We start from the raw sequence: 461,373 nt of genomic DNA, 5'->3' as shown, positions 1-461,373 counted from the left end.
CCGCGCCACAATCAGTAAGCCCAGATAGGTGATGTAAACCAGCATGGCTGGCAACAGATGGAAAAACCGCCCCTGCCGGGGATTCACCCGGCTGAGCCGCACGGCCAGCAAGGTGACGATGGGCACAATCAACGGTAACGATATTCGCCAGTGCAAGAGAGCCCGGTCTTCCGGATCATCCGAGTTCCAAAGCGCCAGCGTACTCAAGCCTTCCTCCAGCTCTTTGCTGCCCTCCTGGCCGCTGACAATCTTCAAACCGTAGGCTTCAAATTCAGTGACATTGTAATCAAGCTGGCCGGGAGCCCCCTGAAAACGACCACCATCCTCCAGCACCAGAAACCGGCTGCCGGTTTCCTCATCAATGAACTGGGAGCCAGACTCCGCAGTGATCAGAGTGACACCCTTACCGTCCTTGTCGTACTCGGCAATAAACACCCCCTGCAACTGGCGCTTGTCGTCGCTCAGGGCCTCGGTGTAAGTGACCCGATCACCGGAGGTAAAGTCCTGAAACCGCCCCGGGGCCAGCATTTCAAACTCGGTGGCCTTTCGCTGCTCATTAAAGATGTGCTCCACCTGTTTCATGCCCCAGGGAGAGATGTAAAGGCTCATGGCCCCTACCACCAGCATGACCGGCAACGCCCCAAGCAACGTTTTCGCCAGCAACTGCTTTTCACTCACACCGCAGGCGAACAACACCGTCATCTCGCTTTCGAGGTACATCCGGCCATACGCCAGCAGAATTCCGATAAACAGGCCCAGGGGCAGAATTAATTCCAGAAACCCGGGGAAACGATACCCCATAATCGCAAACAGGACGCCGGCCGCAATCTCGCCCTCAGCAGCATCGGCCAGATACTTGATAAAACGCCCACTCATGAACACCAGCAACAGAATGCCTGACACCGCAAGCATACTGACCACGATCTGGCGAATGAGGTAACGGAAGATAATACTCAAATCAGTCTCTCTGGCGGCGCCGTCATTGGAGATGGAGGTTAAGGAGAACAGCGCGTATTCTATGTAACCTCGCCGACGAATGACAGTACGGGGCCTACACGATAAAACCATCGTAACGAAGCGGGCACCCGGCTTGATTAATAAAGGCTTTGCCCCAATCCTTATGAGCATTGCCATCAACATTCAATTCAATTGAATAAAGCATAATCTGACAACGGAGTTGCCATGAGAGTTGCCATGAATTTCAGCCTGAGCAGCAAAGCCATCACGACCACCAAAGCCGACTGCCTGGTTATCGGCCTGCCTGAGAAAGGCGAGTGGCCAGAATCCACCAAAGCGGCAGACGACGCGCTGGGCGGACTGATCAAGCAACTCGAGAAAGCCGGCGACCTGACCGGCAAGAACGCCTCCGTGAATACCCTGCCCCTGGTGGATCAACCCTGGCAGCGCGTTGTGGTAATTGGCACCGGCAAAGATGCAGACCGCACAGCCACAGCCTATCGTAAGAGCCTGATTGCCATGACCGGCGCATTGAAAGATGGCCCCTCCAAAAGTGCACTGATCAGCCTGACCGATACTGCGGTTCAGGGCGAAGCTGCGGTCAGCTCTGAAGAAGCCCGGCTAAACCTGATTGGCCGGATTCTGGAAGACCAGCTCTACACCTTCACCGAATTCAAAAGCGACAAGCCTGCCGCCCGCAAACTGAAAAAAGTTGTGGTACAGGCATCCGGCGCCGGCAAGTCCCTGAAAGATGCTTTCAACCTTGGCCTGGCCACCGGCCGCGGCATGAACTACACCAAAGACCTGGGCAACACTCCACCCAACATCTGCCACCCGGTCTGGCTTGCCGAACAGGCCAAGGCCATGGCCAAAGACTACGACTCCATCCAGACCGAAGTTCTGGACGAGAAGCAGATGGAAAAACTGGGCATGAACACCATCCTGGCCGTAGGCAAAGGTTCCAAGCAGCCTCCGCGCCTGATCGTGATGGAATACCGTGGCGGCAAGGCCAAAGACAAGCCCTACGTACTGGTGGGGAAAGGCATCACCTTCGACACCGGCGGCATCAGCCTCAAGCCGGGCGAGGGCATGGACGAAATGAAATACGATATGGGCGGTTCTGCCAGCGTTTTCGGCACCATGAAAGTCCTGGCTGAAACCAAACCCAAGATCAACGTGGTTGCCGTGATCGCTGCCGCTGAAAACATGCCAGACGGCGGCGCCTCCCGCCCCGGCGATATCGTCAAAACCCTGAGCGGCATGACCGTCGAAATCCTCAACACGGACGCCGAAGGCCGCCTGGTACTGTGCGACGCCCTCACCTACGTGAAGAAATTTGACCCGGCAGCCGTGGTCGACATGGCCACCCTCACCGGCGCCTGCATTATCGCCCTGGGCAGTCACGCCACTGGCCTGTTGTCCAACAACGACGAGCTTGCGAACGAACTGCTCGCCGCCGGCGAACGCACCGGCGACCGCGCCTGGCGCCTGCCTCTGTGGGACGAATACCAGAGCCAGCTCGACAGCAACTTCGCAGACATGGCCAACATTGGCGGCCGCCCCGCGGGCACCATTACCGCCGCCTGCTTCCTGAGCCGCTTCGCCAAGGACTACCGCTGGGCCCACCTGGATATCGCGGGCACCGCCTGGAACTCCGGCAAAGCCAAAGGCGCCACCGGCCGCCCGGTCCCCCTGCTGGTCGACTACCTGATGACCCATGCAGGATAACCAGCCAAACCCTTCTCCGGAGCCCGGCAGCCTCGCTGCCGGCCCCTCCGGCCGGGACGATAAAAACCAGCGCTACTGGTTCCACATCCTCGCCCAGAACACCCACGCCGCCCGCAACCTCCACGCCGCCAAACTCGTGGACAAAGCCTGGCAGCAGGGCGACCGTGTGTGCGTTCTTTGTGACACCGAAGAACAGGCCGTGGAACTCGACGACCTGCTGTGGAACTTCACCCCCGAAGCCTTCATCCCCCACAGTATCGCCCAAGACCCAACCACCCCCTGCACCGATCCTGTCGGCATCCTGCTCTACCCGCCAGCCGCGGTGGATTGGGATACCGTTATCGTCCTGTCCTCAACACTGCCCGACGACGCCGACCAGTACGGCCGCCTGGCACTGGTTGCCCACAATGACCCGGCGGTATTGAACCAGGCGCGGGGGCATTACAAGCAGTTGCGGTCACTGGGCATTGAAGCTCGGGTGCATGATATGCGGAAACGCTAGCCAGGTTCGCCGCGATCAAGACGACCATGTATAATCGTCCGATTCAGAATTTCCCTATGTGAATCAACCAAAACGGTCACTGCATAATCCCATGGAAAAAACCTACCAGCCAGAAAACATCGAGCGCCAGTGGTACGAAAACTGGGAATCCAAAGGCTATTTCCGCCCCAGCGGCGAAGGCGACTCCTACAGCATCGCCATCCCGCCACCCAACGTGACCGGCAGCCTGCACATGGGCCATGCCTTCCAGCACACCATCATGGACACCCTAACCCGCTTCAAGCGCATGCAGGGCCGTAACGCACTGTGGACCGTCGGCACCGATCATGCCGGCATCGCCACCCAGATGGTCGTCGAACGCAAACTGGCTGCAGAAGAAGACAAAACCCGCCACGATCTCGGCCGGGAAGAATTCATCAAGCGCATCTGGGACTGGAAAGAACACTCCGGCGGTACCATCACCCGCCAGATGCGTCGCCTGGGCAACTCCGTGGACTGGAGCAACGAACGCTTCACCATGGACGATGGCTTCTACAAAGCCGTACAGGAAGTGTTTATCCGCCTGTACGATGAAGGCCTGGTGTACCGCGGCAAACGGCTGGTGAACTGGGATCCGAAGCTGCACACCGCTATCTCTGATCTGGAAGTTGAAAACAAGGAAGAAAAGGGCTATTTCTGGCACCTGCGCTACCCGCTGGCCGACGGCCAGAAAACCCAGGACGGCAAAGACTACGTCATCGTCGCCACCACCCGCCCGGAAACCATGCTGGGTGACACCGCCGTAGCCGTCCACCCGGACGATGAGCGCTACCAGCATCTGATTGGCCAGCACGTTCTGCTGCCGCTGGTTAACCGCCGCATTCCCATCGTGGCTGACCACCACGCCGATCCGGAAAAAGGTTCCGGCTGCGTGAAGATCACCCCCGCTCACGACTTCAACGATTACGCCGTAGGCAAACGCAACAACCTGCCCATGATCAACGTCATGACGCAGGACGCCAACATTCGTGAAATCGCCGAAGTCTTCAATGCGGACGGCACCGAAAATTCCGAGATTAACAGCGCCCTCCCGGCCGCCTATGCCGGCCTGAGCCGGGAAGCAGCCCGCAAGCAGATTGTTGCCGACATGGAACTGGCAGGCCTGGTCGAGAAAATCGAAGACCACGTGCTGAGCGTACCCCGCGGCGATCGCTCCGGGCTGATTATCGAGCCGATGCTGACGGATCAGTGGTTTGCCGACGCCAAGACTCTGGCCAAACCGGCTATTGAAGCGGTAGAAGACGGTCGCATCCAGTTCGTACCCAAACAGTACGAGAACATGTACTTCGCCTGGATGCGCGACATCCAGGACTGGTGCATCTCCCGCCAGCTCTGGTGGGGGCACCGGATTCCTGCCTGGTATGACGCTGAAGGCAATATCTATGTGGGCCGGAGCGAGGCTGAGGTTCGCAGCAAACATCAGCTCCCGGACACACTGGAACTCAAGCAGGACGACGATGTACTGGACACCTGGTTCAGCTCCGCCCTGTGGACCTTCGGCACTCTGGGCTGGCCGGAAATCACCGAACGGCTGAAGACCTTCCACCCCACCGACGTGCTGGTGACCGGTTTCGATATCATCTTCTTCTGGGTTGCCCGGATGATCATGATGACCATGCACTTCATGAAAAATGAAGACGGCACCCCACAGGTACCCTTCCATACCGTGTATGTCACCGGTCTGATCCGGGACGAGCACGGCGACAAGATGTCCAAGTCCAAGGGTAACGTGATCGACCCGCTGGATATGATCGACGGCATCAGCCTGCCGGACCTGCTGGAAAAACGCACCGGCAACCTGATGCAGCCCAAGCTTGCCGAGAAAATCGGCAAGCGCACCGAGAAGGAATTTCCGGAAGGCATCGCCGCCCACGGTACTGACGCCCTGCGTTTCACCCTCGCAGCCATGGCGACCACCGGCCGTGACATCAACTGGGATATGAAGCGCCTGGAAGGCTACCGCAACTTCTGCAACAAGCTGTGGAATGCCGCCCGCTACGTGCTGATGAACACGGAAGGCGAAGACTGCGGCGTAAACAATGAGCCGGTGGAACTGTCCCTGGCAGACCGCTGGATCATCAGCGAACTGCAGCACTGCGAGCAGGAGGTGATCCGCCACCTGGACCAGTACCGCTTTGACCTGGCCGCCTACGCCCTGTACGAGTTCATCTGGAACGAATACTGCGACTGGTACCTGGAACTGTCCAAACCAGCCCTGAGCGATGACAGCGCCAGTGCCGAAGCCAAACGGGGCACCCGTCGTACCCTGGTACGCGTACTCGAAGCCGTACTCCGCCTGGCGCATCCGATCATGCCGTTCATCACGGAAGAAATCTGGCAACGTATTGCACCGCTGGCCGGCAAGCAGGGCGACAGCATCATGCTGCAGCCCTACCCGCAGCCGGATGCCAGCAAGCAGGATGCCGCCGTGGCCGCCGATATCGAGTGGCTGAAAGGCGTGATTGTAGCGGTGCGTAATATCCGCGGCGAGATGAACATCTCCCCGGGTAAGCAGGTACCGGTACTTCTGAAAGGCGGCAACGCCGACGATCAGCGCCGCCTGAACGACAACCGCCAATTCCTCATTTCCCTGGCCAAACTTGAGAAGCTGGAATGGTTCGAGGGCGACAAAGCTCCCATGAGCGCCACCCAACTGGTAGGCGAAATGGAAGTGCTGGTGCCCATGGCCGGCCTGATCGACAAGGACGCCGAACTCAAGCGCCTGGACAAGGAGCTGGAACGCCTGAACAAGGAAATCGGTCGCCTGGAAGGCAAGCTGAACAACGAAAAGTTCACCGCCAAGGCCCCAGCCGAAGTCGTAGAGAAGGAAAAAGAGAAGCTGAAGGATGCCCAAGGCAGCCTGCAGCGGCTCAGTGCGCAACGGGCAGAAATCGAGGCCATGTAAGGCCATGATCGCCATCCTCGGTGCCGGCTCCCTGGGCCGGCTCTGGGCCGCAACGCTACCTGGCGGGCAGGTAGCGTTTGTGCCCCGCCCGGGGCAGGCCCCAGACCCCGTCTGTTATCGCTTTCAGTCCATTGACGGCGAATCAGCCAATGCCATTATTCCCTGGCTACAACCCGGCCAGTCTCCTGATCTGATCCTGGTGACAACCAAAGCCGGCGACACCCTCGAAGCCCTTAAGGCGGCCCTGCCCTCCATTGCCAAACAGACTCCCATTGTGTTGTTCCAAAACGGCCTGGGGAGCCAGCAGCAGGTCACCGAAACATGGCCGGACCGGCCGGTACTGGCCGCATCCACGACCGAAGGCGCAAACCGGCCCGCCCCCGGGCTGACCGTTCACGCTGGCCGCGGCACTACCTGGGTCGGCGCCCTGAACCCGGCGGGGAATCCATTGGTCGAAAGGGTTGCCCAACAACTCGCCAGCAGCGGCCTCATGGTCCACCCTGAACACGATATACTCGCCAGGCTCTGGCAAAAACTGGTGATCAACGCCGGCATAAACGCCTTTACGGCCATTCTGGATTGCCCTAACGGAGAGATTCTGACACAACCGTTTTACCTGCAATGGATTGCCCCCTTGTGTGAGGAGATCAGCCGCCTGCTCCCTGCCGCCGGACAACCGCAACAAGCCCCGGAAAACCTGCGCGAGACTATTGAGGCTGTCGCCCGCAAAACCGCCGCCAACACGTCTTCCATGCGGGCTGATGTAAAGGCAGGCAGAACCACGGAAATCGACTTCATTAACGGTTACCTGGCGCGGCTCGGCCATCAACATGGCATACCGGCACAGGTGAACCAAATGCTCGCCGAACAGGTACAACAACTGAACTGACTTTTACCAGAGGGAGCAAGACCATGGGCAATCGCCTGTCGAAGATCTACACCCGAACCGGAGACGACGGCTCTACCGGCCTGGCCGATGGCAACCGTATCGCCAAAAATGCCCAGCGAGTGGAAGCCATGGGTATGGCCGATGAGCTGAATTGCCATATCGGCGTTTTGATTGAGACGCTTCCCTCTGGCGACCGTCTGATCGATACCTTCCGGCGCATTCAGCATCACTTATTTGATCTGGGCGGCGAATTTGCCATCCCGGGCAGCAAGGTGATCAGCGACAATCACATTGAGTGGTTGGAGCAGACTCTGGACGAGTACAACACCGACCTGCCGCCGCTAAAAAACTTCATCCTGCCCGGGGGCTGCCCTGCCGCAGCGCAATGTCATCTGGCACGGGCGGTCTGTCGCCGGGCCGAGCGCGTGGTGGTGGCCCTTGGCCACGAGGACTCCATCAATACTGCCTCGCGTCACTACCTGAACCGGTTATCCGATCTGCTGTTTGTCATCGCCCGGGTGCTGGCTCGCCGGGATGGCAGCCAGGAGATTCTCTGGGAGCAAAAAAAATCCGGCCTCTGAGGCCGGATTTTTCACAACAACCACAGATTACACCTTGAATGCTTCCACCAGGCGCTGAAGCGACGCGGTAAGCTCCGACATCTGTCTGGACGAAGCCAGAGTCTCTTCGGCGTTGGAGGCAGTGCTCTGGCCAAATTCGCCAATGCGCTCCACGTTGGCATTCACGTTCCTGGCCACGGCCGACTGTTCCTCCGCCGCCTGGGCAATCTGATGGCTCATATCAACGATCTCGGAAATGCCCGAGGCGATCCGATCCAGCGCTTCGGTCACTTCACCAGACTTCTGTACCGTCTTCTCCGTGGCATCGTGACTTGAGGTCATGGCAGATACCGCTTCTTTTACACCACCCTGAAGCCGGGAGATCATGCCTTCAATTTCCTCAGTGGACTTGTGGGTACGCTGAGACAATGAACGAACCTCATCCGCCACCACCGCAAAGCCACGCCCCTGTTCTCCCGCCCTCGCTGCCTCGATGGCCGCGTTCAGCGCCAGCAGGTTGGTCTGCTCGGCAATTGCTTTAATCTCAACCAGAACCTGACTGATATTGTCACTGTCCGCACTCACCCGGTTGATGACATCAACGGCGCCTGCAATCTCCGTAGCCAGCCGGTTAATGGTCGCGACCGTATCGGCCACCACTTCCCGACCCTTCTCGGTATCTTTCTCGGCATTCCCCGCACTATCCGCCACCCGGTGCGCACTCTCCGTGACTTCATTGACCGCTTCCACCATCTGGCCCATGGCCTCGTTGATCTGCCCGGTCTCTTCCATCTGTCGGGCCACGGCCTGACTGTTCGCCGAAGCGGTGTCATTCACCCGGACCGCCTGCTGATCAACATCTGCTGTTGTAGAGCCCACCGACCGGACAAGCTCAGCAATACGATCGGTCATGTTGTTGAACTCAGAGGTGAGCTCACCCAGTTCGTCCCGGTTGTTCAACCGGATATGGGTGGTCATATCGCCGGCGGCCACATTTCTTGCAGCTTCGCTGAACCGGTTGATGGCAATCCGCACAGACATAAAGAAGCCCACATAGAGGTAGACCACTACCAGCATCACAGCAATCAGCGCCACCAGAATCAGGGTGCGCTGCCCGGTCTGGCGAGCCAGGCGATCCTCAAGATTACCGGCAACCACATCGAAGATACGATCGCTGAGGGTATCGTAATATCCCATCTGCGCCGATACGGTCTCGTCAAATTCCTGCCAGGGCAGCTCCAGGCGCATAGGCGTGATGACATTCAGGTCCAGCTCATCACGGACTGTCATCAGACTCTCTTCCGTGCGGGTCAGTGCACCGCTCGCACTCTCTGCCAGCTGGGGCGACGCCTCCACAGCAACGGAAAGGGCCGGCGAAAGCAGCGAACTGCGGTTGGTCAACTGATCGTAGATTTCATTCAGGGTTTCGCTGAGTGCATAGCCCACCTGGCCTTCCACCAGCGCAAAAATACCGTATGAACGGGCGCGGCCAACAACAGTGCGAGACTCAGGCAACGCAGAACGCACCAGCCCTAACAGCAGCAGGTTTTCCCGGGACGCATCCTGACCCAATCCGCTGATTTCAATGGTCGCCGGCAGCAAGGCCATCACCTTCTGCACAAACTCCTGGTAGTACTTGAACTGGGGGTCAATGTTGCCCTGATAGTTATCGTTGGCTTTGAGCGTCTCCCATTCTTCTCTTACAACCAGGATCTGCTCCTGCCAGGAGCCGGAGGTGTCAAAAGAACGCTGTGGTTCGGCGAGATCTGCCAACAGGGCATCCATGCGACTGGCCGCTTCGTTGGCTTTTTCGAGCAAGGGCTGTTCGTCTTTCAGAATGCCGGGGGCCTGATAGTCACGGTAATCCATCGCCGCCACCAGCAGGCGCTCCACCTTCTGGAGTTCTGCAAGACCTTCAATGCCGCGGGTCATGGTCTGAACCGACTGGTTAAGCCCGGAAATCACCAACCAGGAAAGCACGATGATAGGGCCAAGAAAGAGAATGCTGATGAGGCTGAATTTGTAAACCATGGGCAGCCGATTCATCAGTGCTACAGCCGGATTGATTATATAGTTCACAGAGCCCTCGCTGCTTCTAACAACTGAATCTTTATTCTTTTGTTTGATTATCGCCCGTTGCCGGAAAAACTTAATCACTATTTAGTGTTATTCTGTAATCCGTTTTTGCTTTCCGGCTAGGCCATGCCTGCGATCACCAGCAATGCAAGCGCACATATCCACACCAGCATGCTCCGGTTGAGGAGGTCCCTTATAGCGCTGAGGCTCCGCCCGCCAAAATCGGGCCACTCTTCCGGGTGCAACTCCGAAAAGCGCGCAGGATCAAGTGCATATCCAGTTAACGACCCGTTGGCGGAAATCATGAGCACATCCGCGGTCTTTTTCCCGAATCCCGGGAATACCTTGCGTATTTCCCGGGACCAGCCGGCCAGGTCACCGGCGAGCCCGAATGTGCATGACAGCAAGCGGGAAGGAATCCAGCCGATAAGCCGGGCTGCCCGCTGATAGCGTACCCGCGCGGCCGCCTGCGGCCATTGGCCCGCCAGAGCTACAAGCCCTCGAGCCAGAAAAGCCAGCGCTATGCCGCCGACGGCATAACAGAAAACCACCAGGAAGAAACGCTCGAAAACCGAGACCATCAGCGCCCGCGACACCGACAGGTGCATGGCTTCTGGCGATAGCGCCGCTCCTCTTTCGGAGGCGGGCAGGCGCTCTTGAACATGGTGCCAGGCAGCCTGCATATCTCCGCGCCGCCAGGCATCGGAATAGGCTCGCAGCACCTTGCGCCAGCCCGGCGCTCCCATCAGTACCACCATCAGCACCAGTTCAAGCGGATACAGGGCATAGCGGTAGCCCGCCTCACTGGACAGCGCCCACGCGCCAGCGAGCGCCAGAGAAGGTAACACAACCAGCAGCGCCCCTCTCCAGACTGACCGCTCCTGACCCGCTTCTACCCGGCCCCAACGATGAAACCAGTTACGCCAGACCTCATCGCCAGCCAGGTGATCGGCGCGGTCCAGCCTGCGGCGAATCACGTACGCAATCAGAAAAACAACCAACGACATCAGGCCATCTCCTCGTTCGACAGCAGTGTCTGGAAGCGAGACCACTCAAACGCGGGCCCTGGATCGGTTTTTCGGCCCGGAGCAATATCACTGTGGCCGGCAATGCGACCCGGCGTGATTTCCGGCCAGGCTGTCATTGCCAGGCGCGCCAGACGCGCCAGCGCACGGTACTGATCATCGGTATAGGGAACGTCATCCGCACCTTCGAGCTCGATACCAATGGAGTAGTCGTTGCACTCCTCCTTACCCTGAAAACTGGAACGGCCAGCATGCCATGCCCTGTCCAGACAGCTGACAAACTGAATAACGGAACCATCCCGGCGAATCAACGCGTGTGCAGACACCTTCAGCTCTGCGATCGTTTCAAAATAGGGGTGGGCAGCAGTATCCAGACAGTTACAGAAAAAATTCTCGATGTGCGGGCCGCCAAACTGTTCCGGCGGCAGGCTGATGTTGTGAACCACCAGCAGTGAGATAGAGGAACCGTCCGGGCGGGGACCAAAATTGGGCGACGGACACCAGCGCACGCCGGGGAACCGGCCACTGGAACGCAAAAGTGCTGCCGCATCTTTCAGGGAGTGTGGGTGATGATCGTTCTGGATACTAGACAACGTGTTTCCATCGGCGCAGGGGACTCATGCAGATGATTGAATCACAAAGCGCCCATGGATGCCACGACGTCGCCGGTGCCCTGCGCGGGCACTCAGTACCGGAGATCAGTCTTTTCGGTTATGACGCAGGTTGTCGATGATGGACTCCAGCGCCCGATCAAAGATCAGGCCGTCATCCAGCATGGTGATCGCCTGCTCCTGCAGAGCAATCGCCAGGTCATCCCGATGATATTCCGCCACCTTCGCACCACTGCGGTTAACAAAGATGTACTTGCCGGTGGCCTTGATGAAGGCCGCCAGCTTGCAACGGACCCTGGTCTCGTCTCTGGCCATCTCAACCCAGGATCCAACTCTCAGGCCGTCCGCCTTCGCCAGCCATTCCGCCGACGCTACTGGTGATTGGATCTCCGCGGATTCCTCGGCGACGGCTGCCGTCTCAACGCCGGCTGAGATCTCAGCAGGCTTGACTGACGCAGGTTCAGTCACCTCGTCAACCACCTCCGGCGCAGGTTCCGATTGCTCGGGAGTTTCCGCCGGCTCTGCCGGAGCTTCAGGTACCTCAAAATTCTCAATCGTGGGTGCCTTGTCTTCAACAACCGGCGCGGTCACCAGTTTCTGGAAAACATCGACATGGGCAAGCTCCAGGTCCCGGATGGCCGCATCGGTTGCAAACGGATCCCAGGAGATCTCCTGAAGCGCCTTGCGGAGCTCTTCCACCACCTCTGGAATCATTCGCAACAGTTCCGCCCGGGTATCAGAAGACACCGGTCGCGGGTCAACACTCCACACCAGCCGCTCGCTGATGGCCTTTGCCTGCAGCCAACGCTCGCTTTCTTCACCCTCACGCAACACCACCCACTGCAGGTAACGGGTCCAGGGCTCGTTCAGCACCTGTAAAACCGGCTCGGGAATGTCCCGGCCTGCAGTGTGCTCACGGATAACATCGGTAGCAGCCTGACTGGCACGTTCCTGCCGGGCGCGTCCTTCTTCGGCATCCCGAAGGCGCTGCTCAACCAGCTCGCGACGGCGGCGATCCAGATCCATGAAGTGACCAAAGTCCTTCAGCAATTCCTCGAACAGCCCTACCTGATCGGTGTATTCGGTGAGCACCCGACCCACCACTTCCTCAATTTTTTCCCGAAGCGGATCACGCATTCCGGCACGTTTCTCGCTCCAGCCAATGGCGGCCAGGGCAAGTTCGTTGAGGAGCTTGCGAACCGGATGGCCACCACGATTGAAAAAGTTCTTGTCGCTGAGTGCGACCTTGAGCACCGGAATCTGTAGCCGCCCGATCAGCGCCTTCATAACCGGATGCAACTGCCGATCTTCGAGAATGAAATCAAACAGCATTGAGACCAGGTTGATCACGTCACTGTCGACCTGCCCTACTGAGAATCGCTTCCCTTCCGGACCCTGCAACAGCGGCTGTAACTGCTGGCGCAAAGGCACCACATTGTCGCCTTCACCCTGCGGCGCTGCGCCCTGCAGTTCGTTCAGGCGCGCCATCAGACGATCGGTATCCAGAACAGCGCCGGTTTGTGCCATACCGGCACTACTGGTCTCTCCCTGGTGCAACAGCGCACTCAGCTCACTGAAAGTAGGCGACGGTCCATGGCTATGGGCAGCACCTTCGGCAGCCGGGGCTTCCTCTGCCGGCGCTGGCGAACCGCCTGCCTTTGGCGCACTGCGACCCGGCGCTACCTGAGCACCACCCACCGGAGCCCGCTTCATGTCAGGCAGCACGCCGGCGGCGATCAGGGTTTTGTTGCATTCCTGGTAGAAATCGCTGAGCTTGTCCACCAGCAGGCGCTCAAACAGCTTCAAAACCACAAGCTTGGCACGGATATCAATATCCAGATCGGTGCAAGCATCCGAAATAGCGCCACAAATGACTTCCGGGCTGAGAGGCATTTGATCGTCAGAGAGATCCAACTGTGGAACAAGATGGCGAATCCGGGCCGCCAACATCCTTACCGGCTCCTGGTATCGATTCCGCAGGCGATTGGTCAGGTTATCTATCGCTACCTGCTGTTCAAGGTCAGAGTGATCCACCAGGCTGAGGGAGTCCTGGTCCACTTCTTCCAGTGAACCACCGGAGCGGGCAGGTTTGAACTTACCCAGCTCATTGAAGGCCTGGCTGACGTATTGCAGGACTGACACTGTCATTGCCTTCCGGCGCAGTCGCAGCTCCCGCATGGCGTCGAAGTAGGCAGTCTGGTCCTGGTTGGAGCCGGCCCGGTCTGCGAGGGCAAACAAACTGTCGTCAGCCTGTTCGAAAAAACTGGCAAGTACCGCCTTGAGTGACTGACCCGATGTGTCACGCAGTCGCACCAGCTCTACCGGTAACGAGAACCGGCTCACCGGCTTCTGACCGGCCAAGCGGACTACCTTGTTATCGTGCGCCATGTGGATGCTCCGGAATCGATCAGCTGATGGTACTTAAACCTTTATAGGATTACATCATACGGGCGAGTGTCGTCACCTTGTGTCAGAATTTGTCACCTTTTGTGTCAGCAGGAACTGCATCACACTTCAGACCACTCACACCTCCATTTGGCGAATCGATAGCGCTGGCAGTAGAATTGCCCTCCACAATTTTCCAAGCCACCATCAACCTCCGGACGTCCCAATGATTTCTGCCGAACTGCTGCGCCAGGCCCGTATCGAATCCGTTGCCCAGAGTCTGCGGGAAGATATTGGCGATGGCGACATCACCGCCCAGCTGATCCCTGCCGAAAAACTGGCAACAGCAAGGGTAATCACCCGGGAAGACGCCCGCCTGGCTGGAAGCGCCTGGGTGGAGGAGGTTTTTCACCAGGTGGATCCGTCAGTGACACTCCAGTGGCAGTTTCACGATGGCGACGACGTACCCGCCAACGCCGTGATCTTCCGCATGCAAGGCCCGGCCCGCTCGCTTCTGACCGCCGAACGCGCTGCTCTTAACTGGTTGCAGACCCTGTCTGGCGTGGCAACAGCCTGTGCCCATTACGCTCGCCGGGTGTCCCATACCAACGTACGCCTTCTGGACACCAGGAAAACCCTGCCAGGGCTGCGACTGGCCCAGAAATACGCGGTGACTTGCGGTGACTGCGATAATCACCGGCTGGGACTCTGGGACGCATTTCTGATCAAGGAAAACCACATTGCCGCCTGCGGCTCCATTGCCAATGCGGTCGCCGAAGCGCACCGCATTGCACCAGGCAAACCCGTGGAAGTGGAAACCGAATCGCTCGCCGAGCTGGACCAGGCTCTTGAGGCCGGGGCCGACATCATCATGCTGGACGAGTTCTCGCTTGCCGACATGGCTGAAGCGGTAAAGCGGAATGCCGGAAAAGCCCGCCTTGAAGCTTCCGGTGGCATCAACGCGCACACGCTGGTGCCCGTTGCCGAAACCGGCGTGGATTACATCTCTATTGGCGCACTGACCAAAGACGTACGAGCCATCGATTTGTCCATGCGCCTGGAGTAATCCAGTCCCGGAATAATCAGCGGCCGCCAGAGGACAACAGCCGATCCATCTCCTCAAGCGCTGAGATCAGCTCACGGCCGGACTGCTCACGCCCACGGAAATGCTCTTCTGCCATGGGCGCAATACCAGATACCTCTGGCAGCGCGTGACCGGCTTCCACCAGCGCCTTCATTTTTTCAAGAAACACGAACTGCAGCCACTGGGTGAAGTCCATGGTATCCAGGCAGAACGGCTGTGTACTCTGGAACGCCTCCGGTGGCAGGCTTTCTGTCTGCCAGACACCCAGTTGCCGAAGTTCAATTTCAATCTGCAGCAAACCGTCGGTCACCTGATCCAGGTGGCGTGCTTTTTCACTCATGGGATTCCTCTCAGTCTGCCAATGGCTCCAGCTCAACAGACTCCCCATGCAGCACACGGTATAGATCCTCATACTGGCGTGTGAGCGTGTGTTTCGGAGCCATGTGAATCAGCGGTTGGCGACTCTGGTGTGATTCTTTCATCTTGACGGAACTGGACAGGCGTACCGGCAGCACCGGCAACCCCTCCTCCGTCAGCTCCCGGACCAACTGCCTGGGCAGGCTCGCCCTTGGCTGGAACTGGTTTGCAATGATGCCCTCAACAACCAGCTCCTCATTATGATCCTCCTGCAATTCGCGGATTTCATGGAGGATGTTGTAGAGCGCCTGGCGGGAGAAATCATCGCAGTCGAACGGGATCAGGCAGCGCTGGGCAGCAATCAGGGCAGAACGGGTGTAGAAATTCAGGGCCGGGGCGGTATCGATATAGATCTCATCGAAACTGTCGCTGAGCTTTTTCAGAAACTCCCTGAGCTTGTAGATCTTGTGCTTGGCTTCGAGTTTGCGTTCCAGAAAATCCAGCTCAGGGCTGGATGGCAACACGTACAGGTTGTCGAATGACGAGGCGTGTACAAACTCGTCAGGTCGACGATTGAAGACACTGAAGGCGACCGTCTGCTCCAGCAGATCGGCAACGGTATCTTTCAGTTCAGCCGCCGGTTTGCCCAGCAGGTAGTGGGTGGAGTTGCCCTGCGGGTCCAGATCCACCACCAGGGTACGCTTTCCTCTTGCGGCGCTGATGGCCGCCAGGTTACAGGTGATACTGGACTTGCCAACGCCACCTTTCTGATTGAATACAACCCGTCTCATGTCGTCTCTCCAATGGCCTTTACGTTATTAATCCCTTTACCGCTACCATCCCATCACGGCTTTCACAAACGGAATGGTTAAACGTCGCTGGGCCTGCAGCGAATTCTCATCCAAGGTATCCAGCAGCCCCAGCAGATCACCCAGCTTTCTCGGGGCCCTGCGCATGATGAAGCCGGCAACATCCTCGCTCATCACCAGCCCGCGCTGCTCTGCCCGGGCCATCAGGATTCGCTGCCGGTCCTCATCCCGGTACACGCCCAACTGAATGAGCAAGCCATGCGCCAGACGGGATCCCAGGTCTGCCAGTCCGAACGGCAGCGAAGCGGGCACCTCGGACAGACTGACCACCAGCAGGCCATTGCGATCCAGCACCCGGTTGTACAGGTGGAAAACCGCCTCCTCCCAGCCGGGATCAGCCGCGGCATGCTCCAGATCGTCAAGACAGATCACATCATGACTGTCCAGGCCCGCCAGGGCGTCCGGGCCGAACGGCAGCAGCTCGACAATGCTGATGCAGACGGCGGTCTTCCCCATCTGCTCGGACTCATGGCAGATCGCCTGCAACAGATGGCTTTTGCCGGTATCGGAATCGCCACAGATCACAACCACCGGAAGCCCCGACGGCTCCCGGCACACCAACTCCAGCCGCTGTGCGGCCGAACGGTTACGGTCACCGTGAAAGTTGTCGAAGCGGGCATCGTCCCGGAGCTTGACCCCCAATACCATTTGTGAGGCTTTCATGACCGTTTCGCCCTCCAGGCCCGCAAACTCCACACGGCAACATAGTGGCCCCCGCTCACCAGCGCGCTGACGGCAACCAGCCAGATCCCGGTGTCGATTACCCAGGGCTGCATGGGCAAACCCGCCAGCAGGATGATAATGGCGAGCGCCACCAGTATCTGGATAAACGTGTTGATCTTGCCCGGAATACTGGGTTCCATATCGAAGCGGCCGATGCCGTAATGAAAAGCCAGGCCGCCGCAGACAATGACAAGATCCCGACCCAGCACCAGGGCAAACAGCCACAACGGAAGTACACCGGTAATGGTGAGCATGAGATAGGCCGAAATCAACAGCGCCTTGTCCGCGAGAGGGTCGGCCACAGCGCCAAGCCGGGAGCGCCAGTTGAAATGACGGGCCAGAAACCCGTCAAAGGCATCGGTCAGTGCGGCAACGAAGAATATCACCAGAGCCAGCCGGTAGTTACCTTCCAGCAGTGCGCCGGCGAACGGCACGATCAGCACCATTCGCAGGAATGTCAGTGCATTCGGGATCCAGCGCCACTGCCTAGAACTCACCGGGCCGCCTCCATCAAGCCATCAGCTTCGGTCGCCGCCAGTGGCGCCGGGAGCGGGTTGCCAGCGGTAATAAAGTACCTGGTACAAAGACTCAAAAGCCTGTTCGGCATCCTGCTCATCGCCCGGAGCCAGGGGCTGATAGCTGAACCCAGCCGTCTCAGCACTATCCTGCGCATCCGTTCCGGCCGATGCTTCGGTATCGTTCCGGGAACCGGCCTCGCCTGTTTGCGCCGTACCATCCCCTTCCGAGCCAGTAGCCTGGCTGTTCTTGCTGGCCGTTATCGGCTCTGCAGGCTGCTCCGCCGGCACAAATCGTGCGTCCAGCGCGATATGCTCCTTCAACTGGTCAAGTTCTCCGGAGAATGCCACCTCCACGGTCAGCCGGTTGCCACGAACCCGTGACGCACCAACAGACACTACCGGAGTCATGTCCTGCAGTGCCCGGGTCACCTGGCCGTAATCTGCCAGCGTCGTTACACCCTCAAGCACCATATCAACTTTCGGAGCCTCACCCGCCTCGCCGGCTGTGACCGCATATCGGCTGGCGTATTGCTCTGTCCAGCGATCGATTAAAGCTTGCGCCAACTGTTCCGGCGTATCGGCATTGACCGACTGCTCACCTGCATCGAGCCCCATGCCTTCAACCACCCAGCCTGCGCGCCATTGGCCGCCGGAACGACTGATACGAACCAGAGCCAGGGCGTCGTGGGACAGATCGTCTGAAGCTTGCTGGATGCGGCCGACAAACTGGCCCCACAAATCCGACAGCAAGGCCCGGTCACCGGCATAGGTCTCCGGCGGGAAGGCGATGGGTAGACCGCGATCGGCCGCTGCTGATAAGAGATGTTGTGCCCAGAGCCCCTCATTACTTCCCGGCGCTGAATCCGCTGCACGGGTCAGTAATTGCCGGTCTCCCCGGTCTTCCACGGCAATCCAGGCCAGCGTCAGGGGGCGGTTGGCGCCCCATACCGGCGCCTGCACAGACGCCAGCGCGCGGTTGACCCCGACGGCTCCGAAACTCATCTGCAAACGTGACTGCCCCGCGGTACGGTTCACCTGATAAGACAGCAACATGGACTCGGCGTCTGCCAATACCTCGTCTATCCCTTCGAGTTCCAGCACCTCACGGGTTCCGGACACCCTCACCATTACCTGACGCAGCCCTTCAGCGTATCCGGCCTTCAACGCATCCGCCGAGGTGCCTGCAACCGGAACATCGGCCGCGTAGAGTCCCGACACGCTGACCGCCGATGCCGGGCCGGCCGAGAGTACCCAACAGACTGCCGCCAACAGAAACGCAGCAACTCGCCCGTTCCTGGCTGTTTTCACTGATTCGGTCATGAAACACCTTGCCATTCCCATGGTTGGCGCACAGGATACACCATCACCAGAGCCGAGAGTAGCAAGCACAGGTTGCAGTCAGGCAATCTGAAACCGGCAATATTGCCTGTGCTCCCAATTCCATTTGGAGCCCCCGTGCGCACCTGTTAAAATCCGCGCCTTGACTCACAGGCCTACGGTTATTTTCCATGAGCGAACAGAAGCCCTCCCTGACCTACCGCGATGCCGGCGTGGACATCGACGCAGGTAACGATCTTGTCAACCGAATCAAGAGTACTGCAGCGCGCACCCGTCGCCCGGAAGTACTCGGCGGCCTCGGCGGCTTTGGCGCCATGGTATCGATTCCGGCAGGCTACAAAGAGCCCGTACTGGTTTCTGGCACGGACGGCGTAGGCACCAAGCTTCGGCTTGCCATGCAACTGCAGAAGCATGACAGCATCGGCATCGACCTGGTGGCCATGTGCGTGAATGACCTGGTGGTCGGCGGCGCCGAGCCTCTGTTCTTTCTGGACTACTACGCAACCGGCAAACTGAATGTCGACGTTGCCGCTCAGGTAGTTGAAGGCATTGGCCAGGGTTGTGAGCAGGCCGGATGCGCTCTGGTTGGTGGCGAGACCGCCGAGATGCCGGGCATGTATGAAGGCGACGATTACGATCTGGCCGGCTTCTGTGTAGGCATTGTGGAGCGTAACAAGATCATTGACGGTAGCCGCGCGCAGCCGGGTGACGCCCTGCTGGCGCTGGGCTCCTCCGGCCCCCACTCCAACGGCTACTCGCTGATTCGCAAGATTATCGAAGTCAGTGGCGCAGACCTGAGCCAGTCAATGGGCGACACCACACTGGCCGACGCCCTGATGGCGCCCACACGCATCTATGTGAAGAATCTGCTTCAACTGATTCGCGAAGTCGATGTTCGGGCCCTTTCGCACATTACCGGCGGCGGCCTGCCCGAGAACATCCCCCGGGTACTGCCCAAGGGCACCATAGCCGCACTCGACACCCAGAGCTGGGAGCTGCCCCCGGTATTCCAGTGGCTTCAGAATGCCGGCGGCGTAGCCCAGGAGGAAATGTATCGCACCTTTAACTGCGGTATCGGCATGGTCATCTGTGTACCGGAAGACCAGAAGGCACTGGCCATGGACACCCTGAATGCCATGGGTGAAAAGGTATGGCAGATCGGCGTAATGGAAGCAGCCGAATCCAGCGATGCTGAGCCCGTTGTTCGCTACGCACCGGGGCTTTTGACGGCATGAAGGCAGATCCGGCCCCCGTTCCGAAGATCCTGGTGCTCGCCTCTGGCAGCGGCACCAACCTGCAGGCTTTGATCGACGCCACCCGGGAACGCGACTTTCCGGGTGAGATCATTGCCGTTGGCTGCAACAAACCGGGCGCGTTTGCCCTGGAGCGCGCCGCCCAGGCCAATCTCACCACCTTTGTGGTCGACCATACAAAATATGGCTCCCGAGAAGAATTCGACGCCGCCCTGCTGGCCGAAATCCTTCGCCACAATCCGGATCTGGTGGTGCTGGCCGGCTTCATGCGGATTCTGACCAGCGACTTTGTCCGCGCATTCCGTGGCCGGATGCTTAACATTCACCCTTCCCTGTTGCCGGCCTACACCGGACTGAACACCCACCAAAGGGTCCTGGAAGCCGGTGACCGCACCCACGGTGTATCCATTCACTTTGTGACCGAGGAACTGGACGGCGGGCCGGTCATCGCCCAGGCGGAAGTTGCCGTGGCAGAGGATGACACTCCGGAGTCCCTGGCGGAAAAAGTTCAGCAACAGGAGCACGTGCTCTACCCCATCGTCGTGCGCTGGTTCTGCGAGGGTCGCATTCAGCTGGGCGCTGAGGACGTTCTGTTTGACGGCGCGCCCATCGAGCGTCCCATGCGACTGCCGGCGAACTGAACAGATTGTCATCACAAGGCCTCGCCGAACCAACTACACTGTCGCTAGCGTAGACGGTCAAAGAGGCTTTTTGATGCACACAGACAACCCCCACAAACCACGTTTTCAGCTCTGGGCAGCCCTAATTGCCGGCATGATTGCGCTGCCGGCGTCCGCCGCCGATGTAGATTACGCCCCTCTGGTGCCCTATGAGGCCCGCTACACCGCCTCCATGTCCAAAGGCGTCAGCCTCAACGGCGAGGGTGTTCGGGAACTGACAGACCAGGGCAATAACGTCTGGCTGTACCGTACGGATGTCGACTCTTTCATCGCCGATATCAACGAATCACTGATTTTTCGCTGGGAAGATGGCCAGGTGATTCCCCTGCGCTACCGCTATCACCTCTCCGGTTTCCTGATCAAAGATCGCAAACAGTCCATTGATTTTGACTGGCAGGCAGGCATTGCCACCGGCAGCTATCGTGGCGATAAGTTTGAAGTGGAGTTACGAGACAACACCCTGGACCCCTTGGGCTACCAACTGCAACTCCATCAGGACCTCAAGGCAGGCAAACGCGATGTCACCTACCAGGTGCTGGACAAGGGGGATTACGACGACGACCGCTTTGCTGTCATCGACGAAGATAGCCTGAGCGACAATGGCCGCACCATGAACACCCTGAAGGCGGAAAAAGTCCGGGACGAAGACTCCAAACGCCAGACCCTGATGTGGTTTGATCCGGCCCGGGATTACCTGCTGGTTCGCCTGCTCCAGGTGGAGCCGGACGGCAGCGAGTACGAGCTGAAACTCAAAGACGCAACACTGGCCGATTAATCGGCCAGTCCCTGCTCGGCCCACACCGCTTTTACTTCCTCAGCAATGATCCGCAGACCTTCAGCCACCCGGGCATCGTCCTGGGAATACGTTACCCGCAGACACTCATGGCGATGACGCCAGCCATCCTCGGGCAAGCCCGGGAAGAAGTAATGCCCGGAGACCACCAGTACACCCCGAGCCTTGAGACGCTGATAAAGCTCCAGACTGGAGACCGGCAAATCCGGGAACCAGAGCCACAGGAACATCGCTCCTTCCGGTTTGTGGATGTACCAGCGGCAACTATCTTCGCCCATAGCATCGCGGAACACCGATACCGCCCGCTCCATTTTTGCTTTATAGAACGGGCAAACCACATCCCGGCTCAGGGACAGAATCTCTCCGGAGCGCACCAGCGGTTCTGCCAGCATCGCACCAAAGCTTCCGGTGGCCAGGTTCATGATGGCGTTGATGCCCGACAACGCCTTGATGATGGACGCCTCGGCAATCACGATCCCGGTTCGCGCCGCTGGCAAGCCCAGCTTGGACAGGCTCAGGCACAGGATGATCTGCTCGTTCCAGGTTGGCTGCGCGTCGACAAACAACAGGCTCGGAAATGGCGTTCCATAGGCTCCGTCGACAATCAGCGGAATATCGTTTTGCCGGGCCAGTTCTTCCAGCCGGGCCAACTCCTCATCGGTAATGACGTTTCCCGTGGGGTTTGTGGGCCGGGATACACAGATAGCGCCGGTTTCTCCGGTCACCTCCACGGCGTCAAAATCCACCCGATATTTGAATTCATGGGCATCGGTGAAGGAGATGTCCGGCTGTACCGCGTGGAACAGCCCTTGCTCAATGCCGGCATCGGCGTAGCCAATGTATTCAGGCGCCAGCGGCAACAGGATATGCTTGCGATGCCCATCACCGTAGTCGCCACCAAACATGTTGAAAAGCATGAAGAAGGCAGCCTGACTGCCGTTGGTCAGCGCAATGTTTTCGGGCTTCAGGCCCCAGCCGTATTCCTGATTCAGCAACTGGGCCAGGGAGGCAATAAACTGTTTTTCCCCCTGAGGGGGATCGTAAATACCCACCAGCCGACGTACGTCCGCCTCACTGGAGACCATCTCCCCCAGAATGCCCTGAACTCTCTGCTGGATCTCCGGAATGTGGCCGGGGTTACCACCGCCCATCATGATCATGTCTTCACCGGAGGCCATGGCATTCCCGAGATCGTCCATCAGGGAAGTAATGCCGGCATCAGCGGTGAACTTACGACCGAAAGCAGAGAGTTTCATGATTCATTCCGTTCAATAAAGTACTGAGGGAGGTTACAGGCAGTGTAGCTTGGTTGCCTTATGTCAGCCTTCCAGGGAGATTCCCAGGTTGCTGACACCGTCGTTGGCGGCACCGGCTCGGAGTTCAGCCAGGAAGGCTTCTTTGGGTGTTCGCTGCTTTTTCAGCGCCATGACGGTGTCACGCTGAAACAGCTTGTCGTCCTTGAGCAGTGGGTGGTGTTCAAACACGCGCACCAGCTCGTTTTCATCCAATCCCTCACCCTCGGACATTTCAACAAAATCCATCACGGTGCGGGTCGCCAACTGGGAAGCTTCGGTGGCGCGATGTTTGTTCGGGTTCAGGCGGTTCAGCAGCGCCTGCTCAAGCAACTGGCAGAAATCGAAGGCTGGGTAGACACCGTAGGCATCGTACTCATCGACATTGGGGCACAGGGTTTCGAGTTTACTGAGCAGCTGCGGAATTGCGGCATCGGCCACGTCTTTCTGGAGCATGTCCCAGGCCAGATCGAGCAACTGGCGCATCTTGCCGCCGGTTTTCAGGCCAACGGCGTCGGCGAACAGGGCGTAGTTGGGAAAGGAACGTTCGGCCAGGGCAAGCAGGAAGGCGCATTCGCGCCAGCCCTGCAGCTGTGAGACGGCTTTGAGAAACTGGTTGGCGTTCATGTCCTGGGCAGGGTCACGCCGGTCTGGCCAAGGTACTTGCCGCCGCGGTCTTTGTAGCTGGTTTCACAGATTTCATCGGATTCGAAGAACAGCATCTGGGCAACGCCTTCGTTGGCGTAGATTTTCGCTGGCAGATTGGTGGTGTTGGAGAATTCCAGGGTTACCTGACCTTCCCACTCCGGCTCCAGCGGGGTGACGTTCACGATGATGCCGCAGCGTGCATAGGTGCTTTTGCCCAGACAAATAGTAAGTACGCTTCTGGGGATGCGGAAGTATTCAACAGTGCGCGCCAGGGCGAAGCTGTTCGGCGGGATGATGCAGACGTCGCCGGTGTAGTTGACGAAGCTGTTTTCGTCGAAGTTCTTCGGGTCTACGGTGGCGCTGTGGACGTTGGTGAAGATTTTGAATTCGTTGCTGCAACGTACGTCGTAGCCGTAGCTTGAGGTGCCGTAGGAGATGACGCGGCCTTTTTCGCTTTCCCGAACTTGTCCGGCTTCGAAGGGTTCGATCATGCCGTGCTGTTCGGACATCCGGCGGATCCACTTGTCGGATTTGATGCTCATGGGTGAATTCTCGTTTCCAGCTGGTGGGAAAATTGGGGCGTAGTTTACCTTGTCGTGCGGTGACTGTCGAAGGTATAGGGCAGCATCCCCAAAGTGGCCGCGTTGGGGGGCTGCGGCATCAGGGTGCCCTTTCCAAAAACCGCTACGAGCACATCCCTGTGCGCTTCTCTCCGGCCATCCATGGCCTCCGACATTTTTGGAAAGGGCACCCTGATGCCGCGATTCAACTACGGCGCTGAAGTCCCTTCAGGTCTGGTCTTGGTTAATGCTCCGTCACGGAAACACTGGAAATCGTCCCACCAAGATTCCGCTCGCGGGTGGACAGCTCCGCCCCCACCCTTCTGGCGATGTCGCGGTAGCGTCTTGCCACTTCCGAATCCGGCTCGGCAACCACAGTCGGGGCGCCGCTGTCGGTCTGTTCGCGGATGGTCATGTGCAAGGGTAGCTGGCCCAGGAGGGTGGTTTCGTATTCTTCCGCGATGCGTTCGCCACCGCCGTGGCCGAAGAGGGGTTCTTCATGGCCGCAGTTGGAGCAGATGTGGACGCTCATGTTTTCGACTACGCCCAGCACCGGGATGTCGACTTTGCGGAACATTTCGATGCCTTTTTTGCCGTCCAGCAGGGCGATGTCCTGGGGAGTGGTGACGATGACGGCGCCGGTTACCGGGACTTTCTGGGCCAGGGTGAGCTGGATGTCGCCGGTGCCGGGAGGCATGTCGATGATGAGGTAGTCGAGTTCATCCCACAGGGTTTGCTGGAGCAACTGCATCACCGCACCGCTGACCATGGGGCCGCGCCAGACCATGGGGGTTTTGTCGGTGGTGACGAAGGCCATGGAGTTGGCTTGCAGGCCGTGGGCCAGCATGGGGACGAAGTATTTGTTTTCGCGTACGTCCGGGCGTTTGCCTTCGGGTACGCCGAGCATCATGCCGATGCTGGGCCCGTAGATATCGGCGTCAAGGATGCCGACCCGGGCGCCTTCGGCGTGCAGGGCGAGAGCGAGGTTGACGGCGGTGGTGGATTTGCCCACGCCGCCTTTGCCGGAGGCGACTGCGATGATGTTTTTCACACCGGGGACGGCCGGCAGGTCTTTGTTGGTTTTGTAGCTGTGGATTTTCTGGGCTACGTGTACCTCGGCACTTTCAACGCCATCGACAAATTCCAGAGCGTTGGCGACGATCTGTTTCAGGCCACCAGCGATGCCTTTGGAAGGGTATGGCAGTTCGACCATCAGGGTCACGTTGCCGCTGTCGTCTGCGCTCAGGTTTTTCACGGCTCCCAGTTCGTACAGGTCTTTGTTCAGGTAGGGGTCCCGGTATTCGCGAACGGCGGCTTCTAGGGCCTGTTGGGAAATCTGGGTCATCGGGGTCTCCGGAATAAGCTCATAAGCTTGAATGCAGGTGAAAAATGATGGCTCGGAAGGTATCATCTGTGCCCGTTTCTGACCATATGGGGTCTTTACCTGGAACAATCAATTGCGATTGGCGCCGGAACCCCGTTTTTGTCTTTCCAACCCGACTCAACATAAGGTTCGGACATCACCATGACGCAAGCGAGCAAGCAACAGCGCGATATTCTGGTTACCAGCGCCCTGCCCTACGCCAACGGGCCCATTCATCTGGGGCATCTGCTGGAATACATTCAGACCGATATCTGGGTGCGCTTCCAGAACATGCGCGGCCACAACTGCTACTACGTTTGCGCAGACGATGCTCACGGCACCGCCATTATGCTGCGGGCCGAGCGTGAGGGGATTACCCCGGAGCAGCTGATCGACCGGATTCGTCAGGAGCATCAGGAAGATTTCGCGGGCTTTCACATCCGTTTCGACAATTATTACTCCACGCACTCGGAGGAGAATCAGTACTTCTCGGAGTACATCTACCGCCAGCTCAAGGACAATGATCACATTGCCACGCGCAAGATCACGCAGTTCTTTGATCCGGAAAAAGAGATGTTTCTGGCGGATCGTTTCATCAAAGGCACTTGTCCCAAGTGCAAAACCGAAGACCAGTACGGTGATAACTGTGAGGCCTGCGGCGCCACCTACACACCCGCCGAGTTGATCAACCCCCGCTCTGCGGTGTCTGGCGCTACACCTGTGGAAAAGGAATCCGAGCATTACTTCTTCAAACTGCCGGAGTTCCACGATTTTCTGAGCAAGTGGACGCGCAGCGGTGCTCTGCAACCCCAGGTGGCCAATAAGCTGGCCGAGTGGCTGGATGCGGGCCTGCAGGAGTGGGACATCAGTCGGGATGCGCCCTATTTCGGGTTTGAGATCCCGGATGCACCAGGTAAGTACTTCTACGTTTGGCTGGATGCACCTATCGGCTACCTGGCCAGCTTCAAGAACCTGTGCAACCGCGAGGGCATCGATTTCGAGCATTTCTGGAAGAAGGATTCCAGTGCCGAGGTGTACCATTTCATCGGTAAGGACATTATCAATTTCCATGCCCTGTTCTGGCCTTCGATGCTGCACGATGCGGGCTTCCGCACGCCAACCGCGGTTTGGGCTCATGGCTTCGTGACGGTGAACGGCAAGAAAATGTCCAAGTCCCGCGGCACCTTCATCATGGCGCGGACCTACCTGGACCACCTGAACCCGGAGTACCTGCGCTACTACTTCGCCGCGAAGCTGACCGGCGGTGTGGATGACATGGACCTGAACCTGGAGGACTTTGCCGCCCGGGTGAATTCCGATCTGGTGGGCAAGGTGGTGAACATTGCCAGCCGCAGTGCCGGTTTTATCACCAAGCGCTTTGACGGCAAGCTGGGCAAGGTTACCGAGCAGGACAAGCTGAAAGAGTTTATTGATGCCGGTGAACAGATTGCAGAGTTCTACGAAGCCCGTGAGTTCGGCCGCGCCATGCGTCGGATTATGGAGCTGGCAGACATTGCCAACCAGTACGTGAATGATGAGCAGCCCTGGGTGATTGCCAAACAGGACGGCCAGGATGACCAGCTGCAGGCCATCTGTACCAACGCCATCAACATGTTCCGCCTGCTGATGACCTATCTGGCACCGGTACTGCCGAAGACCGCCGATGCAGCCCAGTCGTTCCTGAATTCACGCCTGGACTGGAACAACCGTGCCGCCCTGCTCGAAAACCACGGCATCGACAAGTTCAAGCCGCTGATGAACCGGGTGGATATGGATCAGATCGAAAAAATGCTGGAGGCCTCCAAAGAGGAACTGCCGGCAGCCCAGGGCGACAGCAAGAAAGAGGCGGCAAAGGATCTCGAACCGATCGCCGAGGAAATCGAGTTCCCGGATTTTGCCAAGGTGGATCTGCGGGTCGTCAAGATTGTCAAAGCAGAGCATGTGGAAGGCGCTGACAAACTTCTTCGACTGACTCTTGACGTGGGGCATGGCGAACGCAACGTGTTTGCTGGTATTAAGTCCGCCTACAAACCGGAAGATCTGGAAGGTCGTATGACCGTGATGGTCGCCAACCTCAAACCCAGAAAGATGAAGTTCGGTATGTCCGAAGGCATGGTACTGGCGGCCGGCCCCGGTGGTAAGGATATCTTCATTCTGTCTCCGGATTCCGGCGCTGTGCCGGGCATGCGGGTGATGTAAAGCAGAGACTGAGACGCTCCGATGACAGAGTATTTACTGATTCTGGTCAGCACCATTCTGGTGAACAACTTCGTGCTGGTGCAGTTCCTGGGGCTGTGCCCTTTCATGGGCGTTTCCGGGAAACTGGAAACCGCCATGGGCATGTCGCTGGCAACCACGTTCGTGCTGACCCTGTCATCGGTGTGCAGTTATCTGGCCTACACCTATCTGCTGGCCCCGCTGGATCTCGCTTTCCTGAAAACCATCACCTTCATCCTTGTGATTGCGGTGGTGGTACAGTTCACCGAAATGGTGGTACGCAAGACCAGTCCGCTGCTGTATCGGGTTCTCGGGATTTTCCTGCCCCTGATCACCACTAACTGCGCGGTATTGGGTGTAGCCCTCCTGAACCTCAACAAAAACAACAACTTTGTGGACTCTGTGCTTTACGGCTTTGGCGCCGCCGTCGGGTTCTCCCTGGTGCTGGTGCTGTTTGCCGCCATGCGCGAGCGCATTGCCGTATCCGATGTGCCGGTGGCCTTCCGGGGCGCAGCTATCGGGATGATTACCGCAGGGCTCATGTCGCTGGCTTTCCTGGGCTTCACCGGCCTGGTCGCGGTCTGACGGAGCGGTTGTTATGTGGACGAGTTTCCTGATTGCCGTTGTGGTCCTGCTGGCGCTTGCCCTGGTCTTTGGCGGGCTACTGGGGTTTGCCTCTGAACGGTTCAAAGTTGAAGGCAATCCACTGGTAGACCAGATTGATTCGCTGCTGCCGCAAACACAGTGCGGCCAGTGTGGCTTCCCCGGCTGCCGGCCCTATGCCGAATCCATTGCCAACGGCGACGCCATCAACAAATGCCCGCCCGGTGGTGAAAGCACCATCAAGGCGCTGGCCGATCTGCTGGATGTAGAGCCACAACCGCTGGACGCAGAACACGGTGTCGAGCAGGCCAAGCGGGTGGCTGTTATTCGCGAGGATGAATGCATCGGCTGCACCAAATGCATTCAGGCCTGCCCGGTAGACGCCATTCTGGGCGCCGCCAAGCACATGCACACCGTTATCGAGAGCGAGTGCACCGGCTGTGACTTGTGCGTGGAACCCTGCCCGGTGGACTGCATCGACATGATCACCATCGAGCCGGATATCCGTACCTGGACCTGGACACCTCCAGCGCCCCAAATCATCACCACCGATCGCCAGGGAGCCAGCGCCTGATGACTCAGCTGTGGGATTTCACCGGCGGCATTCATCCGCCCGAGAACAAGCATCAGTCCACGGCCCGCCCGATCCGCAAGGCCGCCATGCCCGATCGCCTGGTATTGCCATTGCAACAACACATCGGCGAACCGGCAGAGTTGGTGGTTGCAGTGGGCGACCGGGTACTGAAGGGGCAGAAAATCGCAGACGTTACCAATGGCATGGGCGTGCCGGTGCACGCTCCCACTTCGGGAGTGATCAAAGCCATTGAACAACGTCCGGTTCCCCACCCGTCCGGTATGGCGGACTGGTGCGTGGTACTGAAACCGGATGGCGAAGACCAGTGGTGCGCCCTGTCACCGATTGACGATTACAAACAACTTGAGCGGGAAGCGGTGCTGCAGCGAATTCGCGAAGCCGGCATTTCCGGCATGGGTGGCGCCGGTTTCCCTACCGATATCAAGCTGAGGCCACCAAGGGATCGCAAGGTCGATACCCTGATTCTCAACGGCGCGGAATGCGAGCCCTACATCACCGCCGACGACATGACCATGCGCGAGCAGGCCACCGAGGTGGTTGCCGGCCTGAAAGTTATGGCGTGGATTCTCCGGCCTTCCCGGTGCGTTGTCGGCATTGAAGACAACAAGCCCGAGGCCATTGCCGCCATGCGCCAGGCAGTGGCGGGCACTCAGATTGAAATTGCGGTGGTGCCCACCAAGTACCCGTCTGGTGGTGAAAAACAGTTGATACAGATTCTGACCGGCCAGGAAGTCCCCAGTGGCGGTATTCCTGCCGATATCGGGGTGATGTGCCAGAACATCGGAACTGCCGTCGCCGTGGGCCGTGCTGTCTTTGAGGGCAAGCCGCTGATATCCCGTGTGGTAACCGTTACCGGCGAGGCCGTGCGGGAACCCGGCAATTTTGAAGTCCTGATTGGCACGCCGATCCATCACCTGCTCGAAACGGCAGGGATGGCGCAGGAACGTCTTGACCGGCTGATTCTTGGCGGCCCCATGATGGGGTATACCCTGACCACCGATTCCGTGCCCGTGGTAAAAACCACCAACTGCGTGATCGCGGCAACCGCGGCAGAACTGCCGGCTCCGCCGCCAGAGCAGCCGTGCATCCGTTGTGGACAGTGCGCCGAGGCGTGCCCCATGGAACTGTTGCCGCAGCAATTGTTCTGGTATTCCAAGGCGGGTGAATTCGAGAAAGCAGAACACCTGAACCTGTTCGACTGCATCGAATGCGGAGCCTGTTCCTACGTCTGCCCCAGCTCCATTCCGTTGGTCCAGTACTATCGGTTTGCCAAAGGCGAGATTCGCACCCAGCGCGCGGAACAGCTGAAAGCGGATCGCGCTCGCGAGCGCTTCGAGGCACGTCAGGCCCGCCTGGAACGGGAGCAACAGGAAAAGGAATTACGGCGCAAGGAGCGGGCCAAGGCTGCTGCCGAAGCTCAGGCCAAAAAGCAGGCGGAAGCAGAAATGGCCGCCGCCGATGGCCAGGCAAGCGACGACCGGGCAGCCAAAGCCGCCCTGGTACAGCAGGCCCTGGAACGCAAGAAGGCCAAAACAGCCGCCGACACCAAAGAGCAACCGGTACCGAGCAGCACTGAAGTGGCCGATGACAAACCCGACATAGAGGCGCTGGAGAAGCAACTCACCCAGGCAGAAGCCAAGCTCAACACCATGCAGGGCATGCTCGATGAGGCCCGGTCTCAGCAGGCGGATAATGTTGAGAAACTGGAACGTGCTGTCGCCAAGAACCATGATCGGGTGCAACGGGCTCAGCAGGCGCTTGATCAGGCTCGCAAGCAAGTGGCGGAAGAACCCGCGTCGTCTCAATAATTCAATCAGGCTGGAACTTCATGGCTCTTGTTCAACAGTCCTCACCCCATGCTCGTCGCGCGCGGCCCACGTCACGGGTCATGCTCTGGGTCATTCTGGCCGCTCTGCCCGGCCTGCTGGCCCAGACTCTGTTCTTTGGCTGGGGCAACCTGATCAATGTCGTCTGGTGCATTGCCTTGGCGCTGGGCTCTGAAGCCGCCTTCCTGAAGCTGCGCGGCAAACCCGTCGCCTTTTTCCTGCGTGACAACACCGCGGCGGTCACCGGCCTGCTGCTGGGGCTATCCCTGCCCCAGTTCACGCCCTGGTGGGTCTCCGGTATTGCCGTGGTCTCAGCAATCGTAGTGGCCAAGCAGCTTTACGGTGGTCTGGGCTCCAATCCCTTTAACCCGGCCATGGTGGGCTATGCCCTGGCATTGATCTCGTTTCCGGTCGCCATGACCACCAACTGGGCCGAAGCAGCCACGCTCTGGGGCGGCGCGCCCGGCTTTGGTGAGACCCTCGCGAAGATTTTCACTGGAAGCCAGACCGCCGTCGACGGCTGGACCATGGCAACACCGCTGGACGAATACAAACACAAGATTGCCAGTCACACGTCAGTGGAAGTGCTCGGCCACCCCACCTTTGGCAACTTGATTGCCCGGGGCTGGGAGTGGGTCAATCTGGCCTTCCTGGCCGGCGGCGTCCTGCTGATCGCCCTTAGAATCATAACCTGGCATATTCCGGTTGCCTTCCTGGCCGGTATTGCCGCCATGAGCCTGGCCTTTGGCAGCAACGCCGACCAGTACGCGCCTTTGCAACTGCACCTGCTGGCCGGTGGTACCATGCTTGGCGCGTTCTTTATTGCCACCGACCCGGTTTCGGCAGCCACCAGCCATCAGGGCAAGCTGATATACGGTGCCGGCATCGGTGTCCTGGTGTACCTGATTCGCAGTTGGGGCAACTATCCCGATGCGGTCGCGTTCAGCGTGCTACTGATGAACTTCGCGGTTCCGTTTATCGACCATTACACACCACCCCGCACCTACGGCCATCACAAGGCCCGCCGGGGCGTCCCGGGCCGGAGTGGAGGTTGACCATGAGTGCAGTAACCACCGCCATCCGTCGAAGCGCAATCGGCCTGGGCCTGTTTGCCATTATTACCGGCGGCACCATTGCCCTGACTCAGGGGCTGACCAAAGACCGGATTCAGGAGCAGGCGGCCCGCGCCGAGGCCAGGGCACTGTTCGAGATTATTCCGGAAAGCCAGCATGATAATGACCTGCTGAGAGATATGGTCACCCTGCCTGCCAGCGAGCGGCTACCCGTTGAAGGCCCCGTGCGGGCCTGGGTTGCCAGAAAAGACGGCCGGCCTATCGGCATGATACTGCCCACCGTGGCACCAGACGGCTACTCCGGTAATATCCGCCTGTTGGTTGGCCTGGATCTTCAAGGCCGGGTATTGGGCGTTCGGGTCACCAGCCATAAGGAAACACCGGGGCTTGGCGATCGTATCGAAACCCGCAAGTCTGACTGGATCTATGGGTTTGACGGGAAGTCTCTCGGTAACCCTGCCCCCAACGCCTGGAACGTGAAGAAGAACGGTGGCATCTTCGACCAGTTCACCGGAGCCACCATCACTCCGAGAGCGGTGGTGAAAGCGGTACAGAAAACCCTGGTCTATTTTCGCCAGAACCGTGAGATCATCCGAGAACGGGTGAACGCGCCCCCGGAGCCCGGTAAGCGCCGCCTGTCTCCGGAAGCCATTGCCGCCGATACTCAACCAGCGGAGCACTCCTGATCATGAGCACGAAAACGTCCAGCGAAATCATCAAGGATGGCCTCTGGCACAACAACCCTGCCCTGGTGCAGGTTCTCGGGTTGTGTCCGCTGCTTGCCGTCACCAGCACGGTCGTCAACGCCATCGGCCTGGGCCTGGCCACACTATTGGTGTTAATGGGCTCAAACCTGTCGGTCTCCCTTATCCGGAACTTCGTCAGCGAATCCGTTCGACTGCCGGCGTTCGTCATGATCATTGCCTCGTTCGTAACCTGCGCCGAACTGCTGATGCAAGCGTTCACCTATGAGCTGTACCAGATTCTCGGCATCTTCATCCCGCTGATCGTTACCAATTGCGCCATTCTTGGCCGTGCCGATGCCTTTGCTTCCAAGAATCCACCGTTACCCGCCATTCTGGACGGCGCCATGATGGGGATCGGCTTCCTTGCGGTATTGATGACCCTGGGCGCTATGAGGGAACTGATCGGCCAGGGCACATTGTTCGCCGACATGCACCTGCTCCTCGGCCCCATGGCGGCGGATTGGGTCATCCGGCCGTTCGAACAGTACCCCGACATGCTGTTCATGGTGCTTCCACCGGGCGCCTTTGTGGGCCTCGGGTTGTTGATTGCCCTGAAGAATGGCATCGACAATCACCTCAAAGAACGCAGAAAAGCCGCCGAACCCGCTCCGGCCAGCACAGGTAGCAAACGGGTGCGCGTAACCGGCACTATTTCCTGAACCAGATCGGGCCAGCATGAACAAAGAAAAACGTACCGAGATTTTCTCCCGGTTGCGGGAGGCTAACCCCAATCCGACCACAGAGCTCAATTACAGCACGCCATTTGAGCTACTGATTGCGGTCATTCTCTCCGCTCAGGCCACAGACGTAGGCGTGAACAAGGCCACCGACAAGCTGTTCCCGGTAGCGAACACGCCCGAGGCCATTCTTGCCCTGGGCGTTGACGGCCTGAAGGAATACATCAAGACCATCGGCCTGTTTAACAGCAAGGCCGAGAATGTGATCAAGACCTGCCGCATTCTGATCGAGAAACACGGCAGTGAAGTCCCGGCCCGGCGGGAAGACCTGGAAGCCTTGCCCGGCGTCGGCCGTAAAACGGCTAATGTGGTTCTGAACACAGCGTTCCGGCAGCCAGCCATGGCCGTGGACACCCACATTTTCCGGGTCTCCAACCGTACCGGTATCGCGCCGGGCAAGAATGTACTGGAAGTCGAGAAACGCTTGGTCAGGCTGGTGCCGAAAGAGTTCCTGATGGACGCTCACCACTGGCTGATCCTGCACGGCCGGTATACCTGCACAGCCCGAAAGCCGAAATGTGGCGCCTGCATAATTGAGGATCTGTGCGAATTCAAGCAAAAGCGGGACTACCAGTAAACTGTCTTGAAAGCGAACTGACAGGAACAAAAAAGCCGGCGAATGCCGGCTTTTTCAGATCTGGGTTGCGATCAACGCTGGCCCAGCATTTTCTCTTTCAGGTCTTCCTGGGCGGGCTTGTCTGACAGCCAGATACCAAACAGCGCCTTCTTGAACTCCAGGCCACCAACGGTATCTTTCTGCTCGCCGTTCTTGAGTACGCGAACGCCTTCGCCGGGCAGGTAAACCAGATCAAACACATCACCTTCGGTGATCTCTTCCTGGAATACCGCCATGAACTGGTCCACATCCGACTGGATAGCAGACAGGTCACCATCGGTGGATGCCTTGAAGCCGTCCATGGTCGCCTCAGTCATGCGCTCGCTGGTGATCATCCCCGAGGTAATGTGCAGCGTGATGGCCTGGGGCTCATCAGCGTTGATAACCGCTTCGCCATCGCTCACCTGTTCAGGTACATAGAGACCACCCACATAAAGATCCATAAACCACTTGGAACGGGTGCCGGCGCCATTGAGCTTGAGTTCCTGCCCCATGGCAGAATAGGTATCGGGCACATCGACGTCCCCTACGGTCAGGGCGGAAGCCGGGGCTGACAGAACACCGGTTAGCAAAAGGGATGCAAATCCTGCAGTAAGAGCCTTCTTCATAGTCCTTTCCTTTCGATCGTTATTATTGAGTGTTTCATTCGACACCAGGGCGACTCCCTAGATCTGCCCGGTGGCCCATTCTAACAACGAACTTTGCGGGCTGATCGCCACCTGGTTCTCATTTGCCGCCACATTTAACAAAAAAGCCGACCATGTTTCCATGGCCGGCTTTTTCACTGATCTCGTCAATCCAGTCTATTTGAACAGCAGACTTCCGGACAATCCCTCTTTCTCAAGGATCTCCCGCAGGCGACGCAAGGCTTCCACCTGAATCTGCCGCACCCTTTCCCGGGTCAGGCCAATCTCCTGGCCAACCTCTTCCAGGGTACTGATGGGATAGCCCCTCAGCCCGAAACGGCGGGAAAGCACTTCCTGCTGTTTGTCGCTGAGCTGGTCAATCCATTTCTCCAGGCATGAACACATGTTGTTGTCCTGCAGCAGATCCGCAGGATCCGACGCGCCCTCATCGGCCACGGTATCCATCAGGGACTTGTCACTGCCAGCCCCGATCGGAGTGTCCATGGAGGCAACGCGCTCGTTGAGGCCGAGCATGCGTTTTACGTCGTCAACCGGCTTGTCGACCATGCGGGCAATTTCTTCCGCGGTCGGTTCATGGTCCAGTTTCTGGGTCAGCTCACGGGCGGCCCGCAGGTACAGGTTCAATTCCTTGACCACATGAATCGGCAGACGGATGGTGCGGGTCTGGTTCATGATGGCTCGTTCGATGGTCTGGCGAATCCACCAGGTAGCGTAGGTGGAGAAACGGAATCCACGCTCGGGATCGAACTTCTCAACCGCCCGAATCAGCCCCAGGTTACCTTCCTCGATCAGATCAAGCAGTGTCAGCCCGCGGTTGACGTACCGACGAGCAATCTTGACCACCAAACGGAGATTACTCTCGATCATGCGCTTACGGCCGCTCTCTTCGCCTTTACGGGCAAGCCGCGCGAAGTACACCTCTTCTTCCGGAGTAAGCAGGGGAGAAAAACCAATTTCGTTGAGGTACAGCTGAGTGGCATCCAGCTGCTTCTGGTTGGAGTAGTACTTTCCCTGTGCGGGAAATCCATCTTCGACTTCTGCAGTTTCGTCTTCAGCAGAAGCTTTTTCAGGCTTGTCTTCGGCTAACAGCTGATCGTCGGCGTCTTCCAGATCTGCTACGCGATCAATGATGATATCTTCCTGTTCTACTGACATTGTTTACCCCGCCTCTCAATAATCCTGTTGTCACCCGCTACTTCTTTTTATTCCGGGAGTGTTTCAGTTTTGGTTTTCTTCAGGACATTTACTTGTTGGCTGGCAATTACCGTTGCCGTTTTTGTTCTTCTGTTTCGCGGTTTCAGTCAGGCTGTTGGGTAATACCCTCCGGGCCTCGGGCCCGTGCGCGTTTTTCAGCGCCTTGGCAAATACCTGGATGGATCTACCGGGTTGCCATTCTTGCGTATCTCGAAATGCAACTTCGGTTTGTCGGTTCCGGTATTGCCCAGTTCGGCGATTACCTGTCCAGCTTTCACACCCTCCCCTTCCTTTACGAGAATTTTCCGATTGTGTGCGTAGGCGCTCAAATAATGTTCGTTATGGTTCACGATAATCAGATTGCCATAACCTAGCAACCCGTTTCCTGCGTATACCACGCTTCCATCAGCCGCCGCCTTGACAGCATCACCGGGATTGCCGGCGATATCAATGCCTTTATTGACTTTGCCAGACGAAGAAAAGTTTGCAATTACAGTGCCAGAATGCGGCCAGTGCCACCGCACATTGGCCACCACCTGACTACCGGATGACCTGGCCGTCGGAGCGGAGGTTGCGGGTTTGGCAGCCGGTTTCGACACCGTCGCGCCTGCACCTGAACGGGAAGGGGGTGGTGATGCCGCGGGCCTGGAGGGCGCGGTCGTCCGCGCGGTCCGGGGGATCGTGCCCTTGCGATCGAGTCGAAGCACCTGCCCCGGACGAATATTCCAGGGCGGCCCGATGCCATTGGCATTACCCAGCTCCCGATAGTCCCGGCCGTACTGCCAGGCGATCCGATACAGGGTTTCGCCCTTTTTGACCACATGGGAGCCCCAGTAAACCGGGGGGTTATACAGATCGTCCTGATAGATTGCACTGGTATTGCAGCCAGAGAGCACAAGCACGGCGACGACCAGAAGCGCCGTCATGAGGGCCCGGAACAATGGAGGGCTCCGGCGCTCAGAAGCCGGGACTTCAGACCACCAAACGGGGAAATGCTCAAATTGAATGCGCCCGTTAAAAAGAGTCACGTATTAAAAGCTGCCCGGTTATGAAAAATCCGTCTTAAGAATAGCCCTGATTTTATCCAGTTTCTTATCATTCAGGACTAACTTACTAATATATTGCACGATTATCGGGCAATTCCAAGTTACCCTGTGCACAGGATTGTTACCCTCGGGAACAGTCTTTTTGTGCGCCAGGTAACGCTTTCTCTTGCTCAGGCAGAACCACTCTCCGCAGGCGTTGCCTTTTTGCCGACCAATTCAATCACTAATACCAACGCCAGCCCGAGCGCCGCCATTAACACCGCTAGCAGAATCTGGGGATCCTGCCCGTAAAGCGTTGTCCAGGTTTCCGGTGTCACCGGGGTCTGGCTCAACGGTACCTGATGCCCGGCACTGTTGGTACGCCAGCTGAGGGTTTCCTGCCAGGGCCAAACCTTACTCAAGGCGCCCACCATAAAGCCGGTGAGCAGCGCTAACACAGTGTCGTGAAAATGCCGAAAGGCCAGCGTAATCAGGCGCGCAACCGACAACAACCCAATCAGGCAACCCAGCACAAACAGCCCCAGATGGATCAGTTCAAGATTTTTGATCGCGGCAAGAACGGGGGCGTACATGCCGATAATCAACAGCAGGAAGCTGCCAGAGATTCCGGGCAGAATCATGGCGCAGATGGCCAGCGCGCCAGCTCCAAGGAAGGCAATACCCGTGGGCGCAAGTTCACTGGCCGGCAAGGTCGTCACCCACCAGGCAAAGACAGCCCCCGCCACAAACGGCACGAGCAAACCGGCCCGAGGGCGCTGGATCTGCTGACCAACATGCCAGACCGAGGCCACGATCAAACCGAAAAAGAAGCTCCATATCAGAACCGGCTGGGTTTCGAGCAACCAGGTAATAACAGAGGCCAGACTGGCAACACTCGAGACAATCCCCGCCAGCAGGCACACCAGAAATGTTCCGTCGATGGCTCGCCAGAAGCCGGCCACATTACCCCGCACCAGTTGGCGCACAAAGGCTACGGGCGCGGCACTGATGGCCTCCAGCAAGCGGAAGTAGATACCGGTGATGAAGGCAATGGTGCCACCGGAAACACCTGGCACAACATCCGCGGCACCCATCGCCATGCCCCTCAGAAATATCGCAGGCAGGCGGTGATGATACTCAGTCTGGTTTTGGTCTGTTTCCGACACCGACGGTTCTGACATTAACGGATAACTCCCCCCAACAAAGGCACAAAATGCACCGGTTCAAGGTTGTGGCGCTCAAAGCGATTGCCTTTGCGGATAATCTCAACCAACACCTGATTCTCTTCCCCCACCGGGGCTATCAGCACGCCACCATCGGCCAGCTGATCCAGCAGTTCTCTGGGAACTTCCACCGGGGCTGCCGTTACGATGATGCCATCGAAGGGCCCTCGTTCTGGCCAGCCCATACCACCATCCGCATGTTTAAGCAGGACATTGCGCACGTTTAACTGGCGCAGCCGGTCCCGGGCACGATCCTGGAGCGGGCGGATACGCTCAACACTGTAGATCTCGGGGAACAGTTGCGAAAGCACGGCCGTCTGGTAGCCGGAGCCGGTCCCCAGTTCCAGCACCCGTTGCGGCGCATGGGCCAGCAACAGCTCAGTCATCCGGGCGACGATGTAGGGTTGGGAAAGAGTCTGGCCATGCCCGATAGGCAGCGAGGTATCCTCGTAGGCCCGGTGCGACAACGCTTCATCCAGAAAGATATGCCGGGGCACCTGGCCAATCACCTCAAGCACCCGGTCAGACTCTATTCCCCCCTCACGCAGACGCTGCACCAGACGCATGCGCGTGCGCCGTGAGGTCATACCAATGCCTTCGAGCTGGGCCGTCATGGCTGACCTCCGGTACTCATATCCAGACCGTCAACCCATTCCCTGAGGCCGGACAAGGCTTCGTGCCGGGTCATATCGATGTGAACCGGGGTGATGGACACATAGCTCTCACGCACGGCATGAAAATCCGTGCCCGGGCCTGCGTCTCCACCCTGCCCCGCTGCCCCTATCCAGTATCGCTGCTTGCCTCTCGGGCAGGTCATCGGCACCGCACCTTCGGCCCGTTCACGGTGCCCCAGACGGGTCACGCGGAACCCGCTAAGCTGTTCCCAGGGCAGATCCGGCACATTTACATTGAGAATGGAACGGGGGCCCAGTTTCAGGGCCTGCTTGTACTCCAGCAACAGCCGCACTACCCGGGCAGCCGTGTCGTAATGGAAATGGCCATTGTTGACCAGCGATACAGCAATGGCAGGCAGCCCCAGATGGCGCCCTTCGGTAGCAGCAGCCACTGTGCCCGAGTAGATGATGTCATCACCAAGATTGGCGTGGGTATTGATGCCCGACACCACCCGATCAAACGCCGTGTCGAACAAACCGTTAACGGCCAGGTGTACGCAATCTGTCGGCGTTCCGTCGACAGACCGGAAACCATTGGGGTGCTGCTCTACCGTAAGAGGTCGGTTCAGTGTCAGGGCATTACTGGCACCGCTGTGATCCCGGTCCGGGGCAACAACTTCCAGCTCCCCGAGGCCCTTCAGACCCTCATACAGCGCCACCAGACCCGGCGAATGAACGCCATCGTCGTTGGACAACAGAATTCGCACAATTATCTCCGCTAGCCATACTACTTGTTATCACGGCTGAGGCTCAGGTCCTCAAGCTCGAAAAGGTCACCCAATACCGTTGTGGCATATTGCCCGGGCGACAACACAAACTGAATTCGCAGGGTGGTGGTATCCAGCCACTGCCATTTGAACTCTCCCGGGCGGGCTACCAGGGGGCGACGCTCCGGTTTCATGCGGGTGGACTGGAACAACCTGGCCAACCCCGGGCAGGCATCCACCACACCACGCTCAAGGGCTTCCTGCTCGCCCGAGGCCAGCGTACCGCCATCGCCCCAGAGTGGTCCGGTGGGCCCGGCACCTGAGGGTTCCGGCTCTCCCGGTAACACCTCGGTCCAGGTTCGATTGCTGACCCGCTCCGCAAGTACCTGATTGAACAGCCAGGAACGTGCCGCCGAAAAGTACAATACGTTTTTCGACGCGCTTCTGCCAGCGCGTCCGCGCTTGCGATTGAGCCGTGAGGGATCAATCTGTACAGCACGGTCTAGATTCGCTCCCTGAAAACCGAACCGCTGGGGGCCAAAATAATTGGGGGCGCCCTGACTCGCCAACCGCGCAAGCCCAGCTTCCACAAGCTCGCGCTGGCCCGTCACATTGCGCAGCACAATCTCAAAACCATTGGTCTGATGATCGCCCCGCCTCAGTTTGCGGGAATGGCGAACCGCGGCCCGAACCGGCCAACGCTGGCCAACCTCTGCCATCAACGCCTGATCGTCCGCTTCCTGGCCAGGCCGATAAAGACTGAACCACTGAACCGTCACCGCATGCCGGTCTTTCAGGCCACAGAAACCAACATCGAAAGAACGACAGCCCGCCAGTGCCGCCAGCTCCCGGGCGACGTACTCGGTATTGTCACCGGTTTTCTCCAGCCGCAGGCAAAGGTGCTCACCGTCGCCGGATACCTCAACCGGACCTGACGCCGCGGCATCATCCTCCCGCGTCGGCCAGAGCGACTCCGTAACCCGGAAATCCTCTGGCGACGTTTTCAGTTCAGCACGACCAGCCCGAGCTCCGCCAGACACCGGCCAGTCCAACAGCCACTGAGAATCCTCACTCACTGGGAAACCGCCTCAAGCAGACACACCGCCTGACAGGCAATGCCTTCCCCTCGCCCGGTAAAACCCAGCTTTTCTGTGGTGGTGGCTTTCACGCTCACCCGATTAGCAGGCACGCCCAGATCCTCGGCAATGTTCATCCGCATCGCCTCTATGTGGGGCGCCATTTTCGGCGCCTGGGCAATGATTGTGGTATCAATATTGGTAACCGCGTAACCCTCATCCAGCACCCGCTGCATCACCCGCCGCAACAAGTCCCGGCTGTCTGCGCCGGCCCACTCCTCGCTGGAATCCGGAAAGAAATGGCCAATATCACCCAGCGCCACCGCACCCAACAGCGCATCCGCAAGCGCATGCAACAGAACATCCCCGTCCGAGTGCGCCTTCAGACCGTGGCTATGGGGAATTGTCACACCCCCAAGAATGACAGAATCGCCCTCACAGAAGGCATGGACATCAAAGCCCTGACCAATGCGCATGATCATCTCCGAAAACAGAACATAATGCAGGGAATCACTGACGCCCGAGAATAAACTCCGCCAGCGCCAGATCCGAGGGGACCGTAATCTTCAGATTATCCGGGCGCCCTTCCACCAGAACCGGCATGTTACCGGAAAACTCCATGGCAGAGGACTCATCCGTAATCGCCTGGCCACGTTCCAGACACAATGACAACGCCTGTTTTAACGCTCCGAACCGGAACATCTGCGGCGTCAATGCCCGCCACAACCGACTCCGGTCAATGGTCTCACTCACCACCAGCAATGATCCCGCCTCGGCAAGCTTCAACGTGTCCGCCACCGGCGCAGCCAGCAAACCACCCACCGGATGCTCAAACAACGTCTCAATCAGACGGGACAGATCTTCAGAATGAACACAGGGCCGCGCCGCATCATGAACCAGCACCCAGTCATCATCCGCCGCCTGCCCCTCCAGGGCTACCAGCGCCGACAACACCGAATCCGCTCGTTCTTTACCCCCGGAACAGGTCTGCACCCGATCATCCCTCGCCGACTCACTCTCCGGCCACCAATGGTCCTGCGGATTCAGCGGCACCATACAGCCTTTAAACGGGGCGTTGTCCAACAAACGGGACAGGGTGATATCCAGGATGAAACGGTTATTGATTTTGAGGTATTGCTTGGGGCATTCGGCGTTCATGCGCTGGCCGATACCGGCGGCGGGGACAATAAGCCAAAGATCTGCATTTTTCATGGGACGGCACTTCAAAGGTCAGGTGAGCGTCGGGGAGTGTCTCTCCGGGAATTTCGAAAGCCAGGGATGGCCTGAGAGAAGCGCACATGGATGTGCTTGTAGCGGTTCCCGGAGAGACACTCCCCGGCGCTCGCACCACCCGGGTCTGAAATCAATTTTCAACAACGAGAAAGAACGTCTCATCCTCACGAATCAGGCCAAGATTCATCCGGGCCCGCTCCTCAACGGCGCCCTGCTCATTGCGAAGATTCCGCACCTCCGCATAAAGCCGGTCATTCCGGGCCGCCAACTCGGCATTCTCTTCCCGCTGCTCGGCAATCGACTGCTCCAGGGCCCACACCTGCGCAAAACTGCCCTCCCCGATCCACAGGCGAACCTGCAGCAGGAGTATCAGCACTACCAGAATGGCCCAAAGCGATTTCATGCCGAATCCGTACAGAAAATGAACAACAAAATAAACGAGTCGAGGGTCAAGTATAGACCTTATAGTAGATTAGCAACAATTTTCTGTAAGTCACTGTACAAAAAGGCCATCGTGTCTGAATTTTCATTCAGAACGCGATGGCCTTAACATTTTGTTACCTGCAGGAATGGACCGGCAGGTCAGAAAACGTCGCTAATCCTCAACCCTGACCTTTGATTTCGCTCAGGCCACGGTATGGTGCCTTACCTTCCAGCGCCTCTTCAATACGCAGCAGCTGGTTGTACTTGGCAACCCGGTCGGAACGACACAGAGAACCAGTTTTGATCTGGCCAGCACAGGTAGCTACGGCCAGATCCGCAATGGTGGTATCTTCGGTTTCACCGGAGCGGTGAGAAATGACCGCCGTGTAGCCAGCATCCTGAGCCATCTTGATGGCATCCAGAGTCTCGGTCAGGCTACCGATCTGATTGAACTTGATCAGAATGGAATTACCAATGCCCTTCTCGATACCCTGCTTCAGAATCTTGGTGTTGGTGACAAAAAGGTCATCCCCGACCAGTTGAACCTTGCTGCCCAGTTTGTCGGTCAGCACTTTCCAGCCGTCCCAGTCGCTCTCGTCCATACCATCCTCGATGGACACAATCGGGTAACGGTCGCACAGGCCGGACAGGTAATCGGCAAAGCCTTCGGAATCGAAGCTCTTGCCTTCACCAGACAGCTGGTACTGGCCATCTTTGTAGAACTCGGAAGAGGCACAGTCCAGCGCCAGAGTGACGTCTTTGCCCAGTTCATAACCGGCTTTCTCGACGGCTTCCTTGATCGCCGCCAGGGCTGCTTCGTTGGACGGCAGGTTGGGGGCAAAACCGCCTTCGTCGCCTACGGCTGTATTCAGGCCCTGGGCCTTCAGCACTTTCTTGAGGCTATGGAAGATTTCGGCGCCAACGCGCAGGGCTTCACCGAAGCTGTTCACGGAGACCGGCTGGACCATGAATTCCTGGATGTCGACGTTGTTGTCGGCGTGCTCACCACCGTTGAGGATGTTCATCATCGGCACCGGCATGGAGAATTTGCCGGAGGTGCCGTTTACATCGGCGATGTGCTCATACAGGGGCTTGCCCAGGGAGATAGCTGCGGCTTTGGCAGCAGCCAGGGATACGGCCAGGATGGCGTTGGCGCCCAGGTTGGCTTTGTTTTCGGTGCCGTCCAGGTCGATCATGATCTGGTCCAGACTGCGCTGGTCGGCGGCATCTTTACCCAGCAGGGCGTCACGAATCTGACCGTTGATGGCTTCAACGGCTTTGCGAACACCTTTACCGAGGTAACGGGAGGCGTCACCATCGCGCAGTTCCAGAGCTTCGCGGGAACCGGTAGAGGCGCCGGACGGCGCGCAAGCGCGGCCCAGTGTACCGTCTTCCAGGATGGCGTCTGCTTCCACGGTGGGGTTACCACGTGAATCCAGAACCTCACGGGCTTTGATGTTGGCAATCTTGGTCATTCGTATGGTTCTCCAGATTTTATCTTCTAAACACTGAACAAGCTTTGAATTTTGGTGCAAGAGCAAACAACTGGAAGGCCTTGGCGAAAACCGCTACGAGCACATCCATGTGCGCTTCTCTCAGGCCATCCCTGGCCTTCGAAATTTTCGCCAAGGCCTTCCAGCCGTTTGCTCACGAAACCTGCAGTATGCCGTCAAACTTTTAACGCCAGAAATCTGCGGGCTTTTAAATTGCCAACACCGCCAATCAGGCGGTGTCGATAGGTTTAAAACTTTTTGCCAGATCGTCGACAGCTTTCACACGCTCAAGGAACGGTTCCAGCTGGCTCAGGCGCAATGCGCAGGGGCCATCGCATTTGGCGTTATCCGGGTCTGGGTGAGCCTCAAGGAACAGGCCAGCCAAGCCCTGAGACATTCCCGCCAAGGCCAGGTCGGTGACCTGAGCGCGACGCCCGCCGGCTGAGTCTGCCCGACCACCCGGCATCTGCAGAGCGTGGGTGACGTCGAAGAACACCGGCACATTCATCTGTTTCATGATGCCAAATCCGAGCATATCCACCACCAGATTGTTGTAGCCGAAGCTGGTGCCGCGCTCGCAGAGGATGATCTGGTCGTTGCCGGCTTCTTCGCACTTGGTGATGATATGCTTCATTTCCTGGGGTGCCAGGAACTGGGCTTTCTTGATGTTGATGACGGCGCCAGTTTTGGCCATGGCCACCACCAGGTCAGTCTGCCGGCTCAGGAAGGCGGGCAACTGGATGATGTCGCAGACTTCCGCCGCCGGGGCAGCCTGGCCGGGCTCGTGCACGTCTGAGATGATCGGTACGCCATACTTGCTCTTGATATCAGCCAGGATCTGCAACCCCTTGTCGAGGCCGGGACCGCGGAAGGAGTTGACGGATGAGCGGTTGGCTTTGTCGAACGACGCCTTGAATACGTACGGGATGCCCAGACGAGTGCAGACATCCACATACTTTTCCGCCACTTCAAACGCCAGTTCCCTGGACTCAAGCACATTCATGCCGCCGAACAGCACAAACGGCCTATCGTTGGCGATCTGGATGCCCGAGACGTTCAGGTTGCTGCGCGCCATAATCAGGATCCTTTCTTGTTCGCCAGCGCGGCTTCAACAAAGCCCTTGAACAGCGGATGGCCGTCGCGGGGTGTTGAGGTAAATTCCGGGTGGAACTGGCAGGCAACAAACCAGGGGTGATTCGGCGCTTCCACCACTTCAACCAGCTTGCCATCGGCAGAGCGGCCGGAGATTTGCAGGCCTGCTTCTTCCAGCCTGGGCAGGAAGTGGTTGTTGACTTCGTAACGGTGACGATGGCGCTCACGGATGGTCTTCTTGCCGTAACAGCCAACGATGGTGGAGCCTTCGGTCAGCACACAATCCTGGGCCCCCAGACGCATAGTGCCGCCCAGGTCGGATTCTTCGGTGCGCTCTTCTTTTTCACCGGTGGCATCGAGCCATTCGGTGATCAGGCCGACAACCGGCTCCGGTGTGTGTTCACGGAATTCCGTGCTGTGGGCGTCTTTCAGGCCGGCCACGTTGCGGGCGTATTCGATAACCGCCACCTGCATACCCAGGCAGATGCCCAGATACGGCACCTTGTTTTCACGGGCGTACTGTACGGTGCGGATCTTGCCTTCCACGCCACGCTCACCAAAGCCACCGGGCACCAGAATGGCATCGGCGGATTCCAGCACGGAGGTGCCGTCGCGCTCGATGTCTTCGGAATCGATGTAGTTGATGTTGACCTTGGTGCGGGTCTTGATACCGGCGTGCAGCAGGGATTCGATCAGGGACTTGTAGGCGTCCAGCAGCTCCATGTACTTGCCGACCATGGCGATGGTGACTTCGTCCTGCGGATTCATCAGTGAATCCACAACCGCATCCCATTCGCTCAGGTCTGCTTCACGGGCATCCAGGCCGAAGCGTTCGATAACCAACTGGTCCAGACCGTATTCGTGCAGCATGCGCGGAATGGCGTAGATGGACCTTGCATCCTGCATCGGAATGACCGCGCGCTCTTCCACGTTGGTGAACAGGGCAATCTTGCGACGGGAGCTGGCGTCCACTTCGTGCTCAGACCGGCACAGCAGGATATCCGGCTGCAGGCCGATGGAGCGCATTTCTTTCACGGAATGCTGGGTCGGCTTGGTTTTGATCTCGCCGGCGGTGGCGATGTACGGCACCAGAGTCAGATGCATGAACAGTGCACGCTGGGAGCCTACTTCCACCTTCAGCTGACGACAGGCTTCCAGGAAGGGCAACGACTCAATGTCACCCACCGTGCCACCAACTTCAATCAATGCCACGTCGGCACCCGCTGCGCCTTCCACCACACGGCGTTTGATTTCGTCAGTGATGTGCGGAATGACCTGAACGGTACCACCCAGATAATCGCCCCGACGCTCCTTACGAATAACCTCTTCGTACACCCGGCCGGTGGTGAAGTTATTGCGCTTGGTCATTGGAGTGCGAATGAAACGCTCGTAGTGGCCAAGGTCGAGGTCGGTTTCCGCGCCATCTTCGGTGACGAAAACCTCACCGTGCTGGAACGGGCTCATGGTGCCGGGGTCCACGTTGATGTACGGGTCCAGCTTGAGAATGGTGACCTTCAGGCCGCGTGCCTCAAGGATGGCTGCCAGTGAGGCAGACGCAATACCTTTCCCCAATGAGGACACGACACCGCCGGTGACGAAAATATAACGCGTCATGCAGATTCCGTGATTATCTGGTTCGGTGAAGGAGGGAGATTATTCATCTCAAGATGGGACGCCAGACTACCAGAAAGCCCCTCTCTACTCAATCACAATCCCGCTCCACAATCAGCCGCCAGCCGGCGGCATGGGCGCCTCCGGAGTATTGTTCAGAACACCACAAATCGCCAATGGCAATCCATGCCTCTCGAGCCGCCGAGACCTCGTAAACCAGCGGCAGAGCCGCTCTCTCCCAGGGTGGCACGCCCTGCTCCTGCAACCAGGTTTTCAACGACCGGGAGGGTAAATTGGCCCCGAACCGGATTCGCTCCCCGCCCTGCCTCGTAGATACCCTTATTTCCGGGCAGGAAGATTCCGGTGTAGTGCTCAGCGAATCCGGCACCAGCTGAAGGGTCCACCACCCCCACTTCAATAACTGACCAGGCAACAAGGTTCTGGGGGCTTCCGGAATCCGGACCTCGGCCACCAGGTACAGATGATCCCGATAACGGCGGATACAGAATCCGTCTCCACGAATTTCCGGAGTTCGATCCGAACCTGCGTGAATCAACTGGTCGAGTGCTGAGCACCAATCTGAAAGCGCCGGAACCGGCAATCCCCGGCCATGAATCCACCAGCGCACCAGGTTCCGGCGCTCGATCTGCCCAAGTGCCGAGAACGGGGCCAGGCGGATTCGACCTTTATCGTCGCCGCAACTCTGCCATTGCAACTCCGCCAGCCTCTGACTCAGGGTTTCACTCTCGGCGCAGGCCCGGGCACTGTGAGCAACGCGCTTCAACAAACCCGGCCAACGCTGTTTAAGGCCCGGCATTACCGAGTGCCGCAGATAATTGCGGTCGTGCACTTCACTCTGGTTGCTGGGATCTTCTGCCCAGCTTACCCCCTGCTCACGCGCCACCTGTTCCAATCGACTGCGGGATACGTCAAGCCAGGGCCGGTAGAGATGCCCCAGCCCGAGCGACCGGGTGGCAGGCATTCCGGCCAGACCGTTTACGCCAGTGCCACGCAGCAGCCGGAACAGAACCGTTTCTGCCTGGTCGTCTGCATGGTGCGCCATCAGGAGAAGGTCGTTGTCTCCCAGAACCTCCCTGAAGACCTCGTAGCGCGCCGCTCTTGCTGACTCTTCGAGGCTCCCCGCGCCCGTAGCTACATTCACTCGACGCACCTGGAGTTCGACGCCCAGTCCAGCACAGAGATCGATACAGGCGCGCTCCGTCTGATCGTGATTGGACTGTAACTGATGATTGATATGCAACGCTCTGACGCGCGGATGGGCGGCCGCAACGACATGCAAAAGCAGGGATGAGTCCAGGCCGCCGCTCAGGGCGACCCAGAGTTCATCACAGGCGGGAAGTTTCTGAACCGGCCCGATCAGGTCTTCGGGCCAGGTATCCCGGCGAGCGGTGTTACCGCCCGCCGTCATAGCGGGTAAGACGCTCGTACCGGCGGGAAACCAGTTCATCCAGCGGCAATCGGCTCAGCTCAGCCACGCCCTGGGCCAGCGACGTCTTCAGGGTTTCCGCCATTTTTTCCGGATTGCGGTGAGCGCCGCCCAGCGGCTCATCGATCACGTGATCCGCCACACCCAGCTCTTTCAGACGATCGGCGGTAACGCCCATGGCCTCAGCCGCCTGAGCAGCGTACTCGGCGCTCTTCCAGAGGATGGAGGCGCAACCTTCCGGAGAAATAACGGCGTAGGTGGAGTACTGCAACATGTTGAGCTGGTCGCAGACACCGATCGCCAGTGCGCCACCGGAACCACCCTCGCCGATCACGGTAGAGATAATCGGAGTTTTCAGTCTCGACATCACCGCGAGGTTGAATGCGATGGCTTCACTCTGTCCGCGCTCTTCGGCACCGATACCGGGATAAGCGCCCGGGGTATCGATAAAGGTCAGAATCGGCATTTTGAAACGTTCAGCCATTTCCATCAGGCGCAGAGCCTTGCGATAACCTTCCGGACGAGGCATCCCGAAGTTGCGCTTGACCTTGTCCCGCACTTCACGACCCTTCTGGTGGCCGATAATCATGACCGGCGTGTTATCGAGGCGAGCAGTGCCGCCAATGATCGACAGATCATCGGCGTAGCGTCGATCACCATGCAGTTCGTCAAAATCCTCGAAGATCAGGTCAATATAATCCTGGGTATAGGGCCGGCGCGGGTGCCGGGCCAGACGGGCAATATCCCAGGACTTTAGGTCGGAGAAGATCGACTCGGTCAGACTGATGCTCTTCTTTTTCAGGCGGCTGATTTCGTCGGTGATATTGATATCGGTGTCGTTACCCACCATGCGAAGCTCTTCAATCTTGGCTTCCAGGTCGGCGATCGGCTGTTCGAAATCCAGGTAGTTAGGGTTCATGATGTTCCATCATTTTATTGCCAGGCGGGCCGAAACCCGCCAAAACCAGAATTTGGGACAAAGATAGCAGCGCTGCCGGCAAGGCTAAAGCGGACATTGGTCTTAATCATAGACCAGTTCCACAGACTGGTCGCCCACCAGGTGCTTCAGCTCGAACAACAGTGTGTCGTCTGGCTGTACCCGCCAGCTTTCACCCAGTTCAATACGGGTGCTGGCCTCGGCACTGCGGTACTCAATCCAGACCGGGCTGCCTTCACTGCGAAACGGCCTGAGGGTATCGTCCAGCTTGTCCAGAAGTCCATTCTGCAACTGCTCTGAACGCAACGCCAGTTTGATACCCCGGCTGAACTGCTGACGGGCGGTCGCCACATCCATCACGCTGCTGACCCGCATTTTCATCTGGCCGGAGTAATCATCGTGGCTGACCTGTCCTTCCACCACAATTACCTGATCCGACTGCAGCAACTCCCGGTTCTCGAAGAAGGCCTCGGAAAACAGGGTAGCCTCAATCCGGGCGCTGCGATCATCCAGAGTAATGAAGCACATGGTAGAGCCGGTCCTGGTCTTCATGGTGCGCTGGGCCACCACCAGCCCGGCCACCCGCTGGGGCGATTTATTGGGCTTCAGATCGGCGATGGAGCAACGGACAAACCGACGCACTTCCCGTTCGTATTCATCAAAGGGGTGGCCGGTAAGGTACAGGCCCAGAGTGTCCTTTTCGCCTTTCAGGCGCTCTTTCTCCGGCCACTCCCGAACGTGGGCAACGTCTGCATAGGTGTCTTCATCATCGCCACCGCCCTCAAGCATCTCTCCGAACATGTCCACCATGCCGGCGGCATCGTTGCGGGACTGCTGATCCGCCTGCTGAATGGCCTTGTCGATACTGGCCATCAACTTGGCACGGTCGGCGCCCAGTTTATCCATGGCGCCAGAGCGAATCAGGGCTTCCATGGCCCGCTTGTTGACCTTTTTCAGATCCACCCGGCGGCAGAAATCAAAGATATCCTGAAAAGGGCCTTCTTTGGCCGCTTCTACAATGCTCTCGATGGGACCTTCACCCAGGCCCTTGATTGCGCCCAGGCCGTAGACAATCTGGCCCTGATCATTAACGGTAAAGGTATAAGCGGATCGGCTGACGTCCGGCACCAGCAAGTCCAGCTTCATATTGCGGCACTCTTCCACCAGCGTCACCACCTTGTCGGTGTTCTGCATATCGGCGGTGAGAACCGCAGCCATGAATTCGGCCGGATAGTGTGCTTTCAGCCACAGGGTCTGGTACGACACCAACGCGTAAGCGGCAGAGTGGGATTTGTTGAAGCCGTAACCGGCGAATTTCTCCACCAGGTCAAAGATGTTTTCCGCCAGGGTCTTGTCGATGCCGTTGTTTTCACAACCGTCCAGGAAGATGGCTTTCTGCTTGGCCATTTCTTCCGGCTTTTTCTTACCCATGGCCCGGCGCAGCATGTCGGCGCCGCCAAGGGTATAGCCCGCCATCACCTGAGCGATCTGCATGACCTGCTCCTGGTACAGGATAACCCCGTAGGTGGGCTCCAGAACCGGCTTCAGGCCCTGATACTGGTAATCCGGATGCGGATAAGACAACGGCTGCCGACCGTGCTTCCGGTCGATAAAGTCATCCACCATGCCGGACTGCAGCGGACCGGGACGGAACAGGGCGACCAGGGCGATCATGTCTTCCAGGGAGTCCGGTTGCAGGCGGCGGATAAGATCTTTCATACCCCGGGATTCCAACTGGAATACCGCCGTGGTCTCTGCCTTCTTGAGCATGTCAAAAGAGGGCTTGTCGTCCAGCGGAATCGCGCTGATGTCGAGCTCGCCTTCCCCACGCTGCTGCCGGCGCGGGTTGATCATGTTCAGTGCCCATTTGATGATGGTCAGGGTTCGCAGGCCCAGAAAGTCAAATTTCACCAGGCCGGCGTCTTCCACATCGCCCTTGTCAAACTGGGTCACCAGACTGCCGCCTTCGTCATCACAGTAAAGCGGCGAAAAATCGGTGATCTTGGTGGGTGCGATCACCACGCCCCCGGCGTGCTTGCCGGCGTTACGGCACACGCCTTCCAGCTTCAGAGCCATCTCCCAGATTTCCTGGGCTTCTTCATCCTGCTCCAGGAATTCTTTGAGCTGGGGCTCCTGCTCGATCGCCTTGTTCAGGGTCATGCCCACTTCAAAGGGGATCAGTTTGGAGAGTTTGTCTGCCAGGCCATAGGATTTTCCCTGCACCCGGGCCACGTCGCGGACCACCGCCTTGGCGGCCATGGTACCGAAGGTAATAATCTGGGAAACCGCTTCCCGGCCGTATTTCTGGGCGGTGTAGTCGATGACGCGGTCCCGGCCTTCCATGCAGAAATCGACGTCGAAGTCAGGCATGGAGACCCGCTCCGGGTTCAGGAACCGCTCGAACAGCAGATCGTATTCCAACGGATCCAGGTCTGTAATCAGCAACGCATACGCCACAAGCGAGCCGGCACCGGAACCCCGGCCTGGCCCTACTGGCACGCCGTTGTTCTTGGCCCACTTGATGAAGTCCATTACGATCAGGAAGTAGCCTGGGAACCCCATCTGGATAATGATGTCCAGCTCGAACTTCAGGCGCTTGTAGTACTCTTCACGCTTTTGATCATACTCCGGATCGTCCTTGCTCAGGGTCTTCGCCAGTCGGGCTTCCAGTCCTTCTTCCGACACATGGCGAAAATATTCGTCCATGGTCATGTCGTCCGGGATCGGATAATTAGGCAGGAAGTATTCACCCATCCGAACCTTCACCGAGCAGCGCCTGGCGATTTCCACGGTGTTTTCCACAGCTTCCGGAATGTCCGAGAACAGCTCGATCATTTCCTCGGCGCTGCGCAGATATTGCTGATCGCTGAACCGACGATCCCGCCTGGGATCGTCCAGAGTCCGGCTTTCGCCGATGCAGACCCGGGCTTCGTGGGCTTCAAAATCATCCGCCTCAAGGAAGTGAACGTCATTGGTCGCCACCACCGGCAAACCGAGCTCAGCTGCCAACTCCACACTCATGTGCAGACAATCCTCATCACCGGCCCGCCCTGTGCGCTGCAACTCCAGGTAATAACTGTCGGGATAGAGGTTTCGCCAATAGTCTGCACGCTCCCTGGCCAGTTCCGGCTTCCCGGCCAGCAAGGCCTTGCCGACGTCCCCCATCTTGGCGCCGGACAGCACAATCAGGCCCTTGGCACGGGATTCCAGCCAGCTTTTCTGGACAATTGGCTTGCCGTAGCGCTGGCCTTCGGTATAGCCCTGGGAAATGATCTCCGTCAGGTTCAGGTAACCATCGTTGTCTCGGGCCAGCAAGGTCAGCCGGAACGGGGTTTCGGGCTCATCCGGATTCTCCAGCCAGATATCAGCGCCGATAATGGGCTTGACGCCCGCGCCCATGGCGGCCTTGTAGAAACGTACCAGTGAGCACATGTTGGACTGTTCGGTCAGGCCAACCGCCGGCATGCCCAGTTCCGCGACCCGGCTGATCAACGGTTTGACCCGAACCAGGCCATCCACCATGGAGTATTCGGAGTGAACGCGCAGGTGTACAAAGGTGTTTGCCATGGTTATTCGCCAATCAGTGCTCGGATGTCTTCTTCGGTCTGGGGCCCGAATCGGGCCTCAATCAGGGTGCCTTCAGGATCCACAACGAAAGTGGCAGGCAGCGCCATCGGCACCTGCCAACCGAACCCGGGCCCCGGATCAGAGGCCAGCATGGTAAACTCAATCCCCATACGTTCGCCGAGTTCAACCAGCGGCACACCCGTAACGCCATCAAAATTAACCCCAAGCACCGCAATATCCGGAGCCTTGTCCAACTCGTTCAGTTCCGGAATTTCCTCCAGGCAGGGTTTGCACCACTCGGCCCAGTAATTCACCAGCACCCATTGGCCACGGTACTTGTCCCAGTTGGTCAGGGTGCCGTCGGCCCGTTCCAGCTCAATCTTTTCACAACCTGAAGCTGACAACAGCATCAGCATGAGTACCGGCCATGCCAGCCAACGTGTGCCACTACAAAAGAGCCCGGACTGAGGGTACTGCAAGGGTTATCCTCCTGTTAGACTAACGCCCCGGAAAAGTCTGCAATCAATAGGTTAAACGGCCACGACCATGACAGAAGCTACCCGTATTTTCCATAACCCCAGGTGCTCAAAATCACGCCAGACCCTGGAACTGTTGCAGCAAAAGGGCATCGAACCGGAGATTATACGCTACCTTGAGACGCCACCGACAGAGCAGGAACTTCTACACATTCTGGATCTGCTTGGTTGCGAACCCAGGGAACTCATGCGAACCAAGGAAGCCGAATACCGGGAACAGGGGCTGGACAACCCGGATCTCAGCCGCGACGCCCTGATACGAGCCATGGCAAACACACCGAAGCTGATTGAGCGCCCGATCGTACTGGCCAATGGCAAGGCTGCCGTCGGCCGGCCTCCAGAAAACGTACTGGACATTCTCTGACTACCAGGGCTACCCATGACAGAAACAACTCCCTATGTGCTGGTGCTCTACTACAGCCGCAACGGACAGACCGCCGAGATGGCCACACAGATCGGCCGCGGCGTTGCCAGAGTGGCAGGAATAGAAGCCAGAATCCGGACGGTTCCGCCGGTTTCCCCGGACACCGCCGCCAGCCTGCCCCCGGTTCCGGATGCGGGAGCCCCCTATGCCACCAAAGCCGACCTGGCGGAGTGCGCCGGGCTGGCCATGGGTAGCCCGACCCGCTTCGGGAACATGGCAGCGCCACTCAAGCACTTTCTGGACGGTACCGGTGACCTATGGCTCAACGGTAAACTGGCCGGCAAACCAGCTGGTGCCTTTACCTCCACCGGCAGTCTGCACGGGGGCCAGGAAACCACCCTGCTGACCATGATGATGCCGCTATTGCATCACGGCATGGTACTGTGTGGCCTGCCCTACTCCGAAAGCGCGCTCAACGAGACCGCCACCGGTGGCACACCGTATGGCCCCTCTCACTGGGCCGGCACGGGTGAACAGCAGGCCCTGAGTGACCATGAGAAAACCCTGTGCCAGGCCTTCGGTGAACGCCTCGCCAGACTGGCCCTGAAACTTGCCAACTAAACTGGACCAAACTTTCAAACAACCCTTAATGCGGACTGCTCCATGCTCCACAACGACAAAGCCAGAAATACCGCACGCCTGACCATCGCCCTTTACCTGGCCGTGCTCGCCACCCTGCTGGTCACTACGTTCTGGCCCGCACCGGTGGAGGGCGTTTCCATACCCCTGATGCTGACCGTCAAACTCCTGCCGCTACTAGCGTTCGCGGTACCGGTTTTCCGGGGTCACAATCGGGGTTATATCTGGCTGGCGTTTGTGGTGATTTTCTACTTCACTCAGGCCGTGGTTTCAGCCTGGCTGTCGGAAGGCGCCGCCGGTCCTGTGACACTGACTATTCTGACATTCCTGTTGTTTACCGTTGCCATGGTGCACCTCAAGGTCAATCGACCGGTCGCAAACTGATGCTGATGGCTCCCGGAGGCACATAGATGGCGAATGACACCGTGACCATGCCGGCACCGCCGCATCGCCAGACCCTGACCCTGAGGGACATCTGCTCAGCGCTGGTGGAGAGCGGCGAGATCACCCAGCAGGATGCTGAAAAAGTACTGACGGCCAATCTCGGCGCCGCCTCCGGTGCCGGCCATACGCCACAGCGGCATCCTCTTGAACTGGTGGCGATTGCCGCACTGACCAGCCAGCGGAACGGCCGAACTCTTGATCTCGAGCGGCTGACCCATTGGCTTGCGCGCTGGGGTGGTCAGGACTACTACCATATAGACCCGCTCAAGATCGACACGGCGGCCATCGCGCGGGTGATGTCCTACGCCTTCGCACAACGCCATGGCATTCTCGCGGTGGAGATCACACCGGATGAAGTCGTAATTGCCAGCACCGAACCTTTCAAGCGGGAATGGGAAAGCAACCTCCGCCAGGCGGTACGCAAGGACATTCGCCGGGTGGTCGCCAATCCGGAGGATATCCGCCGTTACACGGTCGAGTTCTATCAACTGGCTAGCTCGGTCAGCAAGGCCAGTGGCGGCCAGTCGTCAGGCAGTGCCGGCAATCAGAATTTTGAACAGTTACTGGACCTGGGCGCCAGCGAAAATCCGGACGCCAACGACCAGCATGTGGTCAAAATCGTTGACTGGCTGCTGCAATATGCCTTCGAGCAGCGAGCCTCCGACATTCATATAGAGCCCCGGCGCACGGTTACCCAGGTGCGGTTCCGGATCGACGGGGTGCTGCACAATGTCTACGAATTCCCGGAACACGTTGGCGTGGCCGTGACCAGCCGCCTGAAAATCCTCGGGCGCCTGAACGTAGCCGAGAAACGACGGCCCCAGGACGGCCGCATCAAGACCCGCAAACCCGATAACAGCGAAGTGGAGCTGCGCCTGGCCACCATGCCAACGGCGTTCGGCGAAAAAATGGTGATGCGGATTTTTGACCCGGAGGTACTGCTCAAATCCTTCGAGCAACTGGGCTTCAGCAAGGAAGACCGGGAACGCTGGCAAACCATGACCTCGCGGCCCCACGGTATCGTGCTGGTAACCGGGCCCACCGGTTCCGGTAAAACCACCACGCTGTATTCCACGCTCAAACAACTGGCATCTCCGGAGCTCAACATCTGCACCATTGAGGATCCGATCGAGATGGTGGAGCCCGCATTCAACCAGATGCAGGTGCAAACCAATATCGACCTGACCTTTGCCCACGGTGTGCGTGCCCTGCTGCGGCAGGACCCGGACATCATCATGATCGGTGAGATCCGGGATCTGGAAACGGCTGAAATGGCAGTGCAGGCAGCGCTAACCGGGCATCTGGTTCTCTCAACACTGCATACCAACGATGCCCCCAGCGCCATCACCCGCCTGATGGAGCTGGGCATTCCGCCCTATCTGATCCGGGCCACGGTACTCGGCGTGATGGCCCAGCGACTGGCGCGTACGCTCTGCCCGCACTGCAAGCAGCCCGGGGAGTCGGATGCTCACGCCTGGCAGACGCTGACCCGGCCGTGGAAGGCACTGCTGCCCCGGCAGTTCTACCAGCCGGTCGGCTGCCTGGAATGCCGGAACACCGGTTACATGGGCCGAGCCGGGGTATACGAGATTATGGCACTGTCAGACAAACTCACCCGCCAGATCACCGATCACTGCGAGCTGGAACAGCTTCGGCTGGATGCCTACAAAGAAGGCATGAAGTCACTGCGGCTCAATGGCGCCCAGAAAGTGGCCGCGGGACTGACCACGGTGGAGGAAATTCTGAGGGTAACGCCGGAAAGCCAACGTTGAGTAAAACGGACCATCAGGCGCCCGGACGAAGCCCGCACTGCCCCAACAGATCCTGCCAGTGCCGGGTATGCCGTATCATGGCCTGATCCAGTTCCTGCCAAAGGCTATTCCGGGTATCGGCCGCCAGATGACGCTGGTACCAGGGCGTAAAACTCTCTGGCATCACGGCTTGCTGCTGTCTGGCGAGTTCCTCAAAGCCCGCAATCAGCGCATCCCGTGCCCGGCTGACATCACTCATGTACGGCTGGATTTTTCCGATATAGATACTGAAGAAGAAGTTCTGAACAATCTCCGACTGGTTATTGGGCTGGCCGTTGAGACACAGCGGCCTGCCCTCCAATCGAGTGCCGAGCAGCTCGGTGCCGGCATTCAGGGTGCTGATCAGCAAGCGGGCGCTGTTAATAGTCTGGCCCGCCAGCACATCCGCCTGCCAGCGCTGATGGATCTGGCCGAGATTCTCCAGGGAGATCTCGAGCTTCTGAGCCAGTAAGGCTTCCACCTGGCGGTTCAACTGCTGCAGATCCCGGACCAGATCCGACGCGGGATTGCCCGTTTCCGCCACCGGATAATAGCCTTTGGACAGGGTAAACTGGCGCTCCACCTCTTCGGTACCCCAGGTGGCATTCCAGACCGCCAGCGGCAGACTGTCCCGCTTGCTTTCAATGGCGGATTCCAGAGCGTCTGTGAGTTCCTCGTCGTCTACCTCGGGCAGACAGGCCTCCGCAGCTCGGATAAAACGAATCTCATAGCGTAACTGATTGATGGGCTGCATCACCTTGCCCATCACGGAATTGCGTTCGCCCACCACATACTGGAGCTCGCAGCCGTAAAGCGACAGAAAACCCAGCATGCCCAGATCCAGCTCCGGCAGGGCAAGTATACGCTCTCTCCGCCTGGGTGGAATGGAGGCGGCGGGCAGCTCGGCCCTGGGAACGGGCGCGGTATCGAGTACCCGGGCCAAACGTTCCAGGTACTCATCGGTGAGGGATTCAGCGTCTGAAAAGGGATTGCACCCGAGCAGGCTGAGTGTACACACAGCCGGTAACAGCCATGAATACCAGCGGCGCCCGGGCATTAATCACCTCCTATCGTTTGCGCAACAGCGCATCAACCTCCGAAAAACCCCTGGCCACGACCCGAGCGGTATCCGGCAGTTCGCCCTCTCGTACCAGCCAGGCGGTTTTCAGGCCGGCTTCCTCGGCCGCACGCAGCTCTTCCTCAACATCGGACAGAAACAGCACTGTGCCCGCGTCTACCCCCAGCTCCGCAAGAATGTTGCGATAGGACTGGGACTCCTTTTTGCCCCCGACGGCCGTGTCGAAATAACCAGAGAAGAAAACCGTGAAGTCGCCTTCATTGCTATGACCGAAGATCAGCTTCTGGGCCTTGACGGACCCGGAAGAATATACGAACAGTCTCAGGCCCCGATCATGCCAGCGCTGGAGATAATCCGCGGCATCCGGATAGATATGGCCTTTCAGTTCACCGCTGTGATACCCCTGCTCCCAGACCATGCCCTGCAGCGCCTTTAGTGAACCCTCCTTGCGGTCTTCGGCAATCCACCCTTGCAGTACATCGATGAGGCCATCGATGTCTTTCGGGTCAGTACCACTGATCTCTGCCACCCGCGCCAGCTGTTCCGCCACCGCCGGCAGAGTGTGGTGGTTGGCCCGGATAAACCCTGGCAGGTGCTCGCTGGCGTAGGGAAACAGGACATCGTGCACGAACGAGATCGAACTGGTGGTGCCCTCAATGTCCGTCAGAATCACTCGAATCATCAGGCCCCTCCCGCCAGGCTCTCATAACGTGGCAGCCGGGAAGCGATATCCTCACCGGTAAAGCTCGCAACCCAGCCTTCCGGGTTGCTGAATAACCGGATACAGGTGAACTCAGGCTCCGGCCCCATATCAAACCAGTGCCGGGTGCCGTCAGGCACACTGATCAGGTCATTCTTCTCGCACAGCAGCGCGTATACCTGGTCACCGAAGTGCAGGTAAAACAACCCCTGACCACGAACGAAAAAGCGCACTTCGTCCTCGCTGTGGGTGTGCTCATCCAGAAATTTCTGGCGGAACGCGTCTTTCTGGGGGTGATCCGCGGTCAGGCTGACCACGTCGGCGGTCTGAAACCCCCAATCCTGCTTGAGCCGTGCCACTTCGTCGGCATAGGCCTCAAGAATCTCCTCCTGGGTGGCGTCGGCCGGCAGATCGCGGGTTGCCCAACGATCGAAATGCACACCGTGGGCACTCAGTTTATTCCGGATGGTGTCCGGATCTGTTACGACCGTCTGGGCCTGCTCGGGCTGGTTCTGATGAAAAATGCTCAGGGTGGTCATCGGCGTACCCTCATGGTTTCGAGTTCACATTCAAAGAGAAATTCAAACGCTTCAATATGGCGCAGGCAATCGGCCATGGTGCGGCCCCAGGTGTAAAGACCATGGCCGCGGATAAGGTATCCAGGCTGTTCCGGGTGACGCGCAAACCAGTCCCGGGTTTCCTCAGCCAGTGCCGGAATATCCTGGGTGTTGTCGAACACGGGAACAATCAGCTTACCCTCATGGGTTTGCACGCCATTGAAGGCTTTCTGTAATTCATAGCCTTCAAGCTCCAGTGCCTGCCCCGCCGGGATCAGGCGGCTAAGCACGGTAGCCTTGACCGAGTGGGTATGCAGAACGGCGCCAACCTCGGGATAAAGCTGATAGATCACCGTGTGCAGAAGGGTTTCTGCCGACGAGCGGCAATCGCTTTGCACCGCCTGGCCATGAAGATCCACCACCATGACGTCGCCTGCGCCCAACTGGCCCTTGTGCCGGCCAGATACCGTAATCGCCACATGGTCGCCATCGATACGGGCCGAATAATTACTGCTGGTGGCAGGCGACCAGCCGCGGTCGTAGAGAAAGCGGCCGGCCTCGACGATGGATTGGGCGGCGGTGGCGTAGCGGGTTACATCAAACACAGGCATCCTCCGGGTTGGTACGAGCCCTGCCCGGGCGCGAATCTGGCGCCATTATAGAACCACCCCAGCCCGGGTAAAACCGATTCCGCTCAGGCTTTAAGCGGCAGACGGCGCTGGCGCTTACCGGTCAGCGCAAACAAGGCGTTGCCCAGGGCCGGGATCACCGGCGGGACGCCAGGTTCCCCAACGCCGGTGGGCGGCTCTTCGCTGTCGACAATATCCACCACCATCTCCGGTACCTGATGCATATGCAGCAGGCGATAATCGTGGAAGTTACTTTGCTGCACCTCGCCGCCGTCCAGGGTAATTTCCCCGTTCAGCGCCGCCGTCAGGCCAAAGACAATGCCGCCGGTCATCTGATCCTCGACAATTCGCGGGTTAACCACCTGACCACAGTCCACGCTGCAGGTGACCTTGTGAACGCGAATTCCGCCCTGCTCAATACTGGCTTCCACCACCTGGGCAACATAGGTACCAAAGCTCTTGAACAAAGCCACTCCGCGCGCCCTGCCCTCTGGCACCGGCTGGTTCCAGCCCGCCAGCTCGGCAGCCCGCTCCAGAACCCGCCGATGACGGGGCTCACTCTCCAGCAGTTTCAGCCGGAAACTGACCGGATCTTCGTTGGCCTGGCTGGCGAGTTCATCCATAAAGGTCTCGACCGCGAAACCATTGTGGGAATAGCCCACGGATCGCCACCAGGTAATTGGCACGCCCGGGTCAGTATGGGTATGCCGAACCCGGACATTGGGTACCGCGTAGGGATAGCCAATAGCCCCCTCAATGGCCGAAATGTCTTTCGGGGTTGCGATACCTTCAACCATCAGGCCAACCCTGCCCAATGTTCCGTACAGTAATTTTGGTGCCCAGGGGTACTGGGCTGGTGCAGCGTTCCGGACGTACCAGTCAAGTATCTGCGGGCCAACAATCTGATGATCCCAGCCCGTCAACTGCCCATCCTCCAGACTGGCCGCCATACGATGCAACATGGCCGGGCGGAAAAAGCCATGGCGGGTGTCTTCTTCCCGGGACCAGATCAGTTTGACCGGCACTTTCACCCGGTAGGCGACCAGGGCCGCTTCCTCAATGTAGTCCTGAGTCAACCTGCGGCCGAAGCCACCGCCAAGAAAGGTCGTGTGGATAGTCACGTCATCCGGAGAGAGATCGGTGTGTCGCGCGGCGGCTATGCGGCCCAGATCCGGCGCCTGGGTCGGCGCCCAGACTTCCATGCCACCGTCCCGATACCAGGCGGTCGCATTCATTGGTTCCATGGTGGCGTGGGCCAGGTACGGCTGCTCATATTCAGCCTCCACCAGGGTACCCGCTTTCTCCAGAACAGCCTCGGGGTCACCGTCCACCCGTTCGTCCTCGCCGGGATCGTCACCGGCGGCCTGACGATAGTGTTTGAACACGTCCGGATTGGATAACCCGACGGCCTCGGAAAAATCCCACTCAACCGCCAGCGCTTCCTGAGCCTTGCGGGCTCGCCAGTAGCGATCTGCCACTACGGCCACACCGCGCTCGGTGATGAAGGCATCAAGCACGCCCGGCATGGCCCGAACCTGATCGCGGTTGAAACTGACCGCCAGTCCGCCATAGCGGGGGCTCCGGGTCATAACGGCATAGACCATATCCGGCAGCTCTACGTCTATTCCGTACATCGCCTGGCCGGTGGACTTGGCCTCGGCATCCAGCCTTCCGGCCTGTCGGCCGATGTATTTCCACTGGGAGCGGGGTTTCAGTGGCACATCACCACGAATCACCTCTTTGTCCGCCAACTCCACCAGTTTGCCATAGGGCATGGAATCCAGGCCGTTGGGGTGGCGTACGTACCCGCCCTCCGTTTTGCATTGTCCCGGCTCGACCCGCCAAACCCGGGCGGCGGCCATCACCAGCATCAGTCGCGCCGAAGCTCCGGCCTCCCGCAGGGGCTGCCAACTGGAGGCGACACTGGTGCTGCCACCAGTAAGCTGGAGCCCGAACAACGGGTTACGGTACTCCGGAGCAACCGGGGCAAATTCCACGCGAATGGCCTCCGGCGCTACATCCAGCTCCTCCGCTATCAAAGTGGTAAGGCCGGTGTAGGTGCCCTGGCCCATCTCAACCCGATCCAGGGTGAAAATAATGTCGTTGTCCCGGGTGAGTTCCAGCCAGGCGTTCGGCTTCCATTCACCGGTTTCAGGCTCATAGCCGGTTTGCACTGAGGCACAACCGGGCAGATTCAACGCCAGCAGCAGCCCACCGGAAGCCGAGGTGCTGACCTTCAGGAAATCCCGTCGATTCATCGCCATATTACGCGCCCTCCCCGGCCGGCTGGTACTGGCCCACGCCACCGGCAACGGACTCAACCGCCGCCACAATGCGAGGATAGGTGCCGCAGCGGCACAGGTTGCCGGTCATGGCGGTGACGATCTGTTCGCGGTCCGGAGAGGGGTTGTTGGCCAGCAGGTGGGCGGCCGTCATGATCTGACCAGACTGGCAATAGCCACACTGGGGCACCCCCTGCTCCACCCAGGCTTTCTGTAACGGATGCAACTCGCCATCAGCGGACAGGCCTTCGATGGTGGTGATTTCGGCACCTTCGGCCATCTCCACCGGTGTAGAGCAGGAACGGGCGGGTTGACCGTTCAGGTGCACGGTGCATGCGCCACAAAGGCCTGCACCGCAGCCAAACTTGGTCCCTTTCAGCCCCAGTTCATCCCGCAGCACCCATAACAACGGGGTATCGGGTTCGACATCCAGCGAATGCTGGCGACCGTTCACAGTCAGCGTGAAAGCCATTCCGTGCTCCTCATCATGTTATTGTTTTGGCTGGTTCGGCGCGTTTTACCGCCACGCCTTTACTTGACGACGTCTTCGCCATCCTTGTTTACCCAGATCTTGCGCTCACCGGTTTCCAGCTTGCCGTTGGAATCCCAGACTTCACGGTTCTGGGTGGCACTTTCCACTTTGCCATTGTCGTTCCAGATTACCCGGTCTTTACAGCCGGCCAATGTCAGTACAGAAATCAAAGCCACTAAAATCAAACGCATCTTAATTCTCCCGAATCCGTGTTTCCGTCGTAGCGAATGATCCAGACGATTCCTTATCTGGAACCATGGATCTCCCGATTATGCTGTTTTTCCCGATCGTTTTTCCTGACCATTACGTAAACCGCGCCGGTGCCACCGTGGTGTTTCTTTGCCGAATGGAAAGCCAGAACGTTGTCCAGCTCTGGCAACCACTTCGCCAGGTAGCTCTTGAGCTGGGCGATGCCATCGGGATTGCGTTCTCCCTTGCCGTGCAGAATGATCACCGAGCGTAAACCGTAATGTACGCAGTCGTTGATAAAACCGAACACTTCCCGCCGGGCTTCTTCCACCGTCATGCGATGCAGATCCAGCCGGGCCTCGATCGGGTACTGACCAAGACGCAGCTTGCGGAAAACCCCGTGCTGAACGCCTGGGCGTTGCCAGCTGAGAATGTCGTGTGCCGTTAGCGGCTCTACCATATCGGATGTCAGCGGGTTCAGGTCTCGCACCGGTTTTTCAACCGCCGCCCTCTGGCGTTCAAGGTGCCCGGGCGTCAGCTCCTTGGGCACCGATACTTCGGCCCGATTGGGTTTGCGTATCCGCTGCACATCCTTCATTTCTTCGAGGAAGGCAAGGCGTTCATCTTTACTGGTCATGACACTAACTGATTCCGGTTTGACGAGTATCAGAACTCTATCACCACACCGGTCTACCATAAAGAAAAGCTCTGCGACGAAAATCGTAGAGCCCCTCCGGGTTCCGCTGAACTACACTGCAAGCGGAGAATAATAACGATGGAGCTCTCCTGAACCTGGCTCCCAAGCTTACGGATCGCGATATGGCCGCAGCAAATCAGGATACTACCCGCCCTCAGAACACCCGAGCGATTATGTCATTCCTGAGGGAACATGCCCCGTTCTCCAGCATGGACGACACCCATCTGGCCCATTTTGCCGAGCATGCGACCCTGAGGTTTTACGCCGATGGCGATGAAGTGCTCTCGCCCGACGATGGAGTGGTCAAGCGGTTTTATGTGGTCAAGCAGGGACGTATCCGGGGTGAGCGCCACAATGAAAAAGAAGACCGGGCAGAAACCACCTTTGAAATCAGCCAGGGTGAGTGCTTTCCGCTTGCGGCACTGATTGGCGAGCGCCCGACCCGAACGCTACACAGGGCTTCCGGCGATACCTTCTGCCTCAGTATTGAACAGAACGCCTTCATCACCCTGTTTTCCGAAAGCGAATCCTTTCGCGATTTCTGTCTGCGGGGCGTGAGCAGCCTGCTGGATCAGGTCAATCAGCGCATCCAGTCCAAGGCCATGGCTTCCATCGGCTCCAGCAACAGCCTGGACACCCCCCTGGAGCGCTACGCGCTGCGCAACCCGATTGTGTGCTCACCGGATCTGCCGGTTCGCAAGGCCGTAGCCCGGATGCACGAGAATAATGTGGGCAGCATCATTATCACCGATGACAATCGTCATCCCACCGGCATTTTCACGCTGCGCGACCTGCGCACCATGATCGCTGAGGAAAAAGGCCCCCTCGACACGCCCATTCGCCAGGTGATGACAGGCAATCCCTGTCGCCTGCCCGCCACAGCGGACGCCTTTGAGGCGGCAATGCTGATGGCGGAACACCACTTTGCCCATCTGTGTGTGGTCGACGAAGAGGACCGCCTGATTGGCGTGGTATCCGAGCGGGATCTGTTCTCTCTTCAGCGGGTAGACCTGGTGAACCTGGCTCGAACCATTGGCACTGCCACCCACTTGCGCACCCTGGTCAGCCTTCGCTCCGATGTCTCAAGGCTGGTCGACGCCATGCTGGCCCACGGCGCGGATTCGGGCCAGGTGGTGAAGATCATTACCACCCTGAACGATGTCACCGTGCGCAGGGTACTCGAACTTAACCTCAAGAAAAACGACCCTGGCATTCCGTTTACCTGGCTTACCTTTGGCAGTGAAGGCCGCCAGGAGCAAACCCTGCTGACCGACCAGGACAACGGCATTTTGTTCGAGACACCAGAGGGCATGACCGAAGACCAGGTGCGTGAGAAACTGCTGCCCTTTGCCCGCAAGGTCAACGACGAACTGGCGGAGTGCGGGTTCACCCTGTGCAAAGGCAACATTATGGCCAGCAACCCCAAACTCTGCCTGAGTGACCGGGAATGGGACGACTGGTTTATCCGCTTTATTGATGCCTCAACCCCCCAGAACCTGGTCTACTCGTCGATATTCCTGGATATGAGAGCGGTCTTCGGCCCCACTGAGCCACTCCATCGTCTGCTGGAGAAGGTGCTCCAACGCATCCGCAAGAACGCCCTGTTCCAGAAAATGCTCGCTGGCAACGCGCTGCAGAGAAAACCGCCCCTGACCATGTTCCGGAACTTCCGCTATCTGAACGACGAGAAGAAACACTCGCTGGATCTGAAACGTCAGGGCCTGGCGCCATTTGTGGAATCCGTAAGGGTGTTCGCACTGGCCCATGGGGTGGAAGCCGCCAATACCCTGGAGCGCATTGACGCCCTGGCCAGAAAAGACATCTTTGACGCCAAGGACGCCAACGCCTGGAAGGAAGCCTACAGCCTGATTCAGGCCATCCGTATGCGTGCTCATCAGGAGATGCTCGACCGGGGCGAGGAGCTGACCAATTACATCGATCCGGACGACCTGAATCCTCTGGACCGGCGCATACTTCGCGAGTCTTTCCGCCAGGCCCAGCGGCTCCAGCAGAAACTCGAAGTTACGTATCAACTATAGGTCTGCGCACAGAACATGCTGGAATACATCAAACAGTGGCTGGCCAGAAGACGCGGCGGAACAGTCGGCGATCACGATGCCGCCAATCTGCCCAGCCCGAAAACGGTTGGCGACCAGCCCTTGTCCCGGAGCCGGCTGATTGTTCTTGACCTTGAGACCACCGGCCTGAACGCGTCCAAAGATGAAGTGATTGCCATCGGAGCGGTTGCCATCGAAGGTGGTGTCATCCACCTCAATGACCAGTTTGACCTGATACTGCGTCGCCCTGAACTGGACATTCGGGAAACCGTGCTGATCCATGGCATCGGCCCAGAAGCCCTGACTCAGGGCTACGAAACCCAGGATGCACTGCTCTACCTTCTGGAATGGATGAACGGCGACCCGATACTTGCCTACCACTCCGCCTTCGACCAGAAGTTCCTCGAAAAGACGCTGAAAAGCCAGTTGGGCTACACCCTGCCCCACGTCTGGATGGATGTTGCCGAGCTGATGCCGGCGTTCTTCCCGAAAGCAACGATCAAAGGGCGCGGCCTGGACGACTGGGCGGATGTATTTGGCCTGGAAATCAGTGAACGCCATCACGCCGCAGCCGACGCGCTGGTTACCGCAGAACTGGCACTGATAGCCCTCAATAAAGCCCGGAAAAACGACGTCAAAACTCTCAAAGAACTCAGTGAAAAGCTGCATTATCAACGCCGTTTACAGCATATGCACCGCTATTAGCGGAACAGGATCTACTGGCGATGTCCTTGACCAAATACAAGGCAAGTTACTGAGAGTTAGACCATTTGCCAATATCCATAAATCCATTGACCGGTAAAGTCGGAGGAGACAACAAGTCGGAGAAGTACTACATGAATAATAAATTCTCTATCCGCAACACCTCACCAAAAAAACACCCAATCTCCACAACAACAATACAGGAGTGATTGTATGTCAGGTCATAGCTACGACGCTGAAAACTACTGGAAGGCGAATCTACGCCTGATATTCGGGAGCCTGATTATCTGGGCCCTGGTATCTTACGGCTTCGCTATTCTGTTACGCCCGATGCTGGCGGGAATCCCCGTAGGCGGCACCGATCTGGGCTTCTGGTTTGCCCAGCAAGGCTCCATCCTTACCTTCATTGTTCTGATCTTTCACTATGCATGGCGCATGAACAAGATCGACGAAAAATTCGGCGTGCATGAGGAGTAAGGACAAATGAGCCAATTTGCAATCAACATTATGTTCGTAGGGGGCTCGTTCCTCCTCTACATCGCCATCGCTGTCTGGGCCAAGGCCGGCAGTACCAGCGATTTCTACGTTGCGGGCGGTGGTGTGCATCCTATCACCAACGGCGCCGCAATCGGTGCTGACTGGATGTCTGCCGCTTCGTTTATCTCCATGGCTGGTCTGATCGCGGCCGGTGGCTATGCCAACTCCACGTTCCTTATGGGCTGGACCGGTGGCTACGTCCTGTTGGCCATGCTGCTGGCTCCTTACCTGAGGAAGTTCGGTAAGTTTACGGTTCCGGAGTTCATCGGGGATCGATACTACAGCGCAAACGCGCGACTGGTAGCCGTTATCTGTCTGATCGTTGCCTCGGTAACCTACGTTATCGGCCAGATGGCTGGCGCTGGTGTGGCCTTCTCCCGCTTCCTGGAAGTGGATGCCACCACCGGTCTAATCATCGCAGCGGTTGTTGTATTCGTCTATGCGGTACTCGGTGGCATGAAAGGCATTACCTATACTCAGGTAGCCCAGTACTGTGTACTGATTGTCGCTTACACGATTCCCGCCGTGTTCATTTCCATTCAACTGACAGGCAACCCGATTCCGGGCCTGGGCATGTTCTCTACCCATACCGACTCTGGCTTGCCGCTGCTTGAGAAGCTGAACCAGGTCATCACTGATCTCGGTTTCAACGAATATACCGCTGATGTGGACAATAAACTGAACATGGTTCTGTTCACACTGTCCCTGATGATCGGTACTGCCGGTCTGCCACACGTTATCATTCGTTTCTTCACTGTGCCCAAGGTGGCTGACGCGCGCTGGTCTGGCGGCTGGGCTCTGGTCTTCATTGCCCTGCTGTACCTGACGGCTCCTGCTGTCGCTTCCATGGCTCGCCTGAACCTGATGACCACTATCTACCCGGACGGAACCCAGGCCGCTCCCATCGAATATGATGAGCGCCCGAACTGGGTCAAGGAATGGGAAGTAACGGGTCTGATTCAGTTTACCGACAAAAACGAAGACGGCCGTATCCAGCTTTACAACGACGTACCTGCGTTTGAAGCTGAAGCCCAGGCCCGCGGCTGGAACGGCAACGAACTGGTGGTTAACCGTGACATCCTGGTACTGGCCAACCCCGAAATCGCCAACCTGCCAGGCTGGGTCATTGGCCTGATCGCAGCCGGTGGTCTTGCAGCCGCGCTGTCGACAGCCGCCGGCCTGCTGCTGGCGATTTCCTCGGCGGTGAGTCACGACCTTATCAAGGGACGATTCAACCCCAGTATCAGTGATAAGGGCGAACTGATGGCTGCCCGGATATCCATGGCCGTTGCCATTGTTGTCGCCACCTATCTCGGTGCAAACCCGCCAGGGTTCGCGGCTCAGGTGGTTGCCCTTGCCTTCGGTATTGCGGCTGCCTCACTGTTCCCGGCACTGATGATGGGTATCTTCTCCAAACGCGTAAACAACGTGGGCGCGACTCTGGGCATGCTGTCCGGCCTGATCTTCACTCTGGTGTACATCTTCGTGTACAAAGGCTGGTTCTTCATCCCGGGCACCAACAATCTGGCAGACACTCCCGAGAACTGGGTGCTGGGTATTTCCCCGCTGTCTATCGGTGCCATTGGTGCGATCGTCAACTTTGCGGTAGCCTTCGCAGTATCCAAGGTGACTGCAGAGCCGCCCGTTGAAATTCAGGAACTGGTTGAAAGCGTCCGCTACCCGCGTGGTGCCGGTACTGCCCAGGATCACTGAAGCGAAAGACAATCTGATTCATCGCACCTGATGACAGGTTGAAACCGAACGGGCTTCCTCAGTGAGGGAGCCCGTTCTTTTTTGAGGAAACCGTTGTATGTTCTGGACATTTGTAGCCACCGTTTTTTGCGGTCTTGGTGCCGCTGGCATCGCCATGGGTATTCGCGCGGCCACCGCCAAAAAAGCCCCGAAGTGGCTGATTCCGGTCTTTGCCGGTGCGGGCATGCTGGGTTATCTGATCTATGGAGAATACACCTGGTATGACCACAAACGAGCCATGCTGCCGGAAGAAGCTGTGGTAGTGGCCACCGAACAGGAGAGAATTTTCTTTCGCCCCTGGACCTTTGTGTTTCCCTACGTGACCTCATTCTCTGCGGTCGACAAGGACAGTATCAGCCGTGATACCGGTGATCAGAACATTGTTCGCTTCACCCTTTATCGTTTCGAGCAGACGGTCACCGTTGCGGTTTCGCACCGGATTCATCTCATTAACTGTGGCAGCCGGGAGCTGGTACCACTGGGTTCCGACGGGGCGCCGAGAGTAGATAACATGAAGTTGCTGGAGAGCGACGATCCACTCTATACCATCATTTGCAGAAGCTGAGACCACAGGAGCGGATAACAAGACCCCATGATTAGCGCCTGGCTGCTTGTCCTTATATCGATCACTTACATTTCACTGCTGTTCCTGATCGCCTGGGCAGGTGACCGGCACCCGGGGCTCTACAAGCGCCGTCTGGCCAGAACCCATATTTACGGTTTGTCCTTGGCCGTCTATTTCACGTCATGGACCTTCTATGGCGCAGTTGGTCGGGCCACCCAGGAAGGTCTGGCATTTCTCCCCATCTACCTGGGCCCGTTACTGGTATTCATTTTCTTTGCGCCGCTGCTCCGGCGCATCATCTACATCAGTAAACGCAACAACAGCACCTCCATTGCCGACTTTATTGCCTCGCGTTACGGCAAATCCCAGGTGCTGGCGGCCATGGTGGCCATCTTTGCCCTGATCGGCAGCGTTCCCTACATTGCCCTTCAGCTCAAAGCCATTGCCCTGGGGTTTAATGTCCTCTCGGGCACCGGTGACAGTTATCAGGAATTGAGTACAGCGGCCTGGAACGACTCTGCCTGGTACATCACCCTGGCTCTGGCGGTCTTTACCGTGCTGTTCGGAACCCGGCACCTGGAGTCCACAGAACATCATCGGGGCATGATCCAGGCCGTTGCCTTTGAATCACTGATCAAGCTCATCGCCTTTGTGGCGGTGGGGCTGTTTGTTGGCTACGGGCTGTACGATGGCTTCGGGGACCTGTTTACCCGAGTCCGCGAAGCTGACCTGATGGGCACGCTTACCACAGAGTCGCTGGAGGCCCCTGCGTTCCTCACACAGACGCTGGTTGCCATGCTGGCCATCATCTGCCTGCCACGGCAATTTCACGTGATGGTGGTGGAGAACACCGATCACCGGGATTTTGAGGTCGCTCGCTGGGCGATGCCGATCTATCTGATCATCGCCAGCGCATTCGTCATTCCCATTGCCGCAGCCGGACTGTTGAGCACTCACCTGGCGGGCAGCGATCCGGACATCGTCATCCTGCAACTGCCGATCATGGCAGGGGAACACTGGCTTGCCGTACTGGCGTTTCTGGGCGGTGGATCAGCGGCGGCCGCCATGGTGATTGTCTGTTCCGTCGCCATAGCCACCATGGTGAGTAATGAAATCATCATGCCAGGCCTGCTCAAGTTCTTCCGACCAGGCATGAACCGACGAACTGATCTCAGCTTCCTGCTGCTGACGATCCGGCGGGTTGCCATCTTTGTAGTACTGCTGACCGCCTACGGCTTCTACCGCATGGCTGGCGAAGACTACAGCCTGACGGCGTTTGGCTTACTGTCCTTTGCCGCAGCGGCCCAGTTTGGTCCCGCGCTCGTAGGCGGTATTCTCTGGCGCCAGGGTAACTTCACCGGAGCTGCCTGGGGCCTGGGGCTGGGCTTCCTGATGTGGTGTTACACCTTGCTGTTGCCCGCGCTGGTGTCCACCGGGTGGGTTGCGGATACCATGATTGAGCACGGCCTGTTTGGCTGGAACTGGACCCGACCAACGGCCCTGTTCGGTTCCGACCTGGATCAGATTAGCCATGGCATTCTTTGGAGTCTGGGGGTAAACACCGGGGCCTATATTCTGCTCTCCCTGATTACCCGGCAACGTATTCGGGAGAAGATTCAGATTGCCGCGTTCTTCCACGATGCGCAGCCCAAAGCCGAGAATGCCCAGCACCAGAGCTGGCAGGGTGAGATTCTTACCTCCGACCTGCAGGCCCTGACCGACCGGTTCATGGGTGAAGAACGTTCCGAAAGCATTTTCAGGAACTACGAACGACGTAATGCCATCCGGCTCTATCCTCAGCGGCCAGCTTCCACCCACCTGATGAAGTACATAGAGCGCCAGCTGGCATCGGTGATTGGAGCCTCCACCGCCCGCGTGGTTCTGGAGTCGACCCTGACTGGCCGCGATATGCAGATTGAGGACGTGGTCAGCATTGTCGATGAAGCCTCCCAGGCCATGACCTTCAGCCGAGAGTTACTGCAGTCTGCCATCGAGAACATCAGCCTGGGCGTGTCCGTGGTCAACCATCAGCAGCAACTTGTCGTCTGGAACCATCGTTATCTTGAACTGTTCAACTATCCCAAGGGGTTTGTGCGGGTTGGCCGGCCGGTTGAAGACCTGATGCGCTACAACCTCACCAACGCCAACCTGTCTGCCCGGCGAATTGACGACATCGTCGAGAACCGCTGCAACAGCATGCGCGAAGGCAAACCCATGTCTTACGAGCGTCAGCGGCCCGATGGCACGGTGGTCCGGGTGGATGGCAGTCCGATTCCAGGCGGCGGCTATGTCACCACATTCCAGGACATTACCGCCATGCGCAGGACCGAGCAGGCCCTGAAGGAAACCAACATCTATCTGGAGCAAAGGGTCCGGGAGCGCACCCAGGAACTGCAGGTGATCAATGAGCAGATGCTCAAGGCCAAGTCGGTAGCCGAGCAGGCGAACCAGAGTAAAACCCGCTTCCTTGCCTCTGCAAGCCACGACCTGCTGCAACCCCTGAACGCAGCAAGACTCTTTACCTCCGCGTTGTCCGGCAAAGTGAACGAGGGCGAAACCCGGGATCTGGTAGACCACATCGACAGCTCGCTGGGCGCGGCTGAGGAGATCATCAGTACACTGCTGGACATTTCAAAGCTTGATGCCGGGGCACTTGAGCCGGATATCGGCGTGTTTCCAGTCAACGAGCTGCTCAGGCATCTGGCCACCGAGTTTTCAGCCATCGCCAAGGATCAGGGGCTGGAACTGCATGTAGTCCCCAGTACCGCCTGGGTCCGTTCCGATGCGAAACTTCTGCGTCGTGTGGTACAGAACTTCCTTTCCAATGCCATCCGCTACACCGCAAGCGGCAAGATTCTGATGGGCTGCCGACGCCTGAAAGGCTATCTGCGCATTGAAGTCTGGGACACCGGACCGGGTATGTCAGATGACCAGCTTAATCACATCTTTGAGGAGTTTCGCCGATTCCAGCATGGTCGCGACAAGAAGGGGCTGGGGCTTGGCCTGGCCATTGTTGATCGTATCAGCGGCATGCTTAACCACCCCGTCACCGTGCACTCCATCCAGGGCAAAGGCAGCGTATTCGGGATCACGGTTCCGGTCGCCCCGGCCGATCAAAGCCGGCTGGATTCGCAGAAAAGCGGCAGCAGTTCAAGACGGGTATCCAATCTCGGGGGCCTTCACGTTCTGTGCATCGACAATGACGCAGCCATTCTGCAAGGCATGGTCGCGTTGCTGGGCAACTGGCAGTGTGATGTCACTGCCGCCGAAAGCCTGGACGATGCCCTGGACAAACTGGACGGACGCAGGCCCGATATTATACTTGCTGATTATCAGCTGGATGATAACCGCAATGGACTGGATGCCATGGACAGCATAAGGAAACATCTGGGAAGCGATATTCCCGGCATCCTCATTACCGGCTATATGGCGCCGGAGGTACGTGACGACGCAGGCAACCGGGGCTACCAGGTACTGTACAAGCCAGTGAAGCCTGCAGCCCTGCGAGCGCTCGTAAACAAACTACTTAAACAGAAGCGGCCATGAATCCATCCGACCGGAAAGACGCAGTAAATCCGTTTGGCAAGCTTACTTTTCTTGTTGTCGACGATTTCGAGAACTTTCGGCTATCCATGCGGCAGATGCTCCGCAGTTGTGGTGCCGACAAGATTGAGCTGGTTGCTCACGCCACGCCCGCCATCCAGTACTGTACCTACAATCACGTAGATGTCGTGCTGTGCGACTACAATCTGGGGGAAGGCAAAAACGGCCAGCACGTACTGGAAGAGCTGAGGCACAAGAAACTCCTCAAACGCTCATCGCTGTTCCTGATGGTAACCGCGGAAACCTCCAAGGAAATGGTCATGGGGGCACGGGAATATCAGCCTGACGGCTATCTGACAAAGCCCATTAACCGTGCCATGCTGGAGCAACGTCTGGGCAGCCTGATCAAACAGCGCAATGCCCTGCTCCCCATCACCCGGGAGATCGACCGGGAAAACTACCCGGAAGCCATCAGTCTTTGCCTGCAAACCCTGCCCAAGCAGCCCCGCTACAAAACCTGGCTGATGAAGACACTCGGGGAACTCTACTTCATGGTCGGCGACCTGGCCCACGCCCAGAAGGTCTACGATGATGTTCTGAATCAGCGGGAGCTGTCCTGGGCCCGGCTAGGCCGGTGCAAGGTGTTGCTCGCCAACCGGAACTTTGATCAGGCCGTCGACGGCCTCAAGGCTCTGATTGAAAAACACCCGGACTATATGGAAGCCTACGACCTGCTGGCCGAAGGCCTTCAGAAACAGGGACGATCGGCCCAGGCCCAACAGGTTCTTGAGAAAGCGGCTGAACACTCCCCCAACGCTCTGCTCCGCCAGAAGCATCTAGCTGAACTGGCCGGCGCAAACCAGGATATTGACACCGCCTCCCAGGCATGGCGACAGACGGTGTCTCTGGGCACCTATTCCATACACGACAATTCAGAGCATTACCTGTCGCTCGCCCAGAGCCTGTCCGATCTGAGCGAGGGCGATCTGGACGAAGAAGGCGCGGCGCGCTCGTCAGAAGCCCTCTCTGTGCTTACGAAAATGGAGAAACGGTTCGACAACGATGAAACCATCGGGCTCAAAAGCCGGATCGTGCAGTGCCGTCTCCATGCCGGACAAGGCCGCCACCGGGAGGCCGAAAAGATTCTTACCGCGGTCAGCTCGGAGCTCGAGAGCCTGGAGGAACTCCCGGCCGATATGGGGCTGGATTTCGCAAAAACCCTGTTCCGGATGGGCCGGGAAGATCAGGCCAAGAGAATCCTCGGCGATCTGGCCTCACGATTTGATAACGACCCCGACACCTTGCAGAAAATTGAAAACCTCCTGGACGAGCCCGTTGGCTTCCGTCAGAAACTGGAAGCACGCAGCATGAACCGGGATGGCATCAAAGCGTTTGAGGCAGGCGACCTCGACGCTGCAGTGGAAGCCTTCAACAAAGCCCTGGCTATCGTTCCGGACCATGCTGCCTTGAACCTGAACCTGGTTCAGGTGTTGATGAAGCAATATGACCAGAACCCGGAGCCTGCGTTACTGGCTGCCTGCCAACAGCGCCTGGATCGTCTTAGCAAGCTGCCGGAGCAACATCGTCAACACCGTCGATACCTGGCCCTCACCCGAAAACTGAAAGGACTGACCGCATGACCGACCCAAACATCGACTTTTCGATGGTGCTGGCCTCTGCCGTGCACGACATGAAAAATTCTCTCGGCATGTTACTGAACAGCCTCGACGAACTTCGTGGTGAACATGAGCAATCCCTTGCTGGCTCCGACAAATTCAACATGCTCCAGTACGAAGCCGAGCGTATGCATAACGATCTGGTTCAGTTACTGGGTATCTATCGCCTGGGAGAAAACAATCTCTCTGCGCACATTGACGAGCATTTTGTGCCAGATTTCCTGGAGGAGCACCTCGCCAGGCACATCCCTTTGTTGCAGGGACTCGGGCTCAAATATTCAATTGCCGCAGATGACATCAATGGTTTTTTCGACGAGGACCTGTTGACCGGTGTACTCAACAACACCATCAACAACGCCATCCGTTATACCAAAAGCCAGATACGGCTTATTGCGCGCGAAGAAGACGGTTATCTGGTGCTGGGGGTTGAAGATGATGGCCAGGGCTACCCGGAAAGCATGCAACATACTGGTACCCTGAGTTTCAAGTCGCTGGACTTCAATACCGGCAGTACCAGCCTGGGGCTGTTCTTCGCCTCGTCTGTGGCCGCACTGCATAGCGAAGGCGAGCGAACCGGCTCCATCAAACTGCACAACGGCGGCAGCCTGGGTGGGGGTGTATTCGAAATCTGGCTGCCCTGACGCAAAAATGAAATAGGAGTCTCAAAAACGGAACCCGGGCCCGCCTACCCACTGCATATTTTCTGAGCTGCACTTATAGTGCCCGAGTCTTTCGGACTGATTCATCACAGCGTAACAACGTCTGTCACTTCCAGGGAGGAGCTCTCTCATGCCGCGAGGGCACGCACTGATCATCGAAGACTCGTCAACGGCCCGTATTCTGTTGTCCCGGCTGCTTGAACGGGCGGATATCTCTACCAAAGGGGTTGCCACTGCAGAGCAGGCCTTTCCCCTGCTTCAGCAGGAACATTTCGACCTTATCTTCCTTGATCATCTCCTCCCGGGTATGAATGGCTTTCAGGTACTGGAGAGACTCAAGCAGCAGCCGGAGACGCGGGACATCCCGGTATTCATGTATACCTCCCAGAACGCAGAACGTTACCTACAGGAAGCCAGAGCCCTCGGTGCTGCCGGTGTCATTCGCAAGCAGGTTGACCGGGACCAGCTGATGCGAACTCTGGATATCATTCTGTCTAACGTGCCTGATCAGGAACAAAGTGAAGCCATCCGCCTGGCCGTTGAGGAAGGAGGACATCACGGGTTGGAAGCAACGGAACAGAACTCCCGGGGCATGACCGGGCGCCTGTCCACGCTGGAAATTGCCTATGAAGAGCTGGAGGAAGAAATCCGTGAGTTGCGCGCTGCCTTTACCGAATGTCAGCTACAACAGGTTCAGAAGTTAGACCAGCAACAACGGCAAATGCGCTGGCTCGGCGGCTTATCCATTGCGGGTTTGGTGGCACTGGTTTGGCTTGTCACATGGCAGGGAGGGGTTCTGGACGAGTATATTGCGCGCACCGATGAACAATTCAGTTTGCTGCACAGCATTGTTGGCGGCGTTATTGAATTAATCGGTCGCTAGTGACCACCATAAAGGCAGCAATAAAAAACCCCCGGCAGCGAAGCTGTCGGGGGTTTTAGGCATTAGGCGCCTGACGATGACCTACTCTCACATGGGCAACGCCACACTACCATCGGCGCAGGTCTGTTTCACTTCTGAGTTCGGGATGGGATCAGGTGGTTCCAGACCGCTATGGTCGTCAGGCAAAACGGTTGATCACTGGGGGACGAGAAGGAACTGAGTGATGTTGATTTCGATTGAGCGGTTAGGCTCTGCGTCATCCGCAATTGTCTTGGGTGTTATATAGTCAAGCCGCACGAGCAATTAGTATCGGTTAGCTCAACGCCTCGCAGCGCTTACACACCCGACCTATCAACGTCCTGGTCTTGAACGGCTCTTCAGGAGGCTCGAGGCCTCGGGGAGATCTCATCTTGGAAGGGGCTTCCCGCTTAGATGCTTTCAGCGGTTATCCTGTCCGAACATAGCTACCGGGCAATGCCACTGGCGTGACAACCCGAACACCAGAGGTTCGTCCACTCCGGTCCTCTCGTACTAGGAGCAGCTTTCCTCAAATCTCCAACGTCCACGGCAGATAGGGACCGAACTGTCTCACGACGTTCTAAACCCAGCTCGCGTACCACTTTAAATGGCGAACAGCCATACCCTTGGGACCGGCTTCAGCCCCAGGATGTGATGAGCCGACATCGAGGTGCCAAACACCGCCGTCGATGTGAACTCTTGGGCGGTATCAGCCTGTTATCCCCGGAGTACCTTTTATCCGTTGAGCGATGGCCCTTCCATACAGAACCACCGGATCACTATGACCTACTTTCGTACCTGCTCGACGTGTCTGTCTCGCAGTCAAGCGGGCTTGTGCCATTACACTAACCGCACGATGTCCGACCGTGCTTAGCCCACCTTTGTGCTCCTCCGTTACGCTTTGGGAGGAGACCGCCCCAGTCAAACTACCCACCACACAGTGTCCTCAACCCCGATAAGGGGCCAGAGTTAGAACCTCAAACATGCCAGGCTGGTATTTCAAGGTTGGCTCCACCGGAACTGGCGTCCCGGTTTCAAAGCCTCCCAGCTATCCTACACAAGCATGCTCAAAGTTCACTGTGAAGCTATAGTAAAGGTTCACGGGGTCTTTCCGTCTAGCCGCGGATACACCGCATCTTCACGGCGATTTCAATTTCACTGAGTCTCGGGTAGAGACAGCGCCCCCATCGTTACGCCATTCGTGCAGGTCGGAACTTACCCGACAAGGAATTTCGCTACCTTAGGACCGTTATAGTTACGGCCGCCGTTTACCGGGGCTTCGATCAAGAGCTTCGCACGAATGCTAACCCCATCAATTAACCTTCCGGCACCGGGCAGGCGTCACACCCTATACGTCCACTTTCGTGTTTGCAGAGTGCTGTGTTTTTAATAAACAGTCGCAGGGGCCTGGTATCTTCGACCGGCTTCCGCTCCACCCGCAGGGGCTTCACGTACACACCGGCGTGCCTTCTCCCGAAGTTACGGCACCATTTTGCCTAGTTCCTTTACCCGAGTTCTCTCAAGCGCCTTGGTATTCTCTACCTGACCACCTGTGTCGGTTTGGGGTACGGTCTCGAATAGCCTGAAGCTTAGAAGATTTTCCTGGAAGCAGGGCATCAATGACTTCGCGCCCTTGGGCACTCGTCGTCGCGTCTCGGGATTGTGGACCCGGATTTGCCTAAGTCCACTCCCTACATGCTTAAACCGGGGCAACCGTCGCCCGGCTCACCTAGCCTTCTCCGTCTCTCCATCGCAGCTATCCAAGGTACGGGAATATTAACCCGTTTCCCATCGACTACACCTTTCGGTCTCGCCTTAGGGGCCGACTCACCCTGCGCCGATTAGCGTTGCGCAGGAACCCTTGGTCTTCCGGCGTGCGGGTTTTTCACCCGCATTGTCGTTACTCATGTCAGCATTCGCACTTCTGATACCTCCAGCATGCTTCTCAACACACCTTCGCAGGCTTACAGAACGCTCCCCTACCCCGCATACAAAGTATGCAGCCGCAGCTTCGGTGACCAGTTTGAGCCCCGTTACATCTTCCGCGCAGGCCGACTCGACTAGTGAGCTATTACGCTTTCTTTAAAGGGTGGCTGCTTCTAAGCCAACCTCCTAGCTGTCTGAGCCTTCCCACATCGTTTCCCACTTAACTGGTACTTTGGGACCTTAGCTGGCGGTCTGGGTTGTTTCCCTCTTCACGACGGACGTTAGCACCCGCCGTGTGTCTCCCGGATAGTACTCACAGGTATTCGGAGTTTGCATGGGGTTGGTAAGTCGAGATGACCCCCTAGCCCAAACAGTGCTCTACCCCCTGTGGTATTCGTCCGAGGCGCTACCTAAATAGCTTTCGGGGAGAACCAGCTATCTCCGGGCTTGATTAGCCTTTCACTCCGATCCACAAGTCATCCCCTGGCTTTTCAACGACAGTGGGTTCGGTCCTCCAGTGCCTGTTACGGCACCTTCAACCTGCTCATGGATAGATCGCCCGGTTTCGGGTCTATGCCCAGCGACTAATTCGCCCTATTCAGACTCGGTTTCCCTACGGCTCCCCTAAACGGTTAACCTCGCCACTGAACATAAGTCGCTGACCCATTATACAAAAGGTACGCCGTCACAGAACAAGTCTGCTCCGACTGCTTGTACGCATACGGTTTCAGGGTCTATTTCACTCCCCTCACAGGGGTTCTTTTCGCCTTTCCCTCACGGTACTGGTTCACTATCGGTCAGTCAGGAGTATTTAGCCTTGGAGGATGGTCCCCCCATGTTCAGTCAACGTTTCTCGTGCGCCGACCTACTCGATTTCACTGAACTCAGGTTTCGGATACGGGGCTATCACCCACTATGGCGGCACTTTCCAGAGCCTTCTCCTACCAGTTGTTCAGCTTAAGGGCTGGTCCCCGTTCGCTCGCCGCTACTTAGGGAATCTCGGTTGATTTCTTTTCCTCAGGGTACTTAGATGTTTCAGTTCCCCTGGTTCGCCTCTTACACCTATGGATTCAGTGTAAGATACCAACCCGAAGGTTGGTGGGTTTCCCCATTCAGAGATGTCCGGATCACAGCTCGTTTGCCAGCTCCCCGAACCTTATCGCAGGCTTCCACGTCTTTCATCGCCTCTGACTGCCAAGGCATCCACCGTATGCGCTTAGTTGCTTGACTATATAACCCCAAGACAACTGATCACGAATCCACACTCTTCACCAGGCAAGCCTGATTCCGAGGCATCTTCGAGACAGTCACTTGAAGCAATAGAACAACCACTTCAACGACAACACCGGATAACGCTTGAAATCGCTATCACTTTGAACATTTTCTCTCGGAGATAATGAGAGAAAAATATTCGTGTTCTATCTCGTCCAATTTGTTAAAGAGCAAATCTGACCCAGTGATCAGAAAGAAGGGCTTCGAACTTTCATTAAGTTGAAACACTTGTTTCTGCACACTGCTAACCGAAGTTAGTCAGTAAAGTTTGGTGGAGCTAGGCAGGATCGAACTGCCGACCTCCTGCGTGCAAGGCAGGCGCTCTCCCAGCTGAGCTATAGCCCCAAGAAGCTATCTACAAGAATTATTCAGATCAAGGCATCGAATGGCGCCGCATAGCCTGCTATGCAAGTCATTCGATAACGCTGAGCTGGATAATTCTGGTGGGTCTGGGTGGACTTGAACCACCGACCTCACCCTTATCAGGGGTGCGCTCTAACCACCTGAGCTACAGACCCAAAACACGGGCCTGCAACGACCCATCTGCTCTCTTTATTAGCCAACCAAGTAATTCGTGTGGACTCTGACCGAAGCATTCGGCTTCGTTTAAGGAGGTGATCCAGCCGCAGGTTCCCCTACGGCTACCTTGTTACGACTTCACCCCAGTCATGAACCACACCGTGGTAATCGTCCTCCCGAAGGTTAGACTAACTACTTCTGGTGCAATCCACTCCCATGGTGTGACGGGCGGTGTGTACAAGGCCCGGGAACGTATTCACCGCGACATTCTGATTCGCGATTACTAGCGATTCCGACTTCACGGAGTCGAGTTGCAGACTCCGATCCGGACTACGACGCGTTTTAAGGGATTGGCTCACTCTCGCGAGTTGGCAGCCCTCTGTACGCGCCATTGTAGCACGTGTGTAGCCCTGGCCGTAAGGGCCATGATGACCTGACGTCATCCCCACCTTCCTCCGGTTTGTCACCGGCAGTCTCCCTGGAGTTCTCAGCATTACCTGCTAGCAACCAGGGATAGGGGTTGCGCTCGTTACGGGACTTAACCCAACATCTCACGACACGAGCTGACGACGGCCATGCAGCACCTGTCTCAGAGTTCCCGAAGGCACCAATCCATCTCTGGAAAGTTCTCTGGATGTCAAGGCCAGGTAAGGTTCTTCGCGTTGCGTCGAATTAAACCACATGCTCCACCGCTTGTGCGGGCCCCCGTCAATTCATTTGAGTTTTAACCTTGCGGCCGTACTCCCCAGGCGGTCAACTTAGTGCGTTAGCTGCGCCACTAAGACTTCAAGAGTCCCAACGGCTAGTTGACATCGTTTACGGCGTGGACTACCAGGGTATCTAATCCTGTTTGCTCCCCACGCTTTCGCACCTCAGTGTCAGTGTTGGTCCAGGTAGCCGCCTTCGCCACTGGTGTTCCTTCCTATATCTACGCATTTCACCGCTACACAGGAAATTCCACTACCCTCTACCACACTCTAGTCTGACAGTTCGAAATGCCGTTCCCAGGTTAAGCCCGGGGCTTTCACATCTCGCTTACCAAACCACCTACGCGCGCTTTACGCCCAGTAATTCCGATTAACGCTTGCACCCTCCGTATTACCGCGGCTGCTGGCACGGAGTTAGCCGGTGCTTCTTCTGTAGGTAACGTCAAGCCTCATGGGTATTAACCATAAGGTTTTCCTCCCTACTGAAAGTGCTTTACAACCCGAAAGCCTTCTTCACACACGCGGCATGGCTGGATCAGGGTTGCCCCCATTGTCCAATATTCCCCACTGCTGCCTCCCGTAGGAGTTCGGGCCGTGTCTCAGTCCCGATGTGGCTGATCATCCTCTCAGACCAGCTACGGATCGTCGCCTTGGTAGGCCTTTACCCCACCAACTAGCTAATCCGACTTAGGCTCATCCAATAGCGCAAGGTCCGAAGATCCCCTGCTTTCTCCCGTAGGACGTATGCGGTATTAATCCGGGTTTCCCCGGGCTATCCCCCACTACTGGGCAGATTCCTAAGCATTACTCACCCGTCCGCCGCTCGTCAGCGGGTAGCAAGCTACCCCTGTTACCGCTCGACTTGCATGTGTTAAGCCTGCCGCCAGCGTTCAATCTGAGCCATGATCAAACTCTTCAGTTTAAATCATACAAGAACCCGAAAGTTCTTAATTCTTGCTCAAGACAAAACTCAATTTCGACGAGTCACTGTCCTGATATTTCGTGTCCGAAATACCTCGGCCAGCGCCCACACGAATTACTTGGTTAACTTTTTAAAGAGCGTTTGAGCTGTTGCTCAATCAAGGCCGCGTATTCTACATCGTTCCGCTGCCCTGTCAACCACTTTTTTCGAAGAATTTTTGAAGCAAATTTTCGAACACTTTCAAGTAGTTGCGTTCTTCGTGAACCGGCGTTGTCTGCCGTGTCCCTCAGAAGTGGTGCGCATTCTACAGCCCTCAGGAAAACTGTCAACGCCCATTTTCAATTTATTTTACCGGGCTTCGGTTTCCACCTATCGGGCTGTTCAGAATACAACCAGAACGACCAAAAATCACCCGGATTTTCACCCCTCACGATGGATTCAGGGATCAGGCTTTCAGAATTCGACCTTTATAGAGCTTGCTGCAGTGCGAGCTTTCTCCCGGGCATCCTCTATGGAGCTACCCAACGCCAGCGCTACCCCCATTCGCCTCCTGCCTTGTAATTCCGGCTTTCCGAACAGGCGTAGCTGGGTTCCCGGTTGTGCCAGGGCTTCTTCCAGGCCGGTATAGGAAACTTCTGTGGAGCTTCCCTCCGGCAGAATGACCGCCGACGCACTGGGACCATTCTGTCGAACAACAGGAACGGGAATACCCAGTATGGCCCTGGCGTGGATAGCAAACTCGGACAGGTCCTGGGATACAAGCGTGACCAGTCCCGTGTCATGAGGGCGAGGTGAGACCTCCGAGAACCAGACGTTCTCACCCTTCACAAACAGCTCAACACCATAGATGCCGTAACCGCCGAGATCTTCCACCACAGCACGGGCGATCTCTTTTGAACGCTGTAATGCCAGGTCATTCATCGGCTGCGGCTGCCAGGATTCGCGATAGTCACCATCTTCCTGCCTGTGACCAATGGGCTCGCAGAAGGTTACCCCCTCTTTATGCCTCACCGTCAGCAAAGTAATCTCATAGTCAAAATCGACAAAGCCTTCGACGATTACCCTGCCCTTTCCTGCCCGGCCTCCGGTTTGTGCGTACTCCCAGGCTCTTTCAATATCGGCTTCGGTCTTTACCGTACTTTGCCCCTTGCCAGACGAACTCATCACTGGTTTTACCACCAAGGGAAGCCCGACTTCCGCAACCGCCTGCAAATATTCTTCCCGCGTACCCGCAAACCGATACGGTGATGTTGGCAACCCGAGCTCTTCCGCAGCCAACCGACGAATACCCTCACGATTCATCGTCAGGTTCACCGCCCGCGCACTGGGTATCACCCGATAACCTTCCTGCTCGAGCTTGACCAACTCCGGGGTGGCAATAGCTTCTATCTCCGGAACAATCAGGTTCGGGCGCTCTTTCTCGATGACGCTCCGCAAAGCCACAGGGTCAAGCATGTCGACAACATGGGAACGATGGGCCACCTGCATTGCCGGTGCATCGGCATATCGATCAATGGCGATCACCTCAACGCCGAAGCGCTGGAGCTCAATCACAACTTCCTTGCCCAATTCCCCGGAACCACAAAAAAGTACCCGGAACGAGTTGCTTTTAAGAGGTGTACCCAATCTGACGCTGGTCTTGGTGTTATCGGTCATCTTATAGAGCTACCTTTTGTTCACGTATTGCCACCAGTTTCAAAACTTCTCGGCGTTCATCGTCTGTCATGCGAGTCCAGTGAAGAATCTCGTCACTGGTACGATGGCACCCTATGCAAACATCGTTCTCGTCTAAGGCGCACACGCTTACGCAGGGTGAGCGCACCCGATCAGCCCTGTTCATTTCTGCTCCGGATCACACGCTTTAAGTTTCTCCAGGTAACGCGTGGCATTCTGAACATAATGCGCCGCGCTCATTTCCAACATCTTCTTCTGATTGTCGTTCAGTTCACGCTTGATCTTGCCAGGAGAGCCCACAACCATCGAACCATCCGGTACTTCCATACCTTCAGGAATCAGCGTATTGGCGCCAATCAGGCAATGTTTGCCGATCTTTGCCCCATTAAGCACCACCGCATTTATGCCAATCAGTGAATAATCGCCGATATCACATCCGTGCAGCATCACCTTATGACCGACAGTAACACCCCGGCCGATGGTCAAAGGCAGCCCCGGATCGGTGTGCAACACCGATCCATCCTGAACGTTGGATTCAGGACCAACCGTGATGCACTCGTTGTCGCCCCGAATAACCACGTTAAACCAGACGCTACTTTTCTCCAGCAACCGGACATTGCCGATGATAACGGCGTTTTCAGCAACAAACTGACCATCGCCAACTACCTGGGGGCGCTTGTCTTCGAGCTCGTAATACATATCAGCCTCCTTGAGGGGGTTCGAGCAGATCGATTCCGGCATCGTACACGGCGTTCATAAAGTCGACCAGAACAACCGCGGACAGCCCCCAGATCTGGTAACGCTCCCAGCGATAACAGGGCACATAAAAGGTGTGGTTCAGAAAACTGAGGGCATCGGTGCGCTCCCTCCTGTCTTCCAGAAAGAAGGAAAGCGGTACCCGGAACACGCTTTCTATTTCATAGGGATTGGGCACCACCGGATGATCGCCTGGAACAACCCCTACGTAGGGTGTTACAAGAATGCCGTAGCGTGACATGACCTGGCTTAATGGTGCGATGACGTCCACCTGGTCGGGAGGCAACCCGATTTCTTCATGGGTCTCTCTCAACGCAGTGGCCGCAAGCGACGAATCTTCGGGATCCCGCTTGCCGCCCGGATAAGACACCTGGCCACGATGGGTTTTCAGGTTGGCAGACCTCAGGGTGAAAATCATTTCCGGATTATTTTCATCATCCGTTACCGGCACCAGAATACCGGCTTCCGGATAATCCAGTGCCAGCTGTCGAGGGGCATAATTGGATAATTTTTCAGTTAATAGGTCTCGCACTCGCTACTCCAGTGGCATCCCGATTTTGCATGAGACACAGACAGCCGGGATCGTTAAACTGATCATCAACAGACACTCAGTATACGGGGAAACTAATGAAGTATTGCAGCACATGCGGCCATCCGGTCGAACAACGCATTCCGGAGGGTGACAACAGGCACCGCTACGTATGTGTCAGCTGCGAGACCATACATTACCAGAACCCGAGGATTGTGGCGGGTACAGTTCCGGTCTGGGAAGGCCAGATACTTTTATGCCGGCGCGCGATCGAGCCCCGTTACGGCTATTGGACCCTTCCCGCCGGTTTCATGGAAAATGCCGAGACAACCATTGAGGCTGCAGCGAGGGAAACGCTGGAAGAGGCTCTTGCCGACGTCAGCATCGAAGGCCTTTACTCCATCATCGATGTGCCGCATATCAACCAGGTTCACATGTTCTATCGCGCCAGCCTTAAAGACGGGCAATTCGGCGCCGGAGAAGAATCCCTGGAGTCCCGCCTTTTCTCCCCGGGCGAGATCCCATGGGACGAGATATCGTTTCCAACCGTACGCAAAACCCTTGAGCTTTTTCTTATCGATATGGAGACAGAGCGGTTTGGCGTTCACGTCAGTGATATCCGCCACCCAATGGGAAAAAAAGCCTGACCGGCCGTCAAAGATCAACCAGCCGAAAGATCTCATAAGCCGGCTCTTCATAAGGATGTGCTTGCTTCAATGCGGCTAGCGCATCTCTTATGAGGCTGTCGTCGCACACTAACTCCACCTTATATTCCCGCACCGTTTCTAATTGCCCCTGCTGCCCCAGAAACGGATCGCTTCCCGCCAGCGGCCGGAACTGCCCCTGGCCTTCACATTGCCAGGCACAACTGTCGTATTCTCCAATTTTTCCGGCACCAACATCGAACAGTGCCTGCTTGGTTTGTTCCAGATGACTCTCAGGTACGAAGTAGCAAAATTTATACACGGACACCTCCCTGACTGATCAAATATCACCCAGTATTAGAGAATTCAAACTTACTCACAGATTCTGTGGATAACTCTGGGGAAAGTTTTTGGGAATCGTCCCCAAAGCCCCATGAATACTGGACTTCTCTTAAATTGCCGACATTTTCACCCATGATTTTATTTCCTTTAATATCAGAAGGTTAAAGGTTTCGCACAAAAACTGAACTTAGTTCTCAATGTTTGCTCACAGAACGGCCAGGACGGCACCGGAAATGTGCATAAAGTTGTCTAGTCAAGCCCCGAGACAGCAAATCTACAGACTATTTTAGGGCATCAGGGGTTGAATTTGGGGTTGACATCAAAGGTACCGGCTTAACCAACCTACAATAAAAAAAGCCAGCCTCGACTCTCTTGGAAACAGAGACCGGAGGCTGGCTTTTCACTTCTCTTTTCAGCTGCGATTCAGCGAATCAACCAAACCACTTTCTGGCGTTGCGGAACATGCGCAACCAGGGACCATCTTCTTGCCAGGTATCCGGGCGCCAGGAGTGCTGAACGGCCCGGAACACCCGCTCTGGATGGGGCATCATGATGGTCACGCGACCATCCCGTGTGGTAATACCGGTAATACCAGACTCTGAACCGTTGGGGTTATAGGGGTAACGGGTCGTTTCCCGGCCACGGTTGTCGACATATCGGAGAGCAACCAATTCGTTATCCGACAGCGCCTTGGCTGACGTGCCGGAAGCGAACTCAACCCTCCCCTCACCGTGGGCAACCGCGATCGGCATACGGGAGCCAGTCATGCCATCCAGGAAGGCGGATGGTGAGGAAGTAACCTCAACCATCACCAAGCGCGCTTCGAACTGTTCTGACTGGTTTCGAACAAAGCGGGGCCAGCCCTCACTGCCCGGAATCAGCTCGTGCAGATTGGATAGCATCTGGCAACCATTGCAGACACCAAGGGCAAGGGTATCCTGGCGATTAAAGAACGCAGCAAACTGATCACGCACCCGGTCGTTGAACAGGATGGACTTGGCCCAGCCTTCACCAGCACCCAGCACATCACCGTAGGAGAAACCGCCACAAGCCACCAGACTCTGGAACTTCTCCAGGCTGATGCGACCGGATAGCAGGTCACTCATGTGAACGTCCGTCGCTTCAAAGCCTGCTCGGTCGAAGGCTGCCGCCATCTCAACCTGCCCGTTTACGCCCTGCTCCCGCAACACCGCCACTTTCGGCCGTCTGCCGGTATTGATAAATGGTGCCGCGACGTCTTCATTCAGATCAAAGGTCAGATCAGCACTCAGCCCCGGATCCTCGGCATCGAGCAGGTTCTCGAATTCTTCCCGGGCACAGTCGGCATTGTCGCGAAGAGACTGAATGCGGTAGCTGGTTTCTGCCCAGAGGCGCTGCAGATCTGTGCGCGCCTCATCCAGAACCGGCTCTCCGGCAAACAACAACCGAACCCGATCCTTGTCATTCAGAGTACCAATGACACTGGTGTGATCTCCCAGCCCGGCACCGGAGAATTGCTGGAGAACGAAATCAGTGTCTTCACGGCGCACCTGGATAACCGCACCCAGTTCCTCATTGAAGAGTTCGCGGGCAAATTGGGATTCGTCTTCCGCGAGGCCATCCAGCTTGATATCGACACCGGTTCTGCCAGCAAAGCTCATTTCCGCAAGGGTGACGAACAGACCACCATCGGAACGGTCATGATAGGCCAGCAACTTGCCATCGGCGTTGAGGCCCTGAATAACCGCGAAAAATGCCTTGATATCCTCGGGGTCGTCCAGATCCGGCGCCACAGCACCCACCTGACGATAAACCTGCGCCAGCGCAGATCCGCCAAGACGGTTCTGACCAGCGGCCAAGTCAACAAGAATAAGATCCGTTTCACCGGCATCCGTGCGCAGCTGAGGTGTCTGGGTGCGGGCAACGTCGGTCACCGGAGCAAAACCGCTGACGATCAGCGACAGCGGCGCAGTGACGCTCTTCTGCTCGCCATTATCTTCTTCCCAGGCGGTTTTCATGGACATGGAGTCCTTGCCCACTGGAATGGTAATACCCAGCGCCGGGCACAACTCCATACCCACAGCGCGAACGGTCTCGTAAAGGTTCTCGTCCTCGCCCGGATGACCTGCAGCAGCCATCCAGTTGGCGGAAAGCCGGATATCCGACAGCTTTGCGATCGGCGCCGCCGCGAGGTTGGTGATGGTTTCGCCCACAGCCATTCGGCCAGACGCCGGCGCATCAATCACTGCAAGCGGTGTGCGCTCACCCATCGCCATGGCTTCACCGGTGCGCACATCAAAAGATGCTGCGGTTACCGCCACATCACTGACAGGAACCTGCCAGGGGCCCACCATCTGATCCCGGGCCACCAGCCCGGTGATAGTCCGGTCACCGATGGTAATCAGGAAACTCTTGGAACCAACCGAGGGCAGACGCAGAATCCGCCGAACGGCATCGTGAAGATCGATTTTCGTGGAATCGAAAATCGGCTTGGTAAAGGAGGAACGGCTGACACTGCGATGCATGCGCGGAGGCTTGCCGAAAAGCACCTCCATCGGCAGATCCACGGGCTTGTCGTTGAAGTAGGAATCGCCCAGCTCCAGATGATGCTCTTCGGTCGCCTCACCAATCACCGCATACGGGCAGCGCTCGCGACGACACAGAGCATCGAAAAGATCCAGGTTTTCAGGCGCAACCGCCATAACGTAACGTTCCTGAGACTCGTTACACCAGATCTCCAGGGGCGACATACCCGGTTCGTCACTGGGAATATCCCTAAGCTCAAATTTGCCGCCACGGCCACCGTCCTTGACCAGCTCCGGCATGGCATTGGACAAGCCGCCGGCCCCGACATCGTGAATGAAGCAGATCGGGTTTTTGTCGCCCATCTGCCAGCAACGGTCGATAACTTCCTGGCAACGCCGTTCCATTTCAGGGTTGTCGCGCTGTACCGAAGCGAAATCCAGATTCTCATTACTGGAACCGGAGTCCATGGAAGAGGCTGCGCCCCCGCCAAGGCCAATCAGCATGGACGGACCACCCAGCACGATAAGCTTGGCGCCGACCGGAATATTGCCCTTCTCTACGTCCTGCTCGCGAATGTTGCCCAGACCACCGGCAATCATGATCGGCTTATGATACCCACGGACCTCTTCACCGGCGGCGCCAGGCACCTTCTCTTCAAAGGTCCGGAAGTAACCGGCCAGGTTAGGACGGCCGAATTCGTTGTTAAAGGCCGCCCCACCAATGGGGCCTTCAATCATGATATCCAGGGGAGAGGCAATCCGGTCCGGCTTGCCATAACCGATTTCCCAGGGTTGCTCGTCGCCGGGAATATTCAGGTTGGAAACGGTGAAACCGGTGAGACCGGCTTTCGGCTTGGAACCACGACCGGTCGCGCCTTCATCCCGGATTTCGCCACCAGAGCCTGTGGCCGCGCCGGAAAAGGGGGCAATCGCAGTCGGGTGGTTGTGGGTTTCCACCTTCATCAGGATATGCACCGGCTCCCGGTTATAGCCGTAGACACCCGTGTCCGGATTCGGGAAGAAGCGACCGGCTTCGCTGCCGGCGATCACCGCGGCGTTGTCCTTGTAGGCCGACAGCACGCCCTCGCTGTTCATCTCGAAGGTATTGCGAATCATCGCGAACAGGGACTTTTCCTGGCCTTCCCCATCGATATCCCAGGACGCGTTGAAAATCTTGTGGCGGCAGTGCTCAGAGTTGGCCTGAGCAAACATCATCAGCTCAACATCCGTCGGATCCCGCTCCAGGCCGACAAAGGATTTGACCAGGTAATCAATCTCATCGTCCGCCAGCGCCAGGCCCAACCGGCCATTTGCTTCCACCAGGGCATCCCGGCCACCAGACAACACCGGTACCCGTCCCAGAGAGCGAGGCTCTTCGTGGCTGAACAGAAGTTCTGCGCCGCCCATCTCGTGGAACACTTTCTGAGTCATACGATCGTGGAGAAGTGCTGCGATCTGCTCGCGCTGCTCCAGGCCAAGTTTCTTGCTGGCCTTTACATAGTAGGCAATGCCGCGCTCAATTCGGCGAATCTGCCGGAGGCCACAATTACGGGCGATATCCGTCGCCTTGCTGGACCATGGCGATAACGTGCCCGGCCTCGGAACCACCAGGAATAAAATCCCATCCGGCTGCTCAACCTGGACACTGGGACCATAGGTAAGCAGGCGATCCAGGATGGCCTGTTCCGAATCGGAAAGGTCGGCATCAAGATCCACAAAGTGCATGAACTCGGCATACACATGTTCTACACCCGGCACCATTTCCTGTATACGGGAATGCAGTTTGCGGGAACGAAAAGGCGAGAGCGCTGGCGCGCCGCGAAGTTCAAGCATGATATCAACCTGTATCGCGCGAATCGGGGGACGTCTGAAAGGCCGCAATGATACTTGAAACCGACTTCAGGTTACAGCGGAAGCTGGCCTCTTTCCGCGGTGTAAAATTGACATTCTTTTGCACAGTTATTAACCAGACCAATTGACCATTTCGCCCTCAGCAGTGATCATTGAGACTATGCATGGAAAGCAAGAAGCATCAAAAAGCAGGAGCATGGGAGCACCTCCCGGACCATCCTGACCATTGAGCGTGTAGCGGAGAGCAGGGATTTGTCACGATTTATCAGCACTTTCCGACGCAGTAGTGCGCAGTTGAGCATTGTATTGGCAGTTCTCCTTGCCACAGGCTGCTCGCAGCCCACAACGCTGCAGGAAATCCGGGAAGAAGGCGTTTTGCACGTCATCACCCGGGTTGCGCCTTCTATCTATTACCAGGATCGGGAACAGGACACCGGCTACGATTACGAGCTGGCCAGACTGTTTGCCGACGAACTCGGGGTTGAACTGCGGGTTCGGGTCGCCGACGATAATTCTGAAATCCTCTCTGTCCTGTCCAGAAACTACGCGCACATCGGTCTGGCCGGCCTGACACAACGGCCCGACTTTGGCGAGCAGTACCGCTCGGTGCCCATAGGTGTCGCCGCGCAATCGGTTATCGTCTATAACAAAGAAGTTCCTGCACCGGAATCACTGGAAGATCTCGCCTCCGAAACCATCCATATGCTGGCCGACAGCAACCATGAGCACCTTGTTGCTGATCCCGGGAACGAGGCTGGCCCCATCATTCAGAAACACCCGGGGCTGGATGCTGCCGGTCTTCTGGCCCGGGTGGAAAGCGGGGAATTCGGCTATGCGGCGGTGGCGTCCAATGAGCTGGATCTGAACCACGTCTTCTTCCCAAAGGTTTACGAAGCGTTCGCACTGAACGAGCCCACTGATCTTGTCTGGCTGTTTCCAACCGCTCAGGACGATACCCTGGTGCAGGCCGCCGAAGCCTTCATGGAAAGGATGAACAACAACGGCACCATGGCCCAGCTCGCGGAACGGTTCTACGGCCACCTGGACAGACTGAATTACGTCGGCGCCCGAACCTTCATGCACCATGTTGAGAACCGCCTGCCCCGCTATCAGTCACTGTTCCAGGATTATGCCGAGGAATCCGGCATGGACTGGCGCCTGCTGGCCGCCATCGGATACCAGGAATCCCACTGGCGCCCCAACGCCGTCTCCCCCACCGGAGTACGCGGTCTGATGATGCTCACCCGCACCACCGCCAATTATATCGGCATTAATAACCGACTGGATGCCGAGGAAAGTATTGAGGGCGGGGCCCGCTATTTCCGGATGGTGCACGGGCGCATCCCGGAACGAATTCCGGAGCCGGATCGCACCTGGTTTGCGCTTGCGTCCTACAACGTCGGCTTTGGACATCTTGAAGATGCCCGACGCCTGGCTGAATCCGCCGGAAAAGACCCGGACCGATGGATGGATGTGAAGGAATTTCTGCCGCTGCTGGCACAGAAAGAGTGGTACACCAAAACCCGGTTCGGGTACGCACGCGGGCACGAACCGGTGGTTTACGTGCAGAATATCCGACGGTATTACGACGTTCTGGTCCGGATTACCGAACCGGACGCACCTTCAGCGCCCGGGCTTGAAGATCAACTGGCCTGGCTTGGCGACAACGAAGCTGGCTCCGATGCCCCGGCCAGCGAGTCTCAGCCGGATCTTCGCGCTGATCTGCCTCCGGAACTACGGTTGATACCGCCGACACTCTGAATCAGTCATCATCCGGTCCCGCGCTCAAGGCATGCTCGGATTGAGATGATGAAAATCCACGCCGGGCCAGAAATCGGGCCTGGCGGAGCTTTTCAGGCAGATCCCCCTGCACATCAGCCAGTCCGAACCGTTTATCACGGGCCCGGACCGCTCTCCGGCACCACTCCTCTTCTGCGACGGACGACAGACACGCCGGAGTCTGATTCACTCCACGCTGCTGCAGTTCGGCCAGTATTCGCAGCGGCCCGTAACCCGCCTCGATGCGTTGGCGGGTATAGATCTCCGCGAACCGGTCGTCATCCAACCAGCCTTCACACTCATACTCATCCAGCACCGGGTCAAAAACATCCGGTGGAATCCTGCGCTGCCGCAGCTTGAGCGCCAGTTCATACCGGCTGTGCTCCCGGCGGGCCAGCAGGCGCAGCGCTACCGAACGAGCCTGGTATTCCGGATCGTCATGTTTTTGATCTTTTGCCATACAGGCCCTTTCCGCGATGACTTGCAAAACGATAGACTTAGCGTCCCGGGGCACCCCCGCAAACACACTACCCGAAACAGACACCTGATCGGGCCGGAAGGCGGAGATACTCTGCCGCCACCGCAAACTGGTTGCAATCCCAAGGATACCGTTTATGGCTGCATTCATTCAGAAATTGTTCAAGAACCGCAAAACCCTCTCATCCGTAAGCGACAAGGCATCCGAAAAACAGCAAAGCAACCAGCCAACCGAAGAAGACAACCGACAGCAGTTGCGCCAGCAGCAGGAACGCCAGCTTGACGCCAGCCCTGAACAATCGGAACTCGCGGCTCTGGCAATAGAAGGTGTGACCTCCGCCATTCGATTACAGGCAGCGAGCCAGATTAACCAGGAAGAGCACCTACAGGCGGTGCTGAAACAGGCAAAAGGCCGCGATAAAAGTGTTTACCAGACTGTCAAACAGTCACTTCAAACCCTGAAGGAACAACAGGCCAGCGAAGCGGCCATCCAGCATCGCATCACTGAACTGGTCAGCCAGGCACAGGAGCAGGCCAGAAGCGAAGACACCAAGCTCTACGAGGCCCGACTGAACGCTCTCCAGGACCAGTGGCAAAGCGTTGAAAACAAGGCCAGCGCCGAGCAGACCCAACAATTCCTGCAAGCGGTCCACCAGATTCGTGAACGCCAGAAGCAACTGGATGAGACGCGACAGGAAGAGCAGCGGCACCTCGATCAGAAGCAGCAACGTCAGGAAACACTGGAACTGCTGAAGCAAACCCTGAACCAGCTTAAAGCCGCAGCGCCCTCTGGACTTCCCTCGGAATCTGCCCTCGATGCGTTGCAGAAAACCCAGGAAAACCGATGGCTGGAAGCCACGCGGGACACCCAGGTGGACAAACAGGAGCAGAAGCAATACGAACAGGCCATGCTGGCTCTGCGCAACTACCTTGGTGCGGTGCGGCGCCTGAATCTGGCACGACCACAAATCGGTGAGCTGGAAAGCAACGATACCGACAGCCCTCAGGCTGTCGCAAAAGCACTGCTTCAGGAAGTAGCCTGGCCGCAGGATTTCCCGCTACCCCAGGCCCTTGCAGAACTGCGGGCCCTGGCCGGCAAGCCGCGCGCCCAGCCCACGTCAGACGGAACCCGGGAACAGCAGCAAGCAAATGCGGCCGCTCTCAATACCACACTGCCCAAACTGGAAGCCGCCCTGGAAGCAAAACAGTTCCGTGAATCCCGCCAGCTCCTGAAAACAGCCCAGAACCAGTTTCAGGCGCTTGATGATCGCCACCGCAAGAACGTCCAGGCGAAGATGCAGTTACTTGCCGGCCAGTTCCGGGAACTGAGCGATTGGCAGGGATTCGCCACCGAGCCCAAGCAGGTCTCTCTTTGCGAACAGATGGAATATCTGGCGGAACAACCGATGGAGCCGGAGGCCAAGGCAGAGCGAATCAAAGAACTGCAGAACGAATGGCGAGAGCTCGGCGGCTCGTCCGACCGAACCCTCTGGAATCGTTTCAAAGCGGCGTCCGATCAGGCCTATGAGCCCTGCAAAGCCTACTTCGAGGCAAAAGCCGATCTCAAACAGGCCAACCTGCAGAAACGGGAAGCCATCTGTGAGGAACTTGAACGCTTCCTCGCGCAGGCAGACTGGACCAGTATTGACTGGAAAGGTGCCGAACGGATTCATCAGACCGCCCGTCAGGAATGGAAAGCGGCCTGGCCGGTAGACTTCCGGGATAACCGCCAGGTACAGAAGCGGTTTGACGACCTGCTGAAGAACCTGGAGCGGCCCCTGGACGAGGAGCGACAGAAAAACGAGGCCGCCAAACAGGCGATTGTCGAGCGGGCTCAGGCGTTGATTGACCATGAACCTCTTCAGGAGGCCATGGATCAGGCCAAAGCCCTGCAATCGGAATGGAAGCGTATCGGTATCACCCGCCACCGCGAAGATCGCAAGCTCTGGCAGGCGTTCCGCCAAGCCTGCGACCAGATCTTCGAGCGACGCGATGCCCAGCGGTCTGCACAGCAACAAGCGACCGAGAAGGCTGACGCCGACGCTCGCGCAGTGGTTGCCAAATACCGCGATCTCGGAACAGAGGCTGACGATGCGTTGATCCATGAAGCCAAGACCGAGCTCAAGCCGTTAGCCGATATGCCGCTCTCACGACCGGTTAGGGGCGAAGTACAAGACCTTCGTCAGCATCTGACAGAGCTGGGGCAGCGCAAAAAGCTGAAAGCCAGACTGGATAACTGGAAGACTCTGATCAAAGAGCGTGTGAGTGGCGCCCTTGCCCCGGAACAGGTTCCTTCAAACTGGCAGAATCTGGTTAACGGCGCGACCTCTCTTACAGGTAGAGACCTGGTGATCAGGGCGGAGATCGTTGCCGGCCAGGAGACTCCGGACTCAGACCAGGGACGGCGTATGGAAATCCAGGTTCAGCGTCTGGCCGAAGGTCTGGGTGGTGGGGATCAAACCACACCTGAGCAGGAACTGGAAAGGCTGATCGCACTCTGGTGCCTGCACCCGGAGATGAACGACCAGAGCGCAGAACATGCTGGTCGACTGGTTCAGGCTTTGGAAAGCCGCCTGCAGCACTAAAGCATCATTCTCTCTGATGCTGCCTTACAAAATCCCTGGCTTGCCTGACCGCAGCCAGGGATTTTTCTTTCATCTCCTTTAATTCCTCATCGGCAAGGTAGAACATCATATCGATGGTGTGCCGATAGTACCTGGCCGGCAAACGATTCAGAGCCACACACATCACGTCGGTCAGATAATCCGCTGTGTCTGACTCCTCCCGGGTCGCATCGATCGCATCCAGCACCAGCCTTTCGTAGAAATTATCGATAGCATCTCTCAGAGACATGGTTACACCTGCCTGCTTTATAGGATCAATCTTTATTCAAGATAGAAGTCACAAGCGTTTGTGTCATTGTCCCTGAGCAATTTCGCCAATGGGATTGGCAGCGGCTGTCATTACCGGGGACTACACTGAACCGCTATGGTTATCACTCTTTGAAAACAAGCCCGGATAACAATCAGAGGAACAGATATGACCACCGAGGCGTACATTTTCGATGCCGTTCGCACCCCCCGCGGCCGCGGCAAGAAAGATGGCTCACTGCACAGCGTTAAGCCGATCACGCTGCTCACTACCGTGCTCAAGGCTCTGGAAGAGCGGAACCAGCTCGACACTTCGCAGGTAGATGATGTCGTCATGGGCTGCGTCACCGCCGTGGGTGACCAGGGCGCGGATATCGCCAAGACGGCGGCACTGGCCGCTGATTGGGATGAGAAAGTCGCCGGCGTAACCCTGAACCGCTTCTGCGCCTCCGGCCTGGAAGCCGTGAACCTGGCCGCCATGAAAGTGCGCTCCGGGTGGGAAGACATGGTGGTTGCCGGTGGTGTAGAGGCAATGTCGCGCGTACCCATGGGTTCCGATGGAGGTGCCTGGGCGACCGACCCGGAAACCAACCTGCATACAGGTTTCATGCCTCAAGGTATCGGCGCCGACCTGATCGCTACTCTGGAAGGCTTCACTCGTGAAGATGTCGATGGCTTTGCCGTGAAGTCCCAGCAAAAAGCCGCCAACGCCTGGGAAAAGGGTTATTTCGCCAAATCCATCGTGCCGGTTACTGATCAGAACGGCGTGGTCATACTGGACCGGGACGAGCACGTGCGCGGCAACACTACCGTGGAATCCCTGGCAGGCCTCAAGCCCTCGTTCCAGATGATGGGCGAGATGGGCTTTGACGGCGTCGCCCGGGAAAAATACCACTACGTGGAGAAGATCAACCACGTGCACCACGCCGGCAACTCTTCCGGCATTGTCGACGGTGCCACCGCCATGCTGATTGGCAGCGAAGCCAAGGGCAAGGAGCTCGGCCTCAAGCCACGCGCCCGCATCGTTGCCACTGCGGTTACCAGCACAGACCCCACCATTATGCTCACCGGCCCTGCCCCGGCTGCCCGCAAGGCACTGGAGAAAGCCGGTATGACGGTGGACCAGATCGACCTGTTTGAAGTGAACGAAGCCTTCGCGTCAGTGGTGATGCGTTTCCAGAAAGAGTTGTCCGTTCCGGACGAGAAAGTGAATGTAAACGGCGGCGCTATCGCCATGGGCCACCCACTGGGTGCCACCGGCGCCATCATCCTCGGCACCCTGCTGGATGAACTGGAACGCCGTGAACTGCGCTACGGCCTGGCCACGTTGTGCGTGGGCGGCGGCATGGGCATTGCCACCATCATCGAGCGCGTCTGAACGCCACTTTCATATAAAAGGAACCGACCATGAGTGCCATCAAATACGACCTGGGTTCAGACCAGATTCTGACCCTGACCATCGACATGCCGGGCCAGTCCGCCAACACCATGAATGGCGAGTTTCGAACTGCACTGACCGAAGCCGTCAATAAGGTCAAAAGCGACCTGGATAATGTCAAAGGCATTATCATTGCCTCCGCCAAGAAAAGCTTCTTTGCCGGCGGCGACCTGAATGAGCTATACACAGTGACCCGCGAACAGGCCAAAGAGTTTGAAGACATGGTCAACGGCCTGAAAGCCGACATGCGGGTGCTGGAAACCTGTGGCAAACCTGTGGTGGCGGCTATCAACGGCACCGCTCTGGGTGGTGGCCTGGAACTCGCCCTGGCCTGCCATCATCGCGTTGCCATTGATGATGACCGGACCCAACTGGGCTTGCCGGAAGTCACCCTGGGCCTGCTGCCCGGCGGTGGCGGCACCCAGCGACTGCCCCGGATGATTGGCCTGGAAGCCGCCTTCCCGTTCCTGATGGAGGGTAAGAAGGTAAATCCAAAAGCCGCTCTGAAGGCCGGTATCGTGGATGAGCTCGCCAACTCACCGGAAGACATGATCGCCAAGGCCCAGGCCTTCATCGAAGCCAATACCAAGTGCCAGCAACCCTGGGATCAGAAAGGCTTCCGCTTCCCCGGCGGAGCTCCGCATCATCCGGCCATGGCCCAGAAACTGGCTATTGCACCGGCCATGCTCAAACAGAAGACCAAAGGCTGCTATCCGGCACCGGAACGGATTCTGGCAGCAGCGGTGGAAGGCGCCCAGGTGGATTTCGACAATGGCAGCCTGATTGAAACCCGTTACTTTGCCGAGCTGGCCACCGGCCAGGTGGCCAAGAACATGACGGGCACCTTCTGGTTCCAGCTCAACGCCATCAAGGCCGGCGGCAGTCGCCCGGATGGCGTAGAAAAGGAAAGCTTCAAGAAAGTCGGGGTACTGGGTGCAGGCATGATGGGCGCTGGTATCGCCTACTCCACTGCCAGCCGCGGCATTGAGGTGGTGCTGAAGGATGTCTCGGTTGAAAACGCCGAGAAAGGCAAAAGCTATTCCGAAAATCTCCTGGCGAAGAAAGTCAGTCGCGGCCGCATGACCGAAGCCCAGAAAGACGAAGTGTTGGCCCGCATCAACGCCACCGCCTCTGCCGACGACCTGGAAGGTTGCGACCTGATCATCGAGGCAGTCTTTGAAGACAGCGATCTGAAGGCAAAGGTTACCCAGGAATCCGAGCCGAAAATGGTCGCTAACGGCATTTTTGCCTCCAACACCTCCACTATCCCCATCACCCAGTTGGCCCAGGCCTCGGCCAAGCCGGACAACTTTATCGGCCTGCACTTCTTCTCCCCGGTGGACAAGATGCAACTGGTGGAAATCATCGTCGGCGAGAAAACCTCCGATGACACCCTGGCCCGGGCGTTCGATTACGTGCAGCAGATAGGCAAGATTCCCATTGTGGTGAACGACAGCCGCGGCTTCTTTACCTCTCGGGTATTTGGCACCTTCGTGAACGAAGGTATCAGCATGCTGGCCGAGGGCATTCACCCCTCAAGTATCGAGAATGCCGGACTGCTGGCCGGCATGCCGGTAGGGCCGCTGGCCATCTCTGACGAAGTCAGCATGACCCTGATGCAGCACATCCGAGCCCAAAGCAAGAAAGACACGGAAGCCGCCGGCGGCACCTGGCAGCCGCATCCGGCCGAAGCCGTCATCGATGCCATGGTGGATACCCACGGACGCAAGGGTAAAGCCGCCGGTGCCGGTTTCTACGAGTATCCGGAAAAGGGCAAAAAATACCTGTGGCCGGAACTGGAAAACCTGTTCGTGGACCAGGACAAGGCACGCCGTGTGAAGCTGCAGGATCTGAAAGATCGCATCCTGTTCATGCAGGCCATCGAGACCATCCGCTGTCTTGAGGAGGGTGTGCTGAGAACCGTGGAAGACGCCAACATTGGCAGCATCTTCGGTATTGGCTACGCGCCCTGGACCGGCGGTGCCATCCAGTTCGTCAACCAGTATGGCGTTCGGGCCTTTGCGGAGCGGGCGCAGCAGCTGGCAGACCAGTACGGAGAGCGATTCACGCCGCCATCCCTGCTGCTTCAAAAAGCCGAACGCAACGAAAACTTTAGCTGACCCTGCCGGCCGGAGGGCCCAAACCCTCCGGCCACCTCTACCCTCACACTGCCGACAGTTTACTTCCGGTCACACGCCCCCATAGTTAGCCTCAGGCTGAAACGTATATGGACATATTGTCACGAAGCTATACCCCTGGCCTATGGCAACAGGTGTAGCGGTTGCCTACAATAAATTGAACAGTCACGGGTATTCACCCCCATTGTCATTGGTGGCGATTCCCAGCAGCTTCAGGTATGCATTTATGACCATTGCGGAAAATTCCATGCAGCGCCCTTCCCTGACTTCCCTCACCCGGAAAGCAGGCGCGGTCACGGCTCTGGCCCTGGGCATCCTTGTCTCCGGCGCCTACGCAAAGATTGACGACTCCGCCAGGTATGAGCCGGTTGCGCCCACGATTGACCAGGCCCGCGCCAATATTCTGATTGCCCGGCAGCTGCAGTTCACGCATTTCCGCAATCTCGGCATCAGCGACGAACTGTCCGGCGATGTTTTCGATGCCTACCTGAATTACCTGGACAGCCAGAGAATCTACCTGACCCAGGAAGACATTGATGCCCTCTCCCGGGTCAAGAAACACCTGGGGTCAGCGCTCAAAACCGGCCAACTCCAGCCGGGCTTTGATATTTACAACCTGGTTCAACAGCGGGTTATCGAACGCCTGAAGTTCGCCCTGGGGCTCATTGACAACGGTATTGAGCAACTGGACTTCGCTGCCGATGACAGGATTCGCGTCGACCGTTCCGAGGCGCCCTGGGAGGCAAACCAGGCCGCTCTGGACGAGCTCTGGACGAAGCGTATTAAAAACGCGGTTCTGGCCCAGAGACTGAACGGCGCAGACGATGAAGCGATCGAAGAGACGCTGCGCCGCCGCTATGAAGGGCAACTCAAACGCGCGTACCAGGCCCGCAGCGAAGATGCATTCCAGGCTTACATGAATGCCTTTACCGGTATGTGGGACCCTCACACGTCCTACTTTTCGCCCCGAACCTCCGAGAACTTCAACATCAACATGAGTCTCTCGCTGGAGGGCATCGGCGCGGTACTGCAATCCGATAACGAGTACACCAAGGTAGTGCGCCTGGTACCCGGTGGCCCGGCCTCCAAGCAGGGTCAGCTGCAGCCTGCCGACCGCATCGTCTCGGTTGCCCAGGGCGAGGAAAAGCCTGTAAACGTGATCGGCTGGCGCCTGGACGAGGTGGTGGATCTGATCCGCGGCCCCCGTAATTCCACCGTAACCCTGGAAGTAATACCGGCCAACGCCAGTGACGAGACCATCACACGCACCATCGCCATCAAGCGCGACGAGGTGAAGCTGGAGGAGCAAAGCGCCAGCAAAGACGTGATTGAACTGGACCGAAACGGCGAGACCTATCGTATCGGGGTCATCAATATCCCCACATTCTACGCCGATTTCCAGGCCATGCAGGCTGGCGATCCGAATTACAAAAGCACCACCCGCGATGTGCGTAAACTGATTGAGGAACTCAAGGCCGGCGGCGTGGATGGCGTGGTCATGGATCTTCGTAATAACGGCGGTGGCGCACTGCACGAAGCCAACGACCTGGTTGGTCTGTTTATCGACGAAGGCCCCACGGTCCAGATCCGTAACGCCAACAACGATGTCCAGGTACTGGAAGACGAGGATCCGTCCGTGGTCTACGACGGCCCTCTGGTGGTGCTTGTCAACCGGATGAGCGCCTCCGCCTCTGAAATTTTCGCCGGCGCTATCCAGGATTATGGTCGAGGCCTGGTGGTTGGCTCCCAAACCTTTGGCAAAGGCACGGTTCAGGCCGTTCGGCCACTGAACCACGGTCAATTGAAAATCACCCAGTCTAAGTTTTACCGGGTTTCCGGCGGTTCCACCCAGCACAAAGGGGTGATTCCAGACATCGAAATCCCGTCGCGCATCGATAAAACCCGAATTGGTGAGGACGCTCTGGACCACGCCCTGCCGTGGGACCAGATTGAGGCCGTTCCCCATGCCCGCTATTTCGACTTTACCGGCGTGATTGACGAACTGCGGAATCGCCACGAAGAGCGGTTCGCCACCAACCCGGAGTTCAAGCTGCTGCAGAAGGAAATCGAGTTCCTTAACCGCCAGCGGCAGATGGATTACGTCAGCCTTAACGTGGACGAGCGCAAGAACCAGCACAACCAGATCGAGCAGACCCGCCTGACCATCGCCAATGCCCGCAGGGAACTGAAGGGCGAAGAACCTTTTGAAGACCTGGAAGCTCTGGAAGACTGGCAGGATCAACAGGCGGCAGATCTGGACAACACCGACGAAGAACTGGATTTCGTCATCCAGGAAGGCGGGCACATCATGGCCGACCTGCTGGAGCTGGATCAACGTATGGCGTCCATTCTGATGCCCACCCAGTTTGCGGCCAAGACTGAGGCACCATAAATCATGGCTGGGCAGCCGTCCGGGGAAAGCGGTCAGAGTACCCAACAGCGTGCCCGGGTGTTCCGGGACATGCTACTGGACGCCCTGCACGCCATGTATTCCATGGACGAAGCTGAGGGCCTGGAATCCTCTGGCCCGAAAGATAAAACCCCAGACGGTATGCTGGAACGTATAGCCGGGTTGACGGGTTCGGCACTTCGCCTGGGCGCCCGGGCAACCGACACCTCCCTGCGGGTCGGTCGGGCCCTGATTAACTCTCAGGATCAGTTGCGGGCCATGCTGACAGCCGGCCAGTCGCTGAAAGACATACGGGAAGTTGCGGGCCTCACGCTCTCGGAAATGAGTGAAGCCCTGAACCTCAAAGACAAGTCTTTGCTGGAAGCCATTGAAAATGGCACCTCCACCCTCTCCTTCGAGCTGATCCTGAGACTCGCCGCCCTGGTGGCCCGCAACGATCCGATCCCGTTTATCATGCGCACCACCCGCAACTATAATCCCGAGGTGTGGCAGATACTCAACGATTGGGGTATTGGCCGGATTCCGCTCCAGTTTGAGCGGGAACGGGAATTCATCAACATCTTCCGCCGGCACGACGATGCCAGAAACCTGTCGGATGAAGGCTTCCGCAAAGTGCTGGAATTTACCCGCCAGAGCTTTGAAATGTCGCTGCATTTTATAGAACAGCAGGAAAAGGAAGTGGCAGAACTGAAAGCTGGCATGAAGACCGCCGAGCCAGCGCCGGACAAGCCGGCAACCAGCTCCGGGGCAAAACGGAATATCAGGTAAACAGCGCCCGCATTCCGGTGATGTTGGGGTTACGCACTGCGCCCTTCTCGGTCACGATGGCATCAATCAGGCTGGCCGGTGTCACGTCGAACACCGGATTGAAGACCTGAACGCCGGCGGGCGCCAGGGGAATCCCGCGGATTTCACGAACCTCGGTGCCCTCCCGCTCTTCGATCGGAATATCCTTGCCGGACTCCAGCGACATATCCACGGTGCTGGAGGGAGCCACCACCATAAACCCGATCTTGTGGTGCCGAGCCAGGACCGCCAGGTTATAGGTACCAATCTTGTTCGCCACATCACCGTTGGCAGTTATCCGGTCGGCACCCACAACAATCCATTTAACCTTGCCGGAAGCCATAATGGCCGCTGCCGCGCCATCGGCATTTAGCGTAACGGGAATATGGTCACGGGTCAGCTCCCAGGCGGTTAACCGGCTGCCCTGAAGCCAGGGCCGGGTTTCGTCGGCATAGACCCTCTTCAACAGTTTTTCCTCGTGCAAACGGCGAATCACCCCCAACGCGGTACCGTATCCTCCGGTGGCAAGTGCACCGGTGTTACAGTGGGTCAGCACTGCGACAGGCTTGTCGGGATTCATCACCTCCAGAGCAAAATCTGCCATGGCCAGGTTGGCCGCCAGGTCATCCTCATGCAGACGAACAGCCTCTGCCGCCAGCCGATCAGTGGCTTCGTCCAGAGAATGGCAGGCGTGGAACACCTTTTCCATGCGCTCCAGCGCCCAGAACAGGTTCACCGCCGTAGGCCGGGATTTCGCCAACACTCGAATAGCCTGTTTGATCTCGGCCTGCCAATCGCCTCCGCCTGCGTGGCGGGCTGCCAGAGCCACCCCGTACGCAGCACTGATGCCAATGGCTGGTGCCCCGCGCACCACCATATCCGTTATGCACTGGGCCACCGCCGACGCGCCATCCGCAACAATCCAGTGCTCTTCCGCCGGGAGCAGGCGCTGATCCAGCAATTCAAGCCTGTCTCCGTGCCAGCGCATTGCTACCGTCCCGATGGAACGATTGGAAGATCGACCTGCCATAAACAACTCCCGAACCAAAGAAAAACAGCGAGTATAGCCCTATCAAACCAGATTGACTGCCCTGATTTGAAGAGGCTTGATGAATGTCTGGAAAATCGCAGCACAGCGGCCACCACCGGGGTAGTTCTGCCTGACCGCGCTGGTTATACTTGCCCATTGAATTTCAAGGCGCCTCCGGTGCCCCGAACCCGCAAGGCAGGTTAATGACGGCAGAAACCATCACCGCAGCCGATACCCGAATCAACGCCCGCTGGCTGATTCCCGTCGAACCCTTCGGGGTTGTTCTTGAACACCAGGCCGTGATCCTTCAAGGCAGCCGAATTCTGGCGATCGTGCCGCAGGCTGAGGCAGACCAGAATTATCGCACCCGGGAAACCCTCGACCTGAACCAGCATGTTGTCCTGCCCGGGCTGATCAACCTGCACGGCCACACCGCCATGTCCCTGTTCCGGGGCCTGGCTGACGACCTGCCATTGATGACCTGGCTGAATGATCATATCTGGCCTGCAGAGGGCAAGTTTGTCAGCGAGCAGTTCGTGGCAGACGGCACGCGCCTGGCCATGGCAGAGATGCTCCGCACCGGCACCACCACGTTTTCGGATATGTACTTCTTCCCGGAAGTGACTGCCCAGGCAGCCCACGACACCGGCATGCGTGCACAGATCTGCTTTCCTCTGATGGATATGCCAACGGTATGGGGTTCAGGGCCAGAAGAATACCTGCGCAAAGGTGCGGACCTAATTGAACAATGGCAGCGGGATGACTACATCATGCCTGCCATTGGGCCCCACGCCCCTTACACCGTTTCCGACGGTCCTCTGGGTGCCGCCGTGGAATTAGCGCAGCAAACCGGTGCCGCCATTCAACTGCATTTGCACGAAACCGCCTTTGAAGTAGCGGAAGCGGTAAAAGCGAGCGGGCAGCGACCACTGGCGCGTATGGCAGACCTGGGTGTTCTCGGCACCAATACGCAGTGTGTACACATGACCCAGATCGACGAATCCGACCTGGCTCATCTGAAAAAGACCGGCGCCCATGTTGTCCATTGCCCGGAGTCCAACCTGAAACTGGCGAGCGGGTTCTGTCCGGTGCAGAAACTGCTGGATCACGATATCAATGTCACCATCGGGACCGATGGGGCCGCGAGCAACAACGATCTGGATCTGTTCGGCGAACTGAAAACCGCCGCAATGGTAGCCAAGGCTGTGGCGGACGATGCGGCAGCCCTGTCGGCTCACAAAGCGCTGGAGATGGCGACCCTCAGTGGTGCCCGAGCCCTGGGGCGGGACCACGACATCGGCTCCCTGGTGGCGGGCAAACTGGCAGATCTGATCGCCGTCGACTTGAGCGACCCCTATCTGCAGCCTGTCTACGATCCCGCTTCGCACCTGGTCTACAGCAACCACGGCCGGGCAGTAAGCCACAGCTGGATTCATGGCGTACCACAATTACAGGATGGCAGGCTAACCCGCATAGACGTACCAGATCTGGTTCTGCGGGTGAACGAGTGGCGCAAACAGATTCTCAGCTGATTATCCGGAGTAACCCCGAACATGAACAACCAGAACGTAGACCAGAACGAGATTGCGAAATTCGAGGCGCTCGCCAGCCGCTGGTGGGACCCGACCAGTGAATTCAAACCCCTGCACGACATCAACCCGTTGCGACTGAATTACATCGACGAGCGCGTCTCGCTGGCCGGCAAACGGGCTCTGGACGTTGGCTGCGGCGGCGGTCTGCTGTCCGAAGGCATGGCACTTCGGGGCGCCCATGTTACCGGTATCGACATGGGCGAGGCGCCATTGTCGGTGGCCAAGCTCCATGGCCTGGAGTCCGGCGTGAAGGTGGACTATCGACAGACCACCATTGAGGAACTGGCGCGGGATCCTGAACATGCCGGCCAGTATGACGTGGTTACCTGTCTGGAAATGCTCGAACATGTACCCGACCCGGCATCGGTTATTCGAGCCTGCGCCAGTATGCTGAAACCCGGCGGCCACCTGTTCGTGTCGACCATCAATCGCAACCCCAAGTCGTTCCTCTTTGCCATTGTCGGTGCCGAATACGTTCTGAACTTATTGCCCAAGGGCACCCATGAGTGGAAGAAGTTTATCCGTCCATCGGAGATGTCCGACCATCTTCGCCATGCCGGGCTGGAAGTCCGCGAACTCACCGGCATGACCTACAACCCTATCACCAAGGTGTACAAGCTTGGGCGGGATGTAGACGTCAATTACCTGATGCATGCCCGGGATACCCGTGAAGACTGAGCAGACACCGGCGGCGGTGCTCTTCGACCTGGACGGCACCCTGATTGACACCGCCCCGGATTTCATCCGCTGCCTGAACCAGCTCCGACAGCAACACGGCATGCCGGCACTGCCCGCAGAACAGATCCGGCGCTCGGTTTCCAACGGCGCCCGGGCGATGATTCGGGTGGGATTCGGGCTGGAGCCCGAACACGAGGGTTATCCTGAAAAGCACACGGCCTTTCTCGATCTCTATGAAACCGGTGTGGCCGTTGAAACCAGCCTGTTCCCGGGCATGGACGAGTTGCTGAGCAGCCTTGAGAGCCGGGGCATTCCCTGGGGGATTGTCACCAACAAGCCCGCACGCTTCGCAGTGCCCCTGATCGAAGCCCTGGGCCTGGCGCAACGCTGTGCCGCCCTGATTTGCCCGGACCATGTGGCTGAACGCAAGCCGCACCCGGAGTCACTGCTGCTGGCCTGCCGTCAGATTCAGGTGGAACCGATAAAATCTGTTTATGTCGGTGATCATGAACGGGACATTGAAGCGGGCCGGAACGCTGGAATGCACACCATCGCGGTGCGTTACGGCTACATAGAGCAACCGGAGACCGTTGACCTGTGGCAAGCCGACCGCATCGCCGATACCGTCAGCGACCTGACAAAGCTGTTACAATAGCGCCCAATTATTTTCGACCGGGCTGGCCAAGGCCCGGTCCGGCCTGATTTACGGAGACAGGTTATGCAAGATTACCAGGCACCCGCCGATCTTCTGAAAGACCGCATTGTCATGGTAACCGGTGCCGGCAGTGGTATCGGACGCGCTGCCGCCAAAGCCTATGCTGCCCATGGCGCCACCGTCATCCTGGTTGGGCGCACGGTCTCGCGGCTGGAGGAAGTCTACGACGAGATTGAAGCCGCTGGCCACCCCAAACCTGCCATCGTGCCTATGAACTTTGAAGGGGCGGCGGTCAAGGATTATGAAGAGCTGGCCATGACCCTGGAAGACAATTTCGGTCGCCTGGATGGCCTCCTGCACAATGCCGGCATTCTGGGTGCTCGAAGCCCGGTTGAGCTGTACGATCCGGAAATCTGGAACAAGGTCATGCACGTGAATGCCACTGCGCCATTCCTGCTGAGCCGGGCGATGATTCCGCTGCTGCGCAAATCCGATGACGCCTCCATGATCTTTACCTCTTCCGGCGTTGGCCGGCAGGCACGGGCATACTGGGGCGCCTACGCCGTCTCCAAGTTTGCCGTTGAGGGCCTGGCCCAGTTACTCGCCGACGAACTGGACGACGAGCGCCACAATATCCGGGTAAACAGCCTGAACCCGGGCGCGACTCGCACAGGCATGCGGGTGCTGGCCTACCCGGCGGAAGATCCGAAGAAAAACCCGGACCCGGAGCAGCTCGTGCCCGTTTACCTGTATCTGATGGGCCGGGACAGCAAAGGCGTTCATGGCCAGCAAATTGACGCGCAGCCGAAAAAATAATGGAACTGCTTTTTTACACCACAACCCAGTGCCATTTGTGCGAACTGGCAGAGGCGCTGCTGGTCAGCACCCCGATGCCCGAGCCCATTCCGGTGGATGTGGTGGACATTGCCCAGTCCGAAGCCCTGGTGGAGCGCTACGGCACCCGCATCCCGGTGCTGCGCCGCAACGACACCGGGGCTGAGCTGGACTGGCCGTTCACCAGGGACCAGTTACTCACGTTTCTGCAATGAGGATCCTCTGACATGCTGATGATCATCTCCCCTGCCAAGACTCTGGATTATGAGAGCCCCCTGGCAACGGAAACCCATACCCAACCGGACTTCCTGGACGATGCCTGTGAACTGATTGACCAGCTCAAGGAGCTGGAACCACATCAGGTCAGCAACCTGATGAGCATCAGCGACAAACTCGGGCAACTGAACGCCGAGCGCTTCCAGAGCTGGCGCACACCGTTTACGCCGGATAATGCCCGGCAGGCCGTTCTGGCGTTCAAGGGCGACGTCTATACCGGTCTGGATGCCGAGAGTTTCAGTAGTGAGGATTTCAGTTTTGCCCAGAAACACCTGCGGATTCTCTCCGGCCTCTACGGACTGCTGAAACCGCTGGACCTGATGCAGCCCTACCGACTGGAAATGGGCACCCGGTTTGAAAATACCCGGGGCAAAGACCTGTACGCGTTCTGGGGCAGCAAGATTACCGATGCCCTGAACCAGCTACTGGCCAGCGACGACAAGGTGCTGGTGAATCTGGCCTCCAACGAATACTTCAAGAGCGTGCAGAAAAAACACCTGGACGCCCGCCTCGTTACCCCCCAGTTCAAGGACTGGAAAAACGGCCAGTACAAGATGATCAGCTTCTACGCCAAGAAAGCCCGGGGGCTGATGTGCCGTTACGCCATCCAGAATCGAATTACCCAGGCTGATGATCTCAAAGGCTTCAACCTGGAGGGGTACTATTTCAGCGAAGACCAATCCGATAACAACAACTGGGTTTTCCTGCGGGACGAGCAGTAGTCAGGCGGTTTTCCGACCTGTGTTTAACACCTTCAGACATCTGTTGATATCGGAGTAGCAATGAACGAAGCAGTATTTTCCCAGATCGCCATGCTGGTGTTTCTGACCGGCCTTATTGCCTGGATGGGCTTCATTGTTTGGGATCTGGCCAAGAAATCCCAGGCCGGCAAATTCGGCACCATCGCCCTGTTCACCGTGCTTGGCGCCGGTGTTGTCGGCTTTATCGTGAAAACCGTGCTGGTGGAGGTTATGCAGATCTGACCGGCCTGCCGTCACTTTACGGCTACCGCCTGGTAGCCGTATCATCCCTTCCCCTTTTTTCGATTCGACAAGCTCCGACCTGACGCAAGGATTCAGACCCATGTGGTTTCGTAATGCCCGTGTTTTCCGTTTCACCAAACCTTTCGATATTTCCGCAGAAGCGCTGGAAGAGAAACTCCAGGCGGACGCATTCAAACCCTGTGGTCCTCAGGAAACCAATCGCCAGGGCTGGGTTCCGCCCCTGGGTAAGCATGGCGACCAACTGGTGCACAGCGCCAACGGTTATCACCTGATTGCCCTGAGAAAAGAAGAGAAGATCCTGCCCGGGCCGGTGGTGAAGGAAGCTGTGGAAGAGCGTGCCGAAGCCATTGAGCTGGAGCAGGGCCGAAAGGTGCGCCGGAAGGAAAAAGACGAACTGAAAGAACAGGTGATGCTGGAAATGCTGCCCCAGGCGTTTTCACGCAACCGCCGATGCTTTGCTTACCTGGCCCCTCAGGACGGCGTGCTGGTGGTTGATGCCGGCTCTGCGAAACAGGCCGAAGATCTAGCCTCCACCCTGCGCAAGAGCCTGGGATCACTGCCTGTGCGCCCGCCGGCGGTTGAGCAATCCCCCGCCTTCACCTTCACCGGCTGGCTGAACGAAAGCATTGATCACCCTGCCAACATTACCCTGGGCAGCGAATGCGAACTGAAAGACCCGTCAGAAGATGGCGGCGTGGTACGCTGTAAAGGCCTTGATCTCAGAGCCGACGAGATCCGCAACCACCTGGAAGCTGGCATGCAGGTGACCAAGCTGGCCCTGACCTGGGACGACAATGTCTCGTTCGTACTGGACGAAGAGCTGGGCATACGCCGGCTGAAATTCGGTGAAACCCTGCAAGAGCAACTGGACGACGTCGATGTCGACGACGCCCTGGCCAAGTTTGATGCAGCTTTCACCATCATGACTCTGGAGCTGTCACGGCTGATTCCCGGGCTGCTGGAAGCCCTGGGCGGAGAAGATCGCTCCGCCATCGTCGAGGAGTAAAGGAACGGGGGGCTACAGATGCCCCCCTTTGCCGAGCCGTTCCTTCTGCCAGTCTTTCTGCGGCTCGTTCAGTACCAGCCGCAGATCCATCACTTCTTCCTCCGGGTTGTATTTGATTTCGAACCCCAGATGCTCGGCCAGCTGCAACATCGGCCGGTTGTCCGGCAACACATTGCCGATCATTTCCATGGTGCCCCGGGCACGGCAATAATCAATCATCTTCTGCATAAGGGCCACGCCCAGGCCTTCGCCTTTCATCCGGTCATCTACCATGACGGCGAACTCGCAACGCAGATTGTCGGCATCGGTCCAGGTACGCACCGTACCCAGGGTCTCCTCGCCTTCACCATCTTCACGGGGCGCATTGGCGATGAACACCATTTCCCGGTCATAGTCGATTTGCACCATCTGGGCCACGTCTTCCCGGGAAAAATGCTTGCGGTACTGGAAGAATCGGTAACGGATGGATTCCGGAGACTGATGCTCGTGAAACAGCCGATGAGCAGGCTCATCCTCCGCCAACACCGGGCGAATAATCACGCGGCGACCGGATTTGGGCAATACCAGCCACTCCTCCAGCTCTCGCGGGTAGGGCTGGATAATGGGCTTGATCGGATGTTCATCCAGGTCAATGGCGATGTTTACAGCAACGGCGCCCTGCTCGTTGAACAGCAATGGCGAGATTTCCAGCCCCTTGATCTCCGGTATATCGATCACAATCTGTGACAGCGTCACCAGGGTTTCGGACACCGCCCGGATATCCTCTTCCGGCTTCAGGCTGTGTTCTTTAAGCAGTTTGTACATGTAAGTACGCCGCAGCAGCTCGCGGGCCAGCACCATGTTCAGGGGCGGCAAGGCAATCTGGCGATCGGTCATGATATTGATCTGGGCACCGGCTGCCCCGCAAACCACCAGCGGCCCGAACACCTCATCACGAGTGATCCCCACACTGAACTCGATGCCGCCAACATGCTGGTAGGAACGCTGGACGGCAAAACCCAGGAAGCCGCTTTTCGGGAAATGCTCCCGATATTCGTCCATCAGGAAGCGGCAGCTGTCGATGATCACCTGTTCGCTGTTGAGCTTTTTCACCGTGCCCTTATAGCGGCGCTGGGTCGGGCTCAGATCCAGGAAGGGATAACACACATCTTCGTGGATAACAGTTACATCAATGGGGCGGCGCTCGACTGCGAAGACCTCCAGCACCTCTTCCACGTCATCACAGTAGACGGTTTCAATGGTATTGATGCCATAGTCGCAAATCACCCGCCGGGCTTCCCGGTTAGACAGATGCCGCCGGCCATCCCGCAAGGCCCTGGCGACCAGTTTGCGGGTGTTGGCCCGGTCGGCGAAGTGGTCTGTAAACGATTCGGGCGTCTCGGTCAGCAGCCGCTGGATGCGCTGATGCCGAACATGCTGCATGAACGCCATCACCGCTTTTTCCGGGTTAAAGAACGATGGCAACCCCGCCCGGTAAAACTCTTCCCGGGAATCCATCACCGTGCTCTGCCCCAACCAGCAGGTAAAGATGTTCAGGCGGGTGCCCTTGGACGCCTGCACCACGGAATCGGCAATCTGCAGGCTGTCTTCGATCAGTGTGGGTGCGTACATCACCAGTACGTTAGCCACGTTAGGGTCCTTCGCCAGAATCTTGATAGCCTTGCCATAGAGCTCGGGCGTGGCATCATAGTTAAGGTCAATGGGGTTCTTGCGGGTCCAGTACGGCGGCAGCAGTTCTCCCAGTTCCCTGACCGTATCTTCCGACAGCTCCGCCAGTTCACCGCCGAGATCCGCCAGCCGATCCACCGCCAATACGCCGGGGCCCACGCCGTTGGCCATGATGGCCAGGGATTCCCGACGCAGCGGGCGCATCCGGGTCAGGGTTTCCAGGGCATCAAACATCTGGCCAAGCCCGTCCACCCTCAACACACCGGCGCGCTGAAGCATGGCATCGTAGACCGGGTCGCTGCGTTTGATACCAGCGGGCAAGGCATGGGTAAACCACTCGGATTCGGGCACCCGTCCGGATTTCACCGCAATCACAGGCTTGGTTCGGGAGGCCACCCGCACCGCTGACATGAAACGCCTGGGATTGGGGATGTTTTCAATGTGCAGAAGAATCGCCCGGGTCTGGGTGTCCTGGGCCAGATAGTCGATCAGGTCGTCGTGATCGATGTCCATGCCATCGCCCAGGGTCAGGAAGTAAGAGAAGCCCACCCCCCTGGCAAAAGCCCAGTCCAGCACCGAACTGGCAATGGTGCCGGACTGCCCCACGAAGGCAACGCGGCCGGGAATGGCCCCCATATGGGCATAGGTGGCGTTCAGATGCCGCGCCGGCACCATCAAACCGATAGTGTTGGGGCCCAATACGCGGATGCCGGTCTCCCGGGCGGCATCGCGCACTGAATACATCAATGGCTGGCCGGTTTTACTGTGAGTCCGGGACATGCCCCCAGTCATTACAATGGCGGTGCGCACGCCGCATTCACCGAGTTTCCGGATCATTTTCGGCACCGTGTCCGGCGGGGTACAGATGATCGCCAGGTCCGGACTGAAATCCAGTTTGGACACTTTGCGCACACAGGGCACCCCGTGCACGTTTTCGTAGTCGCTCTGGTTGACCACCACGAGCCGGCCCGGATAGCCGCCGCCCAGCAGGTTCCGCAACACCATACCCCCGAGGTTGTCAGCGCGTTCCGAGGCGCCAATAACGGCAATGGATTCAGGATTGAACAGGCTTTCCAGATAGCGGGTACTCAACGCGGCTCTCCCAGTGGTGTGCGCGACAGGAATGTACAAACTTCAATAAAACGGCTTGCTTATCAGTGTATACCTTATCTTAGGTGGCGATTTCATGATGTAAATCGACTAACGAGTTATTAGACCAAAGAAATACGACAGGCTTCGGTTATCCCTGATAACATGAAAGCGATAATAAGCATATTCAGGTTCAGGCATTACCCATGACCACGGCATTTTTTTCCCACGACGACTGCAAGAAACACAACATGGGCCCGGAGCACCCGGAAAGCCCAGAGCGTCTTTCAAGCATTCTCGCCTACCTCGCGGATACCAACCTGCAACAGGAACTGGACTGGGTTCGTCCGGAAGAAATCACCCGGGACCAACTGCTGACCGTGCATCCGGAAAGCTATCTGCACCAGCTGGACCTGATGCAGCCAACCCGGGGCCGGGTGTTCACCGACCCGGACACCGCGATGATGCCGGACACCCTGAGAGCGGCGAAGCTGGCCGCGGGGGGCAATGTGCAGGCTGTCGATATGGTGATGAGCAGCCAGGTAACCAACGCTTTTGTCTGCGCCCGGCCACCGGGACACCACGCCGAACGCGCCAAGTCGATGGGGTTCTGTTTCTATAACAATATCGCCCTGGCGGCGATGCGGGCGCTCACCTTCCATCACCTTGAGCGGGTGGCCATTGTCGATTTCGATGTGCATCAGGGTAACGGCACGGTCGATATTGTCAGTGGTGATGAACGCATACTGATGTGTTCCAGCTTTCAGCATCCGTTTTATCCGCATTCCCACGTGCACCGGCAGGCCGACAATATTGTCAATGCGCCGATTGCAGCCGACTGCTCAGCGACTGAGTACCGCAAGACGGTTGAAGCCGCCTGGCTCAAGAAACTGCAGGATTTTCGTCCGCAACTGGTGTTGATCTCGGCAGGCTTTGACGGGCATCGGCTGGACCCCATGGCGGAGCTGAACCTGGAAACCGAGGATTATCGCTGGTTAACGGAAATGCTGGTGAGTGTCGCCCATGACCACTCCAACGACCGCATCATCTCCACGCTGGAAGGCGGGTATCACCTGAAAGCCCTGGCAGAGGGTGTGTCCGCGCACCTGGAAGTCCTGAACGCAGTGTATTGAAACTCGGGATGGCGTGTTCCGGCTATCCCGAAAACTCGCTTCCCATACCGTTAGCCTGCAGCAGTTCCGGGCGCTCACCCTGGCGTTGCAAACGAATGGTGGTGCGGCGGTTATCAGCCGGCTGGCGGGAAACCGGATACTGATCACCGTGGGCCCGGACCGTCAGCATAGTCTCATCAATTCCCCTGGATTTGAGATACTCGGCCACCACGTTGGCTCTTTCCTCCGACAGCGCGCGGTTATCAATCCGGCTACCAATACTGTCGGAATGGCCGTCCACGAAGATTCTTTCTACCGTGCTGTCGGCCATCACGTAGGTCACAATATTGTCGAGCAAGTTCATGTCTGCCTGTGACAGGCTGGTACTCCCGCTGGCAAACGGAACCCGGCTGCGCCGAACCTGGTCGAAGTTAACCGGCAGCAGACTGGCAACGCATTCACGATAGCCGGCGTACGGGCCGGAAAAATTCACATTCGACAACTGCACCCGCACGGGCTGGCCGCTGTATACCGCGGCTCGGGTTACTGTCGGCTGCATACCTCGGGACAACCCCTGGGCAATCAACACCGCTTCCCGATTCCCCAGGTTCACCGAGCGGGGACTATCCGTTACCTGCACAGCACCAATGGGGCTCGGTGGAACTCCTGGCCGCCAGGGCGGAGCTTCGACCACTAACTGGCCCTGGCCGGGGCGCATCACACTGAGATCCGATTCGAGATAGAAACGCAGGTCTTCCCCTGCCCGGTGCCTGAGCACGGCGCGGCCAAAGCCAGGGACCTCATGGACAAGGGAACACTCAAAGACCGACTCGGAGAGATACCACTGGCTGTTTTCAATACCGGCACCATAACTGGATGACAGCACAGGCGCAGAGGGCAATGACATTAACCCTGCCGTCGCCAGCAATTTCAGCAATCTGCTCTGCCTGAAGAACCAATTGGGTGAAACCATAGGAATGCCCCGTGGAGCCTTTAAACCAGTGAACTAACCGGTTAACGGCGACCCGACCGGGAACTTGAGCCGGATAACTTACGATCAGGTTAAAAACATCTGCTTTTCGCTTCTGATATAATCCGCGAAATTTTGCGCTCGCTTTCGGATACCTTCTCATGACCCGACAGATAACCATCACACGCCCGGACGACTGGCACCTGCACGTGCGCGACGGCGACATTCTGAACGATGTGGTGCCCGCCACCGCCGCCTGCTTCGGCCGCGCTATCATCATGCCTAACCTGGTACCGCCGGTAACCGATGCCAGCGCAGCCATGGCATACAGGGATCGCATTCTGGCCGCGGCCCGGGGAACGGACTTCCAGCCCCTGATGACCCTGTATCTGACCGAGAGCACCACCGCCGAGACCATTCGCGAAGCCAAAGCCGCCGGCGTAGTGGCAGCGAAACTGTACCCGGCTGGCGCCACCACCAACTCTGCCTCCGGCGTAACGGACATTCGCAATATCTACCCGGTGCTGGAGGCGATGGCGGATTGCGGCATGCTGTTGCTGGTACACGGCGAGGTGACCGACAGCGACATCGATATTTTCGATCGGGAAAAGGTGTTTCTGGAGCGGGTTCTGGCACCAACGCTGACTGCGTTCCCGTCGCTCCGGGTGGTTCTTGAGCATATCACCACTGCCGATTCGGCCGAGTTTGTCCGTAACCATCAGGGCAATAACCTAGGGGCAACTCTCACACCGCAGCATCTGATGTATAACCGCAATCACATGCTGGTCGGCGGTATTCGCCCACACCTTTACTGCCTGCCCATCCTCAAGCGCAACAAGCATCAGGAAGCGCTAAGAGAGGTCGTGGCCAGCGGCGATCCCCGCTTCTTCCTGGGCACGGATTCTGCCCCACACGCGAAAGACAAGAAGGAAGCCGCCTGCGGCTGTGCTGGCTGTTACTCCGCCTACGGCGCCATCGGCCTGTATGCCGATATCTTCGAGGAACTGGGCATTCTGGACAAGCTGGAAGCCTTTGCCAGCTTCAACGGCGCCGATTTCTATGGCCTGCCCCGGAACACCGACACCGTGACGCTGGTGCGGGAACCCTGGACCATGCCGGAGAACCTGCCTCTGGCCGGCGGCGGAATTGTTCCGTTGAAGGCTGGCGAAACCGTTAACTGGCGCCTGGCGTAAACCCTATTCATTCACTACCACGAACATCGGAGTTCGAGTGTCAGACGAAAACAAACAGCCCCACCCCATGTCCCAGCGCTTTCGCGGCTTTCTGCCGGTGGTGGTCGACGTGGAAACCGCCGGCTTCAACCCGGAACGTGATGCTCTGCTGGAAATCGCTGCCGTAATGCTGACCATGGATGAGGATGGCTGGCTGCGCCGGGGCGAAACCCACGTGCAGCAGATCGACCCGTTCGAAGGCGCCAATCTGGAGCAGTCGGCCCTGGATTTCACCGGTATCGATCCCTGGAATCCGGAGCGGGAGGCGGTACCGGAACGGGAAGGCCTGAGCGAGATTTTTTCTCCCATCCGCAAGGCGGTAAAAGAACACGACTGCAAGCGAGCGGTACTGGTGGGCCACAATGCCACGTTTGACCATAATTTCGTTTTCGCGGCAGCGCTGCGGGCCGATATCAAACGCAACCCGTTCCATCCATTCTCGACATTTGATACCGCTACCCTGGCGGGCCTCGCCTACGGCCACACCGTGCTGGCCCAGGCCTGTAAACTGGCGGGCATTCCCTTCAGCAACAAGGAAGCCCACTCGGCGGCCTACGACGCGGAAAAGACAGCAGACCTGTTCTGCGGCATCGTCAATCGCTGGCGTGAACTGGGCGGGTTTCCGCCGCCGCCAATCGAAATTGCCGAAGAACCCCAGGAATGAAATCGCCAACCTGAAAAAAAACCCGCCGAGGCGGGTTTTTTTCTTGGTTTATAACGACGATTACCAGTATATCCCCCGCATAATCGCCGCAAAGGCCACCTGCTCGGTAGAGACTTTCGGCTTTTCGCCGGACTTGCTGCCAGCGGCTGCTGGAGAATCCGGGAACATCCGGTAGCCAGTGTTCATAATGATCTCACCCATCTTCGGTGCCAGCGCATGCAGAACCTGCGCGAACACGCCGAGACGGGTGGCAATGCGCTTGGGCCGGTACACAATCGCATCCGCCACCATCTGGGCGGCTTCATCCGGCGTCAGCGTCGGCACGGAATCGTAGATCTTGGTGGGCGCGATCATCGGCGTTTTCACCAACGGCATGTTGATGGTGGTGAAGGTCACGTTGCGATCCGACCATTCCGCAGCGGCACAGCGGCTGAACGCGTCCAGTGCGGATTTCGAGGCGACATAGGCCGAGAAACGCGGAGCGTTGGTAAGTACCCCGATGGAAGAAATATTCACCACGTGCCCGCGGCGACGCTCCAGCATGGCTGGCGCAAAGCCCATGATCAGCCGAACGGAGCCAAAGTAGTTCAGCTGCATGGTCCGCTCAAAATCGTGGAACCGGTCAAAAGACAACGCCAGCGAGCGGCGGATGGAGCGACCCGCGTTATTAACCAGTACATCCACGTGGCCGTGATTATCGAGCACCGTCTTCACAAAGCGGTCGCAGTCGTCCATGTCCGAAAAGTCGCACTGGTACGCATGCACGTTGCCACCCTTGGCCTCCAGACTGGCCGCCACTTCATCCAGAGTTTCCTTGGTGCGCGCACCAATGACCAGAATGGCACCGGCCTCTGCCAGTTTCTCTGCCGTTGCCAGGCCAATACCCGAAGTTGCGCCGGTGACCACGCAAACCTTACCTTCAACCGTGCCCTTGAGGGTGCGGTCCTTGAACAGGTCCGGGTCCAGATTGCGCTCCCAGTAGTCCCAGATCACCGGGGCATAGGACGGCAGACGCGGCACCTCAATGTCTGTGCCCTTCAGAACCCGCTCCAGCTCCCGGGTATCGAAACGGGTCGGATAATTAATGAAGGACATCACCGAGGGCGGAATGCCCATGTCATCCAGAAGCGCACCAGTAATGCGCTTGACCGGAGGCAGATTCTTGATGCTCTGGCGAATAAACGGCGGAATAAAACCGAACATCCGGGAATCGATACGCATACCCATGCGGGGGGCATGGCCGGCCTCGCAGAAGATATTGAGGATCTCACCCACCTTGTACGGATCGGAGTCCACCAGATGGAAACAGTTGCCATCTTCGCCTTCCAGATGGGCAATGTGATCCAGTGCATCGACCACGAAATCCACCGGCACAATGTTCAGCCGGCCACCTTCAATACCGATGGTGGGTACCCACTGGGGCAACGCGTGACGGATCTTCTGAATCATCTTGAAGAAGTAATAGGGCCCGTCCACCTTGTCCATTTCGCCGGTTTCCGAATGGCCAATGACCATACCAGGGCGGTAGATGCGGAACGGAACCTTGCATTCTTCACGCACAACTTTTTCGGATTCGTGCTTGGTGCGCAGGTAAGGATGATCAAGCTTCTCGGCTTCTTCGAACATATCCTCCCGGAAGATACCCTTGAACAGACCCGCTGCCGCGATGGATGACACATGATGGAAATGCTTGGCGCCCATGGCTTCGGCGGCCTGAACAGCCGCCCTGGTGCCTTCGATATTGGTGGCGGCCTGGGCTTCTTCGTCTGCGCCCATGTCGTAGACCGCGGCAAGATGGAATACGTGGTCGATATTTCCTTTCAGTGATTTCAGCGTTTTCGCGTCAATACCAAGGTTTTTGCTGGTGAGGTCGCCGATCACAGCCTTCACTTGCTTGTCGTCTGCACCCCAGCGCTCCCGGAGCCGCTCCAGCTTGTCCTGGGACTGCTCGCGAACCAGAACATACACGGTGCCGCCGCGCGCCAAGAGTTTCTCAACCAGAAAACGACCGATAAAACCGGTGCCGCCTGTCAGGAAATAATTCATAGGTACTCCATTCTGCCTGTTGTGTTTTTGTCTTTAACCGACACAGATACGACTAAAGTCGTAGCTGATTCCATCGGTCGGCAATTCTACTTAATTGCAACCCTCATGTATCGAACTTTTTTAGAGCTTTTACTCTGTAACCCATTGTTTTTGTTAGAGTCATTACTCTAAAAGCAGCCAACTCCACCTCACTCCCTGTCCGGTTTATCGACACAATGTGATTGAGATTAGCACAAGAAACCGCGACCACCGCATTGGGTCATTTAATTACGACCAGGCAATGCAAGAGGTTCTTACCAATGACATAATCGGGAACTTCCAGCGCCATCCGGCGTCACTAACCGAGCCAGACATCAAGGTTTAAAAGAAACTCCCATGCCGAAAAACAATCCGAACACCGAACGCTATATTGCCATCGCCCGTGCCTGCCTGAAGGCCATCAACGACACCGCCGCCGACAGTGGTTCCCGGGAAGACAAGATCCAGGCCGTATACCAGGCAATCGACAAGGCGTTTCAGGCCGAGTTTGCCGATTATCGACAGTCCGTTGCGATCATGGCGACGGTGCTGGAGCGGATCGCCTCTGGTGAACTCGACGCTGACCAGGCGGCCAAACTCGCGCGCCAAACCATAGAACAGAAGCCTGACAGCGCCAAAAACAACCAGATGCACTGATCCCTTTTCCGACCTGAACGCCATTCCGGAACCCGAGGCCCCATGACTTCGAAACATCCGTTACCTGTTCGATCTCGCTACGCTCTGCTGCAGAGGCTGTTGCTGGTCGTCACCGTGTTACTGGCTCCACTGGCCACAGCCAGTGTGTCACCCACCCAAAGTCCCAATGATCCGAACCAGTATCGGTTCATCGAACTCGACAATGGCTTGCGGGTGATCCTCGCTTCGGACCCGGAAACAGACAAAGCCGCCGCCTCCATGAACGTTGCCGTGGGCAGCGGAAACGACCCGAAAGAGCGGGCTGGCCTGGCGCACTTTCTCGAGCACATGCTGTTTTTGGGCACCGAGAAGTACCCGGAGGCAGGCGAATACCAGCAATTTATTCGCAGCCACGGCGGCAGTCATAACGCGTTCACAGCGTTTGAGGACACCAACTATTTCTTTGATGTCGAAGCCGAGTTTCTGGAGCCGGCGCTGGACCGGTTCGCCCAACAGTTTTCTCATCCTCTGTTCACGCCGGAACTGGTGGATCGTGAGCGCAATGCCGTCCACTCCGAGTACAGTTCCAAGCTTAAAGATGACGGCCGGCGCCTGCTTTCTGTCAGGAAGGCGGCGGGCAATCAGAAGCATGCCTTCAGCCAGTTTGCGGTCGGCAACCTGGAGACCCTTGAAAATACCGAAGGCAACCCGCTTCGGCCTGACCTGATTCGTTTCTGGGAAGAAAACTATTCGGCGAACATCATGACCCTGGCAGTCTATGGCCCACAGCCGCTGGATGAGCTGGAACGCATGGTGCATGAGCGCTTTGGCGCCATCGCCAACCGTAACCTTGAACCCAAGGTTCACCCTCACCCGCTGTACGACACCTCCCGGTTGCCAGAGAAAGTGACAGCCGAAACGCTGAAAGACAATCGCAGCATGACGCTGTCTTTTCCGATCCCCTCTCAGCAGCGTTACTACAAAAGCAAACCCGCAGCCTACGTTGCCAACCTACTGGGCCATGAGGGCACCGGCAGCCTGTTTGACGTTCTGAAACGCGCAGGCCTGGTAGAAAGCCTTTCCGCAGGCACAGGGATGGACACCGGTGAACACGCCACTCTCGACATCAGCATGTCGCTCACCCGGGAAGGCCTGGAGCACCAGGATGAGATCGTTGCCCTCGCCTTTGAGTACATAGATCGTATTCGTGACAACGGCATCAGCCAGCAACGCTTCAACGAGATGCGACAGCTGGCCATGATTGATTTCCGTTTCCGGGAACGCGCTGAAGCGCAAAGCGAGGCCATGCGCCTGTCCAGACTCCTCAAGGACTATCCGCCTGAAGATGTTTTAAGCGCCCCCTGGCTGTTGGAGAGGTATGCCCCAGAGCAATACAAGGCGATCCTCGATCAGCTGAAACCAGCCAACCTTAAAGTCTGGGTTGCCGCCCCCAACCTGGACGCGAGCGAGCCGAACCTCACGCAGTGGTATCAGACGCCATGGGTCAGGACACCCCTGAACCTCGATAATCCGGCTGCTCCCAGCCTGGCTGAACAGCTTGCCCTGCCCGAATCCAACCCCTTTGTTCCTGAAGATCTCGAACTGGTGGGGGGGGACAGCATGGCTCACCCGGAGAAAATTGCCGAACTGGACGGACTGGATATCTGGTACGCCCGGGATACCCGTTTCGCCACCCCGAAAGCCAATCTGTTTGTCAGCCTGAGAACGCCGGCAGCGCGGGAATCCGCCCGGAGTTCAGTGCTCACACAACTGCTGGTGGACGCCATTAACAACAACCTCAACGCCTGGGCCTATTCTGCCCGGCTGGCCGGGCTGGACTACAGCGTCTACCCCCATCTTCGTGGCGTTACCATCCGTGTCGGCGGCTACAGCGACAAGCTGCACAAGCTGGCTAACCAGATACTGCTGGAGTTCGCCAATCCCGCCCTTACCGAACAGCGATTCAGGATCGCGCGACAGAACCTGATGGATGCTCTGGAAAACAAGAGCAAAGAACGACCGGTGCAGCAGACTTCGGAATTTGTCCAAACCGCCTTGCTGGAAGGCACGTTTCCCGCGGAGGAGCGCCTGGCCGCTGCGCGCGACGTCACACTGAATGAGCTGAGAGGGTTTGCCGGCAGTTTCCTCGCCCGCACTGATCCCGTCATGCTCGCCCATGGCAACCTGACACAGGCCAGTGCCCTGAATATGGCCAGACAGGTACAGGCTCTGGTGCTGAACGATCACCACCGTACCAACGTGGATCGGGCGCGAATTCGCCAGCTGCCTCCAAGCCAGACCGCCGCGCATCTGGCGGTTGAGCACCCCGATACCGGTTACACCTTATACCTGCAGGGCAACAACACTTCCTACGCCGAGCGAGCCCGATATCGGTTGCTGGCACAAATCATCAGTAGCCCGTTCTATGAGGAAATCCGGACCACGCGCCAGCTCGGATACATCGTCTACGCGACCGCGTTCGAGATTCTGGAAACGCCGGCGCTCGGGCTGGTTGTGCAATCCCCATCCGCTGATGCATCTGCCATCGACTCGGCCGTCAAGGAATTCAGCCAAACCTTTGCGCAACAACTGGCGGAGATGGATGACACCCGGCTTAAGCGGGAAAAACAGGCGGTGATCAGCCAACTGCTGGAGCGTGACCGGCAACTGAGCGAAGTCTCCAGCCGATACTGGCGGGAGATCGACCGGGAAAATGCCGAGTTTAACAGCCGACAAGCCCTGGCCGACGCTATTCGGAACGTATCGCTGGAGGAACTGAAAGAGACCTTCGAACAGGCCATGCTTGAACGACAACGTGCTCTGCTGGTCACCACCGGAGGCGATGCCGTGAATGATGAGGCGATCCTTCAGATCCTGCGGGACCTGGGCCCTGTACCGAAGGATTGACGAGAGATACTACGAACCTGCCCGGCGATCATTCGCCTGCCGGGCAGGTTGTCGGGTTAACAAAGCCGGTTACAGATCCACCGCAAACTGATTGAAATACACCACAGACCCAGTGCCGGTCCCCACATTCAGAATGCTGAATGCCACCTTGCCCTTCTCCTGAATAAAAGCAAACTTGTCGCTTTCATTCTTTACTTCGTAGTTCTCGGTGTCGTTTTTCTTCTCGTTATACACAGACAAGGCTCCGTCCTGGCTGCCATGACGAATCTGGGCCATGGAGACAATAATCTGGGGAATATCCTTTGCCTTGTTGAACGTCAGAATCCAGATGCCCGAGTCGTTGGTGGGCAACATCACCTGCACAAAGCCTTTCTCGGCGCCATCCTGGTATTTAGAGCTGGCCAGGTCGTTCATGCCAACCCAGTAGGAGTACCAGTTGCCTTCCAAAGCAACGTCAATGGTGTCAAATACCTTGACCTTCACACTGTTGTCGGGATCACTGACACCCAGCTGTTTCACAACGGTAGTCAGCAGGGATTTCGTGCCCTCGCCGTAGGAGTCAAAGCCACCAAAACTCTGAGCCAGACTGGCCTGGGAGAAAGACACTACCAGCAACAGCGCAAGCAACTTATAGAACTTCATGCAGATTTCCTTTTTATCCGGTACTTGATCCGACGGCTCCGCGCCATCCCCTGCCTGAAAACAGGCCGAGCCTATGATAGTCAGCGACTACCCACGTGATCTACCCGGAAACGGCAAGACAGTGTGAACAAATGAAAAATGACGGCCTTGAGCCCGCTGCCTCAGGCCGTTATCATACTGCCTCCTTTACGATGCCCCCGTAGCTCATCTGGATAGAGCGTCCCCCTCCTAAGGGGAAGGTAGCAGGTTCGAGTCCTGCCGGGGGTACCACCTTATTTTCAGACTGCCCGCGGATCCGTTTCCCCTACCCCGGGCTGACCTCGGTGCCTGTCGCGAAATGCCACCAGGCTATCCACTTCGGAAAAGTCCACAAGATCACGGAAATCCAGCCAGTCCACCAGACAATAGAGACAGATGGCGGGATAGTTCCACTGTTCAAACTGCCCCGCTTCCACCATAGCTGCCAGGGTTCGCAACGTTGTCATGATGCGTTCGCGCTGAAGGTTGTAGAACATCGCATCCTGGCTGGTATCGATTCCAGACCTCTCAGAAAGCAGCATGGTTACCGCAGAATCATTGGCACCATCAATCAGCGTTAACTGGTTTTCCTGGTCCCAGGTGAGTGTTTCCAGCCCAAGCTTCTGACCAAGATAACGGGCGATAACCCGCGAGTCATAGAGCTCCTGATCACCATCAATCAGTACCGGGATTTTCAGGGTGGGATTAGTACGCCGCAGCTCATCACGGCCTTCGCCATAAATATCGAGATTGATGAACTCGTGCGGTTCATCGCTCAGCAGGAGCCGAATGCGGCGTACGTAGGGCGACGTGGTAGATCCAATCAGTTTCATGATACCTCCAGGGAGCCGGGGTCAGGACCCCAGCAAGGATTCAGGGTCTGTATAGGGGTGCCCGGTAGCGTCTGCGACTTCCCGATAGGTGACTTTCCCCGCAGCGACATTGAGACCGGCCTTCAGGTGCGGGTCTTCCTTCATTGCCCGGTCAGCCCCCTTGTTGGCCAGCGCAACAACATAAGGCAAGGTCACGTTGTTCAAGGCCAGCGTGGATGTGCGCGCGACGGCGCCGGGCATGTTGGCAACACAGTAATGCACAACGCCATCAACAATGAAGGTGGGATCATCGTGCGTGGTTGCCCGCGAGGTTTCAGCACAACCTCCCTGATCAATGGCCACATCAACAATCACGCTGCCCTCGGGCATCCGGCGAATCATATCCCGGGTAATGAGTTTCGGAGCCGATGCACCCGGGATAAGCACGCTGCCAATAACCAGATCGGATTCAGTGACCGCCTGGTCAAGCGTCTGAGTAGTTGAGAACAAGGTGGTCAGACGATTCCCATATCGATGATCGAGTTCCCTGAGCACGTCCATATTGCGATCCAGTACTGTCACCTGGGCCCCCATACCGATGGCCATGGCAATGGCATTCTGACCAACCACGCCCCCGCCAACCACCGTTACTCGCGCCGGTGGGACACCGGGCACACCTCCCAATAACACGCCGCGACCTCCCATGGCCTTTTCCAGGCAGTGAGCCCCCGCCTGAATGGCCATTCGTCCGGCCACTTCCGACATGGGTGCCAACAAGGGCAAATGACCGGTACGGTCAGTCACGGTTTCGTACGCGATACACGTGGCCCCAGAGCGCACCAGATCGTCAGTCTGGGGTTTGTCCGGCGCCAGATGCAGATAGGTGAAAAGGGTGTGCTCCGGCTTCAGCATCGCCCGCTCTTCAGACTGGGGCTCCTTGACCTTCACGATAAGCTCGGCCAGCTCGAAAACTTCCCCGGGGCTTTCCACAATGTGTGCCCCTGCCTGCCGATAATCCTCATCGGAAAAGCCGATGGCGACACCTGCACCAGTTTCGACCAAAACCTTGTGTTTATGGCCACACAATTCATGAACCGCCGCTGGCGTCAAACCAACCCGATATTCGCGGTTCTTGATCTCCTTCGGTACACCAATCTTCATGCGCTACCTCCTTACGGCCGGCCCAAATGGCCCTCTGTTGCAGTGTAGTCAAGGCTATCGGTCAGCACTCACTCCTGATAAATCATCTTGCGCGTCATGCCTCCGTCCACCACAAAATTCTGCCCGGTGACGAAGCCAGCCTCGGAGGAAATCAGGTAAGCCACCAGTGTAGCGATGTCTTCGGGCCTGCCAACGCGGCCGGCCGGATGCTGCTGGTGATCCGCTTCTGACAGAGGCTCGACAGCCTTCTCGCTTCCCTGCCAGTCACGGGTATCTATCCAGCCCGGGCTGATACAGTTCACCCGTATTTCTGGTCCCAGGCTAATGGCCAACGCATGGGTCAGTGCCACAAGGCCGCCCTTGGTGGCGGCGTAGGCTTCAGTATCCGGCTCTGATTGCAGGGCCCGTGTGGAGGCCATATTCACAATCACGCCCCTCGCCTTCCGGAGATACGGTACCGCATGTTTGCTCACCAGAAACGGCCCGGTCAGATTGACATCCATTCGACGCTGCCACTGTTCAAGGCCCAGTTGTTCTATCGGGCCGGTATGAGGGTCCGCAATGCCAGCGTTGTTAATAACGGCATTCAGGCCACCACCCCAGTGCACCGTTTGGGAAATGATATTCTCAACATCCGCTTCGCTGGCAACGTCGCCTGCCAGAAACACGACTTCACCCTCTGCGTTGGCAACCAACTGTTCACCTACGGCTTGGTCAGTATCACAGAATGCCACTTTCCAGCCCGCCGCCGCCAGGTGCAGCACTATGCCTCGGCCAATTCCCTTCGCGCCTCCTGTCACCAGGACTACCTTTTGCATTCGTTCCAAGTCTGCCTCCAACGGTTTCGGTTCCGTCATTACTATTCGGCGGGCTTTGCGCCGGACGGATTGATTGCTGCAGTTTAGCAGCAACTGATTGATACGGTTTTCGCCGAAGGCTGTATCAACAGGTTAGAATGCCCGCCTGCCCACACTACCGGAAACCAACCATGGCCCGCTTTAACGAAATTGGCACCGCAACCATCCCCGGCAACGGCACCCGCTTGCGACTGCTGCAACGTAATGACGAGTTTTCCATCAAGATTGCCGGCGCCCCGGGTGAACTGATGAACAGCCGCTTACATGGTTCGGAGGATGCACTCGCCACCCTCGCCTGTGAACGCCTGAGCCATCTGCCCGCGCCACGGATCCTGATTGGCGGGCTGGGTATGGGCTTTACCCTGGCGGCAGCGCTTTCGGCTACAGGCGATCAGGCTCAGGTGACGGTGGCAGAGCTGGTTCCCGAGGTAGAAACCTGGAATCGCGGACCATTGGGCGCAGCCGCCGGCTACCCTCTGGACGATCCCCGGGCCGCCGTTCACATTGGCGATGTGGCAGAACTTTTGCGGCAGGGCGATGGCAACTGGGACGCCATCTTGCTGGATGTGGATAACGGTCCGGAAGGTCTTACCCGTAAAGAAAACAACTGGATCTACTCTCCGGAAGGCATCGCCGCCGCCCAGAAATCCCTGAGCAACGACGGCATTCTCGCCTACTGGTCGGCCGGTCCGGAACAGGCCTTTACCGAACGCTTGCGGCGCGCTGGCTTTTCGGTGGAACCCGTTGTTGTTAGAGCCCTGCGTCCGGGTAAAGGCGCCCGTCACACAATCTGGCTGGCCTGGTAATTTAGGGGATGGCGGGCGATTCCCGATCGGTTTGTTGCCATACGGTCATTCGAAATACAGGTTCAGGTGTACTAGGGTTACTGATGAAGCCGCTATGTTTTGACGAGGATCTGGTCCTCGGCGAAACACTCAGGAGGTCTTTCCATGAAACCCTCAGTGAGTATTACCGGTGAACAGGAAGCCCATAAAGTAGCCGCAATATTCGAGACAGAAACCGATGCCAACGGCGTTGCAAGGGTGCTGTCGCAGGAAACCAGTCTGGATCACGAGCAAGTCATTGTTGTAAGCCCCCAGGACCAACACCCGGGTGAAGAGCTGGAGCCAGAGAATCAGGGCATATGGCAAACGCTGGTGCGTTCGCATCTCTGGCTCGGTATCGGCGGTGCAGTCGCAGGCTTTATTGTGTTCCTGATACTGAGCGCTATCGGCGTGGGGTTTATTGCCCAGAATGGCGTGGTTGCCGCAGCCGTTCTTGCGGCGCTCGGCCTGATACTTGGCCTGTTGGTGGCTGGAGGCGTTACGCTCCGGCCGGACCACACACCCTATGTTGCCAAAGCGCAGTCGGCTCTAAAGGAGGGCAAGTATGTACTGACCGTGCATGCCTCCAGTTCTGAGCAACTCAAGGAGGCCACGACGGTCCTGAAAAACCGGAACGTCCGGTTAGTGCGCACTATCTGAGCCTCCGCCCCCGGAGCCACGTTATTGATAGCAACCAGAGCACGGTGGCCAGTAGCCAGCGCGTAAGCAACAGCAGTGGCAGCAGTACCAGGAACCATCCTGGCATCTGCACCATCCAGGCCGGCACGCCCAGTACCCGGGCAGCGCCGGCGAATACGTCGTTCAGTAAGGCGGGGTGTTTGACAACGACATAGACCAGAGCCACCGCAGCGGGCCACTTTGCGTTGCTAACCATGACCGAAGCCATTCGCCCGGCCCGCGCGAGGCGGGAAGAATAGGCCGCGGAACGGGCGGTGACACTCGAGGCTCTTGCAGTACCTGCTGCCGCCCGACCGGCTTTCAGGAATTTCACCGCACTGCCAATAATCAGCGCGTCTACGGCGGCCCAGCCGACATCTTCCATGCGGATCGGCTGATCGGTACGGTACCGGGATTCCAGAGTCCGGATGCCACTGGTGAAGAACTGCGTAATGCCCTCTGTAATCCGCTCCGTCCAGATCCACTCTATGTTATTGCCATCGGCCCCCACCACGAACTGGCCCGTGAAATCCTGCCCTTCTTTATTGGCGAAGTTGACGGCATACCAGGCACGCTGTTCCGGCGTCAGGACTTTACCGGTGCCGGCAACCCGGTTCATCATCTCAATCGAGCCAACCGGATTCTGATAAAAATGCATCACAGGAGGCATCAGATACTCGCCATGGGCTCGAAGGGCCTGCCGAAATTCCGGTTCTTCACCAAACAGATCCATTACAAACCTGGTCCACTCGGGGTATACCTGCAACGCGGCCTGAGCTTTCAGCAACAGCAGGCGGTCGTCCCGGTAATCCAGCAGGAGCGCCTGCAGAGCCAAGGCTTCGCCCAGCAGCGGTGATTCCGTACCGAATTCATTCTGGGCATGCAGGCGCACAAGCCGTTCTTCAACCGGTTGCGGTTGCAAGCGTACTGACACCAGAACGGCCACCACCAACGCGAAAAGCGCCAGCCACAATAGTCGCCGTCTGGGCCGGGACTGGAACAGTGCGGGCTCTGTCATTCAGTACTCCTGCTATAAAAACCTCAGTCTACATGGAAAATCTCCAACATGAAGGCTGACACATGTCAACATCGGTTACAGAAAACAACTCTAGGTGGGTATACCCGTTGCAAAAAACGGATACCATGTCCTTATAACCTCGCTTTCGTCCGACGGCACCTATGGATATCTTCGAGCAGAAACGCCGCATTATCACCACTGCCATCGTTGCAGTTGTTCTCACTGGAATCAGTATTGCCGTGGTGGTCTCCACCCCCCTGATCAATCAGATCCATACCCAGGCCGCAGACACTGCGAGCCTGGTGGCCGATGCCAAGGCCGAGAGCGTTCGGGCGGTATTCGATCAGCATCAGGATCTGGCGCGACAAACCGCCAGTCGCTCTGAGCTCGCGCGGGTTATGGTCGAATACAACAGGGGAAACCTGGCACTCGCTGACTTGCGGACCTTTTCTCGCCCCAGGCTTGACGATGCCGCAAAAAACATCGACAACCTTGCCGCCATCGTCCGGTTTGATGCCAGTGGCGCCGAAGTTGTGCGCGTCGGGCCTCTGGACGATCAACTTCCCGCTGACCTGCCTATGCCATCCGGGCTTGATATCCAGTCCTACCCGGTAGGGGTAAATAACGAAGCGAGGCCGTTACTGCACGTCATCGCTGCGATACGCGTGGATGAACAGATCGTAGGCTATGATCTTCTGCTGTTCGAACTCTCCTCACTGATTCCCATCTTTCGCGTGGATGCGGACTCCAGTCTGTGCCTGCTTGATGTCGAGAGAACGCGGCGACTGATCTGGACCGAGGGCAGTCATCAGTTTCAATTGACAACACCCAATGGTTGCCTGGCCGAACAGGAAGGTATCGATTACAAACCAGACCTCGACTTTTTCCGGGCTTCGCTTCCAGACGGCACCCGTGTGCTGGCATTCATAAGACTAGTGGAAGGATATGGCTGGGAAATCCATATGAATGCCAGGACTTCCAGTGTGTTCGGTAAAGTGATCGAAGACATTGTTATCAGTGTTGTGCTGATACTCATGCTCTCCGCCCTTGCCGGCACAATGGTCTGGCGTTCACTGATGCCGATTGTGCATGCACTGGTCAACCAGGCCTCCCAGATTGCCCGGTCTACCGATGAGCTTCGGCTGGCCCAGCAGGTCTTTAACCACACCCACGAAGCCATCGTGATTTGTGACACCGGTTTACAGGTTATTCGTGCTAACCCGGCCTTCAACGAGATTACCGGCGCAACAACGAAGACACTTCGCAATACAAACCTGATGGCATTTATCGACAGTGACAGATGCAAGGAGATAGACCGGGAAGAAATCCACCGGCATCTTGTCGCGGAAAATGCCTGGCAAGGCGAGGTCTGGCTGACCGGGCCCGATAATGATCCGTTCCCCAACCTGCTGACGGTTTCGCCGGTACGCAATGCCCGGGGACAAATCCAGCAACTGATCCTGACCTTCAGCGATATTACCGCACGGGTACAGGCAGAAAAGCAGATGTTCCGGCTGGCACATTTCGACAAACTCACTGGCCTGCCAAATCGCACGGCCCTGGAAACCCACCTGGAACAAGCCATCGAGCAGGCACGGCGCCAGCATCATCACTTCGCCCTGATGTTCCTGGATCTGGACAAATTCAAACCGGTAAACGACACCATGGGCCACCAGGCTGGCGATGAGCTGCTACGGAATGTCGCGAGAAGGCTCAAGCACAGTATTCGGGCCAATGATGTGGTGGGGCGCCGGGGTGGGGATGAGTTCGTGATCATAACCGGGCCATTGACCAACGATGCCGATGCCCAACCCATTGCTCGCAAAATGATCCAGGTGCTGAATGAGCCGTTTCACATTCAAGGCCAGACTGTGCACATTGGTGCCTCGGTGGGAATCGCCTTGTACCCGGACAACGGCCAGACCGCTGAGCTTCTACTGGCCACCGCCGACAAGGCCATGTATTCCGTGAAAACCAGCGGCAGGAACAACCTGGCGTTTGCCTGACCGGCAACTAACTCTGCTCATACTCCTGTACCAACTGGTGCAGGAAATAGCTGCCGGCGGAACTGAGGAAATAGCGCCCCGCCCCGGAGCGAAACAGCAGGTTCCGTTTTTCCAGGTAATCCAGCGCTTCGCTCAACCCTTTCTCGAAACGGGCGGCCCGAAGGATGTCCTGATACTCCTCATCCGCCCCCAGATTTGCCAGATCCTGCTCGTTTAAACCGGCTTCCGGCCGCCCCAGGTAATCCAGATCTCTGCCGCTTCGGGCAAAGTAACGGCCGATCAGAAGCAATACCACCTGCACCCGGAAAGCGTTTTCATCGTGCTCTTCGCTTTCGTCGTCACTGCTCTCTTTCAGGAAGAAAAAGGCGCCGGTTTCATTGAACACCAGGTCGCTACCCAGATGCTCATAGAAAGTACGGAAGTGAGACAGGTGGTTATACAGCAGGTTGTAGAGGGGGTTGGCACGAAGTTCCGAGCGGTTGTTGTCCCACACATCCCGGACAATCACCCGGCCAGCCTGGAACTCCCGGTAGATGGCGGCACTGTGAGCCGGCAGGATCTGCTCGAAGCTGGTCGCGCCCTGCTCGTTCAGGGGGCTCTCTGTATCCCGGGTTTCCACGAAATCAGGCATGGTCTGGCTCTTGTTCTGTATCAGTCGTATTGGTTTCAAGGCGTCGTTTGCGGTACACAAACTGTTCACAGTCCGGCGCCTGTTCCAGGGTGCGGAAACGGTTAGTGGTTGTCACCTGCATACCCTCCGGCGGCGAATTGACCAGCCGGTTCAGGGCTGCCAGCAGGTCCGCAAAACGGTAGCCCGGGATGAAGCCATCCAGCCGGCCGTGAAGCTCCCGCACCAGATCCGCCGTGGGCCGCAATTCCAGGGTTTCCAGCCACTTATACAATTGGTTGATGCGCTGAAGGTCTACCCGGCTTTCGCGCCCGCTTCCGGCCACTTCCTGCAGTACCGGCACTTCGGATTGGCGGCGCAGATCGCTCAGGCGCAGCTCCAGTTCGCTGAACAACAACTGGTAGTAGCTCGACGACTGGCCAAAGGCATAATGCTTGGGCCGCTGCTGTGCCCGCAGGCCCACCAGGAAGCCGGTGCTGCGGGCAAAATCGCCGCCTTCGAGCCATTTTCGGCGCAGGCTGAGGGTTTCGGTGTCGTCTTTGAGCGCACGCAGCTTGCCGTAGAAATGCTCCATGGCGTTGTACTGGGCCATACCCCGGCGGGTTTTGCGCAGGAAGTGTTCGACCTCCTGGGCCACCGCCTGAATGGGCTTGTACAGGGCGTTCAGGCTGATAGAGGAACGGAACAGCTGATCCGCCAGGCTGTGGTCATCGTGGCCCTCCAGCAGGCGCACCATGGCTTCCAGGGTTTCGAACAGATTGCTGCCGTCAGGCAGCCGGGTGTCCGGGTTCAGGAACACCAGCGTGGGTTTGATATGGCGTTCATAAAGGGTCACGATCTGCTCAAACAGATTCTGGCGGAACTCCAGGTACTTCTCCGGCGCCCGGCTGGCATCACCGGACAGGTCCGCCAGCTGGGCACTGATGGTCTGCATGCGCAACACGTTCTGGCGCAACAGGCCGATCAGTTGGCTGACCCGCTCGTTCAGATCGTCCCGCAGCTCGGTGTAATCCGGATCAGCATCACTGAAACTGCTGGTTTCCAGGCGATTGCGCACATCCCGAAGAGTCACCAGATGGCCGCGCAGGCGGGCGTCAGTAAGCTCCTGGTAGAGCGAGGCGTTACAGGCCCGCATCAGATTGATCAGTGCGTCCTGAAATACCAGCCGGCGTTCGCCGTCGGCCTTGATGATGTCGATGATCAGCCCACTGCGAAACAGATTGTCGGTGTTCAGGGCCAGCCGCACCCGCTCCCGATCGGCCTTGCCCAGGCCTCGGGTGTAATCCATCACCTCGGCCACCAGGTCGCTTTCCCGGATGAACCGGGCTTCATTGCGGTCCATGCGCTCGATCATCCGGAACAGGATTTTCGGGTGCTCAAACAGCAGCCGGGTGGTGTCCAGGGTGCTGAAGCGTTTACTCATCCACCGGCTCCAGCAAGCTGTTCTGGGTCTGGTCTGCCCAGTGGCTCAGCGGTTCACCACCAGTAAAACCTTCCGCGCCGCCCCAGAACACCAGAGTGCGTTCCTTGCTGTAGGGCCGCGCGGTGCGCATCTGCCCCACTTCCAGGTGCCGGCCAATCAGGTAGATCACTTCTGCGCTGGCGCTGTGGGTAGCGGCAGAGAACAGGTTGAATCCCTGCTTGCGCAGCCGTTCCAGCAACGACGGCATCTGGCTGATATCCACGCTGGCAAGTTCGTCGAGCACCATGGGGAATGACAGCTGCACGCCAGGGTACAGCACCCGCTTGAGCAGGCGGTAAACCAGCTCCAGGTTGATCAGCGCGGTAGTAGAGGTGGATTGGCCTTTCTTGTCCAGATTGGCGGCGTTCTCCTTGCGGGTGCGGTAGGAAATGCCGGTGATTACCTTGTCCATGGTGAGGCGCTTGCTGCCGCCCTGCTCCCCGAAAAAGTCCGCTACAAACACCCTAAGGCGGTCGTAGAAAGCATCGGACTGAAGCTTATTGCCATACGGATCAATGTTGTTGGCTTCTTCCACCAAGTTACGGAATTTCGGATCGGTGTGAATATCCACCCGGATTTCCACCAGATCGTTGATGCGAACGCCGTCCAGCTCCCGATTGAGCTGGGCCTCAAAGCGGGCGATGTGTTCATGATTGGATTTCAGGGCCTGACGATAACTGGCCACAGTTTCGTTATGGATACCAACCTGCTGCTCCAGTACACTCCAGCGCTCGGCCATGCCGGCGAACAGATCTGAAAGGCTCTTGAAGGTGCTTCGGATAACAGATGATGCCGGGCTGTCTTTCTGCAATTCGCCTTCGGTGTCTTCATGGATACCCAGGTACACAAACTGGCGAAGGTGGTCGAGAATGTTGCGGCGCCGCTCTTCCAGATCATCCAGTTGGCTTTGCAGGTTGTCGAAGGCGGCCGCCGATACGCGATCAATGTTCAGCGGCTGCTCCGCTTCCACCGCTCTAAGGTGCGGGAAGCGGTGTTCCACAGTGCCGACACTTTTACTCAGGGCCGCCAGCTCGCGCTCCCGCTCTTCGATGCGATCTTTCTCCGCTTTTGCTTTCGTGGCTTTCGCCTGAACCGCGTCCTGTTTTTCCTGCTCCAGTCCGGCCTGCTCGTCGAGCTTGGCAAGCTGTTCTTCCGCCGCCTGTTTCTCCTCGGTGGCATCCCGCAGGGTGGTGGCCGCCGCCGGGTAGCGCTGGAGCGTTTCCAGATCTTTCTCGATAGACCGGATTTCTTTCTCCGTGCGCTCGATCAACTGAGGTCGGTCGTGTTCCTGGTTGGCGGTGTCGGCCAGCTCTGAGCGTTCTTTCTCCAGACCATGAAGTTCACCTTCAATATAATGGCGTTGCTCGGCAAAATTGGTGTGCCGGGCAGGCTGGCTCTGGTATTCAGTATCAAACCAGTCAAAGCCGCGATCGTTGGGGGCAAACAGGCGAGCGAAGGCTTCAATGGTGGCTTTGCTATCGGCATCCAGATCCTGTCCGGGGCTTGCCATCATCAGCCGGGGATCAACCGCCCGCAAAGGCGCGGCGGTCGTTTCGTCCAGCTGGTTCTGCAACTGCCACTGCTGCTTGCTTTCCCGGTCTTTCAGGGTTTCCAGCTTGCGCTCCAGATCCTGCTTTTTGCGCTGAATCTGCTCAAGTCGGATTTCCGCCTGGGCGGCGCTTTTCAGGGCAGCAAGATGGCCTTTCTTGCTTTCCAGCTCCTCTGTCTGGATCTCTGCAATTTCCTGCAGGGTCATGTCGCCATACTGCGAGATCAGCAGCTCACCGTCTTTCTGGCTCTGTTCGGCCTGCTTGATACGCCGATCGGCGGAGCGAATCTCGCCCTTCAGGCCGCTGGCCTCCTGCTCCAGTTTTTTCAGGGTTTGCAGCACGTGGCGCAGGGTGTCGTTCTGTTCGTTGAAAGCCTCAAGCGCCGCCCCGCGTTTGGCAGCAATATCGGCCAAGGCGTTGGTCACCCCGTCCCGGAAGGCGGCAAACTCGTGCTGGCTGCGCAGCAGGGTCTGGTAGGCCTGGTAGTCCCGGTTCAGCTTCTCAAACCGGTGTCGCTCTTTCTCGATACGGTTGAGCTGGCTTTGCTGCTGCTTGAGCTGATCGTGGCGATTGAGGAAATCATCGATGTTGAAGTCAAAGGCATCGTCAGCAAACTTCTTGTCCGCTTCGATAATGCTGGCCACGGCGTTGGCCATGGCCTGATCGTCCGCCTTCATCTCGAACAGCAGCAGGATCAGGGTGCGCAGTGATTGCACCCGGCGTTCGTCCGATTCGCCCAGGGGCAGCACGGAGTAACGCACCGCGTCGGCGTTCATCAACTCACTGCTGTAGAGCATGGTTTTCAGTTTGGCCGGGTCGTTGACCAGCCTGGTCTCTTTCGAGAGCTTTTTCAGCGCCTCCGACAGCCGGGTGAATGAGAGCTCCGGCACCGCCTGGCCAATGCCATCTTCATCGTCGCCGTTCCAGAACAAAGGTCGCAACTGGTCGTAACTGACCGGTACAAAGGCCCGGCCGTAGCTAAGCTGGCTTGCGTTGTCGCGATACAGGATCTGGCAATGGCTGCCCGCCGGGTTTTCCGCTTCCATAATCAGGAAGCTGAACTGGCTGGGGAAGTAGTGCTGGAAGCTTTCTTCGTTGGTGTAGAAGCTGCCGGCGCTGGCGTTGCGGAAGGCAAATTTCTTGCGGCTGTTCTTGAAGTTATTCTCTGGCAACAGGAACAGGCGCAGGGAGTTCAGCAAGCTGGATTTACCCAGGTTGCCCGGCCCCAGAATCAGGCCGTGGTTGTCTACCGGAATTTCCACGTAACAGAAGCCGGCGGAGTCCACCAGCACCAGGCGGCGAATGCCGAAGGTGAACGTGCTCGCGCTCGCCTGTGAATCACTCATCCAGAATCATCTCCTGTTCCATGAATTTGCCGGTGGCCCGGAAGGCCTGCGCCAGCGACACAAACTCCAGATCTTCCGCCAGCGACAGGGCTTTTGTAAACCTTTCGGTGGAGTCCGGGATTTTGCGGAAACGGCTCAGCCAAGGTTGCCAGTCAGCCGGCTGCAGATAGCAGGCCTTGTCGCCCAGTGCCGATCGCACCGATGAAAACATCTGCAGGCCGCCGGCATCGTAATCAAAGGCGCAGAGCACCTCATCGTAACTGGTCAGCCAGTTCAAATCCGCAGTACCGGTAATCCGATTGCCGCCACCGAGCACGACATCGCTGTTTGTGAGATCAACTGTCTGGCCCAGGCAGTCACCGGCAAAGGCCAGCATCTGTCGGTAGTAATAAAAATTTCGCTCATTCTCCACCACCAGCACCCGGGGCGCTGGCCGAAAACCGATATCCACCGAATCTCCGGTAATCACCACCGAATCCGGCCGGTTGCCTGTCAGGGCGTGATGATATACCAGCAGAAAACTCACATCGGTGCCGTGGCGGTGGGAATCGCCCTTCTTCGCCGCATCTACTCTGCTAACGGGTGAAGCGGCCTGTCGATGTAACTCCTCAAACGCAGCTTCATCAAGAATGGATACCTGCCAGCGATTGGCGCCAACCTTCTCCGTTGCGAACAGCTCCCGATGCCGCCGACGCTGGGAATCCGGCAGCTTCTTCAGAAAGGCCTCGTAGTTAATCGCCTGGCCCTGAAGGATTTTCTGGAGGTAGTTCTTCAATAGCTCACCTGTCCGCAGATTGTTATTATCGGTCTACCAAAATATGACACCTTATGAGCCACGGAGGGCCCATGCCAACCATCAGTGAATTCTTCGGCATTCTGATACGGATGTATTACGATGACCATAATCCTCCCCATTTTCACGCTTATTATGGGGAACACGAGGCCATCATTCTGATCGAAACGCTGGAGATTGTTGAGGGCAAACTGCCCAAAAGAGCCAAAGCGATGGTTATCGAATGGGCCTTTGAACACCGGCAGGACCTTATCGCAGACTGGCGCCTTGCCGAGCTGCACCAGCCACTGAAGAAGATAGAGCCATTGGAATGAACAGCATGCCCAGAGTCACCCATGTGGAAGCCAAGGCCGATTACGTACTGGCCGTCACCTTCGATGATGGTACTCACGGCGAGATCAGCCTTGCAGATCGTTTGTTTGGCCCGATGTTCGAGCCCCTGAAAGACCCGGCATTCTTTGCTCAAGCAAAAGTTGATGAGTTCGGAGCCATCTGCTGGCCCAACGAAGCAGACATTGCCCCGGATGCTCTCTACCGCAAAATCAAATCTGAACAAACTGGAACAGTATGTCGCTGAAGTACAAGATCGTACCCGTCACACCCTTTGAACAAAACTGCACCCTGCTCTGGTGTACCGAAACCCACAAAGCAGCGGTGGTCGACCCTGGCGGGGACCTGGATCGCATTCTGGCGGCAGCCGAGGACGAAGGCGTGATTCTGGAAAAGATCCTTCTCACCCACGCCCACATAGATCACGCCGGCGGCACGGCGGAGCTGGCCAAATCAGCGGGGCTGCCCATTGAAGGCCCGCACAAGGACGACAACTTCTGGATTCAGGGCCTGGCCATGCAGGCACAGATGTTCGGGTTTCCGGCGCCGGAGGTGTTCACGCCCAATCGATGGCTGGAAAACGGGGATACAGTGACCGTTGGCAATGAAACCCTGGAAGTACTGCACACGCCGGGCCACACCCCTGGCCATGTGGTGTTTTTCCATCGAGGTTCAAAACTGGCCCAGGTGGGTGACGTGCTGTTCAATGGTTCCATTGGCCGCACGGATTTCCCGAAAGGCGATTACAACACCCTGATTCACTCCATCCGGGAAAAGCTGTTCCCTCTGGGGGATGACGTAAACTTCATCTGTGGCCACGGCCCCATGTCTACGTTCGGCCAGGAACGCGCCACCAATCCGTTTGTGTCTGATCACCGGGGCTGAGTGCCCCGGTATATCGCCCATTTCAGCTCTGGGACAGGCGGAACTGCTCGATGGTTTTGCGCAGGGTTTCCGCCATGGACAGCAGATCCCCTGCAATCCGCGCGGTCTCCTGAGCATCGCTGGAGGTCTGCTCAGCAGAGCGGCTGATTTCAATCACATTCTGATTGATGGAGTCCGACACTTCGCTCTGCTCGTTAGCCGCACTTTCCATTTCCTCATTCAGGGCCGTGATCTCACGCACCGCTGCAGCAATAGTTTGCAGCTCGGTTTCCACTTTCAGAATTGAGTCCACCTGATGCTGAGCAAGTTCCGAGGCATGGCGCATGGTACCGACACAATCCACCACCTCTTTCTTCAGTCCTTCAATGGTTTGGCGAATTTCCTCAGTCGACGTTTGCGTGCGCGAGGCAAGCGCCCGGACTTCGTCTGCGACCACGGCAAATCCCCGGCCCTGCTCACCAGCTCTGGCCGCTTCAATCGCCGCGTTCAGGGCCAGCAGGTTGGTCTGGTCGGCGATCTCGGAAATCAGCTCCAGCCGTGAGGCCATTTCCGTTGTCCGCTGATCCAGTTGCTCGATACGCTGAGCACCGTTCTGTACTTCCGCGTTCAGGGATTCAATACCCTGCACCGCATTGCGTGCGAGGTGTTCCCCGGTTTCTGCCGATTTGGTGGTATCCGCCGATTTCCGTGCGGTGGTCACCGCGTTCTCGCGAACCTGCACGGCGGAAGCCGCCATCTCAGTGGTCGCGCTGGCCACTTGGTCGGTGTTGTCTTTCTGGGCAAGAACTTCCCTTTCTGTGGTCTCTGCTTTACCGGCAATGGTACGAGCCGCCGCTTCAACCTGCTCTGCGTTATCCATCACGGTATGCATGCTGGCCCGGATCTTGGCGACCATTCGATTGAAAGCACGGGAGACCGAGCCGATCTCGTCGTTTCGGGTTACGTCCAGTTCAATGGAGAGATCCGAATTACGGGAGATTTCATCCATTCGGTCGTGCAGCCGACGCAAGCGGGAAAACACCAGCCGCCCCAATACCACGGTAGTCAGTATGAAAATAACCACAAAGATCAGAATCTGAATACCGCCACTCACCATCAACTGCTGCTGCAGGCGCGCGTCACTTTTCGCCAGAGAATAGTCGACCCGAATAGCGCCCAGCACGTCCCCTTGCTGGGCCTGATGACAGCCGAGGCAGTTCACGCCCTGATAGTTTTCGCTGGCAATGACCGGCTCAATCAATGTGTAGACACGACCCGCGTCGTTCTCGGAATAGTGTTCAACCCGCTCACCACCCAACGCTTTCATGTCCAGTGGCTCTCGCCGTTGTTCGGCGGCATTCCCTGCACCGTACATGGCATTCAGCTGATCGCTGCGGATCACCCGAACATCCAGTACGTCCTCGGGAGCCATCACCTTCTCCCGTAGAACATCGCGGTTATTAATGGTACCCGTCACCATCATGGTGTTCAGGCCATCGAAAAAGGACTTTGCCAGACCATCCACGTATTTGTGGCTGAACTCCTTGAGGTGGGCTCGCTGGGACTGGGCGCTGTAAACAACTGTAAACACGAGAATGACGGTGAAAGCCGCTGCCAGTGCTGCCAGCAACACAAAACGGATTGAGTATTGTTTTTTCATGTGCCCCCGACAACGGAAGATGATCTGGACATCCAAGAGTAATGACGGCGAATTGGCGCATAACTTTATAGATATGAATCAATTTTTTTATGACGCAGATCATCCGGACGCGCCCGCTATGTCATTCCTTGCAATGTTTTACATTCGTCCCGGCACATTCAAACCCGAAGGCAAGGCAGGTTGGCCCGAAACCTGCAAGGCCTGATGCAACACGGGCTAATTCCGTGGTATCCGGCAGAGATTTTCCGTTTCAGGGGAGATAACCATGTCATTGCTGACATCACTGTTACAGGCCAGCACGCGCTTTCAGCAAGCCATGGACAACCGTGCGCCGCGCACTGACGCACCCGCCGGTAAAACCAATGAAGGCGCCGCAGCAGGCGAGCCCCAGAGCAGCGCCGACGACCGCTTCACTCCGTCCCAATGGCAGGATCGCAACCCGGCGAGTCAGAAAACCCGGCAATTGCCACTGACCCAGTACAAGCAGACGGTTGCCCAGGATCTGTCCTACGTTCGTGAAACCCTGCGGCACAAACTTGCCGAGTACAACGTGCACCCGGCAACCGCGTTGAGCGTGAGTAAAAACGAGCAAGGAAGCATTCAGTTGGACGGCAAAATTCCTGATCAGGTGCGGGAAAAGATACAACAGGATCTTAACAACAACCGGGGATTTGGTGAGGCGCTTAGCCGCTTGAGTGTGACCGAACCCACCCTGCACTTCATGGATAACGCACTCAAGCTCAATCAGGCTTATGGCGTGAACAATTCCCTGCTGGATTCACTGCTCAGCGAAAACCAGCAGTTCAATGGACTGCAAGATGTCATCCACCGTTATGACAGCCTTCGCCGCACCGCCACACCCGCCGAGACGGGTATCACAACGCAGCAACGCTACGCCTTCAGCCTGAATACCCGGGCCTGAAAGCCCGGGGGTAACTGCTAATCAGATCAAACCTGAAACGGGGCCGGATCACCCTTGCCCACCCGCGTAACTTCAGGCACATCACCGGTAAAGTTGACCACCGTGGTAGCCTCCATACCGCAGAAACCGCCATCAATAATCAGATCAAGCTCATGCCCGAGGGTCTCGCGAATATCGTAAGGATCGGTCAAAGGTTCGGTTTCACCCGGCAGAATCAGGGTGCTGCTCATAATCGGCTCACCCAGCTCACCCAGCAATTCCCGAACAATCTCATTGTCCGGGACCCGAATGCCGATGGATCGACGCTTGGGATGCAACAAACGGCGGGGCACCTCACTGGTCGCGTCCAGAATGAAGGTGTACGGGCCCGGCGTAAAATTCTTCAGTAACCGGTACTGGGTATTGTCCACCTTGGCATAAACCCCGATGTCTGACAGGTCACGACACACCAGGGTGAAGTTGTGCTTGTCGTCCAGGCGCCGAATCCGCTTGATGCGGTCTGCCGCCTGTTTGTCGCCGAGGTGACAGCCCAGGGCGTAACCTGAATCGGTGGGATACACAATCACCCCACCCTTGCGCAAAATCTCCACCGCCTGCTTGATCAGACGCTTTTGCGGTGTTTCCGGGTGAATCTGGAAAAACTGGCTCATCCATTAGCTCCTTGTTGGGGCTTCTTGTCCATTGCCGAATCGCCTTTCGACCCACCCATACAGTTGGGTGAATCCGGAGACGCCTGACCACTGGCCTTCCACTCTTCCGGCGTATACAGGTGCAACGCCAGAGCATGCACCGGGCCCGCCAGCTCATAGGCCAGAACCTTGTAGATCGCCTGATGACGCCGCACCTTCATCTGGCCCTCAAAATCCGCCGACACCAGCGTTACTTTGAAATGGGTTTCAGAATTGGGTGGCACCGAATGCATATGGCTCTCGTTTTCCACCGAAATCAGGCTGGCATCAAAGCCATTGGCCAGCTTCTCCTCTATGCTTTTCTGTACTTTCATAACTCACTTACTCCGGACTTTAAGCATCAATGCACCGACCTGTTGTTTAACCAGTCTACTACAGTACGCCGCGGAACCCCGAAGCCCTTGACACAAAAGCCCCAAAGCGACACATTCCCCTGCCAGCAACCAACCCCCAGATACCCATGCACCTGTACATCGCCGAAAAGCCAAGCCTGGCCCGAGCCATCGCCGCCGCACTTCCCGGCCCCCACGAAAAAGGCCAGGGCTGGATACGCTGCGGTAAAGGGCCGGATGCTGCCACTGTAAGCTGGTGCATTGGCCACCTGCTGGAGCCCGCGGAGCCGGCCCGCTATAACCCGGCCTGGAAGAAATGGCGGATAGAAGACCTGCCCATGTTCCCGGAGCCCTGGCAACTGGTGCCGAAAGACAGCGTGCGCCTGCAATTCAAAGTGCTTGAAGCCCTGGTCCGAAAGGCCGACCTGATTACCCACGCGGGGGACCCCGACCGTGAAGGCCAGCTACTGGTCGACGAAGTCCTGCGCTACCTCGGCACCAACGCACCAGTGAAACGGGTGCTGATTAACGACCTCACCCCCAAGGCGGTAGCCCGCGCCATCCAAAACCCCAGAGACAACCGGGAATTCCGTCCACTGTCACATTCCGCCCTGGCGAGACAACGGGCCGACTGGCTCTACGGCATCAATCTCACCCGATTCTATACCCTCAGCTATCAAACCCGGGGCGAACAGGGTGTCTACTCCGTGGGCCGGGTGCAAACCCCGGTGCTTGGCCTGGTAGTGGATCGCGACAACACCATCGAGCACTTCCAGCCCAAGTCCTGGTACCGGGTCGAAGCCACCTTCCAGGCCAGCGAACCAGAGGCTGACCAGCGCCCGTTCGTTGCTCGCTGGTTACCTGGTGACGAATTTCAGGACCATCTGGATGAGGAAAACCGGCTGCTGGACAAGTCGGTAGCCGAGCAGATTGTCGCCGACATCAGCGGTCGACCCGGCAGAATTGTTGAAGCCCGGTTTCGCGATCGCCCGGAACCACCGCCATTACCTCTGTCGTTGTCTGCACTCCAGATAGAGGCTGGACGACTATACCGGATGGGCGCGAAAAACGTGCTCGACACCGCCCAAAACCTGTATGAACGCCATCAGCTGATTACCTACCCAAGGTCAGACAGCCGCTACCTGCCAGAGGAGCATTTCAGCCAACGGGAGGCGGTGATTCGAGCTATCGCCCGTGTCGCCCCGGATTTGTCCGGATTCTGCGAGAAAACCGGGACAGACCGCCGCTCTGCCGCCTGGAATGACCAAAAAGTGGATGCTCACCACGCAATCATTCCCACAGTGCGGCCCGCACCAAACGGCAAGCTGTCTTCGGCCGAACAGAAAATCTACGATCTGATCAGTCGATTCTATCTGATGCAGTTTGCACCTGACGCCGTGCATCGGGAAGGCCGGCTGACGGTCGCGATTCAGGACTATCGCTTTCGCGCCACCGAGACAGCCGTGATCGAGCCAGGCTGGAAAACGCTGGAAATCCGCAAGCGGGAACCCGGGCAAGAGTCAGAAAAAGCTCCGTTGCCAAGACTGGAAAAAAACGAGCCGGTCCTTTGCACTGACCCCCAGACTAACGAGCGCAAAACCCAGCCGCCACAACACTTCACCGATGCCACGCTGCTATCGGCCATGACCAATATCGCCCGTTTTGTCGCCGACAACGAGCTGAGAAAAACGCTGCGGGAAACCGATGGCCTTGGCACCGAAGCGACTCGCGCAGCCATTATCGATACGCTGTTCCGCCGCGATTACCTGTTCCGGGAAAAACGCTTTATCCGCGCCACCGACAAGGGGAAATCCCTGATCGCGGCGCTACCGGAATCGATTCGTACGCCAGATCGCACCGCTGTCTGGGAGGCCACTCTCGAGGGCGTTCGCCGAGGCGAAGAGGACCCAAGAGCGTTTCTGGAATCCCTCAAAGATGAAATCCGCGGATTCATGGCGCAAGCGCCCGCTGCGGGTTTGGCGAATACAGAGACACCAGGCACCGCCATTCACTGCCCGAAATGCCGGGCGCCGATGGTTGAACGGGAGGGCAAGTTCGGCGCTTTTTTTGCGTGCACCCGGTACCCCGCCTGCAAGGGCACCCGCCCCCTGGAGGACCATCAACCCGAGGACGGAACCAGCCAGAAACCGGTACCCTGCCCCCACTGTTTCTCGCCCCTGGTGCGGCGCAAAAGCAAAAAAGGCTGGTTCTGGGGCTGCAGCAATTTCCCCGGCTGCCGACAAACAATTGATGATCACAACGGCCGGCCAGCGGTGGACTTACGGAATTCTACATAACGATACTGAACGGGAACTCATTTTTTGGGATAATCCCCGACACTGCAGGGTCTGACCAAGGGCTCTGCGCTACGGTACATAAACCAGGCAACACGATCGAGGGCCAGGCTTAATGCGCATTGCTCTGCTGGAAGACGAACACGAACAGGCGCAGCACATCCAGTCCATCCTTTCAGAGAAAGGACATCACTGTGACAGCTTTCCGACCGGCCAATCGTTTCTCGGTGCCGTTTTGCACCGCAGTTATGATCTGATCATTCTGGACTGGCAGATCCCCGACATGACCGGAATTGAGGTACTGGAGAACATCCGGGCACAGCTGAACTGGCCCGTACCCGCTATTTTCCTGACCCAGCGTGACAGTGAAACCGACATCGTTCGTGCCCTGGATGCCGGCGCCGACGACTATATCGCCAAACCGGCACGAGCGGCTGAACTGGTCGCACGCATCAATGCGCTGGCCCGCCGCAGCAACCCGGAAATCGAAAAGGAGGTTCTGGTCTACGGGCCCTTCGAGATCAACACCAACCAACGCATAATTCTCCTGCACGGGGAGCCACTAACGCTCACCGACAAGGACTTCGACCTGACCCTGTTCCTGTTCCAGAACCAGGGCCGCCTGCTCACCCGCGAAATGCTGCTGGAGCGGGTATGGGGATTGACCAGGGACATCAATACCCGCACGGTGGATACGCATATGAGCCGCCTTCGCAGAAGGCTCGGGCTCAACCCTGAAAACGGATTTCGCATCAAGACCATCTACCAGCGAGGCTATCGGCTCGAAGCCATCAAGCCCGGTGACGCAAACGAAATTCGGAACGATGACACTGCAAATGCCTGACGCTCTGAGCAAGCACCTGAAAACCCTGGCCTTCCTTGCACTGGCGTTCATGGTACCAGCGACCACTGTCGCGGAGCTGTCAATCGCACGGGGTTCTGCGGTATCCGGCAGCCAACAACGGGACAATGCCCCGGAGTGGGTTTATACCTTACGCCAGGGTGATACGGTTGCGAGCATAACCCAGACGCTACTTTCCCAGCAGACCACACAGCAACGACTGCTGGAGCATAATGGCCTGGCCAGCAACGCCAAACTCGGCGCCGGGGATACCCTGCGCATTCCCGTAAACTGGCTGAAACGTCAGCCCGAACCGGCCCGGGTGATTGCGGTCACCGGCAACGTGCAACAGATCTCCGGAATGGATGGGCGAAAACTCCCTCTGTCCGAAGATTCGATTGTCCGGGTTGGCGACGAAATTCTCTCCGGTGCCGGATCGGCAACCATTGAACTGGCCGACGGCTCGGAACTCCGGATCTCCCCGAACTCCCGCCTCATGTTCAATCGCCTGACCCAGTATGGCAAATCGGGCATGGTCGACACCCGGCTTCGCCTGCAACGAGGTGAGGTTCACACCCGGGTTCGCCCGGTCATTGAAGGCGGGGCTCGCTTTGAAATCGAGACGCCCTCCGCTGTCGCCGCCGTCCGGGGTACGGTGTTTGCCATGCAAGCCACCAGCAACGGCAGCAGCGTGCAGGTTACCGAAGGCGTGGTGGACTTCGGCCAGCCAGGCAACACCCGGCGCATTCCAGCCGGCTATGGCGCGAGCGTTTCCACCGCCAACGGAGGTGCCCTGAATATTCGACAGCTACCGCCGGCGCCAACCATTAACCCTTTGCCATCGGTACTTACACAGCTTCCGGCCGAACTGTCCTGGCAGGCAGGCGGTTACCCGGCCTACCGGCTGGACATTTTTGACCAGGCATCAGGCACCTGGGTGCAGAGTCGTGATGTGGCTGGTACCCGTTTCGACATCGCCCAACTTGACAATGGCCGCTACGAAATCCAGCTCGCCGCGGTTGATCAGCGCGGTATCGCCGGAATGCCCGGCACCGCCGAACTTGAGGTAGACCTACAGGCTAGAAAGCCCGATCTCACCGCCCCGGCCGATGGCGAGAGCGTGAATGACGACATGCCGGAGTTCCGCTGGCAGCTCAATGGTGCCAACGAAGTTGCCCGAGTGGAGATCGCTGAGGATGACAGTTTCAGGCAGCTGGTAACAACCAGCGAGTGGGCGCCGGAAAGCCGAGCCCTTCCGTCGCGCCCACTGAGCCCCGGTCAGTATTACTGGCGTGTCGTCACAGAAGCAGGAGGCAGCTCTGTTGCTACCTCCGAGCCACGCAAGATCGTTGTTAATGGCACCCTGCCGCCGGTCCGGATTATCAGCGTGAACTATCTGGACAGCCAGGTTCGGGTTTTCTGGGAAAATATCGACACCGCCACGGATTACCGACTGCAACTGGCTGAAGAGCCGGCGTTTCGCAATATCATCAAGGAAGCCGATATTGCCGATACCACAGCGGCCTTGCGCCTGATTCCCGGAAGAAGGTATTTTGTCCGCGTCAAAGCGCTTTCTGACGGCCCCCTTGCCAGTCGCTGGGGCCCGGGCAGGGAGCTGTATCTCGACTAACCTTCAACGACAAAAAGGCCGATGCGAAGGGACTGGTTACCGATAACAACAACACCGTGGTCCTTGGGCCTGCTACTCGTCACCACCCTGCTACTGATTCAGGCGACTGAGCTGCCGAGTCGAATCAATGACTGGATGTATGACAGGGCGATCACAACCTGGCCAGCGCCCATGGATGATTCGGTGGCCATCATTGCCATTGATGAGTTCAGCCTGGAACAGGTTGGCCGATGGCCCTGGGACCGAAGTCTGCATGCCTCGCTGATCGACACCTTGCGGCAAGCGGGCGCAGAAACCATTGTACTCGACATCCTGTTTCCGGAAGCCGGGCCGGGCGATGAGGAACTGGCTAGCGCCATGGCCCGCCATGGCAACGTTGTTCTGCCAGCCTATCTTACCGCTCCAACCCGGGAACGGCTGATCAGTGAACAACTCCCCACACCCAGCCTGGCAGGTGCCGCAGGGGCAATCGGGCATGCCCATATCGAGCTGGACACAGATGGCGTCGCCCGCGGGCTCTATCTGTACAACGGCCTTGCCGGCCGATTATGGCCGACCCTGTCACTCGCCGCTCACCTGCCAATATCGAATCAGATGCAGGCGCAATTGCCGAACTACATCAATGTCCGGGAGGATTATCGCCTGGTGCCCCTGGCAGGCGGTGCCGGCACCTTACCCACCTACTCCTACGCCAGTGTACTGAGCCACCCGCCCTCACCGCAGGAGTTTGCCGGCAAAACCGTCCTGGTCGGCGCCACTGCTGCGGGCTTTGGCGACATACTGCCCACGCCGTTTTCCGGCCTGAGCCGACCAATGTCCGGGGTTGAGTTTCATGCCAATGTCTATTCTGCGAGCAAGCAGAATATATTGATCGTGCCGGCAGAGCCCTGGGCATCACCCGCACTGAACCTGCTCGTGCTGTTGTTGTTATCTCTGCTGCTGCCTCGCCTCCGCCCTGCAGCCACTCTGCTGGCTTGTGCGACCATTGCCGCCGGACTGATATCCGGTTATGTACTACTGCTGATTGGAGCCCGGGTGCAGCTCTCTGTGGCCAACGCCCTGCTCATGCCCATGGCAGCCATGCCCATCGCCAGCGCACTCCGGCTTGCCATGACCAATCGCTTTCTCAACCGGCAACTGGACGAAATGGCGAGAACGCCACGGCTGTCCCTGCCAGAGCCTTCGAACCGACACCCCCAACAATTGCTGACTCACTTGCAGGCGCTGCTCCACCCGCCCGGATGGCTGTTGGCAGAGCAGGATGACTTGCTGGAAGTACAGGAAATGACGCTGGCCCAGGCCCCTCCCACCGAAACACCGGGACGATGGGAGCACCAGCAGAACCAAAGCTGGATAACGCTGATTCGCGGCGGCACGGATTACCTGCTCGGACTGACGCTGCCAAACGACCTAAGCCGAGAGGTCATCCAGCGCTATCTGAACCAGCTTGAGCTGGAGCCCCATGTAGATAGTGAACAACATCAGGGCCCCCAGGAAAACATTTCGGCCCGGATCGAGAAAGTGCGTATCGCCACCCAGAAGCTGGGAGAAATGCAGGCGTTTATTCGTCACAGCTTCGAGCACATGCCCGATGGCATCATTGTGACCGACGAACTGGGGGTAATACGGTTTGCCAACCGTCACATTGAAGACTGGTTTCGCGAGCCTATGCCAAGCCTGAGCGGCATGCCTCTGGCCACCCTGCTTGAAGGTCACGATCCCCGGGACTTGCCGCCCTGGTTCGAAACGATTTCAGAGACACTGACACTGAGACAAAGCCGAACGGTAGATCTGACATTGACCGGCAAAGACTTTCTCATCCACCTGGCACCCTTTGCCCTGCCAAACAGTCGTCAGTTCGGCATTATCGCCAACATCTCAGACATCTCCGAACTTCGGGAGCAGCAACGCCAGCATCGTGAAGCGATCGACTTTATCTCCCACGATGTCCGCTCACCACTGGTCTCTCAGTTGGCCCTGATCGAGCAACTGAAACGGGACCCCAACCATATCGATGCCCAACAACTCGACCAGCTAGGGCGGCTGGCACGGCGCAGCTATCATCTGGCAGAAGAGTTTGTGCAATTGGCTCGTGCCGACCAATTAACCGAAACCCGGTTCTACGAGTGCGAATTTCTGGCGATTGTTGAGAATGCTCGGGACAGTGTGTGCGAGCAGGCCCAGGAAAAGGGCATTTCGATCCTGCTGAACGGCACCGAGGATCTGTGGCTAAAAGGCAACGCAGAGCTTCTGGAACGGGCCGTCATCAATCTTTTGACCAACGCCGTGCAATACAGCCCCCCGGACTCCGCAGTCAGCGTTCACGTCTATCAGGCAGCGCATCTGGCCTGTCTGGCCATATCGGACGAGGGCTATGGCATTGATCCGGAGGAGCTGCCCTTACTGTTCGACCGCTATCATCGACAGAAGCGCAGCGAGATAGCCGGAGCGCACGGCACCGGCCTGGGGCTTTCATTCGTTAAAACGGTGGTGGAAAAACACCGAGGCGAGATCAGCGTAGACTCACGGCCAGGTGAAGGCACCACTTTCACCCTGAAGCTACCAATCGCAGACCCGATGTTCTGAACCGGCATGCCTGCTCAAGACTGGATGGTCTTGCTGACCGGCTCAGAGGGCTCACTCAGAAGACCGGCAGTGTCCTGAACCTGAATCGTGAAATACCAGGTACCAGAGTCAAGGTTATCGACCACATAGGACATCTCTGCCTCACCACTGGCGCCATCTACGGTGATCTCTCTGGACAGATCATTAGCATCCTGCCCGTAACGAATCACGTATCTGTCCAGCTCTCCCATCGCGATCGACTCACCGTTTACACGAGTCATAGGCGCAGACCAGCTTAATACAGCTGAGCGCTCTGCAACCGGCTGAGCACTGCCAACACCACTTCCGGAATCAGGCGAGGTGCCAGACTGACTGGCAGATTCGCTGCCGCCGGAACCACCACCACCGCAACCCGCAAGCACCATCCCTACCAACAACGCGGCAATCCATGCCTTTGACATATAAATGACGCGCTTCATGGCTATTCATCACCATATTTTCGTCGACTTTGTGAAATTCTATAAAATCGGCGCCGATGATGATGCGAATACCGTCATTTTTATACATACAAAATCGTCATTTTTCCGTCACTAGAAAGCAAGACGGAAACCGGAAGGAATGAAGGAATACCAAGGAAATCGTAGAGAAAAGCAAACAAAAAAGGCAGACCAGTGACACTGATCCGCCTTGATAAGAAGAGGGCCTGAACCAGGCAATTGATTGTGAGCGGAGGATTTGTACCGGGCATAACGTTCGCCCGGTATTCCTCCGCCCTGAGTCTGTCAGTCGATGATGCTAGAAGCAGCTCCGGGATTGATATCCTTGAGGAGAATCGTGCCTTGCTCTGTACCATCGGACACCCACGGCTCAAAGCCCTGACTGCCATCATTTGCGAAAAAGAAGTACTTGCCTTCGAGTGATCCCGTGAACGTTGGCGGCACCTGGTACGCAATCGGAATCAGCGGAGAAGGTATGGAGTCTGCGCCAGCCGTTTGGTCGTTGATATCTTTGACTAGCTGGGTTCCCGGGTTGTTACCGTCGGTTTTCCATAGCTCGATGCCGAAATCAGCGCCGCCAGAACCCTCGGCTGTTGCTGTGAAGAAGACCGTGCCGTCCACATCCACTAGGTTAAAAGCTTGAGAAAAGGAATTCGCTCTACCCGCCGGACCGCGCAGAGCCCCACCGATTCCTGTTGAGCCGCTAGTGTTACCCACGTAGAAAAGATACGGAGGAACTCCGGAGTCGCGCGTTTCCACAGGCATAAATACACCCAGTGAGGTGCCTGTTAGATTTTGTTGATAAGGACGGCTGCCCTCTCTAGCAGTCAGGTTAGTCACCGTACTGCCGTCATACTCGAAAATATGCAGACCAGCAGTCGAGTCCGCCACGAAATACACCTTGCCGTTGCTGGCCACCACATTCTGGGTGATATCCAGCCTTACTGTGTTGCCGCCATCATCAAACGAAATTTCCTTGATAACGCCATTCTGATCAAGCTCGTAAAGACGGGTTTCTGCATCGGTTGTATTGAAGCGCCCGGTAAACAGAAGCTTGCCGTTGTAGCCCAGCCAATCACCATCTTCAATGAGTTCCGGATATTTCGCCAGCGTACTATTCGGGTCGTTAGTCGTGTCATTGTTGGTCGCGATCTTCTCCGTCCCGACTAACGTACCATCAGTGAAGTAGATATCGCCGGCAGCCTGATCAAAAAAGAACAAACCGTCATCCACAGAAGTCAAAGACGTTGGAGACGTATTGCTTGTTGGGTTCCCATTAATATTTGACGACAGCACTTGTGTATTTCCGGAAACGGGGTCATAAACTACCAGCTCGCGGCCAAAGCCATCGACCACTGCATTCATAAACAATTTTCCAGCCGCCGGCACCATATTGTGTGGCTGACCATTGCCATTGGGATAGATATCCGCAACACGCTCCGTGCCCGCGCCGGTTCCGTCAGTGGCCCAGAGCTCCACATCGCCATTGCTATCTTTGCCCGCGAAGTAGAACGTGCCGTCCAGCTCCGCCATGTAACCGCTGCCAAAACGCCCAACTTCAAAACCGTTGCCGCTGTCATCAACAATTTTGATCGTACCGTCAGGGGTACCGTCGGTTTTATACAAAAACTCGCTCGGGGCCGCCCTTAGGGCTGTGACCCCTCTGAACTGTACCAATGAACCACCACTATCTGACGCGGCGAAAACCAACAATCCACTACCACTTTCTGTAGCAGGGTCGCCGGCACCATTGTCATTTGCACCGGAACCGGACGAGCCGCCTCCACAGGCGACCAACATGGTTACCGTACCGATCGCGACGGCCAATTGACTAATTTTCCAAACTGTTCTCATAATTCCCTCGATTGCTGCGCTAGTACACGGACTACCGATTTAAGCATTGGATTAGTAACGACTTCTTCACCCAGATGGGTGAATTTGGTGAGACAGGCCGTATCAAACTCAGCAACCGAGTGAGATTGAACCAACACTGTAAGACTGAGCTAATCATGCCAGCAATATTGCAACGTGCATTAACTGAAAACCGCCAACGCATTCTCCAGCAAAGACATAACCTGTTCATGGACGAGGTGGGGTCTCGCATGGTGCTCTCATTTTTGATTGCAGCGTGCCTGCCAGCTTTGTTTTTTGAGGAAAACTACCAAATCAAGTTTGCGGTGTGGTACGCAATGCTGATTGTTGTTGCAGGGCTGTCATTCGGTTTGATAGGTGTTTACAAAGCCAACCGTCAAAAAGAATCTTTAAAAATCCATAAGTGGAATAAATTAAACTTATTTATGGCCTTTATTTGGGCCATTTTATGGTCAAGCTTACCTTTTATATTTCTACAAAACGCTTCCCAAGAAGCATTGCTAACAAGTCTTGTAATCTTATCCTTGGCCACCTCGATTCCGTCGGTTTCCATGGGTGTTTATCCTCTAATTTTCATCAGTTTCATCTTACCTGTATATTTTGCTTGGTTTTTGTTTACGTTAATTTATGCACCAGAAGCTCCTTTTATAATTAAGACTATCCCCCTAATCAGCCTTATTTCGTTAGTAATATTCAGCATTTTTGTTCACCGTACTCAAATAAGCAACATCGCACTGCGCATTCAAGCTGAACAGGACCGCGAACGCGCTAGCAGAGCAAGCGAGAGCAAAACTAGATTCCTTGCCACAGCTAGCCACGACCTGAGGCAACCACTGCAGGCCGCGACCTTATATACAGCTATTCTAAAAAATGCAGCCAACCAAAACCATGATATTATCGCCAAGCTGGACGCTTCCATTTCATCGTGTAATGAGCTATTAGGACAACTATTAACCTTTTCGCAATTACAGTCTGAAAAGCTAAAGCCCCAAAAACGTATTATTGACTTGCAGAAGACCATACAACCATTGATTGATGATGCGTCTCATCAGGCATACATCAAAGGCATAAAAGTAAAAACAGAAAATTTGAAAGGGCATCATATTTTCACAGATGATGTCATGTTCTGCCGAATAATCCGCAACCTGATAAACAACGCGGTTAAATACACAAAACAAGGCCGTATCAACATTAGCGTCCAACAAGAAGGTGCCCAATTGTTCTTGAAAATCTCAGATACGGGTATTGGTATTGACGAAGCATATCATTTCGAAGTTTTCGAGGAGTACATTCAAATTGATAACGATCGACGCAGCCTACAGAACGGAATGGGCTTGGGGCTGGCTATCGTTAACCGCTTGAGCTACCTGTGCGACATTCCAATCGAGATGTTTTCGCGCAAAGGCGATGGCACCACCTTTACTCTGAAACTTCAAGCGGCAACTGCACAACAGCCCAATATTTCAGATGAGACAACCACACCAAACTTAACATTTGAGTCAGTGACAGTATTATTGATCGATGATGACAAAAATATAACTGAGGCACTGAGTGGATTTCTGAGCGATCTCGGGGCAACGGTCTCAGCGCACCAATCGCTGGAAACGGCAATTCGAATGCTTGAGGAAGCGAGGACCGCACCCTCAATCATCATTACCGATGATCAGATCGGGGAGAACGTCAGTTCAAGCACAGTGATCAGCGCACTGAATAAACTTTTTGATCACGCTATACCCACACTTATCATAACGGGTAACACTAGTACTGCATTCATGAACTCTTTACCAAAAGGCATCGATGTCCTGTTCAAGCCCGTTAAAGTAGAAACATTGACATCGAAAATGAAGGAAATGCTTACACTAGACAATGCTGTCTAAATCAACCCTAACTGTTGGGCTTTTTTGATACAGGAAGTACGGTTCGACACATCCAGTTTCTCATATATTAATCGGAGATGGGTCTTAATCGTATTTACACTCACGAAGAGCCGACAAGCAATTTCTTTGTTATCAAGCCCCTCCTGAAGCAACGCCAAAATTGCCATCTGTTGGCGAGAAAAGTTCGGTACCTCTCCAGCCTCAGCCCTGGACATCAGGCTAAAGGATTCGGAGTAATAACGGCGCCCCGCCATAATTTCACGAATAGCATAAAGGATTTTGTCTGCTGGCTCACTCTTATCTATAAAACCATCTACTTTTAGTTCCATCGCACGCCTTATAGTCGATTCATTAGCGGAGCCGGAGCAAACAAGTACTTTTGTCTGTCCGACCAATCGCCGTGACAAACTCAATAACGTTAGACCGTCCATTTCAGGCAGCGCGTAATCCAAAATAACTAAATCATACCTCGATAAAAGTTCCAGGTTGTCATCCAACACATGCGGAGAGTGGCAAGTTCTTATTAGTGAATTGCTGAAGGCTCTTGCTAGAGTTATTCGCAAAGCATCAGAAAACAGCTGATGGTCATCAACAATTAAGATTTTCAACCGTACGACCTTATCGATTTTTATTACTACTTATTCAGACACCAATAGCGGTGTAAAATATGCCATCGGTTACCAGAGGGCTGACCGCCTCGAACAAAATACGACTCCTGACAAGAAGCTGCTATGCGCAAAGCAGCCAAGCTCAATCGCCAGTTTTATTAATTTTATAAGCGACTATCAAAAGAAAACAGCCCCTACACCAGTTCTAAGTACCTGCCAGTCGCTGTTTAGTTTTGGAATCCTATATTTCTCGAAATTAATTAGCATGGGATAGTCAATACTATAAATACAAAAAACTAGACTGGCAAGCAAAACTACCAATACAGATAGGGAGTATAAGACAGAGAATCCACTGCCCGAAATGCAAAAAAGGCAGGCCAGCTAACCACTGACCTGCCTTTCTTTTATATGGTAGCGGGGGCTGGATTCGAACCAACGACCTTCGGGTTATGAGCCCGACGAGCTACCAGACTGCTCCACCCCGCATCAAACTGTTTGTTAACTGGGTTGCCCCTGTCAACGTGGCGCGTATACTACCGCCGGCCCCGCACCCTGTCAATCGATATTTTCAAATAAATCGGCAGGATAGTTCAACTCCTGAACAGACGCGGACGAACCTCCATAAACCCCGACGGCATCCAGCGCCATTTTTACCGGCCGAAAGGATCGGCGATGCTCCGGGGTCACCCCAAGGCGATTGAGCGCCTCGAGATGCACAGGCGTGGGGTACCCTTTGTGCTGGGAGAGCCCAAAACCCGGAAACCGGACATCCAACGCCTCCATCTCGCGATCTCGCGTCACCTTTGCCAGGATAGAGGCAGCACTGATCGCCTCAACCCGACTATCACCTTTGATCACGGGCTCGGATGGCCACTGCCACTTCGGGCAACGGTTCCCGTCCACAAGAACGTACTCCGGGGCTATCGAGAGCCCTTCAACGGCACGCTTCATGGCCAGCATTGTCGCCTGATAGATATTCAGCTCGTCGATTTCACTGGCCTCGCATCGGCCCAGGCTCCAGGCAGCCGCGTTTTCCAGAATATCGTCATATAATCGCAGGCGTTTCTTTTCGGTAAGCTTTTTGGAATCCGCCAGCCCGGGGATAGGCCGCGCTGGATCAAGAATCACAGCGGCCGTCACAACCGCTCCGATGAGCGGGCCGCGCCCCACTTCATCCACACCGGCCAGCAGCGAGCCGCGATAGGAACATTCAAAAGGAGGTAATGCCTTGGCCGCCATCAGCTTCGGGACTCCAGCAGCTCAGACACCGCTGCCGCCGCACGTTCGTCGGCGCCCTGGCGCAGCGCCTGGTGCAACTCCAGAAACGCCTGATGCAGCCTGTCGCGCTCCTGTTCGTTTTCCAGCCTTTCCAGAACCGCCGCCCCCAACTTCTCCGGCGTTGCGTCGTCCTGTAACAACTCGGGCACCAGTTGCTCCTGGGCCAGCAAATTAGGAAGCGCCACCCAGGGAACCTTGACCAATCTGGACAGTATCTTGTAACTGAAATCGCTGAGCCGGTAACCTACCACCATCGGTTTTTTCAGTAACATCGCCTCCAGTGTCGCGGTACCCGACGCCAGCAGCACCACATCGCTGGCAGCCATCACCTCCCTCGACCGACCACGAACCAGCGTGACCGGCAAGCTCACCTCCAGGGATTCAACCAGCTCACGCACCTGCCGCTCACGATCCCGATTGACGCAGGGAATAACCAGCTGCAGATCCGGGCGACGTGCCTGGAGCCAACGGGACGCTTCGAGAAACAGAGTGCCGAGGCGCTCAACCTCACCACCCCGACTACCCGGCAACACCGCCAGCACAGGTTTATCCACCTCAAGACCGAGGCTCTCACGCGCAGCCAGAGTATCCGGTTCCAGCTCTATCCTGTCAGCCAGGGGGTGCCCCACAAACGACACGGGCACATGATGCTCCTCATAAAACCGGGCCTCAAAGGGGAACAACGTCAGCATAAGGTCCACAGACTTGGCAATCTTGAAGATACGCTTCTGGCGCCAGGCCCAAACCGAAGGACTTACGTAGTGTACCGAGGGGATGCCTGCTTCCCGGCACCGACGTTCGATGGCCAACGTAAAATCCGGTGAATCGATTCCAATCACAACATCCGGAGGGGTAGTAAACAGATAATCCAGCAAGCGCGCACGGATACTGAACAGCTCACGGATCCGGCCAAGCACTTCCACCAGCCCCATCACGGAAAGCCGTTCCATTGGCACCAGCGAGTGAAACCCCTCAGCGATCATTTCATCACCGCCGATTCCGACAAAACGAGCCTTCGGGTAACGCTTTCTTAGCGCACGAATCAGTCCGGCACCGAGAATATCTCCCGATGCCTCGCCGGCAATGATGGCGATGGTTCGCCCTGAGAATGTGGCCGAATTGGCCTTTAGCTGTGTCACCAGCGGCCTCCGGCTGGCTTAACGGATGATGCCGCGATCCGCTCCCTTGAGCGAGTCAATCAGCGGGAGAACCTCAGGGACATCGGCAAAGTTGCGCTCAAGCTCTTCGATGGCCTGCTCGGTCGTCAGACCCTGGCGGTAGACCACCTTGTAGGCTCTGCGGAGACTCAGGAGCGTATCCTTGGCAAAACCACGACGCTTCAGCCCTTCCACATTCATTCCATGAGGTTGGGCAGACTGGCCGCTAGCCATGACATAGGCGGGAATATCCTTGAGCACGATACTGCCCCCGGCAGCCATGCTGTGGGGCCCGATATGGCAGAACTGATGCACCATGGTACCGCCGCCCAGAATGGCATGATCTCCTACCGATACATGCCCTGCCAGCGTGGCACAGTTGGCCAGAATGGTATGGTCGCCGACAATACAGTCGTGGGCCACGTGCACATAAGCCATCAGCAAATTACCATTACCGATCCTGGTCTCACCCCGGTCCTGAATGGTGCCACGATGAATAGTGCAATTCTCGCGGATAACATTGTCATCACCAATGACCAGCGTGGTCGGCTCACCGGCGTATTTCTTGTCCTGGCATTCTTCGCCGATGCTGGAGAACTGGAAGATTCGGTTGTTGCGGCCAATCACCGTCGGCCCCTTGATGACCACGTGAGAGAGAATCTCGGTACCTTCACCAATCTCCACCCCAGGACCAATATAGCTCCAGGGGCCAACCGTCACGTTATCCGCCAGTTTGGCTGACGGGTCCACAATCGCTTGAGGATGGACACCCGACCAGTCATTTGTCGCCATCAAACTTCTCTCTCAGCGGTAAGTATTTCTGCCACGCACACTACCTCGCCATCTACGAGGGCACGGCAATCAAACTTCCAGATACCGCGCTTGCCAGAGATAAACTCAGACTCCATATCCAAGCGATCACCCGGTAAAACGGGGCGCTTGAAACGCGCTTTACTGGATCCAGCCAAATATTGTACCACGCCGTCCGACGGTTTCCGTTCCACAGTCACAAAACCAAGAATCCCCGACAGTTGCGCCATGGCTTCAATAATCAGGACACCCGGCATAATCGGATTGTCCGGAAAGTGACCGGTAAAAAAGGGCTCATTGAACGATACATTCTTGTACCCCTTGATCGACTTCCCTTTTTCGACCTCAGTCACCCGATCCACCAGCAAAAAGGGGTAACGGTGCGGCAGGTACTCCAGAATTTCATCGATGTGCATCATCTTGATCGGCCTCAGCCCTCTAATTTCTTTTCCAGTTCTTTGATCCGTCGCGCCAGAGCATCCAGTTGACGAAAACGGACGGCATTTTTCCGCCATTGGCGATTGGTATCCGCACTGGTGCCGGAGGAGTAGACCCCCGATTCACGAATATCACCGGTTACCAGGGTCATGCCGGTGAGGTGAACCTGGTCGGCTATTTCAAGGTGACCAGCCACGCCAGAGGCGCCACCAAACACGCAGTGATTGCCAATCCGGGTGCTACCTGCAATTCCGACTTTCGCCGCCATTGCGCTGTGATCACCAATCTGTACGTTGTGGGCAATCTGAATCAGGTTGTCCAGCTTTACGCCGTTGCCTATTGTAGTGTCGTCCAGGGCGCCACGGTCTATGGTGGTATTGGCGCCAACCTCCACGTCATCGCCCAGCACCACGGCACCAAGCTGCGCGATGCGGTGCCAGACGCCTTTTTCGTTGGCAAAGCCGAAGCCGTCGGAACCAACCACCGCACCACTGAGAATGTGACAGCGCTTACCGACTACCACATCATGTGCAAGCGTGACCCGGGGCCGAAGGATACTGTCGTCCCCGATACTCGCTCTCGCACCGACAAAACCACCTGCACCGATCGCTACGCGCTCACCAATACAAACCCCGGCCTCAATCACAACATGCGGGCCTATGGATGCAGATTCAGGAATACTGGCAGACTCATCAACCACGGCAGTTGGATGAATGCCCGGGGAAGCCTTGGGAGCCGGATCAAACCAATGACTGAGGTGAGCATAGCCCAGGTAGGGATTGTCCACTAACAGGACATTGGTCGGAACATCATCCGCCGCAGCCGAGGACACAATCACCGCTGACGCCCGGGTATCTTTCAGGTATTTGGCATAGGAGGGATTTGCCAGAAAACTGATCTGGCCCGGAACCGCCGCCTGCAAGGTGGCAAGCCCGGTAATACGGATATCGGGGTCTCCCCGGAGGCTCGCTCCCAATGCCTCGGCAATCTCCTGCAGCCGATAGGACTTCTGTGTCATCGTTTTCTCCAAACACAGGGGCCGGGGAGCCCCTTTCTACATCACTGGTTCAGTTTTTCAAGCAGTTGTGTGGTCAGATTCATCTCCGGCTTAACGTAAACCACCGCTTCGCTGGGCAGAATCAGATCAAGGTCATTTTCTTCCAGGAGTTCCTTCACAGCGACGTCTACCTCAGGGCGCGCACCTTCCAGAAACTGCTGCTTGCGCTGGTTAACGGTGGCGTCGAGGCGTTGCTTGAGGAAATTAAACTCCTTTACCTTTTCCTGAAACTCGGCGGCCAACTGATTACGCTCGCTCTCGTTCATCATGGCGCCATCCTTCTCCAGCCGATCCTTTAACTTGCGAGCGGCCTCCTGAGCTTCACGCACCTGGGCTTCGTCGCCGGCAAAATCCTGCTGGAGTTTTTCGCTGAAGGCCTGGGCATCATTGGAAGAGAACAGGGCCTGGCGCAGATCCACCACACCAATACGGGTCTCCGCCGCCACCTGGGCCGAGAAGGCCATAAGAGCGGCGGCAAGGATAGTCATCAAACGGGTCATCAATCTTCTCCTTTGTTTCATTCTTTCTTTTTTTATAGCCCGGTCAGAACGTCTGCCCCAGTGAGAACTGGAAGACCTGGGTATCGTCACCGGATTTATCGTTCAGCGGCTTGGCCAGACTGAAAGCCAATGGACCTACCGCGGTGATCCACTGGAAACTGATACCGGCTGAAGTCCTTACCTCACCCAACTCAGGGTCAAAACCTCTTTCGGTATCAAACACCTGACCGGCATCGACAAAGACGGACGTACGCATCGAACGCGAATCTCCTGCAAAAGGCGTCGGGAAGATCAACTCCAGCCCGCCTTCTGTCAGAACGTTACCACCGAACGGATCGGGATCCGAGAAGTCGCCTGCTGCACGCTCCGCCTTGTTACCCAAAGAGTTTGCTTCATATCCCCGAACAGAGCCATAGCCCCCGGAATAGAAATGCTCGAAGAACGGCATCTGACTGCGGTCACCGTAACCGTCCCCATACCCGATCTCCGATCGCGCTCTGAAGACCCAGTTGGCGGAATCCGTCAGCGGGAAATAGAAATCCGTTTTGTGGGTCGCCTTGTAGAAGGTCAGGTCACTGCCTGGAACAGCGACATCCAGCGACAGGGAATGACTGTAACCGTTGGTTGGCAGGACACCTCGGTTGAGCGTACTCCGCCGCCAGCTACCAAACAGGAAGTAATTGGTGAACGAATCCCCTTCTTCGGCGATAAAATCGCGAACTTCCTGGGCTGAGAATACGCCCGGCTTAATATTTGACTGGGTAACGCCAGCACCGAAATTCAACCGCGTAATAGAATCGGTCGGATACCCGAACGTAACCCGGCCACCGTACTCATCGAGCAGGTAAGAGGAAATGTCCTCTTCTTCGTAATCGGTTTCTCGGGCAAACAGACTAAAGCCCCGACTTACTCCGTCGACCGTGTAGTATGGATCCAGGTAGGAAATATTGGCGCTCTTTACCGAATCACTGAAGTTCACACCAAACGAGACGCGCTTACCGGTACCGAAGAAATTATTCTCGGACACCGACGCACCCAGAATCACACCCGAATTCTGCGAGAAACCCACCGATGCGGACAAGCTACCCGTTGGTTGCTCCTGCACGCTGTAGTTCACATCGACCAAGTCATCGGTGCCGGGTACCGGGACCGTTTCAACATCCACAGTCTGGAAGAAACCCAGGCGCTCAAGACGGGTCTTGGAGAACTCAATGCGGTCGGACGAGGCTACCCCGCCCTCCATCTGGGTCATCTCCTGGCGCAGCACCTCGTCCTTAGTGGACACGTTGCCGTCGAAGTTCACCCGGCGTACATAGGCCCGCTTGCCGGGCTCCACGAAGAAGGTAACCGCAGCTGTATTGTCTTCACCCGGCTCCGGTACCGCATTGACGTTGGCAAACGCATAGCCTTCGCGGCCGAGCCGGAACGAGAGCGCTTCGGAAATCGCCGTCATCTGTGCACGGGAGAATACATCGCCTTCTTTAACCGGAATGAATTTCCGGAGCTCCTCCTCACCGACAATCAGCTCACCGCGCAAGCGAATGTCGGAGATGGTGTACTGGGGGCCTTCATTGACGGCGATGGCGATAAAGACTTCCTGCTTGTCCGGCGAGATGGACACCTGGCTGGATTCAACGTTGAAGTCCAGATAGCCGCGATCAAGATAAAACGAACGCAGAGACTCCAGATCCCCGCTCAGACGTTCCCGGGCGTATTTATCTTTGTTGGTCAGCGAGTTCCACCAGCTACTGGTACGCAACTCGAAGAGGCCGATGAGTTCTTCATCACTGAAATCTTCGTTCCCAACAATATTGATGTGCTGAATGGCAGCGACAGAACCCTCGTTGATGTCCAGGCGAATGGCAACACGGTTCCTGGGTAACTCTTCCGCGGTGGCTTTTACCCTTGCGTTGTAGCGGCCCTGGGCGATGTAGGAGCGAAGGATCTCCAGTTCCAGTTTCTCCAGGGTAGCACGCCGAAATACCTGACCTTCCTCCAGGCCCGCACCGGCCAGGGCATCCATCAGCATCTCGGTTTCGATATTCTTGTTACCCTCGATCTCAATGGAGGAAATCGACGGGCGTTCACGCACCGACAGAATCAGCACACCCTCATCACGACTGGCCTGAATATCCGTAAACAATCCGGTCCGGAACAGATCCTTGATGGCGTCGGCCAACCGGGTCTCGTCCATACGCTCGCCGATGTTCACCGGAAAAGCCGAAAACACAGAACCCGCTGAAACCCGCTGAAGGCCCTCTACCTCGATATCCGCAACCGTGAATTCATCCGCCAGCGCTGGCTTTATACCGGTTGCGGTAATTGCTAGGCCAACGGCTACAGCTAGAAGGGAACGTCTCATTCAGTTATTTCGCCTGGTTAATGTGCGGTAAGGAGCCCGCAATTCTCACAACCGCATCAGGTCGTTGTAAAGAGCAAACACCATTAAAGTCAGTATCAAAGCCATACCGATTCGTAATCCAAAGGCCTGGGCCTGCTCGGAAAGTGGCTTCCGGCGAATGGCTTCGATGGTGTAGTACACAATGTGCCCACCATCCAGAACCGGAACGGGGAGCAGGTTAAGCACGCCAAGACTGACACTCAGATATGCCAGAAAGCGCACAAAGTCTTCGAACCCCGAGCTGACACTCGCCTCGGCAACCCGGGCAATGGTAATCGGTCCACTGAGATTGGTCGGAGACAGCAGCCCGGTGACCATTTTTTTAATCGCCACCAGGGTCAGGCGTGTGTCGGCCCAGGTTTCATTCACAGCATTCGGTATCGCCGCCAAAGGCCCGTAGCGGACCTCCCGCAACAGTTCGTCAGGCCAGTTCACTGCGCTTACGCCGGCACCTACGAAACCAACGACCTGACCATCCTCAAGCGTTCTCGAAGCAGGTGTTACCGGAACATTCAATTCATCGCCAGAGCGCTCGATGGTCAGTTCCAGAGTCTGTTCCGGGGCGTTCCGAATATGCTCCACCAGAGCGAACCAGTCCGGTACCGGCTCGCCATCAACAGCCAATATGCGGTCACCGCCTTTCAGCCCGGCCGCATTTGCCCGGCCATCGGCAGTCACCTCACCCAGCACCGCGGGGACATCCGGACGCCAGGGGGATATCCCGAATTCCGCCAGCGGGTTCGGAGTATCATCACTCAGACGCCAACCGTCCAATGGACCCGCTACAATGCCCCTGGAACCATCCCGGGAAATCTCCAGCGAAACCTGACCGTGCTCTCCCGCCCTTTCGAGCAGCCGCATGTTCACGTCTCGCCAGGAGGTCACCCTATGGCCGTCAACGGCATGGATTTCCATCCCGCTTTCCAGCCCTGCCCGTTCGGCAACGCTGCCCTGAGCCACCTCGCCAACCACTGGAGCGACGGTGGTAACGCCAACAACACTCAACACCCAGTAAGCGAGAATCGCGAACAGAAAATTGGCAATAGGCCCGGCAGCCGCAATGGCGATGCGCTGGGACGGAGGTTTCGAGGTAAACGCCTGCTCACGCAGCTCTTCCGGTACCGGCCCTTCCCGCTCATCCAGCATTTTCACGTACCCCCCCAGGGGGATGGCCGCTACCGCATATTCGGTTCCGTGACGGTCATACCACGAAAACAGAGGCTTGCCGAACCCCACGGAAAAACGAAGCACCTTCACACCGAATCGGCGTGCCACCCAGAAATGGCCGTATTCGTGCAGCGTTACCAGGATTCCGAGGGTAAGCGCCAGTGCCAGTACGGTTTGAATGATCTGCATAGACGTTCCGGTTTATGGCTGAATGAGCGGCCTGTCAGGCCCAGGGACGTCAGACAGCCAGCAGGCTGATCTGTTCCCTGGCCCGGCGGCGAGCCTCGGCATCTTTCGCGAAAATAGTGTCAAAGCTGTCCGCCGGCACAACGTCTGTGGCCGTCAGGGTTCGCTCTATAATAACGGGGATATCGGCAAAGCACAGCCGGCCTTCCAGAAACGCCGCCACTGCAACCTCGTTCGCGGCATTGAGAACCGCAGGCGCTGTACCGCCTGCAGCAAAGGCTTCGGCCGCAAGGCGCAAACAGGGGAAACGCTGCAAATCCGGGCGTTCAAAGTGAAAACGGCCAATGGCGAACAAATCCAGGGGCGCGACACCAGCCTCAATACGCTCAGGCCAGGCCAGACCATTGGCAATGGGGGTGCGCATATCCGGGCTTCCCAACTGGGCAAGCACCGAGCCGTCGGCATATTCAACCATGGAGTGAATGATGCTTTCGGGGTGGACATGAACCTGCACGTTTGCCGGCGAGGTATTGAACAGCCAGCAGGCTTCAATCAACTCCAGGCCTTTGTTCATCAGGGTTGCAGAGTCCACAGAAATCTTCTGACCCATTGACCAGTTAGGGTGGGCGCAGGCCTGGGCCGGCGTCACCGCCCGTAAGTCCTCAACCGCATACTCCCGGAAAGGTCCACCGGAGGCGGTCAGAAGGATACGGGTAATACCCGCGCCGCAAGGGTCTCGCACCTTGTCTGCCGGCATACACTGAAAAATGGCATTATGTTCAGAATCAATAGGCAGCAGCTCGGCACCGTGGCGCTCAACCGCATCCATAAACAGTTTGCCGGACATCACCAACGCTTCTTTGTTGGCGAGAAGAACGCGTTTGCCGGCCCGGACTGCGGCCAGCGTTGGCGCCAGGCCGGCAGCGCCGACAATGGCAGCCATCACGGTGTCCGACTCCGCCGAAGCCGCCACCTCACAGAGCCCCGCTTCTCCCGCCAGCACGCGGGTCTCGGGCATATCCGCCAACAGCGCCTTCAGGCGTTCAGCAGCTTCTGCATCGGCCATCACCGCAACGGCCGGTCGAAATTCACGGCACAGGGTTGCCAATTCATCCGCCCGGGTTCCTGCGGTCAGGGCATACACTGAAAAACGGTCTGGATGCCTGCGAATAACATCCAGGGTACTCAAGCCAATGGAGCCCGTTGCGCCGAGAACCGTAATCGAGCGTTTCGTCATGCCACGACCTGGCCGGCGGTCAACCAGCCCAACAGAGTAATCATCAGGGCAAATACCGGAATGGCCGCGGTGAGGCTGTCGATACGATCCATAATGCCGCCATGCCCGGGCAGCAGCTGACTGCTGTCCTTGATGCCTCGAAAGCGCTTCAGCATGCTTTCAAGTAAATCGCCAAGAACCGAGACAAAACCGGTCACCAGACTTGCCACCACCAGCAGCATGGCTTCCGCGACACCTGCGTTGGCCAGGAGGCTGGCCACAATGGCGAGTAAGGCCACTGCAGCCAATCCTCCCCATACGCCAGCCCAGGATTTGCCGGGACTGACGCGAGGCGCCAGCTTGGCTTTACCAAAGGCGCGGCCGGCAAAATAGGCGCCGATATCAGCCACCCACACCACCAGAAAAATATACAGAATAACGACCAGATTGTTGGCCACGTCGCCAAACTGGAAGCCGCCATTGCGAAGGTGATTCAGGCCCACCCACGCGGGCACCAGCACCATGAACCCCATCAGTGCCCTGACCGGGATAGCGCCCCAGCGCTCGGATCCGGCGGGATACCGTCTGACCAGCCAGAAACAAACCAGCCACCACGCAATCGCCAGCCAAAGCACCAACAATGCTGGCAGGTCACCCAGGGCATAGAGAAGCGCCGCCATAACCAGTGCATACCCGACGCGTCCGGGCTGGCTTTCGATTCCGGACATATTGGCCCATTCCCAGGCCCCTAACGCGATGATGGCGCCGGTAAACAGGGCGAACCCCAGAGGCGGAAGGAAAAAAATACCACCGATTGCAATCGGCGCCAGGATGAGTGCGGTAATGATTCGGGTTTTAAGCACGGTATTGGTCGCTTGGTCGTTATTGTTGTGCAGCGCGAGCAGCAATCTGGTCGTCGGTCTGACCGAAACGGCGCTGTCGATGGGCGTAGGCATCAAGTGCCTTGAGCATTTGCTCGCCCTTGAAATCCGGCCAGAATACGTCGGAAAAGTAGAATTCAGTGTAGGCCAGATGCCACAACAGGAAATTGCTGATGCGTTGTTCGCCCGCCGTCCGGATAAGAAGATCGGGCATGGGCAGATCACCGATGCTCAGGTGTTCCTGGATCAGGTCATCGGTGATATCTGACGGTTCCAACTGACCCATCCGCACCTGCTCCGCTACCTTGCGGGTCGCCTGGGTGATGTCCCAGTGGCCACCGTAATTGGCCGCAATCACCACCGTCATACGGGTATTGTCACGGGTCAGCGCCTCGGCTTTCTCCATGTGCTCCTGGAGCGCCGGGTTGAAGGCTGAGCGGTCGCCGATAATCCGCAGCCGAATGTTGTTGCGGTGCAGTTTTCGGACTTCCCGCTCCAGCGCGATCAGGAACAGACGCATCAGCGCCGATACTTCATCCTTGGGCCGGCGCCAGTTCTCGCTGGAAAAGGCAAACAGGGTCAACACTTCCACGCCCTCTCGGGCACAGGTTTCCACCACCGCCTTGACCGCATCCACCCCGGCCTTGTGGCCCGCCACTCCCTTCAGCCGGTGCGCTTTCGCCCAGCGGTTATTGCCATCCATGATAATGGCGACATGCCGGGGGCAGTTATCTGCTGCCACCGGAATTTCTGCGGTAACTTTTGCCGTCATGAAATCCTCTGTGCGGCGGGACGACCCCGCCGCTGATCCTGCTCCTGAACGAACCCTGGGGATTAAACCGCCATCAGGTCCTCTTCCTTCGACTTCAACATCTTCTCGACTTCCGCGATGTATTTGTCGGTGAGCTTCTGAATTTCATCTTCGCCACGATGCTGATCGTCTTCGCTGATTTCCTTTTCCTTCACCAGCTCTTTGATCATGTGATTGGCATCGCGACGAGCGTTACGAATCGACACCCGACCGTGCTCGGCATCGGCCTTGGCCTGCTTGACCATTTCCTTTCGGGTTTCTTCGGTCAGCATCGGCATGGGCACCCGGATGATGTCGCCACTGGTGGCTGGATTCAGGCCCAAGTCAGACGTCATAATCGCTTTTTCAATCGTGGGTACCAGATTCTTTTCCCAGGGCGCAACCGTCAGCGTCCGGTTGTCTTCCACGTTCACGCTGGCCACCTGCTTCAGCGGTGTTTCCTGACCGTAGTAGTTCACCATTACGCTGTCCAGGATCGCCGGATGGGCACGTCCGGTACGGATTTTATTGAAAGCCGAGTGCAGAGCTTCCAGGCTCTTTTTCATCTTCTTTTCGGCTTCAGCTTTGATGTCGTTAATCACGTCAGCTTCCTCAATTCGTTCGTCTGGTTCCATGCAGGAAGCCGGCACTTCAGGCGCCGGCAGCCTTATTCATTCAATCAATGTGCCTTCCCGTTCCCCGGTCACAATGCGCGTGAGCACACCGGGGCGGTTCATGTCGAAGACCCGCAGCGGCATACCGTGATCCCGCGCCAGGCAGATGGCCGTGAGATCCATCACGCCCAGTTTCTTGTCCAGAACCTCATCATAGGTCAGGTGGTCGTATTTTACTGCGGTAGGATCAAGATGGGGATCGGCCGAGTAAACGCCATCTACCTTGGTTGCCTTCAGAACAGCGTCAGCTTCAATTTCAATGCCACGCAGGCAGGCTGCAGAGTCCGTGGTGAAGAACGGGTTGCCGGTACCCGCACTGAAGATGACCACATCACCTTCCTTGAGATCCCGCACCGCACGGCGACGGTCATAATGCTCAACAATACCGCTCATGGGGATAGCAGACATCACGCGGGTACGGATGTTCGAGCGCTCCAGCGCATCACGCATGGCCAGGCCGTTCATGACCGTGGCCAGCATCCCCATGTGATCTCCAGTCACGCGATCAAGGCCTGCCGCATTGAGGGCTGCACCGCGAAACAGGTTGCCACCGCCAATGACCAGCCCCACTTGAACACCAATGCCAATAAGGGCACCGATTTCCAGGGCCATACGATCAAGAACTTTGGGATCAATACCGAAATCGTGCTCTCCCATCAGGGCTTCGCCACTGAGCTTGAGCAGAACACGCTTGTATCTGGGCTGGTTTTTCGAAGATGTCGGCATGGTGGTCCCCTTCTCGTCTGTTGGCTATCCGGCGCAAACCCGTTGCAGGCTTGTATCTGACATACTCCTCAAAAAAGGGGTATCTCAGATACAAGCCCGCCACGAAAGCCGGGCGAACCCGGCTGACGTGGCAGACTCAGGTGGCACTGCCATATTGCACGGCAGTGCCTCGAAGAGGAATCAGGCCTTGCCTGTGCCAGCGGCAGCAGCCACTTCAGCAGCAAAATCCACTTCTTCTTTCTCGATGCCTTCACCCACTTCCAGGCGAATGAAACCAACCAGGTCGCCACCGGCCGACTTGATCAGGTCACCCACTTTCTGGTCCGGGTTCTTGACGAACGGCTGCTCAACCAGGCTGTTTTCAGCCAGGAACTTCTTGATGCGGCCACCCATCATCTTTTCAACGATCTCAGCAGGCTTGCCTTCCATATCCGGCTGGGCCTTGATGATCTCTTTCTCTTTTTCCAGCTCTTCAGCCGGCATGTCGTCAGGCTTGCCAACGCGCGGGTTAACAGCAGCAACGTGCATGGCGATATCGCGAGCCAGCTCTTCGTTACCTGCAGTCAGGGCAACAACGGAAGCGATCTTGTTGTTGCTGTGCACGTAACCACCCACAACCGGGCCTTCAACCTTGATGATGCGACGAACGGTGATGTTTTCACCGATCTTCTGAACCAGCGCCTCACGCTTGGCTTCCAGGTCGCCTTCCATCAGCTTGGCAACGTCAGTTTCGCCCTTCTCGAAGGCAACATTCAGAACGTCGTTGGCGAAGTTCATGAAGTTGTCGTCGCGAGCAACGAAGTCAGTTTCGGAGTTCACTTCCAGAATGAAGGCCACGGTGTTGTCGTCAGACACCTTGACCAGAGACACGCCTTCAGCGGCAGTACGGCCGGCCTTCTTGGCGGCTTTCAGACCGGAAGACTTGCGCAGCTCTTCAATCGCAGTTTCAACATTGCCTTCAGCTTCAACCAGTGCTTTTTTGCACTCCATCATGCCAAGGCCAGTACGCTCACGCAGCTCTTTGACCATTGCAGCGGTAATTGCAGCCATGTTCAATCCTCTTGTCTTTTCCGAATTCGGTGGGGAGGTATACCCGCATATACAGGCGGGCATACCTTACAACTCAAACGTTAAGCCTGGATGTTACTCGGCGGCCGGAGCAGCGCCTGCAGCATCTTCGCTGACTTCAACAAACTCGTCAGCGCCAGCGCCGGCAGACTGGGAAGCTTCCAGACAGGTATCGGCAACGGCTTTCACGTAGATCTGGATAGCGCGGATGGCGTCATCGTTACCCGGGATTACGTAATCAACACCATCGGGATCGCTGTTGGTATCAACAACACCGATAACAGGAATACCCAGCTTGTTGGCTTCCTTGATGGCGATACGCTCGTGGTCTACGTCGATAACGAACAGGGCATCCGGCAGGCCACCCATATCCTTGATACCACCGATGGAGCGCTCGAGCTTATCCATCTCACGGGTACGCTCAAGGGCTTCTTTCTTGGTCAGCTTGTCGAAAGTACCGTCCTGGCTCTGGGCTTCCAGATCACGGTAGCGACGGATAGACTGACGGATGGTCTTGTAGTTGGTCAGCATACCACCCAACCAGCGATGGTTAACGTACGGCTGACCGGAACGCTGAGCTTCTTCCTTGATGATCTTGGAAGCCGCGCGCTTGGTACCAACAAACAGGATCTTGTTCTTGTTCTCAGCCAGAGACTGAATGAAGTTCAGCGCTTCATTCATGGCCGGAACAGTCTGCTCCAGGTTGATGATATGAATCTTGTTACGGGCGCCGAAGATGAACTTCGACATTTTCGGGTTCCAGTAGCGAGTCTGGTGACCGAAGTGAGCACCTGCCTTGAGCAGGTCACGCATATTTACCTGAGCCATGATATTTACCTTTTAGCTTCGGGTTAGTCCTCCACGCGTCCGATTGCCCCAACCAGCCTCCTTTAAACAGGAGCCGGCACCCTGGGACAACGTGCTGACACGTGTGTGAATTTGCCGGATTCGTTTCCGGCGGGCGCGTTTATACCATATCTGCCAGGCCAAACGCCATTATTTTTAGCCCCGGGCTATGGCCAGCATAGCCTGCTCCCCGCCTTGTACCTTATGTCGCCGCCCCTTAAAATGCCGGTTTGATACAAATCAACAGGAAGCCCGATGCAGGTAACTATCAAGACCCCCGAAGAGATTGAAAAGATGCGCGTGGCCGGTCGCCTGGCTGCCGAAGTTCTGGAAATGCTCGACGAACATGTCAAACCCGGCATCACCACGGAAGAGCTGGATCGCATTGCGCACGACTATATCGTCAACACACAGCAGGCAATCCCCGCTCCCCTGAACTACAAGGGCTTCCCCAAGTCTATCTGCACATCCGTCAACCACGTAATCTGTCACGGCATCCCGTCCGAGAAGAAGGTGCTGAAAGAAGGCGACATCATCAATATCGATGTCACCGTCATCAAAGACAGTTACCACGGCGACACCAGCAAGATGTGGATTGTGGGTAAGCCCAAGCCCGGCACCGAACGCCTGATCCAGATCACCCAGGAGTGCCTGTATAAAGGCATTGAACTGGTGAAGCCCGGAACCCGCCTGGGTGATATTGGCCACGTAATACAGCAGCATGCCGAGAAACACCGTTACTCCGTTGTCAGAGACTATTGCGGCCACGGCATTGGCAAAGTGTTTCATGAGGAGCCTCAGGTAATGCACTACGGCAAGCCCGGCACCGGCATGGAACTCAAAGAAGGCATGACCTTTACCATCGAGCCGATGATCAACCAGGGCAAATACCAGACCAAGCTACTGGCAGATGGCTGGACGGTGGTCACCAAGGATCACAAACTGTCGGCACAGTGGGAGCACACCATTCTGGTAACTGCGGATGGCTATGAGGTGCTGACCCGCCGATCGGAAGAGTCATTCTAAGTGGACCGAAGCGAGCTGGAATCCCGAATCAGTAACGACACCTCACCGGTGTTTGCCGCACGCGAACTGTTGCGGGAAAGTTATAACGCTGATGCCGAGGCATTTCAGCAAGGTGCCGATGTCCGCGCCCTGGTTCTTGCCAGGGCCAACACCATCGACAAGGTACTCCGGCTGATCTGGAACCGATACCCGTTCTCCCGCTCCGCAGACATTGCACTGGTGGCCGTGGGGGGGTATGGCCGGGGCGAGCTGCACCCTCATTCCGATATTGACCTGCTGATCCTGACCCGCAATGGCATAGAAGAGGACTGGCAGGAAGACCTGGGAGCGTTTGTCACCCTGCTTTGGGACCTCAAACTGGATATTGGCCACAGCGTTCGCAGCCTGGCGGAATCCATTCAGGCCGCCCGGGAAGACATCACCATTCTGACCAACCTGCTGGAAACACGCACGATCGCAGGCCCGGATGGTTTACGGGCCGAACTCAGTGAGATGGTGTATTCGGACGACGTCAGCTCCGATCGGGACTACTTCCTCGCCAAACGTGAAGAGCAGCAGCAACGTCACAAGAAGTACGGCGACACGGAGTACAATCTGGAGCCCAACGTCAAAGGCTCTCCTGGCGCCCTTCGGGATATCCAGACCATCGGCTGGATCACCAAGCGCCATTTCGGCCTGCAGAATATTGCCGACCTCACCCGCTTCAGCATCCTGACCGAAGAAGAGCACCAGATTCTGTACCAGGGGGAGACCTTCCTCTGGCGGCTCCGATTTGGCCTTCAACTGCTGGCCGACCGCAATGAAAATCGACTGTTATTTGACCACCAGCGCGCCCTGGCACAAATGCTCGGTTACCAGGACGAAGGTAAACGTCTGGGCGTAGAGCTGATGATGCAGCAGTACTACCGCACTGTGCTTGCACTGGCGGAGCTGGCCGACGTGATCCTGCAGTATTATGACGAAGCCATCATTGGCAGCGGCGGCGAAGATGAAATCCGCCCCCTGAACAAACGTTTCCAGGTTCGCAACCTTTACATTGAAGCGGTGAACAATCAGGTGTTCGCCTACGCCCCGTACGCGATCATGGAAATCTTCGTGCTGATGGCGCAACACCCGGAGATCAAAGGTATCCGGGCCACCACGATTCGCTCACTCCGGGCCCACAGGCATCTGATTGATGACGCGTTCCGGTCTGACCTGGCCGTCACCACGCTGTTTATGGAGCTGCTACGCACGCCCCACGCCCTGGACCAGACCCTGTCGGCCATGAAGAAGTACAACGTGCTGGGCCGCTACCTGCCGGAGTTCGGCCAGATCATCGGGCAGATGCAACACGACCTTTTCCATATCTATACGGTAGACGCCCACACCATGCGGGTGATCCGCAATATGGTGAGGCTCAACAGCACCGAGGCCCGAACCGAATACCCCCTGGCCTCCCGTCTGATACACCGGCTACCCAAACTGGAAACCCTGTTTATTGCCGGCCTCTACCACGACGTGGCGAAAGGCCGGGGCGGCGACCATTCCGAGCTTGGCGCCATTGATGCCGAAGCCTTTTGCGAGCGGCACCATCTCAGTGAACGGGACACCCAACTGGTGTCCTGGCTGGTGGAAAACCACCTGTTGATGTCGATGACCGCGCAGCGCAAGGATATTTCCGACCCGGACATCATTCAGGCCTTTGCCCGCGCGGTACCCAGCCTCGCCCACCTGGACTATCTCTACATCCTCACGGTTTGCGATATCAGTGCCACCAATCCCAAACTGTGGAACACCTGGCGCGCGTCGTTGTTGCGCCAGCTTTATATAGAAACCAAACGGGCGCTGCGCCGCGGCACTGACAATCCGGTAGACCGGCAGTCCTGGATCCGGGCCACCCAGGAGGAAGCCAGGGAAATCCTCCACGCCCAGAATATGACCGATGAACAGATCGACCATATCTGGAATACCGTGGACGACGAATACTTCCTGCAGGATTCCACTGTGGATATCGCCTGGCAAACAGCCGCCATCATTCGCCACGGCGACAACCCGGATCCTCTGGTGCTGATCCGGGACACCCGGGGTGGCCCGACTGACGGCTATTCCCAGATCATCATCTACATGAAAGATCGCGTCGCCCTGTTTGCCGCCACCACCGCTGTTCTGGAACAGCTGAACCTGAACATTGTGGATGCCCGCATCAATTCCACCGAAGGCCCCTATTCCATCAGCTCCTATGTGGTTCTGGATGACAAGGGGCAGCCGCTGGGTATCGACCCGGCCCGGAAGGAGCGCGTACGCAAGCGACTGATTGAAGAACTGGACGACCCGGAAGACTATCCGGACATCATCCATCGCAGAACGCCAAGGCAGTTGAAACACTTTGCGTTCCCGACCGAGGTGACCTTCTCCAACGACACCATCAATCAGCGCACGGTGATGGAACTGATCACGCCGGACCGCCCCGGTCTGCTGGCGAGGATTGGCCAGGTGTTGCTGGAACACCGTGTGCGGCTGACCAACGCCAAGATTGCCACTCTGGGAGAGCGGGTTGAAGACGTGTTCTTCATCACCGACGAACAGGGCGAACCCCTGCGCGACCCGGGCGTGTGCCAGGCCCTGCAACAGGACCTCTGTAAAATGCTGGACGAGATTCAATGAACCCCAATCTGGAAAGACTTCACCCCTATCCCTTCGAGAAACTGGCCAAACTGAAGGCCGGCATTTCGGTGCCAGAACATCTGGCGCCCATCTCCCTGGGAATTGGTGAGCCCAAGCACCCATCGCCAGCCTTCGTAAAGGACGTTATTGCCGATAATCTGGATAAACTGGCGAATTACCCCACGACCAAAGGCACGGACGAACTTCGTAGCGCGATTGCCGCATGGGCAACCCACCGGTTTGATCTTGCACCGGCGTCATTGGATCCGAACCGCCACGTGGTGCCCGTAAACGGAACCCGCGAAGCCATCTTCGCCCTGGTTCAGGCGGTTGTGGATGCTGGCAAACCCGCCACCGTGGTCAGCCCCAATCCTTTCTATCAGATCTACGAAGGCGCAGCCTTCCTGGCCGGCGCCACACCGGTTTATCTGCCCTGCGATGGCGGCAATGGCTTCATCCCGGACTTCGACGCCGTGCCCGAGTCGGTCTGGGAGAACTGCCAGATCCTGTTCCTGTGCTCGCCCGGCAATCCGAGTGGAGCGGTGATTCCGAGGGAAACCCTGGTAAAAGTGATTGAACTGGCTGACCGGCACGATTTCCTGATTGCCTCGGACGAGTGCTATTCAGAGCTCTACCCGGACGAAGCCAACCCGCCGGAAGGCTTGCTGCAAACCTGCGCCGCCATCGACCGCCACGATTTCAAGCGCTGTGTGGTGTTCCACAGCCTGTCCAAACGCAGCAACCTGCCGGGCCTGCGGTCCGGTTTTGTGGCCGGCGACGCCGAGGTACTGGCCGGCTACCTGAAATACCGCACCTACCATGGCTGTGCCATGCCTATACATAATCAGCTGGCCAGTATCGCCGCCTGGAACGATGAAGACCATGTGCGCGAAAACCGCGCCGCCTACCGGGCCAAGTTCGAGGCAGTCGTGCCCATTCTGCGCGAAGTGATGAACGTCGACTTCCCGGATGCCGGCTTCTACCTCTGGCCGGAGACGCCCATGGACGACGAAACATTCGCCCGGGAGCTGTCCGCCCGACAGAACGTACACGTATTGCCGGGCCGATATCTGTCGCGCACGGTAAACGGCCACAACCCGGGTGAAAACCGCGTGCGCATGGCGCTGGTGGCTCCCCTGGAGGAATGCGTTGAGGCCGCGAAACGTATCGTTGAGTTCGTAAAAGGTTTTAAACAATGAAGATATATGGCATCCGCAACTGCGACACCGTCAAAAAGGCCCGGAAGTGGCTGGATGAACACGGCGTGGACTATGAGTTCCATGATTTCAAGAAAGACGGCCTGAGCAGCGAGAAGCTCAGCCAGTGGGAGCAGGCCGTTGGCTGGGAAACGCTCCTGAACAAACGCGGGACCACCTGGCGAAAACTTCCCGACGAGGTTCGTGATACCATTAGCGCCCAAAGTGCCCACCAGATCATGCTGGACAACCCCTCCATCATCAAACGCCCTGTCGTCGAGCGCGGAGACGGCGTAAGCGTGGGGTTCAACGCAGACGACTGGTCTGCGTGGCTGGGCTGAATTTTTCTGACTATTTAATGACAACAGGAGCAACCACCAGATGAGTTTTGCATTCGGTATCGGAATCGGCACCCAGAACAACCAGGGCGAATGGCTGGAGGTGTACTACCAGCAGCCGATCATGACACCCGACAGAGACCTGATCGACGTGGTTGAGTCTGCGCTGGACTATAAGGGTGGCAACCAGGCCATCAGCGTGAAAGCAGAACAACTGGCACAGTTTGCCAACGCCCTTCGCCAACTGGGCCGGACAGACCAGGCCAAACTGGCCGAGAAAGCGGCTGAGAGCAAGCGCCCCGTGGTAGTCACCGTACTGGCAACGGACGATACCGCTTCCAGCACGCCGGAGGTGTACCTGAAACTGCACCTGATCTCACACCGCCTGGCCAAGCCCCACAGCCTGAAGCTGGACGGCATTTTTGGCCTGCTGCCCAACCTGGCCTGGACCAACGAAGGCGCCATTGACCTGAATGAACTGCCGGAGCGGCAACTGCAGGCACGCCTGGATGGCCGTATTCTGGAAGTGAAGTCGGTCGACAAATTCCCGCAGATGACGGATTACGTAGTGCCCAAGGGTGTACGTATTGCCGACACCGCCAGGGTACGTCTGGGGGCCTACGTAGGCGAAGGTACCACCGTCATGCATGAAGGCTTTATCAACTTCAACGCCGGTACCGAAGGCACCAGCATGATCGAAGGGCGCATCTCCGCAGGCGTGATGATCGGTAAAGGCTCCGATCTGGGCGGCGGCTGTTCCACCATGGGCACGCTTTCCGGCGGCGGCAACATCATTATTTCCGTGGGCGAGAACTGCCTGCTGGGCGCCAATGCCGGCATCGGCATCCCGCTGGGCGATCGCTGCACCGTTGAAGCTGGCCTGTACATCACCTCAGGCACCAAGGTGGCCCTGCTGGATGACCACAACAAACTGGTGGAAGTGGTGAAAGCCCGCGATCTGGCCAGCAAAAACGATCTGCTGTTCCGTCGCAACAGCCAGACCGGTGCGGTTGAGTGCAAAACCAACAAGACCGCCATTGAACTGAACGAAGAACTGCACGCCAACAACTAAGGCTGTAGCCCGCCACAGAACCCACCGACACCGGGGGTTCTGTGGTGTTATTCCCTCTACTCTTTCCTTATCGAACAGGTTTCCCTATGTCGCTCTCCCCCACCCTGGAACTTGCCAAGGACCTTATCCGCCGCCAATCCGTAACGCCGGACGACGCGGGCTGCCAGGAACTCATGATGTCACGCCTGGCGCCGCTCGGTTTCAGTGGGGAAAACCTGCGCTTTGGCGAAACCGACAACCTGTGGGCAAGAAAGGGCAACAATGGGCCGGTTCTGGCATTTGCCGGCCACACCGACGTGGTACCCACCGGCCCTGAGAAAAACTGGGCGCAACCGCCGTTTGACCCGATCATCAAGGACGGCTACCTGCACGGTCGGGGCGCAGCGGACATGAAGGGAAGCCTGGCGGCCTTCATCACCGCCTGTGAACGATTTGTGGCCAACCACCCGAATCATCGGGGCTCGATTGCCCTGCTGATCACCAGCGATGAGGAAGGCCCGGCCCAGGATGGCACCGTAAAAGTGGTGGAAACCCTCGAAGCCCGCAATGAGAAAATGGACTGGTGCCTGATTGGCGAACCGTCCAGCACCCACCAGGTAGGGGATGTCATCAAGAATGGCCGGCGCGGCTCCCTTCACGGATACCTCACCGTTCACGGCGTTCAGGGCCACGTGGCCTACCCGCATCTGGCCGAGAATGCCGTCCACAACGTTGCACCGGCACTGGACGCGTTGGCCAAGGAATTCTGGGACAACGGCAACGACTTCTTCCCGCCTACCACCTTCCAGATAACTCGTGTCGAGGCCGGCGTCGGCAGCAATATTGTGCCCGGGGAGTGCCTGGTGCACTTCAACTTCCGTTACTGCACCGAGAACACCGCGGAAAGCCTGGAAGAGAGAGTGGTAGCTATCCTGGACCGGCACAACCTGAAATACGATCTGCAATGGCACCTCAGTGGCCGGCCATTCCTGACCGACAAAGGCGCGCTGGTATCAGCCGCACAGAATGCCATTCGAACCGTGACTGGCCGTGAAACAGAACTGTCTACGTCCGGCGGCACCTCAGACGGTCGCTTCATTGCGCCCACCGGTGCCCAGGTGGTCGAACTCGGCCCGATCAACGCCACCATTCACAAAGTGGACGAGTGTGTGAAGGCTGAGGATCTGGACACGCTGTCCGAGATCTACGAACAGATCCTGGTCGAGCTGCTGGCATAAAGAATCGAACCAGAGGCTCACAATGAGCCTCTGATCAATAATGCGGCGGGGGTGTTTCCTCTTCTTCCCGCCGGATATTGGACGGCGAGATATCCCTGAGTTGCTTGTGCAGCATTTTCTTGGCGTCCCACAGTTCCCGAATGTCCATCTCCTGCTTGGCGACCTGATCACTCAACGTGTTGATCAGCTCATCCTGGAACGCAAGTCGCATTTCCAGTTCTGCCAGTCGTTCTTCCAGGGAGTTTTTGCTCATGAGGTTTGGTCAGCCCTTTCTGTAATCTGGTATCATGCCGCCTTTTACCGCCTGCGCCCGGGATAATCAGTTTTCCCGGGGTTGGCGGCGTTCACCGGCCAGACATGCCATGTTACCCGATGTCCGGCTTTTTATCGTCAGTGTTAAACCATGGAGAATAACCAACCAATGCGTAATCCAGCCAAAGCGATCCTTGTTGCCATTCTGATCGCGATTCCGGCACCGTTTGTACTCGGCCTTCTGCTTACCACCACTCCGGAACCCCTGAAAATCCTGGCGTTGGGCCAGGGCCTGGAAGCTCTGGGCAGCCAGGGTGGCATAGCGGCCTATCTGTTCGCGTTTGTTGTCTTTGCCGTTGCCGCCTTTGTTGCGATTGCACTCGCCGGCAAGCAGCCTGCCGCCAGGAACTCAGCCGCGCGCAAGGCAGCACCTCGCAGTGCCCAGCCCAGCAATCAGTATGACGACGACGAAGACGATTTTGACGACAGCACTCCGGAAGGTAACGAGGAAGGCACCGTCAAGTGGTTCAACGTCAAGAAAGGCTTCGGCTTTATCGTTCGTGACAGTGGCGACGAGATCTTTGTGCACTTCCGCGCCATCCGTGGCCGTGGTCGCCGCGTGCTTCGCCAGGGCCAACTGGTGCGCTTCAACGTGGTTGAGGCAGACAAAGGCCTGCAGGCAGACAACGTGTCTATCCTGAGCGACTGAGACAGCTCCCGCACGCGCCAATAAAAAAGCAGCCTCTCGGGGCTGCTTTTTTGTTTCAAGCCGAAAACCTTGTGACTGTCAGTTCCAGACCACCAACTGCTCGCCGCGATGATCCAGCCGCCACCACTTATCGTCCTCCACCGGGTCCCCTTCTTTCCAGTCTCCCGGGCTGCAGCGGATTTCAGTATCCATTGCCCGCCAGGCACTACGAGCGCAATCCAGGTCGCTGTTCCAGGGCAGCTCATCGCCTTCCATCACCAGTGAAGTGAAACGCTTGCCGAAAGCGCCCGGATACAGCGTGATGCGCACCCGCGCGCCGCTATACCTGGCCATGCCCTTCACCACGGAACTGACGTCGGTATCGTCCAACTGTAATTCGTCCAGTTGGCCTTCCAGCCAGTTGGAGACCGCGGCCGGTTCAAGGTCACGAATGTAGATTTCCAGATCCTGCACCCAAGGATTCTCCCTGCAGTTGTTCGCAATGTCGCACATAGTGAACCGGCCCGGGCCTCGCTGCAACCCATCGCTCCAGTTCCTCGCGCAGATCGTCCACCAGCAATCGTCGGAGCGTGCCGGCCCGCTTGCGCTCGTGCCAGAGAACATCCGCCGCCGCCTGTTCAATCATCAGGACCTCCGCCTTCTGCTCCGGGAGATGGCAATCTTCTCCCCGCGCCAGTGCAACCAGCGACTGCCGGTGCCACACCTCTTTTTCGCCTTCCAGTGCCGCTGCCGACACCGAGCCACGACTGGCAAACAAATCCAGCCGGGCGGCGGCTCGCCGTACCCACTGCAGCATACCACCAGGAGTGCTGACACAGCTGCTTTGTCGGGAAGCCGCATATTCGAGAGCCGCCTGGGAAACCTGGATATTCCAACGCTTTTCGGTTGCCGGTTGATGTGCGGTGAGTACCGCCCTCCGCTGACGGACGCTCACTGGAGGCAACTCCAGAACCTCAGGTTCACGTCCCAGCAACTGCCCCAACCGAACGACACCGCTGGAATCCGTCATCGAATCACGACCAATCAGCAGGATTGGCCCAGACCAGCCAGAAACCAGATCCCGGATCAGCCCCAGCGGCTCGGCTATCAATGTCAGCAAATCGGCGGGGCTGACATTGTCCAATACCAGTGCAGGCCAATGCTCAGAGGAGGAATCAGCTGACGGTAAAACCGGTTGATCGCAGGCCAGCACTTCGGACTCCCGGCGAGGATCAACCTGAACCCAGGCCAGGCCGGGAGTGCTCAGGAGCGAGTGCAGCCAGGCCGACTTGCCGGCCCCCCTGGGGCCCCGAACCCAAATCAATGCTTCGGGATTGGCCGCCAGGGCAACCGCAACATCTTCCGCCAGCGCGAGCCATGCTGGCTCCGCAATCGATACCGGCGCAACGAAACGGGCATCGGAAGTGGGCACAGGTACGTCATGTGCCGAGGGCCAGCAGGTCACAAGCTCGAGTACAGCCACATAGGCCTTATCCTGAAGCCGCTCACATTGGGACGTCAGGGCTTTCAGAAGCACCGGCCAATCGAGCCAGGGGACCTCTGCCGACTCGCGGGCGGAGGCAATCCAATAGATCAACTGGGAGGACAGATCACCGTCTCCGACCACCTCGGTCACGATGGGCTGTTCACCCTGAATGGTGCGAACGAGTTCGTCCAGATCGATACTCTGGCGTTGCAAAAACGGGGGAATCGCGGGGATGGCATCGAGCAATGCCAGCAGAAAATCTTCGGCAGTAATCACAGAACCGCCCCGGCGCCCAACACTTTCTCGGGCCATCAACAGCGCGGTCTGACACTCCGGAGACAGACATCCTTGCCAATCTTCCATCGGGGCATCTCCTTCCTTGGCTTACGGGCATCGTCCTGATGCCACCTGAACAGCCCGGAATTCTAGAACCGTGTCACGAATGTGACAACGACCAACGCCCGTTTCTGTGAACCGAACAGCCCCTACAATGGTCTTAGGCGCCTGCACCCGGCCACTGGGGCGGCATAACGAACACCCGACTGTCCTCTACCCAGCGATCGGATTCCGGCCGCCTGTTCAAAACGGCAAACAACTGGGGTATCCCGGCGCTCTCCACCCGATCAAGCGCCGCCCTCGCCAATGCTGTATCCGGCGCAGCCGATTGAGTCCAGGGGCCGATCCAGTCCGGCTTGAACAGGGGCACCCAGCCAGAGATATTCTCCTGCCGGGCCTGATCAAGCCTCATCCAGTGACCTTTCAGATGCTTCCTCGGCACCTGTGCCGGGGCCTCAGGTAGCGTTTGAGCAATCGGATAGAACAGATAGCCTGGCATGAAAATTCGTGGCGTTACCGTTTCGCAGACGCCAACACTGGCCAGCAAGCCCTGGGCTTCTGGTCGCTGGCACAAGCGGCTTTGGTGATTCAGCAGGCGCTCAGTCTTCAGATCCAGCCGATCCCGGGCATTGGGTCCGTACCACCGGACCTGATTTGCCTCGGTTACGAAGCCGAGATAGAACTTGATGGCAATTTCGTGGTGCTCCAGTTGGCCGGAGCTCCGGTTGCGAACCAGAAAATCCAGCTCACCCAGCGTTCGCCCCTCGGCCTGAACCTGCTGATTCTGCAGTACAATGTCCCAACCCAACAGATCCCGCAGTAACAACTCGTACAGGCGCTCGAAATAGTGGCCAAGCCGACCCTCCGGCGTTTCCGTCAACCGCGCAGGCAGGGTATCAGGGTTCCGCTCCCACCGTTTCAACGTCTCCAGGAATTCGGGGGGCAGATGGGCGGCAGGATCGAAACTGAGCTCATGTTTTAACAACTGAGGCGACAGACACAACCAGGCCAGATGCCGGACCGCTGGCAACTCAAATGCCAGCAACGTCTCGGTAATCTCGTTTTTAGTCATAGCCGAAGAATACCGTAAACTGTGGCGTATACAATTCAGAACCTGACCAGCCAAGGAGCACCTTATGCAATACCTGCACACCATGATCCGGGTGAGCAACCTGGACGACACGCTGCACTTCTTCTGCGATTTGCTGGGCATGGTAGAAATCAGCCGGAAGAGTAACGAAAAAGGCCGCTTCACCCTGGTGTTCCTTGCCGCTCCGGATGACGAAGCCCGGGCCCGGGAAGACAAGGCGCCCATGATCGAACTGACCTACAACTGGGACCCAGAGGAATACACAGGCGGCCGCAACTTCGGCCATCTGGCCTACCGGGTGGACGATATCTACGCCCTGTGCGAGAAACTCCAGGCCAACGGCGTCACCATCAATCGCCCACCCCGGGATGGCCATATGGCGTTCATCAAGACGCCGGACGGGATCTCCATTGAGTTGCTACAGAAAGGCGATGCGCTGCCGGCTCGGGAGCCTTGGGCGAGTATGGAGAATGTGGGGAGTTGGTAAAGCAACTTCGATTCTGTAATGGCGCCGGTTTTCGGTCCAGCCATTACAGAATCGAGCGTGTTATCAAATCGGCCATGCATCGGCTGGACGTAGCTCTCGGTATTCCGCCATCGAGATCTTGCCGAGTTGCGGCGTAAGCCGGCACTTGCGCTTATTCCAGGGATATTCCTCCTGCCGCTTCAGCCATTCCTTGCCCTCTCCTTCCTTCCAGGCTTCCAAATCCAGATCGCGCCAGAAGCGAGGGTTACGACCGCTGCGCAGGTCGTGTTCAGCGGTGACAGGATCCAGGTGTCGGAATGGTTCCAGCCGTGGTACATCTGGCAGGGGCTGCGTCACATCCATGTAGGTCTGAAGTACATCCCAAAGTGCCAGGACCTCTGATTTGCTGGATTCGATGGTACTGAAAGCCGTTTTATGGAATGACTTCTGTGTATAGCGATGCACAAAAATGAGCCGATAGAACACACCGCTTTGCTGGATCACCCGATCCACATAAGCATCGAATTCCACAAACGGGGCTTCGAAAAACCGGCCTCGCCCGAGAGCCAGGCGAACCAGCCCGGTGGCTCGGTTGAACTCACTACAACCGTCCTCGAGAGTGTCGTCCAGTTTCTTGTTGATCGCTTTTTCAAAGGGCTTGAGCACAAACCCCATGCCGGTGCTCATGATCCAGTTAGTGGTAACCGGAGTTACCCAAATCGCAAACGCAAACCACATTAGCGAAAGAAGCCCACCAATAAAGACCAGAATCTCGGATGCAATATCTAAGTTGTTATTTGCCTCAATAATTCCCCAACCGACTAACGCTATACCGCTGAACCATAGGAAAAAAACCCATATGACCGGCAATGCAAGGACTAAAACCTTGAGTCCCAATTTGTCATTCAAAAATCGAATCCTTTGGTGGTCCCACCACCAATCTTTGGACTCGAACTCGGGATCTGTCTTTTCGTGATCCTGTAGCGCTTCAACATCTTCAATTGTCCCGAAATAGGGAATAATGCCGGCATAGGTACCGACAGGCTGAAGATCCTCGCCGATGCGCATTCGGTCTTTGGGTGAAGGTGGCAGTGGTCCAACATCCGTTGCTCTAAAGGCCGCATCTGCCAGACGACGCATATGTTGTTCAGTCATACGTTGACCTCAGTGAAGTACCAATACGGAGCTTTTGGCTGATCATATGGATTCATGAGCATCCGCTTCTTCGGGGGAGGCTGCTCGTGTCGCGCCAAATCGAAAGGTTCGTAATCCTCAAACACCGGCGCAGGAAAAACCAGCGGCCCCAATTCTGTGTTCAGAGTAGCTTGCAACCCCACCCTCACCCGCACTTTAACGGATTCCTGATAATAAAGGCTTTGGTACTCACTGTCCTGAATCTCACGCCTGACCAGGAAACGAACGGCTGATTGCTGTGGAATCGACTGTCGGGCTGTCACCTTAGTGAGCGGGGTGGTTTTGAGCATCTGAGTGCTCGTTCTTGATTCCGTAAGACCTTTCACCGAAACGGTGGTAGTGGATGATAGATACGCAACCTCTTGGACTACCAACCTGAATGGACTGGCAGGCAACCCCGCCTCACATTCCTGATGCAACTTGATGCGGCTAACCAATGGAAATTGGAACGTGATGACGTAATCATCTGGCCTGGGCATATAATCAGGATGGCCTAATGCGGGATCGGGTTCTACGTCTGCATATCGCTGAGCCGTTACGTGAATTGGCGAGAGCAGAGAAAGCAACTGGCTGTAATAGGCCTTGTGGTCCATACCGGGTAGAGAATGATCGGGATGAGTCCCCCAAGGACCACGCTTGAGAAGTTGTTCAAACGTATCGTCTGTGACTGACGCGGCATACAGTCCTCCGCCAACAGCCATTGCAAGACCAAAGATGGCCCATCCCCAACCAGGAATCGCCAGCAAGGTATGCATAAGGGGAGATGCTAGCACAAGCAAACTCCCCGTCATTGCGATGGCGTGACCAGTTGCAGCATCAAAGTCCTTGTTCGACAAACTGATGCGCATCTCCCAAAAGCTCAAACCAGCGCCTGCAGCTCCAGCAATGAACGTTGCCAACCCTGCCACCTTAACGAGAGTTGTAGCCTTTAATGCTTTTAACCGATTACCAATCAGCATCCAGTTTTTCATATCAAACAGCGGTCGGGTCGCTATTTGATAGGTTCTAGTGCTAACTCCACCCGATGCGGCTGAAGCCCTCCCCAATACCTCACTGTACTTTAACGAAGCGGCAATTAAGTCTGAACCAGCACCGGCAAATGTCTTTGCTATACCAAAAGCAACGTTGCCGCTCTCAGACTTCAAGGCACGGTTCAGACTATTTAACTCAAGAAAAAGATTAAACGCTGCAAACACGACTATGCCACGGGACACCACTGGCCCATCCACAATACTGTTCGCTCTCTTGGCTAAATCTACCTTCAACAAACTCAACTTACGCACTTCCGGATGATCATCCGGCGCGAAAAATACCATGGAGGAACCCGCAACTTTATGGATAGCCTCTTCTAACGCCTCCGACGCACGCTTGGGGCTGGTGGAAGCCATCAAGTCGTCAGAGTCATCCAGCAAGTCTGCGTAAAGATAATCCTTTGCTCTGGTGAGCATGCCCTCCGTGCGGTCAAAGTCCGTCAGGCCGCGTTCAATCCCGTCGCCAGATACGCCGATGATAAAACCAGACCTCATTGCCCCCGACCTATCCATTAACTTGATACGCCTCAAGCTTGAGTCCACCAGCGCAAAATTAGAATAGGCTCCCTGCATAAGACGGGGCAGTTCAACACTCTCGATAAGGTCTTCTTCCACCAGGCGTTTACCTACGGTAAGAAGCGCAGCACTCCATTCGTTGAGTGACCCGGCTATCATCCCGCTTACTTTGCCTGCATTGGCTACACCTTTAATACCAGACTCTACTTCACCATTTTGCTCACTCAATTGTTTTTCGAGATAGGCCAGAGACTGAAGATTGAGTCGTTTCAACAGCTCGCCATCGATCTCAGCCGTGTCCTTGGCCAACGTTTCCAGTCTCCTGATAAGAGGTTCCGCATCCCCCTCAACAGTTTCCGGTGCCCATTTGCTTAAAAATGAGCCTTCAAGAACCCAGCGACGAAGATCGGATAGAACCTGGCCTCCTTTGTCTACACCCTGAGCCTTAAGCACTCCGGGAATTTGCTGAAGTAGATTGAGTTTATCTGCGACCAGCAGATACCCCTCACAGACCGCAACATCATTGCAAGTTCGATAATCCTCAAGCACCGCATCAAGAGTTCCGCTGCCAAGCATATCTCGCAACTTTTCAAGATGCCGATCAATAATGTCGATAGCTTGTTGCTTCTGGTCGGTTTTTAGCACCTCATCCAGCTTCGATCGATCAATTGCAGATGCATATCTTGCCAACGGGTTCTGACCACGGTGCGATGGGTCGAACACAGCCTGACGGATGAGCATCGCTGAGTGCGCCATCGGATTGTCCTGAATAGAGGCATCGACGGCATCCAGATAGTGGAGAGCCAGATGTAGCTGAGACATAGAGTGACGAAGAGTGAATAAAGGATCATCAAGCGCCAGGCATGCCACACCCTTCTTCTGCCGCAGATCTTTGAGCTGATCCTCACCTGGCTCACAGCTCAGATCAAATGGAGTCTCGAGCAGCCGACCGAGCTTGACACATAGCTCATCCTCACCGGGCCTCTCAAACCCCATTGCGAAGTCACTAGGGTTCTCCAGCATCAACTCAATGCCCAGATCCCTTTCCCGGAGCTCTTCCACATCCTCGACCCGTGAGGCCAAAAAGCCACCACTAAAGCGCAAACCCTCCACACCAGCGGTCGCCCAGGCAGGACCTACACCCGTTGTTCTAGCGTCGCAGGCGAGTTCATCCTGTTCAAGCTGCTCGATATAGGACCAATCCCACTGTACTTCGCTATACGCCATGCGGAAGTCGTGCATGACTGCCTGGCCCTGGAGGAAAACCGGTATCAATAGATCGTCGAGCCAGTCGCCGCTGGATGGCCTGATAACCCGAAGTCCAGAGCCAGGGTCCATCACTTCAGCGCGAACTGCTTCAAGATCCACGTCACTAAAGCGAGATTGCTCGCCGATCTCCAGCTCACGCCACAGTCGGCCTTTGCGAAAAATGTACAAATACCCTGGACGAAGCATTGCCACACCTTTGCCTTGATAGACGGTAACACCGCCACTGTTAACCGGCAGATTACTGGCGATCTCAGCCAGAGGCTTTACTCGAAGTAGGGTATTTTCCTGATAATCGTCCCGTTCAATATTGGATCTTGCATGCTTAAGAAGAGGAACAGATATCTTGCCTCCATCACGCTTGGGGATCGTCAGCACCAGGTCTTTGGGATCTGTATCGTCGTAGTCCGCTCTTCTGAGAATTGAGCGATCCAGAGACTCATCTGAAAAATCCACCGTGTCCGTCATACGCTCTCCCCTCCTTCGCTTCCTTTCACCGCCTCTACTGAATCCCGCTCCAAGTGCCCACCAATCACATCAATAATCAGCTTTCGATCAGAGCCCGGTAACTGTTCAAACTCCGTTTGGTCGGGAGAGGCACCTTTACGCTGACTAACCATTCCCAGTTCAGGAGACCGCTGCATTGCTGCCCGATCTCTATCAAGCACTGCAGGCAGTTCCGGAGCAACTGTATTCTGCCCCGAACCACTCCCCGGGCTGCCCCCGGAATTAATCTTGATCCCCGGCCCACTCAAGGTCACGCCGCTGGGGTCCAGCTTGATAAAACTTCCACCCCCGGAAATTGTCAGCTCTGCCCCGGCATCCAGCACCACCTTGGCACCGGCCTTGTGATGCACTTCGGTGCCGGCTTCTGAGGCCATGGTGCGGGCGGTTTTCTGATGGTAGGTGCCGCCCACGGTCTGGCTGCAGTCTGCGCCAACGGACAGCCGGTTTTCGCCGTCGGTGGTGCAATGGTCCGCCGCTTTGATGTGGCTGAACTGGTGGTTCTCCACCGTCAGGTGGCTGTCGTTCCTGATGACTTCGGTGCGGTTGTTTTCCGTCAGCAGGTCCAGGTCTTTCTGGGCGTGCACGTAGATCTGTTCTTCGCCGGCTTCGTCTTCAAACCGCAGTTCGTTGCTGCCCTCGCCCTTGTGGGTTTTGGTCTTCAGGGTGGTCCGGGTTTTGTGTTCCGGCAGCGCGTACGGCGGTGTATTGGTGGCGTGATAGGTTCTTCCGGTGATGATGGGCTGGTCCGGGTCGCCGTCGAGGAAGGAGACGATGACTTCGTGGCCAATTCTGGGCAGAGCCATAAAGCCGTACTGGCCACCCGCCCAGCCCTGGGCCACGCGCAGCCAGGCGCTTGAGTGTTCGTCGTTCTTGGAGTAGCGGTCCCAAGGGAATCGTACTTTCACCCGGCCATACTGGTCGCAGTGGATTTCTTCACCCTCGGGGCCGGTGACCAGAGCCATCTGGGGGCCGTCCATCACGGGTTTGTGGTTGCACAGCGGGCGCCAGGTTTTGTCGGCCGGGATGGCACTGAAGGTGTTGTGGTAGCTGGTGGGCTCGCTGCCACCCTCTTCTTCCAGGGCCTGGGGCTGTTTGCCGGTGTGGGTAATAGCGGTGAGCAGCCATTCCCGGTTCAGGGTCTGGCTGTCGTGCTCCTGCAGTTCCACTTTGGCGCCGGGGGTGAAGTCCGGGCGGTTGCTTTTGCCGTTGGCCATGGCGGCGTCGTTTCTAAGGGCATCCAGTTTGTTCTGGGTGAACGGCTGGCCGCTGGCGTCGGCTTTGTAGCGGCCGGGATAGTCGTAGTGCTGGTAGTCTTCCCGGTGGTTAACACCGCCGGCACTTTGCTCATGCATCAGGGCGTAGGCGGGGTTCTTGAAGGTGTAGTCCTTCATGGCCACGGAAGCGGCTTTGACCCGTTCTTCGTAGGCGAACTGGAACACGCAGGCTTGCTTTGTGCTGCCACCGGCTTTGGTGTTGCAGGTAACCGGCTCCAGCTTCGGGGCGTCGCCGTGGTGGTCGGCAAGAATCAGTGCCGGTTGTTCTTCACCATCCACGCTGCCGTGCTGGTAGCGGTAGTGCCAGCCTTCTTCGGCGGCCAGGCGTTCCAGGAACTGCAGGTCGGTCTCCCGGTGCTGGACGCAGTATTCCCGTTCTTCCGGTGGGCGTTTGAAGTCGAAGATGGAGCCCACAATGCCCCGCTCTTCGAGCAGGGTACGCACGATCGCGTCGGTGGTCTGGGTCTGGAGGATGCGGCTGTTGTGCATCAGCCCCAGGCGCCACAGGGGTGGCTGGATGACCACTTCGTAGCGGGTGCGGCGGTGGCCGGTGTCGCCCCGCATAAATTCGTTCACCACGCCGGTGAATCGGCGCAGTGGCTGGCCGTCCTGCCACACCACCAGGTCTACCGGCTGTTCCAATACGTCGGCGGCGGCCACATCCGGGTCGGTGCTGGCCAGCTGCAACCGGCCATGGAACAGATCAGACAGCCGTTCGGTCAGCGCGAAGCCGACAACGACAAAGTGGTCCGAGGGGAATTCGCCTACACGGGCGGTGAACTGCAATCCGCTTGCCTGGGGCATGACTTCGATCCCTGAAGATTATGTTGAACTGACTCATCCTGAGCAGTCCCGATTATAACCACCGACTTGCAGAATACAAACCAACCATGCCTCATTCCTGAGGCATTCGCCTTATCGCTCAGCGTCTCTGCTGGTTAGACAACCACACACTCTGATACGGCTTCAGGGTGATTGACCCAGCCAGATCATCCACCTCCATTCCGGAGATCAAGTCTACCCAACGATCCGTTCCAATCAGATTGATATCGCTCAGCGCCACCTGCTGCACCTCGGGACTGATGTTATGGATACAGAACACCGATTGCTCCCGGCGCATGCTCTGGCGCCAGAACCCGAACAACTGCAACCCCAGGTGCAAGGTGAACTGCGTGGCGTTCGGATGGAACGCAGGTTGAGCACGGCGTATAGCAATCAAACGTTTCAGCTCCCGGAATGCCTTGCTGTGGTGGGTCAGTGGATCTGCGAGGGTTTCCTCCAGTTGCGACAACTGCCATTGACTGCGGTTAATGGAGCGCAGGCGCCCGGTATGCTCTACCCGCGCCTGATCGTTCTCCGTGGCCAGCAAGCTGTGAATATAAAAGGCGGGAATGCCCTCGAGAGCCAGCATGATGGTATGCGCACACAGGAATCGCGCGAGCTGCCAGTGGTCGGCACCGCCTTCTGCGGTTCCTTTGAGGGCATCCCAGAGCGCAATGTTCATCTCATAGGGCTGATCCCGCCCGTCGGCCGTCCGACGGTAGGACACCTTACCCCCAAACGACTCCATGGTGTTGATCAGGCGTTGCTTTTCATCTTCGGTCAGCAGGCCATCTGTGGGCCGCAGACCAACGCCGTCGTGGGAAGCGATAAAGTTCAGATAGGTGGTCCCCAGCTGCGCCGGGGGCATACTCATCAGCCAGGTTTTCAGATGTCGGCAATTGCCGGTCACCAGCGTGTTGATCAACAGAGGCGGCAAAGAAAAGTTATAGATGGCATGGGCTTCGTTAGCATTGCCAAAATAAGTCAGGTTCTCCCGGTTGGGTACATTGGTTTCGGTGATCACCACCGCGTCCGGCGTGTGATGTTCAATCAGCAAGCGCAGGATCTTGATCAGCTCGTGGGTTTGCTGCAGGTGAATACACGGCGTGCCCGGCTCTTTCCAGAGAAAGGCCACGGCATCCATACGGAAAATCATCACACCCCGTTCCAGGTATTGGCGGATGATCCCCGCAAACTCCAACAGTACCTGTGGGTTGGCAAAGTTCAGGTCTACCTGATCTTCACTGAAGGTGCACCATACATAGCGCTCGCCGTCGTCGGTCTGCACCGGATTGAGCAGGGGCGACGTACGTGGCCTCACTACCTGGCTGAGGTCGTCTTTCGGGTTGCCTTCAAAGAAATAGTCCTTACCCGGGTCGATGCGCTTCTTATAGTTTTCGAACCACCGGCTGCGGGCCGACATGTGGTTGATCACAAGATCGGACATCAACTTGTAGTCCCGGGCAATGGCCTCAATTTCCGGCCAGCCACCGTGACTCTCATTCACCGCCAGGTAATCCATCACCGAAAAGCCATCATCAGAGCTGAAGGGAAAAAACGGCAGTATGTGCACCGCGGAAACGGAGTCCTTAAGGCAGTCATCCAGGAAGCGCTTGAGCGTCACCAGCGGTTTCTCGTCCGGTTGCTGAAGCGTGTCCGCGTAGGTAATCAGCAACACATCGGTTTCGTCCCAATGGTTCTGGTGGGCCGGTGGGGCGTCGGCATTGGGCGCCAGCCCCATGGTGGCCAGTAACTGCTCCGCCAGAAAGTCGCAATCTACCGAGGGATAGACGACCTCGAGCATACCTTGCAGCTTGCTCTTCAGTGGCTGAGTCATGGCCGATATTCCTGATTGTCCAGTTCAACAGCCTCCAGCAGTTGCTCACGAATGTCCGGAATGGCACTGGTCACCCGGTTCCAGCTGGGGATGAAGGGGGTGTCCATGGGGTTATCCAGGAAGTAGGCGCCGGCGCGCATCACATTCTGGGCAAACAGTTCCACCGCCTTTTCTTCCTTGTGCCGATCAAAACCGAGCCCGTTGATCACGGCGTCGTTCTGATAGGTTTCCACAAAATCCAGAGCAATACGGAAATAGGTCGCTTTGATGGTGCGGAACTTCTCATTGGAGAACACCTCGCCATTGGTGGCCAGCTTTCGGAACAGGGCCTTGGCGATGTCCACACTCATTTTGGACAGCCCTCGGCTGGCATCCTCCGGCGAGAGATCCTGATGCTTGTGATCGTAGACATCAGCAATATCCACCTGGCACAGGCGGTTAGTGGCGTAGTTTCGTTTCATCTCCGAGAGCACACCAATCTCCAGCCCCCAGTCACTGGGAATGCGCAGGTCATTGATCACGTCCGTGCGGAACGAGAATTCTCCGGCCAGGGGATAACGGTAGCTGTCGAGGTAGTCGAGAAAATCGTTCGGGCCGCAGACTTTTTTCAGGGCTCGGATCAGCGGAGTGACCAGCAGACGACTGACCCGACCATTCATTTTGCTGTCGGCGACGCGGGCGTAATAGCCCTTACAGAACATGTAGTTGAATCCAGGGTTGGCCACCGGGTAAATCAACCGTGCCAGCAGGTCCCGCGAGTAGGTCAGGATATCGCAATCATGCAACGCCACCGATTTGCTCACCCCGGAGGCCAGCACATAACCGAAGCAATACCAGACATTCCGTCCCTTGCCCATTTCGGTGGGGGCGAGGCCCTGCTCGCGAAGTTTGAGGTCGATGGCCCGCAAACGCGGCCCATCGTTCCACAGTACCTTGAACGGCTGAGGCAGCTCGGAGAAGTACTCCAATGCGTGCCGGTATTGTGCTTCATCAGCACGATCGAGCCCGATCACGATTTCTTCCAGGTAAGGCACCTTTGCCAGCTCCTGGACAATGTGTTTCAGGGCGGGGCCTTCCAGCTCTGAATACAGCGACGGCAACACCAGTGACATGGGCCGCGCTTTACGGAACTGAAGCAGATCGGCCTCGATGTCTTCTACCGGTCGTCGCACAAGATTGTGCAGGGTCGTTACTATGCCATTCTGGTAAAAGTCGCCCATGGCGCCTCTCCTATGCTTTTGGCCACGCCTGGCGGCCTAGTAGCCGTACTCGAAAAGAAGATTGAGTACGCATTCGTTCCAACCCTCCGGGCCGGGCTTCAGGGAGCGCATGGGGTGCTTCTGCGATGGCAACTGGACCTGATCGCTGTTCACCCCGCGAATCACCACCGGGATATCCGCGGCCTCCAGCATGCGCTGGTCGTTCGGGCTGTCGCCCAATGCGATGGTGACTAGCGGCTCGCCCTGATAGTGCTCCCGGTATTGCTCCAGCAAAAAGCGGGCCCCCTCGGCTTTGTCGAAGCGCCCCATGGCGTGCCAGAAGCGGCCCCCCTGCACCAGACGGAGCCCCTCACGCCCCAGTGCCGCACTGAATTGGTCCAGCTCCGGATCACTGCCTTGCCAGATCAGCGGCTCCGTACCCAGGCGCTGCCGGGCCCGAGAGGCCTCCACTTCATCCAGGCCCGCAACCTCCGCCAGTTCCGCATCCGCCATATCCGAAAAGCCCCGAAACTGTGCGCCCGCCCTCCTCTGCACCATAAGCGTGCGAAGGACCTGCTGGTGATCTGCTCCAAAATTCATCACCTGTTCTTCGGTGCGGTCCAGACAGCCCGCCGGGATAACCGCCGCCGCGCCGTTCTCGACGATAAAGGGCGCCCGTATGCCCATCGCGTTTTGCAGATGGCGCATCTCGGCGGCGGTTTTACTGGAGTTAAAAATCAAGGGGATACCGTTAGCGGCCAACTTTGCCATGGCCGGCGATGCGGCCCGCCAGCTGTAGCTGTGATGGTCCAGCAAGGTGCCGTCCAGGTCGGTGAAAACTATCAGGTGTGGTTGCATTTGGTTCACCTGCTCTGCAATCTGTTGTTAGGCTTCAACCCTATACATACGCAGTATTCATACCAAAGCCAGGTCGTTTTATGAGCAACAACAGCTTTCAGGTGGAACATCGCTACCTGGAATTACCGGACAGCTTCTACAGTCGGGTACAGCCATCCCCCCTGTCTGAACCGCGCATGGTCTGCTTTAACCAGGCCCTGGCCAGCGATATGGGATTTCTGGTGCGGGATGAAAATGACTGGGCGGCCATTGGTGCCGGCGCCGAACTTCTGGAGGGGATGGACCCGGTCGCCATGAAGTACACCGGGCATCAGTTCGGCATGTACAACCCGGAACTGGGCGATGGCCGCGGCCTCTTACTCTGGGAAACCGTGGGACCGGACGGTACACGCTGGGACTGGCACCTGAAAGGGGCAGGCACCACGCCCTACTCCCGCTTCGGCGATGGCCGGGCAGTACTCCGGTCAACCATTCGTGAATATCTGTGCAGTGAGGCCATGCATGGCCTGGGAATTCCCACCACCCGGGCGTTGTTCATGATCAGCGCCAAAGACCCGGTGCGCCGGGAATCTATTGAAACCGCCGCCGCTTTGATGCGGGTAGCGAAAAGCCACATCCGGTTTGGCCACTTCGAGTTTGCAGCCCACCATGAAGGGCCGGACGCCCTGAAAACATTGCTAGAACATGTGATTGCCCTGCACTTCCCTCACCTGATCAGCTTGCCGGAGGACCAACGCTACGCCCGCTGGTTTGAGGAAGTGGTGGAACGCACCGCCAGGCTAATCGCGAAATGGCAGGCCGTTGGTTTCTGCCATGGGGTGATGAACAGCGACAATATGTCGATTATAGGTGACACTTTTGACTATGGCCCATTCGCCTTCCTGGACGATTTCGACGCCGGCTTCGTTTGCAATCACTCCGATCACGAAGGCCGCTATGCCTACAATCGCCAGCCCCAGGTAGGCTTTATCAACTGTCAGTACCTGGCCAATGCATTGTTGCCGATCATGGACGAAGATACCGTTCGCCGGGGACTGCGACGCTATGAAACCGCCTACAACGAGCATTTCAAACACCTGATGCTCGCCAAACTGGGGCTGGAAGAAGCGGATGGGGCAGATATGGGCCTGATCATGGGCACCTTCAGCATGCTCCACGAACACCGCGTGGACTACACCCGGTTTTTCCGCGGCCTGTCCAACCTGCATGACCATGGCACTGCGCCGGTTCGTGATCTGTTCGCAGACCGCAGCGTGGCTGACGAGTGGCTGGAACGTTACGAAGCCAGACTACAGAAGGAAACCCGTGGCCACGATGAACGGGAATACGCCATGCGCCGGGTAAACCCGAAGTACATTCTGCGCAACTACCTGGCCCAGCAAGTCATCCTTGAGGCGCAGAACGGCGACTATGAGCCAATGAAGGAACTGCTCAAGGTTCTGGAAAAGCCCTTTGATGAGCAACCCGAGTATGAGAAATACGCTGCCCTGCCACCGGATTGGGGGAAACACCTGAACATCAGCTGCTCTTCCTGAGCGGCCGCTATTTCACCAGGGCATCTTCCTCATGTTTGACTGGCGCCAGCGCATCAAGCCTGGCGCCGTGTCGCATCATAAACAGCACCAGAAGAATCGCAGGCACGCCCATCAATCCCGCAATCAGGAAGAACTCGGCGTAGCCAAAGTTCGCCACCACAATCCCGGAAAAGCCTCCCAGGAACTTGCCCGGCAGCGTCATCAGCGAGCTGAACAAGGCATACTGGGTGGCGGTGAACGAGGCACTGGTCATGCTGGACAGCCAGGCAATCAGCGCCACGTTGGCAATACCGCCACTGAGGTTATCGGCACTCACCACCAAGGCCAGCGCCGCGATATCCGGTGGTTGCTGGGCTAGCAGCACGAATAGAAGATTGGTTGCCGCCGTCATGACCGCACCTGCCAGCAGTATCCGGCGCACGCCATAGCGCACCACCAGCACCCCACCGACCATGGAGCCAACAATGGTCATAAAAAACCCGAACACCTTGGTGACATCGGCCACCTGGGTTTTACTGAAACCCATAAAATCCAGATAGAACGGATTGGCCATCACCCCCATGGCAATATCCGAAATGCGATACACCGCCACCAGCACCAGAATGGCCACCGCCAGCTCCCGATACCGACGGAAGAAGTCCAGAAACGGGCCAGCCACCGCGGCATAGAACCAGCCAGTTAACCTGGCCAGGCGTTCCGGCAGGTGGCTTCGTTTCTCCACCTCTTCCTCAATTCGATGGGCAATGTCCTGCGCAGCCGCAAAATGGTTTACTTCCGGCTCTTTCACGATCAGAACCGTCAGGGCACCCACACCCACCAGCGCTGCCATCACCTGATACGACACTTCCCAGGACCAGAACTCCGCCACATACAGTGCACCGGCGCCAGCCACCAGCAACGCCAGCCGATAACCAAAGATGTATGTGGCCGCTAACGCCGCCTGCAGGCGCTCCTGAGCAATCTCAATGCGATAGGCATCAATGGCCACATCCTGCGTGGCGGAGGAAAAAGCCACCAACAATCCGAACAACGCCAGTGTCTCCGGAGCCGCCAGGGCGTTCGTCTGGGACATCAGGTACAACCCGGTGGCAATGCCCGCCTGGGCCAGCAGAATCCAGCTGCGGCGCTTGCCAAATAAACGGTCCAGCACCGGCAGTTTCAGCCGGTCCACCACCGGCGCCCAGAACACCTTGATGGAATAGGTAATGCCAAGCCAGCTGAAAAAACCGATGGTGGCGGTCTCCACCCCAACGTCTGCCAGGCGGGCATTGAGGGTGGAAAACACCAGCAGAAAGGGCAGCCCCGCCGAGAACCCGAGAAACAACATGGCAATTACTTGCCAGCGGGTGTAGGTGTAGGCGGTATCCCGAATCAGGGCTACAACATTAGGGGGAAGATAAATAAGAGCCTCTCCGAATCAGTCGCGAAAGTTGTTGAACTGCAGCGGGATGTCCAGTTCTGCCTCACGCAACATGGCAATGGCTTCCTGCAGGTCGTCCCGTTTCTTGCCGGTAACCCGTACCTTGTCGCCCTGAATGCTGGCCTGCACTTTCATCTTCTGCTCTTTGATCATCTTCACGATTTTCTTGGCCATGTCCGTTTCAATACCCTGCTTCAGGGTGAAATGCTGCTTCACCAGCTTGCCCGCTTTGCTTTCACCATCTTCGGACAGGGCGCGGGTGTCGATGTTGCGCTTGGCAAAGGCCATTCGCATCATGTCCACCAATTGCTCCAGCTGGAACTCCTGCTCGGCGCTCAGCGTCAGGCGCTTGTCTTCCAGTTCGATGTCCGCCTCAACATTCTTGAAATCCCAGCGGTTACCCAGTTCACGCTTGGCCTGGTCCACCGCGTTGGTAACTTCGTGCATTTCGATTTCTGAAACAATGTCAAAAGAAGGCATAGTCGTTATTCTCCAAAGGCCACGGAGGGGTATACTGTGGCGACAATTTGATTACGGATGTTCGAAACCGCCAAGAATACCAAGAGCTGTGGCGAACCGCATCTGACAATGGACTGGTAAGAAGTAGACAAACAATGCCAAACCTCGATCTTCCCATTCTCGTAGTAGACGACGCCAAATTCAGCAGTATGGTGGTGGGCCGTACGCTGCGAAATGCCGGTTACCGCGACATACGCATCGCCAACAACGCACCGGCCGCTCTGAAACTCATGGAACAACGCCCGGTCAGCGTACTGATTGCAGACTGGCTGATGCCCGAAATGGACGGCCTGCAGCTGACCGACCAGGTGCGCCAGCAAGACGAGCAGAACAACCACTACACCTATGTGATTCTGCTCACCGCCCGCGAGAGTGTGGAAGCCCTGTCGGAAGCTTTCGACCGGGGTGTGGACGACTTCATCTACAAATCAGACATGACCAAGCAGCTCATCCCCCGTATCTTTGCGGCAGACCGCATGGCAGACCGGCAGAACACCCTGCTGCGCGCCAACGCTCTGCTGGTGGAGAACAACCGGGAACTGGAATCCAGCAACATCATTGATCTGGAAACCGGCCTGACCAACAACAAATACGCCCGTCAGCGCTTGCAGAAAACCCTGCGCCACGCCGAATCCCGGGGCGGCTCAACCGCCTACGTGATGTGCGGCATCCGCAACTGGCAAGACCTGAAACGCAAACATCCGCCCAGCGTGATGAGCGAACTGTCGATCGGCATCGCCCGGCGCCTGAGCACATTGATTCGCCCGATTGACGCCCTGTGCCGGGTGGGTGACAACCAGTTTGCGATTGTCTCCTACTTCCCCAACAGTGATCACTGCACCACCACCGCGTTCCGGCGCATTTTTGACGGCATCAACCACAAAGCGCTCAAAACCACCGCCGGCTTCATCTCTGTAGAAGCCGGCATGGCCCTTTGCAAAGCCGATGCCCAGGATGGCACCCCCACGGTACAGGATATGGAACGCGCTGCTGTACAGGGCCTTGTGGACGCCTATGAAACCCGCCGGTTCACCGAAACCGCCCCGGAGATACGGGAAGGTGTGTAGCGATCACAAACAGTAACACTGGGACACACTTCACAAACAGACAGGGAAGGCGAACAGGCTTATTCTGAGATTGTGGAATCAAGCAGTATCCACCCATGGCGGAGGAGCCGAGTAGTACCTCCGCCGCCATATGGGTACCGCAAGAGGATTCCGCAGGATTAACGAATTTTTCAGGCACTTTCGTTCTTTCCGAATTTCTTAAGCCAGCTCTCGTAAGCTGGCTTTTTTATTGCCTGCGAAAATCCCCCGGCGTCTTACCCGTCGCAGCCTTGAACTTGCGATGAAACGACGTGGTTTCGCTGTAGCCCAGGCGCAAGGCAATATCCGGAATGCTCATATCGGTATTCCGCAAATAGTCCTCCGCCATCTGCTGGCGCACCTCATCCAGCAACTTCTGGTAAGACACCCCTTCCTGGCTCAGCTTCCGCTGTAAGGTACGGCTGGTCATCCCCAGATCCTCGGCGACCATATCCTGGCGGGTAATGCCATCGGCGAGCTGTTTCTGGATGCTTTGCTTTACCTTGCTGGTCAGATCCGTGTCGGTGTCCAGCAACGCCAACTGAGACAATGCATGGGCTTCCAGGGTTTTTCGCAATAGCGGGTCTGGCTGACGCAGGCGGGTCGCAAGCAGTGACTGCGCAAAGGTGACACTGTCCTCCTCTGCATCAAACTGCACAGGACATTGCCAGCGAAAGGCATAGGCCTTTTCGTGCTCCGGGCCGGGAGAAGGCCGCCTGAGGCGAACTTCCAGCGGCGTGGCGTCCGCGCTGTCTGCCAGCCATCGCGCATAGTTGATCCAGGAGGCAAAGACATTGTCTACCACCTGAGGCCACACCACAGGATCGGTAAAATTGCAGGTCCAGATCAGTGTCGCAGAATCGCCCTTCATCTTGAGGCGGGTAGTGCCCATATCCCCCACCAGCTTCTCATAGGGCGCAATACGGGTAACCGCTTCCCCCAGCGTGGCACAGCTCATGGTGATATAACCCAGCACACTGTAAGAGCCAGGCTGCACATAGTCACCGGTCTCCAATCCCAATACCGGGTTACCGGTATGTTCGGCCAGCAGGTGAATGAACGTCTGCAGCTGCTCGCCATCGATTCGACCCTCATCGGAATCCAGGATCTCCAGCTTCAAGTCCGCCTTTTCAAACAGCGGATCAACCGCGATACCCTTGGCATCGGCGTAGCGAACATACTGCCGCAAAGCGGCGACGGAGGCTGTGCCCAAAGCATTCATGGTGACGACTTTCGTTGTTGGAATTATTTGAAAAGTATAAACAAAAACGCCCGGTTATGAACCGGGCGTTTTCAGGGCATCAACAAACCATCAAAGCTTGCGGCCTTTGCCAGCGGCAATCCGCAGGCGCAGCGCGTTCAGCTTGATAAAGCCTTCCGCATCTTTCTGATCGTACGCACCCTGGTCTTCTTCAAAGGTGGCGATCTTCTCATCAAACAGAGAATCTTCAGACTTACGGCCGACCACGTCCACATTACCCTTGTACAGCTTCAGGCGAACGGTGCCGTTAACGTAGTTCTGGGTCTGGTCGATTAGCGCCTGCAGGGCCTCACGCTCCGGAGACCACCAGTAGCCGTTGTAGATCACCTCGGCATAGCGCGGCATCAGGCTGTCTTTCAGATGTGCCACTTCACGGTCCAGAGTGATGGACTCGATGGCGCGGTGGGCGCGCAGCATGATGGTGCCACCCGGGGTTTCGTAACAGCCGCGGGACTTCATGCCCACGTAGCGGTTCTCGACGATGTCCAGGCGGCCAATACCGTTTTCACCCGCCAGCTTGTTCAGGGTTTCCAGCACCACGTGGGGCTTCATTTCCTGACCATCAACGGCAACGATGTCGCCCTTCCTGTAGGTGAGCTCCACGTAGGTGGGCTTGTCCGGCGCGGCTTCCGGAGACACACTCCAACGCCACATGTCTTCCTCGGCTTCCGCCCACGGGTCTTCCAGGTTGATGCCTTCGTAGGAGATATGCAGCAGGTTGGCGTCCATGGAGTACGGGCTCTTGCCCTTCTTCATTTCCACCGGGATGTTGCGCTCTTCACAGTACTTGAGCAGCTTCTCGCGGGAGTTCAGATCCCACTCGCGCCAGGGAGCGATCACCTTCACACCCGGCTTCAGGGCATAGGCGCCAAGCTCAAAACGAACCTGGTCGTTACCTTTACCGGTAGCACCGTGAGAGATGGCATCCGCGCCAGTCTCGTTGGCAATGTCGATCAGGCGCTTGGCAATCAGCGGGCGGGCGATAGAGGTACCCAGCAGGTACTCGCCTTCGTAGATGGTGTTGGCGCGGAACATCGGGAACACGTAATCGCGCACAAACTCCTCGCGCAGGTCCTCAATGTAGATCTCCTTAACACCCAGCGCTTCGGCTTTCGCACGCGCCGGCTCCACTTCCTCGCCCTGGCCAATATCGGCGGTAAAGGTTACCACCTCACAGTTATAGGTATCCTGCAACCACCGAACGATGACGGAAGTATCCAGGCCACCGGAATAGGCCAGCACCACCTTTTTAATATCAGACATGCCCTTGCTCCAGACTGAACAGAATGGATGTGTTGAAAAGAAGGGCAACATTGTACGGGATGGCGGGGGGAATGGCTATAAAGCCCCTACCCTGCCAAAGGATAGGGGCGCCATGGGAGGTAATTGTGCGAAGTTAGCCAGCGGCTTGGGATTGCTGGGTTACCACTTCTTCGCGGATGCCGTCCCAGCCTTCTTTGATTGAACGAAGCAGTTCAATCACCTCATCCAGTTTGGCCATATCGTTGCGGGCACTGCCTTCCAGCAAGGTACGCTCCATGTAGTCGTACAAAGCTTCAAGCCGCGCCGCCAGATCACCACCTTTCTCGAAATCGAGGAACGAGCGAAGCCCGCCGATGATTTCGATAGCCTTGTTCAGCAACTGCGCTTTGCCGGCGTAATCCTTGGCCTGCATCTTAGCCTTGGCCATGTTGATGCGCTCAATAGCACCGTTGTACAACAGCTGGATGAGCTTGTGGGGATCGGCATCGGTGATGCTGGTTTGGGTATTAACGCGTTGGTACGCTTGTAAACCGTTCATATCAGACCTCTTCGTTCGCTAACCGGCTAACGCCGATCAGTTATTCCGGTTGTTTTGAGGTGCAAGTGCGGCGAGTTGCTGACTTACATAATCCTGGGTGCTGTTGAGCTGTGCGATCAGAGAATCCGCCGCTGAAAACTGCGCAACAAGACGCTCACGATAAGATTCGATACGAAGATCCAGCCTTGCCCTATCTTCGCTTATTCGTTCCAAATCCTTCTGAAGCCCGTCAGTTTTTGCCTCCAGAGACCCATCCATGCCAACGATGCTTGTTATCAGGTCGACAGTACGCTCCCCAACACCCTGAATAAAGTCGATCTCACCACGGTTTCCGGTCGCCCCCCCGGTTACCTTAATTTGCATGCCCGCGGCACCGACACTCCCCTCAACCCGCAGAGTCTGGCCTTCACCAGTCGCCCTTTGGCCATTTATAGTTCCCGCAACATCTTGTCCTGCAATACCAGAAGACACATCTAGCCCCAAAGTGGCGGCAGAATTGGTATCAACAGAAGTCAAACTTACATTGGATGAGCTACCGAAGGCATCCGAAGTAAATTTAAACGCACCACCGGACGAATCAAATTCGACACTAACAGAACGCCCGGTCGCCGCAAGTGCTGAGCTGTTCTTCAATTTCTCCTGAATTTCAGCAGCAAGACTTTCACGCGTGTACGTGCCAGCATCCAACTGAATGGAAACTGATGTTTCCCCGTCAACCAAAAAGGTTAAATTGTCGTTGTCCGCGTCAACGGTAACGTCTCCTGTACCAACATTCGCTCCAGCTAAAGTACCCTGTGTCGCAAGCTGCGAAATGTTGACACTATAACTGCCAGGCTCAGTATTAACGCCACTGCGAATAAACTGAATCTGTTCATCTGACGCTCGCCCCTGTTCAGCAAACAGAGCGGTTACATCATCGGGGTTAGATTGCAACTTCTCGGTAAACTTGGCTCTGTCGAACTCAAGACCACCCGTTTCGTAATTGGTCGTAATGCCTACGTCTGCTAGGGTGCGAACAGACGCGTCTTCGAGACCTGGCACAACGCGCCCTATAATCTGTCGCATCTGATTCTGAATACCGCGAATAGTGGAGTCCCCAGAGAGTATTCCGCCTTGTCCGGTCTCAGCATTAAAACCCGACAGACCTTTGATAGTTTGTTGCAGAGCGTTGAATTTCTCAACAAACGAACCCACGCGATCGGCAACTTTGCTCAGATCTTGCTCCACTTTAACAGTCGAGGTAACTCCCTCCTCGGATACTTCAAGTGACACGCCGTCTATCAGGTTTTCAATGCTATTGGTGGGGCGGCTTATCGAGATGCCATTCACTTTCACAATGGCATCTTTAGCCTGAACCGTTTCGGTCAGATTATTCGTGGTACCGTCAAACGAAAACTGGGAAAGGCCTGCGGAATCAGAGTTATCACCATCGTCGTCACTGACTGAAATGCTAATGGCATTGTCCAAGCCAGTTTTATCAGATGAGAGAACCAAGCGATAACCACTGCCAGTATCGATGATACCCGCACTGGCACCAACATCTGCCTCATTAATTGCCTGGGCAATTCCCTCTAGCGTATTGTTTGAGTTATCTATAGCGAGGGCAGCCGTTTTACCGCCAACGGAGATAGTAAGTGAGCCGCTTCCGATAGCAGTAGCGTCACGATCATTAAAACTGCCAGAGGCTAAAGACTGCGACTGGGCAAGGCTTTCAACGGTAACCGTGTAGCTACCCGGGCTGGCTTTTGATGAATCAACACTGACACTCACCCCATCATTCGATGAGCTACCTGAAAAAGCCTTCAAATTATCAGGGGAGCTCAACTGCCGCATAGGTAGGCGAAGCTCAGTAATTGCACTTTTCAAAGTGCCATAGGCAGAAATCAGCGCCTCGGTTCGCTGCTGATTAAAGTTCAGGCGCTGCTCGGTCGGCTTGCGTTCTGCAGAGACTAACTGATCAACTAAATCAGAACTCAACACGCCAGACCCGATGCCCAACGATGATATACCTGCCATAATCATGCCTCCTCGAAGGGGCTAATATCTTCACTGTATTCTGTATCGGCCGAAAGCGGCAAAACTTTGCCTCCACAGCACAGAAAAATGTAACAACGCGTTAAACCTAGCTTAGCTCTAAATCATGCTCACCGCAGCCATAACGCAGAACACCGCCGGACCTTCTCAGGTGCGGCGGTGCTGAAATACCGTTGCGATCATCCGCGCAAAAGCGGCAAGCTTTTACACTTTGATATTAAACAACGTCAGCGGTTCGTCCTGCTGCAATTTTTCTGCCAACCTCAAAGCCACTTCATCCGGTATCTGGCGGATGACTTCCTGGGTTTGCTGATCAACCACTTTAACAATGGTCTGGCCCATTTCGTTATCCACTTCAAACTGCAGATCCCGCTGCACATTCTGAACAAAATCGTTCAATTGGCTGACCGCCTGATCCAATTCCTCACGCTGCGCCTCACTAAGCTCCTGCAATCGCTCGGCTTTGGAGAAATCTTTGGCAACGTTCGGTTGAACCTGGGTCGCGCCGGCAGCAGAAGCAGCAAGGTCAGGGGCATTCCGGCCCTCGGCCTGAGATGACGACAGCGCCTTCACCTGAGCCCGGTCACTGGCATTCACCAGCTTCAGGTTCGGATTATTCAGGTTAACGTCATTCATAGCTTTACCTCGCTATCCTCAAACGGCGGAAAACCGGAACCCGAAGGTTCCGGCTGTTACCGCTAGCCCCTTACTGCAGGAGGGACAAAACCTGCTGCGGACGGGCGTTCGCCTGAGCCAGCACAGAGATACCAGCCTGCTGCAGAACCTGGGATTTGGAAAGCTTCGCGGTTTCTGCTGCGAAGTCAGCGTCCAAGATCCGGCTATTGGCCGCGCTGAGGTTTGTTGAAGTGGCCTCCAGGTTAGAGATTGTTGTCTCGAACCGGCTCTGGAGTGCACCAAACTTGGATCTCTGACCGTTCACTGCAGCCAAAGCTGCATCTACGATTTTCAGAGCTTTAGTGGCTCCATCAAAGTCAGTGATATCCAAAGAAGAAACTGATTGCCGAGTTGAGGCCACTGAAGCAGAAGCCAAAACCGCGTTTGCTGTTCCTGTTGCGCTGAACGATTTCTCAGAGTCGAGACTCACTTCACCAGTGATGCCAATGTTGTTATCAGCGGCACCAGCAGCAGCAAGATCACCGTTTCCGAAGCTGACAGTTCCAGCGTTGGTGTTGTTGGTGTCATTATTCTTCAGGAAGATGTCTTCACCTGTCGAATTAGTAAGAACGAGCTGACCACTGTCTTTATCAACAGAAGCCGTTACACCAGTCCGACTGCTAACATCGTTAATGGCCGTCACAGCATTGGCAAGGTTGTCAGCACCAGTTGTGCCACCGATAGTGAAGGACACCCTAGCCGCGTTAGCCGCAGAGTTATCCGAAATAATATCGAAGGTGTACGACCCAGCCCCACCAAAAGTGACCGTACCCTCTGTGATGGCATCTGCAGTGACACCAGTTTTTGATGACGCATCATTGATTTGTGCAGCAACAGTTTTGGCGCTAGACCCGGCAGCTACACTGATAGTGCCACTGGAACCAAGATAACCACTGATGCTCAGCGCTGCGTCTGCTATCCGCACGCCAGTGCCAGCAGTTACATTAGCATCAGTGACGGTTCCAGTGATGTTGGCAGCAGCCGACACACTGGTAACGTTGTTGTTACCATAGTTGTCGGTACGGAAGTTACCAGTTGACGCAGTAATTACCTGGTTGGCATCAGCACCGACCTGAAACTTCGCCGTACCAAAGGTGCCATCCAGCAGGTTTTGGCCGTTAAAGTTGGTAGTAGTTGAGATCCGATCCAATTCGGAGACAAGCTGGTTAACCTCATCCTGCAATGCTTGGCGATCAGACGAAGAGTTACTCGCGTTGGCGGATTGCACTGACAACTCTCGAATGCGCTGAAGGATGTTTCCAGTCTCGCCAAGAGCGCCTTCGGCCGTTTGAGCCAGAGAGATACCATCATTCGCGTTACGGACGGCCTGATTCAGCCCGCGGACTTGAGCATCGAAACGCGAGGAAATTGCCAGACCTGCGGCATCGTCTTTCGCAGAGTTAATCCGCAAACCGGAAGACAAACGCTCCAACGCCTGATTAGACAGCTGCTGAGATTTGTTTAACTGATTCTGAGCAGACAGTGACGCAATGTTAGTGTTGATACCGAGAGCCATTATGCTTCTCCTCCGACAAATGTCGTTATTTCATGGAAAAGGTCTGGCGCTCTTTTTTAATTTGGAAGCGCCGCCCTGTTACTCCACTTAACGGCACCCCACCCCGTTGCTTTAGAAAAAATTCCAGGGATTTTGTAAAGGAATGTAAAACCGGCAATCTTCTTCCGATTGAAACCGCCAAAAACTCGCCGCACACATATTCAACCAAGCCACGAGTCCAAAAATAAATATTTAATAACAACATCTTGGGCACAGAAACAAAAAACTGGCACAGAATTCGCTTGACACAAAGCAAAACGGCAATTTAACGAATTTCCGCCGGCAAGGGCTCCCTTTTTTGCATTGGGCACCCAGTATCCGGCACCTCTGAGCGGGAGAAATGATATGCCTCAGATCATCAACACCAACATTGCGTCGCTGAATGCTCAGCGCAACCTCAATGCATCTCAGAGGGATGCGGATACCACTCTTCAACGGCTGTCATCCGGCCTGCGAATCAATTCTGCCAAAGATGATGCTGCCGGCCTCGCGATCAGCGAACGCTTTTCTTCACAGATTACAGGGTTGAATCAGGCCGTTCGAAATGCCAACGATGGCATTTCTCTGGCGCAGGTTGCCGAAGGCGCACTCAGCGAGTCAGGCTCCATACTGCAACGGATTCGTGAGCTGGCCGTGCAATCTGCCAACGCAACAAACTCGGCGTCTGACCGGCAAGCTCTGCAAGCTGAGGTAAACCAGCTTAAGGAAGAGCTTGAGCGCATCGCCACGACCACCGAGTTCAACGGCCTGAAGCTTCTCGACGGCACCTTCCAGGCTCAGAAATTCCAGGCCGGCGCTAATGAAAACCAAACCATTGCGGTTTCAGTGGACAGCGCCAGAATCAATGACCTGGCAAACAATACCCGATCCGCAGTAAATAGCACCCCAAACTCGGGAACGGGATCTGCGGCAGCGGCCGCCGCCACTCCAGCTGCGGCAAATACTATCGGTGAGCAAACGCTTACCATATCCAGCTCGCTGGACAGCCAGACGGTTCCAATAGCAGCCGGAGATACTGCCGAAGCTATTGCAGAGAACGTCAACAAGGTGGCAGCAACCACCGGCGTTCAAGCCACAGCCAGAACCGAAGCCACCCTGAGCGGCTTCACTGGCAGCGTGCCTCAGACGGTAACACTTACGCTCGATAATGGCGAAAGCTCGGCGACAATCGCTGCTCAGATTACTGATGCAAACGACTTAACGCCTCTTGCCAAAGAAATCAACGCGGCCTCGGGTAAAACTGGCATCACGGCCGAAGTTAATAACGATGGCAGCGTAAAGCTTACTCATCCCAGTGGCAAAGACATAATAATCCAGGATTTCACAGCCACAGCCGGTGACCAAATCACCGTTACGGGAGCAGATACCAACGGTGAGGCGCTGACCAGCGGCGCCGCTGCAACAGACAGCACCAGAGTATCCGGCGAGTTGACTTTCGATGCGTCTGTGAGCTTTGCTCTTCAATCCACAGCAACCCAGGCGGCTCCAGCGGGCGCTAATACTGGCAGCATTTTGGATACAGGGGCGAACACCGCCGTAGGCTCAACACCGGAGAAAGTAGCAGATGTAGACATTAGCACCGTCGCCGGAGCTACCAGTGCCTTGGCAGTAGTTGACGCTGCCTTGGAAAGAATAAGTAGCATCCGGGCAGACTTGGGTGCAGCCCAGAATCGCCTTGAGTCTACCATCGCAAACTTGAGCACCACCTCCGAAAACCTTACCGCGGCGCGTTCCAGAATTCAGGATGCAGACTTCGCAGCGGAATCTGCCAATCTTGCCCGCACACAGGTTCTCCAGCAGGCCGGCCTATCTGTGCTCGCCCAGGCCAATGCACGTCCACAACAGGTATTGCAGCTGCTGCAGGGCTAACCTCAGTAAAATAGATGATCCAGAAACGGCCAGGCTAATCACCTGGCCGTTTTTCATTACTTCCCCACCAAACTGGCACACCTTTCGCAACACCACCCCCAAACCCCGGCAAACCGTCAAAAAACTGCAGACCTTTGCCGCATCGGATATTGGCTGGTAACGAGGTGTTCCATGCAAGTACAACATCATAACGCGCATCTTTCCCGCTCCGTTCAGGCTCAGGTCGCGCGCCTGGTGCTCCAGGCAAACCTGGCGTATGGCGAGTCCAACAGCAACGGGCTCTCCTACATTCAGCGGCTGAAAGCGCGCAATGAATGCCGGGAATACCTGAATCAGGCGTTGGCGCTGGAGGCCGATCACGCAGCGGCCCTTGGCCTGCTCGGCCGAGTGGAGATGGACGACGGCCAGCTTGAAAAGGCCCACGCCCTGTTCAATGCCAGTCTCAATCGGCAACCGGCGCAGGCCCAGCAATACTGCAACCTGGGCTATTGGGCACTGAAGAGCGAGCGCCCCGCCCTGGCGGAGGAGTATTTCCTGCAGGCACTGGAATGCGACCGGCAATCTGCCGCCGCTTTCTGCGGCGTTGCTCATGCCAAACAGCTGCAAGGCCAGTTTGATGTTGCCTACCTGCACTACCGCAAGTTACTCCAAAGCGGATCGGAATGGGACTCTGTCTATTCCGGCATGCTCTCGTGTGCGCAGCACCTTCAGGTTCACAAAGCCGACAGCGATCTGGCGCTGGACGCCATTGCCCTGCTTCGGCAGGAAGGTCTGCCACACCAGGAAATCGGCCACTTTGTCGGCACAATCATCCAGCAACAATACGACCTGGATAACCCCAACGCCGAAATCTTCCTGGATGCCGCGGCAGAAGATGAATTGCTGATCCTGGCGCTCCAGAAAACTCTGATGCCCAATGCCGCTGTGGAAGAACTGGTGGTGCTACTGCGCCGCGCCATTATGGCGGAGGTCGCTCAAACGGCCAGCCTGAGGGACGAACTGCAGCCCCTCTGCCTGGCCATCGCGGAATACGCCGACCGCACCGGCTTCGCGCTGGCCGCGGAAGACGATGAGGAACGCCTGGCGGCCACCATCAATGAAAGCATCATGGCGCAATTCGCCGTAGGCGAACCTCAAGAGGCCCTGATTGGCTCTCTGATGATCAGCGCCATGTATGGTGCGCTTTTCCACCAGAACTTTGCAGTTCAACTCGGCCAATGGAACCTGGTGGACTGGCCACTGGCCATGCAACCCATTATGGCAGCCAGCTACTACAACCGGGCAGAAGAAGAGGCCATCAAGCAGAATTTTGACGAAAAAGCCGAGGAACTCTGCCTGGAGAAAACCGATGTGCCCCAGGCATGGCCGGCCTGGAGCCAGCTGGCCTATCGGACGGAGACGAGCCTGAAAGCCGTGATGGCGCAGGAACTTGGCCTGAACACCGACAACCTCCCCGCCACGTTGCGGATTATGGTGTGCGGCGCTCAGTCTGGCCAGCGAGCCATGGAGCTGGCGCAATACCTGAACGATGTGGAAGTGATTGCAATTGATGAATCCCTGGCCAATATCGCTAAAGGCACCCGCATGGCCCAGAGCCTGAACATGGACAACATCGTGTTCTGGCCCTGGTCCATCGCACAGCGTTTTGTGGCCGATGGTCACAAGGTCCATTGGGTGGAAGTGGGCCGCGTGCCCTCACCGGCCATGACCGAGCTTTCTCTGGCCGCACTCATCAATACTGCCTCGAACACCGGTGCCATTGTGCACATGCACACGGCGCTGGCCGAGCAAACCCAGGGCGACAAACAGATTCGCCGCCTGGTCGCGGAGCATAATCTGCAGCCCACTCGTACCGCCTTACGTCAACTTCGCAGGATGGTTTTGGCCAACCGGCAAGATACCCTCTGGACAGAGCTGCTGAAGGACGAGGACTTCTACAGCCTGGGCGGCTGCCGCGATCGATGGTTCCGGCCGCAGGACGCCAACCAGCTCAAAGAACTGCTGGCCCTGGTGAGCAATGAAGTGGAGTGGAAGCTGATTAAAGCCCGGGATGAAGATGGCCACAGCCTGGCCACCGGCCCGGTACAGCGCCAGATCCAGGCGGAAGCCCTGGGTAGTGAAGTTCAAAGCCTGATGGGGCAGAACCTGAGCGTGTATTTCCAGCGCCGACGCTAATCGGAGCTGCCCAGATCCCGGGACAATCCTGACGCGAGGATGCCCGGGGTCTGCGATTCGCTACAGGTAGGGAATCAAAGATTCACCGTACAGATGCAGATCTTCCAGAACCTGCTGCTTTTTGGGCGTCAGCTCAGGATCAGAGGCCAATCGCTGAAGTTCCCGACCGTAAGCCTCCAATGAACGCCACCCCTTTTTCGGCTGCATCAACCGTTCGGTACGAAACTGCTCCCAGCGCTCCATTTCCTCGCCAATCAGGGTATCCGGATAGTTGCGGGCACGGTAACGGAACAGCATCTCCGGCAGGCGCGCATCTTCAAACCTCACTTCCTGCTCGGCCAGGGTTTCCACGGGCTGGGTCAGCAACCAGTTGAGTTTCTCCCGGTCGGTTTTGCTGATAAACCCGCCCGCGTACAGTTGCTCGTCGGGATCGGTCAGGTCGCTGCCCTGGAAATCCTGTTCGAAGGCCTGGGCAATGCGGGCGGGCAGATCTGGTGCTTTGCGCAGTTTGGCCAGGTTGGCCCGCAGTACGTCTCCATCCAGCTCCAGCTCGGCCAACCGCTCCTGTGACAGCGTGGAGAGCATGGTCGCTGGCGCCAGCACAGGGCACTTGTTCAATTGCACGCCTTTCAGTGGAAAGCGGCTAACACCCTCCCCCAGTTCCGCCTGAGACGTAAATACCCGCTCACGTATCTCCTCGACCGAGGCATTGATCAGCGCCTCCGGGTCTTCCCGAAGATCGTAAACGATCACCTGGTTTTTGTTGCTCAGGCTCTCTGCCAACGGTGCCACCAACGCACAACAACCTCTTGTAGCCGGATATTTAGCAGAAATATGAAACACCGGCTTCATAGCGGCGGTATCCAGCATTTGCCGCGCGGAATGTTTGTCTTTATTGTTCAGAACGAAATCAAACAGTTTGGGCTGCTTTTCCTTGATCAGCTTTGCCACGGCAATGGTGGCCAGCACATCCGACATGGCATCGTGGGCAGCCTCATGAGCAATGCCATTGGCCACCGTCAGCTCTTCCAGCCTGAAACTCGGGCTGCCATCTTCTTTGCGGGGCCAGTGGATACCTTCCGGCCGCAAGGCGTAGGTCAGCCGCACCATATCAATGATGTCCCAGCGAGAGTTTCCGTTCTGCCATTCCCTGGCGTAGGGATCCCGGAGATTGCGATACAGCGTATGCCGGGTCACTTCATCATCAAACCGCAGGCTGTTGTAGCCCACGGCACAGGTACCGGGCTGGCTGAAAGCCTCATTAATCTGGGCGATAAACTCGGCTTCCGGAAATCCGTCCTCCAACGCTTTCTGGGGAGTAATACCAGTAATCAGGCAGGCTTCGGGGGATGGCAGGTAATCGTCGGCTGGCTTGCAATAGATCACCAGCGGGTCTTCGATGATATTCAGATCCGCATCGGTGCGCACACCCGCAAACTGGGAGGGCCGGTCATGAACCGGGTCTACGCCAAAGGTTTCGTAATCGTGCCAGTAGAAAGAGCGGATCAAAGGAAGACTCCTGCGTGTTGGTTCAGAGGCAGGAGTCTAGCAAAATCAAAACAGCTTGGTACCCATATCCGTCTGATGGGTGCGCAGGCGGTCAATGCCATCCGGGCCAACAAGTTGGCTCAGATCCACGGTCATGTTGGTAGGCAGGTTAATAAATACCCCTTTCCCAACGCTGATGGTGTTGGCACCGTCCAGCGTTTGCCAGGCTACGCCGTCATCGCGCTGAAAACCGACGAAAAACGCATCTGTAAACCCGATGGTGCCATCTGCACTGCCGTTATCCTCACCTACGGTCAGTGATTGCAGGTGGGTAAGTGGCGTGCAGTTAGCTCCGGAAACACAGGAGTTGGGATCAATACCAATGTGAGAGGCACGGTAGTTGGTGGCCGCGCCACCATCGCCATCAAACAGATAGGTATCGTAAACGGCACCGGTTGCATCCTGCACTTTCAGGCCGATGTCGCCGCTGAAGCTGGTGGTATGGGACGACACCGAGCCCCTTGCCTGCCCGAACCCCATGCGGAATCCGGCAAGGCCCGCGGCATCCTCCGCCAGTTCGATGTAGGGCATGCGCGCTTCGAAAGGAATTTCATCCCCGGCATTATAGGTCTTGCCATTGAACACCTCGCCGTCGTTACGGGCGATATGACCAAGGGCCAGGTGGGTGGCTGAGAAGTCCGTGCCGCCATTGATCTGGCCGGCCTGAATATCGTCAATATTCACACGGGTCTCTACATCCATCGTCAGCGTCATGCGCGTGAACTCATGGTTCTGGCCGGGGATATTTTCAATCTGCATAAAGGCCTGCCCGGTTACCTCACCCATCGCATTGTCTGAAATGGGCTCCAGTTCTGCCTGGGAAACGGGCGAAATACCCAGGCAGAGCATGGCAAGGGCAGCGCATCCGTACGCTTGCGTTGTCATAGATTGTGTCTCTGATTGTTTTAGTGAGTCAGTTTCGACACCCGACTCCATGCCTGCCCGCTGGTTTTATTATTTCGGTGCTGGCATGCGGCCCGTTATTCTTTGTAACAAACTGTTTCTTTTTGACCGCAACACGACTATATCCGACCGAGCCTCGTACATTGAGTGAGGTAGATCACATTCATTCATTACGTGGCCGTCATTTGTTGTTCAAGCTTGATGTTCGTCACAGGACTAAACTAACTTAGGAACCATTATGTAGCTTAGCGAACTTGTAATGTAGCCCGCATATACACAACGCTTGAGATTGGTATACTTACGCCCTTTCGTCAAAGGCCCCAAACGGCACTCCATGACCACCAGAATATTGATCTGCGACGACTCTGCACTGGCGCGCAAACAAATGGCCAAAGCTCTGCCACCCGGCCTGGCAGACGACATCCTCTTCGCCGGAGATGGCAAGGAGGCGCTAACCATACTTCGCGATCAGAAAGCCGAGCTGTTATTTCTGGACCTGAACATGCCGGAACTCGACGGCTACCAGGTGCTGGAACACATCCGCTCAGAGGATCTTCCAGTTCTGACCATCGTGGTCTCGGGCGACATTCAGCCGGAAGCCCGGGAACGTGTGCGCAGACTGGGTGCCATCGACTTCATCAAAAAGCCAACCGACACCGGCGTTGTTTCCCGACTGCTCGAAGAGTACGGCTTCTATCGCCCTTCCGAGCTTGAAGACACTGCCCTGAACGACGCCAGCCTGCACACCCGCGAGGCGGCCAGTCCGGAAATATCGGTAAGCCTGAGTGATTACCTGCAGGAGATATCCAACGTCGCCATGGGGCGCTCCTCCGACTTGCTGGCCCGGCTGCTGAAGGTATTTGTCAAACAACCTATCCCCAAAGTTGCGTTTATCGCCAACTCCGAGCTGCACATGGCAATATCGGCTGCGCAGCGAGCAGAAGACTACTCAGCCGTTTGCCAGGGCTTTACCGGCGCCGGTATCGCAGGCGAGGCTCTCCTGCTGTTTGAGGACGCCAGTTTCCGGGAAATGGCCGAACTGCTTCACTATGACGTGCTGGAAGGCGAATCCGTGAACGTGGAAGTGCTCATGGATATGTCGAGCATCTTATTTGGCGCGTTCATCAACGGTATTGGTGATCAGCTCGACCTGAAGCTGGGCCTGGGTCATCCGACCGTTCTCGGCCAGCACCGCCCGGTTAACGAACTGTTGGATCATCACAGCAAGCGGGAAGAACAGCTGCTGTGTATTGAGATCAGCTATGCTCTGGAAAACCGGGATATCCGCTGCAACATGCTGATCCTGCTAACCGAGGACTCCATCCCATTTCTTGAAAAACGCCTCGCGTATCTGGTGGATTGACTATGGCCTTTAATCAGGGCGCCAACGAATTCCATTGGCTGATGGACATGCTCGAATCCGTCGAGGTGGGGCTGGTCGTGCTGGACCTGGATTTCCACGTCCAGGCATGGAACGGCTTCATGGAACACCACAGTGGCATTACCGCCAGCCAGATTCAGGACAAGGTTTTGTTCGAAGCCTTTCCGGACATCCCGGAAGCCTGGCTTACCCGAAAAGTAGACGCCGTCGCCATGCTGAACACCCGGGCTTTTACTTCCTGGGAACAGCGCCCTTACCTGTTCAAGTTCCGGAATACACGCCCGATCACAGGCACGGAAGAATACATGTTCCAGAACCTGACCATCAGCCCGATCACCGCTCCGAACGGCGAGGTCGAGAAAGTCTGCTTGCTGGTCTACGATGTGACCGAGTTTGCCAGCAGCAAACGAGCGCTTGAACGAGCGAACGAAAAGCTCGAGAAGCTCAGTATGACGGATCGGCTCACCGGATTGCTCAACCGGGGTACCTGGGAGAACCTGGTAGACGCAGAATATGAGCGCTTCCGGCGCTATGGCCAGGCCACCAGTCTGGTGATGTTTGATATCGACCATTTCAAATCCGTCAACGACACCTATGGGCATTTGGCCGGGGACGATGTGATTCGGCACACCGCACAAATCACGCGCAACAGCGTACGCCAATCCGACAGTGCCGGGCGTTACGGCGGAGAAGAGTTCGGCATTATCCTCCCGGAGACGGACGCAGAGAACGCGAGAGTGATTTGCGAAAGAATCCGTGAAGCCATCGAGAAAAGTACGGTCAATACCAGCGCTGGAGATATCCAATACACCGTTAGTATGGGCATTTCACAGTTAACGGAAGGGCCAGAGAACTACATGCAATGGATGGGGCAAGCAGACAAGGCTCTCTACGCAGCCAAACAGGGTGGCAGGAACCTTGTCATCGTTGGTTAAGCCCTAAAACAAACTATCCAACAAGCCACGAATCAAGCCAGTAATCGGAGCGAGCAAACGGCCCAGCAGATTGTCTACCGTTTGCAACAGAGTGCGGTCCAGCTGCTCGGTTACCTCACGCAAAACGGTTTGTAGAGCGTCTGAGAGGAAATTCGTTGGCAGCGTGGCATTCTGATTGATCGAATCGGGCGCCTCCTCCAGCAGAAGCACCTCCAGTACCAGCGTGTTCAACGCCTCGTTGATACTCCCCACCAAAGCATCGGTACCACCAGAACTATCCAGTACGGCAACCTGCTCCAGCGTTTCGCCAACGCCTCGCAGAACCGTTGAAAGCAGGCTTGTCACGCCTCTTAGCACCGGCACCGGCTCCGCCTGCTGATCAACGGCATCAACAATGTTGTCGATGTTGATGGCCAGCTGCACGACCGGCCCAAGCAGAAACGCAGTGTCCCGGGATAATCCCTGGCCAGACTCCTCATTTCCCGAGCCCCCGAACCCCTCTGCAAACGCCTCAAACGCATCACCCAGGCGATCAAACGGCGCCGGCAACCCACTGGTATCAATCGCTTTCAGGCGGTCCGCCGCAGCCTGAACCGCAAAATTTGCCTGCGCAATATCGTCCTCCGAACCGCCCTCGGTGATAGAAGAAGCTGCAGCATCAATGGAAGCCAACAGGGTATCTATGCCATTGATCATCTGGGCGACAACCTGTTGGGTTTCCGCATTCGGATTCGCCATGTTCAGCGTATTCAAACCACTGGTCAGTTGCTCCCGGAATGACTTCAACGGCCCGGTAAAATCGACATCAAATTGGTTGCCCTCACTTAAGGGAACCGGCATCGAAATCGGCGTTCCCGAGAAGTCCTTACCGCGGGCGATGTTGACCGGTTCGGACTTTTCAAAACACTGGCTGTGGGCTGGAGTCAGGCTGCCCTCGGGGCTGATCACGCCAAAGCCGTCCACGTCCGGATCGACTGTATAGGCTTCAAAACACATCTGAGCCGGCGCACCGGTTTCAGGATTGCTTTCACTTGCCTGTACCCAAAAGAAGCCATAGGTATCGCCACGCTGAAACAACGCACGATTACGCTCCGGATCCTGAATAGAGCGCATTTTCCCGGCGGCGCCACTCACCACAAACCGAGTGCGGCCACAGGATTCAACCGGCTCCAGCAACTGCAAATCGTGATCATGCCCGGTCATCAGAAAGTCGGCATAGTCACAAATCGACTCTTCCAGGAAATCTTTCCAGCGCTGGCCGGAGATAACCGGGAGGATAAATGAAGGAATAAAGTCGTAATTACCAGCGTTGCCGTGAGACCCGTTCGACAAATAAGGATGATGGGCCATGGCAATGTTGAACAGCGCATTCGAGGAAATCATCTCATCCTGCGCCCAGATCAATTGCTGCATGCCATAGTTTTGCCAACTGAAGCGGGAGTCGGCATCAGCCACCGTAGAGGCCAGAGGGTTCGAATCCAGTGACACCACATTCAACAGCGGTCGCCCGTCCCGGGTCTCGGGAATAGCCGCTGTTGGAATCTCATCACTGCCGAATGCGTAAAAGCGGGCGGGCATGCGCCAGCGCGGGCTATTGCCCTCGTAGTGATAATCTACCTGAATATCTCCACGGCTGTTGTTGGCGCCATCACCGCCCACGTAACCCGTATTGTCATGATTACCGAGCACCATGTAGAACGGCATTGTTCCCATGGGCTCAAAAGGCTTCTCAAATTTCTCCTCAAACTGAGCATCGTCAACAGAGGTCGCGCCGTCCTCGTAAATGTTGTCACCGAAGCCCAACACGAACTCGCAGGGGCCATTTTGTTCCGTTTTCAGTTCGCACACCGCGGCCATAGACTCGCCTACCGCAAACTGTCCGGGGCTGCCAGAACCGGAATCCCCCATGGCTATGAACTGAGTGGAAGCAACCGCGACTGGCTCAGGTTCGGGCGCCGGATCACCGTCAGTATTCTGTTGCGGTGCGGAATCCTGCGCTGAGTCAGCACCTCCGCCAGAGCCACCACCGCATGCAGACAACACCAGAACCGAAACCAAAACAGCAATATACCGGGTGAGGAACATCATGCGGTGAACTCCAGAGAACGTACATTCTTGATTAACTGAGCCAGCCGATGCTGGTGACCGGCGTGAACAGGCGGCGCCAAAAACGCCGTTTGGGTACTGCGGGGCCGGGAAACAGAGAGACGATCCTCTTCAAGGCGATACCGCTTTCCCGATTCCCTTGCGGACACCCTCACCAGCTTGGGTGAAGCTTCCAACTCGCCTCTCAATGTCTCATCGCTGATCGACTTCACGTAGTGGTACTCGGCCTGGCAGTCAAAGCGCGTCACATCCATCAGAATGAAACCTCGCTTGCGCAACTCTGCATACTTGATATGAGGATTGGTCACGCTCAGAAGCGGAGACACCAACTCGGCAAGCCCGGCAGGAAAGCCGGGAGATGTTACCGCAGGGCAAACAAACTCAACCGCCAGGGCATTTGCTGAATCAAACAAATCGCCGGTAACCGACGATGGATTACGATAGATCTCGTTGGCCCAGGAGGTATGAATGTCTCCGGTGAAAATCACCACATTGCTGACATCGCTATCCTCAATGGCGTCCAGAATCCGATTACGGGAGGCCGTGTAGCCATCCCACTGGTCCATATTGACACCCTGTTGCGTGGTCCCGTAGGGCACCAACTGAGCGATGGCATCCGGCTGGGGCAGTTCGGCCAGATTCAACTGACCAAACATGACCTGCTGCCCGATCATTTTCCAGCGAGCCTCTGAACCCTCGAGCCCCTGGGTCAACCATGCCATCTGGGCCTCACTAATCAGCTCGCGGTTTTCGTCGGTTCGCTCGGGCCCGAATGGCAACGAAGCCTGACCGTCCCTTCCCTCAATCCGAGTGTCGAGCATCCACAAGTCAATCAAATCACCGTATTGAAACTGGCGCCAAATCCGCCCCGGCTGCCCAGCGGCCTCCCGAACGGGCATCCATTCAAAGTAGGCCTGCATCGCGCGGGATTTGCGGAGCTCCCAATCTCCCTCGGTGGCTGGGTCGTGGTTTTCAGCACCCTCTTTGAAGGCATCATTAGTAAACTCATGGTCGTCCCAGATACAAATCATGGGATATTGCTGATGGACGGCCTGAAGGTCCGGGTCTTGCTTGTACTGACTGTGGCGAGTCCGATAGTCGCTCAACGAAACAATTTCGTTCGCCGGTTCATGAACCCGGTTTGGAACCGACGCCGGATCGTCATAGTTACCGGGTTCGTACTCATACAGGTAGTCCCCCAGGTGCAGGACGAAGTCCAGATCCCGGTCGGCTACTTTTGCCAGCGCGTTATAAACAGAAAAGTGCCCGTAAGGGAGGTTGGAACAAGAAACCGTGGCAAAACGCGCACGCGTAACGCGCGTAGAAGCGCTGGGAAACGTTCGAGTTCTGCCTACAGGAGAAACCCGGTCGCCAGAGACAAAAGCGTAGTAATACCAGGTGTCACTGTCTAAACCGGACACATCCACCTTGACACAAAAATCCCGGCCTGCAACTGCCTCGGTGGACACCACCCGGGGCTCGGACATATCCGCAAACCGGCTCACCAGAACTTCAACCGGCAAGCGTTCTGCCGTGGGATTATCTGGCGTCACCCGAGTCCATAGTATTAGCCGGTCATCAAGAGGATCCCCGGATGCCACCCCATGCAAAAAGGTGCCGCGCTCGACAGGCGACGGTGTCTCCGGGTTCTCATCTGCCGGTGTCGTCACGGGGCTCAGGGGCGAGTTACTGCTACCGGAAGAACCTCCCCCGCACCCCGCAAGGGCGAGCGTCGTGAAAGACGCCGAAGACATCAGAAAAGTACGTCGCTTCATAGTACACCACACCAATTGTTCAAAACTGCCCCAGACTAACACCACCTGGTTACATTTTTATTGCATAACATACTTTATGCCGTATTTTTAGGGCGAAAAATCACGCCGAATCTCTACTCAACGCAATAACCAATTCACGCTGCTCTACCTCCAGACGGTTACACATCCTGAGTGCAAACTGCCTTTGCTCCTGGCTAACACTTCCACCCTCGATCGCATGGTATTTTTCCTGAAGCTCAAGGTTGTACTGTATTGACAAGTGAACCCCGTCTTCTTCGGCCCCCATTCCCCGTTTCCAGGACATACTCAAGGAGCGCTCTCGAAAAAGTTCCTCATCAGGATCCCGCCCTGCCTGTAACGACATCACAATTTCGGTTAACTCAACAATGGCCAGCAGGTCTTCCGGCCGATATTCATCAATCAATAACTTGAGACGCTTATCAGCAAACGGAGCGGGGAGGTCCACAGGGATACCGTCCCAAAGCGCCTTCTCATCTTTCTCAGCCTGGTGGCGTTCGCCAACCACCTGCAATGCTGGTGCTACAACCGTTCGCCAGGTTCTGTCGCTCATCAGCTCCCACGGCATCCGCCCCTTCAATACCAGTAACAGAACCGCCAACGGTTGGTGATTGGCAACGGGCAAGCCCCGCCTTAATGCCTCTACAACCTCGTCATCGTCTGTTGTTAAACGATTCACGTGATTGGGGTAATCAAGATCAAAGACGACGTGTATATAATCGTCGAGCTCAATGTCGCGCGGGTGGCGCGCCAAGGGGAAATCGCCAAAACCAGCCGGCTTCACCATTCGGAATCCCCTCCCGTAAAATCAATATCGTCAATCAGCTCGTTCCAGTTGTCTTCCGCGAGCACCCTCGCCTCAATACAGAACGCACAGTGTCGCTTGCTACAGGTCTCAGAGTCATGAATCAGCACTCCACAACTGGAAAACGGGGAGTAAGCCCTCGAGCGATTGGGCTCCACACGTTTCAAGTACTCATGGAGTGCATCTTCCGCTAACTCTTCGCTGGGGAAGGGGCCAAGGTCATCCTGCTCCCGGGTGAGTGCAAACCAGCCAATGTGGGTTTTCACGATCCGGGAAGGTGCAACCCTTACAAACCGCGAACGCTCGGGGAACTGATCCTCAACATCATCAAGGTTCTGCTGCTGGTTCGTCACGCCCTGCACCTTGTTATCGCCTGGCTCGTCAGCAACGCCGCGTTTTCGTCGGGAAAATAATTTAGCCATGTCACACCTGTCGCTGTTCCTGACTTCGAGTATAGGGTAGTCGCCCACTCTTTAAAATCGGATAACACAATCTATGCGTACTTTTTACAATTAATTAAAGTTCAGTACGCAGATCCAGGGAGGACATGGAGAGAGCTTTGGGGAAGGAAACCAAGATACGAGCTGGACCCCGGCAATCTGGAGACGGCCGGGGCCAATAAAACCGGCTTAATCCTGCTGCCAGCTCTGTACCGCTTCCTTGCCGTACTTTTCACGCCACTCATTCAGAGTCTTGTGATTACCACCACGGGTTTTCACAACCTCGCCGGTATGAGGATTCTTGTAGGTTTTCATTGGGCGCTTTGCACGCCCGGTGCCAGCACCCTCAACCTTGGCGCCGGCGATGGACGGATCAATCGCAGACAAAATCTGCAGTACGTCTTTCGGAGATTTCTCGTATTCGGTCATCAAATCACGAACTTTATTTTCAAATTCCAGTTCGCTTTTCAATGCTTGATCTTTCTCAAGCTTCTCCAGCTCGGCAGCCAGCTTCTCCATCAGCTGTTTCTTTTGATAGTAATCGTTGATTTTTGCCATGGATATAAAACCTATCTCTGTGGGTTTTAATACTGCGGAATATGACCGAGTGTCGACGCAATATTAATAGAGATTTACCAGCAAGGCAAAATATTATATTTACGGTTGCTTAATAAATAAGCCGGCCCTCTGGCCGGCTTATTCATACATGCGGAATACTTCAGAGACGAAGATCTGCTTGCCCCAAAGGCAGCACGCCTTTCAAATCGAAAAAAACACCATTGGAATTAGTATATAACCTTAATTCTTCTGCCGTCATGCGGGCATATTCGCGATGTGGAACTGCCAGGAATACCGCGTCATATTTGCCTTGTTCTGGTTGCGAAACCAGCGAAATACCATACTCATGCTCAGCCTCTTCATTATTCGCCCAGCAATCCGTGACATCTACCTGACAACCAAAATCCTTCAGCTCATTCACCACATCAATAACGCGGGTATTACGCAAATCCGGGCAGTTTTCCTTAAAGGTCAGCCCCATCACCAACACCTTCGAATTGGCAATAGTGTGCCCCTTCTTGATCATTGCTTTGACCAGTTCAGCGGCTGCGTATGGCCCCATATTGTCGTTCACACGGCGGCCAGCAAGAATAATCTCGGGATGATAACCAATGGCCTGGGCCTTATGGGTGAGGTAATACGGATCTACACCAATACAATGCCCGCCAACCAAACCTGGCTTGAATGGAAGAAAGTTCCATTTCGTGCCAGCAGCAGCCAACACCTCATGAGTATCTATGCCGATACGGGCAAAGATCATAGACAGCTCATTCATCAGCGCAATATTCAAATCCCGCTGAGTGTTTTCAATGACCTTTGCCGCTTCCGCTACCTTGATGGAACTGGCCTTATGGGTTCCCGCAGTAATGATGCCGGCATAAAGATCATTGACCTCATCGGCAATCTCAGGAGTGGAGCCGGAGGTTACCTTCATAATGGTGGTAACTCGATGCTCTTTATCGCCCGGGTTGATACGCTCCGGGCTGTAACCAGCGAAGAAATCCTGGTTGAATTTCAAGCCGGATACCTTCTCCAGAACCGGAACGCAGACTTCCTCAGTGGCACCGGGGAACACCGTGGATTCATAAATAACGATATCGCCTTTCTTCAAGACCTTACCCACGCTTTCACTGGCTTTTACCAATGGGGTCAGATCCGGCGATTTGTACTCGTCGATGGGCGTTGGGACTGTGACGATATAAATCTGGCAACCGGCAATGCCATCCAGTGAATCCGTGAAGGACAAATACCTGGAAGTAGCCAGCTCTTCGGAGGAAACCTCGCGAGTGAAATCTACACCGTCCTTGAGTTCGGCGATTCGCTTGGTGTTGATATCAAAACCAACCACCTCTCGCTTCTCGCCAAATGCAGCTGCCAAAGGCAAACCAACGTATCCCAGGCCTACGACCGCAATTTTCTTCATCATCCCTCCAAATACCTCGGATTTATCCTTTAGATTCTGTTTAGCAAGCCGGAATCAAGACGTTGGATTCAGGTGCCACTGCTTGCAATTCTACCTTCAATGCCTCTTTTGCGCCCACATCGCCATGAACAATACGAATCTCCGTCGGCTGGCGGGGAATGCCATGAACAAATCGTAGCAAATCGGCCTGTCCCGCATGGGCTGAATACCCACCAACCGAATGAATTCGGGCCCGGATGTCATACCGCTCTCCGTCCAATTCAACCCAACCGCCCTTGGGGCCATAGGTAAGAATATCTCTGCCCGGCGTACCGGCAGCCTGATATCCAACAAAAAGAACATCGTTACGCCGATCGCCCAACATAGCCTTAAGGTAATTCACCACTCGGCCGCCGGCACACATGCCGGATCCCGCAATTACCACGCAGGGCCGATGTGATCGGGCCAGATAGTCCACGGCATTCAGGTGATCTTCATGGGAACCAATAACCGTCAGTTGCTCAAACGATAGCGGATGCCTTCCGGCTTTTACCAAGGCACGGGCCTCGTTATCCCAGTATGGCTTAAGATCCCGGTAGATTCGCGTGAACTCGGCCGCCAGAGGTGAGTCCACAACGATCTCAAGGTCCTTCCAATTCAAAGCAATGGAAGACGAGGAATCGCCAGTTTGCTCAATGGCCTCATCACCAAATTCCGCAATCAGGCCCTCTATCTCGTAAAGCAATTCCTGGGTGCGACCGATACTGAATGCCGGAATCAGAACCGTACCGCCATCCTCCAACGCATGTTCAAGAACCGACTTCAAACGATATCGGCGGGTTTCCCGGTCTTCGTGATTCTTATCGCCGTAGGTGCTCTCTATAATCAATCGATCCGCTTTCTCGGGCGATTCCGGTGCAGGCAGCAGCGGTGAATGCGGTGCGCCCAAATCCCCGCTGAACACGATACGCTCATCTCCTTCCGCGGTATGAACATCACATTCCACATAGGCAGAGCCCAAAATATGCCCCGCACGTTGCAGACGTACGTTCAACGATTCCGAGTTACCACTGAATACCTCATGCCACTGGTTATAAGACAACGGCACGAGCTGCGAGCGAATCTTGTCCAGAACTCTATTGATTAAGCCGCGGTCTCGAGTGAAACCGATTCTGAGGGCATCCTCAAGGATTTCCGGGAGCATGACGGCCGAGGGTTCGGAGCAGATGATGGGGCCGTCAAATCCGGCGGCCAAAAGGTAGGGGATCCTGCCCACGTGGTCTATGTGTACATGGGTTACGATCAGTGCGCGGATATGATCAATTGGGAAATCAATCGCCAAGCTATTGGCAGATGAATCGCGGCCCTGTTCCTGGCCCTGAAAAAGTCCGCAATCAATTAGAACACCAAAGCCCGACAAGCGGAGCTCATGGCAGGATCCAGTGACGCCGGTAACGGCGCCGTGGTGTTGAACTGATACCATCCCAACATCCTTGTTTAAAGATCTGTTCGTCAGTTTAAGCGGATTACCTTATTGCTCGTTTCAGCACCGGGTCGGCTATCCTCGCCACGACACCACACAAGATCCGATGTTTTGCCGGCAGGGGAGTATCCCGTTCCCGCCTCTTTTAACAACGCAATGACTGAACCACAATCAAACGATTGACTAGCTTGAGCCAACCGGCCCATCAGGTCCTCAACCTTAGGCCAGGTCATTGACGCTTCTCTGGCCATCATTATCCGAGGATGCGCGGTTCCCTGTGGATTATCCCCGATCAGTAGCTCCTCATAGAGCTTTTCACCGGGGCGCAGTCCTGTATAGATAATCTCAATATCACCGTTCGGATGTTCGGAGCTGCGTTCCCTCAGCCCCATCAAATGAATCATCTTTCTGGCAAGGTCAGCTATTTTCACCGGTTCACCCATATCAAGGACAAAAACCTCGCCCCCCTCGCCCATGCTTCCGGCCTGTAAAACAAGCTGGCTGGCCTCGGGTATTGTCATGAAATACCGAATGATATCCGGATGGGTCACAGTAACTGGACCACCGTCACGAATCTGATCACGGAACAATGGCACCACAGAACCGGAGGAACCCAGTACATTGCCAAAGCGCACCATAGAGAAAACCGTCTCATTTTGACGTTGCGCCAAGCCTTGCAAAACGAGTTCTGCCATTCTTTTGGTTGCGCCCATAACATTGGTCGGGCGAACGGCCTTATCGGTCGAGATCAGTACAAAACGTTCCACTTTTGCAGCGATAGCAGCTTCCGCTGTGTGCCAAGTACCAAAAACATTGTTCTGGAGACCTTCAATCACATTGTGCTCGACTAGAGGCACATGTTTATAGGCCGCTGCGTGGTAGACCGCCTGAATACCAAAAGCGCGCATTACCGCTTCACAGCGACGGCGATGGGTGACACTCCCCAGAACAGCGTGGATGGATACTCCTAGCCCCTCGATCTGATTAATCGACTGCAACTCACGCTCAATGGAATAAAGGGAAAACTCCGATTGCTCAAACAAGACCAACACCCGGGGCTTATGAATCAGAATCTGTCGGCACAATTCTGAACCAATTGAGCCGCCAGCTCCTGTGACCATTACGGATTTACCGTACAAACTCTTAGCTACCGTAGCAGCGTCTGGTCTAACGGGATCTCGCCCTAAAAGGTCCTCTATTTCCAGGTCCCGTATGTCATTGATCCTGGCCTGTCCCGAAACGAGCTCCGACATTGAAGGAACCGTTTGAACAGGCACAGAGAGCCGTTCAAGGGTCTGCATCAGGGATTTTCGGTCAACGGGTGTTGAATCTTCGAGTGCCAGCAGCACACGTGACGCGTCGAGCTTTCGGATAATCTTTTCAATGTGCTTGATCGAGTAAACTGGTAAGTTGCCAATCAATGACTTGTGATTTGATTCTACTGTTGAAATAAAACCAACTGGCCGGTACTCAACCCCCTGTGACAAAGCAGATGCGAGTTGCATACCCTTTAACCCGGCACCAACAATCAACACACCGTCTTTGACCTTTTCGCCACTCCGGCGCACCAGTGCTCTTACGGAGAATCGTGTGCCGGCAACCAACAAAAACGCAAAGGCACCGTAAATCACCGGAACCGATCTGGGTACCAGAGTTTGGAACAAATAACCAAACACAATAAGAGAAAGGCTGGAAACCACCACACCACTAATGATTGCTAAAAAGGCATGTTCGCTTAAGTAGCGAATAACGGCACGATAAAGCCCCAGTTTAATGAATGCGGCAATAGTCACCAGAACCGTCGCAAAAGATACCAAAAACTGCTTATTTGAAGGTACCCAGGCTAAATCCTCGAACCTCAACGCAAAAGCTGCCCAGGCTGCAAATGAGAGCAGTAGTGCATCCGTAACCACGGAAACGAACCGTTTTACCGGACGAGACAGCCCGAGTATCTTGTTGATCAGATCTGATGACAAAGCTTATCCCTTGATAAAAATCACGTTAAAAACAATAAGAAATCAACTCCTTACTCGATCTCCTGCCCCTTTGCCCGTCACCGTCATAAAAATATATCTGAAATAGTCAGCAATCCCGAGGTTCCTGATCATCTTTTCGTCTGTTTCCGCCAGCAACCTCGGGGTAGACATATCAATATCGCTAACCTGAGCCAAGCCCGTAATCCCCGGGCGAACATCAAACACGCCTCGCTCCTGCCTTTCCCGGATCAGTTCATCCTGATTGAACAGACATGGACGAGGCCCCACAAGGCTCATCTCCCCTTTTAAGACGTTCCACAGCTGAGGGAGCTCATCCAACTTGGTTCTCCGTAAAAAACGACCAAAAGGCGTAATGGCTTCACCACTTGCCAAGTGGCTTGCTACAGAAGCGGTTCCCTTTCTCATCGTTCGAAATTTAACAAGGGTAAACGGTTTCTTGTTTAGACCAACCCGCTCCTGGCTGAAAATCGGCGAACCAGTGTCAAAAAGACCGACAAGAAATAAAACGACTAGCAACGGTAAACCAAGCAATAGACCAAACAAGGAGAAAAACAAATCTAACGCACGAATCACTCGAACACTCCAAAAATAAAACGTCTTAAGCATCATCCTCGGCCGATTTCAGCAGAGAATAATGCTTACCGGCGTCTTTCAACGCTTGCCTTGCGTCTAGGACCGGAGTCCAACCCAATACCCGGCGAGCTTTTCCTGAATCCACTTGAAGAGACCCGCAAAGCTGTTCGATTATAGCGCCTTTACCCAGTATGTTAGCGCCTAAAGAAAGAATGGCGACCGGCACTGGAACCAGAATCACCCGCTTTGACATTCCCTCAGCCAGACAACCGATAATCTGCGCCAACGACAGATCCACGCCATCAGATATCAAGAAAGTCTCATTGCTGGCTTCAGGATGCAAAATACAGCTTTGTAAGAAATCGACAAGGTTATCCAAGGCGACCATGCTACGGAAATTCGATACCGCCCCAAAAGGCAGCGGTATTCCGGCTGACACCAGTTTCAACAATCTGCCAAAATTACCCGGAGCCTGCCCAGCATAAACCAGCGGTGGCCGGACAATAACCAGTTCCATCAATGAGCCGGCACACAAATTACGGAGTGACTCTTCCGCCTCCCACTTTGACAGCGCATAGTCAGAAACAGGATCAGGGATCGACTTTTCACTAAATGGATTCCCCTCTGTTTTATTGCCATGAACACCGATTGAACTCAGAAAGACCAAACGGCTTACGCCCGATTCCAACGCTGCCTTTGCAACATTCAAAGTACCTTCCACATTTACACGACGGAATTCCGATAAAGGTTCTTGACTCTCGTCACCCAGTACATGGGCCCTTGCTGCCAGATGAACAACAACATCAGCGCCACGAAAAGAGTCCTGGAGTCCCTTTTTATCCGAGAGATCGTTGATGACCCGGGTATCAAAACCAACACCAGTAACGGGCGCGCGAACCAGCCCCGTCACTGCGGTGATCCTACTCGTGGCCGAAAGGGCATTCCCCAGTGCCCGCCCAACAAACCCTGAGGCTCCCGTTAATACAACCTTCACGTTACGCCCCCCAAGGCATCCCGATAGACATCAACGGTGCGTGCCAACATGGTGTTAAAGGTAAACTCAACCTCGTACCGTGAACGCCCGGCCTCCCCCATCGTTCTGCGCAAATCCGCATCTCCGACAAGCTTTGTCAGAGCTCCTACCAGTTCAGATTGCCCCTCTCGCGGAACCAGGAACCCCGTCTTACCATCAGATACCGCCTCGCTGACGCCGCCAACATTCGACGAGATCACCGGTATGCCTGCACGCATGGCCTCCAAAACGGTCAGCGGCAATCCTTCCCATCGAGACACGAGCACCAAAACATCGGCATCATTCAAACGCTGCGGAACGTCATCCCTTGCGCCCAGAAAGACCACGCGATCAGACAGATCAAGTTGCTCGGCAAGCTTCTTGTTCTCGTCGAGCCTCGGGCCATCGCCAACAAGTTCGAGACGCCAGTCCAACTGACGAACACAGGAAAGTGCCCGAAGCAAAGCACACTGATCTTTCGGATCTTCAAATCTGGCCACCATGATCAGTTTTACGGCTCGGGAGCGACGCTGCAGGTTCGGCTGAGGAGCGTCATCCGGTATGCCATTGTGAACCACTACCATTTGCTTTTTATCAGCAACCTTTTGAGCAATTGCAATATCCCGATCATACTCGGAGACGGTAATAATCCGGTTACTGATTCTGGCCATTGCACGCTCAATGAAAGCAAACACTTTTCGTTTTCTCTCTGACACTCCCTCGGTAAAGGGCCAACCGTGGGCCGTATAGACTGCAGGTATAGCGCATCGCCAAGCTACTAAACGGCCCAAAATTCCGGCTTTCGCGGAATGCAAGTGAACAATATCGGGCCTGAGCTCCGATAAAACTCTACGCAATTCCAGATAGCCTTTAAAATCGACCCAGGGCGATATTTCCCGAACCAGATACTCGAGGGGGCGACAGTCAAGACCACGCTGTTTTGCACGGTCAACCACGAGACCTCGCCCCCCCACAAGAATTGTGACCTCGTGGCCGAGATCCTGCACACCTTTGGCCAAATCCAACAAATGTACGCTGGCTCCTCCCATTACATCAGAACGGGTAATGACATAAACAACCTTCACGTCTTGCTCTCCAAACCAAAAGCAAGTGGGAAACGCTTTTTTCTGGAAAAACACGCAGGCAAGACCAACAGCAACCAGGTCATCTTGCGCCACTCGGAATTACCCACCAAAAACATCAGAAACAGCATCACCAGAATCAACGCCAGGTATTTACGCGCCTCGTCAGGCACGTCTCGGCACGCGAGCAAAGCAATCATCATAATCAGCAACCAAAGCACCAAGCCCGGAATTCCACCCTCAACAGATAGCCCCAAGTAGACATTATGGGGGGCCTGGGGTTGACCAATCACATTCTCTACTGCCGATGCAAAGGCACCGGCACCCACGCCAGCCCAACGATTATCCAGGAATACCTGCCAGCCAGCCGACCATATTTCGGTTCGGCTGCTCAGGGTGCCTGCTTCCTTATCTTCCATTTCCGAAGAATGTGGCAAATCTCGACCGTCAGGGGCTGCTTCCGGAGCCTCAGCACGCTCACCATCCCAATCGCTAAATAAAAACGCTTGAATTTCGCTGAAGGTACCTGCCCCTCGCTGCGCTGTCTCAAGAGGCGTTGCACTGATTAGGACTACCGTTGCCATTGCCCAAAACAGCAACGTTCTCCAGCGAAATCTTCGAGATAGACTTGCCAGGTACCCGCACAGGGCAAGCAGCGACAGACTCATCAACACAAACCCAGCTCGGGAGCCTGTCAGGATAATCGTTATCAGGCCAGCCGGAACAAATGCGAGTAAACCAATAAAAAGCCAAGGTGAAAGGCTTTTGTCACGCATAGCAAGCACTGCCATTGGTAACGCGAGCGCAATTGCTGAAGCCAAAGTATTGGGATTGGTTCCAGGCGCAGAAAACCTTTGGTGGTGAGCCTCGATTCCGAGAACAAACTGATGAAACGTACCCAAGACTAAAACCCAACACCCCAGGGAGAAAGCAACCACAGCGTGTTTAATAAAAGCCTTGTTCGCCACCTGAAAGATCAGAAACGTCATGCCAAGTAACTGCACATAAGTGACCACTCGGAGCACCGTGGCGTCCCTGTTTATGGACCAGCCAATACTCAAAGCACTCCAAGCGACGAACGCCCCTGCGACAACAAAAAAAATGTGCCAATAGGCACGCCTGTCAACCGCTAAAAAAATGAGAACACAAAAAGCGCCCAGGGCGCCCAGAATTTTTGTCAAAGTACCAACGCCGGGAATTACAACCATTTCTTCCCAGGGAATGGAAAAAATAAACAGTAATAAAATCAAGCGAGCTAGATGGTCGGAACGCTGCGCATCCAATAACACTCATCACCTCAAAATATCGCTCCAAAGCGAATTAAAATTGGCAACCATGCCTTCCAAGGAAAACCGTTGTTCGATTCGTTTCCTTGCCTCCCTCTTACGATTCTGCCAATCCTCCACGAGACGATATTCCAAGACTGCAGATCGCAATGCATTGGCCAACTGTTCAGGGCTTCCCGGTGGCACTATCCAACCAGTATCGCCGACTATGAGGGCTGCATCACCCACGTCGGTCGAAACACAGGGCGTTCCGCACGCCATAGCCTCGGCGAGAACGTTTGGGAAAGCTTCGCTGGAACTCGACAACACATGAAGATCCAGGGCGGACATTACCTCTGGAATATCACTCCGCCTCCCGGCAAGAACTATCCTTTGGCTGAGGCTCCTTTTCATCAGCGCTTCATTTAGTTCCGTATTCTCAGAGGTCATGCCAGTCCCTACCAGCAAGCACTGAAAATCCACTCCTTCGGCCGCTAAAAGATCAAGCGCCGCAAACAGGGTCTCGTGGTCTTTAAACGGATCAAAGCGCGCGACCATACCCATTAAGAAACTGGTGTCGGAAATACCCAACTCCCGGCGTAAAGCGGAGCCCGACTCTGAAACCGGCCGGAAGCGAGATAAATCATAACCGTTCGGAACCAAAACCATTTTTTCTCTGCAGTACCCCAGGTTTTCATGAACAATGGCAGCCTTTTCAGCACACACGGCAATTCTGGCCGGAATCCGGCTCGATAGCCGGGCACACAGCTTTGCCACCAGAATCGCAGAACGGCTGGACTTTCCTGGTTCGAGTTCTGTATTTCTGATGCCCCAGACTATGTTGCGAACTCCGGCCAGACGCCCTACCAGGCCTCCAAGAAAATCGGCATGGTACATCCAGGTTTGAATCACGTTCGGCTGAGTGTTCCGGATAATGCGCCAGAGCTTGAACAGCCCTTTGGCGGATACGGCACCTTTGGGCAACCTTAAGCACGAGACGCCAACGCCGGCCTTAAGAAGCACCTCCCCGTATACCCCTTCGTCCATCAAGGAAACGACGTGATGATCATTGGATTTATCAGCCTCACATAATCTGGTAAGCACACCCTCCGCACCACCGGCGTCCAAACTGGTAATAACATGTAAAACCTTCATTGGCGACTCAACCCACCTAAACGGCCCGAGCCAAGCGCTTTGAACCCCCAAGTAAAAGCAGACCGCTTGTCCCTGTACAAGAACACCTCAATCACTCTCTGAAAAAATTTCTGGCGCGAACATAAAGGTTCCCATACAGACTGCCACGCATAGCGGAAAAAGCATCGCCAACAACGTTGGGCTCGGCAAGCTGACATGACACCGGGTAGGCTTCAAGAAACGTATAGAGGGAGGCTAACCAAGAGATCAACTCGTCCAGGGAGTTGCTGCCCTTCGTTTCTGCTTTCAGCCAATTACGAAGCGCCTTATCAAGCCCCTTGTCGTTGAATATACCCAGACCACGGATAACGTCGCTGTTAACCCGGGATACCACCAGATCCTGAAGATCGTTACGCAGCCACTCGCCATAGGCATGATAGTCCTTGGGTAATTGGTCAGCCTCACCAGACTGCTCAAGATAACGAGTTCCGGTCCGCGCCCACGGGATATCCAACAGCCGCCCCGGCAACGCCTCGAGAACATACTGGTACCAGTGATCGCCTCTTTCTTCAGGCGCAAGTTGCCACATCAGCCCAAATACAGCCGGTGCCGTGAACATTTGGTACAGGGGGATCTCACGGCCAATATGCAACATGCAGCTTTGCAGCATACGCCGCATGTAGTGCATTTCCTGCTCAATTTCAAAATTGCGCAAAGACGAGTTCTCGGACCGGAAATGGCCAGAGCAACGAACATCCCTCGCCAATTCCGGCTCTGCGGCTTTTTTTACGGAATGCCTCAAGACTCCAAACGGATCTATATTCGAGGGTAGGATGGGCTTAAGGTTAGCGACTCTCACACCAGAGAACTCGGCTCGCCCAACGCTGTCGCCATAACTGCCCGCGAGCACAAGATCTATATTCTCAAGCTTGGCGATGGCCGGCATGGCATGCAAATGTAGCGGCGAAACCTCCGCCCCGGCATACCCGGCGATATCGATGTTTTCCCGAAGCGTCTCGGCGTTTATAGGAAAATGTTCAAATGACCATCCAAATTGCCGGGCAATACGCTCAGCGTAAACGACATCCCTTGAGCCCACTGCTCCCCAGGACAGAGCCACTACGTCGAACCGACCAGGGTTCTGTAGCTCAACCTCGCGTAGCACACCTGCGACAACCCTGCTATCCATGCCGCCGCTCAACAATATCCCAACCATGCGCGAGTTGCCGACATAGCCCTCGAGTTCCAACCGTAGTGCCTGAATAAACTTTTCCAGAAACTCATCTTTATCAGGGTGAGCACTGCCGTGATCAGGAAGCGGCATAAGCTGCCATTCGCCAGGGCTGACGGGCCGTTCGACCCAGGGTGCCCGTTCAACGCCCTTTACAAGCGTTCGATTGCCCAACAAATAAGGCAGGCCAACTTTGCAAGCAACAGCCGTTCTATCCAGCTCCACAGGCGCGCTTCTGGAAACCCTTTTCGCGATGACGTCGGCAATTTCAAGTGAAAAATAATCAGGTGATGCCAAATCGTAAAATGGATAGACCGCCCCAAGATGTCCGGCAAGTCTGGTCCACCACCCTCGATACCCCTCCAGGGAGTGTCCTGAATTTTCAACAAACGAGTTAGATTGCATGCTACCGACCAGGATTATAATTGTTCAGAGATTCCGGATGCCCATCACCGTGTCCGGGCAAAAGAATATCCAGATAATTCGCCACCGCCTGGTCAACCGTAAAATCCATGGCCCTGCGGGAAACGTCCGGCTGATCTGAGGCTGCAAGTGCGCTGCTTATGGCTTTGGCCATCGCTCCAACATCGCCAATGGGCACCAAACTCCCCCACCGGCCCTTTTCGAGGATCTCAGCCGGACCATCGGGGCAATCAGTCGATACAACCGGGGCACCGCAGGCCATCGCCTGAATCAAAGCGCCGGGAAGCCCTTCCCAGGCAGAAGAAAGCACAAAAACCGAGCAATGGCGCATGTAAGGGAAAGGATTATCTTTGAATCCCGCCAACCGAACATCACCTTGAACCCCGAGCTCTGTCGCCAGTTTCTCAAGCTCCGAGTGCAGCGGCCCTTCCCCCAGAATAACCAACCTAACCGGTCTCTCTTCGCGAACCCGGCTGAAGGCTTTCAGTAAGGTTGTAAAATCCTTTTGTGGAGAAAGCCGCCCCACACCAAGGACGACAGGCACCGCTTGGTCCCTTTTGAACCAGTCATCCTCAACGGGCAACTGGCTTTTTTCCAGGAGTTCCTGATCTACCACCGGGTTATAGACCGTGGAAACCTTCTGCGATGATAGACCCAGCCCCGTTACCAGATCCTGTTCAACCCCTTTAGAAACGGTAATAACGTGATCAGCGAAAGGGTATCCCATCGCGACAAACCGCTTCATGAACTTTGCGCGTAAGGTTCCCGCATTAGAGGCGGAGACCGACAGATTGGCTCGCTCACTAACCACGAGCCGGACCTTAATACCAGAGAGCCGACGTGCGATTATTGCTGCGACATTAGCATGGGCAAGGGCCGAAAGCATGGCATCTGGCCGGCTGCTGCGAAGATACCTGGCAAGCTTGGGAATACTCTGAAGAACTCGAGGCACTCCCAGGTCAACAACATTCACCATGGCACTAACCTGGGAAAGATAGGCCCCCTCGGCCTGTGCCAGAACCAGATCAACCTTAAGTCCCTGCTCGGCAAAGCGATTGGCGAGAATGACCATTACCCTTTCCGCCCCGCCACCGCTCACGGACGGAAGGAATATTGCCAGATGACCAGTCATTCAACCTCGCTCCAGATATAGATATGCTTACCACTTGGGTTACTGGGCAGGCTAGTGGGTGTTTCTACATCAAGAATAATATCGTTACCGAATACAGCCTTGATGTTATGGATCAATAAAGGCTTTTCCTCCGCAAAAAGCGCCTCGTTCTCCAACAACAAACGGACAACCAAATAATCCACCCCCTTCTGCACAAGCTGATATCGGCCAAATGAAGAAAACGGTTTCGTTTTCTCAGAATCTTTAAAGTACATCATCGTACTCAAAGCAGCTGTAGCAAACGTGCCGTTTCGAGTCTTGAGGATGCTATTGACCCTCCCTGCAACTTCTTGCATCAAAGGCCAGGCTCGACCGCACTCACAGGCCTGTTCCGCCCAAGAGGCGAGGTCCCCGATACGATACCGCAACAGAGGCATTGCACGGTTGGTGAGAGAGGTCACAACCACTTCCCCGATTTCTCCGGGGACACATGGAGTGCCGTCTTCTCTCAGAATCTCCACATGGTGCGTGTATGGATTTACGTGCAGGCCGTCCTGCTCCTTACAGTTACATGCGACGTCACCCACCTCGCGGGAACCATAACGGTTAAATACACGCGTCTGAAACACTTTCTCTATCAGCTCACGCATATGCGGAAACAGTGTTCCCGCCGACGTCAGAATGGCAGTGGGCGAGTGTATTTTAAGGCCATGCTGCTCAACATACCTTGCTAACTCAAAGGCACTCTCAACGTATGCCGTAATCTGCACAGGGCGCACTTCATTAATAACATCTACAAAGTGGCGAAGATCCTGCTCAGACATCCGAAAGGTATTCAAAGGAACTTCGTTCCTCAAAAAACGGCCAACGCGAGCTTTTACGGTTTCACGCCCTACCAACAAATCCCTCTCAGACCCCCAAAGAATGACTCGGGGTTCACCCGCTTTGTAACCTGTCCACACATCGAACAAGGCCTTACCGGCCATCCCATAAAGGTGATATTCACTGTCCTGGATAAAGCGCGCGGGTTCTCCCGTGCTGCCTCCACTGGTATTGACATGCCAGTTTCGGCTGGCAATGTCGTCTGATTTCAACGCCTCAAAGTGCTCCCGTAAAACCCTCTTGTCCAAGAGCGGCAAAGCCCCGAGAGCCGCCATAGGATCATTACGAATCTCGTTGTCATCAAAACCCGCCCGTAAAAGACAGTCTCGGTAGTAAGCAACATGTTGAAAGGCATGAAGTAGAATTCCGCACAACGATTCCAGATGCGCCCGCCCGCTCTCACTGGCGGGTAAAAACTGCTTGCTCAACCACTCCTGACAGAGCTCTAACTGCGGGCGCCGCCCCGTCAGGCGCATCCACCCATTATAAAGACTTACTCTTGCGCCCATCTCTTCTCCAAACCTTCCACGTTCTATCTGATTAACCCGAAAAACGCTGCTGCAAGCGCGCCCGAACACCCGCCACATTCAGGAGCCAACACGCAGCCAACCCCACTATCGTTCCCGCAAGCAATCCGCTCACTAACCCTGACCAAACACTGGTGAACTGGCCAGCTGCTAGCCAGGCAACACCACCAGAGAACCCCCCAATCACCAACGCCCGCCCGATCATTGGACCCAGCGGCGGCATGTCAAATACCCTTAAGCCCAGCACTGCGCTCAAAAGGGCCGATATAACAAAAGCCGCGAGTGTAGCCCAGGCGGCGCCAATAATGCCAAAGCCGGGTATTAAAAGCATGTTTAAAGCCAGATTGGACAGAGCCGCGGCTGCGCCGGTAAGGACTAACCAGCGGCTGGCCACGCCTAACTGAAAGGCCAGGTCGAAATGAAAGGCTTTGATACCCGCAATGGCGCCGGCAAACACCACCCAAGGGAAAATCGCCAAAGCGGCGCTTCTGAACTCAGCACCGATGACAATCTCCACCACCTGCGGTGCCAATGCAACGAAACCGCTTCCTCCAGCAATGGCTGCGACAAAAATCAGTTGGCCGTTCTCGCCGAGTTGCCTTTTTGCAGCAGGGCCGCCTCCGCGTTCCAGCGCCTTCACTGCAAGCGGAAAGGCTGCGGTGTTGATAATCGTCAGTACCAGCATCAGAGTCTGGAACGCCAGATCATATCCAGCGGCATAAACACCAACCGATCGTTCATCCAACAGCCAGGCAATAAGCAGCCGGTCAGACCCGGATACAACCCATGACAATGCAAAGGTGACCGTTAGAGGCAATCCGTATCCGAGCTGACTTTTCAAAGTATCACTCCCGGGCAGTGCTGGCTTCACACCCCGCCATGCAAACCATCCAAAAGCCAGAAACGAAATCAGATGGGCAGCCACCAAACCCACAACAGGGGCTGTTGCGCCCAAACCCAGCCAGGCCAGGCTGCCGCCCAAAGTAATAGCCACAACGGCTTTCGTGCCAGATAACTTCCCATAGCGAACTGGCTCAATACTGGCTTGAGCCAGTGAAAGGTTCAGCTCAAACCAGGCTTGAGTCAAAAGCAGAGCCACAGACAGTAATAACAAGCCCTGCCATAAGGGATCTGGCCACGCCAGAGCTAACACCAAACCGGCGCCCGTTACCGGCACAGCCACACTCAAAAAAAGTGCAAATATCCCGCCCAGATATTGCTCCCGACAGCTCCGGTTTGCCTGATAAAAACGGGCGAGTACCAATCGCAACCATTGGAAAAAAATAACGTTTGCCAAACCTACACCGGCCAGCACCAGTGCATATCGACCAAACTCTTCGGGGGCCAAAAGCCTCGTGAAGACCGCAAGCGCGGCAAAATTGACCAACCCCGGAAGGCCACGGGCGGTGAAATAGTAAAGGGTGTGACGAAGGAGCATGAAACGACAAGCCTTAAAGAAAAAAAGCGCCTTATTAAAGACGCTTTATGCTAAAACCATGGGCGACCAAGCCAACAGTATATCAGACAGCCCACCTGAAGAATGGCAATGAAAAAGTGATATGTAACCTCATTGCTGCGACACCTTTCGCCTGAACACCACCAAGAGTCGCCAAACATGACTTAAAGCCCAATCGTACAGTGCAAACACACCCACAAACGCAGTGAACATAGCCCACTCAGGCACTTCAAAAAACTCGCCGGCCAAACCAACACCCGCAAACAGCAAGGCCACTAATGTGATCAATACCAAAGCTTCAAGGTCTGAAAAACCCGCTCGCATAAAAATGTGGTGCAAATGCTCTCTGTCCGGCTTCATCACAGATTGCCCCTTTCGGGCGCGGCGAACCATAATGGCCACCATATCCATCAGCGGAATGGCAATAATCCACAAAGCCGTCACCGGCCTCATCGCCATCTGCCCGGGCTGTGTAGCGTTTACCAATAGCCAGACTACGGCAAACCCTATGAACATGGAGCCAGCATCACCCATAAAAATACGGCATTTGAAAGGGGGGATCCGCAGGTTTGCCATCAAATAAGGCACCAAGGCACAGGCTATACCAAACGCCAAGGTGAGCTCCGTTGAAAAGCGAGAGTCACCCATAAAGAGAATCGTCAGCGAAACCAGCACAACCAACGACAAGCTGCCAGCAAGCCCATCGATGCCGTCAATCATATTGAACGCATTAGTGGCGCCAATGACCGCCGCAATCGTTACCCAAGGCCCAAAAGCCCCTAACGATACCTCGCCAAAGCCAAACAGATCGCCAAACGTTGACAATGAAACACCAGAGCCAAACGTAAGCACCGCACCCAGAACAACCTGCACACCCAGTCGGAATTTAGCAGGCAGGTCCTTAGCATCGTCTACCGCGCCCACTACGACGAGCAAGGCAGCACAAAACAGGAATAAACCATAAGAATCAATGACCGGCATCCATAACAGCCATGCCAACCCCAACCCGACAAAGGCGCTAAGGCCTCCGATAAGCGGCACCGCACCTCGATGCAACTTGCGATGATCCGGATTATCCAAAAGGCGTACCCGTACTGCCACCGGGCGGAGGATGATCAGAGAAAGGAATGCAAAAAAACCAGCCAAAAGGCCTGTGGAACTCGCCGCTTCCATGTGCTGTCTCTAGTTAACAAATACGAAAAACATCACTGATCTTGCCTGATCACTGACTGGCAGATTTACCCTCAGCCACTTTACACATGGTTATAACAAATCAAAGAGGGGCGACTGCCATTTCACGATTTTTTACGCTGCTGGCCAAAGGAAACACCACAGCATTTACTCACATAAACCTCTATCGCTTTGAACGGCGACGGGGCACTACGCCCGCCGGCCCTAACCCGTCATCCTCGCGGAAAAATCTGAGCAATTTCCAAGCATGCTGCAACAACCCGTCATATAAAGCAAAGACCAACAAAAACGACAGGAACATCAACCACTCATCGATTGCAAGCACCTCGCCCAACAAACCAAACGCCGCCATCAGCACCGCTACAAAGGTAATAATCAATAAGGTCTGACGATGAGAGAAGCCTGCCCGCAGGAAAATATGGTGCAAGTGCTCTCTATCTGCCATCATCAGCGGCTGCCCCTTCCTGGCTCTGCGAACCATAATCGCCACCATATCGATCAACGGCACCGCAATAAACCACAAGGCGGTGACCGGACGCATCACCGCATGCTCTCCCTGTGTAGCCCGCACCAAAAGCCATACCACCGCAAAGCCAATAAACATCGACCCCGCATCGCCAGAGAACACTTTACCCCGCGCGCCAAACAACTGCAGGTTCGCAAGCAGATACGGCAACAATGCCCCTACAAGGCATATGGTCATCAAAAATTCGCTGTAATAGGCAGGGGAGGCGCTAAAAACGTACGCCAAGCCCAAAAGCGCGGTTATAGCCAAAGCGCCTATCAGGCCATCTATCCCATCAACCATATTGAAGGCGTTCGTAGCACCAATAACTGCGGCAATAGTGACTAAGCTTCCAAGGAACGCTCCCAGCACCACATCACCCCCACCGAACAGATCACCAACCTGATAAAGGTATTGCTCTGCTCCAGCAACAAGCAAAAAGCCCACAAGCACTTGGCTTCCTAACCTAAGGCTGGCCGGCAAATCATTTGCGTCGTCTAATGCTCCCACACCGACTAGTAACGTAGCACCCGCCAAAAACCAATGAAACGTTTCATCCAACGACACAAACAAAAGCAACGGAAGAGCGAAACCGAGGAAAGCGCTCAATCCGCCGACGAGGGGCACTTGGCCAGCGTGAACCTTACGGTGATTTGGAGCGTCCAGCAGGCGCAACCTTGGTGCCAACGAACGCAAAAGACCAAGAGAAACCAGCGCTGACAGAAAACAGAATAACCAGACAATGAGAAACGACGTCACCTTAGCCTCCCTGCTTAAACCAAAGCAACCTATAGCTTTATCGCATAGTATATTTCATACCAATATTATTACAGAAAAATAACACGAAGTTACAGTAAGCAATCAATCAAATGACCAAATCAGAGGTATCAGGCCGATAGACGTTGATGCCACCAGCAGTGACAAGGGTACTCCCACGCGAGCGTAGTCAAGAAATTGATAACGCCCAAGACCGTAAGCCAATCTGTCAGGTCAATTGAAACTTCCGGGAGGAAACTTCTGTAAAAATCATATTGTTTGATGATTGCCACTGGCAGAGGGGGCGCCCACCCTTTAAGGCGAGCAGGGCCGGTGCGGAAGACATTCTAGGTAGGCCTTTACCACCACATCCTCGCTAAAGTGCGCCTGCATTCTCTGCCGGGCGGCGTTTCCTGCTTTTTGTAGCTCCTCTGCATTCATGTCCACCACCCGCATCATTTGCTGCGCTAGAGACTCGGCACTGCGTACCTCACACAACCACCCGGTTACCTCTGGCTCAATGGCCTGACGGCAGCCAGGCACATCCGCCACGATGGCCGGGCGGCCCATGGCTCCGGCTTCAAGGACAGTGCGGGGCATGCCTTCTCGATAAGAGGGCAAAACCAGCACATGGGCCTTCTCAATCAGCGGGCGCACGTCTTCTGTGACACCCGAGTATTTCAAAACCTCTTCTTCCTGCCACTGACGAACCTCTTCTTCCGAAATCGCCGTGCGATTACTCACCCCCAGCGGCCCTACCAACAAACAATGCACATCCAGCTCCTTGGCTACCAGCTGCCGGCAGGCTTCGGCATATTCTCGAACGCCTTTATCTCCCAGCAAACGGGCAATCATAATAAAGGTAAAGGGTCCGCCTTCCGGCAAAGGAGAAGGCCGAAACCGCTGTAAATCCACTCCGGAGCCTGGCAACAGGGTATGGGGCGTATCTCCCAGCAATCCCTTTTCCGAAAAAAACGACAGATCTTCTTCATTCTGGAAGAACAGGCGCCGCGCCTTGCGATTCACCAAGCCATACACCTGCCGCACTCGGCGGAACAACCAGGAGTCGTGGATAAACGCCGTACCCAAACCAGAAATGTTGTTGGCAAACGGAACCCCCTGTAGCGAACACACCAGGCCGCAATAAATGTTCATCTTAACGGTGAAATTGAACACGAAGTCCGGCTGGTACTGGCGCATCACCGCCCAGATAAAACGCACACTGCGCACCTCCTGCACTATGCCCGTACTCTTACCATCCAGCGGCAAGCCAACGTGCTCCACCCCCAACTCATCAACTAGGCGCTGGCTAAAATCATCTTTCGGAGACAGGCAAAGTACCCTGTTGCCCTGCTTAAGAAAAGCATGGATAGTGCTGCGGCGAAAGTTATACAAATACCAGGAGGTATTAGACGTCAGAAAAACTAACGGAATGGAAGAGTTTCGGTTTTCCATATCACAACCGCAAATCCGCCTCACCCAAAGGCAACACACCTTTGAGATCAAACAATATACCGTCCTTCCGAAGATAGCTGCGCAGGTCACCTGCACTCATCGCCATGTATTCCCGGTGAGGCACGGCCACGATCACGCTGCTGTAGCTACCCTGCTGCGGCTTTTCCGTCAAGCTGAGACCGTATTCGTGCTCCGCTTCGGCACTATCGGCCCAGCAGTCGGTTACATCCACCTGGCAGCCGAAATCTTGCAATTCTTTTATTACGTCAATCACGCGGGTATTGCGCAAATCAGGGCAGTTTTCCTTGAAGGTGAAGCCCATCACCAGCACCCGAGCGTTGGCGACGGTGTGGCCGGCTTTGATCATGGCCTTTACCAGCTCAGCCGCCACATAGGGCCCCATGCGATCATTGGTACGGCGGCCCGCCAGGATAATTTCGGGGTGATAACCAATGGCCTGAGCTTTGTGAGTTAGGTAGTACGGGTCGACGCCAATACAATGACCTCCCACCAACCCGGGCTTGAACGGAAGAAAGTTCCATTTGGTTCCTGCAGCAGCCAGCACTTCGTGGGTATCTATGCCTAGTCGGGCGAAGATCATGGCAAGTTCATTCATTAGCGCAATATTCAGATCCCGCTGGGTGTTTTCAATTACCTTTGCCGCTTCCGCCACTTTGATAGAGCTGGCCTTATGAGTACCCGCGGTAACGATGTCCGCATACAGGGCATCAATCTCCTCCGCGATGGCAGGTGTTGAGCCAGAGGTGACCTTCATAATGGTGGTTACCCGGTGTTCCTTATCCCCCGGGTTGATTCTCTCAGGGCTGTAACCGGCGTAGAAATCTTCATTGAACTTGAGACCAGAGACCCGCTCCAACACCGGCACACAAATTTCTTCCGTGGCACCCGGGTACACTGTGGATTCGTAAATCACGATATCGCCGGATTTCAGCACTTTACCAACACTCTCGCTGGCCTTTACCAGTGGAGTTAGATCGGGCGTTTTGTAGTCATCAATAGGCGTGGGCACGGTCACAATGAAGACCTTGCAGTTTACGATGTCATCCAAGGAATCCGTGAACGTCAGGAGACTAGCAGCGGCTAGCTCCTCCGCTAGGACTTCTCGCGTAAAATCCTCTCCTTGTTTCAGCTCTGCAATGCGGTTGGCTTTGATATCAAATCCCACCACCGGACGCTTTTCACCAAAGGCTACCGCAAGGGGCAGGCCTACGTAACCCAGGCCAATAACAGCTATGCTCTTCATTCAGTTCTCCAAATACCAGGGCATAGCCTTAGCTATCCCCTCACGAATCCTAAACTCCGGCGCATACCCCAGCTTACTAGCCGCCTTACTAATATCCGCCTGGGAGTGCCGAACATCCCCGGGCCGGAAATCCCGGTACACCGATTCTTTATCATAAGTCACGCCATTCTCTGCCAGCGCACACTTAAGCGCGCCGAACAGATCATTCAACGTAGTACGGTCACCCACCGCCACGTTGTAAACCTCGTTTTTGGCAGAATCCTCCGCCGTGGCCGCCAGCAGGTTGGCCTGCACCACATTCTCGATAAAACAGAAATCCCGGCTGGTTTCGCCATCGCCGTTGATGAACACATCCTCGCCACGCACCATGGCCGCCGTCCATTTCGGGATAACCGCGGCATAGGCACCGTTTGGGTCCTGACGCTTGCCAAACACATTGAAGTAACGCAGGCCAATGGCCTTGAAGCCGTAACTGCGGGCGAACACCTCGGCATACAGCTCATTCACATACTTGGTCACCGCATAAGGCGACAACGGTTTGCCAATGTTCTCTTCCACCTTCGGCAACGCCGGGTGATCACCATAGGTAGAGCTAGACGCCGCATAAGTGAAGCTCTTCACCCCCGCATCCCGCGCCGCCACCAGCATGTTCAGGAAACCCGTAATATTGGCAGCATTGGTGGCAATGGGGTCCTTCAAAGACCGGGGCACCGAGCCTAGCGCCGCCAGGTGCAGCACGTAATCCACACCTTCACAAGCCTGGTGGCAGTGTTTCAAATTACGGATATCGCCTTCGATGAAGGTGAAGCGAGACCACTGCTTTGGTGACACCACAGACTGGACTTCATCCAGATTGCTTTGGTGACCGGTGGCGAAGTTGTCCAGGCCTACAACTCGTTGATTTAGCTTTAGGAGGTGTTCGAGGAGATTGGAACCTATGAAGCCGGCGGTGCCTGTGATTAACCAAGTTTTAGTATTATCCTTAAGATTACCAAGTAAGTTCTTATAAATTGTCATTTCACCTAACCAATGATTTTTTTAAATTCTTCAGCATAATTCTCAGGGGCAAAATAAGCAGCGGAAGTTTCTTTAGCCTTCGCCCTCAAAGCCCCATCTGAGGCCAAATCAACAGCCCTATCAATTACCTTGACTAAGCTATCAACATCCGAACCAGGAGACACCAGCCCATTGACGCCATCTACCAAATAAATATCCAGATCGCTTGTTATATTCGCTACAACAGGTGTACCAAGAGCCATGCTTTCCACAAACTTCGTAGGAAACCCGGCCTGCACACTTCTAATATTCGGCCGAATTATTACTGAATAGTCTGACCTTCCCACAAGGTCTACAGTGTCACTATGACTCAACACCCCATGACACTTAACAACTTTATCAATTACCGCCTGACTAAAACCGGTCAACGGAGTGTACTCACTAAGCTTTTCTCTTGAGACACCAGCTATATGTAGCTCAACATTTCGCCCTGCATCATGAGCACTCAGAACGGCAGAAACAATGGAAGACAGAGAGTCCTTCTTTCCTGGAGTGCCTGCGTATACGAATGTCACTGGTTCGTTACGCTCGGCCGAACGGGCAAAATCATTAATATCAAAACTTGCTGTCGGCGGAACCTTTATTATATTTTCAAAATGAGGCGCATAGTAATTCTTCAAATAATCGCTAATGACAATTACCCCATCACACCTCTTGACTAAAAATCGCATCGCCAACTCAATATTAAGAAAGTATGGCGATAAAATCTTGGATATTAGCCCTGGCGGGTCGTACCATTCAACAGCATCAAATATTAGTTTAACGTTGTATTTGCGTGCCCAAGGCAGCAAACGAATTAGGTATGGAGAGTAGCCGCTATATAGAATAACCGCATCAGGCTTTCTCCCCAACGACTCCAGCCAGCGAACAGTACTCTTGCCCGCGGTAAAGTACATAAAATGCTTCAACAGCGTTGGCAGGTTTTCATGCCGCCGTTCATTCAACGACACAACAGGTATTCCGTTGTAATCTTGCATAGGCGAGTCGGAGAGCTGGCCTGAACTTACCAACACGTCGTAACCAGCATATTGCAGTGATCTACAGTTGCCATAAATCCTTCGTGCGGCAGCCCCTCCATTAGGGAAGCTGTAAGGGCCAACATAGGCCACGAGTTTCCTATTCTCGGTCATAGAGCTTCCAAACCGTCTGCATCACATAATCCCGGTAACTATGGATTATCCGAACCACCTTCTCCGCCACGTTCGGCATGCTGTAATCCGCCACCAGGCGCATGGAGCGCTCATCGCCCCAGTCCTGGTTTTCCAGAATGGCCAGGCCCTGTAGCACACGTTCGGTGCTCAGGCCCACCATCATGGCAGCGGTTTCTTCCATACCCTCGGGGCGTTCGTGGGCTTCGCGAATGTTCAACGCGGGGAAGTTGAGGATCGATGCTTCTTCGTTAATGGTGCCGCTATCAGACAACACCGCCTTGGCACTCAACTGCAGCTTGTTGTAGTCCTTGAAGCCCAGTGGCTTCAGCAGGCGTATATGATCGTGGAACTGCACACCCATGGCATCCACCCGTTTCTGGGTTCGGGGGTGGGTGGAGACAATCACCGGGTAGCCGTACTGCTCTGCCACGACGTTCAGGGTGTCTACCAGGGCCAGGAAGTTACGGTCGGAATCCACGTTCTCTTCCCGGTGGGCGCTCACCACAAAGAACTTGCCCGCTTCCAGCCCCAGGCGTGCCAGCACATCCGAAGCGTCAATGCCCTCGCGGAAGTGGTTCAGCACTTCAAACATCGGGCTGCCGGTTTTGATCACCCGGTCTGGCAACAGGCCTTCGCGCAGCAGGTAATCCCGGGCGATGGTGCTGTAGGTCAAGTTGATGTCGGCGGTGTGGTCCACAATACGGCGGTTGATCTCTTCCGGTACCCGCATATCAAAGCAGCGGTTGCCCGCTTCCATATGGAAGGTCGGGATTTTACGGCGTTTGGCGGGAATCACCGCCATGCAGCTGTTGGTATCACCCAACACCAGCAGAGCTTCCGGCTGAACGTCCGCCAGGACTTTATCGACGGCGATGATCACATTGCCAATGGTTTCGGCACCGCTGGCGCCGGCTGCGCTCAGGAAATGGTCGGGCTTGCGAATGCCCAGGTCCTGGAAGAAGATTTCATTCAGCTCGAAATCGTAGTTCTGGCCGGTGTGCACCAGAATGTGTTCGCAATACTCATCCAGCTTGGCCATAACCCGGGACAAGCGAATAATCTCTGGCCGGGTGCCGACCACGGTCATTACTTTCAGTTTTTTCATGGCAGTTCCAAATTCGGTCAGGCTTCGGTACCCACTGGGCACGCGAAGGTATCCGGGTTGTCCCGGGCAAAAATTTCATTGGCCCAGAGCATACACACCAGTTCGTCTTCACCCACGTTGGTGATGTCGTGGGTCCAGCCCGGTACGGTTTCCACAATCTCCGGCTGGGTGCCTTCGGTGAATAGTTCGTAGAACTCCCCGGTCAGCATATGGCGGAAGCGGAAACAGGCCTTGCCCTTGATCACCAAAAATTTCTCTGTTTTCGAATGATGGTAATGGCCACCCCGCGTTATGCCTGGGTGGGCGGTGAAAAAGGAGAACTGGCCGGCATCCGGGGTTTTCAGCATTTCTACAAACACCCCGCGCTCGTCGCCGTGTTGGGGCACAGTGTAGGTGAAACGCTCCGGCGGCAGGTAACTTACGTAGGTGGAATATAGTGCCCGCACCAGCCCGGTGCCTACTGGCTCGGTAATCAGGTTATCCCGGGTAGCCTTGAAGCGGTTCAGCTGGCTGGCCAGCTCGCCTACGGTAATCTGGTAAACCGGCTCCACTTCTACAAACGGACCGTTCTGTGGCTCGCCGCCCAGCAGGCGGAGGAAACTGGCGATTACGTCGTCCACATACACCAGGTTGATCACTGCATCCGGGTCGTTAATCTGTACCGGCATATCCCGGGCGATGTTGTGGCAGAAGGTGGCCACCGCCGAGTTGTAGTTGGGCCGTGCCCATTTGCCGAACACGTTGGCCAGGCGATAAATGTAGACCGGATTGCCGGTGGCTTCGCGCAGCGCCAGCAGGGCGTCTTCGGCTTCCCGCTTGCTGGTGCCGTAGTCATTATCCCGCTCGGCCTGAATCGACGAGCTGTAGATCACCGGAATACTCCGGCCAGTGGCCTGCACCGCGTTGCACAAAGCCTCGGTCAGGCCGGCGTTGCCGGTGGTGAACTCCGACGGGTCTTGCGGGCGGTTGACACCGGCCAGGTGCACAATCCAGTCCACATCATCCAGCAGTCCCGGCAGGTCTTGCTCGGAGTGTTCCCGGGTGAAGGGCACCACCTCAAAACCGCCTTTCTCCTGCAGGTGCATTTGCAGGTTCTTGCCGATAAAACCGTTAGCGCCGGTTACCAGTACTTTCATCAATCAGTCCTCCGGGGCTTGATACTCACCCCGTTCCAGGGCACGAATAAATTCCAGCTTACGCAGTAAGGTTTGCATACCGGCAACATCCAGGCGCTCGGTGTTGTGGGAGTTGTAATCCTCGGTGTGGGAGATCTTCTCCTCCCCCTGCTCCACAAACTTGCCGTAGTTCAAATCCCGCAAATCCGGTGGAACGCGATAGTACTCCCCCATATCCTGGGCGCAGGCCATTTCTTCCCGGCTGAGCAGGGCTTCGAACAATTTTTCGCCGTGGCGAGTGCCAATCACATTGATGGGGTGGTCCGGTTTGCCCACAAGGTCAGTCAGAGCCCGGGCCAAGGTTTCGATGGTGGCTGCAGGCGCTTTCTGCACAAACAGATCACCATTGCTGCCGTGCTCAAAGGCGTACAGCACCAAGTCCACCGCGTCTGCCAGGGTCATCATGAAGCGGGTCATGTTCGGGTCGGTAATCGTCAAAGCCTCACCGGCACGAATCTGGTCCACGAACAACGGGATCACCGAGCCACGAGAAGCCATCACGTTGCCATAGCGGGTACCGCAGATCACGGTTTTTTCCGGGTCTACATTGCGGGACTTGGCCACCATCACCTTCTCCATCATCGCCTTGGAGATGCCCATAGCGTTGATGGGGTAAACCGCCTTGTCTGTACTAAGGCAGACCACTCGCTTCACTTCATTCTGAATGGCCGCTTCCAACACATTCTCGGTGCCGATCACGTTGGTTTTCACCGCCTCCATAGGATGAAATTCGCAAGACGGCACCTGCTTTAGCGCCGCCGCGTGGAAAATAAAATCCACGCCCCGGGTAGCGTTCAAAATACTGTTGTAATCCCGCACATCGCCAATATAAAACTTGAGTTTGGGGTTGGCATAGCGCTTGCGCATGTCATCCTGTTTTTTCTCATCCCGGCTGAAGATACGGATTTCTTCGATGTCGGTATTCAGGAAACGGTTGAGAACGGCGTTGCCGAAGGAGCCGGTTCCGCCCGTTAAAAGAAGTTTACCATTTCTAAACATTAGATTAGCCTTTGTTCATCAATTCAGATAAAAATCACAGTGCTTTGGCGCGCTCTCATAAAATCAGCGATTGGGCAGCCAGAAAACTCAACGTGGACAAAAAACCGACAATTCAAAATCAATATCAACCCCAAAAAATATCTCTTAAACTCACAAAAAGCCTAAGACATCTAAACTAGCTTATACCTTACACCCCATTAAAACAGATAAAATCCAATAACCTGGTCATCCTTTAAGGAAACTTAACGCAGCCTTAATAGCATTACTGAAGGCGGCCCATAAAACTTCTAAATAGATCGATCCAGTTCTGCTTTTCAAATGGATTATTACTCAATTGCTCTTCCCTCATCCTCATGTAATCGCCAGCATCCATTTCAACTGCCAGCTTAAGCGCCTTAAGAATAGATTTCGAATCAAAGCCTTCCACCACAATGCCATTTCTTTTGTGAAAAAGGTAGTTTCCGATATCACTTGTGATGTTCGATATAACAGGAACACCTAGAGTTGTCGCCTCCATATATTTTGTGGGAAATCCTGAATTTGAAACTCTATTTGGCTTTCGTACGAAGATTGAGTAATGGGAATTAACTAATTTTCTTAGAGCTGTCTCATGACTTACCCTACCGTGAAACCGAACGCGATTACCAAGAAGCTGCAATGTTATTACATGCCGAGGAACTTCTGAAAGATATGTCTCTTTATCAATCCCAACAATATCCAGCACAAACTTACAACCATCTAACGGGAGCAGTGAAAATGCCTGCACTATTTGAGGCAGAAGATCTTTGTGCATCCTGAGACCTGGGCTTCCGCTATATACAAATGTTCTAGCTTCAGGATCAAGCTCAGCGGAGCTCATTGCTTGCGACCACTTCCATTCATCTTTATCTACAACAAATGGAAGTATCATCATATTTCTCGATAAAATCTTCCTAGCAAGAAACGATGATGTGCAAATAACGTTTCCAACATACTTAGATAGAACCCTCATTCTAAATTCGGTATCAACAACCCGGATAATATTCCTTACTATTTTTGCTCCCTCCCAACCATACCATTCCGTGAGATCAAGAGCGACGGGAGCATTAATTTTGGCACACCGCCGCATAACCGACATCAATCCTCGAGATGGATAGTTATATAGAAGAACAAGGGCCACCTTTTCGGGCCCAATATACTTAGCTACATCTTCGACCGAAGCGCCATCCACAACATAATCGCACTCACTGGAGTCGAGAAATGGCCTACGTATATCTCTAGCCTTTACGCCATTGACTACAATCTCATATTGGTCATATTTTGTCCTAGGTGCAGAAACAAATTTCCCCAGTATCAAAACACGATATCCAGAATATTCGGCAAGTTTCGCAAGTCCGATCGCCCTTGTTGCAGAAGCAGTCCTATCCGGAAGTCCAAACCCACCTGCGAGGATAATCCACTTTTCTGGAGTGAGCCTATGCATTAACTCTCCCTAACTTTTCTTTGCATCGCGCGTTTTTATTAACGCCATAAATTAAAATTTAAACTTAGTGAAAGAAAACTCTATCTTTTCGTTAGACTCATTTTAATAACGCGAAACTTGATGGGCAGCATCGGGCGTAAACCAATCTCAACATCTTTGAGAAAATTTATTCTCGATAGCAAAGCAGCGTCGCCACTGTCCCACCTGTAGATTTTCGGCGAGAGATTAGCATTGCAGTGAGAAAGGTATCATCACTTTCCCAAGCTATCGGATATATGAGCTTTGGAAATTTCCCATTTCATACATAAGAAGATGACAAGAAACCAACACGGTTGAAGACTTTGAACTGAGCATAACCAAATTGTACCAAGTGTTTCAGTAATAGTCGTCTCCGAAGTTCCACAGCATACGCAAGCGCTTAAACGGTACTATTAACGCACTGCTCCGAAAAGAACACCTTCAGAAAGCCCAGAGAATACATAAGCAATATAATGACACCTTAGCCACGCCGTAATTTCCACACCTGCAATCGCCCTAAGAAACGCTCAATAAATACACGCTCCTCGGAATTAACCCCAAACTTATAAACGCTAAGGCAGAATAGCAGCGTATACACGAGGCCACCGACAATAAGCGGCATCCAGCCCGCTGGAAGGAAGTGCTCTATCCAAAGCCCAAAGGCTGTCAGCAAAGCTGCAACCGGAACGATCCCGCGCCCGGTTTTTACCAAGTAACGTCCGATCTCCATACCGACTTTGAGCTTCAGTAACAATGCAATCAACATATAACCCAACATGATCGCGATCCCGGTGCTAAGTGCCGCGCCCAGAACCCCCATCACTTGAAGCAAGTGAAGCGTCAAAGGAATATTAAAAACAGCGATTGTGAAAGTAATCGCCGATTTCTGCCAGTACAATCCTTTGACCTGAAGGATGATGTTCCTGGCATTGCCCGTCAACTCGAACGTATAAGGGATGAGTACAGCCAGCATAACCCAATAAGACGATGAAAATTCCGGCCCCAGCCATAGAACAAGAAACCGGTGACCGAATACTATCAGGCCACCCAGGATCAGAAGAAGAAACATAGCCTGGATCCGCGAAACGCGAATCATCATATCAGTCAATGCTCGGGCGTCAGCCCCTTGATCTACCTGCCGGATGATCTCCGGGGTCATAACACGCGACAAGGCGGTGGCAAAGCTCATAAAGTATTTGTTAAATGTCACTCCGATCGAGTAGATCGCGATGGGTGCCGCTCCGAGCATGGAGCCGATCAATACACTATCCAAACGCCAGAATAAAACTTCAGCGATCATGACAACAAAGATAGGTGCAGCATATCCACCAACTCGTCTGAGAACCTCGAGTTCTGGTAAAGATAGTCTTACCCTAGCGCCAAGAACACAAATGGAATACCCAAGACGCATCACGGCCTGTAGCACAGTGGCAACTGTCGCAACCGTAACAACCGCCACAGCCCCCCCCCCCCTGATAAGTACTACAAGCATAACTAAGGTTGAAAAGACCGTCGCCGCAATTTCCATGCTACGCAGGAAAACAAAAGACTCCGTAGCGGACAATAAGGCGCCAACAGGGTTCAGCGCCACGACTACCGCAGCGCCGAAACCAGTGATTAGAATCATTTCACGTAGTATTCTGACTTGCTCAGGTGTATTTTGATCACCAAAGACGGGTTCAGCCATCACGCTAAACCCATATGCAGCCAGCATTACAAACCCACCAACTATTGCGTACAACCCAAGCATTTTGCCAAAGAACTTATCACGCTCGATCTTATCTTTTTCATGGCCAACAAAAAAACGCAGAACCGAATCGTTCATGCCAAAATCAAGGATGTATAGATAAGCAGCCAGAGCGCCAATCAAGGTGTAAAGCCCGTACCCCTCAACCCCCAATGAAGCCACAAGAAATGGGGTGAACAAAAGCGTCACCACCAGTTTGACCAGAATCAAGAGATAGGACAGAACGACACCAGAAGCTCGTCTACTCACACCGGCCCCCATTACACATAAAGAGATCTTCCAGCCTATCCAGCTTTGCTTCATCATCAAGTAATGCTGCAGGGTAACCTCCACCCGCCAAGCCTTGCCTGAACTGCTGGTCAGTCAGCATTCGGGTCATCCCGGCAATAATATCTGCCTCTTCTTGTTCCACAATAAGTCCATTTTTCTCTGATACCAGCTGCTCATCAATGCCAGAGACACGAGTCGCAATGACTGACTTCCCCAAAACTCTAGCTTCGTTTATGACCCCGCAAAGCCCTTCATAATTTGAAAGCATCGCAATCAGATCAGCGGCTTGATAGGCGGGAAATGGATTCTGAAGCGTCCCAAGCAGCGACATACAATCGGCAATATCCAGTGTTGCGATTTCTGCTTCAAGCAAGGTTCGGTCCGTGCCGGAACCTGCGATGTACCAATGGAATCTTAGCCCCTTGTCCTTGAGTGCACGACATACCCTTGCCATCCTAACAAGACCTTTGGCTCTATCATTCAAACGACACACTGTGAGGATATTGACAAATCCATCTCTCGAGGGATCAAATGGTGGCGGGGCCTTACCGGCCATTGCTTGCATCTCGTCTGGAGCAATGATGTTGTATATCACTACTGCCTTGCTCAGCGCTTCCGGAACAGCCATTAATAAAGACCTCCGCGAGACTTCAGAGACGCAGATGAAATAATCCAGTTCACCAGCAGCAGATCTCAGGGCTTCCGTCACACGTCCACTCGGGTCGGCGCCTGACAGATCATTACGGATCCAGATCGCTCGGACATCAGCTCGAACGACGCGCCGTACGAAATAACTCGGCGTCCCCATCAGTAAAACCGCTGCGGCTTCATACCGGCGAAACAGAAAGGGCAGCATACGCAAGGCCCCGATGGCTCGCATGAACAAATATCCGAAGAGGTCCGGCAACTCTCGTAACCTAGATGACCACTCTCGAGCGGCTAAAAATTGGTGCCCACATGCACGCGGTCGCAGGCGCACCACGGTGACACGTGGGTCAATCTCAGGCTCGAGTTCACCGCCGCCAGTGGTTAGTACGAGCGTAACCTGCCAGCCACGGTCGCACATTGCGCGCAGCATGCGCAGAGTTGACTTTTCCGCGCCACCGACATTCAGGATAGGGTAGTGAAACAAAACGCTTTTCATCGAAACCCTCGCATACCCAACCAGGTACGAAGATCTCTCAAAAAACGCTTATACCAAGGACCACCATAGATTCGAGCTACACGACGAACAATGGAAGGTTGCTCTACGACATGCTCTAGGGTATATGACCGCGGTTGCAATACCGTGCACCTATTTACGTTTTGACCATGACGGGTATGAACCCCGCTACCATCGTAACCAATATTGCGCACGCGGTTATGCAAAGGATAAATGGTGTGGCGACCGCTCAGTGTCTGCCAAAGACCGAAGCGGATGGACCAGGAATCTATCTTACCTTCCAATTGCCGGCGTAGCCGATCAACCCGGTCATTCCCTGCTGTATTGAAACGGCGCCGCAGCGACGATTTGCTCCAAAGTAAACCGGCATCTCTTGCATCCCAATCAATCTCATACCAGCGGTCAGCCCATGTCCCCCAACATTGACTACAATTGCGTGGGATCGCCATAACATCCTTTGCATGATCAGGGGGTTGTTCGGCAAAAGGTGAGAAGCCTGTGACAGAACCAACCTTCTGATCACTTTCATAAAATTTGAGGCAATCATTCATGAAACGTAGGAAATCCGGCGCGACCAAAACATCATCTTCGACGACAATTACCCGACCCGCACCCTCAAGAACCGCGCTCACCCCGCCGATAATGGACTGGGCAAGTCCCTTGTTATCCTGCGAGGTTTCAATTCGGACTGAGCGGAAACAACTGATCCAAGCTGAGTCTCCCGCAACGCTACGTGTTGCCTCAATACGCGCGAAATCCGCTCCATCCTTCGAACCATCGCAGAAAATCCAAAGATCGCTTTGCGACGCACCTTCGGCATCGGCAAGATGGGCTAATGTCTGGTGTAAATGATCCGGCCGGTTATAGGCGAAAACGATGATTGGAGCCATGCAGCTCATGCACGCACTCCTCTGGAGCCTTGAACTATGGCTTCGTATGCAACAAGCAAGTCTGCAAGGTTCCGTTCGGGGTCATGGGTTTGTAGCGCCCGAGCTCTTGCCGCTTCGGACAATTGACTTGCCAGTCCCGGGTCTTCGAAGATACGCCGTACTTGGAACGCCAGCATCGCCGGGTCATCAGGCCGGTAGAACAATGCTTCAACCTCATCGCGAGCCATCGACGGCGCACCGCCACAGTATGCCGAAACAGTGGGTGCTCCAAGTATCATCGCCTCACCCAGTGTGTTTGGGCTATTCTCGATAATTGAGGCCATCAGGCAAACATGCGAGCGTGCCATCTGATCAGCCATCGCCTGAGCGGAAAGCACACCTGTAAAACGCACGTTGCCTTCAAGGCCCAACTTGCGAATCAGGCCCAACAGATACACCGAGTAGCCTACGTAACGTTTCAGTGATGCCCGAGGTAAAGTACGGGGATCAACTCCTGCAATATGCAAGGTCACACCAGGGAAATCACGCTTCAGGATAGCTAGGGCCTCAACCGCAATATGCGCTCCTTTACGGGCAGAGGAGCCATTCCCCATAAAAATTGAGAAGGGCTCGGCGCTGCTCCAATCCCAGGAGGCAGAATAAAAAACTTCTCGAAGAATGCGCGAGCAATGGTGATACGTTGCGTCAGGAGACAATGCTTTTGCTTGGGCTCTATCCCACAACGTTCGCCCCATAACGTGGTCTACTGACTGCATGGCCGCGCGCTCAGACTGAAGTCGCGGCAGGAACTGCCACTGTCGCTGTAACAGGAGGGCCATCGCTGTAAGCGCCAAGCGTGGCTTAAACGGGTTCAACATGGCAAAGATCGGCAAGCGGCCCAATTCATAATTCGCAATGCCATTTAAAACCCCTTGCATCGACAATAGACATGGTCCGCTCCATGTTGAAAGGAATCGACGTGAGTGACGCATCTCGGCGCCTTCCACATGCAGGATATCGGGCGCGAAATCGGCCAGCACTTTATCAACATCGACCTGCGCCACATCATATCGATCTCGCTGCTGCGGCAACGCGTAGTAAGTAATTCCGTCTTTTTCGATCCGCTGAAAACGCTTTGACTCAGAACGCATGGCGACGCCAATTTCATAGCCAGGTATTTGCGCCAGCCGACGCGTCATCAGCGTTAACCAACCGCCGAAAGGGGTAGGAGTCTGCCCCAACTCCTCGGCAATGTCAGGCAAGTCGATGTTCGAAGTCCAAAGAACTCTCGTTATACTTTCAGTCATTTAATCCTCGCAGGGTTTCAAGAAAGCCTCAGGCCTCATGGTGCCGTGCTCGCAAGTCAAATGGGGTTGCTGCACGGCATACGGCGACCATTGCCGAGAGCTGCTCCGGTGTCATAGTAATCGCACGGCGCAGCGCGTCCGAGATATCCACCGATGAAATGCTATTGACTAGCGCTTCATTGTCACCGTCGCGTAAATACCTCGAAAAATCACTGGCTGGGTTTAAAGTGAAAGGAATGTCCAATGTAGCAGCCTCAACGTACTTGGTTGCGAAACCAATATTCAGGCCTTTGTTTGGTTTTCTGAAAAAAAGCTAGAAATCCGCTGAGCGCAAGAGATCAAGTGATTCAGAGTTGGGAATCCGACCAAGAAAGAGCAGCTTTTCCCTAAGAGAATCAACCTGAAACTGGTGTTCTGGCACCATATCGACATATTGCTGCGCTGTGACCCCGGCAATAGAAAAACAAAAATCGCCACATTCATCGGCAAGCGCTGTAATCATTACTAGCAAGCAGTCTTTGTGCATTCCAACACCATTGGGCCGGAATAGATCAACTGGGGAGTGCGACTAGAGCCGGGGATTGGGATTCGCTGCCATTTGGCCACAAAGTATCAAGTACGAATGGCAGAAGAACCGCGTGCTTACAAGCGACTCGAGCACGGCACCAACGTGAAGCACCGATAACCTTTTTTGCCATTCGTGTCGTAAGGCGAATACGGAAATCAATTCCATCCATCCGCTAGGCATTCCGCGAGACCTTACGGCCTTCCCATCCATACCATTCGCTGCAGTCAAGAACTGGAGCAACCCTCCTGAACTCTGGTTGGCGAATACGCTACCCGAGCTGGGTGGTTGTAGCAGAACACCTCAAATACTCCGCCAGAGCCCACCTCGTTGACCACCTGCATTTACAGCTCGGAACTCATTACATAGCTTGCACTAGCTCGGTCCGATATTGGATGCTGAATATCCTGGCAGGCCACTCTCTTTATCTGGTGCCCACCTTGGGAACGCGCACTTAAAGGTGCGGACTGGAGTTTTCCCAATACAATCACTCGGTACCCGATACTGATAGACAATCGAGCCAAAACGAATGCACGAATCGCTGAAGCGTTTTGAGAATTCAGAGGGTACCCACCAGCAACAATTATCGTATCACCTATGGATCGACACCTTCCGAGCTCTACCTTGACTCATCTGCGAACGCTCCATAGCACTGAAGACCAATGGGTAAAAGATAAAAATAATCGCACCTGCCGCCATAAAGGCGTTATTGAGACCAAAAACAATCAAAACAGCGATCAGAGTTCCAAGAATTACTCCCAGTCCCCCGCGCTGAGACGACAGGGAGCGTAGCGCCCTGACCTGTGTGAAGGTGACCAAATACAAAAAAACACCTCCTATAAAGAATCCCCAACGTGCAAATGTATCAAGTAAAGTGGAATGCTTGCCTATATCGGTGAAATAAAGAACCCCGGTAAACGGGTTCTGCAGGAACAAAAGTAAGCTTCGCTTGTAGCGCTCAACTCTGTCGCTCACAGTGCCCCCGGCGCTATCCATTTGTAACGAATTGAGCAAGTCGTTGACTTTAAGGTGGTAATTAGTTCCCTCGACGATGGGAGCAAGATAAGTCAGAAGCTCAACAATAAGAGCTTTCCCGAACAATATCAAAAAGAACATGAGACAGAACAGCAGGATAACCCGAAAACTCGAGGGTCGCCAAAGAACAAAAATAACCGCCAGGCAAATCGTCACCGTTATTACTGCTGTAGCAAACTGAGAGGAGAACACCAATAAAATTGATAACCCAGTCAAATACCAAATTAATAGCCTTGGCAACCAGGGAGTAATGCGCAGTACTCGAGGTACTTCAAGAAACTCTATTAGAGATGTCCGAAGAGAAACAAGAGTGAGAACTGGCAACATTAAAACCGCGCCATAGGCAAGTGAATACCCTCCAACACCCTTTTCAGTGAGTTCCAGAGCTTCCTTGGACGACCTGACTAATATACGCATCGCACGATCGTTAACCGTAGATACATAAAGATAGGTAACCGTCATTGAAATGGCCAATAATACAATTATCAACCAGAAGATAGAACCGAGACTGGACAAATCTTTTCGTCGGGCTTGTTGAACAATTAGAAAAAACAACATGATATACAGCTGAATTCGGCTTAAAAAGCCTTCAATACCATGAATCATCAGTTCAAGAATTATCGTATACCCTGAAAAGATAGCTAGCAAAAACAACACAACGGTTGGCCTAAAAATTAATCCGCGAGGTTTGAAAGCCTCAATTACAAACCATAAACATATTGCTATTAGCGATAAAACTCGAGCGCTGCTACTGTATGACAGCTGGGGTACAAACACCCAAAAACATAGGATACCGATACAAAGGTTTTGGGCTGAGTCAGAAGTGATTTTAAATTTCAAAAAATACGATCCCAATCGAGCGTTTGTAGCGACGAAGCCATGCACATACAGATTAAAAATACATCGAACTCTAGAACTAAAACAGAAGTTTTTCGATTTTTTTCGAAATAGTCATAAACAATATACGAATATTTTCTTTTACTCAGAGTTAAAACTTAGTGATAACGTGTTTTAGGGGGCCGCTTTATGGCTTTTAGACAAAGCACTCTGTTACGTTTAACCATTTAGCGCTTATAGTGTCATTGCACGATCTAAGAAACAATCAAACAGGATACGATCAACAGTGTTTTGTTGATGATTTCGGATCAGGTTCGAACCACAACCTTCTATGGATTATTTACTCATCCTTGCATACACGGGAAGAACAAACCTATCGGCGCTTAATGAGCTTTTGTATACGCCGGCAAAATAACTCAGTTGATGTGTCGGCAATTAGATCGATTATTTGTAAGAACAGCCTGAAACTGAAAGCTCTGCCGGATGCCTCAATATCAGAAGCGATATATCCAGTCTATTGAGAGCAACCAGTCTTGTTTACTGCCAGATTCGAGGGCTAGCCTTGTGTCTGCAGCTTGGCTTTTGAAGTTTAGCCAGCCGCCAAACAGGGGGCGGCCGTAGCTTATATCTAGCAGAACAACTTCTTGTTGCACTGTGGGCACGTTATAGAACACCGTTGGGTCGGTAGCCGCCACTCGGCTGCTTTCGTCTTTGTTCAGGTCTGCCCAGGTTATAACTACACTCAGGTTGTGGCCATTAGGAAAAAAATTGTATGTACCCAGAGATGCGGCCTCGGCATCGCCCTCAAATGTACTCGCCATGTTGCGGCCATAGTAACGGTAGCCCGTTTGGTAGGTGCTGTGTTCATAGGTAATACTGGGAATGGCGTCGCCCAAAAAGTCGTCGGCGGTGGTATTGGTATATTCCAGGTACCACTGCTGCTGACTGCCTCCAAGACTGGTGGTCCAGTCTGAGCCCAAGAGCCAGGATTTCCTTGCCGGGAACGCGCCCGCTTCATCCTCTCCCATCATTTGGCTGTATACGCTCATACTATTATCGCCAACGGGGAAGCCATAACGGATATCAATACTGGCGATCTGGTTACCCGGGTCATTTTCTTCCAACTGGCCGTTATCTTTGCCTATAAACGCATTCCAGATTGTGCTGGCATCCTCTGGCCTTCCGTCGCCGCCAAACATAATGGCTCTCGAAAGGCCAATATCCAGGCCCTGCACTGGCCGGAAGGTGGCGCGCATGCCGATCACCTTGGCATTTGGCACAGCACGTTCTTTCTCGTACTGGCCGGCAAATACCGTGAACTGCCAGGGGCCAATCCAATTCAACCATCGACTTTCGAAAGGCTTGGCATCTTTGCGGTTGAGCCACACGACTGGCATAGGCCTGGCATTGGTAGAGAGAATCAGGCTGTTGCTCCAACCCGGCCCCCACCAACGGTCTATGGCGCCGGCGCCCAGCACCCAGTTGGCGGCTGTGCCGGCCAGGTAGCTGCCGTCCAGCCTTATGCTCTCGTCGTCTTCCGGGTCCAGGGCGTAGGTGAAGCTGGCGCGGGCCGCCCAGTTCTGGGCTTGGAGCTCTACTCGGGTGGTTGCCTCGCCGGCTTCTCTTGGGCCGCCGTCAAAACCGCGAATAAACGGAGTCTCTGTGGTGCCGGCCAGAGTGATGTCGTTACGCATACCGCCCGCGGCCTGGTAGTTTTGCTCAAAACTCAAATAGGCGTTGGCGCTGGTTACAGTGGCATCTGTGTGGGCACTGCCCTGCTCTTTCAGCCCGCTGTCTACGGTGGCCCACATCATGGGCCAGGTGGTTACGGTGCGGTTGAGGTGGCCCCGGTCTGCCAGTTGCTGCACGGCATGCCTGGCTCTTGGGTCGCCCGGCTCCAACCAGGGCGCGGCCGCGGCTTGCCCGGCTACGGCTGCAGTAAGAATTGAAATGGCCAGCTCTTGAACACTGAACATGCGGTTGTTCCTTAACCCTGTCACGCCTTGTCTGCCTTATATTCGTAGTTGTAGTAGCCGTAACCGCCGTATCCATAGGCGGAAGCTTTTTTCACGACACCGTTGAGAATAACGCCTTTAACCGCGATGTCGTTTTGTTCAAACCGGCGCTTGGTCAACTCAATTTCTTTTATCGGGTTCAGCCCAAACCGTGTAACCAGCATGGTTGTGCCGGCATGGCGCCCCACCACGGCTGCGTCCGTTACGGCCAGAATGGGCGGTGTATCAATAATCACGAGGTCGTATTCTGGCGCCACTTTCTCCAGTAATTCTTCAAAGCGTTTGCTCATCAAAAGCTCGGATGGGTTGGGGGGAACTGAGCCCCGCGGCATAAAGCTGAGCATGCCCGCCATATCTGAACAATGAATCGCTTCACTCAGGCTGCATTGGCCAGAAAGCACATCGGAAAGACCACTTTCATTTGAGACTTTGAAGATTTCATGGCTGAAGCCCTTGCGCATGTCGGCGTCAATCAGCAGTACTTTCTGGTCTGCCAGTGCCATGATGGCCGCCAGGTTGGTAGACACAAAGGTTTTACCCACCCCGGGGCTGGGGCCGGAGATCATCAATATGTTGTTTTTTGCGTCCATCATGCCGAAATGAAGGCTGGTACGCAGGCTGCGCAAAGATTCAATGGCCAGGTCTGCCGGGTTTTCAATTGCCAGCAGGTTGACGAGATTGGGGGTGCCTTTTTTACGCTTTTTTCTGTCCAGAAGATCGTGCTGGGTTTTGGAGTATGGGATGCCCGCGTAAACAGGCAAGCCGATGCGCTCAATGTCATCCGGGGTTTCTACACCGCGGTTAAAGGCGGCTCGTACCAGTACCACACCCACGCCAATCATGCTGCCGAGCAAAAAGGCAACCGCGACAATCAGTGATCGTTTCGGGCGAACCGGCGCGGTTATGTTCACCGCTGCCTCATCCAGCACCCTCACGTTGCCCACCGTTCCGGCACGGGCAATGTCCAGCTGCTGAATATTCGAGAGCATTTGTAGATAGATTTCGTTGCCGACTTCTACGTCGCGGCGCAGGCGAACCAGCTTTTGCTGGGTTTCCGGCAGGTTGCCAATACGCTGGTCCAGCTCCGCCCGCCGGTCTTTCAGCTCCTGCATCTGAGATGCCCAGGCCCGGTAACGGGGGTGGGAATCACGAAAACGCTGTTCGATCTCGGCACGCTGAATTTCCAGCTCAGAGATACGGCGCTCCAGGTCCACTACCTGGTCCAGGATGGCTTCGCCTTCCGCCGTAATATCGATGGTTACGGCATCCACCTGGTATTCATTCAATTTCCGCTCGGCTTCTTCCAGCTCTTGCTTTATCTCTGGCAGCTTCTGACGAAGGAATTCAAGAGATTTGGAAGCCTCGGCGCTGCTGCGCTCTACGTTCTGGCGAACGTAGTGCTTGCCCACCTCATCCAGAATACGTTCAGCCAGGCGGTAGTTTTTATGTTCGTAGCTTATAGCAACAATGCCGGAATTTCTTCCCCGCTCCGAAGCGCTCATGCGTGCCTGGAGATCGGCGATGGCGCTGAACCGGCGCAGTTTTTTAACGTGGAACCAGGTACCGGGGCGGGCGATGAGTTCTGTGACCATCACCCCGTAACCGTTGGCGTCTTCCGGCTCATTCACACCGCCTTCAAGCAACAGGTTGCCGGGAGCCACTTCGTATTCATACAACGCCCAGCCGCTTTCCGTCGCCTCGAGCACCAGGGGGCGACCCTCCGCGCCCTCTGGCACGCTTAAGCGTGAAATGGTGAGGCTCTCGCCACCCCAGACGTAATGGTCACCCATCAGCGGTTCGGCCAATTCGCCGCTGGTACCCTGAAAACGCTGGGCCATGGCCTCGCCAATCACCGGGAAATAATTTGGGCTAACCTGGATATCCAGCTGGAGGGAGTCCACCACGTTACCCAGCACGCGGCGGCTCTTGATAATTTCGATTTCGGTGGTGGCGCTGGACTCCGAGGCAAAAAGGTCTGAAACCCCCTCCATACCTGGCAAACTACCTTTATTGTCCTCAATTTGAATCAAGGCGTTGGCCTGGTATACCGGCACCTGAATCAGCGCGTAAAACACACCTAGCGCGGTAATTAAAACCGTGATGCCGGCAATCAGCCAACGGCCATCCCAAAGGGTGCCCAGCAGGGCCATCAGGTCTATTTCATCGTTGTCCAGTTGCTGCGGCGCGGTGTTGTCAGTCATTGAGTGTCATTTATCCAGGTATTTAAGCCAGGCATCGGTGGCCTGGTCGATCAGTTTGTACGCGTGCTCGAAAGCCGGGCGTTGTTGTTTGTAGGGGTCTGGCACTTCGCGGTCGCCTATCCACTTGCCCATCAGAAAGGTTTTGCCCCGCACCTGTGGCGCCATTTTGTGCAGCTGCCTCAGGTGGCCCTCCTCCATAGCCAGGATCAGATCCGCCTGGCCGAGCAGGGTTTCTGTGGCCTGCCGGGCCCGATGCTCGCCGGCGTTTACGCCGTTTTCCTCCAACAGGGTAAGTGCCATGCTGTCCGCGGGCTTGTCTACCAGTGCGCTGATGCCGGCGGATTCCACGGTTATCTCCGGTCGGTGTGCCAGCTTCTGACGCAGCAGATACTCGCCCATTGGGCTCCGGCAGATATTGCCGACACACACCACCAGAATCCGGTTAAACATGGCCATCAGTCGGTACCCGTTACTTCTTCTTCAGCCCGGGCAAAGAAGAAGATAGCCTGGGCGGTCGGCACAATTTGCGCAATCAGGCGATTCCATCGGGCGATTGGTGCCGCTGTTACATACACAATGTCTCGCGGCTGCAGCAGAAACTGGTCTGCCAGCACCAGGGCCGTGGCATTGCGTGCGTTTAGCTGATACACGTTTGCCACTTTGTCGCTGCCTTCCGGCGCCCGCCGCACCACAAACACACCACTGGCATCGGCGGTTGCCTGCGCAAAGCCGCCAGCACCGGTCAGGGCATCTGCCAGAGTGATATCACTGCGCCCAAAGTTGATGCTTTGTGGGTCCAGCACTTCCCCCAGTACAAATACTTTGGCGGCATCGTTGCGGGCCACGTGAACAATGTCGTTGGGGCGCAGAACGATGTTTTCGGTAATATCGCCTTTCTGGTACAGGTCCCGCAGAGAAAACTGCCGGGTTTGATCTCCCCTGGTAAGGGTAACGTTGGTCCAGTCTGCCATGTCGGTAAGCCCACCAGCCTGGCTGACAGCCTCCAGCAAGGTAAGTGGCACGTTGGTGATGGACTGGGTACCCGGCGCCTTGACTTCGCCCGTTACGTACACTCGCTTGGAGCGAAAGCCTGCGACAGTCACGTCCACCTGAGGCGACTCGATGTATTCTGCCAGCCGTTCCCTGAGGATGTCGCGGATCTCTGTCACTTTCAGGCCGGCGACTTTCACTTTGCCAACGTAGGGGTAAAAGATAGTGCCGTCGCTGTGTACCCAGTTGCCAGCTTCGGTCGGTGTGCGCATGGAACCGGCGGGAATGGTGAGCTCAGGATGATCCCAAACCGTAATATTGAGTATATCTCCGGCATTGACGACGTAGTCATACGCCTCGATGTCTTGTTCCAGCTCGGCGTTCTGCGTTGGGGCGGCAGGTGATTCCTCCCGCATTCCCCGGATCAGTCCTGGCGTAATGGGGTAGATATCCACCTGGGTTTCCAGATCCAGAGCTTCATCCTGAGCAACGCTCGAATCCGCACTGAACCACTTGGAGGTGCCCGAGGGGATGTGTGAGCCGGGAATTGCGGCACAACCGCTAAGGGCAACCAGTACAACGGCGGTGAGCAGTTGTTTCATGTTTTAAACCAAGCCTTGACGAAAATATTTTATTTGGGAACGCAGATGATGCGCACATGCAACTGATTTGGCAACCTCTCTCGGGCACGCTACCGCCCCACCAACCAGAGCCTAGTGCGTTAGGGCAAAGCAAAGCGCAATGTACTGACAGACGGCTACAGGGGGAGAATTACGATGAGGGCTCCGACCGGCTCCGTGTCAGATTACGAGAGTGTGTTGCAAAAGTGTGACGATTTTACGCGACCTCTCGTGACAAGCAAGTTACGAGGACGACGAAAACAGCCAAGGCAGACACAGCTCCGAAAACTCAGGATATGTTAACCCATACGACATTACAAAACAGCATACCCACCTTATACCAATGTCGTGTTTTACAACCTTTCACGAACAGTCTCGATACTGGCCAAATACTGAACAAAAAAAAGCCCGCGGCGGGTGTGCGGGCAAGAATTGAACAAACGACTCTAGTCTCTTGGGCACTTGCAACAGGGCCGACGTGCCACCTCCAGTAGAGACTACGCGGAACAGTGATGACCCAAACGGAGTAGAATTGCCACCAATCTGGTCCACATGATTTAGGCTATACGATATTTTTAATAATTCAAGAAAAGAAGAAGAAAAGGCCTGTCATCTCAGGCCTTCACCGCTCATCAACTTACGTTGGCGTATCAGCGCCTCCGGCTTGAGACACATCATTCAGCGCCCGGAGAGAGCTTGCCAGGCTTTCAATGCGGTTATTGGTCTCGGTAACCAGGCGATTAATCTCGTCCGCAGACTGGCTTGATTTCTGGGCCAGCTGGCGTACCTCATCTGCCACTACCGCGAACCCCCGGCCTGCCTCACCTGCCCTGGCGGCCTCAATGGCCGCATTGAGGGCCAGCAGGTTGGTCTGCTCAGCAATTTGGTTAATGGTGCTGACGATGTGCGAGATGGATTCCGAAGATTTGAGCAACGATTCCATTTCCTGATCGGTGACCTCCACTGCCTGCATCTTGGAATGCACGTCTATACCATAAGCCACGAAGTACTTAACGCTACCGGAGAAATCCGCGATGGGGCAGATGGTCAGCTCAAACCAGTGGTCCCGGCCGTCGTGATCCGGTATGGCATAGAAGCCTTTGAGCTGGTGGCCATTCTGAAGCTTATCGAAATCGCTTTGGCCAACCACAGATTGGAGGTTTCGAACGCGAGACTGGATGGCGCTTTCGGAAGCATCTCCCAAACTCACCAGCATATATTGATTGGCACTGATGAGAGTTCCATCCAACTGCCATTCCGTTACCCCATTACTTTCACTGATGGCTTCAAAGCGTCGGGTAAACTCCAGTGACTTTTCTTTGGTTTCGGTTACGTTCGCCTGTATCGAGATGTAGTGGGTCAAAGTGCCCGTGTCATCAAACACCGGGTTGATAGCCAGAGAGACCCAATAAGGCCGGTTATAGCGATCGTAGTTCAAAACCTCATCATAGAATGGCTCATTACGCTTCAGTTTCGAGCGAATTTCGTCAATGGTGGCCGGGTCTGTGTGCGGGCCCTGCAACAAGCTTCCGGGGTTCTTGCCGATGACCTCATTCAGCGTGTAACCGGTGAGCTGGGTGAAGCCCTGATTCACATACACAATGCTGCGGTCTGGCCTGGTGATAATTACGGCGTTATCGGTCTCGTTGGCGACCATCGAGAGCATTTTGAACTCATCCCGCCGCTCAACTTCTTCTGTCACATCCTTCAAAAAGGCGGTGTAGAGAATTTTGTTGTCCAGCCGGATTTTGGAAAGCGCCAGTGAGGCCCAACGGCGACTGCCATCCTTGCGATATACCGGAACTTCCCGGGTGGTGCCGACTATTTTATCGACACCCGTTTGTCTATTGGCATTTACCATGCTGTCGTGACGATCGCGGATGTCATGGGGTACCAGCATTTTGACGTTCTCGCCCAACATTTCCTCACGCTGATAGCCCCAAAGCTTTTCAGCAGAGGAATTCGCAAATATGATGCGATTGTTCTCGTCAATGGTGACCACAGCGTCAAGGGCCTGCTCAAGGGTCTGGTTGATCATCTCCCTGGAGGTGCGCTCTGCGGTGATATCGCGAATAAACGCCGTATAGCCGATGGAGCGGCCAGAAACCACTTTATTCAGCGCCAGACTTACCCACACCTGACTGCCATCTTTGCGCGTCATGCACACTTCGCGGCTGGTGCCAACAATACGGTCTTCGCCGCCCTGGCGGTTACGGTTGATATGGGCGTCGTGATGTTGCTGGATGTCGGCGGGCACTAACATTTTTACGTTTTTACCCAGCACCTCTTTCCTGGAGTAGCCCCAGAGCCGCTCGGCAGCCTTATTGAAGAAGGTGATATTGTTGTTGTGATCAATACTGACCACAGCGTCCAGGCACTGCTCCAGGACGCTGTCAAGGGAATGGGAGCGTCGAAACATCGGTAGCATTTCTCTTATGTGAAGACTACATCTAATAATGATCTATAAGCGTAGAAATGCCATTATCCTGCCACGAACAATTGTTTCATTGCGTTACATAACGCGTTAATCGGTACATTCGCGCCGCCCAGATATCATCACGGAATGATGTTGAGTAACCGATTGGGAGAGCCATTCAACCCGCTCAATTGATTGCGGCTGGCCTGAGCCTCCAGTTGTTGGGCAATCTGCTGCGGCGTCAGGCTTGGATTCTGGGCCAGCAGCAAAGCGACCGCGCCGGCAACGTGAGGTGATGCCATGGAGGTACCGCTAATGGTGTTGAAGTCGGTGTCACCGGTGTGCCAGGCCGCAGTGATGTTGCTGCCAGGCGCCATGATATCCACGCATTCCCCATGATTGGCGAAACTGCTACGGCGGTCCTGATTGTCAGTACTGCCTACTGTAATGGCCTCTGGCACGCGGTTTGGCGAACCATTGCAAGCATTGGCATTGCTATTTCCGGCTGCGACCACCACCGGGATGCCCCTCGCCACCACTTCCCTTACAGCATTATCCAGGGCTGTGGAATTTCCGCCCCCCAGCGACATATTAGCGACCGCAGGTTGCTGGGCGTTTTCGACCATCCAGTCCAGTGCCTCAATGATGGCGCTGGTCGCCCCAGAGCCATTGCAACCCAACACACGCAAACCAACCACCTGGCTTTGTTTGGCAACACCGAACAACTCGCCCGCCGCAGTGGATGCCACATGCGTGCCGTGGCCGTTGCAATCTTCTGCAGAGTAGGCCGCTATATCGCCTCCGTTACTGAACGGAAGAAGTCCACCAAGGAGCCCACCAAGCAGATCACCTAACAACGGCAAACCACCACCGCCACCGCCCAAACCTTGGTCGTCATGAAAGTTGACGCCACTGGCGCGGCCCTGAAAATCAGCGTGGGTAGAGCGAACGCCGGTATCCAGCACATAAACATTCACACCGAGCCCCGCTGTGGAGGGATAGGTAAACTGACCATCCAGAGGCAGGGTGGGCTGGTCTACACGGTCCAGGCCCCAGGTGGCGTTTGCCTGGGTTTCGCTGGCGCTGACACTCATCCAGGTGTCTGGCTCCACCGATTTAACACCAGGCAGGGACGCCAGCATTGTGGCCTGGCTCTCCGTTAGCTGCACAGCAGCGCCCTGGAACACGCTCTCGTACAAAAACAGCAACTCGCCGCCGCCCACCGCAGTCAGCAGATGCTGGACACCCGCCAAAAGACCATCGTTCAAGCCCAGAATAGACGCTATCTGTGGTTCCACGGTCAAAATGTAACGCTGCGGAATGACGCTTGCAGGTTCGGGCTGGGATGACTGGCCTTGCTCCGTGGAACTTGCCCCACTCAACAAGGTTGAGAACAACCCTGCTTCCGCTGCCAATGGCGCCCCGGCCAAAGAAACAACCAAGGCAGAGGCAATCACGGATTTCGGATGGTGGCTAAACATACAGCGTCCTCGTTCGTTGTGGTTATAGTACAGACCAATCTATACAGATAACTGAAGAGTACAACGAACAACCGAGGGCCTTACTGGTCAACACAGGCCAACAAGGCACATCAGCGACGAAAGACCGCCTCCGCACGTTTGTAGAGGCTGGTAATCTCCGCCTGCACACTGGTTATTGCCGGCGCAGAAGCGCCGTCGTCTGCCAAATGGGCACTGCTTATGCCAACCGGGATGAGCAGTAACCCGAAGATTACCGCCCGCTGGAGCCCACGACTGCGAGTGGAGAAGCACAAAGTGATGACCACCCAGAAACCTACGGATAGCAGCCATAAGGTGCCAAGCAACACCCAAAGCTCAACCAGCCACTCCAGGTTCACAAATGGAATCACCGGCAGATTGGCGGATATTGCGAACACCTGGTCCACGAAATTGAACAAAAAGCTGTTTTGCCGGGTTATGACTTCATCCACCAACCAAACCATCGCGGCGAACAAACTGAACGCCAGAATTACCGAATCTCGAGTCATTGGTCTCACCAAGCTAAAGAATAGAGAAGATCGCAATGGACCAACTAGAGCAGCGCCTGCGATTGGTTGAGCCGACAGTTCTGCCCGTTGCTATCGCAGACGTCGATCCACAAAGACTCGGTATCCGGATTTACGTTTTTGATCAGAAATACAGGCTCCAGGCTTTGAGCGATTACTTCCTTGCCGCCACTCCCGGTGCTTCGGAGCACGGTATATCGCTCGCCGGCAGAGCCAAGGCTGAGGTTGTTTGCCGTAACCTCGTACACCCTGTCCAGCGACAGAGCCAGTGGGTTATTCAGTCGGTAGGCCTCGGTTTGGCAGCGCTCGGGATCGTTGAGGAAGGGAGCGATAACTGCCACCCGATTGCCGGAGTCATTAGCAACCCGTGCCATGGCCGCCTTAGCATCCACCACCGGAATGCGGCTGCCGTCGGATTGTCGGATGAGTCGGGCTGACGAGCGCAAAAGATCCGTTATGTTGGCAGGCGTGAGATTCTCGGTACTGGACTGTTTGAGCAGCCCGGCGATGCCCGCCACCACCGGAGCCGAAAAAGACGTGCCGTCCCAAAAGGTAAGCCGACCAAAACGGTCCAGCGAGAGCACTTCAGAACCCAGCGCGGCCACGCTGACATCCGCCCCGGTATTGGAGAAGTCAGCCAGATCGCCGGATGCACGAACGGCCGCTACAGTCACCACACGCCTACAGTTGGCGGGCGCAGTGTTGGCGGCATCACCGCCCGCATTACCAGCCGATACAACAGTCAGAATGCCGCGACTGTATGCATAATCGATCGCTTCTTGCAGATACCCCGGGCAACCACTCACCTGCCCGCCCAGGGAAGCGTTGATGACGTCCACCGGCTGCTGCAGGCGCGGTGCATTGGCAACAGACGGATCGCCAGCGAGCCAGCGGATGGCCAGCGCCGTATCCGACAATACTCCCCGCACCCTACCCTCACTGTCACAACTAAGGGCACGGGCGGCGATAATGTCGGTTTCAACAATGCCAGCGATACCGGTTCCGTTGTTTGTCACTGCGCCAAATACGCCACTCACGCCCGTACCATGGGCGGTAAGGCAGTTGGGATCTACCTCATTCTCAAGAAAACGCGGGCCGAAGCCGTCAGCCGACGCAAAATTGTATCCTTGAGCGTAATCCAGATCCTGTAACCGGTAGAATCCCGAATCCACCACACCAATCCGCACACGCCTCTGTGGCGTTGCACGCAGATAGGCGGAGAGAATATCCTGTACACCCGCACGTCCGGTTTGGGGCGCTTCCCACGCGATCTGGGAGCGGAAGCCCGGATCAGAAGGCACAAACGCTGCTGGATTCACAGTATCGGAATGCGGCACGGAGAGCGCACCCACCAACGAGTCAGCAGGTCTCGGTGGTGAAGGCAGAACCGGATTGCTCACCCAGTAATCGTTTTCTACACGCGCAACGTCTGGGTGGCTTTCCAACTGAGCCCTGACCGCTTCGAGGCTTTCTGAACCCACCTCAATGATTTCCGAGTTGGAAAACTGCTCCCCCACGTTCATGGCAGATACTGTGTTTTGATAGGTCACTACCAGCCGCCCGGGTACATCAGCCGAGCCTGAAGTGCCGGCAGAGTTCGTGGCTCCGGCTGGTGCCGGCGCTGTTGCTGCAAAGGCTGCCAATGCCATTATCACGGTCGATTTCATTGCATCACCTCACAGCAAATGGTCTGGTTTTTGCGCACTTGAACCAAAGACGCAATGGAACGGTACGCAGGCGACAACTCCAGCCCCTGCGCGGTGGAATCAACAAATCCTGAAGAGCCGAGAAACCGCGAATAAATAGCTGCCTCGTCGACGTAAACGAGCTGACCACCCGCCAACCCATCCGGCAGCACCGCGGTTATGAAATTGCGGATTTTACTGAGCTGTTCGCGACCATAGGCACCATGGTTGACGATCATGCTTTGAGCGTAATCGAGCTCTCGCTGAAGCACGGCTTCAGAGATCTCACCCTGACGATACCGCCACTCATTCTGCTGCAGATTCTCAAGTGCAAACCCGACATCGAAAGCCCAAGGGCCCTGATCTGGCTGGAACTCTGCCAGTCTGGCCTGGAGTTGGCTGTTGGTGAGATCCCCGGACAGGTACCCCATTTGTAAGAAGAACTTGTACAGCGCAGCGTCCTGAGTGAGACTCAGCAGCTCCTCCTTCTGGTCCAGAGTATTCTGCACCGTTGTCTCGAGATCTACCGCCGAGGCGTTTTGAACCACAACGCTGATTTCAACTTCTGCCGTGTCGTCAGCGAACCGGAAGCTCAGCGTAAGGCCAGCGTTCAAAGGGCGATCGACCTGCGGCAACGCCAGAGTCAACCGATTGGGACCAGTCTCCACCACGCTGATGCCGCCGGTGAAATCACCAGACACCTGAACAGATTCGGGCGCCGGGAAAGCCCCGCTGATGTCCAATGGCTGCCCCTCCGGACCTGCGTACATCGCGTTGTTTAATGTCACCAACCCGTTATCTGACCGCACTCCCCTGAAACTGTCTGCCGCATTGTCAGACCCATTACCCGCGGAGCCACTGCCAGATCCACCACCGCCACCGCATGCGGTGAGCAATAAAGCCACCACCAAACCAGTGACGGGTTTAACCCAACGTTTGCCTGTTCGCATTTTCATGCTTTGCCCTCTGTTACTGGAATCAGCCCTCTTTTGGAGGGACTGACCATGCCGGGGCACTCATCCAGGTTCACTGAATCTAGCGCCCATCATTTGACGCTGAACTTTACGCATTCGCGTCAAAATAGATGTGTTGTAGATCACAGCGAAATTTTGGCCAGCGTGAGGGTGAGCATCATTAGCCCAAAAAACAGGTTGCAGAAACTAATTACTTAACTGTTTGTTTTATTATTCTTTTCAAGTAGTTATTGGTATGGGTGACGAATAGCGGGGATTAAAAAATTCAATAGAATGGTAGCTTTTCTATATACGTAAACTTTTGTTCAAAAGTGTCAGCATTTTTTACACTAAATGTAAAATTATTCGACACAGTCGGTTTCGAGCGGAACCAGTCAGAAAGTGGGTAAGCGGAGCGAAAACGCTCCGCTTGAGCTAAGGCGGGATTTCGTTATTGCTTTAACGTACTGACAGGAACGACCGGGAGAACGATACTCGAGGGCGTATTCGGCCCGATGTGCAATGACATCACGCCGCCCAGGGATGGAATCAGGGATGTGAGCACCGGCGGTACCCCTTGAGCAACGTTGCTGGTGTTCACTGAGACTCGGAGAGAACTGCCGGGCTCAACAAACGCACTGCTGGGAAATATTTCGACAGAAACCTTACGAATTTCACCCGGCTTCATCATCGAACGCTCGCCCTCTGCAAAACTGTGCCATGGCTGTAACATCTCTCCATTCACGAAGCGGGAGCGAGACTCATCTACCGAGTGCAGGCTAGCCGTCTGCAAGCCGTTTGACAGCGGCCGCGTGGTGCCATCCGGGCTGACAAGATCCAGACGCACAGCCACCTGAACATCCGCAGCAGTCGTGGACACCCACAAGTCGGCCTGCATCGGACCATTCAGGTACAAACCCTCGTCGGGCGCTTCGAGCTCGAATTTCAAGGCAGCCAACTCTGAAAAACGGTTATCTTCCAGACAAGGCAGGGGTATCTGGCCAGTTAACCCCGCTGTCCACTGGGTCGTACTGAAGGAACACAAACCGTTCAGTGGTTGCTGCAGGGTTTGGTAAGTTTCGTCGTTGACGGGCAGTTGCTGACTTAGCGCGTTTTCGGCTCCCAGGTAAAGCCTCTCAGCTCGAAGCTCAGGATGAGGCCAATGCGTCGCTGTCTGATAGGAATCCAATCCGAGAACGTACTGGGTCACATTTGGCTGTTCTGTAACCCTGGTATCCAGACCCATTACGTATTCATCAAACCATTGCAGGCGCAGAGTATCCAAATCAGGCACGCCATCGGCAGGCAGACCATTGTCCGGCACTCCCGCTGCGGCAATGTGTGTCCATGGGCCAATCAGAAGCTTGGTTGGTACCCGGCCACTCAAACGCTCGTACCACAAAGGCTCGCTGCGCTGAAAAAGGTCAAAAAGACCACCAACAACGAACGTTGGAACGTTGATTTTGTCGACACCCTCAATCGGCGAGCGTATGCGCCAGAAGTCATCGTCGTAAACGGTCTCCGGCTCTCCCAACACGGCCTTGAGAATAGTGGGCACCTGGAAATCGAGCAAGGCACCGGTCAATCGTTCGGGTACCGCTGCAAGGAACGCAGCAGGATCATTAGCAAGCAATTCGACTGGCAACAGGCCCAGTCCTGTTACCAGTGCCATCCAGGAGGGAATAAAGGTTGCGTTCACATTGCCGCCGGTAAACACAATGTCACGATACCCATCCCCGATTGGCACGACGGGAAAGGACGCTTTTACCGCCGGATGATTGTGCTGAGAGGTAAGAATCGAGGTAATACCCAGGTAAGAAATACCTTCAAGACCAATACTTGGCTGAGCCCAGGATTCCTCAGTCACCCACTCGACGACCTCAAGGTAGTCGGCCTGCTCCCGCTCACCGAATGCTTCCCAGTTACCGCCCGAATTTCCGGTGCCTCGCACATCCACTACGACGTGGGCATAGCCGCGTTTCACCAGAAATTCGTTAACACCTCCAAGCTCAGGTACAAACTGGCCGACCGAAGTGTTGTAGGAGGTTTGCGTAAGCACAACCGGGAAGGTTCCTGGCGCCGGCTGGCCGGCCTCATACCCCGGGAGGGCAACCTTGGCGAACAGCTTGGTACCATCTGACAGTTCAATGACCTGGCTGGGAAGCGAAACCACGTGGGTGTGGGTCGGAGCGCGCTCGTACGGCTGCCAGCTTCGCGCGCCTTCGGTGACAACCGGGACAAATCGAGCTTCAGTATTTCGAGTACCCAGGGCCATCATTTCGCGCACCGCCTTGGGATGACCGGTTTCGACCACCGGAACCTCGGAAGCCGGTTCAGTTGGAGTGGGAGACGCCTCCGGGTCTGTGCCGCTGGATGAACCACCACAGCCCGCCAGAAAAACACTGAGACAAATTACACCAGATAACCTGATTCCAGCCGATAGCGCCACTTTCATTTCCTCCTGGCCGCTCGATATTTTTGTTATGCATACAGGTTGCTATATGGTAACTAATCGAGCATTGGCCCTGATGACCAGAGGTGACGGCAAAATGGGAGCAATACAAATTGACGGCCTTCTGCCGCAGCAATAAAAAAGGCCAGCCTGGCATGAGCCAGGCTGGCCTTTTCCTGTTACTTCGCGGTCTAGTCCATCAAACCAAGGTGTTTCATAGTTTCAATGGTGATAGCACCTGAGGCTAGCCCGTTCTCAATCTGATACTGAGAAAGTGCATCGATTGTTTTGGGGCCCGGTAAACCATCGATCTCGCCAGGTTTGTAACCAAGGCTGGCAAGAGTCTCCTGAACGTCTCTGACCATATCCCGTGTCAGATCCTGATCGCAAACCGCCTGTCTGGCGACAATTCTCGGCCGACCTTCATAACGCTTTACATTAACGTCCATGGTTTCGGCTGGTATTTCCCGCTCACGGGTTTGGGCAGCTTCAACAAGCTCTGCCACCTCGAACGTTTCGATCTCATCGTCCAGCTCCACCGGTACCACTTCGGCCGGCTTATCCACCACTTTGCGAGTCACTGTTTTGTACTCGGCAGGAATCACCTCCGTGCGGGTGGTCTCAGGTTTAACCAGCCTGGTCACGGTGATGGTTTTGGTTCGCGCCGGGATCTCTTTCGCGCAAAATCCGAAAACAGCTGACGAGGCACCATAGGCTGCCGCGCCTGACGTACGACAGGGTTCAAGCTCGGTTCTGGCCTGCTCCAGCACGACTTCTTCCTGAACCTCTTCATACTGTGCCGGCTCTACCACCAGGCGGGTTGTTTCCGGCTTTACCAATACGCGCTCTTCAATCTCTTTGTATGTGGCCGGCTCTACCCGAAACGTTTTCGTTCCTTCTTTGGTAACCACTTGCTTAAAGCCACGGCTGAACTCCGCCGGCGTGACGTCCAGACGGACTTCTGAATCCCGGACTTTCACGGTCACACTGTCTTCCACAGGCTTTGGCTGCACCTGCGCATAAACCCAACATTGCCCGGGCCGAATGTCTAAAGCACCATCGCCTGACTGCGAGTTCATCAACTCAGCTGTGGCAATGGGCTGCCCTACTCTGGCATCCTCGGCTTGCGACACGATCGGCTGTGAACGTGTCGACTGAGGCTGTTGGGATTGTGTGGACACGGTCTCGACGTTCCGCGGCTGAGATGAAGATTGACGAGATTCATCGGCCGTCCGCAGCTGAACCGGCTCGGAGACGGAGTGATTACCACCGCCGATTTCGTAGGAATACAAACCGCTAACGCGCGGGGCCGGCTGCTCTGGCTGCAATGCACATCCAGACAGTGTCAGCATGACCGCACTACACACAGCGATGTTGTTGAAGCGACGTTTCTTTTGCAGCATCCGAATCCTCACGAACCTTTTACAAATTGGCGGGAAAACTCAACACCCGCTTCAACAACTTGATCATTCACTCCGGTTTCACGCTGTAAACGCGGCAGAATTTGCTCACCACCATGCAGATAATAGGCGGCCACCATACTGCGCCCGACATTCTGCTGCTTACCGGAAAGCTCATACGCGGTTCGCAATTCAAAAGCCGCCTGCCCGTATAGACCGGTGCGCATAAGAGCGATCCCAAAATCATTTCTGACCGGTGCAGACGCCGGATTGAGCGCTTTAGCTTTCTGGAGCGCATCCAGCCCTTGCTGAACCCGATTGGTTTTGAGATAGACCACGCCAAGGCCGTGGTATGCCTCGGCACTGCCGCAGGAGGAAACGATCTGCTCGAACGCATCCTCGGATTGCTCGATTTGCTCGACTTTCGCCATTAGCTCAGCCCAGCGCAACCAGTGTTGCTGTGTTGAGAAAGACAGTGTCTCGAGGCGAGCCAACGCCGCATAGTTTTCTGATTGCACCATCAGATCATCGATCGCGTCCAGCTCAACCCTTTGCTCAGGGGTGACGTTGTTTGAGCAAACAATGGGGAGGTTACCCGGCGCCATACCAGCGTCATTGTTTTCAGTGTTTTCCACCGGTTCAAGTGCCGCACAGCCCGCAACAAGGGCAACAGCTGCGGCGGTAAGAGCCGGGCGAGCGATGGCGTTCCAGTACTTCATTCCATTCTCCTTGACGGACTTGTGCAATCTAGGCTGAGCCCAAGTATACCCGAACGAGATTCAGGTGCGAGACCATAACGCCACCGGTTTGCCAATTCATTGCGAGAGTTCGCGTTTCGCCTGCCGAGCCGCACGGGACGGACCGCACGAACCAGGCGCTGCATTAATCAAAAACCAACTCACACTTATCGTATAGACCTTTCTATACTTTTTGTTACATAATGTCAGCGCATCAACCAAGTGTGCCAACAACACGACCATCCTCGAGGTGATCTCATGCTGGACAATCATCACGCTGTAAGTAATGAACAATTTGACGATGAGCTTCTGTCAAGCGACGTTGATTTCAGAGCCGCAAATAAGGGGGCCAGCCAGGAAGGCATCATCCAGCCCTCAACTCTATTTATGATTCGGCCAGCAGATCGTTTAAGGATGCTGATTGAGCATCGGTTTGAACTCGGCCTGGACCCTGTATTCACCACTCAGGATCTTAAACCATGGTTTCAGGACATGTCTGAGACTGCGATGCGGGTCATGGTCAACCGACAGTGCGCAAAGGGTGAAGCTGTGCTTTCGGTGTGTCATGGTGTATATCGAGTTGCTCATCTGAATTGGACGTCCGCTCAGGTTCTGGTCGCTGCCGCTAAAAAGCTGCGCAACCCGTCAGGGCTTTACCTCACCATGCACAGCGCTATCGACCCAGGCTCATACGACGAAGAACAACCCTTTATGGTGTGCATGACCGCCGGACGGGATGTGGTCCTGAAGTCTGAGCAACACGGCATTATTGCGCTAAAACACACAGAGCTGCCCATTAACGAGCAGAAACAGGCGCTCGGCTGGGACGCCCGGCTAGGATGCTGGCGAGCGGATTATGAGCTGGCGCTGTCTGATTACCAGCGACACCACGCCGGGCTCAAATCGATCTTGCGCTACGCAAAGGTTAGCGTTCAGCTTCCTCACCTAACGCGAGAGGCGAACCGTTGGCCCAACTGCCCCGGGCATTAGCAATAAAGGCCATTTGTCACTTGTGCATTCCACATCTATAGTCAGTATACGTATACCCATACGATACATCGAGGTGAGTCATGGTTGACTTTATAACGGAGATAAGCCGCCAACCGGAACCGTTGGCTGCACTGCAAGGACTCATGGCAACGAACGGACTCGAACTGGCATTTCAACCCAAATTTCGTTGTTTAGATGGGGCCATTGCCGGCATTGAAGTTCTGGCACGCTGGCCAGGAGCTCGCTATACCTGGCAACAGCCGGAGTATTTTGTCCGACTGGCCGAACAACAGTCATTATCTCCGACACTTGACCTTCAGGTGCTCACGAAAACCCAGGAAACGCTTCATGCCTTGCCAGCCCGCCTGAGAAACGCTCTAGGCCCCGTATCCGTGAACGTGTCCGCCCACAGCATTATGGACGAAGAGTTCATGACAGAAATCAAACGTCTCTTCTCTCCAACCAAAAACTCAAACATTCACTTTGAGCTGACTGAAACCGCCTCGCTTTTTTGCTTGAAGCGTGCCTGTGAGATTTTCACTACGCTCTCCAGGCTTGGCATTTCACTCTCTATTGATGACTTTTTACAAGGGTATAACACACTTGAAGTGCTCGACGCACTCCCGGCGAAAGAAATCAAAATTGACCGAAAAGACATCGCCAGGATGCACGAGCGGGCCGGTTTTCGCCGAGTTGCGGCCATGATTACCATTGCGAAACAAAAGCGCTTGCGAATAACCGCTGAGGGCATCGAGAACGAGGGGCAGTGGAGCTTACTGAAATCTATGGGGTGTGATTTCTGCCAGGGTTTTTGGCTCTCGCCGCCACTTACCGTGGATGAGCTATCAGCTTTGAGCGAATCCATGACCTTGCACCACCCGCAATAATAAAGCATGATATATGCACTACGATTGTCTAATAACAAATACAATGAGGTTATGATAATGACATCAAGCTCAATCGGCTCGTCGACTCACCTTGTCAGAAACGCGCTGACCTTCAGCAATATCAAACGCCTACTCGTAATCGCCGCAGCGGCGGCAGGACTGGCGGGATGTTCCGCCAACCCCGTGTACAGCACCACCGGGGTCGTTCTATCCAGCTATGCAGAAACGGAAGCCACTCCGTATGTTCTGGAAATGACGGACGCGCGCATGGCATGCTCGCTAGGCGAATCTCTGGATCCTCTGGTTTATTCATTCGGAAGAGTGACAGCACCACCGGCCACCACGGGCTCACTTCTCATGCTGCTGGCCGCAAATTGTTCCGAATACGAGCTTATGGAAGCTGAACTCGAGTTCTTGCGCGCTGATTATGAGGGCGAGACGAGAGCAGCCAAACACTATCGTGAGCAGGTGAAACGCCTCAATGCCGAAGTTGCGAACCGACGCATTCTTGCTTTCAATCGCGCCATGCTGGCCTACGACTTTAACCCCTCCGCCGAAACGCTGGAATGTCCGTTCCTCTATAACGATCAGGATGAACTGACCTTCATGCTCGGCTTGGTGACCGGCTTGCAGGCGATTGTTAACGATGCTAACTCCGGCGGCGTTGCGGGAGTCCCGAGAAATATAGCCCCCGAAGCAGAGCGAGCGATGCGGTGCCTGGACAATGAGAAATGGGGCGGCATTCCGAATGCCGTGCGAGCGGTTGTCTGGCTACTGCTGCCGGATACGCGCCCCAGCCTGTCGCCAGACCCGTGGGTGGTTCTTCAGAATAGCAGCCAACTCGGCTTTGACCGCGGCTTGAGGGTATCCAGTGCCCTGGAAATTGTGGCAGCTGAAACCTTTGGCCGACCCGAGGTAAAAGAGCAGGCCATTGCCTCCGCAGCAGCAGCCGAAGACTCCATGGAGGTTTCAAATGCATTCCCTCTTCTCGATGCCGTCGCTAAACGCATTCTTGTGCATGCCTCAGATAAACACTGGGTCGCCGAGTATGGCTACAGAACGCCATCCAGCGAGTTTGGAAGCCTGTCACCGATTTCACAACGCTCGTCAACCAAAACAATGAGCCTTGATGGCTTGCTGTGATCAACTCGATACAACAAGAAATGATTTTTCAGGAGTCACCTATGCGTAAGTTTCTTGCCACTGCTACCTTGTCCCTGATGGTGCCTGCCTATGCTGCAGCTGAGCCACTGTCGGTCTGCGTTTTCGACGTTATCGGCGCTAATGGTGACGTGTTTAACGTCATGAAAGACTATGCTCTGGAGGTGAAGTCTCTGGGCGTCGATCTCGAACTCAAACCCTACACTGACGAAGGCGTTGCCGTTGGGGATTTCAATGCAGGTCAATGTGATGCGGTCGCCGCAACTGATCTGCGCACACGCCCGTTCAACAAGTTTACCGGCACCATAAGCGCGGTTGGAGCCTTGCCCAGTTACGACAATCTAGAGACACTATTGGCGACTCTGGCTCAACCCAAAGCCGCCTCATTTATGAAACAGGAAGGGTATGAGGTGCTGGGCATTTTCCCGGTTGGCGCTGGGTACCTGTTTGTGAATGACCGTTCTATCAATACGGCCGGCGCCCTGGCGGGAAAACGAATGGCGACACTGGAATATCAGAAAGACGCCATTCATATGGTGGACTACGTTAAAGCCACGGTTGTGCCCTCTGACATCACAAACTTTGCAGGCAAGTTCAATAACGGCTCGGTAGATACAGCGTATGCGCCGGCTTTTGCCTATGAAGCTCTGGAGCTCTACAAAGGCATTGAGCCCAACGGAGGGGTTGTAGACTACCCGCTGGCCCAACTGACGGTGCAATTGATCGCCCGCGACGATAAGCTTGATGACGAAAAGGCCCAAAAGGCTCGTGAAGCTGCATGGGGAATGCATGGCCAGGTGATGTCATTGATTGACAGCCAGGAATCTGCAATTCCTGATGAGAAATGGATTCGTATCCCGGACAGCGATATTGTGGGGTATCAGGAAATGTTCCGGGAAAACCGCCTGGAAATGCGTGATGGCGTGAATGGTGCGCCGTCTGTTTATGACGCACGAATGTTGAAGCTGATGGCCAACATTCGCTGTGCCAGCAATCCCGGGGCGGCCGAGTGTACCGCAGCTAACCGGGAGTAATCGGCGCTGCAGGCCGACGTGCATAATCGTCGGCCATTCCCATTAAACAAAAAGCCGGGCTAGAAGCCCGGCTTTTTGTTTAATGGGAATAGATACTAGTTTACTTTAGAGGTGTGCTTCGCACGCAAACTCTGCCGGTCATTTTGAGCGGAGTCGCCAAAACGCTCTGCCAGAGTTTCCGCCCCGAATTCCCCCAAAGCTAGAGAGCTACGGCAAATAGCCGAGATCTGGCCGGCCAGTTCCGTTGGCATACCCTCATTCAGCTTCCCGACTTTAGCCCGCAACGATTCACCACTGAGGAAGTACAGCTCAAAACCTTTCTCAGCCAACGATTCTACTTCCGCTCTGTACTGGCTCTGATATTCCTCGCGCATAATCGGCTCCGGTAGTTTCAATACGGCTATTCTATTATCCAACTTTAGCCATATCATTGACCATTGTCACATAATCCTCATAATACTTTACGGGCGTAATCCATTCCCGTCTCACCAAACCTTGTTTTATTTTGACTTCCTCTCGCAAGCAAGAAATCAGAATATACCCGTACTTCCGGTAAAAGCTCTTTAACTCAGAAGCTTGGCTCGGTTCCTCAGAAGAATCCCAATCTGCATACACAACATATTCTTCCCCCCCCAAATCAAAAGAAATCATTTGAGGGGAGTTGACTCCAAATGACTCGTTGAGGAATACAACGTTTTTTGGCTCGCCACAATCAGCAGGTAAGCCATAAAGAAACCAGATAACGTTCGCAACCTGGCCGCTCTGATCTCTTTGTATACCGACGGTTCCATCCAGTACGATTGACATGCTCCCTCCCGGACTATCGTTCGGCTCGACGTTGGACAGCCTCAAGATACTCATCCATTTCTGCCTGACTCGCAAATACGGTGAGGTCGGGCATAACCTTGACGATTTCAAAGACCTTTCGAACGCCTTTGCTCATCTGCGTTACGCTGACTTGCCCACCCCGGGACTTCATCAGCTTGAGCGTTTTGAAAATTACCCGCAAGCCAGCAGAGCTGATAAAGGTCACGCCGGCCATGTTAAAGGCCACAACCTTCGTCTCAGGACCAATGATACTGTTCAGCCGGTCATCAAGCTGAGGGGCCGTGTCACTATCAAGAGATCCCTGTAACTCCAGGCTGATCGCCTCGTCCGCATTTGTTCTTTCAACGATATTCAGAGACATGTGTCTTCTTCCTTGGAATTCTCAATGATGTTGACCTCTACGGTCAGCGTATTCAGTCCACTCTGATAAGTGTAATCGATTTTGTCACTTAACTGGGTGATCAGAGTCAATCCGAGCCCTCCGATGGGCCGGAACTCAATCGCTTGCTGTTCTACCCTCGGCACCTGAGTGGGATCGAAGCAAGGCCCTCCGTATTCAAAACGAAGGCGAATCGTCGGTTGATGGAAAGAAACCGTGAGCCACCATTGAAAGTCCGGGTCCTTCGGGGCCACGTGCTCGCGCATGTTCGCATGAAACTCATCGATTATTGTATAACAATCATACACGCGATCGCTATCTGAGCAGGCTTTGGGAAGCTCGTTGTTGACGGCGCTGATGATCGACGAGACGCTGTCATTTGCTTTTATTGTGTGAGTCATAACTCCGCGCCGTGGTGATGAATGGTTAACAGGGTTATGTCGTCAGATTGTGGCGCCTGACCGATGAAGTCCAGTATCTCCTGTTTGAGAAAACCCAGAAGACCTTCCTGTTCCAAGTTGGCCCGATACCCCAGGCTCAAGAGCCGGTCATCGCCAAACTCTTCTCCTGCTGCATTAAACGCCTCTGTTATACCATCGCTGTAGAGAGTAACCTTTTGGCCTGGAGATATATTCGTCGCAGAGACCGCGTAGCTGGCGTTTTCATATAAACCCAGCGGCGGACCGGATTCCAGGTTGAGGAAAGCCGGCGCGGCGACGCTTTGAACATCCAATGGCGCGTTGTGCCCTCCATTGAGCCAGGTTACCTTGCCTGTCGTCAGATCAATAACGCAAAGGATCAGGGTAACAAACATGCAACTGTCGTTTGATCGACACAACTCCCTGTTCAGGTCGTCTGCGATCTTCCCCAGGTCTCCGTCGTGCGTTCGTGCCAGAAGATTGAGGAGACTCACGGTTTTAGCCATAAAAAGAGCAGCTGGCGCGCCCTTATCGGAAACATCACCCACTGCGACAACCGCTTTGCCATTGGGTAAGCGGATAAACTCATACAGGTCCCCGCCAACCGCTTTTGCCGGCTGGAGCCAGGCCTCAATAGTCCAGTTTCTGTATTTTTCCTTGAACTGCCCGGCTCCGGGCACCATGGACATCTGTATCGAACGCGCGATGGATAGCTCACTCTCAAGCTTGCGACGCTCAGTTTTTTCCATATCCATCGCCATCGACAGTGATTGAACCAAGCGTCGGTTCAAAAGCACCGTGCGGATCAGCGTGGATATGACCTGAAGATGCTCAATGACTTCCTGAGCGATGAATACATACCGGGACTGTGCAGTTACAAAACCCAGCTTCCGATCACCCTCATCGATCTCATCAATTCCGAGCAGCAACACAGGCTTGTCCTGTTCCGCCAAGGCAATGAAGGGATAAAGGTCCTCCTGCGCATTAATGTAAGCTGGCTTCGAAGTGGAAGTAGATTTTTCAAGCATTTCCTCTCGAACAACCAGTGGCATCCTGCCTTCCTCCGCAGAGTCGAAGACTTCGCTACCCGTTGCCACCACCAACTCAAACGAATGCGTAAGATCGTTGTGTGCCCAGATCCCTAGTTCGCCGAGTTCATAGTGAGCAACAATCCGCTGCAACACTTTACGCAGCTGCTTTCTGAAGCCGCTATCTGATGGCAAATTGAGGAGGTCAACACCAAGTTGGCGAATAAACCGTTCACTTGCAGCAGCCGCTTCGAGATTCTGCCGCCAGGCCTGCCTTTCAATCGCCAGCCCGATGAGTGACACCACCGTGGTCATATCTTCAATCGCTTCGTCATCAGGCAGCTTGGGCACTCCACTGAAAGCCGAGAAAACGCCCAGCAATTGTCCCCTTTGGTCTAATACAGGCTCTGACCAAACAGCGTCGACTTCCAGCGCCTCCGCTGCAGAAGCATACCCTTGCCATTGATGATCGCCCTTAATCGTTTCGCATAAAACACGTTTTCGGGTATAGGCAGCGGTTCCAATTGACGTGGAACCGTACCGTACCGGAATCACTGGAATCTTCGAATGTAACTCGCGAGCAAATCTCGAGGCGCCCATAGTCACGAGCTGATCGCGTTGCTGATCATAAATCGCAATCTGGCAGCGGGCGTTGCCTAACCGGACTTCCGCGAGTTTACACAAACTGTCAAAAGTGCTTTCGAGTGAGACCCCGGCGCTTATTCCAGTCAGCACCCGGTTTCGAATACTGTCCGCGACCCGATCCATCTTGTACCGGTGAATATTATTTGCACTGAGAATGCGTGCCGCTTTGCCTTCAAAAACCGTGTTGCCAACAAAGCAGTCGGTCCAGAGACCCTGTTGATCCGGACCACTGAACAGCCATTCCTTTCTTTGCGACCCACTAGTCTTGAGCTGATTCATCCAGTGCTCAAAGTCAAGCAGCGTATACGGCTCCGGCTGCCAGGCATCGGGCTTCATGATTACCTTATCCGAGAGATCTTCAGTATCCCGGCAGCCGAATACCTCAAGCGCTTGCTGGTTGGCAAATAATAGTGTGAGGTTTTGTCGATCAAAGACGAGAACGATGGAGGCTTGTTGATCCAGCAAGGAGCGTGTATCGGAGATAGAAGAACGTAAGCGCCTCTGAGCGTTTTCGAGGGTTTTCCTGAGCTCCATTTCCCCTCGAGCCGCCGCCTCCCTGGAGCGTCGCATCAGGAACACTGCAATGAACAATACCAACGCCAACACACCAGCCAGAATGACCTCTAGGTGGTTTGCACTCCCGGCTAATACGCTACCTTCCTGGAACGACACCAATGCTTTTTCACTCATCACTAGGGTTGAAAGACGGCTTGCTCAACGAGTTGGGAGCCGGTTTGTTCCGCTCCCAGTACCTTAAGCTGCATACCCCCGAGGTCCGCGCCAAGCGCCGACAACAGGGGCGACACAATCTGCATTAATACAGGCTCAGTAACGTCGCTCAACAATCCTGTTAGCGGAGTCACCAAGCCTCCCAGGACCGTACTCACGAGCCCGGTTAAACCACCTTGACCACAATCAAGTGCGAGGTTATCTACCGAAATATTCAAGCCCTGCAGCGCGTTATTCGCGGAGTTAACCGTTTCAATGTCGCACTGGCCTGCCGGGCAGTAAAGTTCATAACTCTCCAACGCCTGGGACGCGGGCAGTGAATCCAGAGAAACCTGGAGATCGGCATCAAGGCAAACATTTACTCCTGGTAGCAAGATCGGTTTAAGTTGAAGAATAGTGGCTGAAACGGGCTCTGGAATAACCTGGCCGTTGGCGCCGTTCACCCTGCCGCTTTGAATGTTTGCAATACCGCCCTGGATGAGAAAGTCGAACTCTGCGTCATTGATTCCGCCTTTTGCACACCGAGCGTTAACCAGCGTGGCTTCCCCCCCCCCAACCTGAACCGCCAGGGGAATGGATATGTCATCAAGAATGTTAACTTGCAGCAAGCCCAGGGAAAGCGTGCTGATGAGGTCTCCGAGCACACCCGTTGCCAATTGGATATCCACGGCGGTCTCCAGTGTGATATCCGAAGCACGTACGGTGGTGAGCCACTCACCGTTGTCATCCTGACGGGCCGGCCCTATGACAATCCTCGGCGGTTCATCCACCATCAGCCCAAGCGTGAGATCAATATCACCAAGCAAGCTCAGGGACTGAGTAAGGCCCGACAAAAGCGGTGATTGTGACGAATCCAGCCCGAGGGAAAGCAATCCAGCGGAGGTCTGATTGAGCGCCCGAGCGCTGTTCAGAACCACGCTCATCACGAAATCATAGACGGGGAAAGCCGTCTCCATATCACTATGCGGCTGCCCGACGACCTCGAATACCGCACCCGCTTCAAGCCCGCCTAGCCCGACCGCACCTGTAAGATCATCTACGATGCTTCCCACCGGGGAGGTTACGCCCCCGGCGAGCACGACAACGGCATCCAGCACGTCCAACAGGGGCTCGTCTACCAAATCGGTAACGGTATCGACACCCAATGCAGACAACAGATCTCCAACACCGATCAACGTCGATTCAAGGCTTTGAAGGTTAGTGGCGTCCAGCGAATAACCCGGGATCCCGACGAGTTGACCCAAAAGAGAACCCAGCAGGCCTGCTTCTACGGTCGCGGTTGCTCCGGTGGCGCTCAGAATGGCGTATACCTCTTTTCTCGCCGCCGCTTCTGCGGTAAGGGTAATTGGCGGAAAAACGCTATCAGGAAAGAGCGCCGACATTGGTTCTGATCTTGTATAACGCACCCATGCCGCGTTTGTCTGAGCCATCTCGTTATCGCGATCGCGGGGGGTGAATGTCATGGGCGTGGTGGACGATGCACCCTGTAGCATGACACCGGGGATGATATCGATCTCTGAATCGTCGCCTTCAAAGCCAGCTGCTCTGGCCGCCACCAAGCCTCGGGACTGCATTGCCCCATAGCTGGCAGGAGCGCCGCTGCAGGTCTGCGCCTCGTCCGCAGCGGCGGTGGCGGCAGACTTAACGACCGATTCCATCTTTGACTGAACAAGCAACAGCCTCGACCCATCAATCAAGAGCGTCGTAAAGGTGACCATCAACACCAGCAATAGCGGTGTCGCAAATATCAGTGCACCCTGCTGCCTGCGATCAATCATTCCGAGTGGATTCTCCAATCTGAGCCGGCATAGGCTGGTCAAAAGAATCGCCAAGGCGCTTATAGGTTTTGACAACAATAGTTTCAGTCAATTCACCACCGGCCGGTGCGCGCTGAGCCTGTTGGTCCATGGCGCTCCGGGCAGAGCTTTTGGTCTGGCGATCAAACTCCAGGCCCATGATTGCCTCGTTCAGGGGGGCCGAATCGCTGGCGTAAAGTGGTAAAGCAGAAAACACCAGCATCGATGCAATAATTGTTTTGACCATGATTCGCCTCCCGGCATTTCGTTGGGTTTGGGTCACCCGGCGCTTGTTTCAGTACTCTAGCGTTGAAAGGCATCCAACACCGACAGCACGGCGGGCCCGCCAATGAGCATAAACAATGAGGGCAACATAAAAATCATCATAATGATCGTCATCCTGGCGCCGATTTTGTTGGTTTCTTCTTTTAGCTTGCTACGCTCTTCATGTTGGGCCTCTTGTACAATCTGGTCCAGGCCTGACGAGACTTTTGATCCCAGCGTGCCCGATTGTTTCATGAGTGCCACGTAGCTTCTGAGAACCGTCAAGTTTCGGTTTCGGCCAAGCTCATCGAGTGCCGCTGTGCGATCAGCACCGCTTTCCATAACACGGTTGAAGCGGTCAATGCGGCCAATCAGTCTCGGCATGATGTCCCTTGCCTGATGGGAAATCAGACGAAGTGATCGCTCAGGGCTGAGCCCGGCTTCCATCAGCATGCGAGTAAGCTGGCAAAGCTCAATTGCTTCCCGGTTCTGCAGTTTTTCTGCCGTCACCCCTGATGCGCGTATAAGACGACGCGGAACATAGAAGCTCGCAAGCAGACAGAGTGCGGCCGAGATAAAGTCAAACCTTAAAAAGGCAATGATGGTGATGACAAGCGGAAAGAGCCAGCACCAAAGCAGATAGTCCCTGCGCGCCGTCAGAGCATCCTTGCCCGCGGCGTCTAACGATGGCTCCAATTCCCGAAAATCCGAGACGAACAGTTTTCTGTCGACAAACCACACAAGAAACCCGCCAACAGCAGACTCCTCACCCTCGTTTTCCAGGCTCACTTTCTGATTTCGCAGCCTGGCGTGAATCCGGGCTTTGAGATGCCAGACAGGCGCTGTGTTCACTGCAAAAACGATGGCCACTACGCCAAGGATAGCGGCTGCCAACAAAATCAGTTCAGGCACGCCCTACCCCCCGAATCAGGTTCCAGATCATAAAGATCCCCAATAGCTGGAGACCTCCGGAGATCGTCAGCAAGGTATGCCCAACCTCGGATTGCAGAAGTTTCTCAGAAAACTGTTCATTAAGAACGACCATATAAACGGCCAGAGCCGGCGGTAATAGCGCGAAAACGACTGCGGTGAAGCGGGTCTCTGCGGTCGCTGCCAAAAACTCGCGGCGCAATTCCTGTTGGGAACGGATGGCCTTGGAGACCTCCTGTAAAATGGGGCGCACGGAGGAACCAAAGCGGGAAGACGTTCTAAGAGCGATGGCAATCTGTGTGAAAGCGGGGACCTGATAAAACCCAGCGAAAACATCCAGAACCCCCGTGTAGTCCCTGCCCTGGGCAACCGCATTCCGGAGCCTAAAGACGAGTTGGTCAAAAACAGGAGAGGCATCCGAGAACCCCAAAACCAGACTCTGTTCCACCGAGCGGCCAACAGTAATTGAGCGCAACATACTGTCCAGAATGCTAGGCAGCTCTTCATAGATCTGACGCCTTTGGCGCTCAAACTTCACACGCCAGATGGTTATCAACGCCGTTACCAGAAAAAAAACCAGGACCAACGCCTCCACCAGCCCCTGGCGGAGATAGACGGCGACGATCACCGCAGTGATCAATGCCAGCGCAAACACAGACTTGGTTGGAGAAACCCGGATATCCGCTCTGAGCAGGAGCTTTTGTACCGGTCCAAAGTCGATGATCGGCTTTTTGTCCTCGGCCACGGCCTCGAATACCAGCAGCCGGTTCCGAATTCGTTTCTTTAGATCTCGCCCCATCAGAATGCGACTGACCACAAGCTGAAAGACAATGATCATCAGCGCGCCAGTTCCGGCAAGCAGGCAGAGAAACAGGGCCAGCTGCTGGCTCACGTAACCTCCTCTCCGGATGTGTTCCAGGACATTTCCGGTGACCGGTACAAGGTTTCCATGTGGTAAGGGTCTGCCTTGGTGGGTTGAAGTGCCACAACCTCACTTACCAAGCGACGACCATTGGGCAACCGAGTGAGCTGAACCACCACATCGAGAGAAGACCCGATTAATCGAGCGATGGCACGCTCACCCGCATCGTAGCCATTGACGGCCAGAAGAGTCTCTATCCGAATGAGCGCATCTTTGGCGGAATTGGAATGAATGGTGCTCATGGAGCCCTCATGGCCGGTATTCATGGCCTGCAGCAGCTCAATAATTTCGCCAGAGCGAACCTCGCCAACAATTACGCGGTCAGGACGCATCCGCAAAGCGTTTACGATCAGGTCCCTTGCCGTGATTCGCCCGGTACCCTCGGTATTGGCTGGCCGGGTTTCGAGGCGCACAATATGGGGGTGGTTCAGCTGCAACTCCGCCGAATCCTCGATGGTAACGATCCGTTCGTCGTTAGGAATAAACTCACTTAACAGGTTCAGGATGGTGGTTTTACCTGTCCCGGTACCCCCGCTTACCAACAGATTCCGACGGGATTCCACGATATCTGACAACAAATCGAGGCACTCCCGTGTCATGGACCCCAGGTTGACCAGTTCGTTGGCAGTCAGATGTTTGCTGGAAAACTTACGGATCGACATTGACGGGCCATCAAGCGCTATCGGCGGGATAATGGCGTTCACCCGAGACCCATCCGGCAAGCGCGCATCCACCATAGGGCTGCTTTCGTCCAGCCTTCTACCCAACGGCGCCAATATGCGGCGAATAATTCGAATGACGTGATCATCGTCGATAAAACGAGTCTGCACTTTCTGCAACACACCCGAGATTTCGACAAAGACACTTTTTGCCCCATTGATCAGAATATCGTTGATCTGATCATCTGCCAGCAAAGGCTCAAGTGGTCCAAAGCCCAGCACTTCATCTACCATTTCGCGAACAAGCATAGCCTGATCGGCACTAGCCATGGGGATACGATGAGTTCCAACGTATTGCTCAACAACGCTCTGAATAAAGCGTGACACCTGGCTTCTTTCAGCCCGCTCGACCTCGATACCCTCTTCGTCCAGACGCTCGATCAGGTGGGTGTGCACACTTTTTTTGAGCAGCTGGTAGTCATCATCGATTCGATTAGCCATTGATCAGCCTTCACGCCCGCTTACGTTTTATCAGACTCAATCCGCCCGCGCCGCCCTTGCTATCTAAAAACTGCTCCAGCACGAAAATCTTCATGTGCTTTTCGTATTGGTTTCTTGCGGGCACCAGGGACATTGGAATTCCAGCATTGATCGCCTCCAGCCGGTACCGCCATTCCATAGGCAAAATCAGATCGCCACTACGCCCTAGTGTCTTCTGGACGTCTGCCATGGTCAGGCTGCTTTTCCTCTCGTAGCCATCAATGGCCACGAAAAGCCTGCATTGATCAGGCACCCACTCCGAACAGCCTTTAAGCAGTATGTCACTCGCCTGAAGCTGATCCACCGTGGGCTGGGTGACGAGGACAATATCCGAAATCTCCGCGCCCATGGCCTTGAGCCATCCGTCCACTGACGCAGAATCTATGCGAACTACCACGTAATCAAACAAAGAAGCGAGCTGTGTAATCGCGATGTATAAATCGGCCCCCAAATCGCCTTCAAGGGATTCTTTTGACAAACGCCCGGACAGCAACCTTAACCCCGGTGAGAACTCCTCTAGCGCAGTGTCAATGAAAGCCTTGTCAACAGAGTCGCCACGCGATACCACTTCGTTGAGGGTCAGGCGATTGAGATTGTCGAAATAAAAGGTACGATTCGATTCTGCATTGGTGTCCAAAGCCAGTATCGACTTGGATGAATCGTTCTCGCTGAGAGCCCAGACAAAGTTCTGGGCAAAAAAACGAGCATCAACAACAGGCGATGGCGAAGTGAGCAAGACCAGTTTGCCTCGCGATCCCTTGCCCCGACTTACCGAAGTGGTGGAATGGGCGACATCGGCCACTTTTCTGACGCGTTCACGCGCTGAATCCGAATCTATGCCGGTAATCAAGCAGTCACGAGCGCCGGCTCTCATGATATTTAGCAACAAATCCTGCGAAATGCGTTGTGACACGCCAATCAGATGCGCTTCGGGGCATGCCTTCTGAACGGCGTTAAATACCTTGAGCGCCCGGCTTTCGTCGTCATCGATGGCCACAATGACTACACCGGCCCCCGTCGCATTTACAAGGCGACTGATTCGTGACAAATCGGAGGAGCTAACGAATTCCAGGTTCCACTCAGCTTCCAGGACCCGCTCCAGCCAAACCCGAACACCGACTTCGTCTGCCACGCAAATAATCACGTCGTTCATATGAGCGCCCTTACCAGCTCAAGCCATTTTCGATCGGTTGACCCGCTTTCCCGGGATTGATCGCCATATCGACCCAGTCAGTACTGCTTTCTTGGTATTGGCGGCCAAAATTACGCACTTCCGCCGGTAGACGATTCATGGCCTCCACAAACCTCGGGGTGACTACCATGATCAGCTCTTTGTCTTCCGAAGATACTCTGTCAGATCGGAAAAAGGCGCCGAGGATAGGAATATTCCCAAGTCCAGGCAGCCTGTCACTGCTGTTAGCCGTACTCCGACTCACAAGGCCGCTGATAATGAAGCTTTGCCCCGGCGCCATCGATACCATGGTCTCTGTGCGGCGAATTCTGAGCCCTGGCACAGACACACCCGCCGTAGAGACACCGGACGAGAAATCGAGCTCGCTTACTTCAGGAGCTACCTTGAGTATGATCTGATTACGATCAATCACCGTTGGCGTCAGCGCGAGACTGACCCCGAACTCTTTGAATTCTATCTGAGTTTCGCCATCGCTCGCGGAAATAGGTATCGGGAACTCCCCCCCGGAGAGAAAGGTTGCGGTTTGCCCACTCAAACTCACCAACGAAGGCTCTGCGAGGGTGTAGGCAAATCCACCTGACTCAAGGGCATTAATCACGCTCAGGGAGCTGGCTCCGAAACTGAACAGATTGAATCCTTCCGCCTGAAGCGCGCCCGGGGCCGCTGGCGCTGAACCAGAAGCTGTCAGTGAGCCGGTACCGGGAGGAGCAATCGTCACGCCATTATTCCCTCCGTTAAACAATTTGGAATAATAAACACCGAGGGTGTTCAGTTCAGAACGATTGACTTCCACAATCCGAATATCGGTTTGTACCTGCATGGGCACGTCAGACCTGGCACTACTCCATTCGCTGACTTTGAACCGATTTACCTTCGGACTATCAATGCCTTCAAGCCAAACCCTCACTGTTGTTATTCCAGGAGACTCACCAGTTACTATCAGCTCGCTTTCTCCGGACGCGGTCACAGAAGCAACGCGAGGATCTGAGACAGAAATTTTTTCAAGGGGCTGAGCGAAGCTAAGGACTTCCTGCTCGCCCTCAGCTAGAGCGTATCTGGCTTCCGCTAAGGTAGCAGGTGCCACCACAGCAAAACCCATTCCCAAAATAGCGAAGTAGAGTCGCACAACAGGTGAACGGTTCGGCTTATCATCACTGAACATAAACACTCCTTTCAGCCGATCCTTCGAAAATCTGCACCTTTCGCCCCTCTGGTTCCTTACTCGCTCCACTCGGTCGCGACTCATCTGCGGATGCATCCACCGCCAGCTCTGATTCAGGCGCTGATGATGCCGGGCGTATCTCGGATAGGAGCGCGGTCAGCGGCTCATCAGACTCAGCCTCGCTTGCGTTAGTGCCGACAAAACTAAGCCTGGCTTCCGTAGACGCCAGTGCCAGCTTGGGCACTTGCTCTCTGGGGACAGATAACACGAATGTCTGGTTACGACGCTGACTGTCGCCTTCTGGATCCTCACTGGAGGACGTTGCCCCCTGAACGGCAAGCACTTTTACGCGCCTGAGAAGTTCCACCGAAACTGGCTCGTCCTCACCGTCGCCGCGGAAGCTGCCAAAGATATCCACATAGTCGCCAGGACGAACCAAGCCACCCACACTGCTCAGTGGGGTGAGATCCAGGGCCATGGCGCGCGCGCCTTCATCCAACAACGGCTGAATCCGGGTTGCAGACTCATAGACACTTGTTGTCAATAGTTCACCACTTCTGACGTCGCGCCGGACCGGTACATCGACAGGAACCGCATCTGCCGGAATCGCTTCGGGAATTTCCGTCGCCACTTCGAAAGACAGGAGCTGCTGAGGGCCTATGATGCCCCCGGCTTCGACTTTCTCGGTAACAAGCGAATAGGTGTGCGAAGGTCTTTGCTCCTGGGCCGGCGCATCAGCTGACGGGACTTGCGTACTCGGCTCAACTGATGACTGCGGCGTTACCAGCAAACCGTATAGACCGAGTCCTACAGCTGCTGACGCCAGCAAAACTGAGGGGAGCGCATACACAAACCGTGACTTCATCAATCGCTTCCTTTGCCATGTCGAGTCGGGGATTTTCTACCCTGCTTAAAAGGCGACAACAGAACGAGCAGTCAACGCATCTGGCAGTGGCGGAAAACGACCCAGACCAAACACGTTAACTTGAGGTAAAAACGGAGACTCTCCGGCAGCGGCCATCAGGGTACACTCAAGCAATTCAACGCCACCTTCGGATGCAACCACACAATCTCTCTGGACAATTCTTTCACCCGTTGCACTGGGCAACCTTTGAGCCAGAACCTCCAAAACCTGATTACTGTACTCTGAAGCATCTTGATTAAAGTCCGCCGATGCCCGCCTGTCCAGACTAAATACCGCCGCAGCTGCTCTGTCTACCGCCACTTGCATTTGAGCCTTATTGAAAAACAATACGCCATACCCTGCCGCACCATATATCAAGCCAACCAGAATCGGGAATATGAGCACGAACTCCAGAGAGACGACCCCCCTAGAAAACTTTCTGCGCATAACAACCTCCCGCTTTCTGACCCCTGGAGCAGCCGTTTCCGGCCTTATCGAAAGCTAATCAGAATCATTCTCCAGACGCAGCTTCTTGCACGTCTGTAAACAAACCTTCAAGCGTTGTTTGAATCGTCGTTGCAATTCCGTCATCCAGCGCAATAACTGCAATAAGTATGGCGATAACTACTGCACCAAGCATCAAGTATTCAAGCGATGACGCACCTTTCTGACGACCAGGGGAAACATCTTTAAAACGTGCGGGAGCTAAACATTTCTTTTTCATGACAGACCTCTCTTTTGGGAAGTGATCGCAACCTAATTATATTTACAACCAATACAAAGAAAAATTTGTATTGTACGATAAGACTAACACTTCCTGTATCCTAACGTTAGCGCTTAAAAGACTGTAATACAGCGTCACTTTTGCAAAACTTTGTAAAGTTATGAAGACGACCTATGTCTATTTGTGCCATCGACCATCACGCCAGAACTGCTCCAGACTCAACCCCCGTGCAACAACCTCCTCTTCTACGCTATCTTTCAATAGCTTGAATATGGGCAACCCACCGGCGGAGGCGGACCTGAAAATCATTGCTAACCTGCGCGCAAAAAACGGACAGTCTGTATCCGAATTCGCAAATTCATAACTCATAACTCTCGATGCACCAAAAAGAGGCGCCAATTGGCTTAACTTGAAATCCGGATCTTCCCGACTAACAGCTTCAAAGATCTCATGACCAGGAAGAGGCTCTGGCATAAACAAACTTATATCTTCAGGGTATCGGAACAGATAACGAAGCAAGACGGCAGTTGGCGCGTCGACGCGGCGATTGGGACGTTGACGGAAACGGTAAAACGCTTTTACTTGAAGCCCCAGCACCCAGTACGCCTCTGCACTCGTGAGACCGAAGCTTTCTCTGAACAAAGCAAACTGACTATCACTTCGACCAAGAATGGGACGGCAAAAGCGATTGTACTTCAGGAGCTGCTCCTCACTGACTTCATCATTCTTTGTCCATTTGCCCCTGGCAATGGCCTCTAATGGATCCAGATCCCGAGAACGAGCCTCATCACGAAGAACGCCCAGGTAATGCTCTTCAAACCACTCACCGAACTCCCTTGAGATCTGCGTCTGAAAATCGGTGTATACTTCATCTCCCATCCAGTCAGTCAATGAATCCTGTTCTCTTAACAACCCCCACCCGGATTTTTGCGCGAGAGTTCTGGGCAACTCTTCAGGCGCAGACTGCTCCCTGGCAGCATAGACCCCCAGCCACTTCCGAAAAACCTGTGCATACTTCCCCACAACCAATAGCTGAAGGCGCGCAACCGGGAGACCAGCATTCTGCACGCCAGCACCATCCTCTCCGAGCATTTTGTATGACGAGATATACGATCGTCCGAAAAGTGGTGCAAAGCTCGACTTACCAGTCGCCTTAACCCCGAGACGGCCATGCACTGAAGCGATAACGGGCTGAAGCAACTCGAACACCTCGTTACTCGAAGGTCTGAGAGGGATAGGTACCAGGTCCGGCGATTTCAATAACAGACGGACGAGAATTGCCTGACTCGGCCGTATACCTGGCAATTCAGTATCGTCCTCTTTCTCAACCTCTCCATCGGGCTCAGCCTCTAGATTTATGGAGCGACCAACAGTAAACACTGACGATTTAGCCCTTTTTAGCTGGCTAAGGCGATTAAGTGGTACATTCATCAAGAGCGCAAGATCCAGATCCTTGACCTCACCTCCTCCGAGATAGCTCTCAAGAACTGCCTTCAGGTTCATTAACGTGCGGCCACTGATGGGCTCTGACGGGTGAGTCAACTCATTTTTGGACATGCGATACGTCTCTGTTTCTATGCCTGAAGCTTTTTTCATGGCATTGGGTCACAATATCCCAAGCTCATGTTCTATGTTTTATTTTTCAATGCTACCATGCGATCTTATATTAGGAATTTGCGAATAGCACCATTCTTTCTGACGTTTCAATACTGAACCAAGGTGGCGGCAACCGTGTCTGCAATTGGAACCAAAACATTCTTTTTTTTCGACGGTGACCAGCAGCCACGCACCTACACGCTCGATCATCCGGACTATTTCCAGCACCCGGACTTACAGCTTCCGAAGCAAGGCGTGACCTTTCTTTACGGCAACAAAGGCCCAGGCAGCCTGATCGGGGCGGCTGTCAGAGAAAGCGCCTCCACCGGTCGCGGCGTTTGTTTTGCTGACGTCAAAGTTGATATCGGAGAGTGGGACAGCAACAAACAAAAGCTGGACACGTTCGATACTTGTCGATTCCTGAATCTGCCGCTGCGGGCCAACAAAGAAGTTCTCAATGATGTTAACCGTCACTGGAATCACTGGCTGGACGAGGAATTCCAACCACGAGAGGACTTTCCCAGAAAACCTTCTTACCGCATGGATCTGCTTGATCGCCTGATCGAGATTGAACCTTACCGACATCTCAACGCAATCGCCTTCGATGCTCACACACGGTTTGGCCTGGCCAAGTTTGTAACGGTGTTTAATCTGAATGCCATCCTTTATGATGAAATCAGTGTGATCCCTCCCCAGACTCAGCTCATAATCCAGCTCCCCTCTTAATCCGCTACCGAACGTTTGGGTCTACACTATAGCCGTATCGCAGCTGATCGAATTTTGATCGCAAAACATTGTTAAACACTATTCATTTATCGCACAATACAACTTATACTATTTTCTGCGTATCGCTCAAAGGAGAGAAACCATGCGTAAATCCTATCTGGCAGCCCTGTGTACCGCCCTTTGCGTTCCAGGTGTCGCTAACAGTTCCGAGAACTTCCCTCTCAGCTACACCTCCATTGGCCTCGAAGGGAGTTATGTGGACTCCGGTAACTCCGACGATAAATCTACTGCCAAGGACAATCTGGACAACTATTTTGAAGGAGGGCTGAACCTGACTCATCAGTTCAATCCGAACTGGAGTGCCCTGCTTCAGGGCAGTTATGCAGAGCCCGAAACCCGGACAACCAACCTCGATACTGAGTTGATGCGTTTTTCTGCAGGAGGCCGCATACATCCGGCAAAATTCCGATTGGCTGATTGGCGCCCCTTCGGTGGCCTGGGTTACAGCTACACCGATATTGAAGTTGACAATGGTGGCGACAAAACCGAAGACGCCATCTACCTGGAAGGCGGATTCCAAAGGATGCTCGCCCCACGCTTCCTGTTTGAGGCTGGTATAAGAGCTCGGACTGAACTTGAAGATGGATATGTGGACGGCCAGTATTTCGCGGGTGTGCATTATCTCTTTAACCGGGAATATCCCAAAGCCCCCCGACCAGCTGCCGTTACAACCTCTCGCCCGGCCGTTGTAGCACCGCCGAAAGATACCGACGGAGATGGTGTAATCGATGATCTGGACAAATGCCCGGATACACCACAAGGTGCCCTGGTTGATTCTGATGGGTGTCCGAAAGAGCTGACCAAAGAAATTCGTGAAACGCTATATGTCGAGTTTGAACTCGACAAAACCTTGGTTCGCCGGCAGTTCTTCCCGGAAATCGGCGAACTGGCGAAAGTAATGAAACAGTATCCCACTTCCACCATTTTGCTCGAGGGTCATACCGACAGCACAGGCAGCTCCAGCTATAACCAGAAATTGTCCAAGAGCCGCGCGGATGCAGTCATGAAGGTGTTGATCAATGAGTTTGGCATTGATCAAAGCCGGATTACGACCTCCGGTATGGGAGAGTCTCAGCCGATCGCCTCAAACGAGTCTGCCGAGGGACGTGCCAAAAACAGGCGAGTAGAAGCCATCGTTTCTGGCAAGTACTCAGAAATACTGAAAAAATAATTATTGCGAGGGAACTATCATGATTTCATTCAAGCACTCAGTTCTCGCGTTGGGCGTAGCCTCAACGTTTGCCCTTACCGGCTGCGGCGGCGGTGGCGGCGGTGGCCCTAGTGATCCCCGCCTGGATATTCCGGAAGACCCGGGCACCCAACCGAGGGATGAGACCGAACAGCAAGGTTTTTGTTCGTCTTCTACCACCAGCTTCGCTGTAACCGAGTTCGTACCTGCCGATGGCGCTACAGACGTCGCCGTAAACAGCAACATTCGTATCACTTTTAACGCAAATATTGATGCTGATAGCGTCGACGGTAATGTCCGTCTATTGATCGACGGCACCAACCCGATTGCATTGGAAGAAGGCAGCCCAAGGGTTGTGGGCCGCTCCATTGTACTGAACCCACTCGGTGATCTGGCTGCAGACTCTACATTTACCATTCGCGCAGAAGATGGGCTTCGCGCTGACTGCGACGGAGAGAACCGCAAGGCACTCACCTCTGCTCAAACTTCCAGCTTTTCAACTGGGGCTGGCGGCGAACAGGATACTAATGGACCTACTATAACGGCCTCAAGTCCTGAAACCGGTGAATCATTGGCGCCTCGCGACACAAGACTGTTCGTAGAGTTCGATGAACCCATCGACCCGCTCTCGGTGAACGAGACGAATTTCGTCGTGACTCAGCTTGACTCTCAAGGCAACGAAGTCGGCACAGTCTCTGGCGCCCTTAATCCGGTCGGAAACTCCATTGAGTTCACGCCGGATTCAAACCTGAGCGGACAAACTTTCTATAAGTTTAATGTTGGCACCAGCGTTACCGACCTTGCAGGCAATACTCTCACGGCCGAGGGGGAGTTCACCTTCCGAACAGGTGGTCTGGTACTGGCATTGAATGATGGCGTTGTCAGCCAGATCCCGCTTCTGGGCGATGGACTTAATCTTCTGGGCGGCACCCTGCTTGATCCGCTTGCTTTTGGGGATTCCGAGGATGGACTTAGCAATCTCGACAACGCTCTGATTCTTCAGATTCCTTTGGTAGACGGGCTACAAGACCTGGCAAACGGGGGTGCCCCAAACTTTACAGCACCAGACTTTACACCAGTTAACGGTGTTGATTTCGTGGAATTCACCTCAGCGGCTATCGCCGTTTGTGATCCGAAGTCCTATACCGAGCTTCAGGATGGTCGGCCGAGCGTTGACTGTACCTTGGCGCTGGATCTTGGCCTTGATGTGACTGAACTGGCCTCTCTGGCCGACGCCTTTACCGGTGGAGACCCCTCGCAGGTTCCGGATCTGTTGCTTGGCCTGTTCGAAGGTCTTGCTTCTGGTGACCTGTCTGCCTTGCCACCGGAACTTGCCGGCCTGTTTGAGCAAGATGGCTTGGGCATTTCGCTGAAGCTGGTTGACGATGACGGCCTGCCACTGCCAACGCCACTTGAGGACGCTCTTGTCACAGTTCTGGACACGGTTGGCCAGCTGCCGGTTCTGGGGACTCTGGTTGATCAACAGGACGGCAAACCTCTGGTTGATGTCGGTCTACTCGAAGGTGAGTTGCTGGGCGTCGCGGCCGGAGATCTTGTTTCAATCGGCTTACTCTCCGGTACAGAGGAGTTTATCGGGCCCAATGGCATTCTTAATCTTGGTGGCGCCCTTTTCGACACGCTGCTGGAGCTTTCTCCCATCGACTTCGGTGGTGGTGAAACGCCGGCTCCGGGAGACCTGCCTTTGATTGGTGATTTGCTGACATTGCTGGACGCCGGCAACTTCTTTGAAGGCGGCTTCGACCCGGCCAATCTTCCAATCATCGGGTCCTTGGCGAGCCTCTTTGAGATGGGCGGCGACTTTGCTCCGGAAGATATCCCCGTTATCGGTGAGCTTCTGTCATTGTTGAACCCGGAAACCCTCACAGAAGGTGACATTCCCGTGATCGGAGGCTTGATTGATCAGCTCCTGGCGCTTGGACAGGACAGCCCGCTTCAGGATCTACCGCTGGTTGGTGACCTGTTAGGCTTGCTCGAGTCCGGGGCCGGAGACAGCCCGTTGGGTGACATTCTGGACCCCTCTGCACTGGGCAATATTCCTGTACTCGGCCCTGTACTGGACGGTCTGCTCGGGGGATTGTTTGGAGCATTGCCGAGCTGATCATGAACTGAATACGGCGCAATGAAAAGCTCTTGCGCCGTATCAAGTTCGATGCAATAAAAAAACCGCCAGCCGGCGGTTTTTTTTATTGCATCAACATTCAGTTCAGAACACCATCACGCATCAGAATCCACCATCTTTTCCAGTAGTTGCAACGCAAGTTCTCGACCAGTCTCCGCCAGAGGAATAGTCTTTGCGGCTTTTTTAAAGCCCTGCTTTGTTGCGAGCCATTGATAGCTGGCATCCGTGCCCATTGGGACACCGTTAGAGCTCAGCATCACCACAATTTCGCCAGTATGCACGTCCAGAATTTCCACCAGATAACGCTCTTCAGACAGTTCTCGAAACACGAGCAACAAATCAGCAAACTCACCAAGCGATCTCATTTCCAGCCTGCGCTGATCCGGGGACAACCTCGAAAACTCACCGGTTTCCAACCGATTGTCCGTTATCCGCATGATCGATGCTCGATCCAATACCTTCACACCCGCAGCATTCAATTGCTCAACCAATCCTGATTGCAGCTCAAATGCGGGCTTTGGGTCATCTCTCGCAGAGCGCACCCTGAATTCAGCTTGCACAGCGCTCTGATTATTCCATTCCAGCTCTCGCCCCGCCGAGGTCAGTGCGCCGCGTTCTGAAGCGACTCCCCTCTGAGCGCTTTGCCAGTCACTAACCTGGTCGTCAAAGACACGATTCCAGAACACCGCCATTTTCGGTTTTTTATCCCCATAAACCCGATCGAACCGCCTCAGAATGGTCTGCGCATCAGTCACTCTCTGCGGCTCCGAACCCTGCTTGTCACGGGCCTCGATAGTGACTGGCTGCTGAGCCGGCGCCAGCATGGGCGCAGTTTGATGCAGAGCCTCAGCCGAAAAACTCGCATGAGGTGTCATCATTGGAATCCAGGCTGCAAAGAAAAGCTTCCTCATCGGCCCAGCTCCCTTATCTCAACCCTGTACTGAAGGGGTTGTGTCGATGTAGAAAGTTCCCGATAGGTTTCCAGACTATTGGCTGGCACCGTCAATCTTTGCCAGATTGGCCTGACATCTGCGGGAACGCCATCGCGATCAAAAAACTGTGTTCTTGCTTCAACCTGATAGTCAAAGTCCGTATGGTTTCGCAGCACAACATAAACTTCTGTTGTACCTGCAGAGGTCGGTCTCTGCCCATGCTGAACCAGTGACAGCCGATATCTTTCACCATCCTCGAGATAGCCAAAGCCTCGCGACCAACGCCGGTTCAGGTCATAGTCGGTAAAGACAACGGAATTCATCGAGACCGGTTCTGTACGACCGGAAAGATCGGTACTGTCAGACGCTTTATGCGTCGAACAACCAGACAGAAGGGTCATGCTAATCGCAAGAGCGAAGAATGATCTGGAGGTGCCTTTCATGGTCGAACTCCTGTATTGGGACGACGGGAGGTGGCAAATGCCACTCCAGCGCCATTTTCGTCAGCAGTAACAGTGGCCGTATCGGTCAAACCAGGCACCAGGCTGCCCTGCTTATCGAGAAAGCGTACCGGGATCGCATCACCTGCAGTCGCCTCAATCGGGCTTATGTGAATCGTATCCGGCAGGCCGCGCCAGTACCTGACGTCGGCTCGCACGTTCGCAGTCGCAGACATTCCATCGGCCGCGACACTGATCAGGCTGAGAGCCGCGAAACCGACGCCCAATCCACCTCCAGCAGCAGCGCTAACACCTGCAAGGGTCGCGTCCTGCGTAACAACGCTGAGGTTCGTGCCGACGGCGCGAGTGTTTTCCTTGAACTGGATCTGGCCATCAACAATCCTGTCAATTGCTCGCCCTCCTCTGGTTGAAGCCTGGAAGAACAGATCTTCGACGGGATAAACTGTTTGCCATTGCCCGGCCTTAAAGAATTGAGCCGCGACATCGTCAAATCCCTTTCCTCGGCGGTAAACCAATTGGTAGTGCCCCACCCCATCTCCCAGCTTTCTTGGCGACAGCCCTGTTTCAACAATTAACAGGGTGTTGTCTGAACTTTGCGGGAGAGGCGCATCTGGCCGGTAAAGCCGAAACTCCTTAAAATGCTCTTGCGCCAGTTTTTCATCCCCCATCCGCAAGGCACACCAACCGGCAAGATAGAGAAATGCTGCAAAATCAGAACTGTTCTGCTTCTCTTCGGCGAAGGCATCTTGCAGAAGCCCCGACATAAAGCTTGCTCTCGCGTTACCATAATCGGCGACCTCCAGATAGAGCAGGCCCAAATAGAAATACACCATGGCACGCTCGTATGGCTCGCCTTTAAAGTCCTTTTCGGCTTCTTCATACCAGATACTTCGGGCCCGACGTGCTGCTTCGTTGTCCGAGTACACGCTTTCGATTTCGATACGCGCCTGTTCCAGGGTTTTCATTGCTTCATAGCGGTAGCCAGCACGATACGCGGTAATTCCGATCTCCATCAGGTTGAGGACTTTGTTTCGTCTCCCTTCCTCAAAAAGATTTCTGAAACCGGCCTGCAAAACGACCGGCTTGCTCTCGACAAATTGTCGCTCTGTTGGACCAAGCACATCGCGATCATATTCCTTCGGAACGCTCGCGCAGCCTGAAATCCCCAAAGCCAACGCACCTAAGAACAGAATCGGCCATCTGTTTCTATCGATAGACCACGTTGTCACGGGCAGCTTTCCTCATTTCATATAGACCACTCCAGACGATCGTGCCGAGCTCCAAGTCGACCATTTCAAAACTGACCTGGCTATAACGGGAGCGAGTGCCGGTGTCTCGGTCAATTGCATCAAGTGAGGAGACGCGACCACCTAACCGGAAGTCAGCACCAGCCTGGGCAGCGGTTTGGCGTATCGTTCCACCATCAACTGCGCCATCTCGTTTCAGATCTCTCTCTTTCTGCACCATATCCGCAAAATGACGCCCCACGAAAACCATCCGACCATTGGCGGCTCGGTTCAACTCGATACGAAGTCGATCTGTCAGGAGGTTGGTATTGATTACCGATGAGCTCTCATTCCGCAGATATTCGCTATCAACAATGATCCGGGCGGGTGTCGAGCGTCCCGTCAGGATCGGGTTCGCAAGCATGTCCCTCATCATCTTGTCTGTCATGGCCACGACATCCTGGCTTTCAATACCAACGCCCCCGACACTGCCAGTGCTGGTCACATCCTCATACACAGTGGGTTTGCCTTCGACATTCTCGATTTTCCCGGAACAACCCGACAATGCGAGAAGGACCGCCGCTACACCGCAACTCTTAATCATTAAACTATCGAATAACATAAATAATTTCTCCGTGATCGTTACTGAGCTTGAGCGAGGGCGTTGGTCAGCTCCGGATAAATCTGACCGGTGGCCGCGATCGCGTCCGTGAAGTTTTCTGTGTGGCCGTATTTAGCCGTCAGATAACGCACCATCGATTCAATATCATCGAAGCTCCGGTCTGATGACGCCCGTATCATTTCCCAGCCACCGGAAGCGCTGATGGCGGCTTCACGTCCTGTCGATTTTCCAATCTCGGCGCCAACAGCTCCCCCAATAAAACCACCGATAAACGGTACTTGCTCAAGTGCTTTCTCACCGACATAGGCTCCCGCCGCCGCACCCAAACCGGTGCCAACGGTGGAACCGATATTGGCGTTTATCGCGGAATTGACCCACTCAGCGAGCACATCATCACTCGTGTAAGGACTGAGGTATTTACCCTGATTGTCCGGCCGAACCAGCTGCTCTATGAGCTCTGCCTCAGTCGGAATACGAATATTCCCCTCGGCATCACGTAATTTGCCCGTTCTCGCGGCAACGAGGAGTGCGCGGGGTGGTTCGTCATTAGTCATCCGATCAACGAGACCCGAAGGCAAACCGCCATCCTTGAGGATATTCCGATGAGACTGAGTCAGGTGGCGATAATGGCCGTGTTGCAAATCGGCCGACTGCGATGGATAAGCGTTCAAAATACGGATGAGTAATTCGTCTTCCTGGGCTCCCTGGTTGAGTGCCGTGTGTAGATCCAGCCCCCTAAGGCCTTCGGGACCAATAAGCCAGGCTTGGTGCTTCTCTGGCAGCAAGGTGAGGTACCCGGGAATACTCAGGTTTTCTGCGTGGTATTCCAGTTCCTGATCCGCTGGAGCCATGGAGATCAGTTGTTGAATGACCAACGGGCGATAGATCGAGTCTTTCCCCGGTCCGGCCATAAACTCAGCAATTTCTTCGACTGTTTTGGGATTGATAGACTCAAACGTCGCGCGCTGCTTCTCTACCTCGGCCAACACATTCTTTTGATGTAAGCCCTCGGCTATCGTACGCGCTGACTGTTGTTCACTTTGCTCGTCGTTGAGCGAACCCAAAAACAACATCGGGGTTGGAAAATACAGCGACAAATATCCATCAACAGCATATTCAACGCGGCTTTCCAGTAACGTTGTTCCCTGCCACTGTATGGAGTAGATGTCGGCATAGCGATTCTGTTCATGATATGGAATCAGCGACAAGGTCAACATGTATCCCAGAAAACTCAACCCGTTAAAATCGGTAACCCCCGACTTGATCGTTGTTCGTGAAATGAACACCTCGGGCAGAGATGGGGACTCCGGGACTAACCACGATGGGGATTCAGCCCCAACCACACTAAAAGGAACTCTCGCACTGTCATTCGATGGCGCACTGATGCTGCCCAAACTCTCCCGATCAAGCTGGTACACCTGACAACCGGAGAGTAAAAACAACAGTAAAAAGCACAGGGGTTTAAGCGAATACTGGCCAAGAGCACTGGGCCATGGTCTCCGCCCATGTTTGCTTATCTTCATCTGACTATTCCCATTCATTGAGACTCAGAAAACATAGTATGAATTGTGTTATTCGATAATTAATTCAATAACGAAAATGGTGGAAAAGCAAACTTTTTGCGAAAATTCCCTCTACCCCATGTCCAGATTGGACGGAGGCAGAGGGATGCCAACAGATTGGATTAGAAAGCCAGGAATTAAAGCTCGCTATTGTGAGCTGTGGGTATTTGTTTGATCGGGAAAGAAATAAAGTTCAGGTTTACGCCTTCGGCAGGTATCTGAAGAGGTATATTAACCACTCCCTCGGCTGTCTGCGGCGCATCACAACCCGGGTCGACAAGACACGCCAGGCTTCCGATAAGGTTGCCTGCGCCGGCACCCAAGCCATTGATGGCATCGATCAAATCGCCGATAAGCGGCAAATCGCTGAGCACAGGAATTCTTACATTCACATTGACACTCAGATCAACCACATTCTGGGAGATGAGTGACACCTGCATACGACCATCATCGAAGAATCGGATGGGGCCTTCGAGCTCCAGTTCTATGGGCTTGCTGTACAAGTCGTGTGTCAATAACTGGGCGGCAGGGAGGCTCAGATTCGGTGCATCAAGGAGCAACGGAGCGACTGTTCTGAAGCGCGTTTTCCCATTCTCATCCTCAAATATCTGACCACGCAGGAAGCCCACCGGATTATCTTCAGACGGTTCCTGATAGCGCATTCTGAGGATTTGCGGACCTGTCGCTTGCTCTCCCAGCCCTTGCAGGAAAACGCTGGCGCTGGTGGCTGCCAGCTGAGTGGGATAGAGAATGACATCCACAGCCTCTCCATCCTCCGGTTGCGGCTGCACCGGCCCAACCACATCGGTGTTCAAGGCGAAGGTTTGATAGATGAACTTGTTCTCCTGGCAATCGCTGCCTGGCTCACACCCTACACTGGCTGCGACCGGAACGCCCAATGCGCTGGCGTTTCCGCCTTTCACCAGGAGCTTTGCGGCGTTCGGTGAGGGCTTGAACTCCGAACTCCCCGGAGCCACGGGCTCATGGTTGAATGGTTCCAGGCAATCGCGGCCGGCCAGGCTGTCGCAGTCCACGATGAAGTTGGAATTGGTATCACGCACCGGCAGATTGCGAAGCGGTGTATAGACAGCCGTTGTACTTTCATCGCCACGGAAAACGATTTCCAGATCCGGCCCCCCAAGGTCTTCAGGGTCTACCAGAAGATCCGTTTGGAGTGGCAAGCCGAGTTCTGAACAGATGATACTCTCCAAATCACAATTGCCGTTTGTAGAGCTGGCAAGCGTATACCGGTAGTGAACGCCGTGCTGCCAGGGCATATCCGGGAAGAAGCGAATCCTCTGGTTGCTGAACTCCAGCCGACCAGGCACGTTTTCAACTACTTCGCCCTGATCATCCAGTTTCTGAACCAGAAAGCTGCTGCCTAACTGGATGCTGTCGGCATCCATGGACTGGGAAAATACCACTACAATAGGTCTGTCGGAGGGCATCGGAGTGATTGGCAACTCGTCGCCACGAGGACCATCTGGCGCTGCATCCACGCATTTTCCGTGACTGCCATCCGCTAGATTTACACCTGTGGTTACACAGGGATAGCCGGGGTATGTCGTTAGCGGAAGCGGTGATGCAACAGGAACCGTTTCTGGATCGCCGAGTTCTGGAAGCTCAAACCCGAGACTCAACGAGGGGCTGCCATTGCCCGCAAGATCAGTAAGATCCGAGTTAAGCTGCACGCTATAGGATACGCCATGGCGCAGTCCACCCTTTGGATTGATGGTTACGGTCGTTCCGTCAACCATTTTGGTACTCTCGATACTGGCTCCAGCGTTGTCGATAAGCCTGACACCATCGGCCACCGATGATCTCAAAATCGGTTCATCAAAATTCAGAATGATCGGATCTCCCGGCCGGTGCATCTGGTCCCGATTTCCGGGGAACGCGCTGTCATCACCAGGCATCCAACTGATCAGCTCTGGGCCGGTTACATCAACTGAGCGCTCTTCACGTGCCTGCATTTGAGCATCGACCGAAGTATCGGCCTGAATCTGAAACGCAATTGTTGAATCGGTGATTTCCTGGCCGAGCAAATCAGGCTCTACAATGCCAATGGCATCAATGACCAGGATACCGTCCTCCACAAGCGCAATTCCCACCAGCTCGACGTGAAGCAGATCCTGCGACAACGAGGCATTGGGCTGTGCCGCCTCGGTATTCATGGCAACATCCATGAAAAGTCGAACGTGTCTCGGCGCATTTCGATTTGAGGTGTAAGGATTGGGCAACAGAAACCCCGTCGCGTCCGATGCCATAACGACATTGATATCGCCAGTTTTCTGGAGCACGCCGGTTTTCTCGTCAATCACCGGCACAGTGCCATTGACTCTCACCGGAAGTGAGCTACCCACGAGCTTACTGCCACGAGGGATTCGTAGAGGTAACGCTTCGTCTTCTTCAAAACTCGGCGCAAACGCCAATTCCGTAAACAGGCCACCCAGCGAGGTCGAGCGATCGGTTGTCCCCTGCAACACTGAGTTCAGAATCACGCCATTGATAACCTGCCCATTCAGTTTGGAACTCAACAGTTCGCCACCTTGAGCGGGATCGGTCGCGTTCTGGAACTGGACAGCCGTCGGTTCCGTTGCCCGGGCGACGAATGTTCGGTTGGTGGACAGTTCTTTTCCTGTGATCGAGGGAAGATTGGTTACAGACAATGTATACCGACCACCCGCCATGAGCTTGTCGTCTGGCGAACCGCACTGATCAAGTTGCCCGGTCACACAGGGGTCGACCGTTATTCGGCGATCCTTAACCAGCACATCTGACGCAATGACATTGCTATTGGCATCCAGTAGCTGTATCCGACCTCCAAGGGCTCGCCAATCCGGATGCACCGGTTCGGTGAGTTCCAGCCGGAACGCGGACAAGTCGGTAGGTTCAAAAGGAGATCCCGGAGCAGGAATCATCGAGGCAATAGTGAAACCGTTTCCCGTGGAATCCAGCTTGGCAATGCCGGTTAAACCTCCCCGAGTATGAAATTGAATACCCGGCTCGCTGTTCAGGGTGCTCTGCGGGTCAGGGATCAACCGACCATCCCTTGCTTCGACCGGTTCACGAAACGTGACCGTGTGTTCAAAGCCCAGATCCAGCTCTGTTTCCGGGTCGAGGATGATGCTTCTGCCACCATCAACTGAGCGCGCACTGAAAGCGATCGGCCCCTGGGATCCCAGTATCTCAACGCTCTCCTGAACAGAATTCAAACTGACGGGGACGTTAAACCTCAGTACCAGATCAGCCACCGGACTGACGTTTCGCTGTCCGTCTGCCGGGTACGAATAAACAAGCGATGCAGGGCCGTCTATGGGTTCACCTGTTTGCGGATCAACCGGCGTATTCAACGTTTGCTTATCACTGCCGCCGCCACAAGCAGCAAGTCCGGCAAACGCCAGAAATGAAAAGTATCGAATTTTCATAGCTCACCCCTTAAAACTTCAGCGTTACGGAAGCGCTGACTACATGAATGTCGCCATCAGCTTCTACCGATGTTTCAGTTTGATTCCCTGCAGCGTTTTCGCTGACGATCGTGAAATCACGCTGCAACAAGCGCTGGTACTGGTATCCAATATCCAAGCGGACGGGGTAAGCCAGAATGCGTGTTTTGTCATAGAGCGCAGTAATACCAAGGCCAACAATTGCACGATCCGTATCCAGATAATTCAGGTCCGGGTTTCTGGTGGTTTTGAGGGGAGACTCTTCGTAAGCCACGCCGGTTGTCAGCAAAAAGTGTTCGCTGAGCCGGTAATCCGCACCAATTCGGGGTATGAGAATGTCATCAAACTCAATCCGCTGTGCGGGCGATAGTTCATTCTGATCTTTGATTGTATCCCGTCCAAACTCGTCTTCAAGTTCAGACCACATTTGTTGTTCCAGGGTGCCGCCAACCCGCCAGTTTTCCGAGCGATACTGCAGCCCCACAGCGAAGGTCTCCGGCTGAAAGGAATCAATTGTGGCCACGGCGATGGTCAAGCCCGGGTCGGGAATGGTTTGATTTACAATGACATTCGAATCAACGGAGGTGGATGACGCCGACTTGGTACGGTATGCCAGAGCCAGTTCCCAACCATCCAGAAAGCAAGCTTCGTCACAGAACAGAGTGGCAGGCGTAACGGTAGTGCCCAGGATGGCTTTCAGTGAGGGCTCAGCGTTTACAGAGAGCTTCTCTTTTGATGTTTCCCCGCCCAGCGTAGATGTTGCCTGAAGGTTGGCTGCCGCTTCCAGGGTAACTCGAGCCGATGCCCCTACCGAGACACCCCCAATGATTTCCGTTGCGCCACCCACATTCAGGAAAAGTGGCTCTTTTCCAAACTGAAGAAACTGGCCTTGATCAGAAGTCTCTGATTTGAACGCCAGCATCTCTTTGCCATATTTTTCGACGCCCAGCATTAACCCCAGATAGATGGGTTTCTTTGCCCGGGTCAAGGAACTTAAATTGGTTTTGAAGCCCAACAAAACGTGCTGGGACGGGGAATCCGCAAGCACATCTCCATTGGCATCGGAGCGCGAGGCACGAAGCTCCTGCTCCGAATGCAGAATGCCGGCGGTCATCTCACCGCGTTCATCGGCGGTGAGATAGGAAGGGTTATAGTAAGTGGCTGACGCCTGCTCACTAAACATGGACAGTGCCTGAGCCGAAGCCAGATCTGTCGGAAGGAGCCCGTAGCTGGTTCCAAGATTCCCCATGCTGGCATTGGCCGTTCCGGTAGCAAGACAAAGACAAGCCAGGACTGCTCCACTCTTCGCTTTTTGTTTTGCAAACATCTCAGAGATTTCCTTTATTGTTTTAGGTAAATGCGTATTTTGATCGCCGAACGAATCTTGGATCTCGATATAGAGCGACTCCCCGGCGCGCCACAATTAAACTATAGTATAGTATAATTTATACTGTCTATACCTGATGACCGTCACCTTGGCTCCGGAGCGGCGCGCTCCCATGAAAGCGCGCCAGTTGGGTTTACCTGACAGACTGAAAAATGGTGGGGCCCTCACAGACACCCGCGTTCTCGTACCCGGAATCGACAACGGTACCGATCCAGGTATCGAGCAATTGAACAGCCTCTTTATGAGTCACACTTTTGGCGATCGGCGGCATTTTTCGCTGAGGGTCTGTTTCCTCTTCCAGTCGGCAGGAAACGATAGAATCCGAGGGTTCTCCGGGTACAACAACATGCTGGCGCCCGCACGACCCACCCCCGGTGGCGGTTGGCTTTTTACATATGCCGTAGCCCGCATCGATGGTTCGATAATGATCGAGATAGTAGCCTGTATTCGAAGCGGCACCTTTATCGTTGTGACAGTGCTGACAATTAACCTCCATATATGCCCGCAAACGCTTTTCTATATCCTCTGCAGAACCCGCTGTCGCGCCACTGTCTCCCGGCACCTCCCAATGAGGTAACCGTTCGATGCTCGTCGCTATACCGCGCCCGTCAATACTCGTCGCAGGCAGATTCGTGAGGAGGCCCCTGTCGGCCCAGGCCTTCAGTTGATTGACTTGAGGAAATCCGCCCTGGCCCTGGAGCCCCATAAACCCGGATTCCGGGCGATAGGGGCGATTCAGGTTTCGAGGCTTCGGGCCGATGGGCGCGGCTCCCGCCTCAAGGTCGTCATTGGCATGACACGTGATGCACTGATTGGCATTAGGAATGGCATAACTGTCTGTAGCGCCAACCATCAGCTTTCCCGTTTGCTGGTTGGTGTAATGCCAGCTCACACTCCTGGTTTCGCCACCGGGCACCAGGGTTGCGACCGCATCGCCATCGCCGGAGATTGACCAGCTGTACGCAAGCCCCGCCCAATAGGGCTTGCCGCTTTCAGCCACGCGCTTTATCAACAGTCTGGTTTCAACGAGGCTCTCTGTGCGCTGGGCTTCATCGGTGAATGCGAAAGTCTTGGCCAGGACAGTGCCTACCGGGAAATGAATAGTGCCATTGACATTCCCTCCACCTTGACCATCAACGTAAACGGCTTTGGTGCCGGGCGGGATAAAGGCAACACGATACTTGGTTGCGTAATCGGAGAAGAGCTTGGTGTTCAGGACGTAGGGGACACCACCCTCGTTCGGCTGACTTCTCGGATCCTCGGCATCTTCGAACAGGTTATACTGTTCCAGCCTCGGGCAATCCACGGCCAGAGCAGGCCTGTTGATATGGCCCTCTTCTACAGGACCCTCACATAATTGCTTCACAAACTCTTCAGAAAAGGCCGGATCAATCCCTCCACTTGGCTCGAATGGCGGAATGGTGACTCTTGGCAGGCTGGCCAGGGTGCTGCCGTACCTAGCCTCACAGTTGTGCTGTTCTATATCCGAGTCTGCGAAAAACTCGGTAGGCCCGGTCAAGATGGATTGAAGGCCATCCCATGACAGAACCCCTGCGTCTGCATCTACCACAGCAAATAGCAGTTCCAGGCCTCGGGTACCGTGGAAGTTCATGTAGGCAAGGCTGTCACTGGAGAGATCATTGTCATGTATACAAGATCCCCACTGCGGCCGCTTTCGATTACCATTGGCGTCAAATTTGTAGGCGTTGTAGACACACTGGGGATTGGGATGCTGGTTGGTGTGGATCGGTTTGCCGTTGTCCTTTCTGGGAACGGGTTGGCCATTTGCGTCGACGGGATAGGGACAGTCTTCATCCAGTTCATCGAGCAAACCGTCCCACACGATATGTGCGCCCTGCCCCGGCCGTGCAATGTTTTTAACCCCGATCAGTGTGGGCAGGACCGTTTCAACTTCTCCCTCTACCAGTACTTTTTGCAAGTCCGGAGCCGGCAAGCTGTAACCGGAGTTTTTCATCACGTTGCCGTGTATGTGCAACCCTTCGGTATAGGGATCAAGTTTCTTGTCTGACGTCTTGCCTTTCCCGTCAATCAGCTCGTAACTGGTGTGAATGATGGCGGCGGTACTGTGGTTTTCGAAAAGGTTGTTGTACACCTCTATGTTGTCGTAACCCAGAGTGATAAATCCGGTGCCACGGGGAACTGCAGAAACAAGGCCGCTGTGAGCAAAATTGTAGGTATTGTTGTTTCGTGCCACGTTGTTAAGCATGACCGAGGTATCGCCGTACTGCGTGATGTTTTCGAGATCGTAGATCAGGAAACCGCCGGTGTTGCACTCAGCCAGGTTACTGTCATATTCGCCTCCCTGCACATTCTCAATTTCGAAACCCATGACGTTATAGGCAGCGCGGCTGTTTCGGATGATGGCCGTGTTAGTTTGGCCCACGTAGATACCCGCATCAGAAGCCCCTATGGATTCCGAATCGGCGACCAGGATATTTTCCGACTCAACGGGGTAAATACCATATCGGCCACTGGCCGAACTGGGCACGTAATCCGGAGTGGGATCTCCCTCATTCATCGGCGGCTGCGTGCACTGAACCTGAAGTCGCTCCCGAAAATTCTCGCGGTTAATCGGCTCTCCACCGCCGGACCACATCGCCCGGACGCCCAGCAACGTTCCCCATTTCACGCCCTTCAATTTGAAAGCATCGCCCGGAGAATCGAGAATCGTAAGGTCTTTGACTGTAATACCCCTGACGTTCAAGGCCTCGAGACCAGTCACGTTATCGCTCTGGCGGAAATTCAGTACGGTGTCATCTTTTCCGCAACCACGTATTTCCACCTCCTCTGTCGCCTGGATCAGCAAGCCGTGGTAGAGATCAAAGTAGCCACAACCAAACTCCATAACATCGCCGGGCCGCAATTGAATCATTGCACTAACCATCTGCTCCGTCGCTCTGTCTCCAGGTTCTATATGAAAGACGCGCCCTTCGCTGAATCGATTCGTGGGCTCGTTTTGATTTGCCTGAGGCGAGGCTTGATCTGCCTCCTCTTGAGAGCCCCCAGAGCCGCCAAGACATCCGGAGAGCGTCATCATCAGGACTATGCTGATCACCGCAACACGCGCGCGATAAGAGGTTGAAAACATTTTTTTATCCTTGTTTTTTTTGCCGCAACTCACTTCGCGAGGCCATCTTGCCGAGCGTCTCGCAAAGCGCACCGTTGACCGTCAGAGACGTGCCTTTTCTATGCGTTCCCACATGCGCAGGTATGCTTCAGCGGACGTGAATAGCTGATTGACGGCCTCATTGATGAGCTCCGGCGGGCGATCGGAATACAGAATCATGTCTGCGATCTGATCCGGATACAGGCCGTAGTGGGCGACACCTCGTCCCTCGTATAGACCAAATTCCCGATCACCGGTCTTTTGTTTGTGAAACCGAACCCGTCCATCTACCGAAGTAAAGGGATAAAGATTGTTGTCGTCCTCCGCCGTTCCCGGGTTGGCAGCAAGCTGGGCGATCCCATTAACATCTGAGGCAAAGCCAGCTCCGCCGAAAGGACCCACTTTCTGGTCGGAGGGACGAGGGCGATTACCATCTCTGACCAGCTTGTCTACCCAATTTCCCCTGGCGCCTCCGAACGATGCGGTAACGCCTCCTTGCAGGGCAATCCTATCTCTCAGAGCTTCAGTGCCTCCCCAACTGCCATGACTGTTGATCACCGGATAATCGGAAGCTCTGGTGATATCAAGAATCCGAGCAGAGGCTTTGCGACTGATGTGATCCGTCTCGATCATCATTTTCCGCCGCATCAGTTCCTCAATAAGAAAATCGCCAAGGTCGGTCAGCCCACGCCGGTTACAGAGATGATCCGTACCCTTGCGAGGATCCAGCGCCGCCAACTGCTCTGGCGTTTCAGGAAAGCGGTCACCAAGGTAATCAAGCTGGAATAATAGTTGGTCCAGAATGCCGAATGGCTGCATCTGGGCATTCTGATCAACTTCATCGCCGCTATATTCAGTGCCTTCAGGACATTCCTCGAATTCCACCGGATGACCAGTTTCCAGAAGATTTCCCGCATAAAGAACTGGCCCGATACCAACTCCCGTGGTGAGATCTGGAAGATGACCACCAAAGGCATTGTCAAACTTGTGAACCGGAAACATGTTCCGTACACCTAGTTGGTGTAACCGATCCAAACGCTCTTTTATGTCTTCTCTGGTACACTCAGCAATGCCATTGAATTCGCCGCAATGCATGACCTTCGACATTTCAATACCGAGCACCACCGCCAATTTGCCATCGGCGATGACTTCCCTCGCCTCGCCCGGGCTGGTGACTATCTGGAACCAGCCCTCTCCTGGGCCACCATGCTGAGCATCGATGTAGTCCTGCATTTCGTACATACGCTGAATCTGCAAGAGGATCGCTTCCATGGGATCGCAGTCGTTCTGCTTCTGCGGATTAATGGCACACAGCACCTCATTGTGTACCAGGTGGTTCACCAGTATTTTCATGCCGGAGTAATGCGCGCGCTCAAGCCAACGGTAGTAGCTCTGATGATGCTGCAGGGAATTATAACGGGGCCAATCGTTAAAACTCGGCCAGCCTTGGGTGTCGTGAGGTCCGGTACCGCTGGTTGCCAACTCGACAAAACCGGTAGCGCCCCAGGGGCCATGCGCCACCTCACAATTTTCCAATGCGTGGGTGACACCAAACTTGTGGAAAGGAGCGCCATAATTGACTCGTCCACCGATGAACTCATAGGCGGAGATATGGGAGTGCGCGTCAACGTAGCCAAAAACGTCTTTGTCTTCGATCCCCTCGATGTTTTTGAAACGGTCCACTTCATTCAGATAGACGGCAGGGCCGCGGTCATCAATGATATCCAACCCCAGCTCAGCCTCAGGGAAATCGGAGCAGTTCTCCGTCGCCACAAAATGGAAAAGATTAGCCTGATTGCGCAAGGAAGGTGAGACCAGTGACAGCCCCTCTTCGGTAGCCCCAAGCACGAGCCCGCTAGTTGCAGATGCAAGAGTAAAATCCTGTTCACCGACTCTATTCAGCCGCCAGACTGCGAGATCACTCGGACGATCAACCACCGCAAGCCTGGGCCGCACATCGGTATTGGCCAGCTGATCTCCTGCAAATTCAAGACTTTCTCCCAACTCTCTTAGCAAGCCACCGAGTGGCGCGACAGGGTCCAGCTCAAGATTAGTCGTATCGCCAAGACCGGCAAGCAAGTAACTGATCTCGCCAATAAATGCGCCAGAGCTGTCAAGAAATTCTCCTGCTGGATCACTGATCCCCAATAGTTCGAAGCGGCCGACGTCGCCGGCGCTTCGCTGGTAATCACTAAGCAGCAAATACGCGCCCAATTCTGTCGGCCTCAAGTAGAAACTGGCAGCCAGACGCTCATCTACGGTTACGCCATATGTCCCGTTCTGGGGTGATGATATGTATCCGTTATCTGTTTTCAGGGCATAACAGCCATTCGCGAACGAGTATCGAGAAATTTCTTCAGCTTGGGATGGGGGTGGCTGAGTATCCGGCTGGACGCTCTCTGGACTAGAGGCGGTAGTGTCGGCGCCCGAGGAGTCTACGCCGGCCCCCCCGCCACTTCCGCCACAACCACTTAGAAAAAGTAAAATACACGCGGCAACTGCGGCTGACAGAGCACGCGCTAACTGAGTATTAGTCACAAGGCTTCTCCTCTCGGGATTTAACCCTTTTTGTTTTTATCGCATGATTTAATCTATACCTTAAATACCCATTAATCAACACTCTGTCACGTTTTAGGTTGCAATGGCATTAAATAACAAATTTATCGAATAACATTATCTATATTGTATGGCCGACTTAAAAGTGCTAACCTGACTTTAATGACGACAGTTTTGAGTAAGACGACATGGAGAAACGACAGCATTTCCGACTTTCTGATTTCCTGGCTCTGGAAGCCTTTGATGGCAACAAAAAGATTTTTCCTGCTACACCACTCAGTGACGATACGAAAATCCAGGCGTTACACGGGGATGTGTTGAAGGCTGTGATGAGAGGCCTAAGAAAGGCTAAGACACAGGGAAAAGTGAGCACACACGAACTCTTGGCTCTGCTTTCCCATGAACTGGAACTGGCTTACTCTTCAATTGCGACATTCTCTGGCAGCGAACACGATGATCCTCGTCGTTGCGCCGTATCCCTCAGCGAAGGCGGCATACGAATCGATGCTTGCGGAGAGTCCGTCGCGCGCTTTCAAAACCGACGTTTGAAACTTAGTCTCTATTTAAGAGATGGGATTGATGAGCCTTTGGTGGTTAGTGCCAACCTTCGAGGCCAAACCTTCGTTGAAGCGGAGTCAAAATGGATCTTCAGGTTTGAGTTCACGGGCATGACCGAAAAATTACGGCAGCGATTGTTTCGCTATATTTTGCAGGAGCAGACCAAGAAGGTGCGGACCTCAGGTGCAGAGCAAGCGGCCATGTGAGACCGTAGGTCATCAAGGCAAAAGCTTAACCAGCTCTGACCCGATTCCTACCCTCATTCTTGGCTCCGTATAGCGCAATATCAGCTCTTTTGATCAGCGAAGCAGCGTCATCACCCTCAGAGAAAGACGCAATACCTGCACTCACTGTGACCGGTCGTGAAGTCTGATAGACGTCTGCTTCAACAAGTCTCCTGAGGTTTTCTGCAACATGCCGTGCGCTCTGGCTATCCGTCTCCGCCAGGATAACCAGAAACTCCTCGCCTCCCCAACGCCCCATCATGTCCACGGTTCTCAGTGAGGATTCAACCCTCGAAGCCACACCTTTGAGCACCTCATCACCCACATCGTGGCCGAAAGAATCGTTAATCGCCTTGAAATGATCAATATCGAACAGAATGACCGAGAGATCGTTTTTATATCGACGAGAACGCTCTATTTCAGCTTTGAGCCTCTCTTCAATACACCCTCGGTTGTATAGCCCTGTCAGCTGATCATGGTTGGCCCGGCTTTCAAGCTCTTCCAGTAACGCTTCTCTTATCAGATAGTTTGTAATTCCGGGAGTGAGCATGGTTAGCAGGGATCGCTGCGTTTCATTGCACTCAGTTTCGCTACCAAAAATGAGCGCTCCGGCAAGGTCATCATTTAACACTATTGGACAAAGAATCAGCGACGCTTTTTTCATGTCTTCCGATACCGGGAAGACTCTAGCGATCATTTGAGCCCAATAGCTACCGGGCTCAATCAAAGTGACCTCCATGCCCCGCTCAGATCCCGCCACCCAGGCTTGTTGTCCTTTTATAAACAGATCTTTGATTGCGTCCAGGTCCAGCTCGTTCTGACAACCTCTCTGGCACTGATTTCCAAAGAAATCTCCCATTAATTCTATTCGTTCGTTCGGGCATTCGTACACCAGACCCACTTTTCCTTTCGATAGTTCCGAGGCAGTTGCCAGAAACAAAAGGCAACTTGAGAGAACCTCAAAACGGGACCTTCCCTCTGGCATTAGTAGTCGCTGGCCAATTTCTTTTGTCAACTGGTCTACCCGAGCCTGTCTTACGATGGTCCCAAGTGCGTGGCGACGCTCAAAGATCACTGACGCAATGAATAAAAAGTTTGCGATGCATTCTTCATCTGGAAAATCGACACCTTCGCTTAAGGTAATAAGATCCAATGTGCCCAGCACCCTACCGTCTACAGATTTGATGGGGTGCGAATGCCAAGCATGAACCTGCTCGGGTAACTGGGCTAAATCGACTTCCGAATGTTCTTCATTACCGGACCCAGCTATGACAGTCTTTTCCAGAATACTCGCCGTCGCTGTAGGGGTATCCCCAAAAACCATGGGCACCTGGGTAATAAGACTCTTGATGACGCCCTCCAAACCTTTTTGCCAAACGAGCTTCAGCGCGCGCAGGTCGGGATCAACGACAGAGACACTGCAAAGAAGCTCATTGCCAAGCGGCTCATGCAGAAGTGTAGATGCGCGTTCGAATGCCCGATCCAGACGCACCTCATTAAGGATCGAGCGCAGGATTCTGTTGTCCTGGTTGGACTGACTCTCCCTGTCTTTGACACGGTCCGGAAATTCAAACTCAATGTAAACGAGTGGTTCGTGGATCGAAATGGTTGCCGTTACATTTGTAAAGCCCGAATTCTGGCTAGATAGGCCGGATACCAGGGATAGGTGATCTGAATAGACTCCTGATCTGAGCTTTTGTTGCTTAAGCAAGTTTCGAAGAACAGGCAAAAAGTGTGGGTACCTGTCTTCAGAGAAAAAACAGGTTGAAAACGCCGGCTCAGAAATACGAGCAGTACTCATAGACTGAAGCTGTTTTGTAAGACACTCTGATTCTGCAACTATCGAACGATCTCTTACATCGATAATTGCTGAAGGTATTGGAAGTGATGCCAAAACACCACTTAGTGTATTCTGATACTGACGAGACTTCTCATTACTCAAGTTGCCACGGCGTACCAGTTCGGACTGAGCATGCTCCAATCTTGCCACCTTTGACTTCAAATGGCTGATCAAGTACCCGGCGAAAACCGCCACTATAGCTAACGCAGTTGCAGCTGTGGCATAAACAAGCCCAGTCAAAGTTCCACCCTCACTAAGCCAGCTCCAGGCTTATGACTTCGCCGAACACCTCGCCACAGGAAGCATCGCGCTTGGACCTCAAACGATATCTAACCAAGACTTTTTCATTTTGTCGTAACCGCTCCGATAACGCGGCAACACTGTGGCGCCAGAGCAACTCAAAGCCCTCGCCACCGCCATCACTCTCGCTGCCGTTAAAGTCCACCACCACTAACTTGCAATGACTTTCCATCAGAATAGTGCTACTTCTCACCATGAAATACTGCTCAAAAACCGGCTCCGGGTAGTGTCGCCCCCAAGGCTGTTTTTCCAGCCATTGCGCCAGCGAAGCAGTTCTTTGATTAGGTGTTAAATCGCCGTCAATAATGAGCGGACATAAGGGAACTTCTGTTTGAGCATTGTGCGCAAGGTATCCATTGAGTTTGATTTTGAGTTGGCTATACGCCTCGGAATCCACAACCAGATCGCCAGCAAAGGCATCCGCCCAGAACTGAAAACTCTGGTCGGGCTCCATTTCAAAGCTGATTGAGCAAAGCGCATCGTTTACGTTGATATAGTCCGACCGCAAAAAACATCTGATTTTGTCGTCGTCTATCGAGGCAACAACTAATTGAGTCTTTCCGGTTTCAGCATACCGCCGTTCTGCATATATCGGTAGTAAGCGCTCATCGTTCTCAAAAATGCTTTCCTCGTAGTCACCGATTGTCGGATTGGCCTCGTGTTTCTCCGCCAATGGCTCAGCGCCGATGAGACCTGCAAGCTGTTTCAAGGAGGGAAAATAGGTTTTAGCTTTCAGCAGCGACGCCCGGTAAGCCTTGTCTTTTGATGTTTTCAGCTCATTACAACGCAGGCATTCGATAATCGTCTCCGGAAACCCTGCATAACATACGCTGCTGAACATTGGAATCAGCCGCATTTGCAGCTGTTGCGCTGTGAAGGGATAGACCGCTTCGCTTTCAACAAGAAGAGCGCGCAAACCATAATGTAAATTACCACGAGAGTGAGAGGTGCGGGGTTGCTGGGTCCACCCTCTGTTTATACGATCGACCCCGGCCGCAACGACATTCCGAATGTGTGACTTCATCGGCATGTCATCACACAAATACGACAATGCTACAAGGGTACAACTTGCCTCCAGACCGGCTGTTCGAAGCTGTGAAATTAATGCCTGAGATCTCGGATGGCTTGAAATCAACTCAACCAGCATATCTCTGGTCAAACACGTCAACTCATGGGCGAGGGCACAAACCGTATATCCCTTCGCATACGATGCCCCCGGTTCCTCCGGAAACGGGATAACGGGCACATCACTGTCTGAAAGATGCTCAAGCCGATCGTGAGTGGCAACGGCTATCGTAGTCGCAGAAGGCAGTTGTTGATTGATCCGGTTGATGACGCCAAAAGATGGATCCAGCAGCACCACAACATCAGGTGATATTTCAGCCAATTCCCGGTCAAGCGTGCATTCGTCACTGTATCTGGCTGGGGTAAAATTAAAACATATGTAGTTGACATCGAACTGACTAATGTGGCCAGAAAAACTTCCACGACTTGTTTGCACAACATCCCGCGTACGCTGCAGGGAACGACATAAAAGCCGAAGACCGTTGGAAAGCGCTGCTATAGCGAGCAGGTGATCTGGATTGGTTCGCCCCAGAATGCATACTCGCCCACCAGCCAGCATGGCTTCTGCTAAACAGCGAGCTGCAGGTTTGAGGCCGCGCCAGTCTGTTCGGACAAAATCCGCGGCCTCTTCGAGCTGTTGAACTGCCCGGGCAGTTAGGATACGTTCTTTCACCGGATTGATGGCAGAGGAGAGATCTTTACCATCCCTTACCTTCATGTGCCGTTGGATTTGCTGGTTCACCTTATCCTTATTCAACACGTCTGAACCCAAATCAGGCTGCACTTCACTTATCCTCTGTTTCGATGACGCATTTGATACGCGATTTGTTGATCAAGTGCTGCGGCGATTCTGTCCTCAAGAACGGCTATCAGATCGAGCGACTTAGTTTCGATAGCTACCTGGTAGACAACGGCCATTGAGGAACCAGCGGCATCGTCCGAGAACTCAACTCCGTCTTTCTCGCCCAAAATGGACCGCCCTTCTCGAAGGGCATCTAAAGCGGCCAAGACTGCCAAGCCAGCATCGTAATCGTAGCCCATGAAGTCAGAGTCATGCTGACGAAAACAAATGTAGTCGATGACGGCGACCTGTCCGCCGTGCGCAGCCCAGGATAATGCCGTCCTGTCGGCAAGCAAGCGCTTGCTGATTGGAGTTAATTGATCTGGCAATCCCTCGAGAAACAATTTGATACGGTCCATTTCACCGGATAGACAGGCACGCCGAAACGCCTTTTGAAACTTGAAGCCGAGAGCGTCCAACTGATGGCTTGTCAGCATCCTTGGTGTGGTTTCCAGCATTTGTTTCAGAGTGACTATCGGTAAGCAGTTCAAGTCCGATTCTGACGGCATGTTGCTGTTTTGATTATCGCCCATTCCCCACCCCAACAGTCAATATTGAATAGGTCATACTATAATTATTGACACAGAGGTAAGTAAAGCAGTCTAGCGAAAGAATTACAAGCCTCTCATTTAGGCTGCCTCGCGTTAATTGAAATGCCGAAGGCTCTAGCTTTTGATGGAGCCAAGTGAAACACGGACAGATTGTTGTTTTTGCATAAAGTGAATCAAGACGATCGCTCGTTCTTCACCATCATAAGAAAGAAACACTGCGTCCAACCCCTTGAAAGGCCCTTCGGCCAGCTCTATGTGTTGCCCGGGCTTGATGCCGCCCTGCTCTGCCACCTTATCCATGCTACTTTTAATGTGGTCGATCACTTCATCGTCAATCGGTGCTGGCCGGTTGGCAAAGCTGACAATGCGCAACACGCCTCGGGTGGATCGGAGCTTTGCCCACATCGGGTCGGTTTGCTCCAGGTTCACAAATACGTACCCCGGAAACAGTGGCTCCAGCTTTTGGGTGCGCTTACCTGCCTTGATCTTCTCCACCTCGATTTTCGGGTAGAAGCAGGCGATATCCTGATTCTGCAGGTGCTGGACCGCCCGGTCGCCCTGGGCCGGCTTGTGTTGTAGTGCGTACCAGGTCATGGGTTAGAAATACCAGTTTCCCGCGGCAATGAAATTGGGGTTCAGGATGTTTTCTTTTCCGTAAACCAAGGGCTGGCCCTCCGGCGTTTGCACCTTCCCCCCTGCGGCGACGAGCACCGCGTGGGCGGCTGCGGTATCCCACTCGCTGGTCGGGCCCATTCGCGGATAAATATCAGCATGACCCTCGGCAATTCGGCAGAATTTCAGGGAGCTGCCAGCCTGGACGGTTTCGTGCAATCCCAGGGCCTCAATAAAAGCGCGGGTTTCTTCATTCAGGTGGTTTTTGCTGGCGACCACCCGCAACGTGTCTTTGGGTTCTGCCACCCGTATGCGGTGCACCCTGCCAGTGCGGTCCCGCATGTGAGCACCCTCACCCTTGATGCCCCAGAAAGCTTCTTTCAGGGCCGGAGCGGTGACCACGCCCATTACAGGCTCGCCGTCTTCAATCATCGCGATGTTGACGGTGAATTCGCCCGTGCGCTGGGTAAAATCCTTGGTGCCATCGATGGGATCAATCAGCCAGAATCGCCGCCACTTCTTACGCTCTTCCCATGGAATTTCCGCGCCCTCTTCCGAGAGGATCGGAATGTCCCGGCTGATTTGGCGCAGCCCCTTAACAATGATGTCGTGGCTGGCAATGTCCGCAGCGGTGATTGGTGAGTGATCTTCCTTATAATTTACTTTGAAATCAGACTGGTAGATATGCAGCACTTTTTCGCTGGCTTCATCAGCAATTTTGATCACATCTGGCAGTATGGAGCTGTAGTGCATCAGATCTCTACCTCTTCGAACAAATCCGGTACCTCGGCATCCCATCCGAATTTTTCCGAGATGCGCTTGCGCATGGTATCACTGGCTACCGCTTCGCCGTGAGTCACGTATACCTTTTCGGGCTTCAGAGTACCTTGCTCCAGCCAGTGCAGGATTTCCCGATAGTCGCCATGAGCACTCATGGAATCCATGTTATGGATCTCTGCTTTCACCGGCCAGTACTCACCGTGAATCTTGACCGACTCGGCGCCATGCACCAAGACATCGCCGCGTGTACCAGGTGCCTGGAAGCCGGCGAAAACAACGCTGTTTCTGGGATTCGGCAGCAGGGTTTTAAGGTGGTGCAACACCCGGCCGCCCGAGGCCATTCCACTGGCTGAGATGATCACGCAGGGATATCTCACGGCATCCAGCTCAATGGATTCCTCGACGGTGCGAACGAACTCTGTTTTGTCGTCGATCAGCTCGCACTGGGCGCCGTTAAGCTTGTGCTCTTTGTGATGTTTGCAGAAAATTTCCGTGGCTTTGATGGCCATGGGGCTGTTGAGATACACCGGCAGTTTGGGAATTCGCCCCTGCCCCATCAGTTTGTGCACAACGTACAACAACATCTGGGCCCGGCCAACGGCGAAAGCGGGCATCAATACGATCCCGCCGCGGCCCGCGGTTTTAGTGATAATCTCCTCCAGATCCTTTTCTGGATCGGTTTCACCATGGGTGCGGTCGCCGTAAGTGGATTCACACACCAAAACATCGGCATGACTGATGGGCTCTGGTGGGCGCATGATGATGTCGTCCTGGCGCCCTACATCACCACTGAACACCACGGTACGGGATGAACTCTTGTGCGTAACGTGCACGCAGGAGGAGCCCAGGATATGCCCGGCCGGGGTGAACTGAACCTCAAAACCCTTCACCGGCTCGAACTTCTCGTGGTAGTGCAACGATTCAAAGTGTTTCAGAGCTTCCCAGGCATCTTTCTCGGTAAACAGTGGCTCCGGTTTTTCGTGCTTTGAGAACTTTTTCCGGAAGGCGTACTTGGCATCCTCTTCCTGCAGGAACCCGGCATCGGGCAGCAGTACTTTGCAGAGCTCATGAGTGGCTTTGGTGCAGTAGATCTTGCCTTTAAACCCGTTCTTGACCAATGCAGGAAGGTAACCGGAATGGTCAATGTGCGCGTGGGTAAGCACCACCGCATCGATCGTTGAAGGATCTACCGGAAACTTGGCCCAGTTTCGGCGGCGCAGGGTTTTCACGCCCTGGTACATGCCACAATCCACCAGCATGCGGTGATTGTCGTCGGAAAGCAGATAACGGGAGCCGGTGACGGTGCCTGTACCACCGAGGAATCGGAGTTTCATAGGCGCGTAAGTCCTTGTCTGGTTGGCGATAGACAAAGCTTAACGTAATTTTCCGGTGAAGGGAGTGCTGTGGAGAGAGGAATTGACCCCGGTCAGCGGTAATCACCGGGGCCTGATGAAGGTTTTAACCCGCAACAACACCACAGGCCACTCGGGCACCGCCCCCCCCAAGAGGCTGGGGTGAATCCGAGTAATTGTCTCCCCCACCGTGAATCACCAGGGCCCGGCCTTTAAAATCGTTCAGCTGCAGTCGCGGCGCAATATTGGTCTGGGCATTTTTACCCTCCTGGCCAACGTGCAACCTCGGCAGGTCGCCAAGATGTCCGGATTTATCGAACGGGCCTTTGTGCTTCCCGGTGTTTTTTGGATCGTAATGCCCACCTGCGGCCCCTGCAGGCGTTGTTTTTCCGTCTTTTTCTACTGGGCTGCAGTCCGCGCTTTCATGAAGGTGAAAGCCGTGAACTCCGGGCGAGAGACCAGTGAGATCAGACTCAATAAGTACGCCTTGATCGTAAGCGGTGAGTGTAACCGTGCCTATTGAATCCCCCTGGCCTTCCACACCGGCTTCAAACATTTCCACCTCAAGCTTTGGCTCTGCGACTACCTGTGAAGCCGCCAGAATCAAAGCAGCGGACGTTGTGACAAGGGATAATCTCTGTTTCTTGCTATGCATACTGTTCTCCTTATCCATTGCTGTTAAAGAAGATACCGATGCTCCGCATGGTGAGCGCCTGCCAACAAGCGTAGTCACGATCTCGCTTGTTTTAAACATTGGACGATGCGAACGCCCTGAATTCCGAATTTTTGATCTTTGGCAAGACCACAACCGGGGCAGCCGACTATTCTTTGGCCTTTCCGAAGAAGTAGGTGGCTTATGTTGGGTAGTTCGCATTTGAGGAAACTGATGATCGTCGTCGGCCTGGCGGCCTCTCCCATGGTTTCAGCCAGCTCTGCCGAAGATGCAATGTCACGACTGAACGCCATCATGGCCAATGACGCCAAGCGCCAGGCCAGCTACGAGGCCGGTCACGAGCGCATCCGCTTCTGCGGCTATTGCCACGGCGAGGACGGCAACAGCAAGCGTGACTACATTCCCAACCTGGCCGCCCAGCATCCACTCTACCTTTTCAATCAATTTGAAAAGTTCCGAGATGGCACCCGCGAGGACTATGTGATGTCCAAGCTGGCGCAAACACTGTCCCTGGAAGAGCGGATTAATATTGCGGTTTATTACAGCCAGCAGACCGCTAAGCCTCGCGCTGATGGAGACCAGACCAAGGCTGAAGCTGGCGAAGCATTGTTTGCAGTGCGCTGCGCGGGTTGTCACGGTGAAAACGCGCAAGGTTTCCAAGATATGCCTCGCCTGGCTGGGCAGCCGGCTGAGTATCTCGGGATTGCGTTGAGGCGGTTCAGGCAGATGGATCCGACCAAGCACAGCACGCCTATGATTGGGGTGGCTGGGGTTTTGTCGGAGGAAGAGATTGAGGCATTGGCGGAGTATTTGGCTGGAAGCTAACTTTCAGTCGCTATACTAGGCAATTCAATAGTCGACGTTTTTTCTATCGAGCATACCTTGTCAGAGCCAACGTCAACGCAATTTTAGAGGAAGATTCTGGTAGACTCGGTCAAATTTCTTCGTTCCATCTAGTGCAAGGATGAGTCGGGAATGCGACCAGTTCTAAAATTGATCAGGCCCCACCAATACCTGAAGAATGGCTTTGTACTTCTAGGCCCACTGTTCGCTCACAAATGGGATTCAGGCACTCTTTCTTTAACATTGCTCGCATTCTTCGCTTTTTGCTCCATGGCAAGCGCCGTGTATATCCTGAACGACATTCTGGATATCGAGGCGGACAGAGCCCATCCAGTCAAACGAAATCGACCATTACCAAGCGGAACAATTTCCCTTCGGCTAGCCAAGATATTGTTGGGAACACTGATTTTTTCCTCTGTGATGTTTTCAACTTTGACGAGCTGGTGGGTATTGCTGTTTGTAATTTCCTATCTGGCCATTAACATTCTCTACTCTTGGCGCCTGAAGCACATTGTTATTCTCGACGTTTTCATCATTTCAGCAGGATTCATGCTCAGAATACTCGCTGGAACAGTGGGGCTGGGAATAGCGCCCTCGGCCTGGCTGCTATTATGCGGCCTGATGGTGACCCTATTTCTCGGGTTCGCAAAGCGTCGAGCAGAGCTGCTTATGCTGGAGTCAAGCGATTACGAGAACAGCAACCTTACACGAAGGGTTCTGGATGATTACAGTCCGCAAATGCTTGAGCAGTTCATATCCGTTACCGCCGCCTGCACGATCATCGCATATGGCCTATACACGGTTTCGCCACAGACTGTTGCCATTCATGGCAGCGACAACCTGATATACACACTTCCGTTCGTAGTGTACGGCATATTCCGTTATCTCTATCTTTTACATCGCCGTGCCAAAGGCAATGACACGGCAAAAGACTTGGCCCAGGATCCCCACCTACTCACAACTGTGATGGCTTGGGTTGGCATCACACTCTGGGTGCTTTCATGAGTGAACAAGTTGACTACATGACTGGATGGAGACTTAGAGCACTCATAATCTCAATCGCGGTTGCTATGTCCGGATACCTGGCGTTCTCGCTTTGGGGCGGTTGGCATGACGTGGTCGCCGCCTTTGTTGAAATTGGTCTGCTGGGAACTTTGCTAGCTCTTGGAATGTCGCTGGTAAACTATGGACTGCGATTCTTTCGCTGGCAGCTATACCTGGCTCGCCTTGGGCATCGCCTGCACTGGCGCCCCAGTCTTCGTATCTATCTAAGCGGTTTTGCGCTAACAACTACTCCCGGTAAAGCCGGCGAGGCATTTCGTGGAGTTCTCCTAAGCAAGCGTGGTATTCCGTTTTCTCTCTCTTTCGCAGCATTCATCAGCGAGCGCCTGTCAGATCTTGTAGCTGTCGTTTTACTTGCACTGCTGGGAATGACAGAGATTCCCCAAGCACAGGGTGCAGTATTGCTTGGCGCTTTGGGCATTCTTACTGTTCTACTTTTGATATCGAGTGAGACGGTACTCAACAAACTGCTTGATTGGTCAACCAAGAGCAAACGAAGGCTCCTAATACTGGCATCGCATATTATCCTTGCGCTTAAAGGAGCCAGACGATGTCAACGCACTGACATCCTCTTCTTTGCCACACTGATCAGTGTCGCTGCATGGGGCGCTGAAGCAGTGGCATTTTATTGGGTACTCGACTGGCTCGGAGCCGAGATTTCCGTTTCATTTGCTGTATTTGTTTACGCCCTGTCCATGTTAGTGGGTGCTCTGTCTTTCCTGCCAGGCGGATTGGGTAGCGCCGAAGCGGTGATGATTTCATTGCTAGTGTTAAAGGGCATGTCCACTCCAGATGCAATAGCAGCCACAGTATTCATCCGTTTGGCAACGCTCTGGTTTGCCGTTCTCATCGGCCTTGTAGCCCTGATTAAGAGTCGGCACGATGAATCATCAGGAACTAAAGCCATATGACAACACCCTTATCATGGAACCGGTTGCCTGACATTTCCCCGGACGCGATTTGCTCCCTCACCAGTCGCGCAACGGCTATTCCCGACACGTTTCCAAGACCGCTACTTCCATACGGAAACGGGCGCAGTTACGGAGATGTCTGCTTAACCGATAAAGGTACGCTCCTAATTACCCGAGGCTTGGACCGTTTTATAGAGTTCGATCGTAAACAAGGCAAGCTTCGCTGCGAAGCGGGAATGACCTTGCGCGAGATTCTTGCTCTGGTCGTACCGCAAGGTTGGTTTCTGGCATCCACGCCAGGTACTCAACTTGCAACCGTCGGCGGAGCCGTTGCCAACGACGTCCATGGTAAAAATCACCATGATTCGGGCTGTTTTGGCCACCATGTAAAGGCTCTAGAGTTATGGCGGAGTAATGGCGAAGTAATTCATTGCAGTTCAGAACGCAATCCAGACTGGTTCTACGCCACCATCGGTGGCCTTGGACTGACAGGTCTTATCCGTTGGGTTGATATTCAACTCAAGCCAATTCTGAATCCATGGATATGGGTACAGTCCCAGCGCTTCGCCAATCTCGGCGAATTCTGGACACTGAATCGGGAAGCAGAAGCAAATTGGCCCTATACCGTCGCCTGGATAGATTGTCTTGCAAAAGGCAAATCAAGAGGAAGAGGGATCTTGCTCGCCGGAGCACACGCACCTGCTCAAAGTCAATCCTTGAACTACAGATCTCGCGATAAGCGAATGCTAATCGATCCTCCGTTTTCAATGGTTAACCATTTTAGCCTTAAAGCATTCAACGCTTTATATTATCGGCAACTTGTGAAGCCTCAGGGAACTCTCGTACATTATGCGCCCTATTTTTATCCATTAGATGCAATCCAAAACTGGAATCGCATTTATGGCAAAAAAGGCTTCTATCAGTATCAATGCGTGATCCCGCCAGAGAACGCCGAAGCTGCGGTTACAGATTTACTAGAAACAATCGCCCAGCATGGTGATGGGTCATTTCTCGCTGTTCTTAAGACGTTCGGGATAAAACCCTCTGTGGGAATGCTATCCTTTCCCAGACCGGGTACCACTCTGGCTTTGGATTTCCCGAATAGAGGCAGCAGGACTTTAAAGCTTTTGTCCGCTCTAGATGACGTCGTCCGGGCAGCTGGAGGAGCACTATACCCTGCAAAAGACGCCCGAATGCCCGCCGACTTGTTTCAGTCTGGCTACCCTGTATGGCATGAATTCAGTAAATTCGTGGATCCACAATTTTCATCTAGCTTTTGGCGACGTGTAACCGTATGAACTCTCTCAAACGTGTTGTTATTTTTGGTGCCACTTCCGCTATTGCGGAACAAGTGGCCAGAAATCTAGTCTCTCAAGGCTCACATCTATATTGCGTTGGACGCAACGAACAGAAACTGGAAGACATAATCCAAGACCTTAAAGTACGCGCAGGCGGCAGTCAGCGTATTGATGGGTTTTCAGCCGATCTAACAGATATAGCGGTGCACCAGCGCCTGATTGATGAAGCAAAGAGCTTTCTCGGAGAAATTGATGCCGTGCTAATAGCCCACGGGACTCTCCCGAACCAGCAGGCATGTCAGGCAAGCGTGGCTCAGACTCTGCGCGAAGTAGAAACCAATGCACTGAGTGTTGTGACTCTGCTTACGCCCCTTGCCAATCTAATGGAGGAACAACAGCATGGAGTAATCGCCGTAATAAGCTCAGTAGCTTGCGATAGGGGTCGACAGAGTAACTATGTTTATGGCGCTTCTAAAGGAATGGTCTCTATCTTTCTCCAGGGATTACGCAACCGTCTTAGCAAATCGAATGTCGATGTCGTTACGATAAAACCAGGATTCGTTGATACCCCTATGACCTCTGAATTCGATACCTCCGGCTTTCTCTGGAGCACTCCCGAGAGGGTGGCTAATGGCATCATCAATGCTATGAAGAAGGGAAAGGGAGAAGTTTACCTCCCGGGGTTCTGGCGCGGAATTATGATTGTGATCAAGATGATTCCCGAGTTTATCTTTAAACGTATGTCTCTTTAATGATGCCCGGCGCAACCCACGGGGCACCCTCCGTCGCATTTTTCGACTTCGACGGGACACTGACGAAATCCGACACCCTGATGCCCTTTCTGAAGTACGTTGTCGGTTCACCAACCTATTACACTAAACTAGCTTTAGTTAGCCCTGTGCTAGCTGCCTACTTGGCCAAAGTTTTGAGGAATGACTTAGCGAAACAACTCGTACTTAGGCATTACCTTGCCAATCAGGATATAGGTGTTTTGCGGACAAAAGGTGACCGCTTTAGCCATGACATAGTTCCGACAATGTTACGTCCTGAGGGAATGGACCGGCTACGCTGGCATCAAAAGCTTGGACATATATGCGTTTTAGTCAGCGCTTCGTTAGATGTCTATTTGAACTCGTGGGCACATAACGAGAATTTCGACGACGTGATCTGCACACAGCTCCAACTCGATTCAAGTAAAAGAAACGGCAAGATAATAGACAAGAATTGCTTCGGGAAAGAAAAATCAGCGCGGATTGAACTGTGGAAAAAAGGCAAAATACTTGGCGAGACATTTGCCTACGGCGACACTTTGGGAGACGTTCCCATGCTATCCAGTGTTGATCATGGCTATATGTGGAATAGGAAACAAGGAAAATTCGTACCTTTCACTTAGGAACTGCGCACCGCCATATCACTCAATAAGCCAATTTCTAACCAGATCCCAATTATCCCCTCATCGCTCTCCAGTAACGGCCTGAGCAGGTCGACACAGGCTAACCTCCTACCATCTACTGGCATGAATTATGCTCAGCTTTTAAAACCTTCTATGTAAACAACCTCATTCTGCCTGTCGGAGAGCGAAATGAAATCCAGAAATACTCTACAAGGCTTTACGCTGATCGAACTGTTGATTGTGACAGCCATAATTGGGCTACTTTCTGCTATCGCCTTACCTGCATATCAAAACAACATTACCAGGACGCAGGTATCAGAGTCTCTTGCACTCGCTATGGGCATGAAATCACAAGTAAGTACATATGGGCACGAACACAATGCCTGGCCCACTCTAGCCCACACGACAGCCTCTGGGAGCGCTGGTCAATTAAATGCGACGATCATCGGAAAATACAGCTCGGTTAATCCAACAATCAATGGAACTTATCCAACCGGCACGCTGACGATAACGATAACAACAGGAAGGGCGAGTGGATCGACGCTCGCCTTGGCGACTGTGGATGGAGGAAAAACTTGGGCATGCGGAAAGGCAAACAACAACAACGCCGACTCTGCGTCTGCAACGACCATAGACACAAAATACCTTCCAGCCGCCTGCAAACCGTGACACAAAAGGAAAAAACAGGCGCCTTTACTGACGAATTTCGTCACTAAAGGCGCCTTTAATTACATAGCCTCACAAACGTCTAACACAAGACGAATACGTGTCTCACCTTTCCTTAATCAACTACCCAGTCCACGCGCGAGCTGTTCCTCTATCTGCAACCATTTCGCTTCCTTCTGATCAAACTGCTCGCAGGGCTCAAGTGACTCCTTGCCACTACAGTATTTCTCAACCAACATTTCAAAAAAGGCAACCAAATCTTCTTTGTGAGCAAAATTCCAACTAGATATCACAACAAGCTTATCGAGAGCCTCATCATAATTCCCCAAAAGGTATTCTATAGCAGCTCGCTGGTATAACAGTGGAAGCACCTCCCCCTTCTCGAGATACCAGGCAGCAATATCATTGTATTCTTTTGCCTTCTCCAAATCGCCTTCAAATACGACCAAGGCACTTGCGTAAGTAGAGTAAAAGCCGCCGAGCTGCTTCGGAGTAACATGAAAACTCGTGATCATATAGATTGGAACTTCACCCTGATGGAACTTCGGCAGAGCGACTTCCAGCCCCTCGAGATAGCGGAGGGCTTCCGGATCACCTTTTCTCACCAACAGATCTGCATACAAACTCTGTTCGGAAACACCAAAACCTTCCTCTTCAGCAATTTCCTGCAAGACTTCCTCAGCAATCTCAAGTCGCCCTGATTTAAGCGCGCTGTATACATAGTTATAAGTACCAGGCTTAAAGTCAGGGTAAACCCTGTAACTCTCCTGCCATAACGAGAATTCGTTTTTCCATACGTTGAGAAAACTATGGTGAGTGAAGGCAACTATCGCTCCCCAAAAAACAACACAGCTAGCCACAATTCCCACAGCGACTTTTCGACGTACCTTTATTTGTGTCAAAAGCCCCACATAATCTGGCCGCATAGCCGCAATTACAAAAAATGCCAGCCCCGAAGAAAGGAATCGATCATGACCCAAGTTCTCCCCAACGGTCAGAGGGATAATATGAAGAACCAACGACAAACAAAAAAGACCAGCGAGGATTAGCCAATAAATCGGTCTTTCATTCTTGATTAGCCCCCTTACTACTAGAACAAAAGCCATAAGCGCGAAAGCGATAGCCAGAAAACTTTCATAAAATCCGGTCCAATAGTATTCATACGGGTGCAATGCACCACCTGCGAGGAATGGAAGTACCAACCGGTAGGCATAGAACAACAGCGCTTTGAATGGTAGAAAATCTGAAAAATACGCTTCCGACACATAAAGCCAGCTTATCTCTCGATGATAGATTCCACCAACCGAATATGACCTCAGAAGTAAATAAACAACCGATATTACGACCAGCAGTATAAGGAGCGGCCTATTCTCACCAACGAAGCGCTTTGTGCTCACCAACAACGAGCTACCAGTCCCGTACTTAGCCATCCATAACGCATAGATGATAAATGGAAAAACCAGACCAAGTTCCTTGCTAAACAAAGCGCACACATAAAATAAGCCAACCAGTGCGCTTTTTCCTTTCACCTTGTCAGAAAAATATATCAAAACGGCCAAGTACATAAAGAATGAGACGAAAAGATCAAAACGCCCGGATACCCAAGCGGTCGTCTCAATTAAAACAGGGTGTGCACAATACACCAAGGCAGCTAATAGAGATTTTAATTCACGCCTCTCACAGGATTCTAGAAATATTCTGGCAACACCATATACGAGCAGACAATTCAGTAGGTAAAGCACCAAGTGAATAGCATGAGAAACCGTGGAGGATTGTCCCCAGAACTTAAATTCTGCGTACCACGAGAGAAAAACCAACGGACGGAAGTAAGATGTGCCAAAAAGAACCGGCTGAGAAACAAGCTCCCAACTAAGCGGCTCATTCAAAAGTGAAACTTTATCGACGAAAAGTAGCGTATCGTCCCAGACATATTCAAAACTCAGAATTGAAGAGTACAAAAACAATCCCAAGCCAATCAGCAGAACACAGGACAAAAGCACTCTAAACCTAACGTCACTAAAACCTTTCACTCTTTGTCTCCCACAAAAAAAACAGCCTCTCATTACGAGAGGCTGTTGGCTCCAATCTGCGTAAGCACTAAGCCATTAAGGCTTACAAGCGTTCGGCAGATACTTCGGATCAATAGTTGAGCTGGCAGTGATACCGTTAACAGTAGCTGTACCACAGGCCCAAGACGCACCGCCGTCGTTGGTAACCATCTGGAAGGTACCGCCGCTAGCCATACCAGTTGTCATGGTGAAGGTTACTGTACCAGTCGGGTAGGAACCACCAATAGTAGTAGTCACAGTACCGTACTTGCCAATCAGAGTTGCATTCAGCTGGCCAGCAGACGGGGTTGCAGTAGGCCCAACCAAACCAGACGGCCATGCACCTTTATCAGCGCCGTACTCTGAAAGAGGAGCCTTCAGACCGCCAGTCAAAGCAGAAGCTTCAGACACTTGGCTACGAGTAATATAATCTTGGTAAGCGGGAATAGCTACTGCAGCCAGAATACCGATAATTGCCACAACAATCATCAGTTCGATGAGAGTGAAGCCCTGCTGGCCTTTGTTCATTTGGATTTTCTGCATTTTGTCGACCTCTAGAGTTGTCGTTTCACTTTTTCAGCTCTGGGGCGGTGGAGCCTTGCCCTTTCACCACATTGAGCTTGCAACAAGTTAAGCATCGTTCATGCCAATTGCAAGATGTTGTTAAAAATAACCGATTCACAACAGGTTACAAACCTTGGCGATACCAATCAGCGACAGGCAAAGCAAATCAGGTTGGCGCCCGCGGTCTCAGAGTGACGTTTTTTGTCACTTAGGCGCGCCATTTCGACCAGCCGATGAACGCTACAGGTCTATGAGAAACATCAAGTCTGAGACCGGCTCCGCTTTCCAAACGCCAAGCACACATCTAAACTCTGTGGGTATAAACACGCGATTCAGCCACTTAGACGATTTTTCTCAGAGCATTTATGGCGACCAGCAACCGAAACGTGACCTTGACGGGCCTTGCCCGCCGCTTTGTAGATGACGGCCTTCTGGACGAGGAAACCGCAAAAGACGCATTCATCCAAGCGTCCCAGAACCGAATTCCACTGATTACTTATTTGACTCAAAATCAACTTGCCGACAGTTCCAGGCTTGCCTTTTCTGCCGCGATGGAATTCGGTGTTTCGGTACTGGATCTGGATTCATTCCTCCCGGAAATGATGCCGGAGAAGGTAGTCGACGAAAAGTTGGTTCGAAAGCATAACGCCCTCCCTCTTTACAAAAGGGGCAATCGGCTTTTCATTGCGGTTTCTGACCCCACCAATATCCAAGCTTTGGATGAGATTAAATTCAATACTGGCCTGAGTACAGATGCCATTCTAGTTGATGACTCAAAGCTACGCGCGGCTATTGATAAGTACCTGGAATCCCAGGACACGACAATGGGTGATCTGGACGATGCCGATCTGGAGGGCGTTGAAACAGAAAGCGGTGAAGGCGAGGATGACGATGGCGCCGTATCTGCTACAGACATTGACGATGCGCCGATTGTTAAATATGTAAACAAAATGCTTTTGGATGCCATTCGTGGTGGTGCGTCAGATATTCATTTTGAACCTTACGAAAAAGTTTATCGTGTGCGCTACCGTACCGACGGCATATTGAAAGAGGTTTCACGGCCTTCTATTAAATTGGCACCAAAGATCTCGGCCCGGGTAAAGATCATGGCTCAGCTAGATATTTCTGAGCGCAGGGTACCGCAGGACGGCCGGATCAAAATGAAGCTGTCCAAAACCAAAGCGATCGATTTCCGTGTAAACACCCTGCCAACCCTTTGGGGCGAAAAAATCGTTCTTCGGATTCTTGATCCCAGTCAGGCAAAACTTGGCATTGACGTGCTCGGATACGAAGAAGACCAGAAACAGCTTTATATGGATGCCCTGGCCCAGCCTCAAGGTATGATTCTGGTTACAGGGCCGACTGGTTCAGGTAAGACCGTCTCGCTTTACACCGGCCTTAACATTCTGAACACCCCAGGTATCAATATATCGACGGCAGAAGATCCGGCAGAGATCAACCTGGAAGGCATCAATCAGGTAAACGTAAACAACCGTGTAGGACTTGGATTTGCCGAGGCACTGCGCGCCTTCCTCCGGCAAGATCCGGACGTGATCATGGTGGGTGAGATCCGGGATCTGGAAACTGCCAACATCGCAATCAAAGCGGCGCAGACCGGACACCTGGTTCTTTCCACGCTGCACACGAACAGCGCAGCCGAGACACTCACCCGTATGATGAACATGGGGGTGCCCGCTTTTAACATAGCCACATCGGTCAGCCTGATCATTGCCCAGCGCTTGGGTCGAAGGCTCTGCAGTAGCTGCAAACAACCCGCCGATGTGCCTAAAGACGTGCTTTTGAAGGAAGGGTTCACACAAGAACAAATTGATACAGGCTTCACGTTGTACCGCCCTAAGGGCTGTGATAAATGCAATGGTGGATATAAAGGCCGCGTTGGTATTTACGAGGTGGTCAAGATTACCGACGAGCTGGCAAGTATGATTATGGAAGAGGCCAGCTCCATCAAAATTGCAAAGCAGGCTCAGGCGGAAGGCTTCCGAAACCTCAGGCAATCGGCACTTCTCAAGGTTATTGAGGGCGTGACCAGCCTTGAAGAAGCCAACCGTGTGACGAAGGATTAAGCATGGCAGAAAAAGCGCAGAAGCTGGAATCATACATCTGGGAAGGTAAAGACCGTAAAGGCAACAAAGCTAAAGGCGAACTTTCCGGTTCGAACATGGCTTTAGTAAAAGCCCAATTGCGCAAGCAAGGGATTATTCCAGACAAAGTTAAAAAGAAGCCGAAACCTCTCTTCGGCGGCAGCAAGAAAATATCTCCGTTTGATATTGCAATGCTGACGCGGCAGTTGGCAACGATGATGAAAGCTGGGGTACCCCTGGTTCAAAGCTTCGACATTGTTGCTGACGGTCTAGAAAACAAGGGCTTGCAGGAGCTCGTTATGAGCATCCGAAACGACATTTCATCCGGTACTGGATTCGCTTCTGCTCTCCGGAAACACCCAAAGTACTTCGATGACTTATACTGCAACCTGGTCGATTCAGGCGAAAAGGCCGGCGCACTTGAGCAAATGCTTGACAGGATAGCCACTTACCTCGAAAAGACAGAACTCCTTAAAAAGAAGGTCAAGAAGGCTATGACCTATCCTATAGCAGTAATAGTGGTTGCAATCGTTGTAACCGCTATTTTGCTGGTGAAGGTCGTGCCGCAATTCGAAACTTTGTTCGAAGGCTTTGGAGCGGAGTTGCCCGTGTTCACTCAATTTATAATCAATATTTCAGAGTGGATGCAAAAATGGTGGTTCATAGTTCTCCTTGGCATCGTCGGAACAATATTCCTTTTCAAGGAGGCCAAGAGACGATCTGGTAAGTTCTCAGACGTGGTAGACAAATACACTCTGAAGCTACCTGTAGTTGGTGAAATACTGGACAAGTCAGCCGTAGCAAAGTTCGGCCGAGTTTTATCAACAACTTTCGCAGCGGGCGTTCCTCTAGTGGATGCATTAGATTCCGTAGCGGGCGCCACCGGCAATGCCGTTTACCGCGATGCTGTCATGAACATCAAAAATGATGTTTCCAGTGGTACACAACTACAAGCATCCATGCGCCAGCAAGGCGTTTTCCCAGTTATGGCTGTCCAGCTTACAGCCATCGGCGAAGAGTCAGGCAACTTGGACGCAATGCTCGCAAAAGTAGCTGAGCACTATGAAGGAGTTGTTGACGACATGGTCGACAACCTGACTGCGCTAATGGAACCGATGATTATGGCCGTTCTGGGTGTTCTGGTTGGTGGTTTGATCATTGGTATGTACCTCCCAATCTTCCAGATGGGCCAGGTCGTCGGCTAATCCCAACCTTCGTACCCCTCTCCTCGAGGGAGAGGGGTCAAAACAAAGATTTAATTGAGTCTCTGAATGCTCCCCCTAGAAACCATCCTGTCCACCCCCTGGCTCCTCTATCTGGTCGTCATATTCGTCTCTCTCTGTGTCGGCAGCTTTTTAAACGTTGTCATCTTGCGCCTGCCAAAAATGATGAAACAGGAATGGCGCTGCCAGTGCGAGGAGTTTCTGGAAGTGCCGGAGGGCGACCGCAAGTCAGAAGAGCGGATAACTCTTTCAAAGCCGGCCTCCACCTGCCCGTCCTGCGGCCACAAAATTCGTGCCTGGGAGAACATTCCGGTCATCAGCTGGCTAATGCTTGGTGGCAAATGCTCTTCGTGCAAAACACGTATTTCGCCGCGTTACCCCATCATTGAAGCACTGACTGCGGTTTTTTCCGTCGTAACGGTTTATCTGCTGGGGCCTTCTGAGACCGCGCTCTGGGCACTACTGATGGTCTGGGCGCTGGTGGCGCTGACCATGATCGATTTCGACACACAACTCCTGCCAGACGGCATCACCCTGCCCCTGATGTGGCTTGGACTGGTGCTTAACTACTTTGGTGTGCTGACGGATTTTGGCAGCGCTTTCTGGGGCGCTGTGGCAGGTTACCTCTCGCTCTGGAGCGTGTACTGGTTGTTCAAGCTGGCCACCGGCAAGGAAGGCATGGGGCACGGGGACTTCAAGCTGTTAGCGGCGCTGGGGGCCTGGCTGGGCTGGCAACTGCTGCCTGCGGTGATTCTGCTCTCCTCTCTGGTGGGCGCGATAGTGGGCATCAGTCTGATGGTATTCCGCAAACACGGACGTGAAGTGCCGATTCCTTTCGGCCCCTACCTGGCCGCTGCAGGCTTACTCTCGTTGTGGTTCGGCCCTGAAATCCAGGCCTTGTGGTTCGGGTACCTAGGAGTCTGAATGTCCCGCTATTCGGTTATCGGCCTCACCGGAGGTATTGGCTCTGGAAAATCCACCGTTGCCCGCATGTTTGGCGCTCTTGGCGTGCATTGGGTGGACGCTGACGATGTCGCCCGACAGGTCGTAGAACCAGGCACACAAGCCCTCAGAGCCATCGCTGATCACTTCGGCGAAAGTATTCTTCAGGGTAACGGCGAACTGGACCGTGCTGCCCTGCGCCAAAAAGTGTTTGAGGACCCTGAACAACGACGCTGGCTGGAGGGATTATTGCACCCCATTATCCGCCAGGAACTGATCCGCCAGCTGTCACCCGAGGATTACAATCTACCCTACGTGATGCTGGTCTCTCCCCTGCTTCTGGAGACCAACCAGCACGAACTGGTGGAGCGGATTGTTGTGGTGGATGTACCGGAAGAAACTCAGATTAACCGCACCATGACGAGAGACGGGAATAGCCGCGAACAGGTGGAGCGGATACTCGCCGCCCAAATGCCCAGAGCCGCCCGCCGCGAAAAAGCCGATGCGATTATCGACAATGCCCAGCCGCTGGAGCGTGTGGAAGCTTCAGTACACGCTCTGCACCAACGTTTTCTGGCGGATTTCAGCCAAGGAGCATAGTCTGATCCGCCCCGCACTTATTCTTACTGCACTTGCCACCGGCCTCCTCGCTTGTTCCTTCACGAAAGCGGCAGAACCGGTTATCACCATGCGTGATATCTCGGTGCCCGCCCTTCTGGCGCCGGAGCGCCTGCCGATTTCGTTCTATACCTTCAAACCCGATGAGTTCTGGGCAGAGCCCAGGGATTCCTGGTGGCTGGGAGTCAGCGACTGGGTTATTCGGCAGGAACGTCAGCATGGCTCAACCGTGCAGTCTTTGGGCGCATGGGCAGACCGGACACTCTCCGGATCTCCCCAGGCGCTGCCAAATAACGAAAGCTACCTGAGATTGGGGTTTGCAGCAGAATCAGAGTACAGCGACCTGGCCCAGTTCGAACCGGAGGTGCGTTTTCGTCTTGATGTACCCACCGCTGAGGAGAAACTGCGACTGGTAGTAGAGAGTGAAAGCGAGGAACTGATCCCACTGGCGGAGCGTGAGCGAGACAGGCAACTGACAGAGCCAGAGCGAACCGACACTGAAACAACCGGCGCCCTGAGATTTCTGACCGATGTCGGTGATGCCATCAACCTCTCGACCGATATTGGTGGCCGACTGAGGCTGCCACCCGAACTCTTCTGGCGTATGAAAGCGCGCAAGGGCTGGAAAATCGACAACGATTGGGCACTCAATGCCCAGCAACGTTTTTACTATTATCATACCGAAGGCTGGGGGGCCCGCAGTTGGGTTGGTTTAAACCGCTCACTGGGTAACGGCTGGCATTACTACAACTCATCCGAGCTGGAATGGATTCATTCTGAGCGCGAATTTGTCGGGGCCCATGTTCACAGCGTGCAGAAACGTCTGAATACCCGGTCGGTGATCACCCCTCGTATTGGCGTGCTTGGCGAGAGCCAGCCAACCTGGCGCACCACAAGCTACTTTACAGATATCACATGGCGCTACCGGGTGTATGACAATTGGCTGTTCGCGGAGCTGATTCCGGCCCTGGAGTATCGGCGCGATGACGGGTTTGACGACCAGGCGTCAATCGTATTCCGAATCGAAATGTACTTTGCAGGCACCATTGACCGGGAATGACATCAGAAATGAGCAGACCACTGCATAAAAGCCGGCCCGCCGAGGAAGCTCTGACACTCAAACCGATTGCCATCACTCGCTCCTGCTTTCAGGACAAGTTCGGCGTTCCCCGGCAACCCGGCCTTACCCGCCATGCCCACGCGGAACTGGTTATACAAAGTCCCTTTGATCGTGAAGACGCTTTCCGGGGCCTTGAGTCAGCGAGCCATATCTGGCTTACCTTCCAGTTTCATGAAGCCGTTCGCGCCGAATGGCGCCCGGTGGTTCGGCCCCCGAGGCTTGGGGGTAACAAGAAAATCGGTGTGTTTGCCAGCCGTTCGCCTTTTCGCCCGAACAGTCTTGGCCTGTCAGTCGTCAGGAACGAAGGGCTCGCTCGCAAGAATGGCGAACTGGTCCTGAAGATCAGTAATCACGACCTGATTGAAGGCACACCGATTCTCGACATCAAGCCCTACCTGCCATTCTCGGATTCTGTCCCGGAGGCATCACTAGGCTGGGCAGACAGCGCGCCGACCGACAGATTGGAGGTGACCTTTGCACCGGAAGCCTCTGACCAGCTAAGCCAGCTTCCGGAGGCCGACTATCCGGATTTCCGCGCCCTGATTGAGGACGTCGTCAGTTACGACCCGCGCCCGTCGTTCCGCCGAGGACGGGATGAACAACGAATCTACGGAGCCAACCTGTTCGACAAGAACGTTCGGTTTCGATTTGTGAACGAAGATTCAATCATGCGTGTGGAAGTGATATCCGTCTGTTAAGATGCACCTTGGTGATTTTGTAGTCGACACAGGGAACTTGTGCCTTGCCTTCAAACCAGTTCTTCAAGCGTTTGGGTTTGCGCCCACTGGCACTGCGGTTGCTTGGGTGGGTGCTGCTGTACAGCCTGATATTGTCACTGGTGGCAACGGGTGTTCAGATGATTGGCGAATTCGAACGCCAGAAATCGGAATTGCAGAGCAGTCAGGAGCGCGCCGCTGAACTTATCGCTGGCGGCATGAGCACCAACCTGTGGGTGATGAATTTCAGCGAAGTAGCCAATAGCCTGGACGACATGCGTTCCATGCCTTTTATTGGCTATGCACGGGTAATCACGACCACCGGCGAAGAATTCAGTACCGGTTCCTACCCTGAAGGCCGGGTAATTACCCAGACATTCCCCCTCGAATTCAACCGTTCCAGTTTCGACCGTCCGCAACGAGTGGGGGAACTGACCATTGTTTCGTCCATTGAACAGGTATACCAGGATATCCTCGATCGCGCCCTGCTGAATCTCCTGTTCCAGTCCATTGTGGTGATGCTGGGCACATTGGGGTTGCTGTTGATTGTACGGGTAGCATTGTCCCGCCACCTCGAGACCATGGCGGACTATGCGGCCAAGCTGAATCTGGATGCACTTGTTGAGCCTCTCAAGCTGCGCCGGCGCAACCCTTCCCGGCCCGATGAGCTTTCCGAACTGGAGCAGGCATTGAACAAGATGCGGTTGCAGATTCTTGAGGACACCCGCTCCTTAAGGCAGACCACCATCCAGACCCAGGGCGAACGGGACGAAGCCATCCGGGCCAATCACGCCAAGAATCAGTTCCTGGCCAATGTCAGCCACGAGCTGCGTATTCCGCTTCAGTCTGTCCTCGGTTACGCCAATTTGCTGACCGACACGCCTCTGGACCAGGAGCAACGGGAGTATGTGAATACCCTGCTCAATGCCTCGGAAAGCCTGTCTTCCATCATCAATGACCTGCTGGATATCTCCAGCATGGAAGCCGGCAAGCTGGAGCTTGAGGCTATTCCTTTTGACCTGCGCGAAACCCTGAACGATCTGATTCACATGCTTGGCTCCCGGGCCCGGGAAAAAGGTCTGGCCCTGGAAGTACGGGTGGATGAAAACCTGCCCTGGGCGCTGACGGGAGACCCGGTGCGCATTCGCCAGGTGTTGCTGAACCTGTTATCCAATGCCATCAAATTCACAGATTCCGGCCACGTGCTGATCAGCATTGAGGTTCTTGGCAGAAAAGAGGGCAAAGTGCGCCTTCGGTTGGCGGTTGAGGATACCGGGGTTGGTATAAATCCAGAGGATATACCTCTGGTATACGAGCCCTATGTTCAACTTGGTCAGCGCTTCCAGCGTCAGTTACCTGGTGCGGGGCTCGGGCTCACCATCTGCCGCCAACTGGTCGATCTGATGGGCGGCTCGATGGATCTTGAGAGTCGCCCGGGTGAGGGCTCGACTTTCTGGGTTGAACTGTCACTCCAGGAGGCGACCGATGGCTCTGCCAAGGTGCGGCCGGATTCTCGGCAGGTGCAGGGCCGGCGGGTACTGGTCGTTGATTCCTACGAGCTGTCACGCAAGATTACTCTGGAGATGCTATCCCGGTACGATGTTCATATTGATGCCGTGCGGTCAGCCGGGGAAGCACTGACCGCCCTGCGACAAGCCTTCGATGCAGGCATTCCCTACGACGCTACAATTCTGGACGGCTTCGTGCCCGACATGGATGCGGATTTACTGTGCCGCCAGGTACGGAGCAACCCCCAATGGGCCGAAATGAGGCTTCTGATCCTGTCTTCCAACCCCCAGCGAGGGGACGCCGAGCATTTTCGCCAGGCCGGTGCTGATGCCTTCTTGAGCAAGTCTCTCCGGGAATCCTACCTGATTCCGATCCTGAACCAGCTGTTTACCCATGACACACAACAGGAACGCCGGTTTCTTACCCGCTTTTCTCTGAAGACCATGGCGGATGCCGGAAGTCGTCAGCGAGAAATCCCTTGCGGTCGGATGCGGGTGCTGCTGGTGGAAGACAATCCCGTAAACCGCACCCTTACCCGGCGATTGCTGGAAAAACTGGGCTGCGAAGTCATGACGGCAAACGACGGGCAGGCCGCATCCTCTCTGTGGCAATGGCACCAGTTTGATGTGGTTTTCATGGACTGCGTTATGCCCCGGATGGACGGCTACGAAGCAACACGCCAGCTCCGGGCCTGGGAAACCAACCATGGTCGCAGCCGGGTACCGGTTGTGGCACTGACAGCCAGCGCCATGGAAGAAGACGAGGAACGTTGCCGCGAAGCGGGCATGGATTCCTTTGTGGCTAAACCTGTCAACCTTGAAATGCTACGGGCAGTGCTGGAACAATATTGTCAGGCTTCTGCAACATCCTGATGAAGCCGCAAGTCACCTGCCCGGAATCATGCCATGAATGTAGAGTGTCCCACCTGTAAGAAATCCGTGGAGTGGAGCGAGACCAACCCCTGGCGCCCCTTCTGCTCTGAGCGCTGCAAACTGATCGATCTGGGTGCCTGGGCCAATGAGGAGTATCGGGTGCCCGCTGAAAACGCCTCGCCCGATGATCTCGACCAGGGCGGCGAGGTTACCCGTCACTAACGTGTTGGTTGCGAGCCACTTACGGGCTTTTAAGTTGTTAACCACCCGGCAGATGTTTAACATCCGTTGACGTTGAAACTATCGCATATACCGGCAGTTGCGCCGGCCACGCTCTCATAACGACAGCAATAAAGGTGTACACATGAAGATTACCCGCATCTCAGCACTGGCACTTTCTCTTGCCGCCGCTCCGGTTCTGGCAAGTGACCTGGATCTGAGTCTGACCAACGATTCGGTCAAGGGTCAGGTTAACTTCTTCGGCAGCCAGGAAGAGCTGCAAATGGGTGCTGGATACACCTACCATGAAGGTAGTCGCCACATTATCAACGCCGATTTTCATGCCCAGGGCCGCACTGCCCTTGGGAATCTGCCAACAACTGCCGGCATCGGCATGCGTGGCGTCGGCTGGGATGACGACGATGTTGATGGCGGTGCCATCGGCCTTGGCGGTTTCGCCACGGTGAACATTCCGACCGTGCCCGGTCTGTCGTTTGGCGGCAGCCTGCACTACGCTCCAAGCATTCTGTCGTTCGGAGATTCCGACGACATGACCAGCGTAGAACTTCGGGGCAGCTACCGTGTTATCCGTAATGCGGAAGTGTTTGCCGGTTACCGTTACCTGAATACAGAACTGGATTTTGCCGGTTCTCCAGATGTGAATCTGGATGAGGGCGTGTTGGCAGGTATCAAGATCTTCTTCTAACCCCTTCGCCTCGGTTACCCGGCGCCTTGCCGGGTGACCGATTCGTGCAGCCATTCACGCCCTGCCCTCCTGATTACTGCTAGTCTGTCCGGACATTTGCAAACCGGACTGCGCTTTCATGAGACTGACAATCCCTTCCATACTGGCTACTTCCCTGTTGCTTTCCGCCTGTGGGGGCGGAGATAGTGCGATTGACGGCGCCAAAGACATTCCCAACCGGTTTGGCAACACTCAGAACGCGCTGGATGATTTCAGTTCCGGCAGCACCGGGGATTCCAGCAACGCCCGGGGCCTGAAGCCAAATCAGGTACGGGTTACCATGGAATTACCCGTTAATCTGGCACCTGAGGGCGAGCAAACACGGCGTAACCTTCGTATTGTGATTCCCGATCAGGTTCGGGTTTACCGCACCAACACCAGCGCACAAACCTTTGATGATGTTCGTTACTCCACTGAAAAAGGGACGGACGGCCACTTTATCCTGACCTTTGACAACGGCGTTCCCGTTGGTCCGGATGTGATCATTGAGGCCCGTTATGGCACCGCCACGATGACCGCTCTGGCAGCAGACGCCGACCGGGATGTAAAGGTGAACCCCTTTTCCCATTACCTGGTTACCGAGGTGCTCTGGCGCCGGTACTCCACCAATGATTTTCAGACCGTGTTGGCCTGCGTGGATAACGCGTCGTGCCTGAACAAGTATGTATGGGGAACTCTTGCCGATCAGGTACACGATTTTGAGATTGATATTCCGGAGAACGCTAACGTTACCCAAGCGACCTCTACCCTGGCCGACCGGGCTGATTTTGCCAGCTATGTAGCAGATATGGCGGACTACGCACTGCTCGGCCAGGCATCCTCAGACCGTATTTCCGCCAGTGCGGCGGATTACAACTCCGTGTTTCTCGGCCTGGAATTGGGCCAGACGTTTCGCGAATCCAATGTGGCAGGAGCCGGCCAGTGGGGCGTACGCATGGCTCAGGTAGAGCGGCTGACCGAGGACAACCGCGCCTTTTTGTATCCCGCACTGACGCTCACGTCGTTCGATGCCTTCAACCTGAACATCACGTCTCTGGCCACGGACATACCTTACGATCGCCAAACGCAGATTCACGGTTTTTTCGAGCGGAATAATTCCGGCATTCCAGAGCAGCTCTTTTTCGAGCGCGGGACCGAAACCTGGGAACGAAACAGCCATTCCAGTGCCCCGGGTGCTGCTACACTGACCACCGAGACACCGGCTCGCTTGCTGGCGGGAAGAGCCCTGTACCAAACCATCACCAAACGAAACAGCAGCCTGATCAATGGCTGGACCAGAAACCCGTACTATCTGGATGCCTTTACTTCCGAACCGGTGAGTGACCAGAGCGGGCCAGACCGGGTACTGACCAACTATTTCACCGGCGGCAAAGCGATCGCGCTGGAAGATGATAACGGCAAGCTCAAACGCCGGAACACTCTTGAAAACCACTACCTGAGCGTATTCGAGCTACACCTCCAACGTGCGGAGGCATTCCAGATCTCCGATATGGCCGGACAGGCCTATAACGTGGCTTACCTCGCCACCCGCTTCGCCGATGGGGCGCCTGCAACATTCGAAACCGGACATGGTCAATGGGCATTCGGCTCAGCGAACGGTCAGACTCTGAACGGCACCGCCAATGTGGACCAGTTCACCCTGGCCCGCGACGCCTCCGGTGGCGTGGCCACACCCGATACCAGCAACGACACCTGGAATCTGATTAACCGGCGTTCCCGCCTGAGCTCGGGTGATATTTATATGGGGCGGCTGGGATTGTTCCGCAACGAGATCGACGAACGAACCAACTTCAACGACCCCAACTTTGGCATCCCCGACATGGGCCTGGGGGCGGCAACCCCAAATCAGGATCTGATGGCCTTTAACCTCAATGATGGCACGTTGGGCAGTGGCCTCCTGGTGGCAGGAAAAACGCTCACAGACGGAGCACTGACAGAAGGCACCTACCGGTTACAGGGCGCCATCGTTGGCGTGACCCAGGAGGAAAACCGGCTCTACCACGTGAACAATGCACAGCTGACCCTGGCGAACAGTTCTGCCAGCTTCGAGGGCACAACCATGATGGTGAACCACCTTATCGAAGACAACGAGGTGGTGGCCCCTGAAGAACTGCCGATGCAATTTAATGGCAGCTTCACAACAACATTGGAAGGGGGCATTTCGATTACCAGCGCCGGAGAATACGAGATGCGCGGCTTCTATACCGCGGCCGGCAACCAGGTCTTCCTGGTTATCAGCGACGATACCGGCCCGGAAATGAAAACCGGGCTATTGCTCGCAACGCTTGTTGAGGAATCCTCTGCGCCTTAAAACCTGAACCGCGGACAGCCCCGTATAACCTGTTATAATTCAAGCCATATCGATAGTAACGAGGGGTTTATGACTGCAGTTAACCGGGCGCTGATGCTGTTGATGCCGTTGTTTGCGTTTGCTGTTGCGGGTGCTATTTACACACCAACCGCAAGTCAGAACACCCTGCCGGGAGAAGGCGAAGGCGAAGTTACGCTGTCTTCTCTGCCACCGCTTCCAAATTGGGCGAATGAGGGTCTTCCGGACTTCTCAAGCTATCAGGACACCACTGAAAAGAAAGTCGCGTTCTTCTCTTACCTCTATCCCAGGATAGTGCTTGCCAATTCCCGTATTCTGCTGGAGCGGGAATACCTTGCCACGCTTGAGGGAAAGGAAGCCCTGACTAAAGATGAACTCGCATGGCTAACAAGCCAGGGAGACCGACTGCGAATTAAGGCTGAAGCCGGAACTGACCAGCAGTTCGCCCTGCTTCGGAAACGCCTCGATGTCATTCCTCCGTCTCTGATCCTGGCTCAGGCAGCGAATGAATCCGCCTGGGGGACCTCCCGGTTTGCGACCGAAGGTAACAATCTCTTTGGTCAATGGTGTTTCTCCCGGGGCTGCGGGCTGGTTCCGCAGAGTCGAATCGAAGGTGCCAATCACGAAGTGGCAAAATTCCCGTCACCTTATTACTCCGTGCGCTCCTACATTCAGAATCTGAACCGTCATCCCACCTATCAAACGGTTCGGGATATTCGGCTCGCTGATCGCAATGCCCAGAAACCCCTGTCTGGGTGGGAGCTTGCAGAAGGCCTGCTTGGCTATTCCGAGCGTGGGGAAGAGTATATAAAAGAGATTCGCGCCATGATCCGTTACAACAATCTGGAGTTCTACGACGAGGAGTTCAGAACCCTGCTGGGTGACCGGACCCCTGCGCAGTTTGAACGGCTGGCATCCGCCATTCCGGACACGACCCTCCTGCCCGGTGGATCCGGTGGCCAAGTAAGCCCGTTTGAAGGCTAATCCCTGAACCTGACAGACTCGAGATTCTCCGATGCTTGATTTCTTGCCCGCGCCGCTAAAAGGCATCCTTGCGGTGCTGTTGATACTGATCAACACCCTGTTGTTCCTTCCGCTACTGTTGCTGGTAGCACTGGCCAAACTCATTGTTCCAGTCCTTCCGTTTCGTAAGGCGTGCACTATCGTGCTGAATGCCATTGCCTGGTACTGGATCGGCTTCAACAACACCCTGATGAATCTGCTCCACCGGGTGGAATGGGATGTCCGTGGTGCGGACGAACTCAGCAAGGAGCACTGGTATTTTGTCACCTGCAACCATCAGAGCTGGGCTGATATACCCGCTATTCAGTATGTCCTGAACAGCAAAATCCCACTGCTGAAGTTCTTCCTGAAAAAGCAGCTGATCTGGGTGCCTTTGTTAGGAGTTGCCTGGTGGGCTCTGGATTTCCCGTTTATGCACAGACATACCAAGGAACAGATCGCCAAACGCCCGGAACTGAAAGGCAAGGACATTGAAGCGACAAAGGCCGCCTGTGAAAAATTCCGGTACACACCAGTGACCATTTTCAATTTTATGGAAGGCACCCGTTTCACCCCGGAAAAACACCAGCGCCAGAATTCACCTTACAAGCATCTGCTGAAACCCAGAGCGGGCGGCACGGCCTTTGTGTTTGGCGCCATGGGCGAGATGATTCATACCATGCTGGATGTCACTATCGTGTATCCCGGTGGTCGACCCGGCATCTGGGACTACCTGTGCGGACGGGTGCGCAAGATCGTGATCGATATTCGCACCCGCGAAGTGCCGGAGCGTTTTCTTGGAATGGATTACGAAAACAACCGCGAGGTCAGGGTCGACTTCCAGAGATGGGTAAGTGAGATCTGGGCGGAGAAAGACCAGCGAATTGAAACACTGTTGGCCGAGAACAGCTAACGAATAATCCCTGCGGGGCTGCGGTATTACAGCAGCCCCAGCTCCCGGGCCCGGACAATTGCCTGGGTCCGTGATTTAACATCCAGCTTGGCGTTTATCCTTCTGGCGTGGGTTTTCACGGTATGCAGCGAAATGTGCAATTTGTCGGCGATTTCCTGGTTTGATAGCCCCTGGGCGATCAATTCCAGAACGCCCTGCTCTCGATCACTGATAGGCTCGGCCAGGGGGTCTGCCGCCGGTGCCACGGGCTCACAACCAAACAGCCGCCCAAGCGCTGCGGTGAAGTCCCCGTTATCAAGATGGCGATAACATTTGTCCATCAACGGGCCAAGCTCTTTCATAAGCTCTGCAAAGGGGCTTATAAAATGCTCCCGGCTCGCCTGGGCAACGACGCTCTCCAGCCTCTTCCGGGCGGCAGGAAGGCCTTTCTCGGCTTCCAGCAGAACAGCATCCAGCAAACCCGCATGCAGCTGCAGCCCCCAGGGCATGCCGCCCTCGTATTTCTCTGAGACAGCATCCAGATGTTCCCGGGCTCTCACCAGGTCGCCATTGGCCATATCAGCCCGCACCTGCAAGCAATCCAGCAGGCCTGGCATCATCGGGAAAAGCTCTGGAACACATCCACCTTTACGGTAAGGTTCCAGTTTGGCGATCGCCTGCGTCGCACTGTCGTGTTGGCCTTGAGCCAGCCAACAGCTGGCCTTCAACGCTTCCAGAACCGGTACGTACAGACTCTCATCCACCTGCCAGGTATGCATGGTGCGCTCTGCCCGGCCCACCCAGACGAAGGCATCATCCATCCGGCCCTGGGCGCGACACATCAGCACCCTCAACGCCATGGCGAGCAGCAACCCAAGATCACGGGTCTGTTCGGCATGCCGGACACAGTTGACCAATAGTCGATCGGCTTCCGTCAGACGCCCCTGATGCCAGAGCACCAGAACCAGATTCAGCTGCAGGCGGGTTTCCCCAATTCGTGCAGGCCGGCTAAGCTCCTGCATGGCCGTATCCAGCCCGGTTCGCAACAGTTGCTCCGCGTGGCGCAGTGCCCCTTTGCCCAGTTCAATGCGGGCATGGGCGTATACCGCCAGGGCCTCGGACCCCGAATCGCCAGCTTCGCGGGCCAGCTTGGAAGCAACACGATTGGCATCCCGAGCCTCCTGAAAAGACCCGGCCGCACAAAGCGCGCTCGAACGAACAATTTGAGTCACCAACTGCGCCTGGGTCGACATACTACCCATCGCCAGCGCCTTGTCTGCCATGGCCAACGCGGGCTGCACAAAGCCCTCACCGCGCAATATAAACGCCTTCAAAGCGTAGATGCGGCCCTCATGCTCGTTCCGGTCCCGGTCATTGAAGCCTTCAAGAAGCTGCTTTGCCTGCTGGAACTGACCACCAATGGCATGTACCCAGCCGTAAACAATACGCAGCCGGGCGCTTCGCTCCAGCAATTCTGCAGGCAGGTTTTTTCTCAAGCTCAACAAAGAGGCAGTATCCTGGCCCAGTAACAGCGCCTCGGTACTCTCGGAGGCAATGCGCACGACCTCATCGCTATCGCCAGCCAGGACCGCATACTTTAATGCTTCCGGGAATTGCTGGCGCTGCTCGAACCATCGGCTGGCCATCAGCATTCGGGTGATGTAGCCCCCCATCACCGGGGTTTGCAGCCAGGCCTGTAGCAATGGGTTCAGGCGATACCACCGGCCCCGGCCAGGGACCGGCTTCAGGGGCAGACCACGGTCAGCAGCCTCAGACGGTGGCATCCCCGACTCTGAGACGGAGGGCTCGATAGCGAAAAACAACTCATCCGAACAGCTGTCCAGCTCGGCAATCGCCCGCAGTGATTTCAACTGAGCGGACCCCAGCTGGGCCGCAATACAGTCTTTCAGGAAACGCTCTACCGAAGGGGTTTCGTGCAGGGCCCTACGCTCCCCGCCCTGTTTCAGCTCCCGCCGATACAGTGCCAGTGGCGTTGGCCAACCTTCAGTCAGCCCGAATAAATGATCAATCGCGACGCTGGTAATCAGGCTGTCGGAGCGCGCTTTCGCAAAAAACTCAAAGGTTTCAGACCGTGAAAACTCCAGAATATCGGGACCCAGCCTGGTGTAGTTGCCATTCAATTCCAGTGTGTGACTCTCAAAGGGCACCGGAAGCCGAGAAGCCATAGCAACTGAAAGACCCGAAGGCAGGTGGGTAACCAACTGGTGCAATAAGCCGCTGACCGCCGGGTTGGTAAGATGATGGACATTATCCAGAACCAGTACTTCTCTGACCTCGCGGGCCTGCCGATCCCGATTGACCAGAAGCATCGTCAAATGGTCTTCAAAGGTTCCACCATTCGGCGGCAGTACCTCTGCCAATCCCAATGCCATCGCAAGTATGGAAAGAAAACGGGAGGGAGCGTTGTCCCCGGCGTTCAGGGAGATCCAGCGAACATTCACGTCCGGTGCACTGGCCAGCGCACTGACCAGGGCGTGAGTCTTGCCGTAACCTCCGGGTGCTTCTAGCTGTAGCAGTCTACCGGCTTGCAAGGCCTGGCATATCATTCGATCCAGATTCGGCCTCGCCAGGGTATCGTCTGGTACAGATGGCACCCTCAGCCGGTGCTCCATAAGATCCCGCACCAGCTCACCGCTCTGTAGACTGGAGTTCGCGGTCTGGAACTCGTCGTTGGCTGCACAGCCTTCTTTAAAGGATTTCACGTACTGCCCCATTTGAAACCGGCCGGACGAACGCCCAAACCGGAAAATAAGAGTCTTGCTTAGGCCGAAAACGGCATGGCGTCCTGCATGGGGTACGCCTTTAGTATGAGTCTTGAGGGAGAGGTTAAACCAAAGCAGGTGCTTGCTGCAAAAAATTGACGGGGAAAAAAGAGGTTAGAGGCGATTTTTTAACGCGAAGACACTTACCAACGGCCAAAAAAAAGCGAGCCGTAAAGGCTCGCTTTTCCTGACAGCGGTGAAACGCTGTTATTAACGGGTTCCAGCGCGACGCAGAGCCGCCGGCGTGTAATCCCGTGACTGACGCTCGACACCGAAGGTGTACGGCTGGTTCTCTTCGTTCGTCAGGCCAAGAGCCAGGTAACGACCGGAGAGCAGATCGTACAGTACTTCGATCGCGTACCAGGGCACGTTCTGATCGTAGAACTGCATTCCGTGGGCTTCAGCGACACGCCAGAGCTCGCCACGGCCATCGTAGTGATCGATAACCGCTGCCTGCCAGGAGTCCTCATCAATGTAGAAGTCACGCTGGGCGTATACATGCCGCTCACCGTCCTTCAGGGTTGCACGCACGTGCCACACACGGTGCAGCTCGTAACGGGTCAGATCCTGATTGATGTGTCCGGCTTTGATGATTTCGTCGTAGCTCAGGCCGCGATCCACCAGCTTGTAGGAGTTGTACGGAATGTACATTTCCTTCTTGCCCAGCAGTTCCCAGTTGTAGCGATCGGGAGCGCCGTTGTACATGTCGAAGTTGTCAGAGGTACGCATGCCATCAGCCGCAGTACCCGGACCATCGTAGGCAACCTGCGGAGCACGACGAACCCGACGCTGACCGGCGTTGTAGATCCACGCCCGGCGCGGTTCTTTCACCTGATCAATCGTTTCATGTACCAGCAGTACGTTACCCGCCAGACGCGCTGGCGCAGTAATAGCCTGCTTGAAGTAGAACAGAACGTTGTCGTCTTCACCTGGCTGATAATCGTTCAGGTAAGTACGCCATGTCAGTTCGTCCTGGAACTTGACCACTGAGTAGTCGCCACCGGCTGTAGGAGTGACCTGGCCAACGTTCCGCTGCACCGAACCACCGCGATACCGGGTAATGTGGTTCCAGATAGCTTCGAGGCCGTTCTGGGGAATCGGGAACGGCGTTGCACTCTCGTAATTGCCCAGCCCGTTACCGTCCTGAATCAACTCCACCTTGGTGGCGTTCTCAACGGTCTCATCCATCACTTCTTTCGGGTAAGCCGCCGTACGATGGGTCGGATAGACCGGAATCTTGTAATCGGCGTACTGGCGAATCATCGCCACCTGGCCCGGAGACAGCTTGTCGGCATATTGATCAACATTGCTCTGATCAATGACAAACTCGGGCTGCTCATTCGGGAACGGATTTACATAGATACCGTCGCCCTTGTAGCCCGCTGGCGGAGTTGTTAACCCGCCAGTCCATGCCGGGATGGCACCGCCATTACCAGACTTCTCCGCACCCATCGGGGTCAGAGTATCGCCCAGCTTGGCCGCTTCTTCTGCAGAAACCGCGCCCCAGGCCTGACCGGTAAAGAGACTTGCAGCCAGTACACCTGTGGCCAGTAGTTTCTTGTTTAATTTCATCTAAATTACCTCGTTGAACGAATTCGGTCCGGTTCAGAATGAGTAGGAAACGCTCGCACTCACGAAATCACGGTCGGTCAACTCGTTATACGGTTTGCCACCGAAAAAGTTTGTGTAGCCGATGTTGCCTGTGATCTTGTTCTGATAAACCGCCTGAACGGACAGACCAAGCGCTTTGCTTCCTTCGTTGAAGGCACCACCCGGCTGCGGGGAATAACCTTCTACGTCGTGGCTCCAGGCCAGCTGCGGCGACAGGTTTACACCTGCAAACACGTTCGGGTAGTCCCATACCAGACGGGTACGGTAACCCCAGGAGAAATCAGTGGTGAAGCCGTCGTTTTCACAGTAGTCAGTATTCAGGTTAAGCGGCGCGCCACCTATAACTGGCTGAGAACAGGCATCACCCTGAGAGGTCGGCACTGGACCAACGCCGAAGGTGCCGGAGCGGCCATAACGTGCCTCGTCATAACCGGGCAGATCGTGGACCCAGGTCATGCCTACTTCATTGATCAGGGACAGACGGCTGGCGCCCATAACCTGATCGAAGAACTTGATCAGAGTGAACTGGAACTGGGATACGTTAAAGCGATCGTTACCGGACGCCCTGAGACCATTAATATCGGTTGTGCCCAGCTCTTCCTGACGCTGACGCTGCAGAAGACTCACTGGGCCATCGGGCCCCGGCAGCTGCAGACCAGCATAGATCAGCTCAAAGGCGTTCCACTGAAGGGGCACATCCTCACGGAAGCTGTACTCGGCACCCAGTGACCAGCCGCCGGGCGTGGTTGTGTTGATACTGATACCGTAGAGGTCAATGTTCTCCGGGTACTCCATAAAGTACTCAGGGAACCCACCCGCCTGGGGCCCAGGACCGTCGTTCAGCACACCGCTTACGTACGGCAGGCGGCTGTTGTACTTGATGTAATAGAAGCCCAATTCAGAATCATTCAGTTCAGGCACATACCAACGAACAGCCACACCGAACTGGTCCTTGGAGTCTGCCTCTACATCGGCAAGGCGATTAATGGCGTAGCCGCCAAGGCCCAATGCATCTGTTGCATCAAGCAGCTGACTTTGTGCTTCGCTCACTGCACCTGACGGCCAGATAGGGCCGCAGCCATCGGCGACAAAATCAATGGTAGAGAAGAAGGTTCCGCAATCGTCCGGGCGCACCGGCTCCCATTTGGCCTGAACGAAGGCTTCAACGGAGACGTTTTCAGTGACACCGGCAGACATGTAGAACATCTCAACCGGCAGCAACGCATCCTTCAATTCGGAGCCTGGAGCACGGAACGCCTGAACGTCTACCGGGTTGATGGTATTGATACCACCCTGGATAAAAGTACTCTCACCCCAGCTCACTACCTGCTTACCATAGCGCAGGCTCACCGGGATGTTGCCGAAGTACCAGTCAGAAAACACGTAGGCATCGAGGATTTCGCCGCCTGAGGCATTATCCTTTGCTTTCTCGTTGAGCTCTACGTAACGGCGATTCTCGTCTTTGAGTTCGAAGTCATACCAATAGCGGCCACGAACAAAACCACCTACGCGGGTCAGATACTGACTGTCGACTGCATAATCCAGGAACAGCTCACTGTTACCCTTGACGATCTTGGAGATGGTATCGCCTTTGTCGAAATTGCGATTACCGTCGTCATAGTTGTTGGTGGAAGCAGTACCCCGCCCATCATGCGGAGCCAGAAGACGCTTGTCAGCTTCTTCTACTCGCCAGGAAGCACCGGCAGATAACGTGGTATTGAACTGAGCCTCAACATCACCCATGTAGAACGAGTATGCTGCTGCCTGGCCGGACACGCCGGCGGCTATGGCTACGGCAAGTGGTAACTTGGTCCAACGCTGCCACGGTTGAGTTTTTCTTGTCATTGGAAGGCTACTCCGTTGTTGTTCTGAGTCGCTGCTCGATTGTTCTGGTGTTAGGTGTCCTGACGGCTGTACACACAGTGCCGTGATGATTGCACTATAGCTAAGCCTTTCGGGGGCTTTGATCAGTCAAAAGTATGATTTTGCTGTCACTCTCTGTTCAGCCGGGGCTCGCACTCCCTCACTATAGACAAGATTCAGGAGTGCAACCACCTGTCGTCTTACAGCATTTCGATCGCCATTGCGGTGGCTTCACCACCACCGATGCAGAGCGCGGCAACACCCTTCTTTTTGCCATAGCGCTTGAGGGCATGCATCAGGGTAACCAGAAGACGGGAACCGGTAGACCCAACCGGATGCCCCTGGGCACAGGCGCCACCGTGAATATTCACCTTGTCCGGATCCAGGCCCAGCTCTTTGATAGGCATCATGGCCACCATGGCGAAGGCTTCGTTGATCTCGTAAAGGTCAACATCGTCCTTGGTCCAGCCGGTTTTCTGGAAAAGTGTCTGGATCGCGCCCACTGGCGCACAGGTGAACTCGCTGGGATGCTGGGACTGAGTGCTATGGGCAACGATCCGCGCCAGGGGCTTGAGGCCACGTTTTTCGGCTTCGGATTCACGCATCAGCACCAGTGCTGAGGAGCCGTCAGAAATGGAAGACGCGTTTGCCGCAGTCACGGTACCGTCTTTGGCAAACGCCGGGCGCAGTGTCGGAATCTTCTCAATGTTGGCGTTGTGGGGCTGCTCATCATCCTCTACTACCACCTCTCCCTTACGGGTCTTGACGGTAACGGGGATGATCTCTTCTTTGAGCAGGCCTTCTTCAATCGCTTTCTTGGCACGATTCAGGGAGGAAATCGCGTAGTCGTCCATTTCTTCCCGGGTATAGCCTTTCTTGTCCGCCATTTCCTGGGCGAAAGATCCCATCAAACGGCCAGTCTCGGCGTCTTCGAGGCCATCCAGGAACATATGGTCCTGGGGCGCCTGCCCAGGCCCCATGCGGTAGCCCTGGCGGGCGCCCAGCAAAATGTGAGGCGCGTTGGACATACTCTCCATACCACCGGCTACCATGATGTCGTTTGAACCGGCTTTGATCAGGTCATGGGCGAACATGGTGGCTTTCATGCCGGAGCCACAAAGTTTGTTAATGGTGGTGGCGCCAGTACTGTCTGGCAGTCCCGCCTTGCGCATGGCCTGGCGAGCGGGCCCCTGTTTCAGGCCAGCCGGCAGCACATTACCCATAATGACTTCCTGAATATCGGCAGGCTGCAGGCCGGCGCGCTTCACCGCCTCAGCGATGGCAATTGCGCCCAGTTCCGGCGCGGAAACCGGGGCAAGACTACCCATAAAACCACCCATGGGGGTGCGAACACCGCTCACGATGACAACGTTGTCCTGACTCATGCTGTGACCTCTCTGTTGGTTTTTTATGATTCTGGTTATGGTTTGTGGGGCGCTTCCAGATATTCCTGGGATTGCATTTCCAGCAATCGGGATTCCGTGCGCTCGAATTCAAAGCTCAGGCGCCCGCCCGAATAGAGCTCGGTGATGGGCGCTGCAGCGGAGATAATGACCTTGACGTTGCGGTCGTAGAACTCATCGATCATGTTGATAAAACGGCGCGCCTGGTCGTCCTTGTCGCCGCCAAGCACCGGTACATTGCTGACGATAATGGCGTGGAACTGGCGCGCCATTTCGATGTAATCGTTCTGGCTTCGGGGGCCGTCACACACGTCTTTGAAGTCAAACCAGACCACATCGTCTGCGTGGGCCTGGGCCGGAATCTTGCGACCGTTGATTTCCATGGTTTTACTGTGCTTCGCCGCTTCGACGGCCAGGGCGTCGAAACTGTTCCGCAAGCTGATATCCGCCTCATCATCCAGCGGACAGTGATAAAGCTCTGCCTGCTCCAGGGTACGCAGGCGATAGTCCACGCCGCCATCCACATTCACCACATCGGTGTACTTCTTTACCAGCTCAATGGCAGGCAGGAACCGCGCGCGCTGGAGGCCATCTTTATAAAGGCCATCGGGGACGATATTGGACGTACACACCAAGGTAACACCACGACCAAAAAGCCCATCCATCAGCGTGGCAAGGATCATGGCATCGCCAATATCGGAAACAAAGAACTCGTCGAAACAGATGACACGGGTCTCGTCCGCAAACTTTTTAGCCACCATCTCAAGGGGGTTTTTCTCCCCTTTCAAAGCCTTCAATTCGTTGTGAACGCGCTGCATAAAACGGTGGAAGTGCACCCGCATTTTGTGCTCGAATGGCAGCGACTCAAAAAAGGTATCCATCAGATAGGTTTTACCCCGGCCAACACCACCCCAGAAATAGAGGCCTTTAACCGGCTCTTCCCGGCCCTTCTTGAGTTTGCGGCGCAGTTTGGCCAACCCTTTGTTGCGCTCGTTTTCAGCAGCCACCAATTTATCGTACAGTGCCTGCAGGCGTTGGACTGCATCTACCTGGGCGGGGTCCTTGTGAAAATCCGGGCGTTCAAGATCCTTTTGGTAACGCTCCCAAGGGGTCAGGTTCGCAACGGTATCGGAGGACGTGGCTGCAGTCATCAGGCTTCCTGAATAGTTGAGTCGAGTGAAAAATCGGCGCGGTATTGTCGCCTATTTCGCGTTTTTTCGCCACGCCGGGCGGCTCTCGGGGCAATACGACGATTGGCTCAGTGTTTCAGCATGGGCTCAATCGGTTTGGGGCGTTATACTCCGTTTACGGGGATTGGCTCACTTCCAGGCAATATAAGGACGATTTTCATATGACAAACCTGATTCTGGCGGCAGTTGCCGCGTTGGTAGTTGGCATTGTCATCGGGATTCTGGTTGGCCGTTCCGGCCAGGGAGCAACGTTGCGGCAGCGCCGGGCGGAGCAGCAGATTGAAGAGCTGCGCAGCGAGTTTACGCGCTATCAGGCCCAGGTGAACGAGCACTTTATGGAATCCGCGCACCTGTTGCGCCGGTTCAACGACGCCTACCGGGATGTGAACCAGCATATGGCCCGCGGCGCCAACCGTCTGTGCAATGACGAAGACTGGATGGAAGAGCTGGATCAGAAATCCAAGGGCAGACTGGAGCATGGCAGTGATGGCGAGCCTTCAGAACCCCCCAGGGATTATGCACCCAAGGCCGACCCTGAGGCCAAAGGCACGCTTGCCGAGGACTACGGCCTGGACAAGGGCGAGAAGCGCCCGGCTTGATTCGGAATCAGAGGCTGCGCCACGCGCAGCCTGACAACGATTTTCATACCGGATTATCACAATCGATGAAACGGTGTGTAACACCAAACGCCTCAGCAATCGCCGCCCCTAACGCCTGCACTCCATAACGCTCTGTCGCGTGATGGCCCGCCGCAAAGTAATGAATGCCGCATTCCCGGGCGGTATGAGTTGTCGGCTCCGAGATTTCACCACTGATGTAGGCGTCTACGCCCGCCTCCAAGGCAACGTTGATAAAGCCCTGAGCGGCGCCCGTACACCAGGCGACGGTTTTGATTTTTTCTGCCCCGGCACCAACGTGCAACGGCTGCCTGTGCAGAGCCCGAGCCATCTCTAACTCAAACTTTTCCACTGACAAGGGCTCCGGCAACTCACCCTGCCAGACCAGCCCACCCAACGGCCTCGGATTCTGGATTCCGAGCACTTTCGCCAGTTGCCGGTTGTTACCGTACTCCGGATGATCGTCCAGTGGCAGATGGTAGGCGACGAGGTTGATGTCGTTATCCAGCAACTGCTTGATCCGGTTTTTCTTCATACCACGAATAGTCTGGTCTTCACCTTTCCAGAAGTAGCCGTGGTGGACAAGGATCATGTCTGCGTTTTGTTCGACTGCGGCGTCGATCAGTGCCTGCGATGCCGTCACTCCCGTCACGATAACGCTTACGCTCTCCTTACCCTCTACTTGCAGCCCATTGGGGGCATAGTCCTGAAAATTGTCGGGCTGGAGCCATTCGGCTATTTTAACGAGGATTTCGTTTCTAAGGGCCATGACACCTCTCCTGCTCTGTCTGACTCATGATCATCGTAAGCTGGCGTGCACGCAGTTAAGCGGTGATGGGCGGGAGGGGCTTTCCGGAAATTTCGGAGGCCATGGATGGCCGGAGAGAAGCGCACAGGGATGTGCTTGTAGCGGTTTCCGGAAAGCCCCTCCCGCCCATCACTACCACCGAAGTTCTGCACGCCAGCGGGCTCAATTCTTGGCGAGCCCGCCTCTAGGAACAAGGCCTTACAGCACACCGAGACCTTTTATCAGAGCATTGTTCTGATCGCTCGTACCAATCGTGATTCGCAGAAAATCACTTATTCGTGGCTTGTTGAAATGCCGGACAATAACGCCCTGCTCCCGAAGCTTCGCTGCAATCTCAGCGCCTTCATGGCCGGGATGGCGGGCAAAAACAAAGTTTGCCTTGGATGGCAGCACCTCAAAACCAAGCGTTTCCAACTCCCTGGTCACCCGCTCGCGCTCGCGGATCACGCCACTGCAGGAATCCTCGAACCACTGCTTGTCCTCAAACGCAGCCACGGCACCAGCCAGAGCCAGACGGTCCAGCGGATAGGAATTGAAGCTGTCTTTAACACGGTTGAGAGCCTCGATCAGATCTTCATTACCAACCGCAAAGCCAACTCTCAGGCCAGCCAGTGAACGGGCCTTGGAGAGGGTCTGGCACACCAACAGGTTCGGGTACTGGTTCACCAGACGAATCGCCGTCTCGCCACCGAAATCAACATAGGCTTCATCAACCACTACCACGCTATCCGGGTTGGCCTGCAGGATATCCTCTACGTGCCCAAGTCCGAGGTAGCGTCCCGTCGGCGCATTCGGGTTCGGGAAGATAATGCCGCCGTTGTCACGCTTGTAGTCGTTCGGATCGATCTCAAAGCTGTCGGTCAATGGAATAACCGCACTCTCGATCTGGAACAAGCCACAATACACAGGGTAGAAGCTATAGCTGATGTCCGGAAATAGGATCGGCTTGTCGTGTTTCAGAAGCCCCTGAAAGATATGCGCCAGCACTTCATCGGAACCGTTGCCAACAAACACCTGTTTGGGGTTGATTCCAAAATCCACGTGGTATTCGGCAATGGCATCTTTCAGGGCCTGGCCTTCCGGGTCCGGATACAGGCGCAGGCTGTCATTCAACTCTCTCTGAATGGCTTCAATCACTTTTGGCGATGGGCCGAACGGGTTTTCATTGGTGTTCAGCTTCACCAGATTGGCCATTTTCGGCTGTTCACCCGGCACGTAGGGCTTGAGTTCACTGACCAGGTCGCTCCAGTACTTACTCATTGATCCGGTACTCCGCTGAACGTGCGTGTGCAGTCAGACCTTCGCCACGAGCCAGAACCGATGCCACCCGCCCCATACGATCAGCGCCCTGAGCGGTAAAGCCAATAAGGGAAGAGCGCTTCTGGAAATCGTACACACCCAGAGGTGAACTGAACCGTGCGGTGCCGCTGGTTGGCAAAACGTGATTCGGGCCTGCGCAATAATCACCCAGGGCTTCGGCCGTGTGCCTGCCCATGAAAATCGCACCGGCGTGGCGGATGTCGTCGAGCATGGCCTGCGGGTCTTCCACTGAGAGCTCCAGGTGCTCCGGCGCAATCCGATTACTCACTTCTGCGGCTTCTTTCAGATCTGCCACCTGAATCAGTGCACCCCGCCCCAGCATGGAGGTGCGGATAATTTCTTCTCGCTCCATGGTCGGCAGCAGCTTGTTGATACTGGCTTCCACCGCATCCAGGAAGTCTGCGTCCGGGCTGACCAGAATGCTCTGGGCCTGCTCGTCGTGTTCGGCCTGAGAAAACAGGTCCATGGCGATCCAGTCCGGGTCGGTCTTGCCGTCACAGATCACCAGTATCTCCGAAGGGCCGGCAATCATGTCGATACCGACAACTCCGAATACTTCGCGCTTGGCGGTAGCCACGAAGATGTTACCGGGGCCGACGATCTTGTCGACAGAGGGCACGGTGTCCGTGCCATAGGCCAGCGCGGCCACGGCCTGGGCGCCACCGATAGTAAACACGCGGTCTACCCCGGCAATGGCGGCCGCTGCCAGCACCATATCATTCACCACACCATCCGGGGTCGGCACCACCATGATGACTTCAGAGACACCAGCGACTTTGGCCGGAATCGCATTCATCAGTACCGACGAAGGATAGGCCGCCTTGCCACCCGGCACGTACAGACCGGCGCGATCCAGCGGCGTTACCTTCTGGCCCAGCACGGTTCCGTCTTCGTCCTGGTATTGCCAGGATTGCTGATTCTGGCGTTCGTGGTAGTCACGGATGCGTTCCGCCGCTTTTTCCAGACCCTCACGCTGATCCTGGGGAATTCGGTCCAAAGCTGCCTGCAAACGGCTTTTATCCATTTCCAGCTCAGCCATGGAGCCAACGTCCAGGCGATCAAACTTGGCCGTAAACTCCAGCACTGCCGCATCGCCCCGGGTCTTCACCTCGTGCAGGATATGCCGAACCGACTCATTCACCTGATGATCCACACTGTCGTCCCAGGCCAGCAGCTGGGCCAGCGCACTGTCAAAGTCGCTCTGGGTGGTGTTCAGTCTGGTGATTCTGTCGGTCATTTTTCAGATCCTGTCTTGGAGTAACACTACGAATCGCGGCGTCGTTCAACGGCCGCGGACATCTTCTCGATTATGGGGTTTATCTGGCCGTGTTTCATCTTCATGGAGGCCCGGTTAACCACCAGTCGGCTACTGATGTGGTCAATCAGGTCTCTTGGCTCCAGCCCGTTGGCCTTGAGGGTATTGCCGGTATCCACGATATCAACAATCTCATCGGCCAGATTCAGGATCGGTGCCAGCTCCATTGCCCCGTAGAGCTTGATGATATCGGCCTGCCGGCCCTGAGCCGCATAGTAGCGCCGGGCCAGGTTGACGAATTTGGTGGCAACACGAATCCTGCCTGCCGGTGGCTGCTCGCCTTTTTTGCCTGCGGTCATCAACCGGCAACGGGAGATGTTCAGATCAAGCGGTTCGTAGAGGCCGTCGCCACCGTGCTCCATCAGAACATCCTTACCAGTAACGCCCAGATCCGCGCCACCATATTGAACATAGGTGGGCACATCGGTCGCCCGGATGATCAGAATCCGCACGTTCGGGTCGGTGGTGGGAAACACCAGTTTGCGGGACTTTTTCACGTCGTCGACAAGCTCAATGCCCGCTTCCGCCAGCAGCGGCAAGGTTTCTTCCAGAATGCGACCCTTCGACAAGGCGATGGTGATGGAATCTGTCATGTATCCTTCCGGGTTCCCGTTGGTCAAATTCAGGCTGGCAGACGGCGGATGCTGGCACCCAACAGCTGCAATTTCTCTTCAATGCACTCGTAACCGCGGTCAATGTGGTAAATGCGGTCGACAATGGTATCGCCGTCTGCCATCAGACCGGCGATCACGAGGCTGGCTGAGGCCCGCAGATCGGTTGCCATCACCGGAGCACCGGTCAGGTGTTCAACGCCCTTGATGATGGCCGCATTACCTTCAAGGGTAATGTCTGCACCCATCCGGATCAGTTCCTGCAAGTGCATGAAGCGGTTTTCAAATACGGTTTCGACGATGGTTCCGGAACCCTCGGCGACCGCATTCATGGCCGCAAACTGAGCCTGCATATCCGTTGGGAACGCCGGATACGGCGCGGTCCGCAGGCTGACAGCCTTGGGCCGCTTGCCTTTCATGTCCAGTTCAATCCAGTCCGGGCCGGTCGTGATGTGCGCCCCCGCCTCTTCCAGCTTGAGCAGCACCGCTTCCAGGATATCTTCCCGGGTATCTTTTACTTTCACCCGACCACCGGTCGCAGCCGCCGCCACCAGGTAGGTTCCGGTCTCGATCCGGTCCGGCAACACGTTGTAGTGGCATCCGTGCAGGCGCTCCACACCATTGATTTCAATGGTCGCGGTACCGTGGCCTTTGATATCGGCACCCATGGCGATCAGGCACTCGGCCAGATCCACCACTTCCGGCTCACGGGCCGCGTTTTCGAGGATGGTTTTACCCTCGGCGAGCGCAGCTGCCATCATCAGGTTTTCGGTACCCGTTACGGTGACCGTATCCAGGAAAATGTGGGCACCCTTCAACCGGCCATTGGTCTTGGCCTTGATGTAGCCATTCTCCACCTTTATGTCGGCACCCATCATTTCCAGACCGTGGATGTGCAGGTTAACCGGCCGGGTACCGATAGCACAGCCACCCGGCAGGGAGACTTCGGCTTCGCCAAAATGAGCCACCAGCGGGCCGAGCACCAGTATGGAGGCGCGCATGGTCTTTACCAGCTCGTACGGTGCATGGAAGTGCTTGATGGTGTTGGCGTGCACTTCAACACTCATCTTTTCGTCAATGAGCAGCTCCACCCCCATACGACCGAGCAGCTCGATCATGGTGGTAATATCGTTCAGGTGCGGCAGGTTGCCGACGGTGACCGGCTCATCCGCCAGCAGTGTCGCCGCCAGAATGGGCAGGGCCGCGTTCTTGGCACCGGAAATGCGAATTTCGCCATCCAGGGGCTTTCGACCCCTGATCAATAGTTTGTCCACGGTAATTATCCTGTTCGGTTCAGGCGCCGGCCTGCTGATCGGCCCACTCGCTCGGGGTAAAGGCTTTCGGGTGAAGGGCGTGAATGGTGCCGTCCATGACATGCTGGAACAGCACCTTGTTGATCATTTGCTGCCGTTTGATGGTGGGCAGTCCCTCGAATACGTCACCCACCACCACAACAAGATAGTGGTTGCCATCAACCTGTACCTGAACCTCGCAACCGGGCAGGGCTTCTTTGACAAGTTCGGTAACCTGGGCGGCGTCCATAAGGATTCCTCGACTTAGTTGAAATCAGGGGCGGAATTGTAACCAATTCCCGGGCGCCGGTCAGCTGTGCTCGGCAAATCCGGGAATCTGATCCTGAAGATTGCTGAGTGCGGCCAATGAACGAAGTCGTTCACTGGCGCCTGTGAAGGAGAGATGGCATTGCCGGCTCAACGCCAGACGCTGCCAACACAAAAGCATCGAGAGCACCACACTGTGGGCGGTGCCAAGCCCGGACAGATCAATCTCAAGCATGCCATCGGCCTGCTGAATTTCCTGCTCGCCCTGCTTGCGCAGCGCCAGGACTGTGTCGGCATCGACATCGCCGGTTACGCGAAGGGTTGTGCCGTCCCGAACGATGCCCGGGGTCCGCTCACTCATGAACGATCCACCTGCTCATCCAGATTCAGGGCCTCAACCGCATCACCCCATCCGTCAATTACCGCCTGAACCTGGCCGCGATTCTCTTCCATTTCCTGAGCAAAGCGATCCCGGAAGGCAAGGCCGATGTTAACGCCCTCTACGATGACGTTCTCCATCATCCAGCGGTCGTCACCTGTCCGGTACATTGAGTAAGTGACCGGATAACGGTTGCCGGAGGCACTGATCAACTCCATTTCTACCGAAGCGCGATCCTCATTCTGAGGAAGGATGGTGGCTTCCTTGACGATGATCTCGAAATCTTCCGCAGAAACCAGGGCCTGGGCATAACTGTCAAACAGGCTGCGCTTGAACTTCTCGACAAAAGCATCCCGCTGCTCTGGCGTGGTCTGGCGGGCATATCGGCCCATCACCCGGGCAGCAATCCGGCGAAAATCGACAAACTCCTGAAGGGTTTCATCCATGCTGGCATAGAACGCCTCCGGATCCTTTTCGTACAACCCTTTCTCGGCATTGAGCTTCTGCACCAGCTTCTGGGTGTTCTCGTCCACGTAACGTTTCAGATCCTCCTCCGGCCCTGCCCAGGCCTGACCCACCAACAGGGCGAACATGGCAATCATCAGCGTTAAACGGTGTTTAAGGGCACTCATTAGTTTCTCCTGTGCATTACCCCGGCTCAGCGGCCGGAGGCAAAGTTACTGATCAGCCGCTCCAGATTCATGGCGGACTGGGTGGAATAAAAGGTATCCCCCGCGTTTAGCGATTCCAGGTCCCCGCCAATCGATATATCAATGTACTGCTCACCCAGCAGTCCGGATGTACGTATTACTGCTGCACTGTCGGCCGGGATGTTATCAACCTCAGCATGGATAGACATGGTTACCCGCGCCTGGAAAGTGTCCCTGTCCAGGGTAATGGATTCGATGGTACCGACAGTGACACCAGCCATGGAAACCTTGCCTCGGGGCGTCAAGCCACCGGTATCGTTGAAATTCGCGTACAGCGTGTAGGTCTGCTCCGCGGATTTCGGCGACAGGCCACTCACCTGCAGCGCCAGAAACATGAGCGCGGCCAAACCGGCAATCATGAACAGCCCAACAATGATTTCTATGCTTCTCTGTGCCATGAAAGGCTCCCTGAATCCTGTTAAAAATCACCGAACATGACGGCAGTCAGTACGAAATCGAGACCGAGCACTGCCAGCGATGAGTAGACCACGGTTTTGGTGGTCGCCGAACTGATACCAGCAGAGGTGGGCACGCAATCATAGCCCTGGTAGACCGCAATCCAGGCACATACAAACCCGAACACCACACTCTTGATAAAGCCGTTAAGCACGTCATCCACAAAATCGACGGAGGACTGCATATTGCCCCAGAAGGAACCCTCAAACACGCCCAGCCATTCCACACCAACCAGCATGCCGCCCCAGATCCCCACTACCGAGAAAATCATGGCAAGTACCGGCATGGCGAGAAAACCGGCCCAAAGTCTCGGTGCAACGACCCGGCGCAACGGATCTACCCCCATCATTTCCATACTGGAGAGCTGTTCCGTCGCCTTCATCAGGCCGATCTCTGCCGTCAGGGCGGAGCCCGCGCGACCGGCGAACAGCAGGGCCGTCACTACCGGCCCCAGTTCGCGCACCAGCGTGAGCGCAATCATCTGACCAATCGCCGACTCCGAGCCGTAATCGCTGAGAATGGTATAGCCCTGAAGCCCCAACACCATCCCGATGAACAAGCCAGACACCACCACAATCGCCAGCGACAACACGCCGACTGCGTAAAGCTGTTTGACCAGCAGGGGAAAACCTGTTGCAGGCCTGGGGACGCCGGCCAGCACGCCGAAAAGAAACTGCCCGGAACGACCGAAGGAGGCGATGATCGCGAGCCCGAGCCGCCCCAGGCCGGCAATACGACCCATCATGAAGACCGTCCTCCCACACCAAAATCAGCCGCTGCATCGCCACTCGGGTAATGGAACGGCACCGGGCCATCAGGCTGCCCTTCAAGAAACTGCTGAACCCGCTCAGACGGATGCGCCCGCAGCTCCTCGGGAGTGCCCTCACCGATCACCTTGCCGTCGGCAATAATGCAGGCGTAATGGCAAATACTCAGGGATTCAGGCACGTCGTGAGACACCAGAACGCTGGTCAGCCCCATGGAACTGTTGAGATCCCGGATCAGCTTGACCAGCACGCCCATGGCAATCGGATCCTGCCCGGCAAAGGGCTCGTCATACATGATCAACTCCGGGTCCAGTGCGATACTGCGGGCCAGAGCGACGCGCCGGGTCATGCCACCGGACAACTCTGAGGGCATCAGCTCTCTGGCACCACGCAAGCCCACCGCCTCCAGCTTCATCAGAACAATGTCCCGAATCATATCTTCGGGTAACGACGTGTGCACACGCAGCGGGAAAGCGACATTCTCGTAGACACTGAGATCGGTAAACAGCGCGCCACTCTGGAACAGCATGCCCATTTTTTCGCGCAGTTGGTAAAGCGCCTTGCGCTTTAGCCGGGGCACGTCATGGCCTGCCACACTCACCTGGCCGGAATCCGGGCGAAGCTGACCTCCGATGAGCCTGAGGAGCGTGGTTTTACCGGTACCACTGGGCCCCATGATGGCAGTCACCTTCCCTTTGGGAATATCCAGACTGATTCCATCAAAAATCCGGCGCCCGGAACGGGAAAACACCACATCCCTAAGTGTTATGTACGCAGATGACTCCATAATCCATCCCTTTCAAGGAGCGCCTACATTATGACAAGCTCTCCCAGACCTCAATTAAAGCAACGTAAAATGTCTTGATGGCAATGATCAGAATCCCTGATGCAGGCGAGCCGGGGGCACCAGAAGTGATATACTTCGGCCTCAAATCCCAGATCGAGCAGACAGCCAGCCGACATGACCGAATCAAATACCTTCAACACCCAGGACTTTTGCAACTCGGCCCTACGGGCAATCCGCATCGAGCGCGAAGCCATTGAAGCGCTGGAAAGCCGTATAAACGGTGATTTCAGCCGCGCCTGCGAGGTCATCATGGCCTGCAAAGGCCGGGTTGTGGTGACAGGTATGGGCAAATCGGGGCACATCGGCAACAAGATTGCCGCCACGCTCGCCAGCACGGGCACGCCCGCCTTTTTTGTTCATCCCGGCGAAGCCAGCCATGGCGATCTGGGCATGATAACACCCCAGGATGTGGTCATCGCCATATCCAACAGCGGCAGCACCAGCGAAGTGGTCACCATTCTCCCTCTGATCAAGCGAATGGGCGCGCCATTGATCAGCATGACAGGCAAACCCGATTCCGTACTGGCACAGGAGGCCGTTGCCAACCTGGATGTCAGCGTGGCCATTGAAGCCTGCCCGCTGGGCCTGGCCCCGACCTCCAGCACCACCGCCACCCTGGTCATGGGGGATGCCCTGGCCGTGGCGCTGCTTGAAGCCCGGGGATTCAGCGCCGAGGATTTCGCGTTCTCCCACCCTGGCGGCAGCCTTGGACGCCGCCTGCTGCTACGGGTATCCGACATCATGCACACCGGTGACCAGATTCCTCAGGTTGCCGAGGGCACAACCCTGAGCGGAGCACTGCTGGAAATAACCCGCAAGGGCCTGGGCATGACCACGGTCGTAAATGCCGCCGGCACCCTGACGGGCATCTTCACCGACGGCGACCTGCGCCGGACCCTGGACAAATCTGTGGATGTGCACACTACCCCCATCCAGGACGTGATGACCCGCAACGGCAAAACCATCCGGGCAGACCACCTGGCGGCAGAAGCCTTGAATATCATGGAAGAAATGAAGATCAACGCCTTGCCGGTTACCGACGCAAACGGCACCCTGGTGGGCGCCATTAATATGCACGACCTGCTCCGGGCCGGAGTGATTTGATGACTCAGACAGCGCATCCGTTACAAACCCACTGGGACGCAGCCCTGAAGGCCAAAGCCTCGGACATTCGCCTGATCGCCCTGGACGTGGACGGCATCATGAGCGATGGCCGCCTCTATTTCAGTGCCAGCGGCGATGAACTCAAGGCCTTCAACATTCTTGACGGCCTGGGCCTGAAACAACTGATGCAGGCAGGCATCACCGTGGCGGTGATTACCGGACGACGCTCTCCTCTTACGGAAAGACGAATGTCGGACTTGGGCATCCCGCACCTGATGCAGGGTCGCGAAGACAAAAAAATCGCATTGCTGGAATTGATCCGGAATATGAACCTTGCGCCGGAGCAGATTGCCTACATGGGCGACGACCTGCCCGACCTACCCGCGCTGCGTTTTGCCGGCCTTGGCATCACGGTACCCAACGGCTACTGGCTGGTTCAGCAACACGCCGACTACTGTACCCGCAGCCCCGGTGGACAGGGCGCTGTGCGCGAGGCCTGCGATCTCCTGCTCTGGGCGCAAGGGCACCTGGACAACACTCTTGCCCCCTATCTGGACGAGCCAGCATGATCACCGAGCGGCTTTTCGGCGATCGTGGCAAACGGCGGATTACAGCCCTGGCCCTTGCCGCCACCGTAACAGCAACCGTTTTTCTGCTGTGGCAAAGTGACGAGCCTGTCAGTTCGCGGAATGCCGCCAGCGAACTACGGGGGCCCGCAGAGCCCGACGGCTTTGTGATCGGCGGCCAATACCGCGCCTGGGATGAGCAAGGGAACCTCCAGATTGATCTCAAAAGCCCCAGAATTGAGCAGTTTGAAGCAACCGGCACGGCTCATCTGGATACGCCGATAGCCCGGCTTTTCAGTGAGGGCAGCCCCGACCCTTGGCTCATTGAGTCCAATGAAGGTAGCCTTCAGCAGAACAATGAAAAGCTGGAACTTACGGGGAACGTCCAATTGACCCGACAGTCCGAAGGCCGCGAAGCCGTTCTGGAGACCGAGGCACTGACCCTGGACAACAGCAACGGCACCGTCTACACCGACCAGCCGGTGACCATCACCGAGCCTTTCGGCGTCACCCGCTCCACCGGTATGAAAGCCTGGATCAACGAACGCATTCTCGAACTCAACTCCCGGGTAGAGGGACAATATGAAACCGTCAGGTAAACGATCTTTCTGCCGGCCAGCGATTCTGGCCATGGCATTGCTGGCCGGCCCGGCATCGGCATTCAACCTGGATTCCGATATCCCCATAAAGGTCAGTGCAGATTCGGCCCGTCTGGATGAAAGCGCCGGAACGGCCGTTTACACCGGCGCTGTCGAACTGATTCAGGGCGAAACCCGGCTGGACGCGGATCGGGTGGTACTTTACCGCAACCAACAGGGTGTCAGCCGGATTGAAGCCGCCGGCAACCCCGCCCATTACCGGCAACCCGGCCAGGAAGGCGAAGGCACGACCGATGCCAAGGCCCTGAACATCACCTGGTCTGGCGATGAAAACCTGGTTATTTTTGAACGCCAGGCCGTTATTGAACAAGACGGCAACGTATTCCGGGGCGACGTCATCCACTACGACACCGTTCGCCGCGTTGTTACTGCGGAAGGCGGCACGCCATCCGACGGCGGCTCCGGCCGGGTGGAAATGGTGATTCAGCCTCGTAATTCAGCTCAATCCAGTGACGGGAAAGGTTCGGATGGCAGTTCTCAGGGCCAGTAATCTGGCAAAAAGCTACAAGCAGAAAAAAGTGGTGCTGGACGTTTCTCTGGAAATTCGCTCCGGCGAGATTGTCGGCCTGCTCGGCCCCAACGGCGCCGGCAAGACCACCTGCTTCTACATGATCGTGGGCCTGGTGCCTGCGGATCACGGCCGGATCACCATCGACACCCAGGACATCACCCCGCTGCCAATGCATGGGCGCGCCCGCAAGGGCATCGGTTACCTGCCCCAGGAGGCCTCCGTGTTTCGCAAACTGACCGTGCGGGACAACATCATGGCCATCCTCGAAACCCGCAAAGGCATGAGTCGGGCGGAACGGGAGGCCAAGCTGGAAGAGTTGCTGGAAGAGTTTCATATTACTCACATCCGTGACAGCGTGGGTATGGCGCTATCCGGCGGCGAACGCCGCAGGGTTGAAATCGCCCGGGCGCTGGCCATGGAGCCTGCGTTTATCCTGCTGGACGAACCCTTCGCGGGCGTAGACCCTATCTCCGTCAGTGACATCAAGCACATTATCCGGCACCTGCGGGATAAAGGTATTGGCGTGTTGATTACCGACCATAACGTTCGGGAAACCCTCGACATCTGCGAGAATGCCTACATCGTTTCCGGCGGCCACATCATCGCCTCCGGCAATGCCGAAGCCATTCTGGCAAACCAGCAGGTGAAAGAAGTGTATCTGGGTGATGAGTTCCGGCTCTGACCTGATAAAACAGGGTTTATCCGAGGTCTGATTGTTTTGATGATCTGTAGCAAGTAAACTCGGCAAAAAACTTGCTTATACTGTTCACAGACAATGGCAAGTAACCAGCGTACAACATTTTTTTCGGCCTGTGCGCCGGCAAAGCAACAACCGGGATGCCCATGAGTTATGGATCTTGAGCCATGGTTATGAAAGCCTCATTACAGCTTAAGCTGGGCCAGAGTCTGACCATGACGCCCCAGCTGCAGCAGGCCATACGCCTGCTACAGCTTTCTACCCTCGATCTCCAGCAGGAAATCCAGCAGGCGCTGGAGTCCAACCCCATGCTGGAAACCTCAGAGGACGATGAGCACCCTGAAGGCGACGAGCGCGAAGAGCACGAGCACAGTGAAGCTTCCAGCTCTGAGGCCAACCAGGACGACAGCCACCAGGACGCGAGCCCGGACTGGGACGAAACCGAGAACGGCCCGGACTGGTCGTCCGAGAACGATATTCCGGACAACATTCCCGATGATCTGCCAGTGGATACCGCCTGGGACGACATCTACCAGTCTGCCCCGGCTCCGGCCAGCAAAGGCGAAGACGAGCACGAATCGGATTTCGAAACCCGGAACTCGCCTACCGAAACCCTGCAGGATCACCTCGAGTGGCAGCTGAACCTGACGCCTCTGAGCGAGCGGGATCAGGCCATTGCCCACGCGCTGCTGGATGCTGTGGATGAGCGCGGCTACCTGACGTCTGACATTGAGGACATTCACGCAGGCCTGCTGGACGAAACCGAAGAAGACCCGTTGGAACTGGACGAAGTGGAAGCGGTACTCCACCGCCTGCAACACTTCGACCCGCCCGGCGTGTTCGCTCGGGATCTCCAGGAATGCCTGCTGATTCAGCTCAACCAGCTGCCACCGGATACCCCCTGGCTGCGCCAGGCGAGACTGGTGGTTACCCAGTTCCTGCATCTGCTTGGCAACCGGGACTACGCACAGCTGTTGCGCCGCAGCCGGCTCAAGGAAGACCAGCTGAAACAGGTACTGGCCCTGATCACCAGCCTGAACCCTCGCCCTGGCGATGTCGTGGACCGGGCCGAACCGGATTACGTTATCCCGGACGTTATCGTACGCAAACACGAAGGCCGCTGGCGGGTTGAACTCAACCCGGAAATCGCTCCGCGTATCCGGGTGAATGCCAGCTACGCTTCACTGATCCGCCGGGCTGACAGCAGTGCCGATAACACCTACCTGCGCGACCAGCTGCAAGAAGCGAAATGGTTTATCAAGAGCCTGCAAAGCCGGAATGAAACCCTGCTGAAAGTGGCCACCCGCATCGTTGAACACCAGCAAGGGTTCCTGGATCAGGGCGAAGAAGCCATGAAGCCTCTGATCCTGTCTGACATTGCCCAGGCGGTGGAAATGCACGAGTCCACGATTTCCCGGGTTACCACCCAGAAGTACATGCACACGCCCCGCGGTATTTTTGAGCTGAAGTACTTTTTCTCCAGCCACGTCAGCACCGCCGAGGGCGGCGAATGCTCGTCTACAGCCATCCGGGCGATGATCAAGAAGCTGATTGCCGAGGAAACCCCGAAAAAGCCATTGAGCGATAGCAAAATTGCAGCCATGCTAGGGGAACAGGGAATCAACGTGGCGCGGCGTACCGTGGCCAAATACCGGGAGGCCATGCATATTCCTCCCTCGAACGAACGAAAACGCCTGGTTTAAACTTTCGCCGGTGCAAGATGCACTGGCACGCAAGCCGGCAAGCACGCCGGCAGTATGACAACAGGAGACGCCTATGCAACTCAACATTTCAGGCCATCACGTAGAACTAACTCCCGCTCTGAAGGATTACGTCAACACCAAGTTCGAGAAGCTGGAGCGTCACTTCGACCACATCAGTAACTGCCAGGTCACCCTGGAGGTCGAGAAGGTGCGCCAGATGGCGGAAGCCACGCTGCACGTGATTGGTGGTGAGATTCACGCAAAGGCAGAAAATGAGGACATGTACGCCGCAATCGACGCTCTGGTCGACAAGCTGGACCGTCAGATCCTCAAGCACAAGGAAAAGAACGTAGACCGGATGCACGGTAACGGCGGTCGCTGAAGCGCGAACCTTACCGGGTGTTTCATGAAACGAGCTGCGGCGGGGCTAACCGGCCGCAGCCTTTTTTTTACGGACATGCAGTCGATCCATGAGCGAGCCATCCCTGACCATCGACAATATTCTTGCCCCTGAACTGACCCTCTGTAAGGTGCCGGCCTCAAGCAAGAAACGTGTGCTGGAGTTCATCGCTGAACGGATTCACTTTCAGGATGAAATCCTCAGCGACACCCAGATCTTCAACAATCTGGTCTCCCGCGAACGGCTGGGCAGCACCGGTATCGGTGAGGGTATTGCCATCCCCCACTGCCGACTGGAAGGCCTGGACCGCGTCATCGGCGTGCTGATGACTCTGGAGGAGCCGGTAGACTTTGATGCTATCGATAACCAGCCGGTAGATCTGGTGTTTGCCCTGATCGTCCCCAAAGAAGCCACCAGTGAACACCTGGAGTTACTGAGCCAGCTGGCGGAGCGCTTCAATGACAGTACTTTCTGCGCCCGGCTGCGCCAGAGTGAAGATCCCGCGACCCTTTACCAGCGTATGGCGGAGAGTAATCACTGAGATCAGCCTGACATCTGGACAGGCTGCCAGGCAGATTGAAGGAGAAACAGTCCCATGAAGCTGATTATCGTCAGTGGCCGATCCGGTTCCGGCAAGAGTACGGCCCTGCATGTGCTGGAAGACCTGGGATTCTACTGCATCGACAACCTGCCCATTGGCTTGCTGTTCCCGCTGACCCGAGAGGCGGCCACCCAGGAAGCGCCCGGCCGGCTGAAAAAAATGGCCGTCAGTATTGATGCCCGTAACCTGTCCGCCGAGCTGGCCAATTTTGAAACCATTTACCAGCAACTGAAGCAGACCGGTGTCGAGGTTGAAATCATATTCCTGGATGCCGACGAACAGTCACTGCTGCAACGCTTTCACGCAACCCGCCGCAAGCATCCGCTAAGCGATGACAAGACGTCTCTGCGGGAGGCAATCACCAACGAAAAGCAATTACTGGAACCCCTGTCAAAGCTGGCCGATCTTTATGTCAACACGACCGGGCTCTCCATGTACGAGCTACGCGACATGATCAAGCAGCGCGTGGCCGGCCGCAAGGATCAGGAACTGGCACTGCTGTTCCAGTCCTTTGGCTTCAAGCACGGCGTGCCGGTGGATTCAGACTACGTCTTCGACGTACGCTGCCTGCCCAATCCATACTGGGACACCAGCCTGCGCAAGCACACCGGCGTTGATCAGCCGGTCATCGAATTTCTGGAACGGGAACCGCTGACACGTCAGATGGTGGATGACGTCACGGGCTTCCTGAATACCTGGCTGCCCTCGTTTGCCGACAGCAATCGTAGTTACATGACCATTTCCATCGGTTGCACCGGTGGCCAGCACCGCTCTGTTTATGTGTGTGAGCAGCTCGGGCGCTATTTCCGCGATAATTACCGCAATGTGCAGGTGCGCCACACCGAACTGCCACACCTTCAAACCCGGGGAGAAATCTGAGCGCCTATGATTTGCCGCCCCATCACCATCATCAACAAACTCGGCCTGCATGCGCGGGCCACGGCGAAGCTTGTGGCCACCGCATCAGACTTTGACAGCAAGGTGCGAATCCGTGGCAAAGGCCGGGACGTAGACGCCAAGAACATCATGCAGGTGATGATGCTGGCCGCCAGCCAGGGCACCGAAGTGGAACTGGTTGCCGATGGTCCGGACGAACAGGATGCCATCGACGCGCTGGCTGCCCTGATCAACGATTATTTTGGTGAAGGAGAATAACCTCCGGTTTCGTCATTCACCTACAATCCTTTCTCACGTGTGCCACCTAACTCCGCTATAATGCAAAGGTTTTCTGATCGCAGGTGGTTCAATGACCGACATTCTGGAAAAAAGCCAGGCCCGCCAACGCCTTCGCTCACTCAGTGAAGCGCTGGACAGTGGTGCCCTCAAGCAGGTGGCCCGCATTCTGAATGGCGGTCTGAGCCCCAGCGATATTGCTCACCTTCTGGAATCTTCGCCACCACGCCAACGGGCCCTGCTCTGGAACCTGGTCGACAAGCAGCTGGAAGGGGAAGTCCTCCAGTACCTTGGCGACGATATTCGTAGCTACTTCCTGAGCCAGCTGAACGCGCAGGAGCTGGCGGACATTCTGGAAGATTTCGAGTCGGATGACCTGGCCGACTTGCTTCAGCAATTGCCGGACACGGTGATCCAGGAAGTCCTGGACACCATGGACGAGCAAGACCGTCAGCGGGTAGAGGAAGTCCTCGCTTACCCGGAGGACACTGCTGGCGGCCTGATGAACACCGACACCATCACGGTGCGGCCGGACATCAGCATCGACGTTGTGTTGCGCTACCTGCGCCGTCACCGCAGCCTGCCCCCGATGACCGACAGCCTGATTGTGGTCAGCCGTCGGGACGAGTTTATCGGCATGCTGCCCATTACCCGGATGCTGGTATCCAATCCCGCGGCTACCGTTCGGGAAGTGATGGACACAGACATTGAACCCATTCCCGTGTCGCTGTCCGATACCAAGGTCGCCACTCTGTTCGAACGCTACGACCTGATTTCTGCCCCTGTGGTGGATGAGACCAACAAGCTGCTGGGCCGGATCACCATCGATGACGTGGTCGACGTTATCCGTGAGGACGCAGACCATTCCCTGATGAGTATGGCTGGTCTGGATGAAGACGAGGACACCTTTGCCCCGGTGATGAAGACCACCCGCCGGCGCGCGGTCTGGCTGGGCATTAATCTGATCACGGCCTTTACCGCATCGGCCGTGATTGGACTGTTTGAAGACACTATTGCCAAAGTCGTTGCACTGGCCGTACTGATGCCAATTGTGGCCAGCATGGGCGGCATTGCCGGTAGCCAGACCCTGACCCTGGTAATCCGGGGCATGGCCGTTGGCCAGATCAGCGGCGCCAACGTGGGCTGGCTGCTGAACCGTGAGTTTCTGTCCGGGGTACTGAATGGCCTGCTGTGGGCGGTGGTGGTTGCCACCGCCGCGGTGGTCTGGTTCCAGGACTGGCTGATTGGCGCCATCATCGCAGCGGCACTGGTTATTAACCTGGTGGCGGCGGCGCTGGTGGGCACCGTCTTGCCGCTGTTCCTGAAATCCCGGAACATTGACCCGGCCCTGGCCGGCAGTGTGATACTCACCACCGTAACCGACGTTGTCGGCTTCATGGCCTTCCTGGGACTGGCCACCATTTTCTATGCCTGAGCAACCTGTGACCTACCATGACTGACCAATTTGACGACGAATTCCAGGACGACCTTGGCCCCAGCAAATCGCAGCTGAAGCGCGAAATGCACGCGCTTCAGGATCTGGGCAAACGCATGCTGGACCTGAACGACGAACAGCTGGCCACCCTGAGCATCAGCGAGACCCTTAAAGCGGCGATCATTGAATCACGCCGGATTCCCCAGCGTGAGGCCCGCCGGCGACACTTGCAGTACATTGGTAAGGTGTTGCGCCAGGAGGACGACCCCGAAGCTATTGGCCGTGCCATCGACGCCTTCCACGCTGGCAGCGAAGAGCATACCCGCCGACACCATCTGGCCGAGCGCTGGCGCGACCGGATAATTTCCGAAGGTGACAAGGTGGTAGGAGAGTTTATTGATTACTGCCCTTCGGCCGATGTACAGCACCTGCGCAATCTGGTGCGCAATGCCCGCAAGGAAGTCGAAAAAGGCAAGAATACCGGCCAGGCCCGAAAGCTGTTCCGGGCTCTGCGGGAATGGATCGACGACGCCGAGCAGTAATCAGAGCCGCCGGTGCTCCCACACGGGCATACGGCTTCGCAACTGATGCAGTTGCTCCAGGTCCAGATTGGCGCAAGCCATGCCCGGACCTTCGTCGAACTCACTGACGATCTTACCCCAGGGATCGCAGATCAGGCTGTGGCCATAGGTTCTTCGCCGGCTACTGTTCTGCCCCCCTTGCCCCGGCGCCACCACCCAGACCTGGTTTTCAATGGCGCGGGCGCGTATCAGGGCGTGCCAATGGGCATTGCCCGTCTGCCAGGTAAAGGCGCTGGGCAGGCAGACCCATTCGGCGCCCTGCTCTCTCAAGGCCCGGAACAGTTCTGAAAAGCGAAGGTCGTAACAGATCGCCAACCCCAGTCGTCCGGCCGGCGTATCCACCGTAATCGCCTGATCACCCGGCTCAAAGGTATCCGATTCCCGATACTGGCCGTGGGCGTCTTCAACCATGGCGTCAAACAGGTGAATCTTGTCGTAGCGGGCCACTTCTTCACCATGATCGTTGTACACCAGACAGGTGGCCCGTACCCGGTCTGTTAACTCTGAACCATCTCGCCGACTGGCCAACGGCAGGGAACCGCCGACAATCCAGAACCCCAATGACCGGGCCTGCTCGGCCAGAAAGCGACGGATAACAGGCTCGCTACCCGCCTCCCGGCGGCCGCACTCCAGCATCTGTGCGGTCGCCAGAACGGCGAAGTTCTCGGGCAACACCGCCACCTTCGCCCCTGCGCCTGCCGCTTCAGCCAGCAGTCTGCGGGCCTCTTCAAGGTTGGCATCGATGTCATGGGTACTGACCATTTGTATTGCCGCTACCTGAACCATCATGGCCTCCTTACTCACCGGTATCGAACACGCCCCGCAGATCCACTTCCGGATTGCTCCAGGTTCCTGTGACACTGTACGTGGCACTGGTCAGTTTGCTCAACGGGTCGCCCAGAATTTTATCGAGCACGAACAAGGCGCCGCCGATGGGGGCGCTCGCCCCCATCAGTATGGCAGCCAGGGGCAGATTCTGTGTCACGGGTAGTACCAGTACCAGGCGCATATCCAACGTTTCTTCGGCCATGTTGGTATTGCCACTGAGTTTGAACGCGCCGGACGGACCCACCAGTTGCAGTTCCGGATCCATGGTCACCAGACCATTTATGATGTTGGCTTTACCGGAAATGGCGTCAAAGGCGACGCCCCGTTCGTACAGATCCGAGAAGTCCAGCCGCAACCTGCGCCAGAGCGTATCAGTGTTCAGCAGGTTGAAGATCCGGAACAATTGCGCCGAATTGCTCTGCTCCATGATCATGCCGTCGTCCAGGCGGGCACTGACCGTGCCGCTTATCTTGCTGAGAGCAATGTTGTTCGGGCTTCCCGGCCAATCCAGATCCAGTTCAACCGCCGTTTCTTCGTTGGTCATCGGAATGGTGCTGCCAGTCAGCGCTTCCAGATCCTTAAGGGCCCCGCCCTCCAGCTTACCAGTAAACCGGGTCGTTTCCCGGTCATCCACAATGCTCCAGGTCATATCGCCGGACAACACCAGGGATCCAAGCCGGCCTTCCACCTCCTGCACACGCAACCGATAGGGTTCAGGGCGCAGCTTGAAACGCCAGCTTCCCGCTGACTCGCCATCCAGCCGGAGATCCGAGATTCTGGCATCAATGTCGGGCCAATTTCCCATATCCAGCTCCCTGAACGCCTGCAACTGCTCCTCAAGAGTCAGAAATTCGTTGTCCTGCTCTGCGGCACTGGTCTCCCGTACCAGGCGCAGGGTTGCAAAGTCGGCCTCTACCGTGCCTCCTTCTCTGGGTAACACCACCCTGCCCCGGGCCCGATCCGAGTCTGTATGAACGACCCACCGGTCCTCCAGCTCAAGCGCATCAATGGCGATATTGGTCAGATGGTGAGCGCCCAGATTCAAATGTTCGAAGACCAGCTCGAAGCCCGTCTCTTTAAAACGGAGTTCAGCGTCCAGACGATCCTGCCATTGCGCAGCGATCGCCACGCCTTCGCTCTGGAACGGATCAACCCGGACCGACAGGGGGATTCGCTCGCGCGCGGTCTTTGCCAGTGGTTTGGGCCAATCCACCTGCAGACCTTCAAGGTCTGAAAACAGGGAAATCACCGGCTCGCCGGCACCGCCTAATTCAAGCTCAGCGGTGTAGACAAGCTCTCCGGAAAGCCCGCGCGCCGCATCGTTAGCCAGGCCAAAGGCCGCCAGGGAGCCTGGCAGCTTCAGACCACCTTGCTGGCGTATCAGCATGGCATCGCCGGCCTCCGCGGTGGAAAAAACGACACTGACCGGTTGATCGAAAAAACGGGCAGTGACCGGTGGCCCGGAAAATCCATCAACACTGTCATAAGTCAGGTCAGCCCGAATATTCTGCCAGTGAAGTCCCGCATCCGGTAATTGGAATCCGGCATTGTCGGTTTTTACCTGCGCCGTAACCCGGGTGTCCTGCCCTTGCGATAGCGGTAGCTCCAGCCCAAGGTCCAGCTCAAACTCCCCCTCATAACGGGTCCGGGTGTTACCGTATCCCAACAATTCCCCTAACGGAGTATTGGTCAGCCACCAGGGTATTCTCTCTGCCGGAACCGTCGACGCGGCATCTACGCGCACCAGCGTGCCAGTTTCCCCATCTCCGGGAAGGACCCGAACACTGGCGTTTTCCAGCTCCAACCCACCGATCTCGCCCCGAGCGAGCGCTACCCGGGTGTCGGCATTCTGGATCTCGACCCGCCCGCTGGCCTGCTCCACAGCGGGCCAGCGCTGGTCGTATCGAATCGTGGCGTTATCGAATTCATACCACATGGAGGAAACAAACGATCCAGACGGCGCGGCGGAATCGATACGGCCGTGGCCATAGTACTGCCCCCGGATACCGGCCTCCGGAATACTGTTGGTAAGCCATTCGTAAAGCCCTTCGCCCACAGCATTCGCCGGCACGAAATCCGCCAGCATATCGGCATTGCCGCCTTCTACGCCGACGCTCAAACCAAGATTGTCCTCCCCGTATCGATCCAGCCGCAGGTCAAAAGCGCCGCTTAACCGGGTATCTGAGCGATAGATAAACTCCAGATCATCGGAGAATACCCTGGTGATCCCTCCTTCCAGGGTCCAGGCGACGGTTCCGGATAGGGAGTCCAGCGTCCAGTCAGTGTTGAACAACTGCGGAAAGCCCAGCATGACGGGTTCTGGTGTATCCAGGGTCACCCTGCCACTGTCTGAATTCATCTGGATAAAGCCATATAGCCCCTCGGCGCGGGGGGCGCCAGACCAGGCCCGCACCCCGAACTCCCGCAATCTGGCACTTAACGAGAACCGGGAGCCCTGCTCTGGCAGAGTAAACAACATATCGTCCAGAAAACCCGCAGGCTGATAATGCTCCAGCGCCTCGCTGGCGGCATCCGGCAGCAGCTCCAGGGCCTGAACCAATCGCCGCAAAGGCTTGAGCGGCAGTGAGTCTGCCACCAGCTTAAGCTCATCCTGACCGTCTTCGATGCGAACACTGAACGGCAGAACCTGATCGCCGATCCAGTCCCAGCGAAGCTTCTGCAAACGTAGGGCCTCCCCCCGCCGCCAACCGAAGTGAGCCTGAATATCTTCAAGAGGCGCCAGAGATTCACGGTTAACACCTAACTGAAGATAGGGGGTGCGAACCTGGCCCTGAACCTGCTGCAGCTCGCCATCCTCAAAGCTTAGCCAGGCACTGCCCCCCAGATCGAAGCCTTCAACCCGTATGCCTCGCCAGTTCAGATCATCAATCAGGCCGTCGAACAGTCGACCGGAATCCACATCCAGGTAGAGTTGACCGGTAAACTCACCCCTGAAAAACCGCTGTCCTACCAGAGCAAAACTGGCCAGCTGTGTGGTCGTACCGCTCTGCATGGCCCGGCCTGCGGCCTGGAACAAGCCTCCCTGGTAGGACAGATCAAGCTGTGGAATATCCAGAAAACGCAGGTTCTGCCGGCTTGGGCCCAGCGCCAGGCTGACCCGTGTCACCCGGACTTCCGGATTCGACAACCAGCGGCCAGCCAGGCGAATCCACTCCTGGAGTTCCGGCGCACCCGGCTCGGCCAGCTCCGCAATCTCTTCGACCGGATTGATAAACGGTTCCTCGGTAGGGCGCACCACCGTTAACGCCAGACCGTCAGCGTCAAAATTGCGGAACACCAGGCGGAAGCGGAACAGGGAGGCAAAAAAATCGAGCCGCAATTCCAGGTGCTCAAGTTCCGCGGCAATGCGGTCTGAATCCGGAGAATTGATGGTGATGTCTTTGGCGGTAATGGAAGGATCCAGCCAATACCATTGGGAGGATAAACGGCCAACAGACACATCCAGGCCTGTGGCTTCGGAGAGCGAAGCCGCCAGTTCATCAGAAAAGCTGTTGATATCAGAGGTGAGCTGGCGACCGACACCAACATAGAGTGCGAATAACACCAGCAGCGTCAGGATGGACCACCAGACCACACTGGCAAAGACCGCCAACCCGCGGGCAACCAGACCGCGCTCATCCTCGGCTGGTTGCGAACTGTCCGGCTCGCGGATCGACATAAGACTCAGCTCCCTGCAACGCCCTGCTGCTCAGGTGTCAGAGCAAAACAACGTCGTACTGTTCCTGGCTGTAGAAAGGCTCAACCTGGAAGCGAATGGTTTTACTGATAAAGGTTTCAAGGTCCGCAACGTTGTCTGACTCTTCATCCAGCAGGCGGTCCACCACCTTCTGGGACGCCATCACCAGGTAATTCTCGGCCTCATAGGCACGGTTAACGCGCAGGATTTCCCTGAAGATTTCGTAGCATACGGTTTCGGCGGTTTTCAGGAATCCCCGGCCATCACAGATCGGGCACGGCTCGCACAGAACCTGACCCAGGCTTTCGGTGGTGCGTTTTCGGGTCATCTCCACAAGGCCCAGCTCGGAAACGCCGGTGATCTTGGTTTTGGCGTGATCCCGTTCCAGCATTTTCTCCAGCATCCTGTGCACCTGGCGCTGGTGTTCGGGATCTTCCATGTCGATAAAGTCGATGATGATGATCCCGCCCAGATTCCGCAGCCGAAGCTGACGACTGATCGACCGGGCGGCTTCCAGATTGGTTTTGAAGATGGTCTCTTCCAGATTGCGGTGGCCCACAAAGGCACCGGTGTTGATGTCGATGGTCGTCATCGCTTCGGTCTGATCGATGATCACATAGCCACCGGATTTGAGCTGCACCTTACGGCTCAGGGCTTTCTGGATTTCATCTTCAACCGAATACAGGTCAAAGATAGGCCGCTCACCCGGGTAGTACTCCACCTTTTCAGCAAACTCAGTGACGAATTCTTTAACAAACTCCATTACCCGCTGATAGCTCTCGCGACTATCAATACGCACTTTTTCCGTTTGCGGTCGGATCAGATCCCGGATGGTGCGAATAAACAACGGCAAGTCCTGATAGACCACCGAGGGTGCCGGCGCTTTGGCAATGCGCTCCTGGATCGACTGGCTGAGCCGGTGCAGGTAGGTCATATCCGCAATCAGATCTTCGGCCGAGGCAGCCTCTGCCGCGGTGCGGATGATATAGCCACCCTGCACATCATCGTGTTCCGCTGCACCTTCCTCGATCAGGGATTTCAGCCGCGCGCGCTCATTATCATCTTCAATACGCTGGGAAATCCCGACATGGCAGACGCCTGGCATGAACACCAGATAACGGGAGGGAATGGAAAGCTGGGTGGTGAGTCGCGCACCCTTGGTACCAATCGGGTCCTTGGTTACCTGCACCACCAGGGACTGCCCCTCCCGCAACAGGGTACGGATATCCGGTACGGTCCTGGGGGCGTCTGACGGTTCGTCGCCAGATGTCTGGCCACTGACGACGTCGGACGCATGAATGAAAGCCGCCCGTTCCAGGCCGATGTCCACGAACGCGGCTTCCATGCCGGGCAGCACCCGAACGACCTTGCCCTTGTAGATGTTGCCGACAATCCCCTTGCGACTGGTGCGCTCGATATAGGCTTCCTGCAACATGCCGTTTTCAACGAGGGCGACCCGGGTTTCCACCGGAGTCACGTTGATCAGGATCTCTTCACTCATGCTTGGCTCTCCTTACTGCATGGCCAGTGGCGCCAGACAGGGTCGCCGGCATCTGCCAATAACTCTGCGGTTTCCTGCAGGGGCAAACCCACCACAGCGCTGTAGCTGCCCTTGAGTTCCCGAACAAAGATACCACCAAGTCCCTGAATTCCGTAGCTTCCCGCCTTGTCCATGGGTTCACCGGTGGCGACGTAGGCGACAATTTCGGCTTCTGAGAGCTCCCGAAAGCTGACATCGGTGACCACCACCAATGACCGACACTTCTGCTCCTGCGCCAGAGCGATCGCGGTCATCACCTGATGGGTTCTTCCAGATAACCGGCGCAACATCTCACAAGCCTGAGTATCGGACTCCGGTTTCCCAAGAATCTCTCCGTCTACAACAACAGAGGTGTCAGACCCCAGTACCCAGGCACCCGGGGCCTCACCGGCAACACAAGAGGCTTTCTCCCGGGCCAGGCGCTCAACATAGTGCTGAGCCGCTTCACCCGGTTGCGGAGTCTCGTCTATCTCGGCAGGCGCCACCTGAAAGTCAGCACCGATCTGTCTCAGCAACTCAGCGCGGCGCGGTGATGCCGAGGCCAGAATGAGGCAGCTCATACAGTTATCCCAGTTTACGGTTGATTGTGTCCAGTACGCCACTGACCACAGGCCAGGCCAGAGCGCTCGTCAAGGCTGGCCACAAGTAGCTGAAACCGGCGCTTTCAGCACCCAGTAACTGTTTCACGAAATGTACCAGCATCTGGTTGATGCCCAATAACAGAAACACCATCAGGCACTGCTGGGGCAGCGGATACATCCGCAACCGCTGGTGAATGGTCAGCACCAGAAAGGCGATCAGGGCCATGCCCATGGCATTCACGCCCAGCGGGGTAGACTCGAGAATATCCAGTAACAACCCCAGGCACCAGGCCATCAGAATGCCAAACTGGGCCGGGGCGCGGAAGGTCCAGTAGAAGACAATCAGTCCGAGCCACTCCGGGCGAAACTGAAACCAGTCCACCGGGAACAGGGAGATACTCAACACCAACGATAACACCACGGTGATGGCGAACAGCGGATAACTGATGACAGACAACATCAGTTTGCCTCCTCGTTATCCGGGGCCGCCTGCCCATTTTCGGGCACCGAACGCTCTTCCGGCTGAAATACGATCAGCACCAGCCGGCTCTGGTTGAGGCGGGCTTTGGGCGCGGCCTGAATGGTCACAAAAGGCTCCCCCGGCTCTTTGACGATGGAACTGACCTCTGCCACCGGGTAGCCCCGGGGGAATCGCCCGCCAAGACCGGAACTGACCAGCATGTCGCCCTCGCGGATGTCAGCAGTATCCGGTACGTGAACCAGATCCAGCTCATCGGTTTCGCCGTTACCCAGCAAAATCGAACGCAGACCATTACGTACCACCTCAACAGGAACGGCGTGACTGCTGTCGGACACCAGGAGGACACGGGAGGTGAACTGGCTGGTCTGGATCACCTGGCCCATCAGGCCCTCTGCGTCCAGTACCGCCTGACCAGTCGTGACACCATCACTCTCGCCCTTGTTAATGATGATCTCGTGGGAGAACGGATCCGGGGAGACCCCCACCACTTCGCCCACAATGACCCGGTCATCCAGTACTTCGGAAGAATTCAGCAGCCGGCGCAGCTCGTTATTCTCCGACGCCAGAGCCGCGTACTTGAGAGCACGACGCTCCAGAATCAGCAGGCGGGTTTTGAGCTCTTCGTTCTCCTGCTGCAGATCATCACGGCTAACAAACAGGCCGGAAAACCAGTCAGCAAAGGAATATGGGGCATTGCCAAGCCAGTACACCGGTGCCAGACCGGTGGCAAGAGTGCTGCGGACGGTGGTGAGCTTGTCAAAACGGGCATCGGCAGCGATTAACGCTGCCGATAACAGAACGACGAGAAACAGCCGGAAACCGGGTACCGGCCCCTGGACGAATATGGTCTTAATGGCTTAGCCCTCCCACGGGGTTACCCCTCCTGGGAGAACATTCCGATGCCACCGCGATCAATCACTTCCAGGGCTTTACCGCCGCCACGGGCTACGCAGGTCAGCGGATCTTCCGCAATAATGACCGGCAGGCCGGTCTCTTCGCTGATGAGCTTGTCCAGGCCCCGCAGCAGCGCACCGCCACCGGTCAGCACAATGCCGCGCTCAGCAATGTCGGAGGCCAGTTCAGGCGGAGACTGCTCCAGGGCGCTCTTCACGGTCTGGACGATCTGGGCCAGGGATTCCTGAAGCGCGTCGAGAATTTCTTCGCTGTTCAGGGTAAAGGCCCGGGGCACACCTTCAGCCAGGTTGCGACCACGAACGTCGATTTCTCGCACTTCCAGGCCTTCATAGGCACAGCCGATTTCATGCTTGATACGCTCGGCTGTGGAATCGCCGATCAGGCTGCCGTAGTTGCGACGGACGTAAGTAACGATGGCTTCGTCGAACTTGTCGCCACCAACCCGGACGGATTCGGCATAGACGATGCCATTCAGGGAGATAATGGCGATCTCGGTGGTACCGCCACCGATGTCGACAATCATGGAGCCGCTGGCTTCTTCCACCGGCAGGCCGGCACCAATGGCGGCCGCCATGGGTTCTTCGATCAGGAACACCTCGCGGGCGCCTGCACCCAGGGCCGATTCGCGGATGGCCTTGCGCTCTACCTGGGTAGATTTGCTGGGCACACACACGAGTACGCGGGGGCTCGGGGTAATGAAACTGTTTTCGTGCACTTTGTGAATAAAGTGCTGGAGCATTTTTTCGGTCACGACGAAGTCGGCGATCACACCATCTTTCATGGGACGGATGGCGGTAATATTGCCCGGGGTGCGGCCCAACATGCGTTTGGCTTCGGACCCGACGGCAGCGACCATTTTCTGGGAGTTATTGGTGCGGATGGCCACGACAGAGGGTTCGTTAAGTACAATGCCGCGTTCGCGCACGTAGATAAGGGTGTTGGCGGTGCCCAGGTCGATGGACAGGTCGCTTGAGAATAAGCCTCGGAGTCTTTTGATTAACATTCGTGTTGTTTCAACCTGAGAGTTGCGGTTGCAGAAAAGAATGCGGCAACTTTAGCAGTGAGCACCTACTCAGGCAAGGCGCCATCGGGGCTTCGGGGCTTACCATTCTCACATTTTATGGCTTTAGACGGGGCCAATGTTGCGCGCGGTTCTGCTAATATGTCTGGCTTTGTTGTCGCCAGGATTCCGCGCGCAGTTAACCGTGGAGCATGGCTGCTTGTGAGGATGGCTTTCCAAAACACGCTCCTTCGGCACATCCCTGTGTCGCTTGAGCTCCGCCATCCATGGCTTCGCACAGTTTTGGAAAGCCATCCTCACAAGCATCCCCATACGCTATTCCTGGCTTCTAACCTGACATTAAATTGTTTTCACACACGCTTTTTGGAGGCAACGTGAGCATTTCCCGCGAGGACATCGAGAAAGTTGCCGTGCTCGCCCGCATCAAAGTGGACGGCGAGCAGGTTTCGGCTCTGGAAAAGGATCTGGGCAATATTCTGGATCTGGTGGATCAGTTGAGTGCCGCGGATACCGATTCGGTGGAGCCGATGGCTCATCCGCTGGATGCGGTGCAGAAGCTGCGGCCGGATGTGGTTACCGAAACCAATCAGCGGGAGGCGTTCCAGGCGATTGCGCCGGCTACCGAGGATGGGTTGTATCTGGTGCCCAGGGTTATTGAGTGATTTGGTCGTCCATCAGAGATTTCGGGATTTATCATGCATAACAAGTCTGTAGCAGAACTTTCCAGAGAGCTGGAGAGTGGCAGGATTTCGAGTGTGGAGCTGACGCAGCAGTTCCTGGACCGTCTGAAGACAGAAGACGGCAAGTACAACAGCTTTATTACCATCTCCGAAGAGCAGGCATTGGCCGAGGCCAGGGCTGCAGACGAGATGCGGGCGGCGGGTAAGGCCACGGTGTGGACCGGGGTGCCCTTTGCTCACAAGGATATCTTCTGCACCAGCGGCATTCGCACCAGTTGCGGTTCGAAAATGCTGGATAATTTTGTACCTCCCTACGACGCGACGGTAACGGCTAACTTCAAGGCGGCTGGCGCGGTGTGCCTTGGCAAGACCAACATGGACGAGTTCGCCATGGGCTCGTCTAACGAGTCCAGTTTTTATGGCGCCGTGACCAACCCCTGGGGCCTGTCCGGTGGTGACAAGCGGGTACCGGGTGGTTCATCTGGTGGTTCTGCGGCTGCGGTAGCGGCACGACTGGTGCCAGCAGCAACGGGCACGGATACCGGTGGTTCAATCCGTCAGCCGGCGGCATTGTGCGGCATCACCGGCTTGAAGCCGACCTATGGCCGGGTATCCCGGTACGGGATGATTGCCTTTGCCTCTTCCCTGGATCAGGGCGGGCCGATGGCGCGCACGGCAGAAGATGCCGCGCTGATGTTGAATGTGATGGCGGGGCACGATCCGAAGGACTCCACCTGCATTGACCGGGAAGTACCGGATTACACGGCCACCCTGAACGAGCCGCTGAAGGGCCTGAAGATTGGCCTGCCGAAGGAATACTTCAGTGACCAGCTGGCTCCGGCTATGGAAGAGCAGGTTCGTAACGCGATTCGCGAGTATGAAAAGCTGGGCGCGACGGTGAAGGAGGTTTCCTTGCCAAACGCGAAGCTGGCCATCGCAGCGTATTACGTGATCGCTCCGGCGGAGGCGTCCGCCAACCTGTCCCGGTTTGACGGCGTGCGCTATGGCTACCGCTGCGAAGACCCGAAAGACCTGATGGACATGTACACCCGCACCCGGGCGGAAGGCTTCGGCAACGAGGTGAAGCGCCGGATTCTGGTGGGTTCCTATGCCCTGTCCGCCGGTTATTTCGATGCCTATTACCTGAAGGCCCAGAAGGTGCGCCGCCTGATCCAGCAGGATTTCATCAATGCGTTCAAGGAAGTGGACGTGCTGATGAGCCCGGTGTCGCCAACGCCGGCGTTCAAGCAGGGCGAGAAGAACACCGATCCGGTGTCCATGTACCTGGAAGACGTGTTCACCATCGCCATTAACCTTGCAGGCATTCCGGCCATGTCGGTTCCGGCCGGGTTTGTCGACGGCTTGCCGGTGGGGCTGCAGATTATCGGGGATTACTTCTCCGAAGCGCGCCTGCTGAACGCCGCCCATCAGTTCCAGCAGGTGACCGACTGGCACCAGCGTGAACCTCAATAAGCCCGGATTAGGAGACGAACACATGCAGTGGGATATCGTGATCGGGCTGGAAATTCACGTTCAGCTCGCCACCCAGACCAAGATTTTCTCCGGCTCCAGCACCGCTTACGGTGCCGAGCCCAACACCCAGGCCAACGCGGTTGACCTGGCGATGCCCGGCACCCTGCCGGTACCCAACGAACAGGCGTTCCGCTACGCGGTAATGTTCGGCCTGGCCACCAACGCAGAAATCGGCCGTCGCTCGGTGTTCGAGCGCAAGAACTACTTCTACCCGGACCTGCCCAAGGGCTACCAGACCACCCAGCTGGCCCAGCCCATCGTTGGCCCCGGCTACGTCGACATCGACCTGGCCGATGGCAGCACCAAGCGCGTGCGCATTCACCACGCCCACCTGGAAGAGGACGCCGGTAAATCCCTGCACGAGGATTATCATGGCATGACCGGCATCGACCTGAACCGCGCCGGCACCCCGCTGATCGAGGTGGTGACCGAGCCGGATATGACCAGCGCCGAGGAAGCCGTGGCTTTTGCCAAAAAGCTGCACAGCATCGTCACTTCACTGGGCATCTGCGACGGCGATATGTCCCAGGGCTCCATGCGCTTTGACGTCAACATCTCTCTGAAGCCAAAAGGCTCTGACACCCTGGGCACCCGCACCGAGACCAAGAACCTGAACTCGTTCCGGTTCATGGAACAGGCCATCGCCCACGAGGTGGAGCGGCAGATGGATATCCTGGAAGACGGCGGCGTGATTGTGCAGGAAACCCGCCTGTACAACGGTGACCGGGACGAGTCCCGCTCGATGCGCACCAAGGAAGAAGCCAACAACTATCGCTACTTCCCCTGCCCGGACCTGCTGCCGGTGGAAATCGACGATGCCTTCATCGAAGACGCCCGCAGCCGCCTGCCGGAACTGCCGGACGCTCGCAGGGCGCGTTTCAAGGAGCAATACGGCCTGAACGACTATGACGCCGGCATCCTGTCTGCCGACGCCAAACTGGCTGCATTCTTCGAAGAAACCGTGGAACACGGCAAAGATGCCAAGCTGGCCGCCAACTGGATTCAGGGCGAGTTCTCCGCTCGCCTGAATGCGGAGGAGAAGTCCGTCGCCGAGGCGCCGATTACCGGCGCACAACTGGGCGCCATGGTGACCCGCATCGCCGATAACACACTGTCCTCCGCCGGTGCCAAGAAGGTGTTCGACGCGCTATGGACGGGCGAAAACAACGATGTCGATGCCATTATCGAAGCCAAGGGCCTGAAGCAGGTGTCGGATACCGGCGCCCTGGAATCCATGGTGGATGAGGTGCTGGCCGGCATGCCGGATCAGGTGGCTCAATACCAGAACGAAGAAGATCCGAAGAAGCGCAAGAAGATGCTTGGCGGCTTTATGGGGCCTTTGATGAAGGCTTCCAAGGGCCAGGGCAATCCCAAGCTGTTCAATGAGATTCTCGTTCGCAAGCTGGATGGCTAGACCTCTAACCAGGTTGGGGCCCTCTATCTGGGCCCTAGCCTGCCGATTTTGGTGCAGGCAGGATTTGGGCTTCCTTCCCAAAAACCGCTACAAGCACTTCCATGTGCGCTTCTCTCCGGCCATCCATGGCCTCCGAAATTTTTGGGAAGGAAGCCCAAACCCTGCCGATCAAACGTGTTTGCAGCACGCTCGGAAAAACAATGCTCAAAGGGCCTCGCAACATCAAGTCAGTACGAAGGCTTGCGAGACGTTGATGAGCCACAGCGGGAGACGCCTCCCAAAAATTTGTGGAGCCAGGGATGGCGGAACAGAAGCGTCACACGGATGTGCCGAAGGAGCGTTTTTTGGGAGGCGTCTCCCGCTGTGGCTAACTCCAGACTCAGAAGGCTGGGCGAAGGAGAACACCAACATTAAGAAGCCAGCCGCCGAAACACCCGTTCAAACTGCGCAATATTTTGCTGGATGTAATCAATAAAGGCCTGCATGGCCGGCGTCGGATGCCGGGCCTGAGGGTAGACCACACACCAGCTACGGCGCAAGGGGAACCCGGTTATGTTGAGGGCATGAAGCGAGCCCAGCGCCAGCTCTGAAACGACACTGAGCTTCGGCACCACCGCCACTCCGAGCCCCGCCAATACCGCGTGTTTTACCGCATCGTTCGAACCCAGTTCCATGGTGGATTCCATTTTCAAACGGTGCTGCTGGCAATAAACCTCCAGCGCCAGACGACTGCCGGAACCGGGCTCACGGGTCAGAAGCTGGTTCTTCAGAAACTCCCCGGCACTGATAGACTGCAGATTTAGCAGTGGGTGGCCATCAGGAACAATCGGAATCAACTCGTTATCCAGAAAGGGAAACGAGGTCAGCGGCCGGTCTGGAGGAACCATCCCCATAATGACCAGATCGCCGCTGTTATCGCTCAGCCGTTCCAGGGCAGCCGCCCGGTTGACCACTGCGACCGAAACATTCACTTGCGGGTTAATCTGCAGAAACGACCGCAAAAGATAAGGCACCACATACTGCGCGGTATTGACCGCCACCAGCTTGAGATCCCCCGCCACGCGACCTTCCAGCGCCGCCATCCGGTTCTGCATGTCCGTCAGCTCGCGAAACACCGAGCCTACGCAAGCTGCCATCTCCTCGCCAGCGGCGGTGCAATACAACTTCCTGCCCACGTACTCAAACATAGGCATCCCAACTGCCTGCTCCAGATGACGCATCTGGCTGGATACGGCGGGCTGGGTCAGTCCAAGCAGAGCACCGGCCTTGCTGTAGCTTTTCAGATCGTAAACGGCCTTGAACACCTGCAGCTGCCGAAATGTAAGGCGGCTAGCCAGTTTCTGGACACTTAATGGCACAAGTTCTCCCGCCTCACCTATTCATAAGTCATTACTTATATATAACCCAAATAATATCAATTTTAACTCATCAGTTGCCATCGTTAGGCTTTTAACACCTTCATTCGGGACGACGAAACGAGGAATCGCCCATGTTGAAGAAAGTACTGATCGCCAACCGAGGCGAAATTGCGGTGCGTATCGTGCGGGCCTGCGCCGAGGCCGGGATCCGGGCTGTGGCGATCTACACCGAGCCCGATCGCTACGGCTTGCACGTCAAGCGCGCTGATGAAGCCTACTCCCTGGGCGAGGATCCGATTGCCGGCTACCTGGATCCCGCCCGCATCGTCAATCTCGCCCTGGAGGTGGGCTGCGATGCCATCCATCCTGGTTATGGCTTCCTGTCGGAGAACGCCCGCTTCGCTCAGCTGTGCGAAGAAAAGGGTCTGACCTTTATTGGCCCGAAATCCGACGTTATTCACAAGATGGGTGACAAGACCCAGGCCCGCGACAGCATGCGGGCGGCCGGCGTGCCCATTACTCCCGGCTCCGAGGGCAATCTGGCCGATCTGGATGAGGCCCTGAAGCTGGCTAATGAGATTGGCTATCCGGTGATGCTGAAGGCCACCTCCGGCGGTGGCGGCCGGGGGATTCGCCGTTGCGATACACCGGAGGAGCTTAGAACCCAGTACCCACGGGTGATTTCGGAGGCCACCAAGGCTTTCGGCTCGGCCGAGGTGTTCATGGAAAAATGCATCGTCAATCCGCGCCATATCGAGGTGCAGATTCTAGCGGATAGCCGGGGCAACGCCATTCACCTGTATGAGCGCGATTGTTCCATTCAGCGTCGTAACCAGAAACTGATTGAGATCGCCCCCAGCCCGCAACTGACACCGGAACAGCGCCAGTACATCGGCAGCCTCGCCGTCAAGGCCGCAAAAGCAGTGGGCTACGAGAATGCCGGCACGGTGGAGTTTCTACTCTCGGGCAACGAGGTGTACTTCATGGAGATGAACACCCGGGTGCAGGTGGAGCACACCATCACCGAAGCCATTACCGGGGTGGATATTGTCCGGGAACAGTTGCGGGTCGCCGCGGGGGAATCCCTCAGCTACCGGCAGGAGGATATTTCGTACCGGGGCTATGCGCTGCAGTTCCGCATCAACGCCGAAGATCCCAAAAACGACTTCTTGCCCAGTTTCGGGCGCATTACCCACTACTACGCCCCCGGTGGCCCAGGTGTTCGAGTGGACACCGCCATCTACACGGGCTACGAGATTCCGCCCTACTACGACTCCATGTGCCTGAAACTGGTGGTCTGGGCACTGACCTGGGATGAAGTTATCGCGCGCGGCAAGCGGGCTCTGGATGACATGCGCCTGCATGGCATCACCACAACCGCCAACTATTACCAGCAAATACTGGATCATCCGGATTTCCAGGCTGGCGTGTTTGACACCAGTTTCGTGCCCAGCCATCCGGAGCTGTTGAACTATTCCACCAAACGCCACCCCAGCGAAATTGCGCTGGCCATCGCAGCCACGATCGCGGCCCACGCCGGCTGGTAATCCACAGGAGGATTGAATATGAGCAACGCCAAAAAAATTGAAGTTACCGATCTTATCCTTCGTGATGCCCACCAGTCCCTGATTGCGACCCGCATGCGCACCGAAGACATGCTGCCGATCTGTGACAAGTTGGGCCAGGTGGGTTACTGGTCCCTGGAGGTCTGGGGCGGCGCCACTTTCGACGCCTGCGTGCGCTTTCTGAAAGAGGACCCCTGGGAACGCCTGCGCCAGTTGCGCAAGGCGCTGCCCAACACCCGCCTGCAAATGCTGCTGCGGGGGCAGAACCTGCTGGGTTACCGTCACTACGCTGACGATGTGGTGGAAGCCTTCGTGCAAAAAGCCGCCGACAACGGCATTGATGTGTTCCGCATCTTTGATGCCCTGAACGATCTGCGCAATCTGGAAACCGCCATGAAAGCGGTGAAGAAGGCGGGCAAGCACGCTCAGGGTACCATTTGCTATACCACCAGCCCGGTGCATACACCCGAGCTTTTCGTGAAGCAGGCCCAGGAACTCAAGGCCATGGGCGCCGACTCCATTGCCATCAAGGACATGGCCGGGCTGCTAACTCCTTACGCCACCTACGAGTTGACCAAAGCCATTAAATCGTCCGTGGATCTGCCTCTGGTCATCCATAGCCACGCCACCGCCGGCCTGGCCGCCATGTGCCAACTGAAAGCGGTGGAAGCCGGCGCAGACCGTATCGACACCGCCATTTCCGCCTTTGCCAACGGCACCAGCCATCCTGCAACAGAATCCCAGGTGGCCGCCCTGAAGGGCACGGACTATGACACCGGGCTGGATCTGGAGTTGTTAAGCGAGATTGCCGACTACTTCCGGGAAGTGCGCAAGAAGTACCACCAGTTTGAAAGCGAATTTACCCGCGAGGACATTTCGGTACAGATCAATCAGGTGCCGGGCGGCATGATGTCCAACCTGGCCAACCAGCTCAAAGAGCAGAACGCCCTGGACCGCATACGCGAGGTCTTCGACGAGATTCCCCGTGTGCGCAAGGATCTGGGCTACCCGCCACTGGTCACCCCCACCTCCCAGATTGTGGGGACCCAGGCGGTCTATAACGTGCTGGCTGGTCAACGCTACAAGACCATCACCAACGAAGTGAAACGCTACCTTCAGGGAGGTTACGGCCAGCCACCTGCCGAGGTGAACGCCGAAATCCAGAAAAAGGCTATCGGCAACGAAACCGTCAATGACGGTCGCCCCGCCGACCTGCTTAGCCCGGAACTGAACAAGCTGCGAGAAGACATTGGCAGCCTGGCCACCAGCGAGGAAGACGTGCTGACTTACGCCATGTTTCCGGATCTTGGCCGGGAATATCTGCAACAACGGCAGGATGGCACACTGAAGCCCGAAGAGTTGCTACCGGCCGAGCACAAGGGCCGGGACCGCCTGGGCACCGCCATCGCCACCGAGTTCCGCATTGACGTACACGGCGAAAGCTACGAAGTGGCCGTTACCGGTGTTGGCGGCTCAGGACCGGGCAAGCGCAAGCTCTATCTGTCTCTGGACGGCATGCCCCAGGAAGTGGTGTTTGAATCCCTGAACGAATACGAAGCCGGCGCCGGCAGCGGTCGGAAACAGGCCACCGATCCCGGCCACGTCACCACGACCATGCCGGGCAATGTGGTGGACGTGCTGGTTAAGGAAGGTGACACCGTAAAAGCTGGCCAGGCGGTGCTGATTACCGAGGCCATGAAAATGGAAACCGAGGTACATACAAGTGTTGATGGCACGGTGAAAGGTGTGGATGTCGCCAAAGGCGATCGGGTCACGCCAGGCGAAGTGCTGATCGAAATCGCCTGACCCCAAACGCAAGCGGGGCAACCGATTGGCTGCCCCGCTTCGCCGACGCATTGATCAGGTCAAACCAGAACCGCCCAGAGATCATGCTCGTCGGCATGCTCAACCACGGCCTGAACGATCTGACCGGGAACCAGGTCGGTTTCGTCGTTCAGGTAGACCATCCCGTCAATCTCAGGCGCGTCGGCTTTTGATCTGCCAATCGCACCTTCCTCGTCCACTTCATCAATCAGCACATCAATGGTCTTGCCAATCTTTGCCTTAAGGCGGGCAGCCGAGATTTCTGCCTGTTTGGCCATAAAGCGAGCCAGGCGATCTTCCTTCACGTCCTCGGGGACCGCACCTTTGAGCTCGTTCGCCGGCGCCCCTTCCACCGCGCTATAAGTGAAGGCGCCGACTCGATCCAGCTGAGCCTCGTCCAGCCAGTCCAGGAGGTACTGGAAATCTTCCTCGGTTTCCCCCGGGAAACCCACGATGAAGGTGGAACGAATGGTCAGTTCCGGGCAGATTTCCCGCCACTTCCTGATGCGCTCCAGGGTCTTGCTGTCATGGGCCGGGCGCTTCATGGCTTTAAGTACTCTCGGACTGGCGTGCTGGAACGGGATGTCCAGGTACGGCAGGATCTTGCCTTCGGCCATTAGCGGAATGATGTCGTCCACATGGGGATAGGGATAGACATAGTGCAAACGTACCCACACGCCCATCTCACCCAGCGCTTCACACAACGCCTGCATTTTGGTTTTCACCGGGCGACCCTGCCAGAAACCGGTGCGGTATTTGATGTCGACGCCATAGGCGGAGGTATCCTGGGAAATCACCAGAATCTCCTTCACTCCGGCATCCACCAACCGTTTGGCTTCGTCCATCACCTCGCCAATCGGGCGACTGACAAGGTCTCCCCGCATTGAGGGAATAATGCAGAAGGTACAACGGTGATTACAGCCTTCAGAGATCTTCAGGTAGGCATAGTGTCGTGGTGTCAGTTTGACGCCCTGAGGCGGCACCAGGTCCACAAACGGGTCATGCTCTTTCTTCGGCGGCACATACTGGTGGACGGCGCCGACCACTTCCTCGTAGGCATGAGGACCGGACACTGCGAGCACGCCCGGATGGGTTTCACGGATCCGGTCGGCCTCAACCCCCATGCAACCGGTGACGATGACCCTGCCATTCTCACTGATTGCCTCACCAATGGCGTCCAGGGATTCCTGCTTGGCGGCATCTATAAAACCACAGGTGTTCACCACCACAATATCGGCGTCGTCGTAGGTGGGCACCACATCGTAGCCGTCCAGGCGCAACTGGGTCAGGATACGTTCAGAATCTACCAGCGCCTTCGGGCAACCAAGGCTGATAAAGCCTACTTTTCCGCTCTGGGGCGCGTTTTGCGTTTTCTCGGTCATAAAAGCCTGCAGGATGTCCGGAGCCATGCTCCCGATGAGTGTAGCGGGCAATTTTACCTCACGACCGGAAGAACTGCAGCAGTAGCACCACCTACTCCGCCACCACAAATCCGCTGACGCAGATCAACTTACCGACTAAAACTGTGACACCGTGTTCAGAATTTTGTAGTAAAAGTGCCACAATTACCGACAGGATTCTTGCTGTTCACTTTTTAAACAGCTAAACTTTCAATCGTTTATGCGTTTTTCTGGAAGGCGTTTATGGGAAAGGCAACTTCTTTTCAAACCACACATGCCAGAAGAGTGAACATGAAACCTCTTGCCGCCAAACCCAATCTGCGAAACCAGCAGCGGGTGGACGTTTCAACCGACATCACCATCGAAAAGCCGGATGGCTGCTGCCTTACCTGCCAGGTATCCAACCTGTCCCGCTCAGGCGTGATGCTCTCCTGTGATCAGGACACCGTCAAACAGCTGGTTCCGGGCCTGAAAACACCGGCCCCCGGCCACTGGATCGAAGTCAAAACCCGTTTTTCGGTGCCCGTCATTGCAAACCAGCCGGTCACGGTGCTTGCCGATGGGAACATCGTACACATGCGTCGCATTGCCCGAGACGAGTTCCAGATTGGTATCCAGTTCTGTGAATTCGAAGGTAACGGCTTTGACTATGTCGATCGTTACGTTGCCAAATTGCTTTCGGACGCACGTAATCCCTCCAGCGAAGCTCACTGACGGAAGCTAGTGGCGACGTCGCTGGCGTTTACACCCGCCTCGAGACACCGGCGAAGGCTATATTATTAGAACCTGAAATTCTTACAGCACTCCTTCTTATACCCTAAGCTGCTCTGATATAGTTGTTCATCTAAATTACAGCCATTACTTCGCCCTCCATGGCAACGGATGAACATGACCACATATAACCTCACCCATCTCAAACAGCTGGAAGCCGAAAGCATCCACATCATTCGGGAAGTGGCCGCCGAGTTCGACAACCCGGTCATGCTTTACTCCATCGGTAAAGATTCTGCCGTGATGCTGCATCTTGCCCTGAAAGCCTTCTACCCGGGCAAGCCACCGTTCCCGTTGCTTCACGTGGATACCACCTGGAAGTTCCGGGACATGATCTCGTTCCGGGACAATGTAGCGGAGAAGTTCGGGCTAGACCTGATCGTGCACATCAATGAAGAAGGCGTAAAGCAAGGCGTCGGCCCCTTTACTCATGGCAGCGCCAAGCACACGGACATCATGAAAACCCAATCCCTGAAGCAGGCCCTGAACAAGTACAAGTTCGACGCCGCCTTCGGGGGCGCCCGCCGGGACGAAGAAAAATCACGCGCCAAGGAGCGGGTATATTCCTTCCGTGACGAACACCACCGCTGGGACCCGAAGAACCAGCGCCCGGAGCTCTGGAATATTTACAACGGCAAAGTCAACAAGGGCGAAAGCATCCGGGTCTTCCCGCTCTCCAACTGGACTGAGCTGGACATCTGGCAATACATCTACCTTGAAAACATCGACATTGTGCCGCTCTATTACGCAGCCGTGCGGCCCGTGGTAGAGCGCGATGGCACCCTGATCATGGTGGACGACGACCGCATGCCCCTGAAAGAAGGTGAAAAGCCGATGATGAAATCGGTACGTTTCCGCACCTTGGGCTGCTATCCGCTGACCGGCGCCATTGAATCCGAGGCCAACACCCTGCCCGACATCATTCAGGAAATGCTGCTGGCCACCAGCTCAGAGCGACAAGGCCGGGTGATCGACCACGACTCAGCGGGCTCCATGGAACAGAAAAAGCGGGAAGGGTATTTCTAACATGTCACACCAGTCTGATCTGATTGCAGAAGATATTCAGGCTTACCTGAAGCAACACGAGAACAAGGAACTCCTGCGCCTGCTCACCTGCGGCAGTGTGGATGACGGCAAGAGCACGCTGATTGGCCGGCTGTTGCATGACACCAAGATGATCTATGAAGATCACATGGCCAGCCTGAAAACTGACAGCGCGAAAATGGGCACCACCGGCGAAAAACTGGACCTGGCACTGCTGGTGGACGGCCTTCAGGCCGAGCGGGAACAGGGCATCACCATTGATGTCGCCTATCGGTACTTCTCCACCGACAAGCGCAAGTTCATCATCGCGGACACCCCGGGCCATGAGCAGTACACCCGCAACATGGCCACCGGCGCATCCACTGCGCAACTGGCCATCCTGATGATTGATGCCCGCCACGGCGTACTCACCCAGACCCGCCGGCATTCCTACATTGCTTCGCTACTGGGCATCCGGCACATCGTGGTCGCCGTGAACAAAATGGACCTGGTGGATTTCAGCGAAGAGCGCTTCAATGAAATCCGCGACGACTACCTGGCCTTCGCCTCACGACTGGGCCTCAAGGACATCCGGTTTGTTCCCATCTCGGCGCTGGATGGAGACAACGTCGTCAACAAGAGCGAGAACACCCCCTGGTTTACCGGCCAGCCGCTGATGGAAATTCTGGAAACGGTGGAGGTGTCCCGTGACAAGAACCTGGAGCATTTCCGCTTCCCGGTGCAGTACGTGACCCGTCCGAACCTGAATTTCCGCGGCTTCTGCGGCACCATCGCCTCCGGCGTGATTCGCCCTGGCGATGCAGTGATGGCCCTGCCCTCACGCCGTACCAGCAAAGTAAAGGAAGTCGTGACCTTCGACGGCAACCTGGACGAAGCCTACATCGACCAGGCGGTCACCCTGACACTTGAAGACGAGATCGACATCAGCCGTGGCGACATGCTGGTAAAAGTGGAGGACGAACCGGAAGTCCACAACCGCTTCAACGCCAACATTGTCTGGATGACCGACGCACCGCTGGAAACCGGCCGGCTGTATGACATCAAGCTGGGCCCCACCTTTACTTCCGGTACCGTGAAGAAAATCCACCATCAGACCGATGTAAACACTCTGGATCAGCAAGCCAATCCCAGCCAACTGGCCCTGAACGAGATCGGCCTGTGCGAACTGACCCTGAACCAACCGGTCGCGTTTGACGCCTATCAGCGTAACCACGCCACCGGCAGCTTCATCGTCATTGACCGCCTGACCAACGTAACCATCGGGGCGGGCATGATCGCTGGCCTGGCCGATGGCCTGGAATCCCTGGACCCGGTCACCGCCGAGGAACGCGAACGACGCCTGGCCCAGAAACCGGCCATCATCGCCTGTAACGGCAAACATGGCCCGGAACTGGCACTGGCCGTTGAGCGAGCTCTGTTCGATCAGGGCAAGACCGCCGTCGTGGTGTCCGAAGAAAATGCGGGCGACGCAGACGAACGCCGTCGGGTAGCGCAGTTGCTGACCGCTCACGGGCTGGTAGCCATTGCCGTGAACCTGGGTTCGGACATTGCCAACGCCAGTGCCAACGCAGAGAACGAAGCTGACATTCCCGGCGCCGTCTCGACACTGGTCCAGGAACTGATTCGCAGCAAGCGAATCTGATTTCCATACCCGCCCATTGAGAAGCCCGGCCCGAACGAAGACGTCGGGACCGGGGTTTCTTTCTCTGCCAACCGTGGCACAATCACGCTCCGCCAAGCCGACTGAATCTGACAGGAGCTGACCCATGGCCATCAAACATCTGCGCACCGCCTTCGCAAGCCAATACCAGCCGGGCCAACCTGCCCGCCTCGTAGCGGGCGAGGCCCTGCAGGAACCGGGCGGCGACTACGAAGCCCTGCACAAGCAGATGAAGCGCCTGTTCAACAGCAAACCCGGCAAGAAATACGGCCGCTTCTCAGACGACATCGGCGAATGCCCCTTCAGCGCCTGGCTCAAAGACTACCTGGAAGACAAACAGACCTTCGCGGCCATGACTGACCGTCTTTTCGGCCAGTGGCAGGAACTGCTGACCGGCAGCCAGGAAGAATTCGACGGCCACCTGATGATCGTACACGACGCCCTGGCCGATGCCGAAGTGGTGTACCTGTTTATCCTGGAAACCGACAGCGCCATGCGCTTCGACGGCAGCCAGAAACTGGACGCCACCGACGTACTCAGCTTGTCGCGCCTGAACCTGGCCGTGCGGATTGAGCTGGACGACTGGCGCAATGCCAACTGCAGCGAAAACTACATGACCCTGATCCACGGTCGAGGCACCGGCGACCCCGGCGAACTGTTCATCCGCCTGTGCGCCTTCACCAACAGCGTGGACGTGGAAAAAGAAACCATGACCTTCCTGGACGCAGTGGAAGCGTTCGCCAAAACCAGCGAACCGGAAAAAGCCGGCGAAGTGCGCGCCAAGGCCTACGAATTCTGCAAAGACCAGCACGCCCTGGGCGAGCCCGTGGAAATCGAAGCTCTGTCAAATTACCTGGACGAAAGCCAACCCCAGCGCTTCAAGGAATTCGCCAGCCAGAACGCCGAACTACCGGAAACCGGCGTACTGCACCCGGACCACCGCAAGGTCAAGAAACTGGTGCGTATTGCGGGCTCCGGTGGAGGTATGAGCGTGTCTTTTTCCTCGGACCTGGTGAACCAGGCGGTGTACTACGACCGTGACAAAGATGCCCTCACCATCACCCGCCTGCCCAAGGCGCTGCGAGAACAACTGCAACGGTACCTGGAAGCCCGCGAGGACTGATCAAAACTCAGTCCTCTGCCACATTCTCCGGTTGATCGTCCCACCGGGGGCGATTGGCCCTGAGCTTCCTGACCTCCTGCATCCAGCCCACGCCATCGATCAACTCCCCGGTTTCATGATCAATAGGCGGATACGGCAGGTTGCGATCATCACAGTACCGCTTCACTGTTGGCTGGCACCAACAGAACAGCAGACGGTTGTACTCTTCATCTGGCATCCGTCGCTGGTCAAACATCCCCGCCAGCTTCCGCTGACGCTGGGCTTCGGAAAGGATAATCGAGCAGGCTGAAGACACATTCAGCGATTCCACCATTCCCATCATCGGAATCACAATATGCTCATCCGCCTGCTCGGCGGTCACCGGGTTCACACCGTCCACTTCGTTACCCATGATAATCGTGCACGGCACGGTGTAATCCACCTCCCGAAAATCCACCGCCCGGTCTGACAATTGCGCCGCATACAGCTTGTGCCCCTGGGCCTTCAGCTCCGTTACCGCGTTATCCATGGTCGGATGGGTATGCGTTGTTACCCAATGAAAGCTGCCACCGGCTGTCTTACGAAATGCCCGAAAACCCTCCTTGGGCCAGACCACGTGCATATTGGCCAGGCCGAAGGCATCGCAGGACCGAATAATGGCCGACAGGTTTCTGGGTTTGTGCACCTGATCCGTCAGCACCCGCAGGTCGGGTTGACGGGTGTTGAGGACTTGCTTGATTCGGGCGAGGCGTTCGGGAGTCATAAGTAAATTGGCTAGCGATGATTTTCCGGCTCCCACAAACCAACATTCAAGCTTGTAGAATCCAGTACAGGTGTCTGGGAAGGGTTTTGGGGTGGGCTTTCCAAAAATTTCGAAGGCCATGGATGGCCTGAGAGAAGCGCACATGGATGTGCTCGTAGCGGTTTTTGGAAAGCCCACCCCAAAAGCCTTCATGCACATAAGCGGCGAATAATAGCACAGAGCCAAATGAGGAATACCGAGACAACGGTGGTTGAAGTTTAAGCACCCCGTTATAATACGCAGTCCATTTTTGCCAGCGCCCCACTCCACCCCGGCGCCAACACACCAAACTACGTGAGACCCATGGCCAAGAAGCTGTACATCAAAACCCACGGCTGCCAAATGAACGAGTACGACTCTGCCCGCATGGCAGACCTGCTCAAAACCGGCGAAGCGGTCGAAGTCACCGACAACGCCGATGACGCCGACATCCTGCTGCTGAACACCTGCTCCATCCGCGAAAAAGCCCAGGAGAAAGTGTTTCACCAGCTTGGCCGCTGGAAAAGTCTCAAAACCAAAAAACCCGACCTGATCATCGGCGTCGGCGGCTGCGTCGCCAGCCAGGAAGGCCAGGCCATCATCGACCGGGCGCCCTACGTGGATATGGTATTCGGCCCGCAAACCCTGCATCGCCTGCCCGACATGATCACCGAGGTACGCACCAAGGGTAATGGCGTTGGCGTGGTCGATGTCAGTTTCCCGGAGATCGAAAAATTCGACAATTTGCCTGAGCCCGGCGCCGACGGCCCCTCTGCGTTTGTCTCCATCATGGAAGGCTGCAGCAAATACTGCACCTTCTGCGTGGTGCCCTACACCCGCGGCGAGGAAGTCAGCCGCCCTGTAGACGATGTCATCGCCGAAGTGGCTCATCTGGCTACCCAGGGAGTGCGGGAAGTGAATCTGCTGGGCCAGAACGTGAACGCTTACCGTGGCGAAACCCACGACGGCGATCAAATGGACCTGGCGGAACTGATCGAAGTCATCGCCACCATCGACGGCATTGATCGCATCCGCTACACCACCTCTCACCCGGTGGAATTCAGCGATGCGCTGATCGAAGTCTACGAGCGGGTTCCCGAACTGGTCAGCCACCTGCACCTGCCGGTACAGAGCGGCTCTGACCGCATCCTCGCAGCGATGAAGCGGGGCCACACGGCGCTGGAGTACAAATCCAAGCTGCGCCGCCTGCGCAAGATCCGCCCGGACATCAGCTTTTCTTCGGATTTCATCATCGGCTTCCCGGGTGAAACCGACAAGGATTTCGAGGACACCATGAAGCTGATCAACGACATCGGCTTCGACATGTCCTTCAGCTTCATCTACAGCGCCCGCCCGGGTACACCGGCGTCTGACTTGCCGGACGATACGCCGATGGAGGTGAAGAAGCAGCGGTTGAGCATTCTTCAGGATCGCCTGAATCAGAATGTGATGGATATCAGCCGGAAGATGGTGGGTTCTACTCAGCGGATTCTGGTGACTGGTTTGTCCAAGAAGGATCCGGGCGAGTATGCGGGGCGTACGGAGAACAACCGTATTGTGAATTTCCGCCACGAGAATCCTGAGGTGGTTGGTCATTTCATCGACGTAGAAATCGTCGAGGCCTACCCGAACTCTCTTCGTGGTGTGCCGGTTAGTTCCGAGTTGTTTTAGGCTTCGGCACCCATGTGCTCTTTGTGTGGCGTTGGGAGGCGGGCTGGATCAGCCTCCCAAAAACCGCTACGAGCACATCCATGTGCGCTTCTCTCCGGCCATCCATGGCCTCCGACATTTTTGGGAGGCTGATCCAGCCCGCCTCCGCATATCATACAGTAGCATGCCAGTAATACCTGGACAGGCTCTCAAATTATTCCAGAGCGCAGAGAAAACCGACGCCGCTGAAATGTTCCTTCGCTTGTTTTTTCTTTTCGAGCCTGCACATAGTCAGAAAGGACGGTGCGTGGTTATGCTTCCACAGACTGTTGAGGGCCAGGGACGGCCCGAAACAAGCGCACAGGGATGTGCTCGTAGCGTGTCTGTGGAAGCATAACCACGCATCGGCCATACTCCACCCATAGAAATGCTGACTCCCAACCAGGGGAGTCCAACGAAACGGAGCAAGATTGAACACTCACGATACCAGACAATTTGACCTGCACCCGGTGGACCAGCGCCGCCTGGCAACCTTGTGCGGACAGTTTGATGAACACCTGAAAATGATCGAGCAGCGCCTGCAAGTGAGAGTTGGCCGGCGCGGGCATCACTTTCGGGTGGAAGGCAGCACTGAAAACGTAGCGGCGGCAACTGAGGTTATCCGGCATCTGTACCGGGAAACCGAGGCCAGTGATGACATACCGCCCGATACCGTGCACCTGTTCATCCGCGAAACCGGCCTGGAACGGCTGCCGGATGATGTGCCTTACGATGAAGGCCAGGTCACTGTTATCAAGACACCGAAGCTGACCGCCAAACCCCGTGGCCGGAATCAGCAGAAGTATGTGCATAACATTCGCACCCACGACATCAACTTCGGCATCGGGCCCGCGGGTACCGGTAAGACGTGGTTGGCAGTGGCTTGTGCTGTCGAGGCTCTGAAAGACGAGCAGGTGAAGCGTATTCTGCTGGTTCGGCCGGCGGTGGAGGCCGGCGAGAAGCTGGGCTTTTTGCCTGGCGATCTGGCCCAGAAGGTGGACCCGTACCTGCGCCCGCTCTACGACGCACTATACGAAATGCTGGGATTCGATCAGGTCACCCGCCTGATCGAGAAAAGCGTGATCGAGATTGCACCCCTGGCATTCATGCGCGGCCGCACCCTGAACAACTCGTTTATTATTCTGGACGAAAGCCAGAATACCACCCGGGAGCAGATGAAGATGTTCCTGACCCGGATAGGCTTTGGCTCTACCGCGGTCATTACCGGCGATACCACCCAGGTGGACCTGCCCCGCGGACAGAATTCCGGGCTGATTCATGCCGCCAGCGTGTTGAGCAAGGTCCCGGGTATTGGCTTTACCCGTTTCGACGCCAAGGATGTGGTGCGTCACCCCCTGGTTCAACGCATTGTTGAAGCCTACGATTCTTTCAACGACGGGAGTGCCACAGGCCAATGAGCAAGGTAACTGTGGACCTTCAGATGGCGTTTGAAGGCACGGGCGTACCCAGCGAGGCGTTGTTTGAAGCCTGGGCAGAGGCGGCGTGGCAGGATGAGAATCCAACCGAAGTAACCATCCGTATTGTCGATAACGACGAGAGCCGTGAGCTGAATGACCAGTACCGGGGCAAGGACAAGCCTACCAATGTTTTGTCCTTCCCATTTGAAGCACCAGCGGGTATAACGGTGCCATTGGCCGGAGATCTCGTGATTTGCGCGCCAGTTGTTGAACAGGAAGCGCGGGAGCAGAGCAAAGACGCTGTCGCCCACTGGGCCCATATGGTGGTGCACGGTATGTTGCATCTCCAGGGCTACGATCATATTGAAGATAATGAAGCCGAGGTCATGGAAGCCCTCGAGATCCGGCTGCTGGCGCAGCTCGGATTTGCTAACCCTTACGAAGCAGAGGAAACGGAACCAGACTCATGAGCGACGATCAGTCGAGTCGCAGTCAGGGCAACAAGTCCTGGCTGGAGCGTATATCACAGGCCTTTTCCAGCGAGCCTGAGTCCGTCGAGGACGTGCTGGAAATCCTGCGGGATGCTGAATCCCAGAGCATTATTGATGCTGATTCCATGAGCATCATTGAAGGCGCCATGCAGGTGATCGACATGCGAGTGGACGAGATCATGATCCCCCGCTCCCAGATGATCACCGTAAAGGCATCTCAGGAACCCAAAGAGTTCCTGCCCGAGATTATGTCTTCCGCCCATAGCCGCTTTCCGGTCATCGGCGAGAGCCAGGATGACGTCATCGGGGTACTGCTGGCGAAAGACCTGCTTCCTCTTGCCCTCAACAACGATCTGAACTGGAACCGCATCCGCGAAATCCTGCGGCCGCCCACCTTTGTTCCCGAAAGCAAGCGTTTGAACCAGCTGCTCAAGGAGTTCAAGGAAAATCGCAATCACATGGCGATTGTGGTGGATGAGTATGGCGGAACCGCCGGTCTTATCACCATCGAAGACGTGCTGGAACAGATCGTCGGTGAAATCGAAGACGAACATGACTTCGATGAGGAGACCCATATCAAGGCCCGGGGCGACGGGACCTTTGCGGTGAAGGCCGTGACGCCCATCGATGATTTCAACGAATTCTTCGAGACAGACATGGACGAAGAAGAGTTCGATACCATTGGCGGCCTGGTACTGAAAGAATTTGGACACCTGCCCAGACGGGGCGAAACGGTTGAATTCGGCGGCTTGCAGTTTACTATTGCCAACGCCGATAACCGAGTCATCCGTCTGTTGCAGGTAACCCGCAGTGAGTCATGATCCACAGCACCCGCCACTGAAACTCCCGTTCACCACCCGAAAATGGCTGGGCGCCGCAATCCTTGTGATTGCCGGCGCTCTGCAAACACTGACCTTCTCGCCATTCTATCTGTGGTGGCTGGGGCCCTTGTCGGTGTTTCTGATCCTGCTGGTCACCGTGCACCAGGCGCCGGACAAGCTGTTCCGCTCCGGCTGGCTGGCCGGGCTTGGTCTCTTCGCCTCCGGTGCCAGCTGGATTTACGTCAGCATCAGCGAACACGGCAATACCTCGGTACCTCTGGCCATTGTACTCATGGTCCTGTTTATTGCCGGGCTGGCCCTGTTCCATGGGCTGGCGTTCTGGTTCTGGGGCAAACTCGCCAAAGACAGCGCACCACGCCGACTCTTGCTGTTCCCTGCCATCTGGATTCTGGGTGACTGGCTGCGCGGCTGGCTGCTGACCGGTTTCCCATGGCTTTATCTGGGCACCGCCCATACCGACGGCCCCCTGGCCGGGCTGGCGCCGCTGACTGGCGTGCATGGCATTACCTTCTGGATCACCGTTACCGCAGTGGCTACTTACGGCGCCTGGTGGCTGTTCAAACTTGACAGGAAGGTCACTGCTGGAGCCATTCTGGTAGCAGCCCTGCTGCCCTGGTTGATCGCCCCGGCCATGAACAAAGCTGACTGGACCGAGCTCAGCGAAGAACCCGTCAGCTTTGCTGCGATGCAGGGCAACATACCGCAACAGATCAAGTGGGATCCTGATTTCCTGCGCGATCAGATTGTGGCTTATCTCGGCATGACCGATGCGCACTGGCAAACCGACCTGATCCTCTGGCCAGAGACAGCCATCCCCATTCCTCAGGACCAGGCTGGCAAGGTCATTGATCATATCCGGGAACAGTTAGGGGAAAACAGCACGCTGATCACCGGCATCCCCTGGTATGGCTACAGCGGCCAGATTGAAGACTACACCTTCCACAACAGCATTATGGCCATCGGCAATGGCGAGGGCATGTACCACAAACAGAAGCTAGTGCCCTTTGGCGAATATGTGCCACTTCAGGGTCTGCTGCGGGGGCTGATCGGTTTCTTTGACCTGCCCATGAGTAGCTTCACGCCTGGGCCAGAGCAGCAAGCGCCGCTGGTCGCCAATGGCATGAAAATCACCCCTTACATCTGCTATGAAGTGGCCTACCCCGATTTCGTGGCATTCAATGCCCGCAACACCGATCTGCTGCTGACGATCAGTAACGACGGCTGGTTCGGTGATTCCATCGGTCCGCTGCAACATCTGCAGCTTGCCCGCATGAGAGCCCTGGAAACCGGCCGCTATATGCTGCGGGGCACCAACAACGGTGTCACTGCGATCATCAATCACAAGGGCGAGATTACCGAGCGCATCCCCCAGTTCGAGCGCGCGGTACTGACCGGTGAGGTATTTACGGCAACCGGGAGCACACCCTACATGCAAACAGGATCCTGGCCGGTGCTGACGCTGGCGATCATCCTGATTGTGTTCATCCGAGAACGGGTGATTCCGAAAAACTGAGCGCCTTGAGCCTGCTGCTCAGATGGCTTGCAGGCTCGAGACGATGGCTTCAGCTTTCTTTCGGTGGCCAGCGGCTGGTTACCCGCTCAAAGTAATGGGAGCCGCAGGCCTCGCAGGGATGCAGGTGGCTGGTCTTGGTCAGACAAAGCATGTGGCTGCAGTTCATGCACCGGAACATACCCGCCGTGGCCACTTCACCGGAGATGTAGTGACTGACGTCCTGATTCTCCAGCTTCTGCTTCAATTCCAGAGTATCAACTAGGGTCTGATCGGCCACCGAGAGAAGCCGGTCTGCCAGGGTGTGTTCCAGTAACGCGATATCCAGTTGCAGCCATTCTCCCAGGCCTTCCCCGGTCTCCTCCACGAAATGCAACAGGTGCTCCAGATCCCGCTGAAGATACGCCCCGAGCAGATCCGCTTCTTCCCGGGTCATTTCCTCGACCTCGTATTCCACTTCTATCGCTTTCTGAACTTCTTCCTCCAGCGTCTGCAACGACGTTTCCTGTAGCTCATGCAGGCGTGTCTGTACCCGCTCAAGCATTCGGTCGTAGACCTCAAGGGCTTTTCCGGAGAGGTGACTGCGTTCTGGCTCGCTCATTTGGGCTCCTTATCTGCACCTTTCACCATACTCTCAGTCTGGCACAAACCCGCAGAATTGGCAGACTACCTGTTAAGCCGCGTGTGCGTTAGAATGTTCGGCCTTTTCTCGAACATCCTTTTCACACAGGGTACTTTTGGCAATGGCAGGAATGGACGAACAATACAACCCACGTGAAGTAGAACAGACCGCCCGCACTTTCTGGGAAACCAACGAGACCTTCAAGGTCAAGGAAGAGCCGGGCAAGCCCAAGTACTACTGTCTGTCCATGTTCCCCTACCCCAGCGGCAAGCTACACATGGGCCACGTTCGCAACTACACCATCGGCGACGTGATTTCCCGCTACCAGCGCATGCAGGGCAAGAATGTGATGCAGCCTATGGGCTGGGACGCGTTTGGACTGCCTGCCGAAAATGCCGCGATTGCCAACAAGTCTGCACCGGCCAAGTGGACTCGCTCCAACATTGATTACATGAAGAACCAGCTCAAGCAGCTGGGGTTTGGCTACGACTGGAGCCGCGAACTGGCCACCTGCGACCCGGAATACTACCGCTGGGAACAGTGGTTCTTCGCCCGCCTCTACGAGAAGGGCCTGGTGTACAAGAAGATGTCCACCGTGAACTGGGACCCGGTTGACCAGACCGTACTGGCCAACGAGCAGGTGGTTGACGGTCGGGGCTGGCGCTCCGGTGCGCTGGTCGAACAGAAAAAAATTCCGCAGTGGTTCATTCGCATTACCGACTACGCGGAAGAACTGCTGAACGATCTGGAAGACATGGAAGGCTGGCCCGAGCAGGTCAAGACCATGCAGCGCAACTGGATCGGCAAATCGGTAGGGACCGAGCTGACCTTCCCGCTGAAAGAGCAGGAAGGCGGTCTGACGGTTTACACCACCCGCCCGGACACGCTGATGGGCGTCAGCTACATGGCAGTCGCCGCTGAGCACCCTCTGGCCAAGGCGGCGGCCGAGCGCCACCGCGATGTGGCCGAGTTTGTCGACCAGTGCCGTAACAGCAAGGTGGCCGAAGCCGAGCTGGCGACCATGGAAAAGAAAGGTATAGATACCGGCTTCAAGGCCATTCACCCGCTGACCCAGGAAGAAATCCCGGTCTGGGTCGCCAACTTTGTACTTACGGACTACGGCACTGGTGCGCTGATGGCGGTTCCCGGCCATGATGAACGGGATCACGAATTTGCCGTCAAGTACAAGCTGCCCATCAAACAGGTGATTGCACCGAACGACAGCCGCGATATCGATATCCAGGAGCAGGCCTTCACCGAGAAAGGCGTTCTGGTGTCCTCCGGCAAATACAGCGGCCTGACCAGCGAAGAGGCGTTTGAGGAAATTGCGGATTACCTTGAAGCCCAGGGCATCGGCAAACGTACCGTGAACTACCGTCTGCGTGACTGGGGTGTGTCCCGGCAGCGCTACTGGGGGGCGCCCATCCCGATGATGACGCTGGAAGACGGCACCGAGATGCCGGTACCGGATGACCAGCTCCCGGTTCGTCTGCCCGAAGACGTTGAAATGGACGGCGTCCAGTCGCCGATCAAGGCCGACCCGGACTGGTGCAAGACCGAATACAACGGCCAGCCAGCCACCCTGGAAACCGATACCTTCGATACCTTCATGGAGTCCTCCTGGTATTACGCCCGTTTCTGCAGCCCGAACTACGACAAGGGCATGCTGGATCCGGCCGCCGCCAATTACTGGCTTCCAGTCGACCAGTACATCGGCGGCATTGAGCACGCGATTCTGCACCTGCTGTATGCCCGGTTCTTCCACAAGCTGCTGCGCGACGTTGGTCTGGTGAACAGTTCCGAGCCATTCAAGCGCCTGCTGACCCAGGGCATGGTTCTGGCCGAGACCTACTACCGCAATGAAGCAAATGGCGGTAAAACCTGGTACAACCCGGCCGATGTGACGGTTGAGCGCGATGGCAAGGGCCAGGTAGTGCGAGCGGTGCTGAAATCGGACGGCGAGCCTGTGGAAATCGGTGGCGTTACCAAAATGTCCAAATCCAAGAACAACGGCATCGATCCCCAGGCCATCATCGATCAGCACGGTGCCGACACTGTGCGGTTGTTCATGATGTTTGCGGCACCACCTGAGCAGTCGCTGGAGTGGTCCGACAGCGGCGTTGAGGGCGCCCATCGCTTCCTCAAACGCCTCTGGCGGATGGTCAATGAGCATACCGCCAGTGGCGAAGCTCCGGCGGTTGATCCTGCCAGCCTCAATGGTGCTCAGAAAGACCTGCGCCGCAAGACCCATGAAACCATCGCCAAAGTCAGCGATGACATCAGCCGCCGCCTGACCTTCAACACCGCCATCGCGGCTGTCATGGAACTGCTCAACGAAGTGGGCAGGCTCAGCGATGACGAGCCGCAAACCCGCGCAGTGCGTCAGGAAGCCCTGGATACCGCCGTGCTGGTGCTTTCCCCAATTGTGCCGCACATCTGTCACAACCTGTGGCAGGCCCTCGGTCACTCTGACACGGTGGTCGACGCCTCCTGGCCGGTTGCCGACGAAAGCGCCATGGTTCGTAGCGAAATCGAGGTGGTTCTGCAGGTGAACGGCAAGGTCCGGGCCAAGGAGAACGTACCGGCGGATATTGGCAAGGCAGATCTGGAGAAGCTTGCCCTGGAGAACGAAAACGTCATGCGTTTCACCGACGGCAAGACCGTACGAAAAGTGATCGTTGTGCCTGGCAAACTCGTGAACGTGGTGGCTAACTAAGATGCCCTGCCCTGCCCCTGAACTGAAAAAGCTGGGCCTTCTGGCACTGCTTGCCTCGCTGCTCACCCTGACCGGCTGTGGCTTTCAGTTACGGGGCAGCTCCCCCGTTCCGGCTGCCCTGCAACCCCTGGCTATTGACTGCCCGTCCTCCCTGCCCGGACAGTTCTGCCAGTCTCTGCGTGAGCAGCTGGAGCTCGGTGGCATCGAGCTGCGGAATCCGGGCCATGCAGACTACCTGCTGCGCCTGTCGGACTACCGCCAAGACCGCCGGGCTTCAGCCATTACCGCACAGGCAGCGGCGGCTGAGTACATTCTGCGCCACACGGTCGCCATGGAGCTGGTGACCAAGGACCAGATCCCGCTGATTGCCACCACCGACCTGAACGCCAGTGAAACCTACCGCTACGACGAGACCAATGTACTCGCCAAACAGCGCGAGGAAGACGAATTGCGGCAACAATTGGGCGATCGCCTTGCCCAACAAGTTATCTTCCGGCTGGCGCCTATGTCCCGACAACGAATTGATGCCCTGGTTCAGGAACACACCGCCGATGGTGAGGAGCCTGAATCACCATGAAAACCCAGCCCGGCCAACTCCCGCAACTTCTGAAGAAAGGCCTGGCTTCGGTTTACCTGATCTCCGGCGATGAACCCCTGCTGGTTCAGGAATGCTGTGACCAGATCCGCGCCGCCGCCCGTGAAGCTGGCTATCTGGACCGGCTCACCTTTCACGCAGACAATCAGTTCGACTGGAATACGGTTGCTGACGAATGCAACGCCCTGTCTCTGTTCGCTGAAAAACGTCGCATTGAGATTCATCTGCCCACCGGCAAACTCGGGGATGGCCGCCGGGTTCTGGAGCAGGTACTGCAATCCCCGCCAGAGGACGTCATTCTCCTGCTGATCAGCGCCAGACTGGATGCCGCCGAAACCAAACGCAAATGGTACAAGGAACTTCAGGGCCACGGCGTGCACGTTCCGCTCTGGCCGGTCGAGGGAGACAAGTTTCCCGGATGGTTGCAGCAACGGGCCACCGCAAAAGGCCTCAGCCTGACCCGTGGAGCACTCGGTATTCTTGCAGAGCGCCTGGAGGGCAACCTGCTGGCCGCCAGTCAGGAGCTGGACCGCCTGACACTGCTCACCAACGGCAAAACCATCGATGAAGAAACCGTAGAGCAGGCCGTGCAGGACAGCGCCAGGTTCAACGGCTTTGAACTGGTTACTGAACTGCTATCCGGTAAAGCTGTCCACGCCTGCCGCATGATCGGGGTGCTGGAGCAGGAGGGCGAAAACCCTCTTGGACTACTCACTGTGCTCGTTCGTGACCTTCATCTGATTGTTGAGCTCAAGACCGCCTTGCCCGGTGGAGAAAACCCCGCGGGCTTTCTGAAAAAGCGCGGCGTTTTCCAGCCAAAGCGCTCGTCCGCCGTCCAGCAAGCGGCTCGAAGACTTTCACTGGCCCAGTTACACCAGGCAATCAACCTTTGTAGTCTGATTGATCGGGCTGCCAAGGGCTTCGATGATCTTTCCCCCTGGCATCACCTCCGGGATCTCTCCCTTATTCTGGCCGGCAAGCGGGCCAGCTGATCTGAATCAAAGCGGGATAACACCGGCCCACTCAGGGACTTGACACTTTTTCACGTTCGGGCGCATTGTAGAACTCCCAACTCATCAGGGAAGGAGAAATACCATGAGTCTGCAAGACGATTTCAACAAGCTGTCCGACAAGATCAAGCAATATCGTGACGAGGCGCGCGTTCAGTTGCACCTTGCAAGGGAAGATGTAAAAGACGAATGGGACGATCTGGAGCAGGATTGGGATCGGTTCCGGTCAAAGCTGGATCAGATTTTCCATGATGCCGAGAATGCCAGCAATGAGGCGAGGGAAACTGCTCGCAAGCTGGGAGAGGATCTGAAAACCGGTTACCAGAACATCCGTAACAAACTGAAATAAAGCGTTAACTGGTTAACAAATAAACACATCTCTCCGTAAACAGAGGCTTTTGTCTCACTGCCTCTGTGCCATACTTCACAGTAAAAACTGAACAGTTCGTCATAATTTCGTCGAACTGTTCATTTTGCCATCAACTAGCCGTCTGGCTGGCCACGGCGTATGACACGTGCTGTGAGGTATAACGGTCATATGAAAAAAATAATCGCACTCTCCGTCACCCTGACTTTCTCACTTACCACCGGCATGGTCGTGGGCCAGAATACCCGTTTCAGTGATCCTCAAACGGTCATTGATAGTGAATTCTGGGGTAACCTGTATGCCGACGGCGGCTCGTCGTTCTTCTGTAATGCGCCCTTCACTGGCAAGGGCTTTGTCATGACCGATGGCTACGTTTACCCCCTAGCCGACATTCGCACTGCCCTGGACTGCGGAACCACCTCCCAGTGCCGCCAGGACAATCGCTATCGGCAAATTACGTCTGATCTTCATAACATGGTACCGGTACGAACCCGCGTTGAAATGCGGCGGCGTAACGCCCGGTATGAGAATCTTGGCGAGACCACGGGCGCCGATGATTGCGGGATTCGTGAAAGCGCCCAGTTCTTTGAACCGCCAGAGCGGGTTAAAGGCGACGTTGCCCGCACCATGGCCTATATGGTAGATACTTATGGCCTGCCCTGGCTGGGGGCCACGCCGGTGTTCAAAGGCTGGAGCAAACTGGATCCCCCGGATGACCGGGAGTTGAGCCGGCATAAGCGAATTGCCGAAATTCAGGGCAATGAGAATCCGTTTGTAGTGAATCCTGGGCTGATAGAACGTCTATAGACTGACGCAAGCCAGGAGGCGGGGTAGAGCTTCCCGAAACACGCTGTAAATACTTCCATGTACGCTCTGTTCCGCCATCCCTGGCTCCACAAGGTTTCGGAAAGCTCTACCCCACCTCCTGGCCCAAACCTGAATTAATAGCATCCATAAAAAAAGCAGGCCATCAAGGCCTGCTTTTTTCATTTCTGCTTCAGAAATCTGATCAGATTTCGTTAGCAGCCGGCGCCATCATGGCGTCGCTGCCACTGCGAATGCCTTCGGCCAGAGACACGGTCTTTGGCAACAGGCGGTCGAAGTAGAAGCGAGCGGTCTTGACTTTACCGGTATAGAAGCCAGAGGTATCGCCCTCGGCTTTCGGAGCGGCAGCTTTGACCACTTTGGCCCACATGTACGCCAGAGCGGTGTAGCCGAACATATCGAGGTAATCGACGGCTGCGGCACCAATGGCTTCAGGGTTGTTAGCCGCCTGGTTCACCACGTGCTCGGTAACGTCTGACAGGCGCTCCAGGGAGGCCGCCAGCGGCTCAAGATAGGGGCGCAGAGCTTCGTCGCTGCTGTTGGCCTCGATGAAGGCAGCAACGTCCTGGGCGAACAGTTCGTAGAGTTTGCCCTGGCTACCCACCACTTTACGGCCCATCAGGTCCATGGCCTGGATGCCGTTGGTACCCTCGTAGATCTGGGTGATGCGGCAGTCACGTACCAGCTGTTCCTGGCCCCACTCGCGGATGAAGCCGTGGCCACCAAAGACCTGCTGGCCGATGATGGTGGTGTCCAGACCGCGATCGGTCAGGAAGGCCTTGGCGACCGGCGTCAGCAGGGCAACCATGCCTTCGGCATGCTTGCGCTGTTCGTCGTTGTCGGAATACTTGGAGATATCCAGCCACTGGGCGACGTAGGTAGAGAAGGCACGACCACCCTCTACGTAGCTCTTCATGGTCATCAGCATGCGGCGCACGTCCGGGTGTACCAGAATCGGGTCAGCGGCTTTTTCAGGCTGCTGGGCACCGGTCGGCGCACGGCTCTGGATACGCTCGTTGGCGTATTCACGGGCGCTCTGCAGGGAGGCTTCAGCAGCGCCGATACCCTGAATGCCAACGCCCAGGCGCTCGTAGTTCATCATGGTGAACATGGCGGCCAGGCCTTTGTTTTCTTCACCAACCAGCCAGCCTTTGGCACCGTCAAAGTTCATCACGCAGGTGGCGGAGCCTTTGATACCCATCTTCTTCTCGATGGAACCACAGCTGAACTGGTTACGCTCGCCCAGGGAACCGTCGTCGTTCACCATGAACTTGGGCACCAGGAACAAGGAAATACCCTTCGGGCCCTTCGGCGCGTCCGGCAGTTTAGCCAGCACCAGGTGGATAATGTTCTCCGCCATGTCGTGCTCGCCCCAAGTGATGAAGATCTTGGTGCCGGTGATGTTGAAGGAGCCGTCGTCGTTCGGCTCAGCTTTGGTCCGGATAATACCCAGATCGGTACCGGCGTGAGGCTCGGTCAGATCCATGGCGCCAGACCAGACGCCTGAGTACATGTTTGGCAGATACTTTTCTTTCAGCTCCTGGCTGCCGTGGGCATCCAGGGCCAGGCAGGCGCCGGCGGTCAGCATCGGAGCCAGGCCGAAGGCCATGTTGGCGCCCTGCATCATTTCTTCAAACTGGGCTACCAGTGTTTTCGGCATGCCCATGCCGCCGAAGTCCGGGTTACCACCCAGACCGTTCCAGCCACCTTCCACGATGGTCTGGTAGGCTTCTTTGAAGCCTTCCGGAGTGGAAACCTCGCCTTCGTTCCACTTACAGCCCTGTTCGTCGGCTTCACGGTTCAGGGGCGCCAGTACGCCGCTGGTGATCTTGCCCGCTTCTTCAAGGATGGCGTCAGCGGTGTCGGGGTCTACGTTTTCTGCAATCTTTGGCAGTGACGCCCACAGGGAGGGTGCGTCAAACACTTCGTTCAGAACGAAACGCATGTCACGAAGGGGTGCCTGATAATCAGCCATGTAAAACTCTCCAGAAATTCAGTCAGTCACTTGGGGGGCGGTGTTGATGCCTCTTCTGTTGGAGGTCGGAGCCCACCCGCTCGGCTATGTGTCCGAAACAAGGTTGTTGTTCTATGGCGCGCTATTCTACCTCAAAACACGCCGGCAACTCATGAAAAAAGCCCGCCTCCTGCGGGAGAACGGGCTTTCTCTGTGCCATCAACCAGATAGCAACCCCGCCTTAGATAGCGAAGGCTTCTTCCGGCATGTCCAGCAGGCTGTCTGCACCGGCCAGCATGGTTTCTGCGTGGGTCCGGGTGCGCGGCAGCAGACGCTTGAAGTAGAAGCGTGCAGACTGAACCTTGGCGTTGTAGAACATCTCCTCAGAGGTGCCTTCGGCCATCTTGTCCAGTGCTACCTTGGCCATGCGGGCCCACAGGTAAGCGAATACCGCGTAACCGGAGTACATCAGGTAATCCACAGCAGCGGCACCGACTTCCTCGCGGTTCTTCATGGCGGTCATACCAACCTTCATGGTCAGATCGCCCCACTCCTTGTTGATCGCAGCCAGCGGCTCGATAAATTCTTTCAGCTGCTCGTTGTCGGCGTTCTCTTTGCAGAAGACGTGAACCTGCTTGGTGAACACTTTCAGAGCTTCGCCCTGGGTCATCAGAACCTTACGGCCCAGCAGATCCAGCGCCTGGATACCAGTGGTACCCTCGTAGATCATGCCGATGCGGGAATCACGAACGTTCTGCTCCATGCCCCACTCGGTGATGAAGCCGTGGCCACCAAAGACCTGCATACCCAGGTTGGCAGACTCGTAACCGATCTCGGTCAGGAATGCCTTGGCGATCGGGGTCAGGAAGCCCAGCAGCGCGTCTGCGTGCTTGCGCTCTTCCTCGGTCTTGCCAGAGTGAACCACGTCCACTTGCTGGCCAGCCAGGTAGATCAGGGCGCGGGCGCCTTCAGCCACAACCTTCTGGGTCAGCAGCATGCGGCGTACGTCCGGGTGCACGATGATCGGGTCAGCGATGCCGTCCGGATTCTTAGGACCGCTCAGGGAACGCATAGCCAGACGCTCCTTGGCGTAGGCCAGGGAACCCTGGAAGCCCAGCTCGGCAGAACCCAGGCCCTGTATGGCAGTACCGATACGGGCAGTGTTCATGAACGTGAACATGCAGTTCAGGCCTTTGTTCTCCGGCCCGATCAGCCAGCCCTTGGCGCCGTCGAAGTTCATCACACAGGTCGCGTTACCGTGGATACCCATCTTGTGCTCCAGGGAGCCACAGGAAACGGCGTTGCGCTCACCGGCAGAGCCGTCTTCGTTCGGCAACTGCTTGGGCACGATAAACAGGGAGATCCCCTTGGTGCCTTCCGGTGCGCCCGGCAGACGAGCCAGTACGATGTGGACGATGTTCTCGGCCATGTCGTGCTCACCGGCAGAGATAAAGATTTTGGTACCGGTGATGCTGTAGCTGCCGTCAGCGTTCGGCTCGGCCTTGGTACGCAGGGTGCCCAGGTCAGAACCACAGTGCGGCTCGGTCAGACACATGGTGCCGGTCCACTCGCCGCTGATCAGTTTGGTCAGGTAGGTCTGCTTCTGCTCTTCGGTGCCGTGGGCTTCGATGGTGTTGGTGGCGCCGTGGCTCAGACCCGGGTACATGCCCCAGGACCAGTTGGAGGTACCAACCATTTCACTGATAACCAGGCCGATGGAATGCGGCAGGCCCTGGCCACCGTAGTTGGGATCGGCAGTCATGGACGGCCAGCCACCTTCAACATACTGCTGGTACGCTTCTTTGAAGCCGGTCGGGGTTTTCACGCCGTCTTCGCTCCAGGTACAGCCTTCCTGGTCACCCACCTGGTTCAGCGGAGACAGTACCTGCTCACAGAATTTCGCACCTTCCTGGATAATGGCATCGACCATATCCGGAGTTGCATCTTCGGCACCTTCCAGATTGGCGTAGTGCTGCTCGCTGTTCAGCAGCTCGTTCATTACGAATTTAATGTCACGCAGGGGCGCTTTGTATTCAGGCATGGAATCCACCTCGGTTCTGGGTCTCAGCTGAAACGGGTTTACAGCTTCTGGCCTCGGGTTTGCTCAGACACCATGATGCAGCGCATCACGGCCTTAATTAAACACTTGTTTGAAACATACGTTTTGGGGCACAGAATTGTCAATAGCCTTGACTGAAATTTGTGTTGATTTTGTGTTCGATCAGTAAATTTTCAGGGCAGAAGTGCCGGGGCAGGATCGGAAGACGAAAAGAAAGACAAGACAGAGAAATCAGGCGAACAGGGAGGTCACAGACTCGGAGTAGCGGGAGTCGCCAGCCATGGCAGACACATTGCGGTAGCTCTCTTCCGCCTCGCGGGAACGGGCACTGCGAGCATCACCCTGGCTTCCCTCAACACGGGCAGAGGCTTCCGCCGTCCGGGATTCGCCCTCACCTGCCGCCAGCTCCGACTGTGCCTGCAACATGGTCTGCATGGCCTGGGCGGCAACAGCGCGATCCTGACCGGAGGGCTGGGCAGGCGCCATGGCAGCAGCCCGCACCACGCGCATTTTTTCAATGGTGGCCTGAGGATCCCCCGCCACCGGCGAAACATCAATGGGAACTTCACCGCCTACCGCATACTGGGCGCCATCCGGCCCTCGCTGGTAGGTAAACGACATAGCACCCGCGTACTGCCCACCAGCAGCCTGATGCGCCGCCTCGTGAGCACGCACTTCCCTGTCCCGGGCTTTGAGGTCAGTCAGCTGCTTCAGCTCTTCATCGGTCAGGCCTTGCGGATTCTCGCCCGCGTCGGAGCGTGATTCGGAAGACTGGTCGGATTTTCGTCCTTCGGAAGACTGCTCAACCGATTTTGAGGTTGATGAAGTATCGCCACTGGCAGGCTTTTCACCGGAAGCCTCCGGTGTTCGGCCACTGCCTGCGACCGGCGTGGACGCACCGGTGGGAGAGCCGGAGAAGATGGGAGCGATTGAGGAGAATACGTTCACAGAAACCTGGCTCAGGCGCGAATATCCAGCAGGGTACCCAGCGTTTCATCAGCGGTTTTAACGACCTGAGCAGAGGCCTCGACGCTGCGCTCGTATAGTTTCAGGTCGATCATGGGTTCCACCAGATTTCCAGCGCCCTCCGCTGAGCCCTGAGGACCGTCAACGCCACCTCGGGCAATTTTCCGGGCCGCGTTCTCCATGCCCACCATGCCGTCCTGGATACCCTGAATCCCGATAGCAAGTGTGTTGTTGATCATGAGCAGCCATTCCTGTGACGAACCTTTGACCTGATTAACTCACATTTCTGGTCAATTTTCAATCAGTGGTGTGATATTCAGATACCGAGGCAGGATCGCCGGCATCTCGGCGGTATCGGTATTTTCCAACCAGGGAAGCACACCGAGGCAAGGGGCGCCGAGGTGGGTGGACAGGTAGTTCAGGGTATCCTGTTCGCAACTCATCACCTGTTCTTCGGGATGGTTACCTACCCAGCCTGCAACAACCAGTCCGTCGGCGCGAATCGCTTCGGCGCTGAGCATGGCATGATTGATACACCCCAGTTGCAGCGGCACAACCAGTATCACCGGCAGTTTCAACTCTCCCGGCACCGCTGCGTAGGTTTCTCGATCATTGAGTGGTACTCGCCAGCCACCGGCGCCTTCGATCAGCAGAAGATCGGCGGGGCGGATCTGCATGCCACGACAAAACCCGACGATTCGCTGGGCGGTGACCTGTTTTCCGGCCTGCTGGGCAGCTACGTGGGGGGCAATGGCTGGTTCCAGGGCGATGGGGTTGATGGTGTCGTACGGAAGTTTTTCGGTGATGGCGGCCTGCAACATCAGGGCGTCTTCGTTTCTCAGGCCTTCAGGTGTCTGGTCGCAGCCGGAAGCGATAGGCTTCATGGCCAGGGTACGTTTGCCGGCGGCTTTGGCTGCCTCGAGAATGGCGGCGGAGACAATGGTTTTGCCGACGCCGGTGTCGGTGCCTGTAACGAAGAAAGTATGTTTCGCCATGCTTTATATTCCTACTTTTGGCGCAAGCGAGGGTGCCACTTCTCCTTCCAGGACACGCTACAAGCACATCCATGTGCGCTTGTTTCGGGCCGTCCTTGGCCCTCAACAGTCCTGGAAGGAGAAATGGCACCCTCGCCCAAATGTTTCAGAGGAAGTCCAACCACTAAATACGAACAGCTCAACTAACCAACCCAATACGCCCAAGCCGCACAGTACCCAGCCTCAACGACGTTGTCAGCTCGCGTCGGATAGGCACGACACATCGCCCGAAAACGCCCCGGCGCTGTCACCGTCCGCCGGCGCTCTTCGCCTTTAAACACCGCACCGAGTTCTTTCAACTCACGATTGAGGTGCATTGGTGACTGGTACGGCAGTGAGATGGTTTCAGTAACCTGTTTTGCGTTTGGCAGAACCGTCTCCACGAGCGCTTTCCACTGTGCTTCCGGAACAAACCGGTTTACGTGCGCCTGTCCCGGATCGGCCTCGGCCCAGGCCTGCTTCAATTCAGACAAGGTGCCGTCTAGCAGTGTCGATATGGCCAGTCGTCCGCCAGGCCTGAGAATTCTGCGGCACTCCCGAAGGATCAGTTCCGGCCGGGCGCTCCACTGAATCATCAGATTACTGAAAACAAGGTCAACGCTGTTATCGGCCAGCGGAAGTTGTTCGGCATCGGCGTGCAACCAGTGGATCGATCCCGGGCCACGATTAGCAGCCTCTGCCAGCATGCCAGGTGAAAGGTCTGCGCCGGTAACCACCGAGTTCGGGTATTGCTCCGCTAACTTCCGGCTAAACCAGCCGGTTCCGCAGCCTAGATCAAGAACCGATTCGGGCACCGTGCTGTCGGCAAGCTCGGCAAGCATGGAGTCGCCCATGATTTTCTGTAGGCGGGAGGCACCATCATAGGTGGCACTGGCGCCACCGAAGCCGCGAGCAATCGACTGCTTGGTTCCGGTTCCGCCCTCAACAGGAGCCGTTGGCTCTATTCGGGTATAGATGGTCATAGCACTGGCTCCCGGGCCACGGCCTCACTCAGGATGGAACGGCTCTTCGCCAGGGCCCGCAGCAACCGGTCAACATCCGCTTCCGTGTGGGCGGCGCTGAGCGTAACCCGCAAGCGGGCCTCGCCCTCCGGCACCGTGGGCGGTCGGATGGCCGTTACCAGCAGACCCTCATTCTCCAGTGCACGGCTGAGCGCCAGCGCGGTCCAGTTATCTCCGATCATGATGGGCTGAATGGGCGTTCGGGATGGCATCAGCTCATAACCCAGATCCTGAGCACCTGCCCTGAATTGCTGAATCAACGCGTCAAGATGAGCGCGTCGCTCATCACCGCTCTCAACAGCATCCAGGCTGGCGCAGGTTGCCGCGGCCAGTGCCGGCGGCATGGCGGTGGTGTAGATATAGGTCCGGGCCTTCTGTACCAGGTAGTCAATCAACACGTCAGAGCCAGCGACAAAGGCCCCGGAGGTTCCCACGCCCTTGCCCAGAGTACCGATCAACACCGGCACATCCTCCTGGCACAACCCGGCTTCCAGCACGCTCCCCCGGCCCTGTGGCCCGAGAACACCAATGCCATGGGCATCGTCCACCACCAGAAGCGCATCGTGAGCCTTACAGACGCGAGCCAGTTCCGTGAGTGGCGCAATGTCTCCGTCCATGCTGAACACGCCATCGGTAACCACCAGTTTGTGGCCGGAGGTTGCTGAGAGCATGGCTTCCAACGCGGCCACATCACCGTGAGCATAGCGGCGCACGCGGGCGCGGCTGAGAATGCAGCCGTCAATGATCGAAGCGTGATTCAGTCGATCCGAGAAAATGGTATCGCCACGGCCCGCCAGTGCGGAAATGACACCCATGTTTGCCATGTACCCGGTGGAAAAAAACAGCGCCGAACTCCGCCGAGTGAACGCTGCCAGCCTCTGCTCAAGGCGATGATGGGTCTCGTGGTGGCCGCAAACCAGATGCGAAGCAGCTCCGCCCAGGCCGACCTCCGGCAGCGCCTGCTCCAGCGCCCGCATGTTTTCGCCATGACTGGCCAGGCCCAGATAGTCGTTACTGCAGAACGACAGCAACGACCGGCCATCCGCCGTCAGCGTCGGCTGCTGGGGGCCGGCGATCAGGCGGCGGGTTCTGTACAACCCGGCCTGCTTTCGTTCTTCTATCTCTTTGGCGAAGTCACGCATGCGGAATCACGCAGACTCCCGGGTCGCGTCGTAAAACATGTGCCGTGTGGCCTCATATTCCACCGCCTCGGCAATGGCCTCTTCCTCCTGCTCCTCGGTCGCGCACTGCTCCCGCTGCTCCGGCCGGATGCCCAGCTTGCGGAACAACTGCATGTCCGCATCCGCCTCCGGGTTCGAGGTGGTCAGCAGTTTCTCACCGTAGAAAATGGAGTTGGCTCCCGCCATGAAACAGAGTGCCTGCATCTGCTCATTCATCTGCTCACGGCCCGCGGACAAACGTACATGGGAAGCCGGCATCATGATTCGGGCGACGGCGATAATGCGAATGAAATCAAATGGGTCCAGGTCTTCCACATCTTCCAGCGGCGTCCCCTTCACCTTCACCAGCATGTTCACCGGCACGCTCTCCGGGTGCTGGGGTAAATTGGCAAGCTGAACCAGCAGACCGACGCGGTCATCCTCATCCTCACCCATACCCATGATGCCGCCACAACAAACCTTCATACCGGCCTTGCGCACATTGTCGAGCGTATCCAGGCGGTCCTGGTAGGTACGGGTCGTGATGATGTGGTTATAGTATTTCTCGGAGGTATCCAGGTTGTGGTTGTAGTAATCCAGGCCAGCGTCTGCCAACTCCCTGGCTTCCTCTTCTTTGAGCATGCCCAGTGTCATACAGGTTTCCAGGCCCAGGGATTTCACCTGGCGGACCATATCCAGAACGTAGGGCATGTCTTTCTTTGACGGGCTACGCCAGGCGGCACCCATACAGAACCGGGATGCCCCTTTTTCTCTGGCAACGCGGGCCTCAGCCACCACCTTCTCGATTTCCAGCAGCTTCTCCTTTTCAAGCCCGGTGTTGTAATGACCACTCTGCGGGCAATACTTGCAGTCTTCAGGGCAGGCACCGGTCTTGATGGAGAGCAGCGTGCTCACCTGAACCTCATTCGGGTCAAAGTGCTCCCGGTGGATGCTCTGGGCGCGAAACAGAAGATCATTGAACGGAAGATTGAAAAGCTCGCGAGCTTCCTGAAGCGTCCAGTCGTGACGGGTAGCGGTGGCAGTCATGTGAGAGTCCTGTTAACCTTTCCGGGATTTTTGGTTTACGGATAAACCGCGATGATAAACGGACTGATCTCGCTGTCAACCTCGACAAAGGTTAAGGTTAACAGCTCAAGACGCGCCGGACGCTGCGTCATCTGCCTCGCAGGCGCTGCCCAGGATGGCCTTTGCCAGGACTGCCGGAACGACCTGCCCGCCAACCGCTGGTGCTGTCTGACCTGCGCTCTGCCCTTGCCCTTTCCAACCCCGGATGGACATTGCGGCGAATGCCTGGCTTCACCACCGCGTTATAGCCGCTCGCTGATCCCCTGGCGTTACCAGTTCCCGGTTGATGGCATGATCGGCCGCTACAAATACCACGGCCAGCACAAATTCGCGCGACCATTACTGGCGGGTTTTACCGACTACATTGAGCATCATCTGGCAGCCGAGGGCCGGCCGCAGGTTCTGATCCCCGCCCCCATGCACTGGACCCGGCGCTGGCAACGGGGCTTCAATCAGGCCCAGGATATTGCCGAGGCGGTGGGAAGGCGGCTGGACCTGCCTGTCAACGCCCGTCTGGTGCGACGAACGCGACGGGTTCACGCACAACGGAAACTGAACCGGACAAGCCGACTGGCCAATCTTCAGGGGCTGTTTGAGGTTACCGGACCGGTGCCGGCAAACATCGCCATTGTTGATGACGTGGTCACTACCGGAGCCACCGTTCGCGAGCTGGCCTCGGTGCTCACCAGAGCGGGAGCGAAGGAAATCCAGGTCTGGGCACTGGCGCGTACACCCGGCTGATCAATTGGCGAGTTCTGTCAGTACGTGTCCGGCGATGGCCAGACACGAGGTGAGTCCGGGCGACTCAATCCCGAACAGATTGACCAGGCCGTCAACACCATGTTTCTCAGGGCCATCGATGCGGAAATCGGCAAAGCCGCCATCCGGGCCCGCCAGTTTAGGGCGAATGCCCGCATAAGCCGGCTGCAGACGGGCCTCGTCCAGGGACGGCCACCAGCGCCGGATACTGTCGGCAAATCCACGAACACGCTGCGGATCGACCCGATAGCTTTCTTCGTCAATCCATTCCACATCCGGCCCAAACCTGGCCTGACCAGCCAGATCGAGAGTCAGATGAATGCCAAGCCCACCGGGTTCGGGCATGGGATAGATCAGAGTATTGAATGGATGGCGGCCACTGAAGCTGAAATAAACACCCCGGGCCAACCATTGTTTCGGCCTCGCACACTCGGGCAACCCCGACCATAGCCCCGCAAGTGCTGGGGCGCCAAGTCCAGCAGCATTAACCACTTCCCGAGCCTTCAGCAACAGATCTCCGGTCCCACCCACCTTCAGAACATGCCCCTCCGGACCGGATTCGGCAGACACCACCGGACTGTTCAACGCAATCTGACCACCGGCGTCTTCCAGATCACCCTGCAGCGCCAGCATCAGGCCATGACTGTCTACGATCCCGGTTTGCGAAGACCAGAGCCCGGCAGTGGCCTGGATTGAGGGCAATTGGCACGCCATCGCAGTGCCCTCATATAACGCCAGGGACACACCGTTTCGGCCCGCCTGCGCCTGAATGCCAACAAGACGTTCGGCCTGCGCGGCGTCACTGGCAATGATCCACTTCCCGCATTTTCGATGCATAACCTTATGGCTGACACAATATTCATAAAGCTGCTGCCGGCCTTCCACGCAAAATCGAGCCTTGAGGGAATGCTCCGGGTAGTAGATACCGGCATGAATGACTTCGCTGTTGCGGGAGGATATGCCTTCACCAATGGCGGCACCGGCTTCCAGCACCAGCACCTCTCTCCCCGAACGGGCCAGCGCACGCGCAATGGCAAGTCCTACTACGCCGGCGCCGATTACTACGGTCTGTATACTGAACTGCTCCTGAGCCACTCCGCATTCCTCTACCCTGCTCTCTGGCAGGGAAATTACCGCAGATCAACGCTGGTTGCATTACCTGCCCGCCAAGAACCGTTATACTTGCCCCAAGACAGAACGAACGCATGGAGCCTGGCGATGTCTGATAGAAAACAGTTTATTACCGTTATGGTGGTTGCCGCGCTTTTTGTTGGCTGGATTGGCTGGCGTGGCTTTGAAGTGACCCACCTGAACGCGCAACTGAAGGAAGACAGAGTCGTCGCCGGTTACCCGTACCAGCACCGCGTATTGAGGGTTGAGGGAGATACTGCCGTCATCAGTTCTCTTCGGTCCCACTCGGTATCAACCCAGAAGGCCCTGACCGCCGTATTCCCCGGCATGCGCCATCTGGCAGACACCCATCGCGACTGGCAGAAAGCAGAACGGGAGCTTGCCCAGGTTCAGGCCAGAGCCGGGGATCTCGTCCTGGCCACGGGTCGGGTCAACCGCATTCGCTGGGAGCTGGACGAAAACTGGTACCATTTGCAATCCATGAAAACCCGATACGACACCACATTCTGAGCCCTATGCAGACTGAACCTCCGGCGATCACCCCATCCTCGCATCCCTACGATGCCCTCACCCCGGAAGTCATTCTGGATGCCATTGAGGCGCAGGGATTCGAGGTCAACGGCCGGCTGTTTGCCCTGAACAGCTATGAGAACCGCGTCTATCAGGTCGGCATTGAAGACAAGCCACCGGTAATTGCCAAATTCTACCGTCCAGGCCGCTGGCCAGATGCGGCGATTCTGGAAGAACACGAATTTACCCTGTCACTGCAGGAGGCCGGGGTGCCCGTGGTTGCCCCTTTGGTGCTGCCGGGCGGGCATTCCCTCGGCCAGTACGGGGATTTCAGATTCGCGGTATTTCCGCAACGCGGCGGCCAGGCCCCGGATACCAGTGTGACCGACACCCTGTATAGACTGGGCCAGTGGCTGGGGCAGATTCACAACATTGGTGCCTTGAAACCGTTTGAGCACAGACCTGGGTTTGATCTGTTGGCGGGGCTGGAACAGAACAACCAGCTGCTGGTGGAAGGTAACTGGATTCCGGATGATCTCAGACCGGCCTGGAATTCCCTGATTCCGGACCTGATCGCCAACTGCCGTGAACGGATAGCCGAAGCCGGCCCGGTAGACACCTTGCGCATTCACGGTGATTGTCACGCCGGCAACATTCTGTGCCGGGACGAAACCATGCTGTTTGTGGATCTGGACGACTGCCGCACCGGCCCGGCAGTCCAGGACATGTGGCTGCTTCTAAACGGAGACGCCAGTGAGCGGGGCGCCCAGCTTGGCGAATTGCTCGAAGGCTATGAAATGTTCCGGGATTTCAATCGTCGCGAGCGCCACCTGATTGAACCCCTGCGATGCTACAGGCAAGTCGCCCACTGTGCGTGGCTGGCAAGGCGCTGGGAAGATCCGGCCTTCCCGAGATTCTTCCCCTGGTTTTCACAGCCGCGGTTCTGGTCAGACCAGATCCTGTCCTTACGGGAACAGCTGGCCGCACTACAGGAACCGGCTATCAGCGTGCCGGGCCAATTCTGACTTTCTGACACGAGGTACCCATGAGCGATAACGAACGGCGTTTCACAGCCAAAAGCCTGATTGTTACCGGAGTTGCCGCCATCGTCGGCACGGTACTGGTGCTGGAAGCGTCTGGCCGGATTGATCACTCCGACAACAAGGACCACGCTCCGGTGGGTGAATTTACCGCCATTCACGTCAAACCCGGCGAAACCTTCCGTATGTCCCGCAAATCCTCGGAGCTGCACGCCGTTTGTGAGAATGGCTACCTGGCCATTGCTGCCGATGTCGATCCATCTTTCCGGGGCATTCTGGTCGACTACAAAAACCGTGGGGTTCGCTGCGCACGGCCGTCCCCTACCGACAAGGATCTGGCGACACCTCGCCCCGATGAGCGCGAGGCCGGAGCGGGCGATGAGTAATCGCACGCCCCCGGAGCAATTGACCGACCGGTTATTTGCCACTGAGCGCAATCCCGAGGATTTCCGCTTTGACGCGTCCGTCGCCCGGGTGTTTCCGGACATGATCCGCCGCTCTGTACCCGGTTACACCACCATCATCCCGATGATTGAGGTGATCACAGAACAGTACGTTCAGCCGGGCTCACATTGTTACGACCTGGGCTGCTCGCTCGGCGCGTCCACGCTTGCCATGCGCCATGGCATCCCCTACCCGGACTGCACCCTGGTGGGCGTGGATAACTCCGAGGCCATGATTGAGCGCTGCGAGCATTATGTCGCCCTGGATGATCACGACCTGCCGGTAACACTACGCTGCGAGGACATCCTGAGCACCGAGCTGAGCAATGCCTCCGTCACCACTCTGAACTTCACGCTGCAGTTTGTGCCGCCCGAGCAGCGGCTAGCCCTGCTGACCCGCATCAGCGATGCCACCCTGCCCGGCGGCGTGCTGGTTCTGTCCGAGAAGATCCGATTTGAATCCGACGAGGAACAGGACATCCAGACCCGCCTGCACCACGAGTTCAAACGGGCCAACGGTTATTCGGATCTGGAAATCAGCCAGAAGCGTGCCGCCATCGAGAAAGTACTGATCCCGGAAACCCTGGCAGACCACCGGGATCGATTGCAGCGCGCCGGCTTTGACCAGGTACTGGTGTGGTACCAGTGCTTCAACTTTGTCTCGATGCTGGCCATCAAGAACTCCTGACTTATCCACCGAAAGACATACCATGGCACTGTTTGACTGGCACAAGCACTTTGATCCCGTTCTTTCCTACCTGAACGAAACCGGTAACACCCGGTGGACCACAGCCCTGAAAGAACAACTCACTCGACGGTTTGAGGACAACCCCCACGGCGATATGGAACGCTGGCACAACGCACTGCAGTCCTTGCCAGATGTTGCCGATGCCAGGGTCGACCTGAATCGGTCTGCAATCACGTTGACCAGCCCCAGCGGCCTGGATCCAGACGCCATGACCCGCCTTGAGAACGGATTGCGGGGACTGATGCCCTGGCGTAAGGGCCCGTTCGATTTTTTCGGTACCTACATTGACACCGAATGGCGATCAGACTGGAAATGGGACCGGGTAGCGCCGCATCTGGCGGATCTGGCCGGGCGCACCATTCTGGATGTGGGCTGCGGCTCCGGCTACCATTGCTGGCGCATGGCTGGAGCGGGGGCCAGGCAGGTGATCGGCATCGACCCGGGGCTGTTGTTCATGTTTCAGTTCCTGGCAGTCAAAGGGTATCTGGGCCAGGCTCCGGTCGATCTGCTCCCGGTGCGCATGGAAGACCTCCCGGCCGACATGGAATGCTTTGACACCACCTTCTCCATGGGCGTGCTGTATCATCGTCGTTCACCGCTGGACCATCTTTTGGAACTCAAGGGCACGCTGCGTCGCGGCGGCGAACTGGTGCTGGAAACCCTGGTTGTAGACGGCCCGGAGGGCTACAGCCTGATGCCCGAAGACCGTTACGGCCAGATGCGCAACGTCTGGTTCTTGCCGAGCTGCCCGACCCTGCTCCGGTGGCTGGACAGAACCGGGTTCCGCAACGCCCGGGTGGTAGACGTCAGTGAGACCACCACCGATGAGCAGCGCCAGACCGACTGGATGCGTTTCAATTCACTGGCGGACTTTCTGGACCCAGACAATCCCTCGAAAACCATTGAAGGCTACCCGGGCCCCAAGCGGGCGACACTGATCGCAGAAAAGCCCTGACACCCTGCACCAGAAAACCGGCACAAAAAAACCGCCTGGGGCATCCACCACAGGCGGTTTTTATTAGCTTCTGAACTTACTCTCCGAACGGATGCCGCAGAGTAATGGTTTCCACACGATCCGGACCGGTGGAAATAATATCAATCGGCGCCTCAATCTGCTCTTCCAAGAAGCGGATATAGGCCTTGGCGTTCTCCGGCAGCTGATCCACGCTGGTCAGGCCAACCGTGCTCTCGCTCCAGCCCGGCAGCTCCTCATACACCGGCTCGATATCGCTGTAGCTGTCGCAGCCGATGGGGGGACGGGTGATTTCGCCGTTCGGAGTCTTGTAGCCAATACACACCTTCACCGTTTCCAGACCGTCCAGAACGTCCAGCTTGGTCAGGCAGATACCGGACACACTGTTGATCTGGATAGCATGGCGCAGGGCGACCGCATCAAACCAGCCACAACGGCGGGAACGACCGGTGGTAGTGCCCACTTCGTTGCCCTTGACGGCGAGGTGCTTGCCCATGTCGTCAAACAGTTCGGTCGGGAACGGGCCGGAACCTACCCGGGTAGTGTAGGCCTTGGTGATACCCAGCACATAGTCCAGATACAGCGGACCAAAACCGGAGCCGGTAGCGGTGCCGCCAGCGGTGGTATTGGAGGACGTCACGTACGGATAGGTACCCAGGTCGATATCCAGCAACGAGCCCTGAGCGCCTTCGAACAGGATGTGCTCTCCGCGCTTGCGGTAGTCGTGCAAAATATCGGTTACGTCTGCGGCCATGGGCAGGATTTCCTCGCCCATCTGCTTGAGCTCTTCCAGGGCCGCATCGATATCCTCGGCCTCTTCCTTGAAGTACTCGGTGAGAACGAAGTTGTGGTACGACATGATTTCCCGCAGCTTGATCTCGAAATCGGCGGGGTTGCACAGGTCACCCAACCGAACACCCCGGCGGGAAACCTTATCCTCATACGCAGGGCCAATTCCCCGGCCGGTGGTACCAATCTTGTCAATGCCACGGGCACGTTCGCGGGCCTGATCAATACGCACGTGGGTGCGCAGGATAATCGGGCACGCCAGGCTGATTTTCAGGCGGTCACGAACGGCAACACCGTTAGCCTCCAGCTCCCGCACTTCTTTCAGCAGGGCTTCCGGCGAGAGCACCACACCGTTACCGATGAGGCACTGGACATCCTGCCGCAGTATGCCGGACGGAATCAGGTGCAGAGCCGTCTTCTTACCTTCGATCACCAGTGTGTGACCGGCATTATGCCCGCCCTGAAAGCGGACAACGGCAGCCACCTTGTCTGTCAGAAGGTCAACAATCTTGCCCTTGCCTTCATCACCCCACTGGGTGCCCAGCACAACTACGTTTTTACCCATGATTCTCTCTCAATTCAGACGGGCCAGAAGCACACGCCCTGAAGATTTACCCCGGAAATTAAACAAAAACGGCTCAGGCGATGGTTTCTACCACCCATTGGCCATCACGATTCACCAGTTGACGGTCACACCCTCGCTCCGAAGGGTCCGTCTCACGATCATCCGGCAATGCCCGGATCACCGTTTCAGTCATTCTCAGGCCGGAAATCACGCCTTCCAGCCTGGCATCGTTGTCCGCTGGCGCCCATATGGCTCCGGCTTTACGGAACGGGCGTTCGCCCAGCGACACCAGTGCGCGGATATCCAGACTGAACCCGGTGGCAGGCCGCGCGCGACCAAAGTCACTGCCAATAGCGTCATATCGGCCACCTTTCGCCACAGCATCGCCATGGCCCGGCACATAGGCCGCAAAGACCAAACCGGTGTGATAGTTGTATCCGCGCAATTCACAAAAGTCGAAGCCCAGGCTGACTTCCGGAAAATCGCGGTTCAACATGTCCGCCACTCGGGCAAGTTGATCCAGCGCCGCATCAATAGCACCGGAGGCGCCACTGAGAATTTCCCGGGCATCGGCCAGGGATTCTACCCCACCGCTGACCCTGGCCAACTGGCGCAACCTGAAACCGGCAGAGCCCGGCACACACTCACCCAGCAGGCGATCCAGCTCGGGTACGGACTTGCGTGCCATGGCATCAAACACCGCCGCTTCGGTATCACGATCAAATCCGGCGTCAGAAACCAGGCTTTCATAAATCGAAACGTGAGCCAGGTCCAGATGCAGCCTGGGCAAACCGGCCACGCGCAGGGTTTCCAGCATCAGACTGATCACTTCCATATCGGCAGCTTCGGAGCCACTGCCAAACAGCTCACAACCGGCCTGTATCGGTGTCCGTCCGGTCAGCATGTGGCGAGGTCGGGTATGCAGCACATGTCCGGCATAGCAGAGCCGGGTAATGCCGTCCTGGCCCAAGGTATGGGCGTCTATGCGGGCAGCCTGGGGCGTCATATCGGCGCGAACACCCATCATCCGACCGGTCAGCTGATCGGTCAGTTTGAACGTCTGCAGTTCCAGGTCGTGGCCTGTACCGGTAAAGAGGGATTCGAGATATTCAATCAGCGGAGGAATAACCAGCTGGTAGCCCCAGCGCTGGCAGGTATCCATAACATCCCGGCGCAGGGACTCGATCCGCCCGGCCAGCGGCGGCAGAATGTCCTCTACCCCGTCAGGCAGTAACCAGCGATCAGATACAGTCATGAGATTCTGTTGTCCGTTTCTCCCACGCTGGCCATAGGACCAGGGGGTAACTCAGGATTTAGGCGCTCGGGCTCAGAAAACCCGACACAAAACCGCCAGAATTTTACACGGTTGGCAGGCACAAAAAAACCGGAATCCAGGGGTTCAGTAAAAATTCCCCGCAGATTCCGGCTTGGCTGGTGTCAGCCGGCTCAGTTAGCGCCGGCAGGACTCTTCAGGAACTTCATAAAGTCACTGTCGGAATCAATCACCATGATGTCGTCCTTGCTGGAGAAGGTATTCTGGTACGCCTGCAGGCTGCGGTAGAAGCTGTAGAACTCCTCGTTGGCACCGTAGGCCTGAGCGTAAATGGCGGCCGCTTCCCCGTCACCTTCACCGCGTGTGGTTTCGGCTTCTGCAAAGGCGTTGGCCAGGATCACCGTTTGCTGACGGTCGGCATCAGCACGGATACCCTCGGCCAGCTCCTGCCCCCGGGAACGGAATTCCTGGGCCAGCTTCTGGCGCTCCGTGGCCATCCGCCGATAGACGTTCTCGCTCACCTGTCCGGGGAACTCGATGGCTTTCACCCGAATATCCAGGACTTCGATACCAAACTCCTTGATGGAGGTCTCGTTGACCCGATCACGTAGCGTGTGCATCAGCTCGTCCCGCTGACCGGACACCACCTCATGCATGGTACGGATACCGAATTCATCCCGGAGACCGTTGTCCACGCGAGACAGGATCAGGGTCTGCGCACGGAACTCATCGCCACCCGTGGCGCGATAGAACTGATCCACGTTAAGGATCTTCCAGGCAACATAGGAATCCACATCCAGCGGCTTCTTCTCAACCGTCAGGTACTGGCGGGAAGGCAGATCCATCGTCAGCACCCGGATATCAAACTCCCTGATCTGGTCAATAACCGGCACTTTGAAATGCAGGCCAGCCTGAATATTGGTTTCAACCAGCTCCCCGAAGCGAAGTTTCACGCCCCGATGGGTCTCAGGAATGATGTAAACACTGGACAGCACGAGCAGGACAACAATAAGGGCGCCTGCAAGGCCCACTACACCTTTAGGTCCCATAACTTATCTGCTCCTCCGGGTATTGGTGTCCTGGCGGGTGCGCAGCTCCTGCAACACCTGATCGGTCAGGGTCTGGATATCCACCTGTTGGCCACTGCTGCCGGACATCCGGCTGCCAGATGACGAAAGCGAACCCTGCGTCAGACGATCCAGGGGCAGATACATCATGTTGCCGCTGCTCTCGGTATCGACAAGGATTTTGCTGCTGTTACCCAGCACCTGCTCCAGTGCCTGGATATACATGCGCTCACGGGTAACGACCGGGGCCTGCTCATACACGGCCAGCAGCTGGTTAAAGCGTGCAGTTTCACCGCGTGCCCGCTCGATTACTTCCTGCTTGTACGCGTTGGCTTCCTCAATCATGCGCTGTGCCTGACCTCGGGCCTCGGGAACAATCTTGTTGCGGTAGGTTTCCGCTTCTTCCTTCAGACGCTGCTCATCCTCGCGAGCACGCTGAACCTCACGGAACGCGTCCTGTACCGGCGCTGGAGGCTGGGTGCTCTCGACGTTGACCCGGACAATCTCGAGGCCGGTTCCGTAATCTCTCAGGAAGCTTTGCAGGCGCTGCTCAACCCGCACGGCGAGTTCCGCCCGACCTTCAGTCAGTACGTCGTCCAGTGAAGAACTACCGACCTCATGACGCAGGGCACTATCGGTGGCAAAAGCCAGGGCCTGGTTGGAATCCCGTACATTCAGCACGTACGCCCGGGCATCACCCACGCGATACTGGACCTGAAGATCCACGGTCACCAGGTTTTCATCCTGGGTCAGCATCTGGCCAGAGGACTCGGCAGTACGGATGCTGGTAACGCGAACCTTGTTGACGGTGTCAATCAAGGGCACCTTGAAGCGGAGACCCGGCTCCTCGGTACGGTTGTATTCACCGAAGCGCAGCACCACCGCCCGCTCCTGTTCGTCAACCGTATAGAACGACTGGTAGATGACATAGCCCGCGACCAGGATGGCCGCAATGGCCAGAATGGCACCAAAACCACCTGCGCTGCCACCGGAGCTGCTGCCACCTCCAGAATTACCGCCTTTGCCGCCAAGCATGCGATTGAGCTTGTCGAGCCCTTTTTTCAGCGCTTCGTCGAGGTCTGGCGGCCCCTGATCATTGCCGCGACGACCACCACCGGTTCCCCAGGGATCGTTGTCGTTACGGTTTCCACCCGGTTCATTCCAGGCCATAGTTCTCTCCGTTCGTGTTTAATCGAATGGCTGCAAATACTAGGGATTTATCAAGGCCCCGGCAATAGCAGGGGCCGTTCAGACCGGCCGGCTTTCCAACCGGATCACGTCTTCACGCACACCGGCACGGCTCAAAAGCTGCAGCCAGTCCCGGTTCTGCAGCCGGACTTCCAGTACCTGATCGCCGTTGTCGCAATGCTCTTCGCTCAGAACCGAACCGGCCTCGTGCAGCAGCGCTCTGAGCTTGCCATCGGCCGGACCCAGGCGCACAAAGTGGTGCACCACATCCTCTGCCAGACGCTCGACGATGGCGTCAAACAGCAGCTGCAGGCCTTCACCGCTTACGGCCGACACCCAGGCTCGCACCGGCAATCCTTCTTCGTTGCGATCAATGCGGGGCTCAAAACCATCAAGCAGGTCAATCTTGTTGAACACCTGTAGCATCGGAATCTCATCGGCTCCGATTTCGGCCAGCACATTTTCCACCTGCTCGATGTTTTCATCCCGGCGGCTGTCGTGACAGTCGATCACATGCAACAGCAACGTGGCCTGCGTGGTTTCTTCCAGCGTCGCCCGGAAGGCCTCCACCAGCTTGTGCGGCAAATGCCGGATGAAGCCCACGGTGTCGGCCATTACGACCGGCCCGATGTCGGGAAGTTCCAGACGGCGCAGGGTCGGATCCAGGGTCGCGAACAACTGGTCTGCTGCATATACGCTGGAAGTGGTAATTCGGTTGAACAGCGTGGACTTGCCCGCGTTGGTGTAACCCACCAGCGACAACGTGGGTATGTCGGCACGCTTGCGTGCGCGACGGCCCTGATCCCGTTGCTTGCGGACTTTTTCCAGGCGCCGGTGAATGGATTTGATGCGTTCGCGCAGCAGCCGGCGGTCGGTTTCGAGCTGGGTTTCACCCGGCCCCCGCAAGCCGATACCCCCTTTCTGGCGCTCCAGGTGAGTCCAGCCCCGCACCAGCCGGGTAGACATATGCTCCAGCTGCGCAAGCTCTACCTGCAGTTTCCCCTCATGGGTACGAGCCCGCTGCGCAAAGATATCCAGGATCACGCCCGTGCGATCAAGCACCCGGCACTTGAGCTCTCGCTCGATGTTACGCTCCTGGCTCGGGCTCAAGGCATGATTGAACAGCACCACATCGGCCTCGGAGGCAGCCACCGCATCCCGGATTTCCTCAAGCTTGCCTTCTCCCACAAAAAAACGAGGGCTGGGCTGTTTCCGGGTGCCGGTTACCGTAGCAACTGGCTCTACGCCAGCGGAGGTCACCAGTTCCCGGAACTCTCCCGGATCTTCCGTATCGTCATGGGCGGTAAAATCAATGTGAACGAGAACCGCCCGTTCTCCGACATCTGGACGCTCAAACAAGTTTCATCAACTCCATAAACACAAACACCCGCGACCATTCAAGCACATAGGCTGTCCTGGAGCGCGGGTGTGAAAGCGGGAAAAACAGGCGTTATCAGTCTTCTGACTCACCTTCACCTGCCGGGTTCTGCTGCGGTAGCCGGACGTTACGAGCAGGAACCACAGTGGAAATAGCGTGCTTGTAAACCATCTGGCTCACCGTGTTCTTGAGAAGAATCACGAACTGGTCAAAAGACTCAATCTGGCCCTGAAGCTTGATACCATTGACCAGAAAGATGGAAACCGGAATGCGTTCCTTGCGCAATGCATTGAGGTAAGGGTCTTGTAAAGAGTGCCCTTTTGACATGTGTTTTCTCCTGTTTATAAGTAAATGCAGATCGTCATTATTCAACGTTAAATGTGGTGTGAAGCCCGGATTTTTTCAAGGTATCCAGCACCACTTGCGGGTCGGCGGAGTCCAGCCAGTGTACATCTCGCCATTTTCGCAACCAGGTAAGCTGCCGTTTCGCCAACTGACGGGTGGCGGCAACGCCCTTGGCAACAAAGCTGTCGTAATCCTCGTTGCCTGACAGGTAATCCCAGGCCTGTCGATAACCCACGCAACGCATCGAGGGAAGATCGGGGCTGAGATCACCCCGCGCCATCAAGGCACGGACTTCATCAAGGAAGCCTGCTTCCAGCATTGCCAGAAACCGTTTCTGTATCCGCGAATGCAGCACAGAGCGCTCGGCAGGCGCCAGGGCAAACTGAAAAACAGTATACGGCAGGCCAGCGCTTTCGTCTGCCTGCCAGCTGGTAAAATACGTGTAATCCTCAATACCAGACTGCGGATGTTGCCCGGAAGTTCCCGATTCTGACTGCCAGAACGAGGAGATCGGCTTATCTGTAAGCCGGATCACCTCAATGGCCCGCATCAGTCGCTGGCGATTGTTGGGATGAATCAGGCGCGCAGCCTCGGGATCTTTTTCTGCCAACTCCTCATGAAGGGCGCCCCAGCCATCGCGTTCGGCTTCCCGCTCAATTTCTGCCCGCAGCGCCTGATTTGCCGAAGGCAGATTCGACATGCCATGCAGCAACGCCTTGAAGTACATCATGGTGCCACCCACCAGCAACGGGATCCGGCCACGGCCAGATATCTCGCTCATGGCCGCCAACGCATCGCGGCGAAAATCCGCCGCGGAATAGGTGTCCGCCGGATCACAGATATCGATCAATCGATGTGGTGCCAGGGCGAGTTCTTCAGGCGAAGGTTTGGCAGTGCCAATGTCCATGCCACGATAAACCATCGCGGAATCCACACTGATGATTTCACAGGGCAACGTACGGCAGAGCTCAATGGCAAGATCGGTCTTGCCCGACGCAGTCGGCCCCATCAGAAAGATCGTTGGCGGCAATGAACCCTGCTGGGAGCGGTTATCGGGAATCACCGCTTAGCGCCCCCGCAGAAACAGCTTGTCCAGTTCAGACAGGGTGACCAGGGTCCAGGTGGGACGGCCATGGTTGCACTGTCCGCTGCGCTCCGTTGCTTCCATATCGCGAAGCAACGAATTCATTTCTGGAATCGTGAGCTGCCGGTTTGCCCGCACCGACCCATGGCAGGCCATGGTGCCGAGCAATTCATGGGTGACCGCTTCAACGCGATCACTCTGGCCGTGCTCAATCAGATCTGCCAGCACATCGCGCACCAGCTGCTCAGTGTCTGCCCCTCGGAGCAATGCCGGGATCTGCCGCACTGCCAACGTCTCTGGCCCGATACGCTCAATCTGCAGACCAAGGTGCTGCAGCTCTTCACCATGGCTCTCCGCAAGCGCCGCCTCTTTCTGGCTCACAGCCAGTGACAGGGGCACCAGCAAAGGCTGGCTCTTAAGATCCTGTTCGACCAGTGCCCGCTTCATGCGCTCATAAGTAATACGCTCATGGGCGGCATGCATATCCACCACGATCAGGCCGGCACGGCTCTGGGCCAGAATGTAGATTCCGTGCAGCTGGGCAATCGCATAACCCAGTGGCGGCTCTTCCGCATCATCCCTGGGCGGCGTAACCGAAGCTGACGCCGCTGGCATTTCTGCCCGGGCAACGGGTGTTGAAACACCGCCACCCTCATTCAACGACTGGTAAAACGCCATCTGATCACTGGCCCGCCACTCCTGCTGGGGTGACTGCCCGGGCGACGACGGATAAGCCTCAGTGCGCGACTGTGTGGGCCAGGGTCCCGATGTACCCGGGGCACTGAAACCGCCAGCCGAATGCTCGGGTTCAACAACCGCAGACTCACGACCAAAGGATTGGGCCGCCGCCCCACGGAGATGATCGTCCGGGCGTACATCCGCCAGGGCTCGATGCAGAGTCCGGAAAATAAAATCGTGAACCAGCCGGCCGTCGCGGAACCGAACCTCATGCTTGGTTGGGTGAACGTTGACATCCACCGTAGCCGGATCTACCTCCAGGTACAGCACAAATGCAGGGTGACGGTTGTTGTACAGAACGTCCCGGTAGGCCTGGCGAACTGCATGGGCGACCAGTTTGTCCCGGATCACCCGGCCATTCACAAAAAAGTACTGCAGATCTGCCTGACTGCGGGAAAAGGTCGGCAGCGCCACCCAACCCCAAAGGCGCAACCCGGTGGCCTCGGCATCAATAACCACCGCATTGTCGATAAACTGCTGGCCACACAGCGAACCAATCCGACGCTCCTTGTCCAGATCCGTCTCAGCAGGGCGCAGGCTTTGCACCACTCTCTGGTTATGACGCAGGGTAAAACCGGTATCGAATCGACTCAGAGCCTGACGGCGAACACACTCTTCAACGTGGTTGAATTCGGTTTTTTCCGTGCGCAGGAATTTGCGGCGGGCAGGAGTATTGAAGAACAAATCCCTCACTTCAACGGTGGTACCCACGGGATGGGCCGCCGGTGAGATGCGAGCATCCATGTCGCGACCTTCCACCTCAACACGGGCCGCCGCTTCCTGCAACTCGGTACGGGAGGTGAGGGTCAGGCGTGACACGGAGCTGATACTGGCCAATGCCTCACCCCGGAATCCCAGAGAGGCCACGGCCTCAAGATCATCCAGAGTCAGGATTTTGCTGGTGGCATGCCGGCTCAGGGCCAGAGGCAGGTCCGCCTCTTCAATACCGGAGCCGTCGTCACGCACCCGGATAAGTTTTGCCCCACCCTGCTCGATCTCCACATCGACGCGCGAGGCCCCGGCATCCAGGGCATTTTCAACCAGCTCTTTAACAACAGAAGCAGGACGTTCTACCACCTCCCCGGCAGCAATCTGGTTGGCAAGCCGGGGGGACAGTAACTGGATGTGGGGCATATCCGGGGACTACCTCTTGATCAGGATGAGGGGATGCGAATGGTTTGCCCTACCATAACACGATCATCGTTCATCCCGTTAAAGCGCATCAGCTCGCTGACGGTGGTCTGATTCTCCCGGGCAACGCCCGAGAGAGTATCACCTCGCTGTATCCGGTACTGGCTGACGTCGGTGCCACCCCGGTTTTGCTGTTTTTCCCAGGCCAGCAACGTGCCGGGAGGTGGTGTGCGACGAAAATACTGCTCGATGCCATCGAAAATGGCGTTGGCCAGCTTGTTGCGGTACCACTCGGAGGCAAGATTCTTCTCTTCGGTCGGATTCGAGATGAAACCGGCCTCCACCAGAATCGAGGGGATGTCCGGCGACTTCAGAACCACAAATGCCGCCTGCTCCACCCCCTGTTTGTGAAGCTTGGCCACACGGCCCAACCGGCCCAGCACGGAATCTCCAACCCCCAGACTGGCGTTGATACTTGCGGTCATGGAGAGATCCAGCAATACCCCGGCCAGCATGTCATCGCGACCATCCAGAGAGACACCGCCGGCACCACCGATCAAATCTGAACGGTTCTCGCTCTGGGCGAGCCATCGAGCCGTTTCACTGGTGGCACCGCGCTGAGACAGCGCGAAGACGGATGCTCCCCGTGGCTGCGGCGTTCTGAAGGCATCGGCGTGCACCGACACGAACAGATCCGCGTTGTACTTGCGGGCCAGCAAGGTGCGGTTCCGCAAGCCCACGTAATAATCGCCTGTCCGAGTAAGCTTGGCAGTGAACCCTTTCTGCTGGTTGATCAGATCGGCCAGACGCTTTGCCATTCTCAGCACGACATCCTTTTCCCGGGTCCCCCGAGGCCCGATTGCGCCCGGATCTTCGCCGCCATGACCGGCGTCGATAACCACGATAATGTCACGCTTACCGGCAGAATCCTGGGTCACCGTCGGGCTCGTCGCCCGATCGAGACGGCTGCCCTGTTCATCAATCAGATCGACCACCAGACGATGGCCATACTGCTGATTCGGCTCCAGCACAAAGCTGCGAGGCTTGATATCACTTTTCAGATCCAGCACCACCCGCAAATCATTACCATTCCTTGGCGCGCTGCGAATACGCTGAATGGGGCTGCCGGAAAGGTCGACCTTGCTGAAATCCGTGCCGAGAGCAGCATCCTTCAGATCAATAACCAGCCGGGACGGTCCACTCAGAGAGAATACGTTGTGCTCAACCAGACCGGCAGTGTCCAGCACCAGGCGGGTATGATCCGGAGCCGGCCACAAACGCACCCCCTCGACCCGGGTACCGGCCAAAACTGTACTGGCTGAAAGCAACAGCGCCATAATCACCAAGATTTTCATGAATCCGGCCCTATCAGTTCTATTTCATTAAGCAAGGAAGCCCCAAGCTCCGAACGGGCGCGCAATACCACAGAGCGCCCCTGACCTTCCCGTTCAAGATGGATTTCCAGATCCGGATCAGGCAAGACTCCCTGACCACGCTCCGGCCACTCAATAATCCGGATGCTCTGGCTGGCAAAATAATCCCGGATTCCCATGTATTCCAGTTCCTCGGGGTCACCCAGCCGGTACAGATCAAAATGGTACACCGGCGGTTCCAGGTGTTCGTAGGGTTCAACCAGTGTATAGGTCGGGCTCTTGACGGCACCCTCGTGGCCAAGCCCTCTCATAACACCACGGCTCAGGGTCGTCTTGCCCATCCCCAATTCGCCGTCGAGAAAGACAGTGAGGCCTTCCCGGGCATGGCCGGCCAACCGGGCCAGCTCAGCCCCGAGCCTTTCAGTCTCGGCCTCGTCTTCCAGAAACAACCGGCGTTCATTTCCAAAAATACTCATCGATTCCCCCGGCCATTGAAACATTCAGGCCGCTCCGACCTTGCCAGCACCTGCGGTATGGCTGCGATCACATCAGTCGGGAGCAGCCCCATATAGCCTTTATTCTGCCCCGCCTCATCCGCGGCCGCCAGATGTAAAGCCGCTGAAGCCATTACCGCCTGGCGGGCGGACGGAATTTGCCCAAGAAACGCCCCCAGGATGCCCGACAGCACATCGCCCATGCCCCCTGTCGCCATCCCCGGATTACCGCCCGGTATTATGCCGGGCACTCCGCTGCCGGTGGCAACAACCGTACCCGCACCTTTGAGCAGGACAATGCCATGCCACAGCTTCTGTATGCGTGCTGCCGCTCCCATCCTGTCCGCCTCGACTTCCTGAACACTACAGCCCAGCAGCCTGGCCGCTTCTCCCGGGTGAGGCGTCAGCACATGGTTGTCCGCCGGCGCCGGGGCGCGGTCGGCCATGATGTTGAGTGCATCTGCATCCAACACTCTGGGCTTGCCACTGGCAATAACCTGCTGCAGCATTTGCTGTCCCCAGGAGGACTGGCCGATCCCGGGTCCGCAGACCACGACATCGGGTTTATCCAGTAAAGCCGGCAACTCAGACCCGTGGGTTACACCCCTGACCATCAACGACGGACAACGAGCCAGCGCAGCGGTAACGTATTCCGGCCGGGTGGCCAATGACACCAACCCGGCGCCGGCCCTGGAGGCCGCCTCTGCAGCCATGATGCCCGCCCCGCCGAAACCGTGATCTCCCGCCACCACCAGGACATGACCGAACATGCCCTTGTGGGCGTTAGCAGGGCGTTCCGGCAACCAGGACTGGCATCGCGCCCAGGGATAAAGCTCGGCCAAGGGCATTTCCCCGCTCTGCTGACCGGCGTTAATCGCCCCCAGCGCTTCAAACATTACCTGACCACAGACACCCGCGCCTGCGCCGGTGAAAAGGCCAGTCTTGGCGCCGATGAAAGTGACCGTCACATCGGCATGCACCACATCCCCTGTCGCGGCACCGGTTGTGGCATCCAGGCCGGACGGCAAATCCACTGCCAACACAGGCTTTCCGGAATGGTTCAACTGACCAATAACCTTGGCAAAGGGCTCCCTGGGCGCTCCGGTTACTCCGGTACCGAGCATGGCATCTACCACCACCGCAGCGCTATCCATCCGCGCTTGCAAATCGGCATCGGACAGGGCACTGCCTTCAAGAATCTCGACACCATCGGCCCGGGCTTTCTGGCACGCAGACCGGGCGTCGCCCGTGAGCTTTTCCGTCGGCGCCACGGCAACACACGCCACATCAATGCCATGACGCTTAGCGTTGGCGGCCACCAGGTAACCATCACCGCCATTATTGCCAGCTCCGCACAACACAAGCACAGGCTGCGCACCAGGCCAGAATGCCACCAGATGGCGGAACGCCGATCTAGCTGCCGTTTGCATCAATTCGAAGCCATCCACCCCCTGCTGTTCAATCAGATAGCGATCCATCGCCCGCACCGAGTCGGCGGAATAGAGCGCTTCTGGTAGACTGTGCTCGGAAACAGAGGGCATTTGCCGGGAACTCCCAGATACAGAAACCGGTTTAAGAAAATTGGCCAGATACCTGTAAAGCATAGCAAAACAGGAAAAAAGGTCATAACTTAATCAAATTAAATCTTCGCAGGGCCGCACCTGCCAGCAGTCCACTATGGCCGTTACTCCAGAACACCCAGCTTCAGAAACGCTCCATACAGAGCTCGCGGACCTGCCTGCACAGATCCGCCGTTGGGCACGGGAGCTGGGCTTTTCCGATGCCGGGATTACCCAGGCGGAGACGGGGCCTCACGCTGAACGCCTGCAGCGCTGGCTGGCAGCAGGTTACCACGGCCAGATGGCCTACATGGCCGACCATGGCGACAAACGTTACACACCCAACTCCCTGGTACCCGGGACCACCCGGGTCATTTCCGTCCGACTGGATTACCTGCCAGCACCTGACAACCCGAAACAAGTGCTTACTGACCGGGAACGGGCCTACGTTACTCGCTACGCCCTGGGGCGCGACTACCACAAACTGATGCGCAAACGCCTGGCCACGCTGGCAAAATGGATTGACGAGGCTGTCAACGGCTATGACTACCGGGCATTTGTCGACAGCGCGCCGGTACTTGAGCGCGGACTGGCGCAACGGGCCGGACTGGGTTGGATTGGCAAAAACAACATGCTGATTCACCCCAAAGCCGGTTCGTTCTTTTTTCTGGGTGAAATCTTCACCAATGCCCCTCTGCCCCTGGATGCACCGTTCGACAGCCAACACTGCGGCTCTTGCGCTGCCTGCCTGGACGTATGCCCGACCGACGCCTTTGTAGGCCCTCACCTACTGGATGCCCGGCGCTGCATCAGCTATCTCACTATTGAACTGAAAGGACCGATCCCGGAGGAGCTGCGTTCACAAATGGGCAACCGGGTATTCGGCTGCGACGATTGTCAGTTGGTCTGCCCCTGGAACAAGTTCAACAAGCCCACCGACGAGGAAGACTTCAAACCGAGGCATGGTCTGGACAATTCATCCCTGGCGGGGCTGTTCCTGTGGACCGAGCAGGAGTTTCTGAAGCGCACGGAAGGGTCAGCAATACGGCGCACCGGCTATGAAAACTGGCTCAGGAATCTGGCGGTGGGACTGGGCAACGCCCCCAGCACCATTCCGGTGGTGGAGGCACTCAAAGCCCGGGCCGACCACCCGTCGGAACTGGTCCGCGAGCACGTGGCCTGGGCCTTGAAACAGCACGGACTATAGCTTGAAGAAATGATCCCGGTAGTGACGCAGTTCATTGATGGAGTCACGGATATCGTCCAGAGCCAGATGACTGCCCTGTTTCTTGACTCCTTCCAGCACGTCCGGGCGCCAGCGGCGGGCCAGCTCCTTTACCGTTGAGACATCGAGATTGCGGTAGTGGAAGAAGGCTTCCAGTTTGGGCATGTATTTCACCAGAAACCGCCGATCCTGACCAATACTGTTGCCACAGAGCGGGGATTGTCCTGGCTCCAGATGTTTGCCCAGAAACTCGAGGGTTTGCTGCTCGGCCTCTGCCTCGCTGATGGTACTCTCTTTGACCCGTTGGGTCAGACCACTGGCACCATGGGTGCGGGTACACCATTCATCCATCTGCTCCAGCAGGCTGTCGGGTTGATGAATGGCAATCACCGGCCCCTCTGCCACGATATTCAGCTGGGAGTCGGTGATGATGCTGGCCATCTCGATAATGCGTTCTTGCTCGGGATCCAGACCGGTCATTTCCAGGTCAATCCAGATCAGGCGGTCGCCGTTACTCATCTCGCTGTTACCTATGCCGTTTTGTCGGGTGGATGAAGTTCTGTGTATTGTCCACGATTCACGTATGATGTGATACCCAAACGCCGGTTAACCGATTGAACGCAGATGGCAAAACGACGATTGAACAAACGCCAGCAATGGCGCATCGAAAAGATCCAGAAAGAACGGACGGTGAGAGCTGCACGCAAGGAAAAAGCGGTGGAAGAACAAGCCGCCGCCGGTGAGCTTGGTCCTGAGCAGAATGGACTGGTGATTGCTCACTACGGCCAGCAACTGGATATCGAGGCGCTTGAAGGCCCGGAATCCGGGCAGGTGTTCCGCTGTTTCGTCAGAGCCAACATTGACAGCCTGGTGACCGGAGACCGGGTGGTCTGGCGCCCGGGCAAAAGCAAAACCGGCGTGATTGTTGCCCGCTGTGAACGGGAAAACCTGCTGCAGCGCCCGGACAACTTTGGCGCGCTAAAACCGGTGGCCGCCAATATCGACCATATCATTCTGGTAATTGCCCCCGAGCCCGAGCCCCACGACAACCTGATCGATCGTTATCTGGTGGCGTCTGAAAGCTCTGACATTCCGGCGGTAATCCTGCTGAACAAGACAGATCTGATTAACGACGACAACCGGGATCAGATCGAAGCCCTGCTGGCCAGATATCAGGCGCTGGGCTATGAGGTGGCGCGCACTTCAGCCGCAGAAACCGCCGGCACGCCAGCCCCGGAAGTAGAAGCTCTGGTGCGGAATCAGACCAGTGTCTTTGTGGGTCAGTCCGGCGTGGGCAAGTCTTCCATCATTCAGACACTGTTACCGGATGAACTGCTACGGGTGGGCGCGGTCTCCGAGAGTACCGGCAAAGGCGTGCATACCACCACCACGGCAAAACTGTTCCACCTGCCCGGGGGGGGCGATCTGATCGATTCTCCGGGTATCCGGGAGTTCGGTCTCTGGCACATGACGCCGCAGGAAGTGGAATACGGCTTTCGGGAAATCCGGCCGCTGATCGGGCTCTGCAAGTTCCGCAATTGCCGGCACATGGGAGATCCGGGCTGCGCTCTGGACGCAGCAGCCGAGGCTGGCGAGATTTCAGCGGAACGCCTGAAGAGCTTTCATCGCATCCTTCAGGATATGACCGATCAGCAGGCTCGTGGTCTCAAGCTCACCTGAACCCACAGAACCAACGCTACCAATTCAGCTCACCCGGAGCGGGCTCTTCTTTCGGTTGGAACCAGTCGCCACCTTCCAGCTGTTCCAGAGCCTGCTGCTCCTGCTCCTCCGTCGGGCGAGTAAGATCAATCAGCGGCTGATCGGAGCGCCCTGCCCCGGTCTCGATACTGTCGGCGGTCTTTTTGTTCAGAACAATAATGGAAATGCGGCGGTTCACCGGCGCCGTGGGGTTGCTCCTGTCGAACAGCACCGAATCACTCAATCCCACCACCCGGGCGATCTGTTCCAGCCGGACGCCGCCAGCCACCAGCGCTCGACGCGCTGTGTTGGCGCGATCTGCCGACAACTCCCAGTTGGTGTAACCCGGTCGGCCACTAAACGGCGTGGCGTCGGTATGACCTGTGATGCTGAGCTTGTTGTTGACTGACCCCAGGGTCTTGGCCAACTCAAACAGAATGTCCTGAGAGTAGTACTTCAACTCTGCCCGGCCACTGTCGAACATGGGCCGACCGGACCGGTCTACAATCTGAATTCTCAGGCCTTCGTCAGTAATATCGATCAGCAACTGATCCTTGAACTCCTGCAGGGTCTGATTCTGCTCGATCCGTTCCTGCAACTCCTGGAAAAGCTCCTGCATTCGGCGCTGCTCCAGAGTGTCCGCCAGTTCATCCACCACCTCGTCTTCAATTTGAATGGTGCTGGCCTCCTGATCCTGGGTAGATTCCTCAATGACCGAGGCACTGCCCTCAAGGTCTACCGGGTTGGGCGAGCCGCCTTCGGTAAAGCCAACAGGATCCTTGAAGTAGCCTTCGACCGCCCTTTTCTGTTCGGGGCTCGCCGTGGCGGTGAGCCAGAGCACCAGAAAAAACGCCATCATCGCGGTCGCAAAATCGGCAAACGCAACTTTCCAGGAGCCGCCGTGATGCCCGCCGACAACCTTTTTCTTGCGTTTGATGATGATCGGCTGTTCTTCCAAGATACTCTCCGAGGCTAACCAGGCTTTTTGTTACTTTGAGCGAACGTGGTCATTGAGCTCCTGAAATCCCGGTCGCTTTTCAGTAGGGAGTGCCTTGCGCCCAAATTCGATTGCCATTTGGGGAGCCTGTCCTGACACCGTCGCGACAATGGCCGATTTAACACACTCGTAGGCTTTCAGCTCATATTTGGCGGCATGCTCAAGCGCAATCGAGGTTGGCCCGACAAAACCATACCCCATCCAGATGCCGAGAAAGGTACCAACAAGTGCTGCCGCAACGCTCAAGCCGATTTTCTCCGGCCCTTCCGTGAGGAACCCCATGGTGATAACGATCCCGAGCACGGCGGCGACAATACCCAGCCCTGGCAGAGCATCAGCAATCTTGTTGACCGCATGAGCAGGCTCTTCAAGCTCGTGCTGTCGATTTTCGATTTCGTTTTCCATCATGCCTTCCAGCTCATGCGGCGCCATGTTTCCAGAGCTGATGATACGCAGGTAATCGGTGATGAAATCCAACAGGTGTTTGGATTTCATAATCGCCGGATAACGACTGAAGATCTGGCTCGACTCCGGATTATCGATGTCCTCCTCAATGGCCATGACGCCCTGCTTGCGGGACTTGTCGAACACCTCATAGAGCAGACTTAACAAATCCATGTAATAGGATTTATTGAAAGGAGACCCGGTCAGCAACCGGATACACGCCTGAAACACCTCTTTTACCGTGTGTAACGGGTTGGCGATGATAAATGAACCAACGGCCGCTCCGCCGATAATCAGGATTTCTGTCGGCTGCCACAAAACCGCCAGATTGCCGCCGTGCAGAACGTACCCACCAAGAACGCACGCAACAACGACCACAGCTCCAATGATCAATAACATGGTGACTATGTACGCCTTTTGTCTGGTTAACGGCCGGGGCCGGTTACTACCCGAAGCTGGCTCAGCCGGGAACACCCAAAATGTGATCTGATAATAGCAAGCATCAACCGTAACAGCGAAGCTGTGAAACAATTTCTATACACTGCGCCGGGTTTGGTAGACTACCGCGCTTTATGATCGCAAGAGTCTCCCGGAATGCTTGATAAACTGTTTGTTCTTAGCCAATACGTCATACCCCAGCTGGCGGTTTCCCGCCTGGCAGGCCGTCTGGCCGACAGCGAGAGCACTCCAGCCCTGAAAAACCGTGTGATCAAATGGTTTATCGGCCGCTATGGCGTGAACATGAGCGAGGCCGCTGAGCCAGACTTTACCGCCTACCCCACGTTCAACGCGTTTTTTACCCGTGCACTCAAGCCGGGCGCTCGCACCATAGACCCCGCACCGGAAACCCTCACCAGCCCGGTGGACGGCGCCATCAGCCAGATTGGCCAGATCAGCACAGACCGTGTATTCCAGGCCAAGGGACAGTCATTCAGTCTCACTGAATTGCTCGGCGGCGATGACGAACGGGCCGAGCCCTTCCGGGAAGGCGAGTTCGCCACTATTTACCTGTCGCCCAAGGATTACCACCGTATTCACATGCCCATGGCTGGCACCCTGAAAGAAATGGTCTACGTACCCGGGAAGCTGTTCTCAGTCAATCCGGTAACCGCCGAAAATGTGCCGAACCTGTTCGCCCGAAACGAACGGGTGGCTTGCCTGTTCGACACCGAGGCGGGCCCCATGGCTATGGTATTGGTCGGCGCGATGATTGTAGGCAGCGTGGAAACCACCTGGGCCGGCGTGGTAGCCCCCAATTCCGGCAAAGTTATGCAATGGCAGTACCACGGAGACGATGCCGTTAAGTTTGAAAAAGGTCAGGAAATGGGCCGCTTCCGCCTGGGCTCCACCGTGGTACTGGTGATGCCCAAGGGTGCGGTTAAATGGCAGCCGAATCAGGTGGCCGAAAAGACCGTTCAGCTGGGCGAAGCCTTCGGCAAACTAGACGTCGAATAGCAAGGCTCAGGCCCGCTCAATCGGAAACGCGAGAACGTCCTGAATGTTGCGACTGCCAAGCTTGAGCATCAGCAGCCGGTCCAGGCCGAGAGCCACACCCGCGCAGTCCGGCAAGCCGTTATCCAGCGCCGCCAGAAAAGCATCGTCTATTGCCATCTCCGGCTTGCCACTGGCACGCCGGAGATAGTTGTCGGCGGCAAAACGGGCCCGCTGCTCGGCCGGATCGGTCAATTCCCAGTAACCATTACATAGCTCCAGGCCATGAATGTAGAGCTCAAACCGGTGCGCCACTCTAAAGCCCTGATGCTCAGAGATGCGCGCCAGAGCTGCCTGAGAGGCGGGATAGCGGTTAATGAAAACCGGTTGCTCTCGGCCCAATTCCGGTTCCACCACGAAACTCATCACCAGATCCAGGCAGCCATCCCGGCCGAGGCCGGCCAGCTGTTCCGGCTCCAGCCACTGTTCACAGTAGCGTTCAAGGTCCCGGTCGGTGATGGTCATCGGGTCGATACCCGCAATGGACTGCATCGCCTCACGGTAGCTGACGGTTACCGGCGGCGAGCACTCCAGCCAGCCACAGACCAGATCTGCGACTTCCCGCATCAGTTGTTGATCGTCAAAGCCAACGCGGTACCACTCCAGCATGGAGAATTCCGGATTGTGACGTTTGCCGCGCTCACCGTTACGAAACACTCGGGCAATCTGGAATATTGATCCTGAACCTGCGGCCAGCAGCCGCTTCATGTGATACTCAGGGGAGGTCTGCAACCAGCCCCCCTGAACGCCGCCAGCGTCGACCGCAGAGGGAATGCCATCGAGATTGACGTCGGTTACGCCGTGGCGTCCCAGTACCGGGGTTTCTACCTCCAGCACCCGCCGCTCAGAAAAAAAGCCGCGCACGTGGGCCAGAAGCTGTGCGCGGCTTTCCAAAGCGGCCCGGGAGGCAGAGGGCTGCCAGACAGGGCGATCAGTCATGATCGATGATCAGCTGCTTTTGACACGGTTGACGTATTCACCGGAGCGGGTATCAACCTTCAGCACCTCACCAATGGTGATAAACAGGGGCACGTTCACAACGGCACCTGTGGACAGGGTCGCGGGCTTGGAGCCACCCTGGGCAGTGTCGCCTTTCATGCCGGGATCGGTATCAACCACTTCCAGCTCGACAAAGTTCGGCGGGGTCACGGTCAGCGGCGCGCCGTTGTACAGAGTCACGGTGTAAACGTCCTGCTCTTTCAGCCACTTGACGGTATCGCCAACCGCCTTGGCATCAGCCGCGTACTGCTCGAATGAGCCATCAGTCAGCATGAAGTGCCAGAACTCGCCATCGGTATACAGGTATTCCATATCCTGCTCGACAACGTCGGCCGCTTCCAGAGATTCTCCGGATTTGAAGGTACGCTCCCAGACCCGGTTGGTCATGAGGTTGCGCAGCTTGACCCGGTTGAATGCCTGGCCCTTGCCCGGCTTGACGAATTCATTCTCGAGCATGATACAAGGGTCGCCATCCAGCAAAACCTTGAGACCGCTGCGAAATTCGTTGGTAGAATATGAAGCCATGAAATGTCCACCTGACAGACTGTCGTTAAAATTTCAAAGGTCGCTATGATACAGCGAACCCCCGCCCGTATAGAAGCCCGCGATGCCAGCCATCCACCCGATGTCCGGGTTGAACCAGGCAACACACCGGACTGGCAACAGATACTAAGCCAATCGGTCACGACGCCGGAACAACTGCTGGAACGTCTGGGGCTCGCTCCGGAGGACTGGTTCAGAGGCGCCGCCTGCGGCCACAGACTGTTTCCGATCCGGGTGCCCGAGCCCTACCTGGCACGGATTGAGCCAGGCAACCCGGATGACCCCTTGCTGCGGCAAGTACTTCCTGTCGCCCAGGAGGCGGAGATTCATCCGGATTTTGTATCGGACCCGCTGGAAGAGGCGTCGGCCATCCAGACCACCGGCCTGATTCGCAAATACACCAGCCGTGCCTTGCTCATGATCACGGGACAATGCGCTATCAATTGCCGCTACTGTTTTCGTCGGCATTTTCCCTACGGCGATCACCGTCTTGGGCCGGAAGACCGACGCCAGGTCATCGACAGCCTGTCTGCCAGCCCGGAAATCAACGAAGTGATTTTCAGTGGTGGTGACCCACTGGCAGTGAACGACCGCCTGCTCTCGCAATGGGCCGAACTGCTTGGTGACATCCCCCATCTTCGCCGGTTGCGCATTCATTCCCGCCTGCCCGTGGTGATACCACAGCGGGTATGCGACAGCCTGATTGACTGGCTGTCCCGAACCCGACTGCAAAAGGTCCTGGTGGTGCACGTGAATCACCCGGCAGAAATCGACCAGGCCACCCGCCAGGCATTCCGACGTCTGAGCGAGGCCGGGGTTACCCTGCTGAACCAGAGCGTAATCCTCAGAGGTGTCAACAATAGCAGCGCCACACTCTCAGCCTTGAGCGAGACGCTGTTCGAAGCGGGGGTTATGCCCTATTACCTGCACGCCTTTGATCCCGTCTCCGGTGCCCGGCACTTCTCCGTGAGTGACACCGACGCCATCCGGATAGTTAACGAAATGCTGGAAAATCTGCCCGGCTTCCTGGTTCCAAAGCTGGTTCGGGAGCTTCCCGGCCGCGCCAGCAAGACCCCACTGGACCTGGGCTCGTGAGACCTGTCGCAAAAGATGGCCCATTTTCACTTGTCAAAGATTGTCAACTCGTGATTTTCTCGCTTTTTGTCGTTGCTTTGCTATCTTAAAGTGCAAGATCCATAAACAATAACGACCTGTATTTTCGGCGTTTTCGCTGAGTTACATCTACCGCGGTCCCGACATTGGCGTGAGAACATGGATGGTAAGATCCTGAAACCAGAGCTCAAGGTTCCTGAACAGAAAACAGCCAGCCTGTCGTTTTGCGACACCAGCCCCAAGGCCTTTCGCGCCTGGGCGGATCAGTTGCCGATGGCCAATACCGGTGAGGCATCTCGTCAGCTATATCACGCGATCATTGAGCTGAACCATCTGTTCCTGTCGCCGCTCCAGCGCCTGCAATTTCTGGAAATCGTGCGGGACAAGATTCATTTTGTCTGTAATGAGCTATCGCGACACTTCCTCGGGCTCGCCATCGCGCTGCCTGAAAAGCAGCGAAAGATTGCCAATCTGACCCAGGCACTTCAGCTGCATCTGGCCGCCGGGTACAAGCTTTGTCTGCTGGAATACGTCGACAATGGCGGAGTAGATAAACACCGGCGCCAAATTGCCACGGCAATCCATAGGGCAATGTCGGAGCTGGCCGCCACCATACTTCGGTCCCATCAACTGTATTGTCCGAGCCCGGCCAGCAGCTGGCTGGAATGCCATCGCATGTTCCGTTTTGCGCACCGGAACAAACTGGCCAACATGGAGGTGGATGACGACACCCTCACGCACCGACGAGCCAGTACGGTTGTCGACAGCTACAAACGTATTCTTCTGCTTGGCTGTGCGCGGCCTAACCAACTGCGTCAGGCCGAATTGACACAGGTATATGACCTGTTCGAATCCTGGACCGAGCACTGCCAGTGTGCCCCGGATCTGGGCCCCGACAGCCTGTTCGTCATCAATATGGAAAAAGACAATCCGCCGGTCTACCGCAGCCTGCTCGAAAATACACCGGGCAATGAAAGCTTCAGCTTCGACACCCGCGATCTATCCACCCTGCTGGCAGAGACCCTGCACGCCAGGCGCCAAGACGGCCATGGAGGCGAAGCCCTCAAGATTCCCTCCACGGTGAGCGATACCTTACTTACGCACCTGAGCCAGGCACTCGGCATTCTGGCCAAGCGCAACTTTAACCGCATCGCCAGCCAGGGCACGCTGGAAGTGTGCGTAGGTCTCACCGCTGCGCACTACTTCGTAGCCGGCCAGAAAGCGTTCTCGGAGTTCCTGGATGGCAACGAAAGCAGTCATCTCGAATCCGATAACCTGTTTATCCGGAATGCCAATCGCAAGGCAGATGCCTGGTCCGGCGCACACGATGCCGGCCCGAACGAAGACCGGCTGCATTCTGCCGATGCCCCGATCAACTTCCGTACCAGTGGTGGCAGTCATCAGCCCTCCGGCAGCCAGGACAAAAACCGGCCGCGATCGCACCATGCGCTACTGGTCAACACCAGCCCGGGCGGCTACTGCGTAGCTTGGGAGAGCAATGTCCCGGCGTCACTCCAGGCCGGTGAAATTCTGGGTGTACGAGAACAGAGCTCGCACCCCTGGAGCATTGCCGTTGTGCGCTGGCTGCGCCAGATCCGCAACCAGGGCACTCAGGTGGGCATTGAGCTACTGGCGCCGAGCGCCGCGCCCTGTGCCGTGCGACTTATCCAGAAAGTCGGCAACAGCAGCGAGTACCTCAGGGGCCTGTTGCTGCCCGAAATCAGCGTGGTCAATCAGGCCGCGACACTGATTACCCCGCGACTGCCGTTCCAGACCGGCAGCCGGATCTCGCTGCTGCAAGATGGCCGGGAAGACCAGGGACAGCTACTGAAAAAGGTCTCGGCCACTGGCAGCATCAGCCAGTTCGAACTGAAACTCCAGAATCCCATCACCCCAACTGCCGGCCGTGGTGCTCCCCCATCAACGCCAGGCACTACGGAAGACGAATTTGACTCACTGTGGCCGTCGCTTTAAATAGTGCGGCCCGTCAACTGCCGGCATGGCCAGGGTTGTTATTGCTGGCCAACCCCTGCATCATTCATCCGTGAATATCCGGCACCACGAGACGTCTGACGAATGCAGAAGAAAAACACGACCGTACACCTGCTGATTCTTGACCCATCACAAAACGATGCGGAATCCATGGTCAGCTTGCTCCGCAACTCCGGCAAGGCTACCCGCGCTCACCGGATTACCTCGGAAGAAGATCTGGAAGAAGCGCTCAAGACCTCCAACTGGGACTTGCTGCTGGCACGCGACCTGGAACAGGAATTCGCGGCAGACGATGCTCTGGCCATGGTCAAGCGCATGGACAAGGACATCCCCTTCGTTCTGCTGACCGAGGAATACAGCCGCGAGCGTACCGTCAACATCATCCGTGCCGGTGCCCAGGATGCCGTACCCTTTCAGTACACCGACCAGCTCGTTCTGGTGGTCAAGCGGGAGCTGGCAGCTCTTGATGAGCGCCGCAAACGCCGGGTACTGGAATCTCATCTGCGTGAGGCCGAGCAGCGTTGCCAGTTGCTGCTGGAAAGTTCCAAGGATGCCATTGCCTACATCAACGATGGCATGCACATCTATGCCAACCAGTCCTATATGGAATTCCTCGGCTACGACGACATCGACGAACTGATTTGTATTCCGGTGCTCGATACCCTTACGCCGGAAAGCCAGGAGAAGTACAAGGAGTTCATGAAAGCGTTCGCCGAAGAGCGCAAAGATGGCATGACTCTGAACTGCACCGCGCGCCGTAGTGACGACCACGAATTGAATGTCACCATGTCGGTGTCCGCAGCCACCTACGACGGAGAGGCCTGTACCCAGATCGTTCTGCAACCGGAACACAGTGATGCAGAGCTGGAGGAAAAGCTGAAACAGATCAGCAGCCAGGATTTGCTGACCGGCCTGTACAATCGTCAGTACCTGATGGATGCCCTGGCCCAGGCTATCGCCACGGCTGGCAAAGACAACAAGACCGGCGCCCTTGCCTACATTGCCCTGGATAATTTCCTGAGCATGAAGAGCCAGGTCGGCATCTCCGGCGCGGATCTGTTGTTGGGCGATCTCGCCACCCTGCTTCGGGAACAGGCCGGCGACGAGGTTACCCTGGCCCGCCTGAGCGACGATGCCTTCTGCGTCATGTGCCTGCCCTGTGATGAAGCCAGCATGGAAAGTCTGTGCGAGCGCATCCGTAAAGCGGTCGAGGACCACTTGTTCGACATCAACGGCCGGACGGTTCCGCTGACCGTGTCCATCGGTATCGCCGCGATCACGGAAAACTCACCAAAGGCCGAAGAACTCATGGGCCGGGCCCATACTGCCTCGGCCGATGTGAAAAAACAGGAAGGCCACGAGCGTGGCAACGGCATCTTGGTCTATAACCCGGCTGAATACGAGAGCCTTGATGAAACCAACTCGGTGGAGGCCATTCTCAAGGCTCTGGACGATAACCGTTTCCGGCTGCTGTTCCAGCCCATCATCAACCTGCGCGGTGAGGGTGAGGAGCATTACGAGGCCTTTGTCCGGATGCTCAACAAAGACAACGAAGAAGTCTCGCCGTATGACTTCCTGCCGCCGATGGGACCCAGCGATACCGCCATCAAGATCGACCGCTGGGTTATCCTGCAAACCATCAAGCAGCTATCGAGCCACCGCTCAAGGGGCCACGACACTCGCCTGTTCCTGAACATCACAGCCGAGACGCTGCAGGACAAGACCTTCACGCCCTGGCTCAGCGTTGCCCTCAAAGCTGCCCGCTTGCCGGGAGATTCGCTGATCTTCCAGATCCGCGAAGGCGATGCCAACAACTACATGAAGCAGGCCAAGGACTTCACCAAGGCGGTGCACGAACTGCACAGCAAGGTATCCATTTCCCAGTTCGGCTGCGCACTCAATCCGTTCAACACCCTCAAGCACATTGAGGCGGATTACGTGAAGATTGATGGTTCGTTCACGGAAGAGATCCAGAAGAGTGACGAGGCCAAAGAGCAGGTCAAGGAAATGGTCAAGAGCCTGCAGAATGCCGGCAAGCTGACCATCATCCCGCTGGTGGAAAACGCCGGCGTTCTTGCGACGCTCTGGCAGGCAGGCGTGAACTACATTCAGGGCTACTACCTGCAGGCGCCGGTACCGGAGATGAACTACGACTTCGGCGACAACTGATCAACGGCCGCTTAACCAAAAAAGGGCGAGATCATTCTCGCCCTTTTTTGGTTTCAGAGGTGGGTATTCTGAAGCGTTTGATTGGTCTCGCTTTCCCGGAACCCGATCAGATACAGGATGGCATCCAGCCCTAAGGTGGAGATGGAGTGGCGTGCCGACTCCTTGACCAGCGGCTTGGCCCGGAAAGCAACTCCCAGGCCCGCCTGACTGAGCATTGGCAGATCATTGGCGCCGTCCCCAACGGCAATCACCTGTTCCCGGGAAATGTGCTCTTTCTCAGCTATTTCCAGCAACAACTCCGCCTTTCGCTTACCATCTACAATCTGACCTTTCACCTCACCGGTTACTTTGCCGTCGATAATTTCCAGCTCGTTGGCGTAGATATAGTCAATGCCCAGCTTACCCTGAAGATGACGAGCAAAATAGGTGAAGCCGCCAGACAGGATGGCGGTCCGATAGCCCAGCGCCTTCAGACTGCGAATCAGGTGCTCGGCCCCTTCGGTCATTCGCAGCCGGTTGGCGATCCCTTCAAGCACCGACTCGTCCAGCCCCTTCAACAGGGCCAGGCGCTCGGCAAAGCTCTGACTGAAATCCAGCTCACCCTGCATGGCACGCTCGGTGATCTCAGCGACCTGCTCACCGACTCCCGCTTCATGGGCCAGCTCGTCGATCACCTCAGCTTCAATCAGCGTGGAGTCCATATCGAACACCACCAGCCTGCGGTTGCGTCGGAAGATCGAATCTTCCTGGAAGGCGATATCCACATTCATCTCGCCGGCAATGTGCAGGAAATCGGCCCGAAGCTGTTCAAGATCCGAGGGCGTTCCCCGTACCGAGAACTCGACACAGGCAATGCGGTTTTCCGAGGTGTTCAGCGACGGCCTTGCCGACAGCCGGGTAATATTGTCAATGTTCAGGCCATGGCGGGCCGTAATCGCCGACACCCTGGCGATCTGCTCAGCCTTGATGTCTCGGGACAGCAGGGTCACGATGTAACAGGCCCGGTTGCGGCCCTCAGCCCAGGCCTGATATTCCTGCTCGGTAATCGGCGCAAAATGCACCTGCAGATCCAGCGCGTGCAGCCGGAACAGCAAATCCCGGATCACCGGAGAGGATTTTGACTCATCCGGGATCTCGATCAGAATGCCCCAGGTCAGATGGTCATGAATGACCGCCTGGCCTATATCCAGAATGCGGACATCGTAACGCCCCATGATTCCAGTGATTTCCGAGGTCAGGCCGGGTTTGTCCCGGCCCGATACGTTTACCAGCACCAGCTCACTCACTGTCTGTATTCTCCCCGCTCTGGGCTTCTTCCTCGGCCCGCGCAGCCGAAGGAATCACATCAATACCATCCACACGCTGCAGGCCCCGTGGCAGCTTGTGACCACGACGGCCCCGCTCACCCAGGTAGTGCTCAAGATCGCCAAACCGCAGGCCGAGCTTGCGCTTGCCCGCTTTCACTTCCAGCTGATCCTCTTCACCAAACACGGCGACAGCAACCACGTATTCTTCGCGATTCTGCACCCGGGCGGAGGGAATACTGATGATCTTGTTACCTTTACCCTTGGCCAGCTCCGGCAGCTCGCTGAGCGGGAACACCAGCATGCGGCCCTCATTGGATATGGCCGCCAGGTACAGGGTCGATGCCGTTTCCGGAATCATTACCGGTGGCATGATTCTGGCGCCTTTGGGTACGCTGACCACGGCCTTGCCCGCGCGATTCTTGCTGATCATGTCGTTCAGCGACGTGACGAAACCATAGCCACCGTCGGTGACCAGCAGTGTCTTACGCTCGGGATTACCCATCAACAAACCGGAGAAAGTAGCTCCGGAGGGGGGATTGATCCGCCCGGTCAGGGGCTCGCCCTGCCCCCTGGCAGACGGCAGACTGTGGGCCATTAATGAATAGGCCCGGCCGGTGGAATCCAGGAAAATCGCCTGCTGGTTGTTGCGCCCCTTCGCCGCCAGGGCAAAACGGTCGCCAGACTTGTAGCTGAGACCAGCGGGGTCGATGTCGTGCCCTTTGGCGGCACGGACCCACCCTTTGTCCGACAGAACCACCGTCACCGGATCGTTGGATACCAGATCGGTTTCGCTGAAGGCGCGGGCTTCTTCCCGCTCGACAATCGGCGAACGGCGCTCATCACCAAAGGTCTCGGCATCCTGCTGGAGTTCGGTCTTGATCAGTTCACGAAGCCGGTCTTCAGAGCCCAGAATGGCCTGCAGCTCATCGCGCTCGGCGGAGAGCTCATCCTGCTCGCCGCGGATCTTCATTTCCTCCAGCTTGGCCAGGTGCCGCAATTTCAGCTCCAGAATGGCCTCGGCCTGCTCCGCCGACAAACCAAAGCGCGCCATCAGTTCGGCCTTGGGCTTGTCTTCGGTGCGGATAATCTCGATTACCTCATCAATATTGAGGTAGGCAATCAACAAGCCTTCCAGAAGATGCAGCCGGGCCAGCACCTTGTCCAGGCGATGCTGCAAACGGCGTGTTACCGTTGTTTTCCGGAATGCCAGCCACTCGGTCAGGATGGTGTACAAGCCTTTTACGCCTGGCCGGCCATCGTTGCCAATCACGTTGATGTTGACCCGATAGGTCTTCTCCAGATCGGTACTGGCAAACAAGTGAGCCATCAGCCCGTCCAGATCAACCCGATTGGAGCGGGGCACAATCACCAGACGGGTCGGATTTTCATGATCCGATTCATCGCGCAGGTCTGCCACCATGGGCAGCTTCTTGGTCTGCATCTGCTGGGCAATCTGCTCCAGCACCCGGTTTCCGGAGACCTGGTGGGGCAAATCAGTGATCACCACTTCGCCATTCTCGCGCATCCAGCGTGCGCGCATCCGCAGCGAACCTCGCCCGGTCTCGTACATCTGGCGCAAGTCTTTGCGGGGAGTGATGATTTCAGCCCTGGTTGGGAAATCCGGCCCCTTGATGTGCTCACACAGCTCATCTACGGACGCATCGGGCTGATCCAGCAAACGAACACAGGCGGCTGTGACTTCCCGAACATTATGGGGTGGAATATCCGTCGCCATACCAACGGCAATACCCGTGGTACCGTTGAGCAGCACGTGCGGAAGCCGGGCCGGAAGCACCGAGGGTTCTTCCATGGTGCCATCAAAGTTTGGCACCCAATCCACGGTTCCCTGCCCGAGCTCACTGAGCAGCACTTCCGCAAAGGGTGCCAGCCGCGATTCGGTATATCGCATGGCGGCAAAGGATTTGGGATCATCCGGAGACCCCCAGTTACCCTGCCCGTCTACCAGCGGGTAGCGGTAAGAAAACGGCTGGGCCATGAGCACCATGGCCTCGTAACAGGCACTGTCGCCGTGCGGGTGGAACTTACCAAGCACATCACCCACGGTACGAGCCGATTTCTTGTACTTGGAGGTGGACTTCAGCCCCAGCTCCGACATGGCGTATACAATCCGCCGCTGTACGGGCTTGAGCCCGTCCCCTACGTTGGGCAGAGCCCGGTCCAGAATGACATACATGGAATAGTCCAGGTACGCCTTCTCGGTGTAGTCCCGGAGTGATACCCGCTCGAAACCTTCATCCGTTGTCTGAAACTCTGGCATGGACGCCTCTTTGCCTTGGATGCCTATCAATGTTGTGGCGCACATTATATGGACGCCAGCCCCGATACACCAATTTCCAATAGCGGAATTCCCGCATGGAGACTCTGTAAGGTGAGCCGTATTCTCGCCACAGTGATTAGAACGCCGTTTACTCTCTGAACAAGCGGAAACCTATGAAACCCAATCTCAAAGCCTGCGGGCAAGCCATGGTTACGGCCATGGTCAATGCGGTTCTGGCCGTTGCCCTGATGCTCCTGGTGGAGTTTGCCATCAGTGGTACCTTCCAGGTTCCCGAGCCCTATATCTGGGCGGGGGTACTGATATGGGCCGTTATTTTCGCCGCCCAGTTCCTCCGTCAACGGCATCTTTGCCGTGCCTGTGAACAGACTGACGAACCTTCATCCGCCGAAACCGTCGGCAAATCCTGACCCATATCAAGGGCCTGGCATCTCAAATGTGACAAATCTGCCCCCCCTGCTACGCTTTGGATAAGACATTAACGTCGAAGCCTGGGGGGTTAGATGACCGCTCTGAAGAAACTCGGATTACGCACCAAAATCGCACTCCCTTTTGCCATCACGGCGCTTGCCTTGGTCATCGTCGGTGTCTTCAGCGTTCTGACGGCACGTAATCTGGTTTCCGATACCGACGACATAGCCGCCACCTACCTGCCTTCGGTCAGCCAGATCCTCAATGGTGACCGCGATCTCTATCAGGCACTGGTGGCCCAAATGACACTGCTGGACCAGGCCTTCAACAATGAAGACACCTCCGGAGCTCTGGAGGATTTCAATGAAAACACCGAGCAAGCCAGGCAGCGCTTCCTGGAAAGCTCTCAACGCCTTGCAGGAACGGGCATTTCGGATGTCAGCGACGGATTCGAAGGGGCATTTGATCGTTGGGAACAGTCCGCTCGGAGGGTGATGGAGCTGGCCTCAAACGGCAATCCGGAACAAGCCCGGAGTCTCGCTGCCACAGAAACAGCCCCATTGTTTGACCAACTCCGGGATTATTACGACAACGCCGGTGCTCACGCTGACGAGCAGGCTCAACAACGTTCCGCTGAAGCCTCCGCCGAAGGCACTTCCAGTTCGGCCACCGTTCTTGCGATCACCGTGATTGCCATCATTATCGCCATTGCGTTGTTCTTTGTATTCATGAAACTGATCATCTCTTCGATCAGCGCCCTCCGGGATCAGCTCGACAACATTGCCCAGGGCGAAGGCGATCTGACTCAGCGGGTTCCGGTAACGGTCGAGGATGATCTCGGCAAATTGGCCAGAAGTTTCAACCAGGTACTGGAAAACCTGCAGGGCATGATCGGGTCCATTCAGAATCTGAGTCGCGATCTCGGTGCGGGTGCCACCGAGCTGGCCACTGCCGCCCGGGACAACAACGATGGTGTGACCCGCCAGACCGACTCCATTTCCATGGTGGCCACCGCAATCAACGAAATGCAGAGTGCGATTGAAGAAGTAGCCGGGAACGCCTCCCGCGCCGCAGAGATCACTCGCGAAGCGGAAACCAAGGGGAACAACAGCGCCCAGATCATCCGCAACTCGTCGAAACAGGTGCACCGCCTGGCCGCCCAGATTTCCAAAGCGGTTGAGGTTATCCGCAAACTTTCTGCGGATTCCGACAACATTACTTCGGTGCTGGATGTCATTCGCGGCATTGCCGAGCAGACCAACCTGCTGGCTCTGAACGCCGCCATTGAGGCTGCCCGGGCCGGTGAGCAAGGCCGTGGGTTCGCCGTGGTGGCGGATGAAGTCCGTACTCTGGCGCAACGCACCGGCCAGTCGACAGAAGATATTCAGACCATGATAACCGCGCTGCAGACCGGTGTTTCGGACGTCGTGAGCGTGATGGAGACCGGCAGCAAGGAGGCCACCGAAACCGAACGGCTGGCAACGGAAGCGGAACAGGAACTCCAGGCCATTCTGGAAGCGATCTCCAGTATCACCGACGTCAACACCAGTGTGGCGTCCGCCACCGAAGAGCAGACTCAGGTGGTAGATGAAATTAACCGGAGCATTACTGATATCAATGATCTGGCTGCGGCCAGTGCCGATCGGTCCAAAGCCATCGATGGCATTGCCAAATCGCTGGAGAGCTATGTCAGGGAGCTGGAACAACAGACAGGGCGGTTCCGGGTTTAACCGGACCGCCGCGTCATCGCCGGAAGGATCCGATTACTGGCGAATGCCTTCTACCGAGATTTCGATTTCCACGGTTTCGGAGGCTTTGCCAAGATCCATGGGAATGCCGAAATCCTTCAGGCGCAACTCGGTTTCAGCCTCAAAACCCATGCGATAGCCTCCCCAGGGGTCTTCACCGTGGCCAAGCAGCTCAGCATCCAGGGTGATTTCCCGGGTAACGCCACGCAGAGTCAGATCACCAATGATGTCCGCCTCACCGGCCTCGTCAACCACTACGCGCTTGCTCTTGAACGTCGCTTCCGGGAACTCACTCACGTACAGGAAGTCTTCGCTGCGCAAATGCTTGTCGCGCTCGGCATGGTTGCTGTCAACGCTGGAGGTATCGATCGTTACTGATACAGAGCTGTTTTCGGGATTGTCCGCATCGTAGGTGAACTCACCATCAAAATCGTTGAATCGACCGTACAGCCAGCTGTAGCCCAGATGGGAAATCTTGAAGGTTACGAACTGGTGCGTGCCCTGGGTATCGAAGGCGTAAGTACCGCTGTGCTCGTTTGCCTGCACAGAGGCAACCATCGCGGCTGAAATGGCTGAAGCCAGAAGAATCTTCTTCATTATTCACTCCTTTTGAGTCTGTTTTGCGTTGCGTTAAGAGAGTTAGCTGTCCCGGAACTGTCAGGCCAACCCAAGCATTCTGCGAAGCGTACTGTCCCGGTCGATCAAGTGATGCTTCAACGCCCCCAGCGCATGAACGCCGGCCAGGACGACAATCGCCCAGGTGCTCCAGTAATGGATGGCTCCCGCCGTATCTTCGAGGCCTTTCACCTGGCCTGTCACCGATGGCACCTGAAACCAGCCGAACACATGGATCGCAGAGCCGTCAGCCGTTGAAATCAGGTAGCCACTGATCATGGCGACAAAGATCAACAGATACAGCGCCACATGCGCCAGGTGAGCAGAAACCACCTCCCAGCGCTGGTGATTGGGCAAAGGCCTGGGCAGCGGGCTTAACAGCCGCCAGACCAGTCTGAGCACCATCGCCATGAACAGGAGAATACCCACGCTGCGGTGGATGTCCGGCCCCTGTCGGTACCAGGGATCATAATAAGAGAGATCGACCATCCAGAAGCCCAGGGCAAACAGGCCGATAATGGTGACGGCCACCAGCCAATGCAGCAGGATTGCCACCCACCCGTATGCGTCTTCTGAATTCTTTGCCTGCATAAAAACAATCGCCTCCGTTGCTGATGTGGACCCAAACGGCTTTTCCACGTCCTCCAGATAAGATCAGCATAGTCTAGAAGGACAGAGAGCTGACCAAAATCAAAATGTTTTGCTGGCCTGCATCAGATTTTCTGACCATAGCATCCACGATCCGCAAACACTTGACAGCAACCACTTTGGTCGTATGCGGTTTTACGGATTGTTGAAAATTATGACAGCGATAAACTTTAACCATACTTCTAATCCGCCCCGTCCGGGGCCTCAGTGACCGAGAGGAAACGACATGGAACTTGAATTTGACGAGTCTGTGGTAGTACCCAGCAACAACTGATTTGATACAGACCCGGCTACTGCCGGGTTTTCTTTACCACCGTTTTAATGCCTGAAAGATACAAACTGTTTCGTCTTTTATGCATTAAGTAGTGGTAATGGTTCTTGTTTTTTGGCAACCTTCGACGAATTGATGAGGTAACGCCTGAATTTCAGGCGTCCGTGCCAGGGACACAGGCACAGTGGCTAACAGATTGGCGTGTACTTCAGTACTGCGCCAATGTATTCGTTGAAGGGTACAGACCTGCCTATGTCCCACAATCTTCCCGATTCGCTACCCGCGCCGGAAGTAGACCTGCTTTCCCCCATGCTTAATCAGCAGGGTCAGGTGTGGACAGCGGATTTTCGCGGGCTCAAACTGCGCACCGCCCTTCAGCCGATTTACAGCATTTCCCACAAACGTACCGTCGGTTATGAAGCCCTGATCCGGGCCTTCGATAACGACAATTCAGCTGTTCTGCCTTTGCACCTGTTCGAGCTGCCCGCATCCGAAGCCGAAAATCTGTTGCTGGACAGACTCTGCCGGTACCTGCACATTCGCAACTACAGCGAGATCAAGGATCAGGTCAACTGGCTGTTCCTGAACGTCTCCCCGAGGGTGGTCACCTCCGGCTCTCAATCCGATTCCTTTTTTGGACAATTGCTTGAGAAAACCGGGCTGCCGCCACATCGAATCGTAATGGAAATCGTTGAACAGCCAACCGACGATGCTGAACGGCTACGGGATACCGTTGCCTACTACCGCAAACTGGGGTGTCTGACCGCCATTGACGATTTTGGTGCCGGGCACTCCAATTTCGAGCGCATCTGGAATCTGTCACCGGACATCGTCAAGCTGGACCGTACCCTGCTGACCCGGGCAACCGAAGATCGCCGCGCCAGGCAGATACTGAACGGCATGGTATCCCTGCTGCATCAATCTGGCTGCCTGGTGTTGCTGGAAGGAGTGGAAACCCGGGATCAGGCCATGATTGCCATTGATGCCGGTGTCGACTTTGTACAGGGCTTCTACTTTCGCCGACCCTGCCTGGAACTGGACGAACTGCCCCAAAGCACAATGAATTTCGAGGATTTGCTCGAAGAGTACAAAAGCAGCAAGCAGATTAGCCACGACCCGACCCAACTGGTCGTCAACCATTTCAGCGGGCCTTTCCGGCGGGTGATCGAACGCCTGCAGAAGGGTCTGTCCATGGATCAGGCCTGCTTTGAGCTGCTCAGCCACCACACGGTTTCCCGCTGCTATCTGGTGGACGATCAGGGCGTTCAGCTGGAAGACACTCTGGTTTCCGAGTCCGCCGTTAAAAAGCAGGACCCAAGATTCCGACCACTGGAAAACACCAGCAGTGCAGACTGGTTTCGCCAGCAGTATCTCCGCCAGGCGCTGGCCCAGCCAGAGAACATTCATGTGACCACTCCCTATCTGTGCGTCACTGGCGCCTACATGTGCGTGACCCTGTCACTGGCCTTCCGTCAGGACGGCAAACTCCGGGTACTCTGCTGCGATATTCTTGCCAACGCGGATCACAACCCGTAAACCACCGCAATCACCGCGACCGTTACCAACCCCACCAGCACATTCATGGGCAACCCCACTTTCACGAAATCGGAAAACCGGTAGCCACCAGGACCAAACACCATCATATTGGTCTGATACCCCAATGGCGTGGCGAAGCTGGCGGAGGCTGCCATCATCACTGCAATAACAAAGGGTTCTGCAGGCACCCCCATGCTCCCGGTCATCGACAGCACAACCGGAATCACCAGTACAGCTGCGGCATTGTTCGTGATGACCTCGGTCAGAAACGACACAGCGCAGTATACGAGAAACAGTGTTAGCAGCACCTGGCCTGCACTGAAAGCCAAAATACCCTCGGCCATAAACGCCGCTGCTCCGGTTTCCTCCAATGCCGCTCCCAGCGCAAAGGACGCTGCGATGGTGAGGATGACCGGCACATCCACCGATTTCTGAGCCTGCCCCACCGAGCAGCAGCCGGACAGGATCATCAGAGCGGCTCCCAGTAAGGCGGCGTTGAGCATACTCATCACCCCGCAGGCCGCCAGGCTCACCAACACAAGCAGGATACCCCAGGAAAGCCAGGCCCGGTCATGTCGGGGCGTTTCCGTTTCCAGGTCGTTGATGAGCAGAAAATCCTTGTTGTAGCGCTGACGGCTGACGAAGGCCGGACGCGCCTCCAGCAGCAGGACATCGCCGGGTTTCAGGCGAATGTTGCCGAGGTTGCCTGACACACGCTCGCCGCCCCGGGCCACCGCCAGCACCACGGCGCCGTAACGGTCCCGGAACCTTGCGTCCCGGATGGTCAGGCCCAGCACATCCGATTGCGGAGACAAAGCGGCTTCCACCAACCGCCGCTCGGCACGATCCTGACTGAGACTGGGCTCATCGTCGTGCACCGACGGCACGATGCCATTGATGCGCAACAGGTCTGAGATCGCCTGGGTATCGCCCGCAAACACCAGCCGATCACCGCCACGCAGCCGTTCTTCCGAGGGGACGGCAGTGACCACACTGCCATCCCGCTCGATTTCCACCAGATACAATCGCTCCAGTTCCCGTAGGCCGGCTTCACCCACGGTCCGGCCCACCAGCGGACCTTCAAAGGACACCGCCACTTCCAGCGTGAACTCCCTCATGGAGCCAAACTTCTGCTGATCCTTACGGTCTGGCAGCACCCGCGGCATGACCAGAAGCATGACCGCCAGACCGATAATGGCCACCGGTAAACCAACCGCCGTAATGGAAAAGATCGAGAACCCGGCCTCACCGGTCAGTTGCTGATACTGACCATTAACAACCAGATTGGTGCTGGTGCCAATCAGTGTCAGTGTGCCGCCCAGAATCGCTGAGTAACTCAGCGGAATCATCAACTTGGAGGGTGAAATACCGATCTTCCGGGACCAGGCATGGACGGCGGGAATCATGGTGGCAACCACCGGTGTATTGTTGAGGAAGCCACTCAGCAGGGAAACCGGCAGAGCTATGCGAGCCTGCGCGGAACGGACCGATTTGGGATTGCGAAGCAGATGGTTAACCAGCAGATCGACGCCGCCGGAATGATGAATGCCTGCGGCCACCACAAACATAGCCACCACGGTGATCAAGCCGCTGTTACTGAATCCGGCCAGCGCCTGATCGGCGGAGATGATGCCACTGGCACTGAGCACCACAAGCACCGCCATCATCACCAGATGCGGTGCAAAGCGGCCTGAACTCATCAATAGCAGGGCGGTAAGCGCCAACCCCAGGGAAAACCATCCTTGCCAGTCCATAACTCGGTCTTTTCCGGTTTGAAAACTGGCAGGATAGCGAGGCAAAGCAATTCTGAGAAAGAATAACTATCGATTTTTATAGCTGATTATGGAATATCAAACCGCCACGTCGGCCATGTTTCCGTAAGCTTCCAGCCAGGCCCGGCGATCGGAAGCACGCTTCTTGCCCAGCAGCATGTCCATCCGCTCGTCGGTGTCATCCCCTTCTTCCAGAGTGAGCATAACCAGGCGGCGGGTGTCCGGTGCCATGGTGGTTTCTCTCAACTGTAACGGGTTCATCTCGCCCAGTCCCTTGAAGCGCGTTACCTGAATCTTGCCTTTGCGATTTTCCGCGGCCAGGCGGTCGATGATGCCCTGTTTCTCGTGTTCGTCGAGGGCATAGAAGGTTTCCTTGCCGAGATCCACGCGGTACAGCGGGGGCATTGCCACGAACACGTGCCCGGCCGCCACCAGCGGCCGGAAGTGTTTCACAAACAAAGCGCACAGCAGCGTGGCGATGTGCAGGCCGTCCGAATCCGCATCGGCCAGGATGCAGATCTTGTTATAGCGCAGGCCGGCAAGGTCGTCAGAGCCAGGATCCACACCAATAGCAACTGCAATATCGTGTACTTCCTGGGACGCCAGAATTTCACCCGAGTCCACTTCCCAGGTGTTCAGAATTTTACCCCGCAACGGCATGACTGCCTGGAATTCCCGATCCCTGGCCTGCTTGGCGGAACCTCCGGCGGAATCACCTTCCACCAGGAACAACTCCGATCTCGCGGTATCACCGCCGGAACAGTCCGCCAGCTTGCCGGGCAACGCCGGGCCAGAGGTCACCTTCTTTCTGGCCACTTTTTTGCTCGCCCTCAACCGGCGCTGGGCATTACTGATAAACAGTTCCGCCAGGGCTTCGGCAATGTCGGTGTGCTGGTTCAGCCACAGACTGAAAGCATCTTTCACCACCCCGGAGACGAAGGCAGCGGCTTCCCTTGAAGACAGCCTCTCCTTGGTCTGGCCGGAAAACTGGGGCTCCTGCATCTTGAACGACAGTACATAGGCTACCCGTTCCCAGATGTCCTCGGGCGACAACTTTACCCCCCGGGGCAGCAGGTTTCTGAATTCACAAAACTCCCGCATGGCTTCCAGCAGGCCGGTGCGCAAACCATTGACGTGGGTACCACCCTGGGCAGTGGGAATAAGGTTGACATAACTCTCCAGTACCGCATCACCACCCTCTGGCAGCCACTGGATAGCCCAGTCCACGGCTTCCTTGTTGCCGGAGAAACTGCCGGTGAAGGGTTCAAGCGGCACCGCTTCAATATCGGCTAGAGCCGTTCTCAGGTAATCCCGAAGACCGTCCTCGTAGAACCACTCGTCTTTCTCGCCGGTCTTCTCCTGCAGAAAGGTCACCGTCAGTCCCGGGCAAAGAACCGCCTTGGCACGAAGGTTGTGGCGCAAGCGGCTGACCGAAAAATTGGGACTGTCAAAATATTTGGGGTCGGGCGTGAACTTCAGGCGGGTACCGGTGTTGCGCTTGCCTACGGTATCAACCACTTCCAGCTCGGAGGCTTTGTCACCGTTGGCGAACGTCATCCGATGCACCTGGCCATCCCGCTTGATGGTCACTTCCAGATGCGTGGACAGGGCATTGACCACGGAAACACCCACACCGTGCAGACCACCGGAGAAGTTGTAGTTGCCCTGGGAGAATTTACCACCGGCGTGCAACCGGGAAAGGATAAGCTCCACCCCGGGAAGTCCTTCTTCCTTGTGCAGATCGACCGGCATGCCCCGGCCGTCGTCCTCCACACTCAGGGAATTGTCGCTGTGCAGCACCACATCAATCCGCCGGGCGTGGCCGGCGAGGGCCTCGTCAACGCTGTTATCAATGACTTCCTGAGCCAGGTGGTTGGGCCGCGACGTGTCGGTATACATCCCCGGGCGCTTGCGCACTGGATCAAGACCGCTCAGGACTTCAATGGCATCGGCGTTGTACTGTTGCTCGCTCATAGGAATGGCACGGCTCCGCAAATGATCGTTGCGCCATAGCTTAGGGATTCAGGCTGAAAGATCAACGGTTGTTTTGTGGCGGCGCCAAGTGGTTTCAGTTTTCAAACGTCCGAACCAGTGGCTGCTCAGCCAGGCCCTGCACACGAATCTGCTGCCAGCCCCGAGGCTCAACCGCAAGTACCGAACAGGGCGAGGTGATCACCTGGGCCACCATCATGTCCGGCGCCGGTTCATTCACCCGCATGTCGAGCACCAGACTCTCGCCTTGCGCCAGCGCGGACTGGAGCCCGACGCTGTAACCGGCGGTTGGTTTCTGGCCGAGCGTGACCATCACCAGTGCCTCCCGGCTTAGATCAACCTTGCGCACCACATCCGTGGCCATATTCTGGCCACTCACATCCAGGAGTGCTTCGCGATCGGCCTCCGAACGCAAAAACGCCACCCCCGGCCCCGTCAGGCCGCAATAAGCGGACTGGGTAATCTGCCGCACCATGACACCCTCACCCTCGCCGGGACCGCCCGTGGCGCTGCACGCCGCCAGAAGCAGCATCGTAGCGGAGGTGATGAATGATCGAACCAGAGTCATTTTCATTGAACTGCTTTTGCTCCGTCGCTGGTTGAGGGTGCCGTGCCGGTCTCCAGCAACTTGTAGCCTTTGAAGCCGGGCCTCGGGAGGATATCGGGGGTGGACTCAGATATTGTTGGACGCGAGAAACTGGTGGTCATGCGGATATCAGAGAGGCTTGACTCATCCGTAATGGAAACAATCTCACGCAGACCCGCAACCGGATATTCTGCACAAGCTTCTCCAGGCTGGCAGATCAGGCCATCTCCATCATGGTCTGTTCCTGCCACCAGATAGTAGTCACCCGGACGAACCTCACTCAAACGCCGCGGCTCCTCGCCATCATCAAACTCGAAACGGAAGGGATATTGGCCGGATTCAGCATCCACTACCACCTGGGATTCCGCCAGATAAAACCCGCGTGCATCAGGTTCGGTATTCACCAGCAACACAAAGTGCCGACCGGCATTTCTCGCCTCCTGGTCGCTGATCAGTTGGCCAATCGCGGGAATGGACAGAGTCTCCGCTGAGCCGTTCACCGAATAGGAAATTTCAATAGTGCCCTTTGCCGCCTCACCAGCTACAAGCCGGTCTCTGAGTAATGCCAGGGTCAGTGAATAGGGTCTCGAATCCAGATTATCCGCAACCACCGAAAGCCAGTCCGGGAGAGAACTAACCGAGATACCGGAAACCTCATCATCACCAAAAACATTGAGATCAATCCTCTGCTGGTCCTGGCCCTCACTGCTCAATGACACCACCGCCGGGGAAGCAGAGAGTACCGTCTGGTCAAAAGTGCTAGAGGCGGCAGAGACCGCTTTGGCAGCGTCAATCACTCCGTAACCCAGAGCATCACTTCGGCTGCCGCTATAATCAGTAAGCTCGCCATTTCTGAGGGCCTGGATTACCTGGGCGTGGTTAATGCCCGGGCTGACCTCCTTCATCAGAGCCACAACGCCTGCCACATGGGGCGACGCCATAGAGGTCCCCTGAAGACCAAGATAGCCCGCCCGCGGACCAGTTGCCGTTACTTCACCGCTGGTGCTCCAGACCACATCCGAGCTACCATCCAGATTGCCATCGCGACTGGCATCACCCCCCGGCGCAGCGAGATCGATCCAGCTGCCAAAATTCGAGTAGCCCGCCAGATTGCCGGCGCCATCCACAGCACTGACAGCCAATACGTAGGGCGAAGCCGCTGGATAAGATTTTACTGAGGTTGATGAATTGCCTGCAGCGGCAACGAAAAGTACATCCTTCTCAACGCCTTTTTGTAGAGCAGACTCCAGCTGGGGAATCTGCGGCAATCCCCCCAGGCTCATATTGACGACATCCGCCACCCCCTCATTAACCACCCAGTTAATTGCAGCAATCAAATCCGAGGCTGAGCCGGTACCCCCCTCACCCAGCACACGCACCGGGATAATGCCAGCGCCATAGGCGATGCCGCCGATACCGTTCCCATCTACAACAGCACCGATGGTGCCGGCCACATGGGTGCCATGGAATACGTCGCCGCCAATGCTATTACCGGGATCTACGGGATTACTGTCATTATCCACGAAGTCCCGCCCGGCAACGATGTTGTCATCCAGGTCCGGGTGCCATTGGCCAGAATTCAGCCGAAGAATACCCGTATCCAGTACCGCGACATTCACCCCCGCGCCACCATCCGGAACCAGCTGCCATGCCGCCGGCCCGTTGATCAAACCATAGTGCCACTGCCGGGGATAGAAAGGTTCGCTGATGGGGGTGCCTGCCTGCCTGCTGAACAGATAATCCGGCTGCACCTGCGCAAAGCCCGACTGCGTCCGGAGATCCCGAATCCAGTTCAGGGTTTCATGCTTACGTTGGTTGGCATTGGTATTCACAGATGCCGGCGCAGCCCGGGTTAACAACCAACTCTCGCCGCCCAGGTGTCTGGGGGTAATGCCCTGGCTGGACGTCAGCGCCATCTGCCGGCCCTGATCACCCGACATCGTGATCAGCGCCCGGTCTTCGGCAAATTCGTGATCAGGCCATTCAAAGGACAGGCCATCCGACGTCATGCTGACAGTCTTGGCGAGGATGTATCTAGCTGGCTCAGAATTCTGATTGGTTATCCTGACGGTGTAATCACGTGTCTCAGTAAAGCTGGTAAGAACGACAGAGCTACCAATTGACGCTGTCCCCACAAATTGTGAGTCAAGCTCCAGCTCCAGCGCTGGATCCCCCACGCAGCTACCAAAACTCTGCAAAACAAGCGTTTCGCCCGGCGCCAATGGGACGGTGAAAGTATCATTAGAATCGGCGGAATAGAACAACGGCTGGCAATCAGATTGATTGGGGGGATAGGTTCCACTACTACCGCTGACATAGCCGGCCAGCACGAAATTATCGGGGAGTCTCTGGGACCCCGGCGCTGGAATAGCCCCTTCAAGCCCCAACTGGTCCATCGTATCCTGATCAACCCGGCTGTTGGCCTCTATGCTGATCACCCCGGAAAGCGGACTGGGAGGTGTGATCGGCTCGTCGGCATCAGAACCGCCGGATCCACCGCCACAACCGGTGAGCAATGCCATCCCTGGCACCAGAACAAAAGCAAGAATCGACAATCTCACGGCTTCTCTCTTTATCTTTTGTTGAAACTGTTTACCGAGTATACGGCCAGACATCCCTGATCGACCTGTGCCAGACCTCCACGGGCACCATGAAAAAACCCGCGGGCCTTGCCATCGCGGGTTCGTTCATACTACTTCGCTTCTTCCAGCCTTACAAAGCGTAGAAAAGCATGGGCACAAAGGCCACCAGCAAAAGCGTGGGAATCATCACAACCAGGGGCAGCAACAGGCGCTCATACCGGTGCCAGAAGGTGCCGGTACGTTCTGCCGCCAGCACTTCGGTTTCACCCACCACCTGCCGGGTCAGCAGGTGATTCAGGGCAACCGGCGGGCTGAGATAACCCAGCTCGAATGCCACCAGACAGACAATCCAGAAATGCAGTGGATCAATGCCAATCTGCAGGGCCGGCTGGGCGATGGTGGCGGAAACCAGTATAACGGCACCGAACGGATCCATAACCATCCCGATCACCGTCAGCATGACCACGATCACCAGCATGGCAATCCAGGGGCTGGTCAGGTCCTCCGGGAACAGTGCATGAACAATATCAGAACGCTCAAGAATACCGCCCAGGCAGATCGAGAAACCAATCAGTGCCAGCAGTGCGCCAATGTGTACGGCGGAGTCGCTCGCTGCCGCCGTGCTTCGGGAGAAAAACGCACTGGTGCGGCTCTGGCCTTCATCACGGCTATTCCGGCCGGCGTCTAGGGCAACCAGCGCCAGCATAACCAACGGCAAGATCAGGGGCGCACTGTACTCGTTGAACTTAAGCCCCAGGATCGCCCAGATGGCCAGAATCACTACCGCTGCCGTCAATGCGTAGGGCAGCAACGGACGCAGCTCCATGACAGCTGCGCGGAATGCGCCCGGAGCCGGCCTTGGCTTCCAGTTACCTTCGGTCTTGCAGACCACAAAGGAGAACAGGCTGGCAGACATGATGAACACCCAGAAACCCCACCCGTACATTTCCGTGGTGGTCACTTCCTTGTTGAGTGCGGCAACCACCACGATCAGCAGGCAGGGGTTGAGCACTACCCCAAGGCTGCCAGACATGGCAGTGGTGGCCAGTGACAACTGACGCCCTGCCCCGGCCCGCCGCAGCTCATCATAGACAACTCCGCCCACGGCCAGAATGAAAATACCTGAGGCCCCGGTAAAGGCAGTCGGGAAGGCAGTGGCAAAGATAATCACCGAAGCCAGCAAGGGTGCGGGCAGGTTGAAAGGCTTCACCAGATTCAGCAGCAGCTCCGGAACGCGAGTCTGTTTGAGCATCATGCCCACCAGCACGTACAGACCGATGTTGATGAACATGGACGACAGGTTCGACATCATACCGAAATAGATCGCCAGCCCGGAGGAGTAGCCATCTACAAAGAAGAAATAGCTCATGGCTATCAGGCCCATGATGCAATACAGAGGCACCACGAGTCCGGACGACAGCGCCAGGCTGCCCGCCCGCATACGCTCCGGCACATAGACGAAACGGACGGCGTTGATGATCATGAACAGCCCGAACACACCCGCCCAGGCGTACTGCATGACAATGGTTGCCTCAGACCCCGGCGACTGCGTCAACCGGGCCATGTAGGCATTCAGCGAGAGCACCATCAAACCATTTACAGTGAATTGCAGGCCCTGACTCAAACGCCACTCCGCCCGGTTACGGGGCAGCCGCAAGGCTATATGGTCGGCATCCAGGGCCGCGATGGCTGCCGCCAGGGCAAACATGCCGATAAACAGAAACTTGGTCAGATCAATGTTATCGAGCAGGAAGTCGGCCAGCCCCTGCTCCACAGCCTTGTAGACACCAAGCGCCCAGGTAGCGTGCTTTTGGTTTTCGGCAAACTGCAGGTGACGTTGCTCACACAGCGCCAGGTTACTCTGTAGGGATTGTCGGATGGCCTGGGGATCCGGCGGCGAACTGAACAGGTCGTCGGGGTCTGGCTTATAGGCTTGTACCCGGCGCTCCACTTCTTTATCGATGTCCATGAACAGGTTACAGGTGGGCTCGGTCGCATCCGGATTAAGCAGGTAATAGTTTGGCCACACCTGCTCGCCAACCCACAGCAACCGGGAATGCAACGAATTGCCCATCCCCAACAGCAGGGTCGCAAAAAGCAACAGCAACAGAATCACTCCATGCAACCTGTGCATGGGATACAGCGTTCTTACGCCCGTTTCAGTTATTGCTCGCCAGTTCATGGTCAGACTCTCCGTTTATTCCCGGTTTTCCGCTGTACACTCGGAGGCGCCGGGGTTGCTGGCGCACCGGATCTTGCTGAGCAAGCTCAACATTTTCGGGTGGTAAACGCTGGGGGCTCCGCCAACACCATCGCGCATTTCCAGACGGTTCTGGCGGAACATCTCTTGGTAGCCAACGATGTCCTTTTCCGGAATCCGTATCCACTGCTCTTCCGGAATCCCGCTCTCCTGGCTCTCAATCAGATTCATTGCCTGCGGGTACATACCCCAGGCGACTTCCCGGGCCTTCTGCGCCGTGTCATCTTCGATCACGCTGTCACGGGCAATGATCTGAATGGTGAGTTGAGCCAGCGGGTAGTCGACAATGCCGCCCTTGTTGCCAATCCCCTTGTACAGTTCCAGGGCCTGGTAGGCGAATGCAGGCGCATAGGCGGTATCAACCGACCCATTGTTGAACTTGCCAGCAAAGTTGGTGATATCAGAGGGAACCACCGTCGCCTTTACATAGTTCACCATGTGGATAGCGTCTTTCTGGTAATCCAGTGTGGCAATGCGCTTCCCAGCCAGCTCTCCCGCGGTATCGATACTGCGGTCGTTCACGAACAGATAGCCGGCGCCCACCGGCACGATACCCAGCACCTCATAGTCACCATCCTTCATAAGAGACGCGGCCTTCGGTTGCGCCAGGGTAGCAAGTAGCGTTTTCAGATCGCCATAACTAGGCAGCGCACCAACGGCACTTATGCTTCCAGTGAAACGGTTGAACGGGCGAGTACGGAGATCAGTTGCGGCAACAGCGTCGCACTGGCCAGCGTTAAAGTCTCCAATAGCCACACCTTCATCGGTGTAGGGCTTGAGCTGGAAATCCACGCCATGGGCTTTCATTTCCAAGGCGTAGTCCTTAACCATGTTGTATACATCACCGTTGGCGCCGATAACGTCAAACACACACATGGAAACCGACTGGGCAGAGGCCAGCGGGGCGGCAATGGCAAGAGACAAGGCTCCGAGGGATTTGCGGATCATGACGACCTCCGGGTCATTCTTGTGTTTTTTATCTGTAGGGCAGAGATAACTGAAAAGCCCGCCTCAGAGCAGGCCTTCCAGATCCATGGTTTCAACGTTCTCGGTATTGCGCTCCGGGCTCAACTTGCCGAAGAAGCTCCGTGGTGTGCGGTGGCCGTAATTGGCGCTCCAGTGCCTATCTGAGGAGAACTGAATGATCTTCAGAGCCACCTCGTCGACCAGCTGGTAATCGCTCCACACCTCAAAGCTCTCTTCCGCCTGAACGAAACCGGCGATAGCCTGTTCCAGCACTTGGGACCGGCCGAAGGTTTCGGCAGCAACCACCTGAACAGCAAAAGAAGCACGAATACCAGAGTCAACACTGAGCTCAGCACTGTTCTCCAGTACCTGCCACGGATCCGGTGAAAGCTCCGGGCGAGTGTCCGGCAACAGCAGCCACACCAGC

General features: G+C 56.0%; 392 protein-coding genes, 4 tRNA genes and 3 rRNA genes (2 of these 399 only partly in view). 151 read left to right on the top strand and 248 right to left on the bottom strand.

The window, feature by feature from the left end:
• Positions 1-957, bottom strand: the 5' portion of a protein-coding gene (gene lptF / locus ACAM27_RS09750; RefSeq protein ID WP_369611860.1) for an LPS export ABC transporter permease LptF. It extends 147 nt beyond the left edge of the window; only the first 957 of its 1,104 coding nucleotides appear in the window; it begins with the start codon at positions 955-957; its stop codon lies off the left edge, out of view.
• Positions 958-1,194: 237 nt separating this feature from the next.
• Here lptF and ACAM27_RS09745 point away from each other — a divergent pair, with 237 nt between their 5' ends.
• The 5 genes from ACAM27_RS09745 to ACAM27_RS09725 all read left to right on the top strand — a co-directional run bounded on the left by ACAM27_RS09745 (position 1,195) and on the right by ACAM27_RS09725 (position 7,601).
• Entirely contained in the window at positions 1,195-2,685 is a 1,491-nt protein-coding gene (locus ACAM27_RS09745) for a leucyl aminopeptidase (RefSeq protein WP_369612874.1), read from the top strand.
• Positions 2,675-3,187 carry a DNA polymerase III subunit chi gene (locus ACAM27_RS09740; protein ID WP_014421883.1) on the top strand — a complete coding sequence of 171 codons (513 nt, stop codon included), beginning with the start codon at positions 2,675-2,677 and terminating at the stop codon, positions 3,185-3,187. Before ACAM27_RS09745 ends, ACAM27_RS09740 begins: the two co-directional genes overlap by 11 nt.
• Before the next feature lie 91 nt (positions 3,188-3,278).
• Positions 3,279-6,131 (top strand): valine--tRNA ligase, encoded by a 2,853-nt coding sequence (locus ACAM27_RS09735; RefSeq protein ID WP_011784475.1) that lies wholly within the window; start codon positions 3,279-3,281, stop codon positions 6,129-6,131.
• Positions 6,132-6,135: 4 nt separating this feature from the next.
• A complete protein-coding gene (locus ACAM27_RS09730; RefSeq protein ID WP_113880475.1) occupies positions 6,136-7,020 on the top strand; it encodes a ketopantoate reductase family protein in 885 nt (294 codons plus the stop codon).
• Between the two features lie 23 nt (positions 7,021-7,043).
• Positions 7,044-7,601: a cob(I)yrinic acid a,c-diamide adenosyltransferase gene (locus ACAM27_RS09725; protein WP_014421886.1), complete on the top strand. Its 558-nt coding sequence runs from the start codon at positions 7,044-7,046 to the stop codon at positions 7,599-7,601.
• Between the two features lie 27 nt (positions 7,602-7,628).
• Here ACAM27_RS09725 and ACAM27_RS09720 read toward each other — a convergent pair whose 3' ends face one another.
• The 4 genes from ACAM27_RS09720 to ACAM27_RS09705 form a co-directional block, all read right to left on the bottom strand.
• Complete coding sequence (locus ACAM27_RS09720; protein ID WP_014421887.1) at positions 7,629-9,659, bottom strand: methyl-accepting chemotaxis protein; 2,031 nt, start codon at positions 9,657-9,659, stop codon at positions 7,629-7,631.
• Positions 9,660-9,775: 116 nt separating this feature from the next.
• Positions 9,776-10,663, bottom strand: a complete 888-nt coding sequence (locus ACAM27_RS09715) for a histidine kinase (RefSeq protein ID WP_369611859.1) — start codon at positions 10,661-10,663, stop codon at positions 9,776-9,778.
• Positions 10,663-11,274: a 1,6-anhydro-N-acetylmuramyl-L-alanine amidase AmpD gene (ampD, locus tag ACAM27_RS09710; RefSeq protein ID WP_369611858.1), complete on the bottom strand. Its 612-nt coding sequence runs from the start codon at positions 11,272-11,274 to the stop codon at positions 10,663-10,665. Before ampD ends, ACAM27_RS09715 begins: the two co-directional genes overlap by 1 nt.
• Before the next feature lie 105 nt (positions 11,275-11,379).
• Positions 11,380-13,680: a DUF1631 domain-containing protein gene (locus ACAM27_RS09705; protein WP_369611857.1), complete on the bottom strand. Its 2,301-nt coding sequence runs from the start codon at positions 13,678-13,680 to the stop codon at positions 11,380-11,382.
• Between the two features lie 223 nt (positions 13,681-13,903).
• Between ACAM27_RS09705 and nadC the strand changes: the two genes are divergently transcribed.
• The gene (gene nadC / locus ACAM27_RS09700; protein ID WP_113880477.1) at positions 13,904-14,743 is read left to right on the top strand and encodes a carboxylating nicotinate-nucleotide diphosphorylase; all 840 of its coding nucleotides are present in this window, start codon (positions 13,904-13,906) and stop codon (positions 14,741-14,743) included.
• Positions 14,744-14,759: 16 nt separating this feature from the next.
• Here nadC and ACAM27_RS09695 read toward each other — a convergent pair whose 3' ends face one another.
• From ACAM27_RS09695 to ACAM27_RS09675, 5 genes are read right to left on the bottom strand one after another with little or no spacing between them, the layout of a single operon-like run.
• A complete protein-coding gene (locus ACAM27_RS09695; RefSeq protein WP_022991712.1) occupies positions 14,760-15,101 on the bottom strand; it encodes a YqcC family protein in 342 nt (113 codons plus the stop codon).
• A gap of 10 nt (positions 15,102-15,111) precedes the next feature.
• Positions 15,112-15,909 (bottom strand): ParA family protein, encoded by a 798-nt coding sequence (locus ACAM27_RS09690; RefSeq protein WP_011784466.1) that lies wholly within the window; start codon positions 15,907-15,909, stop codon positions 15,112-15,114.
• A 42-nt stretch (positions 15,910-15,951) separates the two neighbouring features.
• Positions 15,952-16,650: a DnaA regulatory inactivator Hda gene (gene hda / locus ACAM27_RS09685; RefSeq protein ID WP_113880478.1), complete on the bottom strand. Its 699-nt coding sequence runs from the start codon at positions 16,648-16,650 to the stop codon at positions 15,952-15,954.
• Positions 16,647-17,207, bottom strand: coding sequence for a CDP-alcohol phosphatidyltransferase family protein (locus ACAM27_RS09680; RefSeq protein ID WP_121208689.1), 561 nt, complete (start codon positions 17,205-17,207; stop codon positions 16,647-16,649). The genes hda and ACAM27_RS09680 overlap by 4 nt, the downstream gene beginning before the upstream one ends.
• A 21-nt stretch (positions 17,208-17,228) precedes the next feature.
• Complete coding sequence (locus tag ACAM27_RS09675) at positions 17,229-18,548, bottom strand: DUF2066 domain-containing protein (protein WP_121208688.1); 1,320 nt, start codon at positions 18,546-18,548, stop codon at positions 17,229-17,231.
• Positions 18,549-18,736: 188 nt separating this feature from the next.
• Here ACAM27_RS09675 and purM point away from each other — a divergent pair, with 188 nt between their 5' ends.
• The 3 genes from purM (at position 18,737) to ACAM27_RS09660 (ending at position 21,274) form a co-directional block, all read left to right on the top strand.
• Positions 18,737-19,801, top strand: coding sequence for a phosphoribosylformylglycinamidine cyclo-ligase (gene purM / locus ACAM27_RS09670; protein ID WP_113880481.1), 1,065 nt, complete (start codon positions 18,737-18,739; stop codon positions 19,799-19,801).
• A complete protein-coding gene (purN, locus tag ACAM27_RS09665; RefSeq protein WP_369611856.1) occupies positions 19,798-20,460 on the top strand; it encodes a phosphoribosylglycinamide formyltransferase in 663 nt (220 codons plus the stop codon). The genes purM and purN overlap by 4 nt, the downstream gene beginning before the upstream one ends.
• 73 nt (positions 20,461-20,533) lie before the next feature.
• Positions 20,534-21,274: a DUF3108 domain-containing protein gene (locus ACAM27_RS09660; protein ID WP_023007882.1), complete on the top strand. Its 741-nt coding sequence runs from the start codon at positions 20,534-20,536 to the stop codon at positions 21,272-21,274.
• Here ACAM27_RS09660 and ACAM27_RS09655 read toward each other — a convergent pair.
• From ACAM27_RS09655 to apbC, 4 genes are all read right to left on the bottom strand, one after another.
• On the bottom strand, positions 21,271-22,548 hold the full coding sequence (locus tag ACAM27_RS09655; RefSeq protein ID WP_369611855.1) for a valine--pyruvate transaminase: 1,278 nt from the start codon (positions 22,546-22,548) through the stop codon (positions 21,271-21,273). The two genes, ACAM27_RS09660 and ACAM27_RS09655, sit on opposite strands and share 4 nt — an antisense overlap.
• A gap of 63 nt (positions 22,549-22,611) precedes the next feature.
• Complete coding sequence (locus tag ACAM27_RS09650; RefSeq protein WP_014421900.1) at positions 22,612-23,211, bottom strand: YjaG family protein; 600 nt, start codon at positions 23,209-23,211, stop codon at positions 22,612-22,614.
• Complete coding sequence (gene dcd / locus ACAM27_RS09645; protein WP_011784457.1) at positions 23,208-23,774, bottom strand: dCTP deaminase; 567 nt, start codon at positions 23,772-23,774, stop codon at positions 23,208-23,210. The genes ACAM27_RS09650 and dcd overlap by 4 nt, the downstream gene beginning before the upstream one ends.
• Before the next feature lie 262 nt (positions 23,775-24,036).
• The gene (gene apbC / locus ACAM27_RS09640; protein ID WP_022991706.1) at positions 24,037-25,137 is read right to left on the bottom strand and encodes an iron-sulfur cluster carrier protein ApbC; all 1,101 of its coding nucleotides are present in this window, start codon (positions 25,135-25,137) and stop codon (positions 24,037-24,039) included.
• 180 nt (positions 25,138-25,317) lie between these two features.
• Between apbC and metG the strand changes: the two genes are divergently transcribed.
• The 8 genes from metG to nth are packed head-to-tail and all read left to right on the top strand — an operon-like array spanning position 25,318 to position 33,529.
• A complete protein-coding gene (gene metG, locus ACAM27_RS09635; RefSeq protein ID WP_023007885.1) occupies positions 25,318-27,354 on the top strand; it encodes a methionine--tRNA ligase in 2,037 nt (678 codons plus the stop codon).
• A 21-nt stretch (positions 27,355-27,375) separates the two neighbouring features.
• Entirely contained in the window at positions 27,376-27,957 is a 582-nt protein-coding gene (gene rsxA, locus ACAM27_RS09630) for an electron transport complex subunit RsxA (protein ID WP_369611854.1), read from the top strand.
• 13 nt (positions 27,958-27,970) lie between these two features.
• Entirely contained in the window at positions 27,971-28,549 is a 579-nt protein-coding gene (gene rsxB / locus ACAM27_RS09625; RefSeq protein WP_022991704.1) for an electron transport complex subunit RsxB, read from the top strand.
• A complete protein-coding gene (gene rsxC / locus ACAM27_RS09620; protein WP_369611853.1) occupies positions 28,549-30,378 on the top strand; it encodes an electron transport complex subunit RsxC in 1,830 nt (609 codons plus the stop codon). Before rsxB ends, rsxC begins: the two co-directional genes overlap by 1 nt.
• A 20-nt stretch (positions 30,379-30,398) precedes the next feature.
• Positions 30,399-31,451, top strand: coding sequence for an electron transport complex subunit RsxD (gene rsxD, locus ACAM27_RS09615; protein ID WP_222197919.1), 1,053 nt, complete (start codon positions 30,399-30,401; stop codon positions 31,449-31,451).
• 2 nt (positions 31,452-31,453) lie between these two features.
• A complete protein-coding gene (gene rsxG / locus ACAM27_RS09610) occupies positions 31,454-32,155 on the top strand; it encodes an electron transport complex subunit RsxG (protein WP_031209662.1) in 702 nt (233 codons plus the stop codon).
• A gap of 2 nt (positions 32,156-32,157) precedes the next feature.
• The gene (locus ACAM27_RS09605; protein ID WP_023007890.1) at positions 32,158-32,874 is read left to right on the top strand and encodes an electron transport complex subunit E; all 717 of its coding nucleotides are present in this window, start codon (positions 32,158-32,160) and stop codon (positions 32,872-32,874) included.
• Between the two features lie 16 nt (positions 32,875-32,890).
• Positions 32,891-33,529, top strand: coding sequence for an endonuclease III (gene nth, locus ACAM27_RS09600; protein WP_014421910.1), 639 nt, complete (start codon positions 32,891-32,893; stop codon positions 33,527-33,529).
• Between the two features lie 71 nt (positions 33,530-33,600).
• Here the strand turns inward: nth and ACAM27_RS09595 are convergent, their stop codons facing one another.
• From ACAM27_RS09595 to ACAM27_RS09515, 17 genes are all read right to left on the bottom strand, one after another.
• The gene (locus ACAM27_RS09595; RefSeq protein WP_011784447.1) at positions 33,601-34,176 is read right to left on the bottom strand and encodes a chalcone isomerase family protein; all 576 of its coding nucleotides are present in this window, start codon (positions 34,174-34,176) and stop codon (positions 33,601-33,603) included.
• 195 nt (positions 34,177-34,371) lie between these two features.
• Positions 34,372-35,370, bottom strand: a complete 999-nt coding sequence (gene rpoS, locus ACAM27_RS09590) for an RNA polymerase sigma factor RpoS (RefSeq protein ID WP_011784446.1) — start codon at positions 35,368-35,370, stop codon at positions 34,372-34,374.
• A 194-nt stretch (positions 35,371-35,564) separates the two neighbouring features.
• Positions 35,565-36,350 (bottom strand): peptidoglycan DD-metalloendopeptidase family protein, encoded by a 786-nt coding sequence (locus tag ACAM27_RS09585; protein WP_014421912.1) that lies wholly within the window; start codon positions 36,348-36,350, stop codon positions 35,565-35,567.
• A gap of 275 nt (positions 36,351-36,625) precedes the next feature.
• On the bottom strand, positions 36,626-37,615 hold the full coding sequence (locus ACAM27_RS09580) for a DUF368 domain-containing protein (RefSeq protein WP_369611852.1): 990 nt from the start codon (positions 37,613-37,615) through the stop codon (positions 36,626-36,628).
• The gene (locus ACAM27_RS09575) at positions 37,615-38,271 is read right to left on the bottom strand and encodes a protein-L-isoaspartate(D-aspartate) O-methyltransferase (protein WP_014421914.1); all 657 of its coding nucleotides are present in this window, start codon (positions 38,269-38,271) and stop codon (positions 37,615-37,617) included. Before ACAM27_RS09575 ends, ACAM27_RS09580 begins: the two co-directional genes overlap by 1 nt.
• Positions 38,268-39,038, bottom strand: a complete 771-nt coding sequence (gene surE, locus ACAM27_RS09570; protein ID WP_369611851.1) for a 5'/3'-nucleotidase SurE — start codon at positions 39,036-39,038, stop codon at positions 38,268-38,270. The genes ACAM27_RS09575 and surE overlap by 4 nt, the downstream gene beginning before the upstream one ends.
• Before the next feature lie 20 nt (positions 39,039-39,058).
• The gene (truD, locus tag ACAM27_RS09565; RefSeq protein WP_222180867.1) at positions 39,059-40,114 is read right to left on the bottom strand and encodes a tRNA pseudouridine(13) synthase TruD; all 1,056 of its coding nucleotides are present in this window, start codon (positions 40,112-40,114) and stop codon (positions 39,059-39,061) included.
• Positions 40,111-40,590 carry a 2-C-methyl-D-erythritol 2,4-cyclodiphosphate synthase gene (ispF, locus tag ACAM27_RS09560; RefSeq protein ID WP_113880492.1) on the bottom strand — a complete coding sequence of 160 codons (480 nt, stop codon included), beginning with the start codon at positions 40,588-40,590 and terminating at the stop codon, positions 40,111-40,113. Before ispF ends, truD begins: the two co-directional genes overlap by 4 nt.
• Before the next feature lie 34 nt (positions 40,591-40,624).
• Positions 40,625-41,326, bottom strand: coding sequence for a 2-C-methyl-D-erythritol 4-phosphate cytidylyltransferase (gene ispD / locus ACAM27_RS09555; RefSeq protein ID WP_369611850.1), 702 nt, complete (start codon positions 41,324-41,326; stop codon positions 40,625-40,627).
• Between the two features lie 151 nt (positions 41,327-41,477).
• Complete coding sequence (locus ACAM27_RS09550) at positions 41,478-41,750, bottom strand: septum formation initiator family protein (RefSeq protein WP_011784438.1); 273 nt, start codon at positions 41,748-41,750, stop codon at positions 41,478-41,480.
• Between the two features lie 199 nt (positions 41,751-41,949).
• Positions 41,950-43,245: a phosphopyruvate hydratase gene (eno, locus tag ACAM27_RS09545; RefSeq protein WP_369611849.1), complete on the bottom strand. Its 1,296-nt coding sequence runs from the start codon at positions 43,243-43,245 to the stop codon at positions 41,950-41,952.
• A 247-nt stretch (positions 43,246-43,492) separates the two neighbouring features.
• Positions 43,493-44,338, bottom strand: a complete 846-nt coding sequence (gene kdsA / locus ACAM27_RS09540) for a 3-deoxy-8-phosphooctulonate synthase (RefSeq protein ID WP_369611848.1) — start codon at positions 44,336-44,338, stop codon at positions 43,493-43,495.
• A 2-nt stretch (positions 44,339-44,340) separates the two neighbouring features.
• On the bottom strand, positions 44,341-45,969 hold the full coding sequence (locus ACAM27_RS09535) for a CTP synthase (protein ID WP_022991690.1): 1,629 nt from the start codon (positions 45,967-45,969) through the stop codon (positions 44,341-44,343).
• Positions 45,970-46,057: 88 nt separating this feature from the next.
• A complete protein-coding gene (gene tilS / locus ACAM27_RS09530) occupies positions 46,058-47,395 on the bottom strand; it encodes a tRNA lysidine(34) synthetase TilS (RefSeq protein WP_369611847.1) in 1,338 nt (445 codons plus the stop codon).
• A complete protein-coding gene (gene accA, locus ACAM27_RS09525; RefSeq protein WP_011784433.1) occupies positions 47,379-48,332 on the bottom strand; it encodes an acetyl-CoA carboxylase carboxyl transferase subunit alpha in 954 nt (317 codons plus the stop codon). The genes tilS and accA overlap by 17 nt, the downstream gene beginning before the upstream one ends.
• Before the next feature lie 102 nt (positions 48,333-48,434).
• Entirely contained in the window at positions 48,435-51,917 is a 3,483-nt protein-coding gene (gene dnaE / locus ACAM27_RS09520; protein WP_369611846.1) for a DNA polymerase III subunit alpha, read from the bottom strand.
• 2 nt (positions 51,918-51,919) lie between these two features.
• Entirely contained in the window at positions 51,920-52,396 is a 477-nt protein-coding gene (locus tag ACAM27_RS09515; RefSeq protein ID WP_369611845.1) for a TlpA family protein disulfide reductase, read from the bottom strand.
• Between the two features lie 67 nt (positions 52,397-52,463).
• On the opposite strand from ACAM27_RS09515, the gene arsC reads away from it, so the two are divergent.
• The 4 genes from arsC to ACAM27_RS09495 are packed head-to-tail and all read left to right on the top strand — an operon-like array spanning position 52,464 to position 55,672.
• A complete protein-coding gene (gene arsC / locus ACAM27_RS09510) occupies positions 52,464-52,817 on the top strand; it encodes an arsenate reductase (glutaredoxin) (protein WP_222197928.1) in 354 nt (117 codons plus the stop codon).
• Positions 52,818-52,832: 15 nt separating this feature from the next.
• Positions 52,833-53,438, top strand: a complete 606-nt coding sequence (wrbA, locus tag ACAM27_RS09505; protein WP_023007903.1) for an NAD(P)H:quinone oxidoreductase — start codon at positions 52,833-52,835, stop codon at positions 53,436-53,438.
• A gap of 42 nt (positions 53,439-53,480) precedes the next feature.
• Positions 53,481-53,840 carry a DUF2069 domain-containing protein gene (locus tag ACAM27_RS09500; protein ID WP_014421925.1) on the top strand — a complete coding sequence of 120 codons (360 nt, stop codon included), beginning with the start codon at positions 53,481-53,483 and terminating at the stop codon, positions 53,838-53,840.
• A gap of 26 nt (positions 53,841-53,866) precedes the next feature.
• Complete coding sequence (locus ACAM27_RS09495; RefSeq protein ID WP_369611844.1) at positions 53,867-55,672, top strand: GspE/PulE family protein; 1,806 nt, start codon at positions 53,867-53,869, stop codon at positions 55,670-55,672.
• A 13-nt stretch (positions 55,673-55,685) separates the two neighbouring features.
• Here the strand turns inward: ACAM27_RS09495 and ACAM27_RS09490 are convergent, their stop codons facing one another.
• The 8 genes from ACAM27_RS09490 to smrA form a co-directional block, all read right to left on the bottom strand.
• Positions 55,686-56,747 carry a DUF3080 domain-containing protein gene (locus tag ACAM27_RS09490; protein ID WP_369611843.1) on the bottom strand — a complete coding sequence of 354 codons (1,062 nt, stop codon included), beginning with the start codon at positions 56,745-56,747 and terminating at the stop codon, positions 55,686-55,688.
• A 10-nt stretch (positions 56,748-56,757) separates the two neighbouring features.
• Positions 56,758-57,450: an acireductone synthase gene (mtnC, locus tag ACAM27_RS09485; RefSeq protein WP_222534855.1), complete on the bottom strand. Its 693-nt coding sequence runs from the start codon at positions 57,448-57,450 to the stop codon at positions 56,758-56,760.
• Complete coding sequence (locus ACAM27_RS09480; RefSeq protein ID WP_011784424.1) at positions 57,450-58,007, bottom strand: acireductone dioxygenase; 558 nt, start codon at positions 58,005-58,007, stop codon at positions 57,450-57,452. Before ACAM27_RS09480 ends, mtnC begins: the two co-directional genes overlap by 1 nt.
• Entirely contained in the window at positions 58,004-58,630 is a 627-nt protein-coding gene (locus ACAM27_RS09475; RefSeq protein WP_022991682.1) for a methylthioribulose 1-phosphate dehydratase, read from the bottom strand. The genes ACAM27_RS09480 and ACAM27_RS09475 overlap by 4 nt, the downstream gene beginning before the upstream one ends.
• An 89-nt stretch (positions 58,631-58,719) precedes the next feature.
• Positions 58,720-60,918 (bottom strand): xanthine dehydrogenase family protein molybdopterin-binding subunit, encoded by a 2,199-nt coding sequence (locus tag ACAM27_RS09470; RefSeq protein WP_121208673.1) that lies wholly within the window; start codon positions 60,916-60,918, stop codon positions 58,720-58,722.
• 1 nt (position 60,919) lies between these two features.
• Positions 60,920-61,408 carry a (2Fe-2S)-binding protein gene (locus ACAM27_RS09465; protein WP_023007909.1) on the bottom strand — a complete coding sequence of 163 codons (489 nt, stop codon included), beginning with the start codon at positions 61,406-61,408 and terminating at the stop codon, positions 60,920-60,922.
• Between the two features lie 59 nt (positions 61,409-61,467).
• A complete protein-coding gene (locus ACAM27_RS09460) occupies positions 61,468-61,659 on the bottom strand; it encodes a hypothetical protein (RefSeq protein WP_022991679.1) in 192 nt (63 codons plus the stop codon).
• Positions 61,660-61,712: 53 nt separating this feature from the next.
• Positions 61,713-62,294, bottom strand: a complete 582-nt coding sequence (smrA, locus tag ACAM27_RS09455) for a DNA endonuclease SmrA (RefSeq protein ID WP_014421934.1) — start codon at positions 62,292-62,294, stop codon at positions 61,713-61,715.
• 182 nt (positions 62,295-62,476) lie between these two features.
• On the opposite strand from smrA, the gene ACAM27_RS09450 reads away from it, so the two are divergent.
• The 9 genes from ACAM27_RS09450 (at position 62,477) to ACAM27_RS09410 (ending at position 74,728) form a co-directional block, all read left to right on the top strand.
• The gene (locus tag ACAM27_RS09450; protein WP_014421935.1) at positions 62,477-64,393 is read left to right on the top strand and encodes a putative nucleotidyltransferase substrate binding domain-containing protein; all 1,917 of its coding nucleotides are present in this window, start codon (positions 62,477-62,479) and stop codon (positions 64,391-64,393) included.
• Between the two features lie 15 nt (positions 64,394-64,408).
• Positions 64,409-65,116, top strand: coding sequence for a PolC-type DNA polymerase III (locus tag ACAM27_RS09445; protein WP_011784418.1), 708 nt, complete (start codon positions 64,409-64,411; stop codon positions 65,114-65,116).
• A 210-nt stretch (positions 65,117-65,326) separates the two neighbouring features.
• The gene (locus ACAM27_RS09440) at positions 65,327-65,590 is read left to right on the top strand and encodes a DUF4212 domain-containing protein (RefSeq protein WP_011784417.1); all 264 of its coding nucleotides are present in this window, start codon (positions 65,327-65,329) and stop codon (positions 65,588-65,590) included.
• A 6-nt stretch (positions 65,591-65,596) separates the two neighbouring features.
• Positions 65,597-67,363, top strand: a complete 1,767-nt coding sequence (locus tag ACAM27_RS09435; protein ID WP_022991676.1) for a sodium:solute symporter family protein — start codon at positions 65,597-65,599, stop codon at positions 67,361-67,363.
• Between the two features lie 97 nt (positions 67,364-67,460).
• A complete protein-coding gene (locus ACAM27_RS09430; RefSeq protein ID WP_369611842.1) occupies positions 67,461-67,967 on the top strand; it encodes a hypothetical protein in 507 nt (168 codons plus the stop codon).
• Positions 67,968-67,994: 27 nt separating this feature from the next.
• Positions 67,995-71,513 (top strand): NahK/ErcS family hybrid sensor histidine kinase/response regulator, encoded by a 3,519-nt coding sequence (locus ACAM27_RS09425; RefSeq protein WP_369611841.1) that lies wholly within the window; start codon positions 67,995-67,997, stop codon positions 71,511-71,513.
• The gene (locus ACAM27_RS09420; RefSeq protein WP_369611840.1) at positions 71,510-73,150 is read left to right on the top strand and encodes a tetratricopeptide repeat protein; all 1,641 of its coding nucleotides are present in this window, start codon (positions 71,510-71,512) and stop codon (positions 73,148-73,150) included. Before ACAM27_RS09425 ends, ACAM27_RS09420 begins: the two co-directional genes overlap by 4 nt.
• Positions 73,147-73,827, top strand: a complete 681-nt coding sequence (locus ACAM27_RS09415) for a sensor histidine kinase KdpD (protein WP_014421940.1) — start codon at positions 73,147-73,149, stop codon at positions 73,825-73,827. The genes ACAM27_RS09420 and ACAM27_RS09415 overlap by 4 nt, the downstream gene beginning before the upstream one ends.
• A 148-nt stretch (positions 73,828-73,975) precedes the next feature.
• Entirely contained in the window at positions 73,976-74,728 is a 753-nt protein-coding gene (locus ACAM27_RS09410) for a PleD family two-component system response regulator (protein ID WP_369611839.1), read from the top strand.
• A 68-nt stretch (positions 74,729-74,796) separates the two neighbouring features.
• Here the strand turns inward: ACAM27_RS09410 and rrf are convergent.
• From rrf to ACAM27_RS09365, 9 genes are all read right to left on the bottom strand, one after another.
• A 5S ribosomal RNA gene (gene rrf / locus ACAM27_RS09405) occupies positions 74,797-74,911 on the bottom strand.
• Between the two features lie 99 nt (positions 74,912-75,010).
• Positions 75,011-77,902: ribosomal RNA gene (locus ACAM27_RS09400) — 23S ribosomal RNA — on the bottom strand.
• A gap of 311 nt (positions 77,903-78,213) precedes the next feature.
• Positions 78,214-78,289, bottom strand: a tRNA-Ala gene (locus tag ACAM27_RS09395).
• A 96-nt stretch (positions 78,290-78,385) separates the two neighbouring features.
• Positions 78,386-78,462: transfer RNA gene (locus tag ACAM27_RS09390), tRNA-Ile, on the bottom strand.
• 89 nt (positions 78,463-78,551) lie between these two features.
• A 16S ribosomal RNA gene (locus tag ACAM27_RS09385) occupies positions 78,552-80,092 on the bottom strand.
• Together the 16S, 23S and 5S rRNA genes with 2 tRNA genes alongside form the textbook arrangement of a ribosomal RNA operon.
• 453 nt (positions 80,093-80,545) lie before the next feature.
• A complete protein-coding gene (purT, locus tag ACAM27_RS09380) occupies positions 80,546-81,748 on the bottom strand; it encodes a formate-dependent phosphoribosylglycinamide formyltransferase (protein ID WP_014421942.1) in 1,203 nt (400 codons plus the stop codon).
• A 1-nt stretch (position 81,749) separates the two neighbouring features.
• Positions 81,750-81,932 (bottom strand): DUF1289 domain-containing protein, encoded by a 183-nt coding sequence (locus tag ACAM27_RS09375; RefSeq protein ID WP_011785938.1) that lies wholly within the window; start codon positions 81,930-81,932, stop codon positions 81,750-81,752.
• Positions 81,929-82,465 carry a gamma carbonic anhydrase family protein gene (locus ACAM27_RS09370; RefSeq protein ID WP_023008827.1) on the bottom strand — a complete coding sequence of 179 codons (537 nt, stop codon included), beginning with the start codon at positions 82,463-82,465 and terminating at the stop codon, positions 81,929-81,931. The genes ACAM27_RS09375 and ACAM27_RS09370 overlap by 4 nt, the downstream gene beginning before the upstream one ends.
• Before the next feature lies 1 nt (position 82,466).
• Complete coding sequence (locus ACAM27_RS09365; protein WP_022992909.1) at positions 82,467-83,054, bottom strand: CoA pyrophosphatase; 588 nt, start codon at positions 83,052-83,054, stop codon at positions 82,467-82,469.
• 95 nt (positions 83,055-83,149) lie between these two features.
• Between ACAM27_RS09365 and ACAM27_RS09360 the strand changes: the two genes are divergently transcribed.
• Positions 83,150-83,698, top strand: a complete 549-nt coding sequence (locus tag ACAM27_RS09360) for an NUDIX hydrolase (protein ID WP_113880554.1) — start codon at positions 83,150-83,152, stop codon at positions 83,696-83,698.
• Positions 83,699-83,705: 7 nt separating this feature from the next.
• On the opposite strand, the gene ACAM27_RS09355 is transcribed toward ACAM27_RS09360, so the two are convergent.
• Positions 83,706-84,017 carry a YqfO family protein gene (locus ACAM27_RS09355; RefSeq protein ID WP_011785942.1) on the bottom strand — a complete coding sequence of 104 codons (312 nt, stop codon included), beginning with the start codon at positions 84,015-84,017 and terminating at the stop codon, positions 83,706-83,708.
• 451 nt (positions 84,018-84,468) lie between these two features.
• The gene (gene purL, locus ACAM27_RS09350) at positions 84,469-88,374 is read right to left on the bottom strand and encodes a phosphoribosylformylglycinamidine synthase (protein WP_369611838.1); all 3,906 of its coding nucleotides are present in this window, start codon (positions 88,372-88,374) and stop codon (positions 84,469-84,471) included.
• 270 nt (positions 88,375-88,644) lie between these two features.
• Between purL and mltF the strand changes: the two genes are divergently transcribed.
• Complete coding sequence (mltF, locus tag ACAM27_RS09345; RefSeq protein ID WP_031210107.1) at positions 88,645-90,153, top strand: membrane-bound lytic murein transglycosylase MltF; 1,509 nt, start codon at positions 88,645-88,647, stop codon at positions 90,151-90,153.
• A 1-nt stretch (position 90,154) separates the two neighbouring features.
• On the opposite strand, the gene ACAM27_RS09340 is transcribed toward mltF, so the two are convergent.
• Entirely contained in the window at positions 90,155-90,631 is a 477-nt protein-coding gene (locus ACAM27_RS09340; RefSeq protein ID WP_014421948.1) for a regulatory protein RecX, read from the bottom strand.
• 154 nt (positions 90,632-90,785) lie between these two features.
• Here ACAM27_RS09340 and ACAM27_RS09335 point away from each other — a divergent pair, with 154 nt between their 5' ends.
• Positions 90,786-93,233, top strand: a complete 2,448-nt coding sequence (locus tag ACAM27_RS09335) for a DUF349 domain-containing protein (RefSeq protein WP_369611837.1) — start codon at positions 90,786-90,788, stop codon at positions 93,231-93,233.
• A gap of 4 nt (positions 93,234-93,237) precedes the next feature.
• Here ACAM27_RS09335 and ACAM27_RS09330 read toward each other — a convergent pair whose 3' ends face one another.
• Positions 93,238-93,501: a late competence development ComFB family protein gene (locus tag ACAM27_RS09330; protein ID WP_014421950.1), complete on the bottom strand. Its 264-nt coding sequence runs from the start codon at positions 93,499-93,501 to the stop codon at positions 93,238-93,240.
• Between the two features lie 186 nt (positions 93,502-93,687).
• On the opposite strand from ACAM27_RS09330, the gene ACAM27_RS09325 reads away from it, so the two are divergent.
• The 4 genes from ACAM27_RS09325 (at position 93,688) to ACAM27_RS09310 (ending at position 100,272) form a co-directional block, all read left to right on the top strand.
• Entirely contained in the window at positions 93,688-94,896 is a 1,209-nt protein-coding gene (locus ACAM27_RS09325) for an acetyl-CoA C-acetyltransferase (RefSeq protein ID WP_369611836.1), read from the top strand.
• A gap of 29 nt (positions 94,897-94,925) precedes the next feature.
• Positions 94,926-97,076, top strand: coding sequence for a 3-hydroxyacyl-CoA dehydrogenase NAD-binding domain-containing protein (locus tag ACAM27_RS09320; protein WP_369611835.1), 2,151 nt, complete (start codon positions 94,926-94,928; stop codon positions 97,074-97,076).
• Positions 97,077-97,320: 244 nt separating this feature from the next.
• On the top strand, positions 97,321-99,486 hold the full coding sequence (locus ACAM27_RS09315) for a carboxy terminal-processing peptidase (protein WP_369611834.1): 2,166 nt from the start codon (positions 97,321-97,323) through the stop codon (positions 99,484-99,486).
• A 3-nt stretch (positions 99,487-99,489) separates the two neighbouring features.
• Positions 99,490-100,272: a helix-turn-helix transcriptional regulator gene (locus ACAM27_RS09310; protein ID WP_014421954.1), complete on the top strand. Its 783-nt coding sequence runs from the start codon at positions 99,490-99,492 to the stop codon at positions 100,270-100,272.
• Here the strand turns inward: ACAM27_RS09310 and mtnA are convergent.
• Positions 100,265-101,320, bottom strand: coding sequence for an S-methyl-5-thioribose-1-phosphate isomerase (gene mtnA, locus ACAM27_RS09305; RefSeq protein ID WP_121208654.1), 1,056 nt, complete (start codon positions 101,318-101,320; stop codon positions 100,265-100,267). The genes ACAM27_RS09310 and mtnA overlap by 8 nt on opposite strands.
• Positions 101,321-101,523: 203 nt before the next feature.
• Between mtnA and ACAM27_RS09300 the strand changes: the two genes are divergently transcribed.
• From ACAM27_RS09300 to rdgC, 8 genes are all read left to right on the top strand, one after another.
• Positions 101,524-102,852, top strand: coding sequence for a TRZ/ATZ family hydrolase (locus ACAM27_RS09300; protein ID WP_369611833.1), 1,329 nt, complete (start codon positions 101,524-101,526; stop codon positions 102,850-102,852).
• A 21-nt stretch (positions 102,853-102,873) separates the two neighbouring features.
• Positions 102,874-103,590 (top strand): bifunctional 2-polyprenyl-6-hydroxyphenol methylase/3-demethylubiquinol 3-O-methyltransferase UbiG, encoded by a 717-nt coding sequence (ubiG, locus tag ACAM27_RS09295; RefSeq protein ID WP_014421957.1) that lies wholly within the window; start codon positions 102,874-102,876, stop codon positions 103,588-103,590.
• Positions 103,580-104,245, top strand: a complete 666-nt coding sequence (gph, locus tag ACAM27_RS09290) for a phosphoglycolate phosphatase (RefSeq protein ID WP_014421958.1) — start codon at positions 103,580-103,582, stop codon at positions 104,243-104,245. Before ubiG ends, gph begins: the two co-directional genes overlap by 11 nt.
• A 63-nt stretch (positions 104,246-104,308) precedes the next feature.
• The gene (locus ACAM27_RS09285; protein ID WP_369611832.1) at positions 104,309-105,061 is read left to right on the top strand and encodes a YciK family oxidoreductase; all 753 of its coding nucleotides are present in this window, start codon (positions 104,309-104,311) and stop codon (positions 105,059-105,061) included.
• Positions 105,061-105,294, top strand: a complete 234-nt coding sequence (locus tag ACAM27_RS09280; protein ID WP_011785957.1) for a glutaredoxin family protein — start codon at positions 105,061-105,063, stop codon at positions 105,292-105,294. Before ACAM27_RS09285 ends, ACAM27_RS09280 begins: the two co-directional genes overlap by 1 nt.
• A gap of 12 nt (positions 105,295-105,306) precedes the next feature.
• Positions 105,307-106,077 (top strand): peroxide stress protein YaaA, encoded by a 771-nt coding sequence (gene yaaA / locus ACAM27_RS09275; protein ID WP_022992895.1) that lies wholly within the window; start codon positions 105,307-105,309, stop codon positions 106,075-106,077.
• A 60-nt stretch (positions 106,078-106,137) separates the two neighbouring features.
• Positions 106,138-106,338 (top strand): DUF2788 domain-containing protein, encoded by a 201-nt coding sequence (locus tag ACAM27_RS09270; RefSeq protein WP_011785959.1) that lies wholly within the window; start codon positions 106,138-106,140, stop codon positions 106,336-106,338.
• Between the two features lie 100 nt (positions 106,339-106,438).
• Positions 106,439-107,365 carry a recombination-associated protein RdgC gene (gene rdgC / locus ACAM27_RS09265; protein WP_014421962.1) on the top strand — a complete coding sequence of 309 codons (927 nt, stop codon included), beginning with the start codon at positions 106,439-106,441 and terminating at the stop codon, positions 107,363-107,365.
• A 12-nt stretch (positions 107,366-107,377) separates the two neighbouring features.
• Here the strand turns inward: rdgC and ACAM27_RS09260 are convergent, their stop codons facing one another.
• Positions 107,378-110,125 carry a GNAT family N-acetyltransferase gene (locus tag ACAM27_RS09260; protein ID WP_014421963.1) on the bottom strand — a complete coding sequence of 916 codons (2,748 nt, stop codon included), beginning with the start codon at positions 110,123-110,125 and terminating at the stop codon, positions 107,378-107,380.
• 203 nt (positions 110,126-110,328) lie between these two features.
• Here ACAM27_RS09260 and ACAM27_RS09255 point away from each other — a divergent pair, with 203 nt between their 5' ends.
• On the top strand, positions 110,329-111,255 hold the full coding sequence (locus tag ACAM27_RS09255) for a histone deacetylase family protein (protein ID WP_369611831.1): 927 nt from the start codon (positions 110,329-110,331) through the stop codon (positions 111,253-111,255).
• A gap of 22 nt (positions 111,256-111,277) precedes the next feature.
• Here ACAM27_RS09255 and ACAM27_RS09250 read toward each other — a convergent pair whose 3' ends face one another.
• Positions 111,278-112,207, bottom strand: a complete 930-nt coding sequence (locus tag ACAM27_RS09250) for an OmpA family protein (RefSeq protein WP_014421965.1) — start codon at positions 112,205-112,207, stop codon at positions 111,278-111,280.
• A 158-nt stretch (positions 112,208-112,365) separates the two neighbouring features.
• Here ACAM27_RS09250 and pyrC point away from each other — a divergent pair, with 158 nt between their 5' ends.
• Together pyrC and rnt are read left to right on the top strand one after the other, a co-directional pair.
• Positions 112,366-113,397 (top strand): dihydroorotase, encoded by a 1,032-nt coding sequence (gene pyrC, locus ACAM27_RS09245; RefSeq protein ID WP_022992892.1) that lies wholly within the window; start codon positions 112,366-112,368, stop codon positions 113,395-113,397.
• 37 nt (positions 113,398-113,434) lie between these two features.
• A complete protein-coding gene (rnt, locus tag ACAM27_RS09240) occupies positions 113,435-114,100 on the top strand; it encodes a ribonuclease T (RefSeq protein ID WP_011785965.1) in 666 nt (221 codons plus the stop codon).
• Between the two features lie 60 nt (positions 114,101-114,160).
• On the opposite strand, the gene ACAM27_RS09235 is transcribed toward rnt, so the two are convergent.
• A complete protein-coding gene (locus ACAM27_RS09235) occupies positions 114,161-116,146 on the bottom strand; it encodes an SDR family oxidoreductase (RefSeq protein WP_014421967.1) in 1,986 nt (661 codons plus the stop codon).
• A 375-nt stretch (positions 116,147-116,521) separates the two neighbouring features.
• Between ACAM27_RS09235 and ACAM27_RS09230 the strand changes: the two genes are divergently transcribed.
• Positions 116,522-116,821: a hypothetical protein gene (locus tag ACAM27_RS09230; protein ID WP_011785967.1), complete on the top strand. Its 300-nt coding sequence runs from the start codon at positions 116,522-116,524 to the stop codon at positions 116,819-116,821.
• Between the two features lie 42 nt (positions 116,822-116,863).
• Positions 116,864-119,707, top strand: coding sequence for an insulinase family protein (locus tag ACAM27_RS09225; RefSeq protein ID WP_369611830.1), 2,844 nt, complete (start codon positions 116,864-116,866; stop codon positions 119,705-119,707).
• Between the two features lie 69 nt (positions 119,708-119,776).
• On the opposite strand, the gene ACAM27_RS09220 is transcribed toward ACAM27_RS09225, so the two are convergent.
• A complete protein-coding gene (locus ACAM27_RS09220) occupies positions 119,777-120,349 on the bottom strand; it encodes a hypothetical protein (protein WP_011785969.1) in 573 nt (190 codons plus the stop codon).
• Between the two features lie 193 nt (positions 120,350-120,542).
• Here ACAM27_RS09220 and ACAM27_RS09215 point away from each other — a divergent pair.
• Positions 120,543-120,619 (top strand) — tRNA-Arg (locus ACAM27_RS09215).
• Positions 120,620-120,627: 8 nt separating this feature from the next.
• On the opposite strand, the gene ACAM27_RS09210 is transcribed toward ACAM27_RS09215, so the two are convergent.
• From ACAM27_RS09210 to ACAM27_RS09200, 3 genes are all read right to left on the bottom strand, one after another.
• Entirely contained in the window at positions 120,628-121,200 is a 573-nt protein-coding gene (locus ACAM27_RS09210; protein WP_369611829.1) for a glutathione S-transferase family protein, read from the bottom strand.
• A gap of 21 nt (positions 121,201-121,221) precedes the next feature.
• A complete protein-coding gene (ald, locus tag ACAM27_RS09205) occupies positions 121,222-122,340 on the bottom strand; it encodes an alanine dehydrogenase (protein ID WP_369611828.1) in 1,119 nt (372 codons plus the stop codon).
• A 68-nt stretch (positions 122,341-122,408) separates the two neighbouring features.
• Entirely contained in the window at positions 122,409-123,197 is a 789-nt protein-coding gene (locus ACAM27_RS09200; RefSeq protein ID WP_222197187.1) for an SDR family oxidoreductase, read from the bottom strand.
• 131 nt (positions 123,198-123,328) lie between these two features.
• On the opposite strand from ACAM27_RS09200, the gene ACAM27_RS09195 reads away from it, so the two are divergent.
• Complete coding sequence (locus ACAM27_RS09195; protein WP_121208644.1) at positions 123,329-124,003, top strand: spermidine synthase; 675 nt, start codon at positions 123,329-123,331, stop codon at positions 124,001-124,003.
• 144 nt (positions 124,004-124,147) lie between these two features.
• On the top strand, positions 124,148-124,681 hold the full coding sequence (locus ACAM27_RS09190) for a hypothetical protein (protein ID WP_011785974.1): 534 nt from the start codon (positions 124,148-124,150) through the stop codon (positions 124,679-124,681).
• Here the strand turns inward: ACAM27_RS09190 and ACAM27_RS09185 are convergent.
• Positions 124,674-125,717 carry a hypothetical protein gene (locus ACAM27_RS09185; protein WP_369611827.1) on the bottom strand — a complete coding sequence of 348 codons (1,044 nt, stop codon included), beginning with the start codon at positions 125,715-125,717 and terminating at the stop codon, positions 124,674-124,676. The two genes, ACAM27_RS09190 and ACAM27_RS09185, sit on opposite strands and share 8 nt — an antisense overlap.
• Positions 125,718-125,878: 161 nt before the next feature.
• Here ACAM27_RS09185 and ACAM27_RS09180 point away from each other — a divergent pair, with 161 nt between their 5' ends.
• Positions 125,879-127,723, top strand: a complete 1,845-nt coding sequence (locus ACAM27_RS09180; protein WP_121208641.1) for a sensor domain-containing diguanylate cyclase — start codon at positions 125,879-125,881, stop codon at positions 127,721-127,723.
• A 7-nt stretch (positions 127,724-127,730) separates the two neighbouring features.
• Here the strand turns inward: ACAM27_RS09180 and ACAM27_RS09175 are convergent, their stop codons facing one another.
• The 4 genes from ACAM27_RS09175 to ACAM27_RS09160 are packed head-to-tail and all read right to left on the bottom strand — an operon-like array spanning position 127,731 to position 133,484.
• Positions 127,731-128,354 carry a hypothetical protein gene (locus ACAM27_RS09175; RefSeq protein WP_014421975.1) on the bottom strand — a complete coding sequence of 208 codons (624 nt, stop codon included), beginning with the start codon at positions 128,352-128,354 and terminating at the stop codon, positions 127,731-127,733.
• Positions 128,347-129,774 carry a hypothetical protein gene (locus ACAM27_RS09170; protein ID WP_023011015.1) on the bottom strand — a complete coding sequence of 476 codons (1,428 nt, stop codon included), beginning with the start codon at positions 129,772-129,774 and terminating at the stop codon, positions 128,347-128,349. Before ACAM27_RS09170 ends, ACAM27_RS09175 begins: the two co-directional genes overlap by 8 nt.
• Positions 129,767-132,709, bottom strand: coding sequence for a hypothetical protein (locus ACAM27_RS09165; protein ID WP_369611826.1), 2,943 nt, complete (start codon positions 132,707-132,709; stop codon positions 129,767-129,769). The genes ACAM27_RS09170 and ACAM27_RS09165 overlap by 8 nt, the downstream gene beginning before the upstream one ends.
• Positions 132,702-133,484, bottom strand: coding sequence for a Wadjet anti-phage system protein JetD domain-containing protein (locus ACAM27_RS09160; protein WP_222197181.1), 783 nt, complete (start codon positions 133,482-133,484; stop codon positions 132,702-132,704). The genes ACAM27_RS09165 and ACAM27_RS09160 overlap by 8 nt, the downstream gene beginning before the upstream one ends.
• A gap of 71 nt (positions 133,485-133,555) precedes the next feature.
• On the opposite strand from ACAM27_RS09160, the gene ACAM27_RS09155 reads away from it, so the two are divergent.
• From ACAM27_RS09155 to ACAM27_RS09145, 3 genes are read left to right on the top strand one after another with little or no spacing between them, the layout of a single operon-like run.
• On the top strand, positions 133,556-133,816 hold the full coding sequence (locus ACAM27_RS09155) for a DUF4160 domain-containing protein (protein WP_022992877.1): 261 nt from the start codon (positions 133,556-133,558) through the stop codon (positions 133,814-133,816).
• 5 nt (positions 133,817-133,821) lie between these two features.
• Entirely contained in the window at positions 133,822-134,079 is a 258-nt protein-coding gene (locus ACAM27_RS09150; protein ID WP_014421980.1) for a DUF2442 domain-containing protein, read from the top strand.
• A complete protein-coding gene (locus ACAM27_RS09145) occupies positions 134,070-134,717 on the top strand; it encodes an MBL fold metallo-hydrolase (protein ID WP_022992876.1) in 648 nt (215 codons plus the stop codon). Before ACAM27_RS09150 ends, ACAM27_RS09145 begins: the two co-directional genes overlap by 10 nt.
• 22 nt (positions 134,718-134,739) lie before the next feature.
• Here the strand turns inward: ACAM27_RS09145 and ACAM27_RS09140 are convergent, their stop codons facing one another.
• The gene (locus ACAM27_RS09140) at positions 134,740-136,356 is read right to left on the bottom strand and encodes a methyl-accepting chemotaxis protein (RefSeq protein WP_369611825.1); all 1,617 of its coding nucleotides are present in this window, start codon (positions 136,354-136,356) and stop codon (positions 134,740-134,742) included.
• Positions 136,357-136,621: 265 nt separating this feature from the next.
• Here ACAM27_RS09140 and ACAM27_RS09135 point away from each other — a divergent pair, with 265 nt between their 5' ends.
• Positions 136,622-137,278, top strand: coding sequence for a hypothetical protein (locus ACAM27_RS09135; RefSeq protein WP_369611824.1), 657 nt, complete (start codon positions 136,622-136,624; stop codon positions 137,276-137,278).
• A 26-nt stretch (positions 137,279-137,304) separates the two neighbouring features.
• Here ACAM27_RS09135 and ACAM27_RS09130 read toward each other — a convergent pair whose 3' ends face one another.
• Positions 137,305-137,928 (bottom strand): L-threonylcarbamoyladenylate synthase, encoded by a 624-nt coding sequence (locus ACAM27_RS09130; RefSeq protein ID WP_011785986.1) that lies wholly within the window; start codon positions 137,926-137,928, stop codon positions 137,305-137,307.
• On the bottom strand, positions 137,925-138,281 hold the full coding sequence (locus ACAM27_RS09125; protein ID WP_369611823.1) for a BolA family protein: 357 nt from the start codon (positions 138,279-138,281) through the stop codon (positions 137,925-137,927). Before ACAM27_RS09125 ends, ACAM27_RS09130 begins: the two co-directional genes overlap by 4 nt.
• Positions 138,282-138,427: 146 nt before the next feature.
• Between ACAM27_RS09125 and ACAM27_RS09120 the strand changes: the two genes are divergently transcribed.
• From ACAM27_RS09120 to ACAM27_RS09105, 4 genes are all read left to right on the top strand, one after another.
• Positions 138,428-140,596, top strand: a complete 2,169-nt coding sequence (locus ACAM27_RS09120) for a DNA topoisomerase 3 (RefSeq protein ID WP_369611822.1) — start codon at positions 138,428-138,430, stop codon at positions 140,594-140,596.
• A 112-nt stretch (positions 140,597-140,708) separates the two neighbouring features.
• A complete protein-coding gene (locus ACAM27_RS09115; RefSeq protein ID WP_369611821.1) occupies positions 140,709-141,437 on the top strand; it encodes a response regulator transcription factor in 729 nt (242 codons plus the stop codon).
• Complete coding sequence (locus ACAM27_RS09110) at positions 141,430-143,064, top strand: FecR domain-containing protein (protein WP_374730283.1); 1,635 nt, start codon at positions 141,430-141,432, stop codon at positions 143,062-143,064. The genes ACAM27_RS09115 and ACAM27_RS09110 overlap by 8 nt, the downstream gene beginning before the upstream one ends.
• A 21-nt stretch (positions 143,065-143,085) precedes the next feature.
• Positions 143,086-145,650, top strand: coding sequence for a CHASE2 domain-containing protein (locus ACAM27_RS09105; protein WP_369611819.1), 2,565 nt, complete (start codon positions 143,086-143,088; stop codon positions 145,648-145,650).
• A 14-nt stretch (positions 145,651-145,664) separates the two neighbouring features.
• Here the strand turns inward: ACAM27_RS09105 and ACAM27_RS09100 are convergent, their stop codons facing one another.
• The gene (locus ACAM27_RS09100) at positions 145,665-146,108 is read right to left on the bottom strand and encodes a fibronectin type III domain-containing protein (RefSeq protein WP_369611818.1); all 444 of its coding nucleotides are present in this window, start codon (positions 146,106-146,108) and stop codon (positions 145,665-145,667) included.
• 303 nt (positions 146,109-146,411) lie between these two features.
• Positions 146,412-147,980, bottom strand: coding sequence for a hyalin (locus tag ACAM27_RS09095; protein ID WP_369611817.1), 1,569 nt, complete (start codon positions 147,978-147,980; stop codon positions 146,412-146,414).
• Between the two features lie 155 nt (positions 147,981-148,135).
• Between ACAM27_RS09095 and ACAM27_RS09090 the strand changes: the two genes are divergently transcribed.
• On the top strand, positions 148,136-149,875 hold the full coding sequence (locus tag ACAM27_RS09090; protein WP_369611816.1) for an ATP-binding protein: 1,740 nt from the start codon (positions 148,136-148,138) through the stop codon (positions 149,873-149,875).
• Here ACAM27_RS09090 and ACAM27_RS09085 read toward each other — a convergent pair.
• From ACAM27_RS09085 to rpsB, 17 genes are all read right to left on the bottom strand, one after another.
• The gene (locus ACAM27_RS09085; protein ID WP_369611815.1) at positions 149,872-150,483 is read right to left on the bottom strand and encodes a response regulator; all 612 of its coding nucleotides are present in this window, start codon (positions 150,481-150,483) and stop codon (positions 149,872-149,874) included. The genes ACAM27_RS09090 and ACAM27_RS09085 overlap by 4 nt on opposite strands.
• A 409-nt stretch (positions 150,484-150,892) precedes the next feature.
• Positions 150,893-150,969 (bottom strand) — tRNA-Met (locus ACAM27_RS09080).
• A 69-nt stretch (positions 150,970-151,038) separates the two neighbouring features.
• Positions 151,039-151,722, bottom strand: a complete 684-nt coding sequence (rnhB, locus tag ACAM27_RS09075) for a ribonuclease HII (RefSeq protein ID WP_183581249.1) — start codon at positions 151,720-151,722, stop codon at positions 151,039-151,041.
• Positions 151,722-152,900 (bottom strand): lipid-A-disaccharide synthase, encoded by a 1,179-nt coding sequence (gene lpxB, locus ACAM27_RS09070; RefSeq protein ID WP_121208629.1) that lies wholly within the window; start codon positions 152,898-152,900, stop codon positions 151,722-151,724. Before lpxB ends, rnhB begins: the two co-directional genes overlap by 1 nt.
• 18 nt (positions 152,901-152,918) lie before the next feature.
• Complete coding sequence (gene lpxA, locus ACAM27_RS09065) at positions 152,919-153,710, bottom strand: acyl-ACP--UDP-N-acetylglucosamine O-acyltransferase (protein WP_121208628.1); 792 nt, start codon at positions 153,708-153,710, stop codon at positions 152,919-152,921.
• On the bottom strand, positions 153,710-154,147 hold the full coding sequence (fabZ, locus tag ACAM27_RS09060) for a 3-hydroxyacyl-ACP dehydratase FabZ (protein WP_011785996.1): 438 nt from the start codon (positions 154,145-154,147) through the stop codon (positions 153,710-153,712). The genes lpxA and fabZ overlap by 1 nt, the downstream gene beginning before the upstream one ends.
• 11 nt (positions 154,148-154,158) lie before the next feature.
• Positions 154,159-155,184 carry a UDP-3-O-(3-hydroxymyristoyl)glucosamine N-acyltransferase gene (gene lpxD, locus ACAM27_RS09055; RefSeq protein ID WP_369611814.1) on the bottom strand — a complete coding sequence of 342 codons (1,026 nt, stop codon included), beginning with the start codon at positions 155,182-155,184 and terminating at the stop codon, positions 154,159-154,161.
• 41 nt (positions 155,185-155,225) lie between these two features.
• On the bottom strand, positions 155,226-155,723 hold the full coding sequence (locus ACAM27_RS09050; RefSeq protein WP_153741586.1) for an OmpH family outer membrane protein: 498 nt from the start codon (positions 155,721-155,723) through the stop codon (positions 155,226-155,228).
• Positions 155,724-155,766: 43 nt separating this feature from the next.
• Entirely contained in the window at positions 155,767-158,085 is a 2,319-nt protein-coding gene (gene bamA / locus ACAM27_RS09045; protein ID WP_222449120.1) for an outer membrane protein assembly factor BamA, read from the bottom strand.
• Positions 158,086-158,130: 45 nt separating this feature from the next.
• Positions 158,131-159,480, bottom strand: coding sequence for an RIP metalloprotease RseP (rseP, locus tag ACAM27_RS09040; RefSeq protein ID WP_153741588.1), 1,350 nt, complete (start codon positions 159,478-159,480; stop codon positions 158,131-158,133).
• Positions 159,481-159,529: 49 nt separating this feature from the next.
• A complete protein-coding gene (gene ispC, locus ACAM27_RS09035) occupies positions 159,530-160,714 on the bottom strand; it encodes a 1-deoxy-D-xylulose-5-phosphate reductoisomerase (RefSeq protein WP_369611813.1) in 1,185 nt (394 codons plus the stop codon).
• Positions 160,711-161,556 (bottom strand): phosphatidate cytidylyltransferase, encoded by an 846-nt coding sequence (locus tag ACAM27_RS09030; RefSeq protein ID WP_036148938.1) that lies wholly within the window; start codon positions 161,554-161,556, stop codon positions 160,711-160,713. The genes ispC and ACAM27_RS09030 overlap by 4 nt, the downstream gene beginning before the upstream one ends.
• Before the next feature lie 19 nt (positions 161,557-161,575).
• The gene (gene uppS / locus ACAM27_RS09025) at positions 161,576-162,346 is read right to left on the bottom strand and encodes a polyprenyl diphosphate synthase (protein WP_369611812.1); all 771 of its coding nucleotides are present in this window, start codon (positions 162,344-162,346) and stop codon (positions 161,576-161,578) included.
• A 62-nt stretch (positions 162,347-162,408) separates the two neighbouring features.
• Positions 162,409-162,966, bottom strand: coding sequence for a ribosome recycling factor (frr, locus tag ACAM27_RS09020; protein WP_031210096.1), 558 nt, complete (start codon positions 162,964-162,966; stop codon positions 162,409-162,411).
• Positions 162,967-163,035: 69 nt separating this feature from the next.
• Positions 163,036-163,764, bottom strand: a complete 729-nt coding sequence (gene pyrH / locus ACAM27_RS09015; RefSeq protein ID WP_011786005.1) for a UMP kinase — start codon at positions 163,762-163,764, stop codon at positions 163,036-163,038.
• A 180-nt stretch (positions 163,765-163,944) separates the two neighbouring features.
• Complete coding sequence (gene tsf / locus ACAM27_RS09010) at positions 163,945-164,814, bottom strand: translation elongation factor Ts (RefSeq protein ID WP_014421998.1); 870 nt, start codon at positions 164,812-164,814, stop codon at positions 163,945-163,947.
• 93 nt (positions 164,815-164,907) lie between these two features.
• On the bottom strand, positions 164,908-165,660 hold the full coding sequence (rpsB, locus tag ACAM27_RS09005) for a 30S ribosomal protein S2 (protein ID WP_011786007.1): 753 nt from the start codon (positions 165,658-165,660) through the stop codon (positions 164,908-164,910).
• Positions 165,661-165,933: 273 nt separating this feature from the next.
• Here rpsB and map point away from each other — a divergent pair, with 273 nt between their 5' ends.
• The 6 genes from map to dapE all read left to right on the top strand — a co-directional run bounded on the left by map (position 165,934) and on the right by dapE (position 173,173).
• Positions 165,934-166,704 carry a type I methionyl aminopeptidase gene (map, locus tag ACAM27_RS09000; RefSeq protein ID WP_022991544.1) on the top strand — a complete coding sequence of 257 codons (771 nt, stop codon included), beginning with the start codon at positions 165,934-165,936 and terminating at the stop codon, positions 166,702-166,704.
• Positions 166,705-169,350, top strand: a complete 2,646-nt coding sequence (locus ACAM27_RS08995) for a [protein-PII] uridylyltransferase (RefSeq protein WP_022991543.1) — start codon at positions 166,705-166,707, stop codon at positions 169,348-169,350. It begins immediately after the preceding gene.
• On the top strand, positions 169,347-170,549 hold the full coding sequence (gene dapC, locus ACAM27_RS08990; protein WP_022991542.1) for a succinyldiaminopimelate transaminase: 1,203 nt from the start codon (positions 169,347-169,349) through the stop codon (positions 170,547-170,549). The genes ACAM27_RS08995 and dapC overlap by 4 nt, the downstream gene beginning before the upstream one ends.
• Positions 170,546-170,887, top strand: coding sequence for an ArsC family reductase (locus ACAM27_RS08985; protein ID WP_022991541.1), 342 nt, complete (start codon positions 170,546-170,548; stop codon positions 170,885-170,887). The genes dapC and ACAM27_RS08985 overlap by 4 nt, the downstream gene beginning before the upstream one ends.
• 40 nt (positions 170,888-170,927) lie before the next feature.
• A complete protein-coding gene (gene dapD / locus ACAM27_RS08980) occupies positions 170,928-171,956 on the top strand; it encodes a 2,3,4,5-tetrahydropyridine-2,6-dicarboxylate N-succinyltransferase (RefSeq protein ID WP_022991540.1) in 1,029 nt (342 codons plus the stop codon).
• Between the two features lie 86 nt (positions 171,957-172,042).
• Complete coding sequence (gene dapE / locus ACAM27_RS08975) at positions 172,043-173,173, top strand: succinyl-diaminopimelate desuccinylase (protein WP_022991539.1); 1,131 nt, start codon at positions 172,043-172,045, stop codon at positions 173,171-173,173.
• 34 nt (positions 173,174-173,207) lie between these two features.
• Here the strand turns inward: dapE and ACAM27_RS08970 are convergent, their stop codons facing one another.
• Positions 173,208-173,426 (bottom strand): SlyX family protein, encoded by a 219-nt coding sequence (locus ACAM27_RS08970; protein WP_369611811.1) that lies wholly within the window; start codon positions 173,424-173,426, stop codon positions 173,208-173,210.
• Between the two features lie 168 nt (positions 173,427-173,594).
• Between ACAM27_RS08970 and ACAM27_RS08965 the strand changes: the two genes are divergently transcribed.
• Positions 173,595-174,134 (top strand): cold-shock protein, encoded by a 540-nt coding sequence (locus tag ACAM27_RS08965; RefSeq protein WP_011786015.1) that lies wholly within the window; start codon positions 173,595-173,597, stop codon positions 174,132-174,134.
• Positions 174,135-174,212: 78 nt separating this feature from the next.
• On the opposite strand, the gene ACAM27_RS08960 is transcribed toward ACAM27_RS08965, so the two are convergent.
• The 3 genes from ACAM27_RS08960 to ACAM27_RS08950 form a co-directional block, all read right to left on the bottom strand.
• Positions 174,213-174,587: a hypothetical protein gene (locus ACAM27_RS08960; RefSeq protein WP_011786016.1), complete on the bottom strand. Its 375-nt coding sequence runs from the start codon at positions 174,585-174,587 to the stop codon at positions 174,213-174,215.
• Positions 174,559-175,962 carry a hypothetical protein gene (locus tag ACAM27_RS08955; protein WP_022991538.1) on the bottom strand — a complete coding sequence of 468 codons (1,404 nt, stop codon included), beginning with the start codon at positions 175,960-175,962 and terminating at the stop codon, positions 174,559-174,561. Before ACAM27_RS08955 ends, ACAM27_RS08960 begins: the two co-directional genes overlap by 29 nt.
• Before the next feature lie 133 nt (positions 175,963-176,095).
• Positions 176,096-177,007, bottom strand: coding sequence for a DUF1853 family protein (locus ACAM27_RS08950; protein ID WP_022991537.1), 912 nt, complete (start codon positions 177,005-177,007; stop codon positions 176,096-176,098).
• A gap of 64 nt (positions 177,008-177,071) precedes the next feature.
• On the opposite strand from ACAM27_RS08950, the gene ACAM27_RS08945 reads away from it, so the two are divergent.
• Positions 177,072-177,512, top strand: a complete 441-nt coding sequence (locus tag ACAM27_RS08945; protein ID WP_022991536.1) for a VOC family protein — start codon at positions 177,072-177,074, stop codon at positions 177,510-177,512.
• Between the two features lie 63 nt (positions 177,513-177,575).
• Here the strand turns inward: ACAM27_RS08945 and ACAM27_RS08940 are convergent, their stop codons facing one another.
• From ACAM27_RS08940 to ACAM27_RS08915, 6 genes are all read right to left on the bottom strand, one after another.
• Positions 177,576-178,646: a hypothetical protein gene (locus ACAM27_RS08940; protein ID WP_081699713.1), complete on the bottom strand. Its 1,071-nt coding sequence runs from the start codon at positions 178,644-178,646 to the stop codon at positions 177,576-177,578.
• A complete protein-coding gene (locus tag ACAM27_RS08935) occupies positions 178,643-181,966 on the bottom strand; it encodes a hypothetical protein (RefSeq protein ID WP_022991534.1) in 3,324 nt (1,107 codons plus the stop codon). The genes ACAM27_RS08940 and ACAM27_RS08935 overlap by 4 nt, the downstream gene beginning before the upstream one ends.
• Complete coding sequence (locus ACAM27_RS08930) at positions 181,963-184,083, bottom strand: type VI secretion system Vgr family protein (RefSeq protein ID WP_369611810.1); 2,121 nt, start codon at positions 184,081-184,083, stop codon at positions 181,963-181,965. The genes ACAM27_RS08935 and ACAM27_RS08930 overlap by 4 nt, the downstream gene beginning before the upstream one ends.
• Before the next feature lie 118 nt (positions 184,084-184,201).
• Positions 184,202-185,938, bottom strand: a complete 1,737-nt coding sequence (locus tag ACAM27_RS08925) for an alpha-amylase family glycosyl hydrolase (RefSeq protein ID WP_369611809.1) — start codon at positions 185,936-185,938, stop codon at positions 184,202-184,204.
• Positions 185,935-187,158 (bottom strand): glycosyl transferase, encoded by a 1,224-nt coding sequence (locus ACAM27_RS08920; protein WP_022992716.1) that lies wholly within the window; start codon positions 187,156-187,158, stop codon positions 185,935-185,937. The genes ACAM27_RS08925 and ACAM27_RS08920 overlap by 4 nt, the downstream gene beginning before the upstream one ends.
• A gap of 36 nt (positions 187,159-187,194) precedes the next feature.
• Complete coding sequence (locus ACAM27_RS08915) at positions 187,195-187,995, bottom strand: mannosyl-3-phosphoglycerate phosphatase (protein WP_114434279.1); 801 nt, start codon at positions 187,993-187,995, stop codon at positions 187,195-187,197.
• Between the two features lie 80 nt (positions 187,996-188,075).
• Between ACAM27_RS08915 and ACAM27_RS08910 the strand changes: the two genes are divergently transcribed.
• Positions 188,076-189,530, top strand: coding sequence for a YdiU family protein (locus tag ACAM27_RS08910; RefSeq protein WP_369611808.1), 1,455 nt, complete (start codon positions 188,076-188,078; stop codon positions 189,528-189,530).
• Between the two features lie 7 nt (positions 189,531-189,537).
• Here ACAM27_RS08910 and ACAM27_RS08905 read toward each other — a convergent pair whose 3' ends face one another.
• A complete protein-coding gene (locus ACAM27_RS08905; protein WP_023008999.1) occupies positions 189,538-190,857 on the bottom strand; it encodes an MFS transporter in 1,320 nt (439 codons plus the stop codon).
• Between the two features lie 90 nt (positions 190,858-190,947).
• Complete coding sequence (locus ACAM27_RS08900; protein WP_011786031.1) at positions 190,948-191,430, bottom strand: YajQ family cyclic di-GMP-binding protein; 483 nt, start codon at positions 191,428-191,430, stop codon at positions 190,948-190,950.
• A 134-nt stretch (positions 191,431-191,564) separates the two neighbouring features.
• Here ACAM27_RS08900 and ACAM27_RS08895 point away from each other — a divergent pair, with 134 nt between their 5' ends.
• Positions 191,565-192,536 (top strand): response regulator, encoded by a 972-nt coding sequence (locus ACAM27_RS08895; RefSeq protein WP_222179132.1) that lies wholly within the window; start codon positions 191,565-191,567, stop codon positions 192,534-192,536.
• A 226-nt stretch (positions 192,537-192,762) separates the two neighbouring features.
• On the opposite strand, the gene ACAM27_RS08890 is transcribed toward ACAM27_RS08895, so the two are convergent.
• From ACAM27_RS08890 to ACAM27_RS08865, 6 genes are all read right to left on the bottom strand, one after another.
• Positions 192,763-193,776, bottom strand: coding sequence for an AraC family transcriptional regulator (locus ACAM27_RS08890; RefSeq protein ID WP_369611807.1), 1,014 nt, complete (start codon positions 193,774-193,776; stop codon positions 192,763-192,765).
• Between the two features lie 90 nt (positions 193,777-193,866).
• Positions 193,867-195,078: an argininosuccinate synthase gene (locus ACAM27_RS08885; RefSeq protein ID WP_369611806.1), complete on the bottom strand. Its 1,212-nt coding sequence runs from the start codon at positions 195,076-195,078 to the stop codon at positions 193,867-193,869.
• 133 nt (positions 195,079-195,211) lie between these two features.
• Positions 195,212-195,616 (bottom strand): flagellar export chaperone FliS, encoded by a 405-nt coding sequence (fliS, locus tag ACAM27_RS08880; protein ID WP_369611805.1) that lies wholly within the window; start codon positions 195,614-195,616, stop codon positions 195,212-195,214.
• A gap of 36 nt (positions 195,617-195,652) precedes the next feature.
• Positions 195,653-197,632, bottom strand: coding sequence for a flagellar filament capping protein FliD (gene fliD / locus ACAM27_RS08875; protein ID WP_369611804.1), 1,980 nt, complete (start codon positions 197,630-197,632; stop codon positions 195,653-195,655).
• A 222-nt stretch (positions 197,633-197,854) separates the two neighbouring features.
• Complete coding sequence (locus ACAM27_RS08870; protein ID WP_369611803.1) at positions 197,855-198,286, bottom strand: flagellar protein FlaG; 432 nt, start codon at positions 198,284-198,286, stop codon at positions 197,855-197,857.
• A gap of 70 nt (positions 198,287-198,356) precedes the next feature.
• Positions 198,357-199,841 (bottom strand): flagellin, encoded by a 1,485-nt coding sequence (locus ACAM27_RS08865; protein ID WP_369611802.1) that lies wholly within the window; start codon positions 199,839-199,841, stop codon positions 198,357-198,359.
• Positions 199,842-200,225: 384 nt separating this feature from the next.
• Between ACAM27_RS08865 and ACAM27_RS08860 the strand changes: the two genes are divergently transcribed.
• The gene (locus tag ACAM27_RS08860) at positions 200,226-201,749 is read left to right on the top strand and encodes a flagellin (protein ID WP_369611801.1); all 1,524 of its coding nucleotides are present in this window, start codon (positions 200,226-200,228) and stop codon (positions 201,747-201,749) included.
• Between the two features lie 171 nt (positions 201,750-201,920).
• Positions 201,921-203,924, top strand: coding sequence for a hypothetical protein (locus ACAM27_RS08855; protein ID WP_369611800.1), 2,004 nt, complete (start codon positions 201,921-201,923; stop codon positions 203,922-203,924).
• Between the two features lie 60 nt (positions 203,925-203,984).
• On the opposite strand, the gene sbcB is transcribed toward ACAM27_RS08855, so the two are convergent.
• Together sbcB and ACAM27_RS08845 are read right to left on the bottom strand one after the other, a co-directional pair.
• Positions 203,985-205,433 (bottom strand): exodeoxyribonuclease I, encoded by a 1,449-nt coding sequence (sbcB, locus tag ACAM27_RS08850; protein WP_014422041.1) that lies wholly within the window; start codon positions 205,431-205,433, stop codon positions 203,985-203,987.
• A gap of 45 nt (positions 205,434-205,478) precedes the next feature.
• On the bottom strand, positions 205,479-206,357 hold the full coding sequence (locus ACAM27_RS08845) for a DUF6160 family protein (RefSeq protein ID WP_369611799.1): 879 nt from the start codon (positions 206,355-206,357) through the stop codon (positions 205,479-205,481).
• Between the two features lie 352 nt (positions 206,358-206,709).
• On the opposite strand from ACAM27_RS08845, the gene ACAM27_RS08840 reads away from it, so the two are divergent.
• Together ACAM27_RS08840 and ACAM27_RS08835 are read left to right on the top strand one after the other, a co-directional pair.
• Positions 206,710-207,738 (top strand): response regulator, encoded by a 1,029-nt coding sequence (locus tag ACAM27_RS08840; protein WP_369611798.1) that lies wholly within the window; start codon positions 206,710-206,712, stop codon positions 207,736-207,738.
• 2 nt (positions 207,739-207,740) lie between these two features.
• On the top strand, positions 207,741-208,691 hold the full coding sequence (locus ACAM27_RS08835; RefSeq protein WP_369611797.1) for a GGDEF domain-containing protein: 951 nt from the start codon (positions 207,741-207,743) through the stop codon (positions 208,689-208,691).
• 3 nt (positions 208,692-208,694) lie between these two features.
• Here ACAM27_RS08835 and ACAM27_RS08830 read toward each other — a convergent pair whose 3' ends face one another.
• The 44 genes from ACAM27_RS08830 to ACAM27_RS08615 form a co-directional block, all read right to left on the bottom strand.
• On the bottom strand, positions 208,695-210,779 hold the full coding sequence (locus ACAM27_RS08830) for a metallophosphoesterase (protein ID WP_369611796.1): 2,085 nt from the start codon (positions 210,777-210,779) through the stop codon (positions 208,695-208,697).
• Positions 210,776-212,572 (bottom strand): alkaline phosphatase, encoded by a 1,797-nt coding sequence (locus ACAM27_RS08825; protein ID WP_369611795.1) that lies wholly within the window; start codon positions 212,570-212,572, stop codon positions 210,776-210,778. The genes ACAM27_RS08830 and ACAM27_RS08825 overlap by 4 nt, the downstream gene beginning before the upstream one ends.
• 100 nt (positions 212,573-212,672) lie before the next feature.
• Positions 212,673-213,377 (bottom strand): hypothetical protein, encoded by a 705-nt coding sequence (locus ACAM27_RS08820; RefSeq protein WP_369611794.1) that lies wholly within the window; start codon positions 213,375-213,377, stop codon positions 212,673-212,675.
• On the bottom strand, positions 213,371-213,817 hold the full coding sequence (locus ACAM27_RS08815; RefSeq protein WP_222449042.1) for a DUF6316 family protein: 447 nt from the start codon (positions 213,815-213,817) through the stop codon (positions 213,371-213,373). Before ACAM27_RS08815 ends, ACAM27_RS08820 begins: the two co-directional genes overlap by 7 nt.
• A 207-nt stretch (positions 213,818-214,024) precedes the next feature.
• Positions 214,025-214,393 (bottom strand): histone-like nucleoid-structuring protein, MvaT/MvaU family, encoded by a 369-nt coding sequence (locus ACAM27_RS08810; protein ID WP_153741682.1) that lies wholly within the window; start codon positions 214,391-214,393, stop codon positions 214,025-214,027.
• Between the two features lie 160 nt (positions 214,394-214,553).
• A complete protein-coding gene (gene tviB, locus ACAM27_RS08805) occupies positions 214,554-215,816 on the bottom strand; it encodes a Vi polysaccharide biosynthesis UDP-N-acetylglucosamine C-6 dehydrogenase TviB (RefSeq protein WP_369612873.1) in 1,263 nt (420 codons plus the stop codon).
• Positions 215,817-215,856: 40 nt separating this feature from the next.
• On the bottom strand, positions 215,857-217,278 hold the full coding sequence (locus ACAM27_RS08800; protein ID WP_369611793.1) for an MBL fold metallo-hydrolase: 1,422 nt from the start codon (positions 217,276-217,278) through the stop codon (positions 215,857-215,859).
• Positions 217,279-217,307: 29 nt separating this feature from the next.
• Entirely contained in the window at positions 217,308-219,254 is a 1,947-nt protein-coding gene (locus ACAM27_RS08795; RefSeq protein WP_236074926.1) for a nucleoside-diphosphate sugar epimerase/dehydratase, read from the bottom strand.
• A gap of 42 nt (positions 219,255-219,296) precedes the next feature.
• Positions 219,297-219,848 carry a sugar transferase gene (locus tag ACAM27_RS08790; protein ID WP_369611792.1) on the bottom strand — a complete coding sequence of 184 codons (552 nt, stop codon included), beginning with the start codon at positions 219,846-219,848 and terminating at the stop codon, positions 219,297-219,299.
• Between the two features lie 25 nt (positions 219,849-219,873).
• The gene (locus ACAM27_RS08785; protein WP_369611791.1) at positions 219,874-220,842 is read right to left on the bottom strand and encodes an NAD-dependent epimerase/dehydratase family protein; all 969 of its coding nucleotides are present in this window, start codon (positions 220,840-220,842) and stop codon (positions 219,874-219,876) included.
• On the bottom strand, positions 220,839-221,945 hold the full coding sequence (locus tag ACAM27_RS08780) for a glycosyltransferase family 4 protein (protein ID WP_369611790.1): 1,107 nt from the start codon (positions 221,943-221,945) through the stop codon (positions 220,839-220,841). Before ACAM27_RS08780 ends, ACAM27_RS08785 begins: the two co-directional genes overlap by 4 nt.
• Positions 221,942-223,225 (bottom strand): O-antigen ligase family protein, encoded by a 1,284-nt coding sequence (locus ACAM27_RS08775; protein ID WP_369611789.1) that lies wholly within the window; start codon positions 223,223-223,225, stop codon positions 221,942-221,944. The genes ACAM27_RS08780 and ACAM27_RS08775 overlap by 4 nt, the downstream gene beginning before the upstream one ends.
• A gap of 9 nt (positions 223,226-223,234) precedes the next feature.
• Positions 223,235-224,362, bottom strand: coding sequence for a glycosyltransferase family 4 protein (locus ACAM27_RS08770; protein WP_369611788.1), 1,128 nt, complete (start codon positions 224,360-224,362; stop codon positions 223,235-223,237).
• A gap of 91 nt (positions 224,363-224,453) precedes the next feature.
• Positions 224,454-225,977 carry an asparagine synthase-related protein gene (locus ACAM27_RS08765; protein WP_369611787.1) on the bottom strand — a complete coding sequence of 508 codons (1,524 nt, stop codon included), beginning with the start codon at positions 225,975-225,977 and terminating at the stop codon, positions 224,454-224,456.
• A 1-nt stretch (position 225,978) separates the two neighbouring features.
• Positions 225,979-227,127 (bottom strand): glycosyltransferase, encoded by a 1,149-nt coding sequence (locus ACAM27_RS08760; RefSeq protein ID WP_369611786.1) that lies wholly within the window; start codon positions 227,125-227,127, stop codon positions 225,979-225,981.
• The gene (locus ACAM27_RS08755) at positions 227,124-228,497 is read right to left on the bottom strand and encodes a phenylacetate--CoA ligase family protein (RefSeq protein ID WP_369611785.1); all 1,374 of its coding nucleotides are present in this window, start codon (positions 228,495-228,497) and stop codon (positions 227,124-227,126) included. The genes ACAM27_RS08760 and ACAM27_RS08755 overlap by 4 nt, the downstream gene beginning before the upstream one ends.
• Before the next feature lie 31 nt (positions 228,498-228,528).
• Positions 228,529-229,953 (bottom strand): oligosaccharide flippase family protein, encoded by a 1,425-nt coding sequence (locus tag ACAM27_RS08750; protein WP_369611784.1) that lies wholly within the window; start codon positions 229,951-229,953, stop codon positions 228,529-228,531.
• A 129-nt stretch (positions 229,954-230,082) separates the two neighbouring features.
• On the bottom strand, positions 230,083-231,144 hold the full coding sequence (wecA, locus tag ACAM27_RS08745; RefSeq protein ID WP_369611783.1) for a UDP-N-acetylglucosamine--undecaprenyl-phosphate N-acetylglucosaminephosphotransferase: 1,062 nt from the start codon (positions 231,142-231,144) through the stop codon (positions 230,083-230,085).
• A 181-nt stretch (positions 231,145-231,325) separates the two neighbouring features.
• The gene (gene wecA / locus ACAM27_RS08740) at positions 231,326-232,426 is read right to left on the bottom strand and encodes a UDP-N-acetylglucosamine--undecaprenyl-phosphate N-acetylglucosaminephosphotransferase (RefSeq protein WP_369611782.1); all 1,101 of its coding nucleotides are present in this window, start codon (positions 232,424-232,426) and stop codon (positions 231,326-231,328) included.
• Positions 232,427-232,738: 312 nt separating this feature from the next.
• Positions 232,739-233,644, bottom strand: a complete 906-nt coding sequence (locus ACAM27_RS08735; protein ID WP_374730282.1) for a glycosyltransferase family 4 protein — start codon at positions 233,642-233,644, stop codon at positions 232,739-232,741.
• 235 nt (positions 233,645-233,879) lie between these two features.
• Positions 233,880-235,142 (bottom strand): Vi polysaccharide biosynthesis UDP-N-acetylglucosamine C-6 dehydrogenase TviB, encoded by a 1,263-nt coding sequence (gene tviB, locus ACAM27_RS08730; protein WP_369611781.1) that lies wholly within the window; start codon positions 235,140-235,142, stop codon positions 233,880-233,882.
• Positions 235,143-236,159 (bottom strand): NAD-dependent epimerase/dehydratase family protein, encoded by a 1,017-nt coding sequence (locus ACAM27_RS08725; protein WP_369611780.1) that lies wholly within the window; start codon positions 236,157-236,159, stop codon positions 235,143-235,145.
• Between the two features lie 5 nt (positions 236,160-236,164).
• Positions 236,165-237,328 (bottom strand): glycosyltransferase, encoded by a 1,164-nt coding sequence (locus ACAM27_RS08720; protein ID WP_369611779.1) that lies wholly within the window; start codon positions 237,326-237,328, stop codon positions 236,165-236,167.
• On the bottom strand, positions 237,315-238,454 hold the full coding sequence (gene wecB, locus ACAM27_RS08715) for a non-hydrolyzing UDP-N-acetylglucosamine 2-epimerase (protein ID WP_369611778.1): 1,140 nt from the start codon (positions 238,452-238,454) through the stop codon (positions 237,315-237,317). Before wecB ends, ACAM27_RS08720 begins: the two co-directional genes overlap by 14 nt.
• 17 nt (positions 238,455-238,471) lie before the next feature.
• Entirely contained in the window at positions 238,472-239,590 is a 1,119-nt protein-coding gene (locus ACAM27_RS08710; protein WP_369611777.1) for a capsular polysaccharide biosynthesis protein CapF, read from the bottom strand.
• Positions 239,591-239,593: 3 nt separating this feature from the next.
• Positions 239,594-240,628 (bottom strand): polysaccharide biosynthesis protein, encoded by a 1,035-nt coding sequence (locus ACAM27_RS08705; protein ID WP_369611776.1) that lies wholly within the window; start codon positions 240,626-240,628, stop codon positions 239,594-239,596.
• A 262-nt stretch (positions 240,629-240,890) separates the two neighbouring features.
• The gene (locus ACAM27_RS08700; protein ID WP_369611775.1) at positions 240,891-242,090 is read right to left on the bottom strand and encodes a glycosyltransferase; all 1,200 of its coding nucleotides are present in this window, start codon (positions 242,088-242,090) and stop codon (positions 240,891-240,893) included.
• 499 nt (positions 242,091-242,589) lie between these two features.
• Complete coding sequence (locus ACAM27_RS08695) at positions 242,590-244,161, bottom strand: lipopolysaccharide biosynthesis protein (protein ID WP_369611774.1); 1,572 nt, start codon at positions 244,159-244,161, stop codon at positions 242,590-242,592.
• Entirely contained in the window at positions 244,097-245,269 is a 1,173-nt protein-coding gene (locus ACAM27_RS08690; RefSeq protein WP_369611773.1) for a glycosyltransferase, read from the bottom strand. Before ACAM27_RS08690 ends, ACAM27_RS08695 begins: the two co-directional genes overlap by 65 nt.
• The gene (locus tag ACAM27_RS08685) at positions 245,266-246,186 is read right to left on the bottom strand and encodes a glycosyltransferase family A protein (protein WP_369611772.1); all 921 of its coding nucleotides are present in this window, start codon (positions 246,184-246,186) and stop codon (positions 245,266-245,268) included. The genes ACAM27_RS08690 and ACAM27_RS08685 overlap by 4 nt, the downstream gene beginning before the upstream one ends.
• Entirely contained in the window at positions 246,183-247,463 is a 1,281-nt protein-coding gene (locus tag ACAM27_RS08680) for a glycosyltransferase family 4 protein (RefSeq protein WP_369611771.1), read from the bottom strand. The genes ACAM27_RS08685 and ACAM27_RS08680 overlap by 4 nt, the downstream gene beginning before the upstream one ends.
• Before the next feature lie 1,156 nt (positions 247,464-248,619).
• Positions 248,620-249,669: a hypothetical protein gene (locus ACAM27_RS08675; RefSeq protein WP_369611770.1), complete on the bottom strand. Its 1,050-nt coding sequence runs from the start codon at positions 249,667-249,669 to the stop codon at positions 248,620-248,622.
• A 725-nt stretch (positions 249,670-250,394) separates the two neighbouring features.
• Positions 250,395-251,876, bottom strand: coding sequence for a capsule assembly Wzi family protein (locus ACAM27_RS08670; RefSeq protein WP_369611769.1), 1,482 nt, complete (start codon positions 251,874-251,876; stop codon positions 250,395-250,397).
• 20 nt (positions 251,877-251,896) lie between these two features.
• A complete protein-coding gene (locus ACAM27_RS08665) occupies positions 251,897-254,116 on the bottom strand; it encodes a polysaccharide biosynthesis tyrosine autokinase (RefSeq protein ID WP_369611768.1) in 2,220 nt (739 codons plus the stop codon).
• Positions 254,117-254,122: 6 nt separating this feature from the next.
• Entirely contained in the window at positions 254,123-254,566 is a 444-nt protein-coding gene (locus tag ACAM27_RS08660) for a low molecular weight protein-tyrosine-phosphatase (RefSeq protein WP_222197219.1), read from the bottom strand.
• Positions 254,567-254,571: 5 nt separating this feature from the next.
• Positions 254,572-255,708 carry a polysaccharide export protein gene (locus ACAM27_RS08655; RefSeq protein WP_222197104.1) on the bottom strand — a complete coding sequence of 379 codons (1,137 nt, stop codon included), beginning with the start codon at positions 255,706-255,708 and terminating at the stop codon, positions 254,572-254,574.
• Positions 255,709-256,363: 655 nt separating this feature from the next.
• Positions 256,364-258,145 (bottom strand): PAS domain S-box protein, encoded by a 1,782-nt coding sequence (locus ACAM27_RS08650; protein ID WP_369612854.1) that lies wholly within the window; start codon positions 258,143-258,145, stop codon positions 256,364-256,366.
• 137 nt (positions 258,146-258,282) lie between these two features.
• Entirely contained in the window at positions 258,283-259,623 is a 1,341-nt protein-coding gene (locus ACAM27_RS08645) for a S8 family serine peptidase (protein ID WP_369612853.1), read from the bottom strand.
• 110 nt (positions 259,624-259,733) lie between these two features.
• The gene (locus tag ACAM27_RS08640) at positions 259,734-260,150 is read right to left on the bottom strand and encodes a hypothetical protein (protein WP_222449020.1); all 417 of its coding nucleotides are present in this window, start codon (positions 260,148-260,150) and stop codon (positions 259,734-259,736) included.
• Between the two features lie 44 nt (positions 260,151-260,194).
• Positions 260,195-261,835, bottom strand: coding sequence for a S8 family serine peptidase (locus tag ACAM27_RS08635; protein ID WP_369612852.1), 1,641 nt, complete (start codon positions 261,833-261,835; stop codon positions 260,195-260,197).
• Positions 261,832-262,809 (bottom strand): hypothetical protein, encoded by a 978-nt coding sequence (locus ACAM27_RS08630; RefSeq protein WP_369612851.1) that lies wholly within the window; start codon positions 262,807-262,809, stop codon positions 261,832-261,834. The genes ACAM27_RS08635 and ACAM27_RS08630 overlap by 4 nt, the downstream gene beginning before the upstream one ends.
• 448 nt (positions 262,810-263,257) lie before the next feature.
• Complete coding sequence (locus ACAM27_RS08625) at positions 263,258-265,120, bottom strand: CocE/NonD family hydrolase (protein WP_369612850.1); 1,863 nt, start codon at positions 265,118-265,120, stop codon at positions 263,258-263,260.
• A 329-nt stretch (positions 265,121-265,449) separates the two neighbouring features.
• The gene (locus ACAM27_RS08620) at positions 265,450-266,244 is read right to left on the bottom strand and encodes a peptidoglycan-binding protein (RefSeq protein WP_222449016.1); all 795 of its coding nucleotides are present in this window, start codon (positions 266,242-266,244) and stop codon (positions 265,450-265,452) included.
• A 425-nt stretch (positions 266,245-266,669) separates the two neighbouring features.
• A complete protein-coding gene (locus tag ACAM27_RS08615; protein ID WP_369612849.1) occupies positions 266,670-267,377 on the bottom strand; it encodes a hypothetical protein in 708 nt (235 codons plus the stop codon).
• Between the two features lie 276 nt (positions 267,378-267,653).
• Between ACAM27_RS08615 and ACAM27_RS08610 the strand changes: the two genes are divergently transcribed.
• The 4 genes from ACAM27_RS08610 to ACAM27_RS08595 all read left to right on the top strand — a co-directional run bounded on the left by ACAM27_RS08610 (position 267,654) and on the right by ACAM27_RS08595 (position 271,467).
• The gene (locus ACAM27_RS08610; RefSeq protein WP_369612848.1) at positions 267,654-268,385 is read left to right on the top strand and encodes a hypothetical protein; all 732 of its coding nucleotides are present in this window, start codon (positions 267,654-267,656) and stop codon (positions 268,383-268,385) included.
• Between the two features lie 80 nt (positions 268,386-268,465).
• Positions 268,466-269,272: an EAL domain-containing protein gene (locus ACAM27_RS08605; protein ID WP_369612847.1), complete on the top strand. Its 807-nt coding sequence runs from the start codon at positions 268,466-268,468 to the stop codon at positions 269,270-269,272.
• A 57-nt stretch (positions 269,273-269,329) separates the two neighbouring features.
• Positions 269,330-270,415: a hypothetical protein gene (locus ACAM27_RS08600; RefSeq protein ID WP_153741508.1), complete on the top strand. Its 1,086-nt coding sequence runs from the start codon at positions 269,330-269,332 to the stop codon at positions 270,413-270,415.
• A gap of 41 nt (positions 270,416-270,456) precedes the next feature.
• Positions 270,457-271,467, top strand: a complete 1,011-nt coding sequence (locus ACAM27_RS08595) for a putative solute-binding protein (RefSeq protein WP_369612846.1) — start codon at positions 270,457-270,459, stop codon at positions 271,465-271,467.
• A gap of 95 nt (positions 271,468-271,562) precedes the next feature.
• On the opposite strand, the gene ACAM27_RS08590 is transcribed toward ACAM27_RS08595, so the two are convergent.
• The 16 genes from ACAM27_RS08590 to ACAM27_RS08515 all read right to left on the bottom strand — a co-directional run bounded on the left by ACAM27_RS08590 (position 271,563) and on the right by ACAM27_RS08515 (position 286,184).
• Positions 271,563-271,841, bottom strand: a complete 279-nt coding sequence (locus ACAM27_RS08590; protein WP_153741510.1) for a hypothetical protein — start codon at positions 271,839-271,841, stop codon at positions 271,563-271,565.
• A 34-nt stretch (positions 271,842-271,875) separates the two neighbouring features.
• Positions 271,876-272,274, bottom strand: a complete 399-nt coding sequence (locus ACAM27_RS08585; protein WP_222197089.1) for a hypothetical protein — start codon at positions 272,272-272,274, stop codon at positions 271,876-271,878.
• A 13-nt stretch (positions 272,275-272,287) separates the two neighbouring features.
• A complete protein-coding gene (locus tag ACAM27_RS08580) occupies positions 272,288-272,656 on the bottom strand; it encodes an STAS domain-containing protein (RefSeq protein ID WP_222197087.1) in 369 nt (122 codons plus the stop codon).
• Positions 272,647-273,075 carry an ATP-binding protein gene (locus tag ACAM27_RS08575; protein WP_153741513.1) on the bottom strand — a complete coding sequence of 143 codons (429 nt, stop codon included), beginning with the start codon at positions 273,073-273,075 and terminating at the stop codon, positions 272,647-272,649. The genes ACAM27_RS08580 and ACAM27_RS08575 overlap by 10 nt, the downstream gene beginning before the upstream one ends.
• On the bottom strand, positions 273,072-275,456 hold the full coding sequence (locus tag ACAM27_RS08570; RefSeq protein WP_369612845.1) for a SpoIIE family protein phosphatase: 2,385 nt from the start codon (positions 275,454-275,456) through the stop codon (positions 273,072-273,074). Before ACAM27_RS08570 ends, ACAM27_RS08575 begins: the two co-directional genes overlap by 4 nt.
• Before the next feature lie 2 nt (positions 275,457-275,458).
• Positions 275,459-277,273 carry a hypothetical protein gene (locus ACAM27_RS08565; RefSeq protein ID WP_369612844.1) on the bottom strand — a complete coding sequence of 605 codons (1,815 nt, stop codon included), beginning with the start codon at positions 277,271-277,273 and terminating at the stop codon, positions 275,459-275,461.
• Positions 277,266-277,538 (bottom strand): hypothetical protein, encoded by a 273-nt coding sequence (locus ACAM27_RS08560; protein ID WP_222562340.1) that lies wholly within the window; start codon positions 277,536-277,538, stop codon positions 277,266-277,268. The genes ACAM27_RS08565 and ACAM27_RS08560 overlap by 8 nt, the downstream gene beginning before the upstream one ends.
• A gap of 56 nt (positions 277,539-277,594) precedes the next feature.
• The gene (locus ACAM27_RS08555) at positions 277,595-278,467 is read right to left on the bottom strand and encodes a type II secretion system F family protein (RefSeq protein ID WP_222197083.1); all 873 of its coding nucleotides are present in this window, start codon (positions 278,465-278,467) and stop codon (positions 277,595-277,597) included.
• Positions 278,460-279,377 carry a type II secretion system F family protein gene (locus tag ACAM27_RS08550; protein WP_226538151.1) on the bottom strand — a complete coding sequence of 306 codons (918 nt, stop codon included), beginning with the start codon at positions 279,375-279,377 and terminating at the stop codon, positions 278,460-278,462. The genes ACAM27_RS08555 and ACAM27_RS08550 overlap by 8 nt, the downstream gene beginning before the upstream one ends.
• Positions 279,374-280,567, bottom strand: coding sequence for a CpaF family protein (locus tag ACAM27_RS08545; RefSeq protein WP_153741518.1), 1,194 nt, complete (start codon positions 280,565-280,567; stop codon positions 279,374-279,376). The genes ACAM27_RS08550 and ACAM27_RS08545 overlap by 4 nt, the downstream gene beginning before the upstream one ends.
• 10 nt (positions 280,568-280,577) lie before the next feature.
• Entirely contained in the window at positions 280,578-281,759 is a 1,182-nt protein-coding gene (locus ACAM27_RS08540; RefSeq protein WP_369612843.1) for a CpaE family protein, read from the bottom strand.
• A 10-nt stretch (positions 281,760-281,769) separates the two neighbouring features.
• On the bottom strand, positions 281,770-282,960 hold the full coding sequence (locus tag ACAM27_RS08535) for a type II and III secretion system protein family protein (RefSeq protein ID WP_369612842.1): 1,191 nt from the start codon (positions 282,958-282,960) through the stop codon (positions 281,770-281,772).
• Entirely contained in the window at positions 282,950-283,825 is an 876-nt protein-coding gene (gene cpaB / locus ACAM27_RS08530; protein WP_222449003.1) for a Flp pilus assembly protein CpaB, read from the bottom strand. The genes ACAM27_RS08535 and cpaB overlap by 11 nt, the downstream gene beginning before the upstream one ends.
• 45 nt (positions 283,826-283,870) lie before the next feature.
• Positions 283,871-284,311: a TadE/TadG family type IV pilus assembly protein gene (locus ACAM27_RS08525; protein WP_153741521.1), complete on the bottom strand. Its 441-nt coding sequence runs from the start codon at positions 284,309-284,311 to the stop codon at positions 283,871-283,873.
• A 64-nt stretch (positions 284,312-284,375) separates the two neighbouring features.
• Positions 284,376-284,588 (bottom strand): hypothetical protein, encoded by a 213-nt coding sequence (locus tag ACAM27_RS08520; protein WP_153741522.1) that lies wholly within the window; start codon positions 284,586-284,588, stop codon positions 284,376-284,378.
• A gap of 177 nt (positions 284,589-284,765) precedes the next feature.
• Positions 284,766-286,184 carry a hypothetical protein gene (locus ACAM27_RS08515; protein ID WP_236040838.1) on the bottom strand — a complete coding sequence of 473 codons (1,419 nt, stop codon included), beginning with the start codon at positions 286,182-286,184 and terminating at the stop codon, positions 284,766-284,768.
• A 135-nt stretch (positions 286,185-286,319) separates the two neighbouring features.
• On the opposite strand from ACAM27_RS08515, the gene ACAM27_RS08510 reads away from it, so the two are divergent.
• From ACAM27_RS08510 to ACAM27_RS08500, 3 genes are all read left to right on the top strand, one after another.
• Positions 286,320-286,910: a hypothetical protein gene (locus tag ACAM27_RS08510; protein WP_153741524.1), complete on the top strand. Its 591-nt coding sequence runs from the start codon at positions 286,320-286,322 to the stop codon at positions 286,908-286,910.
• A 142-nt stretch (positions 286,911-287,052) separates the two neighbouring features.
• The gene (locus tag ACAM27_RS08505; RefSeq protein ID WP_153741525.1) at positions 287,053-288,141 is read left to right on the top strand and encodes an OmpA family protein; all 1,089 of its coding nucleotides are present in this window, start codon (positions 287,053-287,055) and stop codon (positions 288,139-288,141) included.
• Positions 288,142-288,160: 19 nt separating this feature from the next.
• Positions 288,161-290,278: an Ig-like domain-containing protein gene (locus ACAM27_RS08500; RefSeq protein ID WP_153741526.1), complete on the top strand. Its 2,118-nt coding sequence runs from the start codon at positions 288,161-288,163 to the stop codon at positions 290,276-290,278.
• A 116-nt stretch (positions 290,279-290,394) separates the two neighbouring features.
• On the opposite strand, the gene ACAM27_RS08495 is transcribed toward ACAM27_RS08500, so the two are convergent.
• The 9 genes from ACAM27_RS08495 to ACAM27_RS08455 form a co-directional block, all read right to left on the bottom strand.
• Entirely contained in the window at positions 290,395-291,210 is an 816-nt protein-coding gene (locus tag ACAM27_RS08495; protein WP_222534384.1) for a hypothetical protein, read from the bottom strand.
• A complete protein-coding gene (locus ACAM27_RS08490; protein ID WP_153741528.1) occupies positions 291,207-291,674 on the bottom strand; it encodes a YcfL family protein in 468 nt (155 codons plus the stop codon). The genes ACAM27_RS08495 and ACAM27_RS08490 overlap by 4 nt, the downstream gene beginning before the upstream one ends.
• Positions 291,671-292,921, bottom strand: a complete 1,251-nt coding sequence (locus ACAM27_RS08485; protein WP_369612841.1) for a hypothetical protein — start codon at positions 292,919-292,921, stop codon at positions 291,671-291,673. The genes ACAM27_RS08490 and ACAM27_RS08485 overlap by 4 nt, the downstream gene beginning before the upstream one ends.
• Complete coding sequence (locus tag ACAM27_RS08480) at positions 292,899-293,540, bottom strand: penicillin-binding protein activator LpoB (protein ID WP_222197068.1); 642 nt, start codon at positions 293,538-293,540, stop codon at positions 292,899-292,901. The genes ACAM27_RS08485 and ACAM27_RS08480 overlap by 23 nt, the downstream gene beginning before the upstream one ends.
• Before the next feature lie 20 nt (positions 293,541-293,560).
• On the bottom strand, positions 293,561-295,063 hold the full coding sequence (locus tag ACAM27_RS08475) for a carboxyl-terminal protease-like protein (protein ID WP_369612840.1): 1,503 nt from the start codon (positions 295,061-295,063) through the stop codon (positions 293,561-293,563).
• A gap of 176 nt (positions 295,064-295,239) precedes the next feature.
• Positions 295,240-298,530, bottom strand: a complete 3,291-nt coding sequence (locus ACAM27_RS08470; RefSeq protein WP_369612839.1) for an Ig-like domain-containing protein — start codon at positions 298,528-298,530, stop codon at positions 295,240-295,242.
• Between the two features lie 10 nt (positions 298,531-298,540).
• Positions 298,541-299,875 (bottom strand): OmpP1/FadL family transporter, encoded by a 1,335-nt coding sequence (locus ACAM27_RS08465; RefSeq protein ID WP_369612838.1) that lies wholly within the window; start codon positions 299,873-299,875, stop codon positions 298,541-298,543.
• 193 nt (positions 299,876-300,068) lie between these two features.
• Complete coding sequence (locus ACAM27_RS08460; RefSeq protein ID WP_369612837.1) at positions 300,069-303,044, bottom strand: parallel beta-helix domain-containing protein; 2,976 nt, start codon at positions 303,042-303,044, stop codon at positions 300,069-300,071.
• Positions 303,045-303,125: 81 nt separating this feature from the next.
• Complete coding sequence (locus ACAM27_RS08455; RefSeq protein WP_369612836.1) at positions 303,126-305,276, bottom strand: hypothetical protein; 2,151 nt, start codon at positions 305,274-305,276, stop codon at positions 303,126-303,128.
• Between the two features lie 530 nt (positions 305,277-305,806).
• Here ACAM27_RS08455 and ACAM27_RS08450 point away from each other — a divergent pair.
• Positions 305,807-306,382 carry a PilZ domain-containing protein gene (locus ACAM27_RS08450; protein WP_222197062.1) on the top strand — a complete coding sequence of 192 codons (576 nt, stop codon included), beginning with the start codon at positions 305,807-305,809 and terminating at the stop codon, positions 306,380-306,382.
• A 25-nt stretch (positions 306,383-306,407) separates the two neighbouring features.
• Here the strand turns inward: ACAM27_RS08450 and ACAM27_RS08445 are convergent, their stop codons facing one another.
• The 7 genes from ACAM27_RS08445 to sodC all read right to left on the bottom strand — a co-directional run bounded on the left by ACAM27_RS08445 (position 306,408) and on the right by sodC (position 314,396).
• Positions 306,408-308,480, bottom strand: a complete 2,073-nt coding sequence (locus ACAM27_RS08445) for a sensor domain-containing diguanylate cyclase (RefSeq protein WP_153741119.1) — start codon at positions 308,478-308,480, stop codon at positions 306,408-306,410.
• Between the two features lie 13 nt (positions 308,481-308,493).
• Positions 308,494-310,389, bottom strand: coding sequence for a single-stranded-DNA-specific exonuclease RecJ-like protein (locus ACAM27_RS08440; protein WP_369612835.1), 1,896 nt, complete (start codon positions 310,387-310,389; stop codon positions 308,494-308,496).
• 5 nt (positions 310,390-310,394) lie between these two features.
• Positions 310,395-310,979, bottom strand: a complete 585-nt coding sequence (locus ACAM27_RS08435) for a hypothetical protein (protein WP_222534389.1) — start codon at positions 310,977-310,979, stop codon at positions 310,395-310,397.
• Between the two features lie 132 nt (positions 310,980-311,111).
• Positions 311,112-311,591: a transcription/translation regulatory transformer protein RfaH gene (gene rfaH, locus ACAM27_RS08430; protein ID WP_222197057.1), complete on the bottom strand. Its 480-nt coding sequence runs from the start codon at positions 311,589-311,591 to the stop codon at positions 311,112-311,114.
• A 3-nt stretch (positions 311,592-311,594) separates the two neighbouring features.
• Positions 311,595-312,362, bottom strand: coding sequence for a 3'(2'),5'-bisphosphate nucleotidase CysQ (gene cysQ / locus ACAM27_RS08425; protein ID WP_369612834.1), 768 nt, complete (start codon positions 312,360-312,362; stop codon positions 311,595-311,597).
• On the bottom strand, positions 312,362-313,723 hold the full coding sequence (locus tag ACAM27_RS08420; RefSeq protein WP_023009043.1) for an MBL fold metallo-hydrolase: 1,362 nt from the start codon (positions 313,721-313,723) through the stop codon (positions 312,362-312,364). The genes cysQ and ACAM27_RS08420 overlap by 1 nt, the downstream gene beginning before the upstream one ends.
• Positions 313,724-313,847: 124 nt before the next feature.
• The gene (sodC, locus tag ACAM27_RS08415) at positions 313,848-314,396 is read right to left on the bottom strand and encodes a superoxide dismutase [Cu-Zn] SodC (RefSeq protein WP_369612833.1); all 549 of its coding nucleotides are present in this window, start codon (positions 314,394-314,396) and stop codon (positions 313,848-313,850) included.
• Positions 314,397-314,627: 231 nt separating this feature from the next.
• On the opposite strand from sodC, the gene ACAM27_RS08410 reads away from it, so the two are divergent.
• From ACAM27_RS08410 to ACAM27_RS08380, 7 genes are all read left to right on the top strand, one after another.
• Positions 314,628-315,239 (top strand): cytochrome c, encoded by a 612-nt coding sequence (locus ACAM27_RS08410; RefSeq protein WP_369612832.1) that lies wholly within the window; start codon positions 314,628-314,630, stop codon positions 315,237-315,239.
• Positions 315,240-315,389: 150 nt separating this feature from the next.
• Entirely contained in the window at positions 315,390-316,262 is an 873-nt protein-coding gene (locus tag ACAM27_RS08405; RefSeq protein ID WP_369612831.1) for a decaprenyl-phosphate phosphoribosyltransferase, read from the top strand.
• Positions 316,259-317,230, top strand: a complete 972-nt coding sequence (locus ACAM27_RS08400) for a lysylphosphatidylglycerol synthase transmembrane domain-containing protein (protein WP_222179174.1) — start codon at positions 316,259-316,261, stop codon at positions 317,228-317,230. The genes ACAM27_RS08405 and ACAM27_RS08400 overlap by 4 nt, the downstream gene beginning before the upstream one ends.
• On the top strand, positions 317,227-318,528 hold the full coding sequence (locus ACAM27_RS08395) for an FAD-binding protein (protein ID WP_369612830.1): 1,302 nt from the start codon (positions 317,227-317,229) through the stop codon (positions 318,526-318,528). Before ACAM27_RS08400 ends, ACAM27_RS08395 begins: the two co-directional genes overlap by 4 nt.
• Complete coding sequence (locus tag ACAM27_RS08390) at positions 318,525-319,280, top strand: SDR family oxidoreductase (protein WP_369612829.1); 756 nt, start codon at positions 318,525-318,527, stop codon at positions 319,278-319,280. The genes ACAM27_RS08395 and ACAM27_RS08390 overlap by 4 nt, the downstream gene beginning before the upstream one ends.
• Positions 319,280-319,921 carry an HAD-IB family hydrolase gene (locus ACAM27_RS08385; RefSeq protein WP_369612828.1) on the top strand — a complete coding sequence of 214 codons (642 nt, stop codon included), beginning with the start codon at positions 319,280-319,282 and terminating at the stop codon, positions 319,919-319,921. The genes ACAM27_RS08390 and ACAM27_RS08385 overlap by 1 nt, the downstream gene beginning before the upstream one ends.
• A gap of 189 nt (positions 319,922-320,110) precedes the next feature.
• Complete coding sequence (locus ACAM27_RS08380; protein ID WP_369612827.1) at positions 320,111-320,590, top strand: pilin; 480 nt, start codon at positions 320,111-320,113, stop codon at positions 320,588-320,590.
• 116 nt (positions 320,591-320,706) lie between these two features.
• On the opposite strand, the gene ACAM27_RS08375 is transcribed toward ACAM27_RS08380, so the two are convergent.
• Together ACAM27_RS08375 and ACAM27_RS08370 are read right to left on the bottom strand one after the other, a co-directional pair.
• A complete protein-coding gene (locus tag ACAM27_RS08375) occupies positions 320,707-322,617 on the bottom strand; it encodes a hypothetical protein (RefSeq protein WP_369612826.1) in 1,911 nt (636 codons plus the stop codon).
• Positions 322,618-322,692: 75 nt separating this feature from the next.
• On the bottom strand, positions 322,693-323,178 hold the full coding sequence (locus ACAM27_RS08370; RefSeq protein ID WP_369612825.1) for a pilin: 486 nt from the start codon (positions 323,176-323,178) through the stop codon (positions 322,693-322,695).
• A gap of 386 nt (positions 323,179-323,564) precedes the next feature.
• Between ACAM27_RS08370 and pilB the strand changes: the two genes are divergently transcribed.
• The 12 genes from pilB (at position 323,565) to ACAM27_RS08310 (ending at position 337,509) form a co-directional block, all read left to right on the top strand.
• The gene (pilB, locus tag ACAM27_RS08365) at positions 323,565-325,283 is read left to right on the top strand and encodes a type IV-A pilus assembly ATPase PilB (RefSeq protein ID WP_369612824.1); all 1,719 of its coding nucleotides are present in this window, start codon (positions 323,565-323,567) and stop codon (positions 325,281-325,283) included.
• Between the two features lie 2 nt (positions 325,284-325,285).
• Positions 325,286-326,506: a type II secretion system F family protein gene (locus ACAM27_RS08360; RefSeq protein WP_222179186.1), complete on the top strand. Its 1,221-nt coding sequence runs from the start codon at positions 325,286-325,288 to the stop codon at positions 326,504-326,506.
• Between the two features lie 66 nt (positions 326,507-326,572).
• Positions 326,573-327,448, top strand: coding sequence for an A24 family peptidase (locus ACAM27_RS08355; protein WP_369612823.1), 876 nt, complete (start codon positions 326,573-326,575; stop codon positions 327,446-327,448).
• A complete protein-coding gene (gene coaE, locus ACAM27_RS08350; protein WP_369612822.1) occupies positions 327,449-328,066 on the top strand; it encodes a dephospho-CoA kinase in 618 nt (205 codons plus the stop codon).
• Between the two features lie 88 nt (positions 328,067-328,154).
• Entirely contained in the window at positions 328,155-329,144 is a 990-nt protein-coding gene (locus ACAM27_RS08345; RefSeq protein WP_369612821.1) for a hypothetical protein, read from the top strand.
• Between the two features lie 8 nt (positions 329,145-329,152).
• Complete coding sequence (gene tsaA, locus ACAM27_RS08340) at positions 329,153-329,902, top strand: tRNA (N6-threonylcarbamoyladenosine(37)-N6)-methyltransferase TrmO (protein WP_153741130.1); 750 nt, start codon at positions 329,153-329,155, stop codon at positions 329,900-329,902.
• A 44-nt stretch (positions 329,903-329,946) separates the two neighbouring features.
• Entirely contained in the window at positions 329,947-332,301 is a 2,355-nt protein-coding gene (locus ACAM27_RS08335) for a response regulator (RefSeq protein ID WP_121207110.1), read from the top strand.
• Positions 332,302-332,334: 33 nt separating this feature from the next.
• Entirely contained in the window at positions 332,335-332,523 is a 189-nt protein-coding gene (yacG, locus tag ACAM27_RS08330; RefSeq protein WP_011786133.1) for a DNA gyrase inhibitor YacG, read from the top strand.
• 142 nt (positions 332,524-332,665) lie between these two features.
• On the top strand, positions 332,666-333,226 hold the full coding sequence (locus ACAM27_RS08325) for a YfaZ family outer membrane protein (protein WP_023009053.1): 561 nt from the start codon (positions 332,666-332,668) through the stop codon (positions 333,224-333,226).
• A 118-nt stretch (positions 333,227-333,344) separates the two neighbouring features.
• Positions 333,345-335,576 carry a hypothetical protein gene (locus ACAM27_RS08320; protein WP_222562323.1) on the top strand — a complete coding sequence of 744 codons (2,232 nt, stop codon included), beginning with the start codon at positions 333,345-333,347 and terminating at the stop codon, positions 335,574-335,576.
• 69 nt (positions 335,577-335,645) lie between these two features.
• Positions 335,646-336,578 (top strand): glucosaminidase domain-containing protein, encoded by a 933-nt coding sequence (locus ACAM27_RS08315; RefSeq protein WP_222562322.1) that lies wholly within the window; start codon positions 335,646-335,648, stop codon positions 336,576-336,578.
• A 31-nt stretch (positions 336,579-336,609) separates the two neighbouring features.
• Complete coding sequence (locus tag ACAM27_RS08310) at positions 336,610-337,509, top strand: acyltransferase (protein WP_222562321.1); 900 nt, start codon at positions 336,610-336,612, stop codon at positions 337,507-337,509.
• 26 nt (positions 337,510-337,535) lie between these two features.
• Here the strand turns inward: ACAM27_RS08310 and ACAM27_RS08305 are convergent, their stop codons facing one another.
• The 5 genes from ACAM27_RS08305 to zapE all read right to left on the bottom strand — a co-directional run bounded on the left by ACAM27_RS08305 (position 337,536) and on the right by zapE (position 346,263).
• A complete protein-coding gene (locus tag ACAM27_RS08305) occupies positions 337,536-340,211 on the bottom strand; it encodes a LuxR C-terminal-related transcriptional regulator (RefSeq protein WP_369612820.1) in 2,676 nt (891 codons plus the stop codon).
• 270 nt (positions 340,212-340,481) lie between these two features.
• Positions 340,482-341,843 (bottom strand): DUF1329 domain-containing protein, encoded by a 1,362-nt coding sequence (locus ACAM27_RS08300; protein WP_121207114.1) that lies wholly within the window; start codon positions 341,841-341,843, stop codon positions 340,482-340,484.
• A 33-nt stretch (positions 341,844-341,876) separates the two neighbouring features.
• On the bottom strand, positions 341,877-343,727 hold the full coding sequence (locus tag ACAM27_RS08295; protein WP_183576433.1) for a DUF1302 domain-containing protein: 1,851 nt from the start codon (positions 343,725-343,727) through the stop codon (positions 341,877-341,879).
• 218 nt (positions 343,728-343,945) lie between these two features.
• On the bottom strand, positions 343,946-345,130 hold the full coding sequence (locus ACAM27_RS08290) for a thiolase family protein (protein ID WP_014422096.1): 1,185 nt from the start codon (positions 345,128-345,130) through the stop codon (positions 343,946-343,948).
• A gap of 35 nt (positions 345,131-345,165) precedes the next feature.
• Positions 345,166-346,263 (bottom strand): cell division protein ZapE, encoded by a 1,098-nt coding sequence (gene zapE, locus ACAM27_RS08285; protein WP_369612871.1) that lies wholly within the window; start codon positions 346,261-346,263, stop codon positions 345,166-345,168.
• Between the two features lie 236 nt (positions 346,264-346,499).
• Between zapE and ACAM27_RS08280 the strand changes: the two genes are divergently transcribed.
• Positions 346,500-346,937 (top strand): YhcB family protein, encoded by a 438-nt coding sequence (locus ACAM27_RS08280; RefSeq protein WP_011786143.1) that lies wholly within the window; start codon positions 346,500-346,502, stop codon positions 346,935-346,937.
• 43 nt (positions 346,938-346,980) lie between these two features.
• Here the strand turns inward: ACAM27_RS08280 and ACAM27_RS08275 are convergent, their stop codons facing one another.
• The 11 genes from ACAM27_RS08275 to ACAM27_RS08225 form a co-directional block, all read right to left on the bottom strand.
• Positions 346,981-347,724, bottom strand: a complete 744-nt coding sequence (locus ACAM27_RS08275; protein WP_369612819.1) for a Nif3-like dinuclear metal center hexameric protein — start codon at positions 347,722-347,724, stop codon at positions 346,981-346,983.
• Between the two features lie 237 nt (positions 347,725-347,961).
• On the bottom strand, positions 347,962-349,023 hold the full coding sequence (gene hisC, locus ACAM27_RS08270; protein ID WP_369612818.1) for a histidinol-phosphate transaminase: 1,062 nt from the start codon (positions 349,021-349,023) through the stop codon (positions 347,962-347,964).
• Positions 349,016-350,320, bottom strand: a complete 1,305-nt coding sequence (gene hisD / locus ACAM27_RS08265; protein ID WP_023011326.1) for a histidinol dehydrogenase — start codon at positions 350,318-350,320, stop codon at positions 349,016-349,018. Before hisD ends, hisC begins: the two co-directional genes overlap by 8 nt.
• Before the next feature lie 26 nt (positions 350,321-350,346).
• Complete coding sequence (gene hisG, locus ACAM27_RS08260) at positions 350,347-350,991, bottom strand: ATP phosphoribosyltransferase (protein WP_222197015.1); 645 nt, start codon at positions 350,989-350,991, stop codon at positions 350,347-350,349.
• A gap of 29 nt (positions 350,992-351,020) precedes the next feature.
• The gene (gene murA, locus ACAM27_RS08255; protein WP_011786148.1) at positions 351,021-352,283 is read right to left on the bottom strand and encodes a UDP-N-acetylglucosamine 1-carboxyvinyltransferase; all 1,263 of its coding nucleotides are present in this window, start codon (positions 352,281-352,283) and stop codon (positions 351,021-351,023) included.
• A gap of 19 nt (positions 352,284-352,302) precedes the next feature.
• Positions 352,303-352,551, bottom strand: a complete 249-nt coding sequence (locus ACAM27_RS08250; protein WP_014422100.1) for a BolA family protein — start codon at positions 352,549-352,551, stop codon at positions 352,303-352,305.
• Between the two features lie 60 nt (positions 352,552-352,611).
• Complete coding sequence (locus ACAM27_RS08245; protein WP_222197014.1) at positions 352,612-352,929, bottom strand: lipid asymmetry maintenance protein MlaB; 318 nt, start codon at positions 352,927-352,929, stop codon at positions 352,612-352,614.
• Positions 352,926-353,579 carry a phospholipid-binding protein MlaC gene (locus tag ACAM27_RS08240; RefSeq protein WP_222197012.1) on the bottom strand — a complete coding sequence of 218 codons (654 nt, stop codon included), beginning with the start codon at positions 353,577-353,579 and terminating at the stop codon, positions 352,926-352,928. The genes ACAM27_RS08245 and ACAM27_RS08240 overlap by 4 nt, the downstream gene beginning before the upstream one ends.
• A 26-nt stretch (positions 353,580-353,605) precedes the next feature.
• Positions 353,606-354,055: an outer membrane lipid asymmetry maintenance protein MlaD gene (gene mlaD, locus ACAM27_RS08235; protein ID WP_022992004.1), complete on the bottom strand. Its 450-nt coding sequence runs from the start codon at positions 354,053-354,055 to the stop codon at positions 353,606-353,608.
• A gap of 20 nt (positions 354,056-354,075) precedes the next feature.
• On the bottom strand, positions 354,076-354,858 hold the full coding sequence (mlaE, locus tag ACAM27_RS08230; protein WP_222197010.1) for a lipid asymmetry maintenance ABC transporter permease subunit MlaE: 783 nt from the start codon (positions 354,856-354,858) through the stop codon (positions 354,076-354,078).
• A complete protein-coding gene (locus ACAM27_RS08225; protein WP_011786154.1) occupies positions 354,855-355,667 on the bottom strand; it encodes an ATP-binding cassette domain-containing protein in 813 nt (270 codons plus the stop codon). Before ACAM27_RS08225 ends, mlaE begins: the two co-directional genes overlap by 4 nt.
• A gap of 174 nt (positions 355,668-355,841) precedes the next feature.
• Here ACAM27_RS08225 and ACAM27_RS08220 point away from each other — a divergent pair, with 174 nt between their 5' ends.
• The 12 genes from ACAM27_RS08220 (at position 355,842) to yjgA (ending at position 365,118) form a co-directional block, all read left to right on the top strand.
• Positions 355,842-356,831 (top strand): KpsF/GutQ family sugar-phosphate isomerase, encoded by a 990-nt coding sequence (locus tag ACAM27_RS08220; RefSeq protein ID WP_011786155.1) that lies wholly within the window; start codon positions 355,842-355,844, stop codon positions 356,829-356,831.
• The gene (locus ACAM27_RS08215; RefSeq protein ID WP_222197007.1) at positions 356,831-357,400 is read left to right on the top strand and encodes an HAD family hydrolase; all 570 of its coding nucleotides are present in this window, start codon (positions 356,831-356,833) and stop codon (positions 357,398-357,400) included. Before ACAM27_RS08220 ends, ACAM27_RS08215 begins: the two co-directional genes overlap by 1 nt.
• Positions 357,397-357,996, top strand: coding sequence for an LPS export ABC transporter periplasmic protein LptC (gene lptC / locus ACAM27_RS08210; protein ID WP_022992009.1), 600 nt, complete (start codon positions 357,397-357,399; stop codon positions 357,994-357,996). The genes ACAM27_RS08215 and lptC overlap by 4 nt, the downstream gene beginning before the upstream one ends.
• Complete coding sequence (gene lptA, locus ACAM27_RS08205; RefSeq protein WP_114434201.1) at positions 357,980-358,546, top strand: lipopolysaccharide transport periplasmic protein LptA; 567 nt, start codon at positions 357,980-357,982, stop codon at positions 358,544-358,546. Before lptC ends, lptA begins: the two co-directional genes overlap by 17 nt.
• Complete coding sequence (gene lptB, locus ACAM27_RS08200; RefSeq protein WP_014422107.1) at positions 358,524-359,249, top strand: LPS export ABC transporter ATP-binding protein; 726 nt, start codon at positions 358,524-358,526, stop codon at positions 359,247-359,249. Before lptA ends, lptB begins: the two co-directional genes overlap by 23 nt.
• Before the next feature lie 188 nt (positions 359,250-359,437).
• Positions 359,438-360,967: an RNA polymerase factor sigma-54 gene (locus ACAM27_RS08195; RefSeq protein ID WP_036149291.1), complete on the top strand. Its 1,530-nt coding sequence runs from the start codon at positions 359,438-359,440 to the stop codon at positions 360,965-360,967.
• 73 nt (positions 360,968-361,040) lie between these two features.
• The gene (gene hpf / locus ACAM27_RS08190) at positions 361,041-361,349 is read left to right on the top strand and encodes a ribosome hibernation promoting factor (protein ID WP_011786161.1); all 309 of its coding nucleotides are present in this window, start codon (positions 361,041-361,043) and stop codon (positions 361,347-361,349) included.
• A gap of 88 nt (positions 361,350-361,437) precedes the next feature.
• Positions 361,438-361,908, top strand: a complete 471-nt coding sequence (gene ptsN, locus ACAM27_RS08185) for a PTS IIA-like nitrogen regulatory protein PtsN (protein ID WP_022992011.1) — start codon at positions 361,438-361,440, stop codon at positions 361,906-361,908.
• Positions 361,909-361,962: 54 nt separating this feature from the next.
• Positions 361,963-362,847, top strand: coding sequence for an RNase adapter RapZ (rapZ, locus tag ACAM27_RS08180; protein ID WP_014422110.1), 885 nt, complete (start codon positions 361,963-361,965; stop codon positions 362,845-362,847).
• Between the two features lie 6 nt (positions 362,848-362,853).
• Positions 362,854-363,123, top strand: coding sequence for an HPr family phosphocarrier protein (locus ACAM27_RS08175; protein ID WP_011786164.1), 270 nt, complete (start codon positions 362,854-362,856; stop codon positions 363,121-363,123).
• 91 nt (positions 363,124-363,214) lie between these two features.
• The gene (gene mgtE, locus ACAM27_RS08170) at positions 363,215-364,576 is read left to right on the top strand and encodes a magnesium transporter (RefSeq protein WP_011786165.1); all 1,362 of its coding nucleotides are present in this window, start codon (positions 363,215-363,217) and stop codon (positions 364,574-364,576) included.
• Between the two features lie 17 nt (positions 364,577-364,593).
• Positions 364,594-365,118: a ribosome biogenesis factor YjgA gene (yjgA, locus tag ACAM27_RS08165; protein WP_369612817.1), complete on the top strand. Its 525-nt coding sequence runs from the start codon at positions 364,594-364,596 to the stop codon at positions 365,116-365,118.
• On the opposite strand, the gene ACAM27_RS08160 is transcribed toward yjgA, so the two are convergent.
• Genes ACAM27_RS08160 through ACAM27_RS08130 form a run of 7 tightly spaced genes read right to left on the bottom strand, consistent with a single transcriptional unit; the run spans position 365,119 to position 374,202 of the window.
• Positions 365,119-365,943, bottom strand: a complete 825-nt coding sequence (locus tag ACAM27_RS08160; RefSeq protein WP_369612870.1) for a carbon-nitrogen hydrolase family protein — start codon at positions 365,941-365,943, stop codon at positions 365,119-365,121.
• Between the two features lie 10 nt (positions 365,944-365,953).
• Positions 365,954-369,664: a YhdP family protein gene (locus ACAM27_RS08155; RefSeq protein WP_369612816.1), complete on the bottom strand. Its 3,711-nt coding sequence runs from the start codon at positions 369,662-369,664 to the stop codon at positions 365,954-365,956.
• 37 nt (positions 369,665-369,701) lie between these two features.
• Positions 369,702-371,183 carry a ribonuclease G gene (gene rng, locus ACAM27_RS08150; protein ID WP_023009073.1) on the bottom strand — a complete coding sequence of 494 codons (1,482 nt, stop codon included), beginning with the start codon at positions 371,181-371,183 and terminating at the stop codon, positions 369,702-369,704.
• On the bottom strand, positions 371,180-371,782 hold the full coding sequence (locus ACAM27_RS08145) for a nucleoside triphosphate pyrophosphatase (RefSeq protein ID WP_023009074.1): 603 nt from the start codon (positions 371,780-371,782) through the stop codon (positions 371,180-371,182). The genes rng and ACAM27_RS08145 overlap by 4 nt, the downstream gene beginning before the upstream one ends.
• A 4-nt stretch (positions 371,783-371,786) precedes the next feature.
• The gene (gene mreD, locus ACAM27_RS08140) at positions 371,787-372,263 is read right to left on the bottom strand and encodes a rod shape-determining protein MreD (protein WP_011786171.1); all 477 of its coding nucleotides are present in this window, start codon (positions 372,261-372,263) and stop codon (positions 371,787-371,789) included.
• Positions 372,263-373,129: a rod shape-determining protein MreC gene (mreC, locus tag ACAM27_RS08135; protein WP_081432089.1), complete on the bottom strand. Its 867-nt coding sequence runs from the start codon at positions 373,127-373,129 to the stop codon at positions 372,263-372,265. The genes mreD and mreC overlap by 1 nt, the downstream gene beginning before the upstream one ends.
• Positions 373,130-373,158: 29 nt before the next feature.
• Positions 373,159-374,202: a rod shape-determining protein gene (locus tag ACAM27_RS08130; RefSeq protein WP_011786173.1), complete on the bottom strand. Its 1,044-nt coding sequence runs from the start codon at positions 374,200-374,202 to the stop codon at positions 373,159-373,161.
• 392 nt (positions 374,203-374,594) lie between these two features.
• On the opposite strand from ACAM27_RS08130, the gene gatC reads away from it, so the two are divergent.
• The 3 genes from gatC to gatB are packed head-to-tail and all read left to right on the top strand — an operon-like array spanning position 374,595 to position 377,847.
• Positions 374,595-374,882, top strand: a complete 288-nt coding sequence (gatC, locus tag ACAM27_RS08125; protein WP_014422114.1) for an Asp-tRNA(Asn)/Glu-tRNA(Gln) amidotransferase subunit GatC — start codon at positions 374,595-374,597, stop codon at positions 374,880-374,882.
• A 33-nt stretch (positions 374,883-374,915) separates the two neighbouring features.
• Entirely contained in the window at positions 374,916-376,373 is a 1,458-nt protein-coding gene (gatA, locus tag ACAM27_RS08120; RefSeq protein ID WP_031210189.1) for an Asp-tRNA(Asn)/Glu-tRNA(Gln) amidotransferase subunit GatA, read from the top strand.
• A gap of 22 nt (positions 376,374-376,395) precedes the next feature.
• The gene (gene gatB / locus ACAM27_RS08115) at positions 376,396-377,847 is read left to right on the top strand and encodes an Asp-tRNA(Asn)/Glu-tRNA(Gln) amidotransferase subunit GatB (protein ID WP_369612815.1); all 1,452 of its coding nucleotides are present in this window, start codon (positions 376,396-376,398) and stop codon (positions 377,845-377,847) included.
• 410 nt (positions 377,848-378,257) lie between these two features.
• Here the strand turns inward: gatB and ACAM27_RS08110 are convergent, their stop codons facing one another.
• A complete protein-coding gene (locus ACAM27_RS08110; RefSeq protein WP_369612814.1) occupies positions 378,258-379,205 on the bottom strand; it encodes a LysR family transcriptional regulator in 948 nt (315 codons plus the stop codon).
• A 131-nt stretch (positions 379,206-379,336) separates the two neighbouring features.
• Between ACAM27_RS08110 and ACAM27_RS08105 the strand changes: the two genes are divergently transcribed.
• Both ACAM27_RS08105 and oadA read left to right on the top strand, forming a co-directional pair.
• Positions 379,337-380,752 carry an acetyl-CoA carboxylase biotin carboxylase subunit gene (locus ACAM27_RS08105; RefSeq protein ID WP_369612813.1) on the top strand — a complete coding sequence of 472 codons (1,416 nt, stop codon included), beginning with the start codon at positions 379,337-379,339 and terminating at the stop codon, positions 380,750-380,752.
• Between the two features lie 18 nt (positions 380,753-380,770).
• The gene (oadA, locus tag ACAM27_RS08100) at positions 380,771-382,576 is read left to right on the top strand and encodes a sodium-extruding oxaloacetate decarboxylase subunit alpha (RefSeq protein ID WP_369612812.1); all 1,806 of its coding nucleotides are present in this window, start codon (positions 380,771-380,773) and stop codon (positions 382,574-382,576) included.
• Positions 382,577-382,635: 59 nt separating this feature from the next.
• Here the strand turns inward: oadA and rimO are convergent, their stop codons facing one another.
• A complete protein-coding gene (gene rimO, locus ACAM27_RS08095) occupies positions 382,636-383,976 on the bottom strand; it encodes a 30S ribosomal protein S12 methylthiotransferase RimO (protein ID WP_369612811.1) in 1,341 nt (446 codons plus the stop codon).
• Between the two features lie 309 nt (positions 383,977-384,285).
• Here rimO and ACAM27_RS08090 point away from each other — a divergent pair, with 309 nt between their 5' ends.
• The 4 genes from ACAM27_RS08090 (at position 384,286) to ACAM27_RS08075 (ending at position 388,592) form a co-directional block, all read left to right on the top strand.
• The gene (locus ACAM27_RS08090; protein WP_014422121.1) at positions 384,286-384,708 is read left to right on the top strand and encodes a PilZ domain-containing protein; all 423 of its coding nucleotides are present in this window, start codon (positions 384,286-384,288) and stop codon (positions 384,706-384,708) included.
• 168 nt (positions 384,709-384,876) lie between these two features.
• A complete protein-coding gene (gene cysD, locus ACAM27_RS08085) occupies positions 384,877-385,791 on the top strand; it encodes a sulfate adenylyltransferase subunit CysD (protein WP_014422122.1) in 915 nt (304 codons plus the stop codon).
• A gap of 1 nt (position 385,792) precedes the next feature.
• Positions 385,793-387,451 (top strand): sulfate adenylyltransferase subunit CysN, encoded by a 1,659-nt coding sequence (gene cysN / locus ACAM27_RS08080; protein ID WP_014422123.1) that lies wholly within the window; start codon positions 385,793-385,795, stop codon positions 387,449-387,451.
• A gap of 124 nt (positions 387,452-387,575) precedes the next feature.
• Positions 387,576-388,592: a nucleoid-associated protein gene (locus ACAM27_RS08075; RefSeq protein WP_369612810.1), complete on the top strand. Its 1,017-nt coding sequence runs from the start codon at positions 387,576-387,578 to the stop codon at positions 388,590-388,592.
• A gap of 7 nt (positions 388,593-388,599) precedes the next feature.
• Here ACAM27_RS08075 and trmH read toward each other — a convergent pair whose 3' ends face one another.
• Positions 388,600-389,334 carry a tRNA (guanosine(18)-2'-O)-methyltransferase TrmH gene (gene trmH / locus ACAM27_RS08070; protein ID WP_014422124.1) on the bottom strand — a complete coding sequence of 245 codons (735 nt, stop codon included), beginning with the start codon at positions 389,332-389,334 and terminating at the stop codon, positions 388,600-388,602.
• Positions 389,335-389,676: 342 nt separating this feature from the next.
• On the opposite strand from trmH, the gene miaB reads away from it, so the two are divergent.
• From miaB to lnt, 5 genes are all read left to right on the top strand, one after another.
• The gene (miaB, locus tag ACAM27_RS08065; protein ID WP_014422125.1) at positions 389,677-391,023 is read left to right on the top strand and encodes a tRNA (N6-isopentenyl adenosine(37)-C2)-methylthiotransferase MiaB; all 1,347 of its coding nucleotides are present in this window, start codon (positions 389,677-389,679) and stop codon (positions 391,021-391,023) included.
• Positions 391,024-391,472: 449 nt separating this feature from the next.
• On the top strand, positions 391,473-392,459 hold the full coding sequence (locus tag ACAM27_RS08060; protein ID WP_023011116.1) for a PhoH family protein: 987 nt from the start codon (positions 391,473-391,475) through the stop codon (positions 392,457-392,459).
• Positions 392,456-392,929, top strand: a complete 474-nt coding sequence (gene ybeY / locus ACAM27_RS08055) for an rRNA maturation RNase YbeY (protein WP_369612809.1) — start codon at positions 392,456-392,458, stop codon at positions 392,927-392,929. The genes ACAM27_RS08060 and ybeY overlap by 4 nt, the downstream gene beginning before the upstream one ends.
• Positions 392,926-393,771: an HlyC/CorC family transporter gene (locus tag ACAM27_RS08050; protein ID WP_369612808.1), complete on the top strand. Its 846-nt coding sequence runs from the start codon at positions 392,926-392,928 to the stop codon at positions 393,769-393,771. Before ybeY ends, ACAM27_RS08050 begins: the two co-directional genes overlap by 4 nt.
• Positions 393,761-395,305, top strand: coding sequence for an apolipoprotein N-acyltransferase (gene lnt / locus ACAM27_RS08045; RefSeq protein ID WP_369612807.1), 1,545 nt, complete (start codon positions 393,761-393,763; stop codon positions 395,303-395,305). Before ACAM27_RS08050 ends, lnt begins: the two co-directional genes overlap by 11 nt.
• A gap of 49 nt (positions 395,306-395,354) precedes the next feature.
• On the opposite strand, the gene ACAM27_RS08040 is transcribed toward lnt, so the two are convergent.
• Complete coding sequence (locus ACAM27_RS08040; RefSeq protein ID WP_022991399.1) at positions 395,355-395,903, bottom strand: zinc ribbon-containing protein; 549 nt, start codon at positions 395,901-395,903, stop codon at positions 395,355-395,357.
• 151 nt (positions 395,904-396,054) lie between these two features.
• Here ACAM27_RS08040 and leuS point away from each other — a divergent pair, with 151 nt between their 5' ends.
• The 5 genes from leuS (at position 396,055) to ACAM27_RS08015 (ending at position 401,419) form a co-directional block, all read left to right on the top strand.
• On the top strand, positions 396,055-398,640 hold the full coding sequence (gene leuS, locus ACAM27_RS08035) for a leucine--tRNA ligase (RefSeq protein WP_369612869.1): 2,586 nt from the start codon (positions 396,055-396,057) through the stop codon (positions 398,638-398,640).
• Between the two features lies 1 nt (position 398,641).
• Positions 398,642-399,217, top strand: a complete 576-nt coding sequence (gene lptE, locus ACAM27_RS08030; RefSeq protein WP_369612806.1) for an LPS assembly lipoprotein LptE — start codon at positions 398,642-398,644, stop codon at positions 399,215-399,217.
• Complete coding sequence (holA, locus tag ACAM27_RS08025; RefSeq protein WP_014422132.1) at positions 399,214-400,227, top strand: DNA polymerase III subunit delta; 1,014 nt, start codon at positions 399,214-399,216, stop codon at positions 400,225-400,227. Before lptE ends, holA begins: the two co-directional genes overlap by 4 nt.
• Positions 400,228-400,330: 103 nt before the next feature.
• Complete coding sequence (locus ACAM27_RS08020; RefSeq protein ID WP_014422133.1) at positions 400,331-400,594, top strand: hypothetical protein; 264 nt, start codon at positions 400,331-400,333, stop codon at positions 400,592-400,594.
• Between the two features lie 189 nt (positions 400,595-400,783).
• Entirely contained in the window at positions 400,784-401,419 is a 636-nt protein-coding gene (locus ACAM27_RS08015; RefSeq protein WP_222534424.1) for an endonuclease, read from the top strand.
• Positions 401,420-401,621: 202 nt separating this feature from the next.
• Here ACAM27_RS08015 and ACAM27_RS08010 read toward each other — a convergent pair whose 3' ends face one another.
• From ACAM27_RS08010 to bioB, 8 genes are all read right to left on the bottom strand, one after another.
• A complete protein-coding gene (locus tag ACAM27_RS08010; protein WP_113880012.1) occupies positions 401,622-403,412 on the bottom strand; it encodes an acyl-CoA dehydrogenase C-terminal domain-containing protein in 1,791 nt (596 codons plus the stop codon).
• Positions 403,413-403,632: 220 nt separating this feature from the next.
• A complete protein-coding gene (locus ACAM27_RS08005) occupies positions 403,633-405,432 on the bottom strand; it encodes an acyl-CoA dehydrogenase C-terminal domain-containing protein (RefSeq protein WP_014422136.1) in 1,800 nt (599 codons plus the stop codon).
• 249 nt (positions 405,433-405,681) lie between these two features.
• Positions 405,682-406,398: a putative metalloprotease CJM1_0395 family protein gene (locus tag ACAM27_RS08000; protein WP_222534426.1), complete on the bottom strand. Its 717-nt coding sequence runs from the start codon at positions 406,396-406,398 to the stop codon at positions 405,682-405,684.
• 11 nt (positions 406,399-406,409) lie between these two features.
• Complete coding sequence (locus ACAM27_RS07995) at positions 406,410-406,655, bottom strand: flagellar basal body rod C-terminal domain-containing protein (protein ID WP_011786197.1); 246 nt, start codon at positions 406,653-406,655, stop codon at positions 406,410-406,412.
• A gap of 51 nt (positions 406,656-406,706) precedes the next feature.
• Complete coding sequence (gene bioD / locus ACAM27_RS07990) at positions 406,707-407,411, bottom strand: dethiobiotin synthase (protein ID WP_222534427.1); 705 nt, start codon at positions 407,409-407,411, stop codon at positions 406,707-406,709.
• Between the two features lie 182 nt (positions 407,412-407,593).
• Positions 407,594-408,412 (bottom strand): malonyl-ACP O-methyltransferase BioC, encoded by an 819-nt coding sequence (gene bioC / locus ACAM27_RS07985; protein WP_222534428.1) that lies wholly within the window; start codon positions 408,410-408,412, stop codon positions 407,594-407,596.
• On the bottom strand, positions 408,409-409,593 hold the full coding sequence (bioF, locus tag ACAM27_RS07980) for an 8-amino-7-oxononanoate synthase (RefSeq protein WP_222534429.1): 1,185 nt from the start codon (positions 409,591-409,593) through the stop codon (positions 408,409-408,411). Before bioF ends, bioC begins: the two co-directional genes overlap by 4 nt.
• 6 nt (positions 409,594-409,599) lie before the next feature.
• Positions 409,600-410,658 (bottom strand): biotin synthase BioB, encoded by a 1,059-nt coding sequence (gene bioB, locus ACAM27_RS07975; protein WP_014422142.1) that lies wholly within the window; start codon positions 410,656-410,658, stop codon positions 409,600-409,602.
• Between the two features lie 51 nt (positions 410,659-410,709).
• Between bioB and ACAM27_RS07970 the strand changes: the two genes are divergently transcribed.
• Positions 410,710-411,438, top strand: a complete 729-nt coding sequence (locus tag ACAM27_RS07970; RefSeq protein ID WP_031210194.1) for a ComF family protein — start codon at positions 410,710-410,712, stop codon at positions 411,436-411,438.
• Here the strand turns inward: ACAM27_RS07970 and ACAM27_RS07965 are convergent, their stop codons facing one another.
• Positions 411,439-412,551 (bottom strand): NAD(P)/FAD-dependent oxidoreductase, encoded by a 1,113-nt coding sequence (locus ACAM27_RS07965; RefSeq protein WP_023009092.1) that lies wholly within the window; start codon positions 412,549-412,551, stop codon positions 411,439-411,441.
• A 123-nt stretch (positions 412,552-412,674) separates the two neighbouring features.
• Between ACAM27_RS07965 and ACAM27_RS07960 the strand changes: the two genes are divergently transcribed.
• The 5 genes from ACAM27_RS07960 to cmoB are packed head-to-tail and all read left to right on the top strand — an operon-like array spanning position 412,675 to position 416,283.
• Entirely contained in the window at positions 412,675-413,097 is a 423-nt protein-coding gene (locus ACAM27_RS07960; protein WP_022991410.1) for a hypothetical protein, read from the top strand.
• Between the two features lie 5 nt (positions 413,098-413,102).
• Positions 413,103-414,122, top strand: a complete 1,020-nt coding sequence (locus ACAM27_RS07955; RefSeq protein WP_011786205.1) for a serine/threonine protein kinase — start codon at positions 413,103-413,105, stop codon at positions 414,120-414,122.
• A 20-nt stretch (positions 414,123-414,142) separates the two neighbouring features.
• Positions 414,143-414,523: a hypothetical protein gene (locus tag ACAM27_RS07950; RefSeq protein ID WP_011786206.1), complete on the top strand. Its 381-nt coding sequence runs from the start codon at positions 414,143-414,145 to the stop codon at positions 414,521-414,523.
• Complete coding sequence (gene cmoA / locus ACAM27_RS07945) at positions 414,516-415,268, top strand: carboxy-S-adenosyl-L-methionine synthase CmoA (protein WP_369612805.1); 753 nt, start codon at positions 414,516-414,518, stop codon at positions 415,266-415,268. Before ACAM27_RS07950 ends, cmoA begins: the two co-directional genes overlap by 8 nt.
• 22 nt (positions 415,269-415,290) lie before the next feature.
• Positions 415,291-416,283, top strand: a complete 993-nt coding sequence (gene cmoB, locus ACAM27_RS07940; protein ID WP_011786208.1) for a tRNA 5-methoxyuridine(34)/uridine 5-oxyacetic acid(34) synthase CmoB — start codon at positions 415,291-415,293, stop codon at positions 416,281-416,283.
• A 76-nt stretch (positions 416,284-416,359) separates the two neighbouring features.
• On the opposite strand, the gene ACAM27_RS07935 is transcribed toward cmoB, so the two are convergent.
• The 11 genes from ACAM27_RS07935 to ACAM27_RS07885 all read right to left on the bottom strand — a co-directional run bounded on the left by ACAM27_RS07935 (position 416,360) and on the right by ACAM27_RS07885 (position 429,267).
• Positions 416,360-417,655, bottom strand: coding sequence for an adenylosuccinate synthase (locus ACAM27_RS07935; protein WP_369612804.1), 1,296 nt, complete (start codon positions 417,653-417,655; stop codon positions 416,360-416,362).
• Positions 417,656-417,728: 73 nt separating this feature from the next.
• Positions 417,729-418,910, bottom strand: a complete 1,182-nt coding sequence (locus ACAM27_RS07930; RefSeq protein WP_011786210.1) for an ATP phosphoribosyltransferase regulatory subunit — start codon at positions 418,908-418,910, stop codon at positions 417,729-417,731.
• 191 nt (positions 418,911-419,101) lie between these two features.
• Entirely contained in the window at positions 419,102-419,977 is an 876-nt protein-coding gene (gene hflC, locus ACAM27_RS07925; RefSeq protein ID WP_011786211.1) for a protease modulator HflC, read from the bottom strand.
• A 3-nt stretch (positions 419,978-419,980) separates the two neighbouring features.
• On the bottom strand, positions 419,981-421,165 hold the full coding sequence (hflK, locus tag ACAM27_RS07920) for an FtsH protease activity modulator HflK (RefSeq protein WP_022991411.1): 1,185 nt from the start codon (positions 421,163-421,165) through the stop codon (positions 419,981-419,983).
• A gap of 78 nt (positions 421,166-421,243) precedes the next feature.
• A complete protein-coding gene (gene hflX, locus ACAM27_RS07915) occupies positions 421,244-422,542 on the bottom strand; it encodes a ribosome rescue GTPase HflX (RefSeq protein WP_022991412.1) in 1,299 nt (432 codons plus the stop codon).
• 94 nt (positions 422,543-422,636) lie between these two features.
• On the bottom strand, positions 422,637-422,888 hold the full coding sequence (hfq, locus tag ACAM27_RS07910; protein ID WP_011786214.1) for an RNA chaperone Hfq: 252 nt from the start codon (positions 422,886-422,888) through the stop codon (positions 422,637-422,639).
• Positions 422,889-422,925: 37 nt separating this feature from the next.
• On the bottom strand, positions 422,926-423,915 hold the full coding sequence (miaA, locus tag ACAM27_RS07905; protein WP_222534497.1) for a tRNA (adenosine(37)-N6)-dimethylallyltransferase MiaA: 990 nt from the start codon (positions 423,913-423,915) through the stop codon (positions 422,926-422,928).
• Positions 423,916-423,972: 57 nt separating this feature from the next.
• The gene (gene mutL / locus ACAM27_RS07900) at positions 423,973-425,862 is read right to left on the bottom strand and encodes a DNA mismatch repair endonuclease MutL (RefSeq protein WP_014422152.1); all 1,890 of its coding nucleotides are present in this window, start codon (positions 425,860-425,862) and stop codon (positions 423,973-423,975) included.
• 20 nt (positions 425,863-425,882) lie between these two features.
• Positions 425,883-427,214, bottom strand: coding sequence for an N-acetylmuramoyl-L-alanine amidase (locus ACAM27_RS07895; RefSeq protein ID WP_014422153.1), 1,332 nt, complete (start codon positions 427,212-427,214; stop codon positions 425,883-425,885).
• On the bottom strand, positions 427,211-427,708 hold the full coding sequence (gene tsaE / locus ACAM27_RS07890; RefSeq protein ID WP_199452348.1) for a tRNA (adenosine(37)-N6)-threonylcarbamoyltransferase complex ATPase subunit type 1 TsaE: 498 nt from the start codon (positions 427,706-427,708) through the stop codon (positions 427,211-427,213). The genes ACAM27_RS07895 and tsaE overlap by 4 nt, the downstream gene beginning before the upstream one ends.
• Positions 427,705-429,267 carry an NAD(P)H-hydrate dehydratase gene (locus ACAM27_RS07885; protein WP_222534432.1) on the bottom strand — a complete coding sequence of 521 codons (1,563 nt, stop codon included), beginning with the start codon at positions 429,265-429,267 and terminating at the stop codon, positions 427,705-427,707. The genes tsaE and ACAM27_RS07885 overlap by 4 nt, the downstream gene beginning before the upstream one ends.
• Positions 429,268-429,403: 136 nt before the next feature.
• On the opposite strand from ACAM27_RS07885, the gene queG reads away from it, so the two are divergent.
• A complete protein-coding gene (gene queG / locus ACAM27_RS07880) occupies positions 429,404-430,492 on the top strand; it encodes a tRNA epoxyqueuosine(34) reductase QueG (RefSeq protein WP_222534433.1) in 1,089 nt (362 codons plus the stop codon).
• Here the strand turns inward: queG and orn are convergent.
• Positions 430,487-431,029 (bottom strand): oligoribonuclease, encoded by a 543-nt coding sequence (orn, locus tag ACAM27_RS07875; RefSeq protein WP_011786221.1) that lies wholly within the window; start codon positions 431,027-431,029, stop codon positions 430,487-430,489. The two genes, queG and orn, sit on opposite strands and share 6 nt — an antisense overlap.
• A gap of 105 nt (positions 431,030-431,134) precedes the next feature.
• Between orn and rsgA the strand changes: the two genes are divergently transcribed.
• Positions 431,135-432,190 carry a small ribosomal subunit biogenesis GTPase RsgA gene (gene rsgA / locus ACAM27_RS07870; RefSeq protein ID WP_183576505.1) on the top strand — a complete coding sequence of 352 codons (1,056 nt, stop codon included), beginning with the start codon at positions 431,135-431,137 and terminating at the stop codon, positions 432,188-432,190.
• A 16-nt stretch (positions 432,191-432,206) separates the two neighbouring features.
• Here rsgA and motB read toward each other — a convergent pair whose 3' ends face one another.
• Both motB and motA read right to left on the bottom strand, forming a co-directional pair.
• Complete coding sequence (gene motB, locus ACAM27_RS07865; RefSeq protein ID WP_014422157.1) at positions 432,207-433,166, bottom strand: flagellar motor protein MotB; 960 nt, start codon at positions 433,164-433,166, stop codon at positions 432,207-432,209.
• A gap of 30 nt (positions 433,167-433,196) precedes the next feature.
• Positions 433,197-434,048, bottom strand: coding sequence for a flagellar motor stator protein MotA (gene motA / locus ACAM27_RS07860; RefSeq protein WP_011786224.1), 852 nt, complete (start codon positions 434,046-434,048; stop codon positions 433,197-433,199).
• Positions 434,049-434,243: 195 nt separating this feature from the next.
• On the opposite strand from motA, the gene asd reads away from it, so the two are divergent.
• Positions 434,244-435,104, top strand: a complete 861-nt coding sequence (asd, locus tag ACAM27_RS07855) for an archaetidylserine decarboxylase (RefSeq protein ID WP_369612803.1) — start codon at positions 434,244-434,246, stop codon at positions 435,102-435,104.
• Between the two features lie 6 nt (positions 435,105-435,110).
• On the opposite strand, the gene epmA is transcribed toward asd, so the two are convergent.
• Together epmA and efp are read right to left on the bottom strand one after the other, a co-directional pair.
• The gene (gene epmA, locus ACAM27_RS07850; RefSeq protein WP_369612802.1) at positions 435,111-436,079 is read right to left on the bottom strand and encodes an EF-P lysine aminoacylase EpmA; all 969 of its coding nucleotides are present in this window, start codon (positions 436,077-436,079) and stop codon (positions 435,111-435,113) included.
• A gap of 9 nt (positions 436,080-436,088) precedes the next feature.
• The gene (efp, locus tag ACAM27_RS07845) at positions 436,089-436,664 is read right to left on the bottom strand and encodes an elongation factor P (protein ID WP_011786227.1); all 576 of its coding nucleotides are present in this window, start codon (positions 436,662-436,664) and stop codon (positions 436,089-436,091) included.
• A gap of 45 nt (positions 436,665-436,709) precedes the next feature.
• Between efp and epmB the strand changes: the two genes are divergently transcribed.
• The 3 genes from epmB to ACAM27_RS07830 all read left to right on the top strand — a co-directional run bounded on the left by epmB (position 436,710) and on the right by ACAM27_RS07830 (position 441,956).
• Positions 436,710-437,777, top strand: coding sequence for an EF-P beta-lysylation protein EpmB (gene epmB, locus ACAM27_RS07840; protein WP_222534435.1), 1,068 nt, complete (start codon positions 436,710-436,712; stop codon positions 437,775-437,777).
• Positions 437,778-437,954: 177 nt separating this feature from the next.
• Complete coding sequence (locus tag ACAM27_RS07835) at positions 437,955-439,769, top strand: hypothetical protein (RefSeq protein WP_011786229.1); 1,815 nt, start codon at positions 437,955-437,957, stop codon at positions 439,767-439,769.
• Positions 439,770-439,871: 102 nt separating this feature from the next.
• A complete protein-coding gene (locus ACAM27_RS07830) occupies positions 439,872-441,956 on the top strand; it encodes an EAL domain-containing protein (protein WP_014422161.1) in 2,085 nt (694 codons plus the stop codon).
• Between the two features lie 53 nt (positions 441,957-442,009).
• Here ACAM27_RS07830 and serB read toward each other — a convergent pair whose 3' ends face one another.
• A complete protein-coding gene (serB, locus tag ACAM27_RS07825) occupies positions 442,010-443,242 on the bottom strand; it encodes a phosphoserine phosphatase SerB (protein WP_113879993.1) in 1,233 nt (410 codons plus the stop codon).
• Complete coding sequence (gene parC / locus ACAM27_RS07820; protein WP_222534437.1) at positions 443,235-445,541, bottom strand: DNA topoisomerase IV subunit A; 2,307 nt, start codon at positions 445,539-445,541, stop codon at positions 443,235-443,237. Before parC ends, serB begins: the two co-directional genes overlap by 8 nt.
• 173 nt (positions 445,542-445,714) lie before the next feature.
• Here parC and ACAM27_RS07815 point away from each other — a divergent pair, with 173 nt between their 5' ends.
• Together ACAM27_RS07815 and ACAM27_RS07810 are read left to right on the top strand one after the other, a co-directional pair.
• Entirely contained in the window at positions 445,715-445,969 is a 255-nt protein-coding gene (locus ACAM27_RS07815; RefSeq protein ID WP_011786233.1) for a hypothetical protein, read from the top strand.
• Positions 445,970-446,062: 93 nt separating this feature from the next.
• Positions 446,063-447,700 carry a methyl-accepting chemotaxis protein gene (locus ACAM27_RS07810; RefSeq protein ID WP_014422163.1) on the top strand — a complete coding sequence of 546 codons (1,638 nt, stop codon included), beginning with the start codon at positions 446,063-446,065 and terminating at the stop codon, positions 447,698-447,700.
• Between the two features lie 33 nt (positions 447,701-447,733).
• Here ACAM27_RS07810 and ACAM27_RS07805 read toward each other — a convergent pair whose 3' ends face one another.
• Both ACAM27_RS07805 and ACAM27_RS07800 read right to left on the bottom strand, forming a co-directional pair.
• Positions 447,734-448,315, bottom strand: coding sequence for a YceI family protein (locus tag ACAM27_RS07805; RefSeq protein ID WP_222534438.1), 582 nt, complete (start codon positions 448,313-448,315; stop codon positions 447,734-447,736).
• Positions 448,316-448,375: 60 nt separating this feature from the next.
• Positions 448,376-448,924, bottom strand: coding sequence for a cytochrome b (locus ACAM27_RS07800; protein WP_113879990.1), 549 nt, complete (start codon positions 448,922-448,924; stop codon positions 448,376-448,378).
• 580 nt (positions 448,925-449,504) lie between these two features.
• Here ACAM27_RS07800 and ACAM27_RS07795 point away from each other — a divergent pair.
• Entirely contained in the window at positions 449,505-450,788 is a 1,284-nt protein-coding gene (locus tag ACAM27_RS07795; protein WP_011786237.1) for an EAL domain-containing protein, read from the top strand.
• Here ACAM27_RS07795 and ACAM27_RS07790 read toward each other — a convergent pair.
• The 7 genes from ACAM27_RS07790 to ACAM27_RS07760 all read right to left on the bottom strand — a co-directional run.
• Positions 450,776-452,542: an SLC13 family permease gene (locus ACAM27_RS07790; RefSeq protein WP_011786238.1), complete on the bottom strand. Its 1,767-nt coding sequence runs from the start codon at positions 452,540-452,542 to the stop codon at positions 450,776-450,778. The genes ACAM27_RS07795 and ACAM27_RS07790 overlap by 13 nt on opposite strands.
• 96 nt (positions 452,543-452,638) lie before the next feature.
• Positions 452,639-454,534, bottom strand: a complete 1,896-nt coding sequence (parE, locus tag ACAM27_RS07785) for a DNA topoisomerase IV subunit B (protein WP_011786239.1) — start codon at positions 454,532-454,534, stop codon at positions 452,639-452,641.
• Positions 454,535-454,628: 94 nt separating this feature from the next.
• On the bottom strand, positions 454,629-455,126 hold the full coding sequence (locus tag ACAM27_RS07780; protein WP_369612801.1) for a protease complex subunit PrcB family protein: 498 nt from the start codon (positions 455,124-455,126) through the stop codon (positions 454,629-454,631).
• Entirely contained in the window at positions 455,123-457,699 is a 2,577-nt protein-coding gene (locus ACAM27_RS07775; RefSeq protein ID WP_222196932.1) for a S8 family serine peptidase, read from the bottom strand. The genes ACAM27_RS07780 and ACAM27_RS07775 overlap by 4 nt, the downstream gene beginning before the upstream one ends.
• Positions 457,700-457,850: 151 nt before the next feature.
• Positions 457,851-459,902: a TRAP transporter large permease subunit gene (locus ACAM27_RS07770; RefSeq protein ID WP_153741041.1), complete on the bottom strand. Its 2,052-nt coding sequence runs from the start codon at positions 459,900-459,902 to the stop codon at positions 457,851-457,853.
• Between the two features lie 15 nt (positions 459,903-459,917).
• Positions 459,918-460,928, bottom strand: a complete 1,011-nt coding sequence (locus tag ACAM27_RS07765; RefSeq protein WP_153741040.1) for a putative solute-binding protein — start codon at positions 460,926-460,928, stop codon at positions 459,918-459,920.
• Positions 460,929-460,991: 63 nt separating this feature from the next.
• Positions 460,992-461,373 carry the 3' portion of a hypothetical protein gene (locus tag ACAM27_RS07760; RefSeq protein WP_226538146.1) on the bottom strand. 383 nt of this gene lie beyond the right edge of the window, so only the last 382 of its 765 coding nucleotides appear in the window; the start codon falls outside the window, past its right edge; its stop codon occupies positions 460,992-460,994.

This window comes from Marinobacter sp. RI1 (genome assembly GCF_041155085.1).
Classification (GTDB): domain Bacteria; phylum Pseudomonadota; class Gammaproteobacteria; order Pseudomonadales; family Oleiphilaceae; genus Marinobacter; species Marinobacter nauticus.
The sequence above is the reverse complement of the archived record's forward strand: the minus strand, read 5'-3'. Positions and strand labels throughout refer to the sequence as shown.

What these genes read in the sequence shown, in the direction of transcription:
- ACAM27_RS09430 (WP_369611842.1), top strand. Translation starts at nt 67,461, where the DNA reads ATGTTCTGGACATTTGTAGCCACCGTTTTTTGCGGTCTTGGTGCCGCT.
- ACAM27_RS07805 (WP_222534438.1), bottom strand. Translation starts at nt 448,315, where the DNA reads ATGAAGAAGATTCTTCTGGCTTCAGCCATTTCAGCCGCGATGGTTGCC.
- ubiG (WP_014421957.1), top strand. Translation starts at nt 102,874, where the DNA reads ATGAACAACCAGAACGTAGACCAGAACGAGATTGCGAAATTCGAGGCG.
- lptA (WP_114434201.1), top strand. Translation starts at nt 357,980, where the DNA reads ATGAAACCGTCAGGTAAACGATCTTTCTGCCGGCCAGCGATTCTGGCC.
- lptC (WP_022992009.1), top strand. Translation starts at nt 357,397, where the DNA reads ATGATCACCGAGCGGCTTTTCGGCGATCGTGGCAAACGGCGGATTACA.
- ACAM27_RS09110 (WP_374730283.1), top strand. Translation starts at nt 141,430, where the DNA reads ATGCCTGACGCTCTGAGCAAGCACCTGAAAACCCTGGCCTTCCTTGCA.
- ACAM27_RS09580 (WP_369611852.1), bottom strand. Translation starts at nt 37,615, where the DNA reads ATGTCAGAACCGTCGGTGTCGGAAACAGACCAAAACCAGACTGAGTAT.
- gatB (WP_369612815.1), top strand. Translation starts at nt 376,396, where the DNA reads ATGCAGTGGGATATCGTGATCGGGCTGGAAATTCACGTTCAGCTCGCC.
- ACAM27_RS08935 (WP_022991534.1), bottom strand. Translation starts at nt 181,966, where the DNA reads ATGACGGACACGGTGGATTTTTCAGATGAGTCTCTGGATCGCTCAATT.
- ACAM27_RS09595 (WP_011784447.1), bottom strand. Translation starts at nt 34,176, where the DNA reads ATGAAGAAGGCTCTTACTGCAGGATTTGCATCCCTTTTGCTAACCGGT.
- ACAM27_RS08690 (WP_369611773.1), bottom strand. Translation starts at nt 245,269, where the DNA reads ATGAAAAGCGTTTTGTTTCACTACCCTATCCTGAATGTCGGTGGCGCG.
- ACAM27_RS09180 (WP_121208641.1), top strand. Translation starts at nt 125,879, where the DNA reads ATGGATATCTTCGAGCAGAAACGCCGCATTATCACCACTGCCATCGTT.
- ACAM27_RS08385 (WP_369612828.1), top strand. Translation starts at nt 319,280, where the DNA reads ATGATGCCCGGCGCAACCCACGGGGCACCCTCCGTCGCATTTTTCGAC.
- rpsB (WP_011786007.1), bottom strand. Translation starts at nt 165,660, where the DNA reads ATGGCTCAGGTAAATATGCGTGACCTGCTCAAGGCAGGTGCTCACTTC.
- ACAM27_RS08685 (WP_369611772.1), bottom strand. Translation starts at nt 246,186, where the DNA reads ATGAGCTGCATGGCTCCAATCATCGTTTTCGCCTATAACCGGCCGGAT.
- cmoA (WP_369612805.1), top strand. Translation starts at nt 414,516, where the DNA reads ATGAGTAATCGCACGCCCCCGGAGCAATTGACCGACCGGTTATTTGCC.
- ACAM27_RS08345 (WP_369612821.1), top strand. Translation starts at nt 328,155, where the DNA reads ATGCGTGATATCTCGGTGCCCGCCCTTCTGGCGCCGGAGCGCCTGCCG.
- lptE (WP_369612806.1), top strand. Translation starts at nt 398,642, where the DNA reads ATGCCCTGCCCTGCCCCTGAACTGAAAAAGCTGGGCCTTCTGGCACTG.
- ACAM27_RS08655 (WP_222197104.1), bottom strand. Translation starts at nt 255,708, where the DNA reads ATGAAACAACTGCTCACCGCCGTTGTACTGGTTGCCCTTAGCGGTTGT.
- ACAM27_RS08600 (WP_153741508.1), top strand. Translation starts at nt 269,330, where the DNA reads ATGACATCAAGCTCAATCGGCTCGTCGACTCACCTTGTCAGAAACGCG.
- ACAM27_RS07770 (WP_153741041.1), bottom strand. Translation starts at nt 459,902, where the DNA reads ATGAACTGGCGAGCAATAACTGAAACGGGCGTAAGAACGCTGTATCCC.
- rsxC (WP_369611853.1), top strand. Translation starts at nt 28,549, where the DNA reads ATGACTCAGCTGTGGGATTTCACCGGCGGCATTCATCCGCCCGAGAAC.
- ACAM27_RS09415 (WP_014421940.1), top strand. Translation starts at nt 73,147, where the DNA reads ATGACCGACCCAAACATCGACTTTTCGATGGTGCTGGCCTCTGCCGTG.
- ACAM27_RS08505 (WP_153741525.1), top strand. Translation starts at nt 287,053, where the DNA reads ATGCGTAAATCCTATCTGGCAGCCCTGTGTACCGCCCTTTGCGTTCCA.
- ACAM27_RS08570 (WP_369612845.1), bottom strand. Translation starts at nt 275,456, where the DNA reads ATGAGTGAAAAAGCATTGGTGTCGTTCCAGGAAGGTAGCGTATTAGCC.
- ACAM27_RS08130 (WP_011786173.1), bottom strand. Translation starts at nt 374,202, where the DNA reads ATGTTAATCAAAAGACTCCGAGGCTTATTCTCAAGCGACCTGTCCATC.
- ACAM27_RS08930 (WP_369611810.1), bottom strand. Translation starts at nt 184,083, where the DNA reads ATGCCCCAGGCAAGCGGATTGCAGTTCACCGCCCGTGTAGGCGAATTC.
- ACAM27_RS08540 (WP_369612843.1), bottom strand. Translation starts at nt 281,759, where the DNA reads ATGAACGACGTGATTATTTGCGTGGCAGACGAAGTCGGTGTTCGGGTT.
- ACAM27_RS07800 (WP_113879990.1), bottom strand. Translation starts at nt 448,924, where the DNA reads ATGCAGGCAAAGAATTCAGAAGACGCATACGGGTGGGTGGCAATCCTG.
- ACAM27_RS09650 (WP_014421900.1), bottom strand. Translation starts at nt 23,211, where the DNA reads ATGAACGCCAACCAGTTTCTCAAAGCCGTCTCACAGCTGCAGGGCTGG.
- ACAM27_RS08090 (WP_014422121.1), top strand. Translation starts at nt 384,286, where the DNA reads ATGAAACCTCTTGCCGCCAAACCCAATCTGCGAAACCAGCAGCGGGTG.
- tsaE (WP_199452348.1), bottom strand. Translation starts at nt 427,708, where the DNA reads ATGAGTATTTTTGGAAATGAACGCCGGTTGTTTCTGGAAGACGAGGCC.
- ACAM27_RS07765 (WP_153741040.1), bottom strand. Translation starts at nt 460,928, where the DNA reads ATGATCCGCAAATCCCTCGGAGCCTTGTCTCTTGCCATTGCCGCCCCG.
- mtnA (WP_121208654.1), bottom strand. Translation starts at nt 101,320, where the DNA reads ATGGCAGGTCGATCTTCCAATCGTTCCATCGGGACGGTAGCAATGCGC.
- epmA (WP_369612802.1), bottom strand. Translation starts at nt 436,079, where the DNA reads ATGACTGATCGCCCTGTCTGGCAGCCCTCTGCCTCCCGGGCCGCTTTG.
- ACAM27_RS08105 (WP_369612813.1), top strand. Translation starts at nt 379,337, where the DNA reads ATGTTGAAGAAAGTACTGATCGCCAACCGAGGCGAAATTGCGGTGCGT.
- ACAM27_RS07955 (WP_011786205.1), top strand. Translation starts at nt 413,103, where the DNA reads ATGCAGACTGAACCTCCGGCGATCACCCCATCCTCGCATCCCTACGAT.
- ACAM27_RS08495 (WP_222534384.1), bottom strand. Translation starts at nt 291,210, where the DNA reads ATGAGGAAGCTTTTCTTTGCAGCCTGGATTCCAATGATGACACCTCAT.
- ACAM27_RS09325 (WP_369611836.1), top strand. Translation starts at nt 93,688, where the DNA reads ATGACCACCGAGGCGTACATTTTCGATGCCGTTCGCACCCCCCGCGGC.
- ACAM27_RS09340 (WP_014421948.1), bottom strand. Translation starts at nt 90,631, where the DNA reads ATGGCAAAAGATCAAAAACATGACGATCCGGAATACCAGGCTCGTTCG.
- ACAM27_RS08865 (WP_369611802.1), bottom strand. Translation starts at nt 199,841, where the DNA reads ATGGCTCTCGGTATCAACACTAACATTGCGTCACTGTCTGCTCAGAAT.
- ACAM27_RS09155 (WP_022992877.1), top strand. Translation starts at nt 133,556, where the DNA reads ATGCCAACCATCAGTGAATTCTTCGGCATTCTGATACGGATGTATTAC.
- ACAM27_RS07935 (WP_369612804.1), bottom strand. Translation starts at nt 417,655, where the DNA reads ATGGGTAAAAACGTAGTTGTGCTGGGCACCCAGTGGGGTGATGAAGGC.
- ACAM27_RS09130 (WP_011785986.1), bottom strand. Translation starts at nt 137,928, where the DNA reads ATGAGCCAGTTTTTCCAGATTCACCCGGAAACACCGCAAAAGCGTCTG.
- ACAM27_RS08860 (WP_369611801.1), top strand. Translation starts at nt 200,226, where the DNA reads ATGCCTCAGATCATCAACACCAACATTGCGTCGCTGAATGCTCAGCGC.
- ACAM27_RS08825 (WP_369611795.1), bottom strand. Translation starts at nt 212,572, where the DNA reads ATGAAGCGACGTACTTTTCTGATGTCTTCGGCGTCTTTCACGACGCTC.
- miaB (WP_014422125.1), top strand. Translation starts at nt 389,677, where the DNA reads ATGGCCAAGAAGCTGTACATCAAAACCCACGGCTGCCAAATGAACGAG.
- ACAM27_RS09165 (WP_369611826.1), bottom strand. Translation starts at nt 132,709, where the DNA reads ATGAGTGATTCACAGGCGAGCGCGAGCACGTTCACCTTCGGCATTCGC.
- lpxD (WP_369611814.1), bottom strand. Translation starts at nt 155,184, where the DNA reads ATGACACAGAAGTCCTATCGGCTGCAGGAGATTGCCGAGGCATTGGGA.
- ACAM27_RS08590 (WP_153741510.1), bottom strand. Translation starts at nt 271,841, where the DNA reads ATGCGCGAGGAATATCAGAGCCAGTACAGAGCGGAAGTAGAATCGTTG.
- ACAM27_RS08040 (WP_022991399.1), bottom strand. Translation starts at nt 395,903, where the DNA reads ATGAGCGAGCCAGAACGCAGTCACCTCTCCGGAAAAGCCCTTGAGGTC.
- leuS (WP_369612869.1), top strand. Translation starts at nt 396,055, where the DNA reads ATGGACGAACAATACAACCCACGTGAAGTAGAACAGACCGCCCGCACT.
- ACAM27_RS08300 (WP_121207114.1), bottom strand. Translation starts at nt 341,843, where the DNA reads ATGAAATTAAACAAGAAACTACTGGCCACAGGTGTACTGGCTGCAAGT.
- ACAM27_RS08650 (WP_369612854.1), bottom strand. Translation starts at nt 258,145, where the DNA reads ATGTTTCGACGCTCCCATTCCCTTGACAGCGTCCTGGAGCAGTGCCTG.
- ACAM27_RS08845 (WP_369611799.1), bottom strand. Translation starts at nt 206,357, where the DNA reads ATGACAACGCAAGCGTACGGATGCGCTGCCCTTGCCATGCTCTGCCTG.
- ACAM27_RS08580 (WP_222197087.1), bottom strand. Translation starts at nt 272,656, where the DNA reads ATGTCTCTGAATATCGTTGAAAGAACAAATGCGGACGAGGCGATCAGC.
- ald (WP_369611828.1), bottom strand. Translation starts at nt 122,340, where the DNA reads ATGAAGATTGGTGTACCGAAGGAGATCAAGAACCGCGAATATCGGGTT.
- rng (WP_023009073.1), bottom strand. Translation starts at nt 371,183, where the DNA reads ATGAGTGAAGAGATCCTGATCAACGTGACTCCGGTGGAAACCCGGGTC.
- ACAM27_RS09370 (WP_023008827.1), bottom strand. Translation starts at nt 82,465, where the DNA reads ATGTATTACGAGCTCGAAGACAAGCGCCCCCAGGTAGTTGGCGATGGT.
- gatA (WP_031210189.1), top strand. Translation starts at nt 374,916, where the DNA reads ATGCATAACAAGTCTGTAGCAGAACTTTCCAGAGAGCTGGAGAGTGGC.
- ispD (WP_369611850.1), bottom strand. Translation starts at nt 41,326, where the DNA reads ATGAAAAATGCAGATCTTTGGCTTATTGTCCCCGCCGCCGGTATCGGC.
- rdgC (WP_014421962.1), top strand. Translation starts at nt 106,439, where the DNA reads ATGTGGTTTCGTAATGCCCGTGTTTTCCGTTTCACCAAACCTTTCGAT.
- ACAM27_RS08390 (WP_369612829.1), top strand. Translation starts at nt 318,525, where the DNA reads ATGAACTCTCTCAAACGTGTTGTTATTTTTGGTGCCACTTCCGCTATT.
- bioF (WP_222534429.1), bottom strand. Translation starts at nt 409,593, where the DNA reads ATGCGTGACTTCGCCAAAGAGATAGAAGAACGAAAGCAGGCCGGGTTG.
- ACAM27_RS09725 (WP_014421886.1), top strand. Translation starts at nt 7,044, where the DNA reads ATGGGCAATCGCCTGTCGAAGATCTACACCCGAACCGGAGACGACGGC.
- tsaA (WP_153741130.1), top strand. Translation starts at nt 329,153, where the DNA reads ATGAGCAGACCACTGCATAAAAGCCGGCCCGCCGAGGAAGCTCTGACA.
- ACAM27_RS08015 (WP_222534424.1), top strand. Translation starts at nt 400,784, where the DNA reads ATGAAAAAAATAATCGCACTCTCCGTCACCCTGACTTTCTCACTTACC.
- pilB (WP_369612824.1), top strand. Translation starts at nt 323,565, where the DNA reads ATGGCGACCAGCAACCGAAACGTGACCTTGACGGGCCTTGCCCGCCGC.
- arsC (WP_222197928.1), top strand. Translation starts at nt 52,464, where the DNA reads ATGACAGAAGCTACCCGTATTTTCCATAACCCCAGGTGCTCAAAATCA.
- ptsN (WP_022992011.1), top strand. Translation starts at nt 361,438, where the DNA reads ATGAGCGAGCCATCCCTGACCATCGACAATATTCTTGCCCCTGAACTG.
- hisC (WP_369612818.1), bottom strand. Translation starts at nt 349,023, where the DNA reads ATGAGTAAGTACTGGAGCGACCTGGTCAGTGAACTCAAGCCCTACGTG.
- accA (WP_011784433.1), bottom strand. Translation starts at nt 48,332, where the DNA reads ATGAACCCTAACTACCTGGATTTCGAACAGCCGATCGCCGACCTGGAA.
- bioB (WP_014422142.1), bottom strand. Translation starts at nt 410,658, where the DNA reads ATGACTGCCACCGCTACCCGTCACGACTGGACGCTTCAGGAAGCTCGC.
- rsgA (WP_183576505.1), top strand. Translation starts at nt 431,135, where the DNA reads ATGGCAAAACGACGATTGAACAAACGCCAGCAATGGCGCATCGAAAAG.
- ACAM27_RS08615 (WP_369612849.1), bottom strand. Translation starts at nt 267,377, where the DNA reads ATGAAGTACTGGAACGCCATCGCTCGCCCGGCTCTTACCGCCGCAGCT.
- ACAM27_RS08500 (WP_153741526.1), top strand. Translation starts at nt 288,161, where the DNA reads ATGATTTCATTCAAGCACTCAGTTCTCGCGTTGGGCGTAGCCTCAACG.
- ACAM27_RS09550 (WP_011784438.1), bottom strand. Translation starts at nt 41,750, where the DNA reads ATGAAATCGCTTTGGGCCATTCTGGTAGTGCTGATACTCCTGCTGCAG.
- yjgA (WP_369612817.1), top strand. Translation starts at nt 364,594, where the DNA reads ATGACTGACCAATTTGACGACGAATTCCAGGACGACCTTGGCCCCAGC.
- ACAM27_RS08830 (WP_369611796.1), bottom strand. Translation starts at nt 210,779, where the DNA reads ATGATGTTCCTCACCCGGTATATTGCTGTTTTGGTTTCGGTTCTGGTG.
- ACAM27_RS08910 (WP_369611808.1), top strand. Translation starts at nt 188,076, where the DNA reads ATGAGCAACAACAGCTTTCAGGTGGAACATCGCTACCTGGAATTACCG.
- ACAM27_RS08545 (WP_153741518.1), bottom strand. Translation starts at nt 280,567, where the DNA reads ATGGCTAATCGAATCGATGATGACTACCAGCTGCTCAAAAAAAGTGTG.
- ACAM27_RS08840 (WP_369611798.1), top strand. Translation starts at nt 206,710, where the DNA reads ATGACCACCAGAATATTGATCTGCGACGACTCTGCACTGGCGCGCAAA.
- ACAM27_RS08610 (WP_369612848.1), top strand. Translation starts at nt 267,654, where the DNA reads ATGCTGGACAATCATCACGCTGTAAGTAATGAACAATTTGACGATGAG.
- dapD (WP_022991540.1), top strand. Translation starts at nt 170,928, where the DNA reads ATGAGTTTTGCATTCGGTATCGGAATCGGCACCCAGAACAACCAGGGC.
- ispC (WP_369611813.1), bottom strand. Translation starts at nt 160,714, where the DNA reads ATGACGAAACGCTCGATTACGGTTCTCGGCGCAACGGGCTCCATTGGC.
- lpxA (WP_121208628.1), bottom strand. Translation starts at nt 153,710, where the DNA reads ATGGCGACAAATGACTGGTCGGGTGTCCATCCTCAAGCGATTGTGGAC.
- ACAM27_RS08630 (WP_369612851.1), bottom strand. Translation starts at nt 262,809, where the DNA reads ATGAAAATGCGAACAGGCAAACGTTGGGTTAAACCCGTCACTGGTTTG.
- nth (WP_014421910.1), top strand. Translation starts at nt 32,891, where the DNA reads ATGAACAAAGAAAAACGTACCGAGATTTTCTCCCGGTTGCGGGAGGCT.
- map (WP_022991544.1), top strand. Translation starts at nt 165,934, where the DNA reads ATGCAGGTAACTATCAAGACCCCCGAAGAGATTGAAAAGATGCGCGTG.
- uppS (WP_369611812.1), bottom strand. Translation starts at nt 162,346, where the DNA reads ATGACGGCAAAAGTTACCGCAGAAATTCCGGTGGCAGCAGATAACTGC.
- ACAM27_RS08565 (WP_369612844.1), bottom strand. Translation starts at nt 277,273, where the DNA reads ATGATTGATCGCAGGCAGCAGGGTGCACTGATATTTGCGACACCGCTA.
- ACAM27_RS09120 (WP_369611822.1), top strand. Translation starts at nt 138,428, where the DNA reads ATGCACCTGTACATCGCCGAAAAGCCAAGCCTGGCCCGAGCCATCGCC.
- wrbA (WP_023007903.1), top strand. Translation starts at nt 52,833, where the DNA reads ATGACAGAAACAACTCCCTATGTGCTGGTGCTCTACTACAGCCGCAAC.
- ACAM27_RS08275 (WP_369612819.1), bottom strand. Translation starts at nt 347,724, where the DNA reads ATGGCCCTTAGAAACGAAATCCTCGTTAAAATAGCCGAATGGCTCCAG.
- rsxG (WP_031209662.1), top strand. Translation starts at nt 31,454, where the DNA reads ATGAGTGCAGTAACCACCGCCATCCGTCGAAGCGCAATCGGCCTGGGC.
- rsxD (WP_222197919.1), top strand. Translation starts at nt 30,399, where the DNA reads ATGGCTCTTGTTCAACAGTCCTCACCCCATGCTCGTCGCGCGCGGCCC.
- wecB (WP_369611778.1), bottom strand. Translation starts at nt 238,454, where the DNA reads ATGAAAAAACTGAAAGTAATGACCGTGGTCGGCACCCGGCCAGAGATT.
- ACAM27_RS09140 (WP_369611825.1), bottom strand. Translation starts at nt 136,356, where the DNA reads ATGAAAAAACAATACTCAATCCGTTTTGTGTTGCTGGCAGCACTGGCA.
- bamA (WP_222449120.1), bottom strand. Translation starts at nt 158,085, where the DNA reads ATGAGACGTTCCCTTCTAGCTGTAGCCGTTGGCCTAGCAATTACCGCA.
- ACAM27_RS07970 (WP_031210194.1), top strand. Translation starts at nt 410,710, where the DNA reads ATGATAAACGGACTGATCTCGCTGTCAACCTCGACAAAGGTTAAGGTT.
- ACAM27_RS07780 (WP_369612801.1), bottom strand. Translation starts at nt 455,126, where the DNA reads ATGAAAATGACTCTGGTTCGATCATTCATCACCTCCGCTACGATGCTG.
- ACAM27_RS08890 (WP_369611807.1), bottom strand. Translation starts at nt 193,776, where the DNA reads ATGAATGCTTTGGGCACAGCCTCCGTCGCCGCTTTGCGGCAGTATGTT.
- mgtE (WP_011786165.1), top strand. Translation starts at nt 363,215, where the DNA reads ATGACCGACATTCTGGAAAAAAGCCAGGCCCGCCAACGCCTTCGCTCA.
- ACAM27_RS08835 (WP_369611797.1), top strand. Translation starts at nt 207,741, where the DNA reads ATGGCCTTTAATCAGGGCGCCAACGAATTCCATTGGCTGATGGACATG.
- ACAM27_RS09185 (WP_369611827.1), bottom strand. Translation starts at nt 125,717, where the DNA reads ATGACAGAGCCCGCACTGTTCCAGTCCCGGCCCAGACGGCGACTATTG.
- ACAM27_RS08405 (WP_369612831.1), top strand. Translation starts at nt 315,390, where the DNA reads ATGCGACCAGTTCTAAAATTGATCAGGCCCCACCAATACCTGAAGAAT.
- ACAM27_RS08940 (WP_081699713.1), bottom strand. Translation starts at nt 178,646, where the DNA reads ATGACTGAACAACATATGCGTCGTCTGGCAGATGCGGCCTTTAGAGCA.
- ACAM27_RS07895 (WP_014422153.1), bottom strand. Translation starts at nt 427,214, where the DNA reads ATGAAAATCTTGGTGATTATGGCGCTGTTGCTTTCAGCCAGTACAGTT.
- ACAM27_RS08355 (WP_369612823.1), top strand. Translation starts at nt 326,573, where the DNA reads ATGCTCCCCCTAGAAACCATCCTGTCCACCCCCTGGCTCCTCTATCTG.
- ACAM27_RS09250 (WP_014421965.1), bottom strand. Translation starts at nt 112,207, where the DNA reads ATGGTTTCACCCAATTGGTTCTTCAGGCAGAGCAGATTGCTGAAATTG.
- ACAM27_RS08240 (WP_222197012.1), bottom strand. Translation starts at nt 353,579, where the DNA reads ATGAGTGCCCTTAAACACCGTTTAACGCTGATGATTGCCATGTTCGCC.
- ACAM27_RS09225 (WP_369611830.1), top strand. Translation starts at nt 116,864, where the DNA reads ATGACTTCGAAACATCCGTTACCTGTTCGATCTCGCTACGCTCTGCTG.
- ACAM27_RS08955 (WP_022991538.1), bottom strand. Translation starts at nt 175,962, where the DNA reads ATGGAAGATTGGCAAGGATGTCTGTCTCCGGAGTGTCAGACCGCGCTG.
- ACAM27_RS09445 (WP_011784418.1), top strand. Translation starts at nt 64,409, where the DNA reads ATGCTGGAATACATCAAACAGTGGCTGGCCAGAAGACGCGGCGGAACA.
- ACAM27_RS08915 (WP_114434279.1), bottom strand. Translation starts at nt 187,995, where the DNA reads ATGCAACCACACCTGATAGTTTTCACCGACCTGGACGGCACCTTGCTG.
- fliS (WP_369611805.1), bottom strand. Translation starts at nt 195,616, where the DNA reads ATGAACGGTTTACAAGCGTACCAACGCGTTAATACCCAAACCAGCATC.
- cmoB (WP_011786208.1), top strand. Translation starts at nt 415,291, where the DNA reads ATGGCACTGTTTGACTGGCACAAGCACTTTGATCCCGTTCTTTCCTAC.
- ACAM27_RS08050 (WP_369612808.1), top strand. Translation starts at nt 392,926, where the DNA reads ATGAGCGACGATCAGTCGAGTCGCAGTCAGGGCAACAAGTCCTGGCTG.
- parE (WP_011786239.1), bottom strand. Translation starts at nt 454,534, where the DNA reads ATGAGCGAGCAACAGTACAACGCCGATGCCATTGAAGTCCTGAGCGGT.
- ACAM27_RS08155 (WP_369612816.1), bottom strand. Translation starts at nt 369,664, where the DNA reads ATGTCGATCCGCGAGCCGGACAGTTCGCAACCAGCCGAGGATGAGCGC.
- ACAM27_RS08490 (WP_153741528.1), bottom strand. Translation starts at nt 291,674, where the DNA reads ATGAAAGGCACCTCCAGATCATTCTTCGCTCTTGCGATTAGCATGACC.
- hpf (WP_011786161.1), top strand. Translation starts at nt 361,041, where the DNA reads ATGCAACTCAACATTTCAGGCCATCACGTAGAACTAACTCCCGCTCTG.
- ACAM27_RS08885 (WP_369611806.1), bottom strand. Translation starts at nt 195,078, where the DNA reads ATGTCTGATATTAAAAAGGTGGTGCTGGCCTATTCCGGTGGCCTGGAT.
- eno (WP_369611849.1), bottom strand. Translation starts at nt 43,245, where the DNA reads ATGACCAAGATTGCCAACATCAAAGCCCGTGAGGTTCTGGATTCACGT.
- ACAM27_RS08725 (WP_369611780.1), bottom strand. Translation starts at nt 236,159, where the DNA reads ATGACAATTTATAAGAACTTACTTGGTAATCTTAAGGATAATACTAAA.
- ACAM27_RS09280 (WP_011785957.1), top strand. Translation starts at nt 105,061, where the DNA reads ATGGAACTGCTTTTTTACACCACAACCCAGTGCCATTTGTGCGAACTG.
- ACAM27_RS09480 (WP_011784424.1), bottom strand. Translation starts at nt 58,007, where the DNA reads ATGACCACCCTGAGCATTTTTCATCAGAACCAGCCCGAGCAGGCCCAG.
- ACAM27_RS09575 (WP_014421914.1), bottom strand. Translation starts at nt 38,271, where the DNA reads ATGACGGCCCAGCTCGAAGGCATTGGTATGACCTCACGGCGCACGCGC.
- pyrH (WP_011786005.1), bottom strand. Translation starts at nt 163,764, where the DNA reads ATGCCGACATCTTCGAAAAACCAGCCCAGATACAAGCGTGTTCTGCTC.
- bioC (WP_222534428.1), bottom strand. Translation starts at nt 408,412, where the DNA reads ATGACCATCTATACCCGAATAGAGCCAACGGCTCCTGTTGAGGGCGGA.
- ACAM27_RS09375 (WP_011785938.1), bottom strand. Translation starts at nt 81,932, where the DNA reads ATGAACAGGGCTGATCGGGTGCGCTCACCCTGCGTAAGCGTGTGCGCC.
- ACAM27_RS08635 (WP_369612852.1), bottom strand. Translation starts at nt 261,835, where the DNA reads ATGAAATCGACCGTGATAATGGCATTGGCAGCCTTTGCAGCAACAGCG.
- purT (WP_014421942.1), bottom strand. Translation starts at nt 81,748, where the DNA reads ATGACCGATAACACCAAGACCAGCGTCAGATTGGGTACACCTCTTAAA.
- orn (WP_011786221.1), bottom strand. Translation starts at nt 431,029, where the DNA reads ATGAGTAACGGCGACCGCCTGATCTGGATTGACCTGGAAATGACCGGT.
- ACAM27_RS08920 (WP_022992716.1), bottom strand. Translation starts at nt 187,158, where the DNA reads ATGGGCGACTTTTACCAGAATGGCATAGTAACGACCCTGCACAATCTT.
- hflC (WP_011786211.1), bottom strand. Translation starts at nt 419,977, where the DNA reads ATGGGACCTAAAGGTGTAGTGGGCCTTGCAGGCGCCCTTATTGTTGTC.
- ACAM27_RS08250 (WP_014422100.1), bottom strand. Translation starts at nt 352,551, where the DNA reads ATGGACGCCGCCCAGGTTACCGAACTTGTCAAAGAAGCCCTGCCCGGT.
- ACAM27_RS08420 (WP_023009043.1), bottom strand. Translation starts at nt 313,723, where the DNA reads ATGAAACTCCGATTCCTCGGTGGTACAGGCACCGTCACCGGCTCCCGT.
- ACAM27_RS08310 (WP_222562321.1), top strand. Translation starts at nt 336,610, where the DNA reads ATGCTTGATTTCTTGCCCGCGCCGCTAAAAGGCATCCTTGCGGTGCTG.
- rsxA (WP_369611854.1), top strand. Translation starts at nt 27,376, where the DNA reads ATGACAGAGTATTTACTGATTCTGGTCAGCACCATTCTGGTGAACAAC.
- ACAM27_RS09210 (WP_369611829.1), bottom strand. Translation starts at nt 121,200, where the DNA reads ATGAAACTGATTGGATCTACCACGTCGCCCTACGTACGCCGCATTCGG.
- ACAM27_RS08460 (WP_369612837.1), bottom strand. Translation starts at nt 303,044, where the DNA reads ATGTTTTCAACCTCTTATCGCGCGCGTGTTGCGGTGATCAGCATAGTC.
- fabZ (WP_011785996.1), bottom strand. Translation starts at nt 154,147, where the DNA reads ATGATGCACATCGATGAAATTCTGGAGTACCTGCCGCACCGTTACCCC.
- ACAM27_RS08750 (WP_369611784.1), bottom strand. Translation starts at nt 229,953, where the DNA reads ATGCTCCTTCGTCACACCCTTTACTATTTCACCGCCCGTGGCCTTCCG.
- ACAM27_RS09135 (WP_369611824.1), top strand. Translation starts at nt 136,622, where the DNA reads ATGTCATTGCTGACATCACTGTTACAGGCCAGCACGCGCTTTCAGCAA.
- cysN (WP_014422123.1), top strand. Translation starts at nt 385,793, where the DNA reads ATGTCACACCAGTCTGATCTGATTGCAGAAGATATTCAGGCTTACCTG.
- ACAM27_RS09170 (WP_023011015.1), bottom strand. Translation starts at nt 129,774, where the DNA reads ATGAGTAAACGCTTCAGCACCCTGGACACCACCCGGCTGCTGTTTGAG.
- rpoS (WP_011784446.1), bottom strand. Translation starts at nt 35,370, where the DNA reads ATGTCAGTAGAACAGGAAGATATCATCATTGATCGCGTAGCAGATCTG.
- rapZ (WP_014422110.1), top strand. Translation starts at nt 361,963, where the DNA reads ATGAAGCTGATTATCGTCAGTGGCCGATCCGGTTCCGGCAAGAGTACG.
- tsf (WP_014421998.1), bottom strand. Translation starts at nt 164,814, where the DNA reads ATGGCTGCAATTACCGCTGCAATGGTCAAAGAGCTGCGTGAGCGTACT.
- ACAM27_RS09285 (WP_369611832.1), top strand. Translation starts at nt 104,309, where the DNA reads ATGCAAGATTACCAGGCACCCGCCGATCTTCTGAAAGACCGCATTGTC.
- ispF (WP_113880492.1), bottom strand. Translation starts at nt 40,590, where the DNA reads ATGCGCATTGGTCAGGGCTTTGATGTCCATGCCTTCTGTGAGGGCGAT.
- ACAM27_RS09200 (WP_222197187.1), bottom strand. Translation starts at nt 123,197, where the DNA reads ATGACGGAACCGAAACCGTTGGAGGCAGACTTGGAACGAATGCAAAAG.
- ACAM27_RS09705 (WP_369611857.1), bottom strand. Translation starts at nt 13,680, where the DNA reads ATGGCGCACGATAACAAGGTAGTCCGCTTGGCCGGTCAGAAGCCGGTG.
- ACAM27_RS08160 (WP_369612870.1), bottom strand. Translation starts at nt 365,943, where the DNA reads ATGGTTCAGGTAGCGGCAATACAAATGGTCAGTACCCATGACATCGAT.
- ACAM27_RS08450 (WP_222197062.1), top strand. Translation starts at nt 305,807, where the DNA reads ATGGAGAAACGACAGCATTTCCGACTTTCTGATTTCCTGGCTCTGGAA.
- ACAM27_RS08605 (WP_369612847.1), top strand. Translation starts at nt 268,466, where the DNA reads ATGGTTGACTTTATAACGGAGATAAGCCGCCAACCGGAACCGTTGGCT.
- ACAM27_RS08970 (WP_369611811.1), bottom strand. Translation starts at nt 173,426, where the DNA reads ATGAGCAAAAACTCCCTGGAAGAACGACTGGCAGAACTGGAAATGCGA.
- rfaH (WP_222197057.1), bottom strand. Translation starts at nt 311,591, where the DNA reads ATGACCTGGTACGCACTACAACACAAGCCGGCCCAGGGCGACCGGGCG.
- dapE (WP_022991539.1), top strand. Translation starts at nt 172,043, where the DNA reads ATGTCGCTCTCCCCCACCCTGGAACTTGCCAAGGACCTTATCCGCCGC.
- ACAM27_RS09220 (WP_011785969.1), bottom strand. Translation starts at nt 120,349, where the DNA reads ATGAAGTTCTATAAGTTGCTTGCGCTGTTGCTGGTAGTGTCTTTCTCC.
- ACAM27_RS09335 (WP_369611837.1), top strand. Translation starts at nt 90,786, where the DNA reads ATGGCTGCATTCATTCAGAAATTGTTCAAGAACCGCAAAACCCTCTCA.
- apbC (WP_022991706.1), bottom strand. Translation starts at nt 25,137, where the DNA reads ATGACCCAGATTTCCCAACAGGCCCTAGAAGCCGCCGTTCGCGAATAC.
- rimO (WP_369612811.1), bottom strand. Translation starts at nt 383,976, where the DNA reads ATGACCGAGAAAACGCAAAACGCGCCCCAGAGCGGAAAAGTAGGCTTT.
- ACAM27_RS08360 (WP_222179186.1), top strand. Translation starts at nt 325,286, where the DNA reads ATGGCAGAAAAAGCGCAGAAGCTGGAATCATACATCTGGGAAGGTAAA.
- ACAM27_RS08870 (WP_369611803.1), bottom strand. Translation starts at nt 198,286, where the DNA reads ATGAATGACGTTAACCTGAATAATCCGAACCTGAAGCTGGTGAATGCC.
- ACAM27_RS07950 (WP_011786206.1), top strand. Translation starts at nt 414,143, where the DNA reads ATGAGCGATAACGAACGGCGTTTCACAGCCAAAAGCCTGATTGTTACC.
- ACAM27_RS08290 (WP_014422096.1), bottom strand. Translation starts at nt 345,130, where the DNA reads ATGAGTCAGGACAACGTTGTCATCGTGAGCGGTGTTCGCACCCCCATG.
- ACAM27_RS09690 (WP_011784466.1), bottom strand. Translation starts at nt 15,909, where the DNA reads ATGAGACGGGTTGTATTCAATCAGAAAGGTGGCGTTGGCAAGTCCAGT.
- ACAM27_RS08815 (WP_222449042.1), bottom strand. Translation starts at nt 213,817, where the DNA reads ATGGCTAAATTATTTTCCCGACGAAAACGCGGCGTTGCTGACGAGCCA.
- kdsA (WP_369611848.1), bottom strand. Translation starts at nt 44,338, where the DNA reads ATGGCGCGCAGCAACCTGAACGTCTCGGGCATCCAGATCGCCAACGAT.
- epmB (WP_222534435.1), top strand. Translation starts at nt 436,710, where the DNA reads ATGATACAGCGAACCCCCGCCCGTATAGAAGCCCGCGATGCCAGCCAT.
- mreD (WP_011786171.1), bottom strand. Translation starts at nt 372,263, where the DNA reads ATGTTGTCTGTCATCAGTTATCCGCTGTTCGCCATCACCGTGGTGTTA.
- rseP (WP_153741588.1), bottom strand. Translation starts at nt 159,480, where the DNA reads ATGCAGATCATTCAAACCGTACTGGCACTGGCGCTTACCCTCGGAATC.
- ACAM27_RS09495 (WP_369611844.1), top strand. Translation starts at nt 53,867, where the DNA reads ATGGCGAATGACACCGTGACCATGCCGGCACCGCCGCATCGCCAGACC.
- ACAM27_RS08770 (WP_369611788.1), bottom strand. Translation starts at nt 224,362, where the DNA reads ATGAAGGTTTTACATGTTATTACCAGTTTGGACGCCGGTGGTGCGGAG.
- ACAM27_RS08280 (WP_011786143.1), top strand. Translation starts at nt 346,500, where the DNA reads ATGACAAACCTGATTCTGGCGGCAGTTGCCGCGTTGGTAGTTGGCATT.
- ACAM27_RS08470 (WP_369612839.1), bottom strand. Translation starts at nt 298,530, where the DNA reads ATGAAAATTCGATACTTTTCATTTCTGGCGTTTGCCGGACTTGCTGCT.
- ACAM27_RS08675 (WP_369611770.1), bottom strand. Translation starts at nt 249,669, where the DNA reads ATGATTCATGGTATTGAAGGCTTTTTAAGCCGAATTCAGCTGTATATC.
- ACAM27_RS09450 (WP_014421935.1), top strand. Translation starts at nt 62,477, where the DNA reads ATGGCCGCAGCAAATCAGGATACTACCCGCCCTCAGAACACCCGAGCG.
- ACAM27_RS08705 (WP_369611776.1), bottom strand. Translation starts at nt 240,628, where the DNA reads ATGTTTAGAAATGGTAAACTTCTTTTAACGGGCGGAACCGGCTCCTTC.
- ACAM27_RS08395 (WP_369612830.1), top strand. Translation starts at nt 317,227, where the DNA reads ATGACAACACCCTTATCATGGAACCGGTTGCCTGACATTTCCCCGGAC.
- ACAM27_RS08320 (WP_222562323.1), top strand. Translation starts at nt 333,345, where the DNA reads ATGAGACTGACAATCCCTTCCATACTGGCTACTTCCCTGTTGCTTTCC.
- ACAM27_RS08900 (WP_011786031.1), bottom strand. Translation starts at nt 191,430, where the DNA reads ATGCCTTCTTTTGACATTGTTTCAGAAATCGAAATGCACGAAGTTACC.
- queG (WP_222534433.1), top strand. Translation starts at nt 429,404, where the DNA reads ATGGCCGTTACTCCAGAACACCCAGCTTCAGAAACGCTCCATACAGAG.
- ACAM27_RS09150 (WP_014421980.1), top strand. Translation starts at nt 133,822, where the DNA reads ATGCCCAGAGTCACCCATGTGGAAGCCAAGGCCGATTACGTACTGGCC.
- ACAM27_RS09315 (WP_369611834.1), top strand. Translation starts at nt 97,321, where the DNA reads ATGACCATTGCGGAAAATTCCATGCAGCGCCCTTCCCTGACTTCCCTC.
- ACAM27_RS08945 (WP_022991536.1), top strand. Translation starts at nt 177,072, where the DNA reads ATGCAATACCTGCACACCATGATCCGGGTGAGCAACCTGGACGACACG.
- ACAM27_RS08410 (WP_369612832.1), top strand. Translation starts at nt 314,628, where the DNA reads ATGATCGTCGTCGGCCTGGCGGCCTCTCCCATGGTTTCAGCCAGCTCT.
- ACAM27_RS09715 (WP_369611859.1), bottom strand. Translation starts at nt 10,663, where the DNA reads ATGTCGTTGGTTGTTTTTCTGATTGCGTACGTGATTCGCCGCAGGCTG.
- ACAM27_RS08560 (WP_222562340.1), bottom strand. Translation starts at nt 277,538, where the DNA reads ATGGTCAAAACAATTATTGCATCGATGCTGGTGTTTTCTGCTTTACCA.
- ACAM27_RS09460 (WP_022991679.1), bottom strand. Translation starts at nt 61,659, where the DNA reads ATGCGTTTGATTTTAGTGGCTTTGATTTCTGTACTGACATTGGCCGGC.
- ACAM27_RS09440 (WP_011784417.1), top strand. Translation starts at nt 65,327, where the DNA reads ATGTCAGGTCATAGCTACGACGCTGAAAACTACTGGAAGGCGAATCTA.
- ACAM27_RS08660 (WP_222197219.1), bottom strand. Translation starts at nt 254,566, where the DNA reads ATGTTTAACCGGATTCTGGTGGTGTGTGTCGGCAATATCTGCCGGAGC.
- ACAM27_RS09470 (WP_121208673.1), bottom strand. Translation starts at nt 60,918, where the DNA reads ATGGCGATGAATCGACGGGATTTCCTGAAGGTCAGCACCTCGGCTTCC.
- ACAM27_RS09490 (WP_369611843.1), bottom strand. Translation starts at nt 56,747, where the DNA reads ATGCCCGGGCGCCGCTGGTATTCATGGCTGTTACCGGCTGTGTGTACA.
- ACAM27_RS08225 (WP_011786154.1), bottom strand. Translation starts at nt 355,667, where the DNA reads ATGGAGTCATCTGCGTACATAACACTTAGGGATGTGGTGTTTTCCCGT.
- ACAM27_RS09095 (WP_369611817.1), bottom strand. Translation starts at nt 147,980, where the DNA reads ATGAGAACAGTTTGGAAAATTAGTCAATTGGCCGTCGCGATCGGTACG.
- hfq (WP_011786214.1), bottom strand. Translation starts at nt 422,888, where the DNA reads ATGTCAAAAGGGCACTCTTTACAAGACCCTTACCTCAATGCATTGCGC.
- ACAM27_RS09320 (WP_369611835.1), top strand. Translation starts at nt 94,926, where the DNA reads ATGAGTGCCATCAAATACGACCTGGGTTCAGACCAGATTCTGACCCTG.
- ACAM27_RS09050 (WP_153741586.1), bottom strand. Translation starts at nt 155,723, where the DNA reads ATGACCCGTTTGATGACTATCCTTGCCGCCGCTCTTATGGCCTTCTCG.
- ACAM27_RS08760 (WP_369611786.1), bottom strand. Translation starts at nt 227,127, where the DNA reads ATGACTGGTCATCTGGCAATATTCCTTCCGTCCGTGAGCGGTGGCGGG.
- ACAM27_RS08800 (WP_369611793.1), bottom strand. Translation starts at nt 217,278, where the DNA reads ATGGTATCAGTTCAACACCACGGCGCCGTTACCGGCGTCACTGGATCC.
- asd (WP_369612803.1), top strand. Translation starts at nt 434,244, where the DNA reads ATGCTTGATAAACTGTTTGTTCTTAGCCAATACGTCATACCCCAGCTG.
- ACAM27_RS08525 (WP_153741521.1), bottom strand. Translation starts at nt 284,311, where the DNA reads ATGCGCAGAAAGTTTTCTAGGGGGGTCGTCTCTCTGGAGTTCGTGCTC.
- ACAM27_RS08680 (WP_369611771.1), bottom strand. Translation starts at nt 247,463, where the DNA reads ATGACTGAAAGTATAACGAGAGTTCTTTGGACTTCGAACATCGACTTG.
- ACAM27_RS09740 (WP_014421883.1), top strand. Translation starts at nt 2,675, where the DNA reads ATGCAGGATAACCAGCCAAACCCTTCTCCGGAGCCCGGCAGCCTCGCT.
- tilS (WP_369611847.1), bottom strand. Translation starts at nt 47,395, where the DNA reads ATGACGGCGGGCGGTAACACCGCTCGCCGGGATACCTGGCCCGAAGAC.
- ACAM27_RS08010 (WP_113880012.1), bottom strand. Translation starts at nt 403,412, where the DNA reads ATGGCTGATTATCAGGCACCCCTTCGTGACATGCGTTTCGTTCTGAAC.
- ACAM27_RS08925 (WP_369611809.1), bottom strand. Translation starts at nt 185,938, where the DNA reads ATGACTCAGCCACTGAAGAGCAAGCTGCAAGGTATGCTCGAGGTCGTC.
- ACAM27_RS09425 (WP_369611841.1), top strand. Translation starts at nt 67,995, where the DNA reads ATGATTAGCGCCTGGCTGCTTGTCCTTATATCGATCACTTACATTTCA.
- ACAM27_RS08670 (WP_369611769.1), bottom strand. Translation starts at nt 251,876, where the DNA reads ATGTTCAGTGTTCAAGAGCTGGCCATTTCAATTCTTACTGCAGCCGTA.
- ACAM27_RS08585 (WP_222197089.1), bottom strand. Translation starts at nt 272,274, where the DNA reads ATGTCAATCGTACTGGATGGAACCGTCGGTATACAAAGAGATCAGAGC.
- ACAM27_RS08520 (WP_153741522.1), bottom strand. Translation starts at nt 284,588, where the DNA reads ATGAAAAAGAAATGTTTAGCTCCCGCACGTTTTAAAGATGTTTCCCCT.
- ACAM27_RS09675 (WP_121208688.1), bottom strand. Translation starts at nt 18,548, where the DNA reads ATGACCGAATCAGTGAAAACAGCCAGGAACGGGCGAGTTGCTGCGTTT.
- ACAM27_RS08965 (WP_011786015.1), top strand. Translation starts at nt 173,595, where the DNA reads ATGCGTAATCCAGCCAAAGCGATCCTTGTTGCCATTCTGATCGCGATT.
- ACAM27_RS08465 (WP_369612838.1), bottom strand. Translation starts at nt 299,875, where the DNA reads ATGTTTGCAAAACAAAAAGCGAAGAGTGGAGCAGTCCTGGCTTGTCTT.
- ACAM27_RS07815 (WP_011786233.1), top strand. Translation starts at nt 445,715, where the DNA reads ATGAAACCCAATCTCAAAGCCTGCGGGCAAGCCATGGTTACGGCCATG.
- oadA (WP_369612812.1), top strand. Translation starts at nt 380,771, where the DNA reads ATGAGCAACGCCAAAAAAATTGAAGTTACCGATCTTATCCTTCGTGAT.
- ACAM27_RS08985 (WP_022991541.1), top strand. Translation starts at nt 170,546, where the DNA reads ATGAAGATATATGGCATCCGCAACTGCGACACCGTCAAAAAGGCCCGG.
- ACAM27_RS08665 (WP_369611768.1), bottom strand. Translation starts at nt 254,116, where the DNA reads ATGACTGACAACACCGCGCCGCAGCAACTGGACAACGATGAAATAGAC.
- ACAM27_RS08905 (WP_023008999.1), bottom strand. Translation starts at nt 190,857, where the DNA reads ATGTTGTTTCTCGGGTTCTCGGCGGGGCTGCCCTTTCTGCTGGTGTTT.
- rsxB (WP_022991704.1), top strand. Translation starts at nt 27,971, where the DNA reads ATGTGGACGAGTTTCCTGATTGCCGTTGTGGTCCTGCTGGCGCTTGCC.
- ACAM27_RS08380 (WP_369612827.1), top strand. Translation starts at nt 320,111, where the DNA reads ATGAAATCCAGAAATACTCTACAAGGCTTTACGCTGATCGAACTGTTG.
- ACAM27_RS08895 (WP_222179132.1), top strand. Translation starts at nt 191,565, where the DNA reads ATGCCAAACCTCGATCTTCCCATTCTCGTAGTAGACGACGCCAAATTC.
- ACAM27_RS08370 (WP_369612825.1), bottom strand. Translation starts at nt 323,178, where the DNA reads ATGCAGAAAATCCAAATGAACAAAGGCCAGCAGGGCTTCACTCTCATC.
- lptB (WP_014422107.1), top strand. Translation starts at nt 358,524, where the DNA reads ATGGCAGTTCTCAGGGCCAGTAATCTGGCAAAAAGCTACAAGCAGAAA.
- ACAM27_RS07885 (WP_222534432.1), bottom strand. Translation starts at nt 429,267, where the DNA reads ATGCCCTCTGTTTCCGAGCACAGTCTACCAGAAGCGCTCTATTCCGCC.
- miaA (WP_222534497.1), bottom strand. Translation starts at nt 423,915, where the DNA reads ATGGGGCCGACTGCGTCGGGCAAGACCGATCTTGCCATTGAGCTCTGC.
- ACAM27_RS08710 (WP_369611777.1), bottom strand. Translation starts at nt 239,590, where the DNA reads ATGAAAGTACTGGTAACCGGCGCTAACGGTTTTATCGGCAAGAACCTG.
- ACAM27_RS08245 (WP_222197014.1), bottom strand. Translation starts at nt 352,929, where the DNA reads ATGAGTGAGCGGACCCCGGGCATCGTTCGGGACGGCACAACCCTTCGC.
- pyrC (WP_022992892.1), top strand. Translation starts at nt 112,366, where the DNA reads ATGACCCGACAGATAACCATCACACGCCCGGACGACTGGCACCTGCAC.
- ACAM27_RS09100 (WP_369611818.1), bottom strand. Translation starts at nt 146,108, where the DNA reads ATGAAGCGCGTCATTTATATGTCAAAGGCATGGATTGCCGCGTTGTTG.
- hflK (WP_022991411.1), bottom strand. Translation starts at nt 421,165, where the DNA reads ATGGCCTGGAATGAACCGGGTGGAAACCGTAACGACAACGATCCCTGG.
- ACAM27_RS08820 (WP_369611794.1), bottom strand. Translation starts at nt 213,377, where the DNA reads ATGGTGAAGCCGGCTGGTTTTGGCGATTTCCCCTTGGCGCGCCACCCG.
- yaaA (WP_022992895.1), top strand. Translation starts at nt 105,307, where the DNA reads ATGCTGATGATCATCTCCCCTGCCAAGACTCTGGATTATGAGAGCCCC.
- ACAM27_RS09145 (WP_022992876.1), top strand. Translation starts at nt 134,070, where the DNA reads ATGTCGCTGAAGTACAAGATCGTACCCGTCACACCCTTTGAACAAAAC.
- yacG (WP_011786133.1), top strand. Translation starts at nt 332,335, where the DNA reads ATGAATGTAGAGTGTCCCACCTGTAAGAAATCCGTGGAGTGGAGCGAG.
- tviB (WP_369612873.1), bottom strand. Translation starts at nt 215,816, where the DNA reads ATGAAGAAAATTGCGGTCGTAGGCCTGGGATACGTTGGTTTGCCTTTG.
- sodC (WP_369612833.1), bottom strand. Translation starts at nt 314,396, where the DNA reads ATGCATAGCAAGAAACAGAGATTATCCCTTGTCACAACGTCCGCTGCT.
- ACAM27_RS09500 (WP_014421925.1), top strand. Translation starts at nt 53,481, where the DNA reads ATGCTCCACAACGACAAAGCCAGAAATACCGCACGCCTGACCATCGCC.
- ACAM27_RS08855 (WP_369611800.1), top strand. Translation starts at nt 201,921, where the DNA reads ATGCAAGTACAACATCATAACGCGCATCTTTCCCGCTCCGTTCAGGCT.
- ACAM27_RS09125 (WP_369611823.1), bottom strand. Translation starts at nt 138,281, where the DNA reads ATGAAAGTACAGAAAAGCATAGAGGAGAAGCTGGCCAATGGCTTTGAT.
- ACAM27_RS09410 (WP_369611839.1), top strand. Translation starts at nt 73,976, where the DNA reads ATGCCGCGAGGGCACGCACTGATCATCGAAGACTCGTCAACGGCCCGT.
- ACAM27_RS07930 (WP_011786210.1), bottom strand. Translation starts at nt 418,910, where the DNA reads ATGACTGTATCTGATCGCTGGTTACTGCCTGACGGGGTAGAGGACATT.
- cysD (WP_014422122.1), top strand. Translation starts at nt 384,877, where the DNA reads ATGAACATGACCACATATAACCTCACCCATCTCAAACAGCTGGAAGCC.
- ACAM27_RS08435 (WP_222534389.1), bottom strand. Translation starts at nt 310,979, where the DNA reads ATGGGCGATAATCAAAACAGCAACATGCCGTCAGAATCGGACTTGAAC.
- mutL (WP_014422152.1), bottom strand. Translation starts at nt 425,862, where the DNA reads ATGCCCCACATCCAGTTACTGTCCCCCCGGCTTGCCAACCAGATTGCT.
- ACAM27_RS09300 (WP_369611833.1), top strand. Translation starts at nt 101,524, where the DNA reads ATGACGGCAGAAACCATCACCGCAGCCGATACCCGAATCAACGCCCGC.
- smrA (WP_014421934.1), bottom strand. Translation starts at nt 62,294, where the DNA reads ATGACCAGTAAAGATGAACGCCTTGCCTTCCTCGAAGAAATGAAGGAT.
- holA (WP_014422132.1), top strand. Translation starts at nt 399,214, where the DNA reads ATGAAAACCCAGCCCGGCCAACTCCCGCAACTTCTGAAGAAAGGCCTG.
- ACAM27_RS08720 (WP_369611779.1), bottom strand. Translation starts at nt 237,328, where the DNA reads ATGACCGAGAATAGGAAACTCGTGGCCTATGTTGGCCCTTACAGCTTC.
- ACAM27_RS09660 (WP_023007882.1), top strand. Translation starts at nt 20,534, where the DNA reads ATGCACACAGACAACCCCCACAAACCACGTTTTCAGCTCTGGGCAGCC.
- ACAM27_RS07810 (WP_014422163.1), top strand. Translation starts at nt 446,063, where the DNA reads ATGACCGCTCTGAAGAAACTCGGATTACGCACCAAAATCGCACTCCCT.
- ACAM27_RS09655 (WP_369611855.1), bottom strand. Translation starts at nt 22,548, where the DNA reads ATGAAACTCTCTGCTTTCGGTCGTAAGTTCACCGCTGATGCCGGCATT.
- ACAM27_RS08400 (WP_222179174.1), top strand. Translation starts at nt 316,259, where the DNA reads ATGAGTGAACAAGTTGACTACATGACTGGATGGAGACTTAGAGCACTC.
- ACAM27_RS08175 (WP_011786164.1), top strand. Translation starts at nt 362,854, where the DNA reads ATGATTTGCCGCCCCATCACCATCATCAACAAACTCGGCCTGCATGCG.
- ACAM27_RS07795 (WP_011786237.1), top strand. Translation starts at nt 449,505, where the DNA reads ATGTCCCACAATCTTCCCGATTCGCTACCCGCGCCGGAAGTAGACCTG.
- ACAM27_RS07835 (WP_011786229.1), top strand. Translation starts at nt 437,955, where the DNA reads ATGGATGGTAAGATCCTGAAACCAGAGCTCAAGGTTCCTGAACAGAAA.
- ACAM27_RS09255 (WP_369611831.1), top strand. Translation starts at nt 110,329, where the DNA reads ATGACCACGGCATTTTTTTCCCACGACGACTGCAAGAAACACAACATG.
- ACAM27_RS09235 (WP_014421967.1), bottom strand. Translation starts at nt 116,146, where the DNA reads ATGAATTATTTCCTGACAGGCGGCACCGGTTTTATCGGTCGTTTTCTG.
- ACAM27_RS07830 (WP_014422161.1), top strand. Translation starts at nt 439,872, where the DNA reads ATGCAGAAGAAAAACACGACCGTACACCTGCTGATTCTTGACCCATCA.
- ACAM27_RS09695 (WP_022991712.1), bottom strand. Translation starts at nt 15,101, where the DNA reads ATGAGTGAAAAAGCACGCCACCTGGATCAGGTGACCGACGGTTTGCTG.
- ACAM27_RS09090 (WP_369611816.1), top strand. Translation starts at nt 148,136, where the DNA reads ATGCCAGCAATATTGCAACGTGCATTAACTGAAAACCGCCAACGCATT.
- ACAM27_RS08810 (WP_153741682.1), bottom strand. Translation starts at nt 214,393, where the DNA reads ATGGCAAAAATCAACGATTACTATCAAAAGAAACAGCTGATGGAGAAG.
- ACAM27_RS09605 (WP_023007890.1), top strand. Translation starts at nt 32,158, where the DNA reads ATGAGCACGAAAACGTCCAGCGAAATCATCAAGGATGGCCTCTGGCAC.
- ACAM27_RS08325 (WP_023009053.1), top strand. Translation starts at nt 332,666, where the DNA reads ATGAAGATTACCCGCATCTCAGCACTGGCACTTTCTCTTGCCGCCGCT.
- mlaE (WP_222197010.1), bottom strand. Translation starts at nt 354,858, where the DNA reads ATGATGGGTCGTATTGCCGGCCTGGGGCGGCTCGGGCTCGCGATCATC.
- ACAM27_RS09115 (WP_369611821.1), top strand. Translation starts at nt 140,709, where the DNA reads ATGCGCATTGCTCTGCTGGAAGACGAACACGAACAGGCGCAGCACATC.
- ACAM27_RS07790 (WP_011786238.1), bottom strand. Translation starts at nt 452,542, where the DNA reads ATGGACTGGCAAGGATGGTTTTCCCTGGGGTTGGCGCTTACCGCCCTG.
- ACAM27_RS09535 (WP_022991690.1), bottom strand. Translation starts at nt 45,969, where the DNA reads ATGACGCGTTATATTTTCGTCACCGGCGGTGTCGTGTCCTCATTGGGG.
- ACAM27_RS08075 (WP_369612810.1), top strand. Translation starts at nt 387,576, where the DNA reads ATGGCCATCAAACATCTGCGCACCGCCTTCGCAAGCCAATACCAGCCG.
- efp (WP_011786227.1), bottom strand. Translation starts at nt 436,664, where the DNA reads ATGGCTTCATATTCTACCAACGAATTTCGCAGCGGTCTCAAGGTTTTG.
- wecA (WP_369611783.1), bottom strand. Translation starts at nt 231,144, where the DNA reads ATGGAAGCGGCGAGTTCCACAGGCCTTTTGGCTGGTTTTTTTGCATTC.
- ACAM27_RS09230 (WP_011785967.1), top strand. Translation starts at nt 116,522, where the DNA reads ATGCCGAAAAACAATCCGAACACCGAACGCTATATTGCCATCGCCCGT.
- ACAM27_RS09270 (WP_011785959.1), top strand. Translation starts at nt 106,138, where the DNA reads ATGAACGAAGCAGTATTTTCCCAGATCGCCATGCTGGTGTTTCTGACC.
- parC (WP_222534437.1), bottom strand. Translation starts at nt 445,541, where the DNA reads ATGCCAGAGTTTCAGACAACGGATGAAGGTTTCGAGCGGGTATCACTC.
- ACAM27_RS08765 (WP_369611787.1), bottom strand. Translation starts at nt 225,977, where the DNA reads ATGCAATCTAACTCGTTTGTTGAAAATTCAGGACACTCCCTGGAGGGG.
- ACAM27_RS08695 (WP_369611774.1), bottom strand. Translation starts at nt 244,161, where the DNA reads ATGATGAAGCAAAGCTGGATAGGCTGGAAGATCTCTTTATGTGTAATG.
- ACAM27_RS09435 (WP_022991676.1), top strand. Translation starts at nt 65,597, where the DNA reads ATGAGCCAATTTGCAATCAACATTATGTTCGTAGGGGGCTCGTTCCTC.
- mlaD (WP_022992004.1), bottom strand. Translation starts at nt 354,055, where the DNA reads ATGGCACAGAGAAGCATAGAAATCATTGTTGGGCTGTTCATGATTGCC.
- ACAM27_RS09360 (WP_113880554.1), top strand. Translation starts at nt 83,150, where the DNA reads ATGAAGTATTGCAGCACATGCGGCCATCCGGTCGAACAACGCATTCCG.
- trmH (WP_014422124.1), bottom strand. Translation starts at nt 389,334, where the DNA reads ATGACTCCCGAACGCCTCGCCCGAATCAAGCAAGTCCTCAACACCCGT.
- hisD (WP_023011326.1), bottom strand. Translation starts at nt 350,320, where the DNA reads ATGACCGACAGAATCACCAGACTGAACACCACCCAGAGCGACTTTGAC.
- mtnC (WP_222534855.1), bottom strand. Translation starts at nt 57,450, where the DNA reads ATGATTCGAGTGATTCTGACGGACATTGAGGGCACCACCAGTTCGATC.
- ACAM27_RS08700 (WP_369611775.1), bottom strand. Translation starts at nt 242,090, where the DNA reads ATGCATAGGCTCACTCCAGAAAAGTGGATTATCCTCGCAGGTGGGTTT.
- ACAM27_RS08645 (WP_369612853.1), bottom strand. Translation starts at nt 259,623, where the DNA reads ATGTTTAGCCACCATCCGAAATCCGTGATTGCCTCTGCCTTGGTTGTT.
- purL (WP_369611838.1), bottom strand. Translation starts at nt 88,374, where the DNA reads ATGCTTGAACTTCGCGGCGCGCCAGCGCTCTCGCCTTTTCGTTCCCGC.
- hda (WP_113880478.1), bottom strand. Translation starts at nt 16,650, where the DNA reads ATGAAAGCCTCACAAATGGTATTGGGGGTCAAGCTCCGGGACGATGCC.
- ACAM27_RS08220 (WP_011786155.1), top strand. Translation starts at nt 355,842, where the DNA reads ATGACCGAATCAAATACCTTCAACACCCAGGACTTTTGCAACTCGGCC.
- nadC (WP_113880477.1), top strand. Translation starts at nt 13,904, where the DNA reads ATGATTTCTGCCGAACTGCTGCGCCAGGCCCGTATCGAATCCGTTGCC.
- ACAM27_RS08295 (WP_183576433.1), bottom strand. Translation starts at nt 343,727, where the DNA reads ATGACAAGAAAAACTCAACCGTGGCAGCGTTGGACCAAGTTACCACTT.
- ACAM27_RS09195 (WP_121208644.1), top strand. Translation starts at nt 123,329, where the DNA reads ATGGCCCGCTTTAACGAAATTGGCACCGCAACCATCCCCGGCAACGGC.
- tviB (WP_369611781.1), bottom strand. Translation starts at nt 235,142, where the DNA reads ATGAAGAGCATAGCTGTTATTGGCCTGGGTTACGTAGGCCTGCCCCTT.
- purN (WP_369611856.1), top strand. Translation starts at nt 19,798, where the DNA reads ATGAAGGCAGATCCGGCCCCCGTTCCGAAGATCCTGGTGCTCGCCTCT.
- ACAM27_RS08020 (WP_014422133.1), top strand. Translation starts at nt 400,331, where the DNA reads ATGAGTCTGCAAGACGATTTCAACAAGCTGTCCGACAAGATCAAGCAA.
- ACAM27_RS08195 (WP_036149291.1), top strand. Translation starts at nt 359,438, where the DNA reads ATGAAAGCCTCATTACAGCTTAAGCTGGGCCAGAGTCTGACCATGACG.
- coaE (WP_369612822.1), top strand. Translation starts at nt 327,449, where the DNA reads ATGTCCCGCTATTCGGTTATCGGCCTCACCGGAGGTATTGGCTCTGGA.
- fliD (WP_369611804.1), bottom strand. Translation starts at nt 197,632, where the DNA reads ATGGCAGGTATATCATCGTTGGGCATCGGGTCTGGCGTGTTGAGTTCT.
- bioD (WP_222534427.1), bottom strand. Translation starts at nt 407,411, where the DNA reads ATGGCGAAACATACTTTCTTCGTTACAGGCACCGACACCGGCGTCGGC.
- ACAM27_RS08575 (WP_153741513.1), bottom strand. Translation starts at nt 273,075, where the DNA reads ATGACTCACACAATAAAAGCAAATGACAGCGTCTCGTCGATCATCAGC.
- rnhB (WP_183581249.1), bottom strand. Translation starts at nt 151,722, where the DNA reads ATGGCGGCCAAGGCATTACCTCCTTTTGAATGTTCCTATCGCGGCTCG.
- ACAM27_RS08475 (WP_369612840.1), bottom strand. Translation starts at nt 295,063, where the DNA reads ATGAAGATAAGCAAACATGGGCGGAGACCATGGCCCAGTGCTCTTGGC.
- cysQ (WP_369612834.1), bottom strand. Translation starts at nt 312,362, where the DNA reads ATGCACTACAGCTCCATACTGCCAGATGTGATCAAAATTGCTGATGAA.
- ACAM27_RS09730 (WP_113880475.1), top strand. Translation starts at nt 6,136, where the DNA reads ATGATCGCCATCCTCGGTGCCGGCTCCCTGGGCCGGCTCTGGGCCGCA.
- ACAM27_RS08215 (WP_222197007.1), top strand. Translation starts at nt 356,831, where the DNA reads ATGACTCAGACAGCGCATCCGTTACAAACCCACTGGGACGCAGCCCTG.
- ACAM27_RS08145 (WP_023009074.1), bottom strand. Translation starts at nt 371,782, where the DNA reads ATGAGCTGCCTCATTCTGGCCTCGGCATCACCGCGCCGCGCTGAGTTG.
- ACAM27_RS09190 (WP_011785974.1), top strand. Translation starts at nt 124,148, where the DNA reads ATGAAACCCTCAGTGAGTATTACCGGTGAACAGGAAGCCCATAAAGTA.
- ACAM27_RS08480 (WP_222197068.1), bottom strand. Translation starts at nt 293,540, where the DNA reads ATGTTATTCGATAGTTTAATGATTAAGAGTTGCGGTGTAGCGGCGGTC.
- hisG (WP_222197015.1), bottom strand. Translation starts at nt 350,991, where the DNA reads ATGACAGATTCCATCACCATCGCCTTGTCGAAGGGTCGCATTCTGGAA.
- ACAM27_RS07995 (WP_011786197.1), bottom strand. Translation starts at nt 406,655, where the DNA reads ATGATCAACAACACACTTGCTATCGGGATTCAGGGTATCCAGGACGGC.
- ACAM27_RS08640 (WP_222449020.1), bottom strand. Translation starts at nt 260,150, where the DNA reads ATGACTCGAGATTCGGTAATTCTGGCGTTCAGTTTGTTCGCCGCGATG.
- cpaB (WP_222449003.1), bottom strand. Translation starts at nt 283,825, where the DNA reads ATGAAGTCACGGTTTGTGTATGCGCTCCCCTCAGTTTTGCTGGCGTCA.
- ACAM27_RS08595 (WP_369612846.1), top strand. Translation starts at nt 270,457, where the DNA reads ATGCGTAAGTTTCTTGCCACTGCTACCTTGTCCCTGATGGTGCCTGCC.
- ACAM27_RS09420 (WP_369611840.1), top strand. Translation starts at nt 71,510, where the DNA reads ATGAATCCATCCGACCGGAAAGACGCAGTAAATCCGTTTGGCAAGCTT.
- metG (WP_023007885.1), top strand. Translation starts at nt 25,318, where the DNA reads ATGACGCAAGCGAGCAAGCAACAGCGCGATATTCTGGTTACCAGCGCC.
- ACAM27_RS09465 (WP_023007909.1), bottom strand. Translation starts at nt 61,408, where the DNA reads ATGGCTTTCACGCTGACTGTGAACGGTCGCCAGCATTCGCTGGATGTC.
- ACAM27_RS07960 (WP_022991410.1), top strand. Translation starts at nt 412,675, where the DNA reads ATGTCTGATAGAAAACAGTTTATTACCGTTATGGTGGTTGCCGCGCTT.
- purM (WP_113880481.1), top strand. Translation starts at nt 18,737, where the DNA reads ATGAGCGAACAGAAGCCCTCCCTGACCTACCGCGATGCCGGCGTGGAC.
- dapC (WP_022991542.1), top strand. Translation starts at nt 169,347, where the DNA reads ATGAACCCCAATCTGGAAAGACTTCACCCCTATCCCTTCGAGAAACTG.
- ACAM27_RS09745 (WP_369612874.1), top strand. Translation starts at nt 1,195, where the DNA reads ATGAATTTCAGCCTGAGCAGCAAAGCCATCACGACCACCAAAGCCGAC.
- ACAM27_RS08315 (WP_222562322.1), top strand. Translation starts at nt 335,646, where the DNA reads ATGACTGCAGTTAACCGGGCGCTGATGCTGTTGATGCCGTTGTTTGCG.
- ACAM27_RS09105 (WP_369611819.1), top strand. Translation starts at nt 143,086, where the DNA reads ATGCGAAGGGACTGGTTACCGATAACAACAACACCGTGGTCCTTGGGC.
- ACAM27_RS08515 (WP_236040838.1), bottom strand. Translation starts at nt 286,184, where the DNA reads ATGAAAAAAGCTTCAGGCATAGAAACAGAGACGTATCGCATGTCCAAA.
- ACAM27_RS09735 (WP_011784475.1), top strand. Translation starts at nt 3,279, where the DNA reads ATGGAAAAAACCTACCAGCCAGAAAACATCGAGCGCCAGTGGTACGAA.
- dnaE (WP_369611846.1), bottom strand. Translation starts at nt 51,917, where the DNA reads ATGGCAAACACCTTTGTACACCTGCGCGTTCACTCCGAATACTCCATG.
- ACAM27_RS08755 (WP_369611785.1), bottom strand. Translation starts at nt 228,497, where the DNA reads ATGGGCGCAAGAGTAAGTCTTTATAATGGGTGGATGCGCCTGACGGGG.
- ACAM27_RS09330 (WP_014421950.1), bottom strand. Translation starts at nt 93,501, where the DNA reads ATGTCTCTGAGAGATGCTATCGATAATTTCTACGAAAGGCTGGTGCTG.
- ACAM27_RS08005 (WP_014422136.1), bottom strand. Translation starts at nt 405,432, where the DNA reads ATGCCTGAATACAAAGCGCCCCTGCGTGACATTAAATTCGTAATGAAC.
- ACAM27_RS08950 (WP_022991537.1), bottom strand. Translation starts at nt 177,007, where the DNA reads ATGACTAAAAACGAGATTACCGAGACGTTGCTGGCATTTGAGTTGCCA.
- ACAM27_RS09175 (WP_014421975.1), bottom strand. Translation starts at nt 128,354, where the DNA reads ATGCCTGATTTCGTGGAAACCCGGGATACAGAGAGCCCCCTGAACGAG.
- ACAM27_RS08535 (WP_369612842.1), bottom strand. Translation starts at nt 282,960, where the DNA reads ATGTTCAGTGATGATAAGCCGAACCGTTCACCTGTTGTGCGACTCTAC.
- ybeY (WP_369612809.1), top strand. Translation starts at nt 392,456, where the DNA reads ATGAGCAAGGTAACTGTGGACCTTCAGATGGCGTTTGAAGGCACGGGC.
- dcd (WP_011784457.1), bottom strand. Translation starts at nt 23,774, where the DNA reads ATGAGCATCAAATCCGACAAGTGGATCCGCCGGATGTCCGAACAGCAC.
- ACAM27_RS09310 (WP_014421954.1), top strand. Translation starts at nt 99,490, where the DNA reads ATGGCTGGGCAGCCGTCCGGGGAAAGCGGTCAGAGTACCCAACAGCGT.
- motA (WP_011786224.1), bottom strand. Translation starts at nt 434,048, where the DNA reads ATGTTATTGATCATTGGAGCTGTGGTCGTTGTTGCGTGCGTTCTTGGT.